The organism is Terrisporobacter glycolicus ATCC 14880 = DSM 1288 (assembly GCF_036812735.1).
GTDB lineage: Bacteria > Bacillota > Clostridia > Peptostreptococcales > Peptostreptococcaceae > Terrisporobacter > Terrisporobacter glycolicus.
This window is the reverse complement of the sequence record NZ_CP117523.1, coordinates 3,517,957-3,979,329: the sequence shown is the minus strand read 5'-3', so window position 1 is coordinate 3,979,329 and position 461,373 is coordinate 3,517,957. Positions and strand designations below refer to the sequence as shown.

At 30.0% G+C, this 461,373-nt stretch carries 384 protein-coding genes, 38 tRNA genes, 15 rRNA genes, 4 riboswitches and 3 other annotated features (2 of these 444 cut by a window edge); of the genes, 375 read left to right on the top strand and 62 right to left on the bottom strand.

Translation table 11 applies throughout. The features are described from left to right. Window positions 1-456, top strand: the end of a protein-coding gene (gene carB, locus TEGL_RS19370) for a carbamoyl-phosphate synthase large subunit (RefSeq protein WP_018590136.1). Its footprint begins 2,751 nt before the window's first position; only the last 456 of its 3,207 coding nucleotides appear in the window; its start codon lies beyond the left edge, outside the window; it ends in the stop codon at window positions 454-456. A 57-nt stretch (window positions 457-513) separates the two neighbouring features. On the opposite strand, the gene TEGL_RS19365 is transcribed toward carB, so the two are convergent. Beyond that, on the bottom strand, window positions 514-1,263 hold the full coding sequence (locus tag TEGL_RS19365; RefSeq protein ID WP_018590137.1) for a DUF3298 and DUF4163 domain-containing protein: 750 nt from the start codon (window positions 1,261-1,263) through the stop codon (window positions 514-516). A 201-nt stretch (window positions 1,264-1,464) separates the two neighbouring features. Here TEGL_RS19365 and TEGL_RS19360 point away from each other — a divergent pair, with 201 nt between their 5' ends. The 5 genes from TEGL_RS19360 (at window position 1,465) to TEGL_RS19340 (ending at window position 5,001) form a co-directional block, all read left to right on the top strand. Then, window positions 1,465-2,337: a class I SAM-dependent methyltransferase gene (locus tag TEGL_RS19360; RefSeq protein ID WP_018590138.1), complete on the top strand. Its 873-nt coding sequence runs from the start codon at window positions 1,465-1,467 to the stop codon at window positions 2,335-2,337. Between the two features lie 2 nt (window positions 2,338-2,339). Further along, window positions 2,340-3,011 carry an RluA family pseudouridine synthase gene (locus tag TEGL_RS19355; protein ID WP_018590139.1) on the top strand — a complete coding sequence of 224 codons (672 nt, stop codon included), beginning with the start codon at window positions 2,340-2,342 and terminating at the stop codon, window positions 3,009-3,011. Between the two features lie 56 nt (window positions 3,012-3,067). After that, on the top strand, window positions 3,068-3,775 hold the full coding sequence (locus TEGL_RS19350; RefSeq protein ID WP_018590140.1) for a UPF0489 family protein: 708 nt from the start codon (window positions 3,068-3,070) through the stop codon (window positions 3,773-3,775). A 44-nt stretch (window positions 3,776-3,819) separates the two neighbouring features. After that, window positions 3,820-4,317: an SEC-C metal-binding domain-containing protein gene (locus tag TEGL_RS19345; protein WP_018590141.1), complete on the top strand. Its 498-nt coding sequence runs from the start codon at window positions 3,820-3,822 to the stop codon at window positions 4,315-4,317. A gap of 207 nt (window positions 4,318-4,524) precedes the next feature. Continuing rightward, window positions 4,525-5,001, top strand: a complete 477-nt coding sequence (locus TEGL_RS19340) for a C40 family peptidase (RefSeq protein WP_081617860.1) — start codon at window positions 4,525-4,527, stop codon at window positions 4,999-5,001. Window positions 5,002-5,045: 44 nt separating this feature from the next. On the opposite strand, the gene TEGL_RS19335 is transcribed toward TEGL_RS19340, so the two are convergent. Continuing rightward, window positions 5,046-5,633: a DUF1638 domain-containing protein gene (locus TEGL_RS19335; RefSeq protein ID WP_018590143.1), complete on the bottom strand. Its 588-nt coding sequence runs from the start codon at window positions 5,631-5,633 to the stop codon at window positions 5,046-5,048. Between the two features lie 198 nt (window positions 5,634-5,831). Here TEGL_RS19335 and yabG point away from each other — a divergent pair, with 198 nt between their 5' ends. From yabG to rrf (TEGL_RS19225), 22 genes are all read left to right on the top strand, one after another. Further along, on the top strand, window positions 5,832-6,683 hold the full coding sequence (gene yabG / locus TEGL_RS19330) for a sporulation peptidase YabG (protein WP_018590144.1): 852 nt from the start codon (window positions 5,832-5,834) through the stop codon (window positions 6,681-6,683). A gap of 159 nt (window positions 6,684-6,842) precedes the next feature. Further along, window positions 6,843-7,121, top strand: a complete 279-nt coding sequence (locus TEGL_RS19325) for a Veg family protein (RefSeq protein WP_018590145.1) — start codon at window positions 6,843-6,845, stop codon at window positions 7,119-7,121. A gap of 90 nt (window positions 7,122-7,211) precedes the next feature. Next, a complete protein-coding gene (locus tag TEGL_RS19320; protein ID WP_018590146.1) occupies window positions 7,212-8,762 on the top strand; it encodes a DUF3794 and LysM peptidoglycan-binding domain-containing protein in 1,551 nt (516 codons plus the stop codon). Window positions 8,763-8,883: 121 nt separating this feature from the next. After that, window positions 8,884-9,765, top strand: coding sequence for a 4-(cytidine 5'-diphospho)-2-C-methyl-D-erythritol kinase (ispE, locus tag TEGL_RS19315; protein ID WP_018590147.1), 882 nt, complete (start codon window positions 8,884-8,886; stop codon window positions 9,763-9,765). Then, complete coding sequence (locus tag TEGL_RS19310) at window positions 9,758-10,429, top strand: GntR family transcriptional regulator (RefSeq protein ID WP_018590148.1); 672 nt, start codon at window positions 9,758-9,760, stop codon at window positions 10,427-10,429. Before ispE ends, TEGL_RS19310 begins: the two co-directional genes overlap by 8 nt. A 232-nt stretch (window positions 10,430-10,661) precedes the next feature. Continuing rightward, window positions 10,662-11,318, top strand: a complete 657-nt coding sequence (spoIIR, locus tag TEGL_RS19305; RefSeq protein WP_018590149.1) for a stage II sporulation protein R — start codon at window positions 10,662-10,664, stop codon at window positions 11,316-11,318. A 35-nt stretch (window positions 11,319-11,353) separates the two neighbouring features. Next, the gene (locus tag TEGL_RS19300) at window positions 11,354-11,878 is read left to right on the top strand and encodes a cell wall hydrolase (RefSeq protein WP_018590150.1); all 525 of its coding nucleotides are present in this window, start codon (window positions 11,354-11,356) and stop codon (window positions 11,876-11,878) included. A gap of 140 nt (window positions 11,879-12,018) precedes the next feature. Next, window positions 12,019-12,423 carry a DUF1934 domain-containing protein gene (locus TEGL_RS19295; RefSeq protein ID WP_018590151.1) on the top strand — a complete coding sequence of 135 codons (405 nt, stop codon included), beginning with the start codon at window positions 12,019-12,021 and terminating at the stop codon, window positions 12,421-12,423. A 266-nt stretch (window positions 12,424-12,689) separates the two neighbouring features. Next, window positions 12,690-14,075: a tRNA lysidine(34) synthetase TilS gene (gene tilS, locus TEGL_RS19290; protein WP_018590152.1), complete on the top strand. Its 1,386-nt coding sequence runs from the start codon at window positions 12,690-12,692 to the stop codon at window positions 14,073-14,075. A 32-nt stretch (window positions 14,076-14,107) separates the two neighbouring features. After that, a complete protein-coding gene (gene ftsH, locus TEGL_RS19285) occupies window positions 14,108-16,081 on the top strand; it encodes an ATP-dependent zinc metalloprotease FtsH (protein WP_018590153.1) in 1,974 nt (657 codons plus the stop codon). A 105-nt stretch (window positions 16,082-16,186) separates the two neighbouring features. Then, on the top strand, window positions 16,187-17,164 hold the full coding sequence (locus TEGL_RS19280) for a biotin--[acetyl-CoA-carboxylase] ligase (protein ID WP_018590154.1): 978 nt from the start codon (window positions 16,187-16,189) through the stop codon (window positions 17,162-17,164). Beyond that, on the top strand, window positions 17,157-18,125 hold the full coding sequence (locus tag TEGL_RS19275; RefSeq protein ID WP_018590155.1) for a P1 family peptidase: 969 nt from the start codon (window positions 17,157-17,159) through the stop codon (window positions 18,123-18,125). Before TEGL_RS19280 ends, TEGL_RS19275 begins: the two co-directional genes overlap by 8 nt. 212 nt (window positions 18,126-18,337) lie before the next feature. Continuing rightward, on the top strand, window positions 18,338-18,940 hold the full coding sequence (locus TEGL_RS19270) for an ECF transporter S component (RefSeq protein ID WP_026255053.1): 603 nt from the start codon (window positions 18,338-18,340) through the stop codon (window positions 18,938-18,940). A gap of 17 nt (window positions 18,941-18,957) precedes the next feature. Beyond that, window positions 18,958-19,725 carry a type III pantothenate kinase gene (locus tag TEGL_RS19265; RefSeq protein WP_018590157.1) on the top strand — a complete coding sequence of 256 codons (768 nt, stop codon included), beginning with the start codon at window positions 18,958-18,960 and terminating at the stop codon, window positions 19,723-19,725. Between the two features lie 173 nt (window positions 19,726-19,898). Further along, window positions 19,899-20,876 (top strand): tRNA dihydrouridine synthase DusB, encoded by a 978-nt coding sequence (gene dusB, locus TEGL_RS19260; RefSeq protein ID WP_018590158.1) that lies wholly within the window; start codon window positions 19,899-19,901, stop codon window positions 20,874-20,876. A gap of 97 nt (window positions 20,877-20,973) precedes the next feature. Continuing rightward, window positions 20,974-21,450, top strand: a complete 477-nt coding sequence (gene greA, locus TEGL_RS19255) for a transcription elongation factor GreA (protein WP_018590159.1) — start codon at window positions 20,974-20,976, stop codon at window positions 21,448-21,450. 41 nt (window positions 21,451-21,491) lie between these two features. Next, window positions 21,492-23,012, top strand: a complete 1,521-nt coding sequence (gene lysS, locus TEGL_RS19250; protein ID WP_018590160.1) for a lysine--tRNA ligase — start codon at window positions 21,492-21,494, stop codon at window positions 23,010-23,012. Between the two features lie 288 nt (window positions 23,013-23,300). Then, window positions 23,301-23,486, top strand: coding sequence for a hypothetical protein (locus TEGL_RS19245; RefSeq protein ID WP_018590161.1), 186 nt, complete (start codon window positions 23,301-23,303; stop codon window positions 23,484-23,486). Window positions 23,487-23,751: 265 nt separating this feature from the next. Then, window positions 23,752-25,256 (top strand): 16S ribosomal RNA (locus TEGL_RS19240). A 76-nt stretch (window positions 25,257-25,332) separates the two neighbouring features. Then, window positions 25,333-25,408: transfer RNA gene (locus TEGL_RS19235), tRNA-Ala, on the top strand. Between the two features lie 143 nt (window positions 25,409-25,551). After that, window positions 25,552-28,451: ribosomal RNA gene (locus tag TEGL_RS19230) — 23S ribosomal RNA — on the top strand. Window positions 28,452-28,663: 212 nt separating this feature from the next. Beyond that, window positions 28,664-28,780 (top strand): 5S ribosomal RNA (rrf, locus tag TEGL_RS19225). The 16S, 23S and 5S rRNA genes sit together here with 1 tRNA gene alongside, the layout of an rRNA operon. Window positions 28,781-28,877: 97 nt before the next feature. On the opposite strand, the gene TEGL_RS19220 is transcribed toward rrf (TEGL_RS19225), so the two are convergent. Continuing rightward, window positions 28,878-30,062: a pyridoxal phosphate-dependent aminotransferase gene (locus TEGL_RS19220; protein WP_018590942.1), complete on the bottom strand. Its 1,185-nt coding sequence runs from the start codon at window positions 30,060-30,062 to the stop codon at window positions 28,878-28,880. 217 nt (window positions 30,063-30,279) lie between these two features. On the opposite strand from TEGL_RS19220, the gene TEGL_RS19215 reads away from it, so the two are divergent. The 53 genes from TEGL_RS19215 to TEGL_RS18955 all read left to right on the top strand — a co-directional run bounded on the left by TEGL_RS19215 (window position 30,280) and on the right by TEGL_RS18955 (window position 63,538). Continuing rightward, on the top strand, window positions 30,280-32,631 hold the full coding sequence (locus tag TEGL_RS19215; RefSeq protein WP_018590941.1) for an anaerobic ribonucleoside triphosphate reductase: 2,352 nt from the start codon (window positions 30,280-30,282) through the stop codon (window positions 32,629-32,631). A gap of 22 nt (window positions 32,632-32,653) precedes the next feature. After that, a complete protein-coding gene (gene nrdG, locus TEGL_RS19210) occupies window positions 32,654-33,193 on the top strand; it encodes an anaerobic ribonucleoside-triphosphate reductase activating protein (protein WP_018590940.1) in 540 nt (179 codons plus the stop codon). A 527-nt stretch (window positions 33,194-33,720) separates the two neighbouring features. Then, window positions 33,721-35,225 (top strand): 16S ribosomal RNA (locus TEGL_RS19205). 76 nt (window positions 35,226-35,301) lie between these two features. Continuing rightward, window positions 35,302-35,377: transfer RNA gene (locus tag TEGL_RS19200), tRNA-Ala, on the top strand. Between the two features lie 143 nt (window positions 35,378-35,520). After that, a 23S ribosomal RNA gene (locus TEGL_RS19195) occupies window positions 35,521-38,420 on the top strand. 205 nt (window positions 38,421-38,625) lie between these two features. After that, a 5S ribosomal RNA gene (gene rrf, locus TEGL_RS19190) occupies window positions 38,626-38,742 on the top strand. Between the two features lie 5 nt (window positions 38,743-38,747). Next, window positions 38,748-38,822 (top strand) — tRNA-Asn (locus TEGL_RS19185). A 23-nt stretch (window positions 38,823-38,845) separates the two neighbouring features. Further along, window positions 38,846-38,920: transfer RNA gene (locus TEGL_RS19180), tRNA-Glu, on the top strand. A 4-nt stretch (window positions 38,921-38,924) separates the two neighbouring features. Continuing rightward, window positions 38,925-39,000 (top strand) — tRNA-Val (locus tag TEGL_RS19175). A 17-nt stretch (window positions 39,001-39,017) separates the two neighbouring features. Then, a tRNA-Asp gene (locus tag TEGL_RS19170) sits at window positions 39,018-39,094 on the top strand. Window positions 39,095-39,111: 17 nt separating this feature from the next. Next, window positions 39,112-39,186, top strand: a tRNA-Thr gene (locus tag TEGL_RS19165). 9 nt (window positions 39,187-39,195) lie between these two features. Next, window positions 39,196-39,280, top strand: a tRNA-Tyr gene (locus tag TEGL_RS19160). Between the two features lie 11 nt (window positions 39,281-39,291). Then, window positions 39,292-39,365, top strand: a tRNA-Gly gene (locus tag TEGL_RS19155). A 10-nt stretch (window positions 39,366-39,375) separates the two neighbouring features. Continuing rightward, window positions 39,376-39,452: transfer RNA gene (locus tag TEGL_RS19150), tRNA-Arg, on the top strand. Between the two features lie 5 nt (window positions 39,453-39,457). Further along, a tRNA-Gln gene (locus TEGL_RS19145) sits at window positions 39,458-39,533 on the top strand. Between the two features lie 9 nt (window positions 39,534-39,542). Further along, a tRNA-Lys gene (locus TEGL_RS19140) sits at window positions 39,543-39,618 on the top strand. 9 nt (window positions 39,619-39,627) lie between these two features. Continuing rightward, window positions 39,628-39,716, top strand: a tRNA-Ser gene (locus TEGL_RS19135). 6 nt (window positions 39,717-39,722) lie between these two features. Next, window positions 39,723-39,815, top strand: a tRNA-Ser gene (locus TEGL_RS19130). Between the two features lie 7 nt (window positions 39,816-39,822). After that, a tRNA-Pro gene (locus TEGL_RS19125) sits at window positions 39,823-39,899 on the top strand. Window positions 39,900-39,908: 9 nt separating this feature from the next. Next, window positions 39,909-39,985: transfer RNA gene (locus tag TEGL_RS19120), tRNA-Ile, on the top strand. A 10-nt stretch (window positions 39,986-39,995) separates the two neighbouring features. After that, window positions 39,996-40,071, top strand: a tRNA-Trp gene (locus tag TEGL_RS19115). A gap of 36 nt (window positions 40,072-40,107) precedes the next feature. Beyond that, window positions 40,108-40,184, top strand: a tRNA-Pro gene (locus tag TEGL_RS19110). A 6-nt stretch (window positions 40,185-40,190) separates the two neighbouring features. Continuing rightward, window positions 40,191-40,267, top strand: a tRNA-Ile gene (locus tag TEGL_RS19105). 3 nt (window positions 40,268-40,270) lie between these two features. Then, window positions 40,271-40,346: transfer RNA gene (locus TEGL_RS19100), tRNA-Phe, on the top strand. Between the two features lie 123 nt (window positions 40,347-40,469). Next, window positions 40,470-41,974 (top strand): 16S ribosomal RNA (locus tag TEGL_RS19095). Window positions 41,975-42,050: 76 nt separating this feature from the next. Continuing rightward, window positions 42,051-42,126 (top strand) — tRNA-Ala (locus TEGL_RS19090). Between the two features lie 143 nt (window positions 42,127-42,269). Next, a 23S ribosomal RNA gene (locus TEGL_RS19085) occupies window positions 42,270-45,169 on the top strand. Window positions 45,170-45,381: 212 nt separating this feature from the next. After that, window positions 45,382-45,498, top strand: a 5S ribosomal RNA gene (gene rrf / locus TEGL_RS19080). 5 nt (window positions 45,499-45,503) lie between these two features. Beyond that, a tRNA-Asn gene (locus tag TEGL_RS19075) sits at window positions 45,504-45,578 on the top strand. Window positions 45,579-45,585: 7 nt separating this feature from the next. After that, a tRNA-Leu gene (locus TEGL_RS19070) sits at window positions 45,586-45,675 on the top strand. 9 nt (window positions 45,676-45,684) lie between these two features. Next, window positions 45,685-45,760 (top strand) — tRNA-Met (locus TEGL_RS19065). Between the two features lie 13 nt (window positions 45,761-45,773). After that, a tRNA-Glu gene (locus TEGL_RS19060) sits at window positions 45,774-45,848 on the top strand. A 1-nt stretch (window position 45,849) separates the two neighbouring features. Next, a tRNA-Gly gene (locus TEGL_RS19055) sits at window positions 45,850-45,923 on the top strand. Between the two features lie 14 nt (window positions 45,924-45,937). Next, a tRNA-Val gene (locus tag TEGL_RS19050) sits at window positions 45,938-46,013 on the top strand. A gap of 16 nt (window positions 46,014-46,029) precedes the next feature. Then, window positions 46,030-46,104 (top strand) — tRNA-Gly (locus TEGL_RS19045). Between the two features lie 7 nt (window positions 46,105-46,111). After that, window positions 46,112-46,188 (top strand) — tRNA-Arg (locus TEGL_RS19040). 192 nt (window positions 46,189-46,380) lie between these two features. After that, window positions 46,381-47,226: a diadenylate cyclase CdaA gene (gene cdaA / locus TEGL_RS19035; RefSeq protein ID WP_018590922.1), complete on the top strand. Its 846-nt coding sequence runs from the start codon at window positions 46,381-46,383 to the stop codon at window positions 47,224-47,226. After that, on the top strand, window positions 47,223-48,392 hold the full coding sequence (locus tag TEGL_RS19030; protein ID WP_018590923.1) for a CdaR family protein: 1,170 nt from the start codon (window positions 47,223-47,225) through the stop codon (window positions 48,390-48,392). Before cdaA ends, TEGL_RS19030 begins: the two co-directional genes overlap by 4 nt. 481 nt (window positions 48,393-48,873) lie before the next feature. Further along, window positions 48,874-49,776, top strand: a complete 903-nt coding sequence (locus tag TEGL_RS19025; protein ID WP_018590924.1) for a phosphate butyryltransferase — start codon at window positions 48,874-48,876, stop codon at window positions 49,774-49,776. Window positions 49,777-49,801: 25 nt separating this feature from the next. Next, the gene (gene buk / locus TEGL_RS19020; protein WP_018590925.1) at window positions 49,802-50,893 is read left to right on the top strand and encodes a butyrate kinase; all 1,092 of its coding nucleotides are present in this window, start codon (window positions 49,802-49,804) and stop codon (window positions 50,891-50,893) included. Between the two features lie 26 nt (window positions 50,894-50,919). After that, complete coding sequence (locus TEGL_RS19015; protein ID WP_018590926.1) at window positions 50,920-51,597, top strand: hypothetical protein; 678 nt, start codon at window positions 50,920-50,922, stop codon at window positions 51,595-51,597. Between the two features lie 41 nt (window positions 51,598-51,638). After that, entirely contained in the window at window positions 51,639-51,854 is a 216-nt protein-coding gene (locus tag TEGL_RS19010) for a 4Fe-4S binding protein (protein WP_018590927.1), read from the top strand. Window positions 51,855-51,879: 25 nt separating this feature from the next. Continuing rightward, window positions 51,880-52,941 carry a 3-methyl-2-oxobutanoate dehydrogenase subunit VorB gene (locus TEGL_RS19005; RefSeq protein ID WP_018590928.1) on the top strand — a complete coding sequence of 354 codons (1,062 nt, stop codon included), beginning with the start codon at window positions 51,880-51,882 and terminating at the stop codon, window positions 52,939-52,941. Further along, window positions 52,941-53,699, top strand: a complete 759-nt coding sequence (locus TEGL_RS19000; RefSeq protein WP_018590929.1) for a thiamine pyrophosphate-dependent enzyme — start codon at window positions 52,941-52,943, stop codon at window positions 53,697-53,699. The genes TEGL_RS19005 and TEGL_RS19000 overlap by 1 nt, the downstream gene beginning before the upstream one ends. Before the next feature lies 1 nt (window position 53,700). Next, window positions 53,701-54,252: a 2-oxoacid:acceptor oxidoreductase family protein gene (locus TEGL_RS18995; protein WP_018590930.1), complete on the top strand. Its 552-nt coding sequence runs from the start codon at window positions 53,701-53,703 to the stop codon at window positions 54,250-54,252. A gap of 179 nt (window positions 54,253-54,431) precedes the next feature. Beyond that, a complete protein-coding gene (glmM, locus tag TEGL_RS18990) occupies window positions 54,432-55,778 on the top strand; it encodes a phosphoglucosamine mutase (protein WP_018590931.1) in 1,347 nt (448 codons plus the stop codon). A gap of 273 nt (window positions 55,779-56,051) precedes the next feature. After that, window positions 56,052-57,878, top strand: coding sequence for a glutamine--fructose-6-phosphate transaminase (isomerizing) (glmS, locus tag TEGL_RS18985; RefSeq protein ID WP_338460376.1), 1,827 nt, complete (start codon window positions 56,052-56,054; stop codon window positions 57,876-57,878). 189 nt (window positions 57,879-58,067) lie between these two features. After that, window positions 58,068-58,802: a YwmB family TATA-box binding protein gene (locus tag TEGL_RS18980; protein ID WP_018589982.1), complete on the top strand. Its 735-nt coding sequence runs from the start codon at window positions 58,068-58,070 to the stop codon at window positions 58,800-58,802. Between the two features lie 22 nt (window positions 58,803-58,824). Then, window positions 58,825-60,075, top strand: coding sequence for a UDP-N-acetylglucosamine 1-carboxyvinyltransferase (gene murA, locus TEGL_RS18975; protein WP_018589983.1), 1,251 nt, complete (start codon window positions 58,825-58,827; stop codon window positions 60,073-60,075). A gap of 66 nt (window positions 60,076-60,141) precedes the next feature. Next, window positions 60,142-61,158, top strand: coding sequence for a stage II sporulation protein D (gene spoIID / locus TEGL_RS18970; RefSeq protein WP_018589984.1), 1,017 nt, complete (start codon window positions 60,142-60,144; stop codon window positions 61,156-61,158). Window positions 61,159-61,242: 84 nt separating this feature from the next. Then, entirely contained in the window at window positions 61,243-61,881 is a 639-nt protein-coding gene (locus TEGL_RS18965; RefSeq protein WP_018589985.1) for a M23 family metallopeptidase, read from the top strand. A gap of 96 nt (window positions 61,882-61,977) precedes the next feature. Next, a complete protein-coding gene (gene spoIIID, locus TEGL_RS18960) occupies window positions 61,978-62,235 on the top strand; it encodes a sporulation transcriptional regulator SpoIIID (protein WP_018589986.1) in 258 nt (85 codons plus the stop codon). 274 nt (window positions 62,236-62,509) lie between these two features. Next, on the top strand, window positions 62,510-63,538 hold the full coding sequence (locus TEGL_RS18955) for a rod shape-determining protein (protein WP_018589987.1): 1,029 nt from the start codon (window positions 62,510-62,512) through the stop codon (window positions 63,536-63,538). Between the two features lie 74 nt (window positions 63,539-63,612). Here the strand turns inward: TEGL_RS18955 and yyaC are convergent, their stop codons facing one another. Next, window positions 63,613-64,122, bottom strand: a complete 510-nt coding sequence (gene yyaC, locus TEGL_RS18950) for a spore protease YyaC (protein ID WP_018589988.1) — start codon at window positions 64,120-64,122, stop codon at window positions 63,613-63,615. Window positions 64,123-64,326: 204 nt separating this feature from the next. Continuing rightward, a riboswitch (SAM riboswitch) is annotated at window positions 64,327-64,433 on the top strand. Window positions 64,434-64,536: 103 nt separating this feature from the next. On the opposite strand from yyaC, the gene metK reads away from it, so the two are divergent. From metK to TEGL_RS18875, 15 genes are all read left to right on the top strand, one after another. Continuing rightward, on the top strand, window positions 64,537-65,730 hold the full coding sequence (gene metK, locus TEGL_RS18945; protein WP_018589989.1) for a methionine adenosyltransferase: 1,194 nt from the start codon (window positions 64,537-64,539) through the stop codon (window positions 65,728-65,730). A gap of 140 nt (window positions 65,731-65,870) precedes the next feature. Beyond that, window positions 65,871-68,093 carry an ATP-dependent RecD-like DNA helicase gene (locus TEGL_RS18940; protein ID WP_018589990.1) on the top strand — a complete coding sequence of 741 codons (2,223 nt, stop codon included), beginning with the start codon at window positions 65,871-65,873 and terminating at the stop codon, window positions 68,091-68,093. 2 nt (window positions 68,094-68,095) lie between these two features. After that, window positions 68,096-68,878 carry a ComF family protein gene (locus tag TEGL_RS18935; RefSeq protein WP_018589991.1) on the top strand — a complete coding sequence of 261 codons (783 nt, stop codon included), beginning with the start codon at window positions 68,096-68,098 and terminating at the stop codon, window positions 68,876-68,878. Between the two features lie 740 nt (window positions 68,879-69,618). Next, window positions 69,619-70,155, top strand: coding sequence for a ribosome hibernation-promoting factor, HPF/YfiA family (hpf, locus tag TEGL_RS18930; protein ID WP_018589992.1), 537 nt, complete (start codon window positions 69,619-69,621; stop codon window positions 70,153-70,155). Window positions 70,156-70,438: 283 nt separating this feature from the next. Continuing rightward, window positions 70,439-71,791: a DNA recombination protein RmuC gene (locus tag TEGL_RS18925; protein WP_018589993.1), complete on the top strand. Its 1,353-nt coding sequence runs from the start codon at window positions 70,439-70,441 to the stop codon at window positions 71,789-71,791. A 138-nt stretch (window positions 71,792-71,929) separates the two neighbouring features. Then, window positions 71,930-74,659: a preprotein translocase subunit SecA gene (secA, locus tag TEGL_RS18920; RefSeq protein ID WP_018589994.1), complete on the top strand. Its 2,730-nt coding sequence runs from the start codon at window positions 71,930-71,932 to the stop codon at window positions 74,657-74,659. Between the two features lie 14 nt (window positions 74,660-74,673). Further along, window positions 74,674-75,784 (top strand): peptide chain release factor 2 gene (prfB, locus tag TEGL_RS18915; protein WP_154650615.1). Its coding sequence is split into 2 segments (ribosomal slippage): window positions 74,674-74,748 and window positions 74,750-75,784, totalling 1,110 coding nucleotides; the frame shifts between segments, so codons are not numbered across the junction. Window positions 75,785-75,847: 63 nt separating this feature from the next. After that, window positions 75,848-77,992 carry a Tex family protein gene (locus TEGL_RS18910; protein ID WP_018589996.1) on the top strand — a complete coding sequence of 715 codons (2,145 nt, stop codon included), beginning with the start codon at window positions 75,848-75,850 and terminating at the stop codon, window positions 77,990-77,992. A 16-nt stretch (window positions 77,993-78,008) separates the two neighbouring features. Continuing rightward, window positions 78,009-79,175 carry an amidohydrolase gene (locus tag TEGL_RS18905; protein WP_018589997.1) on the top strand — a complete coding sequence of 389 codons (1,167 nt, stop codon included), beginning with the start codon at window positions 78,009-78,011 and terminating at the stop codon, window positions 79,173-79,175. Between the two features lie 98 nt (window positions 79,176-79,273). Continuing rightward, window positions 79,274-79,393, top strand: a riboswitch (FMN riboswitch). A 105-nt stretch (window positions 79,394-79,498) separates the two neighbouring features. Further along, a complete protein-coding gene (locus TEGL_RS18900) occupies window positions 79,499-80,107 on the top strand; it encodes an ECF transporter S component (protein WP_018589998.1) in 609 nt (202 codons plus the stop codon). 219 nt (window positions 80,108-80,326) lie between these two features. Beyond that, entirely contained in the window at window positions 80,327-80,779 is a 453-nt protein-coding gene (tsaE, locus tag TEGL_RS18895; RefSeq protein WP_018589999.1) for a tRNA (adenosine(37)-N6)-threonylcarbamoyltransferase complex ATPase subunit type 1 TsaE, read from the top strand. Next, window positions 80,779-81,495, top strand: a complete 717-nt coding sequence (gene tsaB, locus TEGL_RS18890) for a tRNA (adenosine(37)-N6)-threonylcarbamoyltransferase complex dimerization subunit type 1 TsaB (RefSeq protein WP_018590000.1) — start codon at window positions 80,779-80,781, stop codon at window positions 81,493-81,495. Before tsaE ends, tsaB begins: the two co-directional genes overlap by 1 nt. Then, entirely contained in the window at window positions 81,485-81,940 is a 456-nt protein-coding gene (gene rimI / locus TEGL_RS18885) for a ribosomal protein S18-alanine N-acetyltransferase (RefSeq protein WP_018590001.1), read from the top strand. The genes tsaB and rimI overlap by 11 nt, the downstream gene beginning before the upstream one ends. A gap of 2 nt (window positions 81,941-81,942) precedes the next feature. Further along, complete coding sequence (gene tsaD / locus TEGL_RS18880) at window positions 81,943-82,959, top strand: tRNA (adenosine(37)-N6)-threonylcarbamoyltransferase complex transferase subunit TsaD (protein ID WP_018590002.1); 1,017 nt, start codon at window positions 81,943-81,945, stop codon at window positions 82,957-82,959. 19 nt (window positions 82,960-82,978) lie between these two features. Then, window positions 82,979-83,323, top strand: coding sequence for a RidA family protein (locus TEGL_RS18875; RefSeq protein ID WP_018590003.1), 345 nt, complete (start codon window positions 82,979-82,981; stop codon window positions 83,321-83,323). A gap of 48 nt (window positions 83,324-83,371) precedes the next feature. Here TEGL_RS18875 and abc-f read toward each other — a convergent pair whose 3' ends face one another. Next, a complete protein-coding gene (abc-f, locus tag TEGL_RS18870; protein WP_018590004.1) occupies window positions 83,372-85,285 on the bottom strand; it encodes a ribosomal protection-like ABC-F family protein in 1,914 nt (637 codons plus the stop codon). Between the two features lie 117 nt (window positions 85,286-85,402). On the opposite strand from abc-f, the gene TEGL_RS18865 reads away from it, so the two are divergent. Beyond that, on the top strand, window positions 85,403-86,035 hold the full coding sequence (locus tag TEGL_RS18865; protein WP_018590005.1) for a redox-sensing transcriptional repressor Rex: 633 nt from the start codon (window positions 85,403-85,405) through the stop codon (window positions 86,033-86,035). 60 nt (window positions 86,036-86,095) lie between these two features. Here the strand turns inward: TEGL_RS18865 and TEGL_RS18860 are convergent, their stop codons facing one another. Continuing rightward, a complete protein-coding gene (locus TEGL_RS18860; RefSeq protein ID WP_018590006.1) occupies window positions 86,096-86,266 on the bottom strand; it encodes a DUF362 domain-containing protein in 171 nt (56 codons plus the stop codon). Between the two features lie 137 nt (window positions 86,267-86,403). Then, complete coding sequence (locus TEGL_RS18855; RefSeq protein ID WP_018590007.1) at window positions 86,404-86,574, bottom strand: DUF362 domain-containing protein; 171 nt, start codon at window positions 86,572-86,574, stop codon at window positions 86,404-86,406. Window positions 86,575-87,496: 922 nt separating this feature from the next. On the opposite strand from TEGL_RS18855, the gene gdhA reads away from it, so the two are divergent. The 21 genes from gdhA to TEGL_RS18750 all read left to right on the top strand — a co-directional run bounded on the left by gdhA (window position 87,497) and on the right by TEGL_RS18750 (window position 112,947). Beyond that, a complete protein-coding gene (gene gdhA, locus TEGL_RS18850) occupies window positions 87,497-88,840 on the top strand; it encodes an NADP-specific glutamate dehydrogenase (protein WP_018590008.1) in 1,344 nt (447 codons plus the stop codon). 184 nt (window positions 88,841-89,024) lie between these two features. Then, window positions 89,025-89,948 (top strand): aspartate carbamoyltransferase, encoded by a 924-nt coding sequence (gene pyrB, locus TEGL_RS18845; RefSeq protein WP_018590009.1) that lies wholly within the window; start codon window positions 89,025-89,027, stop codon window positions 89,946-89,948. Window positions 89,949-90,067: 119 nt separating this feature from the next. After that, the gene (locus tag TEGL_RS18840) at window positions 90,068-90,760 is read left to right on the top strand and encodes a dihydroorotate dehydrogenase electron transfer subunit (RefSeq protein WP_018590010.1); all 693 of its coding nucleotides are present in this window, start codon (window positions 90,068-90,070) and stop codon (window positions 90,758-90,760) included. Further along, window positions 90,753-91,655, top strand: coding sequence for a dihydroorotate dehydrogenase (locus TEGL_RS18835; protein ID WP_018590011.1), 903 nt, complete (start codon window positions 90,753-90,755; stop codon window positions 91,653-91,655). The genes TEGL_RS18840 and TEGL_RS18835 overlap by 8 nt, the downstream gene beginning before the upstream one ends. Before the next feature lie 84 nt (window positions 91,656-91,739). Then, complete coding sequence (gene pyrE / locus TEGL_RS18830) at window positions 91,740-92,324, top strand: orotate phosphoribosyltransferase (protein ID WP_018590012.1); 585 nt, start codon at window positions 91,740-91,742, stop codon at window positions 92,322-92,324. 190 nt (window positions 92,325-92,514) lie between these two features. Beyond that, a complete protein-coding gene (locus TEGL_RS18825; RefSeq protein ID WP_018590013.1) occupies window positions 92,515-93,393 on the top strand; it encodes a DNA-3-methyladenine glycosylase family protein in 879 nt (292 codons plus the stop codon). Window positions 93,394-93,418: 25 nt separating this feature from the next. Next, window positions 93,419-94,897, top strand: coding sequence for a cardiolipin synthase (gene cls / locus TEGL_RS18820; protein ID WP_018590014.1), 1,479 nt, complete (start codon window positions 93,419-93,421; stop codon window positions 94,895-94,897). 357 nt (window positions 94,898-95,254) lie between these two features. Beyond that, window positions 95,255-96,376, top strand: a complete 1,122-nt coding sequence (locus tag TEGL_RS18815) for a CDP-glycerol glycerophosphotransferase family protein (RefSeq protein ID WP_018590015.1) — start codon at window positions 95,255-95,257, stop codon at window positions 96,374-96,376. Between the two features lie 70 nt (window positions 96,377-96,446). Then, window positions 96,447-97,184: an IspD/TarI family cytidylyltransferase gene (locus TEGL_RS18810; RefSeq protein ID WP_018590016.1), complete on the top strand. Its 738-nt coding sequence runs from the start codon at window positions 96,447-96,449 to the stop codon at window positions 97,182-97,184. Further along, window positions 97,174-98,280 (top strand): NAD-dependent epimerase/dehydratase family protein, encoded by a 1,107-nt coding sequence (locus tag TEGL_RS18805; RefSeq protein ID WP_018590017.1) that lies wholly within the window; start codon window positions 97,174-97,176, stop codon window positions 98,278-98,280. Before TEGL_RS18810 ends, TEGL_RS18805 begins: the two co-directional genes overlap by 11 nt. Window positions 98,281-98,282: 2 nt before the next feature. Then, window positions 98,283-100,166: a LicD family protein gene (locus TEGL_RS18800; RefSeq protein ID WP_018590018.1), complete on the top strand. Its 1,884-nt coding sequence runs from the start codon at window positions 98,283-98,285 to the stop codon at window positions 100,164-100,166. A gap of 945 nt (window positions 100,167-101,111) precedes the next feature. Then, window positions 101,112-101,894, top strand: coding sequence for an ABC transporter permease (locus tag TEGL_RS18795; RefSeq protein WP_018590019.1), 783 nt, complete (start codon window positions 101,112-101,114; stop codon window positions 101,892-101,894). Beyond that, entirely contained in the window at window positions 101,894-102,628 is a 735-nt protein-coding gene (locus TEGL_RS18790) for an ABC transporter ATP-binding protein (RefSeq protein ID WP_018590020.1), read from the top strand. The genes TEGL_RS18795 and TEGL_RS18790 overlap by 1 nt, the downstream gene beginning before the upstream one ends. Window positions 102,629-102,869: 241 nt before the next feature. Further along, window positions 102,870-103,154 carry a co-chaperone GroES gene (locus TEGL_RS18785; RefSeq protein WP_018590021.1) on the top strand — a complete coding sequence of 95 codons (285 nt, stop codon included), beginning with the start codon at window positions 102,870-102,872 and terminating at the stop codon, window positions 103,152-103,154. A 19-nt stretch (window positions 103,155-103,173) separates the two neighbouring features. Next, on the top strand, window positions 103,174-104,799 hold the full coding sequence (gene groL / locus TEGL_RS18780; protein WP_018590022.1) for a chaperonin GroEL: 1,626 nt from the start codon (window positions 103,174-103,176) through the stop codon (window positions 104,797-104,799). Window positions 104,800-105,032: 233 nt separating this feature from the next. After that, a complete protein-coding gene (gene larB, locus TEGL_RS18775; RefSeq protein WP_018590023.1) occupies window positions 105,033-105,776 on the top strand; it encodes a nickel pincer cofactor biosynthesis protein LarB in 744 nt (247 codons plus the stop codon). A 305-nt stretch (window positions 105,777-106,081) separates the two neighbouring features. Further along, window positions 106,082-106,183: riboswitch (purine riboswitch) on the top strand. Between the two features lie 163 nt (window positions 106,184-106,346). Then, window positions 106,347-107,813 (top strand): IMP dehydrogenase, encoded by a 1,467-nt coding sequence (gene guaB, locus TEGL_RS18770; RefSeq protein WP_018590024.1) that lies wholly within the window; start codon window positions 106,347-106,349, stop codon window positions 107,811-107,813. Then, window positions 107,813-109,345, top strand: coding sequence for a glutamine-hydrolyzing GMP synthase (guaA, locus tag TEGL_RS18765; protein ID WP_018590025.1), 1,533 nt, complete (start codon window positions 107,813-107,815; stop codon window positions 109,343-109,345). The genes guaB and guaA overlap by 1 nt, the downstream gene beginning before the upstream one ends. Window positions 109,346-109,499: 154 nt before the next feature. Beyond that, window positions 109,500-110,528 (top strand): BMP family lipoprotein, encoded by a 1,029-nt coding sequence (locus TEGL_RS18760; RefSeq protein ID WP_018590026.1) that lies wholly within the window; start codon window positions 109,500-109,502, stop codon window positions 110,526-110,528. Between the two features lie 138 nt (window positions 110,529-110,666). Continuing rightward, on the top strand, window positions 110,667-111,341 hold the full coding sequence (locus TEGL_RS18755; protein WP_018590027.1) for a copper homeostasis protein CutC: 675 nt from the start codon (window positions 110,667-110,669) through the stop codon (window positions 111,339-111,341). Between the two features lie 280 nt (window positions 111,342-111,621). Beyond that, complete coding sequence (locus TEGL_RS18750) at window positions 111,622-112,947, top strand: NCS2 family permease (RefSeq protein ID WP_018590028.1); 1,326 nt, start codon at window positions 111,622-111,624, stop codon at window positions 112,945-112,947. A 44-nt stretch (window positions 112,948-112,991) separates the two neighbouring features. Here TEGL_RS18750 and TEGL_RS18745 read toward each other — a convergent pair whose 3' ends face one another. Beyond that, the gene (locus TEGL_RS18745; protein ID WP_018590029.1) at window positions 112,992-113,549 is read right to left on the bottom strand and encodes a hypothetical protein; all 558 of its coding nucleotides are present in this window, start codon (window positions 113,547-113,549) and stop codon (window positions 112,992-112,994) included. A 271-nt stretch (window positions 113,550-113,820) separates the two neighbouring features. On the opposite strand from TEGL_RS18745, the gene purE reads away from it, so the two are divergent. The 21 genes from purE (at window position 113,821) to htpG (ending at window position 139,104) form a co-directional block, all read left to right on the top strand. Beyond that, the gene (gene purE / locus TEGL_RS18740; protein WP_018590030.1) at window positions 113,821-114,297 is read left to right on the top strand and encodes a 5-(carboxyamino)imidazole ribonucleotide mutase; all 477 of its coding nucleotides are present in this window, start codon (window positions 113,821-113,823) and stop codon (window positions 114,295-114,297) included. A gap of 5 nt (window positions 114,298-114,302) precedes the next feature. Next, the gene (purC, locus tag TEGL_RS18735) at window positions 114,303-114,998 is read left to right on the top strand and encodes a phosphoribosylaminoimidazolesuccinocarboxamide synthase (RefSeq protein WP_018590031.1); all 696 of its coding nucleotides are present in this window, start codon (window positions 114,303-114,305) and stop codon (window positions 114,996-114,998) included. A 16-nt stretch (window positions 114,999-115,014) separates the two neighbouring features. Continuing rightward, window positions 115,015-116,385, top strand: coding sequence for an amidophosphoribosyltransferase (purF, locus tag TEGL_RS18730; protein WP_018590032.1), 1,371 nt, complete (start codon window positions 115,015-115,017; stop codon window positions 116,383-116,385). Then, window positions 116,379-117,455 carry a phosphoribosylformylglycinamidine cyclo-ligase gene (gene purM / locus TEGL_RS18725; protein WP_018590033.1) on the top strand — a complete coding sequence of 359 codons (1,077 nt, stop codon included), beginning with the start codon at window positions 116,379-116,381 and terminating at the stop codon, window positions 117,453-117,455. Before purF ends, purM begins: the two co-directional genes overlap by 7 nt. After that, on the top strand, window positions 117,449-118,042 hold the full coding sequence (gene purN, locus TEGL_RS18720; protein ID WP_018590034.1) for a phosphoribosylglycinamide formyltransferase: 594 nt from the start codon (window positions 117,449-117,451) through the stop codon (window positions 118,040-118,042). The genes purM and purN overlap by 7 nt, the downstream gene beginning before the upstream one ends. Further along, window positions 118,035-119,567 carry a bifunctional phosphoribosylaminoimidazolecarboxamide formyltransferase/IMP cyclohydrolase gene (purH, locus tag TEGL_RS18715; protein WP_018590035.1) on the top strand — a complete coding sequence of 511 codons (1,533 nt, stop codon included), beginning with the start codon at window positions 118,035-118,037 and terminating at the stop codon, window positions 119,565-119,567. The genes purN and purH overlap by 8 nt, the downstream gene beginning before the upstream one ends. Window positions 119,568-119,579: 12 nt before the next feature. Continuing rightward, complete coding sequence (gene purD / locus TEGL_RS18710) at window positions 119,580-120,830, top strand: phosphoribosylamine--glycine ligase (RefSeq protein WP_018590036.1); 1,251 nt, start codon at window positions 119,580-119,582, stop codon at window positions 120,828-120,830. Window positions 120,831-120,854: 24 nt separating this feature from the next. Beyond that, window positions 120,855-124,643: a phosphoribosylformylglycinamidine synthase gene (locus TEGL_RS18705; protein ID WP_018590037.1), complete on the top strand. Its 3,789-nt coding sequence runs from the start codon at window positions 120,855-120,857 to the stop codon at window positions 124,641-124,643. Between the two features lie 172 nt (window positions 124,644-124,815). Then, window positions 124,816-125,091, top strand: a complete 276-nt coding sequence (locus tag TEGL_RS18700) for a hypothetical protein (protein ID WP_018590038.1) — start codon at window positions 124,816-124,818, stop codon at window positions 125,089-125,091. Between the two features lie 421 nt (window positions 125,092-125,512). Next, window positions 125,513-126,223, top strand: a complete 711-nt coding sequence (locus tag TEGL_RS18695; protein WP_018590039.1) for a LytR/AlgR family response regulator transcription factor — start codon at window positions 125,513-125,515, stop codon at window positions 126,221-126,223. Window positions 126,224-126,285: 62 nt separating this feature from the next. Continuing rightward, window positions 126,286-127,551, top strand: coding sequence for an ATP-binding protein (locus TEGL_RS18690; RefSeq protein WP_338460371.1), 1,266 nt, complete (start codon window positions 126,286-126,288; stop codon window positions 127,549-127,551). 195 nt (window positions 127,552-127,746) lie between these two features. Beyond that, window positions 127,747-130,359 (top strand): ABC transporter permease, encoded by a 2,613-nt coding sequence (locus TEGL_RS18685; RefSeq protein ID WP_242827293.1) that lies wholly within the window; start codon window positions 127,747-127,749, stop codon window positions 130,357-130,359. 40 nt (window positions 130,360-130,399) lie between these two features. Next, window positions 130,400-131,062 carry an ABC transporter ATP-binding protein gene (locus tag TEGL_RS18680; protein ID WP_018590042.1) on the top strand — a complete coding sequence of 221 codons (663 nt, stop codon included), beginning with the start codon at window positions 130,400-130,402 and terminating at the stop codon, window positions 131,060-131,062. 369 nt (window positions 131,063-131,431) lie between these two features. Then, window positions 131,432-131,545, top strand: a complete 114-nt coding sequence (locus TEGL_RS19845; protein ID WP_146053502.1) for a hypothetical protein — start codon at window positions 131,432-131,434, stop codon at window positions 131,543-131,545. A 176-nt stretch (window positions 131,546-131,721) separates the two neighbouring features. Beyond that, entirely contained in the window at window positions 131,722-132,606 is an 885-nt protein-coding gene (locus TEGL_RS18675; RefSeq protein ID WP_018590043.1) for a DUF4300 family protein, read from the top strand. Window positions 132,607-132,803: 197 nt separating this feature from the next. Then, window positions 132,804-133,388, top strand: coding sequence for an RNA polymerase sigma factor (locus TEGL_RS18670; RefSeq protein ID WP_018590044.1), 585 nt, complete (start codon window positions 132,804-132,806; stop codon window positions 133,386-133,388). Then, the gene (locus TEGL_RS18665) at window positions 133,351-134,199 is read left to right on the top strand and encodes a hypothetical protein (RefSeq protein WP_018590045.1); all 849 of its coding nucleotides are present in this window, start codon (window positions 133,351-133,353) and stop codon (window positions 134,197-134,199) included. Before TEGL_RS18670 ends, TEGL_RS18665 begins: the two co-directional genes overlap by 38 nt. A 9-nt stretch (window positions 134,200-134,208) precedes the next feature. After that, the gene (locus tag TEGL_RS18660; RefSeq protein ID WP_018590046.1) at window positions 134,209-135,090 is read left to right on the top strand and encodes an ABC transporter ATP-binding protein; all 882 of its coding nucleotides are present in this window, start codon (window positions 134,209-134,211) and stop codon (window positions 135,088-135,090) included. 14 nt (window positions 135,091-135,104) lie between these two features. Continuing rightward, window positions 135,105-136,262: an ABC transporter permease subunit gene (locus TEGL_RS18655; RefSeq protein ID WP_018590047.1), complete on the top strand. Its 1,158-nt coding sequence runs from the start codon at window positions 135,105-135,107 to the stop codon at window positions 136,260-136,262. A gap of 331 nt (window positions 136,263-136,593) precedes the next feature. Beyond that, entirely contained in the window at window positions 136,594-137,031 is a 438-nt protein-coding gene (locus TEGL_RS18650; protein WP_018590048.1) for an Hsp20/alpha crystallin family protein, read from the top strand. A 204-nt stretch (window positions 137,032-137,235) separates the two neighbouring features. Next, a complete protein-coding gene (gene htpG / locus TEGL_RS18645) occupies window positions 137,236-139,104 on the top strand; it encodes a molecular chaperone HtpG (RefSeq protein WP_018590049.1) in 1,869 nt (622 codons plus the stop codon). 127 nt (window positions 139,105-139,231) lie between these two features. On the opposite strand, the gene TEGL_RS18640 is transcribed toward htpG, so the two are convergent. Beyond that, window positions 139,232-139,852, bottom strand: coding sequence for a TetR/AcrR family transcriptional regulator (locus tag TEGL_RS18640; protein ID WP_018590050.1), 621 nt, complete (start codon window positions 139,850-139,852; stop codon window positions 139,232-139,234). Between the two features lie 2 nt (window positions 139,853-139,854). Beyond that, entirely contained in the window at window positions 139,855-143,529 is a 3,675-nt protein-coding gene (locus tag TEGL_RS18635; protein ID WP_026255046.1) for an efflux RND transporter permease subunit, read from the bottom strand. 216 nt (window positions 143,530-143,745) lie between these two features. On the opposite strand from TEGL_RS18635, the gene TEGL_RS18630 reads away from it, so the two are divergent. Further along, window positions 143,746-144,006, top strand: coding sequence for a hypothetical protein (locus TEGL_RS18630; protein ID WP_018590052.1), 261 nt, complete (start codon window positions 143,746-143,748; stop codon window positions 144,004-144,006). Window positions 144,007-144,060: 54 nt separating this feature from the next. Here the strand turns inward: TEGL_RS18630 and TEGL_RS18625 are convergent, their stop codons facing one another. Further along, entirely contained in the window at window positions 144,061-145,488 is a 1,428-nt protein-coding gene (locus tag TEGL_RS18625) for a carbon starvation CstA family protein (protein WP_018590053.1), read from the bottom strand. 268 nt (window positions 145,489-145,756) lie between these two features. On the opposite strand from TEGL_RS18625, the gene TEGL_RS18620 reads away from it, so the two are divergent. The 3 genes from TEGL_RS18620 to TEGL_RS18610 are packed head-to-tail and all read left to right on the top strand — an operon-like array spanning window position 145,757 to window position 147,513. Beyond that, window positions 145,757-146,596 carry a DUF5685 family protein gene (locus TEGL_RS18620; RefSeq protein ID WP_018590054.1) on the top strand — a complete coding sequence of 280 codons (840 nt, stop codon included), beginning with the start codon at window positions 145,757-145,759 and terminating at the stop codon, window positions 146,594-146,596. Then, window positions 146,586-147,008 (top strand): tetratricopeptide repeat protein, encoded by a 423-nt coding sequence (locus TEGL_RS18615; protein ID WP_018590055.1) that lies wholly within the window; start codon window positions 146,586-146,588, stop codon window positions 147,006-147,008. The genes TEGL_RS18620 and TEGL_RS18615 overlap by 11 nt, the downstream gene beginning before the upstream one ends. 16 nt (window positions 147,009-147,024) lie before the next feature. Then, window positions 147,025-147,513, top strand: coding sequence for a DUF2232 domain-containing protein (locus TEGL_RS18610; protein ID WP_018590056.1), 489 nt, complete (start codon window positions 147,025-147,027; stop codon window positions 147,511-147,513). Window positions 147,514-147,562: 49 nt separating this feature from the next. On the opposite strand, the gene TEGL_RS18605 is transcribed toward TEGL_RS18610, so the two are convergent. After that, on the bottom strand, window positions 147,563-148,342 hold the full coding sequence (locus tag TEGL_RS18605) for a hypothetical protein (RefSeq protein WP_018590057.1): 780 nt from the start codon (window positions 148,340-148,342) through the stop codon (window positions 147,563-147,565). Between the two features lie 27 nt (window positions 148,343-148,369). Continuing rightward, window positions 148,370-149,104 (bottom strand): HAD family hydrolase, encoded by a 735-nt coding sequence (locus tag TEGL_RS18600; RefSeq protein ID WP_018590058.1) that lies wholly within the window; start codon window positions 149,102-149,104, stop codon window positions 148,370-148,372. Between the two features lie 134 nt (window positions 149,105-149,238). On the opposite strand from TEGL_RS18600, the gene TEGL_RS18595 reads away from it, so the two are divergent. Both TEGL_RS18595 and TEGL_RS18590 read left to right on the top strand, forming a co-directional pair. Continuing rightward, entirely contained in the window at window positions 149,239-150,321 is a 1,083-nt protein-coding gene (locus TEGL_RS18595; RefSeq protein WP_018590059.1) for a hypothetical protein, read from the top strand. Between the two features lie 121 nt (window positions 150,322-150,442). Beyond that, window positions 150,443-150,571, top strand: coding sequence for a hypothetical protein (locus tag TEGL_RS18590; RefSeq protein WP_018590060.1), 129 nt, complete (start codon window positions 150,443-150,445; stop codon window positions 150,569-150,571). Between the two features lie 398 nt (window positions 150,572-150,969). On the opposite strand, the gene TEGL_RS18585 is transcribed toward TEGL_RS18590, so the two are convergent. After that, a complete protein-coding gene (locus tag TEGL_RS18585) occupies window positions 150,970-151,464 on the bottom strand; it encodes a hypothetical protein (RefSeq protein ID WP_018590061.1) in 495 nt (164 codons plus the stop codon). A gap of 209 nt (window positions 151,465-151,673) precedes the next feature. Here TEGL_RS18585 and TEGL_RS18580 point away from each other — a divergent pair, with 209 nt between their 5' ends. The 16 genes from TEGL_RS18580 (at window position 151,674) to hprK (ending at window position 168,845) form a co-directional block, all read left to right on the top strand. Beyond that, a complete protein-coding gene (locus TEGL_RS18580) occupies window positions 151,674-152,042 on the top strand; it encodes an ArsR/SmtB family transcription factor (protein WP_018590062.1) in 369 nt (122 codons plus the stop codon). 11 nt (window positions 152,043-152,053) lie between these two features. Continuing rightward, complete coding sequence (locus TEGL_RS18575) at window positions 152,054-154,669, top strand: heavy metal translocating P-type ATPase (protein ID WP_018590063.1); 2,616 nt, start codon at window positions 152,054-152,056, stop codon at window positions 154,667-154,669. A gap of 546 nt (window positions 154,670-155,215) precedes the next feature. Next, window positions 155,216-156,720 (top strand): 16S ribosomal RNA (locus tag TEGL_RS18570). Between the two features lie 112 nt (window positions 156,721-156,832). Next, a tRNA-Ala gene (locus tag TEGL_RS18565) sits at window positions 156,833-156,908 on the top strand. A gap of 200 nt (window positions 156,909-157,108) precedes the next feature. Then, window positions 157,109-160,008: ribosomal RNA gene (locus TEGL_RS18560) — 23S ribosomal RNA — on the top strand. Window positions 160,009-160,220: 212 nt separating this feature from the next. Next, window positions 160,221-160,337 (top strand): 5S ribosomal RNA (gene rrf, locus TEGL_RS18555). A gap of 5 nt (window positions 160,338-160,342) precedes the next feature. Beyond that, a tRNA-Thr gene (locus TEGL_RS18550) sits at window positions 160,343-160,418 on the top strand. A 5-nt stretch (window positions 160,419-160,423) separates the two neighbouring features. After that, window positions 160,424-160,498, top strand: a tRNA-Glu gene (locus TEGL_RS18545). Window position 160,499: 1 nt separating this feature from the next. Then, a tRNA-Gly gene (locus TEGL_RS18540) sits at window positions 160,500-160,573 on the top strand. A gap of 15 nt (window positions 160,574-160,588) precedes the next feature. Then, window positions 160,589-160,664, top strand: a tRNA-Val gene (locus TEGL_RS18535). 17 nt (window positions 160,665-160,681) lie between these two features. Then, window positions 160,682-160,758, top strand: a tRNA-Asp gene (locus tag TEGL_RS18530). Between the two features lie 4 nt (window positions 160,759-160,762). Then, window positions 160,763-160,838: transfer RNA gene (locus TEGL_RS18525), tRNA-Lys, on the top strand. 268 nt (window positions 160,839-161,106) lie between these two features. Beyond that, a complete protein-coding gene (gene uvrB / locus TEGL_RS18520) occupies window positions 161,107-163,077 on the top strand; it encodes an excinuclease ABC subunit UvrB (protein ID WP_018592002.1) in 1,971 nt (656 codons plus the stop codon). Continuing rightward, window positions 163,077-165,902, top strand: coding sequence for an excinuclease ABC subunit UvrA (gene uvrA, locus TEGL_RS18515; protein ID WP_018592003.1), 2,826 nt, complete (start codon window positions 163,077-163,079; stop codon window positions 165,900-165,902). The genes uvrB and uvrA overlap by 1 nt, the downstream gene beginning before the upstream one ends. A gap of 191 nt (window positions 165,903-166,093) precedes the next feature. Then, window positions 166,094-167,908 (top strand): excinuclease ABC subunit UvrC, encoded by a 1,815-nt coding sequence (uvrC, locus tag TEGL_RS18510; RefSeq protein WP_018592004.1) that lies wholly within the window; start codon window positions 166,094-166,096, stop codon window positions 167,906-167,908. Between the two features lie 4 nt (window positions 167,909-167,912). After that, window positions 167,913-168,845, top strand: a complete 933-nt coding sequence (gene hprK, locus TEGL_RS18505) for an HPr(Ser) kinase/phosphatase (RefSeq protein WP_018592005.1) — start codon at window positions 167,913-167,915, stop codon at window positions 168,843-168,845. Window positions 168,846-168,918: 73 nt separating this feature from the next. Here hprK and TEGL_RS18500 read toward each other — a convergent pair whose 3' ends face one another. The 4 genes from TEGL_RS18500 to fba all read right to left on the bottom strand — a co-directional run bounded on the left by TEGL_RS18500 (window position 168,919) and on the right by fba (window position 174,809). Beyond that, on the bottom strand, window positions 168,919-170,679 hold the full coding sequence (locus TEGL_RS18500; RefSeq protein ID WP_018592006.1) for an NADH-dependent [FeFe] hydrogenase, group A6: 1,761 nt from the start codon (window positions 170,677-170,679) through the stop codon (window positions 168,919-168,921). Window positions 170,680-170,702: 23 nt separating this feature from the next. Further along, window positions 170,703-172,592, bottom strand: a complete 1,890-nt coding sequence (locus tag TEGL_RS18495; RefSeq protein WP_018592007.1) for an NADH-quinone oxidoreductase subunit NuoF — start codon at window positions 172,590-172,592, stop codon at window positions 170,703-170,705. A gap of 13 nt (window positions 172,593-172,605) precedes the next feature. Then, window positions 172,606-173,106, bottom strand: a complete 501-nt coding sequence (locus TEGL_RS18490) for a complex I 24 kDa subunit family protein (RefSeq protein WP_018592008.1) — start codon at window positions 173,104-173,106, stop codon at window positions 172,606-172,608. Window positions 173,107-173,945: 839 nt separating this feature from the next. Next, entirely contained in the window at window positions 173,946-174,809 is an 864-nt protein-coding gene (gene fba / locus TEGL_RS18485; RefSeq protein WP_018592009.1) for a class II fructose-1,6-bisphosphate aldolase, read from the bottom strand. Between the two features lie 199 nt (window positions 174,810-175,008). On the opposite strand from fba, the gene TEGL_RS18480 reads away from it, so the two are divergent. The 8 genes from TEGL_RS18480 (at window position 175,009) to TEGL_RS18445 (ending at window position 185,420) form a co-directional block, all read left to right on the top strand. Further along, on the top strand, window positions 175,009-175,731 hold the full coding sequence (locus tag TEGL_RS18480) for a pseudouridine synthase (RefSeq protein WP_018592010.1): 723 nt from the start codon (window positions 175,009-175,011) through the stop codon (window positions 175,729-175,731). Window positions 175,732-175,750: 19 nt separating this feature from the next. After that, complete coding sequence (rlmD, locus tag TEGL_RS18475; protein ID WP_018592011.1) at window positions 175,751-177,103, top strand: 23S rRNA (uracil(1939)-C(5))-methyltransferase RlmD; 1,353 nt, start codon at window positions 175,751-175,753, stop codon at window positions 177,101-177,103. Window positions 177,104-177,316: 213 nt separating this feature from the next. Next, complete coding sequence (gene pepI, locus TEGL_RS18470; RefSeq protein WP_018592012.1) at window positions 177,317-178,198, top strand: proline iminopeptidase; 882 nt, start codon at window positions 177,317-177,319, stop codon at window positions 178,196-178,198. A 198-nt stretch (window positions 178,199-178,396) separates the two neighbouring features. Further along, on the top strand, window positions 178,397-179,191 hold the full coding sequence (locus TEGL_RS18465) for a Cof-type HAD-IIB family hydrolase (RefSeq protein ID WP_018592013.1): 795 nt from the start codon (window positions 178,397-178,399) through the stop codon (window positions 179,189-179,191). Between the two features lie 184 nt (window positions 179,192-179,375). Beyond that, a complete protein-coding gene (locus TEGL_RS18460) occupies window positions 179,376-179,657 on the top strand; it encodes an ArsR/SmtB family transcription factor (RefSeq protein WP_018592014.1) in 282 nt (93 codons plus the stop codon). 33 nt (window positions 179,658-179,690) lie between these two features. Beyond that, window positions 179,691-183,944, top strand: a complete 4,254-nt coding sequence (locus tag TEGL_RS18455; RefSeq protein WP_018592015.1) for a DUF445 family protein — start codon at window positions 179,691-179,693, stop codon at window positions 183,942-183,944. 109 nt (window positions 183,945-184,053) lie between these two features. Next, window positions 184,054-184,785 carry a hypothetical protein gene (locus TEGL_RS18450; protein WP_018592016.1) on the top strand — a complete coding sequence of 244 codons (732 nt, stop codon included), beginning with the start codon at window positions 184,054-184,056 and terminating at the stop codon, window positions 184,783-184,785. Continuing rightward, entirely contained in the window at window positions 184,785-185,420 is a 636-nt protein-coding gene (locus TEGL_RS18445) for a DUF3298 and DUF4163 domain-containing protein (protein ID WP_278244923.1), read from the top strand. The genes TEGL_RS18450 and TEGL_RS18445 overlap by 1 nt, the downstream gene beginning before the upstream one ends. A 38-nt stretch (window positions 185,421-185,458) precedes the next feature. Here the strand turns inward: TEGL_RS18445 and sleC are convergent, their stop codons facing one another. Continuing rightward, on the bottom strand, window positions 185,459-186,724 hold the full coding sequence (sleC, locus tag TEGL_RS18440) for a spore cortex-lytic germination protein SleC (RefSeq protein ID WP_018592018.1): 1,266 nt from the start codon (window positions 186,722-186,724) through the stop codon (window positions 185,459-185,461). Between the two features lie 186 nt (window positions 186,725-186,910). Here sleC and TEGL_RS18435 point away from each other — a divergent pair, with 186 nt between their 5' ends. From TEGL_RS18435 to TEGL_RS18410, 6 genes are all read left to right on the top strand, one after another. Beyond that, complete coding sequence (locus tag TEGL_RS18435) at window positions 186,911-187,642, top strand: PrsW family intramembrane metalloprotease (protein ID WP_018592019.1); 732 nt, start codon at window positions 186,911-186,913, stop codon at window positions 187,640-187,642. Then, window positions 187,635-188,936, top strand: a complete 1,302-nt coding sequence (locus TEGL_RS18430) for an RsmF rRNA methyltransferase first C-terminal domain-containing protein (RefSeq protein ID WP_018592020.1) — start codon at window positions 187,635-187,637, stop codon at window positions 188,934-188,936. Before TEGL_RS18435 ends, TEGL_RS18430 begins: the two co-directional genes overlap by 8 nt. Window positions 188,937-188,992: 56 nt before the next feature. Continuing rightward, complete coding sequence (gene lepB / locus TEGL_RS18425; RefSeq protein ID WP_018592021.1) at window positions 188,993-189,526, top strand: signal peptidase I; 534 nt, start codon at window positions 188,993-188,995, stop codon at window positions 189,524-189,526. A gap of 25 nt (window positions 189,527-189,551) precedes the next feature. Further along, complete coding sequence (locus TEGL_RS18420; RefSeq protein WP_018592022.1) at window positions 189,552-191,216, top strand: nucleoside kinase; 1,665 nt, start codon at window positions 189,552-189,554, stop codon at window positions 191,214-191,216. Between the two features lie 313 nt (window positions 191,217-191,529). Then, the gene (locus TEGL_RS18415) at window positions 191,530-192,087 is read left to right on the top strand and encodes an ArsR/SmtB family transcription factor (protein WP_018592023.1); all 558 of its coding nucleotides are present in this window, start codon (window positions 191,530-191,532) and stop codon (window positions 192,085-192,087) included. 139 nt (window positions 192,088-192,226) lie between these two features. After that, window positions 192,227-193,231 (top strand): aldo/keto reductase, encoded by a 1,005-nt coding sequence (locus TEGL_RS18410; protein WP_018592024.1) that lies wholly within the window; start codon window positions 192,227-192,229, stop codon window positions 193,229-193,231. Window positions 193,232-193,277: 46 nt separating this feature from the next. Here TEGL_RS18410 and glsA read toward each other — a convergent pair whose 3' ends face one another. Both glsA and TEGL_RS18400 read right to left on the bottom strand, forming a co-directional pair. Continuing rightward, on the bottom strand, window positions 193,278-194,195 hold the full coding sequence (glsA, locus tag TEGL_RS18405; protein ID WP_018592025.1) for a glutaminase A: 918 nt from the start codon (window positions 194,193-194,195) through the stop codon (window positions 193,278-193,280). A 94-nt stretch (window positions 194,196-194,289) separates the two neighbouring features. Beyond that, a complete protein-coding gene (locus tag TEGL_RS18400; RefSeq protein WP_018592026.1) occupies window positions 194,290-194,694 on the bottom strand; it encodes a RusA family crossover junction endodeoxyribonuclease in 405 nt (134 codons plus the stop codon). A gap of 63 nt (window positions 194,695-194,757) precedes the next feature. Between TEGL_RS18400 and queG the strand changes: the two genes are divergently transcribed. The 12 genes from queG to thrS all read left to right on the top strand — a co-directional run bounded on the left by queG (window position 194,758) and on the right by thrS (window position 210,171). Further along, window positions 194,758-195,663: a tRNA epoxyqueuosine(34) reductase QueG gene (queG, locus tag TEGL_RS18395; protein ID WP_018592027.1), complete on the top strand. Its 906-nt coding sequence runs from the start codon at window positions 194,758-194,760 to the stop codon at window positions 195,661-195,663. A gap of 130 nt (window positions 195,664-195,793) precedes the next feature. Further along, entirely contained in the window at window positions 195,794-198,025 is a 2,232-nt protein-coding gene (locus TEGL_RS18390) for a Lon protease family protein (RefSeq protein ID WP_018592028.1), read from the top strand. 146 nt (window positions 198,026-198,171) lie between these two features. Further along, window positions 198,172-198,798 (top strand): endonuclease III, encoded by a 627-nt coding sequence (gene nth / locus TEGL_RS18385; protein ID WP_018592029.1) that lies wholly within the window; start codon window positions 198,172-198,174, stop codon window positions 198,796-198,798. A 5-nt stretch (window positions 198,799-198,803) separates the two neighbouring features. Then, window positions 198,804-200,132 (top strand): VanW family protein, encoded by a 1,329-nt coding sequence (locus TEGL_RS18380; protein ID WP_169334775.1) that lies wholly within the window; start codon window positions 198,804-198,806, stop codon window positions 200,130-200,132. 117 nt (window positions 200,133-200,249) lie between these two features. Continuing rightward, window positions 200,250-200,720: a tRNA (uridine(34)/cytosine(34)/5-carboxymethylaminomethyluridine(34)-2'-O)-methyltransferase TrmL gene (gene trmL, locus TEGL_RS18375; protein WP_018592031.1), complete on the top strand. Its 471-nt coding sequence runs from the start codon at window positions 200,250-200,252 to the stop codon at window positions 200,718-200,720. A 30-nt stretch (window positions 200,721-200,750) separates the two neighbouring features. Next, window positions 200,751-201,596 (top strand): DegV family protein, encoded by an 846-nt coding sequence (locus TEGL_RS18370; RefSeq protein WP_018592032.1) that lies wholly within the window; start codon window positions 200,751-200,753, stop codon window positions 201,594-201,596. A 269-nt stretch (window positions 201,597-201,865) separates the two neighbouring features. After that, entirely contained in the window at window positions 201,866-202,900 is a 1,035-nt protein-coding gene (locus TEGL_RS18365) for a BMP family lipoprotein (protein ID WP_018592033.1), read from the top strand. 396 nt (window positions 202,901-203,296) lie between these two features. Further along, a complete protein-coding gene (locus TEGL_RS18360; RefSeq protein WP_018592034.1) occupies window positions 203,297-204,868 on the top strand; it encodes an ABC transporter ATP-binding protein in 1,572 nt (523 codons plus the stop codon). Next, window positions 204,858-205,949 carry an ABC transporter permease gene (locus TEGL_RS18355; RefSeq protein WP_018592035.1) on the top strand — a complete coding sequence of 364 codons (1,092 nt, stop codon included), beginning with the start codon at window positions 204,858-204,860 and terminating at the stop codon, window positions 205,947-205,949. The genes TEGL_RS18360 and TEGL_RS18355 overlap by 11 nt, the downstream gene beginning before the upstream one ends. Next, on the top strand, window positions 205,949-206,884 hold the full coding sequence (locus tag TEGL_RS18350) for an ABC transporter permease (RefSeq protein ID WP_018592036.1): 936 nt from the start codon (window positions 205,949-205,951) through the stop codon (window positions 206,882-206,884). The genes TEGL_RS18355 and TEGL_RS18350 overlap by 1 nt, the downstream gene beginning before the upstream one ends. A gap of 233 nt (window positions 206,885-207,117) precedes the next feature. Continuing rightward, window positions 207,118-207,912 (top strand): putative sporulation protein YtxC, encoded by a 795-nt coding sequence (locus tag TEGL_RS18345; protein ID WP_018592037.1) that lies wholly within the window; start codon window positions 207,118-207,120, stop codon window positions 207,910-207,912. Window positions 207,913-207,969: 57 nt separating this feature from the next. Next, window positions 207,970-208,197 (top strand) — a binding site (T-box leader). 54 nt (window positions 208,198-208,251) lie between these two features. After that, window positions 208,252-210,171, top strand: coding sequence for a threonine--tRNA ligase (thrS, locus tag TEGL_RS18340; RefSeq protein ID WP_018592038.1), 1,920 nt, complete (start codon window positions 208,252-208,254; stop codon window positions 210,169-210,171). A 45-nt stretch (window positions 210,172-210,216) separates the two neighbouring features. Here the strand turns inward: thrS and ftsH (TEGL_RS18335) are convergent, their stop codons facing one another. Beyond that, on the bottom strand, window positions 210,217-211,617 hold the full coding sequence (gene ftsH, locus TEGL_RS18335; protein ID WP_018592039.1) for an ATP-dependent zinc metalloprotease FtsH: 1,401 nt from the start codon (window positions 211,615-211,617) through the stop codon (window positions 210,217-210,219). Between the two features lie 409 nt (window positions 211,618-212,026). Here ftsH (TEGL_RS18335) and infC point away from each other — a divergent pair, with 409 nt between their 5' ends. From infC to TEGL_RS18285, 10 genes are all read left to right on the top strand, one after another. After that, window positions 212,027-212,536 carry a translation initiation factor IF-3 gene (gene infC, locus TEGL_RS18330; protein ID WP_081617907.1) on the top strand — a complete coding sequence of 170 codons (510 nt, stop codon included), beginning with the start codon at window positions 212,027-212,029 and terminating at the stop codon, window positions 212,534-212,536. A 27-nt stretch (window positions 212,537-212,563) separates the two neighbouring features. After that, window positions 212,564-212,758, top strand: coding sequence for a 50S ribosomal protein L35 (rpmI, locus tag TEGL_RS18325; protein ID WP_018592041.1), 195 nt, complete (start codon window positions 212,564-212,566; stop codon window positions 212,756-212,758). Window positions 212,759-212,834: 76 nt separating this feature from the next. Next, window positions 212,835-213,191: a 50S ribosomal protein L20 gene (gene rplT / locus TEGL_RS18320; protein ID WP_018592042.1), complete on the top strand. Its 357-nt coding sequence runs from the start codon at window positions 212,835-212,837 to the stop codon at window positions 213,189-213,191. A gap of 216 nt (window positions 213,192-213,407) precedes the next feature. Then, on the top strand, window positions 213,408-214,775 hold the full coding sequence (locus TEGL_RS18315; protein ID WP_018592043.1) for a TrkH family potassium uptake protein: 1,368 nt from the start codon (window positions 213,408-213,410) through the stop codon (window positions 214,773-214,775). A 29-nt stretch (window positions 214,776-214,804) separates the two neighbouring features. Beyond that, the gene (locus TEGL_RS18310) at window positions 214,805-215,467 is read left to right on the top strand and encodes a potassium channel family protein (protein WP_018592044.1); all 663 of its coding nucleotides are present in this window, start codon (window positions 214,805-214,807) and stop codon (window positions 215,465-215,467) included. Window positions 215,468-215,478: 11 nt separating this feature from the next. After that, a complete protein-coding gene (locus TEGL_RS18305; protein ID WP_018592045.1) occupies window positions 215,479-216,276 on the top strand; it encodes a TrmH family RNA methyltransferase in 798 nt (265 codons plus the stop codon). 52 nt (window positions 216,277-216,328) lie between these two features. Continuing rightward, window positions 216,329-216,562: a binding site (T-box leader), on the top strand. 58 nt (window positions 216,563-216,620) lie between these two features. Beyond that, window positions 216,621-217,640 (top strand): phenylalanine--tRNA ligase subunit alpha, encoded by a 1,020-nt coding sequence (pheS, locus tag TEGL_RS18300; RefSeq protein ID WP_018592046.1) that lies wholly within the window; start codon window positions 216,621-216,623, stop codon window positions 217,638-217,640. 18 nt (window positions 217,641-217,658) lie between these two features. Next, entirely contained in the window at window positions 217,659-220,052 is a 2,394-nt protein-coding gene (gene pheT / locus TEGL_RS18295) for a phenylalanine--tRNA ligase subunit beta (protein ID WP_018592047.1), read from the top strand. Window positions 220,053-220,079: 27 nt separating this feature from the next. Then, window positions 220,080-220,676 (top strand): cell division protein ZapA, encoded by a 597-nt coding sequence (gene zapA / locus TEGL_RS18290; RefSeq protein WP_018592048.1) that lies wholly within the window; start codon window positions 220,080-220,082, stop codon window positions 220,674-220,676. Between the two features lie 74 nt (window positions 220,677-220,750). Next, window positions 220,751-223,162, top strand: a complete 2,412-nt coding sequence (locus tag TEGL_RS18285) for a DUF3656 domain-containing U32 family peptidase (RefSeq protein ID WP_018592049.1) — start codon at window positions 220,751-220,753, stop codon at window positions 223,160-223,162. A 69-nt stretch (window positions 223,163-223,231) separates the two neighbouring features. Here TEGL_RS18285 and TEGL_RS18280 read toward each other — a convergent pair whose 3' ends face one another. Next, window positions 223,232-224,683, bottom strand: coding sequence for an aminoacyl-histidine dipeptidase (locus TEGL_RS18280; RefSeq protein WP_018592050.1), 1,452 nt, complete (start codon window positions 224,681-224,683; stop codon window positions 223,232-223,234). A 227-nt stretch (window positions 224,684-224,910) separates the two neighbouring features. On the opposite strand from TEGL_RS18280, the gene TEGL_RS18275 reads away from it, so the two are divergent. The 4 genes from TEGL_RS18275 (at window position 224,911) to TEGL_RS18260 (ending at window position 230,683) form a co-directional block, all read left to right on the top strand. Then, on the top strand, window positions 224,911-227,289 hold the full coding sequence (locus TEGL_RS18275) for an endonuclease MutS2 (RefSeq protein ID WP_018592051.1): 2,379 nt from the start codon (window positions 224,911-224,913) through the stop codon (window positions 227,287-227,289). A gap of 24 nt (window positions 227,290-227,313) precedes the next feature. Continuing rightward, entirely contained in the window at window positions 227,314-227,757 is a 444-nt protein-coding gene (locus tag TEGL_RS18270; RefSeq protein WP_026255180.1) for a DUF523 domain-containing protein, read from the top strand. 92 nt (window positions 227,758-227,849) lie between these two features. Then, entirely contained in the window at window positions 227,850-229,550 is a 1,701-nt protein-coding gene (gene argS / locus TEGL_RS18265) for an arginine--tRNA ligase (RefSeq protein WP_018592053.1), read from the top strand. 203 nt (window positions 229,551-229,753) lie between these two features. Continuing rightward, window positions 229,754-230,683 (top strand): hypothetical protein, encoded by a 930-nt coding sequence (locus TEGL_RS18260; RefSeq protein ID WP_018592054.1) that lies wholly within the window; start codon window positions 229,754-229,756, stop codon window positions 230,681-230,683. Window positions 230,684-230,686: 3 nt separating this feature from the next. Here the strand turns inward: TEGL_RS18260 and TEGL_RS18255 are convergent, their stop codons facing one another. Further along, a complete protein-coding gene (locus TEGL_RS18255) occupies window positions 230,687-230,887 on the bottom strand; it encodes a hypothetical protein (protein WP_018592055.1) in 201 nt (66 codons plus the stop codon). A gap of 122 nt (window positions 230,888-231,009) precedes the next feature. Here TEGL_RS18255 and TEGL_RS18250 point away from each other — a divergent pair, with 122 nt between their 5' ends. From TEGL_RS18250 to TEGL_RS18135, 24 genes are all read left to right on the top strand, one after another. Next, the gene (locus TEGL_RS18250) at window positions 231,010-232,782 is read left to right on the top strand and encodes a B12-binding domain-containing radical SAM protein (RefSeq protein WP_018592056.1); all 1,773 of its coding nucleotides are present in this window, start codon (window positions 231,010-231,012) and stop codon (window positions 232,780-232,782) included. Next, window positions 232,772-233,920 (top strand): tetratricopeptide repeat protein, encoded by a 1,149-nt coding sequence (locus tag TEGL_RS18245; RefSeq protein WP_018592057.1) that lies wholly within the window; start codon window positions 232,772-232,774, stop codon window positions 233,918-233,920. Before TEGL_RS18250 ends, TEGL_RS18245 begins: the two co-directional genes overlap by 11 nt. 539 nt (window positions 233,921-234,459) lie before the next feature. Beyond that, complete coding sequence (gene cooS / locus TEGL_RS18240; RefSeq protein WP_018592058.1) at window positions 234,460-236,421, top strand: anaerobic carbon-monoxide dehydrogenase catalytic subunit; 1,962 nt, start codon at window positions 234,460-234,462, stop codon at window positions 236,419-236,421. 146 nt (window positions 236,422-236,567) lie between these two features. Next, window positions 236,568-237,353: an AAA family ATPase gene (locus tag TEGL_RS18235; RefSeq protein ID WP_018592059.1), complete on the top strand. Its 786-nt coding sequence runs from the start codon at window positions 236,568-236,570 to the stop codon at window positions 237,351-237,353. Between the two features lie 85 nt (window positions 237,354-237,438). Further along, the gene (locus tag TEGL_RS18230; protein ID WP_018592060.1) at window positions 237,439-239,115 is read left to right on the top strand and encodes a formate--tetrahydrofolate ligase; all 1,677 of its coding nucleotides are present in this window, start codon (window positions 237,439-237,441) and stop codon (window positions 239,113-239,115) included. 119 nt (window positions 239,116-239,234) lie between these two features. Continuing rightward, a complete protein-coding gene (locus TEGL_RS18225) occupies window positions 239,235-239,867 on the top strand; it encodes a cyclodeaminase/cyclohydrolase family protein (protein ID WP_018592061.1) in 633 nt (210 codons plus the stop codon). A gap of 167 nt (window positions 239,868-240,034) precedes the next feature. After that, entirely contained in the window at window positions 240,035-240,892 is an 858-nt protein-coding gene (locus TEGL_RS18220; RefSeq protein WP_018592062.1) for a bifunctional 5,10-methylenetetrahydrofolate dehydrogenase/5,10-methenyltetrahydrofolate cyclohydrolase, read from the top strand. Between the two features lie 48 nt (window positions 240,893-240,940). Next, complete coding sequence (locus tag TEGL_RS18215; protein ID WP_018592063.1) at window positions 240,941-241,615, top strand: methylenetetrahydrofolate reductase C-terminal domain-containing protein; 675 nt, start codon at window positions 240,941-240,943, stop codon at window positions 241,613-241,615. A 30-nt stretch (window positions 241,616-241,645) separates the two neighbouring features. Beyond that, the gene (locus tag TEGL_RS18210; protein WP_018592064.1) at window positions 241,646-242,527 is read left to right on the top strand and encodes a methylenetetrahydrofolate reductase; all 882 of its coding nucleotides are present in this window, start codon (window positions 241,646-241,648) and stop codon (window positions 242,525-242,527) included. Between the two features lie 33 nt (window positions 242,528-242,560). After that, window positions 242,561-243,952 (top strand): dihydrolipoyl dehydrogenase, encoded by a 1,392-nt coding sequence (gene lpdA / locus TEGL_RS18205; protein ID WP_018592065.1) that lies wholly within the window; start codon window positions 242,561-242,563, stop codon window positions 243,950-243,952. Window positions 243,953-244,006: 54 nt separating this feature from the next. Further along, window positions 244,007-244,777 (top strand): carbon monoxide dehydrogenase accessory protein CooC, encoded by a 771-nt coding sequence (locus TEGL_RS18200; protein ID WP_018592066.1) that lies wholly within the window; start codon window positions 244,007-244,009, stop codon window positions 244,775-244,777. Between the two features lie 19 nt (window positions 244,778-244,796). Further along, window positions 244,797-245,741, top strand: a complete 945-nt coding sequence (gene acsD, locus TEGL_RS18195; RefSeq protein ID WP_018592067.1) for an acetyl-CoA decarbonylase/synthase complex subunit delta — start codon at window positions 244,797-244,799, stop codon at window positions 245,739-245,741. Window positions 245,742-245,771: 30 nt separating this feature from the next. Then, window positions 245,772-247,121 carry an acetyl-CoA decarbonylase/synthase complex subunit gamma gene (gene acsC / locus TEGL_RS18190; RefSeq protein ID WP_018592068.1) on the top strand — a complete coding sequence of 450 codons (1,350 nt, stop codon included), beginning with the start codon at window positions 245,772-245,774 and terminating at the stop codon, window positions 247,119-247,121. Window positions 247,122-247,184: 63 nt separating this feature from the next. Beyond that, window positions 247,185-248,000, top strand: coding sequence for a carbon monoxide dehydrogenase/acetyl-CoA synthase methytransferase subunit (acsE, locus tag TEGL_RS18185; protein WP_018592069.1), 816 nt, complete (start codon window positions 247,185-247,187; stop codon window positions 247,998-248,000). Window positions 248,001-248,106: 106 nt separating this feature from the next. Further along, a complete protein-coding gene (gene acsB / locus TEGL_RS18180) occupies window positions 248,107-250,236 on the top strand; it encodes an acetyl-CoA decarbonylase/synthase complex subunit alpha/beta (protein WP_018592070.1) in 2,130 nt (709 codons plus the stop codon). A 31-nt stretch (window positions 250,237-250,267) separates the two neighbouring features. After that, on the top strand, window positions 250,268-250,645 hold the full coding sequence (gene gcvH / locus TEGL_RS18175) for a glycine cleavage system protein GcvH (protein ID WP_018592071.1): 378 nt from the start codon (window positions 250,268-250,270) through the stop codon (window positions 250,643-250,645). 176 nt (window positions 250,646-250,821) lie between these two features. Next, a complete protein-coding gene (acsV, locus tag TEGL_RS18170; RefSeq protein WP_018592072.1) occupies window positions 250,822-252,750 on the top strand; it encodes a corrinoid activation/regeneration protein AcsV in 1,929 nt (642 codons plus the stop codon). A gap of 421 nt (window positions 252,751-253,171) precedes the next feature. Next, complete coding sequence (locus tag TEGL_RS18165) at window positions 253,172-254,194, top strand: ABC transporter substrate-binding protein (protein ID WP_018592073.1); 1,023 nt, start codon at window positions 253,172-253,174, stop codon at window positions 254,192-254,194. Next, complete coding sequence (locus TEGL_RS18160; RefSeq protein ID WP_018592074.1) at window positions 254,194-255,276, top strand: FecCD family ABC transporter permease; 1,083 nt, start codon at window positions 254,194-254,196, stop codon at window positions 255,274-255,276. The genes TEGL_RS18165 and TEGL_RS18160 overlap by 1 nt, the downstream gene beginning before the upstream one ends. Then, window positions 255,276-256,133, top strand: a complete 858-nt coding sequence (locus TEGL_RS18155) for an ABC transporter ATP-binding protein (RefSeq protein ID WP_018592075.1) — start codon at window positions 255,276-255,278, stop codon at window positions 256,131-256,133. Before TEGL_RS18160 ends, TEGL_RS18155 begins: the two co-directional genes overlap by 1 nt. A 216-nt stretch (window positions 256,134-256,349) precedes the next feature. Next, window positions 256,350-256,541, top strand: a complete 192-nt coding sequence (locus TEGL_RS18150; protein ID WP_018592076.1) for a CooT family nickel-binding protein — start codon at window positions 256,350-256,352, stop codon at window positions 256,539-256,541. A 25-nt stretch (window positions 256,542-256,566) separates the two neighbouring features. After that, window positions 256,567-256,983, top strand: coding sequence for a DUF3842 family protein (locus TEGL_RS18145; protein WP_018592077.1), 417 nt, complete (start codon window positions 256,567-256,569; stop codon window positions 256,981-256,983). Between the two features lie 13 nt (window positions 256,984-256,996). After that, a complete protein-coding gene (locus tag TEGL_RS18140) occupies window positions 256,997-257,308 on the top strand; it encodes a hypothetical protein (protein ID WP_018592078.1) in 312 nt (103 codons plus the stop codon). A 140-nt stretch (window positions 257,309-257,448) separates the two neighbouring features. Continuing rightward, a tRNA-Ser gene (locus tag TEGL_RS18135) sits at window positions 257,449-257,541 on the top strand. 165 nt (window positions 257,542-257,706) lie between these two features. On the opposite strand, the gene TEGL_RS18130 is transcribed toward TEGL_RS18135, so the two are convergent. After that, window positions 257,707-258,942 (bottom strand): cation:proton antiporter, encoded by a 1,236-nt coding sequence (locus tag TEGL_RS18130; RefSeq protein ID WP_018592079.1) that lies wholly within the window; start codon window positions 258,940-258,942, stop codon window positions 257,707-257,709. A gap of 154 nt (window positions 258,943-259,096) precedes the next feature. Between TEGL_RS18130 and TEGL_RS18125 the strand changes: the two genes are divergently transcribed. Both TEGL_RS18125 and TEGL_RS18120 read left to right on the top strand, forming a co-directional pair. Then, window positions 259,097-260,662: a ClC family H(+)/Cl(-) exchange transporter gene (locus TEGL_RS18125; RefSeq protein WP_018592080.1), complete on the top strand. Its 1,566-nt coding sequence runs from the start codon at window positions 259,097-259,099 to the stop codon at window positions 260,660-260,662. A gap of 141 nt (window positions 260,663-260,803) precedes the next feature. Further along, the gene (locus TEGL_RS18120) at window positions 260,804-261,568 is read left to right on the top strand and encodes a YdcF family protein (protein WP_018592081.1); all 765 of its coding nucleotides are present in this window, start codon (window positions 260,804-260,806) and stop codon (window positions 261,566-261,568) included. A 63-nt stretch (window positions 261,569-261,631) separates the two neighbouring features. Here TEGL_RS18120 and TEGL_RS18115 read toward each other — a convergent pair whose 3' ends face one another. Then, window positions 261,632-262,549, bottom strand: coding sequence for a ribonuclease H-like domain-containing protein (locus TEGL_RS18115; RefSeq protein WP_018592082.1), 918 nt, complete (start codon window positions 262,547-262,549; stop codon window positions 261,632-261,634). 130 nt (window positions 262,550-262,679) lie between these two features. Here TEGL_RS18115 and TEGL_RS18110 point away from each other — a divergent pair, with 130 nt between their 5' ends. The 4 genes from TEGL_RS18110 (at window position 262,680) to TEGL_RS18095 (ending at window position 267,544) form a co-directional block, all read left to right on the top strand. Next, entirely contained in the window at window positions 262,680-264,722 is a 2,043-nt protein-coding gene (locus TEGL_RS18110) for an ATP-dependent helicase (RefSeq protein ID WP_018592083.1), read from the top strand. Between the two features lie 92 nt (window positions 264,723-264,814). Further along, window positions 264,815-265,029: a binding site (T-box leader), on the top strand. Between the two features lie 231 nt (window positions 265,030-265,260). Then, window positions 265,261-266,100, top strand: a complete 840-nt coding sequence (locus tag TEGL_RS18105; protein WP_018592084.1) for a transporter substrate-binding domain-containing protein — start codon at window positions 265,261-265,263, stop codon at window positions 266,098-266,100. 25 nt (window positions 266,101-266,125) lie between these two features. Beyond that, window positions 266,126-266,797, top strand: coding sequence for an amino acid ABC transporter permease (locus tag TEGL_RS18100; RefSeq protein ID WP_018592085.1), 672 nt, complete (start codon window positions 266,126-266,128; stop codon window positions 266,795-266,797). A gap of 24 nt (window positions 266,798-266,821) precedes the next feature. Beyond that, window positions 266,822-267,544, top strand: coding sequence for an amino acid ABC transporter ATP-binding protein (locus TEGL_RS18095; RefSeq protein ID WP_018592086.1), 723 nt, complete (start codon window positions 266,822-266,824; stop codon window positions 267,542-267,544). A 121-nt stretch (window positions 267,545-267,665) separates the two neighbouring features. Here the strand turns inward: TEGL_RS18095 and TEGL_RS18090 are convergent, their stop codons facing one another. Continuing rightward, on the bottom strand, window positions 267,666-268,661 hold the full coding sequence (locus tag TEGL_RS18090; protein WP_018592087.1) for an asparaginase: 996 nt from the start codon (window positions 268,659-268,661) through the stop codon (window positions 267,666-267,668). A 492-nt stretch (window positions 268,662-269,153) separates the two neighbouring features. Here TEGL_RS18090 and TEGL_RS18085 point away from each other — a divergent pair, with 492 nt between their 5' ends. The 3 genes from TEGL_RS18085 to crcB all read left to right on the top strand — a co-directional run bounded on the left by TEGL_RS18085 (window position 269,154) and on the right by crcB (window position 272,231). Beyond that, window positions 269,154-270,305 carry a cysteine desulfurase family protein gene (locus TEGL_RS18085; RefSeq protein ID WP_018592088.1) on the top strand — a complete coding sequence of 384 codons (1,152 nt, stop codon included), beginning with the start codon at window positions 269,154-269,156 and terminating at the stop codon, window positions 270,303-270,305. Window positions 270,306-270,318: 13 nt separating this feature from the next. Further along, a complete protein-coding gene (thiI, locus tag TEGL_RS18080) occupies window positions 270,319-271,515 on the top strand; it encodes a tRNA uracil 4-sulfurtransferase ThiI (protein ID WP_018592089.1) in 1,197 nt (398 codons plus the stop codon). A gap of 350 nt (window positions 271,516-271,865) precedes the next feature. Further along, a complete protein-coding gene (gene crcB, locus TEGL_RS18075; protein ID WP_018592090.1) occupies window positions 271,866-272,231 on the top strand; it encodes a fluoride efflux transporter CrcB in 366 nt (121 codons plus the stop codon). A gap of 76 nt (window positions 272,232-272,307) precedes the next feature. On the opposite strand, the gene pflA is transcribed toward crcB, so the two are convergent. Both pflA and pflB read right to left on the bottom strand, forming a co-directional pair. Then, window positions 272,308-273,048 (bottom strand): pyruvate formate-lyase-activating protein, encoded by a 741-nt coding sequence (pflA, locus tag TEGL_RS18070; RefSeq protein WP_018592091.1) that lies wholly within the window; start codon window positions 273,046-273,048, stop codon window positions 272,308-272,310. Between the two features lie 271 nt (window positions 273,049-273,319). Continuing rightward, window positions 273,320-275,551, bottom strand: coding sequence for a formate C-acetyltransferase (pflB, locus tag TEGL_RS18065; protein ID WP_018592092.1), 2,232 nt, complete (start codon window positions 275,549-275,551; stop codon window positions 273,320-273,322). 370 nt (window positions 275,552-275,921) lie between these two features. Here pflB and TEGL_RS18060 point away from each other — a divergent pair, with 370 nt between their 5' ends. From TEGL_RS18060 to spoVAE, 9 genes are all read left to right on the top strand, one after another. After that, window positions 275,922-276,893, top strand: a complete 972-nt coding sequence (locus TEGL_RS18060) for a calcium/sodium antiporter (protein ID WP_018592093.1) — start codon at window positions 275,922-275,924, stop codon at window positions 276,891-276,893. Window positions 276,894-277,064: 171 nt separating this feature from the next. Continuing rightward, window positions 277,065-278,723 (top strand): DEAD/DEAH box helicase, encoded by a 1,659-nt coding sequence (locus TEGL_RS18055; RefSeq protein ID WP_018592094.1) that lies wholly within the window; start codon window positions 277,065-277,067, stop codon window positions 278,721-278,723. A gap of 511 nt (window positions 278,724-279,234) precedes the next feature. Continuing rightward, window positions 279,235-279,750, top strand: a complete 516-nt coding sequence (locus TEGL_RS18050) for a folate family ECF transporter S component (protein WP_018592095.1) — start codon at window positions 279,235-279,237, stop codon at window positions 279,748-279,750. A 512-nt stretch (window positions 279,751-280,262) separates the two neighbouring features. Beyond that, the gene (spoIIAA, locus tag TEGL_RS18045) at window positions 280,263-280,595 is read left to right on the top strand and encodes an anti-sigma F factor antagonist (RefSeq protein WP_018592096.1); all 333 of its coding nucleotides are present in this window, start codon (window positions 280,263-280,265) and stop codon (window positions 280,593-280,595) included. 21 nt (window positions 280,596-280,616) lie between these two features. Continuing rightward, complete coding sequence (gene spoIIAB / locus TEGL_RS18040) at window positions 280,617-281,045, top strand: anti-sigma F factor (protein ID WP_018592097.1); 429 nt, start codon at window positions 280,617-280,619, stop codon at window positions 281,043-281,045. 26 nt (window positions 281,046-281,071) lie between these two features. Continuing rightward, window positions 281,072-281,836: an RNA polymerase sporulation sigma factor SigF gene (gene sigF, locus TEGL_RS18035; RefSeq protein ID WP_018592098.1), complete on the top strand. Its 765-nt coding sequence runs from the start codon at window positions 281,072-281,074 to the stop codon at window positions 281,834-281,836. 139 nt (window positions 281,837-281,975) lie between these two features. Further along, window positions 281,976-282,434: a stage V sporulation protein AC gene (spoVAC, locus tag TEGL_RS18030; protein ID WP_018592099.1), complete on the top strand. Its 459-nt coding sequence runs from the start codon at window positions 281,976-281,978 to the stop codon at window positions 282,432-282,434. A 34-nt stretch (window positions 282,435-282,468) separates the two neighbouring features. Next, a complete protein-coding gene (gene spoVAD / locus TEGL_RS18025; RefSeq protein ID WP_018592100.1) occupies window positions 282,469-283,482 on the top strand; it encodes a stage V sporulation protein AD in 1,014 nt (337 codons plus the stop codon). A 12-nt stretch (window positions 283,483-283,494) separates the two neighbouring features. Continuing rightward, complete coding sequence (gene spoVAE / locus TEGL_RS18020; RefSeq protein WP_018592101.1) at window positions 283,495-283,857, top strand: stage V sporulation protein AE; 363 nt, start codon at window positions 283,495-283,497, stop codon at window positions 283,855-283,857. A gap of 50 nt (window positions 283,858-283,907) precedes the next feature. Here the strand turns inward: spoVAE and TEGL_RS18015 are convergent, their stop codons facing one another. From TEGL_RS18015 to TEGL_RS18005, 3 genes are all read right to left on the bottom strand, one after another. Beyond that, window positions 283,908-286,562, bottom strand: a complete 2,655-nt coding sequence (locus TEGL_RS18015) for a transglycosylase domain-containing protein (RefSeq protein WP_018592102.1) — start codon at window positions 286,560-286,562, stop codon at window positions 283,908-283,910. 334 nt (window positions 286,563-286,896) lie between these two features. After that, window positions 286,897-287,745, bottom strand: a complete 849-nt coding sequence (locus TEGL_RS18010; protein WP_242827286.1) for a SpoIVB peptidase S55 domain-containing protein — start codon at window positions 287,743-287,745, stop codon at window positions 286,897-286,899. A gap of 363 nt (window positions 287,746-288,108) precedes the next feature. Continuing rightward, window positions 288,109-288,525: a hypothetical protein gene (locus TEGL_RS18005; RefSeq protein WP_018592105.1), complete on the bottom strand. Its 417-nt coding sequence runs from the start codon at window positions 288,523-288,525 to the stop codon at window positions 288,109-288,111. A 159-nt stretch (window positions 288,526-288,684) separates the two neighbouring features. Here TEGL_RS18005 and TEGL_RS18000 point away from each other — a divergent pair, with 159 nt between their 5' ends. From TEGL_RS18000 to TEGL_RS17985, 4 genes are all read left to right on the top strand, one after another. Beyond that, the gene (locus TEGL_RS18000) at window positions 288,685-289,488 is read left to right on the top strand and encodes an N-acetylmuramoyl-L-alanine amidase family protein (protein WP_018592106.1); all 804 of its coding nucleotides are present in this window, start codon (window positions 288,685-288,687) and stop codon (window positions 289,486-289,488) included. A gap of 13 nt (window positions 289,489-289,501) precedes the next feature. Continuing rightward, window positions 289,502-290,239 (top strand): zinc dependent phospholipase C family protein, encoded by a 738-nt coding sequence (locus TEGL_RS17995; protein ID WP_018592107.1) that lies wholly within the window; start codon window positions 289,502-289,504, stop codon window positions 290,237-290,239. Window positions 290,240-290,395: 156 nt separating this feature from the next. After that, the gene (locus TEGL_RS17990) at window positions 290,396-291,952 is read left to right on the top strand and encodes an ABC-F family ATP-binding cassette domain-containing protein (RefSeq protein ID WP_316719570.1); all 1,557 of its coding nucleotides are present in this window, start codon (window positions 290,396-290,398) and stop codon (window positions 291,950-291,952) included. A 94-nt stretch (window positions 291,953-292,046) separates the two neighbouring features. Then, window positions 292,047-292,679 carry a TIGR01906 family membrane protein gene (locus TEGL_RS17985; RefSeq protein ID WP_018592109.1) on the top strand — a complete coding sequence of 211 codons (633 nt, stop codon included), beginning with the start codon at window positions 292,047-292,049 and terminating at the stop codon, window positions 292,677-292,679. A 326-nt stretch (window positions 292,680-293,005) separates the two neighbouring features. Here TEGL_RS17985 and TEGL_RS17980 read toward each other — a convergent pair whose 3' ends face one another. Continuing rightward, window positions 293,006-293,269 (bottom strand): cysteine-rich small domain-containing protein, encoded by a 264-nt coding sequence (locus TEGL_RS17980; RefSeq protein ID WP_018592110.1) that lies wholly within the window; start codon window positions 293,267-293,269, stop codon window positions 293,006-293,008. A 153-nt stretch (window positions 293,270-293,422) separates the two neighbouring features. On the opposite strand from TEGL_RS17980, the gene hflX reads away from it, so the two are divergent. The 5 genes from hflX to TEGL_RS17955 all read left to right on the top strand — a co-directional run bounded on the left by hflX (window position 293,423) and on the right by TEGL_RS17955 (window position 298,203). Further along, window positions 293,423-294,700: a GTPase HflX gene (gene hflX, locus TEGL_RS17975; RefSeq protein ID WP_018592111.1), complete on the top strand. Its 1,278-nt coding sequence runs from the start codon at window positions 293,423-293,425 to the stop codon at window positions 294,698-294,700. Window positions 294,701-294,714: 14 nt separating this feature from the next. Further along, window positions 294,715-295,386 carry a HEAT repeat domain-containing protein gene (locus TEGL_RS17970; protein WP_018592112.1) on the top strand — a complete coding sequence of 224 codons (672 nt, stop codon included), beginning with the start codon at window positions 294,715-294,717 and terminating at the stop codon, window positions 295,384-295,386. Window positions 295,387-295,496: 110 nt separating this feature from the next. After that, entirely contained in the window at window positions 295,497-295,928 is a 432-nt protein-coding gene (locus TEGL_RS17965) for an NUDIX domain-containing protein (RefSeq protein ID WP_018592113.1), read from the top strand. A 73-nt stretch (window positions 295,929-296,001) separates the two neighbouring features. Beyond that, a complete protein-coding gene (locus TEGL_RS17960; protein ID WP_018592114.1) occupies window positions 296,002-296,646 on the top strand; it encodes a YigZ family protein in 645 nt (214 codons plus the stop codon). A gap of 63 nt (window positions 296,647-296,709) precedes the next feature. Beyond that, entirely contained in the window at window positions 296,710-298,203 is a 1,494-nt protein-coding gene (locus TEGL_RS17955) for a tetratricopeptide repeat protein (RefSeq protein WP_018592115.1), read from the top strand. A 40-nt stretch (window positions 298,204-298,243) separates the two neighbouring features. Here TEGL_RS17955 and TEGL_RS17950 read toward each other — a convergent pair whose 3' ends face one another. Together TEGL_RS17950 and TEGL_RS17945 are read right to left on the bottom strand one after the other, a co-directional pair. Further along, complete coding sequence (locus tag TEGL_RS17950; protein WP_018592116.1) at window positions 298,244-298,609, bottom strand: sulfite exporter TauE/SafE family protein; 366 nt, start codon at window positions 298,607-298,609, stop codon at window positions 298,244-298,246. After that, on the bottom strand, window positions 298,609-298,977 hold the full coding sequence (locus TEGL_RS17945; RefSeq protein ID WP_018592117.1) for a sulfite exporter TauE/SafE family protein: 369 nt from the start codon (window positions 298,975-298,977) through the stop codon (window positions 298,609-298,611). The genes TEGL_RS17950 and TEGL_RS17945 overlap by 1 nt, the downstream gene beginning before the upstream one ends. Before the next feature lie 159 nt (window positions 298,978-299,136). Between TEGL_RS17945 and nadE the strand changes: the two genes are divergently transcribed. From nadE to TEGL_RS17915, 6 genes are all read left to right on the top strand, one after another. Beyond that, complete coding sequence (gene nadE / locus TEGL_RS17940; protein ID WP_018592118.1) at window positions 299,137-299,892, top strand: NAD(+) synthase; 756 nt, start codon at window positions 299,137-299,139, stop codon at window positions 299,890-299,892. Between the two features lie 126 nt (window positions 299,893-300,018). Further along, window positions 300,019-300,735 carry a YebC/PmpR family DNA-binding transcriptional regulator gene (locus TEGL_RS17935; protein WP_018592119.1) on the top strand — a complete coding sequence of 239 codons (717 nt, stop codon included), beginning with the start codon at window positions 300,019-300,021 and terminating at the stop codon, window positions 300,733-300,735. Between the two features lie 579 nt (window positions 300,736-301,314). Beyond that, complete coding sequence (locus TEGL_RS17930; protein ID WP_018592121.1) at window positions 301,315-301,554, top strand: hypothetical protein; 240 nt, start codon at window positions 301,315-301,317, stop codon at window positions 301,552-301,554. A gap of 61 nt (window positions 301,555-301,615) precedes the next feature. Further along, complete coding sequence (locus TEGL_RS17925) at window positions 301,616-301,804, top strand: RING finger protein (protein WP_018592122.1); 189 nt, start codon at window positions 301,616-301,618, stop codon at window positions 301,802-301,804. 284 nt (window positions 301,805-302,088) lie between these two features. Continuing rightward, on the top strand, window positions 302,089-302,499 hold the full coding sequence (locus tag TEGL_RS17920) for a hypothetical protein (protein WP_018592123.1): 411 nt from the start codon (window positions 302,089-302,091) through the stop codon (window positions 302,497-302,499). Between the two features lie 84 nt (window positions 302,500-302,583). Next, a complete protein-coding gene (locus tag TEGL_RS17915) occupies window positions 302,584-303,054 on the top strand; it encodes a hypothetical protein (RefSeq protein ID WP_018592124.1) in 471 nt (156 codons plus the stop codon). 50 nt (window positions 303,055-303,104) lie between these two features. On the opposite strand, the gene TEGL_RS17910 is transcribed toward TEGL_RS17915, so the two are convergent. Together TEGL_RS17910 and TEGL_RS17905 are read right to left on the bottom strand one after the other, a co-directional pair. Then, window positions 303,105-303,428, bottom strand: a complete 324-nt coding sequence (locus TEGL_RS17910; RefSeq protein WP_018592125.1) for a DUF1540 domain-containing protein — start codon at window positions 303,426-303,428, stop codon at window positions 303,105-303,107. Window positions 303,429-303,611: 183 nt separating this feature from the next. Continuing rightward, a complete protein-coding gene (locus tag TEGL_RS17905; RefSeq protein WP_018592126.1) occupies window positions 303,612-303,923 on the bottom strand; it encodes a hypothetical protein in 312 nt (103 codons plus the stop codon). 156 nt (window positions 303,924-304,079) lie between these two features. Between TEGL_RS17905 and TEGL_RS17900 the strand changes: the two genes are divergently transcribed. The 22 genes from TEGL_RS17900 (at window position 304,080) to TEGL_RS17795 (ending at window position 325,572) form a co-directional block, all read left to right on the top strand. Further along, on the top strand, window positions 304,080-304,661 hold the full coding sequence (locus TEGL_RS17900; RefSeq protein WP_018592127.1) for a hypothetical protein: 582 nt from the start codon (window positions 304,080-304,082) through the stop codon (window positions 304,659-304,661). Between the two features lie 208 nt (window positions 304,662-304,869). Beyond that, window positions 304,870-305,373, top strand: a complete 504-nt coding sequence (gene ruvC, locus TEGL_RS17895; RefSeq protein WP_018592128.1) for a crossover junction endodeoxyribonuclease RuvC — start codon at window positions 304,870-304,872, stop codon at window positions 305,371-305,373. A gap of 10 nt (window positions 305,374-305,383) precedes the next feature. After that, window positions 305,384-305,986: a Holliday junction branch migration protein RuvA gene (gene ruvA / locus TEGL_RS17890; protein WP_018592129.1), complete on the top strand. Its 603-nt coding sequence runs from the start codon at window positions 305,384-305,386 to the stop codon at window positions 305,984-305,986. Window positions 305,987-306,006: 20 nt separating this feature from the next. Continuing rightward, window positions 306,007-307,023 carry a Holliday junction branch migration DNA helicase RuvB gene (ruvB, locus tag TEGL_RS17885; RefSeq protein WP_018592130.1) on the top strand — a complete coding sequence of 339 codons (1,017 nt, stop codon included), beginning with the start codon at window positions 306,007-306,009 and terminating at the stop codon, window positions 307,021-307,023. 117 nt (window positions 307,024-307,140) lie between these two features. Further along, the gene (gene queA, locus TEGL_RS17880) at window positions 307,141-308,166 is read left to right on the top strand and encodes a tRNA preQ1(34) S-adenosylmethionine ribosyltransferase-isomerase QueA (protein WP_018592131.1); all 1,026 of its coding nucleotides are present in this window, start codon (window positions 307,141-307,143) and stop codon (window positions 308,164-308,166) included. Between the two features lie 29 nt (window positions 308,167-308,195). Next, window positions 308,196-308,678, top strand: a complete 483-nt coding sequence (locus TEGL_RS17875) for a phosphate-starvation-inducible PsiE family protein (protein WP_018592132.1) — start codon at window positions 308,196-308,198, stop codon at window positions 308,676-308,678. Between the two features lie 41 nt (window positions 308,679-308,719). Beyond that, window positions 308,720-309,847, top strand: coding sequence for a tRNA guanosine(34) transglycosylase Tgt (gene tgt / locus TEGL_RS17870; protein WP_416389609.1), 1,128 nt, complete (start codon window positions 308,720-308,722; stop codon window positions 309,845-309,847). Between the two features lie 71 nt (window positions 309,848-309,918). Continuing rightward, on the top strand, window positions 309,919-310,200 hold the full coding sequence (gene yajC / locus TEGL_RS17865; RefSeq protein WP_018592134.1) for a preprotein translocase subunit YajC: 282 nt from the start codon (window positions 309,919-309,921) through the stop codon (window positions 310,198-310,200). A gap of 55 nt (window positions 310,201-310,255) precedes the next feature. Beyond that, entirely contained in the window at window positions 310,256-310,618 is a 363-nt protein-coding gene (locus tag TEGL_RS17860) for a TIGR04086 family membrane protein (protein ID WP_018592135.1), read from the top strand. Between the two features lie 65 nt (window positions 310,619-310,683). Beyond that, window positions 310,684-310,827, top strand: coding sequence for a six-cysteine ranthipeptide SCIFF (gene scfA, locus TEGL_RS17855; RefSeq protein ID WP_018592136.1), 144 nt, complete (start codon window positions 310,684-310,686; stop codon window positions 310,825-310,827). A gap of 140 nt (window positions 310,828-310,967) precedes the next feature. Beyond that, window positions 310,968-312,341 (top strand): thioether cross-link-forming SCIFF peptide maturase, encoded by a 1,374-nt coding sequence (gene scfB, locus TEGL_RS17850; protein WP_018592137.1) that lies wholly within the window; start codon window positions 310,968-310,970, stop codon window positions 312,339-312,341. Between the two features lie 2 nt (window positions 312,342-312,343). Next, window positions 312,344-312,841 (top strand): gamma carbonic anhydrase family protein, encoded by a 498-nt coding sequence (locus TEGL_RS17845; protein WP_018592138.1) that lies wholly within the window; start codon window positions 312,344-312,346, stop codon window positions 312,839-312,841. A 161-nt stretch (window positions 312,842-313,002) separates the two neighbouring features. Continuing rightward, window positions 313,003-315,462 (top strand): single-stranded-DNA-specific exonuclease RecJ, encoded by a 2,460-nt coding sequence (gene recJ / locus TEGL_RS17840; RefSeq protein ID WP_018592139.1) that lies wholly within the window; start codon window positions 313,003-313,005, stop codon window positions 315,460-315,462. 12 nt (window positions 315,463-315,474) lie between these two features. After that, entirely contained in the window at window positions 315,475-315,987 is a 513-nt protein-coding gene (locus TEGL_RS17835; protein ID WP_018592140.1) for an adenine phosphoribosyltransferase, read from the top strand. 76 nt (window positions 315,988-316,063) lie between these two features. After that, the gene (locus TEGL_RS17830) at window positions 316,064-318,271 is read left to right on the top strand and encodes a RelA/SpoT family protein (RefSeq protein WP_018592141.1); all 2,208 of its coding nucleotides are present in this window, start codon (window positions 316,064-316,066) and stop codon (window positions 318,269-318,271) included. Window positions 318,272-318,280: 9 nt separating this feature from the next. Further along, window positions 318,281-318,730: a D-aminoacyl-tRNA deacylase gene (gene dtd, locus TEGL_RS17825; protein ID WP_018592142.1), complete on the top strand. Its 450-nt coding sequence runs from the start codon at window positions 318,281-318,283 to the stop codon at window positions 318,728-318,730. 14 nt (window positions 318,731-318,744) lie between these two features. Continuing rightward, window positions 318,745-319,362, top strand: coding sequence for an MBL fold metallo-hydrolase (locus TEGL_RS17820; protein WP_018592143.1), 618 nt, complete (start codon window positions 318,745-318,747; stop codon window positions 319,360-319,362). 35 nt (window positions 319,363-319,397) lie between these two features. Then, the gene (hemZ, locus tag TEGL_RS17815) at window positions 319,398-320,870 is read left to right on the top strand and encodes a coproporphyrinogen dehydrogenase HemZ (protein WP_018592144.1); all 1,473 of its coding nucleotides are present in this window, start codon (window positions 319,398-319,400) and stop codon (window positions 320,868-320,870) included. After that, on the top strand, window positions 320,860-322,122 hold the full coding sequence (gene hisS / locus TEGL_RS17810) for a histidine--tRNA ligase (RefSeq protein WP_018592145.1): 1,263 nt from the start codon (window positions 320,860-320,862) through the stop codon (window positions 322,120-322,122). Before hemZ ends, hisS begins: the two co-directional genes overlap by 11 nt. A gap of 80 nt (window positions 322,123-322,202) precedes the next feature. After that, window positions 322,203-323,987 (top strand): aspartate--tRNA ligase, encoded by a 1,785-nt coding sequence (gene aspS, locus TEGL_RS17805; protein WP_018592146.1) that lies wholly within the window; start codon window positions 322,203-322,205, stop codon window positions 323,985-323,987. Window positions 323,988-324,262: 275 nt separating this feature from the next. Beyond that, window positions 324,263-324,727 carry a methylated-DNA--[protein]-cysteine S-methyltransferase gene (locus TEGL_RS17800; protein ID WP_018592147.1) on the top strand — a complete coding sequence of 155 codons (465 nt, stop codon included), beginning with the start codon at window positions 324,263-324,265 and terminating at the stop codon, window positions 324,725-324,727. Window positions 324,728-324,738: 11 nt separating this feature from the next. Further along, window positions 324,739-325,572: a deoxyribonuclease IV gene (locus tag TEGL_RS17795; RefSeq protein ID WP_018592148.1), complete on the top strand. Its 834-nt coding sequence runs from the start codon at window positions 324,739-324,741 to the stop codon at window positions 325,570-325,572. Between the two features lie 44 nt (window positions 325,573-325,616). On the opposite strand, the gene TEGL_RS17790 is transcribed toward TEGL_RS17795, so the two are convergent. Continuing rightward, window positions 325,617-326,327: a DNA alkylation repair protein gene (locus TEGL_RS17790; protein ID WP_018592149.1), complete on the bottom strand. Its 711-nt coding sequence runs from the start codon at window positions 326,325-326,327 to the stop codon at window positions 325,617-325,619. 139 nt (window positions 326,328-326,466) lie between these two features. Then, complete coding sequence (locus TEGL_RS17785; protein WP_018592150.1) at window positions 326,467-326,724, bottom strand: hypothetical protein; 258 nt, start codon at window positions 326,722-326,724, stop codon at window positions 326,467-326,469. 89 nt (window positions 326,725-326,813) lie between these two features. Here TEGL_RS17785 and TEGL_RS17780 point away from each other — a divergent pair, with 89 nt between their 5' ends. Continuing rightward, window positions 326,814-326,984, top strand: a complete 171-nt coding sequence (locus TEGL_RS17780; RefSeq protein WP_018592151.1) for a hypothetical protein — start codon at window positions 326,814-326,816, stop codon at window positions 326,982-326,984. Between the two features lie 215 nt (window positions 326,985-327,199). Here TEGL_RS17780 and TEGL_RS17775 read toward each other — a convergent pair whose 3' ends face one another. Then, window positions 327,200-327,589: a 4Fe-4S binding protein gene (locus tag TEGL_RS17775; protein ID WP_018592152.1), complete on the bottom strand. Its 390-nt coding sequence runs from the start codon at window positions 327,587-327,589 to the stop codon at window positions 327,200-327,202. A gap of 263 nt (window positions 327,590-327,852) precedes the next feature. Between TEGL_RS17775 and TEGL_RS17770 the strand changes: the two genes are divergently transcribed. From TEGL_RS17770 to TEGL_RS17745, 6 genes are all read left to right on the top strand, one after another. Beyond that, window positions 327,853-328,335 carry a deoxycytidylate deaminase gene (locus tag TEGL_RS17770; protein WP_018592153.1) on the top strand — a complete coding sequence of 161 codons (483 nt, stop codon included), beginning with the start codon at window positions 327,853-327,855 and terminating at the stop codon, window positions 328,333-328,335. A 411-nt stretch (window positions 328,336-328,746) separates the two neighbouring features. Next, window positions 328,747-330,876, top strand: coding sequence for an anaerobic ribonucleoside-triphosphate reductase (nrdD, locus tag TEGL_RS17765; protein WP_018592154.1), 2,130 nt, complete (start codon window positions 328,747-328,749; stop codon window positions 330,874-330,876). A gap of 62 nt (window positions 330,877-330,938) precedes the next feature. Further along, window positions 330,939-331,790 (top strand): bifunctional 5,10-methylenetetrahydrofolate dehydrogenase/5,10-methenyltetrahydrofolate cyclohydrolase, encoded by an 852-nt coding sequence (locus TEGL_RS17760; RefSeq protein ID WP_018592155.1) that lies wholly within the window; start codon window positions 330,939-330,941, stop codon window positions 331,788-331,790. Beyond that, the gene (gene thyX, locus TEGL_RS17755; protein WP_018592156.1) at window positions 331,790-332,653 is read left to right on the top strand and encodes an FAD-dependent thymidylate synthase; all 864 of its coding nucleotides are present in this window, start codon (window positions 331,790-331,792) and stop codon (window positions 332,651-332,653) included. The genes TEGL_RS17760 and thyX overlap by 1 nt, the downstream gene beginning before the upstream one ends. Before the next feature lie 50 nt (window positions 332,654-332,703). Further along, a complete protein-coding gene (gene nrdG, locus TEGL_RS17750; protein WP_018592157.1) occupies window positions 332,704-333,213 on the top strand; it encodes an anaerobic ribonucleoside-triphosphate reductase activating protein in 510 nt (169 codons plus the stop codon). Between the two features lie 116 nt (window positions 333,214-333,329). Continuing rightward, on the top strand, window positions 333,330-334,535 hold the full coding sequence (locus tag TEGL_RS17745) for a patatin-like phospholipase family protein (RefSeq protein WP_018592158.1): 1,206 nt from the start codon (window positions 333,330-333,332) through the stop codon (window positions 334,533-334,535). 41 nt (window positions 334,536-334,576) lie between these two features. Here the strand turns inward: TEGL_RS17745 and TEGL_RS17740 are convergent, their stop codons facing one another. After that, window positions 334,577-335,551 carry a tocopherol cyclase family protein gene (locus tag TEGL_RS17740; protein WP_018592159.1) on the bottom strand — a complete coding sequence of 325 codons (975 nt, stop codon included), beginning with the start codon at window positions 335,549-335,551 and terminating at the stop codon, window positions 334,577-334,579. 181 nt (window positions 335,552-335,732) lie between these two features. On the opposite strand from TEGL_RS17740, the gene TEGL_RS17735 reads away from it, so the two are divergent. Both TEGL_RS17735 and cls (TEGL_RS17730) read left to right on the top strand, forming a co-directional pair. After that, on the top strand, window positions 335,733-336,896 hold the full coding sequence (locus tag TEGL_RS17735; protein ID WP_018592160.1) for a class I SAM-dependent methyltransferase: 1,164 nt from the start codon (window positions 335,733-335,735) through the stop codon (window positions 336,894-336,896). Between the two features lie 126 nt (window positions 336,897-337,022). Further along, complete coding sequence (gene cls / locus TEGL_RS17730; protein WP_018592161.1) at window positions 337,023-338,552, top strand: cardiolipin synthase; 1,530 nt, start codon at window positions 337,023-337,025, stop codon at window positions 338,550-338,552. Window positions 338,553-338,731: 179 nt separating this feature from the next. Here cls (TEGL_RS17730) and TEGL_RS17725 read toward each other — a convergent pair whose 3' ends face one another. Then, a complete protein-coding gene (locus tag TEGL_RS17725; RefSeq protein ID WP_018592162.1) occupies window positions 338,732-339,103 on the bottom strand; it encodes a hypothetical protein in 372 nt (123 codons plus the stop codon). 155 nt (window positions 339,104-339,258) lie between these two features. Here TEGL_RS17725 and TEGL_RS17720 point away from each other — a divergent pair, with 155 nt between their 5' ends. From TEGL_RS17720 to TEGL_RS17665, 12 genes are all read left to right on the top strand, one after another. Then, complete coding sequence (locus TEGL_RS17720) at window positions 339,259-339,474, top strand: small, acid-soluble spore protein, alpha/beta type (protein ID WP_018592163.1); 216 nt, start codon at window positions 339,259-339,261, stop codon at window positions 339,472-339,474. 233 nt (window positions 339,475-339,707) lie between these two features. Further along, window positions 339,708-340,076 (top strand): hypothetical protein, encoded by a 369-nt coding sequence (locus tag TEGL_RS17715; protein WP_018592164.1) that lies wholly within the window; start codon window positions 339,708-339,710, stop codon window positions 340,074-340,076. A 105-nt stretch (window positions 340,077-340,181) separates the two neighbouring features. Then, complete coding sequence (locus TEGL_RS17710) at window positions 340,182-340,832, top strand: accessory gene regulator ArgB-like protein (protein WP_018592165.1); 651 nt, start codon at window positions 340,182-340,184, stop codon at window positions 340,830-340,832. A gap of 58 nt (window positions 340,833-340,890) precedes the next feature. Continuing rightward, the gene (locus TEGL_RS17705) at window positions 340,891-340,998 is read left to right on the top strand and encodes a cyclic lactone autoinducer peptide (protein WP_018592166.1); all 108 of its coding nucleotides are present in this window, start codon (window positions 340,891-340,893) and stop codon (window positions 340,996-340,998) included. A gap of 87 nt (window positions 340,999-341,085) precedes the next feature. Then, the gene (locus tag TEGL_RS17700) at window positions 341,086-342,825 is read left to right on the top strand and encodes a bifunctional diguanylate cyclase/phosphohydrolase (protein WP_018592167.1); all 1,740 of its coding nucleotides are present in this window, start codon (window positions 341,086-341,088) and stop codon (window positions 342,823-342,825) included. A gap of 120 nt (window positions 342,826-342,945) precedes the next feature. Next, the gene (locus TEGL_RS17695; RefSeq protein ID WP_018592168.1) at window positions 342,946-343,701 is read left to right on the top strand and encodes a hypothetical protein; all 756 of its coding nucleotides are present in this window, start codon (window positions 342,946-342,948) and stop codon (window positions 343,699-343,701) included. A 251-nt stretch (window positions 343,702-343,952) separates the two neighbouring features. Continuing rightward, a complete protein-coding gene (locus TEGL_RS17690; protein ID WP_018592169.1) occupies window positions 343,953-346,073 on the top strand; it encodes a PTS transporter subunit IIABC in 2,121 nt (706 codons plus the stop codon). 291 nt (window positions 346,074-346,364) lie between these two features. After that, window positions 346,365-348,041, top strand: a complete 1,677-nt coding sequence (locus TEGL_RS17685; protein WP_018592170.1) for a formate--tetrahydrofolate ligase — start codon at window positions 346,365-346,367, stop codon at window positions 348,039-348,041. Between the two features lie 217 nt (window positions 348,042-348,258). Beyond that, complete coding sequence (locus TEGL_RS17680) at window positions 348,259-348,948, top strand: PspA/IM30 family protein (RefSeq protein WP_018592171.1); 690 nt, start codon at window positions 348,259-348,261, stop codon at window positions 348,946-348,948. Window positions 348,949-349,024: 76 nt separating this feature from the next. Then, the gene (locus tag TEGL_RS17675; RefSeq protein WP_018592172.1) at window positions 349,025-350,131 is read left to right on the top strand and encodes a hypothetical protein; all 1,107 of its coding nucleotides are present in this window, start codon (window positions 349,025-349,027) and stop codon (window positions 350,129-350,131) included. A 12-nt stretch (window positions 350,132-350,143) separates the two neighbouring features. Further along, a complete protein-coding gene (locus tag TEGL_RS17670; protein WP_018592173.1) occupies window positions 350,144-351,109 on the top strand; it encodes an SPFH domain-containing protein in 966 nt (321 codons plus the stop codon). A 230-nt stretch (window positions 351,110-351,339) separates the two neighbouring features. Next, on the top strand, window positions 351,340-352,308 hold the full coding sequence (locus TEGL_RS17665) for a replication-relaxation family protein (RefSeq protein ID WP_018592174.1): 969 nt from the start codon (window positions 351,340-351,342) through the stop codon (window positions 352,306-352,308). 342 nt (window positions 352,309-352,650) lie between these two features. Here TEGL_RS17665 and TEGL_RS17660 read toward each other — a convergent pair whose 3' ends face one another. Further along, complete coding sequence (locus TEGL_RS17660; RefSeq protein WP_018592175.1) at window positions 352,651-353,076, bottom strand: putative ABC transporter permease; 426 nt, start codon at window positions 353,074-353,076, stop codon at window positions 352,651-352,653. 152 nt (window positions 353,077-353,228) lie between these two features. Between TEGL_RS17660 and TEGL_RS17655 the strand changes: the two genes are divergently transcribed. Both TEGL_RS17655 and ilvA read left to right on the top strand, forming a co-directional pair. Further along, window positions 353,229-353,399 (top strand): (2Fe-2S)-binding protein, encoded by a 171-nt coding sequence (locus TEGL_RS17655; RefSeq protein WP_018592176.1) that lies wholly within the window; start codon window positions 353,229-353,231, stop codon window positions 353,397-353,399. A gap of 429 nt (window positions 353,400-353,828) precedes the next feature. After that, entirely contained in the window at window positions 353,829-355,046 is a 1,218-nt protein-coding gene (gene ilvA, locus TEGL_RS17650) for a threonine ammonia-lyase (RefSeq protein ID WP_018592177.1), read from the top strand. A gap of 64 nt (window positions 355,047-355,110) precedes the next feature. Here the strand turns inward: ilvA and TEGL_RS17645 are convergent, their stop codons facing one another. Then, window positions 355,111-355,614 (bottom strand): thioredoxin family protein, encoded by a 504-nt coding sequence (locus TEGL_RS17645; RefSeq protein WP_018592178.1) that lies wholly within the window; start codon window positions 355,612-355,614, stop codon window positions 355,111-355,113. A gap of 15 nt (window positions 355,615-355,629) precedes the next feature. Next, window positions 355,630-356,961, bottom strand: coding sequence for a CoA-disulfide reductase (locus tag TEGL_RS17640; protein WP_018592179.1), 1,332 nt, complete (start codon window positions 356,959-356,961; stop codon window positions 355,630-355,632). A gap of 164 nt (window positions 356,962-357,125) precedes the next feature. Between TEGL_RS17640 and TEGL_RS17635 the strand changes: the two genes are divergently transcribed. Next, a complete protein-coding gene (locus tag TEGL_RS17635; RefSeq protein WP_018592180.1) occupies window positions 357,126-358,466 on the top strand; it encodes a LysM peptidoglycan-binding domain-containing protein in 1,341 nt (446 codons plus the stop codon). Window positions 358,467-358,537: 71 nt separating this feature from the next. Here TEGL_RS17635 and TEGL_RS17630 read toward each other — a convergent pair whose 3' ends face one another. Further along, window positions 358,538-359,263: a hypothetical protein gene (locus tag TEGL_RS17630; protein WP_018592181.1), complete on the bottom strand. Its 726-nt coding sequence runs from the start codon at window positions 359,261-359,263 to the stop codon at window positions 358,538-358,540. Window positions 359,264-359,604: 341 nt separating this feature from the next. Here TEGL_RS17630 and TEGL_RS17625 point away from each other — a divergent pair, with 341 nt between their 5' ends. The 8 genes from TEGL_RS17625 to TEGL_RS17590 all read left to right on the top strand — a co-directional run bounded on the left by TEGL_RS17625 (window position 359,605) and on the right by TEGL_RS17590 (window position 367,824). Continuing rightward, entirely contained in the window at window positions 359,605-360,072 is a 468-nt protein-coding gene (locus tag TEGL_RS17625; RefSeq protein ID WP_018592182.1) for a MarR family winged helix-turn-helix transcriptional regulator, read from the top strand. 28 nt (window positions 360,073-360,100) lie between these two features. Further along, a complete protein-coding gene (locus TEGL_RS17620) occupies window positions 360,101-362,404 on the top strand; it encodes an ABC transporter ATP-binding protein (protein WP_018592183.1) in 2,304 nt (767 codons plus the stop codon). Then, window positions 362,397-364,253, top strand: coding sequence for an ABC transporter ATP-binding protein (locus TEGL_RS17615; RefSeq protein ID WP_018592184.1), 1,857 nt, complete (start codon window positions 362,397-362,399; stop codon window positions 364,251-364,253). The genes TEGL_RS17620 and TEGL_RS17615 overlap by 8 nt, the downstream gene beginning before the upstream one ends. A 148-nt stretch (window positions 364,254-364,401) precedes the next feature. Continuing rightward, window positions 364,402-365,232 carry an aldo/keto reductase gene (locus TEGL_RS17610; protein ID WP_018592185.1) on the top strand — a complete coding sequence of 277 codons (831 nt, stop codon included), beginning with the start codon at window positions 364,402-364,404 and terminating at the stop codon, window positions 365,230-365,232. Window positions 365,233-365,423: 191 nt separating this feature from the next. Continuing rightward, window positions 365,424-366,074 (top strand): hypothetical protein, encoded by a 651-nt coding sequence (locus tag TEGL_RS17605; RefSeq protein ID WP_018592186.1) that lies wholly within the window; start codon window positions 365,424-365,426, stop codon window positions 366,072-366,074. Between the two features lie 8 nt (window positions 366,075-366,082). After that, entirely contained in the window at window positions 366,083-366,961 is an 879-nt protein-coding gene (locus TEGL_RS17600) for an anti-sigma-I factor RsgI family protein (RefSeq protein WP_018592187.1), read from the top strand. A 15-nt stretch (window positions 366,962-366,976) separates the two neighbouring features. Beyond that, window positions 366,977-367,423, top strand: coding sequence for a YaiI/YqxD family protein (locus TEGL_RS17595; protein WP_018592188.1), 447 nt, complete (start codon window positions 366,977-366,979; stop codon window positions 367,421-367,423). A 134-nt stretch (window positions 367,424-367,557) separates the two neighbouring features. After that, window positions 367,558-367,824, top strand: coding sequence for a hypothetical protein (locus TEGL_RS17590; protein WP_018592189.1), 267 nt, complete (start codon window positions 367,558-367,560; stop codon window positions 367,822-367,824). A gap of 40 nt (window positions 367,825-367,864) precedes the next feature. Here TEGL_RS17590 and TEGL_RS17585 read toward each other — a convergent pair whose 3' ends face one another. Further along, window positions 367,865-368,971 (bottom strand): DEAD/DEAH box helicase, encoded by a 1,107-nt coding sequence (locus TEGL_RS17585; RefSeq protein ID WP_018592190.1) that lies wholly within the window; start codon window positions 368,969-368,971, stop codon window positions 367,865-367,867. 394 nt (window positions 368,972-369,365) lie between these two features. On the opposite strand from TEGL_RS17585, the gene TEGL_RS17580 reads away from it, so the two are divergent. The 4 genes from TEGL_RS17580 (at window position 369,366) to aroF (ending at window position 371,965) form a co-directional block, all read left to right on the top strand. Then, a complete protein-coding gene (locus TEGL_RS17580) occupies window positions 369,366-369,677 on the top strand; it encodes a helix-turn-helix domain-containing protein (RefSeq protein WP_018592191.1) in 312 nt (103 codons plus the stop codon). Between the two features lie 94 nt (window positions 369,678-369,771). Then, complete coding sequence (locus tag TEGL_RS17575) at window positions 369,772-370,467, top strand: CPBP family intramembrane glutamic endopeptidase (protein ID WP_018592192.1); 696 nt, start codon at window positions 369,772-369,774, stop codon at window positions 370,465-370,467. Between the two features lie 203 nt (window positions 370,468-370,670). Next, complete coding sequence (locus tag TEGL_RS17570; RefSeq protein ID WP_018592193.1) at window positions 370,671-370,943, top strand: chorismate mutase; 273 nt, start codon at window positions 370,671-370,673, stop codon at window positions 370,941-370,943. Between the two features lie 17 nt (window positions 370,944-370,960). Next, window positions 370,961-371,965 (top strand): 3-deoxy-7-phosphoheptulonate synthase, encoded by a 1,005-nt coding sequence (gene aroF, locus TEGL_RS17565; protein ID WP_018592194.1) that lies wholly within the window; start codon window positions 370,961-370,963, stop codon window positions 371,963-371,965. A 37-nt stretch (window positions 371,966-372,002) separates the two neighbouring features. Here aroF and TEGL_RS17560 read toward each other — a convergent pair whose 3' ends face one another. Next, on the bottom strand, window positions 372,003-372,656 hold the full coding sequence (locus TEGL_RS17560; RefSeq protein ID WP_018592195.1) for an HAD family hydrolase: 654 nt from the start codon (window positions 372,654-372,656) through the stop codon (window positions 372,003-372,005). 170 nt (window positions 372,657-372,826) lie between these two features. Between TEGL_RS17560 and TEGL_RS17555 the strand changes: the two genes are divergently transcribed. The 12 genes from TEGL_RS17555 (at window position 372,827) to TEGL_RS17500 (ending at window position 390,537) form a co-directional block, all read left to right on the top strand. Then, complete coding sequence (locus TEGL_RS17555; RefSeq protein WP_018592196.1) at window positions 372,827-374,176, top strand: purple acid phosphatase family protein; 1,350 nt, start codon at window positions 372,827-372,829, stop codon at window positions 374,174-374,176. A 122-nt stretch (window positions 374,177-374,298) separates the two neighbouring features. Next, window positions 374,299-374,520: a NifU family protein gene (locus tag TEGL_RS17550; RefSeq protein ID WP_018592197.1), complete on the top strand. Its 222-nt coding sequence runs from the start codon at window positions 374,299-374,301 to the stop codon at window positions 374,518-374,520. A gap of 321 nt (window positions 374,521-374,841) precedes the next feature. Further along, window positions 374,842-376,989: a YhgE/Pip domain-containing protein gene (locus TEGL_RS17545; RefSeq protein ID WP_018592198.1), complete on the top strand. Its 2,148-nt coding sequence runs from the start codon at window positions 374,842-374,844 to the stop codon at window positions 376,987-376,989. Window positions 376,990-377,110: 121 nt separating this feature from the next. Further along, window positions 377,111-378,634, top strand: a complete 1,524-nt coding sequence (locus TEGL_RS17540; RefSeq protein WP_018592199.1) for a bifunctional ADP-dependent NAD(P)H-hydrate dehydratase/NAD(P)H-hydrate epimerase — start codon at window positions 377,111-377,113, stop codon at window positions 378,632-378,634. 70 nt (window positions 378,635-378,704) lie between these two features. Then, the gene (locus TEGL_RS17535) at window positions 378,705-379,142 is read left to right on the top strand and encodes an NfeD family protein (protein WP_018592200.1); all 438 of its coding nucleotides are present in this window, start codon (window positions 378,705-378,707) and stop codon (window positions 379,140-379,142) included. Window positions 379,143-379,184: 42 nt separating this feature from the next. Further along, window positions 379,185-380,138 (top strand): SPFH domain-containing protein, encoded by a 954-nt coding sequence (locus TEGL_RS17530; RefSeq protein ID WP_018592201.1) that lies wholly within the window; start codon window positions 379,185-379,187, stop codon window positions 380,136-380,138. A gap of 373 nt (window positions 380,139-380,511) precedes the next feature. Further along, window positions 380,512-382,410 (top strand): 1,4-alpha-glucan branching protein GlgB, encoded by a 1,899-nt coding sequence (gene glgB / locus TEGL_RS17525; protein WP_422397143.1) that lies wholly within the window; start codon window positions 380,512-380,514, stop codon window positions 382,408-382,410. Window positions 382,411-382,443: 33 nt separating this feature from the next. After that, complete coding sequence (locus tag TEGL_RS17520; protein WP_018592203.1) at window positions 382,444-383,592, top strand: glucose-1-phosphate adenylyltransferase; 1,149 nt, start codon at window positions 382,444-382,446, stop codon at window positions 383,590-383,592. Window positions 383,593-383,606: 14 nt separating this feature from the next. Next, complete coding sequence (gene glgD, locus TEGL_RS17515; protein ID WP_018592204.1) at window positions 383,607-384,737, top strand: glucose-1-phosphate adenylyltransferase subunit GlgD; 1,131 nt, start codon at window positions 383,607-383,609, stop codon at window positions 384,735-384,737. 21 nt (window positions 384,738-384,758) lie between these two features. Continuing rightward, the gene (gene glgA / locus TEGL_RS17510) at window positions 384,759-386,198 is read left to right on the top strand and encodes a glycogen synthase GlgA (RefSeq protein WP_018592205.1); all 1,440 of its coding nucleotides are present in this window, start codon (window positions 384,759-384,761) and stop codon (window positions 386,196-386,198) included. Window positions 386,199-386,210: 12 nt separating this feature from the next. Next, window positions 386,211-388,652, top strand: a complete 2,442-nt coding sequence (locus tag TEGL_RS17505; protein ID WP_018592206.1) for a glycogen/starch/alpha-glucan phosphorylase — start codon at window positions 386,211-386,213, stop codon at window positions 388,650-388,652. Then, complete coding sequence (locus tag TEGL_RS17500) at window positions 388,645-390,537, top strand: glycoside hydrolase family 13 protein (protein ID WP_018592207.1); 1,893 nt, start codon at window positions 388,645-388,647, stop codon at window positions 390,535-390,537. Before TEGL_RS17505 ends, TEGL_RS17500 begins: the two co-directional genes overlap by 8 nt. Before the next feature lie 79 nt (window positions 390,538-390,616). On the opposite strand, the gene TEGL_RS17495 is transcribed toward TEGL_RS17500, so the two are convergent. Continuing rightward, the gene (locus tag TEGL_RS17495) at window positions 390,617-391,030 is read right to left on the bottom strand and encodes a single-stranded DNA-binding protein (protein WP_018592208.1); all 414 of its coding nucleotides are present in this window, start codon (window positions 391,028-391,030) and stop codon (window positions 390,617-390,619) included. Between the two features lie 192 nt (window positions 391,031-391,222). Between TEGL_RS17495 and TEGL_RS17490 the strand changes: the two genes are divergently transcribed. Further along, the gene (locus TEGL_RS17490) at window positions 391,223-393,106 is read left to right on the top strand and encodes a sensor histidine kinase (RefSeq protein ID WP_018592209.1); all 1,884 of its coding nucleotides are present in this window, start codon (window positions 391,223-391,225) and stop codon (window positions 393,104-393,106) included. A 37-nt stretch (window positions 393,107-393,143) separates the two neighbouring features. On the opposite strand, the gene TEGL_RS17485 is transcribed toward TEGL_RS17490, so the two are convergent. Continuing rightward, window positions 393,144-393,578 (bottom strand): GtrA family protein, encoded by a 435-nt coding sequence (locus tag TEGL_RS17485; protein ID WP_018592210.1) that lies wholly within the window; start codon window positions 393,576-393,578, stop codon window positions 393,144-393,146. A 135-nt stretch (window positions 393,579-393,713) separates the two neighbouring features. Between TEGL_RS17485 and TEGL_RS17480 the strand changes: the two genes are divergently transcribed. The 9 genes from TEGL_RS17480 to TEGL_RS17440 all read left to right on the top strand — a co-directional run bounded on the left by TEGL_RS17480 (window position 393,714) and on the right by TEGL_RS17440 (window position 402,935). After that, window positions 393,714-394,571, top strand: coding sequence for an Mrp/NBP35 family ATP-binding protein (locus tag TEGL_RS17480; RefSeq protein ID WP_018592211.1), 858 nt, complete (start codon window positions 393,714-393,716; stop codon window positions 394,569-394,571). Window positions 394,572-394,592: 21 nt separating this feature from the next. Next, entirely contained in the window at window positions 394,593-394,781 is a 189-nt protein-coding gene (locus TEGL_RS17475) for a hypothetical protein (protein WP_018592212.1), read from the top strand. Window positions 394,782-394,925: 144 nt separating this feature from the next. Next, window positions 394,926-396,173, top strand: a complete 1,248-nt coding sequence (locus TEGL_RS17470; protein ID WP_018592213.1) for a pyridoxal phosphate-dependent aminotransferase — start codon at window positions 394,926-394,928, stop codon at window positions 396,171-396,173. Window positions 396,174-396,218: 45 nt separating this feature from the next. Beyond that, window positions 396,219-398,003 carry an indolepyruvate ferredoxin oxidoreductase subunit alpha gene (iorA, locus tag TEGL_RS17465; RefSeq protein ID WP_018592214.1) on the top strand — a complete coding sequence of 595 codons (1,785 nt, stop codon included), beginning with the start codon at window positions 396,219-396,221 and terminating at the stop codon, window positions 398,001-398,003. Window position 398,004: 1 nt separating this feature from the next. Beyond that, a complete protein-coding gene (locus tag TEGL_RS17460) occupies window positions 398,005-398,601 on the top strand; it encodes an indolepyruvate oxidoreductase subunit beta (RefSeq protein WP_018592215.1) in 597 nt (198 codons plus the stop codon). A gap of 112 nt (window positions 398,602-398,713) precedes the next feature. Then, on the top strand, window positions 398,714-399,799 hold the full coding sequence (buk, locus tag TEGL_RS17455; protein ID WP_018592216.1) for a butyrate kinase: 1,086 nt from the start codon (window positions 398,714-398,716) through the stop codon (window positions 399,797-399,799). Between the two features lie 96 nt (window positions 399,800-399,895). Then, window positions 399,896-400,717, top strand: coding sequence for a MerR family transcriptional regulator (locus tag TEGL_RS17450; RefSeq protein ID WP_018592217.1), 822 nt, complete (start codon window positions 399,896-399,898; stop codon window positions 400,715-400,717). A gap of 16 nt (window positions 400,718-400,733) precedes the next feature. Then, entirely contained in the window at window positions 400,734-401,645 is a 912-nt protein-coding gene (locus tag TEGL_RS17445) for a bifunctional enoyl-CoA hydratase/phosphate acetyltransferase (RefSeq protein WP_018592218.1), read from the top strand. A 75-nt stretch (window positions 401,646-401,720) separates the two neighbouring features. Continuing rightward, window positions 401,721-402,935, top strand: coding sequence for an MFS transporter (locus TEGL_RS17440; protein WP_018592219.1), 1,215 nt, complete (start codon window positions 401,721-401,723; stop codon window positions 402,933-402,935). Window positions 402,936-403,033: 98 nt separating this feature from the next. Here TEGL_RS17440 and TEGL_RS17435 read toward each other — a convergent pair whose 3' ends face one another. Continuing rightward, window positions 403,034-404,419: an APC family permease gene (locus tag TEGL_RS17435; RefSeq protein ID WP_018592220.1), complete on the bottom strand. Its 1,386-nt coding sequence runs from the start codon at window positions 404,417-404,419 to the stop codon at window positions 403,034-403,036. Between the two features lie 295 nt (window positions 404,420-404,714). Between TEGL_RS17435 and murI the strand changes: the two genes are divergently transcribed. Next, window positions 404,715-405,491, top strand: a complete 777-nt coding sequence (gene murI, locus TEGL_RS17430; RefSeq protein ID WP_018592221.1) for a glutamate racemase — start codon at window positions 404,715-404,717, stop codon at window positions 405,489-405,491. A 39-nt stretch (window positions 405,492-405,530) separates the two neighbouring features. Here murI and TEGL_RS17425 read toward each other — a convergent pair whose 3' ends face one another. Then, the gene (locus TEGL_RS17425) at window positions 405,531-407,150 is read right to left on the bottom strand and encodes a HAMP domain-containing sensor histidine kinase (protein WP_018592222.1); all 1,620 of its coding nucleotides are present in this window, start codon (window positions 407,148-407,150) and stop codon (window positions 405,531-405,533) included. Beyond that, a complete protein-coding gene (locus TEGL_RS17420) occupies window positions 407,122-407,844 on the bottom strand; it encodes a response regulator transcription factor (protein ID WP_018592223.1) in 723 nt (240 codons plus the stop codon). Before TEGL_RS17420 ends, TEGL_RS17425 begins: the two co-directional genes overlap by 29 nt. Before the next feature lie 204 nt (window positions 407,845-408,048). On the opposite strand from TEGL_RS17420, the gene TEGL_RS17415 reads away from it, so the two are divergent. Further along, window positions 408,049-408,831, top strand: coding sequence for a PIG-L family deacetylase (locus TEGL_RS17415; protein WP_018592224.1), 783 nt, complete (start codon window positions 408,049-408,051; stop codon window positions 408,829-408,831). Window positions 408,832-408,963: 132 nt separating this feature from the next. Here the strand turns inward: TEGL_RS17415 and TEGL_RS17410 are convergent, their stop codons facing one another. Beyond that, entirely contained in the window at window positions 408,964-410,577 is a 1,614-nt protein-coding gene (locus TEGL_RS17410; RefSeq protein WP_018592225.1) for a HAMP domain-containing sensor histidine kinase, read from the bottom strand. Continuing rightward, window positions 410,549-411,271 (bottom strand): response regulator transcription factor, encoded by a 723-nt coding sequence (locus tag TEGL_RS17405; RefSeq protein WP_018592226.1) that lies wholly within the window; start codon window positions 411,269-411,271, stop codon window positions 410,549-410,551. Before TEGL_RS17405 ends, TEGL_RS17410 begins: the two co-directional genes overlap by 29 nt. Before the next feature lie 254 nt (window positions 411,272-411,525). Between TEGL_RS17405 and TEGL_RS17400 the strand changes: the two genes are divergently transcribed. From TEGL_RS17400 to TEGL_RS17390, 3 genes are all read left to right on the top strand, one after another. Then, window positions 411,526-412,311: a PIG-L family deacetylase gene (locus TEGL_RS17400; protein WP_026255186.1), complete on the top strand. Its 786-nt coding sequence runs from the start codon at window positions 411,526-411,528 to the stop codon at window positions 412,309-412,311. Between the two features lie 101 nt (window positions 412,312-412,412). Beyond that, window positions 412,413-413,657, top strand: a complete 1,245-nt coding sequence (gene pepT / locus TEGL_RS17395) for a peptidase T (RefSeq protein ID WP_416389610.1) — start codon at window positions 412,413-412,415, stop codon at window positions 413,655-413,657. Between the two features lie 70 nt (window positions 413,658-413,727). Next, the gene (locus TEGL_RS17390; protein ID WP_018592229.1) at window positions 413,728-414,582 is read left to right on the top strand and encodes a YitT family protein; all 855 of its coding nucleotides are present in this window, start codon (window positions 413,728-413,730) and stop codon (window positions 414,580-414,582) included. Between the two features lie 95 nt (window positions 414,583-414,677). Here the strand turns inward: TEGL_RS17390 and TEGL_RS17385 are convergent, their stop codons facing one another. Next, window positions 414,678-415,613 (bottom strand): D-aminoacyl-tRNA deacylase, encoded by a 936-nt coding sequence (locus tag TEGL_RS17385; protein WP_018592230.1) that lies wholly within the window; start codon window positions 415,611-415,613, stop codon window positions 414,678-414,680. 5 nt (window positions 415,614-415,618) lie between these two features. After that, a complete protein-coding gene (gene dpaL, locus TEGL_RS17380; RefSeq protein WP_018592231.1) occupies window positions 415,619-416,857 on the bottom strand; it encodes a diaminopropionate ammonia-lyase in 1,239 nt (412 codons plus the stop codon). Between the two features lie 174 nt (window positions 416,858-417,031). Between dpaL and TEGL_RS17375 the strand changes: the two genes are divergently transcribed. The 3 genes from TEGL_RS17375 to TEGL_RS17365 all read left to right on the top strand — a co-directional run bounded on the left by TEGL_RS17375 (window position 417,032) and on the right by TEGL_RS17365 (window position 419,367). Beyond that, window positions 417,032-417,250, top strand: coding sequence for a hypothetical protein (locus tag TEGL_RS17375; protein ID WP_018592232.1), 219 nt, complete (start codon window positions 417,032-417,034; stop codon window positions 417,248-417,250). 21 nt (window positions 417,251-417,271) lie between these two features. Then, window positions 417,272-417,925, top strand: a complete 654-nt coding sequence (locus TEGL_RS17370) for a DMP19 family protein (RefSeq protein WP_018592233.1) — start codon at window positions 417,272-417,274, stop codon at window positions 417,923-417,925. An 80-nt stretch (window positions 417,926-418,005) separates the two neighbouring features. Beyond that, the gene (locus TEGL_RS17365; RefSeq protein WP_018592234.1) at window positions 418,006-419,367 is read left to right on the top strand and encodes an MATE family efflux transporter; all 1,362 of its coding nucleotides are present in this window, start codon (window positions 418,006-418,008) and stop codon (window positions 419,365-419,367) included. 131 nt (window positions 419,368-419,498) lie between these two features. On the opposite strand, the gene TEGL_RS17360 is transcribed toward TEGL_RS17365, so the two are convergent. Next, window positions 419,499-420,140 (bottom strand): cyclase family protein, encoded by a 642-nt coding sequence (locus TEGL_RS17360; protein ID WP_018592235.1) that lies wholly within the window; start codon window positions 420,138-420,140, stop codon window positions 419,499-419,501. 113 nt (window positions 420,141-420,253) lie between these two features. Here TEGL_RS17360 and TEGL_RS17355 point away from each other — a divergent pair, with 113 nt between their 5' ends. Beyond that, window positions 420,254-421,438 (top strand): M20 metallopeptidase family protein, encoded by a 1,185-nt coding sequence (locus TEGL_RS17355; RefSeq protein WP_018592236.1) that lies wholly within the window; start codon window positions 420,254-420,256, stop codon window positions 421,436-421,438. A 67-nt stretch (window positions 421,439-421,505) separates the two neighbouring features. Here the strand turns inward: TEGL_RS17355 and TEGL_RS17350 are convergent, their stop codons facing one another. Then, complete coding sequence (locus TEGL_RS17350; RefSeq protein WP_018592237.1) at window positions 421,506-422,021, bottom strand: spore coat protein; 516 nt, start codon at window positions 422,019-422,021, stop codon at window positions 421,506-421,508. Window positions 422,022-422,160: 139 nt separating this feature from the next. Between TEGL_RS17350 and TEGL_RS17345 the strand changes: the two genes are divergently transcribed. The 8 genes from TEGL_RS17345 (at window position 422,161) to TEGL_RS17310 (ending at window position 430,110) form a co-directional block, all read left to right on the top strand. Beyond that, the gene (locus tag TEGL_RS17345) at window positions 422,161-423,825 is read left to right on the top strand and encodes a ribonuclease J (protein ID WP_018592238.1); all 1,665 of its coding nucleotides are present in this window, start codon (window positions 422,161-422,163) and stop codon (window positions 423,823-423,825) included. A 122-nt stretch (window positions 423,826-423,947) separates the two neighbouring features. Continuing rightward, window positions 423,948-424,607: an ABC transporter ATP-binding protein gene (locus TEGL_RS17340; RefSeq protein ID WP_051082165.1), complete on the top strand. Its 660-nt coding sequence runs from the start codon at window positions 423,948-423,950 to the stop codon at window positions 424,605-424,607. Between the two features lie 36 nt (window positions 424,608-424,643). Then, window positions 424,644-424,931, top strand: a complete 288-nt coding sequence (locus TEGL_RS17335) for an FtsX-like permease family protein (RefSeq protein ID WP_018592240.1) — start codon at window positions 424,644-424,646, stop codon at window positions 424,929-424,931. 101 nt (window positions 424,932-425,032) lie between these two features. Continuing rightward, on the top strand, window positions 425,033-425,236 hold the full coding sequence (locus TEGL_RS17330; protein WP_018592241.1) for a hypothetical protein: 204 nt from the start codon (window positions 425,033-425,035) through the stop codon (window positions 425,234-425,236). Window positions 425,237-425,586: 350 nt separating this feature from the next. Next, the gene (locus tag TEGL_RS17325; protein WP_018592242.1) at window positions 425,587-427,092 is read left to right on the top strand and encodes a DUF1846 domain-containing protein; all 1,506 of its coding nucleotides are present in this window, start codon (window positions 425,587-425,589) and stop codon (window positions 427,090-427,092) included. Window positions 427,093-427,177: 85 nt separating this feature from the next. Continuing rightward, on the top strand, window positions 427,178-428,275 hold the full coding sequence (gene dinB / locus TEGL_RS17320; RefSeq protein WP_018592243.1) for a DNA polymerase IV: 1,098 nt from the start codon (window positions 427,178-427,180) through the stop codon (window positions 428,273-428,275). A 101-nt stretch (window positions 428,276-428,376) separates the two neighbouring features. Further along, window positions 428,377-429,282 (top strand): cation diffusion facilitator family transporter, encoded by a 906-nt coding sequence (locus tag TEGL_RS17315; protein WP_018592244.1) that lies wholly within the window; start codon window positions 428,377-428,379, stop codon window positions 429,280-429,282. Window positions 429,283-429,339: 57 nt separating this feature from the next. After that, window positions 429,340-429,528, top strand: a riboswitch (cobalamin riboswitch). A 144-nt stretch (window positions 429,529-429,672) separates the two neighbouring features. Further along, window positions 429,673-430,110, top strand: coding sequence for a SoxR reducing system RseC family protein (locus tag TEGL_RS17310; RefSeq protein ID WP_018592245.1), 438 nt, complete (start codon window positions 429,673-429,675; stop codon window positions 430,108-430,110). A gap of 86 nt (window positions 430,111-430,196) precedes the next feature. On the opposite strand, the gene TEGL_RS17305 is transcribed toward TEGL_RS17310, so the two are convergent. Beyond that, window positions 430,197-430,679 (bottom strand): threonine/serine exporter family protein, encoded by a 483-nt coding sequence (locus tag TEGL_RS17305; RefSeq protein ID WP_018592246.1) that lies wholly within the window; start codon window positions 430,677-430,679, stop codon window positions 430,197-430,199. A 4-nt stretch (window positions 430,680-430,683) separates the two neighbouring features. Further along, on the bottom strand, window positions 430,684-431,466 hold the full coding sequence (locus tag TEGL_RS17300; protein WP_018592247.1) for a threonine/serine ThrE exporter family protein: 783 nt from the start codon (window positions 431,464-431,466) through the stop codon (window positions 430,684-430,686). 301 nt (window positions 431,467-431,767) lie between these two features. Between TEGL_RS17300 and TEGL_RS17295 the strand changes: the two genes are divergently transcribed. The 8 genes from TEGL_RS17295 to yedF all read left to right on the top strand — a co-directional run bounded on the left by TEGL_RS17295 (window position 431,768) and on the right by yedF (window position 441,378). Beyond that, window positions 431,768-433,144 (top strand): hypothetical protein, encoded by a 1,377-nt coding sequence (locus TEGL_RS17295; protein ID WP_018592248.1) that lies wholly within the window; start codon window positions 431,768-431,770, stop codon window positions 433,142-433,144. 403 nt (window positions 433,145-433,547) lie between these two features. Then, window positions 433,548-435,052: ribosomal RNA gene (locus TEGL_RS17290) — 16S ribosomal RNA — on the top strand. 111 nt (window positions 435,053-435,163) lie between these two features. Beyond that, window positions 435,164-435,239: transfer RNA gene (locus tag TEGL_RS17285), tRNA-Ala, on the top strand. A 144-nt stretch (window positions 435,240-435,383) separates the two neighbouring features. Further along, window positions 435,384-438,283, top strand: a 23S ribosomal RNA gene (locus tag TEGL_RS17280). Window positions 438,284-438,357: 74 nt separating this feature from the next. Further along, window positions 438,358-438,474: ribosomal RNA gene (gene rrf, locus TEGL_RS17275) — 5S ribosomal RNA — on the top strand. A 233-nt stretch (window positions 438,475-438,707) separates the two neighbouring features. Continuing rightward, window positions 438,708-439,883: a double-cubane-cluster-containing anaerobic reductase gene (locus TEGL_RS17270; protein ID WP_018591725.1), complete on the top strand. Its 1,176-nt coding sequence runs from the start codon at window positions 438,708-438,710 to the stop codon at window positions 439,881-439,883. 59 nt (window positions 439,884-439,942) lie between these two features. Continuing rightward, a complete protein-coding gene (locus TEGL_RS17265; protein WP_330360106.1) occupies window positions 439,943-440,731 on the top strand; it encodes an acyl-CoA dehydratase activase in 789 nt (262 codons plus the stop codon). 35 nt (window positions 440,732-440,766) lie between these two features. Further along, entirely contained in the window at window positions 440,767-441,378 is a 612-nt protein-coding gene (gene yedF / locus TEGL_RS17260; protein WP_018591723.1) for a sulfurtransferase-like selenium metabolism protein YedF, read from the top strand. Between the two features lie 70 nt (window positions 441,379-441,448). On the opposite strand, the gene TEGL_RS17255 is transcribed toward yedF, so the two are convergent. Beyond that, window positions 441,449-441,922, bottom strand: a complete 474-nt coding sequence (locus tag TEGL_RS17255) for a pyridoxamine 5'-phosphate oxidase family protein (RefSeq protein ID WP_018591722.1) — start codon at window positions 441,920-441,922, stop codon at window positions 441,449-441,451. Between the two features lie 129 nt (window positions 441,923-442,051). Here TEGL_RS17255 and TEGL_RS17250 point away from each other — a divergent pair, with 129 nt between their 5' ends. The 12 genes from TEGL_RS17250 to addA form a co-directional block, all read left to right on the top strand. Next, window positions 442,052-442,828: a serine hydrolase gene (locus TEGL_RS17250; RefSeq protein WP_033316527.1), complete on the top strand. Its 777-nt coding sequence runs from the start codon at window positions 442,052-442,054 to the stop codon at window positions 442,826-442,828. 33 nt (window positions 442,829-442,861) lie between these two features. Next, complete coding sequence (locus TEGL_RS17245; protein ID WP_018591720.1) at window positions 442,862-443,833, top strand: dipeptidase; 972 nt, start codon at window positions 442,862-442,864, stop codon at window positions 443,831-443,833. 176 nt (window positions 443,834-444,009) lie between these two features. After that, window positions 444,010-445,140, top strand: coding sequence for a DUF3798 domain-containing protein (locus tag TEGL_RS17240; RefSeq protein WP_018591719.1), 1,131 nt, complete (start codon window positions 444,010-444,012; stop codon window positions 445,138-445,140). A gap of 154 nt (window positions 445,141-445,294) precedes the next feature. After that, window positions 445,295-446,896 (top strand): sugar ABC transporter ATP-binding protein, encoded by a 1,602-nt coding sequence (locus tag TEGL_RS17235; protein ID WP_018591718.1) that lies wholly within the window; start codon window positions 445,295-445,297, stop codon window positions 446,894-446,896. Further along, window positions 446,865-447,881, top strand: coding sequence for an ABC transporter permease subunit (locus TEGL_RS17230; protein WP_018591717.1), 1,017 nt, complete (start codon window positions 446,865-446,867; stop codon window positions 447,879-447,881). Before TEGL_RS17235 ends, TEGL_RS17230 begins: the two co-directional genes overlap by 32 nt. Continuing rightward, window positions 447,881-448,957 carry an ABC transporter permease subunit gene (locus TEGL_RS17225; RefSeq protein WP_018591716.1) on the top strand — a complete coding sequence of 359 codons (1,077 nt, stop codon included), beginning with the start codon at window positions 447,881-447,883 and terminating at the stop codon, window positions 448,955-448,957. The genes TEGL_RS17230 and TEGL_RS17225 overlap by 1 nt, the downstream gene beginning before the upstream one ends. Window positions 448,958-449,116: 159 nt before the next feature. Continuing rightward, a complete protein-coding gene (locus tag TEGL_RS17220) occupies window positions 449,117-449,386 on the top strand; it encodes a hypothetical protein (protein ID WP_018591715.1) in 270 nt (89 codons plus the stop codon). A gap of 174 nt (window positions 449,387-449,560) precedes the next feature. Next, entirely contained in the window at window positions 449,561-451,456 is a 1,896-nt protein-coding gene (locus tag TEGL_RS17215) for a hypothetical protein (RefSeq protein ID WP_018591714.1), read from the top strand. Continuing rightward, entirely contained in the window at window positions 451,449-453,644 is a 2,196-nt protein-coding gene (locus TEGL_RS17210; protein ID WP_018591713.1) for an ATP-dependent helicase, read from the top strand. Before TEGL_RS17215 ends, TEGL_RS17210 begins: the two co-directional genes overlap by 8 nt. Before the next feature lie 4 nt (window positions 453,645-453,648). Beyond that, entirely contained in the window at window positions 453,649-454,407 is a 759-nt protein-coding gene (locus tag TEGL_RS17205) for a PD-(D/E)XK nuclease family protein (RefSeq protein WP_018591712.1), read from the top strand. Further along, entirely contained in the window at window positions 454,397-457,858 is a 3,462-nt protein-coding gene (addB, locus tag TEGL_RS17200; RefSeq protein ID WP_018591711.1) for a helicase-exonuclease AddAB subunit AddB, read from the top strand. Before TEGL_RS17205 ends, addB begins: the two co-directional genes overlap by 11 nt. Then, window positions 457,858-461,373, top strand: partial view of a helicase-exonuclease AddAB subunit AddA gene (gene addA / locus TEGL_RS17195; protein ID WP_018591710.1) — the 5' portion only. Its footprint extends 270 nt past the window's final position; the window shows 3,516 of its 3,786 coding nt (coding positions 1-3,516); the start codon lies at window positions 457,858-457,860; its stop codon lies off the right edge, out of view. The genes addB and addA overlap by 1 nt, the downstream gene beginning before the upstream one ends.

Sequence of the window (461,373 nt, the reverse complement as noted above, 5' to 3'; positions counted from 1 at the left end):
GAAACATTAGAAGAAGCTTTATATAAAGGATTTATGGCAGCAGGAAGGACTATATCGGATGATAGAGGAATGGTTCTTGCAACTATAAACGATCATGATAAAGAAGAGTTTATGGAAATAGCAAAAGACATGAAAGAATTAGGATATACTTTCTTAGCAACTGAAGGAACAGCTAAAATGTTAATAAACAACGATATAAATGCAATAACAGTAAACAAAATAGGAGAAGGAAAACCAAATATACTAGATGCAATAATGAATAATCAAGTAGATATGGTTATAAACACTCCTACAAAAGGTAACGATGCAACAAGAGATGGATTTAAAATAAGAAGAACAGCTACAGAGTATAATGTGGATGTAATGACATCTTTAGATACACTAAAAGCATTAGTTAAAGTAAATAAAAAACATATCAACAACAATGAATTAAAAGTTTATAATATAGCGGAATAGTTATCAACAAAAATGCTGATTAATGTGAATTAATCAGCATTTTTGTTATTAATAATTTTAATAATGCATTCTATTATGCTGTGGTCTCCTATTTTTTCTATTATAATTCATATTTTTTGCATTGCAGTAGAAACGAGGATTTATATATGATTCAAAATTTGTAAATTCCATTAAAAACTTTTGTATGCCGTTTGCTGCAGGAGATACTTCATCTAAACCAAAGTAAATTACTATACCTTGGTCTGTTAAATAGAAAGATTGAGCTTCTGGAATGTCTACAACAATATTTGGATAATAATAATTTGGATTTTCACTAATTTTAAAATTTATAAAATCAGAAACAAGTTTTAAATAATCCACACCAGGTCTAAAAATGTCTTTAAGTAAAATTTGGTTTCCTGTTAATAAATCTATGTTATAGCTATATAATTCATTATACTGTAGATTAGCATTATCCATAGCTGTTAGATGTAAAGTTAAGCTAATCACATGATTTTTATTAAATGTAATGTCATAATTAGAATAAACTTTATAATTTATTTTTGCTTTACTACCATCAGGATTAGCTGCATTAATTTGCTGTTCTTCTTCAAAAACCCCCTCTTTAAATGTATAAACCGAAGATCTTATGGTTTCATTTAGGTTTTTTAAGATATCTTCATTTACTTGAAAATAACCATTTTTAACATTATAAATGACAGGATATTTCAAGTCATAATAAAAATACTCATTTTGTCCTATGTCTTCAACATACTGAATATATAAAGTATTAAAAAGACATGCATTATTAACTTGGGTGTTATTCATATTCAATTCCTCCTAGACAAATAATTTACATTAGTAATTTATATGCAAATTAAAATCAAATAATAATAGATAGATATAAAAGGCTATAAATATTGGAATTATCAAATTAAATAAAGTATATAAACTGACTAAAATACCTAAAATAAAATTAATTAGTGTGATATAATACATAGGATTAGTAAGATATTTAGGAGGATACATATGTTATTATTAGCAGATAAATGGAAAGATTATGAACTTATAGATATGGGTAACGGAGAAAAATTAGAACGTTGGGGAGAAGTAGTGCTTAGAAGACCAGATCCTCAAGTTATGTGGCCTATCAGAAATGAAAGTGGTTTATGGAAGAATCCTCACGGTCATTACCACAGAAGTGCAAAAGGTGGAGGACATTGGGAAACTAAAAAGAAGTACCCACAAAAATGGACTGTAAATTATAAAGGTCTTAAATTTAATATAAGCCCTACTGGATTTAAACATACAGGTTTATTCCCAGAACAAGCGGCGAATTGGGATTGGCAAATGGAAATGATAAAAAAATCAAATAGACCAATAAAAGTACTTAATTTATTTGCCTATACTGGAGGAGCAACAGTAGCATGTGCAGCAGCAGGAGCGGAAGTTTGCCACGTAGATGCATCTAAAGGTATGGTGACTTGGGCAAAAGAAAACTTACAAACATCAGGTCTTGGAGATAGAAAGGTAAGATTTATAGTTGATGATGTTGTTAAATTTGTTGAAAGAGAAATAAGAAGAGGAAATAAGTACGACGCTATAATAATGGATCCACCTTCATATGGAAGAGGACCAAAGGGAGAGGTTTGGCAAATAGAAGAAAAATTATATGGTTTAGTTGATTTATGTACAAAAGTATTATCAGATGATCCTTTATTCTTCTTAATAAACTCTTATACAACTGGTTTATCTCCAATAATTCTTGAACACATATTAGATGCTACAGTTGCTAGAAAAGCTAAAGGTGGAAATATATATGCTGGAGAAATAGGAATACCAACATCAAGAGACGGAAAAGTTCTTCCATGTGGTATATTTGGAAGATGGGAGAGTAAATAGTAATGGTTAAGGTTATATATGAAGATAATCATTTATTAGTAGTAGAAAAGCCTGTTAATATACTATCTCAAGGAGATAATACTAATGATGATGACATGGTAAATCTTCTAAAGAAACACCTTAAGGAAAAATATAATAAGCCAGGAAATGTGTTTGTGGGGCTTGTACATAGACTAGATAGGCCTGTAGGAGGTTGTATGGTATTTACAAAGACTTCTAAGGCTGCCTCTAGACTATCAGAACAAGTAAGAAATAAATCTTTTAAAAAGACATATAGAGCTGTTATACATGGTAATATGAATAAAAAGTCAGATAATCTTCTAGACTATTTATATAAAAATAAAAAAACTAATATGGTTAGTGTAGTTAGTAAAAATACAAAAGAAGCTAAAGACGCTAGACTTTCATATGAAACGTTAGATTCTCAAAAGGGATTTAGCCTTATACAAATAGATTTACAAACAGGAAGACCACATCAAATAAGAGTGCAGTTTGCAAGTAGAAAACATCCTTTATTTGGAGACCAAAGATACGGTCAGCATTTAAATAAAGTTGGACAGCAAATTGCTTTATGGTCTTATAAAATAGAAATACAACATCCAACAACAAAAGAAAAAATGGAATTTGTATGTGATGTGCCAAAAGAATACCCATGGAATATATTTGCATACTAATTAATTATAAACTTTTTAATTGTAAAGAAATTATGTGTAAGTAATAAGGAGATACAATGGAAATATACAAAGGGTTTTATATTGATAAACCTTATGGAAATAATATTTTTTCTTATGAAGAAAGAGAAAATAAAAAAATTTTTGTACCAAAGTTAATTGAAGGTGACTTAGAGGATGTGAAGTTTGGAGACAATATAGTTTTTAATGAAATTGATGAAGATAAGGAAATAAAAGCTATAGGTCTTAAAAACTTGGTAAAATATAAATTTGAAGATAAAATTATATATATTTTTGACAATCACAATCATGCATTTTATTTTTGGATAAAAAGTTTAAAAAATAAAGAATTTAATAAAGGTTGTAAATTAGTTCATGTGGATCAACATAAAGATATGAGAGAGCCTAATCATTATAATGTGGATATAGACAGTTTGAATGATGTCTTTATGTATACTAATGAAGTATTAAACGTAGGGAACTTTATTCAACCTGCATTGAAGAAAGAAATCTTCTCACAAGTTATAATAATTGACAGTTCTTATGGCTTTGATGCTAAAATTGATGGAGAATATGTACTAGACATAGATTTAGATATATTTTCAAAAGATATGGACTATATACCTTATGATTTTAGATTAAATAAAATTAAAGAATTAATACAAGGGACAAAAGTTATAACTATAGCTACTAGCCCATATTTTATAGATCAAGACTATGCCATAAAGGTATTAAAAGAACTATTTAATTGTGATATAATAGTATAGTTAAATAAGGATGATTTTAAATTAAATTTAGGAGGAGCATTAATATGAGTTTATTAACTGAATGGAGAGCTTTAAGTGAAAATCTTGAAACTCAAGAAGCGGAAGTGAAATTTTGGGAAGAATACTTAAAAGTAGAAGCTGGAATATACAATGAATTATTAAATAAAAAAATAGAAGTTATAGAAGGAAAGGTTGCTGACTTGGCTGCATCTCACGATACTTCTGTTGAATACTTTATGGGATTCATAGATGGAATAAGTGAAAGTTTAAAAGAAGATATAGTTTTAGAAGAAATAGAAGCTGATTCTGAAATATCTTTAAAAGTGGATTTCGAAAAATTATACTTCAACATGTTAAATGTAGAGGCTGAATGGCTATATACTCTACCAGGCTGGGAAGAAATATTATCAGCAGAAAAAAGAAAAGAAATAGAAAAAGCATACAAAAAAACTAAGACTGTTGTTAAAGAAAATAGAGTTGGAAGAAATGATCCATGCCCATGTGGAAGTGGAAAGAAATACAAAAAATGTTGTGGAAAATAAATAATTTAGGCTACCTTTTAATGAGGTAGTCTTTTTTGTTACAAAAAAAGAAACTATATTTATTCAAAAATATGGGAAAAAACTCTTGCAAAGTAGTTACAAAAATGTAACAATATATATATAGTTATTACAAAAAGATTACAATTTAAATTGTATCAGATTAGGGGGGTTGAATAAATATAGTTTAAATACTATATATAGAATAATATGAAGAATTTTAAGAGAAAATTAATAGCTTTATTATTACTTGTTACAATGATTATGCCGGTGTTAGCAACACCAACTCAAATAGATGCAGCTTCAAAAAGTAGTAAGTCAACGAAAGTTGTAAGTTTTGCAAAAAAACAATTAGGTAAAAAATATGTTTGGGGAAAGTCAGGCCCATCTACATTTGATTGTTCTGGATTTACATACTATGTTATAAAAAAGACTACGGGCAAAAGTATATCAAGAACTTCAACAACACAAAGTAAACAAGGAAAATATGTAAGTAGAAAAAATTTGAAAAAAGGTGATTTAGTATTTTTTGCTACAACAGGAAAAGGACGAGTATCTCATGCGGGCATCTATATAGGTAACAAAAAATTCATCCATGCATCATCAACTAAAGGCAAGGTTGTAATATCAAGTATGGCAAGTGGTCATTACTATAAAACTTTTGTAAATGGAAGAAGAGTAATATAAATTTTAAATATATAAATTAAAGAGCTATAAATAGCTGATTTAAATCAGCTATTTATAGCTCTTTTTATAGAATCAATTATTTTATTTTTAAAATTATTAATATCTATTTTTTGTGTTTCTATAGGTACTTGAATTTTTTCAAATAAATCAAATATTATATCATCCGTAAATTCACATACACCTGTATCACCTATTATGACATTATCGTACTGGCCATACTGTTGCCTGATATCATAAGTATCTACGGCATTCATAAATTTATTTAGCTCATCAAATTTAAGAACCCATCCTGGTGTTATGTATAAATTATCATCATCATTTTTTCTTTCATTTCCAATTATTAACTCCATACAATTGGAATCTTTAAAGGTAATTAAATTGTTGTAGTCTTTTAGAAACTCGTGAAACATATAATGACACTTACTTCCATAAAGTAAAACTATCTTATCTGACTGTATGCTATCTAAATTACTAGTAATTACACTTTTTAACTTATCCAGGTTAGTATGAAGTCCGAATGGTAGATATCTCACATAAATGTCTTCTTTAAATAATTTTTCCTTTTTTATATCTTCTAAAATTTTATTTAGTTCTGGTTCAAATACACCGCAGGATAAAATAAATATTTTCATATGTAATAAAGCCCCCTTTTTTTATAGACACAAAAATACTTCCTTAAATATATTATATATTAGAAATTATATATATATTGGAACATATTAATCTAGTACATTGATTATATTTAACAAAATATGTTTTTTATCAACATATGAACAAAATATCCTCTAAAACATACTATAAATTAAAACCATATGTTAAGGAGGACAACTATGAAAGAGGGAGATATAGTAGTTAGAAAATCTTATAACAGAGATATTATATTTAAAATAGTAGGATTTTCTAAGGACGAAAAAAATAAAAAAATTGCCATATTAAAAGGTGTGGCTTTTAGATTAATGGCAGATGCATATTTGGATGATTTAGAATTGGTGGAAGAAAGTGACACTAGGGGGATTCTGATAGATAAAAATGTTCAAAGTTTATTATATAGATCAGTAGTTAATGCAAGGGAAAGGCAAAATTTGTATAGGGGAGCGCCTAAACTTCAGTCTAGTAGTAATGTATATGGGATTCCGGGAAAGGTGCTCCAAATAGACGGAGACAAAGAATATTTAAAAATATGTTTAGATGTTTATACTGAATTAGGAATACCAGCTGTTGGGGTAGCTATACCAGAAGCAAACCAGCATAAAGAAGTGAGAGCTCTTTTAGAAAAACATAAACCAGATATATTGGTTATAACAGGACATGATGCTATAACGTCTAAAAAGGGGAATTTAAAAGATATAAATAACTATAGAAATTCTTATAACTTTATAAAGTGTGTTAGAGAAGCTAGAAAATGGCAACCTGATTTTGATGGTCTAGTTATTTTTGCAGGTGCATGCCAATCTAATTTTGAGCAGATAATAAGAGCGGGAGCAAACTACGCTAGTTCTCCAGGAAGAATAATGATACATGCCCTTGATCCTGTATTTATTGTTGAAAAAATTGCTTGTTCAAGAATTGATATGGTAGTACCAATAGAAGAAGTAATAGAACAAACAATAACAGGATATAAAGGTATAGGGGGTTCTGAAACGAGGGGAAAATTTAGATGGGCAATGCCTAGATTAATATAATTTTATATTAAAAATATATTTTTATAAAATTATACTGTATTCTTTAAAAATACTATTGACAATTGCTTTGAAAATATATAAAATAATTAGTTAAAACATTTGACAAAGACCTTTTTTTATGATATTATGTAAACATAGAAACTAAAAGAGGGTGATATTATGGCTACTGTTCAAACTTTAGATAACATTAGACTGAATTTGGAAAAACATCTAGGTAAAAAAATAATATTGAAAGCAAATAAGGGAAGAAAGCAGATTACAACCAAAAGGGGAATACTAGAAAATGTTTATCCTAGTGTCTTTATAGTGAAGCTAGAAGCAAGCGGAAGTGGATATCAAAGAGTATCTTATAGTTACTCTGATCTGTTAACAGAAAATGTAAAATTACAAGTTTTTAAAGATAGTAAAATAGAAGAAGATAAATTAAGCGTAAGTTAAATTATACCTATTAAATTAGGTGTAATTTTTTTTTGTCCTCTTAAATATAAATATAGTGTGATAGTTTATTTATATTTAGGAGGGACAAATATGGAATTAATTAAGGATATAATCAAAATAGATAGCAGAGTTGACTTTGGGAAGTATCAAACATTTATTGAATCGGAAGCTGTAGTGCCAGATGTTAAGTCAGACGTTTATGAAATCGTTGATACTCAAGGGTACATAGCATTGAGTAAAATTGAGGTATCAGATGGAAAACTTGTATGTAGAGGAAGTTTTAATTACAATGTTATGTATATAGCAGATGATAAAAGTACTTTATCTAATGTTTGCGGAAAAATAGACATAAATGAGGTTGTAGAAAAAGATAATATAGTTCAAGATATGGAGTACATGCTATATCCAGAGGTAGAACATGTTGATTGTACAATTTTGAATGAAAGAAAAATAAGAGTAGGAGCTCTTATGAATATTAAAGGTAGTTTATTTGAAAAACAAAGACTAGATATTGTAAAAGATGTTTCTCAAGTTGAATGCATTCAAAAACATAGAAAAGAGATAGTATATCAAGACATTATAGGAATAGAAAAAACTGAAAGTGTAATAAGAGACACTATAGCTATAAGCTCAGAAGAAGTGTCTGCAATAATAAATATTACGCCTGTGGTAAAAGTTAAGGAAAGTAGAATAGCAGACAATAAAGTTATAATAGGTGGTGTTTTAGAAATCAGTCCTCTAGCATGTACTTCTGAAGGTGATATTGTAGAATTAGATAAGGTAGGTATTGATTTTACACAATTTATTGAAGTTCCAGGAGCTTTTGACGGAATGAGAGAAGAAACTTTATTAAGTATAGGCGATTTTAATTATAATTTCAAAGAAAATAGTGAAAGTAATACAGGTATGCTAGAAATAGAATGCACAGTATGCTGTAAGGTAAAAGTTACTGATGAAGTAACTAGAGAAGTATTACAGGACGCATATTCTCCACAAAAAATTGTAAAATTTGATCATAGACTAATAAATTTAAACAAAGCATTATGTTCTATGTCGGAAACATTTACAGTTAGAGACACTTTAAGTATAGGTGATGATAGTATCCAAGTGAAGGATATAGTAAGTGTGTGTCCATCAATATCTATAGAGAATGCTTATGTAGAAGGAAATAAAAGCATAATTCAAGGAATAATAAAAGTGGTAATATTATTTGTTCCTGTTGAAGGAGAGAAAATGATTTATAAGTTATCAGAAGAAATTCCTTTTGAAAATGATGCTGTTATTGAAAATTTAAGTGATACTTGCTCAATATTTAATACAGTCTGTATAGATAAAGTTGAAGCAGATTTAAATAGAGATGAGATAGATTTAGTAATAAAGGTGAAAAGATTCACAGAAGCTATAGATAAGAAATCAGAAAGCTTTATCATAAAAGGTGAAGACCAAGGTGATTATGACCTTTCAACAGCTCCTAGTATAATAGTATACATTTGTAAAGAAGGTGACAATCTTTGGGATATAGCCAAAAAATATAATACAACAGAAGAAGAAATAGCAGATGTAAATGAAATTAAGGTAGAGGAACCAATTAAGCAAGGAAAATGCTTAATTTTACAAAAAAAAGTTACAACGATAGATTAGTAAACTAACAAAAGTAGTAAAATAATAGGGGATAAAACCCCTATTATTTTGTTTTTGTAGTATAATAATTATAATTCGAGAATCCATTATACTAAATGCAACCACATACAAGGAGGATGAAATGAATTCTATAGAACTGAAAAGTAGAGCGAAAATTAATTTATCTATAGATGTATTAGGAAAGAGACAAGATGGATATCATTTAGTTGAAATGATAATGCAAACTATTGATTTATTTGATATTATAAAGATTTTTTCACTAGATGAAGATACAATAATAATAAATAGTAATAGTAAAGATATACCCATGGATAGTAGTAATATAATGCATAAAGCGGCTAGTTTAATAAAACAAGAATTCAATATAAAAAGAGGTATAAAAATTTACATAGATAAAAATATACCTGTTGCTGCCGGTATGGCAGGTGGAAGTAGTAATGCGGCCGCAGTTTTAGTTGGATTGAATAAGTTATGGGATCTTAACTTAAGTAAAAATGAACTTAAGGGAATAGGTTTACAACTAGGGGCTGATGTGCCTTTTTGTATTGAAGGAGAAGCATCATTGGCAGAAAATATTGGAGAAAAATTAACAAATATAGATGGTTTATCTCAGGATGCATTTATTTTGGTGTGTAAACCAGAATTATTTGTGTCTACAAAAGAAGTATATGAGGCTATAGATTCTAAAATTATTAAAAAAAGGCCGGATAATAAATTATTAATGAGGCTATTAAAAGAAAATAACATAGAGCTATTATCAAAGAATATGTATAATGTCTTAGAATCCGTTACTAAGGAAAAATATCCTGTTATTAATGAGATAGAGGAAATTATGATAAATAATAGGGCATTAGGAGCTATGATGAGTGGAAGTGGACCAACAGTTTTTGGATTATATAACAACGAAGAAGATGCAGAAAAATGTAAAAAAATTTTACTAGAAAACTTTAAACAAGTATATCTAGTTAAAAGCCATAAAAAGGGGGTTGAAATAAATGGATAGTTTAACAAAATTAAATCTAGATAATTATAAGCCATTAAGAGATGTAGTATTTGAAAATCTAAGAACAGCTATCTTAGAAGGTAATTTAAAAGCAGGTCAAAGACTTATGGAAGTGCAACTGGCGGAACAATTAGGGGTAAGTAGAACTCCAATAAGAGAAGCTATTAGGAAATTAGAACTTGAAGGTCTAGTAGTAATGCTACCAAGAAAGGGTGCTTATGTTGCTAATATGTCATTTAAAGATTTAATAGACGTATTAGAAATAAGAGCAAGCTTAGAAGGATTAGCAGCATCTTTAGCATCAGAGAGACTGAGAGATGAAGACATTGTTGAGTTGGAAAGAGTTGCAAAAGAATTTGAAAAAAGTGTAAGAGAAACTGACATAGACAATGTATTAAAAAAAGATGTAGAGTTTCATGAGAAGATATTTTTAATGGCAAATAATAAAAAACTATATCACTTAATAACTTCTTTATGGGAACAAGTGCATAGATTCAGAGTGACGTATGTATCAAACTATGAGGCATCATTAAGCCTAGTAGATGAACATAATAGAATATTAGAAGCAATCAAATCAGGTGATTCTGAATTAGCTAAAAAGTATGCAACAGAACATATAGAACTGGCAGAGCAATTTTTTATGGAGAACACAGTAAATAATTAAATAAAAATGGGAATCATATTTTAAAGAAGGCTTAGCCTTCTTTTTTTATTGCTTACAGTACATAATTTGAAATGACTAATTTAATTAAAGTCACTATATAAAATAAATTTTTATTGTTGGAAAAAATAGATATTAAAATGATTTATTGCATATGTTGTAAAGCAAATTTCTGTATAAAAAAATAATAAATGGATACACTCAAAATATGAATTAATTTTTGAGGGGGATTATTATGAAAGTGAAAAATATAAAAAAAAGAATATATATACTGTTTAGTATTTTAATTACCATATTATTATTAACTACTTTAGTAATATCAAAAGAAATAACTAAAATAGAAGCATGTAGCTATGATTATAAGGAGAAATTAATAAGATTTCACGTTATAGCTAATAGTGATACAGATGAAGATCAAGAATTAAAACTAAAGGTTAGAGATGCAGTTATAGCGTATTTGCAACCAAAACTTGAAAATTCTAAATCAATAGAAGAAAGTGAAGTAATTATAAAAAATGAATATGATAACTTAAAAAAAATAAGTAAGAAGATTATTTCTAAAAATGGATATGACTATAGTGTTAAAATTGGTTTGCAATATAGTGATTTTCCGGCTAAACAATATTCAAGTGTAGTTTTACCAGCAGGTAAATATAAAGCTTTAAAAATTATAATAGGAGAAGGTAAAGGGAAAAACTGGTGGTGTGTAATGTTTCCTCCTCTTTGCTTTGTAGATGAACAAAATGGAGTAATAGATGAAAAAACTGATGAGAAGCTAAAAGAAATACTAACACCACAAGAATATGATTTAATAATGGCAAAAAATCAAACTAAAGTAACTGATTTAAAATTTAAATTTAAAATAGCAGAGGTATTTCAAAATTTATTTTAAATCAAGAATAAGACAAAAAAGGAGTGACTTTAACTATGGATAGGTGCTATAAAACACTTATAGTATCACTATTAGTTTTAGGCAATGTATTTGTATCTATAAAACAAATATATGCACTAGAATATTATTATTTAGACAGTAAAACAGAAAATTGTTTTAGGCAAGTACAAGAACAAGATGAAAAGAAAGAAGCAGTTATAAATCTTAATGATGAACAAATAATGTTATTATCAAAATTGATAGCAGGAGAAGCTAGAGGAGAAAGTTATGAAGGACAAGTTGCTGTAGCAGCAGTTGTAATTAATAGAGTAAAGGACTCTAGGTTTCCAGATTCATTAGAAGGTGTTATATATCAAAAAAATGCATTTTCTGTAGTGAAAAATGGGACTATTTATGCAGAGCCAACAAGTTCTACATATAGAGCTGCTCAGGAAGCTCTATATGGAAGTGACCCAACCAATAATGCAATATATTTCTGGAACCCAGATATATCTACATGTAATTGGATAAATACATTAAATCCTTACTTAAGAATAGGAAATCATGTTTTTGCTAAATAATATAGAATTTTAAATAAAAAATAAAGGAGTTTTTACTCCTTTATTTTTTTTGTGAAATAAATTATAATTATCATTTAGATAGTAAAATATAAAACGAAATGCTTTACTTAAAAAAGCCATATTTAGAAGGAGGCAATGTATTGGAAGTTAAAATTAATATCCATACGATTCAATATAATGAATATGGAGAAAGAAATGACATAAAAGTAAAGGCTACAGGTACTTTATATGAAAAAAAAGATAATACCTATGTAGTTTACAAGGAAAAAGAAGATGGCAAAGAAACGACAACATCTATTAAAATTGAAAGTGATAAGGTAACAATAAAAAGATTTGGGGAAATAAATTCAACTATGCTTTTTAAAAAAGATCAAACAATTAACTCTAATTATGCAACACAACAGGGTATGTTTGTTGTACAAACAAAAACTACGAATTTAAATGTTAAAAAACAAGAAAATATTATCATTGATATAGATTATAATATAGAAATAATAGATATGTTCAAGGGTCGTAATAAAATAAAAATAAATATTTATCAATAAATAAGGTTAAAAAATAAATATTTTTAATGGAATAAAATTAAAGGTAGTTAAAATACTACCTTTTGTTTCATTTATTTGTTATCATTATAACTATAGTGTTTAAAAAATATTCTTAAAAAATAGGATAAATATAAACAAGGATTTGAAGTTTTTTTATAGAAAATAGTACTAGTAGTTAAGAATTTCATTAATTAAAAAATTGATGCAAATAAGTAAGACAATTAAGTTAATTATTGATAAAATTAATTGTAATAGAGGTATAAAATATGATATTTGAGAAAACGCTAAGTACGATAAAAAAATACAACTTAATCGAAGATGGAGACAAAATTGTGTTAGGACTTTCTGGAGGTCCCGATTCAGTTTGTCTATTACATATATTGAATAGATTGAGAGATGTTATAGATATAGAAGTTTATGCAGCACATCTGAATCATCAGATTAGAGGAATGGAAGCTCAGAAGGATGCTTTATATGTTTCTCAATTGTGTGAAAGTTTAGGAATAACTTTTTTTGTTAAATCTATGAATGTGCCACAATATTGTAAGGAAAATAAGTTGTCCTTAGAAGAAGGAGCAAGAAAATTAAGATATGAAATGTTCTTTGAAATAAAAGAAAAGTTAAATGCAAATAAAATAGCTATAGCTCATAATATGAATGATCAAGCTGAAACCGTCTTAATGCGTATGATGAGAGGCACAGGTTTACAAGGATTAAAAGGTATAGATTATATAAGAGATGATGCGATAATTAGGCCTATTTTAGAAATTGAAAGATCTGAAATAGAAGCTTACTGTGAAGAATATAAATTAAATCCAAGAATAGATGCTACAAACTTAGAAAACATATATACAAGGAATAAAATTAGATTAGACCTTATACCATATATGAAGGATAATTTTAATTCTAATATAATAGAATCCATAGTAAGAATGAGTAATAGCTTAAGAATTGATAATGATTATATAGAAGAAGAAGCTTTTAAGAAATTTAAACAATTAGCTTTTATAAATGGATACAATTTAGAAATTAAGTTAGATAAATATATAAATTTACATAAGTCATTAAAAAGTAGAATTATTAGATTAGGAATAAAATATGTTTTAGGAGATACAAATTTTATAGACCAAAAGCATATTGAGGAAGTTCTAGGCTTAGAATGTGAAAATAAGATTGATAAAAAAATAGTTCTTCCAAGAGGATTATTTGTTTATAGACAAAAGAATAAACTGGTATTTACAACAAAAGAAATTATATTTGAAGAAATAGAATTCTCTTATAAAGTACCTAAAAATGGGTTTGTCAAAATAAATGAAGCTAATATCATTATTGAAACTGAAACGATGCCTATAAATAGGTATAAGGCTTTGAAAAGAGATAAATCATTAAAATGGTTTGATTGTAATAAAATTAAAGGGGGGATAGTTGTAAGAAGTAGAAAGTCAGGGGATAAAATAAAACTTTCTATGGGAAGCAAAAAATTGAAAGAATTATTCATAGATTTAAAAATTCCAAAAGAAGAAAGAGGTAAAGTTCCAGTGTTGCAAGATGACAATGGAATTTTATGTGTTGGAAATTTTAGAAATAGTGAAGCATATAAGGTTGATGAAACCACAAAAGAAGTCTTAAAGATTTGCTTTAAGAAAATTTAGAATTAAAACAACTTATGAAAGGAGGGCTTCTTTTGAACAAATTTTTAAAAGGAGCAGGTTTTTATCTGTTACTGTTTATGATAATAATAGGCATAGTCCAATTCTCAGGGACTAAGACAACTAAAGTTGAAGAGTTAAAGTTTTCTGAAGTTTATAAAAATCTAACTGAAGAAAATATATCGAGAATACACTTTGTCGATGGAACTTCTGTTGAAGGAGTAATAAAAGATTCAAACAAGAAGTTCACATCATATATACCAAATGAAATATTAGGAGATAAACTATCTGATGAGATATTAAATCAAGCAGTGGAAAATAAATTAGTATTTGATGGAGAAGCACAACCACAAACACCTTGGTTTGTAAGTATGCTACCAACTGTTCTTCTAATTGGATTTATGATTATAATATGGTTTGTCTTTATGAACCAGTCTCAAGGTGGAGGCGGAAAGGTTATGAGCTTTGGAAAATCCAAAGCAAGAGTTCATAAAGATGACGAAAAAACAAGAGTTACATTCAAGGATGTGGCGGGACTGTCTGAGGAAAAAGAAGATCTGCAGGAAGTTGTTGATTTCCTGAAGAACCCCAAGAGGTATATTAATTTAGGTGCTAGAATTCCAAAAGGTATACTAATGGTTGGTCCTCCAGGGACAGGAAAAACATATTTATCAAGAGCCGTTGCAGGAGAGGCTGGAGTACCATTTTTCAGCATAAGTGGTTCTGACTTCGTTGAAATGTTCGTAGGTGTTGGAGCATCAAGAGTAAGAGACTTATTTGAGCAAGCGAAGAAAAGTGCACCTGCAATAATTTTTATAGACGAAATAGATGCTGTTGGTAGAAAAAGAGGTGCTGGACTTGGTGGAGGACATGATGAAAGAGAACAAACTCTAAACCAGCTTCTAGTAGAGATGGATGGTTTCGGAGTCAATCAAGGAATAATAATTATGGCTGCTACAAATAGACCAGATATTCTAGATCCTGCATTACTTAGACCAGGTAGATTTGACAGAGAGGTAGTCGTTGGAGTACCAGATGTTAGAGGTAGGGAAGCTATATTTGAAGTTCATTCAAAAAACAAACCTTTAGCACATGATGTAAATAAAGAAGTGTTAGCGAAGAGAACTCCAGGGTTTACGCCAGCAGATATTGAAAACATAATGAATGAGGCTGCTATATTAACAGCTAGAAAAAGAGAAAAAGAAATTCATATGGAAACTATAGAAGAAGCTATAACAAAAGTTATGGTTGGTGTAGCTAAAAAATCTAGAGTTATCAGTGAAAAAGATAGAAAGCTTACGGCTTATCATGAGGCAGGTCATGCTATTTGTATGCATATACTTCCAAATGTAAGTCCAGTTCACCAAGTAACTATAATACCAAGGGGTAGAGCTGGTGGATTTACTGAACCTCTTCCACAAGAAGACCAAATGTATGGTACTAAGAATGAAATGTTAGAAACTATAGTAATGGCTCTTGGCGGTAGGGTTGCAGAAGAATTAATCATGGAAGATATTTCAACAGGAGCATCTAATGACTTAGAAAGAGTTACAGCAATAGCAAGAGCTATGGTAACTAAATATGGTATGAGTGAAAAAATGGGACCTATGGTATACGGAGACAGTGATGATGAAGTATTCTTAGGAAACAGTATAACTACTAAGAAAAATTACTCAGAAGAAATAGCTTTTGAGATAGATAAAGAAGTTAGAACGATAGTTGAAAATTCTTACGCAGAATGTAAAAAAATATTAAATGAAAATATGGACAAATTACACTATGTTGCAAAAGGATTATTACTATATGAAACTTTAGACTCAGAGCAATTTATTCAAGCATTTAATGAAGAGCTATCATTAGATGAAAAAGATGTATTTGCAAAAAGGGAACAATCAAAAGTTATTATTGATGATGAAGATATACAAGAAGAATCTAATGAAGAAGAAAAGGTTGATTTACACAAACCAAAACTAGAAGAGTTTAAATTGCCAGAAGATGATAATAAATAATTTAAATAAAAACAGGGCTTGCATTAAAGCCCTGTTTTTATTTATATATAATATAATTAGTGTATAATTAATTTTATAAAAAAGTCGAAATAATAGAGGTGAAGTATGAGAGATAAAATAATAGAAGTTATTTTAGGCAGTGGATCAGATTTTGTATCGGGAGAAGAATTATCAAAAAAGTTAGGTATATCTAGAACTGCCATATGGAAACATATTAATATTTTACGAGAAGAAGGTTACAATATAGAATCTGTTAATAAAAAAGGTTACAGATTAATTGGGTCACCAAAAGATTTATTAAACCCACAAAATATTTATCATAATTTAAAAACAGAGTTTATAGGAAAAAATATAATTCATCTTGAGAGTGTAGACTCAACCAATGATTATTTAAAGAAAATAGGTAATGATGTTCAAGATGGCACTGTAGTCATAAGTGAAGAGCAAACAAAAGGCAAAGGAAGATTGGGGAGGAATTGGCAATCAAAATCTAAAGAAGGTATATGGATGAGTATAATACTTAAACCAGAGATTATACCATATAAAGCTCCTTTTATAACTTTAATAGCAGGAGCAGCTATAGTAAAAGCATTAAATAATTTACAAGTGCCTGCAAATATTAAATGGCCAAATGATATTATTATAAATAACAAAAAGGTAAGTGGCATATTAACTGAGTTATCTGCTGAAATTGAAAGAATTAATTATGTTGTAGTTGGCATAGGTATGAATGTGAAGAGTTTAGACTTTGACAAAGAGTTAGAAGAAAAAGCAACATCGTTGTATAAAGAAAACTATCATTTATCAAGAGTAGAAATAGTATCACAAGTACTTTATGAATTTGAAAATCTATATAATGATTATATAAAAAATGATTACAAAGAAGAAATTTTAAAAATTTGCAAAGAATACTCAGCAATACTAAATAAAGATGTATATATAATTAAAGATGATGAAAAAGAATTAGTAAAATGCATTGATATTAGTGATAACGGAAATTTAATAGTAATGGATGATAAGGATAACATACAAGAAATTTTATCTGGAGAAGTTTCAATAAGAGGGGTTAAAGGATATGTATAATAATATTTTGGATGTAAAAGGATTGAAGGTTGGTCAAGTAGAAGATACAGATTCTTTAACTGGTTGCACTGTTGTAATATGCCAAGAAGGTGCAACTTGTGGAGTAGATGTCAGAGGATCTGCTCCGGGAACAAGAGAAACAGATTTACTAGATCCTATAAATTCAGTTCAAAAAGTACATGCAGTAGTATTATCTGGAGGATCGGCTTTTGGATTGGAGTCTACATGTGGTGTAAGTAAATATCTAGAAGAAAAAAATATAGGTTTTGATGTTGGGGTTTGTAAAGTACCTATTGTAACAGGAGCTGTATTATTTGACCTAGGAGTAGGAAGTTATAAAGTAAGACCAGATAAAGAAATGGGATACAAGGCTTGTTTAAATGCCAGTGAAACTGAATTAAAGCAAGGTAACTATGGGGCAGGATGTGGAGCAACTGTAGGAAAAATAAAAGGGTTGGACTATGTAACGAAAGGGGGAATAGGAAGTTACTCAATTAAACTTGATAATGGAGTAGTAGTATCTGCATTAATAGCTGTTAATGCTTTTGGAGATATATATGAAGATGGTAAAGTAATAGCTGGAGTGCTAAATGAAGACAAAACAAAATTATTAAATACATATGAAATAATGAAGTCAGGGCTTATGAAGGGTGGATTCAAAATAGACAATACAACTATAGGTATAGTTGCAACTAATGCAAAATTAACAAAAGCTCAATGTAAAAAAATATCTCAAATGGCTCATGATGGATATGCAAAAGCTATATTTCCTATACATACACCTCATGACGGAGATACAATATTTACTATGTCAACGGGAAAAATAGAAGTTGATTCAGATATTACTTTACTAGGATGTTTAGCAGCTGAGGTAGTAGAAAAAAGTATTATAAATGCCGTAAAAAATGCTAAAAACATAAAAAATATTATCTCTTATAATGAATTAGAAAATGACAAATAATAATATCATATAAAAAAGTTGAACTATATATGTTTATATAATATTGTTGACAATGCAAAAAGTCACTGTTAAAATTGTCTTGTTATATAGCTGACATCTTCTTAACGAAGAGTCTGACTTAGTTGACATTTAAGAGTCGCAAAAGTCAAAACTAAATAAAACTAAAATAGTCCGGCATCTTTTAAGAGCTGGAACGGGGGTGTATTTTTATTATGATTAACACACGAGCGTCAGCACAAAGAAGGCTGAATGTAAGGAGAATGACTATAATAGGAGTTTTATCTGCAATTTCTATTATGATGTCAATGTTACCATTTATAGGTTATATACCTATAGGACCTATAAAAGCAACGATAATGCATATACCAGTTATTATAGGAGCGATTATAGAAGGTCCAGTAGTAGGTGCAACAATAGGATTGATTTTTGGATTAACAAGCTTATGGAACGCCATAACACAACCAGTGCTATTGTCGCCGTTATTTATAAATCCGCTAGTATCTGTACTTCCTAGAATACTAATAGGAATAGTAGCTTATTATGTGTACCAAGGTGTATACAAAGTAAGTAAAAAAGTATATGCTTCAGGATTTGTAGCAGGTATAATTGGATCTCTTGCTAATACAGCTGGCGTTTTAGGTATGATTTATATACTATATGCAGATAAATACCTAGCACTTATGGAACAACAAGGATCAAGCGCGTCTAAATTATTATTTGGCGTTGTTTTAACAAGTGGAGTACCAGAAGCTTTAATCGCAGGATTAATAGTATCTGCAGTTTCAGTGGCACTAATAAGAAAAGGCAAAAAATAGAAGGAAGGTTTAAACATATGCTATTAGTATTTGATATAGGAAATACAAATATGGTTATAGGTGTATATGAGGGAAAGGCTTTAGTAAAAGACTGGAGGATTTGCACAGATATACACAAAACATCTGATGAATATGGAATGTTAATAAGTAATTTATTAACTTATGATAAAATAGACTTAAAATCAATTGATGATGTAATAATATCTTCAGTTGTTCCCAATGTAATGCATGCTTTAGAAAACTTTTGTATAAAGTATTGCGAGAAAAAGCCTATGATAGTAGGTCCTGGAATAAAAACAGGACTAAATATAAAATATGATAATCCTAAACAAGTAGGAGCAGATAGAATAGTAAATGCTGTGGCAGCAATAGAAAAATACGGAAGTCCGCTTATAATAGTAGACTTTGGAACGGCTACAACGTTCTGTGCAATATCTGAAAAAGCAGAGTACCTAGGTGGAACAATATGTCCAGGTCTTAAGATATCAAGTGAAGCATTATTTAATGGTGCAGCAAAACTTCCTAGAGTTGAGCTTCTTAAACCAGGTAAGACTATTTGTAAAACCACAGTGGAAGCAATGCAATCAGGAATAATATATGGATACGTTGGACAGGTAGAAAAAATAATATCAATGATGAAAAAGGAATTACGTAGTGAAAATATAAAAGTCATAGCTACAGGAGGATTATCTTCCCTTATTCATTCAGAAACTGATAGCATAGATTATGTAGATAGATTCTTAACCTTAGAGGGATTAAGATTAATACACGAAAAAAACAAATAGAAGTTACGTAGGAATTGGTGTAATCCAATTCCTTTTTAATATGTAAAAATAATACAATACAAAATAATAATAGTATATTTTCAGAATTTGTAATAATATATTTAGAGTAGTTAATTAAAATTTGGAAAAATGTTAATCATTATAAATAATTCACAATTAAAAGGAGACAGAAGATGAAAATAGGCAATGTCCAATTAAATAATAAAGTTTTTTTATCTCCTATGGCAGGTGTAACAGACTTACCTTTTAGATTAATTTGTAAAGAAAAAGGATGTGGGATGCTTTACACGGAGATGATAAATGCTAAGGCTCTTTGCTATGATGATGAAAATACTAAGAAAATGTTAAAAATAGAAGATGAAGAACACCCTATAGCAGTTCAAATATTTGGATCGGAACCAGAATTTATGGGAAGAGCAGCGGCTATAATGAATGATTATCCAAATGAAATTTTGGATATAAATATGGGGTGTCCGGCACCAAAAGTCATAAAAAATGGTGATGGGTCTGCTTTGATGAGAAATCCTAAACTAGCAGCAGAAGTTTTAAGTTCAGTAGTTAAGAACTCAAAAAAACCAGTTACATTAAAAATAAGAAAAGGCTGGGACGACGACAGTGTAAATGCTGTTGAGATAGCTAAAATAGCAGAAGAGTGTGGAATAGGTGCTTTAGCTATACACGGTAGGACAAGAGAACAATTTTATTCTGGTAAGGCAGATTGGGATATAATTGCACAAATAAAGCAAACTATAAACATACCTGTGATAGGTAATGGAGATGTATTTGAAGTTGAAGATGCAGTAAATATGTTAGAAAAAACTAAATGTGATGCTATAATGATTGGTAGAGGTGCGCAAGGAAACCCTTGGATATTCAAAAGAATAAATCATTATATGGAAACAGGAGAAATATTACCGGAACCAACACTAGAAGAAAAAATAACTACGGCAATAAAACATATGAACTTAGCAGTAGCTGAACATGGAGAGTTTGTTGCTGTAAGAGAAATGAGAAAACATATAGGTTGGTATTTAAAAGGTTTAAAAAATTCCGCTAAATATAGAGATCAAATTAATAAAATAACAGATTATAAAGAAGTAATTGCTATGTTAGAAGAGTATATGGAACACTCCTTGACACAAATAAGATAGTGACTTATAATATAGCGCATAATAAATCAATAGGAATAAATGTAAAATATGTTGAATAAGCATATTTTAAAATTATATAGAAGGAGTTGTAGGGGTTATGGTAGAAAAACAAGAGATACTTACACAAGAAGGTTACAACAAAATAGAAGAAGAAGTAGAGTACTTAAAAACAGTTAAGAGAAAAGAAGTTGCAGAAAGAATAAAAGTAGCTATTTCATTTGGAGATTTATCGGAAAATGCTGAATACGATGAAGCTAAAAATGAGCAAGCTCAAGTAGAAGAAAGAATCGTAAAATTAGAAAACATTTTAAGAAAGGCTGTTATAATAGATGAGAGTCAAATAGACAGCAATATAGTAACAATTGGATCAACAGTTAAAGTATATGATACTGAGTTTGAAGAAGAAGTAGAATATACAATAGTAGGTTCTGCAGAAGCTGATCCATACAATGGTAAAATATCAAATGAATCACCAGTAGGTAGCGCGTTTATAGGAAAACACAAAGGTGATGAAGTTGAAGTTCAAGTACCAAATGGTGTTGTAATATATAAAATATTAGATATAAGAAGATAGTTTAACTAAAATTTAATAAGAACATAACTTGGAGGAAAAAAATGAGTAAAGATCAACAAAATGTGATTGATAACCAAGAAGACCTTACAGAAGTACTGAAAGTAAGAAGAGAAAAATTAAGTAAGTTACAAGAAATGGGCAAAAACCCATTTGAACAAAGCAGATATGATAGAACTAACTATTCTAAAGACATAAAAGATAACTTTGACGAAATGGAAGGAAAAGTTGTCAAAATAGCTGGACGTATAATGAGCAAAAGACTTCAAGGTAAAGCTGGATTTATAGACATTCAAGATCAAGATGGAAGAATACAATGTTATGTAAGAAAAGACAGAATAGGTGAAGAAGATTACGATCTTTTCAAAACTTACGATATAGGTGATATCATAGGTTTAGAAGGTGAAGTATTTAAAACTAAAAAAGAAGAAATATCAGTAAAAGCGACTTCTGTAGTTTTATTATCTAAATCACTGCAAGTATTACCAGAAAAATATCATGGATTAAAAGATCAAGATATAAGATATAGACAAAGATATGTTGACTTAATAGTTAACCCAGAAGTTAAAGATGCGTTCTTAACAAGAACAAAAGCATTAAAAGCATTAAGATCATTCTTAGATGAAAGAGGATTCTTAGAAGTTGAAACACCTATACTAAACACTATTGCTGGTGGAGCTAATGCTAGACCATTTGTTACACATCACAATACACTAGATATACCAATGTACTTAAGAATAGCAAATGAATTATACTTAAAAAGACTTATAGTAGGTGGATTTGATAAAGTATATGAAATGGGTAGAATGTTCAGAAATGAAGGTATGTCTATAAAGCATAACCCAGAATATACTGCTATGGAATTATATCAAGCATATGCTGATTATGAGGATATGATGAGAATAACTGAAAATCTTATATCTCATATGGCAGAAGTAGCTACAGGAAGTACAGTTGTAAACTACCAAGGAACTGAAATAGATTTCAAGCCACCTTGGAGAAGAATGACTATGATAGAATGCGTTAAAGAATATACTGGTGTTGATTTTGATACAATAAACACAGATGAAGAAGCTTTAGAAATAGCTAGAGAAAAAGGTATAGAAATAATGCCTGGAATGAGAAGAGGAGAAGTTATAAATGCATTCTTCGAAGAATTCGGTGAAGATAAATTAATCCAACCAACATTTATAACACATCATCCAGTTGAAGTATCGCCTCTTGCTAAGAGAAATGTTGAAGACCCAAGAAAAACGGATAGATTTGAAGCCTTTGCTAATAAATGGGAGTTAGCTAATGCATTTTCTGAACTTAATGATCCAATTGACCAAAAAGGAAGATTTATGGATCAAATGAGAAAGAAAGAACTAGGTGATGATGAAGCTTGTGATATGGATGAAGACTTCATAAATGCATTAGAAGTAGGTTTACCTCCAACAGGTGGACTAGGAATAGGTATAGACAGAGTTATGATGTTACTTACTAATTCTGCATCAATAAGAGATGTAATACTATTCCCAACGATGAAACCTATTGACCAAAATAAAAATCAAATAGAAGAATAGTCTTAATATAAAAAGCTCGTGTTTAATAACTTTTATAGTTATATAGGCACGAGTTTTTTTCTACATCTACATAAAGTAGAACTGTTTTTATTACAAAAATTAATTAACATATCAACAGTAAAATATAAAAAATATGAACAAAAAATGTTGTTACCTAATTTAAAATGATAAAAAAGAAAAAATGATATTTTATTATGAGAATAATGAAAGAAAAATTATTAAAGGAAAAAGGAATAAATACTTAGAAATGAATATAAAAATTAATGTTATACGGAAGGGGCAATGAAAATGAACCAAATTATGTCATGGATATGTCTTATAAGTATATGCTTTTTATTATTACAGGTTATGATTTTTTTATGTGAGGACACATTAAGAGTATTTAATAAAGTAAGTTGTAATAATAAAAAGAATAACAGAAAGCCATCTACTGTAAATGTTACATATAATTATAAAAATAAAATAGCAAAATAAATAAAAAAGTGTTGACCTACTGAATTATAAATGATATAGTATTACTTGTCCTTGAGACAGGGACAAAACGTCAACAAAAACTTCTTAAAAAAGTAGTTGACAAAGAAAAACAGCTTTGGTAAAATAAAGAAGCTGAAACAAGCAAAGAACTTTGAAAATTAAACAGTAGGTTAACAATAAATTAATTCTTTAAGAATTAAACTGAAACAATAAACAAACCAAGCCAGATATTCAGATAATGATTAGTCTGAGCGATGGACAACTTTTTTATGAGAGTTTGATCCTGGCTCAGGATGAACGCTGGCGGCGTGCCTAACACATGCAAGTCGAGCGATTCACTTCGGTGAAGAGCGGCGGACGGGTGAGTAACGCGTGGGTAACCTGCCTCATACACATGGATAACATACCGAAAGGTATGCTAATACAGGATAACATAAGAGATTCACATGTATCTCTTATCAAAGCTCCGGCGGTATGAGATGGACCCGCGTCTGATTAGCTAGTTGGTAAGGTAACGGCTTACCAAGGCGACGATCAGTAGCCGACCTGAGAGGGTGATCGGCCACATTGGAACTGAGACACGGTCCAAACTCCTACGGGAGGCAGCAGTGGGGAATATTGCACAATGGGCGAAAGCCTGATGCAGCAACGCCGCGTGAGTGATGAAGGCCTTCGGGTCGTAAAACTCTGTCCTCAAGGAAGATAATGACGGTACTTGAGGAGGAAGCCCCGGCTAACTACGTGCCAGCAGCCGCGGTAATACGTAGGGGGCTAGCGTTATCCGGATTTACTGGGCGTAAAGGGTGCGTAGGTGGTTTCTTAAGTCAGGAGTGAAAGGCTACGGCTCAACCGTAGTAAGCTCTTGAAACTGGGAGACTTGAGTGCAGGAGAGGAAAGTGGAATTCCTAGTGTAGCGGTGAAATGCGTAGATATTAGGAGGAACACCAGTAGCGAAGGCGGCTTTCTGGACTGTAACTGACACTGAGGCACGAAAGCGTGGGGAGCGAACAGGATTAGATACCCTGGTAGTCCACGCCGTAAACGATGAGTACTAGGTGTCGGGGGTTACCCCCCTCGGTGCCGCAGCTAACGCATTAAGTACTCCGCCTGGGGAGTACGCTCGCAAGAGTGAAACTCAAAGGAATTGACGGGGACCCGCACAAGTAGCGGAGCATGTGGTTTAATTCGAAGCAACGCGAAGAACCTTACCTAAGCTTGACATCCTTTTGACCGATGCCTAATCGCATTTTTCCCTTCGGGGACAGAAGTGACAGGTGGTGCATGGTTGTCGTCAGCTCGTGTCGTGAGATGTTGGGTTAAGTCCCGCAACGAGCGCAACCCTTGCCTTTAGTTGCCAGCATTAAGTTGGGCACTCTAGAGGGACTGCCAGGGATAACCTGGAGGAAGGTGGGGATGACGTCAAATCATCATGCCCCTTATGCTTAGGGCTACACACGTGCTACAATGGGTGGTACAGAGGGCAGCCAAGTCGTGAGGCCGAGCTAATCCCTTAAAGCCATTCTCAGTTCGGATTGTAGGCTGAAACTCGCCTACATGAAGCTGGAGTTACTAGTAATCGCAGATCAGAATGCTGCGGTGAATGCGTTCCCGGGTCTTGTACACACCGCCCGTCACACCACGGAAGTTGGGGGCGCCCGAAGCCACTTAGCTAACCCTTTTGGGAAGCGAGTGTCGAAGGTGAAATCAATAACTGGGGTGAAGTCGTAACAAGGTAGCCGTATCGGAAGGTGCGGCTGGATCACCTCCTTTCTAGGGAGAATTAACCTACTGTTTAATTTTGAGGGTTCTTTATGAAAACTCAAGATATGTTGAAAAAAATCGACATGGGGGTGTAGCTCAGCTGGGAGAGCACTTGCCTTGCACGCAAGGGGTCAGGAGTTCGATCCTCCTCATCTCCACCATTAGTACTTATTTAATAAGTGCTTTAGTACTTTGAAAACTGCATAACATTTAGTGATATGACATTATAAAAGAAGAAGATAAACTTCTTAAAAAATATATCATATAAAGAAGATAACTTTTAAAAATATCAAATTTAATAACTGGTCAAGTTATTAAGGGTGTAGGGCGAATGCCTTGGCACTAGGAGCCGATGAAGGACGCGATAAGCTGCGATAAGCTTGGGGGAGTTGCACGTAAACTGTGATCCCAAGATTTCCGAATGAGGAAACTCACTTAGAGTAATGTCTAAGTATCGTATAGTGAATACATAGCTATGCGAGGGGAACCCGGGGAACTGAAACATCTAAGTACCCGGAGGAAGAGAAAGAAATTCGATTCCGTAAGTAGCGGCGAGCGAACGCGGAACAGGCCAAACCAGTGAAGTTTTCTTCACTGGGGTTGCGGACATATCATAACGGAGAGGCTATTGTAGACGAAGAGAGTTGGAAAGCTCCGCTATAAAGTGTAAAAGCCACGTAGTCAAAACAAGAAGACTTCAGATATGATCCAGAGTACCACGGGACACGTGAAACCCTGTGGGAAGCAGGAGGGACCATCCTCCAAGCCTAAATACTACCTAGTGACCGATAGCGTATAGTACCGTGAGGGAAAGGTGAAAAGAACCCCGGGAGGGGAGTGAAAGAGAACCTGAAACCCTACACTTACAAGCTGTAGGAGCACATTATTTGTGTGACTGCGTACTTTTTGTAGAACGGGCCAACGAGTTACGTTACCTAGCAAGGTTAAGCACTTAAGGTGTGGAGCCGCAGCGAAAGCGAGTCTTAACTGGGCGTATAGTTAGTTGACGTAGACCCGAAACCGGGCGACCTATCCATGGGCAGGTTGAAGCGAAAGTAAAATTTCGTGGAGGACCGAACCCACGAGCGTTGAAAAGCTCGGGGATGACCTGTGGATAGCGGTGAAATTCCAATCGAGCCCGGAGATAGCTGGTTCTCTCCGAAATAGCTTTAGGGCTAGCCTCAAGATTTAGAGAAACGGGGGTAGAGCACTGAATGTCCTAGGGGGTATTGCACTTACCGAAGACTATCAAACTCCGAATACCGTATTCTTATGCTTGGGAGTCAGACTGTGGGTGATAAGATTCATAGTCAAAAGGGCAACAGCCCAGATCGTCAGCTAAGGTCCCTAAATGTACGTTAAGTGGTAAAGGATGTGGGATTGCACAGACAACCAGGATGTTGGCTTAGAAGCAGCCACTCATTTAAAGAGTGCGTAATAGCTCACTGGTCGAGTGATCCTGCGCCGAAAATTTCCGGGGCTAAAACGTACTACCGAAGCTACGGCATCATTTATGATGGGTAGGAGAGCTTTCTATATGGATTGAAGCATTACCGTAAGGAGATGTGGACTGTATAGAAGTGAGAATGTTGGCATGAGTAGCGAGATGTGGGTGAGAATCCCACAGGCCGTAAACCCAAGGTTTCCAGGGGAAGGTTCGTCCGCCCTGGGTTAGTCAGGACCTAAGCCGAGGCCGAAAGGCGTAGGTGATGGACAACAGGTTGATATTCCTGTACCACCAATAACCGTTTGAGAAATGGGATGACACAGTAGGATAAGCTAACCGCACTGTTGGTTATGTGCGGGCAAGTATTGAGGCAGTTCAGGTAGGCAAATCCGCCTGAATAATGCTGGAGTACGATGCGGAGCGAAATTTAGTAGCGAAGTAGCTGATTTCACACTGTCGAGAAAAGTCTCTATCGAGGTTAAAGGTGCCTGTACCGCAAACCGACACAGGTGGGTGAGGAGAGTATCCTAAGGCCAGCCAGAGAACTGTTGTTAAGGAACTCGGCAAAATGACCCCGTAACTTAGGGAGAAGGGGTGCCATGGAAACATGGCCGCAGAGAATAGGCCCAAGCGACTGTTTACCAAAAACATAGGTTTCTGCTAAGTCGCAAGACGATGTATAGGAGCTGACGCCTGCCCGGTGCTGGAAGGTTAAGGGGATCTGTTAGGGTAACCGAAGCAGTGAACTTAAGCCCCAGTAAACGGCGGCCGTAACTATAACGGTCCTAAGGTAGCGAAATTCCTTGTCGGGTAAGTTCCGACCCGCACGAAAGGCGTAACGATTTGGGCACTGTCTCAACAACAGACTGGGTGAAATTGTAATACCGGTGAAGATGCCGGTTACCTGCGACAGGACGGAAAGACCCCATGGAGCTTTACTGTAGCTTGACATTGAGTCTCGGTGCTACATGTACAGGATAGGTGGGAGGCTATGAAGCATGGACGTCAGTCTGTGTGGAGCCATCCTTGGGATACCACCCTTGTAGTACTGGGATTCTAACCAGCTGCCTTGAATCAGGTAGTGGGACACTGTCAGGTGGACAGTTTGACTGGGGCGGTCGCCTCCTAAAGAGTAACGGAGGCGCTCAAAGGTTCTCTCAGTACGGTCGGAAATCGTACGTAGAGTGTAAAGGCAGAAGAGAGCTTGATTGCAAGACATACAGGTCGAGCAAGGACGAAAGTCGGACTTAGTGATCCGGTGGTACCGCATGGAAGGGCCATCGCTCAACGGATAAAAGCTACCCTGGGGATAACAGGCTGATCTCCCCCAAGAGTCCACATCGACGGGGAGGTTTGGCACCTCGATGTCGGCTCATCACATCCTGGGGCTGTAGTAGGTCCCAAGGGTTGGGCTGTTCGCCCATTAAAGTGGTACGCGAGCTGGGTTCAGAACGTCGTGAGACAGTTCGGTCCCTATCCGTCGCAGGCGTAGGAAATTTGAGGAGACCTGTCCTTAGTACGAGAGGACCGGGATGGACGTACCGCTGGTGTACCAGTTGTTCTGCCAAGGGCATAGCTGGGTAGCTAAGTACGGAAAGGATAAGCGCTGAAAGCATCTAAGCGCGAAGCCTACTTCAAGATAAGATTTCCCACCGTAAGGTTAAGACCCCATGAAGACTACATGGTTGATAGGTCAGAGGTGGAAGTGTGGTAACATATGTAGCTTACTGATACTAATAGGTCGAGGACTTGACCAAAATAAACCTAAAGGTTTATATCGCCAACTAAATCTTTGATTATATAATTATAAGGAAGATTTCAGTTGCTAAAAATAGTTAATGAAAACATTAAATGTTAGCAGTTTTGAAAGTACTAACAAAAGTTAATACTTAAAAACATTTTGAGCAACGGATTTTTCTGAAGCGTTAGCAAAGAAATATCGTTGGCGATATGAGTGTAATGAATTTTATGTGGTTATTATAGCAAAGAGGATACACCTGTTCCCATTCCGAACACAGAAGTTAAGCTCTTGAGCGGCGATGGTACTTGGGGGGTGACCCCCTGGGAGAGTAGCACGTAGCCACGTAATTTTTTTATTTACAAATACAAGCCATGTAAAAACCTAACTAAAGAAGCCATGTAAAATAATTTTTACATGGCTTTTTCGTATATTTTATAGAACTTTAATTCATTATTTCTAAAATGAAATTTTCTAATCTATTTAATCCCTCTAAAAATTCATCTTCTGAGCAGGCATAAGATATACGCACATATTCATCGATTCCAAAAGCTTTTCCAGGAACTATAGCTACATTGTATTTAGATAGGAATTCATCGCAAAACTCAATAGAAAAACTTTCATTATATTTATATTTTTTAGCAACTTGCGACAAATCTATAAATACATAGAATGCACCATTTGGATAAATATAGTCTACATACTTAAGAGTATTTAATTTAGCTGTAATTAAATCTCTTCTAGCTCTGTATGTATTTACCATATTATCTATATCATCTTTACAATACTTTAATGCTCCGTATCCTATGTACTGTGCTGTTAAAGATGGATGAGAAACTAAGTGACCTTGTATTGAACTAATTCCTTTAGCTATTTCTTTATTTGATGCAGTATACCCTAATCGAAGTCCAGTCATTGCTGATGATTTCGCGAATCCATTAACAGTAATAGTAATATTTTTTACTTCTTCTCCCAATGATGCAACAGATACAAATTTATCATTATAACAAATTCTTTCGTAAATTTCGTCAGATAATATATAAATATTTTTATCTAAACATACATTTACTATTTCTAACAACTCTTCTTTTGTATAAACACTTCCTGTTGGATTGGAAGGGTTGTTTAATAAAAGCATTTTAGTTTTATCAGTTATATATTTTTCTAATAAACCTGCTGTTAATTTAAAGTCATTTGACTTATTTGTTTCAATTGGTACAGGAACTGCATTAACGAGTTTAGTCATTTCAGAATAACTTACCCAGTATGGTTTTGGTATTAAAACTTCATCTCCTGGATCAGTAACTACTAATAAAGCATTTGTTATAGCATTTTTTGCACCACTAGATAGAACTATTTCATCTGAAGAATAACAACAGTTATTTTCATCTAACAACTTTTTACAAATTTCATTCCTAAGTATAGTTAACCCAGGAACTAAATCATACTTTGTGCAATTTTCATTTAAAGATTTAACCCCGCATTCAAGAGCTTTTTTAGGAACGTTAAAATCTGGTTCGCCTATGCTTAAACTTATAACATTTTTACCTGTTTCTCTCATTTTTTTTACCTTTGAACTAATTCCTATAGTGCAAGAAGGTGAGATAATACTAAGTCGATTAGATAACATTTTTTTACCCCCTTAAAATAAGTATATTATCTATAATACAATAAAAAGGCAAAAATTTCATAAAAACTAATAACTTTGTTGACAAAAAACATTTTAAGTACTTTATAGACAAAGCCTTTTGATAAGTGTTATTCTATTATAAATAGTGGATATATACCATATATAGTGGTTAAACTATTGATGTTATACAATATATAGTAATTAGGAGGGTTTTTTAATGTTAGAATATATTAGAAAAAGGGATGGAAGAATCGTAAAACTTAATGAAGATAGAATAACGAGAGCCATATTTAAAGCAGCTAGTGAAGTTGCAAAAGAAGAGGGAATAGTACCTAGTTATGAAATGTCCGAAGATTTAAGTCAAAATGTAATAAAGATACTAAACTCTAAGTTTAATGACACAATTCCAGGAGTTGAAGATATACAAAATATTGTAGTAAAAGTTTTGATAGAAGATGGTCATGCTAGAACTAGTGAGAAGTACATTACATATAGAAATGAAAGAAGTAGAATCAGAAACTCTCGTACAAGACTTATGAAGTCGATAAGTCAAATAACATTTGAAGATGCTAGTGATGCTAATATAAAAAGGGAAAATGCTAATATTGATGGAAATACTGCGATGGGAACAATGCTGCAGTATGGAAGTGCAGTTTCAAAAGAATTTTGCAAAACTTTTGTATTAAAGCCTGAACACGTTAATGCTCATGATAGCGGAGATATACACATACATGATATGGACTTTCTTAATATGGGAACATTAACATGTTGTCAAATTAAGCTAGATAAACTTTTTAAAAATGGATTTTCAACAGGTCATGGTTTTCTAAGAGAGCCAAACAGTATTATGAGTTATGGTGCTTTAGCAGCAATTGCGATTCAGAGTGATCAAAATGATCAACATGGAGGTCAAAGTATACCATTTTTTGATTATGACATGTCCAAAGGTGTATATAAGACTTTTAAAAAATTATATATAGATAATTTGCTAAAAGGTATGGAATTATTAGTAAATAAAAGTGACGTTGAAAAATTAAGAGAGATAGTATACTCTACAGAATATGAAACAAAATTAAAAGTTGGATTGAAACAAGATGATAAATATAAATTCTTGGAAAGAGAAAAGTTAATTGAAGAGTTTAATATTGATTTAAATACAGCAATTAGAATCCAAGAATTCGCATATAAAGAGGCATATAAAGAAACAGACAAACAGACATATCAATCTATGGAAGGTTTTATACATAATCTAAATACAATGCACTCTAGAGCAGGAGCTCAAGTACCTTTTTCAAGTATAAATTTTGGGACAGATATATCGTTAGAAGGTAGAATGGTAAGTAAAAATCTATTATTATCAATGGAAAAAGGTTTAGGAAATGGTGAAACAGCTATATTCCCTATACTTATATTTAAGGTAAAAGAAGGTATTAACTTAAATGAAAGTGATCCTAACTATGATTTATTTAAATTATCCTGTAGGGTATCAGCAAAAAGATTGTTTCCTAATTTTAGTTTCTTAGATGCACCATTTAATATAGAGTACTATGAACCTAATAATCCAGAAACAGAAGCAACTTATATGGGATGCAGAACGAGAGTAATGAGCAATGTGTGTGGGAAAAATGAAGTTAGCGGTAGAGGTAATTTATCTTTTACAACTATAAACTTACCTAGACTTGGTATAGAACACGGAATAATAAAAAATGATAAAACTGATTTAGATGGTTTCTTTAAGGATCTAGATAATAAAATAGCATTAGTAATAGATGAATTATTAGAAAGAATGGAGATACAAGGAAATAAAAAAGTTAAGAATTTTCCTTTCTTGATGGGTCAAGGTATATGGAGAGATTCAGACAAATTAAACTATGATGACAAATTAGACGAAGTAATTAAACAAGGAACTCTGACACTTGGCTTTATTGGTTTAGCTGAGTGTTTAATAGCGTTAATAGGAAAACATCATGGGGAAAGTGAAGAGGCCCAAGAGTTAGGATTGAAAATAATATCACATATGCGTAAAAGAATGGATGAAGCCACTGACAAGTATAAATTAAACTTTTCTTTAATAGCAACACCGGCAGAAGGATTATCAGGTAGATTTACAGACATAGATAAGAATATATACGGTGAAATAAAAGGGATAACAGATAAAGAATATTATACAAATTCATTCCATGTACCTGTTTACTACAACATAAATGCATATGATAAGATAAAAAAAGAAGCACCTTATCATTCCTTAACAAATGGAGGGCATATTACATATGTGGAACTAGATGGAGATACATCAAATAATTTAGAGGCTTTTGAAACAATAATAAGAGCGATGAAAGAATCTGGAATAGGATATGGTAGCGTAAACCATCCAGTAGATAGAGATCCTATATGTGGTTATTCTGGAGTCATAGAAGGATTTATATGTCCAAAGTGTGGAAGAAATGAAAAAGATGGTGATATAAAATTTGAGAGAATAAGAAGAATAACAGGATATTTAGTAGGAACTGTAGATAGATTTAATGATGCAAAAAAGGCAGAAGTTAGAGATAGAGTTAAACATAAATAAAAATATTAAAGGTAGTGGTTAAATGAAATTAAGATTGGCCTCAGAGTTGACGTATGATAGTATTGTAGATGGACCTGGACTTAGAATGGTTGTCTGGACGCAAGGTTGCATACATAATTGTTATAAATGCCATAACCCTCAAACGCATAAATTAGAAGGTGGAATTATTGTTGACACAGATTATGTTATAGATGAAGTAAAAAAACTTAAATTGCATAGGGGAATAACCTTATCAGGTGGAGAACCGTTTCTACAACCAAAGGCATTATCATTAATTGCAAAATTAGCACAGTTAGAGAATTTAGATGTGTGGTGTTATACTGGTTTTGAATTTGAATACTTAATAAACAAAGAGAATCCTTTATATATGCAGAACAAAACTTTATTACAATATATAGACGTATTAATAGATGGAAAATTTGTATATGAAAAAAAAGACATAGGATTAAAATTTAGAGGATCATCAAATCAAAGGATAATCGATGTTAAAAGTAGCTTGGAAGCAAATGAAGTGATATTAAAAGATGAATATGTAGAGAAAAGTCTGCATATGGTAAAATAGTTTTTTAGGAAGATGATATGATTTATTGTCTTCCTAAATTTTGTTTTAAAAATATATAAATGAAAATATGTGAATAATTATAGTATATATGTGGATAAAATATGATGGACTTGTTTTAAAGTTTGAAATTTAAATGCATATAAAAATGTGGAAATGTGGATAAAAATACATGTTAAAATTAATCAAAAAAAATATTAAAAAAAGTGTTGACGATGAAAATTAAACCTGGTATAGTTATACTTGTCCTTAAGACGAGGGCAAAGAAACAACAAAACTTTTAAAAAAGTTATTGACAAAAAACATCTTTAAATGATAAAGTAATACTTGTCAAAAAGATAACAAATCAATAAAATAAAAGTGTTGACAAAAGAAATTAACTTTGATAAACTTAAGAAGTTAAAATGAAAGAACTTTGAAAATTAAACAGTAGGTTAACAATAAATTAATTCTTTAAAGAATTAAACTGAAACAACGAACAAACCAAGCCAGATATTCAGATAATGATTAGTCTGAGCAATGGACAACTTTTTTATGAGAGTTTGATCCTGGCTCAGGATGAACGCTGGCGGCGTGCCTAACACATGCAAGTCGAGCGATTCACTTCGGTGAAGAGCGGCGGACGGGTGAGTAACGCGTGGGTAACCTGCCTCATACACATGGATAACATACCGAAAGGTATGCTAATACAGGATAACATAAGAGATTCACATGTATCTCTTATCAAAGCTCCGGCGGTATGAGATGGACCCGCGTCTGATTAGCTAGTTGGTAAGGTAACGGCTTACCAAGGCGACGATCAGTAGCCGACCTGAGAGGGTGATCGGCCACATTGGAACTGAGACACGGTCCAAACTCCTACGGGAGGCAGCAGTGGGGAATATTGCACAATGGGCGAAAGCCTGATGCAGCAACGCCGCGTGAGTGATGAAGGCCTTCGGGTCGTAAAACTCTGTCCTCAAGGAAGATAATGACGGTACTTGAGGAGGAAGCCCCGGCTAACTACGTGCCAGCAGCCGCGGTAATACGTAGGGGGCTAGCGTTATCCGGATTTACTGGGCGTAAAGGGTGCGTAGGTGGTTTCTTAAGTCAGGAGTGAAAGGCTACGGCTCAACCGTAGTAAGCTCTTGAAACTGGGAGACTTGAGTGCAGGAGAGGAAAGTGGAATTCCTAGTGTAGCGGTGAAATGCGTAGATATTAGGAGGAACACCAGTAGCGAAGGCGGCTTTCTGGACTGTAACTGACACTGAGGCACGAAAGCGTGGGGAGCGAACAGGATTAGATACCCTGGTAGTCCACGCCGTAAACGATGAGTACTAGGTGTCGGGGGTTACCCCCCTCGGTGCCGCAGCTAACGCATTAAGTACTCCGCCTGGGGAGTACGCTCGCAAGAGTGAAACTCAAAGGAATTGACGGGGACCCGCACAAGTAGCGGAGCATGTGGTTTAATTCGAAGCAACGCGAAGAACCTTACCTAAGCTTGACATCCTTTTGACCGATGCCTAATCGCATTTTTCCCTTCGGGGACAGAAGTGACAGGTGGTGCATGGTTGTCGTCAGCTCGTGTCGTGAGATGTTGGGTTAAGTCCCGCAACGAGCGCAACCCTTGCCTTTAGTTGCCAGCATTAAGTTGGGCACTCTAGAGGGACTGCCAGGGATAACCTGGAGGAAGGTGGGGATGACGTCAAATCATCATGCCCCTTATGCTTAGGGCTACACACGTGCTACAATGGGTGGTACAGAGGGCAGCCAAGTCGTGAGGCCGAGCTAATCCCTTAAAGCCATTCTCAGTTCGGATTGTAGGCTGAAACTCGCCTACATGAAGCTGGAGTTACTAGTAATCGCAGATCAGAATGCTGCGGTGAATGCGTTCCCGGGTCTTGTACACACCGCCCGTCACACCACGGAAGTTGGGGGCGCCCGAAGCCACTTAGCTAACCCTTTTGGGAAGCGAGTGTCGAAGGTGAAATCAATAACTGGGGTGAAGTCGTAACAAGGTAGCCGTATCGGAAGGTGCGGCTGGATCACCTCCTTTCTAGGGAGAATTAACCTACTGTTTAATTTTGAGGGTTCTTTATGAAAACTCAAGATATGTTGAAAAAAATCGACATGGGGGTGTAGCTCAGCTGGGAGAGCACTTGCCTTGCACGCAAGGGGTCAGGAGTTCGATCCTCCTCATCTCCACCATTAGTACTTATTTAATAAGTGCTTTAGTACTTTGAAAACTGCATAACATTTAGTGATATGACATTATAAAAGAAGAAGATAAACTTCTTAAAAAATATATCATATAAAGAAGATAACTTTTAAAAATATCAAATTTAATAACTGGTCAAGTTATTAAGGGTGTAGGGCGAATGCCTTGGCACTAGGAGCCGATGAAGGACGCGATAAGCTGCGATAAGCTTGGGGGAGTTGCACGTAAACTGTGATCCCAAGATTTCCGAATGAGGAAACTCACTTAGAGTAATGTCTAAGTATCGTATAGTGAATACATAGCTATGCGAGGGGAACCCGGGGAACTGAAACATCTAAGTACCCGGAGGAAGAGAAAGAAATTCGATTCCGTAAGTAGCGGCGAGCGAACGCGGAACAGGCCAAACCAGTGAAGTTTTCTTCACTGGGGTTGCGGACATATCATAACGGAGAGGCTATTGTAGACGAAGAGAGTTGGAAAGCTCCGCTATAAAGTGTAAAAGCCACGTAGTCAAAACAAGAAGACTTCAGATATGATCCAGAGTACCACGGGACACGTGAAACCCTGTGGGAAGCAGGAGGGACCATCCTCCAAGCCTAAATACTACCTAGTGACCGATAGCGTATAGTACCGTGAGGGAAAGGTGAAAAGAACCCCGGGAGGGGAGTGAAAGAGAACCTGAAACCCTACACTTACAAGCTGTAGGAGCACATTATTTGTGTGACTGCGTACTTTTTGTAGAACGGGCCAACGAGTTACGTTACCTAGCAAGGTTAAGCACTTAAGGTGTGGAGCCGCAGCGAAAGCGAGTCTTAACTGGGCGTATAGTTAGTTGACGTAGACCCGAAACCGGGCGACCTATCCATGGGCAGGTTGAAGCGAAAGTAAAATTTCGTGGAGGACCGAACCCACGAGCGTTGAAAAGCTCGGGGATGACCTGTGGATAGCGGTGAAATTCCAATCGAGCCCGGAGATAGCTGGTTCTCTCCGAAATAGCTTTAGGGCTAGCCTCAAGATTTAGAGAAACGGGGGTAGAGCACTGAATGTCCTAGGGGGTATTGCACTTACCGAAGACTATCAAACTCCGAATACCGTATTCTTATGCTTGGGAGTCAGACTGTGGGTGATAAGATTCATAGTCAAAAGGGCAACAGCCCAGATCGTCAGCTAAGGTCCCTAAATGTACGTTAAGTGGTAAAGGATGTGGGATTGCACAGACAACCAGGATGTTGGCTTAGAAGCAGCCACTCATTTAAAGAGTGCGTAATAGCTCACTGGTCGAGTGATCCTGCGCCGAAAATTTCCGGGGCTAAAACGTACTACCGAAGCTACGGCATCATTTATGATGGGTAGGAGAGCTTTCTATATGGATTGAAGCATTACCGTAAGGAGATGTGGACTGTATAGAAGTGAGAATGTTGGCATGAGTAGCGAGATGTGGGTGAGAATCCCACAGGCCGTAAACCCAAGGTTTCCAGGGGAAGGTTCGTCCGCCCTGGGTTAGTCAGGACCTAAGCCGAGGCCGAAAGGCGTAGGTGATGGACAACAGGTTGATATTCCTGTACCACCAATAACCGTTTGAGAAATGGGATGACACAGTAGGATAAGCTAACCGCACTGTTGGTTATGTGCGGGCAAGTATTGAGGCAGTTCAGGTAGGCAAATCCGCCTGAATAATGCTGGGGTACGATGCGGAGCGAAATTTAGTAGCGAAGTAGCTGATTTCACACTGTCGAGAAAAGTCTCTATCGAGGTTAAAGGTGCCTGTACCGCAAACCGACACAGGTGGGTGAGGAGAGTATCCTAAGGCCAGCCAGAGAACTGTTGTTAAGGAACTCGGCAAAATGACCCCGTAACTTAGGGAGAAGGGGTGCCATGGAAACATGGCCGCAGAGAATAGGCCCAAGCGACTGTTTACCAAAAACATAGGTTTCTGCTAAGTCGCAAGACGATGTATAGGAGCTGACGCCTGCCCGGTGCTGGAAGGTTAAGGGGATCTGTTAGGGTAACCGAAGCAGTGAACTTAAGCCCCAGTAAACGGCGGCCGTAACTATAACGGTCCTAAGGTAGCGAAATTCCTTGTCGGGTAAGTTCCGACCCGCACGAAAGGCGTAACGATTTGGGCACTGTCTCAACAACAGACTGGGTGAAATTGTAATACCGGTGAAGATGCCGGTTACCTGCGACAGGACGGAAAGACCCCATGGAGCTTTACTGTAGCTTGACATTGAGTCTCGGTGCTACATGTACAGGATAGGTGGGAGGCTATGAAGCATGGACGTCAGTCTGTGTGGAGCCATCCTTGGGATACCACCCTTGTAGTACTGGGATTCTAACCAGCTGCCTTGAATCAGGTAGTGGGACACTGTCAGGTGGACAGTTTGACTGGGGCGGTCGCCTCCTAAAGAGTAACGGAGGCGCTCAAAGGTTCTCTCAGTACGGTCGGAAATCGTACGTAGAGTGTAAAGGCAGAAGAGAGCTTGATTGCAAGACATACAGGTCGAGCAAGGACGAAAGTCGGACTTAGTGATCCGGTGGTACCGCATGGAAGGGCCATCGCTCAACGGATAAAAGCTACCCTGGGGATAACAGGCTGATCTCCCCCAAGAGTCCACATCGACGGGGAGGTTTGGCACCTCGATGTCGGCTCATCACATCCTGGGGCTGTAGTAGGTCCCAAGGGTTGGGCTGTTCGCCCATTAAAGTGGTACGCGAGCTGGGTTCAGAACGTCGTGAGACAGTTCGGTCCCTATCCGTCGCAGGCGTAGGAAATTTGAGGAGACCTGTCCTTAGTACGAGAGGACCGGGATGGACGTACCGCTGGTGTACCAGTTGTTCTGCCAAGGGCATAGCTGGGTAGCTAAGTACGGAAAGGATAAGCGCTGAAAGCATCTAAGCGCGAAGCCTACTTCAAGATAAGATTTCCCACCGTAAGGTTAAGACCCCATGAAGACTACATGGTTGATAGGTCAGAGGTGGAAGTGTGGTAACATATGTAGCTTACTGATACTAATAGGTCGAGGACTTGACCAAAATAAACCTAAAGGTTAATATCGCCAACTAAATCTTTGATTATATAATTATAAGGAAGGTTTCAGTTGCTAAAAATAGTTAATGAAAACATTAAATGTTAGCAGTTTTGAAAGTATTAAAAATTTTCAAAAAAGTGTAACAAAAAGTTGACAATTATATATACAAATGTTAATATAATACTTGTCTAACGAAACATTTAAAATTATGTGGTTATTATAGCAAAGAGGATACACCTGTTCCCATTCCGAACACAGAAGTTAAGCTCTTGAGCGGCGATGGTACTTGGAGGGCGACCTCCTGGGAGAGTAGCACGTAGCCACGTAATATTCCAAGGTAGCTCAACGGTGGAGCACTCGGCTGTTAACCGATAGGCTGAGGGTTCGAGTCCCTCCCTTGGAGCCAAAAAACAAAATTTAAAATAACATGGCTCATTGGTCAAGCGGTCAAGACACCGCCCTTTCACGGCGGTAACAGGGGTTCGATTCCCCTATGAGTCACCATTATGGGACCATAGCTCAGCTGGGAGAGCACCTGCCTTACAAGCAGGGGGTCACAGGTTCGAGCCCTGTTGGTCCCACCATTAAAACATATAAATGCGGCCTGGTAGTTCAGTTGGTTAGAATGCCAGCCTGTCACGCTGGAGGTCGAGGGTTCGAACCCCTTCCAGGTCGCCATAAATATTTAACACTATGCTGGTGTGGCTCAACGGTAGAGCAGCTGACTTGTAATCAGCAGGTTGTAGGTTCGATTCCTATCACCAGCTCCAAAATTCTTAGGAGGATTTCCCGAGCGGCCAAAGGGGGCAGACTGTAAATCTGTTAGCGATGCTTTCGGTGGTTCGAATCCACCATCCTCCACCAAAGAAGTTTATGCGGGTGTAGCTCAATGGTAGAGTTCCGGCCTTCCAAGCCGGCTGTGAGGGTTCGATCCCCTTCACCCGCTCCATTTTAAATATGGGTGCATAGCTCAGCTGGATAGAGCAACGCCCTTCTAAGGCGTGTGTCCGGGGTTCGAATCCCTGTGCGCTCACCATATACTGGGGATTAGCCAAGTCGGTAAGGCACATGACTTTGACTCATGCATGCGTAGGTTCGAGTCCTGCATCCCCAGCCATACAAATATGACTCATTAGCTCAGTCGGTAGAGCACTTGACTTTTAATCAAGGTGTCCGGAGTTCGAATCTCCGATGGGTCACCATTAAAAATTGGAGAGGTGTCCGAGTGGTTTAAGGAGCTGGTCTTGAAAACCAGTGATGCTTAACGGCACCGTGGGTTCGAATCCCACCCTCTCCGCCAAAATATGGAGAAGTACTCAAGTGGCTCAAGAGGATCCCCTGCTAAGGGATTAGGCTGGATTAAACCGGTGCGAGGGTTCGAATCCCTCCTTCTCCGCCAGTTTTTACGAGGTGTAGCGCAGTTTGGTAGCGCACTTGGTTTGGGACCATGGGGCCGGGGGTTCGAGTCCCTTCACCTCGACCAGAATAATATGGACCATTAGCTCAGTTGGTTAGAGCGCCCGGCTCATAACCGGTAGGTCTGGGGTTCGAGTCCCTGATGGTCCACCATATTTAATATAGGGGTGTAGCTCAGTTGGTAGAGCGTCGGTCTCCAAAACCGTGCGCCGGGGGTTCGAGTCCCTCCACCCCTGCCAGAAAAATTTAAAACAGTATTTTACTAATTTATACTTCGAGGTGTAGCGCAGTTTGGTAGCGCACTTGGTTTGGGACCATGGGGCCGGGGGTTCGAGTCCCTTCACCTCGACCAAAATTAGGGCTTATAGCTCAGGTGGTTAGAGCGCACGCCTGATAAGCGTGAGGTCGCTGGTTCGAGTCCAGCTAGGCCCACCATTTGCCCAGATAGCTCAGTCGGTAGAGCAGGGGACTGAAAATCCCCGTGTCGGTGGTTCGATTCCGCCTCTGGGCACCACAAAGAACTTTGAAAATTAAACAGTAGGTTAACAATAAATTAATTCTTTAAGAATTAAACTGAAACAACAAACAAACCAAGCCAGATATTCAGATAATGATTAGTCTGAGCGATGGACAACTTTTTTATGAGAGTTTGATCCTGGCTCAGGATGAACGCTGGCGGCGTGCCTAACACATGCAAGTCGAGCGATTCACTTCGGTGAAGAGCGGCGGACGGGTGAGTAACGCGTGGGTAACCTGCCTCATACACATGGATAACATACCGAAAGGTATGCTAATACAGGATAACATAAGAGATTCACATGTATCTCTTATCAAAGCTCCGGCGGTATGAGATGGACCCGCGTCTGATTAGCTAGTTGGTAAGGTAACGGCTTACCAAGGCGACGATCAGTAGCCGACCTGAGAGGGTGATCGGCCACATTGGAACTGAGACACGGTCCAAACTCCTACGGGAGGCAGCAGTGGGGAATATTGCACAATGGGCGAAAGCCTGATGCAGCAACGCCGCGTGAGTGATGAAGGCCTTCGGGTCGTAAAACTCTGTCCTCAAGGAAGATAATGACGGTACTTGAGGAGGAAGCCCCGGCTAACTACGTGCCAGCAGCCGCGGTAATACGTAGGGGGCTAGCGTTATCCGGATTTACTGGGCGTAAAGGGTGCGTAGGTGGTTTCTTAAGTCAGGAGTGAAAGGCTACGGCTCAACCGTAGTAAGCTCTTGAAACTGGGAGACTTGAGTGCAGGAGAGGAAAGTGGAATTCCTAGTGTAGCGGTGAAATGCGTAGATATTAGGAGGAACACCAGTAGCGAAGGCGGCTTTCTGGACTGTAACTGACACTGAGGCACGAAAGCGTGGGGAGCGAACAGGATTAGATACCCTGGTAGTCCACGCCGTAAACGATGAGTACTAGGTGTCGGGGGTTACCCCCCTCGGTGCCGCAGCTAACGCATTAAGTACTCCGCCTGGGGAGTACGCTCGCAAGAGTGAAACTCAAAGGAATTGACGGGGACCCGCACAAGTAGCGGAGCATGTGGTTTAATTCGAAGCAACGCGAAGAACCTTACCTAAGCTTGACATCCTTTTGACCGATGCCTAATCGCATTTTTCCCTTCGGGGACAGAAGTGACAGGTGGTGCATGGTTGTCGTCAGCTCGTGTCGTGAGATGTTGGGTTAAGTCCCGCAACGAGCGCAACCCTTGCCTTTAGTTGCCAGCATTAAGTTGGGCACTCTAGAGGGACTGCCAGGGATAACCTGGAGGAAGGTGGGGATGACGTCAAATCATCATGCCCCTTATGCTTAGGGCTACACACGTGCTACAATGGGTGGTACAGAGGGCAGCCAAGTCGTGAGGCCGAGCTAATCCCTTAAAGCCATTCTCAGTTCGGATTGTAGGCTGAAACTCGCCTACATGAAGCTGGAGTTACTAGTAATCGCAGATCAGAATGCTGCGGTGAATGCGTTCCCGGGTCTTGTACACACCGCCCGTCACACCACGGAAGTTGGGGGCGCCCGAAGCCACTTAGCTAACCCTTTTGGGAAGCGAGTGTCGAAGGTGAAATCAATAACTGGGGTGAAGTCGTAACAAGGTAGCCGTATCGGAAGGTGCGGCTGGATCACCTCCTTTCTAGGGAGAATTAACCTACTGTTTAATTTTGAGGGTTCTTTATGAAAACTCAAGATATGTTGAAAAAAATCGACATGGGGGTGTAGCTCAGCTGGGAGAGCACTTGCCTTGCACGCAAGGGGTCAGGAGTTCGATCCTCCTCATCTCCACCATTAGTACTTATTTAATAAGTGCTTTAGTACTTTGAAAACTGCATAACATTTAGTGATATGACATTATAAAAGAAGAAGATAAACTTCTTAAAAAATATATCATATAAAGAAGATAACTTTTAAAAATATCAAATTTAATAACTGGTCAAGTTATTAAGGGTGTAGGGCGAATGCCTTGGCACTAGGAGCCGATGAAGGACGCGATAAGCTGCGATAAGCTTGGGGGAGTTGCACGTAAACTGTGATCCCAAGATTTCCGAATGAGGAAACTCACTTAGAGTAATGTCTAAGTATCGTATAGTGAATACATAGCTATGCGAGGGGAACCCGGGGAACTGAAACATCTAAGTACCCGGAGGAAGAGAAAGAAATTCGATTCCGTAAGTAGCGGCGAGCGAACGCGGAACAGGCCAAACCAGTGAAGTTTTCTTCACTGGGGTTGCGGACATATCATAACGAAGAGGCTATTGTAGACGAAGAGAGTTGGAAAGCTCCGCTATAAAGTGTAAAAGCCACGTAGTCAAAACAAGAAGACTTCAGATATGATCCAGAGTACCACGGGACACGTGAAACCCTGTGGGAAGCAGGAGGGACCATCCTCCAAGCCTAAATACTACCTAGTGACCGATAGCGTATAGTACCGTGAGGGAAAGGTGAAAAGAACCCCGGGAGGGGAGTGAAAGAGAACCTGAAACCCTACACTTACAAGCTGTAGGAGCACATTATTTGTGTGACTGCGTACTTTTTGTAGAACGGGCCAACGAGTTACGTTACCTAGCAAGGTTAAGCACTTAAGGTGTGGAGCCGCAGCGAAAGCGAGTCTTAACTGGGCGTATAGTTAGTTGACGTAGACCCGAAACCGGGCGACCTATCCATGGGCAGGTTGAAGCGAAAGTAAAATTTCGTGGAGGACCGAACCCACGAGCGTTGAAAAGCTCGGGGATGACCTGTGGATAGCGGTGAAATTCCAATCGAGCCCGGAGATAGCTGGTTCTCTCCGAAATAGCTTTAGGGCTAGCCTCAAGATTTAGAGAAACGGGGGTAGAGCACTGAATGTCCTAGGGGGTATTGCACTTACCGAAGACTATCAAACTCCGAATACCGTATTCTTATGCTTGGGAGTCAGACTGTGGGTGATAAGATTCATAGTCAAAAGGGCAACAGCCCAGATCGTCAGCTAAGGTCCCTAAATGTACGTTAAGTGGTAAAGGATGTGGGATTGCACAGACAACCAGGATGTTGGCTTAGAAGCAGCCACTCATTTAAAGAGTGCGTAATAGCTCACTGGTCGAGTGATCCTGCGCCGAAAATTTCCGGGGCTAAAACGTACTACCGAAGCTACGGCATCATTTATGATGGGTAGGAGAGCTTTCTATATGGATTGAAGCATTACCGTAAGGAGATGTGGACTGTATAGAAGTGAGAATGTTGGCATGAGTAGCGAGATGTGGGTGAGAATCCCACAGGCCGTAAACCCAAGGTTTCCAGGGGAAGGTTCGTCCGCCCTGGGTTAGTCAGGACCTAAGCCGAGGCCGAAAGGCGTAGGTGATGGACAACAGGTTGATATTCCTGTACCACCAATAACCGTTTGAGAAATGGGATGACACAGTAGGATAAGCTAACCGCACTGTTGGTTATGTGCGGGCAAGTATTGAGGCAGTTCAGGTAGGCAAATCCGCCTGAATAATGCTGGAGTACGATGCGGAGCGAAATTTAGTAGCGAAGTAGCTGATTTCACACTGTCGAGAAAAGTCTCTATCGAGGTTAAAGGTGCCTGTACCGCAAACCGACACAGGTGGGTGAGGAGAGTATCCTAAGGCCAGCCAGAGAACTGTTGTTAAGGAACTCGGCAAAATGACCCCGTAACTTAGGGAGAAGGGGTGCCATGGAAACATGGCCGCAGAGAATAGGCCCAAGCGACTGTTTACCAAAAACATAGGTTTCTGCTAAGTCGCAAGACGATGTATAGGAGCTGACGCCTGCCCGGTGCTGGAAGGTTAAGGGGATCTGTTAGGGTAACCGAAGCAGTGAACTTAAGCCCCAGTAAACGGCGGCCGTAACTATAACGGTCCTAAGGTAGCGAAATTCCTTGTCGGGTAAGTTCCGACCCGCACGAAAGGCGTAACGATTTGGGCACTGTCTCAACAACAGACTGGGTGAAATTGTAATACCGGTGAAGATGCCGGTTACCTGCGACAGGACGGAAAGACCCCATGGAGCTTTACTGTAGCTTGACATTGAGTCTCGGTGCTACATGTACAGGATAGGTGGGAGGCTATGAAGCATGGACGTCAGTCTGTGTGGAGCCATCCTTGGGATACCACCCTTGTAGTACTGGGATTCTAACCAGCTGCCTTGAATCAGGTAGTGGGACACTGTCAGGTGGACAGTTTGACTGGGGCGGTCGCCTCCTAAAGAGTAACGGAGGCGCTCAAAGGTTCTCTCAGTACGGTCGGAAATCGTACGTAGAGTGTAAAGGCAGAAGAGAGCTTGATTGCAAGACATACAGGTCGAGCAAGGACGAAAGTCGGACTTAGTGATCCGGTGGTACCGCATGGAAGGGCCATCGCTCAACGGATAAAAGCTACCCTGGGGATAACAGGCTGATCTCCCCCAAGAGTCCACATCGACGGGGAGGTTTGGCACCTCGATGTCGGCTCATCACATCCTGGGGCTGTAGTAGGTCCCAAGGGTTGGGCTGTTCGCCCATTAAAGTGGTACGCGAGCTGGGTTCAGAACGTCGTGAGACAGTTCGGTCCCTATCCGTCGCAGGCGTAGGAAATTTGAGGAGACCTGTCCTTAGTACGAGAGGACCGGGATGGACGTACCGCTGGTGTACCAGTTGTTCTGCCAAGGGCATAGCTGGGTAGCTAAGTACGGAAAGGATAAGCGCTGAAAGCATCTAAGCGCGAAGCCTACTTCAAGATAAGATTTCCCACCGTAAGGTTAAGACCCCATGAAGACTACATGGTTGATAGGTCAGAGGTGGAAGTGTGGCAACATATGTAGCTTACTGATACTAATAGGTCGAGGACTTGACCAAAATAAACCTAAAGGTTTATATCGCCAACTAAATCTTTGATTATATAATTATAAGGAAGATTTCAGTTGCTAAAAATAGTTAATGAAAACATTAAATGTTAGCAGTTTTGAAAGTACTAACAAAAGTTAATACTTAAAAACATTTTGAGCAACGGATTTTTCTGAAGCGTTAGCAAAGAAATATCGTTGGCGATATGAGTGTAATGAATTTTATGTGGTTATTATAGCAAGGAGGATACACCTGTTCCCATTCCGAACACAGAAGTTAAGCTCTTGAGCGGCGATGGTACTTGGAGGGCGACCTCCTGGGAGAGTAGCACGTAGCCACGTAATGTTCCAAGGTAGCTCAACGGTGGAGCACTCGGCTGTTAACCGATAGGCTGAGGGTTCGAGTCCCTCCCTTGGAGCCAAGAAAGTGCCGAAGTGGCGGAACTGGCAGACGCACAGGACTTAAAATCCTGCGAAACTTATACTTTCGTACCGGTTCGATTCCGGTCTTCGGCACCAAATTAATATCGCGGAGTGGAGCAGTTGGCAGCTCGTCGGGCTCATAACCCGAAGGTCACAGGTTCGAGTCCTGTCTCCGCAACCATTTTAATATATATGGCTCATTGGTCAAGCGGTCAAGACACCGCCCTTTCACGGCGGTAACAGGGGTTCGATTCCCCTATGAGTCACCATGCGGGTGTAGCTCAATGGTAGAGTTCCGGCCTTCCAAGCCGGCTGTGAGGGTTCGATCCCCTTCACCCGCTCCATTTTAATTTATCCCGGGACCATAGCTCAGCTGGGAGAGCACCTGCCTTACAAGCAGGGGGTCACAGGTTCGAGCCCTGTTGGTCCCACCATTTCACAAATTTTTATGCGGGAATAGTTCAGTGGTAGAGCGCAACCTTGCCAAGGTTGAAGTCGCGAGTTCGAATCTCGTTTCCCGCTCCAATAACATGGGTGCATAGCTCAGCTGGATAGAGCAACGCCCTTCTAAGGCGTGTGTCCGGGGTTCGAATCCCTGTGCGCTCACCAATCAAAGTTTCACGTTAGTGAAACTTTTTTTTTATAAAAAATGAAATAAATATATGTAATTAACCTTATAATAAAATATAAATATGATAAATAATATGTTGAATTAAATAAGATAGTTTGTATATAGTTGTATTATTATAGTATAATACATAGTGTAAAAGGTTAAGAAACTATTGAGCAGGAGGATAAAATATGTCCGATATAAATTCTTTTTTAAATGGTTTTATTGATATAATATTAAGAATGAGTATATATGATGTTGTAGATATATTAATTGTAGCGTATATATTCTATAAGATTTTTATGTTTATAAAAGATACAAGAGCAGAGCAAGTTTTTAAGGGTATAGTAGTTTTATTACTTGCTACTCAACTTAGTTCTGTATTTAAATTACATACATTGTACTGGATATTAGTGAATGCATTAAATGTAGGAGTTTTAGCAGTCTGTATAATATTCCAACCTGAACTTAGAGCAGGATTTGAGCATTTGGGTAGAGCAAACTTTAATTTAATTGGAAAAAGTGGAGAAAATGCTGAAAGTAAAAAGTTAGATAAGACAATAGATGAAATTGTAGAAACGTTATACTCTTTATCTAGACAAAGAATAGGAGCGCTTATTATATTAGAAAGAGAAACCAAAATATCAGATATAATAGGAACTGGAACTATAATAGATGGAGATGTTTCAAGACAATTATTAATAAACATATTTATACCAAACACACCTCTGCATGATGGTGCAGTAGTAATAAGAGGTAATAAGGTAAAAGCAGCAGCATGTTTTCTACCTTTAAGTCAAAGTAAAGATTTAACAAAAGATTTGGGTACTAGACATAGAGCTGGTGTGGGAATAAGTGAAGTTTCTGATTGTATTACTTTAATAGTTTCTGAAGAAACAGGAGAAGTTTCTATAGCTAAATCAGGCAAACTATATAGAGATATTGCAAAGGAAAGAATGGCTAATATATTAAAGAAAAATTTAAATAAAACAACAGCTGAAGACAAAAGTTTCTTTAAAGGTGGGATATTTAAATGAAGAATAATTTAAAAAGAAATACTAGAATAAAATTAATATCTCTACTTAGTGCGATGGTATTGTGGATGTATGTCATGGCTATAGTAGACCCTGAAGATACAAAACTTTTTGAAAATATACCTGTGACTGTAACAAATGCAGAGGAACTAAAAGATGATGATTTAGTTGTATATCCAGAAACCGATTTAGTAGCTGATATTTATATAACAGGAAAACTATCTGATTTGCAAAAAATAAGTAAAGAGGATATACATATATATGGTTCTATAAACAATCCAATTGAGGGTAAAAACTATCTTTATTTAAAAGTTAATACCACAAAACAAGTGTCATATGAATTTAAATCAGACTTTATAGTTGTTAAATTAGAGAAGCTTGTACATCAGGAAAAAAATATTAATCCTGAAATAATTGGAGAATATAAAGATGATGTAGATACAGTCATATTACAACAAAGTGTAGCCAATATATCTGGTCCTAGAGTTTTGACAGATCAAGTTGATTATATAAATGCAACTGTGCAAGTAGATAGCAAGGATAAAAATAAATTAACTAAAAGAGTAAAATTAATACCAGTAAATACAGATGGCAAAGAAGTTAAAGGAGTTAATTTAGATATAAAAACTATCAATGCAGAAGTAACTTTTTTAGAGGAAAAACAAGTTCCTATAAATATTCAACTAAAAGATGAGAAAGCAGATGCTAAAGCATATGAATTAACACCAGAAGTAGTAATGATAAAAGGTAAAAAGGAGGTATTAGATAAAATTAATTATATAAATACTCAAAAAATAGATTCTACTGATATAGGTGTTTCTAAAAAAATAGATTTAATTATTCCAGAAGGTGTAACAACTGAAGAAACTACTACAATAGTCAAACAAAAGGATGATGAAAGTCTAATTCAAAGATTAATATATAATAATTCTGAGATAGAGCTAAGAAACAATACTCAGAAAATAAAGGCATCAGATTTGAATATACCTGATAGTATAAATGTTGAAGTTCAGTTGGATGATAAAAATACAAAGCTGGCTAAATCAGATATAAGTTTATATATAGATTTAGAAAATGAATATGATAAAACGAAAGAGTATTTAATTAAGTATGAATCTGATACAACTTTTAAGAACGTAAGGATAATACCGAGTACCGTTGGAAAATAAAATATTTATATAAAAATAAGTGTAACCTGGTTGATACTTTGTATACAAATTAGCAGGTTACACTTTTTAATTTGTTAAGAATTTATCGAATTAAGTTTAATAAAATATAGTATAATTGGAAAAAATATTAAAAAATCAAAGTTGGAATTTTCTGAAAATTTAAATTTTTTGTCAAAAAAAGTAGGTATAAAAAAATAATTATCTGCCAGAAGTAGCTTATTTACTCATTAAATTCAAATATAAACCATCAAAAATAATAATAATTAAAAAATTTATTTAAAATTTCATTTTAATATTATACAATCATAAATAATTTATGCTAGAATATATGTAGAAATAAAAAAATGTAAAAACTTAAAAATTAAAGTTTGCATAAAAAATGTAAAAGCAGTTGAAACAAATCTTTAGATTAGTTAAATCAAAAGAGCATCAATTAAACCAAGTTTAAAACAACTAAATATTTGAAATTTAGGAGGAGAAAATGAGGAACATAGACGATATTATTAAATTTGCTAAAGAAAGAGGTCCAAAAACTGTTTCTGTAGCTTGTTGTCAAGACAAAGAGGTATTAATAGCAGTTGAAAATGCTAGAAAAGAAAATATAGTAAATGCAATTTTAGTTGGTGATATTGAAAGCACTAAAGAAATTGCAGATGAATTAGGTATAAGCCTAGAAAATTATAAATTAATAGACATTAAAGATTTGTCAGAAGCTTGCTTAAAAGCCGTAGAGTTAGTATCTAGTGGAGAAGCTCATATGGTGATGAAGGGATTAGTAGACACTTCAATCATATTAAAAGCAGTACTTAATAAAGAAGTTGGATTAAGAACAGGAAATATATTAAGCCATGTGGCAGTGTTCGACATAGACGGATATGATAGACTATTCTTTGTAACAGATTCAGCTATGAACCTAGCTCCAGATGTAAACGCTAAGAAGCAAATAATTGAAAATGCATGTTCAGTTGCAAGATCGTTAGATATAGAAGAACCAAAGGTAGCACTAATATGTGCCAAGGAAAAGGTTAACCCAAAGATGAAGGATACTGTAGAGGCAAAAGAACTAGAAGATATGTATCTTCGCGGGGAAATAAAAGGATGCATGGTTGGAGGTCCTTTTGCTTTAGATAACGCTATTAGTGAAGAAGCTGCAAGACATAAAGGAATGGATCATCCTATAGCAGGAAAAGCTGATGTACTAGTAGTTCCAGATATAGAAGCAGGAAATGTATTGTATAAATCTATAGCATTTTTTGCGAAATGTGAAAATGCAGGTATAATAGTAGGAGCAAAAGCACCTATCATATTAACATCTAGAGCGGATAGCGATAAAACTAAGTTAAATTCAATAGCTTTAGGAGTTTTAGCAAGTACAAAAAAATAATATAAAATAAAGGAAGGTTAATATAGTGGGAGATTATAAAATTTTAACAATAAATCCAGGGTCAACGTCGACTAAGATTGCTGTATTTGAAAACGAAGAATTATTATATGAGAAAACATTAAGACATTCTTCAGAAGAAATAGGTAAATACGAAAAAGTTGCAGATCAATTTGAATTCCGTAAAAATGTTATAGAAGATGCTTTGAAAGAAGCAAATTTAAAAGTTGAAGATTTAGATGCAATAGTAGGTAGGGGAGGACTTTTAAAGCCAATACAAGGTGGAACTTATAAAGTAAGTGATGCAATGGTAGAAGATTTAAAAGTTGGTGTACTAGGAGAGCATGCTTCTAACTTAGGTGGAATAATAGCAAAAGAAATGGCTGGTGAAGTTTCTATACCATCTTTCATAGTAGATCCAGTTGTTGTTGATGAGATGGAAGATATAGCAAGAATATCTGGAGTACCAGAAATTCCAAGAATAAGTATTTTCCATGCTTTAAATCAAAAAGCAATTGGAAGAAGAGCTGCTAAAGATATGAGCAAGAACTATGAAGACTGCAATTTATTAATAGTTCACATGGGTGGAGGAGTTACAGTTGGTGCTCATAAAAAAGGTAAGGTAATTGATAACACAAATGGCCTTGATGGAGAAGGTCCATTCTCACCAGAAAGAAGTGGAGGTCTTCCAGTTGGAGGCTTAATGAGATTATGTTATGGAGATCAATTAAGCAAGGCTGAAATAGGAAAAAGAATAAAAGGTAATGGTGGAGTAGTTGCTTACTTAGGAACTAATGACATGAGAGATGTCGAAGATATGATTTCTAAAGGTGACGAAAAAGCTGCTTTAATATATGATGCTATGGTTTACCAAATATGCAAGGAAATAGGAGCATATGCGACGGTTCTTAAAGGTGAAGTAGATGCAATAATCTTAACTGGAGGAATAGCTTATTCTCAAATAATAAGAGAAAAAATAGAAGATAGAGTTAAATTTATCGCACCTGTAAAAGCTTATCCAGGAGAAGATGAAATGATTGCCCTTGCACAAGGTGGACTTAGAGTATTAAATGGCGAAGAAGAAGCATTAGATTATGAAAAAGAAGCTTCAGCTTATTAATATATACTGAAAATAGGTGGAAATTTATGATAAAAGACGACAAAAGAGTTAGACTTTTTATAGGTCATTATGGAAGTGGAAAAAGTGAAGTTTCTATGAACTATGTAACTATGCTTAGGGAATTAGTTGATGGAGAAGTAGCACTAGCTGATTTAGATGTAGTAAATGTGTACTTTAGAACAAGAGAAAAGAAAGACTTAATGAGACAGTTGGGAATAACACCTATTGACAGCTCCATTCAAACAACAACACTTGATGTGCCAGCTGTTTCAGCAGAAGTAATGAGACCACTACATGATGATAAAGTTAACTATGTACTAGATGTAGGTGGAGACAATGTAGGTGGAAGAGTTGTTGGTAGATTTGCTGAACACTTTAAACCAGAAGACTACGATATGTTCTTTGTAGTTAATGCTAACAGGGAGAAAACTCAAACTGCACAAGAGGTTCTTGGATTTATAGATGCAATAGAAACTTCTTCAAAACTTAAGGTAACAGGTCTTGTAAATAATACTCATCTTTTAAGAGAAACAACCGTAGAAGATGTATTAAAAGGCCAAGAAGTTGTAAGGGAAATTTCTAAAATTAAAAATATACCAATTAAGTATGTTTGTTGTTTAGAAAGCCTTGTAGATAAGTTACCAAAAGATTTAGAAGGAGATATATTGCCTGTAAAACTTTATCTAAGGGAAGAATGGATGTAGTTTTGAGCTCAATATAAGAAATAATTAAGGGAGGCTTAATAATGGCTAAAGGAAAAGTGATTTTCAATGAAGAACACTGCAAGAGTTGTGGATTATGTATAGAAGCATGTCCAAAAGGAATACTTGCAATTGACACAGAGGTTATAAATGCAAAAGGTTATAACCCAGCTAAAATAGTTGATGAAGAAAAATGCATAGGCTGTGCAAGTTGTGCATTAATGTGTCCAGATGTAGTTATAACAGTAGAAAGAGATTAATTATTTAAAATAAGGGGGATTAATAATGGCTAAAATTCTTATGAAAGGTAACGAAGCATTTGGTAAAGCAGCTATAGAAGCTGGTTGCCACTACTTCTTTGGTTACCCAATAACTCCACAAAGTGAATTACCAGAATATTTATCAAGAGAACTACCTAAGGTTGGAGGAGCTTTTGTACAAGCAGAATCTGAAGTTGCTGCTATAAACATGGTTTATGGTGCAGGAGGAACTGGTACAAGAGTTATGACATCATCATCTTCACCAGGTGTAGCATTAAAACAAGAAGGAATAACATATTGTGCAGGTGCAGAAGTACCATGCGTAATTTTAAATATAATGAGAGGTGGTCCAGGACTAGGAACTATACAACCATCTCAAGCAGACTATTATATGTCAACTAAAGGTGGAGGAAATGGTGACTACAGAACACCAGTATTTGCTCCAGCATCTGTTCAAGAAGCAGTTGATATGATAATAGAAGCATTTGATGTAGCTGACATATACAGAACACCAGTTATGGTTGTTGCAGATGGTATGATAGGTCAAATGATGGAGCCAGTTGATTTTGATAAAGAAAGAAGAACTAGAGAATTACCAGAAAAAACTTGGGCTGCAAATGGAACAAAAGGTGAAAGAATACCTAATGTAATAAACTCTTTATACTTACAATCAGAGGAGTTAGAGCAACACAACTTAAAATTAGAAAAGAAATATCAAACAATAGAAGAAAATGAAGTTCAATATGAAATGTATCATACAGAAGATGCAGAATTAGTATTTGTTGCTTATGGAACTGTTTCAAGAATAGTTAAAACAACAGTAGATCAAATGAGAGAAGAAGGACACAAAGTAGGTTTAATAAGACCTAAAACTTTATGGCCATTCCCTGATAAGGCATTTGCAGAAATACCAAATGCTAAAAACTTATTAGTTGTTGAGATGAGTTTAGGACAAATGATAGACGATGTTAAACTAGCTTGTGAATGTAAATTACCAGTAGATTTCTACGGAAGATCTGGTGGTATGATACCATCTCCAGCTGAAATAGCTAATAAAGCTAAAGAAATAATAGGGGGTGCTAAATAATGGCTGTAGTATTTAAGAGAACAGAAGGATTACAAGATGTTACTACTCACTACTGTCCAGGATGTACTCATGGTATAATCCATAGATTAGTAGCTGAAGTTTTAGAAGAAATGAATGTACTAGGAGATGCTATAGGTGTAGTTCCTGTAGGATGTTCAGTTTTAGCATATAAATATTTTAACGTAGATACTCATGAAGCTGCTCATGGTAGAGCTCCAGCAGTAGCTACAGGAGTAAAAAGAACTCATCCAAACAATGTAGTATTCACATATCAAGGTGATGGAGACTTATCTTCAATAGGTATGGCAGAAATAGTTCATGCTGCAGCTAGAGGAGAAAAAATAACTACTATATTCGTAAACAACGGAATTTATGGAATGACTGGTGGTCAAATGGCTCCAACTACATTATTAGGACAAAAAGCTACAACTGCTCAAGCTGGTAGAAATGCAGAACTTAATGGTTTCCCAATAAGAGTTAGTGAAATGTTAGCAACTTTAACTGGTGCAGTATTTGTAGAGAGAGTTTCTGTAGATACACCAGCTAACGTAAGAAAAGCTAAAAAAGCTATAAAGAAAGCTTTCCAAGTTCAACAAGCAGGATTAGGGTTTGGTATAGTTGAAGTATTATCAACTTGTCCAACTAACTGGGGATTAAATCCAAATGATGCATTACAATGGTTAAGAGACAATATGATGTCTTACTATGAATTAGGAAACAAAAAAGATATAGAAGTTGAAGTTGAGGAGGCGAAATAATATGGCAACATCAAGAGTAATATGTGCAGGATTTGGTGGTCAAGGTGTTATGTCTATGGGACAATTATTAACTTATGCAGGAATGCTTGAAGGTAAAGAAGTTGCATGGTTACCATCTTATGGGCCAGAAATGCGTGGAGGTACTGCGAACTGTGCAGTAACTGTATCTGATAAGCAAGTTGGATCACCAGTTATAACAGATGATGCTACTTGTGCTGTTATAATGAACAAACCTTCTATGAAGTTTGTTGACGATGTTGTTCCAGGGGGACATATATTAGTTAATAGTTCATTAATAGATGCAAAAGTTGAAAGAGATGATGTTCATGTAACTTATATAGCAGCTAATGAATTAGCGGCTGAAATAGGAATGCCTAAAGTTGCTAATATGATAATGCTAGGTGCTTGTTTGAAAGTTACTGAATCAGTTGATATAGAATCAGTTCTTCAAGCTTTCTTAAAAGTTTTCGGAGAAAGAAAATCTAAATTCATACCAATGAATAGAGAAGCTTTACAAAAAGGTATGGACGCAGTAACAACTGTACAAGCATAATTTAAAAAATAAAATTTTTATATTATATAAAAAAGGCAATAGAAATAATTCTATTGTCTTTTTTTCGTTTAAGTATTAAAATAATCCTATGGTTATAATTAAAGACTAATATTTAATACATAAACTGATAAAAATAATTTTATGGATATAGATATTCTCGTTATGAAAGGAGCTTTTTGATGAGAAAATATTTTGGAACAGATGGAGTAAGAGGAGTTGCTAATACAGAGCTTACTTGTGATTTAGCATATAGATTAGGTAGAGCTGGAGGATATGTTTTAGCTCAAGGAGACCATAGAGTAAAAGTTGTAGTAGGAAAAGATACAAGAATGTCAGGAGACATGTTAGAGTCAGCGTTAATCGCTGGATTAATGTCAGTTGGGTGCGATATAATTCCTGTAGGAGTTATCCCAACGCCAGCAGTTGCATATTTGACAAGAAAATATAATGCAGACTGTGGTGTTGTTATATCAGCATCACATAACCCTATGGAAGACAATGGTATCAAATTCTTTAATAAAGATGGATATAAGCTAGATGATGAAATAGAATTAGAAATAGAAAAATATATTGAAGATATAGAAAAAGTAAATTGTAATCCCGTTGGAGAAAATGTAGGAGTTATAAATCATGAGCATAATGCTTTAAGAGACTATGCAGATTATTTAAAATCTATAATAAATGTAGACTTAGCTGGAATGAAAGTAGTTTTAGATTGCGCTAATGGAGCTTCTTATGAAGTTGCACCAATAGTATTTAGAGAATTGGGAGCAAATGTTATAGATATAAATACAACTCCAAATGGAAAGAATATAAATGATAAATGTGGATCTACACACCCAGGAATGTTACAAAAATCTGTAGTAGAAAATAAGGCAGACTTAGGGTTAGCATATGATGGAGATGCAGATAGATTAATTGCTGTTGATGAAAATGGAAACATTGTAGACGGTGACCATATAATGATATTAAGTGCAGTATATCTTAAGAAGAAAAAACAACTGTCAAATGATACATTAGTAATAACTGTTATGACTAACATAGGATTAAATGTTGCAGCAAGAGAACATGGTATAAATCTAGAAACTACAGATGTAGGAGATAGATATGTTATAGAAGCCATGAAAAAAGGTAACTTTAACTTAGGTGGAGAACAATCAGGACATATGATATTCCTTGATTATAACACTACAGGAGATGGAGTTTTAAGTTCATTAATGTTATCTAAGATAATAAAAGAAGAAAATAAAACTTTATCAGAATTAGCTTCAATAATGAGTGTTTACCCACAAGTATTAGTAAATGTAGAAGTAAAAAACGAAGTGAAGAATAAATTCATGGAAGTTGAAGAAATAAAAGATGAAATAGCAAGAATAGAAGAATTAATGGAAGGTTGTGGAAGGGTATTAATTAGACCATCTGGAACACAACCATTAGTCAGAGTTATGCTAGAGGGTAAAGAGGAAGGTCAAATCAATGAGTTAGCTAATAACTTAGCTAATCTTATAAAAGAAAAATTATCGTAAACTACAAGTAAATACTAAGAAAAAATCTTAGTATTTACTTTATAAGCGCCAGAACTTAACAATAACATGATTTTTTATTAGTAGTATTGGGGGTTAAGTTGACGAGGACAGAGTTAATCGATTTTTCGGCGGATGCTCTGCGGTGTGTTTACCATCGTTAAGGTTTTTTCAAATCATAGAAGTGATTCTGTGGACAAAGGAAAACTCAAGTAAGCTTTTTCATGACCTAACTCTAAAAATATATAAAATAATATTTTTAGGAGGACACATAATATGTGTGGAATAGTTGGATATTTAGGAAGAAGACAGGCAACAGAAGTATTAATAGAAGGTCTGTCAAAATTAGAGTACAGAGGATATGACTCTGCAGGTGTTGCCGTAAATACTGGTGACGAATTAGAAATAAGAAAGTTCAAAGGTAGGTTAGCAATACTTGCTGATGATCTACAAAAAAATCCTATTGATGGACATTTAGGAATAGGGCATACAAGATGGGCTACTCATGGAGAACCATCAGATGTAAACTCACATCCTCATTACAATATGGATAAAACTATAGCAGTTGTTCACAATGGTATAATAGAAAATTACCTTGAATTAAAAGCTGAATTAGAATCTGAAGGAGTTAAATTCTTATCTCAAACAGATACAGAAATAGTAGCTCACATGGTAAGTAAATACTATGAAGGAAATCTTTTAGAAGCAGTATATAAAGCAACTGAAAGGTTCAGAGGAGCATATGCACTAGGCGTAGTATGTGCTGACAATGCAAATGAATTAGTAGCAGTAAGAAAAGACAGTCCATTAGTTGTAGGTTTAGGTGAAGATGAAAATATGGTGGCATCTGATATACCTGCAATATTAAAATATACAAGAAATGTTTACTTCTTAGAAAATGGTGAATTTGTTCACATAGAAGGAAATAAAGTAACTGTTTTAAATGAAAATAAAGAAGTAGTAGAAAAAGAAGTAAGTGAAATAACTTGGGATGTGGAAGCAGCATCTAAAGGTGGATTTGATAGTTTCATGGCAAAAGAAATCTACGAACAACCAAAAGGTGTAGAAGATACTCTTCTTAGAAGATTAGACGAAAATGGAAGAATAAAACTAGACGATATAAAAATAACTAAAGAAGATTTAGATAAAATAAACAAAGTTTATATAGTAGCTTGTGGTACTGCTTATCATGCAGGACTTGTTGGAAAATATGCTATAGAAAAATTCGCTAAAATACCAGTAATAGCTGATATAGCTTCTGAATTTAGATATAGCGATCCATTTGTAGATGAAAATACTTTAATAATAATAGTAAGTCAATCAGGAGAAACAGCTGATACTTTAGCAGCACTTAGAGATGCCAAATCAAAAGGTGCTAGAGTATTATCAATAACTAATGTTGTTGGTTCATCAATAGCTAGAGAGTCTGACGATATATTCTACACATGGGCAGGTCCAGAGATAGCAGTTGCATCTACAAAAGCTTATACAACACAATTAACAGCATTTTATATGATAGCATTAAACTTGGCTATGACAAAAGGAACTATAAGTGAAGAAGAATACTTTGAAATGATAGGCAAATTAAAAGAGATGCCATCACAAGTTGAAAAAGTATTACAATGTGATGAGTTACTAAAAGAAATAGCAAGTGAAATAAAAGATAAAAATGATATGTTCTATTTAGGTAGAGGAATTGATTATGCATTGGCTATGGAAGGTTCTTTAAAAATAAAAGAAATATCTTATATGCATGCTGAAGCTTTCGCTGCTGGAGAATTAAAACATGGAACAATAGCTTTAATAGAAGAAGGAACTCCTGTTTTAGTTTTAGCTACTCAAGAGCAGTTATTTGAAAAGATGCTTTCAAATATGCAAGAAGTTAAAGCTAGGGGAGCTAAAGTTATAGCAATAGCTAAAGAGCACAATAAAGAAGTAGAAAAATCAGCTGATAGAGTAATATATATACCAGAAATTGATGATATGTTTGCGAGTATAACAGCTGTTGTACCAATGCAACTACTTTCTTATCATGTAGCTCAAATGAGAGGATGCGACATAGATAAGCCTAGAAATTTAGCTAAGTCAGTTACAGTTGAATAATAGAAAACAATTAGACAATAAATAATATAGAAGGTTATATACTAAAAGTATATAACCTTTTTGTTCTTAAACAATTATTTGTTATGTTAGAAATATTAATTTTAATCATATTAAATCGTATATCCTTTTTGATAATGTCAATAATTTAAATAAAAGTTAACACAAACAAACTATTAAGGGGGATTTACTATGAAAGTTATAAAATTTGTTACAACTTTCTTACTATTATTCATCATAGGAATATTTACATCTTATGCAAGTGTAAAATATAATACATGGACTGATAATTTTATAAATGCATTTGAGCAAACAGAAGCGAATTTTAAGTTTTACAATATAAAAATTAATTGTGTAGTATCAGATATAAATAACAAAAAACAAATAGAAAATATGTGTACAGATATTGTAAATTGTTTAAATTTAAATTCAGATAAAATTAAATTGAGAGAAGAAGATGACAATGGAGTTAAAATCTATGCTCAAATTAAAGATAACTCTTACAATGTATCATTTACAGCAATCAAAAAAAATAGTAAAGAATACTATATAATTATTGACATATTAAGCAATAAGGTATATAAAAATATAGGAGATATTTATCGAAACTTAGATGATATACTTCATAGACATACAAATGATGTAGATATTTATATTTGTATGGCTGGAGAATATACAAAAAAATTACAATTATATAAATCTAATGATATTTTAGAAAATATATTGTATAATATGAATGCGAAGGAAATAGATAGAGTAAGAGAAAATAACTTGTTTTCTGTTACAGCGTATAGTAATTTGTTAACAGAAAACGATTTAGATTATTTAGAAAATAAGATCAATTTAAATATAGGAATTAGGTATAGCGAGAATGAAGATAAGACTTTAATCTACATGGCTACACCCATAATAAAATTAGATTATTAAGTTTAATGAGGAGAGACAAACAATGGCTAAAATAATAGTAAAAAAGAGTAATCCACTTAAAGGTAGTGTTAGAATAGATGGTGCAAAAAATGCTGTATTACCAATAATAGCAGCAACATTATTAGCAAAAGGAAAATCAGTACTTAGAGAAGTACCAAATTTAAAAGATGTACATGTTATATCAGATTTATTAAGACATTTAGGTGCTGAAGTTGAATATAAAGGAACTACATTAACTGTTGATGCAACTAATTTAACAACTTATGATGCTCCATATGAATTAGTTAGAAAAATGAGAGCTTCTTTCTTAGTAATGGGACCATTACTAGCAAGATTTAATCAAACTAGAATATCTATGCCAGGGGGATGTGCTATAGGTACTAGACCAATAGATTTACACTTAAAAGGATTTAAAGCTTTAGGTGCAAATGTAGTTATGGATCATGGGTTTGTAGAAGCTAAAACAGATAGATTATCTGGTAGCAAGCTATACTTAGATTTTCCATCGGTAGGAGCTACTGAAAATATAATGATGGCAGCAGTATTAGCAGAAGGAACTACTATAATAGAAAATGCTGCAGAAGAACCAGAAATAGTTGATTTAGCTAACTTCTTAAATGAAATGGGAGCAGATGTTAGAGGTGCAGGAACAAATACAATAAGAATAAAAGGTGTGAAAGAATTAAAAGCTACAGAACATGATGTAATACCTGATAGAATAGAAGCCGCTACTTTTATGGTAGCTGCAGCTATGACAAAAGGTGATATAACTATTGAAAATATAATTCTTGAGCACTTAAAACCTGTGACAGCAAAATTAAGAGAAGCTGGTTGTCATATTATAGAAATGGATAATTCTATAAGAGTAGTAGGTCCAGACAAATTAAAATCTATAGATATAAAAACTTTACCACACCCAGGTTTCCCAACAGATGTTCAAGCTCAATTTATGGCTATGCTTACTGTTGCAAAAGGAACGGGAGTAGTTATAGAAACAGTATTTGAAAATAGGTTTATGCATGTTGCTGAATTCAATAGAATGGGAGCAAACATTAAAATAGAAGGTAGAACGGCTGTTGTGGAAGGCGTAGAAGAATTAAATGGAGCTAAAGTAAATGCCACTGATTTAAGAGCTGGAGCTGCATTGATACTTTGTGGTCTTATAGCAGAAGGTGAAACTGAAATAGGAGAAATTTATCATATACAAAGAGGCTATGTGGATATTGATAAAAAAATAACTGCATTAGGTGGTAATATAGAGATAGTTGAATAAGAATTAGTAATAAAAAAAAGGGTTTTTTCATATATTTAAGAAGCTTAAATCTTAGGAGGAAGATATATGAAAAAACCTTTTATTTTTATTTTATTACTATCTCTTTCGTTTGTTATAGTATCGGTAATTGGAAGTTTAGTTTTTTATGGAGACTCGGGAACTCCAATTGTAAAGGATAAAATTACTAAAAAGATTGCTGAAGATATTACTTATGAAAAAGTAGATAAAAAATCACCAAATATAAATGTTTACAAAGTAAATGAAAATAAAATAGAGAAAATGGATATTGAAGAATACCTCTATGGAGTATTGTCTAGTGAAATGCCATCAACATTTGATGTAGAAGCTTTAAAAGCTCAAGCTATAGCTGCGAGAACTTATGTTATGTATAAAATGGAAAATAACATTACATCTGGACACAAAAATGCAACAGTTTGTACAAACTCTGCTCACTGCCAAGCTTACACATCATATAAGGATTTAAAAAAGGTGAAGGGCGAAGATTGGATAGAAGGTGATTATGTTAAAGTAAAAAAAGCCGTAGATGATACTAAGGGTCAAATTGTGACTTATGATGATAAGGCAATTTTACCTTTATATTTTTCAACTTCTTCAGGTAAAACTGAAAATAGCAAAGATGTTTTCTCTACCCAATATCCATATTTAGTATCTGTTAATAGCCCATTTGAAGAACAATCACCTAAATACTCAACTACTTACTCAATAAAAAAGAGTAAGTTTATTAAATACATAAAAAATATATATCCGCAGATAAACATATCTTTAGACAAATTAGATAAACAAGTAAGTATAGTGAACAGGACGGAAGGTGGATGTGTAAAAACAGTTGAAGTAGGAAATGTTAAAATAAGTGGGACTGATATGAGAAAAATATTGAATTTGAATTCCGCTAACTTTACTATAAATTATAATAATGATGAAATAAACTTCAATGTAAAAGGCTATGGTCATGGTGTAGGAATGAGTCAATGGGGCGCAGAAGGAATGGCAAAGAAAGGATATAAGTATTATGATATATTGTTTCACTATTTTAAAGATAGTGAAATAAAAGATATGTATTAATATACCAAAAATGTAAAAATGTTGTATAAATATTAATTATTAGTTAATAATCTAAATATGTATTAATATATTTGGAGGTACAACATGAAAAAGAAATTATTAGAAAAGGATGCTTTTTATTTATCCTTATTTATATGTATCTGTATTTTAGCCATTGGAGGAATTTGGTTTACTAACAAAAATGTAGATAATTTATTATCGAAGAATACTCCAACAAAAAGTGAAGATGAAATACATTTAACTGAAGATGAAAAAAATGATGTTCTTCCAACTGCTACAGATTCTGATCAAAACTTAGCAAAAGCAAAAGAAGCTGAACATAACAAAATAAGCTACTTAGGAAATCAAGTAATAAGAGATTATTCAGAAAAAGAGCCAAGCTATTCAGAAACTTTAGAAGTTTGGGAAATACATAAGGCGATAGACATAGAAGCAAATGAAAATCAAGAAGTTAAATCACTAACTCCTGGTACAGTATTAGATGTATATGATGACGATGAATATGGTATGTCTGTAAAAATTAAATCTGGTAAAGATACTGTATTTGTATATTCTAGTTTAGGTAAGAATATTACAGTAAAAAAAGGCGATGAAATAAAAGAAGGCCAATGTATAGGGTATGCAGGTAATACTAGTGATGTAGAATGTTTAAGTGGAGTACATGTTCACTTAGAAGCATACAAAAATAACACAGCTATTAATCCAATGAGTTTATTAGAATAAAGCTTAACAGGTTCAATCATATTTGATTGGGCCTGTTATATTTTTTGACTTTCTCTCATATATATCAATAAGGATATGATGTTAGGGGGGAAGGGAGTGAGATCCTATATAGAGGAAAGGGCAGTTATTGTAGCAAAATATATATTAGAAAAAAATACAACAGTAAGACAAACCGCTAAAACTTTTGGTGTAAGTAAAAGTACTATTCATAAGGATGTAACGGAACGATTAGAAGAAATCAATCCTTCTCTAGCTTTAGAGGTTAAGAGAGTTTTAGAAAAGAATAAATCAGAAAGACATATTCGAGGTGGTATGGCAACTAAGCTTAAATATGAAAGCGAAAAAAAAGTGTAGGTATATCCTGCACTTTTTTGATTTTTAAAGATTTCAATATAATAATGTTATTCAGATTTTATGCTAAAAAACGACACGAAAATCAAAAAAATTAAATTATAAAAATAAATAATAATATAAAACAAAAATAAAAATATTATAGGTAAAAAATATAGGACAAAACCTGCATTTTTTTCTTGACTTATATTATTTTTTTGTATATCTTGTAACATAGAGGTCTTTAAGAGAAATCAAATAAAGTTTAATATATATGAATAATAAAAGGAGTGAAAATATGGCTGGAGCAGATATAGGAATAGATTTAGGTACGGCAAATGTCTTAGTATATGTGGATGGTAAGGGCATAGTACTAGAAGAGCCGTCGGTAGTTGCAATTGAAAAAAATACAAATACAGTTTTAGCAGTTGGAAATGAAGCAAGAAAAATGATAGGGAGAACACCTGCCAATATAGTGGCAATAAGACCGTTAAAAGATGGTGTTATTTCTGATTATGAAGCAACTGAAAAAATGTTAAAATACTTTACAGAAAAGATAGTTGAGAAAAAAGGATTTAGAAGACTTGTAATGCCAAGAATAATGGTATGTGTACCAACAGGTGTAACAGAAGTTGAAAAAAGAGCAGTAGAGGAAGCAACTAGAGAAGCAGGAGCAAGAGAAGTATATATAATAGAAGAACCAATTGCAGCAGCAATAGGTGCGGGTATGGATATATCTTTACCAAATGGAAATATGGTAATAGATATAGGTGGAGGAACTACAGACATAGCTGTTATATCTCTTGGAGGGGCAGTAGTTAGTGACTCAATAAAAATAGGCGGAGATAAGTTTGATACTGCCATAGTAGCGTATATTAAGAAAAAGCATAATCTTCTTATAGGAGAGAGAAGTGCAGAAAAGCTAAAAGTAGAAATTGGAACAGCAATGAAAGATAGTGAAGAACAATTTATGAAAATAAGTGGTAGAAACATAATAAAAGGTTTACCAGAAACTATAGAAGTAAGTTCACAAGAAATAGCAGAAGCTTTAGAAGAATGTATAAAGCAAATAGTAGCTACAACTAGAGTTGTATTAGAAAAAATACCACCTGAATTGGCAGCGGATATAAGTACGTCTGGTATAGTAATGACTGGCGGAGGGGCTTTATTAAGAAATCTAGATAAGAGAATTGAAGAAGCTACAGGGATTAATGTAATCGTTGCTGATGAACCTTTATCTTGTGTTGCAAGAGGAACAGGCTCATCATTAAGTACTTTAGATTTACTAGAAACAGGTGGAACATTTAAAAGAAGAAATAAAAAATAGTATAAAAGGGCTGGCATAATAATTTTAATTAGTATGTACAGCCCTTTTTAATATAAGTACAGAGATGACTCTATTTAGGTTGAGAGTAAGATTGATAGAGCAATAGTTTCAGCCAATTCTAAAATAAAATGAAGTCGAACATTATTAAATGAAAATCTATTATTTTCATCTACTTTATCTACAATACCTACAATTGAATGAGATCCAATTTGCGGGAGTTTTTTACCTACGCCTTTACCTGGTAGAATTGGTCCTTTTCTAATTTGGATGTTTCCTATATTATTTATAGAACCTAAACAGGCATCAATAGCTAAGAATTCACTGTTAGGATGCTTTTCTTTTATTTGATCAAAAGATTCATATATGTTCAAGGCATGAATAGGATTATCTAGGGTACCGTAAACTGGGTATTTAAAGTCGCTATTTTTAAGCATAGTACCGACTAAAGGACCTAAAGCATCTCCTATAGCACGATCTGTTCCTATACAAATAACAACGGTATTTTCATTAATTATATCTTTGAGTATTAAGCTTAATATTTCTATAACATTTTCTTTTTTATAATGCACTTTGGCTAAATACATAGGAACTTACCTCCCTTCAAAAATATATGAACTACATAATAAAAAAATACATAACTTTAATCAACATAAAATACTTATACAGAATCATATGATAAAAGCCTAAATAGTGTTCTTAAAATAAATAAATTCTTGACACTATAAAAAAAAAGGGTTATCATATACTTGTTAAAAGTAATAATAAAATATATGTGTAATCGTGATTACACCTTATCAAGAGAGGCAGAGGGACAGGCCCTGTGAAGCCCAGCAACCACTCCCATATGGGGGACGGTGCTAAATCCTACTTAACGGAAACGTTAGAGAGATGAGGTTAGTTAATTATAATTTTTATGTGATAATTAACCTCTTCTGTTAAAGAAGAGGTTTTATTTTTACCCAAATTGACAAAAATAGATAATAAAAGGAGGAAATACAATGTCAAGACATTTATTCACATCGGAATCAGTAACTGAAGGTCATCCAGATAAAATGTGTGACCAAATTTCAGATGCAATATTAGATGCTTTATTAGAGAAGGATCCTTTATCAAGAGTAGCTTGTGAGACAACAACAACAACAGGATTAGTATTAGTAGCAGGGGAAATATCTACAAATGCTTATGTAGATATACAAAAAGTAGTTAGAGAGACAGTAAATGAAATAGGATACACAAGAGCTAAATATGGGTTTGATAGCCAAACGTGTGCTGTTATAACTGCTATAGATGAGCAGTCATCAGATATAGCTATGGGTGTTGATGAAGCTTTAGAAAGTAAAAGTGGAGAACAAACAGAAGAAGAAATTGAAGCTATAGGAGCAGGAGATCAAGGTATAATGTTCGGATTTGCATGTAATGAAACTCCAGAATTAATGCCATTACCTATATCTTTAGCACACAAGTTATCTAGAAGATTAACAGAAATAAGAAAAAATGAAATAGTAGATTATTTGAGACCGGATGGTAAAACTCAAGTTACGGTAGAGTATGATGGAAATAAGCCGATAAGAGTACATACTATATTAATATCTACTCAACATAGTGAACATGTGGACAATGATACTATAAGAAAAGATTTAATAGAGTTAGTAATAAAAGAAGTTATACCAGCAGATTTATTAGATGATGAAACTAAAATTTATATAAATCCAACAGGAAGATTCGTTATAGGTGGTCCACAAGGAGATACTGGTTTAACAGGAAGAAAAATAATAATAGATACTTATGGCGGATATTCTAGACACGGTGGTGGAGCATTCTCAGGAAAAGATGCAACTAAGGTTGATAGATCTGCTGCATATGCTGCAAGATACGTTGCTAAAAATATAGTAGCTGCAGGACTTGCAGATAAGTGTGAAATAGAACTAGCTTATGCTATAGGCGTTGCTAGACCTTTATCTATATTTGTAGATACTTTTGGAACTGGAAAAGTTTCTGAAGCTGAATTAGTTGAATTAATCAACAAAAACTTTGACTTAAGACCAGGTGCTATAATAAGAGACTTAGACTTAAGAAAACCAATATACAGACAAACAGCTGCCTATGGTCACTTTGGAAGAACTGACGTGGATTTACCATGGGAAAGAACTGATAAAGCTGAAGCATTAAGAGAACAATCTTCAATAAAATAATTTTAATGATTAACATAAATAATAAAGAGTTGTATAAAATACGGCTCTTTATTTTTTTTACATTAAGTGATAACATAAAATATATTTATAATACCAATAATTATAAGTAGGCGTTAATAAATGATTTTAGGAGAATTGAAATGGAAAAATTACAAGGAATGGTTAGTGATATAGTCTTTAAAAATGAAGAAAATGGTTATACCATAGCCTCTTTAGCCAATGAAAATGATGAAATAACTATTGTAGGGTGTATGCCAACTTTATCTGTAGGAGAAAGCATAGAAATAGAAGGAAAATGGGTGAATCATAAAATTTATGGATCTCAATTCGAGGTGCAAAGTTTTATACCCGTTACACCATCTTCTCTTGAGGGTATCTATGTTTATTTATCTTCTGGTATGATACATGGAATAGGCGAAAAAATGGCTAAAAGAATAGTAGATAAATTTGGTGTTGATACTTTAGATATTATTCAAAATACTCCAGAAAGATTAACTGAAGTAGAAGGAATAGGTATGAAGAAAGTAAAACAAATCCAAGAAAGCTATGAAGAAAATAGAGAACTTAGAAATATAATAATACAACTATCTCCTTATGGAATAACTCCTAATTATTGTTTAAGAATATATAAAAAATATAAAGATAAATCCTTGGAAGTGATAAATAAAAATCCATATAGATTAGCAGAAGAAGTAAGAGGTATAGGATTTAGAATTGCCGATGATATTGCCAGCAAAATAGGTATAGACAAATATTCTCCAGATAGAATTATGCAGGGTATTTTATTTACTTTAAACCAAAGCTTGGGAAGTGGTCATACATATTTACCTAAAAGAATATTGATTGAACAATCAGTTAAAATTTTAGGTATAGAATCTAAATATGTGGAAAATGGAATTATGTATTTGGCATATGACCAAAAAATACATTTAGAAAATATGAACGGAGAAATACTTATCTATTTAATGATGTACTATATATGCGAAAATGGTGTATGCAAAGAAATAATAAAGTTATCTCAACATGAAACGAAGGATTTACGGATTAATATAGAAGAAGAAATAAAAGTTGTTGAAAAAGAAGATGGAATAAGTTTGGCGAATAATCAAATCTTAGCAGTAAAAGAATCTATAAATAATGGAGTAACAATTATTACAGGTGGCCCTGGTACAGGAAAAACTACAACGATAAATACTATAATAAAAATATTTGAAAATAATGATCAAAAAGTATTGCTATGTGCTCCAACAGGTAGAGCAGCTAAGAGAATGAGTGAAACCTCAAATAAAGAGGCTAAAACTATTCATAGATTGCTAGAAATGGGATTTGCTACAGACAGTGATGAACTAGTCTTTTTTAAAGATGAAGAAGATCCAATAGATGCTGATGTGATAATATTGGATGAAGCATCTATGGTTGATATTATATTAATGTACAATCTTTTAAAAGCTGTAAAATTAGGAACAAGATTACTTTTAGTAGGAGATAGTGACCAATTACCGTCAGTAGGAGCAGGAAATGTTCTAAAAGACATTATTGATTCCAATGTAATAAAAACTGTACGATTAAATGAAATATTTAGACAAGCAAGAGAAAGTATGATAGTCGTTAATGCTCATAAAATAAACAATGGAGAGCCGCTATTTTTAAATGTAAAAAACAAAGATTTCTTCTTCCTAAGAAAAAAAAACAATGAAGAAATTTTAAATGAAATAATAGGGCTTGTAAGTGAAAGACTTCCTAAGTTTTATAAATTTGATAAATTAAAAGACATACAAGTATTAACATCAATGAGAAAAGGCGACTTGGGGGTAAATAACTTAAATATAGAATTGCAAAAATATCTAAATCCACCTAATAAGTATAAACAAGAAGAACAGTTTGCCAAAAGAATTTTTAGGGTGGGGGACAAGGTGATGCAAATTAGAAATAACTACACAAAAAAATGGGAAACAGAGGACAAAAGTGATAAGGGAGAAGGTATATATAATGGAGATATTGGATATATATTTCATATAGATAAAGATAAGAAAACTGTTTTTGTACTTTTTGATAAGATAAAAATTGCTTCTTATAAATATGATGAACTAGACGAGCTTGATCATAGTTTTTGTACAACAATTCATAAAAGTCAAGGAAGTGAATTCCCAGTAGTAGTTATACCCATAGTTTGGGCACCACCTATGTTGTTAAGTCGTAATTTACTTTATACAGCAGTTACTAGAGCAAAAAAGCTTGTTGTATTAGTAGGTGATGTTAAATACTTAGAACAGATGATTAAAAACAATAGAATAAATGACAGATACTCTAATTTATCATATAAATTAAATAAATTTATAAAAGAAGGGCTGTTAAGTAAATAATAATGAAACTTATATCAAAGTTAATTCCAAATAATATAAAGGAAACTATTAAAATTGCAATAAATTATATTTATCCTAGAAATATAACTTGCATAATTTGTGATAATCCTATAAAACTAAAGAATCCTTATTCTCTTTGTAGAAGTTGTTTTAAGGAGCTAAGATTTATTTTAGATGGATGCAACAAATGTGGAAAACCTATAGTAAATAGAAATTTGGAAAGAGAAAGTTTAATTGACTGTAACTATTGTTATAATAAAACTTTTTATTTTGATAAGGCAATCGCATGTATAGAATATGATGATATAAGTAAAAAATTAATTTTAGATTTTAAATATAAAAGTAAAACTTATTTATGTAGGTACGTAGCCTACTTAATGAAAGAAAAGATTCTATTAGAAGATATAAAGGCTGATTACATATTGTTTGTACCTTTACATAAAAAAAGGTTAAAGAAAAGAGGATTTAATCAAGCAGAAAAGATAGCTAATAAATTAAGTGACTTGATTAATGTACCTGCGATAGATTGTATTAGTAGAGAAAAAGATACAAAAAAGTTATATAAATTGAATAAAGAAGATAGAGAAAAAGAATTAAAAAATGGTTTTAAGGTAAAAGAGAATATTAATCTTATTAAAAATAAAAATGTAATATTAATAGATGATATCTTTACTACAGGATCAACTGCAAATGAAATATCAAAAGTATTGAAAATAAACTCTGTAAACAATATATGTATATTTACATTGCTTACAACCTGTGTAGATGTATACGTAAAGGAATAAAATTCTATTGACATAATTGTTTTAAGCCGTTAAAATAGTAATATGTTTCAGGTCTGTGGTTGCAAGTCCAAGCCAGACGCAGGCGAAAGGATCCACGTAAGTTAACACTAAAAATTGGGTTAATGATCATGGTGCGTCTTAGATGTAAGACCTACCGGTATTAAAATCGAGATGGTTAGTAGTGAGGCAAACCCGAGCGAAAGCTGCAGTAGGCGAGTGTGGGGTCAAAGACCAGGTCAGCTGAAACAATAAGTACCTATAGAGGTACTTTTTTTTTTACCAAAAAAGAAAATGATTTTTAAAAAATGTTTATAGATATTAATGAAATTGCATAAAATAAAAATATATATCTATATTAAATAAAGTCTATCAACACAGTGAAAATAAGATTAAATTATGATTGTGATTAATGAATAAAATAATTAACAATGTATAATTACTATATGTGGATAAATGTTAGGTATTAAAATTAGATAATATACACAATCACTAAAGTTATCAACAAAGTTATCAACATTATCCACAATTAATGTTGATTAATAATCCACATTAGTATAAAAATAAATAAAAAAATACATAAAACTATTTTTTATGACAGTATATAAAAAAATAAAAAGTTAACAATAAAAAAAAAGGAGAAAAACAATTAATATAGAATATATTATTAAAGCATAAATACTAATACACAAAGTAAAGTATAAAATTACATGTGCTTTACATAAGTGAAGGGAGATGTTCTTATGAAAATAATAATATCAGGAAAAAAATTAGAACTTACAGATGGAATCAAAAATGCAATAGAAGATAAGTTAGGAAAGTTAGAACGTTATCTTAATCCAGAAACTGAAGTAAAAGTAACTGTAAGTGCAAAAAAAGCAGCTCAAAAAATAGAAGTAACAATTATCCCTATAAGTGGACCAATAATTAGAGCAGAAGATAGTGAAGAAAATTTATATGCGGCCATTGATGTTGTTTATGACAAACTTAAAAAACAAATAAGAAGATATAAAAATAAACTACAAGATAAACATCAATCTAAGGAAGAAAGTATTAGATTCCAAATTGATGAAGGAATAGAAGAAGATGATGAAAGTTTAGATATAGTAATAGAAAGACGTAAAAAATTCGATATGAAACCAATGAGTCCAGAAGAGGCAGTACTACAAATGGAATTAATAGAGCATGGATTCTATATGTTTAGAAATATAGATAGTGATGAAATATCTATAGTATATAAACGTGAAGATGGTGGTTATGGTTTAATAGAGCATGAATAACATAATTAGTTATTAAAAATATTCAAGGCTATCGATAATTTTATCGATAGCCTTTTTATATTGAATAGAATATTTATTTTTAATAATTAAAATAGAATATGAATGTTGTTAAAAAGCGTAAGTAGAATTAACTTTAAGTTTTGAAAGATAAATAAAGGCTTATACTATTAATATGTAGATTATTGAGTAAAAAACTATATTTTGTTATCATATAAAATGTGGCATGCAAAATTTAACAAATACGAAAGATTATAATATAAGGGGGAGAAAAGGAGCTGATATTTTGACAGAGATATTACTTATTATAGTAATAGTGCTTTTAATCATAAATATCTTCATATGTACAAGGCCTAAGGATGCAAACATAGAAAAATTTAGTGAAGGTATAGAAAAGAAATTTGATAGTATGGAAAAACTATCTAGACAAGAATTTTACACAAATAGAGAAGAGTCAAGAAGGAACGAACAAGAAAATAGGCAAGAAATGAAAGTTTCTATAGATAGTTTAACATCATCTATATCAAGGCATATTATGAATCTCTCTACACTTCAACAAAATCAATTTGATATAAATTCAAAAAGTTTGGAGAATACATTAAATTCTTTTAATGAAAATATGATGAAAAGCTTAGACAATCTTGCTCAGTTACAAAATGAAAAGTTAAATCAATTAACACAGGTAACAGAAGATAAATTCACAAAGCTAACTAAGTCAACAGAAGATAATCTAGAAAAAATGAGGGTAACAGTAGATGAGAAGTTACAAAACACTCTAGAAAAAAGATTAGGCGAATCGTTTAAAATGGTTAATGATAGGCTAGAGCAAGTCTATAAAGGTTTAGGAGAAATGCAAACTTTAGCCACGGGAGTCGGGGATTTAAAAAAAGTACTTTCCAATGTTAAAACAAGAGGCGTGTTGGGAGAAATTCAGTTAGAACGTATATTAGAACAGTTTTTAGGGGCAGAACAGTATGCTAAAAATATTATTACAAAAAAAGGTTCTAGAGAAACCGTGGAATTTGCAATAAAGCTTCCTGGTAAAGATGAAACAAAAGATACAATATATTTGCCTCTAGATGCAAAATTTCCTTTGGACATTTATAATAAGCTAATAGACGCTTATGAAGAAGGAAATCAAGGTTTAATAGATCGCGCTTCTAAAGAATTAGAAAAATTTATTAAAAAGTCAGCTAAAGATATTAGAGATAAGTATATAGATCCACCTAATACTACAGAGTTTGGTATTTTATTTTTACCAACAGAAGGTTTATACGCAGAAGTTATTAAACGTCAGCAATTAGTGGAGGACTTACAAAGAGATTTTAAAATTAATATAACAGGGCCAACAACATTAATAGCGCTTTTAAATAGTTTACAAATGGGATTCAAAACTTTAGCGATAGAAAGACATTCTAGTGAAGTATGGAAAGTACTTGGCGCAGTTAAAACAGAATTCTCTAAATTTGAGACAGTATTAAATGCTGCTCAGAGTAAATTGAATCAAGCTAGTTCAGAAATAGATAAATTAGTAGGAACTAGAACAAGACAAATTAATAGAAAGTTAGAAAGTGTTGAAAAACTAAGTCATGATCAGGCTTATGAATATATAGCACCATCAAAAGATGATGAATTTTAAATAAATATTAAAGAGTGGTTAAAACTATATTCAGGAAGTATGATAATGCATGATTAAGTTAATATTTAATATTAAATCATGAATTTTTATGTTAAAATGTATAATAGTATAATAATACAATGAGGAGAGATGCATATAATGGGTTTTTTAGATAATTTATTTAATATGGCAGATAAAAAAGAATTAAAAAATTTCCAAAAGATTGCTGAAAAAATCAATGAGATGGAACCAAGGTTCGAGTCTATGAGAGACAAAGAACTTAAAAATATGACAAACGAATTTAAGGAAAGATTATTAAAAGGCGAAACATTAGATGATATATTACCAGAAGCTTTTGCAGTAGTAAGAGAGGCATCAAAAAGAGTTTTAGGTCTTAGACAATATGATGTTCAGCTTATAGGTGGAATGGTCCTTCATCAAGGTAGAATAGCTGAAATGAAAACTGGTGAAGGTAAAACTTTAGTTGCTTCAGCACCAGTATATTTAAATGCCCTTGAAGGTAAAGGTGTACATGTTGTTACAGTAAATGATTACTTAGCAAAACGTGATAAGGAAGATATGGGTAAAGTTTATGAATTTTTAGGACTTACTGTGGGTGTTATAGTTCATGGACAAACTCCAGAAGTAAGAAGAGAACAATACAATTGTGACATTACATACGGAACTAATAATGAGTACGGATTTGATTATTTAAAAGATAACATGGTTATTCATAAAGAACAAATGGTTCAAAGAGAGTTAAACTATGCAATCGTGGATGAGGTTGACTCTATATTAATAGATGAGGCTAGAACTCCCCTTATAATATCAGGACCTGGAGATAAATCTACACACTTATATACAGATGCAAATACATTCGTATTAACATTAAAAGCTCCAAGTAAAACAGAGCAAGAAAAAACTAAAGAAGAAAAAGAAGCACATTTCTCAGATGGAGATTATGATATAGATGAAAAACAAAAAGCTGCATCTTTAACAGAATCAGGTATAAAGAAAGCTGAAGTTTACTTTAATGTTGAAAATATAACTGATATAGAGCATACAGAATTATATCATCATATAACTCAAGCGTTGAAAGCCCATGCAATAATGAAAAAAGATGTAGACTATGTAGCTAAAGATGGAGAAATTGTAATAGTTGATGAGTTTACTGGACGTTTAATGTTTGGTAGAAGATACTCAGAAGGTTTACACCAAGCTATAGAAGCAAAAGAAGGTTTACATGTACAAAGAGAATCTAAAACTCTTGCAACAATAACATTCCAAAACTTCTTTAGAATGTACAAGAAACTTGCAGGTATGACTGGTACAGCTAAAACTGAAGAAGAAGAATTTAAATCAATCTACAAAATGGACGTTGTTGTAATTCCTACAAATAAGCCAGTTCAAAGAGAAGATTCAGCAGACGTTGTTTACAAAAATGAAAATGGTAAATTTAACGCAATAGCTGATGAAATATTAGAAAGAAATAAAAAGAAACAACCAATATTAGTTGGTACAGTATCAATAGATAAATCAGAAAAACTATCTCAAATCCTTAAAAAAAGAGGAATAAAACATGAGGTATTAAATGCTAAAAATCACGAAAAAGAGGCGGAAATAGTTGCTCAAGCTGGTAGATTAGGTGCTGTTACTATAGCAACTAACATGGCTGGTCGTGGTACGGACATTATGTTAGGTGGGAATCCATTATTCTTAACTAAAAAAGAGTTAAAAAGACAAGGATTTACTGAATCTGCAATAAAAAGAGTAGACACTCATATAGAAGAAACTGAATTAGCAGAAAATGAAGAACTGGCAAAAGCTAAGCGTACATTTGATGATTTATATGAAAAATATAAAGAACAAGCTAAACAAGAACAAGAAGAAGTTAGAAAAGCTGGTGGTTTAGCAATCATAGGTACTGAAAGACATGAATCTAGAAGAATAGATAACCAGTTAAGAGGACGTTCAGGTCGTCAAGGAGATCCAGGTAGCTCAAGATTCTACATTGGGTTAGACGACGAACTTATGAGATTATTCGGAAGTGAAAGAATTCAAGGTGTAGTAGAAAAAATAGGTTTAGAGGACGATATGCCAGTTGAACATAAAATGTTAACTAAATCTATAGAAAATGCTCAAAAGAAAGTTGAAGGAAGAAACTTTGGTATAAGAAAACACGTTCTTCAATATGATGATGTTATGAATAAGCAAAGACAAGTTATATATGATGAAAGAGGAAGAGTTTTAGAAGGTGAAGACATAAATGAGCAAATTCAAGGTATGATAAAAGATATAATTAGTTCTGCAGTTGCTGCTTATGTAGGAGATAAAGGTGTAGAATTAGAAAACTTAAAATCATATTTATATGGGTTATTTATGCCAAAAGGCAGCTTAGATATAGAAGGACTTGAAGGATTAAAAACACAAGAATTAAGTGATAAAATTTATGAAATAGCTCATGATGTATATAGAGAAAAAGAAGAACTAATAGGTTCTGAAAGAATGAGAGAAGTAGAAAGAATTATACTTCTTCAATGTGTTGATAATCACTGGATAGATCATATTGATGCAATGGATCAATTACGTCAAGGTATAGGTCTTCGTGCATTAGGACAACAAGATCCAGTTATTGCATACAAAATGGAAGGTTTTGATATGTTTGACGATATGGTTAAACATATTCAAGAAGATACAGTAAGATATTTATTTAATATAACTATAGAGCAACAACCAAAAGAAAGAAAATCAGTAGTAGATGTTGATACTTTATCATCACCAAGTGATTTAGCTGATAAATCTCCTGTGGTTAAAGAAAAAACTGTGGGAAGAAATGAGCCTTGTCCTTGTGGAAGTGGTAGGAAATTTAAACATTGTTGCGGAAAATAGTTTGGAGGGTTCAAATGCTAAATGAACAAGAATACAGACAAGAATTACAACAAATGTCTGTAAATTTAAAAGATTTGAGGGTTTCTCTTTGACATAGATGGCCTAAATAAAGAAGTTCAGTCATTGGAAGAAGAAATCGCTAAGCAAGAGTTCTGGAATGATAATGAAAGAGCACAAAAAATATTACAAAAAAATAAATCTTTAAAAGACACTATAGAAGAATATGAAAGTTTACAAAATGGACTAGAAGAAATAGAAATATTGCTAGAAATGGCAATGGAAGATGATGATGATTCTATTGAGAAAGAAATAGAATCATCGATCCAAAGTATTCAAAGTGAACTAGACAAGGTAAGAATAAAAACTCTTTTAAATGGGGAGTATGACAAAAACAATGCCATATTATCTATTAATGCAGGTACTGGTGGATTAGATGCTCAAGATTGTGCACAAATCCTTCTTAGAATGTACACAAGATATGCAAATAATAAAGACTTTAAAATTAAAACTTTAGATTACCTACCAGATACTGAAGCAGGAATTAAAAGTGTAACCTTGTTAATTGAAGGTTTAAATGCTTATGGATATTTAAAAAGTGAAAAAGGTGTTCACAGGATTGTAAGGATATCACCTTATGATACATCAGGAAAAAGGCATACATCTTTTGTTTCAGTGGATATTACTCCAGAATTGGATGATGATATAGACATTGAATTAAATCCATCAGATTTGAAAATTGATACTTACAGAGCTTCTGGTGCTGGAGGACAGCATGTAAACACTACAGATTCTGCAGTGAGAATAACTCATTTACCTACAGGAGTAATAGTTCAGTGTCAAAATGAAAGATCTCAGCTAATGAACAGAGAGACAGCTATGAAAATGCTAAAAGGGAAATTAATTCACCTAAAAGAATTAGAACAAAAAGAAAGAATAGAAGATATACAAGGTAAGTATTCTCAGATTACCTGGGGAAGCCAGATAAGATCATATGTTTTTCAACCCTATAAATTAGTAAAAGATCACAGAACAAACTGTGAAGTAGGCAATGTGGATAGTGTACTAGATGGAAATATAGATTTATTTATAAACGAGTATTTAAAAATGAACAAAATTAATAAATAATTAAAACATAGGGCTTGAGAATAATAATATTCTTAAGCCTTATTTTTAGAAAGAAGGTTAAAGTTGAATATTAATGAAATTTTAAAATCAGAGTTTAATCTAAGGGATGAACAAATTGACAATGTTATTAAACTTATAGACGAAGGGAATACAATACCTTTCATTGCTAGATACAGAAAAGAAATGACAGGAGAAATGAGTGACGTTATACTAAGACAGTTTAATGATAGATTAACGTATTTAAGAAATTTACAATCTAGAAAAGAAGATGTAAAAAGAATAATAGAAGAGCAAGGAAAATTAACAGAGGAAATAGTAAAAAGCTTAGTGAAAGCTAATACATTACAAGAGGTTGAAGATATTTATGCTCCTTTTAAACAAAAAAAGAGGACAAGGGCAACAATAGCAAAAGAAAAGGGCTTAGAAGATTTAGCTTTATTAATTTTAGAAAAAAGTATAGCTGATATAAATTCAGAAGCAGAAAAGTTTATAGACGAAGAGAAAAAAGTTTTATCTGTAGAAGATGCACTTAAAGGAGCAAATGATATAATCGCAGAAATAATTTCTGATAATGCACAAATAAGAAAATATATGAGAGAAAATGCTTTAAAATATGGAGTTATAGTAACTAAAAATACTAAGGATGAAAAATCTGTTTATGATATGTACTATGATTTTAGTGAAAGAGTAAGCAATATGGCTTCTCACAGGGTGCTTGCAATAAATAGAGGAGAAAAAGAAGAATTCTTAAAAGTTAAACTAGAAATAGATAATGATAGAATTTTAAAATATATAGAAAATCAATATATAAATAAAAATAACTTTAAAAATAAAGAAATATTAGTAGCAGCCATAGAAGATGCTTATAAAAGATTAATATTTCCGTCAATAGAAAGAGAAGTTAGAAATCATTTGACAGAATTGGCTCAAGAGAGAGCCATAAGTGTATTTGGTGAAAATATAAAAAATCTTTTATTACAACCACCACTAAAGGGAAAAGTAGTTATGGGATTTGACCCAGGATATGTTAATGGATGTAAAATAGCAGTGGTTGATGCCAGTGGAAAATTCTTAGATGAAGAGATAGTATATCCGCACAAACCACAAGGTAAAGTAGAACAAACTAAGAAAACACTAAAAAGATTAATAGAAAATCATAAAATAGATGTTATAGCCATAGGAAATGGTACAGCATCAAGAGAATCAGAAAGTCTTATATCAGATTTAATAAAAGAATTAGGTGTAGATACTCAATACATTATAGTAAATGAAGCAGGAGCATCAATTTACTCCGCATCTGAATTGGCAGCAGAAGAGCATCCAGATATAAATGTCTCTATAAGAGGAGCTATATCTATAGGAAGAAGACTTCAGGATCCTCTTGCAGAGCTTGTAAAAATAGATCCAGAAAGTATTGGTGTTGGACAATATCAACATGATTTAAATAAAAAGAGGCTAAAAGAAGTTTTAGATGGAGTAGTAGAAGATTCGGTAAATAAAGTTGGATTAGATTTAAATACAGCTTCATACTCACTTTTAGAACATATAGCTGGAATAAGTAAAGCTGTAGCTAAAAATATAATTACTTATAGAGAAGAAAATGGATCATTTAAATCAAGAACAGAACTTAAGAAGGTAAAAAGACTAGGACCTTCAGCGTTTGTTCAATGTGCTGGATTTATGAGAATCGAAGATGGTAAAAATCCATTAGATAATACAGGAGTCCATCCAGAAAGTTATGATACTTGTAAGAAAATGTTAGAAATATTAGGATGCTCTTTAGATGATATAAAAAATAGAAATATATCTGATATAGAAGAGAAAGTAGAAAAAATAGGTTTAAAACAATTAAGTGAAGATTTAGGTGTGGGAGAATTAACTTTAAAAGATATTATTTTAGAGATTAAAAAACCAGGTAGAGACCCTAGAGAAGAAGATGGAATGAAGCCTATACTTAGAACAGATGTATTGAAGATAGAAGACATAAAAGAAGGTATGATTTTAAAAGGAACTGTTAGAAATGTTGTAGACTTCGGAGTATTCGTTGATATAGGAATAAAAAATGATGGTTTAGTTCATAAATCACAAATGAGTAATAAATTTGTAAAAGATCCAATGGAAATTTGCTCTGTTGGGGATATAATAGATGTTAAAGTAATAGGAATAGATTTGGATAAACAAAGAGTTGCCTTATCTATGAAGCTTTAATAATGGAGGAGAATAAGTGATATTCATAAAAAATGGAACAATAAATACAGTAACTAAAGGAATAATAAATAGTAATATTCTTATAGATAATAAAAAAATAATAGAAATTGGTGATGAAATAGTAGCACCTTTGGATGCACAAGTAATAGATGCAAATGGGTGTTTAGTATTGCCAGGTTTTATAGATGCACATACGCATTTAGGTCTTTGGGAAGATGGAATGGGAGCAGAAGGTGCTGATGGTAACGAAGAAACAGACCCTGTGACTCCTCATTTAAATCCTATTGATGGCATAAATCCAATGGATAGAAACTTTACAGAAGCAGTTCAAGGTGGAATAACAGCAGTTTGTACTACGCCTGGAAGTGCTAATGTAATGGGTGGTCAGTGTATAGCTATAAAAACATTCGGTAGAATTATAGATAAAATGGTAATAAAAAATCCCGTTGCAGCTAAAATCGCTTTTGGAGAAAATCCTAAAAGTGTTTATGGTAGCGACGATAAAACTCCACAAACAAGAATGGCTATAGCAGCTTTAATTAGAGAAAATTTGAAAAAGGCAGAGGAATATCTAGAAGAAGTTGAAAGATGTGAGTTAGAAGAAGACGATGAAAGTAAACCAGAATATGATATTAAATACGAAAGTTTAATACCAGTACTAAAAAGACAAATCCCTCTTAAAGCTCATGCTCATAGAGCAGATGATATGTTTACAGCCATAAGAATTGCAAAAGAGTTTAATTTAAGATTAACGCTAGATCATTGTACAGAAGGGCATTTAGTTGTAGATGAATTGGTGGAAGAAGGATACCCAGTAATCGTAGGGCCTTCTCTTTCAGAAAGATCTAAAATAGAACTTCGTAACTTAACTTTTGAAACAGCGGGAATTCTTTCAAATGCAGGATTAGATGTTTGTTTAATGACAGATCATCCAGTCGTTCCCATTCAATACTTGCCTATATGTGCAGGGATAGCAATAAAACATGGAATGAAAGAAGAAAAGGCATTGGAAGCAATAACAATAAATCCAGCAAAAGTATTAGGAATAGACGATAAAGTTGGATCTATTGAAATTGGAAAAGATGCTGATATAGTTATTTGGGACAATAATCCTTTTGAGATAAATAGTCATGTATTATATACAATTATAGATGGAAAAATAGTTTATAAGAAAAATAAATAAACTGAAGTCATGCTTTGAGTTTTGCTGTCTAAAATATTATATTGACATAATGTATCTATTTAATTATTATAATAATATAATAAGAAATTAAAAAAATAGAAGATCTTCGGGGCAGGGTGAAATTCCCTACCGGCGGTTATAGCCCGCGAGCTACATTTGTAGCATGATTTGGTGAGATTCCAAAGCCGACAGTACAGTCTGGATGAGAGAAGAGAATTATGATATATACCATAATCCATTTTGAATATTCATAAGACTCGAAGGTTACAATTCTTCGAGTTTTTTTAATTTCAGAAAAATATTTAAAATTTGGAGGTTATATTATGCAAAATGTAATTAGAAAGCCAGGATTATCATCTGCAAAAACTATAGCAAAGGTGGGAGTATTATCAGCAATAGCTTATATTCTTATGTTTATAGCAGTGCCACTACCAATATTTCCGTCATTTCTAAAAATAGACTTATCTGATATACCAGCTATATTTGGTGGAATGTCTTTAGGGCCAATGGCAGGTCTTGCTATAGTTATAGTTAAAAACTTACTTCAAGGAATAACAGCAAGTACTACTGGAGGAGTTGGAGAATTTGCAAATGTAGTAATAGGTGGGTCTTATGTATTAATTATATGTTTATTTTATAAAAAGCTAAAAACTACAAAAGGAGTGTTAGCTGGAGGATTAGTAGGAATAGTAGCTATGACTATTATGGGATGTATAATGAATTACTTTATAATGATACCTTTATATGTAACAGTATATGGTATGCCATTAGAACAAATAATACAAATGGGAACTATAATAAATCCAAGAGTTACAGATTTAATGACTTTTGTAATATGGATGATTGCTCCTTTTAATATATTAAAAGCAGGTATAATGACAGTAGTTACACTACCATTATTCAAAAAGATGGAAAAAATACTTAGTAAATAAGTTTTAAAATAAAAAAGAGCTATTTTAGCTCTTTTTTTGTATTTATTAAACTTAGAATTTAAGTATATAAAGATAACCCCTTTATTATAAATGAAGGTTATTATATAATAATATCTAGTTGCACAAGAAAGAAATGACTAAAATACGGATTGATTTGACAATAATAATTAATAATATGAAAGTTAATTATAAGAAATAAAGGATTTTATGGTGATATAAATGAAAACAATTTTTTTAGACAAAGAAGAGAAAACAAGAGAGATTGGAGAAAAACTAGGTAAGTTACTTTTTCCAGGTAGTGTGATTTGTTTAATTGGAGATTTAGGAGCGGGAAAAACTACGATGACACAAAGTTTAGCTAAATCTTTAGAAGTAGACGATTATATTACAAGTCCAACATTTACTATAGTAAATGAATATGAAGGTCGACTACCTTTATATCATTTTGATGTGTATAGAATTGGATGTAGTGAGGAAATGTACGATATTGGATTTGATGAATATATAGATTCAGAAGGTGTTTGTATAATTGAATGGGCAAATATAATTGAAGACATACTACCAGAAGATTATTTAAAAATAGAATTAAATTATAAAGAAAATGGAAGAGAAATGGTACTAACACCATTTGGACAAAAATACGAAGAAATAGTTGAGGAGTTGACTAAATAATGAGGATACTAGGAATAGATACTTCTACCATGGCTGCAAATGTGGCAGTATTAGAAGATGACAAGTTAATTTGTGAATATAGTATAAACACTAAAAAAACTCATTCACAAAAACTAATGCCTATGATAGAAAATATGTTAAAACTTAGTGATATAGAAATTAAGGATATAGACGCCATAGGTATTTGTGTAGGACCGGGTTCTTTCACGGGACTTAGAATAGGAATGGCTACAGCAAAAGCTATGGCTCATGTAAATAATATTCCTTTAATAGGTATAAATTCTCTAGAAATACTAGGTGCTAACATGAATCTTTGTAATAAAAATATATGCGCTATATTAGATGCACAAAGAAATCAAGTTTATACTTGTAAATATATAGTTGAAGAAAATAAAAGTAAAGCATTAGAAAAAATAAGTATAATACAAATTGATGATTTACTAGAAGAATTATCAGTAACAAGTGAAGAATGGGTAATAGTTGGTGAAGCTGTTTATAAATATAAAGAAAAAATAGAAGCCATATCAAATATTACTATATCATCTCCATCAAATAACATAACTAAAGCAAGTAGTTTGTGTACTGTAGCAAAATATAAACTTGAACAAAATATATATGTACATAATTGTTATGACATAAATCCAATGTATATCAGAAAATCTCAAGCAGAAGAACAATATGAAGAAAAGCAAAAGAGGTTAAGAGATGGAAAATAATATTATAATAAGATCAATGACAATGAATGATGTGGATGCGGTTTATGTTGTAGAAGAAGATTGTTTCGTAGATCCTTGGTCAAAAGAATCAATAAAAAAAGAATTAAAAAATAACTTAGCTAGATATTTAGTTGCTCAGTTAGATGATAAAATAGTAGGATATGTAGGTGTTTGGTTTGTAGTTGATGAAGGTCATATTACAAACGTGGCAGTTCATAGTGAATATAGAGGTAAAAAAATTGGAGATAAACTTGTAAAAGAAATGGTTAAGTTATGTAAGGGAAATAATATAGTAGCCATGACTTTAGAGGTTAGATCATCTAATACAGTAGCACAAAATTTATACAGAAAGTATGGATTTAAAATGGGCGGTATAAGAAAAGAATATTATAGTGATAACAAAGAAGATGCCATCATTATGTGGAACCAGCTAAAAGAGGTGTAAAAATGAAGGATATAATAACATTATCGATGGAAAGTAGTTGCGATGAAACGGCAGTTGCTATTTTAAAAAATGGTAGAGAAATATTAGCAAATATAGTATCTACTCAAATTGAATTACATAAAAAATTTGGAGGCGTTGTACCAGAGGTAGCCTCTAGAAAGCATATAGAAAATATTGATGCTGTATTCCAAGAAGCAATAGATACAGCGAATATTGAATTAGAAGATATAGATCATATATCTGTTACATATGGACCAGGGCTTGTAGGAGCCTTACTTGTGGGACTTTCTTATGCAAAAGCATTGGCATTTTCTTTAAATAAACCACTTGTAGGGGTTAATCATATGCAAGGCCACATAAGTGCGAATTATATTGAACACAAAGATTTAAAGCCACCATTTATAACTTTAGTTGTATCTGGAGGTCATACTCATTTAGTAGAAGTAAAAGATTACAATCGTTATGAAATACTAGGAAGAACAAGAGATGATGCTTCAGGAGAAGCTTTTGATAAAATAGCAAGAGCTATGAATTTAGGATACCCAGGTGGACCAATAATTGATAAACTTGCTAAATTAGGAAATAAAAAAGCTATAGATTTCCCGAGGGCTTATATAGACGATTCATATGATTTTAGTTTTAGTGGATTAAAATCAGCAGTACTGAACTACTTAAATGGTCAGAAAATGAAAAATAATGAAATTGTAGTAGAAGATGTGGCAGCATCTTTCCAAGAAGCTGTTGTTGAAGTTCTTTCTACGAAAGCAATAAAAGCTGCTTTAGAAAAAAATTATAAAACAATTGCTTTATCAGGAGGCGTTGCAGCTAATTCAGCTCTTAGGGATAAGATTTCTCAAATGGGGAAAGAGCATGATATAGAAATTAAATATCCTTCATTATCATTGTGCACAGATAATGCAGCTATGATAGGTTGTGCAGGGTATTATAATTTTATAAATGGCAAAAGAGATGATATGTCTCTAAATGCAGTACCAAACTTAAAAATAGACACAATTTAATTTACAGGAGGAACTTAGTATGAGTATACAAAGATTTGAAGGAAATGGAAGAATGAGTAAGGCAGTTGTATTTAACAATACAATTTACTTATGTGGACAAACTTGCGGAGAAGGAGATATAAAAGAACAAACAGCTGGTGTTTTAGCGAAAGTTGAAGAATTATTAAATCAATATGGATCAGATAAAAAACATATATTATCTATAACTGTATATGTAAAAGATATGAAAGATTTCGCTGATATGAACTCAGTTTACGATGCTTGGATAGTAGATGGACATGAGCCAGCTAGAGCTTGTGTAGAAGCAAAAATGGCTAGAGAACAAATATTAGTAGAAATGTCAGTTGTTGCAGCTGTAAAATAGAAAAAAGTCCCTTTCGGGACTTTTTTTGAGTTAGGAAGTCATGCTTCTTTAAACTAATTCTTCCCAAGCTTCATACAGTGAAGAAAGTTTGTCTTCAAAAGTGATTTTTTCTTGGCTTACTTCTTTAGACCTATCTGGATTAGAATAAACTTCCTCTTGGCATAGAAGATTATCTAGTTTTTCTATTTTAGTTTCTAAATCTTCTATTTCTTGTTCAATATTTTTTATTTTAAATTTATTCTTTTTTTCTTTTTCACGTTGTTCTTTTTCTTTTCTTTTTTCTTCTTTTAATTGAGTTTTAGTTTTTTCTTCAACTTCAACCATGGCAGACATTTCTTCAGATTCTCTCTTTTTATTAATATAATAATCATAATTTCCAAGATACTCAGTTATGCCACTTTCACCCAAAACTAAAATTTTATCTACAACAGTATTTAAAAAATATCTATCGTGAGAAATAGTGAATATAGTACCTGTGTAATTTTCTAGGGATTCTTCTAAAACTTCTTTAGAATCTATATCCAAGTGGTTAGTAGGTTCATCTAGTAGTAAGAAATTTGCCTTAGATAATATTAATTTAAGAATAGCTATTCTGGCTCTTTCACCACCACTTAAGGTAGAGATTTTTTTGAATACTTCTTCATCTTCAAATAATAGAGAGCCTAACATACTTCTTATTTCTGTTTGAGTTAACTTTTCATTACTATCCCAAATTTCATCAATAATAGTATTATCTAAGTTTAAAGTTTTTTGTTCCTGATGGAAGTAAGAAACATTAACGTTAGTTCCAAGTTTAAAATCACCACAAATAGGAGTAAGTTCTTTCATTATTATTTTGAATAATGTGGATTTACCTATACCGTTAGGTCCAATAAGTGCAACTTTTTCCCCTCTATATATATCGAAATTAACGCCTTTAAATAAAACTCTTTCATCATAAGCCATAGATAAATCTTCAACGTGAAGAACATCATTTCCACTTGAGATGGAAGGATTAAACTGAATCTTAGCTTTTTTTCTATATGCTTCAGGTTTATCTAAAACATCTATTTTATCTAAAGCCTTTTCTTTGCTACGTGCTCTTTTTAGATGCTTTTCTCTTCCATAGGCTTTTAATCTTTCAATAGACTCTTCTTGTTTCTTCAAATCTTTTTGTTGATCTTCAAATTTTTTTAATTCAAGTTCTTTTTCAACTTTAGATAACTCTATAAATTTAGAGTAATTACCATTATAAGTTTTTAATCTTTTGTTATGAATCTCAAATACTCTATCAACAACCTGGTCTAAGAAATATCGATCATGAGATATTAGCATAACAGTTCCTTTATATTGCTTAAGGAAAAACTCTAGCCATTCTATTGCTTCAGAGTCTAAGTGGTTTGTAGGTTCATCTAGCAATAATAGAGTAGGTTTTTTTAGGAGTAATTTACCTAAAAGTACTCTAGTTTTTTCTCCACCAGACAAAATATTTATAGGTTTGTCCATATCCTCATCCTTAAAACCTAGTCCTTTAAGAACACCTTTTGCTTCAGATTTATATCCGTAACCATTTTTAGAAGCAAAATCTTCTAGAGCATGAGAATAATCATTCATAAGTTTTTCTAAAATAGAAGAGTTATCTTTGCTACCTTCTTCAGCAATTCTATGCTCCAACTCTCTTAAATAGTTTTCCATATCTATTAATGGTTTGAAAACCTCTAAAACTTCTTCTAATATAGTGTTATTAGAAAGGAAGTTAGTATTTTGTTGTAAATATCCTATTTCACAATCCTTAGAAGTATATATATCTCCCTCATCGTATCCATATTCACCAGATATTATTTTCATTAAAGTAGTTTTACCAGTACCATTTATACCGATAATACCGATTTTATTTCCTTCATTTACTGTAAAGCATATATTTTCTAAAATGGAATCTATTCCGAAACTTTTATACAAATTGTTACACGATAAAACAATCATAAATTTATACCTCCTTGAACTATCTAAAATTATAATGTTTTGGTATAATATAATCAAGAGTGTTATACTATTCACAAAAATAATAATAACAAAACAATTATACAGGGGGGTGAACTAATGGCTAATAAAAATATTTCAATGGCCGTTATAAGAAGATTGCCTAAATACTATAGATATTTAGGGGATTTGTTAAAAAAAGATATACAAAGAATCTCTTCTAAAGAGTTAAGTGATATAATTGGATTCACTGCTTCGCAAATTAGACAGGATTTGAACAACTTTGGAGGATTTGGCCAACAAGGATATGGGTACAACATCGAAGACTTACACACTGAAATAGGAAAAATTTTAGGTTTAGATAAGTCATATAGCGCGGTACTTATAGGTGCGGGAAATTTAGGTCAAGCAATAGCAAACTATGCAGGGTTTAGAAATGCCGGATTCGAGATAAAGGCATTATTTGATGCTAATCCTAAAGTGATAGGATTAAAAATAAGAGAATTTGAAATATTAGATTCGGATTTTATAGAAGAATATATAAAAGAAAATAATATAGATATCGGAATTCTGTGTGTGCCAAAAAACGGAGCTCAGCAGTTAGCAGATAGACTAGTTAATGCAGGAGTAACAGAAATTTGGAACTTTGCACCAATTGACTTAAATGTTTCTAAGGATGTAATAGTAGAAAACGTTAACTTAACTGAAAGTTTATTTACATTATCATACTTAATGAAAGAGGATCTTCTATAAGGATAATAAATTAAAAAAAGCTATTCAAATTATATTATATAATTTGAATAGCTTTTTTAATTAGTCTTGTTGTGGAGCTTCCACTGGACAAACACTATTACATGCACCGCACTCGATACACTCATCTGCATTTATTACGTAGATATCATCTCCAGCTGATATGCATCCTACTGGACATTCATCTGCACAAGCGCCACAGCTTATGCAAGCATCACCTATTTTGTAAGCCATTGATAGGTCCTCCTTGTTATGTTTAATTATAATGCAATATTATTATAACAAAATTTGATAAAAAAGTACAATGAGAAAACTATATAAAAAAAACTATTCAAGATAATTTATTATCTTGAATAGTTTTTATGTAGATATTATTCAGATACTATAGCATCGTTTGGACATGCATCAGCACAAGAACCACAATCTAAACATTCGTCTGCATTTATTTCGTATTTATCGTCCCCAGATATTATAGCATCGTTTGGACACTCATCAGTACAAGATCCGCAAGCTATACAATCGTCAGTTATTTTATAAGCCATTTTAGTACCCCTCCTTTGTCTTATATAATTAAGTTCATTATAGCAAAATTTACCAAATATAACAACAGAAAATTAGGCTTGTAAAATGGGAATAAAAATGGTTTTTAAGAGTTTATATAAGTGAGCTAAATAGATAATAAATGAATTGAAAATCTAAATAAAAGCTTGCTTAAAAAACATATATTATATAAAAATTAAATTAAATTGTAATTGAAACTTATTATTTTATAATTTAATTGAAAATTTTTTAAAATTTTTTGTCCTGTAAAAATATAAAATGAAAGATAATTTGTAGGGAATAATAACTAAATAATATAGTTAATATAAAAAACATATATGATTTTTATATATATTCGACAAAAAATAAAAAATATACATTATGAATTTTATTATATTATATAATTTAAATAGTCTGAATATTGAAAAATAAATTGCGGATTAAGTATGTAGATATTGAATAAATTTTAACTAAGTAATGATTAGATTGAATATGTTAAATGAGTTTAATTATTTTAGTGAAAATTAAGGAAAGGTATGGGATTTAAAGTGAAATACAAAAATTACATGGATAAGGTTTTCCTAAAACTGTGAATATGTCATAAATAAAACTGTTTTACAATATGAAAATTTTCATATGAATGAGTAAGAATTAACAATCTTCTTATTAAGAATCTAACAAATAAATACATTTAAAATAATAGTAATTATGGTTTTTAACTTTAAAATAGTAAAAACAATAGTGTCAAATATAACATCAATTAAACAAAAATTAAATTATAAATTAAACAAAAATTCAATTGCGCATAGGGATTTTACTATGCTACAATTCAATTGAGAGTAAGGAAAGTATAAAATCTTACCAATTAAATAACAAACATGAATGATAAATAAATTTACTTATTAATTAAGGGGGCTTTATAAAATGTCTAATTACGTACAAGAGTGTATCGAACTTTGTAAGAAAAATAATCCAGGTGAAGTAGAATTTCACCAAACAGTTGAAGAAGTTTTATCTTCATTAGCACCAGTAATGGAAAAACATCCAGAGTATGAAAAAGCTGCTATATTAGAAAGATTAACAGAACCAGAAAGAGGAATAACATTTAGAGTTGTTTGGACAGATGATAATGGTAATGTACAAGTAAATAAGGGATACAGATACCAATTCAATAGTGCAATAGGACCATATAAAGGTGGTTTAAGATTTGCGCCAAACGTTTACCCAGGGATAATAAAATTCTTAGGATTCGAGCAAATATTCAAAAATAGTTTAACTGGTCTTCCAATAGGTGGAGGTAAAGGTGGAGCTGACTTCGATCCAAATGGAAAATCTGATGCAGAAATAATGAGATTCTGTCAAGCTTTCATGACTGAATTATATAGACATATAGGACCAGAAACAGATGTACCAGCTGGGGACTTAGGTGTTGGTGCAAGAGAAGTAGGATATATGTTTGGACAATATAAAAGATTAGTAAATAGATTTGAAGGTGTTTTAACTGGTAAAGGACTTTCTTACGGTGGATTACAAGGAAGAACTGAAGCTACTGGATACGGAATAGTATTCTTTGCAAATGCAATGTTAGAAGCAAACGGAGAAAAATTAGCAGGTAAAGAAGTTGCTATATCAGGATTTGGAAACGTTGCTTGGGGAACTGCACAGAAATTAAATGAATTAGGAGCTAAATTAGTTACAATATCTGGACCAGATGGATATATATATGATCCAAATGGAATAAGTGGAGAAAAAGTTGCATATATGCTTGAATTAAGAAACTCAGGTAAAAACGTATGTGCTCCATATGCTGATAAATTCCCAGGATCTACTTTCGTAGCTGGTAAAAAACCATGGGAAGTAAAAGCTGATTTATATATACCATGTGCTACTCAAAACGAAATATTAATAGATGATGCTAAAACTATAGTTGCTAGTGGATGCAAATTCGTATGTGAAGGATCAAACATGTCTTCAACTAATGAAGCAATAAAATACTTACAAGACAATGGAATAATAGTAGGACCTTCTAAAGCTGCTAATGCTGGTGGAGTTGCTTGTTCTTGTATAGAAATGGGTCAAAACTCTGGTAAAACTGTATTTACTCCAGAACAAGTATATGCTCAATTAGAAAACATAATGGTTGGGATACATGATGCTTGTGCTAACGCTTCTCAAACTTATGGATTTGGATATAACTTAGTTGCTGGTGCAAACGTAGCTGGATTCTTAAAAGTAGCTGATGCTATGATGGCTCAAGGTTTAGTATAAAAATATAACAAACGTTTTCTTAGGAAAAGTATAAAGTTTAATATAAAGATAAAAACAGAAGATAGAAATATCTTCTGTTTTTTAATTGCTAAAAATATTGACATGAAAATGTAAAAGTGATAACCTACTAGAGATATGAAATACTTTTAAATTTAGTCCAGAGAGGCTAAAAAAGGAGGAAAATATGTTAAAATCAAGGAATTTAATCCAACCAGAAGACTTTTCTATTAAAGAAATAGATGAAATATTAAACTTAGCTGAGGATATTATAAAAAATCCATCAGCATATTCTCGCGTATGTGAAGGAAAATTAATGGCGACTTTATTTTATGAGCCATCAACAAGAACAAGATTAAGCTTTGAAGCTGCTATGAAACGTTTAGGCGGTGAAATAATAGGTTTCTCTGAACCAAATTCTTCATCAGCATCTAAAGGGGAATCATTAGGAGATACAATGAGAGTTGTATCTGGATATGTAGACCTTATAGTTATGAGACACCCTGTTGCAGGAGCGGCAGAAGAAGCTATTAAATACACGAGTGTACCATTCATTAATGCAGGAGACGGTGGAAATCAACACCCAACTCAAACCCTTACTGATTTACTCACAATAAAATCCCTAAAAGGAACTTTAAGTAATCACACAATAGGACTATGTGGTGATTTAAAATATGGAAGAACAGTTCATTCATTAGTAAAAGCAATGAATAGATACGAAAATAATAAATTTATTTTTATATCACCAGAAGAACTTAAAATGCCAGAATATATAAAAGAAAAAATTCAAAATAATTCATATTGCCAAACATCACATTTAGATGAATCTTTAAAAAATCTAGATTTACTTTATATGACTAGAATTCAAAGAGAAAGATTTGTTGATAGAGATGAATACGAAAGATTAAAAGATACTTATATACTAGATAAAGAAAAGATGGAGCATGCAAAAGAAGATATGTTTGTATTACATCCTCTACCAAGAGTAAACGAAATATCTACAGATGTGGATGATGATGAAAGAGCGGTTTATTTTAAACAAGCTACTTATGGTATGTATGTAAGAATGGCTTTAATTATGAAGCTATTAGGTGTAGATATAAACAATTAATAATTTATAGTTTTTAGTGAGATTAGAAAAGCGAATTTTGAGCAACGGAGTTACCTGAAGCGGTAGCGAAGGTATCTCGTTGGCGACATGAGCGAAGCGAATTTTATGGAGGATACAAAATGTACAAAGTAATTAGAAATGAGTATATTGGGGAAGAAATGTACTTAATGGAAGTAGAAGGAAATTTTAAAGGTGAAATGGGTCAATTTTATATGTTAAGAGCGTGGGATAATTATCCTTTATTATCAAGACCTATAAGCATTCATGATATAAATGAAAATAGTATAAGTTTCTTATACAAAGCTGTAGGAGAAGGAACAAAAATACTTAGTGAATTAAAACCAGAAGAAACAATAAAATTAGAAGGACCTTATGGTAATGGTTACGAAAAAGTAGAAGGAAAAGTAGCTTTAGTAGGAGGAGGAATAGGAGTTGCACCACTTTACCTAGTGGCTAAAAATATTCCGAATTGTGATGCCTACTTAGGATTTAGAAACGAACCTATATTAATAGATAAATATAATGAAGTTTGTAATGAGGTAAATGTTGCAATAGGAAATACATTTGTAACAGATATTATAGACATAGAAAAATACGATTATATATTAACTTGTGGACCAACACCAATGATGGAAAAACTAGTTAAAATGGTGGAAGGAACAAATACAAAATTATTCGTTTCTTTAGAAAACCACATGGCATGTGGCGTAGGTGCATGTTTAGTATGTACTTGCAAAACTAAATTTGGAAATAAGAAAACTTGTAAAGATGGCCCGGTATTCAGAGGAGAGGATGTGATTTTTAATGGCTAATTTAAATGTAAAATTTAAGGATCTTAATTTTAAAAATCCAGTAATAATGGCATCTGGGACGTTTGGATTTGGGAAAGAATACAATGAAATTTATGATATAGAAAAATTAGGTGGAATAAGCAGTAAAGGACTTACATTGAATCAAAAAGATGGAAATAATGGTATGAGAGTATTTGAAACTCCATCAGGAATGATGAATAGTGTGGGATTAGAAAATCCGGGGGTACAAGGATTTATAGATAAAGAACTACCTTTCTTCTCTGATTTAGATTTAGTGAGAATAGTTAATCTTGGTGGAGGAACATTAGATGACTATATAAAAGGTGCTGAACTACTAAGAGGAAGAGATGTGGATGTAATAGAGTTAAATATATCTTGTCCAAATGTAAAAGCTGGAGGAATGGCTTTTGGAATAAAAAATGAGGTTGCAAGAGAAGTTGTTAGAGAAGTTAGAAAAGTTGTAGATAAACCTCTTGTAATAAAATTATCTCCAAATGCTGAAGATATAGTAGGTATGGCTAGAGTATGTGAAGAAGAAGGAGCTGACGGAGTGTCTTTAGTAAATACATTCAAAGCTTTAGCAATAGATATAAATAAAAGAAAGCCTGTATTTGAAAATGTATATGCAGGATTATCTGGACCGGCAATAAAACCGATAGCTCTTAGAATGGTTAATGAAGTTTCTAAAAATATAGAAATACCAGTGTGGGGAATGGGTGGAATAACAAATGCCAATGATGCTATAGAATTTATAATGGCAGGTTCTTCTTGCATTCAAGTTGGAACGGCAAACTTTGTAAACCCAAGAATAGGACTTGAAATAATAGATGGAATAGAAAAGTTTATGAAGCAAGAAGGAATAAAAACTCTTGATGAAATAAGAGGAATTATATAAAAGTAGAGATAAAAATATAATATTTAATAAAATTACTAAAATTGAAGTTAAAAATATAAACATAACAAATTGGAGGAGTACAACATGAATAAAGTAGATGTAGTTGAAATATTAAAGAAAAGTGATGCACTATTAGAAGGACATTTTTTATTATCATCAGGAAAGCATAGTAATAAATATGTACAATGTGCAAAGGTATTAAGATTCCCTGAATATGCAGAGCAAGTATTAAGTACAGTTGTTGAGCAAATAAAAGACTTAGGAATAGATTTAGTAGTTGGACCAGCTATGGGCGGAGTAATAGTTTCTTATGAACTTGGAAGACAACTTAAAAAAGAATCAGTATTTACTGAAAGAAAAGACGGAGTAATGCAACTTAGAAGAGGGTTTGAAGTTAAACCAGGAGCTAAAATAATAATAGCAGAAGATGTTGTTACAACTGGTAAATCAACAATAGAAACTAAAAAATGCTTAGAAGCTTTAGGCGGAGATGTAATAGGAGTTGCTTGTATAGCAAACAGAACTAGCGAAGATATAGGAATGCCTATATACAGCGCTATAAAATTAGATATACAAGTTCATGAAGCTGATGAATGTCCTCTTTGTAAAGAAGGAAAAGAAGATTTAGTTAAGCCAGGAAGTAGAGAATTTAAAGAATTAGGAATGTAATTCATAAAAAATACCTAGATAAGTTATTATCTAGGTATTTTTTATGTTAAGATATGTGTAAATTGACAAAAATAAGGTATATATTATATAAGAATATAATTGTAAATTACTTCATTATAAAATTAAAGGATAGATTAGAGAAAAATAAAAAATAATAATAAATAGATTCAAATGAGAAAGGAAAGTAACTATGAATATTATAGAGAAAGATAATAAAATTATATTAGAAGGAATAAGTGACGATTTCGATCCACAACATGTGTTTGATTGTGGCCAGTGTTTTAGATGGTTAAAAGAAGAAGATAGTTCATATACAGGTGTAGTACAAGGAAGAGTTATAAATGTAAAAAAAGAAAATGATTTAATCATTTTTGATAATACTAATAAAGAAGACTTTGATAACATATGGTTTGATTATTTTGATTTAGGAAGAGACTATAGTGAAATAAAAAATGAATTAAAAACTATGGATGAATATTTAGAAAAAGCAACAGAATTTGGACAAGGTATAAGAATTTTACAACAAGATGGGTGGGAAATGCTTATATCTTTCATAATATCTGCAAATAATAGAATACCAATGATTCAAAGAGCTATAAATAACTTATCAGAAAAATATGGTGAGTTTATAGAAGAATACAGAGGTAAAAAATACTATGCTTTTCCAAAACCAGAGAAACTATGTAAAGCATCTGTAGAAGATATAAGAGCATGCCAGACAGGATTTAGAGATAAGTATATAAAAAGTGTCGCTGACTATGTTATTGAAAATAATGAAGATGTTTTATCTTATAGAGAATTGAGCACAGAAGAATGTATAAAAGAATTAGTTAAATTTAATGGTGTAGGACCAAAGGTAGCAGATTGTATTGCTTTATTTGGGATGCAAAAATATGATACATTTCCAGTGGATGTTTGGGTAAAAAGAGTTATGGAAGAATTTTATGTGGAAGATAATTTAAGTCTACCTAAAATAAGAAAGTTTGCATTAGAAAAGTTTGGTGATTCAGCAGGATTTGCACAACAATATTTGTTCTACTATGCGAGAGAATTAGGTATAGGTAGATAAGACGTAAGGAGATGAAAATAATGATATGGTTTTAAAAATCATTTTAGTACTCTTTTATATACTAAGTATTATTATTTCTATAAAACTTATATTAGAAAATAGGGATCCTTCAAAAACATTAATATGGATTTTGATTTTTATGTTATTTCCAGTTATAGGTATATTGTTTTATGCTATATTAGGAAGAAATATTAGAAAAATAAAAATGAAGAAAACCTATAAAATGGCAAATAATATGAAAAAAGAAAATCTTTTATTTAACTTGGATGAAATGAAAGAATTAGCACAAGGTCAAAGTACAATGATAAAAGAAGGAAAGCTACCCTATGGTAAGAATATAGACTTTAGAGTCTTAAGAATAGTTAGTTTATTACTTAATACAGGAATTTTCCCATTCACTATTAATAATAATGTAGAAATTTATGTGGATGGAAATGAAAAATTTGAAAATTTAATAAAAGATATACGAAATGCAAAAGACCATATTCATTTAGAATATTTTATAATTAAAGACAGTGAAATTGGAGAAAAAATAAAAAAAGAGCTAATAGATAAAGCTAAATCTGGTGTAAAAATAAGAATAATTTATGATGATGTAGGTTGTTGGAGATTTTGGTTTCATAGAAAATTTTTCAATGAAATGCGAACTTATGGCATAGAAATAATTCCATATTTAAAAGGTAAGATTACAATACCCATAGGAGGACAGCTTAATTATAGAAATCATAGAAAGATTGTAGTTATAGATGGACAAATAGGATACACCGGTGGAATAAATATAGGTGATGAATATATAGGTAAAAATAAAAAATTTGGATACTGGAGAGATACTCATATAAGAATAGAAGGAACATCAGTTTATATGCTACAGATGATTTTTTTAACTGATTGGTATTACAATACAAAAAAAGTATTATTAAAAGAAAATTTATTTCCTAAGTTAAAGGATAAAGGTAGCTGTATGATGCAAATTGTGGCTAGTGGTCCAGATTCAGATTGGGAGTCTATGCATTATGCTTATTTTTATGCTATATGTCAGGCTAAAAAAAGTATATATATAGAAACCCCATACTTTATACCAGATGAAAGTTTGTTAAAAGCTTTAAAATGCGCAGCTTTAAGTGGAGTAGAACTTATAATTTTATTTCCGGAAATTGCAGATCATAAAATTGTAAATACTGCATCCTATTCTTATTTTCAAGAAATATTAGAATCTGGTGGGAAGGTATACTTATATAATAAAGGTTTTTTACATTCAAAGGTTATAATTATTGACAATTTTATGGCATCTACAGGATCTGCCAATATGGATCTTAGAAGCTTTAAATTGAATTTTGAAGTTAATGCTTTTATATATGATGAAAATATTATTAATGAAATAAAAGATGACTTTTTAGAAGATTTAAAACATGGAAAAGAGTTAAAACAGAATATGTTTGAAAATCGAAAAATAGTTAATAAAATAAAAGAATCAGTTTGTAGATTATTTTCACCAATACTATAAAAAATAGGGAGTATATCAGTATGATATATCCCTATTTTTTATTATACATTTTAATTTCCAACACAATTATTGATAAACTAATATTAATATAGGATATATAAAAATATAATATAAAATCGCAAATATTGTCACTAAATGGTATATTAATATTATTCATTAGGAAATAACTTTCTGTGGTACTATTAATTTTTTCAATTTACTTTTTATTATATAGATTGGATATTGAATGAAGACAATTTTGACTGCAGTATATTATAACAAAAAGTTGTATATATTTTGTTTTACAATTGAAAGAAAGATTTGAATATGATAACATAAATGGTAGTAAAAATATTGGAATAATAAGGAAAAATATATATGAATATAAATTTTTTTATAAAACAATGTATAAAAATGGGTGTACAGAATGTTTTACTGCCTATAGTTTATAAAATATATAGCAGAAATCCTGTTAATAATAGTTTAGTTATTTTTGCAGATGCACATCATAAAGAAATACCTTATAGCATGAAACTAATGAAAGAGAAATTTGAAGATACAAATTTCAAAGTTGAAGAATGTTATGCGGACTATCAATCTAATTCATATATAAAAGTTATTTATGAAATGATTAGATTTATGAAACTATATGCAACAGCAAAATATGTATTTATTTGTGATAATTTTTTGCCAGTATCTTCTTGTAAAAAAAGAAAAGATACTGTGGTTGTACAATTATGGCATGCAGGTGGTATATTAAAAAAATTTGCTTATGATACAGATGATGATATACCTAATTACTATAAAGGAAATGTATTTAAAAACTATGACCTTGTAACTGTTAGTGATGAATGTTGTATACCGATATATGAGAGTGCTATGAAGTTGGATAAAGGAGTAGCAAAAGCCACGGGATTAAGCAGAACAGATTCATTCTTTTTAGATTCACATATACAAAATTGCCGTAAATTGTTTTATAAAAAGCATCCAGATGCAATAGGCAAAAAAATAGTTTTGTGGGCTCCGACATTTAGAGGAAAAGCAAATAATCCTTTTATATTAGGAGAGGACTATATAAATGAATTAGGGAAAAAAATAGGCAAAGAGTGGTATGTTTTGACTAAAGTACATCCACATTTAGACTCTAAAAGTCGTATTTCTAATACTGATATACATACAGAAGAGTTATTATTAGTTATAGATATATTGATAACTGATTATTCTTCAGTTATTTTTGATTATATATTATTAAAGAAACCTTTGATTTTATTTATACCAGATTATGATGAATATAAGCAAAAAAGAGGTTTTTATATACCACTTGAATCTATTCCTGGACGAATAGTTAAAGATGGAAAAGAACTAGATAAAGAATTATTAAATGAATATAATAACTTTAATGTTGAAAAAATCAGGCAATTTTCAAATCAGTACATGAGTAAATGTGATGGAAACTGTACTGAGAGATTATTCGACATGTTATTAAAGGAATTTAATTAAATTTATATTTAGTTTTTACAAATACACAAAATAAAATAGACAAGTATAGTGTATAAGGGGGAAAGGTTAAATGATTTCAGCAGTTATATTTGCAGGTGGAGTTGGTTCTCGTATGAAATATTCAGACATACCAAAACAATTTATAGAGGTAGAAGGAAAACCAATTATAATTCATACATTAGAAAAATTTGACAATCATCCACAAATAGATAAAATTGTAGTTTCATGTTTAGAAAACTGGATTCAAATACTAGAATGGGAAATACAAAAATATAATTTAGAAAAAGTTGTAAGCATAGTAAAAGGTGGCAGTAATGGTCATGAATCCATACATAATGGATTAGTAGAATTAGAAAAAAATTCATCAGAAGATGACATTGTATTAATCTGTGATGGTGTACGTCCTATGATAACTGAACAGCTTATAACAAATTGCATAGAAGAAACTAAAAAATATGGTACAGCAGTACCTGTAACTCCTAGTATAGATTCTGTATTAGAAAGTAATGATGGAGTTTTCTGTAATAAAAATTATGAAAGAAGTACAATGTATATAACCCAAGCTCCACAAGGATATTATATGGAAAAAATAATGTGGGCACATGATGAAGCAAAAAGAAGAAATATAGATGCACCAACATCATCAAGTGAATTATTAATAGAACTAGGTGAAAAGGTACACTTATTCATAGGAGAACGTCAAAATATTAAAGTTACCACACCAGAAGATTTATATACTTTAAGGTCTAGTTACTATTATGATCACTATAAAAGTTTTGCTAAGGAGGAATTGAAATTTGGATTATAAAATAAAGTCAAATGTTAATGAATTTGTATACAATGATGCTTATGAAATTACACAATCAGAAATTCCATGGGAAAGTTTTAATAATAAAACTATATTAATTACTGGAGCAGGTGGGTTTATAGGATATTATTTAACATTATCATTACTTTTAAGAAATGATTTACATAATCAAAATTTAAAAGTAGTTGGAATGGTACGTAATGAAAAGAATGCATCGGCTAAATATGGAAAATTATTAGACAGAGATGATTTTAAATTAGTAATACAAGATGTTTGCAATGAGTTTGTTATAGATGAAGAAGTAAATTATATTGTACATGCGGCAAGCAATGCAAGTGCATGGCACTTTGAAAATAAACCAGTTGAAACAATAAATGCTAATCTTATAGGAACTATGAATGTTTTAGAATTTGCAAGAAAAAATAGTGATTGCAAAGTATTATTCATATCAAGCTTGAAAGTTTATGGAAGTGTTCATGATGGATCAAAAGATTTAAAAGAAGATAATATAGGATACATAGATCATACTTCATATAAAAATTGTTATGCACAAGGAAAAAGAGCTGCAGAAACATTATGTGCTACATATAATAAGGAGTATGGATTAGATATTAAAATAGCAAGGCCAAGTTATATTTACGGTGCAAGTAAATTAGACGATGATCGTGTATGGGCGCAGTTTTTTGCTAATGTAGTAAAGAAGCAAAATATACTTTTAAAAAGTAATGGAGCTACAATGAGATCTTTTTGTTATGTTACAGATACGGTATCAGCTTTGTTGACTATCTTATTAAAGGGTGAAAATATAAGACCATATAATATATCATCTGAAGAAAATAATGTAACAATACGTGATTTTGCTAAAATGTCAGTAAATGTTTTTCCAGAAAGAAAGTTATCTTTAAGTTTTGCTAATAAAAGTGATGAAATTGAACCTATACAGTCTTATTTTTCAGCAACTCCTGAAATATTAAACAATAACAGGTTAATGAGTATTGGTTGGCTACCTAAAGTTAATTTAAAAGAAGGTATTATAAGATCAATAAATACTATTGAAGAACAAAATAAAGACGTGTTATTAATGGAAGGGAAATAGGGATGTTATTAAGAGAGTTTTTAAATGAGTTTGAATTAGACTATGCTCAAGCTCCAACGAGGGTTAAAAAATACCCTTTTGGTCAATTGTGCAATAAAGAGATTGTATTAATTGGGGATGGAAATGATACATTTACGCGTTCGGTTGTATATTCTTTTTTAAATTTAAATGATCAAAAAGACTTAAATATTAAAGTTACTTTAGTACCAATAGGTAATATTGATAATAATATTTATAGAAGTGAACTTATAAATAGAGAAGATTTTTTTGTAAAAGAGTTAAATGATATAGATGAATGTGAACATGTAATTTTAACTGGGCTATGTAATAAAGAAATAAAATCAAATGCTAGTGAATATATGCATATTATAGATAACTATACAAGTATATTTGAGAAAATTAGCAAAATTTCTTTTGAACGATTAATTTTTATGTCTGATTATCGTGTTAATGGAAAAATACCTAATAAAATGATAGCATCTGAATATGAAAAATTTGATAATATTAATAATTTTGAACAAATGATTCTTCAGAGTTTAGAATCATTATGCATATGTTATAGTAAAGAAAATAACTTTAATTATACTATAATACGAACAGCTATGGCTTATGGTGCATGTGTCGATTTCAATGGTAATTTTTTAAAAGAGTTCGTAAAAGATGCAAATGAAAAAGAATATGTTAATTTGGATGATAGACAGTTTTCATTTATATATATTAGTGACATTTTAACAGCTATTTTTTATGCATTAAAAAAATGTCCTACTAATAAAATTTATAATGTTGATGGATTACAATCTACAGTATCTAGTACAGAAATATTAACATTATTAGTAAATAACAACTTAGTTAAAGCTGATATAAACATTATTAATAAAAATCATAAAGATTTTGAACAATATGATTTTAGTATTAATAGTCTGAAAATAAGACATTATAAATGGTGTCCAAAAGTATGCTTAGAAGATGGTTTGATTCTTATGGTAAAGAGTATTTACAATAGGGATGAAACTTTTATATTTGATAATACATACCATGGTAAGTTAAAAACTGTACATGAAATTTTATTAGCGTACATATTGGAAATTGACAGGATTTGTAAGAAACATGATATAAAGTACTTTTTAGCAGGAGGAACATTATTAGGAGCAATTAGACATAAAGGATTTATACCATGGGATGATGACGCAGATGTAATGATGTTAAGAGAAGATTATGATAAATTTCTTAAAGTGGCCCAAGATGAATTGCCTTCAAATTTATTTGTTCAAAATCCTAGAACTGAAGAATTAAACCATCATGTATTTACAAAGATAAGAATGGATAATACACTATTTGCAACTAGACATACAGGTAAATTTATGAAAATGCATAATGGTATTTTTATAGATATATTATCGCAAGATAATACATCAAATAATAAATTTATTCAGAACTTGCATATATATGCTACTTTAATTACAAGGTCAATGGTATTCAATAAATGGGCTAATAAAAAAATGAAAACAGGTGGAAAACATCCTGTGTTGTGTAAAATAGGAAATTTTATGAAGAATAAATGTTCATATAAATTTTTAGAGTATTTACAAGATAATATTATAACTTTATTCAAAAATAGTAAAAAAGCAGAGTACTTATATGATGGAATGGGAAGAAATTTAAGAAGAGGAGTATTCCCAAAAGAATGGTTAGATGAAGTTATTTATGTAGATTTTGAAGGATATAAACTACCTGTACCAAAACACTATGATGAATATCTTACATATTTATATGGAGATTATATGCAAATGATTCCTGTTAGCCAAAGAAGAACAAGTCACAGCATAGTACTTATGGATTTAGGTGAATATACAAACTTTAAACTTATTAATGAAAATGTAGATTAAGAAATACATTACAAGGATAAAATATTTCTATATATTCAGATGAAAATAAATGATAGAATCTTAAATAAAAAGATAAATCTAAGCAGTAGAAAATTAATTGGCTGGATTTATCTTTTTATTTAATTATTTAGATAAAAATGGTTTGAAATTAATATATATTCCTAAATTCGCCAATAAAGTGATTATAATTTAATGAAAAGAAGCTGTTAAATTGTAAAAGTGGAGATTATATAACTTATATTTTGACAGTTATTTTTATGGTTTTTGTTTTATAGAATATATCAGAATACAGTTGTTGTTTTAGTTGTATAGATAAAATATAATGTAACAAAGTGATGGTATAGCAATGTAAGTATGTAATTAATATATAGAAAAAAACAGGACTAAGAAGTAGAGGTATAAATTTATGCTAAAACTAACTAGTCTACCAATATATAATAGATTAACAATTAACAACAAAAACAAATTTTAATCGCTATATCATGAAAAAGTGAGTATTTATTGCTATTGAAGAAAAAGAAGAAATAAAGCTTTATTACTCGGTGTCTAATTATACAGAGTGATTTAAAATGTATAATAAATTAATAGAAAATACCTACGGAGCACGGTTTAAATGCAAATAACTATTAAGTACTAGTTGGATTTTGTATAGATGAAAAAATCTATATTTTGTTATCAAAATCCTGAATTGTTATCATGCTATAAAAAAAGCGGATTTTCATATAATAAGGTGAATTTTGGAAAAATATGTTATAATAATAGTTGCCTGGTTGATGAATTATTTATAAATATGAAAAAATTATAAAATTGAATTACTATATAAAAATAGCTAATGATTTATTTGAATTTAGTGATTATAACGGTTGTAAAAGAATTTATAATGATTTAAAGAATTATCAAAAAGGAATTTAGACAAAGATATATTTGTTAGAGGAGAGAAAAAATATGGGACGATTTATTAATGATGTTAAAAAATATTATAATTATACTATTTATTCAGCTAAATCAGAACTTAAAGCAGAAGTATCAAATTCATATCTAAACTGGGTTTGGTGGGTATTAGAGCCTTTGTGTTTTATGATGATTTATGCTTTTATATTTGGCGTTGTATTTAATTCTAAAGAAGAACATTTTTTAGTGTTTATATTTGTTGGTATAACAGCCTGGGATTTCTTTAATAGAAATATGAAACAAAGTATTACAATGGTTAAGAAAAATAAGGCGATAGTATCTAAAGTATATATACCTAAATTTATACTTATACTTTCAAAAATGTGTGTAAATGGGTTTAAAATGTGTATTTCACTGGGAATTGTAATTATTATGATGATTATAAGTAAGGTTGAAATAACACCAAATGTATTGTACTTTATACCTATAATGATGACTCTTTTAATAATTAATTTTGCTTTTATGACTATATTATTACATTTTGGGGTATTCGTAGAAGATCTGTCTAATGTAGTAAACATTGTATTAAGGGCAGTATTTTATATGACTGGGATTTTCTATTCAATAGAATCTCGAATTGATTCTCCCTATTCAGATATATTATTAAAATGTAACCCAATAGCATTTATACTATCTTCATTAAGAAAATGCTTGCTATATGGAGAAACTCCATCAAGAAAGTTATTGCTACTTTGGATGATTATAGGAATAATAATATCAGTAATAGGAGTAAAAACAATATACAAAAACGAAAATAGTTATGTGAAGGTGATATAATGTCAGAAAAATCAATAGCCATAGAAGTGAATGATTTAAGTATTACATATAAAAGTTTAAAAGCTTATTCAATAAAAAGAAATTTATTAAAACTAAAAAAAGTAGATGTGAAGAAATTTAAAGCAGTAAATGATGTTTCTTTTAAAGTTGAGGAAGGTCATATATTAGGAATAATAGGTAAAAATGGAAGTGGTAAATCCACGATGTTAAAAGCACTAGCTGGTATATTCTCTCCAGATGAAGGATCAATCAATTTACATAATAAATCAGTATCACTATTATCAATAGGTGTTGGGTTTAATAAAAGTTTATCAGGAAGAGAAAATATTATGTTATCTGGAATGCTACTTGGATTTTCAGAAGAAGAAATAAAAAGTAAAATGAATGAGATAATAGAGTTTGCGGAACTTGGACAATTTATAGATATGCCTGTAAAAACATATTCTAGTGGTATGTTTTCGAAGCTAGCTTTTTCTATTACGGCTATATTAGAAACAGATATAATGCTTATTGATGAGGTTCTAAGTGTAGGAGACCAAAAGTTTAAAAAGAAAAGTTATGCGAAAATGAAGAGTCTTATTTCTGATAGAAAAAGAACAGTAGTTATAGTTTCTCATAACATTTCTACTTTAAATGAGCTTTGTGATACTGTAATGTGGATGCATGATGGTGTAATTAAAATGATGGGGGAACCTAAGGAAGTTCTCGATCATTATGTGGAATTTATGAAGTAACTAAGTTTACCCTTTCTAATATGAAAGGCGTAAACTTTTTTTATATCATAAAATATAAAATAATATGGTATAAAAACAAAGTTTAATGATAAATATTTATATAGAAATAAAGGTTCAAAAATAGGTTGAAAATTTTATGAAAATGGTTTATTATTATCTTGTTAGCACTCTAAGATATAGAGTGATAAAAATAATAATAACTAAATTTAATAATACAATTCTATTTTAGGAGGGATAAATTATGAAAATAAGACCTTTAGCAGACAGAGTAGTAATCAAAAAAGTTGAAGCAGAAGAGAAAACTGCAAGTGGTATTATTTTACCAGGTTCAGCAAAAGAACAACCACAAATGGCACAAGTTATAGAAGTTGGGCCAGGAGGCTTCGTAGATGGAAGTGAAGTAAAAATGGAAGTTGAAGTTGGAGATAAAGTAATATACTCAAAATATGCAGGGAATGAAGTTAAAATAGACTCAGAAGAATACATAATTTTAAGACAAAGCGATATATTAGCTGTTATTGAGTAAAAATTAGGAGGGTATGAAGATGGCAAAGGATATTAGATTTGCGCAAGATACAAGAAAAGCATTAGAAACTGGTGTAAACAAATTAGCTGATACAGTTAAGGTAACTCTTGGACCAAAGGGAAGAAATGTTATATTAGACAAAATGTTTGGAGTACCTCTAATAACTAATGATGGTGTTACTATAGCAAAAGAAATAGAATTAGAAGATAGATTTGAAAATATGGGTGCACAGCTTGTTAAGCAAGTTGCTACTAAAACAAATGATGTAGCAGGAGACGGTACAACTACTGCTACAGTTTTAGCACAAGCAATAATAAGAGAAGGTTTAAAAAATGTTACTGCTGGAGCTAATCCAATAATACTTAGAAAAGGGATACAAAAATCAGTAGAAGCTTCAGTTGAAGAATTAAAGAAACAATCAAGAACAATAGAAACTCAAGAAGAAATAGCTCAAGTTGGAGCGGTGTCTTCGGGAGATGATGAAATAGGTAAATTAATAGCTGAGGCAATGAAAGTAGTAGGAAAAGAAGGCGTTATAACTGTAGAAGAGTCAAAGACTATGAATACAGAATTAGAAACTGTTGAAGGTATGCAGTTTGATAGAGGATTTGTTTCTGCATACATGGTTACAGATGTAGATAAAATGGAGGCAGTTTTAAATGATCCTTATATATTAATAACTGACAAGAAAATATCTAATATACAAGAATTATTGCCAATACTAAATCAAATAGTGGAACAAGGTAAGAGATTATTAATAATAGCAGAAGATGTGGAAGGTGAAGCATTATCTACATTAGTTCTTAATAAATTAAGAGGAGTTTGTGAAATAGTTGCAGTTAAGGCTCCAGGATTTGGTGATAGAAGAAAAGAAATGCTTCAAGATATAGCTATTCTTACTGGTGGTGTTGTAATATCAGAAGAAGTAGGGTATGACTTAAAAGAAGCTGATTTAGATTTATTAGGTAGAGCTTCATCAGTTAAAGTAGTAAAAGATAGCACTACTATAGTTGGTGGTCATGGAACAAAAGAAGATATACAAAATAGAGTTAATCAAATAAAACATTTAGTAGAAGTTACAACTTCTGATTTTGATAAAGAAAAATTATTAGAAAGATTAGCTAAGTTATCTGGTGGAGTTGCAGTAGTTAAAGTTGGTGCAGCTACAGAAGTAGAAATGAAAGAGAAGAAATTAAGAATAGAAGATGCTTTAAATGCAACTAGAGCTGCTGTTGAAGAAGGTATAGTTGCTGGTGGTGGTACTGCATTAGTTAGTACAATACCAGTTTTAGATAAACTAGTTGAAACTCTTGAAGGAGAAGAGCAACTAGGAGCTAAAATAGTAAGAAAAGCATTAGAAGAACCATTAAGACAAATAGCTATAAATGCTGGTCTTGAAGGTGCAGTAATAGTTCAAAATGTAATAGCAGAAGATCCTGAAATAGGATTTGATGCATTAAACGAAAAATATGTAAACATGATAGAATCTGGTATAGTTGACCCAACTAAAGTTACTAGAAGTGCTCTTCAAAATGCAGCATCTATAGCAGGAGTATTCTTAACAACAGAAGCTGCTGTTGCAGATATTCCAGAAAAAGAAGATAAAGCTGCACCTATGGGAGCAGGAATGCCAGGAATGATGTAATATAATACAATTTAAACAAAGGGGGAACTCATAGAGTTCTCTCTTTTTTATTACAAATATATTTTTAAGCAAAGATAATATAACCACTTTTACGCTTAAGAAAATAGATAGTTTGATTTATATTGTTGGTGATTTATAGAATCAAAAAGTTTTAATTAATAAATAGTTGTGTTTTAAATAAAATATTAAGGTATAATTATATATAAATAAAACAAGAGCAAAAGAGGGGAATTATGGACTTAAAAAAATTATTAAATGATGTTAAGGATAGTAACATAGAAATAGAAGATGCCTTAGAGAAATTAAAAGATTTGCCTTTTGAAGATATAGGATATGCTCATATTGATCATCATAGAAGTATAAGAAATGGATATCCAGAAGTAATATATTGCAAGGGGAAAAGTGATGCTCATATTTTAGGGATTATAGAAAGAATGAACGAAAAAGGTAGTAATATTCTTGGAACAAGATGCGAAAAGACTACTTATGATAAAATCATTAAAATATATCCTAATGCAGAATATGATGAATTATCAAAGATATTAAGAATAAAAAATGAAGAAATAAAAGATCAGGGTAAAGGAACTATTTTAATTGTGACAGGAGGTACATCTGACATACCTGTGGCCAATGAAGCATACTATACAGCTTTATTCTGTGGAAATAAAGTAGAAAAATTATATGATGTAGGAGTTGCTGGAATTCATAGACTATTAGCTAATAGACATATGATTGAAAATGCTAGAGTCATTGTGGCAGTAGCTGGTATGGAAGGAGCTCTTCCTAGTGTAATAGGAGGCTTAGTAGATGTACCAGTTATTGCAGTGCCTACATCAGTTGGATATGGTGCAAATTTTGATGGACTAGCGCCACTTTTAGCTATGTTAAATAGTTGTGCTTCAGGTATATCTGTAGTAAACATAGATAATGGATTTGGAGCAGGATATCTGGCATCTACTATTAACAAATTAAAATAATAATTGTTATTACTTAAATAAGTAAAATAAATATATATGAAAGAATAAATATTATATAAAAGTTGTAACCTGAAGAAGATGTTTTTATTAATGTGAAAATTAAGTAACAATCTTATAATAGTAAATTAAATAAAGTAAAAACATAATTTCTTATATAAATAATTATAGTAATTAATTCCAATATGTTAATTAAAGAAGCTTATATGGCAATAAATATAATAGCTAATGAAGAAAATCGTAAAAATTTGTTGACACAAGCGAATTATTTTGGTAAATTATTATTCAAACATAAGGCGAATAACGAAAATTTTTAAAACAAAATCACTCGTATATACTCAGAAATATGGTCTGAGAGTTTCTACCGAGAAACCGTAAAAATCTTGGCTATGGGTGAAATTATTATATATATTTGAATATATTAGCTGCTTAATAATAGGCAGTTTTAAGTCATATATTCAAACCTGTATAGTGATTTCACTTTTTAGTAAAAAGATGGAAACTATACAGGTTTTTTTTTATAAAAAATTAAATGTTCAAATATAAAGTGGGTTAAATTGAAAGGAGATTAGTATGGCTACAATAATAAAAGAAGGATTAACTTTTGATGATGTTTTATTAATACCTCAAAGATCAGAAATATTACCAAAAGAGATAAATACACAAACATACTTAACTAAGACAATACAATTAAATATACCTTTAATGAGTGCTGGAATGGATACTGTTACAGAGTCAAAAATGGCAATATCTATGGCTAGACAAGGTGGTATGGGTATAATTCATAAAAATATGTCTATTGCAGAGCAAGCTTCAGAAGTAGATAGAGTAAAAAGAAGCGAAAGTGGAGTAATTGTGGATCCATTTTACTTAACAAAAGACCATACGATTCAAGATGCTGACAATATAATGGGAAAATTTAGAATATCAGGAGTTCCAATAATTGACGAAGATAAAAAGCTTATTGGAATAATAACAAACAGAGATATTAAGTTTGAAAAAGATATGTCTAAAAAAATAGAAGATGCTATGACTAAAGATAATCTAGTAACAGCTAGAGAAGGGGTTACTTTAGAAGAGGCTGAACAAATTCTTAAACAACATAAAATTGAAAAATTACCAATAGTAGATGAAGATAATCATTTAAAAGGTTTAATAACAATAAAAGATATAGAAAAGAAAATTCAATATCCAAACTCTGCAAAAGATAAAAAAGGAAGACTTTTATGTGGAGCAGCAGTTGGTATAACAGGAGATGTATTAGATAGAGTAAAAGCATTATATGAAGCTAAAGTAGATGCTATAGTTTTAGATAGTGCACATGGACACTCAAAAGGTGTTATAGAAGCGGTTCAAAAAATAAAATCAGCATATCCAGACTTACAAGTAATAGCAGGAAATGTAGCTACAGCTCAAGGTTGTGAAGACTTAATAAAAGCTGGAGCTGACTGTGTAAAAATAGGTATGGGTCCAGGATCTATATGTACTACAAGAGTAGTTGCTGGCATAGGGGTTCCACAAGTAACAGCAGTTATGGATTGTGCAGAAGTTGCTAAAAAATATGGAGTACCAGTAATAGCTGATGGTGGGATTAAATTCTCTGGTGATGTAGTTAAAGCTTTAGCTGCTGGAGCAAATGTTTGTATGATGGGATCTTTATTTGCAGGAACTGATGAAAGTCCAGGGGAAACAGTTCTTTACAGAGGTAGATCATACAAAGCATATAGAGGAATGGGTTCTATAGCGGCTATGGAAGACGGATCAAAAGATAGATATTTCCAAGATGGTGCTAAGAAATTAGTTCCAGAAGGTGTAGAAGGAATGGTTCCTTATAAAGGAAAAGCGGAAGATATAGCTTATCAAATGATAGGTGGTTTAAGATCAGGAATGGGTTACTGTGGAGCACCTACAATAAAAGACTTACAAGAAACAGCTCAATTTGTAAAAATAACAGCGGCTTCTCTAAAAGAAAGTCATCCACATGATATAACAATAACAAAAGAAGCGCCAAACTATAGTACACAAGGAGATATGATGTAATGAAGCATGAATTAGTATTAGTTGTTGACTTTGGAGGTCAATATAATCAGTTAATAGCAAGAAGAGTAAGAGAGAATAACGTATATTGTGAGATAATACCATATACTACAGATATAGAAGTTATAAAAGCTAAAAATCCAAAAGGGATAATATTTACAGGAGGACCTAATAGTGCATACTTAGCAGATTCTCCAACAATATCAAAAGAAATATTTGAAATAGGAGTTCCAATACTTGGAATATGTTACGGACATCAAATAATGTCACATGTTTTAGGTGGCGTTGTTAGAAAAGGTAATACATCTGAAAAAGAGTATGGAAAAACAGTTATAACATATAATGAATCAAAATTATTTGAAGGAATGTCAACTAATACAGTTTGGATGAGTCATACAGATCTAGTTGATACTGTAGCAGAAGGATTTGAAGTAATAGCCTATACAGCTGATTGTCCAGTTGCAGCAGTAGAAAACAAAGAAAAAAATCTTTATGGAGTACAATTCCATCCAGAGGTTGAACATTGTTTAGAAGGAGATAAAATACTTAAAAACTTCTTATACAATGTTTGTGAAGTAAGTGGAGATTGGACTACAGATTCATTTATAAATGATAAGATAAAAGAGTTAAAAGAAACAATAGGTGATAAAAAAGTATTGTGTGCTTTAAGTGGTGGAGTTGACTCGTCAGTTGCAGCAGTGCTTGTTCATAAGGCTATAGGAGATAACTTAACTTGTGTATTCGTTGACCATGGATTACTTAGAAAAAATGAAGGTGATGATGTAGAAAGAATATTCAGAGATAAGTTTGATATGAACTTAATAAGAGTTAACTGTGAAGATAGATTCTTAGGAAAATTAAAAGGTGTAACAGAGCCAGAATCTAAGAGAAAAATAATAGGTGAAGAGTTCATAAGAGTATTTGAAGAAGAATCAAATAAACTTGGAAAAATGGACTTCTTAGTACAAGGAACTATATATCCAGACGTTGTAGAAAGTGGACATGGAGAAGCTGCTACAATAAAATCTCATCACAATGTTGGTGGAATACCTGAAGATATAGAATTCCAAATAGTAGAACCATTAAGAGAATTATTCAAAGATGAAGTTAGAAAAATAGGTTTAGAACTTGGAATAGAAGAAGGATTAATATTTAGACATCCATTCCCAGGACCAGGACTTGGAATAAGAGTTATCGGTGAAGTTACAAAAGAAAGATGTGACATCTTAAGAGAAGCTGATGCTATATATATGGAAGAACTTAAAAAAGCAGGTTTATACAAAGAAATATGGCAAGCATTTGCTACATTACCAGACGTAAAAACTGTAGGAGTTATGGGAGATGAAAGAACTTACGCTTACTTAGTAGGTATAAGAGCGGTAACATCTTCTGACGGAATGACTTCTGACTGGTACAAAATGCCATATGACGTTTTAGAGAAAATATCAAACAGAATAGTAAATGAAGTTGATGGAGCAAACAGAGTTGTTTACGACATAACTTCAAAACCACCAGGAACTATAGAGTGGGAATAATATAAACAAAAAAGACAAATAACTTATGGTTATTTGTCTTTTTTTATTTTTTTGTAATTAATTTATAAACTTATTGAAATAATATTATTATAAATGCCAAAACTTTATAAAACATAGATACATACAGAATTATTAAAATGACAGGAGGCATAATATGAATTATAAAAAAATTGTAGCATTAAGTTCAGCCATACTGATAGGTTTAATAAGTATAGTGGGGTGTACAAGTAAAAAAAATAACACAGAAACAAAAGACACTAAAAGTATGAAAATAGGAATGGTTGCCGATGTAGGCGGGATAAATGACGAATCTTTTAACCAAAGTGCATGGGAAGGATTACAAAAAGCACAGAAAGAATTAGGAGTAGAAGTAAAGGTAATAGAATCAAAACAGGCTTCTGAGTATATTGGAAATATAGAAACTTTAGCTGATGATGGAATGGATTTGATTATAGGTGTTGGTAATACTATGGTAGAAGATATTAAAACTCAAGCAAATAATTATCCAGATATAAGTTTTGCTATAATAGATGAAACTTATGACACAATACCAAAAAATATAACGCCTATATTATTTAAAGAAAATGAAGCTACTTTTTTAGCTGGACTAATAGCAGGAAAAATGACAAAAACTAATAAAGTTGGTTTTATAGGTGGAATGGAAAATCAGATTATATATAGATTTTTGTATGGATATGAATATGGTGTAGATAAATCTAATGATGAGGCAGATGTACAAGTCCAATTTGCAGGAACCTTTGCAGATGCAGCAAAAGGAAAATCCATAGCAAATCAAATGTATTCAAATGGTGTAGATGTAATTCTTTCCGCAGCAGGAGGAACAGGTGTAGGAGCTATAGAGTCAGCTAAAGAACAAAATAAATACGCAATTGGCGTAGATAAAGATCAAAGTGATTTAGCACCAAAGAATGTTTTAACATCAGCTTTGAAAAAAGTTAATGTTGGTGTATATGATACAGTTAAAGAATTTAAAGATGGAAAACTAACTGGTGGACAAGCTAAAATATATGGATTAAAAGAAGATGGTGTTGGTATACCTGAATCTACAAAGAATTTAGTTCCTCAAGATGTGCTAGACTATGTAAATACTATGGCAGATAAAGTTAAAAATGGAGAAATAAAAGTTCCAAATACAGAAGAAGAACTTGATAAATTAGACTAAAAATTAGAGATAAGAAGTTAAAACTTCTTATCTCTAATTTTTATGTAAAGTAAATATTTTATAATGAAATATATTGAAATATTTTTATATAAATAATACAATCACAAGAACAATATATATTTTATTAAGAGGTGGATAATGCTAGAGATAATAGGAATGACAGTAGAAGATGCTAAATCTATAGAAAAGTGTGGTGCAGATAGAATAGAACTTGTAAGTGCATTAACTGAAGGTGGCTTGACGCCAAGTTATGGGCTTATAGAAAGTGTAGTAAACAGCGTAGATATACCTGTAAATGTAATGATAAGACACCATGCCAGTGGATTTGTATATAGTGAAGAGGATTTGAAAATAATGAAAAAAGATATACAAGTAGTAAAAAGTTTAGGCGCTAATGGCGTAGTTTTAGGGGTTTTAGATGATAAAAATAATATTAATGAACAACATTTAATTGAACTTTTGAATGAATGTGATGGGTTAGATGTAACTTTTCATAGAGCAATAGATGATACTGACTTAAATGAAAGTATGAAAATACTTAAAAAATATAAAAAAATAACAAATATATTAACATCAGGAGGTAAAAAAAACATAACTGAAAATATAAATGAAATAAAAGATATCATAGATGAAGAAAAAAAAATAAATATACTTTTAGGTGGAGGATTAAACTTTGACAATGTTGATAAAATAAAAAAATCCACAAAAGCTACAGATTTTCACTTTGGTACAGCAGTAAGAGTAGATAATAATCCTTTTAAAGGTATAGATGAAGAAAAATTGAAAAAATTAGTATGCTTAATAAAATCATAGATTAATTTAAAGAGAAAGTATCAAACTTTCTCTTTTTTATGAAAAATGACAGATAATATAATAAAAAGTTCGCATTTATTATATAAATAACTATAAAATGATATGAAAAATGAAAAAATGTTCGTAAAAAAGCGAAAATGTATATTGACAGTAAATATATGAGATGTTATTCTATTATTGTACTTATAAAACACGAACGAAAAAGTTTATTTTTTGTAGAAAATAAGCTATATATGGAACGTTAATCAAATATAATATATGAAATAGGGTGATGATAATTATGGAAATGACATCAAAAACAAAAAAAGAAAATTTACTACAGAAAGTTTTTAAATTAGAAGAAAATAATACAGACACAAAGACAGAAGTGATGGCAGGAATAACTACATTTATGACAATGGCATATATATTAGTTGTTAACCCATCTATACTTTCTCAAACGGGGATGGATCAAGGAGCAGTATTTGTTGCAACAGCTTTATCAGCAGCAATAGCAACTTTCTTTATGGGATTTTTAGCAAATTATCCAATAGCATTAGCTCCAGGTATGGGATTAAATGTATTCTTTGCTAATACCATAGTTTTACAAATGGGATATTCGTGGCAATTTGCTCTTATGGCAGTATTTATAGAAGGACTTATATTTATTTTACTTACAGTAACAAATTTAAGAGAAAAAATAATTGAATGTATACCAACAAACTTAAAATATGCTGTAACAGCAGGTGTTGGTTTATTTATAGCTTATATAGGATTAAAAAATGCAAGTATAATAGTTGATGGAAGTTTAGGAAATTTACATGATCCATTAGTTATATTAACATTATTCGGATTATTAGTAACAGGAGTACTGGTTGCTAAAAATAAAAAAGGTGCATTATTAATTTCTATAGTAGTAATATCTGTTATAGGCATGGGCCTTAAATTAGTGGGTCTACCAGAAGGTATAATGTCGCTTAGCATACCTTCATTAAAACCAGTATTTTTACAAGCATTCTCAGTAAATCCTAATGAAATATTTAGTTTAAATATGGTAATAGTAGTATTTACATTATTATTTGTTGACTTATTCGATACAGTAGGGTGCTTAGTAGGTGTTGCTGAAAAAGGAAATCTTTTAGATGAAAATGGAAATATACCAAAAGCTAAAGAAGCTATGTTAGCTGATGCTATAGGAACAACGACAGGAGCTTTACTTGGAACATCAACAGTAACTTCATTTATAGAAAGTGCATCAGGAATTGGTGAAGGTGGAAAAACTGGTTTAACTGCTGTGACAACAGGAATACTATTTGTTTTATCATTATTATTTTCTCCATTATTTGTTGCAATACCAACACAAGCTACTTCAGCTGTATTAATAATAGTTGGTGTAATGATGGCAGGATCACTTAATAAAATTGATTTTTCTGATTTTACAAATGCAATACCAGCATTTATAACTTTCTCATTTATGCCACTTACAAATAGTATTGGAGACGGTATTATATTCGGTATATTATCTTACACATTATTAAAATTAGCTACAAATAGAAAAGAAGAAGTAAACTTATCAATGATAATTCTATCGTTCTTGTTCATTATAAAGTTCGTACTTTTAGGATAAAAATTTAAGATTATAAAAAATAAGCCTAGATATATTTTCTAGGCTTATTTTTTTATATTATTTAAGTAATTTTTGACTTTACTTAATTCTAAAAATTCATCTTCAGTTTCCAAATCTCTTTCTAATAAACTTATACATTTAAGCATATCTTCAATTTCATAATCTTCTGTAATATTATTTATATCTTCATATAAACTAGTTAGAAGTTCAGAAGAACTTAAATTTATATGTCCTTTATTAAATGCACTCAAATTGAATTCTATAAAAACTGTATTAAATAATTCATTATCACACATATTATCTAGTAGTTCACGAATTTCATTATTTTCTATAAACTCGCTGAATATCTCCATTTTCATACCAATCAAATAGTATTTTAAAGTGTTATGTATCAGCGCTTTATATGAAGTTAAAAATGTTGTTAGAGTATTTCTAGAAATATTTTTTTGGAAAAGAATTTTTTCTTTATGGGCATTTTCATAAAGTGTAACTTTGGCATTTATATAAATGTCATCTAATGATTTGAATCTATGATTCAAATTAGAATACTCTTTTATTAATTTATTTGAAAAAATAATATTATAATTATCTATATTTATCATGTTTAAGAAACCTCCTTTTTATTTTGAATATATCTTTAATTATTATAGCATATGTGTTAATTATGATGATGAAAATAAAGTGCTTGTGTACATTTGTTATAAAAATAACTTAATAATTCGACATATAACATATATTTATAAAAAAATAAAAATAAAAATATGAAATTCTATTGACAAAACATTAATATTATTATACTATTAACATATAATAGTTCGTATATAATAAGAGGTTGTAAAAAATATTTACAATCGTAAATTAAGGAGGAGTATAATGAAAGTAGCAGTAGTTATGGGATCTAAGTCAGATTATCCTAAATTAGAAGAGGGAATAAATTTCTTAAAAAGGCATAGCGTTGAAGTTATTGTTCGTGTTTTATCAGCGCATAGAACACCAAGAGAGTTAGAAGCGTTTATACAAGGAATAGACAATGAAGTTGATGTAATAATAGCAGCAGCAGGAAAAGCAGCTCATCTACCAGGTGTAATAGCAGCAAATACATTAATTCCAGTAGTAGGATTGCCAATAAAGTCTTCTACAATGGATGGGCTAGATTCACTCTTATCAATGGTACAAATGCCAAGTGGAATACCAGTAGCCACTGTTACAATTGACTCTGGTTTAAATGCAGTGTTAATGGCAATGCAAATAATGAGTATAAAATATCCGAAGTTAAAAGAGGATTTAAAATTATATAGAAAAGAAATGGCAGAAAAAGTTTTAAATGATGATGAAAATTTAAGGGGGTAATTAACATGTTATTATATGAAGGAAAAGCGAAACAAATATTTAGTACAGAGAATGAAAATGAGTTTATAGTTTATTACAAGGACGATGCTACAGCATTTAATGGAGAGAAAAAAGCAGAAATAGCTTCAAAGGGAATATTAAATAATAAAATTTCAACTATTATGTTTGAAGAGTTAGCAAAAGAAGGAATAGAATCACATTTCATAAAAAGCCTATCTGATAGAGAAATGCTAGTTAAAAAAGTGGAAATATTACCGCTAGAAGTAATAGTAAGAAATATCACAGCAGGTTCATTCTGTAAAAGATATGGAGTAGAAGAAGGAATAGTGTTAGACACACCGATATTTGAAATGTCATATAAAAATGATGATTTTGGAGATCCACTATTAAATGATGATCATGCAGTTGCATTAAAATTAGCGACTAGAGAAGAAATAGATTTTTTAAGAACTCAAACTTTAAAAATAAATGAAATAATGAAGAAATTCTTCCTAAAAATGGATTTAAAACTAGTTGATTTTAAACTTGAGTTTGGAAAAGATGTAAATGGAAAAGTAATATTAGCAGATGAAATATCTCCTGATACTTGCAGACTTTGGGATGTAAATACTAATGAAAAGTTAGACAAAGACAGATTTAGAAGAGATCTTGGAGATTTAGTTCAAGGTTATGAAGAAGTACTAGCAAGGTTAAATAAATAATTTAGGAGGATTTCACATGTGCGGAGTTGTAGGGATTTACTCTAAAGATAAAGACATATCAAAGCAGCTATATTATTCATTATATTCTATACAACATAGAGGACAAGAAAGTTGTGGAATGGCAGTATCTGATGGGGAAGAAATAAACTATTACAAAGATATGGGACTTGTAGGTGATGTTTTTACACCTAAAAAGTTAGAACAATTACAAGGTAATATGGGAATAGCTCATGTTAGATATTCAACAGCAGGTGGTAGTGCTTTTGCTAATTGCCAGCCATTAGTAGGAAGTGTAAGAAAAAGAAGACTTGCATTAGCTCATAATGGAAACTTAGTAAATGCTCAAACATTAAAAGATATGCTTGAAGAAGATGGATATATGTTTACAAGTAATTCTGATACAGAAGTAATCCTTTATATCCTTGCTAGATACTATAAGGGGAATATAGTAGAAAGTTTAAAACTTACAATGGACTATATAAAAGGAGCATATTCACTTGTAATTATGAGTGACGAAGAATTAATAGGAGTTAGAGATCCGTTTGGATTTAGACCTTTAATTTTAGGTAAAAAAGATGACCAATATATTTTTGCATCAGAAAACTGTGCCATAGATATATTAGGTGGGGAAGTAATAAGAGACGTGGAACCAGGGGAAATAGTAGTAATAAAGGACGGAGAATTAAGGTCATATAATTTCAGTGAAAATTATAGAACAATGAAAAAAAGTTGTATATTTGAACATATTTACTTTGCTAGAAATGATGCAACTATAGATGATGTGAATGCTTATGAATTTAGAGTTAAGTCAGGAGAAATACTAGCACAAGACGATGTTATAAATGCAGACATGGTAGTTCCAGTACCAGACTCAGGGTGGCCAGGTGCAATAGGATATGCAAATGCTAGCAAAATTCCAGTAGCTGAAGGTTTAGTAAAAAATAGATATGTAGGAAGAACATTTATAAAACCTACTCAAGAAGAAAGAGAATTAGGAGTTAAGATAAAGCTTAATCCTTTATCAAGAGTTATAAAAGGAAAATCAATAGTTCTAGTAGATGATTCAATAGTTAGAGGAACAACATCTAAATTATTAGTCAAATCACTTAGAGAAGCTGGAGCAAAAGAAATACATTTAAGAATAACATCACCTCCAGTTAAATATTCTTGCTATTACGGAATAGATACACCAAACAGATCTAAACTGATAGCATCAAATAAAACTATTGAAGAAATGATAGAGTATATAGGATGTGACTCTTTAAAATTCTTAGATATAGAAGGAATGCTAGACGCAGTTGATGAACCATTTAACTTCTGCAAAGCTTGTTTTGATGGAGATTATCCAGTTAAGAAAATAGACAAGGGGGAAGCAACATCATGCTAACTTATGAACAATCAGGTGTAAATATAGATGAAGGAAATAGAGCTGTAAGCTTAATAAAAAATAAAATTAAAGGAACTTATGATAAGAACGTAATAGGTGACTTAGGAAATTTCAGTGGATTATATAGTTTAAAAGACTTTTTAACTATGAAAGAACCAGTTTTACTTGCTGCAACAGACGGTGTTGGAACGAAGCTTAAATTAGCTCAAATGATGGATAAGCATGACACGGTAGGTATAGACTTAGTTGCCATGAGTGTTAATGACTTAATTTGCCAAGGTGCTAAACCATTATTATTTCTAGATTATATAGCAATAGGAAAATTAGTTCCTGAACATATAGACAAAATAGTTGAAGGTGTTGCCAATGGATGTAAAATGTCAGGATGTGCATTAATAGGTGGAGAAACTGCTGAAATGCCAGGAATGTATACTGAAGATGAATATGATTTAGCAGGATTTGCTGTTGGTATAGCAGATAAAGAAAAAATAGTATGTGGAAAAGATGTTAAAAAAGGTGATGTGTTAATTGGAATATCATCAAGTGGAGTACACAGTAATGGATTTTCATTTGTAAGAAAGATATTTTTAGATACTTTAAAATGGGATTTAAATGATTATAAAGAGGAGTTAGGAATGACTTTAGGTGAAGCACTTTTAACTCCAACAAAAATATATGTTAAATTAGTTTTAGACTTAATTGAAAAACAAAATATAAAAGCTATAGCTCACATCACTGGTGGTGGAGTAATAGAAAATATAACTAGGGTTATACCAGAAGGATTAGGGTTAAACATAAAAACTGATTCTTGGCAAAAACCACCTATATTTGAAATGGTAGAAAAGCTTGATATGGTTGACAAAAGAGAACTTCATAAATCTTTTAACATGGGTGTAGGTTTAGTCTTAGTAGTTGATAAAGACGAAGCACAGGATGTTGTTAATTATATCAATAATAACAATTTACAAAATGAAGTTGAAATAGATGAAAAATACACTGAATTAATGAAAGATAAAGCTTATATAATAGGTGAAGTTGTAGATAATCATGAAGGTGTTGAACTATGGTAAAAATAGGTGTTCTAATTTCAGGTGGAGGAACTAATTTACAAGCTGTTATAGATAATTGTGAAAATAAAACTATAAATGGTGAAGTAAAAGTAGTGATTTCTAACAAATCAGAAGCTTTCGGACTTCAAAGAGCTAAAAATCATAATATAAAAGCTGTTTTTGAAAATGAAGAAGATAAAATAATTGAAATATTAAAAGAAAATAAAATAGATTTAGTAGTTTTGGCTGGTTATTTAAAAATAATCAGTCCTAAACTGGTAAATGAGTATAAAAATAAAATAATAAATATTCATCCATCACTAATACCAGCTTTTTGTGGTAAGGGATATTATGGAGAGAAAGTACACCAAGGTGTAATTGATTATGGAGCAAAAGTAACTGGAGCAACAGTTCATTTCGTTGATGAAGGAGCAGATACAGGTCCAATAATTATGCAAAAAACAGTAGTAGTAGAACAAGATGATGACGCAAAAAAATTAGCATCAAGGGTACTTGAAGTTGAACATGAAATACTTGCAAAAAGTATAGCAATGTTCTGTGAAAATAAGCTAACTGTTCAAGGTAGGAGGGTTTATATAAATGATTAAGAGAGCATTAGTAAGTGTAACAGATAAAACTGGAGTAGTAGAGTTTTGTACAGAATTAAATAAATTAGGATATGAAGTAATATCTACAGGAAATACTTTTAAAATGTTAAAAGAACAAGGTGTAAAAGCTATACAAATAGATGAAGTAACTAAGTTCCCAGAAATATTAGATGGAAGGGTAAAAACTTTAAATCCATATATACATGGTGGAATTTTATATAAAAGAGATAATGAAAATCATGTGGCAACTGTAAATGAACACAACATAAACTCAATAGATTTAGTAGTTGTAAATCTATATGATTTTGAAGGAACTTTAAAAGCAGGAAAATCTCATGAAGAAATGATAGAAAACATAGATATAGGTGGACCATCTATGATACGTTCTGCTGCTAAAAATTATAAAGACGTGGCAGTAATAGTAGATGTAAATGATTACCCTATGATAATAGAAAAATTAAAAAGTGATTCCTTAACTTTAGAAGATAGAAAAAAATTATCTTACAAAGCATTCTCTACAACAGGTAGATACGATGCTCTTATATCAAGTTACTTTGCAGGAGAAGTTAAGGATGAGTATCCAGAAATATTAAATTTAACTTTCCAAAAAGAACAAACATTAAGATATGGGGAAAATCCACATCAAAATGGTGTTTTATATAGCCAACCTAACGCTAAAAACCCAATATTAAACTTTGAACAATTAAATGGAAAAGAATTATCTTTCAATAATATAAATGATTTACATGGTTGTTTAGAATTAATGAGAGAATTTAAAGATAGCGAAGAAGTAGTTTCAGTAGCAATTAAACACACTAATCCATGTGGTGTAGGTCTTGGAAAAGATGCTTATGAAGCGTATACAAAGTGTTATGAAGCAGATAAAGTTTCTATATTTGGAGGAATCCTAGGAATAACATCAACTATAGATGCACAAACTGCCAAGAAACTAAATGAAATATTCTTAGAAATAGTTGTAGCTTATGACTTTACAGAAGAAGCTTTAGAAATCTTAAGAGGAAAGAAAAATTTAAGAGTTTTAAAATTAGCTAAGTTAGAAGATAGCTTACAACCTTATGATATGAAATACTTAGATGGAAAATTATTAATTCAAGATAAAAATACTACTTTAGCATCAAAATATGAAACAGTAACAACTGTTGAACCGACTAAAGAACAATTAGCTGATATGGAATTTGGAATGAAAGTAGTTAAAAATATGAAATCAAATGCTATAGCTATAGTAAAAGATGGAGAAACTTTAGCTTTAGGATGTGGTCAAACATCAAGAATATGGGCATTAAAAAATGCAATAGAAAACAACCAAGATAAAAACTTCGAAGGTGCAGTACTTGCTTCAGATGCATTCTTCCCATTTGATGACTGTGTAACTCTTGCAAATGAAGTAGGAATAAAAGCAATAGTTCAACCAGGAGGATCAATGAAAGATCAAGACTCTATAAATGCTTGTAATAAATTTGAGATGACAATGGTGTTTACAGGAATAAGACACTTCAAACACTAGGAGGTGTAAAGGATGAAAATTTTAGTTGTTGGTGGTGGCGGAAGAGAACACGCTATTTGCTGGAAGTTAAGCAATGAATCTAATGTGGAAAAAATATATTGTGCACCAGGTAATGCAGGAATAGCTAATGTGGCAGAGTGTGTAACTATAGGAGATAACGATATAGACGCTTTATTACGATTTGCTAAAGAAAATAAAATAGACTTAACTATAGTAGGACCAGAAGTACCTCTTGTAGCAGGTATTGTGGATGAGTTCGAAAAAGAAAATTTAAGAGTATTTGGGCCAAATAAAAAATGTTCGAACTTAGAGGGAAGTAAAGCTTTCTCTAAAGAGTTTATGATAAGACACAATCTTCCTACTGCAAAATACAAAGAATATACAGATTTAGATAAAGCAATGGCTGAAATAGATGAATTTGGATATCCAGTAGTTATAAAAGCAGACGGTTTAGCAGCTGGTAAAGGTGTTGTTATTCCAGAAAATAGAGAAGATGCTATAGCAACTTTAAAAGAAATGATGTCTGACCATAAATTTGGTCACGCAGGAGACAAAATAGTAATAGAGGAGTTTTTAACAGGTGTGGAAACTTCAATTCTTGCTTTTGTAGATAATGATACTATAGTTCCTATGGTAAGTGCAAAAGATCACAAGAAAGTTTTTGAAAATGAAACTGGATTAAATACTGGAGGAATGGGAACATTCTCTCCAAGTGAAATATATACAGATGAACTAGCTAAAGAAATCCAAGAAAAAATCTTAGATAAAACTTTAGAAGGATTTAAAAAAGATAATTTAGAGTACAAGGGAATTCTATTCGTTGGTCTTATGATAACTGAAGAAGGACCTAAAGTTTTAGAATACAATGTAAGATTTGGGGACCCAGAAACTCAGTCAGTATTATTTAGACTAAATACTGATTTAAGCAAAATAATGACAGCAATCATAGATAACAATCTTAAAAATATAGAAATAAATTACTCAAAAGAAGAAGCAATATGTGTAATGCTTACTTCAGGAGGATATCCTGAAGCCTATGAAAAAGGGAAAGTAATAACAGGGCTTGAAAATTTAGATTCAGATATAGTTGTATTTCACAGTGGAACTAAGTTTGATAAAGATAACATAGTGACAAACGGTGGGAGAGTAATAGGAATAACTGCAAAAGGAAGTTCCGTTAAAGAAGCATCTGATAAAGTTTATGAAAATATTAAAAAAATAAACTTTGAAGGAATGCATTATAGAAAAGATATATGGAAATAAATTTTCAAATTTGGAGGAATGTTAATGAACACTATGGATTTACAAAGAACTGTAAGAAGAGTTTTAGTTGAGAAAAGACCAGGATTTGACTTAGAAGCTCAAAGTTTAAAAAAGGATTTAATAGAAAGTTTACACATAGATACAATAGAAAACATAAGAGTTTTAAATAGATATGATGTGGAAGATCTAAACGAAGAAGTTTTTGAAAATGCAGCAAAAACTATATTCTCAGAAACTAACTTAGACATAGTTTCTTATGATGAAGTACAAGATATAAATGAAAATGATAAAGTATTTGCTATAGAATACTTGCCAGGCCAATATGACCAAAGAGGAGACTGGGCAGCTCAATGTATACAAATAGTTAATGATGGTAAAAGACCAAACATAAGTACAGCTAAAATGTATATATTAAGTGGAAATATAAGTGATGAAGATTTTGCAAGAATAAAAGCATACTGCATAAACCCAGTTGATAGTAGAGAAGCTGAGTTAACAATACCAAACACTTTAGCAATGGAAGTTGAAGTACCAACAGCTGTGGAAATCTTAGATGGATTTGTGGATTATTCAGTGGGGGAATTAGAAAACTTCTTAAATAATCAAGGATTAGCGATGACTTTAGCTGATTTACAACATGTTCAAAACTACTTCAAAAATGAAGAAAGAAGAAACCCTACTATAACAGAAATAAAAGTTCTTGATACTTATTGGTCAGATCACTGTAGACACACTACATTTATGACTAAAATAGAAGACGTTAAAATAGAAGATGGGAAATACAATGACATAATAAAAGAAGCTTATGATATGTATTTGCAATCAAGAAGTACAGTTTATGTTGATAGACATAAAGACGTTTGTTTAATGGATATAGCAACTATAGCTATGAAACAATTAAGAAAAGAAGGAAAGTTAGAAGACTTAGATGAAAGTGAAGAAATAAATGCTTGTTCTATAAACGTGGATGTTAATGTGGATGGAAATATTGAAAAATACTTAGTAATGTTCAAAAATGAAACTCATAACCATCCAACTGAAATAGAGCCATTTGGTGGAGCTGCTACTTGTTTAGGTGGGGCTATAAGAGATCCACTTTCAGGAAGAAGTTACGTATATCAAGCAATGCGTGTTACAGGTAGTGCAGACCCTAGAACATCTTTAGAAGATACATTACCAGGTAAGTTAATGCAAAAGAAAATAACTACAGAAGCGGCTAATGGATACTGTTCTTATGGTAACCAAATCGGTTTAACTACTGGTCAAGTTGCTGAAGTTTATGATGAAGATTTCGTAGCAAAAAGAATGGAAGTTGGGGCAGTAATAGCTGCAGCACCAAAAGAAAATGTAGTGAGAGTTAGACCAGAAGCTGGAGACATAATAATTCTTCTTGGTGGTAAAACAGGAAGAGATGGATGTGGAGGAGCTACTGGTTCATCAAAAGAACATAGTGAAGAATCAATAAAAACTTGTTCAGCAGAAGTTCAAAAAGGTGATGCTCCTAACGAAAGAAAAATCCAAAGATTCTTTAGAAATAAAGAAGTTGCTAGGATGATAAAAAGATGTAACGACTTTGGAGCAGGTGGAGTAAGTGTTGCCATAGGAGAAATAGCTGACAGTTTAGATATAAACTTAGACTTAGTTCCTAAAAAATACGACGGATTAGATGGAACAGAACTTGCTATATCTGAATCACAAGAAAGAATGGCAGTTGCAATAGATCCATCAAACAAAGAAAAGTTCATAGCACTAGCTGGAGAAGAAAACTTAGAAGCAACTCATGTTGCAACAGTAACTGACACAGGATATTTAAGATTAACTTGGAAAGACCAAACAATAGTTAATTTAAAAAGAGAATTCTTAGATACAAATGGAATAAAACAAACGACTGATATTCATGTTAACAAAGTAAATGAAGAAGAAACATTCTTTACAAAAGGTAATGTTTCATGTGAATCAAACTCTATGAAACAAAAATTTGAAAAAGCTTTAGCTGATTTAAATATATGTTCACAAAAAGGTTTAGTTGAAAAATTCGACAACACAATAGGTGGAAACACTGTATTAATGCCTTTTGGAGGAAAACATCAAGCAACTCCAGCACAAGGTATGGTTGCAAAAATACCAGTACTAGGAGGAGAAACAACTACTTCAACTATAATGACATTTGGATATAATCCTAAAATAGGAAAATGGAGTCCATTCCATGGTGCTTTATATGCAGTAGTAGAATCTATTTGTAAATTAGTTGCAATAGGTGGTAACTACAAAACAACTAGACTTACTTTACAAGAGTACTTCGAAAAATTAGGAAAAGATGCTACTAGATGGGGTAAACCGTTTGCTGCTTTACTTGGAGCATATTATGTTCAAAATAAATTAGAAATACCTGCAATAGGTGGAAAAGACAGTATGTCAGGTACGTTCAAAGATATAGATGTGCCTCCAACATTAGTTTCATTTGCAGTTGATACAGTAGATGCTGATTATGTAGTATCTCCTGAATTTAAAAAAGCTAATTCAACAGTAATTGAGTTAATAACTAATAAATTAGAAAATGATGTACTAGACTTTGATGAGTTAAAAAGAAACTTAGACAAAGTGAGAACTTTAATTCAAGATAAAAAAGTTTTAGCATCTTATGCTTTAGGTTATGGTGGATTAGGTGAAGCTATAGCAAAAATGGCATTTGGTAATAGAATAGGATTGAAAGTAGAAGAAGGCGTATGTACTGAAAGTTTATTTAATGCTGCTTATGGAAATATGTTACTAGAAATAAATGAAGAAGATTTAGCTTTATTAGATGGATACAACTATAGAGTAGTAGGAAGAACTTTAGAAGGACCAAGTATATTAGTTAAAGATGAAAGAATATCTTTAAATGAATTATACAAAACTTTCGAAAGTACTTTAGAACCAATATTCCCAACAAAAGCTAAAGAAATTAAAGACAAAATAGAAACTATAAGCTTTGTAACAACTGGTGAAAGAGCAAAATCTGTTTCTTCAATAGCTAGTCCAAAAGTATTTATACCAGCATTCCCTGGTACAAACTGTGAGTACGATTCAGCAAGAGCTTTCGAAAGAGCAGGAGCTAAAGCTAGTGTAAAAGTATTCAAAAACTTAACTTACAAAGATATAGAAGAGTCTATAGAAACTATAGTAAATGAAATAAAAACTTCTCAAATAATAATGTTGCCAGGAGGATTCAGTGCTGGTGATGAGCCAGATGGATCAGGTAAATTTATAGCGACTGTATTTAGAAATCCTAAAATAGCAGAGGCTTTAAATGAATTCTTAACTAAGCAAGATGGTTTAATGTTAGGTGTATGTAATGGGTTCCAAGCATTAATCAAGTTAGGACTTGTACCTTATGGAGAAATAAGAGAAACGTCAGTAGATGCTCCTACATTAACTTATAACAATATAGGAAGACACCAAGCTAAAATTATAAGAACTAGAATATCTTCTAATAAATCTCCTTGGCTAGCTGGAACAGAAGTAGGAGATATACACAACGTAGCAGTATCTCATGGAGAAGGTAAATTCGTTGCAAATGAAGAAGAATTTAAGCAATTACTTGAAAATGGTCAAATAGCAACCCAATATGTTAACTTAAACGGTGAAGCAACATATGATATAGAATTCAATCCAAATGGTTCATACTTTGCAGTAGAAGGTGTAACTAGTATGGATGGTAGAGTATTTGGTAAGATGGGTCACTCTGAAAGAATTGGTGAACATGTGATGAAAAATATAATAGGTGAAAAGGATCAAAAGATATTTGAATCTGGAGTAAACTATTTCAAATAGGATTGATAGAATGGCTGTGGTACTAAAAATAGTATCACAGCTTTATTTTTGCAAAAAATGTCGAATAGTAACTGTGGATGTAAAATATTAAATATGATACAATTCAAGAAAATATTAAATTTATTATAAATATGGGTCATGGAGAGATGGACCAAGTGGAAGAGGTTAAACAATGAATTTGAATACTAACAATACAGAAAAGAAAAGAGTTTCATTAACTTTTTTCACACTAGGGATAATATCCTTGTTAATATTTCCGATAACTATACTACTAAGTAAGATAATTTATGTTTTAGAGAATCCAGATATTGTATTTATAACCCTAGGTGATAAATGGATATATGACTTATCATTTTTATCTAAATTTGCTACATTTTTTAGTGGAATTTTAGGGATTGTTTTATTAACCTTAGCTGCATACTTTTTTTCAAAAGAAGGTAATAAATAAGCTACTTAATAAAAATATATTTAATTAAGAAACTGTGTAATAATTAGTCATAATATTAGAATATTTGGCAAGAAGGGTCACCCTTAAATCATTGGTGAACATGTAGTGAAAAAGATCAAAATATCAAAATATATTTGAGTTTGGGGTAAACTATTTTAAATAAAATTAAGTAATAGGGAGTTAATTACTGTTGAAAATATACTAAAAGTATTTTGAATAGATAGTTAGTTCTTATTTTTATATTATCCATATGATAACAAAAATGCTATACGATTAAAAAATATAGTAGCTTAGAGTATTCTATATTAATTTATAATACAAATTACAATTCAAAAGATTTATACTTTACAATATAAATGATATTATGAATTAGAGAGAACTTATAATATAAGGAATATAGATTTATATGAGGTGTAATTAATTGATAAAAATAGTTATATGCGAAGATGAAAAAGAACAACATGAATTGTTGGAAAAATATATAAAAGAGATATTTGATGGATTATCTATTTTATATGAACTAAGAGTATTTAATTCGGGAGAAGAATTACTTGAAAACTATCCAAAAGATACGGATATACTTTTATTAGATATACAAATGGGTCAAATTAATGGAATGGATACTGCAAGAAAAATTAGGAAATTACATGATAAAGTAGAAATTATATTTATTACATCATTGATAGAGTATGTACTAGAAGGTTATGAGGTAAGGGCTTACAGATATTTAATAAAACCTGTAAAATATGATGATTTGAAAAATAATATAATAAATTGTATAAAAGAAATAGATATAAAAAATAAATACATCCTTATAAAAGAAGAAGGAAATAGAATTAAATTAGATATAAATGAAATAAGCTATATAGAAGTTCAAAAAGAAGATATAACAATACATACGCTAAATCAGATTTATGAAATAAAGGGTACAATGAATAATATTGAGAAAGAAATAGATTGTTGTAGATTTTTCAGGTGCCATAAGAGTTACTTAGTAAATCTAGATTATATAAAAAGTATAAAGCAATATGTTGCCATACTTGAAAATAAAGAAGAAGTTCCAATAAGCAGATATAGATTTAAAGAAACAAAAGACAAATTTTTTGACTTGATTGAGGATAAATTATGTTAGATTTTTATAAGATTTTATGTATTATGAATATGATTATATTTATATATTGCTTTTTTATATTGATGAATAGAAAAGGATATAGATATAAGTTTAAGCTTAATATTTCTTTTATATTAATTTTAATATTAACCATATTTTCTATAATGATGGGTATTCCTTTTGGAGGGGTATCTCTATGGGTTCTAATTCCAATAATACTTTTACTATTTTTGATTTCTAAGATTATATATGAAATAAATACAAAAAAATCTTTTATCAACTCTGTAATGTATAGTTTGGTTTATATTTTGATAGAATGTAGCATTTTCTGGATTTTATCTATGACTACCAATTATCTATCTGAGGGTATAGGAGCATTAAATCTTGGGGTAAATTCTTTGATTATTTTTGTAGGTGTTTATTTCTTTGATAAATTAGAAAAACTATATAATAAAAATAAGTACTTTTTATATATAGGTTTAACTATTATAATCAACATATTTATAATTATATTTGTAAATATATCAACTAGAAAAATAAATGATTTGTATAATATAGTGATGAAAAATAACATTGAATATAATAACATAATCAATACTGTTAAAATATCAGCTTTTATGGAGTCAGTGTTTCCTTACATTATATTTATAATAAATATAATACTAATGTCCATATTCTTGAATTCTGTAAAATCAGAAAAAGAAAAAGCTAAGATGCAATTTGTTAATGAAAAATTAGATATGCAGTACAAATATTATCTTATGGTTAAAGAATCGCAAGAAAAAATGAAACAAGTATATCATGATATGAATAACCATATGAAAAATATAAAATATTTGAAAGATGGAAATGAAGATGTAGATAAATATATTAATAATATAGAAAATGAAGTGCAAAGCAGTAAAAATATTTACAATAGTGGAAACGTACTTTTAGATATTATTTTCCATGAAAAAAGTAAGGACTGTATAAAAAATAATATTAATTTTAATGTGAGCGTAGATTTTAGTAAATGTGAATTTATGGAGATGATTGATATAAGTAGCATATTTTCAAATTTAATAGATAATGGAATTGAGGCTTGCAACAAAATCGATAATGATATGGAAAAATACATAACTATAAAAAGTACCTTTATAAAAGGGTATTTTGTAGTAAGGTGTGAAAATAGTAAGATTAATAAAGTACTATTTAAAGATAATAAGATTTTTACGTCTAAAAAAGATAAATTTCTTCACGGAATAGGATTGGAAAGTATAAAATCTTCAATAAAAAAATACAATGGAGAATTAAAAGTTAAAGATAGTGAGTATAGTTTTGTTGTCAGTATCTACATACCAGTTGAATAAAAATTAAATAGAAATTTTCAGTTAATAAACCATAAGAACAGATATTAGTATGCTAGTTGTCGGTAAAAAAATACCACTTGTCGGACATATATTGAACATGAATTTTAGAAATGTTACCTTTGATATAAGAAAGGTAGCATTTTTTTTGAGCAACAGAGTTGGCTGAAGTGGTAACGAAGCTATCTCGTTGGCGACATGAGCGAAGCGAATTTTGAGCAAAAAAGAAAGAGAGGGAAAGATTTGATTACATTTAAACTAGCAGTATCTTATATGAAAAAACAAAAAGGAAAAACAGTAGCATTATTATCAAGTATAGTACTTTCAGTTATGCTTATTTTTTCTATGAATGTAATTAGGGATTCAGGATATGATTCTCAAATACAAGAAGCAAAAGATTTACATGGAAATTATCAAGTATGGTTTGAAGGCATTGATATAGATAAAGCTAAACAACTAGAAAATGATAATGAGGTAAAGAAAAGTAGTAAGGTTCAATATTTATGTGAATCAGTTAATAAGGAAAATGGTGTTAAACTTGATTTAAATTCCTTTGATGAAGATTTTATAAGTTCCCTTAACTATAAAATGGTAGGTCGAGAACCAAGAAAAGATGGGGAAATAGTAATAGAAAAAGAAGTAGCAAAGCAAATGGGAATAAGTGATCCATTAAATAAAAATATTGATTTGATGCTAATAAATAAGTATATGGATGACAATGGAGCTAATGAAATTGAGAGTAAAAATAAAACTTTTAAAATTGTTGGTGTGATTGAAAAACCAGACAGGTATTACAGTTCATTATCTAGTTCAATTGGAGGAGTTAAGTCTCAAGCTTTTATATATAAAGAGTCAAGTCTTCCAGTAAAAATTAAAGAAACATACAAAGGAATAATATTTCTTAAGTCAGAAAAAAACACATCTAAGTTTTTAAGAAAAATGGAAAAGGAACTAAATCTTAGCTGGGATTATTTGCATGAAAATACTGAAGTTAATGCAGCTAAGCAATTAAAATATATGTCTAATATGAGTATTACAAATATTTTGAAGATGATACTTTTAGTTTTTGTATCTACTCTTGTAATATATAATATTTTCAACATTATACTACAGGATATGGTAATACAAATAGGACTTATGAGAGCAATTGGTATGTCAAAGAAAAAAATTAGAGCTCTGTTTACTCAGCTTAGTCTTATATATATACTTGTGGGAACTTTAATTGGTGTATTACTTGGAAGCATATTATCATATGTGGGAGTTAGATTAGTATATGGATACAGCTCCACATTGACTATAAGAAGTTTAAGCATAATTTATTCTTTTGTAGTTTCAACATTATCAGTATCCATAAGTAGTTTTATAGTAGTTAGAAAAGCATCAAAGATGTCCATAATTGATTCAATCAGATGTAGTGAGAAATATGAAAAGAAATCAAAAGGTAAAGGCATCAAAACAAATCGAACACATAAAAATATGATTAGAAGTATTGCAATTAGGAATATATGGAGAAATAAACCTAGAACTATTATAACTATGATTGCAATTACAATGGTTGGAGCCATGTTTATATTTAGTTTTGCCCTAAAAGATACACTAAAAACTAACATAGAGGCAGGCATAAATGGTGGTATTTTTGGAATGTCTTATGGCAGTGTAGACAAAACAATAGGTGGTAATTTGGGTGGTACGGAGAGTTTATTTTATAAAATTGATAAAAATATGATAAAAAAAGTTGAAAATATGGAAGGAGTAAAAAGTATAGAACCAAACTTTTTTAACTTGGACGGACATATTTTGCTTTCTAAAGATCAAATTTCAAAAGCATATGAGGATGAGTTAAATAGAAGAGGAACATCAGAGGATAATAAGGAATATTCACTTCTTATAAGAGGCTATAGTGATGACATGTTAAAGAGTAGAGAGGCATTTATTGAAGAGGGAGAAAACTTGATAAATACTAAAGAAGGTAAATATAAAAAAGTTATATTAGTAAACAACACTTATTCATTAGTTACTCATTCCTATGCAGCTAAGGTCATGAATGATGTAAAAGTGGGAGACGTTATTGATATAAAATTGCCAGTATACAAAGATAATATTGAAAAGTATGAAACAATTAAGGTTGAAGTTAGCGGAATTATGAATGAAAATTATGCAGCATCTCAGGATGGAAATGTTGGTGTAGTTGGGGCACAAGTTATATTTAGAGAAGATGACTATAAAGAATTAACAAACCAAAGGGAGCATAATAAACTTTATGTAACTACTGAAAAAGGTAAATTGTACCCAGTGGAAAAGGAATTAGAGAAGTTAATAAAGGATTATTCATTTTCATCAATAGGTGGTAAGGGTGAAGATATGAAATTTTATGGGGCACAACAAAGTTCAGAGGATAGGCTTTTGATAATATATCAGTGCTTAATTTTACTTATACTTTCTGTGAACAGTATTTTTATTATGAGAAGTAATATTATTGCAAGACAAAAAGAAATATCAACTCTAAGAGCTATCGGTATGAGTATTAAGGATATTAAAAAGACTCTAATAATTGAAAGTGAATTCTATGGATTGGTTGCATCTACAATAGGAGCTGTAATTGCAACACTATATCAGTATATAGGAATTTCTAACGCTAATAAAAGCCTTTTAGTAGGAGGTTTTGAAAGAACTATGGAGTTTAACATTCCTTGGAATCAGATACTTATACTATTTGCAATCTTCATAGTTATTGGATTTGTTGCAGTATATTTATCTAAAGATAAGATAGAAGGAACATCAATAACAGAGGGAATTTCAGAAAATGACTAAGTTTAGAAAGTATAAGATAAATGTAAGGGAGAATTGAATTATGAAAAAATTAATTATAAAAAATATAAAAAAGATATATGGAAAAAATGATAATAAAGTATATGCATTAAATGGTATAGATTTAGAAGTACAACCTGGTAAATTTACAGCTATAGTTGGACAAAGTGGATCAGGTAAAAGTACATTACTTCACTGTATGGCTGGACTTGATAAACCTACCTCTGGAAAAGTGCTTATAGATGACTTAGATTTATATACTCTAAAGGATGATAAACTATCAAAAATAAGAAGAGAAGAGTTTGGTTTTATATTTCAAAGTTTTAATTTAATACCTGTTATAAATGTTTATGATAATATAGCTCTTCCTGTTTCAATAGGTGGAGGAAAGATAGATGAAGAGTATATAGAGGATTTAATAGTTAAATTAGGGATAGCATCTCAAATGAATAAATTTCCTAATGAACTATCAGGTGGACAGCAACAGAGGGTAGCAATTGCTAGAGCACTGGCAAATAAACCTTCAATAATATTTGCAGATGAACCTACTGGAAATCTAGACAGTAAAACTACAGATGAAGTCATGGAATTACTAAAATTTTGTGTAGATGAATATAAACAGACATTAGTTATGATAACTCATAATAATGAAATTGCTAATAGTGCTGATAACATTATAAATATTAGTGATGGTAGAACTATATAAAAGGTATATGGGATAATAAAAATGTTACTACCTGAAGATATAGAGAAACAATTAAAAATTATAACTAATGTAGTTAGATTATAATCAACATGTTATTAAAAAGGAGCTAACTATTGTAGAATAAGTGCAAATAGTATTTAGTCTATAGTAGATAACTCCTCGAAAAAACAGAGGGTGTAGCCATTGACGACTATTGTAAAGAAAATATTACTTACACCAGCATTCCACGATACAAACTGTTATTATGATTTAACAAGAGTTTTCTAAAGAACAGAAGTTGTAGGTATGTACAACGTAGTAGTATCTTATGGAGAAGATAAATTCGTTGACAGTTAAGACGTATTTAAGAAACTACTTGAAAATTGTCAAATAGAAAGTAAATATGTTGATTTAAATGGTGAGGTAACTTACGATATAGAATACAATCAAAATGGTTTATACTTTGCAGTAGAAGGTATAACTATTGTTAATGGATTACGTTGAAAGAATTATTGAATACGCAATGGAAAACATAATAGGATAAAAAATCAAAAAAATTTGAATTTGAAGTCAACTATTTTACAACTTTTAAACATATTAATTACAAAAATAGTATATCTATAAGCTATCATAATCATAAGTTAAACATTAAAGAAATAAGAAAGTAGAGGATTTTAAAGGTGATAAAACAAATAATAGCAATAGGTATATCAGCAGTATTAATTATGACAGGGTGTTCAAGTAAGAACATTAGTAATAATAGCAACAATGATAATAATAAAAAAGAACCGAATCTTATATATTCTAATTTGATAGATAAGAAAACTCAAAATGAAGTAAGAGATATATTGATAGAAAATAAAATAGATAAAAAACAAGCTGATTATTTCATCAAATTGGTTCAAAACTATAACAAAATATCAAATATAAAAAAATTAGATACATCAAAACAAGGATACGCATCAATAGGAAGTTTAAAGGTGCCCTATGATGATGCTTATTTAGGGGAAAAGTGGAATTATAATAAATTAAATTATTCAGATTTTAATTGTAGATTAACGGCATTTACAATATTTAAGGACTATATTAAATCCGAAGGAAAATCTAAAGATGAAAATAGTAACTTGATGTTTGATTTGGATGCAATAGAAAATAATCCTATAAGTAATTTTAGTAAAGAAGATGTTGATAAATTTATTAATCTTTATGCATCTATACCTGTAGAGAACTCAAAAGATGCAAATAAACTTGTAGAATCCATAAAAAAAGAATGGAAAAATAGAAAAATATCATTTGTAGATAATCCAACAGTATCTATAGTAAGTGGATTTTTACACTATCCAGAAGATAAGCAGGTATTTATAGGGCATGTAGGTATTTCGATTAAGACAAAAAATGAATTATTATTTGTTGAAAAATATGGTTCATCCCTACCAATACAGGTTTCAAAATTTAAAGATAAATCTGAATTAAAATCATACTTGATGGATCGATTAGATGTTAATACAGCTGATAATAGAGCTGCAAAACCAATAATAATGGAAAATGATGAATTAATGGAATAATAAATTCTAAAGTGATGCTAATTAAAAAATTGCTTTAGTAATAAAAAAGGTGTACTTTAAAATGATTTTTGATCATTTAAGAGTACATCTTTTTTATTTTTTATATAGTAAAATAATGAATAGAAATTTAAATATATTAAAAAAACAAAACTTTTTATAAATACGACTCGTTATATAAGTGAAAGGAGGATGATGATTTGGCTCAAAAAGATGAAAAATTAATAAAAGAAATATTAAAAGGCAATGAAAGTGCGATGGAAATACTGGTTAAGAGACATTATGATCTGGTTCATAGTTATATATACAGAACCACAAATGATTACAATATATCCTATGATATAACTCAGGAAGTATTTATAAAAATGATGAAAAACATAGATAAATATAATTTAGATAGTGGTAAATTTAAAAACTGGTTATTAAAAATAGCAGTGAACACAACAAAAGACTATTTTAAAAGCAAAACATATAAACAAAGAAGTGAAAATTGTGATATAGAAAATTATCAAATAGAAGATAAATCCAATGTAATTGATATGATTTCTAAAAAAGAAGAAGCAATAAAAATAAAAGAGGCTGTTGAAAATTTACCAAAACTTCAGAGAGAAGCTATTTTATTAAAGTACTATAATGATTTAAAAATAAAAGAGATAAGCACTATAACTGGAGACAATGAAAACACAATAAAATCAAGGCTTTACAATGGAATCAAGAACCTTAAAAAATTACTTGGAGGTGATATATGTGAAGAAAAATCTAAACATTCACAGCATAAGATGTGAAAACATAGAAGATGAACAATTTGAAGAATTATTGGAAGCAGATTTAATAGATATAGAGAATTTTCTAGATAGTTATGCAGTAAATAAGGTTGATGAAGAAAAAATAGATTCAACAATTGATACATTAAAATCATATATGCCAACAGAAGAAGTGCAGCATGTTAAAGTACAGGAGCATCTTTTAGATAGAATAAAAGAAAATATAAGCTTAGTCAAATTTCAGTTTAGCTTAATCAGTAAAGTGTATTTTATTGCTTCCTTATTACTAATCCTTGTAGGAACTATAACTACAACAAGATTAAATTTAAGTGTATATTTGAGTGCAACTATAATTGCACCTATACCAATCTTGATTGGAATATTTGAAATAATAAAAGGAAGAGAAGAAAATGTGTGGGAGTTGGAGCTTAGTTATAAATACTCTTTAAGAGAAATTGTCTTCTCAAGGTTAATAATTATAAATGTAGTTTCTGTATTAATAAGCATCACAATGAGTCTTATTTTAAACAATGCTTACTCACAAATAAATTTAATAAAAATGATTAGCATATGGCTAATTCCTATATTTTTTATAGGATCAATATCTTTAATTATTACTTCTTTCTACAGAAGTATAAACAGTATTGCCTTATGTATATCAATATGGATTTTAGGTGCAATGAGTATTAGCGTGTATGAAACAATAGCAGATATAACTCATATTAATACATTTATGATTTTGTGTATATCTGTAATATTTACATTAGTATCAATGAAATTATTTTATAAGAAAAGTATTAATAGTATAGATACTAGAACATTTGATTTTTAGGGGGATTTTATGGAACTTATTATAAAGAATATAAGCAAAGAATTTAAAGATAAAATAGCTGTTGATAAATTTAGCGTAACTTTAAATAGTGGAATATATGGTTTACTTGGACCAAATGGTTCAGGAAAAACAACTCTTATGAGAATACTTGCAGACGTTTCTAGTGCGAGTAGTGGAGATATTTTAGTTAATGGAAAAAGTAAAAGTAAGCTAGGAGCTGAGTATAGAGATTTAATAGGGTATGTTCCTCAAAATATAGGGTTTTATAAAAATTTTACAGCAGAAAAATTTTTATATTATGTATCGGCATTAAAAGGTGTAGATAAAAATATTGAAAAAAGTAAAGTCGATGAACTTTTAAAATTTGTTAATTTAGAACAAGATAGAAAAAGAAGAATAGGAAAGTTTTCAGGAGGTATGAAGCAAAGATTAGGAATTGCACAAGCTCTCTTAAATGACCCTAAAATACTTATATTAGATGAACCTACAGCAGGTCTTGATCCAAATGAAAGGATAAGATTTAAAAACTTAATAGCTCAATTATCTAAAGGAAAAATAGTAATACTATCAACACATATAGTTTCTGATATAGAGTTTATAGCAAACGAAGTGCTTGTTATGAAAGATGGGAAACTAGTTGAAAAATCTTCATTAGAGGATATTTTATATACTATTAGAGGTAAGGTTTACACACTAAGTGTTAATGAATGTGATTTAGAAGAAGTTGAAAATGAGTTTAAAATATCTAGTATGATAAGAAATAACAGTGGGATTAACGTAAGAGTAGTTGGAGATAAGAAGCCTAATATAAATAAATTTAAATACATAGAAGAAGAGCCAAATTTAGAAGATGTATTTTTATATTATTTTAATGAAAGTGTCAGTATATAGGGGGGGATTTTGAAATGCTAGATTTGATAAAATTTGAGTTATATAAAATATTTTCTAAAAAGTCAGTACGCATAGTTTTGTTATTAACTATTTTATTGGGAATTTTTAATGTAGTTGCTGAAAGTGTATATGTTAAATATCAAGGGGTAGATCATATAGAGGATGTATATAGTGTTATGAAAGAGTACGAAGGAAAGGCTATTACAGAAGAAAGTGCGATTAAGGCAGAAAAGACGATAAATGATTTAAAAGAAAAGAAAAGTAGGGGAGAAAAACTTACTAAAAAAGAAATTGTTTATATGAATTATCTATACGATACAATGAGACCGCCATATTCCGCATATATAATAAATAACAAACTCTATACAGTAGATGAAATGAAAGATGAAATGAATAAATTAAAAAATGAAAATAAAACAGATACATATGAATATAAAAATCTTAATTTTATATATAAAAAAGTGAAGAATGTAGAAGAATCAAAATTTTATTTTTCTCATGGGTGGTTAAAAACTGCAGATTTTAGATCAATAGCAACATTGATAACAACGCTAATAGCAGTAGGATTAGCAGCAATATTTAGTGATGAATATCAAAGCAATAGTGCACAAATAATGTTAAGTTGTAAATATGGAAAGAATAAGATGGTTTTATCTAAGATGATAACCGGTTTAATATTCACAGCAACAATATTTATTATAATCAATGTTGTACATATGATTGGAGCCTTAATATATGATTTTAGAGGGTGGAATGCACCTTTAGAGTTATTCAAATACTATGCAAATACACCTTTCGACATGAGAGTTATTGATTTTTATATAACAGGATTAGGAATCAGTTTTATAGGCGCAATATTATATTCTTTAGTAACTATGTTAATGTCATTATTAGTAAAAAATAATATGATAGCTCTATTATTAAGTTTAGGTTTGTACTATATTCCAGCATTTTTTGGAAATTTCATCCCAATGGATTCAGTAGGAAGGGTATTTAGGGAAATAAACTTAGCAGAAGCTATTAAAATAGAAGGTATGTTTGTAAATCCTAGTACTTATAATATTCTGGGAACACCCGTATTATATTCAACTTTATTAATAAGTCTATTAGTTGTATTTATGCCAATTGTAATGTCTTTAATAAGATATTTTGGAAAAAGACAAACTATATAACTAACAAGTTATAAGATGATAAAAAATAGAGCAGTAGCAGACAAGTTATTGCTCTTTTTTATAAAAATAAATTATGAGTTATTAATAAAAGTCTATTTATATATAGGCTTATTTTTGAGCACATTTTTTATATGACAATTAATATAATAACCATTGTAAAAAAATTAAAAAAATTAGCACTCGATACTTGACAGTGCTAACAAAATGATTATAATAATAAGTAAGAAAACAAACAAAGAACAAATCATAGTAAATAAAAAATAATATTAAAATTTAAACTTATCTTTTTACTTAAGCAAAGTAATGAGATAAATGTAAGGAGGAATTGATTATGAAATTAGTACCAATGAATAACAATTTAGGATTTAGTTTATTTGATAATATGTTTGATGACATGTTCAAAGATCCATTCTTTACAAATAGTAGCACTACAAAACTTATGAAAACAGATATACAAGAAAAAGATAATAACTATATACTTGACATGGATTTACCAGGATATGATAAATCTGATATAAAAGCTCAACTTAAAGATGGATATTTGACAATAACAGCACAAAAGAATACCTCAAAAGAAGATAAAGATGAAAAAGGAAACTATATAAGAAGAGAAAGATATTGTGGAAAATGTTCAAGAAGTTTTTATGTAGGAGAAAATTTAAAAGAAGAAGATATAAAAGCAAGTTTTAACAATGGAATATTGAAACTTACATTCCCTAAAGAGGTAGGAAAAAAAGAAGAAGAGATAAAATATATTACTATTGATTAGAAATAAAAAATTTTAATTTTTATTAGCACTCAATACTTGACAGTGCTAATAAAAAGATTTTATAATTAAAATGGGAATAAATAGTAAGTATGCTAAAATTAAATTAAAGCCCTTAAAATGCAAGGTTATTTATTCCCCTACCTTGCATTTTGTGATTTGAAAATAATTAAAATTTATAAAGGTATAAGTTTAAGGAGGATAAACATGGAAATAACAAAAGGTAGTATTTCAATTGATACAGAAAATATTTTTCCAATAATTAAGAAATGGTTATACTCAGATAAAGACATTTTTATAAGAGAATTAATAAGTAATGGTTGCGATGCTGTAAGCAAATATAAACGACTTGTTTCCCTTGGTGAAGTTAAAAATTCTCAAGATGAAGAATACAAAATTACAGTATCAGTAAGTAAGAATAATAAAACTATAAAATTCAGCGACAATGGTATAGGAATGACGGCAGAAGAAGTAGACAAATACATAAATCAAGTTGCTTTTTCTGGTGCAGAAGACTTCTTCAATAAGTATAAAGATAGAATGGAAGAAACTGATATTATAGGTCACTTCGGATTAGGATTTTATTCAGCATTTATGGTATCTAAAAAGGTTGAAATAGATACATTATCTTTCCAAGAGGGAGCAGACCCTGTAAGATGGATATCAGAAGGTGGAACTGAATTTGAAATAAGTCCATCAGGAACAAGAGCTACAAGAGGAACTACAATAACATTATTCTTAGCTGAAGATAGTGAAGAATTTTTAAATGAATATGAAGTAAGAAGTATAATAAACAAATACTGCTCTTTCTTACCTGTTGAAATATATGTGGAAGATGAAGATGCAGAAGTTAAAGAAGATGAAGAAAAAGTTGAACCAACACCATTAAATGATACTAATCCATTATGGTTAAAATCACCTAAAGATTGTACAGATGAAGAATATAAAGAATTCTACAGAAAAGTATTTAATGTATTTGATGAACCATTATTCTGGATTCATTTAAATGTGGATTATCCGTTTAACTTAAAAGGAATTCTTTACTTCCCTAAATTAAATAATGAGTTTGAACTAGTAGAAGGTAAGGTAAAACTTTATAACAATCAAGTATTCGTAGCAGATAATATAAAAGAAGTTATACCAGAATTCTTATTATTACTAAAAGGTGTAATAGACTGTCCAGACTTACCACTAAATGTGTCTAGAAGTTTCTTACAAAATGACAGAGATGTAAGCAAAATATCTAAACATATAGTTAAAAAGGTTGCAGATAAGCTTAAATCTTTATGCAAAAATAATAGGGAAGAATATGAAAAATTCTGGGATGATATACAAATATTCATCAAGTTTGGTTGCTTAAAAGATGAAGGTTTCTATGACAAGGTAAAAGATTATATCTTATATAAAGATATAGATGGAAAATATATTACATTAACAGATTACTTAGAGGCAGCAAAAGAAAAACATGAAAACAAAGTTTTCTATGTAAATAATCTGGATCAACAATCTCAATATGTTAAACTATTTAAAGATTATGGATTAAATGCAGTTGTACTAGATAGCACAATAGACAACAACTTTATTTCGTTTATAGAATACAAAGAAATGGGAACTAAGTTTAATAGAATAGACTCAGATTTATCAGACGTACTAAAAGACAAAGATAGTGAAGAAAATAAAGAAGAAGATGAAAAAATAACTTCATTATTCAAGTCTGTTATAAATGAAAGAGTAGAAAAATATTCAGTGGAAAGCCTTAAAAATGAAGAAACACCAGCTATGATTTTAGTATCAGAAGAATCTAGAAGAATGATGGAAATGCAATCTAGATTTGCTGGAATGAACTTTGGTATGGATTTAAAAGAAGAAAAAACTTTAGTTATAAATAAGAGTAACCCATTAGTAAAAAAATTAGTGTCACTAAAAGACAATGAAGATAAAAAAGAAGAAATAGATGTGATTTGTAATCAAATAGTAGATTTAGCTCTACTTGCTAATAAAGAATTAAATGCAGAAGAACTAGATTTATTTATAAAAAGAAGTAATTCTTTAATGAGTAAAGTGATAGCTTTATAAATCATTATTAATATAAAATGTAAAAAACTCCCTCTTAGTGTTTTAAGAGGGAGTTTTTTAGCAACGAAGTTGCCTGAAGAGATATCGAAGGCATCTCGTTGGCGACATGAGCGAATCAAATTTTTTATTAAGCTAATGATTTTAATATCATAGTATAAGCAAAATTCTTTTGCGTATTAATAGAATCATCATCACTTAAATTAATTTGTTGAAAGTGATTAGCATTGATTTTATTTATAATACCCATGGAAGAACTTATAAGTACATATCTTTGATAATCTCTGCTTAAATCCTTATTAATAATATTTTCATCTATTCCAGTATTAATTACATAATCCAATAAATTATAAAGTTGAGTTTTCAACTCTAAAATTTCCTCAAAATCTTCTTGCAGTATACTATTTAACTCTTTTGGAATAACTTGATTATATAATATTCTTAAAGAGGGAAAGATGAATTTTCCGCTGCTAATGCTGTAATGAAATAAATGGTTACACTGCTCTTTAAAAGTAGAGACTTCTTTTATAGCTTCTATAGTATTTATAATATCTATTTTAAAATTATAAATTATTGATCTTGCTATAATTTCATCCTTACTTTTAAAATATTCATAAATTGTACCTTTTCCAATTCCAGCAGCTTTTGCAATATCAGACACCTTAATATTTTCAATATTACTGTTATCAGTGATTATTTTTTTAAAACCATCAAATATTAGCAATTCTTTTTCTGCATATTTTCTGCTCATATTTAGTCCTCCTCATCGATAATTATCTGTCTTAATTCTTTGCGACGATGGAATATATCGTATAAAGTAGGAACAACAAATAATGTTAATAGGGTAGCATAGGCTAAACCGCCGATAGTTACTATCGCTAAAGCTTGAGACATTTCAGCGCCCATGCCAACACCAAGGGCCATTGTAGACATGGCAAGTATTGTTGTTAAAGCAGTCATGAGTATAGGCCTCATACGAGTACGTCCAGCCTCTATAAGAGCTTCTTTTTTATTTAATCCACTTATACGCAATTGATTCACATAATCCACAAAAACTATACCGTTATTAACAACTACACCAGCAAGAACTAAAAATCCTAGCATGGATATAACGCTTAATTCTTGGCCAGTTATAATTAATGCTAGTAAACCACCAGTAAATGCAAGAGGTATAGTAAACATTACTATAAATGGCGACAATAATGATTGGAATTGTGCGACCATTATTAAGTAAATAAATGCTATGGCAAGAGCAATCATTTTAATTAAATCACTAATCGCTTGATTAATAGATTCAGTTTCACCACCCATTTTTATTTCATAGCCAGTAGGCGATTTATAATCATCTAATTTTGATTGAACTTCCTTACTTACTAAACCAATATTGTGTTTAGAATCAATACCAGCTGTTACGGATATATACCTAGTTTGATTATCGTGATTTATAGATGTAGGAGTATCAGTCATTTCTATAGATGAAATATCTTTTAGCTTTACTGAAACAGATTCAGTTCCTTTTGTTCCTGTGATTTCAACATTTTTTAATTTATCCAAATTTGAAGTATTATTATTAACAATAATTACTGGATAGTCTTCAGAATTTATTGTTAAAGTAGTTGAAGTAGTTTCTGTTGATAATTTTGCGGAAACTTGCTGGAATACTTGAGCCACTGTTAATCCATACTTCATAGCTTTATTTTTGTTGATTACAATTTTCTCTTCCTTAGTAGTTACACCCATACCACCATTTATGTCAGTAGTACCTTCTATCTTGGATAGCATACCTACCAAATCATCAGAAATTTTCTTAAGCTCATCTAAATCGTCACCTTTAACAATTATTTGTAACCCAGATTCTCCTAAAGAAGAGGTATCCATAGATGAAGACGAGACTGTGACTTCACAGTTAAGAGATTTTGTTTTTTCTTTTATTTCTTCTGAAATCTCATCATTTGTTTTCTTTTTATCATCTTTTAAAATAACGTAAGCAGACATATTATTAGGGTTATTTGAAGAAGTACCAAATGACATGGTACCAGATGAATTCATGGCTCCAATGCCTTTTACATCCTTAATTGTTAAAACTTGTTGCACTACTTGATCAGTAATATGTCGAGCTTCATCTTTTGGAAGAACGCTATCTAAATTAATAGTTGCCATCATTTGTGGTGAATCCATTTTTGGCATAAATGATGTTCCTATTTTGGCTGTTGCAAAAGCAACAACTATTAATAATGCTACAGAAAAACATAAAACAACAGGTTTAAATCTTAAGCATAGTCTTAATAATTTTTCATAGCCATCAACTATTTTATCAAATAAAGGATGAGACTTTTCATCTATATTGGATAATAAATTTGATGCCATACACGGTACTAAAGTTAAGGCAACAATTAAACTTGCAATTAAGGAGTATGCTATTGTAAGACCCATATCTGTAAATAATTGTCTAGTTATACCTTCTGTAAAAACAATAGGTAAGAATACGCAAATAGTAGTAAGTGTGGAAGCAAATATTGCTCCAGATACCTGTCTAGCGCCATACACGGCAGCTTTAAATTTACCCATTCCTTTATTTCTTAGTCTATAAATATTTTCAATAACAACTATACTATTATCAACTAGCATACCAACTCCAAGGGCTAAACCTGATAAAGAAATAATATTTAATGTAACGCCACTAAAGTACATCAAAACAATAGCAAATAATAAACTTATAGGAATACTAAATGCAATTACGATAGTTGGTTTTATACTTTTTAAGAATATTAGTAAAACAATAATTGCTAGTATACCACCGTAAATTAGGTTATCAAGTACGCTAGATATAATAAAATCTATATAAACACCTTGGTCCATTAAAGAAAGAATATGTAATTTATCATTACTATTATTTAAATCCTTAATTACTTTATTTATTTCTTTACACACTTTAGTAGTTGAGGCAGTACTAGTTTTTTGGAAAGATAGCATAACACCAGCATTTCCATTTATGTTTGTATAACTATCTGATGAGTTGTCTGACATTTTTACATTGGCGATATCTTTAAGATGAACATCACCAATTCCATCCATAGAAAATAATATTAAATTTTTAACTTCATTTATAGAAGTGAACTTATCTCCCACTTTTACAGAGTATTCAGTTTCGTCATCTGATATATATCCAGCAGGCATGGAAAAGTTCTCTGCTGTTAGAATTTGATTTATTGTTTCTGGAGTAATTTTATCTGTTATATCTGCTGATTCTAAAGCTTGTTTTCTAGCTTCATTCAACTGAGTTTCAGCAGATTTTATTTGTGATTCATTTACGGAAAGTTGTACAGTAGCTTTTGTTAATTCTTGAGAAAGAGTAAGTTTAGCACTTTCCAATTCTTTTTGTTGTTTTTTTAATGTTTCTAGTGAGTCTACTGCACCTACACCTTGGCCTGCATTTGATATGGCTTTTTCTAAAGATGTTATAATAGATTCTAAATTTGATATATCTTGTTGTAATTGTTCCTTATCAACAGCAGAATCTTCTGGTAAATCATTAAGTTGTTCTTTTAAATCTTTTAGTTTTGATTTGGTATTATTTAGCGTGGTAGTCGCACTAGCAATATATTTTTCTAGATCTTCCTTGCTAGAACCGGTTGAATTTAAAATACCAGCCATACTTTCTAATTGATTTATACCAGATTGAAGTTGACTACTAGCTTCAAGCAGCTTTTTCAATTGAGCATTGCTTTGTTTTTCTAGGGTAGCTTTTCCCTTTTGTATTTCTGAGTTGGTGTTATTAAGTTGACTTTGCTGCTTATCTAATTCAGAAGTAACGCTTGATTTTAGTTCTTTATTTAATTGGTCGATTTTATCTTTGTTTAAAGATACTTTTAATTGTTTTTCTACTAAACCAACACCTGTTACAGATGCAACTCCATTTATACGCTCAAACTTAGGAATTATTTCATTGTTAACATATGTAGAGACTTCTTCAACATCCATATTGTCAACATCCACACTTAATGTCATAACAGGCATCATGTCTGGGTTAAGTTGCATTAAAGTAGTTGATCCGACACCATCTTCTAAAGAATCTTTAATTAAATCTATTTTACCGTTTAGATCTAACATTGCAGTGTCCATATTTGTATCCTGATTAAACTCTAGAATTACTACACTGTAGTTTTCGTTTGAAACGGAAGTTACGTTCTTAATTCCGCTTGTAGTTGAAACAGCTTGCTCAATTGGCTTTGTTACTGTTGTTTCGATTTTTTCTGGGCTAGAGCCAGGATATGTAGTCATAGCAATTACATAGGGTAAATCTATGCTAGGTAATAAATCCGGGGTCATTTTTGTAAAAGATACAAATCCTAACATTAGTACCATAACTACAGAAACAAATACAGTCAAAGGTTTTCTTACGCTGAATTTTGGCAGCAAATATTTCACCTCTTTCTTAATTATAGAACCGACTAGTCGGTCAGATATTTTTAATTGTAGTCATATTGAATATTAATTTCAATAAAATGGTAAAATTATTTCGTTTTATTTTTAAGAGTCATATCTATAACTTATATCATTATATACTTAATAAGCATTTAAAGAAGGTATGGGCTCATATATATAGATATACAATAGATCAAGAAATAATCAGGAGGAGATTATATGAAAATGTATATGAAAGGGAATAAACGTTCAAAAGAAACGAGTAATCCTATTCCGAATACAATAGCCTATGCAACTATTAAAAATTTTTTAGTATCAAAGGATTTTGCAGAAACAAGAGAGGAGTATTGTATTGGGAAATTGGATAAGAAGCAAGTGAGTCAAATAATGACAGATATAAAATGGTTATTTAGGAATTATAAAGAACTGGAAGTTTTAGCAATAGAAGATAATAATAAAGCTATAAGGTTTATTTTATAAAGAAAAAGGAAATGATACAAAATATCATTTCCTTTTTCTTTATATTAATGATAATTAACTAACTTTTTTGAATTTCTCAGTTTCACTTTTTTCTTTCTTAACTCTCACCATAAAGGCAATAAAAAATGCTATAGCAACAACAACACCAGTTGCATTAGAGAATGTAGCATTTAATTTAAATCCTTCTGGAGCTTGTAATATATAAGCTACAGATACATAACTCATGAATATTGCAGGTATTACAGCTATCCAATAATTTTTCTTATTAACTAATAAGTAAGCAGCACCTGTCCATAAGAATATCATTGCTAATGTTTGATTAGACCAAGCAAAGTATCTCCAGATTATATCAAAGTTTATTTGAGTTAATGCAACACCAACTGCAAATAAAGGTAAAGCTAACATAAATCTATTTTTTAATCCATCTTGCTTTATTTTTAAAGCATCAGCTATTGTAAGTCGAGCGCTTCTGAAAGCAGTATCACCTGAAGTTATTGGGCAAGCAACAACACCAAGAACAGCAAGAATAGCACCAGCAGGTCCAAGTAATGCTTTTGATACTACGTTAACTATTTCTGCAGGTTGTCCAGCAGCAGATATAGAAGCGCTATCTCCGAAGAATGCTATAGTAACAGCACACCAGATTAAAGCAACAATACCCTCAACTATCATTGATCCAAAGAATACTCTTCTAGTTTCAGATTCTCTATTTATACATCTAGCCATCATAGGTGATTGAGTAGCATGAAACCCTGATATTGCACCACAAGCTATTGTAGTGAATAAGAATGGGAATATAGACAATCCGCCTGGATGCATATTTGTAAGGCTTAATTCAGCCATTTGCATAGAACCATTGAATTGGCCTACTATCATAGCGACAAATAAACCAGCAGCCATTAATAGTAATGCAGCTCCGAATATTGGATATAATTTTCCTATAACTTTATCAACGGGTAACACAGTAGCAACTATATAGTAAATTATTATTAACACTAACCATATATTTTTGTTTATACCAGTCATAGAAGTTAATAAACCAGCAGGTGAAGTTATAAAGACAGTACCAACTAAAATAAGAAGCACTATTGAGAATGCAACCATTATAGTTTTCATATTTTTACCTAAGTATATTCCAACTATTTCTGGTATAGAAGTACCATCATGTTTCATAGATATAACACCTGATAATAAGTCATGAACAGCTCCGGCAAATATACAACCAAAAGTTATCCATAGAAATGCAACTGGTCCGAATAAAGCTCCAGATATGGCTCCAAATATTGGTCCAGTACCAGCTATGTTAAGGAATTGAATTAAGAAAACCTTATGCCAAGGCATTGGCATATAGTCTACACCATCTTCAAGCCTTATAGCTGGAGTTTGAATAGAATCATCGTATCCTACAGTTTTACTTACATATGTTCCATATGTAAAGTAACCTATAACAAGGATAGATACACACGCTAAAAATGTAATCATTTTAGTCCCCCTTCTAATAATTGCTATATAAATTTTGTCAATAAGGAAACGTTTTTATATATGAATTTTCTATATACTGACATCTTTTATTTTAGGTAATATATAATACTTAGGCAATAGGTAAAAAATGTAAAATTGCCTATTTGTTGATAAAATATGTATTTATCAATAAATAAAATTATAATTTAACTTTATAACTGTATAATAATAAAAAATGTTGTAGTATTATATAATTAATTGATAGCTATAACTTAGGAAGGAAATAAATATGTTTGGATATGTTAGAATAAATAAAATGGATTTAACTTTTAGAGAGTTTGAAGATTATAAAGGATATTACTGTGGATTATGTAAATACTTAAAAGAGAATCATGGGGAAATATCTAGGCTAGGTTTAAATTATGATATTACTTTTTTAATTGTGATTCTTACAGCTATTTATAAACCTAAAACTAGTATTGTAGAAGAAGTTTGCATAGTTAGTCCCTTTAAAAAGAAGAAAAAAATTATAAATGAAATAACGGAATATGCGGCAAGTATGAATACATTATTAACATATTATAAATTAGAAGATAATTTATTAGATGATAAAGGAATAAAGGATATTTTAGCTTATAATATTTATAAGGGAAAATTAAAATTGTCTCATGAAAAGTACCCTAATAAATCAACAATTATTAAAGAACAAATGAACTTACTTAATCAATTGGAGAAAGAAGAAAATTGCAACATAGATAAAGTATCCAATACTTTTGGAGAGCTCATGGGAGAAATCTTTTCTTATAAAAATGATGAGTATGAAGAAGATTTAAGAAGGGTAGGCTTTAATATAGGGAAATATATTTATATATTAGATGCTTACGAAGATTTAGATGCTGACTATAAAAAGGGGAGGTATAATCCTTTTATAGAATATATAGACAATAAAGAAGAATTAAAACTGAAAGTTGATAGATTAATTAGTATATCTTTAGGCTTATTAGCAGCATCAATCGATAACTTAAATTTACAATTAAACAGAGGAATTATAGAAAATATAGTTTATTCTGGTGTATATTTAAGGTATAAAAATATATTAGAAAAAGGATGTGGGAATAATGTACAGTAATGTTTATGAAAATGACTGTTTTATGAAAGCAAGGAGAATGATTGAAAATAAAGATTTTAAAAAAGCATATAATTTTTTACAGAGCATAAATGAAAAATGTAGTGAGTGGTATTACCTAACAGGATTATCTGCTATGAATATTGGATACTATGAAGAAGGAGAAGACTTTCTAAAAAGAGCTAAGTTCATGGATCCTAATAATAAAGAATATGTTTATTCTTATAATAGATATAATAATTATAGAAATGATTATGACAGACGTTCTTATAACTACAATAGAAATAGACGTTATGACTCACCTGGTTGCTGTTGTTGTTGCTGTGATGATGACTGTTGTAGCAACTTATGTACTTTATTTGTATGTGATTCATGCTGTGAATGCTGTGGAGGAGATTTATGTACTTGTTTCTAGGAGATGATGAATAATCATGAGTAGAAAAATTGCCTATAGTGGTATATTATTATCCTTAAATATTATTTTATTGTTGTTGGTTAATATAATACCTATAAATACTTTATTTCTTTTGGGTTTGGCATCTTTGCCAATAGCCATCGTAATTATGGAATATGGACCTAAAGTAGGGATTATATTTTATATAGGATCTGTTTTGTTGAGTTTTATGATTATGACAAACAAAGCACAGTGGATATTATATATTTTTACATTTGGTATTTATGGTTTAGTAAAATATATAATAGAAAAAGATAGAAGCTTTATTCAAGAATATATATTAAAATTTTTAGTTGCAAATATACTTATAATATTTGCATATATAATCTTAAAACAATTTGTATATATTCCGGTTAATATTTTTACCATATTAATATTTGAAATAGCTTTTATAGTTTACGATTTTGTATATTCTCAATTTATAGACTTTTATAATGATGAATTTAGAAGATTTGTAAAAAGATAGATAAAGGAGACTATTAAGCATTTTTATAACTTTATAGTCTCCTTTTATATTATAAATTGAAATATTTTTTTTGAGATTCATTTAATTCCTTATCACAGGAAGGACAATTATAAGTTTTTTCATCTCCTATAAATTTACCGTCATCTTCATTAAATTTCATCTTTATTTTTTCTGTAATTCCTATTTTAGTTAAATCTTTTCCACATTTTTTACAATTATGAATAGAGCATATATCCTCTAACAATTCTGTAGTAATATTGTTAATATTACTATTACAACTATTACAGAAAACTTTATTGTCTCTTTCTCTGTTTAATTCCTGGGACTTGCTTTTATCTTGAGAAAAAGCAAAACTTATTTCTTCATATACTTTATAACCTGATTTAAGTATGTTTGTATTACAGTGAGGGCAAAGGAAAATAGGGAAGTAATCCTTATGATTTTTTTCTTCTTTTACATCTGATGATTTATTTTCGTTAATTTCTATATTTTCCTCGCTTAATTTGTAGTCACCATCTAAGTAATTGTAAACATCATGACTTTTATAATCTTTTGATACAGCTAAAAGATGTTCTTTAATAGATGAATAACTTTTGTTTTTAGATGGAATATTTAAGTCTATAACATTATTATCTATTGCATACTTTAAGATAGATAAGTAGTTAAATTTAGCAGCATAAAAAAGTACCATTTCATCTAGTTTTTTTTCGCTAACTTTATCTGAAAAATCAATCCAGATATCAGGAGAATCTAGATATAGTTTTTTGCTTATTTCATCTAAATCATTATATATATCGCTAAAGCTTAGTGTTTTTTTGTTGATTTTCAAACTATCATCCTCCGTACAAATAATATACTATAAGCCTATATCAAACCTTTTTACATTGCAACCCAAAGAATATACAATATCTTTTCTTTCTACGATTACTTGGGCTTTGTCATTTAAACTCTTATCTTCTATCATATGATTTAATAACTCTTTAGTTGGATTTATAGCAATTGGATTACCAACGCGCTTAAGCATATTAATATCTCCATTAGTATCTCCGTAAGCATAAGATTGGCTTAAATCTATATCATACTTTTCAACAAAACTATCTATAGCTACATTTTTGCTTTTTGCATCCCACATAGGAATTACTGTTCCATTAAATTTTCCATCTTCAAATATATAATCACTACCAACATAATCTGAAGCACCGTATTTTTTAGCCATTTTTTCAACTAAGAAATTTGGGCTACCAGATATGAATATAACTTTGTGTCTATTATCCAAATGCCATTTAATTCTTGAACGAGTATATTTATAAACACGTTCAGCTTTTAATGCAATAACTTGATCGCTAGTAAAATCTATACAAGACTTATCTACATTTTGTAGTGATTTAACATACAAGTCACAGATTTCTAGTAGATAATCATCATAATTTGCTTGTCTTTTATCCCAATCTAAAAAAGTATCTCTAGCATGAGCAACCCAAGCTTTTTGATCAACTATTTCGTATTTAATAAGCTTTTTGAAATGCTCTACCATTAGGGAGTCTCTGTAGATAGTTCCGTCAATATCAAAAAAAGCTCCTATATTTTTCATTGAATCACCTCATCTAAGTATTTACTTTATTATATTATAAAATTCAATTTTGTTGTAAACTATAATTATAAATAGAAAATAAAATATGAATTTTAACTATTTAGTAATTATAAAAGTATTAAGGACGTGATTTGATGACATTTGATTATGCCAAAGTAACAAAATCTAGACTTATGGGAAGTATGGGTCTTACTATTAAATATGAGAATAATGACAATAATATATACCAGTATTTTTTATTAGATGGAGAAGGACTAGGAATTGCTGATTATGTTAGTTTAAAAAATCCTACATCAAAAGAAGCTTGCAACGAGGAAGAACGATTAATGGGTGGCTTAGGAGAGAGCAGGATACTAGTTAAAGAAGAAGTAGCTTTATTCTTAATAAATCATTTTGGTAGTAAAAATTTAGAGTATGGTAAAGAATTACCGGGAGACACAGAAGAGTACATAGATATAATAACAAATTATGAAAGTAATTTAACTCTAAATGAAGTTTATCCTATTATAAGTAAAAAGGTTGACCATGAAGTTGAATTTATAAATTATATGACAATGAGATTTATAGCTAGAGATAGAGAAAGTTTAAAATATTTTTCTGGTAGTGAAGAAATATCAAATAATCATATAACAAAAATTAATGGAGCTCTTTTAAAGAATAAAGTAACTAAAAGAAATGAAGAAGTATATATTAGTGAAGCTTTATATGAGGACGAAGATGGATATTATACTTGTAAGATAGCTTTTAATATATGTAAAGAAAAAGATAATTTTAGAATTAAATCTTTATTAGTTACAGATAAAGAACCTATATATGATTTTGAAGTTTTTGATGAAATATCAAAATCTGAATTTATAGATGTTTACAAAGTTAAAAATAAGGATGAATTTCTAATGGAATTTTATAACGACAATCCATTTATGTTAAAAAGCGAAATGGAGGAAGGAGTATTCTTTACTAGATTTAATTTTAATAATAATCATGTAAAAAAAGATATTTATGTAATAAATAATGATATAAAATCAATATATTATCAGTTAGGTGATGAATTCTTTGTAGGAACTTACTCTGAAAGAGATCGAAAATACATTAATAAGTTACTAATGACTAAATATAAAGAATATTTAAAAGTTGATGAAAGTTATTTCTTTGAAGAAAATGTTCTTTATGACTTTGTCGAATCTGGATCAGATGATTTTGAGGATTTTTTAGATTAAAATTACATAAACGTAATATAGTTGTAAGGTAAATCCATAGGTGTTTTTTATAGAATATTGTAGAATAAAGACATAACTTGATAAAACAAAATATTTTATAAATATGAAAGGGGTTATAAATATGAAAAATATATCTATAAAAAGCAAAGGAATAATATTTAATTTAATAACAGTAGTAGAAATTATAACTGAAGTTATATTTGGTGTACGTTTTAATAAAAAACTATCATCATTAAATAATTGTCACTAAATATGAAATTTATAATAAATTTAATAAATAATATAAAATATGCTTTTCTAGAGTCAATTTAGAGAAGCTTTTTAATTGTAAGGAAATTATATGTTATATGTTTTGTGTATAACATATAATTTTCAACTTTATGACTTGAGCAATGGGGGAAGCCATTGGCGACATGAGTGAAGCAAATTTTTTATATTAAAATTAAAGATCCATATTGGTATAAAAAAAGAAGGGCAATACTAGTATAACTAGAATGCCCTTTTTTGTATTTATAATATTGGGGGAATATTATGAGGAATACATTTAATAGTGTAGACAAATTTAAAAATTTTATAACACCTTTTTAAAAAAAATAAAAAAACCCCTAATTTATAGGGGTAACATTGGTCTTTTAATATTATATTTGATTACATCTCTTCCTCATCGAACTCATCCATATTAACAGTAGGTATATTTTGCATCACTCCAGGATACATCATATTAGGTGGCATTGCCCCAGGGAACATCATACCAGGATACATCATATTAGGTGGCATTGCCCCAGGAAATATCATATTAGGAGGAAGCATACCAGGATACATCATATTAGGTGGCATCATAGGAATCATAGGTATGTTATTCATTTGATTATTCATGTCATACATATTATTGTTGCTTTCAAATTCTTCTTTCATGTTGTTGTTAGGCATATTCTCATAAGGATTAAATTGTTGATTATCTACATATTGATTAGAATATGTTGAATATTCAGGGTTTATACTTTGATTAAAGTTTCCGCTTTGGTTGTTATTCATAACATAAGGATTCATGTACATTAAAGGATCTATATATGGTTGAGGGTATATATAGTTTGGATCTATGTTATCACTCATTCTATTAGGATACATATTATTATAATTCATTTTAATATGAACTCTCCTTTCAATTTTTCATATAATAAATTTACTAATACTACTAATATATATATTAAAAAAAAATCTAGATATGAGTATTTTAGAAATAGTTACAAATCTAAAAAAATATAAAAAAAGGTTGCACAAATAGGACAAATATCATAATATTAATATATGAACAGTTGTTCATATATTAATATTTAGTTGGAGGAATGCAAATGAAAGATATTATAAATAGATGCGAAAGTACCTGTGTACATGAAGAGGTAATATGTAAGGTAAAAGATAAAATGCCTGAAGATGAAAAACTTTATGATTTAGCAGAGCTATTCAAGGTCTTTGGCGATACTACGAGAATAAAAATTTTATACGCTTTATTTGAAGAAGAAATGTGCGTATGTGACATAGCAGATCTTTTAAACATGACTCAATCGGCAATATCTCATCAGTTAAGAGTTTTAAAACAAGCTAGATTAGTTAAATTTAGAAAAGAAGGCAAGATTGTTTATTATTCATTGGATGATAATCATATTAATCAAATATTTAACTGTGGTTTATGCCATATAGAGGAAACTTATAATAGATAGGGGGTATAATAATGTTGGCGGCAGTATTGATAAAAAAAGAGCTAATGCTAAATGGATTAACATGTGCTCACTGTGCTGAAACTATAGGAGAAGCTGTAAAAAATATTAATGGAATTGAAAGTAGCAATATGAATTTTATCAGTAAAAAACTAACTTTAGAAATTGATTCTTCTTATGATGAAGAAACAATAGTAAGTGAAGTTATTTCTCTTATTGATTCAATAGAACCAGGCCTTGATATTCAAGTACTTGATAAAAAAGTAAGCATAGGTAATAAAAAAGAGTTAATGTTAAATGGATTAACATGTGCCCATTGTGCAGAAGTGATAGGTGACAAAGTAAAATATTTAGAAGGAATTCAAAGCAGTAACTTGAATTTTGTAAATAAAAAATTAACACTAGAATTAAATTCTCGAAAAAATGAAGATAAAATAATAGAGGATGTTATTGGTTTGATTGATTCAATAGAACCAGGTCTTGATATTCAAGTGGTTGGGAATAAAAATAAGTCACATATAAAGAAAGATATTATTTTAGGAGGACTTAATTGTGCTCACTGTGCAGAAGTAATAGGCAATAAAGTATCTTTACTAGATGGAGTTAAAAGCTCTAATATGAACTTTGTAAATAAAAAACTATCTGTAGAAATAGATAATACAAATGAAAATATTACGATAAAAAATATAATAAACATAATAAATGATACAGAACCAGGACTTGATATACAAATTGAAGGAACGAAAGAAAATAAGAAAGCTAAAAAAGAAAGTAGAGTAATAAGAGATAATAATAAATTAGAACTTTTAAAGATATTATTAGGGGCGTTTGTATTTATATTTGCATTTTATGAAGAAATGATGGGAGTAGAAAGTAAATATTCAATATTAATATTCTTAGTATCTTATATATTAGTAGGTGGAGACGTTGTATATAAAGCTTTACGAAATATGACAAAAGGTAGAATATTTGACGAAAACTTTTTAATGACAGTAGCAACAGTTGGTGCAATTGCAATAGGCGATTCATCAGAAGCTGTTGGGGTAATGTTATTTTACAAAGTAGGAGAATATTTACAAGAACTTGCAGTAGGAAAATCAAGAAAATCTATTTCTGATTTAATGCAAATAAAACCAGATGTGGCAAACTTAAAAATAGGTAACTCTATTAAAGTTGTAGATCCAGAAGAAGTAGAACTTGACGATTTTATAATAGTTAAACCGGGTGAAAAAGTACCTCTAGATGGTGTAGTAGTAGATGGAAATTCTATGGTAGATACATCTGCATTAACTGGAGAGTCTGTTTTAAGAACTGTTAAGTCAGGAGATGAATTATTATCAGGATTTATTAATAAAAACTCTTTATTAACAGTAAAAGTAACTAAAAGTTTCTCTGAGTCTACTGTGTCGAAAATACTAGACTTAGTGGAAAATGCAAGTAGTAAAAAGTCTAAAACAGAAAACTTCATATCTGTATTTTCAAAATACTATACACCTATAGTAGTTATATTAGCTACATTAATAGCAGTAGTTCCACCAATATTTGTTCCAGGAGCAATGTTTAGTGATTGGTTACACAGAGGATTAGTATTTTTAGTTGTATCATGCCCATGTGCTCTAGTTTTATCCATACCACTAAGTTATTTCAGCGGAATAGGTGTTGCTTCTAGAAATGGTATATTAATAAAAGGAAGTAACTACCTTGAAGCTTTAAGATATGTTGATACAGTAGTATTTGACAAAACTGGAACATTAACAGAAGGTGTATTTGATGTTGTAAAAGTTAATTCTGTTGGAATCTCAGAAGAAGAATTAATTAAATATGCATCTATTGCAGAAGCTAATTCAAATCATCCAATTGCTAAGTCTATTTTAAATTACTATAATAAAGAAATTAATTTAAATAAAATAGAAAGGTATGAAGAAATAGCGGCTCATGGAATAAAAGTAAAATATGAAAATGAAGAGATATTAGCTGGAAATGAAAAGTTAATGACAGCTAACAATATAAGCGTAAATAAAAATGAAGAAATAGGAACAGTAGTTTATATAGCAGTAAATAATCAATTTAAAGGATCTATAGTTATTTCTGATAAAATAAAATCAGATAGTGAAAAAGCTATTAAGGAAATAAAAGGCCAAGGCATAAAAGAAACGGTTATGCTAACTGGAGATAATAAAGAAGTTGCTGATTCAGTAGCAAAACAATTAAAGGTAGATAAAGTATATTCAAATTTATTGCCAAATGAAAAGGTAGAAAAAATAGAAGTTATATATGAAGGAAGAAATGAGAAAGAAAAAATTGCCTTTGTGGGAGATGGAATAAATGATGCTCCAGTTCTTGCTCGTGTGGATGTTGGTATAGCTATGGGTGGTTTGGGATCAGATGCAGCTATAGAAGCAGCAGATATAGTTATAATGACAGATGAACCAAGTAAAATAGCTGAAGGAATAAAAATATCTAAAAAGACTTATAAAATAGTATGGCAAAATATTATATTTGCATTAGGTATTAAAATTATAGTTATGATATTTGGAGCTTTAGGTATGGCAAGTATGTGGGAAGCAGTATTTGCTGATGTAGGGGTTGCTTTAATTGCAGTGTTAAATGCAATGAGAATAATGAAATAAAATATTAAAGTACTACTTTGTTGTATTATGAATGTAAAATTTATATGTACAAAGTAGTATTTTTATTTTCTTATTAAAAAATAATAAACTTTGAATATAAGTTTTTGCTATTATTACATAATAAAAATAGGAAATTGAAGAAAAAATATAGTTAAATTAAAGAAAGGAGATTACTGTAAAAATGATTTAAAAACCTTATGATTTCAATTATAAATCAAATGTTATAATAAATAGGATTTAATAATAAGTCATAAAACGTCAATGATTTTATAAAAAAACTTTAAAAAGGTATTGACGGTATTTTATTATGATGATATAGTATTACTTGTCCTTAAGACAGGGACAAAACATCAACAAAAAACTTCTGAAAAAAGTTGTTGACAAGACAAAACAGCTTTGATAAAATGAAAAAGCTGAAACAAGCAAAGAACTTTGAAAATTAAACAGTAGGTTAACAATAAATTAATTCTTTAAGAATTAAACTGAAACAACAAACAAACCAAGCCAGATATTCAGATAATGATTAGTCTGAGCGATGGACAACTTTTTTATGAGAGTTTGATCCTGGCTCAGGATGAACGCTGGCGGCGTGCCTAACACATGCAAGTCGAGCGATTCACTTCGGTGAAGAGCGGCGGACGGGTGAGTAACGCGTGGGTAACCTGCCTCATACACATGGATAACATACCGAAAGGTATGCTAATACAGGATAATATAAGAGATTCACATGTATTTCTTATCAAAGCTCCGGCGGTATGAGATGGACCCGCGTCTGATTAGCTAGTTGGTAAGGTAACGGCTTACCAAGGCGACGATCAGTAGCCGACCTGAGAGGGTGATCGGCCACATTGGAACTGAGACACGGTCCAAACTCCTACGGGAGGCAGCAGTGGGGAATATTGCACAATGGGCGAAAGCCTGATGCAGCAACGCCGCGTGAGTGATGAAGGCCTTCGGGTCGTAAAACTCTGTCCTCAAGGAAGATAATGACGGTACTTGAGGAGGAAGCCCCGGCTAACTACGTGCCAGCAGCCGCGGTAATACGTAGGGGGCTAGCGTTATCCGGATTTACTGGGCGTAAAGGGTGCGTAGGTGGTTTCTTAAGTCAGGAGTGAAAGGCTACGGCTCAACCGTAGTAAGCTCTTGAAACTGGGAGACTTGAGTGCAGGAGAGGAAAGTGGAATTCCTAGTGTAGCGGTGAAATGCGTAGATATTAGGAGGAACACCAGTAGCGAAGGCGGCTTTCTGGACTGTAACTGACACTGAGGCACGAAAGCGTGGGGAGCGAACAGGATTAGATACCCTGGTAGTCCACGCCGTAAACGATGAGTACTAGGTGTCGGGGGTTACCCCCCTCGGTGCCGCAGCTAACGCATTAAGTACTCCGCCTGGGGAGTACGCTCGCAAGAGTGAAACTCAAAGGAATTGACGGGGACCCGCACAAGTAGCGGAGCATGTGGTTTAATTCGAAGCAACGCGAAGAACCTTACCTAAGCTTGACATCCTTTTGACCGATGCCTAATCGCATTTTTCCCTTCGGGGACAGAAGTGACAGGTGGTGCATGGTTGTCGTCAGCTCGTGTCGTGAGATGTTGGGTTAAGTCCCGCAACGAGCGCAACCCTTGCCTTTAGTTGCCAGCATTAAGTTGGGCACTCTAGAGGGACTGCCAGGGATAACCTGGAGGAAGGTGGGGATGACGTCAAATCATCATGCCCCTTATGCTTAGGGCTACACACGTGCTACAATGGGTGGTACAGAGGGCAGCCAAGTCGTGAGGCCGAGCTAATCCCTTAAAGCCATTCTCAGTTCGGATTGTAGGCTGAAACTCGCCTACATGAAGCTGGAGTTACTAGTAATCGCAGATCAGAATGCTGCGGTGAATGCGTTCCCGGGTCTTGTACACACCGCCCGTCACACCACGGAAGTTGGGGGCGCCCGAAGCCACTTAGCTAACCCTTTTGGGAAGCGAGTGTCGAAGGTGAAATCAATAACTGGGGTGAAGTCGTAACAAGGTAGCCGTATCGGAAGGTGCGGCTGGATCACCTCCTTTCTAGGGAGAATTAACCTACTGTTTAATTTTGAGGGTTCTTTAAAACTCTTAAAAAATAATATTGACAACATTCGACAAAGTGATTATAATATATTTTGTTGAAAAAGCATATGGGGGTGTAGCTCAGCTGGGAGAGCACTTGCCTTGCACGCAAGGGGTCAGGAGTTCGATCCTCCTCATCTCCACCATTAGTACTTATTTAATAAGTGCTTTAGTACTTTGAAAACTGCATAACATTTAGTGATATGACATTATATAAAGAAGAAGATAAACTTCTTAAAAAATATATCATATAAAGAAGATAACTTTTAAAAATATCAACTTTAAGCAAAGGGATTTGTCTGAATGTATATGAAGACAAAGACTTTGGCGCTAATTTTTAATAACTGGTCAAGTTATTAAGGGTGTAGGGCGAATGCCTTGGCACTAGGAGCCGATGAAGGACGCGATAAGCTGCGATAAGCTTGGGGGAGTTGCACGTAAACTGTGATCCCAAGATTTCCGAATGAGGAAACTCACTTAGAGTAATGTCTAAGTATCGTATAGTGAATACATAGCTATGCGAGGGGAACCCGGGGAACTGAAACATCTAAGTACCCGGAGGAAGAGAAAGAAATTCGATTCCGTAAGTAGCGGCGAGCGAACGCGGAACAGGCCAAACCAGTGAAGTTTTCTTCACTGGGGTTGCGGACATATCATAACGAAGAGGCTATTGTAGACGAAGAGAGTTGGAAAGCTCCGCTATAAAGTGTAAAAGCCACGTAGTCAAAACAAGAAGACTTCAGATATGATCCAGAGTACCACGGGACACGTGAAACCCTGTGGGAAGCAGGAGGGACCATCCTCCAAGCCTAAATACTACCTAGTGACCGATAGCGTATAGTACCGTGAGGGAAAGGTGAAAAGAACCCCGGGAGGGGAGTGAAAGAGAACCTGAAACCCTACACTTACAAGCTGTAGGAGCACATTATTTGTGTGACTGCGTACTTTTTGTAGAACGGGCCAACGAGTTACGTTACCTAGCAAGGTTAAGCACTTAAGGTGTGGAGCCGCAGCGAAAGCGAGTCTTAACTGGGCGTATAGTTAGTTGACGTAGACCCGAAACCGGGCGACCTATCCATGGGCAGGTTGAAGCGAAAGTAAAATTTCGTGGAGGACCGAACCCACGAGCGTTGAAAAGCTCGGGGATGACCTGTGGATAGCGGTGAAATTCCAATCGAGCCCGGAGATAGCTGGTTCTCTCCGAAATAGCTTTAGGGCTAGCCTCAAGATTTAGAGAAACGGGGGTAGAGCACTGAATGTCCTAGGGGGTATTGCACTTACCGAAGACTATCAAACTCCGAATACCGTATTCTTATGCTTGGGAGTCAGACTGTGGGTGATAAGATTCATAGTCAAAAGGGCAACAGCCCAGATCGTCAGCTAAGGTCCCTAAATGTACGTTAAGTGGTAAAGGATGTGGGATTGCACAGACAACCAGGATGTTGGCTTAGAAGCAGCCACTCATTTAAAGAGTGCGTAATAGCTCACTGGTCGAGTGATCCTGCGCCGAAAATTTCCGGGGCTAAAACGTACTACCGAAGCTACGGCATCATTTATGATGGGTAGGAGAGCTTTCTATATGGATTGAAGCATTACCGTAAGGAGATGTGGACTGTATAGAAGTGAGAATGTTGGCATGAGTAGCGAGATGTGGGTGAGAATCCCACAGGCCGTAAACCCAAGGTTTCCAGGGGAAGGTTCGTCCGCCCTGGGTTAGTCAGGACCTAAGCCGAGGCCGAAAGGCGTAGGTGATGGACAACAGGTTGATATTCCTGTACCACCAATAACCGTTTGAGAAATGGGATGACACAGTAGGATAAGCTAACCGCACTGTTGGTTATGTGCGGGCAAGTATTGAGGCAGTTCAGGTAGGCAAATCCGCCTGAATAATGCTGGAGTACGATGCGGAGCGAAATTTAGTAGCGAAGTAGCTGATTTCACACTGTCGAGAAAAGTCTCTATCGAGGTTAAAGGTGCCTGTACCGCAAACCGACACAGGTGGGTGAGGAGAGTATCCTAAGGCCAGCCAGAGAACTGTTGTTAAGGAACTCGGCAAAATGACCCCGTAACTTAGGGAGAAGGGGTGCCATGGAAACATGGCCGCAGAGAATAGGCCCAAGCGACTGTTTACCAAAAACATAGGTTTCTGCTAAGTCGCAAGACGATGTATAGGAGCTGACGCCTGCCCGGTGCTGGAAGGTTAAGGGGATCTGTTAGGGTAACCGAAGCAGTGAACTTAAGCCCCAGTAAACGGCGGCCGTAACTATAACGGTCCTAAGGTAGCGAAATTCCTTGTCGGGTAAGTTCCGACCCGCACGAAAGGCGTAACGATTTGGGCACTGTCTCAACAACAGACTGGGTGAAATTGTAATACCGGTGAAGATGCCGGTTACCTGCGACAGGACGGAAAGACCCCATGGAGCTTTACTGTAGCTTGACATTGAGTCTCGGTGCTACATGTACAGGATAGGTGGGAGGCTATGAAGCATGGACGTCAGTCTGTGTGGAGCCATCCTTGGGATACCACCCTTGTAGTACTGGGATTCTAACCAGCTGCCTTGAATCAGGTAGTGGGACACTGTCAGGTGGACAGTTTGACTGGGGCGGTCGCCTCCTAAAGAGTAACGGAGGCGCTCAAAGGTTCTCTCAGTACGGTCGGAAATCGTACGTAGAGTGTAAAGGCAGAAGAGAGCTTGATTGCAAGACATACAGGTCGAGCAAGGACGAAAGTCGGACTTAGTGATCCGGTGGTACCGCATGGAAGGGCCATCGCTCAACGGATAAAAGCTACCCTGGGGATAACAGGCTGATCTCCCCCAAGAGTCCACATCGACGGGGAGGTTTGGCACCTCGATGTCGGCTCATCACATCCTGGGGCTGTAGTAGGTCCCAAGGGTTGGGCTGTTCGCCCATTAAAGTGGTACGCGAGCTGGGTTCAGAACGTCGTGAGACAGTTCGGTCCCTATCCGTCGCAGGCGTAGGAAATTTGAGGAGACCTGTCCTTAGTACGAGAGGACCGGGATGGACGTACCGCTGGTGTACCAGTTGTTCTGCCAAGGGCATAGCTGGGTAGCTAAGTACGGAAAGGATAAGCGCTGAAAGCATCTAAGCGCGAAGCCTACTTCAAGATAAGATTTCCCACCGTAAGGTTAAGACCCCATGAAGACTACATGGTTGATAGGTCAGAGGTGGAAGTGTGGTAACATATGTAGCTTACTGATACTAATAGGTCGAGGACTTGACCAAAATAAACCTAAAGGTTTATATCGCCAACTAAATCTTTGATTATATAATTATAAGGAAGATTTCGGTTGCTAAAAATAGTTAATGAAAACATTAAATGTTAGCAGTTTTGAAAGTACTAACAAAAGTTAATACTTAAAAACATTTTGAGCAACGGATTTTTCTGAAGCGTTAGCAAAGAAATATCGTTGACGATATGAGTGTAATGAATTTTATGTGGTTATTATAGCAAAGAGGATACACCTGTTCCCATTCCGAACACAGAAGTTAAGCTCTTGAGCGGCGATGGTACTTGGAGGGCGACCCCCTGGGAGAGTAGCACGTAGCCACGTAAGTTGCTGGTATGGCTCAATTGGTAGAGCAGCTGACTTGTAATCAGCAGGTTGTAGGTTCGAGTCCTATTACCAGCTCCATAGATGGCTCATTGGTCAAGCGGTCAAGACACCGCCCTTTCACGGCGGTAACAGGGGTTCGATTCCCCTATGAGTCACCATGCGGGTGTAGCTCAATGGTAGAGTTCCGGCCTTCCAAGCCGGCTGTGAGGGTTCGATCCCCTTCACCCGCTCCAATTTAATTGATTCCCGGGACCATAGCTCAGCTGGGAGAGCACCTGCCTTACAAGCAGGGGGTCACAGGTTCGAGCCCTGTTGGTCCCACCATTAAAACATATAAATGCGGCCTGGTAGTTCAGTTGGTTAGAATGCCAGCCTGTCACGCTGGAGGTCGAGGGTTCGAACCCCTTCCAGGTCGCCATAATGACTCATTAGCTCAGTCGGTAGAGCACTTGACTTTTAATCAAGGTGTCCGGAGTTCGAATCTCCGATGGGTCACCAATTATTCATAAAAACCATGTATAAATTTATACATGGTTTTTGTTTTAAATATAATAAAGTATATTATACGAATCAGAGCTTATTTTTATATAAGCTCTATTTTATTTATTAAGGAATTATAAATTATTTAAATTATTTTAAATGGGTAATATATATTAATGAATAAATTTTATAATAAATGTTTATACAAAAGGTCAATAATAGAATTATTATGGTATAATTATTATTGTAATTATACGGAACGGATGTTCTAAAGGAGTGAGGAGATATGGATTTTGAAATTCAATCAGCTTTTAAGCCAACAGGAGATCAGCCAGAAGCAATAAAAGAGATTGTTACTTCAATTAATAAGGATGAAAAATTTCAAACATTACTAGGGGTAACAGGTTCGGGTAAAACTTTTACTATGGCAAATATAATTAGAGAGGTAAAGAAACCAACCTTAATCCTGGCTCATAATAAAACTTTAGCCGCTCAATTATATAGTGAGTTTAAAGAGTTTTTCCCTAATAATGCAGTTGAATACTTTGTAAGTTATTATGATTACTATCAACCAGAAGCTTATGTAGCATCTAGTGATACATACATAGAAAAAGATGCAAGCATAAATGATGAAATAGATAAACTAAGACACTCAGCCACAGCATCCATATTAGAAAGAGATGATGTAATAGTGGTATCTTCTGTTTCTTGTATTTATGGTATTGGGGATCCTGATGATTATAAAAAACTTATGTTATCCATTAGAACAGGAATGGAAATTGATAGAGATACCCTTATAAGAAAATTAGTAGATATACAATATGAAAGAAATGATATTAACTTTGTTAGAGGAACTTTTAGAGTGAGGGGGGATATTTTAGAATTATTCCCAGCAAGCGATGATGAAAAAGCTATAAGAATAGAATTTTTTGGGGATGAGATAGATAGAATAGTTGAAATTGACTATGTTACAGGGAAAATTTTAGGAACGAGAAATTATATAGCAGTATTCCCAGCATCACATTATGTTACCACTCCAGAAAAAGTTGCTCATGCAGTGGAGGCTATTGAAAAAGAGCTATCAGAAAGAGTTCAATATTTTAAAGAAAATGATAAATTGATAGAAGCTCAGAGAATTGAACAAAGAACTAAATATGATATAGAAATGCTTAATGAGATAGGTACATGTCAGGGAATTGAAAACTATTCAAGACATATAACAGGAAGAGAAGAAGGTGAAAAGCCTTATACATTAATGAGTTTCTTCCCGGATGATTTTTTATTAATAGTAGATGAATCTCATGTTACTATTCCTCAGGTTAGAGGAATGTATGCAGGAGACCGCTCAAGGAAACAATCATTAATAGAAAATGGATTTAGATTACCTTCTGCTTATGACAACAGACCTTTAAATTTCTCTGAATTTGAAGAAAATATAAATCAAGTACTATTTGTTTCTGCAACACCAGGGTCTTATGAAATAGAACACTCTACAACTGTGGCACAGCAAATAATAAGACCTACAGGCCTACTTGATCCGATTATAGAAGTAAGACCAATTGAAAATCAAATAGATAATTTAGTTGGAGAAATAAACAAGGTCGTTGAAAAGAAAGAAAGAGTATTAATTACAACTCTAACTAAGAAAATGAGTGAAGATTTAACGAACTATTTAAAAGAGATAGGAATAAAGGTTAAATATTTACATTCAGATATAGATACACTGGAAAGAACTGAAATAATTAGAGATCTAAGATTGGGTAAATTTGATGTATTAGTAGGTATAAATTTACTTAGAGAAGGTTTGGATATACCAGAAGTTTCTCTAGTTGCCATATTAGATGCAGATAAAGAAGGTTTTTTAAGATCCGAAACTTCACTAATACAGACAGTAGGGCGTGCGGCTAGAAACTCAGAAGGTAGAGTTATAATGTATGCTGATAAGATTACACGTTCTATGTCAGCAACTATTGAAGAAACTAAGAGAAGAAGAGAAATACAGTCTCAATATAATGAAGAAAATGGAATAACTCCTAAAACTATTGTTAAAGAAGTTAGAAATAGTATAGAAACACTTAAACCAGCTGATGAAGAAGTTGTATTTGGAATTGCTGAAAGTGAAGATGAATATGAAGTTCAAAATAATATAGAAACATTACAAAAAGAAATGATGGAAGCTGCACAAAATTTACAATTTGAAAGGGCGGCCCAGTTAAGAGATAAGATAAAAGAGTTGGAAGAAAGGATAAAGAATTAATGGAAGATAAAATCATTATAAAAGGTGCGAAAGAGCATAACCTTAAAAATGTTAGTATAGAACTTCCTAGAAATAAGTTTATAGTTTTCACAGGGCTATCGGGTTCTGGAAAATCCTCTTTAGCTTTTGATACTATTTATGCAGAAGGTCAAAGAAGATATGTGGAAAGTTTATCGGCTTATGCTAGACAGTTTTTAGGTCAAATGGAAAAACCAAATGTGGAATATATAGAAGGGTTATCACCAGCAATATCTATAGATCAAAAAACAACATCAAAAAATCCTCGTTCTACAGTGGGTACTGTAACAGAAATTTATGATTACTTAAGGCTTTTATTTGCAAGAGTTGGAGATGTACATTGCCCTACATGTGGCAAACCAATATCTCAAATGACTATACAAGAAATAGTAGATAAAGTAATTGAATTACCTGAAAGAACCAAGATTCAAATTTTATCTCCTGTAGTAAGAGGTCAAAAAGGAACTCACAAAAAACTTATAGAGAGTATTGCTAAGGACGGATTTGTAAGAATAAGAGTTAATGGAGAAAATCAGGAAGTAACAGATGAGATTAACTTAGAGAAAAATAAAAAACACAATATAGAGGTTGTTGTAGATAGAATAGTTGTAAAAGATGGGATAGAAGGAAGGCTTGCTGATTCAATAGAAACAGCTGTGAAATTATCTGATGGACTTGTTATAGCTCAAATAGTAGATGGAGAAGAAATTTTATTCTCTACTAAATTTGCTTGTCCAGAACATGGAATAGGAATTGAAGAGTTATCACCAAGAATGTTTTCATTCAATGCTCCTTTTGGTGCTTGTGATGTATGTAAAGGTTTAGGAGAAAGTAGAGAAGTTGATCCAGATCTTGTTATACCAAACAAGGAATTAAGTATTAAACAAGGAGCTATAGCAGCTTGGGGAAGTGTAAGTACAAGTGATGATACATATTATAGTAAAATGGTACAAAGTTTAGCAGAGCATTTTAATGTATCTCTAGAGACGCCATTTAAAGATTTGCCAGAGGACTTTGTTCAAGAATTACTTTATGGTGAAAATAATGTAATGGTTCAATTTATATTTGATTCAAAATTTGGAGGAAGAAGAGAATATAAAGCTCCTTTTGAAGGTGTAATAGTAAATCTTGAAAGAAGATATAGAGAAACTAACTCAGAGTATTCAAGAGATAAAATAGAAGAATATATGGCTGAAACACCTTGTCCAAAATGTAAAGGTAATAGGCTTAAAAAAGAAGTGCTATCTGTTTTAATAGGTGGAAAAAACATAATGGAGGTTACAGATTTATCTGTAAAAGAATTATTAGATTTTGTTCAAAGCTTAAAATTAAGTGAAAAAAATAAATTTATAGCACATGAAATTTTAAAAGAAATAAATGAAAGAGCATCTTTCTTAAAAGATGTTGGACTTGAATATTTAACTTTATCAAGAAAAGCAGGAACTTTATCAGGAGGAGAAGCACAAAGAATTAGGCTTGCAACTCAAATAGGTTCTGCTTTAGTTGGAGTTTTATATGTACTTGATGAGCCAAGTATAGGACTTCATCAAAGAGACAATGAAAAGTTAATAGGAACTTTGAGGCATTTAACTGACCTTGGAAATACGTTAATTGTAGTTGAACACGATGAAGATACTATGAGAGAAGCCGATTACGTGGTAGATATTGGTCCAGGGGCAGGAATTCATGGCGGAGAGATAGTAGCTCAAGGTACTTTAGATGAAATCTTAGAAAATCCTAATTCAATGACAGGATTATATTTAAGTGGTAAAAAAGTAATAGAAATACCTAATAGCACAAGAGAAGGTAATGGAAATTTTATAGAAATTAAAGGCGCCACAGAAAATAACTTAAAAAATATTAATGCAAAGATACCTCTTGGAAAATTTGTATGCATAACCGGTGTATCAGGATCAGGAAAAAGTTCATTAATCAACTCTATTTTGTACAAAGGCGTAGCAAGTAAAGTTAATAGATTAAGACAAAGACCTGGAAAACACAAAGAAATTAAAGGTATTGAAAATATAGATAAAATAATAAATATAGACCAAAGCCCAATAGGAAGAACTCCTAGATCAAATCCTGCAACTTATACAGGCGTATTTGATCAAATAAGAGATTTATTTGCAACAACAAATGAAGCTAAAGCTAGAGGATACAAAAAAGGAAGATTTAGTTTCAATGTTAAAGGTGGTAGATGTGAAGCCTGTAAAGGTGATGGTATAATAAAAATAGAAATGCATTTCTTACCAGATGTTTATGTACCTTGTGAAGTATGTAAAGGAGAAAGGTACAATAGAGAAACTCTACAAGTTAAGTATAAAGATAAAACTATAGCAGACGTCCTTGATATGAATGTAGAGGAAGCTTTAGAGTTCTTTGAAAATATACCAAATATAAAAAGAAAGCTTGAAACATTAATGGATGTTGGCCTTTCTTATATTAAACTTGGTCAACCTTCAACTCAGTTATCAGGAGGAGAAGCGCAAAGAATTAAACTAGCAACAGAATTAAGTAAAAGACCAACAGGAAAGACTTTATATATACTTGATGAGCCTACAACAGGACTTCATATGGCAGATGTTGATAAGTTGATTCATGTTTTACAAAAGTTAGCTGATACAGGAAATACTATAGTTGTTATAGAACATAACTTAGATGTTATAAAAACTAGTGATTATATTATAGATTTAGGACCTGAAGGTGGAGATAAAGGTGGAAAAATAATCGCTACTGGAACTCCTAAAGAAGTATCTAAGGTGGAGGGATCTTATACTGGTCAATTCCTAAAAAAATACTTTGAATAAGTTTTAAATTTAAATATTCTCAAAGACTAAATATAAACTTCTAATTTTTATGTATATAAAGATTAGAAGTTTTATTATAGAATGAATTATGTATAAAAATTTAGAGAAAGTTAGTACATGAAGCAGTAACAAAAATGATTTGCTTACGCAGTGGCTCAGCCTAAGCGAATTTTGATTTCGGAGGAATATAAGTGTTTGATATACAAGAACAATTAAAAAAACTACCAGCTGAACCTGGAGTATATTTAATGAAAGATGAAAATGATAAAATAATATATGTTGGAAAAGCGGTCTCATTGAAAAATAGAGTAAGACAGTACTTTCAATCATCAAAAAATCATTCTTCTAAAGTAAAATCAATGGTTAAAAATATAAAGTCATTTGAATATATAATTACTGATTCAGAGCTAGAAGCATTAATTTTAGAATGTAATTTAATTAAAAAATATAGACCCAAGTATAATGTTTTGCTAAGAGATGACAAGACTTATCCTTATATAAAGGTAACAGTAAATGAAGATTTTCCAAGGGTATTAAAAGTTAGAAGAGTTATTCGAGATAAGGCAAAATATTTTGGACCATATACAAATGTGGAAGCTGTTAATGATACTTTAGATGTTATAAGAAATATTTATCCTATAAGAACTTGTAATGTGGATATTGAAAGGGCTATTAAAAATAACATGAGGCCGTGCTTAAACCTTCATATAAAAAGATGTGTTGGACCTTGTACTGGTAATGTTTCAAAAGAAGAATATAATAAAATGATAGAAGAAATACTATTATTTTTATCTGGAAAAGAAGAAACTTTAATAGAAATTTTAAAAGAAAAAATGAATAAATGCTCTATGGAATTTAATTTTGAAGAAGCGGCTTTATATAGAGATAAAATAATAAATCTTCAAGATATGATGCAAAAACAAAAAATTGATGTATCTACAGAGGATGTTAATCAAGATATTATTGCTATGGCTTATAATGATGAAGAAGCTTGTGTTCAATCTTTCTTCATCAGACATGGAAAAATTGTTGGAAGAGAGCACTTTATATTAGAAGGTACAAAAGATTCTAGTAAGGAATCTATACTTAGCTCTTTTGTAAAACAATTCTATATGAAAGCAGAATACATTCCAAAAGAGATTATTATTGAATGTGAAATAGAAGACCAAGTAGTTCTTGAAGAGTGGTTATCTAATATTAAAGGTCAAAAAGTATTTATAAGAGTTCCGCAAAAAGGAGATAAAAAGAGTCTAATATCTATGGTGAAGAAAAATGCTATGGAATACTTAGAAAAATTCTCTAATTTAAATAAAAGAAAATATGAAAGAAGTGAAGGAGCTTTAATAGAGCTAGCGGAAGTTTTAGGTTTAGAAGAATCACCAAGAAGAATAGAATCTTACGATATATCTAATATACAAGGTGTTGACTCCATAGGTGTTATGGTTGTTTTTACAAATGGACTTAAAGATAAAAAAGAATATAGAAGATATAAAGTAAAAACTGTAGAAGGTCCTAATGACTATGACTCTATGGCGGAAATTTTAGATAGAAGATTGCAAAAAGGAGATTTTGCTGATTTAATATTATTAGATGGTGGAAAAGGTCAAGTTAGTGCTGTACAAAAGGTTTTTGATAAATATGGAATAGATATTCCTTTGTGGGGAATGTATAAAGATGACAGACATAGAACAAAAGGATTAATATGTGCTTCTAAGGAAATTGAACTTGATAAAACATCAAATTTATATAGATTTGTTGCTAGCATTCAAGAGGAAGTTCATAACTATGCTATAAGTTATCATAGAAGCTTGAGAAATAAATCATTAACAAAATCCTCTTTAGATGATATTCCTGGTGTGGGAGAGAAAAGGAAAAAAGCTCTATTATCTCATTTTAAAAGTATTGAAGATATAAAAAATGCATCAGTGGAGGAATTAGCTAAGGTAGAAGGGTTAAATAAAAGTGTAGCAGAAAATATTTATGATTATTTTAGAAAGGGAGAGTAAATAATTGATAGAAACAGTAAAAGACATAGTATCTATATCTCAATTAATTGAGGATTTAAATTTAGAGATAGTATATATGCCAAAAGGTAAGGAATACTACGTGGAGTCAGAAGATGTAAATAGAACGGGTCTGCCATTAGCTGGATATTTTGAGTATTTTCCATATGAGAGAATTCAAATAATAGGAAGAACAGAATATACTTATTTTCAAAATATAAAAAAAGAAAAAAGGGAAAAAATACTAGATAAGTTTTTCTCTTATGAAATTCCTGTATTAATAGTTACAAGAGACTTGAATATAGATGAAGATATAATAGCAAGTGCTAAAAAATACAACAGAGTAGTTTTAAGTAGTAAATGCAATACTACAAGATTTATAAATAGATTATCAAATTATTTAGATAACAAGCTGGCACCTCATGTTACTATGCATGGAGTTTTAGTAGATGTATATGGTATAGGTGTGTTGATAAAAGGTGAGAGCAGCATAGGTAAATCAGAAACTGCCTTAGAATTAATACAAAAAGGTCATAGACTTGTAGCTGATGATGCTGTTGAAATTAGAAAGGTGGATGACAGTAGATTAGTAGGGCAAGCACCTGAAATATTAAAACACTATATGGAAATCAGAGGAATAGGCATAATAGATGTAAAAAGTTTATATGGTGTTGGAGCTATAAAAAATCAAAAAGCTATTGATATAGTAATTGAACTAGAAAATTGGAATCAACAAAAGTATTATGATAGATTAGGTTTAGACAGGGAATATGAAGAAATACTAGGAAGACAAGTTGAAAAACTAGTAATACCTGTTAAACCAGGAAGAAATACTTCTATGATAATTGAAGTTGCAGCCATGAACTTTAGACAAAAGGGAATGGGTATAGATGCAGCTCAAGAATTTACACAAAAATTATCTAAGGTAATTGATAAATAAAAAAGAGAGTTATGAGATTTTGTGAATTTCATAACTCCCTTTTAGTTTTAATTAATATGCAAAATATTAATTATTAGCACTCAGCATCTGCATATACATTACTTTTATCATAGTACTCAGTGTGAAGTAATTCATGAGACTTGTGTCCGCCTCTTTCGCCTAGGAAATCATCATATAATTTGATGATATCTGGGTTAGCATGAGAAAGACGTTGTGGTTTATTCGCATCTATTTCATATAAAGCTTTAGCTCTTGATTTAACTTTATCATAATCTCCACCATGATAAGGTTGACCAGCACCAGCAACACATCCACCAGGACAAGCCATGATTTCTATTACATGATACTTGCAAGTTCCAGCTCTTAATTCATCCATTAATTTTCTTGCATTTCCCAAACTACTTGCAGCAGCTACATTTACTGTATGACCAGCTATCTCTAAAGAAGCTTCTTTTATACCATCCATACCTCTAACAACTGTAAAATCTAGAGATGGAGCTTCTTCTTTAGTTATATCATGATAAGCAGTTCTAAGTGCAGCTTCAAGAACACCACCAGTAGCACCAAATATATCAGCAGCTCCTGTAGAGTATCCAAGAGGGCTATCAAATTCAGCTTCTTCTAAGTTAGCTAAATCTATACCAGCTTCTTTTATCATTCTAGCTAATTCTCTAGTAGTTAATGATAAATCAGTATCTAAATATCCGTCTTGACCTAATTCTTCTCTTGAAACTTCATATTTCTTAGCAACACAAGGCATTATAGACATAACTATAACTTCATCAGGTTTTTTATCTAAAGCTTTTTCAGCAAAGTAATGTCTAGCTATTGGAGAGAACATACTTTGTGGAGATTTACAAGTAGATAAGTAACCTAATAAATCTGGATATTCATGTTCCATAAAGTTAACCCAAGCTGGACAACAGCTAGTTAATATAGGAAGTTTTTCACCTTTAACAAATCTATTTACAAACTCATTAGCTTCTTCCATTATAGTTAAGTCAGCTGCAAAGTTAGTATCGAATACATAATCGAATCCTAAAGCTTTTAATGCAGCAACCATTTTTCCTGTAGATATAGAACCTGGATCTAATCCAAATTCTTCACCTAAGCCAACTCTTACAGCTGGAGCAGTTTGAACCATAACTGGTTTTTCTTTTTGGCCTAAAGCAGCCCAAGCTTCAGCAGTATTATCTTTTTCTATTAAAGCACCTGTTGGACATACACTTATACATTGTCCACAGAAAGTACAGTTAGTATCAACTAAATCAACACCGTAGAAAGTAGAAACTTCTGTACCAAATCCACGGTTGATGCCAGATAATACACCAACTGTTTGAACTTCATTACACATAGTTTCACATCTTCTACATAGTATACATTTTGCATGATCTTTAACTATAGATTTAGTAGAAGTATCAACAGGAACATAAGATTGATGTCCATCAGAGAATCTTACATTTCTTATTCCTAGATCTGCAGCAATATCTTGTAATTCACAATTTCCGCTCTTAATACAAGATAAACAATCTTTTGGGTGGTCTGATAACATTAATTCAACAACATTTTTTCTATATTTTAATGCTTCTGGTGAATTAGTATTTACAACCATACCTTCTCTAACTAATGTACCGCAAGCAGGAACTAATCCTCTTCCAGCGCTAACCATACATACACGACAAGATGCACAATGGTTATCAAATTTTATATCATCCATATGTAAATGACATAGGCTTGGTATTTTAACATTTACTTGCTTTGCAGCTTCTAATATTTTTGTATCAGAAGGAACTGAAACAGCTTTGCCATTTATAGTTAAATTAACTAAACTCATTAATAAACCCCTCCTTAGCGTAATTATCTTTTAACAATTGCACCTTTCTTACATTTTTCTATACAAGTACCACATTTAATACATACAGCAGTATCTATTATATGTTTTTCTTTCTTTTCACCGCTTATTGCATCAACTGGACAGTTTTTAGAACATAGTCCACAACCAATACAATCATCAGTAATTACAAAGTCTAACATAGAGCTACATTTTCCTGCTGGACATTTATGATCTTTAACGTGAGCTACATATTCATCATAAAAACAATCCATAGTACTTAATACAGGGTTAGGAGCGCATTTTCCTAGACCACATAAAGCGGTGTTTTTCACAGTTAATGCTAAATCTTTTAAATCAACTAAGTCTTGCTCGCATCCTTTACCTTCACAGATTTTGTTTAATAATTCATATAATCTCTTTGTACCTATACGACAAGGAGTACATTTGCCACAAGATTCCTCAACAGAGAAGTCTAAGAAGAATCTAGCTATTTCAACCATACAGTCAGTTTCATCAAGAACAAGCATACCACCAGAACCCATCATAGAGCCTATAGAAGCTAAAGACTTATAGTCTATAGGAGTATCTAAATCTTTAGTAGAAATACACCCACCAGATGGTCCACCAGTTTGAACAGCTTTAAACTCTTTATCATGTAAGATACCGCCACCTATTTCATAAACGATCTCTCTAAGCGTAGTACCCATAGGAACTTCAACAAGCCCAACGTTGTTTACTTTTCCGCCTAATGCGAAAACTTTAGTACCTTTAGAATCTTCAGTACCGTAAGAAGTAAACCAATCAGATCCTTTAGTTATTATAACTGGAACATTACCGAATGTTTCAACGTTATTTAAGCAAGTAGGAGCATTCCATAAACCATGTTTAGAAGAAGAGAAAGTCTTCATTCTAGGCTCACCACGTTTACCTTCTATAGAGTGCATTAAAGCAGTACCTTCACCACAAACGAAAGCACCAGCACCATATTTTAATTCAAGTTTGAAGTTAAAACCGCTACCCATTATGTTTTCACCTAATAGCCCAGCTTCTTCAGCTGCAGCTATAGCTATTTTTAATCTTTCGATAACACGAGGGTATTCAGCTCTTATGTATATATACCCTATATCAGAACCAATAGCATATCCACAGATTGCCATAGCCTCCAATACATTATGAGGGTCACCTTCTAATAAAGATCTATCCATAAAGGCACCTGGGTCACCTTCATCAGCATTACATACAACGAATTTTTTGCCGTTAACAGGAGGGTTTTTAGCAGACGCTTCCCATTTCACCCCTGTAGGGAATCCAGCTCCACCTCTACCTCTAAGTCCTGAAGTTTTTATTTCATTAACAACTTGCTCAGGAGTCATTTCATTTAAAGCTTTTCCAAGACCTAAATATCCACCATTAGCTAAATATTCCTCAAGACGTTCTGGGTGTATAACACCAAGATTTCTTAAAGCTATCTTTTCTTGTTTTTTATAGAAAGACATATCTTTTTCATTATTAACTCTTAAGTTATCTAATGAAGGCTCTTCAAATAATAATCTTTCAACAACTATATTATTTTTTATATGACTTTCAACAATTTCCTTAGCATCTTCTGGAGAAAGATGTACGTAGAAAACATTATCAGGATAAACTTTTACTATAGGACCAACAGCACAGAATCCAAAACATCCAGTTAATTCAACTTTAGCTACATCTTCAAGACCAGCTTTTTTTATTTCATCTTGCAAAGCTTCTAAAACTTTTATACTACCGGAAGAAGCACATCCAGTATCACCACAAACTAATATTTCTCTTTTTGCAGGAATACCATCAACGCCGTCTTTTTTTCTTAAATCAAGAAGAGGTTTGTACCCTTCAACAGCAGATTTTAACTCAGTATAAGAATTAATTCTTTTCATGTATTATCCCCCCCTAACAGCTCATTTCTACTTCTTTATAGTCGTTTATTATACCTGAAACATCATCAGGTGTAACTCGGCTATATACTCTACCATCAACAACAACAACAGGAGCAAGTCCACAAGCACCTACGCATCTTAAACACTCAATAGTGAATTTAAGATCAGGAGTAGTTTCTCCAGATTTAATTCCCAATTGTTTTTCGAATTCTTCAAGAACAGCATTTGCTCCTTTAACGAAACAAGCAGTTCCTAGGCAGACATTAATTTTGTGCTCTCCAACTGGAGTAGTAGAGAAATAAGAATAGAAGCTAACAACACCATATACTTTGGCAGGAGAGAGACTTAATTTTCCTGCTATATAAAGTTGAACTTCTTTTGGTAGATAGCCAAATATACCTTGAGCTTCTTTAAGTACATATATTAATGCACTTTCATCAGCCTCAGGAAGAGCAGCGATTAAGCTATCCAATTCATCAAATAATTTTTTGTTTTGTGAAACAAAATTGCACATGCAAATTCCCCCTTTTCATTTTGAAGTTAGTCATAGTAAATAATTAACAGCAAAAACTTAAAATACATTCTATAAATTTTGAGAGGATGTATTTATAAAATTAGCTAACTAAAAATTTATAGAGTTAAAAATTTAACATTTAAAAATTTCTATAAAAATATATTAAAAATACCAAAATAGAAAATTTTGTAATTCTACTTTATATTATAGTATAAGAATATATTAAAAAGCTAATGAAAAATTATAATTCAAATATAGAATAATTATAAAAAAAACAATAAATTTAGAGTTTGTTTTAAAAAAATAAGGAAAATACTAAAAAAAATCAATTATTGAATTAAAAAATTAAGTGGACTATAATAAATAAATTAAATATTAAAGAATAATTTAAATATTCTGAAAAAACAAAATGAATATGATAATAACATATTATCTAAAGTAATAAATTATTTATTTTTATTATAAAAGTATAAATTAATTGCAAAATATTGTTAAATAAATAACATACATAACTATCTAATATATTGAAAACATTATGAATGAAGACAGTGAAAATAAAAATAAATGTCGAAAATTACAAAAATAAGCAATGAAATATATAAAAATATGGATTTTAATAAATAAAAATTGACAAAAGAACTCAAATGATGAAAGTAAGTAGTTATATATATATGTATATAATGTTAATAAATTGATTATTCCTTAATTTAAAAAATCCTTTTAATCATGTGGTCAATATATGTGAGAATTTCTTCTACTTGAAATAGTTGAGATAAAAAAAGATAGATGTAATAAAAATCACATCTATCTTTGAGGAATTTTAAATTAAACTATTAAAATTATGCTTGGTTTACAGAACCGAATAGTTCCATTTTTTCTTTAACGCATGCTTTTATTGCATCAACGCCTGGAGCTAATAATTTACGAGGATCAAATCCTTTACCTTGTAAATCTTTTCCTTCTTCTATATATTTACGAGTAGCTTCAGCAAATACAACTTGACACTCAGTATTAACATTTATTTTAGCAACACCTAAAGATATAGCTTCTTTTATCATTTCTTCTGGTATTCCACTTCCGCCGTGTAATACTAAAGGCATAGAACCTGTAGCTTGGTTTATTTTTCCTAAAACTTCGAAGTTTAATCCAGTCCAGTTTTCAGGATATTTACCATGGATATTTCCTATACCAGCAGCAAGGAAATCTATTCCTAATTCAGATATAGCTTTACATTCTTGTGGATCAGCGACTTCACCAGCTCCAACAACACCGTCTTCTTCTCCACCTATAGAACCTACTTCAGCTTCTACAGATATACCTTTTGAATGAGCTATTTCAACTAATTCTTTAGTCTTCGCTACGTTTTCCTCAAATGGATAATGAGAACCATCGAACATTACAGAAGAGAATCCTGCTTCTATAGTTTGTTTAGCTCCTTCATAAGAACCATGGTCTAAGTGTAGAGCCACTGGAACTGTTATGTTTAATCCTTTTATTAAACCATTTACCATTCCAACTATTGTATCGTATCCACCCATGTATTTTCCAGCACCTTCAGATACTCCTAAAATAACTGGTGAATTATTTTCTTGCGCAGTTAATAATATTGCTTTTGTCCATTCTAAGTTATTTATATTGAATTGACCTACTGCGTATTTTCCTTCTCTAGCTTTAACTAGCATTTCTCTTGCAGAAACTAACATATTTAAACCTCCAAATTTTAATTAAGTTTAAAATTTATAAAACCTACCCATCAAATATATTATATAACTAAAATAAAAAAGAGTATAGACTAAATTATAATAAGCAAAAATTTAAATTATAATATATAATAGTGATTATGTTATTTTAATATGGAAATAAATGATTTATATAAAAATACTTCTTAAGGAGGTAAATAAAATGGCAAAAAAATTAAGAATAGATAAAATTCTTTCTAACTTAGGATATGGAAGTAGAGCAGAAATAAAAGTTTATTGTAAAAAAGGATTAGTTAAAGTAAATGATAAAGTAATATCAAATCCCGGAACACAAGTTGATACTGATGATGATAAAATAGAATTTAATAATGAAGTAGTAAGATATAGAGAATTTGTTTATATAATGATGAACAAACCAGATGGATATTTATCAGCAACTTTTGATAAGAGAGATCCAATAGTTTTAGATTTAATAGATGCATCTTATTTGACATTTGAACCTTTTCCTGTGGGAAGATTGGACAAGGATACAGAGGGACTTTTAGTTTTAACTAATGATGGCCAATTGGCTCATAGAGTATTATCACCTAAAAAGCATGTACCTAAAACGTATTATGCAAAAATTGAAGGTATAGTAACGGAGGAAGATGTAAAGGCTTTTGAAAAGGGTGTAACATTAGATGATGGATATGAAACTATGCCTTCTCAACTTAAAATTCTAGAAAGTGGAGAAACATCTGAAATAGAACTCACTATACATGAAGGTAAATTCCACCAAGTAAAAAGAATGTTTGAGAGTGTGAGCAAAAAAGTAGTATACTTGAAAAGATTGTCTATGGGCAAATTAAAACTAGATGAAACATTAGATCTAGGTGAATATAGAGAATTAACTGATGAAGAAGTTAAACTGATAGAAGAAAGATAAAAGAGCGGAGGAAATTATAGTGAAGAGAAAAGACATAATTGAATTTGAAGTAGGTTCTATGGAATTTGGAGGCGAGTCTTCAACTTTAATAGGAAAAAGAAAAGTAAAAATGAAGGGCGGAGTTACTGGTCAAAAGGTAAAAGCTGTTGTTAAAAAGGCAAGAAGTGAAAAAGCTGAAGTAAAACTACTTGAAGTAGTAAAAAATTCTCCAATAGAAACTGAAGAAGTATGTAAACATTTTGGTGCATGTGGCGGTTGTTCCATATTATCAGTACCTTATGAAAAGCAATTAGAAATAAAAGGAGAACAAGTTCTAAAATTATTTGAAGAACAAGAAATAGACGGATTTGAATTTTTAGGAATAGAAGGAAGTCCAGTTGAAAGATTATATAGAAATAAAATGGAGTATACTTTTGGAGATGAAGTAAAAGGTGGACCTCTTACTTTAGGAATGCACAAAAAAGGAAGACATTTAGATATTATAACAGTTGATGATTGTAGACTAGTAGATGAAGACTTTATAAAAGTACTAACTTCTACAGTTAAGTATTTTGGAGAAAAGAATCTTCCTTATTATAGAATAAATTCTCACCAAGGATTTTTAAGAAACTTAGTAGTAAGAAAAGGTGTTAATACTAATGAATTAATGGTTAACATTGTTACTACTACTCAAGTAGATTTTGATATGACTGAGTATAAAGATATGATATTAAATCTTGGAACAAAGTCAGAAGTAGTAAGTATACTACACACTATAAATGATGGACTTGCTGATGCGGTTAACTGTGATGAATTAAGAGTTTTACATGGAAGAGACTATATAGAAGAGGTAATCTTAGGGCTTAGATTTAAAATATCTCCATTCTCATTCTTCCAAACAAATACTAAAGGTGCTGAAAAATTATATAGCATAGCTAGAGAATTCGTGGGAAATCATGAAGGAAAAGTATTATTTGATTTATATAGTGGAACAGGAACTATAGGACAAGTTATGGCAAGTGCTGCGAAACAAGTTTATGGTATAGAAATAATAGAAGAAGCTGTTGTTGCAGCTAATGAAAATACTAAATTAAATGGACTTGATAACTGCGAATTTATAGCAGGAGATGTGGCTAAAGTAGTTAAGAATCTATCTGAAAAACCAGATTTAATAATAGTTGACCCACCAAGACCAGGAGTTCATAAAGATGCCATAAGAGATATAAGTGGATTTGGAGCGAATGAAATAGTATATATTTCATGTAACCCTAAGACTTTAGTTTTAGATATAAAAGGATTTGAAGCTTATGGATATAAAGTAGAAAAGATTAAGTGTATGGACATGTTCCCAAATACACCACACTGTGAAACGGTAGTAAAATTAAAAAAATAATAAAAGAGAGAACTAAGTAACATGATGCTTAGTTCTCTCTTTCTATATACTAGTCTACAAAAATAAAATTATATATATGCATAAAATTTTCATGACCGTATAGTAGTGAAAACCTTTTGCTTTCATGTTATACTAAATGTGACTGCTAAAGTTTTAACAGTATTACCTAGGAACTAATACTTGTTTCTAATGACAAATGGGGGGGAATTAAACATGAAAATAACTGAAGGATACATGCCTTTTAAAGGCTTTAAAACTTATTATCGTGTAGTAGGAGAAGCAACTGAGGGTAAGGCACCGTTAGTGCTACTTCATGGAGGACCAGGTTCTACGCACAACTATTTTGAAGTACTAGACCAAGTAGCTGAAAGTGGTAGACAAGTAATAATGTATGATCAAATAGGTTGTGGTAATTCATTTGTTGAAGGTCATCCAGAATTATTCAATGCTGATACTTGGATAGAAGAGCTTATGGCATTAAGAGAACACTTAGGACTTGATGAAATTCATTTATTAGGACAATCTTGGGGTGGGATGCAGGCTATCTGGTATGCACTTGAATATAAACCAAAAGGAATTAAGTCATATATTCTTTCATCTACTCTTTCTTCTGCAAGTCTTTGGGAGACAGAGCAAAAGAGAAGAATATCATATATGAACGAAGCTGATCAAAAAGCTTTACTTGATGCAGTAAATATTGGAGATTACTCTAGCAAAGAATATAGTGATGCATTAGATAAATTTATGAAAATGTACTGTGCAGGTGAAGTAACTGACAATGATCCAGAGTGCTTAAGAAGACCTAAAAAATCAGGAACTGAAGCATATGTTGTAGGATGGGGACATAATGAGTTCTCTCCATCAGGAACACTAGCTGGATATGAGTTTACAGATAGATTACATGAAATAGAAGAACCTTGTTTAATAACTAGTGGAGCAATAGATTTATGCTCACCATATATTGCGAAAACTATGTATGATAAAATTCCTAATAGTAAATGGGAATTATTCCAATATTCAAGACATATGCCTTTTGTGGAAGAACATGAAAGATATGTGGAAGTTTTAAATGAATGGTTAAATGCTAACGATTAATAGTTAAATTTAATAGAAAGAATATTAGTGAGAGCTATTTAAAGATTATATACTTAGAAGAAAAGAGATTAATTAATATTTATTTAATCTCTTTTTTATATTCGATTAATCAATTTATTTATAAAAATATTAGATTAAGAAATATATGAAAAAATTTAATGATATAATAACAGAAAAATTTTAGAGGGAGAATAGAATATGACAGTGAAATTAATTGCAGCAGATATGGATGGTACATTGCTAGATAGTAATAAGAACTTATCACCGTATTTATTTGATTTAGTAAAAAAATTAAAAGAAAAAGAGATTAAATTTGCTATTGCTAGTGGGAGACAATATTATAATTTACTTGAAAAGTTTGAAGACATAAAAGAAGACCTTGTTTATATTAGTGATAATGGATCTATTGTATATGATAATGGAAAATCTATTTATGTAGATGAAATAAACACAGAAGAAGTTAAAAAAGCTTTGAAGGATGCGAGACAAGGGGAAGGCATGTATCCTATTTTGTGTGGTGTTGAATCTGCATATGTGGAAAATGATAATGAAGTATTTTTAGAAAATGCAAGAATGTACTACGCAAAGCTTGAAATGGTAGAAGATTTAATGGATGTGTTAGATAAGGACAAAATATGCAAACTAGCTGTTTTTGATGAAGCTGATGCAGAAAATAATGCATTTAAATTACTGGAAAAGTATAATACAAATTTAATGGTTTGTTTATCAGGACATAATTGGGTAGATTTAATGAATCCAGGAGTAAATAAAGGCGAAGCCATAAAGATTATTCAAGAAAATTATAATATTTCTTATGATGAAACAATGGCTTTTGGTGATTATTTAAATGACTATGAAATGATGCAAAGTTGTAAATATAGTTATGCCATGGATAATGCCCACCCAAAACTAAAAGAAATATGTAACTATAGTGCTAAATCAAATGATGATGATGGAGTAGTGCATGCTATAAAAGAATACTTTGAATTTTAAATTCAGTAGAACTTAAAAAACTATAAGAGTAAATCTTATAGTTTTTTAATTGTAAGAAATTATAATGGTATGTAAAATATTGACATAATTATTAAAATTAAGTATATTAGTTATTGCTAATATACTTAATTTTAATAATGGGAATACTATAATAAACATACATAAGTAGAGAGGAAGCCTAATAGTGGAAGAAAAAACAAAAAGATTAGCAAGACAATTAAAAGTGTTAGCTAACGAAAATAGATTACTGATTTTATATTACTTACTAGAAAAGCCAATGACAGTAGGAGAATTAAATAAAAAGTTAGGTAATATAACTCAATCAGGACTATCTCAACATTTATCTATATTAAAAGCTCATGAGCTATTAGATAGTAATAAGGATGGTCTAAATATAACTTATTTTGTGAAAGATAAGAAAGTTCAAATCATATTACAAATGCTAAAAGATAATTACGTCAGATAATATAAAAAATAAAAAGACAGATAGGTGGTAAGTATGGTTACATTAGAAAGTGGATTGTTTCTATTGCTCCAAGCTTTTTCTAGTGGTGTAGCAGGTTATATTACAAATAAATATGCTGTTAATATGATCTTTAAAGAATATACACCATTGAATATTGGTGGAGCAGTAAAGAAAAATAAAGAGAAATTTATAGAAGAAATAAGTGATTTAGTAGAAAGAGATATAATAAATTCAGATACTTTAAGGGATAAGGTTCTAGGAGAAAATTTTAAACTTGCTATGCAAAATGTGGGTGAAGAATTTTTCAAAGAATCCTTATATGAAGTTTTTGAAAATAAAAAAATAGAAGAAATACCTGGCTTCAATGAAACATTAATAAGTGTAGAAGAGTTCTTAAGATGTAGTTTAAAAGAAGTATTACCTCAATTAATGACTAATATGGGGGAAAGTATAAAATTAGAAAAACTATTAAGTGAAAAACAAATATCTCATATAGTTGATAATACATATAAAGAAATTATTACTAATATTGGATCCGATGATGAATTAAAGCATTTATTAAGTGATTTATATGAAGAGCAAGGTGAAGTATACTTAAGCCAGTTAATAAGTAAGGACAGTGGAGAAAAAGTAACAAGAATTATTAGCTGTGAAATAATGAACTCTATTGATGAGTTATTAGACAATAAGAAGGAAACAAAATCACTGGTAGACAAATCTTTATCATTAATAGATATAAAGAGCTTATTAAAAGACCTTCAAAAAACTATAGGAACTAAAACCATAGATGATATTTTAAGTGAAGAAGAATTTAATAAACTAAGTTTAATCATATATGAAAAACTAGATGAACTAATAAAATCTGAAGAGGGTAAGGCAAAGTTAGGAGATATAGTTAAAGAAGTATTTGATTCAGCAAAGGATATAGATTTAACAGTATTTGAGATACTACCAATTCATTTTGGAAGAATTTCTAGTGAGTATGTAGTAGATCTAATTAAAAAAGCTATACCTTATTTATCATTATGGATAAGTGAAAATAAAGTCAAAATAGAAAACATGATAGATGATTCCATATTAGAAAGTATAGAGAATATTGATGATGAGTCAAGAAAATCAATAATTTCAAAAGTGAAGGATTCTATGCTTGTGGACTTTGCTTCTAAAAATCAAGTAGTAGACAAAATTGTGAACTTTTTAGAAGAATATAAAATAAGTGAAGAAGACTCTTATAAGTTATATTCTAAAATAATTAAGTTTTTAGAAGAAACTAAAATCAAAGATTTAATGGTTTTACTGGAAGAAAATAATTTAATTAATGAAGAAAAAGTAATAAATATTATTTTAGACAAATGGAATACTGAAGGAACAGAATTATCTAAGCTTTTCTTAAAAAGACAAACTTCAAAAACTTTAAATAAGTTAGTAGATCAAGATCTAAATAAATTATTTAATAAAAATATTAAGCCAAAACTTTATGATTTGATAATGAATAATAAAGTTAAAATAATTTCTTATTTAGATAAAGCTATATTTAATTTGGTTCACGATAAGATAGAATCTTTGCTAAATAGCAAAATAAAAAATTTATTTAATAAAGATAAGGTTGATGGATTTTCATATCTATTACCAAATAAAATAGTTAATGTCTTAAATAAAAATCATATTAATTATAAGAAAATCATCAATAAGGAAATCCGTGATTACATTAAAAGTATAAAAATACAAGATTTATTAAGTGAGAATGAGGAAAAAATAATAAACTTAATAACTGAAAAGACGGTAGATTTTACTAAAAAGGAAGCTGACAAATATAAATCTTATGAAGTTAAAAACTTACTTAATAAAATAAATAGTAAAGAAGATTTACCAGAAGAAATCAGTAATAAACTATATGACAATATAAAAAATAATTTACCAACCATAGTAGATGGGAGAGTAAAAAAGCTTATTTATGATAATCTTATAAAACTTGATGAAGAAGAAATATGTAATATAGCTCAAAGCTTTATGGGTAAACAATTAAAACCACTATCAATGTTTGGTGCCTTTCTAGGAACTATTGTAGGGTTAATATTTGGTATTACTATGACCAATATTAATGGAGCTTATGGTTTTTATAATAATATTACTAATACAATAATGGCATGTTTTCTTATGGGTGCAGTAGGTATTATGACAAATGTTATAGCTCTTTGGATGATATTCTGTCCTTATGAAAAAAATAAATTTGTTTCCAAAATACCTTTATTTAAAGTATTTTCCATAGGATATATACCATCCCATAAAAATAGTTTTGCATCAGGTATGGCATACTTTATTGATAATGAATTATTAAGCGGAAATAGAGTAGTAAATTCATTTGAGTACCAAAAGGATAATTTTAAGAAGCATATTATATTTAATATAAAAGACAGCAATTATATGGCTATTCTAGACTTTGTTAGAAACAAAAAACATAGTTTAGCTAAAAAAACATATGGTGCTATTTTAAAATTATTAAAGAAAAATAATAATAGAATATGTAGCAGTATAGGAAACAGACTTTTAGATATAGAATGTGGGAGATTTGTATCTATAGATTTTATAAATAACAAAGCAAATGATTTAATAGAGATAATAAATCAAAGAGAAGATAAAATAATAGGGTATTTAGAAGAAAAATTAAAAACAAATAAATCTTTGCAAGACGTATTACCAGAAGAATTAATTACAACTGTTAATAATAAAATAGAAAAACAAGTCAATGACTATATTAATAAAAACATGGAAAATTCCTATTTTGAAGATATCATAAAAAATATAATCTTTAGAAATGAAAAAACTTATAATTATATAATGGATAAGTCAATGAAAGATATAATAAGCGAAAAATCTCTTTTAAGTATACAAAATAGTGTTAAAAGCGATAAGTTTATAAATATTACACTTTTAAATTTAAAAGATCAATTAAATAGCTATTTGCAAAATTGCTTAGCAACAGAATTTCAAGAAGAAAAGAAATTTGAAGAGCTATTTGATGGCAAAATTAAAGAAAAACTAGATAACAATATATGTAATCTTACAGATATGGCTAGTGAAAAATTAATAAGTTATATAAAAGTTAATGATGAATTAATATCATCAACAGTAATAAAAACTGTAAGAAAAAATCTTAATTTCTTTGTTAAAATGGCATATGATTTTGCTGATGGTGATGGACTTGTTAAAGATGTTGTAAATATAGTAATAAATAATAAGATAGAGAATTTAATATTAGAAGATAAAGATAAGTTGTGTACAATCCTAAATAATTATTTTGAAAAAGAGATATACTCAAGTAAAGTTAAAGATTTAGGATTAAAATCTAAAGAAATTAACACAAGTTTATTGCTTGACAGATTAGTTTTTTCACTGAAACAAAATGAAGATTTTAAAAATAATATGCATAGTGCGTCAGATTTAGTTATAAATAATATTTGTGAAATAAAAGTTAAAAATATAAGTGAAGTAGTCGGAGTAAATAATTTAAAAGAAACTTATGATAAATATAAAGAAGTAATTAATATGATATCAAAGAATATCATTGACAACTTAAATAATAATAAAGAAGCGGTTAATGAATTCGTAAGAGAATTGTTAGAAGAAAAAGTTCTTAAACATTTTTATTCTATTAACTTGGTAGAAATATCATGGGAATTAAATAAGGATGATGTAACATATGTTGTAGATAATATTTTAGAGAAAATTAATAGTAGTGAAGTTGTAAATTATCATGTATTACAAATATGTAGAAGTACTTACATTTCATCAATAAGAAGCAGTAAATTAAGTTCTGTGATAGATAAAGATATTTTAGACAGTGATATTCATGACAATTTAAATTTAATTACAGAAGATAAAGACCTTAATCATAAAAACAGAGTAGTTGTTGAATCTATTATAGATTTATTATTAGATGATAAATTAAACTTTATTACAGAAGAATTTAAACTTTATATAACAAATAACATTATAGATTCAGGATTCAGCACAATAGAAAAAAATATAATACCAATATTAAGAAGTTTAGACCTTCAAAGTATAACTTTAGAAGAAGTAGATAAAATGCATCCTAAAGAAATTCATGAATTATTTAAATCTTTTGCTGGAGACTTTTTTATAAAACTTTATATCTATGGAGGTTTTGGTTTAATATTTGGTATAAATGTGTACCTATCAATAGTTCTATTTATAATAGATATAATATATACTAAAAAAATTGATTCAAGAGTGGTAGAATCTCAATATAAACTATTTAGAGAGTAAGGTAAAATACTTATAGGCTAATGTCTATAAGTATTTTTTTGTAAAATAAATGGATAAAATTTATAAAATTCCTAAATATAATAAGGAATTATATTTAGGAGGAACTTTAATGAAGGACTTAAAAAATTTTATAAAACCAATTATATTTTTAACTTTAGGATTGATGCTATTATCATTAGTACGAAATATTGATTTTACATCTATGATGACAAAAATACAAAATAACATTCAAGAGGGATTGAAAGTGGTAAAAGTTACAGATGAAAAGTCACAAATTAATGATGAAAACTTAGTTATTAAGTTTAAGGTACCTAGCATACATTATGATAATAAGGATGTAGAGAAGAGTATAAATTCTTATATCAAAAAAAATATAAAAGAGTATATTAATGTTCAAAGACAAATAAATAAAATGAATACATATGGTGATAAGAAAGCTATAAATATTACTTATAGTGTGGTATTTGAAGATGAGAATATAATAAATATAATTATAGAAAAAAGTACAACTTGGGGAGAAAAAGATTATAAGTTAGAAAAAGATAGTTATGTTTTTAATTTGAAAACAGGGGATAGAGTATATTTAGATGAGTTTTTAAAAGGAAATGACGACTACAGCATAGTAATAACTGAAACTATTCAAAAAGTAATAAATGAAAAACATCCTCTATATGGAAATTTGAATATTGATAAAAATACAAATTATTATATAGAAGATAGATATATTAATATTTATTTTAATCCATATAAACAAAGTCAAGAGGATATTCAATATGAGTTTAAAATACCTTATGATGTATTTAAAAATAAAATAGAAGCATGTAATAATTTTTTTTTTTAATTTCTGTTAACAGTGAAGTATTAAAAAAACAAAATAAATATTTAAAAAGTACTCTTGAAATACCTATTATAAATAGTGGAAATTCAAAAATAGATGAGAAAGTTAATGGAAAAATAAAAGAAGATATTTTGAATTTTTATGAACAGTCTCTTAAAGAAGCACAAAGCTTTTTAGAGGATTTTGAATTAGATGAAAGTAATTTTGTTGCTGACGCATCTTATGAAGTTAAAAAGAATACAGGGAACGCAATTAGTATTCTTATTAAATATTATAAATATAGTGGTGGGGCTCATGGATACTATGAATATGTGCCATATAATATTGATTTAAGAAGTGGAAATAACTTAACTCTTAAGGATATTTTCAAAAAAGACGTGGACTACAAAGAAATTATAAACAAAGAAATAAAAAATCAAATTAAAGAATTAGGTAAAAAAGAGAAGGACTTAGATAAGGTTTATGACTTTTATGGAATAAAGGAAAATCAAAAGTTTTATTTGGAAGATGGAAAAATAGTAATATATTTTGATTTATATGATATAGCACCTTATGCGGCAGGAATACCAGAATTCCCAATAATTATAGACAATATAAAAAAACAAATCAAAGAAGAATATTTAGAAGTGGTTAAATAAAAATACTATCAGTATTATTCTGATAGTATTTTTATTTGCTAAATTAGAGGATTTAAAGAAGCTATTTTTGTAGTTGCCACGTATATTCTAGAAATGGCATACCATGTTTTAAAATCAACAACACCTGTCTGAGGCAAGTTAAAAATTTGTTGGAATTTTTTTACCGATTTTTCTGTTTGTTCTCCAAATACACCATCTTCAGCAACTTTTTCTATAGCTGGATAAGAGTTGGAGATAGCATTTAATTGATTTTGTATGGTTTTAACATAAGAATTGTTAGAACCTAATTGTAATGTAAAACCAGGAAATGAAACAGGTACACCGCTGACTACCTTGGCTTCTGCAAAAGTTATATTATCACCATAAAAATATCTTAAAATTTCCTCGTAACTCTTGCCCTGATCACCTAAATCTTTACTTCCCCATTGTGTCATTTGGTCAGGACATTGAGATTTTTTACCATCACAATACTGTGCAAGTAGCGGTTGTCTCGCTGTAGGAGGTCTTCTGATAAATGTATTAAATATTTCATCTACAATTACGCTTATATTATCAAAAACATTTCTATTATGAACGTACTTGTGATCATAGGCTGTAGATGAAGTTATTGTAAATTGATACCCTTTATTTCTATACCATTCTGTAAAAACTCTATTTAGTGTGAATGAAATTATGGCTATTACGTTGGCATAGATAGTTTGCTCGGGCCATGTGGAATAAATTTCAGAAGATGCAACATTTTTTATATAATCTCTAAAAGGAACCCAATAATTTTGCGCACTAGTATTCTCAGGTAAACCATCATGAACAACAATAAACTCTGGAACTACTGGCTCATCTAAAACAACAAAACCTGTTGGAGGAGGCAGTGGTTTTAAACTACTTTCAGGTATTTTAGGTGGAAAGTTCCCCCAAAGTGTATGTTCTGGAATGTCATAAATTATTTCGTTTTGTCTTTTCATACTTTTTCTTGTTGGTGCACTTACAGGAACATTTTGTAATGCTTCTACAACCGGTAAGATTTGAGTACCCTTTATTAATACTGTTTCAAATCCATTGGCCACAACTTCTACCATATATTCGCTATAAGGTTTAACGTTTGATGGTTCAAGAGAATATTCGATGTTAGGTGCAGATAAGATTAAATCTCTTACTTGACCAGACTCATCAGTTTTTAAGTTCTCGAATATAGTACCTGTGTTATTTTGCTCATCATCCATGCCATATATATTTATAGTGGCATCTTTTATTGGCTTATTCGTAGAAGAATTTATAACACTAACAGTCAAAAAACCATCTTGCATATAATCACCCCTTTTAAATTAACTAGGCTGTAAATACTCTAGTTTATTCTATGAAATATATTTTATTTTGTTAAATAATAAAGTGTTAAAAAGTAAATATTAAAATTTTTTACTAATGGAGATAATAAGTATTAAATTTAAATATCTAAATACTAATATATATGCAAAGAAAGGTTATATTAAAATATGAAAATTTACATATTATCATTAGCTGTATTACCAGTAAGTTTTTTTGTGGGATGGATTTATTTTAAAGACAGATATGAAAAAGAACCACCACTTAAGTTAATAGAATATTTTTTGTTGGGGATTTTAGTAAGTATATTGGCTATATTCTTAGAGTTTTATTTTAGTAAATTGAATATATTTTCTGGTATAATGAGGGCTTTATATATAGCTTTTTTTGTAGCAGCATTTACAGAAGAGGGATTAAAGTCTATAATACTAATACCTGTTTTACTTAGAGATAAAAACTTCAATGAAAAATTAGATGGAATAATTTACTCTATTTTTTTATCTTTAGGATTTGCTACAATAGAAAATATTATATATTTAATGAGAGAAAGGTTAGACCTAACTTTTGAATTGGGAGTAACTAGAGGGTTAATTTCCATACCGTCACATATAATGTTTGCAATTACTATGGGATATTATATTTCAAAGTATAAATTTTCAAAAAAAAATGATGATGGAAGAAATAAATATTTAATTTATGCTGTAATTATTCCTGTGTTGCTTCATGGAGTTTTCGATTTTATCTTGATGATAGAATATAGATGGGCTATTATAGTCTTTATAGTGTATATAATATTCCTATGGAAAATTAATTTAGATAAGTTAGATAAATATGTGCTATATTCAAAAATAAGATTTTATAAGAGAAAAAATAAAAGTAGAAAGGGAGATAAATTTGACTAATCTACCAAAACAATTTTTAGATGAAATGAAAGAAATTTTAGGAAGTGAATTTGATGATTTTCTAAAAAGTTATGATGAACCTAAAACTACAGGACTAAGATTGAATACGATGAAAATGGATAAAGATAAATTATTAGATTTAGATTTATTTCAATTGACAAGTATTCCTTGGGCAGAGGAAGGGTTCTACTATGATGAAAAAATAAATAGGCCAGGGAAAAATCCTCTTCACGAAAGTGGAGCGTATTACCTACAAGAGCCTTCAGCCATGAGTGTTGTTCCAAAATTAGAAGTTAAAGAAGGAGACAAGGTTTTAGACCTTTGTGCGGCGCCAGGAGGAAAATCTACATATATATTATCGAAATTAAATAATACAGGTATTTTAGTTTCTAATGAAATCAATCCAACTAGAATAAAAGCATTAGGAGAAAACTTAGAAAGATTTGGTGCCAAAAACTGTATTATAACGAACACAGATTCTACAAATTTAAAAAAAGTATTTACGGGTTATTTTGACAAAGTAGTAATCGATGCTCCTTGCTCTGGTCAGGGAATGTTCAGAAAAGATCAAGTAGCAATAGATGATTGGAGTTATAGCAAGGTACTAGAATGCCAATCAATACAAAGGGACATAATAAAAGACGGATTTGAAATGTTAAATAAAGATGGAGTTTTAGTATATTCAACATGTACTTTTGCTAAAGAAGAAAATGAATATGTGATTAATGAATTTATAAATGAAAATAAAGGCGCTAATCTTGTGTTTATGGAAAGATTATGGCCTCACAAAGTAAAAGGTGAAGGACACTTTGTTGCTAAGATAAAGAAAGTGTCAGAAGAGACATGCTTTACTAAAAGAATAAAAGTAAAGCCTTTAGGAAAAGAATTGAGTGATTATAAAAATTTTGAAAAGAAGTTTTTAAATATAGAGATAAAAGGAGAATTCTATATAAAAGGAGAAAATTTATACTTATTACCTGAAAATTGTCCAGACACAAAAAAACTGAAGGTATTAAGAAACGGTCTACATTTAGGTTTACTTAAGAAGAATAGATTTGAGCCATCTCATGCTTTTTCTCATTATCTTACAGTAGACGATGTTCAAAACATTGAAGATTTAAGTATAAATGATGATAGAACGAAGGAATACTTAAGAGGAAATACAATAAAAACAGATAAGAGTAGAGGATGGGTATTAGTAACAATAGAAGGCATACCTTTGGGATGGGGAAAAGAAACTAATGGAATTTTAAAAAATCACTATCCAAAAGGTCTTAGAATTAATTATACTTAAATTGTTGTAAGTGTAACACATTATAAATAATTACATATTATTGAGGAGATGATATTTTGAGTGGAAAAGTAAAAAAAGAAATATTTGAGTGGGTTAAGGTATTTGCATTAGCAATAGTTTTTGCTTTTATCATAACACAATTTATAAAACCAACACTAGTAAGAGGAGACTCTATGTACTCTACTTTAGAAGAAGGAGATTACTTAATTATAAATAGGATGTCTTATAAATTTAAAGAGCCTAAACGTGGAGATATTATCGTATTTGAATCTGACTTACAACAAGAAGATGGAAGTAGCAAGGACTTGGTAAAAAGAGTTATAGGTGTAAGTGGAGATAAAGTTAAGATAGAAAATTCTAAAGTATATGTTAATGGAGAAGAATTAGTTGAACCTTATATTCATGATGAAATTACAGAAGGTGATATAGATACGGTTGTCCCAAAAAATTCTGTATTTGTATTGGGAGATAATAGAGAAATAAGTTTAGATAGTAGATATGAAAGCGTAGGTTTTATTAATGACTCAGATATATTAGGTAAAGTTTTTGTTAGGTTATATCCTTTTAATAAGATAGGTTTATTAGGATAATAATAATCGTAAAGGGGTAGTTAAAATGAAGCAATTAAATTTAACTATAGAAGATGAAAAAAAATCTTTTTTAATTGAAGATACTTCAACAGGCATAAAGTTAGAAGATATTGCTTGTGAAATTAAAAATAATTATTCTGGCTATATAACTTTAGCATCTGTAAATAATAAATTAAAAGAATTAACAACACAGGTATCAGATGATTGTAATATTAAATTTATAGATACTAATAATAGTGATGGATATAGAGTATACTCTAGATCTTTGACTCTTGTATTTATAATGGCTTGTGAAGAACTATATGAAAACTGTAAAGTAAGTATAGAACACTCTTTATCAAATGGTTTGTACTGTGAAGTCAGTACAGATAGAATATTGAATGAAAAAGATAGAGAAGCTATTAAATTAAAAATGCAAGAAATTATAGATGCAGATTATAAAATTGAAAAAACAATTGTAACTAAGAAGGAAGCGATAAATTTTTTCAATGAATATAATATGAAAAGTAAAGCAGAGTTATTAAAATATAAGGAACATGATGATATAAAAATTTATAAATGTAATAATCATGTGGATCATTTTTATGGACATATGTTACCATCTACAGGTTACTTAAAAATATTTGATGTTTTAAAGTATGAATGTGGATTTATATTGCTTGGACCTAGAGAAGGTGAAAAGTTTAAAGTTAGAGAGTTTATTCCTCAACCAAAACTATCAAATATTTATTTGGAAATGGAAAACTGGTCTAAACTAATGGGCGTAGATACAGTTTTATCTTTAAATAAGATAATAGAAAATGGAACATATGGAGAATTAATTAGAATAGTTGAAGCTTTACAAGAAAAAAAACTAGGACAAATAGCAGATATAATAAAGAAAGAAAACAAAAGAATAATATTAATTGCAGCACCATCATCTTCTGGAAAAACTAGTTTTGCTCACAGGCTATCAATACATTTAAAAGTAAATAACTTACAGCCTATCTCAATATCATTAGATGATTACTTCGTAGATAGAGATAAAACTCCGCTAGATGAATTTGGGAATTATGATTTTGAATCTATATATGCAATAAATTTAGATAGATTTAATAAAGACTTAAGTGATTTATTAGAAGGAAAAGAAGTAACTATTCCAAAATTTAATTTTAAAAAGGGAATAAGTGAAGAAGGCAAAAAACTTAAAATAGAAAAAAATCAACCAATAATACTAGAAGGTATTCATGGCTTAAATCCGACTTTAACATCATCAATACCTGACAAGGAAAAGTTTAAAATTTATCTTAGTGTATTAACACAGTTAAACTTAGATGATCATAATAGAATACCTACTACAGATTTAAGGTTAATAAGACGTATTGTAAGAGATAATCAATTTAGAGGTCATAACGCTACAAGAACAATATTAACTTGGAACTCTGTAAGAAGAGGAGAAAAGCAAAATATATTCCCTTATCAGGAAGAAGCGGATATGATTTTCAACTCGTCTTGTGTATATGAACTGGCAATTTTAAAAGCTTATGTTAAACCATTATTAGAAGAAATTGATTCAAGTAGCGAAGCTTTTAGTGAAGCTAACAGGCTATTAAAATTTCTTCAATACTTTGTGGAGCTTAAAGATATATCAGATTTACCACCTACATCAATAATTAGAGAATTTATAGGTGGAAGTAAAATAGTAGACTAAAACGAACTGTATAGTTCGTTTTTTTTGTTAAATTTTATTAACTATATATTTTAAAATATTATAATAAATTATTATATAATAAAAATAGTGTATATAAACTCTATATTTAATTAGCAATTTATATATAAATATAACAAAAAATAAGCGATATTATGACAAAAAGTATGTAATTTTATACATAAATAAAGTATGGAACTGAAAAATATAAAAAAAGTAAAAAAATAAGTTTAAATATGTATAAGCTTTTGACAATTATATACGCTTAATATATAATGGGATTATATTAAATAAAAATGTTTTAGGGGTGGAATATATGAAAGATGTATTAGTATTGAGAGATTTAGATTGTATAAAAGCAATTGCTCATCCTCGTAGGGTAGATATTTTGAAAACGTTTGATAAGGAACCCTTATCAGCGAAACAGTTATCAGAAATATTAGATGAGCCACATGCAAAAATTAACTACCATATCAAAACGCTTTATAATGTGGGGATTTTAGAATTAGTTGAAGAAAAGATTAAGTCAGGTATTGTAGAAAAATATTATTATCCAACTGCAAATAATATAGTTATTAGTAGAAAAATAATAGATTATACTTTAGAGCAAGAAATAGATACAGACTTTGTATCTATATCAGATTTTGAAGATACTGTAGAATCTTTCTATGATGCGGCTGAAGCAGGCGCTTTAAATGGGGACAGCATTTTAGAATATGATAATGTGTTATTAACAAAAGAAGAAATATCTGAATTAAGAAGTGCATTCAAAGTTAAAGTTAATGAAATAATTGCAAAAAGGGATAATAGTAATAGAGAAAATGAAAAGAAACATGATGTAGTGATGTTCGCAATTCCTTCACAAAATAAATAAGAAGATTATAAAAGTATCAATTGTATATTGATACTTTTTTTTGTTAAAAAAATGACACTTATGAATCTGCATAGAATAGTGACAGGTTATATGAAAATAATATAACATATATATTATATATAATAAGGAGGTTGAAGAGTTGAGAAGTCTTGGAAATACAAATATGATAATTAAAGAAGTTGGATTTGGGGGAATACCTATACAGAGAATCACCCAAGAGGAGACAAATAAAGTTATCGAAGAGTTAGTAAATCAAGGTGTTAATTTTATAGATACAGCAAGAGGATATACTGTAAGCGAAGAGTATATTGGAAATGCTATTGAAGGTAGAAGAGAAAAATTTTATATTGCAACTAAAAGTATGTCTAGAAATTATGATGACATGAAAAGGGATATAGATATAAGTTTGAAAAATTTAAAAACTGATTATATTGATTTATACCAAATACATAACCTTAAGGTAGAAGAATATAATAATATATTTGATAAGGACAAAGCATACAGAGCTTTATTAGAAGCAAAAGAAGAGGGAAAAATAAAGCATATAGGAATAACTAGTCATAGTTTGGAAATAATATCAAAAGCTGTAGAAGATGGCAAATTTGAGACTATACAATTTCCATACAATATTGTTGAAGATCAAGCAGATGAAGTTTTTAAAAAAGCTTATGAAAAGGGAATAGGAACTATTACTATGAAACCTCTAGCTGGAGGAGCTATTGATGATGGTTCTTTGGCTATAAAATATATATTATCAAAAGAATATATAGATGTAGCTATTCCAGGTATGAATACAATTGAACAAGTCAAGGAAAATGTTTCGGCAATAGGTAATAAAAAGCTTACTCATGAAGACCAGTTAAGGGTTGAAAAAATTAGAAAAGATTTAAATGGAAATTTTTGTAGAAGATGCGAATACTGTCTTCCATGTCCTAAAAACATAAATATACCGCAAAACTTTTTATTGGAAGGATACTATACCAGATATAATTTGAAAGAATGGGCATTAGAAAGATATGAATCACTGGGTGATGCTAAGGCTAGTAAGTGTATAGAATGTGGTATTTGTGAAGAAAAATGTCCTTATAATTTACCAATTAGAAGTATGCTTAAAAATGTATGTGATAGATTGGAAAATAAATAAATTAAAAAGCAGCAATTACATCTTAGATGTTTTAGCTGCTTTTCTTTTAGAAAATATTTAATTCTAATTTATTTGACAAATCTTCAAGCACGTTTAATCCGCCAATACTATTTCCTTTTTTGTCTAATGCAGGGCCAAATACGCCTATACCCATTTTTCTTGGAACAGATGCCATTATTCCTCCGCCTACACCAGATTTGGCTGGAATACCAACTTTAAGAGCAAACTCTCCAGAAGCATCGTACATTCCACAAGTAACCATAAATGTTTTTACCATTCTAGATATATTTTCACTTATTACACGTTCACCAGTTTCTATATCGATACCATAGTTTGAAAATAGTAAGCCAATTCTGGCTAAATCAACTACATCAATTTCAATAGAACATTGCTTAAAGTATAAATCAAGTGTTTCTTCCACATCTCCTTCTATAAATCCATCATTTTTTAATAAATAACCCATAGCTCTATTTCTATCACCAGTTAATTTCTCAGATTCATAAACAGATTTATTTATTTCAAGAGAATCATTCTTAGCAAGTTTTCTGAAGAATGATAACATACGTTCTTCTTTTTCTTGTAGGTTTTTTCCCTTTATTAGAGAAGTAGTTACTATTGCCCCAGCATTTATCATTGGATTGCAAGGCTTTTTAGTATCATTAGTTTCTAACTTCATTATAGAGTTAAAAGGATCTCCGCTTGGTTCCATACCCACCTTAGAAAAAACATAGTCCCACTCATTATCCATTAAAGCCATAGCTAAGATTATAGGTTTTGATATACTTTGGATAGTAAATTTTTTATTATAATCACCGGCGCAGTAAATGTTATTATATTTATCTATTACACATATACCCAAATCATCGCTATTTACATTTTTTAATTCGGGGATATAACTAGCAACTTTTCCGTTAGCTGTACACTTTTTATTTGATAGAATTATATCATTCAATATATTTTGCATATTAAGAGTCCTCCATATGTTCATATTTTAATAAAAAATTATTTTTAAAAATATAAAATAATATTAAATTTTAATCGTTTTGTTATAAAACAAATTATTTTGAAATAATATTGTATGTAACATTATACTTTGAAACTGGATAAAGTTCAATTTCAACTCTTGGATTTTCTTTATCAATATAATCAAATAATAAAACAGGCTTTAATTGTTTGTCATTTTTTATAATACCGCTTTTTTCTATTCCGTCACAAATACTTTTTGGGTAGTTATGTAAATCCCCCATTCTTTTATTAGGGAAATATAATTTCATAACGGTTATTAAATCTTCTTCTATAACTTCACCATCATACTGTGTGTTTATGTATCCAGCAATCATGTTCTCATACGCTACGTATTTAGAATATTTTCCTTTTGATGGCATCCAAGCTTGACCATGAACGTTATGCAGTTTAAAATTAGATTTACTGATAGGTCTTCCTGGGATTGTTAGTTTAATCAAATTATCACTTCCTTATCATTAGTTTATTATAAAACTAAAGAGGATTTAAAGAAAGGATATTTTATGAATAAAGATGAAATTAAAAAACTTTTTTATAATAAAGGACTAGATGTTGTGGGAGTCACCACTGTAGGCCCATATTATGAATTAAGAAAAACATTAGAAGAAAAAGTTAATGCAAATCTTGTAACAGGTATGGAAGAACCTGATATAGAAAAAAGAATAAATCCTAAATTAATTATGGAGGATGCATCATCAATTATAGTATGTGCATTTCCTTATTATATAGAACAAAATCAGAAATCAAATATATCAAAATATTGCTATGGACTAGATTATCATTTAGTAATAAAAGAGAGGCTTAATAACATATGTGAGGAGATAAAAAAAATAGATGAAAGTTTTGACTATAAAATTTTTGCTGATAATGGGCCTTTAGTAGATAGATATTTAGCCTATTTAGCAGGTATTGGTTACTATGGAATTAATAATAATATTATTACAGATAAATATGGTTCTTACGTGTTTATTGGGTATATAGTAAATAATTATGACCTTGAACCTGATAAACCTACAAATAAAACATGTATAAAGTGTAATAAATGTGTAAAATATTGTCCGGGAAATGCTTTAGAGGGAAATTATAAAATGGATCCTAAAAAATGTGTTTCATTTATAACTCAAAAAAAAGAAGAGCTTACTTCTGAAGAAATAGTAAAAATTAAAAAGAATAAATCAATATTTGGATGTGATATATGTCAGCAAGTTTGTCCTCACAATAAAGATATATGTGAAAGTAATATTGAAGAATTTACTGTTAATTTAATAACTAATTTAAATGAGGAAGAAATCAATAATATATCAAATAAAGAATTTAAGCGAAGATACAAGGATAGAGCCTTTAGTTGGAGAGGAAAAAATATTATAAAAAGAAATATGGATATATTAAAAGAAAAGTCTATGAAGTGATAAATCATAGGCTTTTTATTTTTTGAAAATTATTAAGTCAAATTAAAGAAGGCTAATACATATAATTAATTAAGTTTATAAGAGAGTATAATCTTAGTTCATATAAATAGGGGATGGAAAGGGGAATAATATGCAAAAATTTAACAATACGTCAGAAGTAGAACCTTTAAAAGATTTTTTGGGTCAAGACAGAGCAGTAACAGCTATGGAACTGGGTTTAAAAATAGATAACCCTACTTATAACATATATATAGCAGGTGACCCTGGAACAGGAAAAAGCACTTATACCATGAAAATATTAGATGAATATTCTAAAGACAAAAATAGTCATAAAGATTGGTGTTATGTATATAATTTCGATAATCCAAGAGAGCCTATTGTAATAAGTTTAGAAAGAGGAAAGGGAAAGATATTTAAAGATGATATAGAAGAAATGATAGATAAATTGTTTGAAGAAATAAAAGAAGCATTTGATAGTGAAGAATATGAGGTAAATAAAAATACATTATTGGAAGAATATGAAATGCAAAAGGAAGATTTGATTAAAAAGATAAAAACTTATGGAGAAGAAAAGGGATTTAAGCTTAAAAGTAGTAAGGTAGGTATGGTGTTTGTTCCTTTAAATGAAAATTTTGAAGATGAAGTATCTTCAGAAGAGTTTTTTAAGATAAAAAAAGAATTAGAAAATATGGCAATAAAAGTAGTTTATCAGATAAGAGAAATTGAGGAAAACATAAAAACTATAATGATTGAAATAGAAGATGAAGTTGGGAAATTAGTCGTTGATCCTCATATTGAAGAATTAAAAGAAAAATATGGGGACTGCGAAAAAATTATAGATTATATTAATAAAGTTAGAGAAGATATATTAAAAAATTTAGAACTATTTTACTTAGATGATGAGGAACTTAGAGAATATTACAATAAAGATTGCTTCTTAAAATACGCAGTGAATTTATTTGTAGACAATGAAAATAATGAAAAGGCGCCTGTTATTGTTGAAACTAATCCAAGTCCATCAAATCTATTCGGTAAGGTTGAGTATGATTATAATAGTGGCAATATAAAAACTGATTTTACGAAAGTTTTTTCTGGATCTTTGCAAAAAGCTAATGGAGGATATTTAGTCTTGTACGCTCAACAACTTTTATCCTACCCCTTATCATGGGAACTTTTGAAAAAGGCTATACAGTCACAAAAAATTCCGATGGAGACAAAGGTATCAATAGAACCTGAGGAAATACCACTAAATTTGAAAATTATATTAATTGGAAGTAACTATATTTATGATGTGCTTTATAGATATGATAGTGAATTTAGTAAGTGTTTTAAAATGTTTGTGGATTTTGATAATGAAATGGATAGAAGTGAAGTTACAGAATATGGAATGGCAAAATTTATAGCATTTCAATGTGAAAAAAATAAATTAAATCATTTTACTTATGAGGCTGTAGAAGATGTTATAAAACATAGTACTAGATTAGTGGGAAGTAAGAAAAAACTATCAACAGACTTTAATAAGTTACTTGAGATAATAACAGAATCAGATATTTTTGCAAAACTAGAGAATAAAGAATTTGTGGAAAAGAAACATGTGGAAATAGCTATATTAGAAAAACGTAAGCGTTTAAATAAAATAGAAAATAAGATTGATGAATTTATTGAAGATAATACAATAATGATTGATACGGAAGGTAGTAGAGTTGGTGTGATAAATGGATTATCAGTTCTTGGTATGGGAGAATATTCATTTGGAAGACCATCAAGAATTAGTGTAACTACTAGCATTGGGAATAGAGGTATAATAAATATAGAAAGAGAAGTAAAAATGAGTGGAGCAATACACAATAAAGGAGTGCTTATTTTGCAAGGTTATTTGGCAGAACAATTTGCGCAGGAATACCCGTTATCAGTAAATGCATACATTTGTTTTGAACAAAATTATGGAGGAATAGATGGTGATAGTGCTACTTTAGCAGAATTGTGTGCATTACTATCTTCTTTAAGTGAAATACCAATAAAACAAAATATAGCAATTACAGGATCTTTAAACCAAAAAGGAGAAATACAAGTTGTCGGTGGAATTACAGAAAAAATTGAGGGATTTTACAATGTATGCAAAAAAAGAGGATTTAAAGATAAAGTGTATGGTGTGATTTTGCCAAAAGATAATATGGATAATTTAATACTTTCAGATGAAATGGAAAAAACAATAAAAGATGGCTGTTTTAAAATTTATCCTGTGAGCAAAATAGAAGAAAGTGTAGAGATTTTGACGGATAAAATGTTTAAAGACATCAAAAATTTGGTAAAAGAAAAATTAGATACTTATAATAAATCAAGAGAATCAAAAAAGGAATAAATGAATTGATATAATAGAAAGCAAGAACTTAATAAGTTTTTGCTTTTTTAATACAAAAAATCAAAAAATTGAGAATTATTACTTTGTTATAGATTGACTAATTTGATAGATAATAAAAGTAAAAGATAAAATAAGGGGGAAAATAAATGAAAGATGTAAATGAAATATTAGACAAGTTAGAGGAAATTTATCCAGATGCTCATTGTGAATTAGAGCACACTACAGCTTTTGAATTATTAATAGCTACTATATTATCTGCGCAGTGTACTGATGTTAGAGTTAATATGGTAACAAGAAAACTTTTTAGGAAGTATAATACGCCAGAGGATTTTGCAAATTTGTCTGAAGAAAAAATAATGGAAGAAATAAAAACATGTGGTCTTTATAAAAGTAAAAGTAAAAAAATCAAGGCAACATCAGAAATGATATGTAGAGATTATAATGGTGAAGTTCCAGATACTTTAGAAGAATTAACAAAACTTCCTGGAGTAGGAAGAAAAACAGCAGATGTAGTATTGAGCAATGCATTCAACAAAGATGCAATAGCGGTAGATACACATGTTTTTAGGGTTTCAAATAGGATAGGTATAGTTCATACAAAAACTCCAGAAAAAACTGAGTTTGCTCTTATGGATGTTATACCAAAACACAGGTGGTCTCATTCTCATCATGTATTAATATTTCATGGTAGGAGAATGTGTAAGGCAAGAAAACCAGAATGTGAGTTATGTCCAATAAAAGATGATTGTGATTTTTATCAAGGAAGGGAATGATACTATTGAAAAGACTTAAGATTGCAATATTTTTATCATTATTAATTGTATCCTTAAGCGATGTAGTCTTAAGTAATGCAATTGAACTTGAAGGAAAAATACACAAAAATATTTATGTTAGAGATGTTGATTTATCTAATTTAACAAAAGAAGAAGCTGAGGTGAAAATCAATAAAATACTTGATGATAATAATTCTTTTGTGTTGAATTTTAATGGGAAAAAATATGTTTTTTCTAAAGAGAATATAGGAACAGATTATGATGTAAAAGAGGTAGTTGAGAAAGCATATAATATTGGCAGAGATAAAGGGATTATAACTAATATAAAGACTAAAAGTAGTTTGACTATGGGGAAAAAGATAATACTAGATTATAGTATTACTTATGATGAAAAAAAATTAGATAAATATTTAAAAGAGTTGAATAAAAAAATATATATAAAACCTAAAAGTGCAACTATAAGAATAGTAAATGGCAAAATTATTGTAACTAAAGAAAAAGATGGTTATGAATTAAATAAAGACCAATTAAAAAATACAATAATTAAAAAAATAAAAGACCTAGACAATAAAGATGAAATTATACCTACTTCATCAGTTAAGCCATTTTATTCTTATAATGATTTAAGTAAAATTAATACGTCTTTAGGAAGTTTTGAAACTTACTTTAATGCTAATAATTATAATAGATCAAATAATATTAAATTAGCAGCAAATGCCACGAGCAATATATTATTAGACAAAGGAGAACTATTTTCTTTTAATTCATATATACAAAAATCTCATATTAATAAGTATTTAAAGGAAGCTCCTGTAATAGTAAATGGAAAACAAGAAAAAGGAATAGGAGGAGGTATGTGTCAAGTATCGAGCACTATTTATAATGCAGCTTTATATTCTGGCATGAAGATTGTTAATGTGAGAAACCATTCCATACCAAGTCCTTATATTGAAAAGGGAAGAGATGCTACTGTATCAGGTGGAACTATAGACTTAAAATTTTCAAATAAATTTGATAGTCCTATTTTAATACACAATCAGATTATAGGTAATAAGATTGTTTGTACCATTTATGGAAATAAAAAAGATTATAAAGATATTGAAATTATAACAGAAACTACGGATATACTTCATAATAGAACAATTAGAAAAAATAGTGAAAAGTATGAGCTTGGTGTAAAAGCTATAGAACAAGAAGGTAGAAAAGGATATAAAGTTCAAACTTATAGGGTGTATAAAAGCACATTGGGAAGCAAAACAGAATATATAGGTGAAAGTTATTATCCTTCTCAAGACAGAATTATTGTATATGGAACAAGAGAGTTAAGAAAGTAAGGTCAAAAAAGCAACTTTAATTAAAAGCATTTTCTGTTATAATGTATTTAGGAAAATATTAAAGTTGCTTAAAATTAAGCCAAATTTATATACTAGTAATTTAAACGGAGGAGCGTTATGTCAATAAACGTAGTATTAGTAGAACCTGAAATACCTCAAAATACAGGTAATATAATAAGAACTTGCGCCAATACAGGTGCAACGTTGCATTTAATAAGACCTCTAGGTTTTTCATTGGAAGATAAATATTTAAAAAGAAGTGGATTAGATTATTGGGATATATCTGATATAAGATACTATGATAGCTTAGAGGAGTTATTTGAAAAATATCCTGAAGGAAAGTATTTCTATTCTACCACTAAAACAGATCAATCTCATTCAGATATGAAATTTGAGGACGGTTGCTTTTTAGTTTTTGGAAAAGAAACAAAGGGACTACCAGAAACTCTATTAGCAGAAAATAAAGAAACATGTATGAGAATACCTATGGTAAAGTTAGAAAAAGCAAGATCTTTAAATTTATCAAATTCAGTTGCTATAGTTGTTTATGAAGCTTTAAGACAAATTGGTTATCCGAATATGAGATAATTATAATGACAAAGAGAGGAGATTAACGAGATGAATGAGATTAAAATAATATGTGATAGTTTATCTGATGTTAACAAAGAATACTTAGAAAAGTATGACATAGATGTGGTACCACTAACGGTTATACTTAATGAAAAAGAATACAGAGACGGTATAGATATGCAACCAGAGGAATTTTATAGAATTTTAAGGGAGGAAAATGCATATCCAAAAACCTCTCAAGCCACTTATGCTCAATTTAAAGAAATTTTTGATAAATATACAAAAGATGGTAAAAAAATATTATATATATCAGGATCGGCAGCAGCTACAGGTACATGTCAAAGTGCTATAATGGCTAAAAATGATACTGAAGGAGAAATATATATATATGATAGTAATAATTTAACTTTTGGGGCAGGTTTCTTTGTCGTTAAAGCAGCTGAAATGATAAATGAAGGTAAAACAATAGAAGAAGTGTTTAAGGTATTAGATGAAATTAAAGAAAAATATGTTCTTATGTTCTCAGTAGATACTTTAGAATATCTAAAAAAAGGTGGAAGAATATCTTCTACTAAGGCAACTGTAGGTAGTTTATTAAATATAAAACCTATATTAGAGGTTAAGGACGGATTAGTTTCTCAAGTTGGCCAAGTAAGAGGTAAGAAAAACGTATTAAATAAAATGATTGAATGTATAAAGGAAAGATTAGGGGACGATTTGGAGCAAGAAGAAGTTTACATAGGATATAGTGATGATTTAAAAGAAAGAGAAAAGCTTACTGAAATAGCTAAAGAAGTTTTCAAACCTAAAAAAATAGGATATTTTATAATAGGAACTTGTGTTGGGGCGCATTCAGGTCCTGGTGTAGGTGGAATATTAGTATTTAAGAAATAGATAAATGAAGGAGGTATTAATGACCTCTTTTTTTTATGTAAAAATATTCAGGAAAATATGTATAAATATGTAATAAAATGTAAAAATATTCTGTAAATAAAACATTAATATGTAAATAAATTATAATATAGTATAGCATATTTAGAATAATAACCCATAATTTGATGAAAAATGTAAAAAAAATTCAAAATAGTATAGATAAAATATCAAAAATAGTATAAAATAAAAAACATAAGAGAAGAAATATTTATATTTTTGAGGAGGGACTTATGAAATTAAAAAAATTAGTAGCTTTATCACTAACAATGGTAATGTCTGTAGGATTATTAGTTGGATGTGGGTCTAATAAAGATGAAGCATCAAAGAAGGTAGTAAAAGTAGGTATGATAACTGATGTTGGTGGAGTTCATGATGAATCATTCAACCAATCTTCATGGGAAGGTTTACAAGCAGTTGAAAAAGAATTAGGAAAAGATAAAATTGAAGTCAAAGTTTTAGAATCAAAACAAGACTCAGATTATGATTCAAATATAGATCAATTTATAGATCAAGAAATGGACTTAATAATAGGTGTTGGATATAAATTAGATAAAGCTATAGAAAAGGCATCTAAGGCTTATCCAAAGCAACAATTTGCAATAATAGATTTCGCTTACGAAAAACAACCAGAAAATGTAACTTCTTTATTATTTGAAGATAACGCTTCTTCTTACTTAACAGGATTAATAGCTGGTAAGATGACAAAAACTAACAAAGTTGGTTTTATAGGTGGTATGAAGGGTGTAGTTATATCTAAATTCGAAAATGGATTTAAAGCTGGTGTTAAAGATGCTAACCCAAAAGCAAAAATATCAGTGCAATATGCAAATAGCTTCTCTGATCAAGCTTTAGGAAAATCTATAGCGAACTCAATGATTAAAAATGGTGTAGACGTAGTATTCCCAGCTGCAGGTGCTGTTGGAACTGGTGCTATAGAATCAGTTAAGGAAAATGGAAAAATGGCTATAGGTGTTGATAGAGACCAAAACTCATTAGCTCCAGATAACGTAATAACTTCAGCTATGAAAAATATAGATGTTGCTGTTGGTAACTTAGCAAAATCATTTGTTGATGGATCTTACAAATCAGGTGAAGTTATAATAGGTTCATTAGCAACAGGAGGCGTTGGTATAGCTCCAACTTCAGACAAAAATGTTCCGGCTGATGTATTAGAATATGTTAAAGATAAAACAAAAGAAATAGTTGACGGAAAAATAAAAGTTCCAGCAACTGATAAAGAATACAAAGAATTATACGAAAAATAAAAATCCTAGGGTATAAATTCTTAAAATACATATTCCACCAAAGAATATATATTCTCTGGTGGAATATTTTTTTGATATACTATTCAACTATAATAAATAATGTAATACATATAATAAAAATATGGTAAATTATTATAAATGTTGGCAAAAAGTATACAAAATGATATAATTATTTAGTTAAATGTTGTACACTAATTACAAAATAATATTTAAGTGATACACTAATTAACAATCAAAACGGTTAAAAATCATATAATATTTTATCTTATAAATGTGAAATCTAGAAAAATTAATTTGGCTTAACAAATAGATTATATGATTTATGGATAATATATAGATATATTATCCGTTTTTTATTATGAAAAATATGGTCAGACAAGGAGGGCAAAGAAAGCTATGAATAACAATAGCATCGACTACAGTCAAAAAGTTGTTGAAATGAAAAATATAACTAAGAAATTCGGCGACTTCATAGCAAATGACAACATTAATTTGACTGTGCATAAAGGAGAAGTGCATGCGCTTTTAGGAGAAAATGGAGCAGGTAAGTCTACTCTTATGAATATATTATATGGACTTTATAATCCTACATCAGGAGAGATTTATATTAATGGCGAATTAGTAGATATAAGCAACCCAAATGTAGCAATATCAAAAGGTATAGGTATGGTTCATCAACATTTTATGCTTGTTCAACCATTTACAGTAGCTGAAAATATAGTATTAGGGACAGAACCAACAAAAAATGCAGGTGCTATAGATATGAAAAAAGCCATAGAGGATGTTAAAGAAATATCGACAAAATATGGATTATTCGTTGATCCTGTGGCTAGGATTGAAGATATAACAGTAGGTATGCAACAAAGAGTTGAAATATTAAAGGCATTATATAGAGGTGCAGAAACCTTAATTCTTGATGAACCTACAGCAGTTTTAACTCCGCAAGAAATAACAGAACTTATTAATATTATAAGAAATTTAACAAAAGAAGGAAAATCAGTAATAATAATTACTCATAAACTTAAAGAAATAAAATCTATAGCCGATCACTGTACTGTAATTAGAAGAGGTAGATACATAGACACTGTAAAAGTATCAGACGTAACGGAAAATGACTTGGCAGAAAAAATGGTAGGTAGGGAAGTTAACTTCAAGGTTGACAAAAAAGAAGCAAGGTCAACTAAAACAGTTTTATCGATTAGAGACTTAGTAGTAAAAGACAATAGAAGAATAAGAGTTGTTGATGGGTTATCTTTAGAAGTAAAAGCAGGAGAAATACTTGGGATAGCTGGAATAGATGGAAATGGTCAATCAGAATTAGTTGAAGCGCTTACTGGTCTTAGGAAAGTTGAATCTGGTCTTATAGAAATAAATGGGCAAACAGTAGTAAACAACAAACCAAAGCAAATATTCAAAAAAGGTATAAAGAATATTCCTGAAGATAGACAAAAAAGAGGTCTTGTTTTAGATTATACAGTTGCGGAAAATATTGTTTTACAAAACTACAAAGAAAAGAAGTATTCTAAAAATGGAATATTAAATACTGAAGCAATTAATAAAAAAGCTGAAGAAATAATTAAAAGATTTGATGTTAGACCAAATGACCTTAATGCTAAGGCAAGAGGATTATCTGGTGGTAACCAACAAAAAGTAATTATAGGTAGAGAAGTAACGAATATAGAAGCTTCTAGAGAAAATAGTCATGAACCACAACTATTGATAGCAACACAACCAACTAGAGGATTGGACGTAGGAGCTATTGAATTCGTTCATAAATCATTAGTTGCTCAAAGAGATGCAGGAAATGGAGTTCTTTTAGTATCATTAGAACTTGATGAAGTAATGAATGTTTCTGACAGAATAGCAGTTATATACGAAGGGCAAATAGTGGGTATATTAGATGCAAAAGATGCAGATGAAAATACACTTGGAATGATGATGGCAGGAGGTGACTGTAATGGAAAATAGCTTAAAAAGTAAGAAAAAATCTTTTATAGATGATGCTGTTAAGTTTTCATTCTTATCAATCCTTCTAGGTTTACTTGTTGGAGCAATAGTTCTTATTATTTCAGGAAACAGTCCTATAGAAGCTTATGGAGCTATGATTGAAGGTATAATTGGAAAGCCCAAATATATAGCATGGACTATAATAAAGGCTACACCATATATTCTTACAGGTCTTTCTATAGCCTTTGCTTTTAAAACAGGATTATTTAATATAGGTGCAGAGGGTCAATTTATAATAGGCGCACTAGTTGCAACAGTAGTGGGCTATAGTATTAACTTACCAGCTATAATTCATATTCCATTAACAATAATTTTAGCAGGGCTTGCAGGAGGACTTTGGGGTTCTATAGCAGGCTTCCTAAAATCTAAGTTTGGGATAAATGAAGTTATAGCAACAATAATGTTAAACTGGATTGCTTTTTACTTAAGTAACTTCATGGTATCAAGTTCGTTTATATCAGTACCCAATAGTGAAGCTTCAGTGAACATACAAGATAGTGCAAGTATAGGTATAGATTGGTTAAAAAGTTTAGTTGGACCAGCTACTAGTGTTAACTGGGGTATAATTATATCAATAGTACTAGTATTTGCAATATGGTTTATATTAACAAAAACTACTTTAGGTTTTGAACTTAGAGCAGTTGGTCACAATAAAGATGCAGCAGAATATGCTGGAATAGATGTTGGAAAATCAATATTAAAATCTATGGCTATAGCAGGTTTATTAGCGGGGGTTGCAGGAGCAATACAAGTTATGGGTGTAACTCATAATATAACAGTTCTTGCAGCACAAGAAGGATATGGATTTGATGGTATAGCTGTTGCATTAATAGCAAACAGTAATCCAATAGGAGTAATATTCTCAGGCTTATTATTTGGTGCATTTAAATATGGTGGAATAAAAATGCAATCTGTTGGAGCACCATCAGAAGTAATAAATATAGTTATAGGATCAATAGTATTCTTCATCGCATTAAGTAATGGATTAAGAATGTTATATATAAAAATGAAACAAAAGAAAACAAAAGGGGGTAATGTATAATGCAAGATTTAGCGATTATAATTAGTACAACGTTAATGTATTCAACTCCCCTTATATATACAGCATTAGGCGGAGTATTTTCTGAAAACTCAGGTATAGTTAATATAGGTTTAGAAGGTATGATGACAATAGGTGCATTTTCAGGTGCAGCAACTGGTTTTATAACAGGTAATCCTTGGTTAGCGTTTTTAGCAGGAGGATTAGCAGGAGCATTCTTTGCATTAATACACGCTTTTGCAACTATTAGTTTTAATGCAGACCACACAATATCAGGTGTTGCAATAAACTTATTGGCGCCAGGTTTTGCTTTATTTGTATCTAAAATAATGTTTGCTGGAGCAACTACAACACCGACAATACCAATGGAAAATAAAATACCAAGAATATTTAATGGTACATTCCCAGCTGGTAGTATATTAGACACAATTTTTAATAATTATGCAACTGTATATCTTGCATTTGTATTAGTAATAGTAGCATACTATGTTTTATATAAAACTAAATTTGGTCTTAGAATAAGATCTGTTGGTGAGCACCCAGGTGCTGCAGATACATTAGGAATAAATGTCTCTAGAGTAAGATATAGTTCAGTTTTAATATCAGGATTTTTAGCAGGGCTTGGTGGAGCTTCAATGTCACTTGCATTAGTTTCTTCATTTAGACCTACATTAGTATCTGGACAAGGATACATAGCTATGGCGGCTGTTATATTCGGAAAGTGGAGACCTCAATGGGCAGCACTTGCTTGTTTATTATTTGGTTTCTCTACAGCGTTATCTGTATACTTTGGAAGTCCAACACTACCATTCACAATAAATGAAAACTTATTATCTATGATACCTTATGTTGTAACATTAATAATATTAGTGTTATTTGTTAAGAGCTCTAAAGCTCCGTCGGCTTTAGGTAACCCTTACAAAAAAGGTGAAAGATAATCAATTAAAAGCTATGGAAATTAAATTTTCATAGCTTTTTTGTGTATTTTTATGTATAGAAAAATATATTTAATTTCAACTTATAAAATTTTAAAAAATGTTTAATAATATAACTATCGGTAAAATTATAAATAATTTATCGGGGTAAAGTGTATTAAAACCATGACAATATATAAAAAACGATGTATTAAACTAGAATAAGTTTCTTTTAATTATTTGGAAGGGGCGATACAATGACAGACAAAATGATGCAAATAAGTTTTTTACCCCAAGATATAGGACTAATTAAAGAATATTTCCATGGAAAGAATTACTCTAAATTGATTAGTTATGATAAAACTTTAGACAGTATATATGTAAATATGTCTAAAATGAAAAGTTGTGACACACTTTGCTCTGGTATTTCAGATTTAATAATAGGCTTAATAAAAGAAAGAGATTTAAAAGAGTACATATGGAAAACTTACACTAATATAAGTGAAGAGGATAAAAAAAGTGTATATAGAGAAGCTGTAAATTTATTTGACAAAAAAGAAGATTTTATAAAAGAAACTATATATAGTAAAGTAAATGAATTTATCATAGAAAATAACGACCTAAATTTAGAAGGATTTGTTAAATTTAGAATGAAAGATTTTATTAGTTATATTTCTATACTAAGTGATATTGCAATGGAAGAACATTTAATAAAAAGAGATAAAAAAGAATTTCTAGATTCTTTAAAATATTTTATCGATATACAAGAAGAAAAGATGGAATTACTTAGAATTACAATTATGAAAGATGGTAACTTTGTCCTGAGTGATGAAAATGGAAGAGAGGTTGAAAATCTTAATAATGAAGAAATTATGAATCTTGCTAGATCAGAAGATTTAAATAACGAAGATATTTTAATAAGTGCAATAATGACATTATGTCCTAAGAAAATAGAAATACTTGATAATTCAAATAATAATAAATCAAAAGATATTATAGAAATGGTAAATCTATTATTTGAAGGGAAGGTAACAGTAATATATAGTAATTAATTATTATATTATGGTTGAATGATAAATATCTATCTGATATAATTAAAGTTAATTAAAAATAATGTGATGAAGAGACAAAGTAAAATAGATAAATTGTTTTACAGAGAAGATGAGCCTTGGCTGTGAGCTTATCAAAAATAATCCTATTTGAAAACTAACTTGGAGCAGAATTTAGTAACATGTATATGTGAAAGTATTCGGTTGACTACCTTATAGTCATCAAGAGGATATGTATATTATATATATCAACTTGGGTGGAACCACGAGATATAGCTCGTCCCAATTTTTATGGGACGAGTTTTTTTATTGTTAAAATAATATATTTTAGGAGGTAAAATTATGATAAAAGTTACATTAAAAGACGGATCAGTAAAAGAATTTGAAAATGAACTTTCTGTTTTAGAAATTGCGAAATCAATAAGTGAAGGTTTAGCAAGAGTAGTCGTTGCAGCATCTGTTAATGATGAAGTAGTAGGACTTGACTATGTGGTTAAGAAAGACTGTACATTAAACTTATTTAAGTTTGATGATGCAGAAGGAAAAGATGTTTTTAGACATACTTCTGCACATATGTTAGCACAAGCTATAAAAAGATTATACCCTAATGCTAAATTTGCTATAGGACCAAGCATAGAAAATGGATTCTACTATGATATAGATTTAGAAGAAAGATTAACTATGGAAGATCTTGCAAAACTTGAAGCTGAAATGAAAAAAATAGCTAAAGAAGATCAAAAACTTGAAAGATTTGAATTACCAAAAGAAGAAGCTTTATCTTGGGCTAAAGAAAATGGTGAAATATATAAAGAAGAGTTAATAAATGATTTACCAGAAGGTGAAATCATATCATTCTACAAACAAGGTGATTTCACTGACTTATGTAGAGGACCGCACTTATTATCTACTAAAAAAGTAAAAGCTGTTAAATTACTTAGTGTAGCAGGTGCTTACTGGCGTGGAGATGAAAAGAACAAAATGCTTCAAAGAATCTATGGTATATCTTTTGAAAAAAATAAAGATTTAGAAGAATACCTACATTTATTAGAAGAAGCTAAGAAAAGAGATCATAGAAAATTAGGTAAAGAATTAGATTTATTCTTTATACCAGAAGAAGGACCTGGATTCCCTCTATTCTTACCAAAAGGTATGGAATTAAAAAATGCTTTATTAAAATATTGGAGAGAAATACATAGACAAGATGGATATGTGGAAATAGAAACTCCTATTATATTAAATAGACACTTATGGGAGACTTCAGGGCACTGGTACCACTATAAAGAAAATATGTACACAGTTCAAATAGATGAACAAGATTTTGCTATAAAACCAATGAACTGCCCAGGTGGTATGTTATTCTATCAAGCAAAACCACATTCTTATAGAGATTTCCCTATGAGAGTTGCTGAACTTGGTAGAGTTCATAGACATGAGTTATCAGGAGCTTTACATGGTCTTATGAGAGTTAGAGCTTTCACTCAAGATGATGCACATATATTCATGTTACCAGAACAAATAAAAGATGAAATAAAAGGTGTTGTAAAACTAATAGACAGTGTATATAAAACATTTGGATTTGAATATCATTTAGAATTATCTACTAGACCAGAAGATTCTATGGGTACTGATGAAGAGTGGGAAACTGCTGAAAATGGTTTAAGAGAAGCTTTAGAAGAATTAAACTTACCTTATGTACTAAATGAAGGTGACGGAGCATTCTATGGACCAAAAATCGACTTCCACTTAAAAGACTGTTTAGGAAGAACATGGCAATGTGGTACTATTCAATTAGATATGCAATTACCTCAAAGATTTGATATATCTTATATTGGACAAGATGGTGAAAAACATAGACCTGTTATGATACACAGAGTTGCTCTTGGAAGTATAGAAAGATTTATAGGAATATTAATAGAGCAATATGCTGGTAAATTCCCAGTATGGTTAGCTCCAACTCAAGTTAAGATACTACCTATATCAGACAAATATATGGACTATGCGAATGAAGTTAAAAAAGCTTTATTTGATGCAGGTGTAAGAGTTGAAATGGATGATAGAGCAGAAAAAATAGGATTTAAAATAAGAGAAGCACAACTTCAAAAAGTACCTTACATGTTAGTTGTAGGAGAAAAAGAAGCTACAGAAAATCAAGTAGCTGTTAGATCGAGAGATAAAGGCGAAATGGGAAGTATGAACTTAAGTGATTTCGTATCTATGGTAGTAAAAGAAGATGAGGAAAGAGTTAATATAGTTGAACAATAATTAATAAAAATAACCTAGGATTTAAATCCTAGGTTATTTTTATTTCTAGCAAGGTTCTTTTTGAATTAATGATTGCAATTCTTCTAAAGTCATAGTTTCCTTGTCGTATAAGTGATTAGCAACAAGGTGTAAATCATTTATATTTTCTTTTAATAATTTTAAAGTTTCCTTATAGCATTGTTCAACAATTTGATTTGCTTCTTTTTGAACTTGTTGTGACATAAAAGATTTTGAGTTGCCTTCTATTGTCATAAAGCCTAATTTGCTCATACCATATTCGCAAACCATTTGATCTGCAATGTCAGTAACTTTCTTTAAGTCATCTTTGGCTCCTGTAGATAAATGATTAAAAATAATTTCCTCTGCAGCTTTTCCTGCTAGTAATATTTTGATTTTTCCTATTAATTCTTCTTTTGTGTAAATATATCTATCTTCATCTGGAAGTTGAAGCACATATCCTAGAGCTTCCCCACGTGGAACGATAGATATTTTTTGTATAGGACAAATATTTACAATGTTGCTGACTAAGGCATGTCCAGCTTCATGGTAAGAAACAATTTTCTTTTCTTTTTCAATTAATACAGAGTTTTTTTGCTCTATACCAGCAATTACTCTTTCTATAGCTTTGTCGAAGTGATAATTTGTTACTTCATTACTATTGTCTCTTACTGCAAATATTGCGGCTTCGTTAGCTATATTCGCTAAATGTGCACCATTAAAACCATGAGTTTTACGAGCTAATAGTTTTAAATCAACATCTTTATGTAATGGTTTATTCTTTGTATGAACTTTTAAAATTTCATATCTACTATTATAGTTAGGTGAATTGATGCGTATATGTCTATCAAATCGTCCGGGTCTTAATAAAGCTTCGTCTAATAAATCTAGTCTGTTTGTTGCACCAACTATTATAATATTGTCATCCTTATTAAAACCATCCATTTCTACAAGTAGTTGATTTAGTGTTTGATCTTTTTCGTTGTTGCTTTCAGAATGTCTTCTAGCTCCTATGGCATCAATTTCATCAATAAATATAATACTTGGAGCTTCTTTTCTAGCTTTTTCGAAAAGAGTTCTTACTCTTTTAGCACCTACACCAACGTATTTTTCAACAAATTCAGAACCTGTTACATTAAAGAAAGATGAATCTGTTTCTCCGGCAACAGCAGATGCTAGAAGTGTTTTTCCTGTACCAGGAGGACCATAAAATAATATTCCTTTTGGTATTTTGGCACCCATTTTTATATATTTGTCAGGAGACTTCATAAAGTCTACAACTTCGAATAATTCTTCTTTTACTTCATCAAGTCCTGCCACATCTCTAAATGTGGTTTTGGGTTTACTGCTACTATGATCTTCAGAGCAGTTTTCTTTTTCCAGTTTTGTTTGAGCAAATACAGGGACTGGATTATTGATTTTTTTTAAAAAATTATTTATAATATTCATGTTAAACCACCTTTGAGGGATATAATTATTACTTACTTTATATTTTCCAAAGATGTAAAAATTTATTATAAAAATTTCAAAAAATAAACTTTTACATTAAGAGTATTGTCATAAAAGAGATCTTAGAAACAGAAAAATTATAAATTTAATATATAGAAAAAAATTATAAGAAAATAGTTGACAAATAACTCAAATAAGCGTATATTATATGGAGTAGTGATTAAAACTACAAAATAATTAGTAAAACAAGAAGAAGTCCGTTCTCGCCTTACGCCACAGGTTAGTAAGGTTAATATAAGTTTAGTTTATGTGTATTTCATAAACTAAGAGTAATTTTGACTTATATAGCGGATGATATTCAATCATTCGCTTTTTATTTTTATATAAAACAATTTGGAGGTGTCCTACAATTAGCAAAGAATTATCAATCAATGATCAAATAAGAGATAAGGAATTAAGAGTTATTTCAGAAACTGGTGAGCAGTTAGGGATTATGTCTTCTAGAGAAGCTCAAGCTATGGCAAATAGTAAAAACTTAGATTTAGTGAAAATATCACCAAATGCTAAGCCACCTGTTTGTAAAATAATGGACTATGGTAAGCATAAGTATGAACAATCTAGAAAAGAAAAAGAAGCTAGAAAAAATCAAAAAACTATAACAGTTAAAGAAATAAGACTTAGACCAGGTATAGAAGCTAATGATTTAAACACAAAAGCTAATAATGCTATAAAATTCCTTAAAAAAGGAGATAAAGTAAAAGTTGAACTTCGCTTTAGAGGAAGAGAACTTGGACATAAAGATATTGGTAAAGAAGTTATGCTTAAATTTATCGATATAGTTAAAGAGTTTGGAGAACCAACAAAAGCCCCAGCATTTGAAGGGAATAACATGGTTGTAATTATAGATCCAAAAAAATAGATGATTAACTGAGAGGAGGAATTTATCATGCCAAAAATGAAAACTCATAGAGGAGCAGCTAAAAGATTCAAGAAAACTGGAAGCGGAAAATTAAAGAGAGCTAAAGCTTTCAAAAGCCATATATTAACTAAGAAATCAGCTAAAACTAAAATGAACTTAAGACAATCTGCTATTGTTACAAAAGGTGATGCTGAAAGAATAGCACAATTATTACCATACTAAGAAGTAATTAATTCAATTTAAGTGATAGAATCGAAAATAAAAGACAATACACATAAGAATAAAGGAGGTCATGAACATGGCAAGAGTAAAAAAAGCGATGAACGCTCGTAAGAAGCATAAAAAAGTGTTAAAACTTGCAAAAGGATTCAGAGGATCTAGAAGCAAATTATATAGACCAGCTAATAATTTCGTAATGAAAGCATTAAAAAATGCTTATATAGGTAGAAAGTTAAAGAAGAGAGACTTCAGAAAACTTTGGATACAAAGAATAAACGCAGCTGCTAGAATGAATGGAATATCTTATTCAAGATTAATGAATGGATTAAAATTAGCAGGTGTTGAGGTTAACAGAAAAATGTTATCTGAAATGGCAATAAATGATCCACAAGGATTTGCTAAATTAGTAGAAGTTGCTAAAGCTAAATTAGCTTAATAGCTTCATATTATAATGAATACTAAGCATCTATAAGAGACAATAGTCGTTTATAGGTGCTTTTTTGCATAGATATCTTAAATTGCTAGAATAATAATATAAAAGGTTAAAAATAATTAATATAGTATAATGTTGTTATTAACTAGTAATTGTTTTATAATATTGTGATAGTTAAAATTCTTATAAATGAAGGAGGGGTAGACAGAATTGAAAACCATGTTGAAAAAGCTACTTATAAAAGCAAATACTATGAAGCCAGCACAAGTAATGGTTATAGGATTTGGGGTAGTAATATTATTTGGTGGACTTATATTAAATTTACCCATAGCTGCAAAAAGTGGTAAAAGTGTCGGACTTTTGAATGCACTATTTACATCCACTTCTGCCGTATGTGTTACAGGATTGATTGTAGTAGATACGAGCACTTACTGGAATGAATTTGGTCAACTTGTTATTATAAGCTTAATTCAGATTGGTGGATTAGGATTTATGACTATGGCAACCATGTTTTCTTTATTAACAGGAAAGAAAATAAATTTAAGAGAAAGATTACTAATACAAGAATCACTAAATCAAAGAGACTTGTCAGGTCTTGTAAAACTTACGCGATACATAATTATGATGACCGTTACTATTGAAGGTATAGGAGCCTTATTGCTATCTATTGTATTCATTCCTAAGCTGGGATTAATAAAGGGTATATGGTACAGCGTATTTCATTCCATATCAGCATTTTGTAATGCTGGGTTTGACTTAATGGGACCAATATCAGGGGAGTACTCATCTTTAATGTATTTTGTTGATAACTCATTAATAAATCTTGTGATCTGTGGGTTAATTGTACTTGGAGGGATAGGTTTCCCTGTCTTATTAGATGTAATAAATAATAAAAAATACTCTAAACTAAATGTACATTCTAAAATAGTTATAAACACTACTGCAATACTTATTGCTATAGGATTTTTATTCATATTTATTGTAGAGTTTAATAATAAAGGAACTCTAGGTGAACTTAGTATGAAGGAAAAATTATTATCCTCATTATTCCAATCAGTAACACTTAGAACAGCTGGATATAGTACTATAGATTTAACTTTACTAAAAGAGAGTACACTATTCTTAATGATAATTTTAATGCTTATAGGTGCGTCTCCAGCATCAACAGGTGGAGGTCTTAAGACAACTACAGTTGCTACTTTATTTTTAACAGTAAAATCATTTATTTTAGGCAAAGAAGATATAGAAGTTTATCAGAGAAGAATAAGTAGTACAACGGTTAGAAAATCACTAGGTATTTTCTTTATAGGTGTATTTGTAGCACTATTTGGTACATTAATGCTTACTATAGTGAGTCCAGGATTTTCACTACTTGAATCTGCTTTTGAAGTAGTATCGGCATTTGCTACTGTAGGATTAAGCCTAGGAGGATCGCCTACACTAACATCATTTGGAAAAATAATAATAATGATATTAATGTTCTTAGGAAGAGTAGGATCTCTTACTATTTTCATAGCATTACTTTCTAGAAGCAATAAAATAAAATCAAAAGTTAGATATGCAGAAGGAAAGATAATAGTAGGATAATAATTATAAGCTTGAAAGGATGAAAATTTATGAAACAATATATAGTTATAGGGTGTGGAAGATTTGGTTCATCTCTAGCCACAACTATGAATTTATTAGGTCATCAAGTTATGGCTATAGATAAAAGTGAAGAAATAATTCAAAATTTATCAGATAAGGTTACTCATGTGGCAGCAGTAGACGTTACAGATGAATATGCTTTAAGGTCATTAGGATTAGGTAATTTTGACGTGGCTATAATAGCAATAGGATCAGACATAAGAGCATCCATAATGGCTACTCTTATAGCAAAAGAAATGGGTGTAGAGCAAGTAGTATGTAAGGCTAAGGATGAATTGCAAGCAAAAGTCTTATACAAAATAGGAGCAGACAGAGTTGTATTCCCAGAACGAGATATGGGTATAAGAGTTGCTCATAACTTAGTATCAGATAATATATTGGACCATATAGAATTAGATCCAGAATACTCTATAATGGAAATTGTAACACCTAATAAATGGATAGGTAAAACATTAATAGAGCTTGACTTGAGAGCCAAATATGAAATCACAATTTTAGCTATTAAAGATGGAGACAACATAAATGTTATACCTTCACCACAAGAACAACTACAAGAAAATAGCATTTTAGTAGTAATAGGAAAAAATAGTAATATAAGTGCTATTGTTGCCAAAGATAAAAATTCAAAATAGGAGAATATATAATGCCTATAAACATAAGTAGTAAAGATAATGAAAAAGTTAAGTATACGAAATCATTATTAAAAAGTAAAAATAGACAAAAGGAATCAAAGTATATAATAGAAGGATATAGAATTTTAACTTTAGCCATAGAATGCAATGCAGACTTAGATTATGTATTTATAAATGAAACTTTTGAAGAAAGAGAAGAATATAAAAACTTTTTAAATATATTAGAAGAAAAGAATATTAAAATATTTAAAACTAGCAATAAAATATTTAAAGAGTTGGTAGACACAGAAAATACACAAGGTATCTTAGGTGTAATTAGGTTTAAAGAGAAAAAAATTGAACATAATATTAATTATGAAGATAAATTTGTATTAATACTAGATAGAATACAAGATCCTGGTAATATGGGAACTATAATAAGGACAGCAGATGCAGCAGGCGTAGATGCAATAATTACATTAAAAGGTTGCGTAGATATATACAATCCAAAAGTGATTAGATCAACAATGGGTTCCATTTTTGACATGAAAATCATACATTGTACTCAAGAAGAATGTTTACAAGAATTAAGATTAAAGGATTTTAAAATGGTTTCTAGCTACCTTAATACTGACAATTACTATCACGAGACAAAATATTATGAGAGAACAGCTTTAGTAATAGGCAATGAGGCTAATGGAGTTAATGATGAATTAGTAAATCAATCAGATATATTAGTTAAAATACCTATTTATGGGAATGCAGAATCATTAAATGCAGCTATTTCATCAGCTATATTAATGTATGAAATTAAAAAAAGTTTAGATTAATATGTTGAAAATGCAATATTAAGTATGTTATAATTGTACAAAAACTATATACAAAAAAGCTATGATAGAGAAAAGTATTATAATTTAACTTAGGAAAGAGAAAAATACATTTGCTGTGAGTATTTACTAGGTATTTATAAGAAGTTCACTCTGGAGCATTAAAGCTGAACAGAAATCAGTAGGCTTTAACGTTGAACGCGTTAAGTTTTGTTGAGTGGTTTATTAATATTTTTATATTATTAAACTACTAGGGTGGTACCGCGAATAACAGTCTTTCGTCCCTAGATAGGGATGAAGGGCTTTTTTTATTGTGAATTATTAATTATATGAAAGGGTGAAGAAAAGTGAAAGAACAATTAATAAGCTTAAAAGAAAGAGCTTTAAGTGAAATTAAGGCAGCTTCTTCAATGGAAGAGTTAGATAGCCTTAGAGTAAAGTACTCTGGTAAAAAAGGTGAACTTACTGCAATTTTAAAAGGCATGGGTAAATTATCAGCTGAAGAAAGACCGGAAATAGGTAAAATAGCCAATGAAGTAAGAGAAGCTATAGAAAATGAAATAAACCTAATAAAAGAAGAAATTAAGAAAATTGAGTTAAACAAAAAATTAGCGGAGGAAGTAATAGATGTTACTATGCCTGGAAAAATTTTAAAAGTTGGTAAAAGACACCCAATAACTCAAATAATAGATGAAGTAACTGAAATATTTATGGGAATAGGATTCTCTGTGGCAGAAGGTCCAGAGGTTGAAACTGTAGGAAATAACTTCGATGCATTAAATGCACCTAAGAACCATCCGTCAAGAGATATGACAGATACATTCTACTTCAATGATGAATTACTACTTAGAACTCAAACGTCTCCAGTTCAAGTTAGAACAATGAGAAATGAAGAGTTACCAATAAAAATAATATCTCCAGGTAGATGTTTCAGAAATGACTCATTAGATGCAACACATTCACCAATGTTCCACCAAATAGAGGGATTAGTAGTTGGTAAAGATATAACGATGGCTCAATTTAAAGGAACTTTGGAATTATTTGTTAAAAAGTTATTTGGAGATAACACAAGAACAAAATTCAGACCACATAACTTCCCATTCACAGAACCAAGTGCAGAAATAGATGTTACTTGCTTTAAATGTGGTGGCAAGGGATGCCAAATGTGTAAAGGTGAAGGTTGGATAGAAATACTAGGAGCAGGTATGGTTCATCCAAATGTACTTAGAAACTGTGAAATAGATCCAGAAATTTATAGTGGATTTGCTTTCGGTATGGGAGTTGAAAGACTTGCAATGCTTAAATACGAAATTGATGATATAAGATTACTAGTTGAAAATGATATGAGATTTTTAGATCAATTCTAATAAAAGGAGGAAAATAAAATGTTAGTACCTGTAAAATGGATAAGAGATTATGTTAATATAGATATGGATACAGTTGAGTTTGCTGATAAAATGACTATGACTGGAACAAAGGTTGAGACAGTAGAATTTTTAGGCGAAGAAATAAGTAATGTTGTAGTAGGTCAAATAAAAGAAATAACACAACATCCAAATGCTGATAAACTTGTAGTTTGTCAAGTCAATGTGGGAGAAGAAGAGCTTGTACAAATATGTACAGGGGCCAAAAATGTTTTAGAAGGAGACTTTGTACCAGTCGCTAAAGTTAACTCTACATTACCTGGAGGAATAAAAATAAAAAAAGGTAAATTAAGAGGAGAAGCATCTCACGGAATGTTATGTGGAGCTGAAGAATTAGGAATAGATGAGAACCTTGTTAACGAAAGAAGTAAAAATGGAATATATATTTTAAATGACATGGAAAATCTAGTAATAGGTCAAGATATAAAAGAATTCTTAGGATTAAACGATGCAATAATAGATTTCGAATTAACAGCAAATAGACCTGACTGTAGATCTATTATAGGTATAGCTAGAGAAGCAGCGGTTACTATAGGAGAAAAAATAAAATATCCTAAAATAGAAGTAAAAGCTTGTGATGAAGACATAGACTTTGAAGTAAAAGTTGAAAGTCCTAAGCTTTGTCCTAGATATGGAGCAAGAATAGTTAAAGATGTTAAAATAGAGCCATCTCCATACTGGATGCAAAGAAGACTTATAGAAGCTGGTGTCAGACCAATAAACAATATAGTTGATATAACAAATTTTGTAATGTTAGAGCAAGGACAACCATTACATGCATTTGATTTAAATGAGCTTCCAACTGGAAAAATAGTTGTAAGAAATGCAGTAGAAGGCGAAAAATTTACTACATTAGATGAAGTTGAAAGAACTTTAGACAAAGATATGCTTGTTATAACTGATGGTGAAAAGCCAGTTGCTATAGCAGGAATAATGGGTGGATTAAACTCAGGTATAACTGATAATACTACAGCAGTATTATTTGAAGGTGCAGCATTCAATGCTGATAGCATAAGATTAACTTCTAAAAAACTAGGTCTTAGAACTGAAGCATCTGGAAGATATGAAAAAGGTGTTTGTACACAACTTTCAATAACAGGTGTGGAAAGAGCTTGTCAATTAGTAGAAATACTTGGTGCGGGTAGAGTTTTAAGAGGTACAGTTGAAGATTATCAAATTAAACAAGAAGCACAAACTTTAACTGTAAATCCATCAAGAATAATAAAAAATATAGGAATAGATTTATCATTAGATGGATTTGTAAAAATATTAGAAGATTTAGAATTCAAATGTGATTTAAAATCTGATGATGAAGTAGTTATAGAAGTTCCAACATTTAGGTTAGATATAGAACAAGAAGCTGATATATATGAAGAAATAGCTAGAATATATGGATTTGAAAATATACCTTCAGAACAATTAGAAGGTAATGCAACAGCTGGTGTTAAAACACCTCAACAAAAATTCATGGATAAAGTAAAAAATACAGCTACAAGCATAGGATTATATGAAATATTAACTTATTCATTTGTAAGTCCAAAATCATTAGATAAAATAAAATTACCTGAAGATGATAAAAAAAGAGATTATATTAAATTAATCAACCCACTTGGAGAAGATACATCAGTTATGAGAACTACAATGATGCCAAGTATGTTAAATGTATTATATACAAATATATCTCGTAAAGTTGAAAGTGGATTAGCCTTTGAATGTGGTCATACATTTACTCCACAAGAAGGATTACCAATAGAAACTAATCACTTATGTGTAGGTATGTACGGTAAAGATGTAAACTTCTTTGTATTAAAAGGTGCATTAGAAACAATACTAGATGCAGTAGGATTTGAAAACTATGAGATAATACCAGAAACTAATAATACTACATTCCATCCAGGAAGATGTGCTACAATAATGTATAATAATATATATATAGGTACTTTCGGAGAAGTTCATCCAGAAGTTATAGATAACTATAACTTAGGACAAAGAGTTTATCTTGCTGAATTAGATTTAGATTTAATATTTGAAAACTCAGATAGAACTATAATATACAATCCATTGCCAAAATATCCATCAACTTCTAGAGATATAGCTCTTTTAGTTAAAGATGATGTTATAGTAAAACAAATAGAAGATATAATAAAAGCCAATGGAGAAGATTTATTAGAAAGTTATAAATTATTCGATGTATATAAAGGTTCACAAATAGCTGACGGATATAAATCAATAGCATACTCTATCATATATAGAAGTAAAGATAAAACTCTAACAGATGAGGATGTAAACAAAGTACACCAGAATATAATAAGAGAGTTAGAAGAAAAGCTAGATGCGAAATTAAGATCAAACTAACTCATCTTTGATAGGGGGATTAGTGAGATGAATAAGGTAGTTGTGAGGATTTTAGGTTCTGAATACAACATTGTTGGTAAAAATCCAGAACAGATGAAGAATGTGGCAAGGTATGTAGACGGAGAAATGAATAAAGTTAGAGAGGGTAACCCTAAACTAAGTTCCCTTACTACAACTATAGTTGCATGTTTAAATATTGCTGATGAGTTATTTGATTGTTGTCATGAAAATGAAGAACTGCACAATGAGTTAGAATCATTAAAAGAAGGTATGAGTAAACCAAATGAAGAAGTTCAAAGTGAAGTTAACAAAATTACCGGCGAATTAGACCAAAAAGAGCTAGAGATAATGGAAAAAGATTATCGAATAGAGGAGCTCGATGAACAAATAAAAGAAAAAAATAAAAAAATAGAAAATCTAAGCAAAACTACTGAAGAAATGAAGTTAGAATTAGAAAAATATAAGGCTGAAATTAAAAGTTTAAAAGAAGAAAATGAGGAATCTAAACAAAGAGCCGAAGCGGCAGAAAGTATAGCATCTCAGTGGCAAAATAAAACTTATGATTATCAGTTAAAATATGCAGAGCTAGAAAATCAGTTGAAAAATAGAGAAGGTGCTCTATAAAGAAAATAAAGGGGGTGTTTCAAAGGATTATTAACTTTTGAAACACCCTTTTGATATAAGAGCGGAGGTATAATATGAAAGATGTTGAATTATTAGCTCCTGTTGGCTCATTTGAATCGCTAAAGGCAGCTGTACAAAATGGAGCTAATGCAGTTTATCTTGGAGGTAAAGATTTTAGTGCCAGAGCATCTGCAAATAACTTTGACAGAGAAGAGTTAAAAGAAGCTGTAAAATATGCACATATTAGGGATGTAAGAGTGTTTGTTACAACAAATACCCTTATAAAACAAAATGAGCTTGAAGGTTTTATTGAATATGTAAAATTTTTATATGACATAAATATAGATGCATTAATATTACAAGATATAGGCGCAGCAATGACAATTAAAAAGATTCTTCCAGATTTTGAACTTCATGCTAGTACACAGATGGTTGCTCACTCATTAGAAGATGTAAAATACTTAGAGGGTGTAGGTTTTGACAGAGTAGTACTTGCAAGAGAATTAAATGTGGAAGAAATCAAGCATATTTGTGACAATACTAATGTTGATATAGAAGTATTTGTTCATGGAGCTTTATGCGTTTGTTATTCTGGTCAGTGTTTAATGAGTAGTATGATAGGAAATAGGTCAGGCAACAGAGGAAGATGTGCTCAGCCTTGTAGACAAAGATATACAATGATTGATATTAATACAGGAGAAGAAGTATCCTCAGAAGGCGACTATTTACTTAGTACAAGAGATTTAAATGCTATAGAAGAAGTAAATCAAATTATTGATGCAGGAGTACATTCTCTTAAGATTGAAGGAAGAATGAAAAAGCCAGAGTATGTGGCAACTGTCATAGGAAGTTACAGAGATGCAGTTGACGATTATTTAAGAAGTAAAAGAGTAAATGTATCTCATGATATAATGGCTGACTTATACACTATATTTAATAGAAAGTTCACAAAAGGTCTTTTACTTGGAGATGTGGGAAAAGATGTTATGAATTCGCAGGTACCTAATAACCAAGGTTTGTATATAGGAAAAGTAGTGGATTATAACAAAAAAGCAAAGAGATTAAAAATAACTTTAGAAGAGAACCTAAAAAAAGGTGATGGAATTAATTTAGGTGGAGGAGTTATTGGAAGGATCATAAAAGGTAAGGAAATTACTGATATTGGCTACAAGGGTGAAACTATAGAGATAGACTTTATAGGAGAAGCTAGAAGAAACCAAATGATATTTAAAACTTCTGATACTCAATTAATGGATAGAGTTCAAAGCACTTTTAAACAAGATAAAGAGCTTGTAAAAAGTTATATTGATGGAGAGATAAGTTTAAAATTAGGACAAAATCCTATAATTAAATTTAAAGATTTAAAAGGTAATAAAGTTGAAATTATTGGTGATTTTGTTATAGAAAAAGCTTTAAAAGTACCAATGAGTGAAGAAAAAATAGAAACTCAATTAAGAAAACTAGGTAATACTCCTTATGAGTTAAGAAATTTAAAAATAGATTTAGATGAAGGCATAAGCTTACCAATTAGTGTAATTAATCAAATTAGAAGAGCGTGTATTGATAAGTTAAGTGAAGAAAGAATAGAGATAAAAGATAGAAAATGCAAAAATGAAAAAGTAAGTTACAATCCACAAAGATCTATTAGAGTAAAAGATAAAAGATTAAGAGTAAAAGTTAAAAACTTAGAACAATTAAGAGAAGTTATAAATTTTGAAATAGATGCTATTTATTATGAAGATGTATCAACTTTTGAAGATGCTATAACAATAGGAAAAGAAAACAACAAAAAAGTAATTTACTCAGCACCTAGAATTATTAGAAATAAAGAATATAATAGATTAAATAAAATTAAAGGTTTAAATGAAGAAAGTATTCAAATAGGAACTCTAGGTTCAATAGGTTTCTTTAAAAATAAAAATTTCTGTATAGATTATTATTTAAATTCCTTTAATAGTGAAACAATAAATCATTTCAAAGAAGAGGGAGCTACAGCTGTTTGTATCTCGCAAGAACTAAATATGAATGAGATTGAAGAAACATTGACTTATACTGATTTAGATGTTGAAAGTGTGGTTTATGGATTTGCGCCAATGATGATAAGTGAGTATTGTCCTATGGGAGTTGTAGTCAGAAATTGCAAAAAAGAAAAAAGGTGTAAAGAATGCAGTGAAAGTAGATATGCACTTAAAGATTTTAAAGGCGAAGAGTATAGATTATCACAAGACATATTCTGCAGAACTACAATATATAATTCTAAACCAACTTGTGTCCTAGACAATTTAGAAGAATTAAACAACATTGGTGTAAATATATTTAGGCTAGATTTTACGGGAGAAAGTAGAAGTGAAATAAGAGAAGTATTAGAGGCTTATATTGAGGTTATTAATAACAATTTTAGATTAGGAGATAAATCTAATAGATTATATAAAAAATTAGACGAAGAAGGAATAACAACAGCACATTTCTACAAAGGAGTAGAATAATTTATAAACTAAAAAGTACTAAAGGATTATTAACCCTTTAGTACTTTTTCTATTTCAATAAAGAAAATTTTAGTATTGATTCATTGATTTTAATACTGCAAGTAAGAATTCGTAAACATTTTTAACAGAAGGTATACTTAAATGCTCGTTTGGAGTATGAACTTCAAACATATCTGGTCCCATAGAGATTGCTTCACAACCAGGCATTTTGTCAAGTAATAAACCACACTCAAGACCTGCATGTATAGCAGTTATAACAGGTTTTTTACCAACTAATTTTTCGTAAACGTCTACACATAATCCTTCTAATTTAGAATCTTTTGCATATTCCCAAGCAGGATATCCATCAGTATTTTCAAAATTAGCATTTACAGTATCACAAAGCATTTTAGTTTTGTTATTTAAGTTTTCTCTTAATGTTGCAACTGAACTTCTTACAGCACTTTCAAATGACATAACATCATTTTCAGTTTTTACAATACCTAAGTTTGAAGAACTTTCTACTAATCCCTCTATATCTTTACTAACTGTTTGTATTCCATTTGGAATAAAGTTAAGTAATAACATAGCTTTTGCTTTACATTCATCAGTTATAGCTTTGTCAGCAGTAGCTTCTTTTACTACAACCTCTAAACCTGGATCTGTAGTTTTAAATTCATTTTTTAATATTTCTTCTATTTTAGCAACATTAGCTTTTAGAGTTTCAGCTTGATCTTTGTTTACAGCAACTATAGCTTCGCATTCACGAGGGATAGCGTTATTTTTAGAACCACCGTTAACTTCAACTAAATCAAAATCAACATCAAGTAGATTTAATATTCTACCCATAGTTACATTTGAGTTAGCTCTTTGTTTAACTATATCCATACCAGAATGTCCACCAAGTAAACCTTTTACTTCGATCATAAATGCTTGCTTATTATCTTCTATGTTTTTATATGTAAGTGGTAATGTAACATAAGATCTGTTTCCACCAGCACAACTTACTAATAAAAATCCTTCTTCTTCTGAATCTAAGTTTATTATATATTTACCTTTTAATAAACTACCATCTAGTCCGTTAGCTCCAGTCATACCAGCTTCCTCATTTGAAGTAACTAATACTTCTAAAGCTGGGTGAGCTAAATCATTAGATGCAAGAACAGCCATACTCATAGCAACAGCTATACCATTATCTGCTCCAAGTGTAGTACCGTTTGCATAAATCATATCATCTACTATTCTAAGATCTATTGGATCTTTTTCAAAATCATGGTCAACATCTTTATTTTTTTCACAAACCATGTCCATATGTCCTTGTAATATCACTCCTGGACAATTTTCATATCCTGCAGTAGCTGGCTTTCTAATAATTACATTAAGATGCTCATCTTGAATTACCTCTAAATTTAGTTCTTTTGCGAAGTTTACTAAGAATTCACTTATTCTTTCTTCATCTCCAGAACCTCTAGGTACTTGAGATATTTCCTCAAAGTATTTAAAAACTAATGTTGGATTTAAATCTTTTAATACATTTGTCATAATAAAAATTCCTTTCTTGTTAAATAGATTAAAATTAATTTTTAAGTTAATAATTTAAATAACTTAGATATACTAAATAAAAAATGTATAATATGTTAAAATATAAAATATTAATGTATAATATTATTTAGCCTATTAGTAGTATAATACATTTTCGAAAAAAAAAAACTACATAAAAAGAAATTATATGATAAATTTACATAAAAAAATAAAAAAGAGGAGGAAGTATGGATCAAAAATCATTGAAAGTATTGGAATACAATAAAATTATTGATTTATTAGCAACAAAAGCCTCATCTTCTTTAGGTTTAAAATATATTGAACAATTAATACCAAAACCTAATTATAAAGAAGTAAAAGATATGCTAGAAGAAACTAGTGAAGCACAGGGAATTCTGATAAAAAGAGGTCATGTAAACTTAGGTGGTATACAAAATATATCAGACAGTGTTAGAAGAGCTGAGATAGGAGCAGTATTAGACCCAGGAAGTTTATTAAAAATAAGCGATAATCTAAGGGCAGCTAGAAATTTAAAAAGAAGTTTAACTCCAGGGGAAGAGGAGGATTTTAATTATCCAATAATACAGTCTTTGTCAAATGCTTTATATGTATATAGAGATATAGAAGAAGAAATTAATAATGCAATAATTAGTGAAATTGAAATATCAGATAATGCCTCTCCTACTTTAAGAAGTATAAGAAGGGGAATATTACAAAAAAATCAATCTATTAGATCTAAATTAAATTCAATAATTTCATCAACTACATATCAAAAATATTTACAAGATGCAATTATTTCTGTCAGAGGAGATAGATTTGTTGTACCTGTAAAGGCTGAGTATAGATCGCAAGTTTCAGGTATAATACACGACCAAAGTTCATCTGGAGCTACATTGTTTATTGAGCCAATGAGTATTGTTGAAATGAACAATGAACTTAGAAAATTAAAATTAGATGAACAAGAAGAAATAGAAAGAATTTTAGCAGAGTTAACAAAATTAGTGGGTGAAGTTGCAGGAGATATCTTATCTAATCAAGTTATACTTGGGAAACTTGACTTTGCTTTTGCAAAAGGGAAATTATCTCTATCGATGAAAGCAATAGAACCTATATTAAATGAAGAAAAAAATATTAATATAAAGAATGGACGTCATCCATTGTTAGATGCAGATAAAGTTGTACCTAATAATATTTATTTAGGAGAAGACTTTGATACATTAGTAATAACAGGACCAAATACAGGTGGTAAAACAGTTACAATAAAAACTATTGGACTATTTGCATTAATGACTCAAAGTGGTCTACACATACCAGCGGATTATGGAAGTAGTATGTGTGTATATGATAATATTTTTGCTGACATTGGAGATGAACAAAGTATAGAACAAAGTTTATCTACATTTTCATCTCATATGACTAAAATAGTAGGGATATTAAATGAAGTAACATCTGACTCTCTAGTAATATTTGATGAACTTGGAGCAGGAACAGATCCTGTAGAAGGTGCAGCTCTGGCAATAGCCATACTAGAAGATGTAAATATGGCAGGGGCGAAATGTATAGCTACTACTCACTACAGTGAACTTAAAAACTATGCCCTTACAAAGTATAGAGTAGAAAATGCAGCTGTTGAGTTTGATGTTAATACCTTAAGTCCTACTTATAAATTATTAATTGGAGTACCAGGTAAATCGAATGCTTTTGAAATATCAAGAAAATTAGGTCTAAGAGACGATATTATTGATAGAGCAAAAGAATTTATAAATACAGATAATATAGAACTTGAAGACGTACTTCAAAATGTGGAGAAGAACAGAATAAAGGCTGAACAAGAAAAAGAAGAGGCTGAAAAACTTAAAAAAGAAATAGAAGAAGTTAAAGCTGAATATGATAGAAAACTTGAAAAATTATCTATTTCTAAAGAAAAAATGATGGAAAAAGCTAAGGCAGAAGCTTTTAGTATAACAAGACAAGCTAAAGAAGAAGCAGATAACATTCTAAAAGAACTTAGAAATATGGAAATGGAAATGGCTTCTAAAGAAAAAAATAAGAAAATAGAAGCTTTAAGAAAAGAGCTTGCTGATTCTATGGGCAACTTACAACCTTCTGTAAAAAGCATGATAGTTCCAAAAGTTTCTAATAAAGAAATAAGGGATTTAAAAGCAGGAGATGAAGTAAAAGTTATTACTTTAAATCAAGAAGGTACAGTAGTATCAGTTGATAAGAAGAAAAAAGAAGCTGTAGTACAAATGGGTATAATGAAAATGACTCTTCCATTTAAGGCACTACAAATAGCTCAGAAAGAGAAAAAATCAATAGTAACTAAATCAACAAGAAGAATTATAAGTTCTAAGTCGGGTAGTGTTAAGAGTGAAGTTGACTTAAGAGGAATGAACTTGGAAGAAGCTATTGTTGAAGTAGATAAATACTTAGACGATGCTTGTGTTGCAGGTCTTGAAATAGTTACAATAATACACGGAGTTGGTACAGGGGTACTTAAAAAAGGTCTTCAAGATGTACTTAAGAAAAACAAACATGTTAAATCTCAAAGACCTGGACAATATGGTGAAGGTGGAATGGGAGTAACTATTGTTGAAATAAGATAATAATTAATTGAGGAGATGGTTGAATTGATGATAGTGTCAGCATGCTTGGTTGGAGTAAATTGTAAATATAATGGTGGAAATAATGATAATAATAAAGTAAAAAAATTTTTAAAAGATAAACCATATGTTATTATTTGCCCAGAACAACTAGGAGGATTAGCTACACCAAGAAAACCATCGGAGATAGATAAGATAGGTGGAAAAGAAGTTTTAAGTGGAAATAGTAAGGTAATAAGCTGTGAATATAAGGATGTAACAGAAAATTTTATTAAGGGAGCAGAGGAAAGTTTAAAAATTGCTAAAATGTTCGATTGCAAACAGGCTCTTCTTAAAGAAGGTAGCCCCTCATGTGGATGTAACTTAATTTATGATGGAACTTTTACAGGCAATAAAATTTCTGGTACTGGTGTTACAGCAGCCTTATTTAAAGAAAATAATATAGAAGTTTTTAGCGAAAAAGAATTATAATATATATTTGAAAATATAACAATAGGAATAACTTGAAAAAATGTAGAAATTAATTTAACATAGAAGAATAATGATGTAGAGAGGAGAAAATAATGCAAGATTTTAAAATAGCAATAGCTAATTGCCTTAAGGAAAAAATTGAAGATTTAACACTGGAAGAAATAATAGCGCTAATTGAGGTTCCACCAAATAAAGATATGGGGGATTATGCATTTCCATGCTTTAAATTAGCTAAAGTATTTAGAAAAGCTCCTAACATGATAGCTACTGAACTAGCAGAAAAGATAGAAGCTAAGGGTGAAATATCGAAAGTAATGCCACTTGGTGGATATGTAAACTTCTTTGTAAATAAATCTCAATTAGCTGAGAGTGTTATAAAAGACGTTTTAACTAAAAAAGAAAATTACGGTCATAGTGACTTAGGCGGAGAAAAAGCTGTAGTAATAGATTTTTCATCTCCTAATATAGCTAAACCTTTCCATATAGGACATATAAGAACTACTGTTATAGGCAATGCTCTATATAAAATATACAATTCTCAAGGATATAATGTGGTAAGAGTGAATCACTTAGGAGATTACGGAACTCAATTTGGGAAACTTATAGTTGCTTTCAAACTTTGGGGTAATAAAGAAGCTGTAGAAGCTAATCCAATACCAGAGTTATTAAAATTGTACATACAATTCCATGATGAAGCTGAAAAGAAACCAGAAATGGAAGATGAAGCTAGAGCTTGGTTTACAAAATTAGAAAATGGTGACGAAGAGGCTAAAGCATTATGGCAATGGTTTAGAGATGAAAGTTTAAAAGAATTTGCTAGAGTTTACGATTTGTTAGATATAGAATTTGATTCTTATGCAGGTGAATCTTTCTATTCAGATAAAATGGATGCGGTTATAGATCAAATAAAATCAAAAGGATTATTAAAAGAATCTCAAGGTACAAATATTGTTGATTTAGAAGAACACAATATGCCGCCAGCTCTTATAACTAAGAATGATGGTTCAACTTTATATATGACAAGGGATTTAGCAGCAGCAATATATAGAAAAAATACTTATGATTTTGAAAAATGTATATATGTAGTTGGTTCTCAACAGGCTCTACATTTCCAACAGTTATTTAAAGTATTAGAACTTATGGGATTTGAATGGTCAAAAGATTTAATTCACGTACCATTTGGTATGGTTGCTTTAGAAGAAGGAACTATGTCTACAAGAAAAGGTAGAGTAGTATTCTTAGAGGACGTTTTAAAACAAGCTGTAGAAAAAACAAAGGAAACTGTTCTTGCTAAAAATCCAGATGCTAAGAATGTAGATGAAATAGCTAAACAAGTTGGTGTTGGAGCTGTTGTATTCCAAGAATTATCAAACAGTAGAATAAAAGACTATACATTCTCATGGGAAAGAACTTTAAGTTTCGAAGGAGAAACTGGACCTTATGTTCAATATACGCATGCTAGATGTTGTGCAGTTTTAAGAAAAGCCAACGAAGAAGTAACTTCAGATGTAAATTATGAATTATTATCAGATGGAGATGCTGCAGAGGTATTAAAAGTAATTGGATCATTTAATAAGGCAATAGTGTCTGCAATGAGAAGAAATGAGCCACATATAGTAACAAGATTTGTACTAGATTTAGCTCAAGCCTTCAATAAATTCTATCATGATAATCCAATAATAGTTGAAAATGCAGAAATAAGAAAAGCAAGACTTGCTTTAGTTGCTGCAACAAGACAAACATTAGAAAATGGATTAGCAATATTAGGAATGCATGCACCAGAAAGAATGTAAAAACTCACTTTGTTCGTGTGGTCAACCATATATCTTTGCTTCATTGAATATATATCGTTGTTCAATAGAAGAAGTAAGAATTAAAAATGGCAGCTTTTAGCTGCTATTTTTAATTCTTAAAAAATCATGATTATGGGTATATGAATACAAGGTAATAAAATTGATAAAAATATTAGGTAAAAGACTTATAAGGGAGTTAATTTATGAAGGAAAATTTAATAAGAAATTCTTATCTAAATTCTTTTAACATTAATGATGAGGAAAAAGGGTTAACGGATTTAATTATCCTTAATACTAAGTGTTTAATTGACGATAAAATTCAAAGATATGTATACATAGATAATAATAGATTAAAAGATGAACTAAGATATTATAATTTTTATGGTATAAAACCATCTTATGATGATATACTAAACATTCTACTACCATTAATACTTGCAAATACTAATATTCAAAAGTCAGAAGATGAAGTGATAAGTTTAATTCAAAAGTATGTTAAATATTTTAAAAAAGATGATAATTTATTTGAATATATCATAGGTGCTCTTATGTACAATGCATCAATACATTATATTTTAGACAACAAAAATATAGAGTATGGTGCATTATTGCAATTATTAAAGGAAAGAATTATAGGATTTTCCATTGAATTAGAAAAACTAAATATGGTAAAATTTCAAATGGCTAGAATTAATGCTATACAATTAATTGATAACTATATAGATTTAAAAGTAGACGGTTACGATGACGGAAAAATAATTAAAAATTTATTAAATGTTATATATGATATTTATATAGAAGAAAGAAATGTAAACAATATAGGAATTTTAAGCATAAAAAAATCTATATTATCAATACTGGGAGAAGAATCAAATTTAAATATGGATAATATAGATTTTATTGAGCAAATGTCTCATTACATAATAAAATTAAGGAAGTATGTAATTAACAAAAAAACTTATGATTTAAATTCAGACCCGAGAAATTTAATTAAATACAATGAAGGAGAGATTGTCTCAGATGCTATATTAAACAAGATAAATATTGCATCAAAAGAATTAAGAGACAATGTTCTTCACGTAAAAGTCAAATCAAAATCAGGTGAATATAATTTTAAATTTAAAAAAGCATAAGAATTAACTATTTTTTTCTAAATAGCTAATAAATTCTTGTTCAGTAGTTTCAGTTAAAAAACATAATTCTTTAACAATATTGTTTTTGAGATTTATGAATTCATCAAGTTTAGTATTCTCCCCAGTAAACTCAAGAGCTTTGATCAATAATAATAAATCCCTTTTTGATAAATCATTTATAGATACTTGATCAATAGATTCCATAATAAATACATCCTTTCTAAATTGTTGATTTTAGTATATTTTTGTAAAAATTACCTTACTATATTATTTTAACTTAAAAACCATATAAAAACATAGTATAAATTTAAAAAGGAGTGAAATATTTGAAAATATTATTAACTACGCTAAATTCTAAGTTTATTCATACGAATTTGGCAATAAGATACTTAAAAGAAAGTGTAAAAGATTTAGTTGATGTGGATATTAGAGAATATACAATTAACAATCAACTAGACTATATTTTAAAAGATATATACAAGAATAATTATGATGTAGTATTCTTTTCAACATATATATGGAATATTTATGACATAGTAAAATTATGTGACAACTTGAAGAAAGTTAAACCAGAGATTAAAATAGGTTTAGGTGGGCCAGAAGTTACTTATGATAGTGAAAATGCTATGGAAGAATATAAGTTTTTAGATTATATATTATGTGGTGAGGGTGAGTTAGTATTTAGAGATTTAGTTCAACATTTTTTAGGTAAGAAAAATATAGAAGATGTAAAAGGTATTGTATATAGAAAAGACGGAAACATTGTAGTAAGTGAAGAAATGGAATTGCTACAAAACTTAGATGAAATACCAAGTCCTTATGATAATTTGGATATAAAAGAATATGAAAATAGAATAGTTTATTATGAGACATCTAGGGGATGTCCATTCAACTGCCAGTACTGTTTATCATCAGCAATAAAAGGTCTTAGATATTTTAGTATTGATAGAGTAAAAAGAGATTTAAAAAATCTTATAGATGCAAAAGTATCTCAAATAAAATTTATAGATAGAACTTTTAATGCAAATAAGAAATTTGCTAAGGAGATAATGAATTTTCTAATGGAAAATGATAATGGTTATACAACATATCATTTTGAGGTTACAGCACATTTACTAGATGATGATATGCTTAACTTTCTAAAAAATTGTAAAGAAGGTCTATTCCAATTTGAAATAGGCGTACAAAGTACTAATCAAAAAACTTTAGATGCAGTAGGAAGAAGAGATGATTTTGAAAAATTATCTTATGTTGTAAAGACCATAAAATCATTTAGAAATATACATCAACATTTAGATTTAATAGCGGGTCTTCCTTATGAAGGTTATGAAAGATTTCAAGAGTCTTTCAATGATGTATTTAATTTAGAAATAGAACAATTACAACTTGGTTTCTTAAAGATGATTAAAGGAACAGGTATGAGATATAATTCAGTGAAATATGGATACAAATTTAAAGATTATGCTCCATACGAAGTTTTATACAATGATTTTATAAGTTATGATGAAATATTAAAAATAAAAGATATAGAAGAAATATTAGAAACTTATTATAATTCTAATAACTTCCCATTGTCTTTAGAATATATAATTAAAAATTATTATAGTGAAAGTCCATTTAAATTCTTTGAAGAATTTTCAACATATTTTGAAGAAATGGGATACTTCCATATGGCCCAAGGAAAAAATCAGTTATATAAAATATTGTTAGATTTCTATAATGAGAAAATAAATAAAGATAATGATTTATTTAGTGAGGTATTAAAATATGACTATTTATCCTTAGGTAAAATATCAACAGTTCCACCTATTTTCAACAAAATAGAAATAAATAATTTTAAAAGTAAGTGTCATGATTTCCTGCATAATGTAGATAATCTTAAAGAATACTTACCACAATTTGCAAATACACCAACAAAATATATTTTAAAATATATTCATTTTGAACCATTTAAATATGATATTTTAAGATTAAAAGAAGATATTAGTGTAAAATTAAAAAGGGAAGAAACTGTAATATTATTTGACTATAATACTAATAAAGTATTTGATAAGTCAAAAACTTATACTGTAAAGATAGGAGAAGAAGATGAAGTTTAAAATAGATAAATATTTACTTAGAAAAACTGAAGAACTTGCATTTATAACTGTAAAAAAAGATGGAGATTTTCATTTAGATGGATATGAAATACCAAAAGAAGGCTTAAATGTACCTATAAAAAATGATGTTCTTGTTAAAGGAATAAAAGAAAAGACAGCACAAGAGGGACTAAATTCAATGTCTATAGCAGATGCAATGATATATATAATAGGCATTGATCCAGAGTTTAAATATAATTCAGAGTATAAAAAATTCTTAAGCGCCCTTGAGAAGAAAGTAAACTTTGAAGTAAGGCCTTATGCTGGATATATGTCTAGAAAATACTTTGAACTTGGCGAATATACAGATGCATTAATTTATATCAAAGGATTAATTACATTATATCCTAATGATATAGAAGGTCTTTATAATTATGCTATTGTTTGTCAAGAGGTTGCAACGACTTATCAAAAAGACGGTGACGCAAATGCAATGAATGCATTTTTATTAGAGGCTGGAGAAAAACTTGAAGAAATAATTAAAATGGATGAAAACTTTGCCTTAGCATATTATCACTTAGGATATCATTATTATAATCAAAGCCAATATATTAAATCTAAAGTAATATGGGAAGAAGCAATGACGCTAGGTTTAGATGAAGACATAATAGCAGAAATACAAGAAAACCTAGGGAAGATGGATTATAAAGTTCAATATGAAGAAGGATATTCTTTAGTATTCCAAGGAAAATTTGAAGAAGGTCTTGAAAAATTATTACCATTGGAAGAAGAATACAATGACTGGTGGAACTTATTATTTATAATTGGTATAGCTTATAAAAATATGGGCGAAATAGATAAAGCCATGCTTTATTTTGAAAAAATATTAATGATAAGACCTAAACAAGTAGATACTTTAGTTGAACTTGCTTTGTGTGAAGCTTCATCATTAAATATGGATAGAGCTGTTGAACTATTAGAGCAAGCAGCAAAAATAAAAGAAGATCCTGAAATTCTTTGTAATTTAGGAATGGCATATTTAAATACAGGAGATATTGATGATGCCATTTATTATATAGAAAGAGCTTATGAATTGAATCCTGAAGATGAAATAACAATTTCTTGTATGAGAGAGCTAGAGAATTACAGAGTTAATTAAAAAATTATAAATTTTACAATGAAAACCATAGTTAGAGGTTAATTATCTCATACTATGGTTTTTTGTAGACAAATGATATTTATGAAAGAAAAAAATCATTATTCTATAAAGGAAATTAAAAAAAGAATGATTATAAATGCTATTTTTAAAATGCAAATCGGTATACAATTCAAGTAAATTAATATATAATCTAATTAAAGCGACTAAATGAAAAAAATGGAAAATAAATTGTGACAAATCTAATATTATATTCTAATCTAAATTTCCATCGACAAAATAATTTCCAATAATTAATATAGAAGGAACGATCTTTTTAAAATTGCATAAAAGCAGTAGATAGTTGTGCGTTTAATGTTATGTGAATATAACAAATTATATCTATGCTTGTGAAAAAATTAATTTTTTTAAATCAATAGGATAGTTCCCTAATGATTTTGTTTATCATATATTTTTTAAAATATATTGAAATATATACTTAAGGCATCTTTTTGTTGTTTCAAAAAATAGGGTTAAAAAATTACAAAGAGGGGAAAAAGAATATGGAAAAAAAAGATATTAACGTTCTTGAGCAAATGCAAAACATGACAATAGACTTAAACAGTAAGGTAATGTTAGAGAAGGCAGAAAAAGATGGCGTTGAAACTATGTATAAAAGAAAGTTAGGATACAAAGTTCAATGTGGTTTTGGTCTTCAAGGTGTATGTTGTAGAAACTGTGGTATGGGACCATGTAGAATAAGTGCAAAAACTCCAAGGGGGCTTTGTGGAGCTGACGAGCATACTATAGTTGGTAGAAACTTTGCTAGAATGGTTGCTGCTGGTACTGCTGCCCATTCAGATCATGCTAGAGATATAACTCATACATTAGCATTGACTTGCCCTGGTGGAGACTATCAAGTTAAAGAACCTCAAAAATTAATAGAGTTCGCTAAATTTATGGATGTTGATCCTGAAGGTAAAGATATATATGAATTGGCTCATGAAGTAGCTGAAGTATGTTTAATGGAATTTGGTAAACCATTTGGTGTATCAAAATTATTAAAAAGAGCTCCAAAAGTAAGACAAGAATTATGGAATAAATTAGGAATAGAGCCAAGGGCTATAGATAGAGAAATAGCTACAGTGATGCATTCAACTCATATAGGATGTACAGCTGACTTAGATTCCCTAATACATATGTCAATGAGATGTTCAATGGCAGATGGTTGGGCAGGATCTATGATAGGTACAATGATTTCCGATATATTATTTGGAACTCCAAAGCCAGTTCATACTGAAGCTAACTTAAATGTATTAGCAGGAAACAATGTAAACATAATATTACATGGACATGAGCCAACATTATCAGAAATGATAGTTGCAGCTTCTGAATTACCAGAAATGCAAGAATTAGCTAAAGAAGTTGGAGCTGATGGAATAACATTATCTGGAATATGTTGTACAGGTAATGAATTAACAATGAGACATGGTGTTAAAATAGCTGGTGACTTCCATCAGCAAGAATTAGCTATAATAACTGGTGCTGTTGAAGCTATGATAGTTGACGTTCAGTGTATATTCCCAGCTTTACCTGAATTATCTAGCCATTATCATACTAAATTTATAACTACATCTCCAAAAGCTAGAATAACTGGTGCTACACATATGGAATTCCATGAAGATACAGCTATGGAAGATGCTAAAACAATAGTAAGAGAAGCTATAATGAACTTTAAAAATAGAGATGCATCTAAAGTTTTAGTTCCAGATTTAAAATCAGAAGGTATGGTTGGATATGCTGAAGAAGCTATAGTAGGACAATTAAATAATGTTGTTAATACACAAATAGATGAAATGGATACATTAAAACCATTAGTAGATGTTCTTGCATCTGGAGTAATAAGAGGGGTTGTAGGTGTTGTTGGATGTAACAATGCTAAAACTCCATCTAACTATAACCATTTAACTATAATAAAAGAATTAATTAAAAATGATTTCTTAGTAGTAACTACAGGATGTGGAGCTTCTGCAGCTTGTAAGAATGGTTTAATGCTAAAAGAAAATGCTCCTAAATATGCAGGAAAAGGTTTAGCAACGGTTTGTGAATTAGTTGATATACCTCCTGTAATACATTTAGGATCTTGTGTTGATAACTCTCGTATACTGAATGTTTGTTCATTAGTAGCTAATGCTTGTGATATGGATATATCTGACTTACCAGTTGCTGGATGTGCTCCAGAGTGGATGTCAGAAAAAGCTGTAGCAATAGGTACTTATGTTGTATCTTCTGGTATAGATACTTTCTTAGGTGTTATGCCACCAGTTACAGGTTCTTCTAGAGCTGTTGAATTATTATGTGGAGGATTAAAAGATCAAGTAGGAGCTTGCTTCTATGTTAACGAAGATCCAGTAGAATTAGCTAAAATGATAATGGATGATATAGAATCTAAGCGTCCAGCATTTGAAACTTTATATCAAGAAAGAATTTTAAATAAAAGATTAGCAGAAGTGACTGCTGAATAATAAATAATCTAGAAAATTAAGTTAATAAAAGTTAGTTTATTGTTAATATTAAATTAACAATAAACTAACTGTATATATATTTACATAAAAATTAGCTTTTTATTAAATTTAAGACAATACACTAAGGACGGGAGATGAGGGAGAATATGAAAATAGCAATAACAGGAAAAGGTGGAGTAGGTAAAACAACTTTCTCCTCAATGATAGCAAGAATGTTTGCAGATGAAGGTTTTAGAGTTGTAGCTGTTGATGCAGATCCAGATGCCAATCTAGCTTTAGCATTAGGTTTTCCAAAGGATGTTTATGAATCAATTGTACCAATATCTGAAATGAAAAACTTAGTATCAGAAAGAACTGCTACTAGCCAAGGTACTTTTAATAAAATGTTTAAACTAAATCCAAAAGTAGATGATATTCCAGAAAAGTATTGTAAAGAACATAATGGAGTAGGACTGTTAACATTAGGTACTGTTGATACAGGAGGATCTGGATGTGTATGTCCAGAGCATGTCCTATTAAAAAGATTATGCTCACATCTAATATTACAAAACAATGATGTTGTTGTAATGGATATGGAGGCAGGAATTGAGCATTTAGGAAGAGGTACTGCTCAAGGTGTTGATGCATTTATAGTGGTAGTTGAACCTGGTGAAAGAAGCTTACAAACCTATAGAAAAGTTAAAAAACTTGGTAATGATATAGGTGTTAAAAAAGTATATGTAGTTGGAAATAAAATGAGAGATAATCAAGATATTGAGTTTATAAAGGGTAATCTTGAAGATGGAGAAGCTTTAGGATTTATTCATTATAATCAACAAGTAATTGATTCAGATAGAGCAAACCAATCTCCTTACGATATAAGTGAAGCAACTAGAAATGAGATAAAAGCTATTAAAAATAGACTAGTTGAGATAAAAAATCAGAACAGTTAAAAATTAATAAAGTGAGATTAAAACAGTAATAGTACATAAAAAAATACTTTTACTGCTTATTATAAAAACTGTGGGAGGAATAGTTATGGGATTCAAATCAGATATTGAAATTGCTCAAGAGGCAAAACCTCTAGATATTAGAGAAATAGGTAAAAAATTAGGTTTAACAGAGGATGACTTGGAGTTATATGGCAAGTACAAAGCTAAAGTAGATTACAATCTATTAAAACAAGACAATGGTGGTAAAAAAGCTAAGTTAATATTAACTACAGCTATAAACCCTACTCCAGCGGGGGAAGGAAAAACAACTACTACTATAGGTGTTGCTGATGGATTAAACAAATTAGGAAAAAATGTACTTGTTGCATTAAGAGAACCTTCTTTAGGGCCAGTATTTGGTATTAAAGGTGGGGCAGCAGGTGGTGGATACGCTCAAGTTGTTCCAATGGAAGACATAAACTTACACTTTACTGGTGATTTCCATGCTATAGGTGCAGCTAACAACTTATTAGCTGCAATATTAGATAACCATATTCATCAAGGAAATGAACTAGGAATTGATTCTAGAACTATTACTTGGAGAAGATGCGTAGACATGAATGATAGACAATTAAGAAACGTAGTTGATGGATTAGGATCTAGAGCTGATGGTGTTGCAAGAGAAGACGGATTTGATATAACAGTTGCTTCAGAAGTAATGGCAGCTTTCTGTTTGGCAAGTGATATTATGGACTTAAAAGCTAGATTAGGTAGAATAGTTGTTGGTTATAACTTTGAAGGTCAACCAGTAACTGCTGAACAATTAAAAGCTAATGGAGCTATGGCTGCATTATTAAAAGATGCTTTGAAACCAAACTTAGTTCAAACTTTAGAGGGAACGCCTGCTTTTGTACATGGTGGACCATTTGCTAATATAGCTCATGGATGTAACTCTGTTATAGCTACTAGAATGGCTATGCACTTTGCAGACTACGTTGTTACTGAGGGAGGATTCGGTGCTGACCTTGGAGCTGAAAAATTCTTAGATATAAAATGTAGAATGGCTAACTTAAAACCAAGTGCTGTTATAATAGTTGCTACAGTTAGAGCGCTTAAATATAATGGTGGAGTTCCAAAAGATCAATTAAATAATGAAAACTTAGAAGCTCTAGAAGCTGGTCTTCCAAACTTATTAAAACATGTTGAAAATATAACTCAAGTTTATAAATTACCAGCAGTTGTTGCTATAAACGAATTCCCAACTGATACTCAAGCTGAAGTTGAATTAGTTAGAACTAAATGTAAAGAATTAGGCGTTAACGTTGCTTTATCTCAAGTATGGGCTAAAGGTGGAGAAGGTGGAGTTGAACTTGCAGAGGAAGTATTAAGACTTTGCGAACAAGAAAATGACTTCCAATTCTGCTACGAAGATGATTTAACATTAGTAGAAAAAATAGAAGCAATAGCTACTAAGATATATGGTGCTGATGGAGTTAACTTTACTCCTCAAGCTAAAAAAGAATTAACTAGATTAGAAGGTTTAGGATTTGGGAATATGCCAGTATGCATGGCTAAAACTCAATATTCTTTAACTGATGATCTTAATGTATTAGGCAGACCTACTGGATTTAAAATTACAGTTAGACAAGTAACTGTTTCTGCTGGAGCAGGATTCGTTGTTGCTCTTACTGGAGAAATAATGAAGATGCCAGGACTTCCAAAACGTCCAGCTGCTGAAAGAATAGATGTTGATGAAAATGGAGTAATTTCAGGATTATTCTAGAACTTTAAAATTAAAAAATTAATCTTTAAATATATAAACACTAAAGAAGTAGTGCACAATACTATTTTGTGCACTACCCTACAATTAACCTTGAATAATTTAAGGAGGCATAAATCTTTATGGAAAAAATAGCACAAAAAAGTTGTGTAGATTTTATTGAAGTATTAGCTTCGAAATCTGCTGTACCAGGAGGCGGAGGAGCTGCTGCACTTGCTGGAGCAATAGGTATGGCTTTAGGAAGTATGGTTTGCAATTTAACTACTGGAAAGAAAAAGTATGCTCAGTATGAAGAAACTATTCAAGAGATACTAGCTAAAGCAGCAAAATTAGAAGAAGAGCTTTTATCTATGATAGATAAAGATGCAGAAGGATTTTACCCATTATCAAAAGCATATGGTCTTCCAACTTCTACTGAAGAAGAAAAGCAATATAAATCTGAAACAATGGAAAAATGTTTAAAAGTTGCATGTGAAGTACCTATGAATATAGTAAGATTATGCTTCGATTCTATAAAACTGCATGAAGAACTTGTTGATAAAGGTTCTAAACTTGCCATAAGCGATGTTGGATGCGGAGTTCAATGCTTAAGAGCTGCCATATTATCAGGCCAATTGAATGTAATAATTAATGTTAATTCAATGAAGGACAGGGAATATGCAGGGAAAATAGAAAAAGAATGTAATCAATTAGTTCAAGATGGAGTTAAAATTTGTGATGAAGTATATGAAAAAGTATTAGTTGCTTTAGGATAAGGATTTTGAAGTTAAACTAATAATATAAAAATATATTATAACTTTAAAATTATAATATATTTTTATACAAAATTATTTATATAAAAGCGAAGATAATAAGATAAATATATAATTTAATTAATGACAATACGGAAAATAATCTTTAAAAATGTGGGAGGAAAAGTAGAGTGGGAGAAATAATTAAAGGTAAACCAGTTGGAGATGCACTTAGCGGAGTATTAAAAGGTGAATGTGAAGCTTTAGTTAAAGATGGTATACAACCTAAATTAGCTATTTTAAGAGTTGGTGCTAAGCCTAACGACCTTTCATATGAAAAGGGTGCTCTTAAAAAATGTGAAACAATAGGAATTACAGCAGAGGTTACTGAGTTACCAGATGGAACAACTCAAGAAAAATATATAGAAACATTAGAAAAGTTAAATAAGGATACTTCAGTACATGGAATATTAACTTTTAGACCATTACCAGAAGGTATAGATGAAGAAGTAATAAAAAATGTTATAGCACCAGAAAAAGACGTTGATTGCTTTAGTCCAATGAATACTGCAAAACTTATGGAAGGAGACAAAACTGGATTCCCTCCATGTACTCCAACAGCAGTGGTTGAAATATTAAAACATTATAATGTACCACTAAAAGGGGCTAATGTGGTTGTACTAGGGAGATCAATGGTAGTTGGTAAACCAGTATCGATGTTACTACTAGGTGAAAACGCTACAGTTACAATTTGCCATTCAAAAACTAAAGATTTGCCAAAGGTTTGTGCTAATGCAGATGTATTAGTTGCAGGTGTTGGTAGAGCGAGAATGGTTAAATCTGATTATGTTAAAGAAGGTGCAGTTGTAATAGATGTTGGTATAAATGCTAAACCTGAAGGTGGAGGAATTTGCGGAGATGTTGATACTGATGATGTTGTGGAAAAAGCATCAATGGTAACTCCAGTTCCAGCAGGTGTTGGCTCAGTAACAACTTCTATACTTGCTAAACATGTGATAAAAGCATGTAAACAACAAAACAACAAGTAATTAGACACAAATGTATTTGAAATAGAAAACTTTGGGGGGAAAATATCTATGGTAATATCTGATAGAAAACCAATGGCTGAAATACTAGGATTTTTAAAAGACGCTAAAAAGGTTATATTAGTAGGATGTAACCAATGTGCAGCTGCTAGTAAAACTGGTGGTGAACCTGAAATACAAGAAATGAAAGCTTTATTAGAAGCTGAAGGAAAAGAAGTATTAGGATATCTTCTTCCAGATACGGCTTGTAACTTGTTACTAGGTAAAAAAGAATTCAAATTATTAAAAAATGAGTTAAAAGATGCTGATGCAATATTATCGTTAGCATGTGGAGATGGAACTCAAACTATTGTAAAAAATACTAAAAAACAAAATATTCCTGTTTACCCAGCTAATAATACTTTATTTATAGGTGAAGTTGAGAGAGTTGGTCAATTTGAAGAAGCATGTAAAGCATGTGGAGAATGTGAACTTGGTTGGACTGGAGGAATTTGTCCAGTTACTATGTGTGCCAAAGGCTTAATAAATGGTGCGTGTGGTGGAGCTAAAAATGGTAAATGTGAAGTTGATCCAGACAATGATTGTGCATGGGTAAAAATCTATGAAAGACTTAGAGATTTAAATCAACTAGACAATTTATTAGAAGTAAGAGCTCCAAAAGATTATTCTAAACAATTAAATCCAAGAAGACACAACGCAAATAGAAAAGCTGAAGCTGAAGCTTAAAAGTTAGGTAAATAAAGGGGGATTATTTTCATGAGTAAGTTACAAGAAGCATTTGAAAGAGGAGAATTCGCTGTAACTGCAGAAATGGCACCACCAAAAGGTACAGACCTTTCTCACTTAATAGAATGTGCTAAATTATGTGTAGGAAGAGTTCATGCTGCAAACGTAACAGATTTCCAATCTGCTGTAATGAGAGCAACTTCTCTAGCTACATGTAAATTATTAAAGGATATAGGATTAGAGCCAGTAATACAAATGACTGGTAGAGATAGAAATAGAATCGCAATAGAGGGTGAAATGCTTTCTGCTGGTGTATTCGGTATAAACAACTTATTAGCTTTAACAGGTGACCATACAAGTGTAGGTGACCATCCACAGGCTAAACCAGTATTTGATTTAGATTCTGTAAGTATATTAAAAACAGCTTCTACTTTAAATGCAGGTACAGATAGTGTGGGACTTGAATTACAAGGTAAAACAGACTTCTATTTAGGAGCTTGTGTTACACCTGAATATACTCCAATAGAAGTACAATTATTAAAAATGCAGAAGAAAATAAATGCTGGAGCTAAATTTTTCCAAACTCAAGCAGTTTATGATATAGAACACATGAGAAAATTTAGAGAACTTACTAAGGATATGGATTGTAAAATCATGGCTGGTATAGTTCCGTTAAAATCACCTGGAATGGCTAGGTTTATGACAGCAAATGTTCCTGGGATATTTGTTCCAGATGATCAAATAGAAAGATTAAAGGCAGCTGGTAAAGGCAATTATGTACAAGAAGGTATTAAGATGGCCGGTGAATTCATTAGACAACTTAAAGAAGAAAACCTATGTGATGGTGTACATATAATGGCAATTGGTGCAGAAGAAAATGTTCCAAAAATATTAGATGAAGCAGGGTTATAAAAATTTTGTTTTAGGTTAAATGGGGGATTGAACATGAAAGTTGCAGTAGTTGGTGGTGGCCCAGGAGGATATGTAGCAGCTTTAAAAGCAGCTATGCTTGGTGCTGAAGTAACAGTAATAGAAAAAAATAGACTAGGAGGAACTTGCTTAAACGTAGGATGTATACCTACTAAAGCATTATTAGCTTCTAGTGATGTATTAAGAACAGTTCAAGAAGCAAAATCTTTTGGAATAAATGTTGAAGGAGAAGTTAAACCTGATTTTCAAGCTATAGTAGCTAGAAAACAAAAAATAACTGATGAATTAGTTGCAGGAATCCAATTCCTTTTCGATAAAAGAGGAGTAAAAAAGATAGATGGATTTGGAAAACTAATTGATAAAAATACTATAGAAGTTACTAAGGATGATGGAAGTGTAGAAAAAGTTAAAGCTGATAAAATAATATTAGCTAACGGTTCTATACCTACAGTATTCCCATTCATGCCATATAATGGTAAAAATGTTATAACTTCTGATGAGGTATTAAGTTTAGAAAAACTACCAAAATCTATGGTTATAATAGGTGGTGGAGTTATAGGATCTGAAATAGGTCAGTTCTATTCTTCACTAGGAACAAAAGTTACTATAGTAGAGGTTCTTCCACAAATATTAGGAAGAATGGATTCTGATGGTGCTAAAGCTCTTGCAAGACAATTCAAGAAAGACAAAATAAAAGTTATGTGTAACGTTGCAACTGACAGTTTTGAAGTTAGTGATGACATAGTTAAACTTAACTTAAATAACGGCAAATCTTTAGAAGCAGAAGTAGTATTGCTTTGTACAGGAAGAAAACCAAACTTAGCTAACTCTGGTGTAGCTGAAGCTGGTGTTAAAATGACTGACAGAGGATTCATTGAAGTAAATGAATATATGGAAACAAATCTTGAAGGTGTTTATGCTATAGGTGATATTATACCAGGAGCAATGCTTGCACACGTTGCATCTGCTGAAGGTATGGTAGCTGCAGAAAATGCAGTAAAAGGAAATGGCGAAACAGTTAACTATAAATCTATCCCAAGTTGTGTATATACAGAGCCTGAAGTAGCAGGTGTAGGAAAAACTGAAGATGAATTAAAAGCTGAAGGCATAGAATATCATGTTGGTAAATTTGATTTTAGAGGTTTAGGTAAAGCTAAAGCTATAGGAAAAATACAAGGATTTATCAAAATATTAGTTGATAAAGACGATGTAATAATAGGGGCAACTTTAGTAGGACCTCACTGTACAGACTTATTAACTGAATTATCTCTAGCAGTAGGTTTAGGTTTAAAAGCTAAGGATGTAGGAAAAGTAATACATGCACATCCAAGCTTATCAGAAGGTATTATGGAAGCATTACATGATGTTCATGGAGAATGCGTTCACTCAGTACCATCATCTTTATAAGCTAAGCAACAGAGTAAAAGCTCTGTTTAGGCGTATTAAGGGGGAAATCCTAAAATGAGTTATAACATAGCAGTAGCAGGAAAAGGTGGAACTGGTAAAACAAGTCTTACAGGGCTTTTAATAGATATATTATTAAAAGAAAATAAAAAACCAATTTTAGTAGTTGATGCTGATGCCAATGCTAATATCAATGAAGTATTAGGTGTTGAAGTTGAGGAAACCATAGGTCAAATTAGAGAAGAAGCTAATATGACTGAAAAAAAAGGATATTCATTTCCTGGAGGTATGACAAAAGCTCAGTTTTTACAATGGAAGTTAAATTCTATATTAGTAGAAGGAAACGGATATGACTTGTTAGTAATGGGTAGATCCGAAGGCGAGGGTTGCTATTGCTTCGTAAATGGAATACTAAGAGAACAAGTTAAGCAGATTTCTGGCCAGTACAATTATGTTATTACTGATAATGAAGCAGGGATGGAACATTTAAGTAGGAAAACAACTAAACATATAGACACTTTATTATTAGTTAGTGATTGTTCAAGAAGAAGTATCCAAGCTGTTGCAAGAATTAGAGATTTAGCTATAGAATTAAATTTAAGTGTTGGAAAGGTTTATCTTATAGTAAATAAAGCACCAAATGGCATATTAAATGATGGTGTAAAAGAAGAAATTAATAAGCATAATTTAAACCTTCTAGGTGTTATACCTTTAGATGAATTAATATATAAATATGATTCAGATGGAATTCCATTAGTGAAATTACCAAAAGAATCAAAATCTAGATTAGCCATGGAAGAAATAGTGGCAAAATTAGAATTAAAATAGGCTTAAGGGGGAAAAAGATATGGCATTTAAAATGTCTGTTCAAAAAAGTTCTGGAAAAGTAAGTGAAGTAATAATAGGAACAGGAGAAAAAGCTATAAAACTAGGTGGAGAGAATGTATTACCATTCTATAGCTTTGATGGTGATACAGGTAATGTTCAAAAAGTGGGGATAGAAATAAATGATGTATATCCAGAAACTTGGATTGATAGTTACAAAGAAATGTACAAAGATGTAGCAAATGACCCTGCTGCTTGGGCAAAATATGTTCAAGATAATACAGAAGCAGATTTTATATGCTTAAGATTTGTAGGAGCTGATCCTAATACCGATGATAAATCTCCTGAAGAATGTGCAGAAGTAGCTAAAAAGGTTGCTGATGCAATAGATTTACCTTTAGTAGTTGCAGGATGTGGAGTTGCTGAGAAAGATGGTAAATTATTTGCTAAAGTTGCAGAATCTTTAGAAGGTAAAAATGTTTTAATATTATCTGCAGTTGAAGATAACTACAAAGAAGTAGGTGCTGCTGCAGGATTAGCTTATGGTCAAAAAGTTGGAGCAGAATCAGCTGTTGATATAAACTTAGCTAAACAAATGAATGTTTTGCTAACTCAATTAGGTGTTAAACCTGAAAATATAGTTATGAACGTTGGATGTTCAGCTGTTGGATATGGATATGAGTATGTTGCATCTACAATGGATAGAATAAGACTTGCTGCTTTCAATCAAAATGATAAGCAATTACAAATACCAATAGTTACACCAGTTTCTTTTGAAGTTGGTCATGTTAAAGAAGCTATAGCTGATGAAACAGATCAACCAGAATGGGGATGCAGTGAAAAAAGAAGTATAGCAATGGAAGTTTCTACTGCAACAGCTGTTTTAGTAGGCGGATCTGACGCTGTAATACTTCGTCATCCAGAATCAGTAAAAACTATAAAATCATTTATAAGCGAGTTAGCTTAATAATATTTGTAAGGTTAGGGGGATAAAAAAATGGCACTTAAAGCTTTAGATATATTTAAATTAACACCAAAGAAAAACTGTAAAGAATGTGGATTTCCAACTTGTATGGCTTTCTCTATGAAGGTTGCTTCAGGAGCGGTTGAAGTTGAAAAATGTCCACATATGTCTGATGAATCAATACAAAAATTATCAGAGGCAACTGCACCTCCAATGAAAACTTTAAAAGTTGGAGCTGGAGAAAGTGAATATACTTTAGGTGGAGAAACTGTATTATTCAGACATGAAAAAACTTTAGTAAGTAAAAATAGATATGCTATAGCATTCTGTGATTGTATGACTGAAGAGCAAGTAGATGCTAAGATAGCTAATATAAAAGCTGTAGAGTATGAAAGAATCGGCGAAATAATGAAAGCTGAATTTGCTTGTGTTACTTACAGTGATAATAAAGAAAACTTCTTAAATATAATAAATAAATTAAAAGCAGAAACTAGTGTAGCTTTCATCTTAAATGTAGATGATGCTGAAGTAGCTAAAGAAGCTGTTGCAGCACTTGCTGGATTAAAACCAGTAGTAGTTGGAGCAACTAAAGATAACTACAAAGATATGATAGATGTAGTTAAAGGTGATAACTTAGCGCTAGGTTTAAAAGCTGCTAGTTTAGAAGAGTTATATGAAACAACAGAATTAGTTCAAAAAGCTGGATATAAAGAATTAATACTTGATGTAACAGGAGAAACTGTAAAAGATACTTATGTTAATGCAGTTCAAGTAAGAAGAACAGCATTAAAAGAACAAGATAGAACTTTTGGATATCCATCTATAGTATTCGTAAGTAAATTAGCTAATGGAGATGAAATGATGGAAGTTGCATTGTCATCTGCATTTACAGTTAAATATGGTTCTATAATAGTAATAGATGATATAAACTATGCAAAAGCATTACCACTATATGCTTTAAGACAAAACTTATTCACTGACCCTCAAAAACCAATGAGAGTTGAAACTAAAGTTTATCCAATAAATAACCCAGATGAAAACTCTCCAGTTTTAGTAACTGTTGACTTTGCATTAACTTACTTTGTTGTAACTGGTGAACTTGAAAGATCTAAAATTCCTTGCTGGTTAGTAATACCAGACGCTGGTGGATATTCAGTTCTTACTTCTTGGGCTGCTGGTAAATTTGGTGGTAGTGTAATAGGAAACTTTGTTAAAGAGTGTGGTATAGCTGATATGACTAAGAGCAGAGACTTAATCATACCAGGTAAAGTTGCTGTTATACAAGCAGATATACAAGATAACTTACCAGATTGGAATGTTATAGTTGGTACTCCAGAAGCTATGGAACTTCCAAAATTCTTAAAAGAGAGATATGGAAAATAGATAAAGTTTTATTTTATTAATAAAATTATATAAACATATAAAATCTAAGGGGGATAAATTAATATGGAAAAATTTATGATTATAGGTGAAAGAATTCACTGTATAGCACCACCAATAAGAAAAGCTATAGCTGAAAGAAATCCAGAACCGATAATAAAAAGAGCGATAGAGCAATTAGATGCAGGAGCTCATGTTATAGATTTTAACATAGGACCAGCTGAAAGAGATGGAGCAGAAATAATGGAGTGGGGAGTTAAATTACTTCAAAATGAATTAAACAATGTTCCATTAGCTTTAGATACAGCAAACGTTGCAGCTTTAGAAGCTGGATTAAAAGTATATGATAGAACTCATGGAAAACCAATCATAAACTCTGCTGATGCTGGAGATAGAATGCATTTAATGGAAGTAGCTGGAGAATATGATGCAGCTATAATAGCATTATGTGCTAAAGAAGGTATACCATCAGACAATGAGCAACGTATGGGATATTGTACTGAGTTAATAGAAGCAGCTGCTATGGCTGGAATAGATCCAGAAACAGATGTATACTTCGACCCACTTTGCCTAGTTATAAAAGGAATGCAAGATAAACAAATGGATGTATTAGAAGCTATAAGACAAATGACTGAAATGGGACTAAAAACTACTGGTGGATTATCAAACGTTTCTAATGGTTGTCCAAAACACATAAGACCAATATTAGATAGTAACTGGTTAGCAATGGCTATGGCTAACGGATTCTCTTCTGCAATAGTTAATCCATTAGATGAGATATTAATACAAACTATAAAATCTTGTGATATAATCAGAAACTCAAACTTATATGCCGACTCTTTCTTAGAAGTAAAAGATTTAGCTTTTGATTATAAAGGATAATAAATATTAGAATTTTAAATTAGAATTAGGTTTAAATGGCTAGGCACTACAGACTAATGCTTAGCCTAAATATAAACATATAATTCATAAAAGGGGGAAGTAAAAAGTGAATTTATATAACATAATCTATACAGGTGCAAATCAAGCATATGATGCAGCAAACGGATCGCTTACAGCTGCAATAGCAGAAAAAGGTAAAGAATGTCCGGTGGCATTCCCAGATACAGCATATTCTCTTCCATGTATATATGCTGCAACAGGTAAAAAAATGGCTACTTTAGCAGATTTAGAAGGTGCTTTAGAAATAGTAAAATCTTTAATAGTAGAAAAACCATTACTAGAAACAGCTTTAAATGCTGGTTTAGCTACCGCTTTAGCTGCTGAAATAGTTGAAGCAGTTAAATATGCTTTAAACGAGGCTCCATATGAAGCTCCATGTGCAGGACACGTAGTTGACCCTATAATAAGATCTCTAGGTGTACCACTAGTTACTGGGGATATACCTGGTGTTGCAGTTGTTCTTGGTGAATGCCCAGATGCTGAAACATTAGCAAAAGTAGTTAAAGATTACCAATCTAAGGGTATAATGACTTTCTTAGTGGGAAAAGTTATAGATCAAGCTATAGAAGCTGGAGTAAAAATGAGTGTAGAACTTCGTGTTATACCTCTAGGATATGATGTAACATCAGTTATCCATGTTGTTTCTGTTGCTATAAGAGCTGCGTTAATATTCGGTGCTGTTCCTCCAGGAGATTTAAACCAATTATTAGAATATACAGCTAAGAGAGTTCCTGCATTTGTTAATGCATTTGGACCACTTAGTGAATTAATAGTTGCTTGTGGTGCTGGAGCTATAGCTCTTGGATTCCCAGTTATAACTGACCAAGTTGTTACTGAAGTTCCTTGTAACTTATTAACTCAAAGAGATTATGATAAATTTGTTGCTACTTCATTAGAAGCTAGAAATATAAAAATAAAAGTTACTGAAATACCTATACCAGTTGGGTTTGCTGCAGCTTTTGAAGGTGAAAGAATAAGAAAAGCTGAAATGGCTTACGAGTTTGGTGGAAATAAAACTCCTGCTTGGGAATTAGTTATAGCTAAATCTATGGCAGAAATAGAAGACCACAAAATAGAAGTTATAGGTGAAAATATAGATGTAGCTAAATTAGCAGATGGAATTACTAGATTGCCGCTTGCTATAGTAGTTAATGTTGCTGGTAAAGCAATGCAAGAAGACTTCGAACCAGTTCTTGAAAGAAGATTCCACTATTTCATGAACTACATAGAAGGATTAATGCATGTAGGTCAAAGAGATATGTCTTGGGTAAGAATATCTAAAGACGCTGTTGAAAAAGGATTCACTCTTGAGCATATAGGTGAAGTTATGTATGCTATGATGAAAGATGAATTCGAAGCTGTTGTTGATAAATGCGAAGTTACTATAATAACTGATGAAGCAATAGTTAATGAAAGAAAAGCTGAAGCTTTAGCTAAATATGAATCTAGAGATGATAGATTGGCGTCACTTGTTGATGAAAGTGTTGAAGATTTCTATTCTTGTAACATGTGTCAATCATTCGCTCCAGCTCACGTTTGTGTAGTTACTCCTGAAAGATTAGGACTTTGTGGAGCAGTTTCTTGGTTAGATGCAAAAGCTACTAAAGAACTTAACCCAACAGGCCCTTGTCAACCAATAGCTAAAGGTGATTGTATAGATGATAAGAAAGGTATTTGGGAATCAGTTAATGAAACTGTAAATGAAATATCTCAAGGTGCAGTTGAAAAAGTTACTCTTTACTCTATAATGGAAGATCCTATGACTTCTTGTGGATGCTTCGAATGTATATGTGGTATCATGCCAGAAGCTAATGGATTAGTTATAGTAAATAGAGAGTTCCCAGGAATAACTCCTGTTGGTATGACTTTCGGTGAACTTGCATCTATGACTGGTGGTGGGGTTCAAACTCCAGGATTCATGGGTCATGGTAGACATTTCATATCTTCTAAGAAATTTGCTTATACTGAAGGTGGACCAGAAAGAATAGTTTGGATGCCAAAAGAATTAAAAGAATTCGTAGCGGATAAATTAAATCAAACAGTTAAAGAAATGGCTGGAATAGAAAACTTCAGCGAAATGATTTGTGATGAAACAATAGCTGATGATTCTGAAGGAGTTTGTGCATTCCTTGAAGAAAAAGGACATCCAGCATTATCTATGGATCCAATAATGTAATTTAAATAAAGATATTAGGGGAGAAAAATATATGAGTACAGTAGCAGGATTAAAATATTCTCCAAAACATACTTGGGTAAAAGTTGAAGGAGAATTTGCATTTGTTGGAGTAAGTGACTTTGCTCAAGAACAATTAGGAGAAGTTTTATTTGTTGAAATGCCAGAAATAGATGATGAATTAACAAAAGATGAGTCTTTTGGTGTTATAGAATCATCAAAAGTGGCTTCTGATTTAATAGCTCCTGTTTCAGGAGTAGTAGTTGAAATAAATGAAGATAAATTAGAAGATGAACCTGAATATGTAAACGAAGCTCCTTACGATGCTTGGATATGTAAAGTAAAAATGTCAGATACATCTGAATTAGATACTTTATTAAGTGGAGAAGAATACGAAAAAGGTTTAGAATAAGAAGTAGATAGATAATTTGAACTAAAAAGAAAGCATAGTAAATTTAATAGAATTAAGTTTACTATGCTTTTTTAAGTATATTGAATTAAAATAATAATAAAAGGGTATTTTATACATATTTTAGTAATATATAAGGTTGAGTGATTATAAAAATTAATTTATTGGGGTGAGATAGAATGGCTAAAGTTTTTTTTAAATCACATAACAAGGAAGTAGAATGTGAACTTGGAGAAAAATTACTAGATGTAGCAAGAAAAGCAGATATTTTTATAGATGCGCCTTGCAATGGATCTCAATCATGTGGAAAATGTAAAGTAAAGTTATTAGAGGGAAAATGTGATACAGAAAAGACAGTACATATTAGTGATGAAGAATATGAACAAGGATATATTTTAGCTTGTGCAACTGAAGTAATAGAAGATATTGTTGTAGATGTTCCATCTAGACTTTCATCTTCTATGCATGGAATGAAAATTGAGGGTACGGGTAAAAAAGTAGATAAAAAATTATTTGATAGAGCTAGAGGTATAATAGAAGAAAATGAATTTTCTTATAGTACTAATGTGGAAAAAAAATATATTGAACTAGATGAACCGTCATTAGATGACAATATAAGTGATGTAGATAGATTAGATAGACAAGTAAGACAAGACTTGGGTATTGATGGGATAGATTTTAGATTAGATATATTAAAAAAGCTACCATTAGTATTAAGGAAAGATAATTTTAAAATAACTTTAACTTATGTTAAAAAGAAAAATAAGATTACGATATTAAATGTAGAACCAGGAAATAAAGAAGGAGAATTATATGGATTAGCTATAGATATAGGTACAACATCTGTAGTTGTTTGCTTAGTAAACTTAATTACTAATGAAGTTGTAGAAAAGGCATCTTCAGGAAATGCACAAATAAAATATGGTGCAGATGTAATTAATAGAATTGTATTTGCTGTTAGAAAAAATAATTTAGAAATTATGAGAAAAGCAATTATAGATGATACTCTAAACCCATTAATTGAATCTCTATATACAAGTACTGGTATAAATAAAAATAATGTAGTAAGAGTTGTGTTATCTGGTAATACAACAATGTCTACGCTTTTCTTAGGCATATATCCTGACTATTTAAGACTAGAACCATATATTCCACCATATCTAAAATCACCAAACTTAATGGGAGAAGATGTAGGATTGAATGTTAATAAAAGTGCCTTAATATACCTAGCTCCAAACGTGGCAAGTTATGTAGGTGGAGATATAACGGCAGGTGTATTATCAGCAGGAATATGGGCTAGCGAAGAAAATACATTATTCATAGACTTAGGGACTAATGGAGAAATTGTATTTGGAAATAAAGACTTTATGATGTGTTGTGCATGCTCAGCGGGACCGGCCTTTGAAGGTGGAGGAATTAGTTGTGGTATGAGAGCATCAGATGGAGCAATAGAGAAAGTTGGTATAGACGAAAATACTTTAGAACCAGAATTAACAATAATAGGGGAATGTACACCTATAGGAATTTGCGGTTCAGGTATAATTGATTTAATATGTCAAATGCTGCTTAAAGGTATAATTGATAGAAGAGGAAAAATAAAAAGAGAATTAGATAATAAAAGAATCAGATTTAATGAGCATGATATAGGTGAATATATCTTGGCATTTAAAGAAGACTATGAAGGCCTAGAAAATGATTTATTAATTAATGAAGTAGATATTGATAATTTTATTAGAACAAAAGGTGCTATATATTCAGGAGCATCAGTACTTGTAGAAAGTTTAGGAATGGATTTTGAAGTAATTGATAATGTTTATATAGCAGGAGGAATAGGAAATAATCTTGATATTGAAAACTCAATTTTAATAGGTTTACTTCCAGATATAGAAAGAAATAAGTTTAAGTATATAGGAAACAGTTCATTAGTTGGGTCATATTTAAGTTTAATAAGTTCAGAGGCTAGACGAAAATTAGAAGAAATAGCATCTGAAATGACATATGTAGAGCTAAGTGTATATCCTACATATATGGATGAATTTGTGTCAGCTTGCTTCTTGCCACATACTAATATAGATCAATTTCCAACAGTAAAAGAAATTTTAGAGTAAAAATAATAATTTAAAATATATAATAAAAAAGCTATGAAGTCAGGTAAAACTGCATAATTCATAGCTTTTTTATTATATTAAAAAAAGTATAAGTGTCATATTTTGTATAAAAATAAAAAAATGTAGTATTATGTATAATACTTAATATTCTGCAAATATTTAACTTTATTTACATATATAGTCATAGATGTTATATTATTAAGGAATCAAGCACAAGAAGTGCCAAATATTTATCAGAAGATTAATTAAGAAAATAAGTTAAGAAAAGATTAAACGTTACATAATAACAACATAAATATAATAATTAAGACCATGAAGGTTATATATATCCTTATTGATATATATAATCTCATGGTCTTTTATATTTAATCAATATAAAAAGTAATAAGTATAAAAATAGTAATTTTAAGGGGGATATTTTATGGTAAAAAGTAAAAGTTTAAAAAGAGTACTGGTAGTAATATCAGTAATAGGTTTAACGCTAGGTGCAGTTGGATGTTCTTCTAGCAAGAAGACAGAATCACCAGAAGCTAAAGTTGAATCAAGTAATTTTGAAAAGGTAGAGTATACATATTCTGACGGAGCGAAAGATTATGATGTAAAGGTAGAAACTCCAAGACAAAAAGCTGTAACTTTATCTCAATTTATGACAGAGATGTTACTAGCACTAGATTTAGGGGATAGAATGGTAGGAACAGCACTTTTAGATAACCCAATACTACCAGAATTTAAAGAAGCTTATGAAAAGATACCACAACTTAAAATAGGTGAGGGACATTCTGTATCAAAAGAAGGTTTTATGGCTACAGGAGCAGATTTTGTTAGTGGTTGGGATTCATCAATAAGTGAGCAAACGACAGGATCTCCACAGGAACTTATTGAAAAAGATATAGCACCATTTATGGCTAAATCTTATTCTGCAGATGCTACAGTAGATACTGTTTATGAAGACTTTGAACTACTTGGAAAAATATTTGGAGTTCAAGATAAATCAACAGAAGTAATAAATAAAATGAAAAGTGATATAAAATCAGTAACTGATAAATTAGGAAATATAAAAGATGAAGATAGAGTGAAAATGATGGTGTATGATTCTGGAGAAAAAGATGCCATGGTAGTTGGATCTGGTCTTGCTAATAATTTAATTGAGCTAGCAGGTGGAAGTAATACATTTGGAAAAGATGCAAAAAAACCATATATAAATGTTTCTTTTGAGAGCATAGTAGCACAAAATCCAGAAGTAATATTAGTAACTGATTTTATGGCTGGACAACCAGTTAAAGAAAAAATTGAGTTTCTAAAATCTCATCCTGCATTAAAAGATGTATCAGCTATAAAAAATAATAAGATATATGTTGTAGGATTAGCAGATTTATCTCCAGGTGTTAGAAATCCTAAGTTAATAGAAGAAATGTATGGATATTTCTATGGAGAAAATAAATAATGGAAATATCGATAAAGCAAAAGAGAAGCCTTTCTAACAAGAAAGGTTTCTTGTTTTGGATACTACTGTTAGCAGTCATATTAGCGGTAACAGTAGTTATTGCTATTGCAATAGGTAGTACATACGTAGAACCTGGAGAAGTGTATAAAGTACTACTTAATAAGTTAACAAAAGGAAGTTTATTTGGCAATGTTGGAACAGTTATGACACAAAATATAATATGGGAAATTAGATTTCCTAGAGTTTTATTGGGAGCCATATGCGGAGCTGGATTGGCACTTTGTGGTGTAATGATGCAATGTGTGACAAAGAACCCAATAGCAGAGCCGTACATATTAGGAATATCTTCAGGAGCATCTTGTGGAGCAGTTGGGGTAATTGTTCTTGGAGGAGTATCAGCAATAGGAATTAATAGCATTAGTGCAGGTGCATTTGTGGGTTCTATAATATCAGGAGTATTGGTATTTGCAATAGGAACTAAAATGGGAAAGACAACATCTACAACAAGGCTTGTACTTACAGGAATGGCCATATCAACCATATTTTCAGCGTTAACTAATTTACTTATATATTCAGCAGAAAATTCAAATCAAGCTAAAAATGCGTTGTTTTGGACTGTGGGTAGTTTAGGTGGAGCAAAATGGGATGTATTATTACTTCCTTTTGTCATTTTAGTCATAGTGATGATAATAGTGTTTATAATGTCTAAGTCTTTAGATATACTGCTTTTAGGAGATGATAATGCCATAGTTTTGGGTATAAATGTGAAGTTTATAAAATCTATGATATTAATATTAGCCACATTATTAACATCGTCTTTAGTTGCAATAACAGGTGCAATTGGATTTATAGGCCTTGTAGTACCTCATGTATGTAGAACTATTGGAGGAAATGATCATAAAAAGTTAATAGTACTTTCGTCTTTAGTAGGAGCTATATTTTTAATAATATCAGACGTATTTGCAAGAGGACTTTTCCCTCCAATAGAAATACCTATAGGAATAATAACATCACTAGTTGGTGGTCCGTTCTTCTTATATTTAATTTCCAAAAAAGAATATGATTTTGGAGGCAATGAATAATGCACAAAATTCAAGTGAAAAATTTAAGATTTAGTATAGATAATAAAGAAATATTGAAAGATATATCTTTTGATGTTCCTAAAGGAAGTTTTGTAGGTATTATAGGACCGAATGGGTCAGGTAAATCCACTTTATTAAAAAATATATATAGGCTACATAAGCCTTTAAGTGGGAAGATAATTTTGGACAATAAAGACTTATCCAAGATGAAAGATAAGGATTGTGCAAAAGAAATAGCTGTACTAGCTCAAGAAAGTAATTCTCAGTTTGACTTCACTGTGGAGCAAATAGTAAAAATGGGAAGATACCCTTATAAATCTGTTTTTGAAGACTACTCCAAGGATGATTTAAAAATGGTATCAGAAATGCTAAAAAAAGTAGGTTTAGATGATTATAGTCATAGAAGTTTTTCTAACTTGTCAGGAGGAGAAAAACAGAGAGCTTTAATTGCAAGAGCATTAGTACAAAATACAGATTTTTTAATATTAGACGAACCAACAAATCATTTAGATATTGGGTATCAAATACAGTTAATGGATTTAGTAAAAAGTATGAATATAACAACATTGTCCGCAATACATGATATGAATATAGCATCTATGTATTGTGATTATTTAATAGTTATGAAAGATGGACAAATAAAGAAATTAGGAAATGTTGAAGAAGTAATAACATCAGAAACATTAAAAGAAATATTTGGAGTAAATGCTTATGTAGGTAAAAATCCAATTAATCAAAAATTACAAGTGTCTTTTATGCATACCCATGAACATATAAATGGGGTAGGGGATAACCATATACATGAGGATGGATTTAAAGGATTACATTCTCATGAAGAAAATCAAATATATGTCTAATTTATGAAAATACAATACAAAAACAAGTTTTTTTTACAATACTTTTTGTTGTAAGAAATAAATTGTACTTAAGTGTTTGACTTGCAAATAATATGAGTATATACTTATATTAATAGAAAAACTTGTAAGTGAAATCATGAAGGTTTCTTATGGTATTGTAATGCCTTTAGAAATCTTTTTTTTGATTAGATTTATATAATTAAGGGGGATTTTTATATGTGTGAATCATCTGCATTTGTATTAGGAAAAGATAATAAATTAGAAAAAGTAATGGAAAATGTGGTAAACGTAGATCCAACTGAAGGAAAGGTTTACTTAACAGATTTGTTGGGAGAACAAAAAATAGTTGATGGTTTTATTAAAGAGATAAGATTAATGGACCACAAAATAATTTTAGCAGAAAAATAAAAATTAAATTAGAGGTAGGTCAAATATGATAATTGCAGTAATAGACGGAATGGGTGGCGGTATAGGAGCTCAAGTGGTTAGTGCACTAAGAGAGGAGTTACCATCATATATGGAAATATATGCATTAGGTACAAACTCCATAGCTACAAGTGCCATGATGAAGGCTCATGCAAATAAAGGTGCGACAGGAGAAAATGCCATAGTAGTATCTTCAAAAAAAGCCAATATAATTGTTTCGCCTATTTCAATTGTAATGCCAAATACTATGATGGGAGAAGTGACAAGCACCATAAGTGAGGCCGTATGTGATAGCGAAGCATTTAAAATATTATTACCAATAATGCCAGAAAATTTTGAAGTAATAGGTATAGAAGGCAAACCATTATCATTATTAATTAAAGATACGATTAAAATAATAAAAAGAGAATTTAATATAAAATAAGGGGGAGTTTAAAATGTTTAATAAAAATGTTGCTTTATATCATGAAGGTCATCATCATGAACACGATCATGTACATGCTGAATGTGGGTGTGGAGGAAACTGTCATAGTCACGAGGAAGAAGAAGTAAGCAAGGATGAAAAAACTTTAAACATTTTATTAGTACACTGGGTTAATCATAATCAATCTCATGAAGAAGGTTTTAGAGAATGGGTAAACAAAGCAAAAGAAATGGGTAAAGAAGAAACTGCTGAGTATATAGAAAAAGCTATAGCATGTATGCAACAAGCTAATGAGATGTTATTAGAAGCTAAAAAAAATATGTAGTTATTTAAGATAAAAAGCAAAGAATATGAAAATTTTCTTTGCTTTTGTTAATAATAAAATTAAATATTAAAAACAAATAATATTTAATAGAGACTAATAGTTGACAAAAAGTTTTTCATATAATATAATGAAATAGTATTGGAGAAGTACTCAAGTGGCTCAAGAGGATCCCCTGCTAAGGGATTAGGCTGGATTAAACCGGTGCGAGGGTTCGAATCCCTCCTTCTCCGCCAATCAAAAGACTATGGAAATTATTCCATAGTCTCTTTTATTTAATATATATTTTTTTCTTCATAAATATCCACAAATTAATACTTTTTATATTAATATATTAAAAATATGTAAAAGGTACTAAAATTAAGCGCGTTTATGAAAAATAAAGATAATATTTGTAAAAACTATTCTTCTAGTACATTTAATTTCTTAGCCACAATACCTGTTGTGCTAGCCTGAACTAACAGTGTTATAACTATACACATAAAGACTGTAGATGAAATAATTTCATAGCCAGGAATTTTATTTGATACTACAATTCCTGAAAGTGCAGCAGGTATAACACCAGTTTCTCTAATCCACATCATAAATAACTTTTCATTTCTGCTCCATTTAGCCTTTATATCAAGTGATGTACAAATTATAACAACAATAGGACGAGCTATAAAAATTAAAATTAATGCTATTAAAAAAGCTTTCCAACCGTATTTAATTAATGCATTCAAATCTAAATGAGTACCAAGAACTATAAATATAGCCATTCTTGCAATTGTTGAAATAGTTTCTCTAAAGTGGACGCCTTCTATATATATATCGTCTTCTATCCATAAATTGAAAAGTTTTTTATTGCCTGTTACTAAACCTGCTATAAAAACAGACATATAACCACTACCACCTAATCTTTCAGATATTTCATAAGAAAAGATTACTACGGCTAATGACATTATGGCTTCATATTTTCCAAAAATACCGTAAATTTTTGTAGATGCTAATGCTGTTCCAATAAGCGCCACACCAGCGCCTACAAGTAATCCAATTAAAATCATAAATACTAGTTGCATACTAGTTTCTAGTAAGCTGGATTTTTGAGATAGAGTTATACTTGCTAAAATTGAAGTAAAAAGTATAGCGCCAAATGCATCGTTAAATGCAGATTCACTAATAATAGTTTGTTTTAGAGTATTTTGAATTTTTACTTGCTTAAATACTGGTATCAAACTAGCTGGGTCTGTTGAAGCTACTATAGCACCCAGTAAAATACTAGTTTGAAGAGGCAAATTTAATATAGCATTTGAACTTACTCCAATTATTGCAGCAGTTAAAAATACACCAAAAGAAGCCAATAGCAAAACCGTTATTTTTACTTTATTTAAAATCTTAAGTTTGATTTCACTACCACCTTCATATAGTATAAAAGCAGAGCCAAATGTTAATATCAACTCATTTGCTACAGGAAATGAATTAATATTTACTAAATTAAAAAAAGTTGGTCCAAAAGCAACTCCAAATAATAAATATATAACCACATCGGGGATTTTTAATTTTTCTCCTATATAAGCACCAATTATACCTAGTACAGATATTGATGCCATAACGAGTAATAGTTCATTAGAACTAATTGCTGAAATATTCTCGACCATGATGATTTTCCTTTCTGAGATGATTTTGTTAAATTTATTATTTGCAAAAACTTATATTCTATTATGCTATATTAAATTAACGTATATAAGATTTTTCTCAATTGGTTGTAATTTTAATGAAATATGTTTAAAATTAGATTTGAAAGGAGATATTATGGATACAAAGAAAGACAGAGTATATAATATGTTAAAACGACTTGAAAATCTAAAATACAGATTAATTATGGATTCTTTATTGATAGGTATTATAGTAGGCTTAGTAATTGTAATACACAGAATGCTATTATTGAAAGTAAGCCCCCTATTTATAAATTTATACAATAAAGCTATAGAAGATATAATATTAATACCTATTCTATTTTTAATTTTAATTTTTCTAGGGTTTATAGTTGGTAAGATGGTAAAAAAAGAGCCTATGATAAGCGGTAGCGGTATTCCTCAAGTTGAGGGAATATTAACTAGAAACTTAAAACAAAATTGGTTTAAGGTATTGATTTATAAGTTTATGGGCGGATTAATTTGTTTAGGAGCAGGACTTTCTCTTGGAAGGGAAGGCCCATCGGTACAAATGGGAGCTTGTATTGGTGAGGGAATTTCTGAGAAAAGCAACAAATTAGAAAATGAAAAGAAGTATTTAATAACAAGTGGAGCAAGTGCAGGTCTTTCTGCAGCATTTAATGCACCCATATCAGGTGTGATGTTTTCTTTGGAGGAAACTCATAAAAACTTTTCACCATTGGTGCTAGTATCAGCAATGATAGCATCTTTAACTGCTGATTTTATTTCAAAAAATTTCTTTGGTATGGCACCATCTTTACATTTTTCAAAATTAAATTCTTTACCTTTAAAATATTATTGGGGTTTGATAATCCTTGGTATAATTATAGGTGTTAGTGGAGTTATATTCAGTAGTGGTCTCTTAAAAACTCAGGATCTATATAAAAAATTAAACACATCTGTAGAGATAAAATGTATTATTCCTTTTGTAATGACAGGAATAATAGGAATGTTATGTCCTATAGTTTTAGGTGGAGGCCATGATTTAATCATGACCTTAAAAGAAAGTCAATTTACTTTAATATTTTTATTTTCATTAATAATTATAAAATTCCTATTTACTTTTATTAGTTTTGGATCTGGAGTTCCAGGAGGTATATTTTTCCCACTACTAGTTTTAGGAGCTTTAGTAGGTAATTTTGTAGGGCTTATATATGTTAAATATTTAGGAATACCAGATGTCTATTTAGTAAACTTTATTGTTCTTGCAATGGCAGGTCATTTTGCTTCAATAGTAAAAGCACCTATTACAGCAATATTGCTAATTTCTGAGATGACAGGTTCATTAAATCATTTATTAGCTTTAGCAGTAGTTGTAATAGTTTCTCAATTAACTTCAGATATTTTAAATTCTGCGCCAATTTATGAAAGTTTATTGAGTAGAATCTTAGCTAAAGGAACTAATAAATATGAAGGTAGAGCAGGAAAGAAAACATTAATAGAAATAGTAGTACAAATATATAGTGATCTAGATAATAAACAAATAAAAGACATAGAATGGCCTGAGAATTGTTTAGTTGTATCAATACACAGAGGTGAAAAAGAAATTTTGCCTAGGGGAGATACAAAAATTTATGCAGGTGATTTATTAGTAGTAATGACAAACGAAGATAGTGCTTCATGTATGTTAGAAGATATATTAGAAATGGCATCTACAGTTTAATAAATAATTAAAAATTGAAATTAAGGAGTGATTTAGTGAATAATTTAATATTGATTAAATCACTCCTTTTTGAGTTGTGATTTAGTATGTTATAATTGATTGCGAATAAAGGATAATCGTAAATTGTAAGGGAGAATAGGTATGAATAAAAATATAAAATTACTTATAGCACTAAGTATTCCAATAATATTAGCATTATCTCAATGGGGATTAAGTTTTTCTACAGTGTTTATAGTTGTATCAACTTTACTTATATATTTACTAATAAGTGCTAGAAATATTGCTTATAAGAATAAATATATAAAAGTAATATACAAAATTTATAAAGCAGTAATGATATTATTTATAACATCATTTATTTTATTGCAAAGTGCAATCATCATAAATATGTATAAAACCCAGGATGTAAATTCTACAAATAGTATGAGTACGATGATAGTTTTAGGAGCTAAAGTAAATAAAGATGGTGTATCTAAGACTCTAAAACAAAGGCTAGACAAAGCAATGGAGTATTACAATCAAAATAAACATATAAATATAATTGTATCTGGTGGGCAAGGTAAAGACGAAGTAATGACGGAAGCATCAGCAATGAAAAATTATCTTGTAGAAAATGGAGTAGATGAAGATAATATAATATTAGAAAATAAAGCAACTACAACTTTAGAAAATATAATGTTTAGCAAAGATATAATGGAAGATTTAAATTTAGAAAATAAAGCTTTGATTGTTACTAGTGATTATCATTTATTTAGGGGAAGATTTATAGCTAGTATTCTAGGAATTGATAATGAAGGTCTATGTTCCACAAGTAGCTTATCAAGTAGGATATATTATATGATAAGAGAGTACTCAACCAGTATTATAGATTTTTATAGAAGTATAAAAATTAGCCTTATTAGTTAAATTAAAAAAGCTATATAGATAGCTGAAAACAGTCTAGTTATATAGCTTTTTATGTTAAATAATTTAAATATTACAAAGCTCTTTTTTTATTATAAAATTGCATAAGGAGTAAATATTTGAATTTAGAATATTATCATTAAACTTAAGAGGAATAATTTTCGATAAATTATAAAATAATATGGTATTTTTATCTTTATCTATACCTTTACTGATATTTATTTCCAGAGAAATATTATTATTTTGACATATTATAGAATAATTGTCGTTGTAAATTGAAATATTATTGTGTACTCCAGCGAAAATAAAATAATTCATACATAACTTTTTTGCATTTATTTTATAGTTTAAAGGAAAAATTTTAAGATTATAATTAATACCACTTAGTTCTATTAAATCCAATTTTTCTCCTACTAAATCTTTAATATTTACAAGTTTACTTAAATTATAAATATCTTCGTAATTATGTAAAAGAATAGTATCCATGATCTTATAATCTTTGTTTTTAACAAATTCTTTATATAATTTTACGCTTTCTCCACCATCTATAACATCATCTCTATGAATGCCAAAGTATGTTTCAACTGAGTTTAAACTACAATCCTCCAAACCTAGAGGAGATTTAAATGATTTAATGAATCTAAAGATATCAAAGTCATCTTCTTTATCTAAATTGAAATCAATATGGTGTTTTTTTAATCTGTAATTTACAAATCCTATGTCAAAACTTAGTCCATTATAAGTTACATGTCTTTTGAAACATTTAATATTATCAACAAAAGCCATAAGCAATTCTTTTTCTTCGTCTTCATTTTCTGCAAAAAATTGTTTAATAACAGTCTTATCTTGGCAATTATATAGAATACCGATTAAAATAACTTTGCAAAATTTTGGACTTAATCCAGTAGTTTCAATGTCGAATATAAAGGTGTTACTATTCATGTTTAATTTTTCATTTATCAATATTCTTTCTATGATTTTCATGGTATTTCTCCTTTTTTCAATTTTGTACTATAATAGACGTTGAATAAATTAATTTAATCATATATTAAATAGAAATGATAGTAAATGTAATTTTATAAATAAATAGACAAATACTTCAAGGTGGGAAAAGATGATTGATAAAGATAAATTAAACGAAAATCAAAGAAAAGCAGTGGAGCATGTTGATGGACCATGCATGGTGTTAGCTGGGCCTGGATCAGGTAAAACAAGAGTTATAACTTATAGAATCGCAAATATGATAGTGAATAATAATATTCCTCCAACAAGAATATTAGCAATAAGTTTCACAAAGAACTCTTCCATGGAAATGAGAAATAGAGCTCTTCAAATTTGCAAGGACAGCAGAATAAACAAAGTTACTTTTGGAACATTTCATGCTGTTTTTTATAAAATTTTAAGGTATTTTGGAAAATACGAGATGAATAGTATTCTTGATGAAAAAACAAAAAGAAATACGATTAAAGGGATACTTAAAAATTTAGAAGTAGAAAATGGCGAAGATGATGAAACAGTTGGACAAGTTATAAATGAGATTTCTTATGTTAAAAATGAGCTAATGGAAAAGCAAGATTTTGAATCAGAAATTTTAACAAAAGATGAATTTATAAATACTTACAATATGTACGAAGAATATAAGGAACAAGTTAAAAAAATAGACTTTGATGATATGTTGCTGAGAACTTATTATTTGTTGAATCAAAATAAACAGGCTTTAGACATGGTTAGACAAGTTTATAAATACATTTTAGTAGATGAGTTCCAGGATATAAATAGAGTGCAATTTGAAGTATTAAAGCTAATGTCAAATCCAAATAATAATATATTTGTTGTAGGAGATGAAGACCAAAGTATATATGGATTTAGAGGTTCTAGACCTGATTTTTTATTACAGTTTGAAGAGTATTTTAAAGGAACAGAAAAGATTTTATTAGACATTAATTACAGATCTAAAAAAGAAATAATTGACGTATCTAATAAATTAATAGAAAAAAACGTTAGTAGATATGATAAAACCATAAAATGTAATCAAGGAGAAGGTGCAATAGTAAATTATATTAAACCAAAGGATTCAGAAGATGAGGCAATTCAAATTGGGAAAGAAATTTTAGAAGAAATTAAAAAGGATTATGTAGAATATAGTGATTTTGCAGTGATCTACAGGACAAATATTCAATCTAGAGCACTTGTAGATGTATTCATGGACATGAGGATACCTTTTACCATAAAAGATTCAATAGTGACAATATACGATCACTGGGCAGCAAGAGATATATTGTCTTACTTAAAAATTGCTGTAAAAAAACACAACAATGAGGATTGGATAAGAATTATTAATAAGCCTTTTAGATATATATCCAGAGATAACTTAAATCAAATTAAGGAAGACAAAGACTTTGTAAATGCTTTAATAACAAAGTGCAATCTTCATCCAAAACAAGTGAAAACTATAAATGATTTAGATATTGATATAAGTTATTTAAAACATCAATGTCCACAAGATGCCATATCATATATAAGAACAACTTTAGATTATGATAAGTATATTTTAGATTATTGTATGAATAGAAAAATAAAGACAAATGGATTAATAGAAATTTTGAATGAGATAGAAAGTTCTGCATCTAACTTTGAAACTACTGAAGAATATTTAGAGCATATAGAAAAAGTTAAGGCAGAGTTGGAGCAAAATCAGTATAAAAAGGAATTAGATGGAGTAGTATTTACTACCATGCATAGTGCCAAGGGATTAGAATTCAGATATGTCTATATTATAGGAATTAATGAAGGAACGATTCCCCATGAGAAGTCTTACGATGTTGATGATGATGACAAAAAATCTGAGCAAATAGAAGAGGAAAGAAGGCTTATGTACGTAGGTATGACTCGTGCAGAAGAAAGCTTAACATTAAGTTCTCCCATAAATAAATATGGAAAAAAGGCTTATGAATCAAGATTTTTGAATGATATAAAGATACCAACAAATGAAGAGATGAAAAGTGTTAAAATTGGGGATAAACTTTATCACAAAAGTTTTGGAAATGGAAGAATTGTGGGTAAAGATGGGGATATAGTACAAGTTAAGTTCAAAAATGAAGAAAAAACTTTAGATTACAAACTATGTATGAGAAATAATATTATAAAGCAGCTATAAATAAAAACATAAACAAAAATTAAAAAATTCTGAAATTTATTATTGACAAAGGTAAATTATCTAACTATAATTTTATTAATAATTTGAAAAAAGAAAATTCTATGAAAAAGAGAGTAGCCTAAATGGAGTTACAGCGAATTAGGGAATGGTGTGAGCCTAATAATAAAGTTTAGAGTGAATAGAGCTTTGGAGAAGATTATCAGAACTTAAGTATGATAATAGGTAGCGCCTGCCTTAAGGGTTTGAGTGGATAGGTAAGTGCACTACCTATCAACAAGAGTGGTAACGCGGTTAATTCGTCTCTTAGTCATTATGACTAAGGGACTTTTTTAATTGTAAGGAAAATATATGTTATCTGTTCTGAGGATAACATATATTTTATAATCTATTAGTTTTAGCAAGGTAGTTAACTCAGCGGTAGCGAAGGAATCTCGTTGGCGACATGAAGTATAGCGCACACGCAGTGGCTTAAGCCAAGTGAATTTTTATTTTGGAAAATTGAAATTAATTATATAAAAATATAAAGGAGGATATTGAAATGAAAGGATTAAAGAAAATATTAGGATTAACGTTAGCTTCAATGATGACTATATCATTAGTAGGCTGTTCAAGTGGTGGAGATAAAGGAGATAAAACTGAAGCCACGGATAAACTTCAACAAATTAAGGATGCAGGAGTATTAAAAGTAGGAACAAGTGCTGAATACTCACCTTATGAATTCCATAAAGTTGTCGATGGAAAAGATAAAATAGTTGGATTCGATGATTTTATGGTTCAAGAAATGGCAAAAGATATGGGAGTAAAAGTTGAATATACAGATATGGATTTTGATGGATTATTAGGAGCTTTACAAGCGGATAAAGTTGATATAGTCTTAGCAGGAATGACTCCAGATGAAACTAGAAAGAAAAGTGTTGATTTTTCAGAAATATATTATACAAATAGCAATGTATGTATAGTATCAAAAGGAAAAGAAGACTCTATAAAAAATTCAGATGATTTAAAAAAATTAAAAGTGGGAGTTCAAAAAGGAACAACTCAAGCGGACTATGTTACTGGTGATTTAGGAATAACAGATGCCACACAATTAAAGAAAATGCCAGATTTAATGCTAGAGCTTCAAAATGGAAAAATAGATGTTATAGTTACAGGTAAAGCAGTAGCTGAAATAAATGTTAAAAATTATAAGAATATAGCTATAGGAAATTCAACTGTAGGTGATGAAGTTGCAGAAACTGCAGCAGCAGCTATTAAAAAATCAGATGATAAAGTTGATAATACTGCATTTTTAAAATCTGTAAATGATACAATAGCAAGATTAGATAAAGAAGGAAAAACGGATGAATATATGCAACAAGCTTTAGAACTAGCAAAATAATAGACAGTAATTAGGAGATGGTTATATGGATTTTAGTAAATTAAGTGGATACTATGGATTAATAGTCAAAGGAGCAGAGTATACTATATTAGTATCTATGGTCTCATTAATCATAGGTTTTATTCTTGGTTTATTGATTTGTCTAATGAAAATGTCTAAAGTTAAGATATTAAAATTTATATCAAGTGCATATGTTCAAATTCTTAGAGGTACACCGTTATTTGTGCAAATATATATTATTTATTATGGATTTCCGCAATTAGGATTTGACTTTCCTGATGTAGGTCCTATATCTTCTAAATTTATAGCGGGTGCATTTGCATTATCTATAAATTCAAGTGCTTATGTGGCTGAAATATTAAGATCAGGGATACAATCTGTTGATAAGGGACAAATGGAGGCTAGTAGATCACTAGGTCTAGGATATAAAGATACAATGAGGTTTATAATAGTTCCACAAGCTATAAAGAATGTATTGCCAGCCTTAGCAAATGAGTTTATTACATTAGTAAAAGAATCAGCAGTACTTTCTGTTATAGGAACTCAAGAGCTGATGTTTAAAGCGGGTATAGTAGTTACAGCAATTTATAGTCCAATGGAACCTTATTTAGTAGCAGCAGCTACATACCTTGTGATAACATCTGTATTATCTAAATTAGTAGGTATATTAGAGAAAAAGCTAGCTCAGTCAAACTAGAATAATATAAGGGAAAGTGATGATATGATAAAAATAAATAATTTGCATAAATATTTCGGAAATTTGCATGTGCTTAAAGGCATAGATTTACAAATTGATAAAGGTGAAATAGTTGCTATAGTAGGTCCCAGTGGATCAGGAAAAAGTACAGTACTTAGATGTATGAATTTACTTGAGGAACCTACTGAAGGTGAAATAATATTTGAAGGAAAAAATATAACAGGTGAGAAAGTTAATATTGATGAAGTAAGACAAAATATAGGAATGGTTTTTCAAAATTTCAACTTATTTCCTCATATGACTGTTTTAGATAATATAACTTTAGCCCCCATTAAAATAAAAAAAATAAGTAAAGAAGAGGCAAATGAAAAGGCTCAGATGCTGCTAAAAAGAGTAGGATTACTAGATAAAAAAGATGCATATCCATCCCAACTATCAGGTGGTCAAAAACAAAGAATCGCCATAGCTAGAGCTTTGGCAATGGAGCCTGACATGATGTTATTTGATGAGCCCACATCAGCACTGGATCCAGAAATGGTAAAAGAAGTTCTCGATGTTATAAAGGAGTTAGCTGATGAAGGAATGACCATGGCAATAGTCACTCATGAAATGGGATTTGCAAAAGAAGTAGCAGACAGAGTTATATTTGTAGATGGTGGAAAAATAATAGAAGAGAATACACCGGAAAATGTATTTAATAATCCTGTTAATGAAAGAACAAAAGAATTTTTAGCTAAAGTTTTATAAATACATTACAACAAAAAACTTCCAGAGATAATCTGGAAGTTTTTTATTGTAATAAAGAAGGTATATAATATTATCGTAATTTAATTGGATAATACTAAATTTTTTTATAAATTAAATAATCTTAATAATATATTCCTTTTTCGAAATAGTCTTTAAGCTCATCAAGATTATTAGTTTTACCTAATGCTAACATTAATTTGATTCTTGATTTATGTCCGTTCAGGTCACCAGCGAAGATACACCCTAAATTTCTTAAATCTCTTCCTGACCCTAAATACCCATAAGAATCATACACTCTACCAGTTGAACATCTAGAAGTTATAACAACAATAACTCCTTTTTCTCTGGCATACTTAACACCTTCATACATTAATGGAGGTACATTTCCTCTTCCCATTGCTTCTATTATGATACCTTTGTATCCCATATCTACAGCATGATTTATAAAAATGTAATCCATTCCTATTCCTGATTTGAATAGGGCAACTTTGGTCTCTACTTTATCAGTATCAATAAAAGTCCTAGATGCCACATTTTTAAATAGTAAAAGCTCGTTACTATCAACTATACCTAAAGAACCTTTACCAGGTGATTGGAAAGTATTTAGAGCCATAGTATCTGTTTTAGTTGCTTCAGACGCTAATAATACTTCGTTGTTTAATACAACAAGAACACCTTTATTTTTCGCATTTTCTGATATAGCAACACAAATAGCTGATGATAAGTTGTTTGATCCATCATATCCAAGTTCAGAACTACTTCTCATAGCTCCTGTAACTATAACAGGTTTTTCATGATCAATTATTAAATCTAAGAAATAAGCAGTTTCTTCTAAACTATCCGTACCATGAGTTATTACAACGCCACATATATCTTCTCTATCTAATAATTCTAAAATAGCAGATTTTAATTGAACTAGTTTTTCAGGTGTCATATGAGGTCCTGGAATTTCGTCAAAGTCTTTTATTTCAAAATCAGCAACATCTTTAACATTAGTTGCCATAGACATTATTTGTTCTCCTGATAAAGATGGTACATTTGCACCGATTTCTTTATCTATTGTCATAGATATAGTTCCACCAGTAAATAGGATACCTACCTTTTTTTTAGTAGACATAATATTACCTCCTTGAATTTAAATACTACTTTAATTATACCAAAAATATAAACTAAAAATTATTATTTTTAAAGAAATTTCAGTATTTTACTTTAAAATTAAACACAAAAAAAAGAGCCGGGGAAGCTCTTTTTTTTATTCTGATAAATTAAATCTAATTCGTCTTAGACATAATATATATCTATTCATAAAAAGGGGTATTTGAATAGAAACTTTAATTGGGTTATCAAGGGGATAACTACTTATATATAATAGCAATATTCGACAAAAAATGCAACATAATTTTACAAATTTTTTAGAAAATTTTTTTGATTATATTTATAGCCTAAAATGTTAATATAATTAATATGTATTTGTAAAACTTTATACTATAAGATTAAAAAATAGGTCTAAAAATGGTATAATAAAAAATGCTGATATTTTTGACGAATTAATTAAAGTACATAATTGATGGATATATTAATAAAAAAATATAATAGGACGGTGTAGTAAATGGAAATTTATTTAGATAATAGTGCAACTACAAAACCTTATGAAGAGGTAGTAGAAGAAATGGTGAAAGCTCTTACTACAGAATACGGGAATCCTTCTTCATTACATAAAAAAGGAATAGAAGTAGACAGAAAGATTAAAGAAATAAGACAAAATATATCTAGGAGTTTAGGTGCGAAGGATAAAGAAATATTTTTCACATCAGGAGGAACGGAGTCTAATAATACAATTATTAGAGGAGTTGCTTATAATTTTAGAAAAACAAAAAATCATATAATATCTACTAATATAGAGCATCCATCGGTACTAAGTACATTAGCTGATTTAGAAAAAGAAGGATTTGAAATAACACTATTAGAAGTTGATAAAAGTGGGAAAATAAGTGTAGAAGATGTAAAAAAGGCAATAAAGCCCTCTACTATATTAATTTCTACAATGCACGTTAACAATGAAATAGGAAGTATTCAACCAATTGAAGAAATAGGAAAATATCTAAAGACTTTAGAACAAAAAATATACTTCCATGTGGACTGTGTTCAGTCTTACACAAAGATCAAATTTAGACCAACTAAATATAATATTGATTTTATGACAGTAAGTGGCCATAAGTTCCACGGACCAAAAGGAATAGGATTTATGTATATTAAGGAAAATAGTAAACTAAAACCTATTATAACTGGTGGAGGCCAAGAATCTAGTGTGAGATCAGGAACTGAAAACGTGCCAGGAATTTATGGTTTAGGAAAAGCAGTAGAAATAATGAATAAAGATTTAGATAGTAAAATTAACAAAATACAAAATTTAAAAGTATTATTAAAAGAAGAAATATTAAAAAATATAGATGGTGTAAAAGTAAATTCGCCAGAAGATGGAGTTTGTCACATATTAAATGTTTCTTTTGAAAATATAAGAGGAGAAGTTTTACTTCACTTCTTAGAACAAAAAAATATTTTTGTGTCTACAGGCTCAGCATGTTCTTCTAAGAAGAAAGGAAGCCATGTACTAAATGCAATTAAGCTTAAACCAGAAGAAATAGAAGGTGCAGTAAGATTTAGTTTATCAGATTTTAATACAGAAGAAGAAATTTTAGAAACTGTAAAAGTATTGAAAGACTCAATACGTGACCTAAGAATGATAATAAAAAGACGATAATAAGAGGTGAAATATGTATAATTCAATTATAGTTAAGTACGGAGAAATAGGAGTAAAAGGAAAGAATAGATATATTTTTGAAAATAAATTAATAAAAAATATAAAAAATATGTTAAAGTCAATGGGCACATTTAATGTATACAAAGAATATGGAAGAGTATATGTTGATTTAGCTGATTATGAATTTGAAGAAGTTTGTGAAGAGGTTAAAAAGGTTTTTGGGGTAGTTGGAGTATGTCCAGCTGTGAAAGTTCTTAGAAATAATGACGAGGATGTAGAAGCAGCTTACGAAAAATTAAAGGAAACTGCTCTTATAGTTTTAGAAGATAAAATAGCAAGTGGAGCTAAAACATTTAAAGTAGAAAGTAGAAGAGGAGATAAATCGTTTAGATTAACTTCTCAAGATATGAGTATGGATATAGGTGGATATTTACTATCTAAAGTAGGAGATAGAATAACTGCAGAGATGCATAAGCCTGAAGTTAAAATTAAATGTGAACTTAGAGAAAGTAACGTAGTAGTTTACAGTGATACTGTCCCAGGTTATGGAGGACTTCCAATAGGAACTAATGGTAAAGCTATGTCTTTATTATCAGGGGGAATAGATTCACCAGTTGCTACATGGATGGTCGCGAAAAGAGGTATGGAAGTAGAAGCTATACATTTCCACACATATCCTTTCACAAGTGAAAAATCACAAGAGAAAGTAAAAGATTTAGCAAGAATATTAGCTAAATATGTTGGAAAAGTAAGACTTCACAAAATTAATTTACTTGAAATACAAAAAGCTGTAGGTTTGAATTGTAGAGATGAAGAAATGACTATAATCTCAAGAAGATTTATGATGAGAATAGCTGAAAGAGTTGGAGTTCAAAGAAATTGTGATGCTTTAATAACAGGAGAAAGTATAGGACAAGTTGCATCTCAAACTATACAAGGACTAACTTGTACAAACGCGTCTGTAAGCTTACCAGTGTTTAGACCGCTTATAGCTATGGACAAGACTGAAATAATAGATATAGCTAAGAAAATAGATACTTTTGAAACATCGATAATACCGGAAGAAGATTGTTGTTCAGTGTTTGCTCCTAAGAAGCCTGTAACTAAGCCTAGATTAGAGAGAATAGAGGATTCAGAAAAAGCGCTAGATGTTGAAAAGTTAATAGAAGATGCCATAGCTAATATGGAAGTGGAAGTTATAGAATTCTAAAAAAAGTAGTAATACTATATTATACTTTTCATGTAAAAAAAGTATACTGTAATAATGAAATGTATATGATAATATTAACTTATAAAACATTAATGAGTAGATGTTTTGGTATTTGGTATTTGGAAATAATATAAATTGGCCGAAAATATTTCCAAAATAATTGAAGTGTTTGTAGTGAAAAAAGTGGAGTGAATAGGGTACACTCCACTTTTTATTGTACAAAACACAATAAATAATGTAGTTATATTAAAAAAATAATAATAGAAATAAAAGTCTTAGATAATATTATATCTAAGGCTTTTTTATTTATAAATAAATTGACTTATAAGACTGTAAAAGGGAGAAGAATAGTGATTAATATTTTATGCATAGGAATAGGTGGATTCATAGGCGCTATTTTTAGATATTTAATATCAATTTATGCTTCAAAATTATTTTTATCTAAGATACCTATAGGCACGCTGATAGCAAATATTTTAGGTGGTTTATTAATAGGTTTTATTATGGAAATTAGTATAAAAACAGATTTGATATCACCACATTTGAAACTATTTTTAACAACAGGTTTTATGGGAGGATTAACTACATTTTCTACATTTAGCTATGAAACAATAGCTTTAATGGATGGAGGAAAATTTGTTTTGGCAATTCTTAATATAATTTTGAATTTATTTTTAAGTTTAGTTGGAGTATTAGTTGGTAAGTTTTTAATTTAAAAAAGAAGCCTTATAATAAGACTTCTTTCGTTATTTTATACAAATATTTATATAGTTAATATATTTATAGTATTAATTATTTTTTACTATTGAATACTTTAACACCGTGTTTTTCAATGATTTCAGCAGCTCTAGCCACATCATCAGCATTGGCATCTCTAACGTCTTTTAATTCATATTCAATACCCATGTTTTCCCATTTATGAACACCCATAGTATGATATGGTAAAATCTCTAATCTATCTATGTTATTTAGAGAAGCAGCGAACTCACCAATTTTAGATAAGTTTTCTTCACTATCTGTTATCCCAGGTACTAACACATGTCTTAACCAAATTGGTATATGTCGTTCATCTAAATGTTTTGCTAATTTTAAAGTTTTTTCTATACCAACACCAGTTAATTTTTTAGCTTCTTCTTCATCTATATGTTTTATATCAAGTAGTACTAAGTCAGTGTTATCAAGAACTTTCTCGATTTTTTCTATATCAACAAAACCAGAAGTATCTAAACAAGTATGAATATCTTTCTCTTTAGCTTTTGCAAATAATTCAGCAAGGAAATCTGCTTGTAAAGTAGCTTCACCACCAGATGCTGTTATTCCACCACCAGATGATTTCCAATAAGAAGAATATCTAGATACATTTTCTATTAATTCTTCTGCTGTATATTCAGTTCCACCTTTTGTATCCCAAGTATCTCTGTTATGGCAGTATTTACATCTTAATGGACATCCTTGGAAAAATAAGATACTTCTTATTCCGGGTCCGTCTACTGTTCCAAATGTTTCTATTGAATGGATTCTTCCTTTAGTCATATTGCACCTCGTAAAATTAATTATTAAAACTAAAAAAGATAAAGAATATGTATACAAAATTTAAAAATAAGAAGATTATAGATTAACTGCATAAATAAATCTATAAAATGAGAAGATTTCATATATTTTATATCTTGACTTTTTAAGTTTTGATTTTTCATGTTAATTTTCTAATTATTATTACCAAAAAAATTGATTTTTTGTAGTAAAAGGGTAAAATAAAAAGACTAAAATGAATTTAGTCTTTTTACTTGTATTTTATCAATTAAGCTTAAGCCATTTTTCCGTGGAATGTTCTGTTTATAACATCTAATTGTTGTTCTTTAGTTAATTTGATGAAGTTAACAGCGTATCCTGAAACTCTTATAGTTAATTGAGGATATTTTTCTGGATGTTCCATAGCATCTTCTAAAGTAGCTCTATCAAATACGTTAACGTTTAAGTGATGAGCTCCATCAGTGAAGTATCCGTCCATCATTGATGAAAGGTTAGTTACTCTTTCACTCATATCTTTTCCTAAAGCACCTGGTACTATAGAGAAAGTATTAGATATACCATCTTGAGAATGCTCGTATGGTAATTTAGCAACTGATGCTAATGAAGCTAAAGCTCCGTTAGTATCTCTTCCGTGCATTGGGTTTGCTCCTGGAGCGAATGGAGCACCAGCTCTTCTACCACATGGAGTGTTACCAGTTTTCTTACCGTAAACAACGTTTGAAGTTATTGTTAATATAGATTGAGTATGAACAGAATTTCTGTAAGTTTTGTTCTTTCTTATTTTGTTCATGAAATCTTCTACTAAGTATACAGCTATATCATCAACTCTATCATCGTTGTTTCCGTATTTTGGATAATCTCCTTCTATTTCGAAATCAACAGCTACACCAGCTTCGTTTCTTATAGTTCTAACTTTAGCATGTTTTATAGCAGATAATGAGTCAGCAGCAACTGATAAACCAGCTATACCACAAGCCATTGTTCTGAATACGTCTCTATCATGTAAAGCCATTTCTAATGCTTCATAAGAGTACTTATCATGCATGTAGTGGATAACATTTAATGTATTTACATATAAGTTTGCTAACCAATCAGTGAAAGGCTCAAATCTAGCCATTACTTCATCGTAATCTAAGTATTCTGAAGTTATTGGTTCGAATCTTGGTCCTACTTGAGCACCAGATTTTTCATCAACTCCACCGTTTATAGCGTATAATAAAGTTTTAGCTAAGTTTACTCTAGCTCCGAAGAATTGCATTTGTTTACCTATTCTCATTGCAGATACACAACATGCTATTCCGTAATCGTCTCCCCAGTAAGGTCTCATTAAGTCATCATTTTCGTATTGAACTGAACTTGTATCTATAGATACTTTAGAACAGAAATCTTTGAATCCTTGTGGGAAATCTTTTGACCAAAGTACAGTTAAGTTTGGTTCTGGAGAAGGTCCTATAGTGTAAAGAGTGTTTAAAACTCTGAATGAGTTTTTAGTAACTAATGTTCTACCATCTATACCTTGTCCACCTATTGATTCTGTTACCCAAGTTGGGTCACCAGAGAATAAATCATTGTATTCTGGAGTTCTTAAGAATTTAACCATTCTTAATTTCATTACGAAATGGTCCATTAATTCTTGAACTTCTTCTTCAGTTATAGTTCCAGCAGCTAAATCTCTTTCGAAGTATATATCTAAGAAAGTAGAAGTTCTACCTATTGACATAGCAGCACCATTTTGATCTTTTATAGCTGCTAAGTAACCGAAGTATAACCATTGTACAGCTTCTTTTGAGTTAGTAGCTGGCTTAGATAAGTCGAATCCGTAAGATTCACCCATTCTTTTTAATGCTTGTAAAGCTTTTATTTGATCAGATATTTCTTCTCTTAATCTGATTACATCTTCGTCCATGCAAGAAACTTCTAATGAGTCTTTTTGCGCCATTTTGTCTTCTATTAATCTATCAACACCGTATAGAGCAACTCTTCTGTAGTCACCTATTATTCTACCTCTTCCGTAAGCATCTGGAAGTCCTGTTATTATACCAGATCTTCTAGCAGCTCTCATTTCAGCAGTGTAAGCATCGAATACACCTTGGTTATGAGTTTTTCTGTATTTAGTGAATATTTCACTTACTTGTGGGTCACATTTGAATCCGTAAGCTTCACAAGAAGACTCAACCATTCTTATACCACCTTCAGGCATTATAGCTCTTTTTAAAGGTGCATCAGTTTGTAAACCTACAATAGTTTCTTTATCTTTATCTATATATCCAGGTGCGTAAGCATCTATTGCAGAAACAGTTTTAGTGTCAACATCAAGAGTTCCACCATTTTCTCTTTCTTTTTTGAATAATTCCATTGCCTCGTCCCATAATTGCTTAGTGTTTTCAGTAGCACCAGCTAAGAAAGAAGCGTCTCCCTCGTATGGAGTGTAGTTAGCTTGAATAAATCCTCTAACGTCTATTTCTTTAGTCCATCTTCCAGTTTTAAAACCTTGCCATGCGTTCATTAAGATATCCTCCTAAAAGTGATTATTACTATTTAATTTAATATAAATAATTAGTTAATTAATGTTGTAATTCAATAAGTAACAACAAATATATTCTAACATAAACACAGTATATTGTATACAAAAAATATATTGTGAAAATATTATGTCTTTATAATAAGACTTATATCTGACTTGTTATACTAAATAAATACCCGCTATTTAATGTATTAAACAGTCTTTTATAAAAATATTGGAAATTTTATTTTAATTCATTTAGTAAATACGTATAACCTTATTGGAAAAGTATATGTCTATTTATTAATATAGAAAGATTTTGGTGCATAAAGATTGAGTTTTTGAATAGCTATAAATATAGGGGGGGAATAGCATGACTTTAGTTATAATTTTATTTTTGATTGGATTTCTTTTAATCACTAAAGGTGCCGACATATTTATAGAGTGTACAGTAAAGATTGGGAAGAAGACTGGAATATCAGAGTTAATTTTGGGTGCAACTATAGTAAGTTTTGCAACTACATTACCAGAGTTAACAGTTTCTGTGTTTGCATCCATAGACAATCATACAACCATGAGCTTAGGGAATGCTGTAGGTTCTATTATATGTAATACAGGATTAATTTTAGGCTTAGTTGCATTTATTAGTCCGTTTAAAGTTGATAGAAAGATGTTTTTTTCTAAATCAGTTATTTTATTAATATCTGTAATAGCTTTAATGATTTTAGGGACTAATGGAACTATAACACAAGGAGATGGATTACTATTAATTGTATTACTTTCCGTTTATATGTACTCAAATATAAAAAGTGTATCGAGTAAAAATAAAGTTGGTGGCCTAAGTAATATGAGAGCTGATTCTTGTAATAATAGTAAGCCCAATAAACATGAAAGCTTAAAAATAGGCGCTTTATTTGTTCTCGGATTGATAATGATGGTCGTAGGTTCCAAATTGCTAGTAGATAATGGAGTAAAACTTGCTAGCTACATAGGAATTCCGCAAGGGGTAATCAGCTTAACTGTAATAGCTCTAGGTACATCGTTACCTGAACTAGTATCTTCATTAACTGCAATAAGAAAAAATCATCATGGAATATCAGTAGGGAATATATTAGGGGCTAATATATTAAATATTACTTCAGTTATAGGAATTTCTTCATTAATTAATGATTTGCCTATATTAGCGCAAAACATAAGGGTAGATTTTGTCTTTATGACAATTCTTTTATTAACTTTAATAATACCAACAATTAAAAGTAGCAAAATATATAGATTGCAGGGATTGGTATTACTAGGAACTTACATAATTTACATAGCTACAATATATTTTACATACTTAACATAAACAAAAATTTCATACATATTTATACTAAGGTTTTATTTAGATAATTACGAAAATAAGTGATTAACTGAATAGGACCTTTTTTTTAGGTAAAAATATAATTGCATAATATTGAAATAAACTATATAATAGAAAAGTTAATATTTATGATAACGGAAAGGAAATAAATAATTTATGAATATAATAAAATTTGAAGATTTACCAATAAGTGAAGAAATAAAAAGATCAGTAGCGGAACTAGGGTTTGAGGAGCCATCTCCAATTCAAGTTCAATCTATACCAGTAATCTTAACAGGAAAAGATGTTATAGGTCAAGCACAAACAGGAACAGGAAAGACGGCAGCTTTCTCTATACCAGTGTTAGACATGGTTGATCCTAATAAAAAAAATGTACAGGCAGTAGTATTATGTCCTACAAGAGAACTTGCAATTCAAGTTTCTAGCGAAATGAAAAAATTAGGTAAATATAAAAGTGGAATAAAGACACTTCCAGTTTACGGCGGACAACCAATAGACAGACAAATAAAATCATTAAAGAGCGGAGTACAAGTAGTAATAGGAACACCAGGACGTGTTATAGACCATATAAATCGTAGAACTTTAAAAATGGACGAAGTAAAAATGTTAGTTCTTGATGAAGCGGATGAAATGTTAGATATGGGATTCAGAGAGGATATTGAATTAATACTTGAGCAAACTCCAAGTGAAAGACAAACGACATTCTTCTCAGCAACAATGTCAAAAGAAATATTAGACTTAACTAAAAAATATCAAGATGATCCTCAATTAATAAAAATTGTAAGAAAAGAATTAACTGTACCAAATATAAAACAATACTATATAGAAACAAGAAGAGCTAATAAATTAGAAGTATTATGTAGATTAATAGATGTATATAATCCAAAATTATCAGTGGTATTCTGTAATACAAAAAGAGGTTCTGATGAGTTAGTTAGTGAATTACAAGCAAGAGGATACTTTGCAGATGCTCTTCACGGAGATTTAAAGCAAACGCAAAGAGATATAGTAATGGATAAATTCAGACAAGGTACAATAGATATACTTGTTGCTACAGATGTTGCAGCTAGAGGTATAGATGTGGATGATGTTGAAGCTGTATTTAACTATGACCTTCCACAAGATGAAGAATACTATGTACACAGAATTGGTAGAACTGGTCGTGCTGGTAGAGAAGGTATATCTTTCTCATTCGTATTTGGAAAAGAAGTAAGAAAAATGAAAGATATCGAAAGATATACAAAATCTAAATTAGTTAGACATGATATACCAACAATAGCTGACGTTGAAGAAAAGAAAGTAACTGCATTCTTCAAAGAAGTTAAAGAAACAATAAAAGAAAGTAACTTATCTAAGCAAACACAATGGCTAGAAAACCTTTGTGAAGAAGAAGGACTAGAAGTTATAGAAATAGCAGCAGCTCTTGTTAAACTTGCTTTAGGTGACGAAGACAAAGAAGAAATAGTAGAAGAAAAGTCAAGCTATAGAGATGATTCTGGAAGAAGAGGTCGTAAAGATAGAGATAGAGGAGATAGAAACGATAGAAAACGTAGTAGAAGTGCTGAAGCTGGAATGGTAAGATTATTTATCAATGTTGGTAAAAACCAAAGAGTACAAGCTAAAGATATCGTTGGAGCAATAGCTGGAGAAGCAGGAATTCCAGGTAAATTAGTTGGAACAATAGACATATATGATAAATATACATTTGTAGAAGTTCCAAAGGAAAATTCTAAAAAAGTATTAGATAAAATGAAAAATATAAAAATTAAAGGTAATAAAATTAATATAGAAAAAGCAAATTCAAGAAGAAAATAATATAAATGGAAGTAACTTGATTTAATAAATCAAGTTACTTTTTTTTGAATGTAAATATTGATAAATTTATAGCTTTAGTTATTAATATATGTGCAATATACAATACAAATGGTATGTATTTATGATATAATTTATATGAGATGTTAGTAGAATTATCATAATACGAAATCTTTTCTATTTGTATGTATACAGGGGTATACACACTTTAATGACATTAGAAGAAGGACGTTAAAATAGGAATTATCTATTCATTTTAAAATTCAATTCTATATGACATTACAAATTTAGTCATAAGTATTGTGGTAATTGTAATAACAAATTATTTTACTTATTTTAAATAAATATAACATTCTTATATTTGTTTAAATCTGATAGTTATTTAAATTAGAAAGATAGACTATATTAAATTAATGATAAATGGCAGTACAAGTAAATAAAAAATTATCATTTTTAATACCTCCATACACATGGATCACTTATTTATGTGTCTAGCTAGAATAGGAGGAAATTTATGGATAATAAATTTGATGTAAAAAAATTAATACAAATAAGTTTGTTAATAGCAATAGAGGTTATTTTAACAAGGTTCTGTTCTATACAAACACCAATAGTTAGAATAGGATTTGGGTTCTTACCAATTGCAATAATAGCAATGATGTATGGACCATTAAGTGCTGGTATAGCATATACAATAGGAGACCTTTTAGGAGTTGCATTATTTCCATCGGGAGCATTTTTCCCTGGATTTACATTGACAGCATTTTTAACAGGAGTAGTATACGGAGTATTTTTATATAATAAACCAAAAACATGGCCTAGAATAATAGGTGCAGTTTTAACTGTATGTCTTGTTTTAAATTTAGGATTAGACACTTATTGGCTATCTATAATGATGGGTAAAGGCTATTTAGCATTATTACCAACTCGTATAATGAAAGCTGCTCTTATGATACCAGTACAATCACTTATCATAGGAATCATATGGAAGAAGGTTGTTATAAAATTTGTGAAAGTATCACATGCTTAATTTTTTAATTATATTTTAAATGCAAACAATAGAGAATTAATTATATCAAATAATTCAGTAATAAATATAGTAGATAATTTACTTGAAAGTGGTATAGCTGCTAAGATTTATTAAGTAATGACGTAATCAGGATATAGTGTGTAGCAGAGCAACCACTGCGAATTTAGATAGGGTAAAATGGTTGTATAAAAAAATTCATACCAAAACCAGAATGGCTAGGACTGGAGAAAATGTCTATCGATTTTAAATTTAATAGCTTTAGTGTAAGTAACAAGTGTCTAAGAGTATTTTTATATCTTTAGACACTTTTTTATTTGAAAAAATTAATAATTATAAGAATATAACAAGTAAATTATGGAAATATATAGTATATAGGTAATAATAGGTTGTTATGATGTTATGAGTATTATTAATATACATAATATAACAAAACTAGTTAAATTTCATTGAAGGATACAAAAGACTTTACTAGAATTGATTATTTGTAAATCTTTCATTAAGGAGGGAAATATATGATTAAATGTTATCTTGAAGATAAAATCTTATTAGTGGAAATTTTGTCTGCTGAACTTGATCACCATGTAGCTAGAGATGTTCGAGAAGAAGTAGATTCAATTTTAATGAAGAAGCAAATTGATTATATAATATTTGATTTTCAATATGTAAACTTTATGGATTCTTCTGGAATAGGAGTAATAATTGGAAGATATAAAAAAATAGTCAACCATGGTGGTAAAGTATCTGTTATAAATATGAATTCTAGAGTGAGAAAATTATTCAACTTATCTGGAATGAGCAAAATTATTAATATTTACGATACCTTTGAAGATGCAATAAATTCTTAATTAAAAGGGGGAACTTTTAGGATGAGTAATATTTTGGAGGTTAAGTTTTCTGCAAAATCAGAAAATGAAAGTTTATCTAGGGTAATTGTTGCATCTTTTGCAGCAAAATTAGATCCAACAATAGAAGAACTGTCAGATATCAAAACTGCGGTATCAGAAGCAGTAACAAACGCCATTATACATGGATATGATGAAGATGATTCAAAATTTGTTTACCTAAGATGTGAAATCGAAGATAGAGCAATAAAAGTAGTTGTAGAAGATAGAGGAAATGGTATAGAAGATGTAGAGGAAGCAATGCAACCTATGTACACATCTAAGCCTGAACTTGAAAGATCAGGTATGGGATTTTCATTTATGGAAAGTTTTATGGATAGCTTAGATGTGGTTTCTATAAAGGGAGAAGGAACTAAGGTAGTAATGACTAAAACTATAGAATTACCTAAATAAAGTCAAAAAAGGATAGAGGTTTGAATATGAGTGTAGTTGCTAAAAAAGAAGAAAAAAGACACTTACTTAGTCATGAAGAAACCTTAGAATTACTAGAGAAAGCTCAAAATGGTGACGAAGAAGCTAAGGAAGTGCTCATATCAAACAACTTGGGATTAGTCAGAAGCGTTGTATCTAAATTTTCTAATATAGGATATGAGAGAGATGACTTATATCAATTAGGTTCTATAGGACTAATAAAAGCTATATATAAGTTTGATCCAACATTTAATGTTAAGTTTTCTACATATGCTGTACCAATGATTCTTGGAGAGATAAAAAGATACCTTAGAGATGATGGAATGGTGAAAGTATCTAGATCACTTAAACAATTAGCAATAAAAGCAAAAGCTCAGGGAGAAGCTTTAACAAAAAAATTTGGTAGAGAGCCAACAGTTGAGGAAATTGCAAAAGAATTAGAAGTAGAAAAAGAAGATTTAGTAATGGCAATGGAGGCAAATTTCTCTGTAGAATATTTACATGGAGTAATACATGAAGAAGAAGGTTCTCCCATTTGTTTAATAGATAAAATTAGTTTAAAAGAAGAAAATAACGAAGAAAAAGTAGTAGATAATATATTATTAAAAGAAGTATTAGGAAAACTAGAAAAAAGAGAAAGACAGATAATTATGCTTAGATATTTTGAAGATAAAACTCAAAGTGAAATTGGAGAAATCTTAAAAATATCTCAAGTTCAAGTATCAAGGATAGAGAAAAAAGTTTTATTAAAATTAAAATCTTATATAAGTTAATTTAAGTACAAAAAAGTTCCTTTGAAAAATCAAAGGAACTTTTTTTAGTTATAGAAAAATTTTGTTTATTTTTTACGTTTCTTCAAATAATAAATATATATTGCATTTAATTCTTTATAAAAATTGGAGGTAAAAATATATGCCTGATAAGCAACCAGATAAAAATGAATATAAACAATATGTAGAAAAAATGAGTCCTAAGCCAGCTTATTTAAAAAACTGTATAATGGCTTTTTTAGTAGGAGGACTAATTTGTTGTATAGGACAGGGAATTAATGATGTTTATATGAAAATCATTAATTTAGATGAACTAGCAGCAGCTTCTGCCACATCAATGACATTAATCTTTTTAGGAGCATTTCTTACAGGTTTAGGAGTTTATGACCTTATAGGGAAAAGAGCAGGAGCAGGATCAATTATTCCTATAACAGGTTTTGCAAATTCAATTGTATCTCCAGCTATGGAGTTCAAGAAAGAAGGATATGTAACCGGAGTAGGAGCAAATTTATTTAAAATAGCAGGGCCAGTTTTAGTGTATGGTATTTCATCATCCATAATATGCGGTCTACTATATTACTTTATCAAATTAGTTTTTTAATAAATTGGAAATTAACATTTAAGGATGTGAAATTATGAACAAAAAAAGAATTGGAAAAAGAACTATTAAATTAAATAATATGCCTACTATTATTGCAGCTTCTTCCATAGTAGGACCTAAAGAAGGACAAGGACCTTTAAAAGACAAATTTGACTTAATTTTGTCTGATGATTTATACGGTGAGAAAACTTGGGAACTGGCAGAAAGCAAAATGGTGCAAACTGTAATGAGAATGAGTGTGGAAAAAGCAAATAAGACATTGGAGGATGTGGACTTTCTATTCGGAGGAGATTTAATAAATCAATTGTTTCCAGCATCTTTTGCAGCTAGAGAATTAGGTATACCTTTCTTTGGTATATATGGTGCTTGTTCTACCATGTCAGAAGGGCTGTGCTTAGGTTCTATGGCCATAGATGGAGAGTATGCTAAGTATGTACTATGTGGGACTTCTAGTCACTATTGCACAGCAGAGAGACAATTTAGATTCCCTCTAGAATTAGGCAATCAAAAACCAATGACAGCTCAGTGGACAGTTACTGGTGCTGGTAGTGTTTTACTTACAAAAGAAGGTAAAGGACCTAAAATAAAATATATTATACCAGGGAAGGTTATAGATAAAGGAATTGATGATGGAAATAATATGGGTGCAGCAATGGCTCCAGCAGCAATAGATACCATATATTCCTATTTTCAAGATACAAAAGATGATCCTAATAGTTTCGATATTATTGCTACTGGAGATTTAGGTAAACTGGGGAAAGAAATAGTAATAGACTTACTAAAAGAAAAGAAGCTAGATATATCAAAAGTATACACAGATTGTGGTATAGAAATTTTTAATTTAGAAGAACAAGATGTACACTGTGGTGGAAGTGGATGTGGATGTTCAGCATCAGTATTTTGTTCATATATATATGATAAATTACTTAAAAAAGAATTTAATAAAGTTATGCTTGTATCAACAGGTGCTTTATTATCTCCAACAAGTACACTTCAAAAGCAAACTATACCATCAGTAGCTCATGGTGTAGTAATTGTAAATGAATAGGAGGTATAGCTTATGTTATTAGATTATATAAAAGTATTTATAGTTGGTGGCCTAATATGTGTAATAGCTCAAATAATGATGGATTATTTCAAGATGCAAACACCTTATGTAATGGTTACCTATGTAAGTTTAGGAGCAATCTTAACATTTTTAGGAATATATGAACCAATAGTTAACTTTGGTGGTTCAGGTGCTACAGTGCCTATAATAGGATTTGGGTATTCCTTGGCAAAAGGAGTTATGAAGGGAATAGAAACAGATGGATTTTTAGGAATATTTACAGGAGGAGTAACTGCTACAGCTGGCGGTGTGGCAGCTGCAATATTCTTTGGTTATATAATATCTGTGATATTTAACCCAAAGACAAAACCATGATAAAAAAAACTTCCTTAATAATTAAGGAAGTTTTTTTATTTATATATTTATTAATTAACTTTATCAGTACCTTCTGTTGTATTATCTACTGGTTTATCTCCTGAATTATCTTCATTGCCTCCACCATTATCAGTACCACCATTATTAGTATTACCGTTGTTGCCATTGTTACCGCCTGTATCTTCAGGAGGTGTTGGCTCTTCTGGTTTTTCTGTATTATCTTCGTCTGGAGGATTATCACCATCACCAGCACCATCAGTATTTGGTTTCTCTTCAGCAGGTTCTTTTTCTTGAACTGGAGGTGCTTGACTACTTGCACGTTCAGGAGCAGTTCCTTCAATAAATGCAGCATTTACACCATAAGAAGAAGTTCCACCATCTGATGGATTTATTTTAGCAAAGTAAACACCTTCAGGTTTAGTAAAGCTTTCTACAGGTGTTAAGTTTTTGTGTATAGGAGTCATAACACTTGACCAAAGAGAAGCTGCGGAAGAACTTGTTCCAACAACGCTTCTTCTTTTTTCTCCTGTTCCAGCATCGTCACCTATATATGTTGCTCCAACATAGTATGGAGTATAACCAACAAACCATGCATCTAAAGCATCATTAGTAGTACCTGTTTTACCTGCAACAGCCATATTGTCTATAGCAGCTTTTTTACCAGTTCCTTCTTTAACAACTGCTTGAAGCATATCAGTTACAACAAAAGCTACATCTTCACTAACGGCTCTATTTTCTTGTGGGTTAGATTTAGCTATTAAATTACCATCAAAAGTTTGAATAGTAGTAAATACTGTAGGTTCCACATAAGTACCACCATTAGCTAGTGTACCATAAGCAGCCGCCATTTCTAATGGAGATATACCATAAGCCATACCACCTAAAACTAAAGAAGGGAAGTATCTATCAGTATTACTTTCTTCTTTTGTCCTACTATCTAGTAATGTTGTTATACCAAAGTTTTTAAGGTAATCCATCATAACATCTGTACACTCAGAATATGAATCTCCTAGAGTTTCAGCAACTTTTACTGCAATAGGGTTTGATGACATGGCTAAAGCCTTACGCACACTCATCATACCAGAACCAGCAGTAGTAGTTTTTGGATTCCAGTCCTGGTTCTTTTTAAATTTATATCCGCCTCTTGCGTCACTAAATGCCCTAGATTGTGTAGTCCTTTTAGTGTCTATTGCAGGCGTATAAACTGATAAAGGTTTTATAGTTGATCCAGGTTGTTCTGGATTAGTAGCTCTATTTAAAGTTCTTTTACCCTTAACATATCTACCACCTATTAATGACTTAATTTGACCTGTTCTATAGTCTAATATAACCATGGCTGATTGAGGTTGAACAACTCCATCAGCACCTTCTCTAGTTTCAGGGAAATTACTTTTATTATCATATTGTGTTTCTAGGTTTTTTTGCATACCAGGATCTATAGTAGTAGAAATTCTAAGTCCACCATTATAGTACATATTTTGTGCTTCTTCTTTTGTATATCCCTGATTCATTAAAGCTTCTACTACTTCAGAATAAACATAATCTTCAACAGAAGAAACAACTGTTTCTTTAGCTTTTGGTAGCTTTATTTCAATTGGAGCAGCTGCTTCTTTGTCATATTGAGCTTGTGTAATATATCCTAATCTTAACATTTTTGATAAAATAGCTTTTTGCTTTTCTTTAGCAGCTTCTCTAGGCACGGCTTTTCTAACAACAATAGTTTTATTTCTCAACTGATTATATGTTTCAGGTGATATTAAGCCCCAAGAGTTTATTTTATCTATCATTTGTAATTCTACTTCGCTTGGTTCATCCCAAGTATCCTCTGTTGTATTAGTATAGAATAATAATTTATTTTCTACATCTTCTTTAGTTTCAGATCCATCTAACTTTTCTTTTATATATGGTGAATACTTACTTGGATTATTAGTAGAAGCCATTAATAAAGCAGCTTCACCTGCAGTTAATTTTTCTGCTGATTTACTAAAGTAACCTTGAGCTGCAGCCTCAGCACCATATAAACCATTACCAGCATAAAAGTTATTTAAGTAAGCAAGTAATACATCGTCTTTTGACATTGTCTTACTCATCTCAAAAGCATAGTAAATATCTTTTATTTTACGAGTTATACTTTGTTCTTGAGATGTAATTAACATCTTTGAAACCTGCATTGGTATTGTGGAACCACCTTGTTTATTACCCATAAGAGTATTTATTACAGAACGTGCTAAACCTTTCATGTCCACACCATTATGTTCATAAAAACGCTCATCTTCTGCAGCTATTAAAGCATGTTGTAAATCCTTACTTATCTTCTTTATATCAGACACAGGTTCCTTTTTGTCAGAAGTTTGTGCTTTTGCTAGTAAATTACCATCAGCATATAAAATTTCTGTTGTTTGGTATGTTTTTTTATCTAAGTAAGCTTTGTTAATAGTGTCTGTGTTTCTAAGTGAAGCAAACACGATACCAGATGTGGCAGCCACACCTACTACTAAAAGTACTAGAAATACTAGAGCAACTGTTTTAACACCTTTAAATCTTCCAGATCTTTTTTTACTAGAAGTTTTTCTTTTACTACTAGTTCTACTGGAATTGCTCGATTTGCTCGATTTACTCGAGGCTTGAGATGTATTTCTTTTATCTGAAGAGCTTACTTTTCTTCTCTTGATTTTATTCTTATCATCACGATTATCTCTTCCCATAAGATTAACCTCCTTATTTTAATGAATAATTATAACATATTTAAGGATTTTTACAAAATATCCTTTATGCTGATTTCAGTTTAAGTAAAAGATACAATATAATTATACATTTATAATATACAAATAATAAAGTAAAATTATTAATTTTATACAATAATTAGTAAAAATATTCGATTTTAAGTATAACATTAAATTATGTTAATATTTATATTTTCACAAAATAATTAAAAAATATTTATTTATATTTTAGTTTATATTGTTAGTATTAACTATTTCTTAGATATTTAAAAACATATAAAAAAATAAAAAAAAGAACTGCTTTTAAGCAGTTCTTTTAATTAGATTCTTCTAACATCCATTTAATATAAACACCATATCCTACAGTAGGATTGTTTTCTAAAGCATGTGATACAGCACCAACAATTTTATTACCTTGTACTATTGGAGTTCCACTCATTCCTTGTACAATACCACCAGTTTCATTTAAAAGCTGAGGATCAGTAATTTTAATCTTAATTCCTTTAGAATCAGGTTTTCTTTGCTTTTCAATATTAACTATTTCAATATTGTATTTCTTACAAGTGTTATTTTTATTTTGTAAGATAATTTGTGCTTTACCTAATTTAACTTCATCTACTTCAGCAACTTTATATTTTTTGCAGTTAGATAAATTAATATTATCAACGGAACCTTTAATACCAAAAGTAGTATTATCGTCAAATTCACCAACTAGATTATTTTTTGTAGCATTTATACAACCAACATTACCTTTATAAGATTTTTTTATATTTAAATTATCTGTAAAAGAAATACAACCCTTTTTAATAGGAATTTTTTTAGTAGTTCCAATGTTAATAGAGTGGGCTACAGCACCAAATTCCTTTGTTTCAGGATTTATATAAGTCAAAGTAGCAAAACCTGATATTAAGTTATTAAAATTGATTTTTTCTAAGGCATTTTTATCACATTTTAAACAAAAAACTGAATTTTCTCTTCTTATTAAAACTGATATATCATCAGTTTTGCTTAAGGAAGACATAACGTAATTAAAATCTTCGTAAGAAGTAATATCATTATTCTCTACCTTTAGAATAGAATCACCCATTTTTAAAGAACACCCATTAACTTCATTTCTGACAATGATATTTTTTAATTGAGCATCAATTTGCAATATATTTCCCATTGGTATTAAGTACTCACAATCGCTTTTTTCTAAGGATTGTGAATAAATAAAATTATTTGAGAAAAAATATAGAAAAACATAAAAAAATATTAAAACTAAACCATTAATTTTATTTTTTATCTTTTTTAAAGCAACTTCATCTTTTAAATTTTTATTTAAAATATAAAACACCTTCTTTCTGTCATGTGTTCATGTTGGTGCTTTAATATTATGTTACGCATTATAAAAGTTTTAATCCTTGGAAATGAGTTTCAAGAAGGGCGAAGATTTCATAAAAAAACAAAGGATAATTTAAAATGGCTAAATTTAAAGGACAAAAAAATAAAAGAAATAAAAACATGTAATTTATTGTAAAATATGTTTTTATTTCTTTTTTTTGATATTTTTTTTATTATTATTCTTATTCTGTGACGAAGTTACTGCAACATCAGCAACAGGAGGAACAAAGATTGGGTTATTAGTATTGCTATTACAATTGTTTACGCTTTGTATTAAAGCTAATTCATCAGATAAAACAGCAAAAAAAGTAGATAATATTCCTAAATCTGTTGAAGACAATTCTTCTCCCAAAGCAATGGCAAGAGTTGAGGCTAGGACAATATAATCTACAGAGCTAAAACAACAAAGTTTAGAGTTTGTATTTTGTTTGTTATTAGTCTGACTATTTGGATCATTATTAGAAGAGTTTTTATTATTTAAGTTATTAGTATTTTCTTTTTTACAGCTACTTCTTTTTTTAGGTTTTCTTTTTTTATTTGACTTACTTTTAGACTCACTCATTTATTTAATCTCTAAATAGAGACTTATAATCACCTCCAATCTAGATATATAAATATATATGTTAAAAATAGAAAATAAAAAACTATGAAGATAAATAAGCCAATGGAAAGTGGAAATAATAACTTATATTAAATATTATAGAAAAAGAAAGGAAGGCTTATGAAAGTTTATAAAGTATTTCTCATTATGATCATGGTTTTAGGAATAATTTTTATAGGAAAGTCAGACCCAATGAAAAACTTATATAAAAATAGTGCATCTATAATTACAGGACTAAAAATAGATGACAAAGATAAAGACTCAACTAAAAATGCAAAGAAAAAAGAAAAAGTTGAGAAATATTTAATTTGTATAGACCCAGGTCACCAAGCTAAGGGTGATTGGAAAAGTGAACCTGTTGGTCCAGGCTCATCATACCAAAAAGCTAGGGTTTCTTCTGGTACAGTTGGGATAAGTACAAAAAAACCAGAATATATTTTGAATTTAGAGGCATCTGAAGTTTTAAAACATATATTAATAAGTAAAGGTTTTGACATTATTATGACCAGAGAAAGTCACAATGTAAATATAAGTAATCGAGAGAGAGCTACATTTGCTAACGATCATAATGCAAATATGGTGATTAGAATCCACGCTGATGGTTCTGACGATACATCAATAACAGGTGCATCTATTTTAATTCCATCACAGAAAGGCAAATATACATCATCAATCTTCGAGGCTAGCTACGAATGTGCAAATTTAATAAAAAATAAAATGGACGATGGAGGATTCAAAGTTAATGGAATCTTTGAGAGAGATGATTTAACGGGTTTCAATTGGTCCAAGGTACCAGTAGTATTAGTAGAAATGGGGTTTATGAGTAATTATAATGAAGATGAAATGATGTCTAATAAAGATTATCAAAGAAAAATGATGCAAAGTATTGCTGACGGAGTAGAAGAGTATTTTCAGACTAATTAAAGTGGTGATATAAATGAAAAATCGTTTAGAAAAGGCTTGTGGTAGGATAATATCTCAAACTTTTAGAGTAGTGAATCCTATTAAAAAGAAAATAATAGATACAAACTGCGAAGTACATTTATTTATTCAAAAAAGTGCAATAGATGTACTAAGAGAAGAAGGTTATGAAAAACAGTTTCAATTTTATAATAATTTTGAGTCATATATAAATAAAGGATTAGTATGGGCGGATCAAGATTTTAAGTCATATTTCCATTTTTATAATCCAGAAGACAAAAGAGGAATGTATGGACATACTACAAATGCCATGACATTGGCAAATACTTATTACAAAAATGCATTACACTTTATTAATAAAGATGATTATGAAAACGGAATGGCTTATTTTGGAGCTATGTGCCATGTAATTCAAGATGTAACCATACCTCAACATGCTAAAAGAAAACTACTAGATAGTCATAAACAATTTGAGAATTACGTAAAATTAAATTATAGAAAAGTAAAACGTTTTAAAACTAAGGAAGGTCCTTTAGTTTATAATAATATAAGCGAATATGTAGAGTCTAACTCTAGAAGTGCTTTGAACTTTGACTATATGTACAAAAATGTACATGAAGATAAAACTAAGTTTTATCTAGTAGCTTTTAATGCATTAAATCTTGCCCAAAGAAGTACAGCTGGATGTATGCTAATGTTCTATGATGATTTAGATATGATAAGAAAAAAAGAAAAAGTAAATAAATATAATTAATAAATAAAAAGGGTTAACTTAAAAAATTAAGGTAACTCTTTTTATTTATATAAACATAGTGTACTTATTGAAAAAGGTAAAAATAATAAATATACATTTTTATTAAAATGAAATATAATAGTATAGATATTATAGACAAAAAATTTATGAAGAGGTGTGAAAATGCTTGTAGTAGAAAATGTCAGTCATGGATTCGGGGCTAGAGTTATACTAGAAAATGTATCTTTTAGACTTAAAAAAGGTGAACATATAGCACTTGTTGGTGCAAATGGAGAAGGTAAATCTAGTTTTTTAAATATAATAACAAAAAAACTTATGCCAGATGCAGGAAATATAAAATGGTCTTCAAGAGCAACTGTTGGTTACTTAGATCAGCATTCAGTTCTTGAAAAAGGAAATACAATAAAAGATATTCTTAGAGGTGCCTTTAAGCACATGTTTGAATTAGAGCAAGAAATGCTTGCTATGTATGACAAAATGGGTGAAGCAAGTGACGAGGAGATGACTAAACTTCTTGAGGAAACTGCTGAAATCCAAACAATATTAGAAAATAGTGGATTCTATACAATAGATGCAAAAATCCAAGAAGTAGCTAACGGATTAGGTCTTGGAGAAGTGGGACTAGATAGAGATGTTGATGATTTAAGTGGAGGACAAAGAACAAAAGTACTTTTAACTAAATTACTTTTAGAAAGTCCAACAATACTTATACTTGATGAGCCTACTAACCACTTAGATGAGGAACATATAGTATGGCTTACTAGATATCTTCAAGAATACGAAAACAGTTTTATTTTGGTATCACATGATGTTCCATTTATAAATGATACTTGTAACGTAATTTATCATATAGAAAATGGTGAGCTTACTAGATACAAAGGTAACTACGATGAGTTTGTAAGACTTAATGAAATTAAGAAAAAACAAGAAGAAAGTGCTTATGAAAGACAAGTTGAAGAAAGAAGAAAGCTTGAAGATTTCGTTCAAAGAAATAAAGCAAGAGTTGCTACTCGTGGGATGGCTAACTCAAGACAGAAAGTTCTAGATAAAATGGAAGTTTTAGAAAGACCAAAAGAGAAAATAAAACCAACATTTAACTTTAGAAATGCTAGAGCAGCTTCTAGATTTATATTCCAAACAGACAACTTAGTATTAGGTTATAATGATCCTTTAACTAAACCATTAAACTTCCAATTAGAAAGAGGGCAAAAAATAGCTCTTAAAGGGATGAATGGTATAGGTAAATCTACATTACTTAGAACTTTACTTGGAATGCAAAAAGCATTTGATGGTTCAGTACAGTTAGGTGATTATTTAGAAGTAGGATATTTCGAGCAAGAGTCTTCAAAGGACAACTACAATACTGCTTTAGATGATGTATGGAATGAATATCCAGTATTAACAAACTATGAAGTAAGACAAGCACTAGCTAAGTGCGGTCTTTCAAATGAGCACATAACTTCTCAAGTTAGAGTTCTTAGCGGGGGAGAAGCGGCTAAGGTTAGACTTTGTAAGTTAATGCTTAAAGATATAAACTTCTTAGTACTTGACGAACCTACTAACCACTTAGACGTAGAAGCTAAGGATGAACTAAAGAAAGCAATAAAAGAGTTCAAAGGAACTGTTTTATTAGTTTGTCATGAACCTGAATTCTACAGTGATATAGTAGATGATGTGTGGAATATAGAAGATTTCACAACTAAAATAGTATAAATTTAATTTTAAAAATATGAGCAATGGTATATTTATATATCGTTGCTTAAAAAATATAAAGGGAAATACAAAATTTATTTCAAGGGGAGTATAAATGAAAAGATTATTAAATATCTTAATTTCATTTTCACTGGCTATTTTTATAATTAGTGGTTCAGTTATATTAGGTTTAAGGTGCAAGAGTTTATATTATTATGATGTGAAAAAATTAAACATAAGTGAAATGAGTGGATTTACTGAAGAAGAGATTAAGCAAAACTATGATTATTTAATTGATTATAATCTAAATAAAAATGTGGAAGAATTTCATTTGCCTACAATCAAATATTCTAAAGAAGGAAAAATTCATTTTGAAGAAGTAAGGAATATCTTTCAGATAGTTAAAAATGTGTTTTATATAAGTGGCCTAATTTCTGTTTTGGGCATTATTTTAAGTATTAAAAATAAAAATATAAAATTTTTAAATACTGCATCTATAATGACCATATTACTACCCATAATTACAGCTATTCCGCTTATGATTAATTTTAATTATTTCTTTATAAAATTTCATGAGGCAGTATTTTCAAATGATTATTGGATTTTTGATCCGAGCATAGACCCAGTAATTAATATGTTGCCACAAGATGTGTTTTTTCATATAGGAGTATTTATTTTAGCAATAATACTTATGATAAGTATTTTGCTACAAATATCTTATAGAATATTAAATAAAAGATATAAATAAAAGCGAGCTCATATCATATTGAGTTCGTTTTTATTATATAAATTAATATATTTTAATGATGGATTTTATTGGTACGCATGGTTTATTAGCTAAAATAGCGTTATAAAATCTCACTGTAAAACAGTTTCAAATACTAAATTCATAGATGCAACATCAGAATTTGTGGACAATAGTGGCTATTTAATAAATCATAACGGAGATGGACTACATATATCGTCTAAATATAACAATCAATTTTATAACAATATATTTAATGCAATAAAAAAATCAAAAAATAAGTAAATTATTTAAAAACAAAAAAGGAGATAGTGATATCTCCTTTTTTGTTAATCATCTTTTCTAGTTATATTAATAATATCTTGAAATTTTCCAATAATATAATCATAATTATCTCTTCTATGAGGAAGAGTACATTTAGAACAATCTTTAATACCGCTATCAGTGTATCTGAAATTGCCTCCACACTTATCTTTTAGAGCATAAAGGGGACAATAACAAAATAGACAATTAAAATTGTCAGGGTCATTTGTTTTATGACAAGGAAAGTATTCACATTCTTTATGATTAAAGAATTTATAATTTTCACTCATAAGATAAAACCTCCTATTATTAATAATTTAATTATACTAAATATTAACTTTAATGGTATAATTATAAAAAATTATTATTTATTTAATTACAAAAAATATAGCAAAGAAAATGATTTTAAACATATACATACATTAAGATAAAGAGGTGTAAAAATGGAAAAACAACAAGAAAGAGCCTTACTTATAGGACTTAATATAACAACAAATGTGAAAAGAATAGATGACATAGATATAAACGAATCAATGGAAGAGTTAAAAGAATTAACTAAGGCTGCTGGAGCAGAGGTTGTTGGAAGCTTAATTCAAAATAGACCATCTATTGATGCAGCGTACTATGTTGGAAAAGGTAAGGTAGAAGAACTTAGAGCATACTGTGAAGCTACGGATGCTACTATGGTAATTTTCAACGACGAATTATCGGGAGCTCATATAAGAAACTTAGAAGAAGCTATAGGCAGAAAAGTTATAGATAGGACTACACTTATATTAGATATATTTGCTCAAAGAGCCCTAAGTAAAGAAGGGAAGCTACAAGTTGAACTTGCCCAGCTTAGATATAGAATGCCAAGACTGTATGGTATGGGTGGAGAAATGAGTAGAACTGGTGCAGGGATTGGAACAAGAGGACCAGGAGAACAAAAATTAGAAATAGACAAAAGGATTATACTAAATAAAATAGCAGATATAAGAAGAGAATTAAAAGAAGTATCAAAAAACAGAGAAACTCAAAGAGTTCAAAGAATGAAATCAAATATGCCAATAGTTGCATTAGTTGGATATACAAATGCAGGAAAATCAACTTTATTAAACGAATTAATAAAAACACACAAAGATTATGAAGAGGAAAAAGAAGTATTTGTAAAAAATATGCTGTTTGCTACACTAGATGTAACTTTAAGAAAAGCAACTTTACCTAATAAAAGAGATTTTTTAGTTGTAGATACAGTTGGATTTGTAAGCAAACTTCCACATGACTTGGTAAATGCTTTCAAAGCTACGCTTGAAGAGGTTCAATATGCAGATTTAATACTTCATGTTATCGATGCAACTAATAGTAGTTATGAACTTCAAAAGCAAACAACAGAATCTGTTTTAAAAGATTTAGAAGTTGGCGAGAAGAAAACAATTATAGTATATAACAAAGTTGATAAGCTAGAACTTGATATTTATCCAAAAAATCAAAAAGATAAAGTATATATTTCTGCAAAAAAAGGAATAAATATGGATAAGTTATTAAAACTAATTGAAGAAGCCTTAATGGAAGATACTCATGAAGTAAGCCTTTTACTTCCTTATGAAAGAGGAGATATATTTAGCAAATTAAAAGACAAATACAATGTTAATGATTTTAATTATGAAGAAAATGGTATTTCTGTTGATGTAAATTTAGATGAAGAAGATTATAATATATATAAGGACTATATAAAATAATTTTGGGTAATAAAATGGATATAAATTGGAGTAATTTTGACCAACTTGAAGATCACTTCATTACCTATCTTCTTTATAAGGAGTCCAAGACAGTACCACAAATAAGTAAAATTAGAAACATATCTACAATTGAAGTAAAGGATCAACTAATTAAGGCAAAACTAGAGATAAAGTCAATGTCTAAGAATAAAATTGAAAGCTCTAAAGACATATTAGATAAGTATTTGGAGCTAGAAAAATCTGAGAGACTTGATTTTATTGACGAATTAGGTTTAGATGAAGACAGGATATTAAAGTTCAAAAGAGAGCTTTATAAAAGGATCAGGCTAGAAAAAAATGCTGAAGATCTAATAATTTTAATATGGACTACTGGGGAATTAAAAGAGGAAAAATATTTAGATTTATTACACTCTCTAACAATGCATAGACATTCAGATGTTAGAAGAATTACATACTCAGCTATTAGAAAAATCCAGTCGCCTAAAAGTAGATCATGCTTAGAAAAGGGATTATACGATTCTAATCCACAGACTAGACAGTATTGTGCAAAAGCTTTATCTGTAGTTGGCAACAATAATAGTTTACAAATTTTAAGAAAACTATTATTGAAAAGTAATTATGAAAAAGAATATGTATTAAGAGCTTATGAAGAAGCAATTAAAGCTCTTGAGGAAGAAAGTTTTTAGCAGTATCAGCAACAGACAACTTAATAATTAATTGTTATCAGAGATTTATCTCCGCAATTTAACAAAATGTAATGAAAAATAATTCAAAGGTTAATAGGAGGGGTTTTAAAATGATAGTAAGACGTTGTGCAGGTGGAGTTGTTTTTTACGCAAATAAAGTACTTTTATTAAAAAATGATAGACATGAATGGACATTGCCAAAAGGAAAAGTTATTGAAGGTCAGTTGGCAGCAGATAGTGCTGTAAGTAGAGTAAAGAACGAGACAGGAGTAGATGCTTGTCCATTAGTAGTAGCAGGAGATACTATGTATGAATTTTACTCAAGAAGTAGAAAACAACAAGTTTGTAATGCCATAGTTTGGTATGTAATGGAAGCTGAAAACCCAGAATACATAATAAGAGAAGATTTTTTAGATGGTGGTTTCTTCAAAATCAAAGATGCCATGGATATGTTATCTCATAACAAAGAAAAAGCGTTAGTTGATGTTTCATATAAAAAATACAAAGAAGAAAAGAAAAGTAATACAGAAATTGCAAAGTAAAATATAATATAATTAAATAAGCAAATTCAAGAAAGGGTAAATCCCTTTCTTTTTTATAATACAGGAGGAATTGATGAGTAGTTATAAAACATTACATAAGTTTGGATCAGATGAATATATAGTTGAAAAATCAACATTTATAGGATATGCAAAACCCATAAATACAGAAGAGGAAGCTATAGAGTTTGTTAATGAAATAAAGAAAAAACACAAGGATGCAACTCATAACGTATGGGCTTATACTGTTGGGGAAAATATGAACATACAAAGATATAGTGATGACGGCGAACCTCAAGGAACAGCTGGTATCCCTACTCTAGAAGTAATAAAAAAGGAAGATTTGAGAGATGTGGTAGTTGTTGTAACAAGATATTTTGGGGGTATAAAATTAGGTGCAGGGGGATTAGTTCGTGCTTATACTAAAGGTGCAAAAATAGGTATAGAAGCAGGAATTGTAATTGAAAAAGTTAAATATACTGAAGTAAAGATTAAAATTGAATACACACAACTTGGTAAAATACAAAATGAAATAATGAATCTTGGCTTTACAGTTAAGGATACTATATATTCAGAAGATGTGGAAATAATAGTATATTCAAAAGTTGAAGATGTAGAATCATTAAGGGAGAGAATGATTGATATAACAAGCGCAACAGCAGACGTAAGTTTAGGAGATGAATACTATTTATCAGAAAAGGATGGTGAATTAATATTATAAATTAGTTTATAAAAAAGGAAATAAGCTAATTTAAAATGAAAAAATACATTACTGGGGGTAGCTATGTTAAAAAATATAGTATTAATTATTTTATGTAATTTATTAATGTATTTTATCATAATGATAGTCACAAGAATTAATAGAAGAAGATGTAATAAGCATTCTACTGAGAAAAGTAAAGAAAATAAGATAAAAGAATTAAATGCAAAAGTAAGTCACTTAGAGAAAAAATTACTTATTCAAGATATTTTAAATCATATAAATATAGAAAGTGAGATTAATGAAAAAATCTACTATGCCAATAAAATCATTGAAGCATATAAAGGTGAACCTGTAGGATATTATTTTAGGGGAAACTTGTATATAGAGTTTGAAAGGTATGAAGAAGCAATAAAAGATTTTGATAAAACTATTCAGCTCGATAAAAAGTATAAGGAAGCATATAGATGTAAAGGAGTTTGTTTATCTAGGCAAGGCTATTATTATGAAGCCTTACAAAATTATAAAAAGGCTATAGAGATTGACGAAGATTATGAAGTAGTTCATTATAATATGGGTGTTTGTTATTCTAAATTAAAAAAATATATAAAGGCCATAGACTGTTATACAAAAGCTTTACACTTAGATAAAAATGATATTAGTGCATATTATAACAGAGGAAGAAACTATAGCAGGATAACTAGATATGATGATGCTATATCAGATTTTACAAAAGCCATAGAGTTAGAAAAATTTGATGATAGACTATATTATAATCGAGGAATTGCTTATTCACTTTTAGAAAAACATGAAGAAGCACTAAAAGACTATAAAAAAGCTATTGATATTAATCAAGACTTTGCAGATGTATATTATTATGCAGGTTTTTCGTACTATTTATTAGAAGAGTATTATGAAGCTCTAGAATATTTTAATACGGCTTTAGAAATGAATAGTGGATATGAGCAAGCCTACTATGGTAGAGCTTTAGTGAATTTGAAAATAGATAATTATAAAGAAGCTATAAAAGATCTTAACGAAGTGTTATATTTAAATGATAATAATGCAAAGGCTTATTATAAAAGAGCCATTGCTTTAGATAATTTAGATAGACATGAAGAAGCGATAAAAGATTTTACAAAAGCTATTGAATTAGACTATAAAGATGAAAATATTTATTATAATAGAGGTACTTCGAAATCATTAATAAGGGACTTGGAAGGGGCGAAAAAAGATCTAACTACTGCCTTAACGTATAATTCTGAAGAGTTTAGGATATATGATGTAAGAGGTATGATAAATTTAGAGCTGGAAGAATATGAAGAAGCTATAGATGACTTCACTTCTTCATTAAGTTTGCTCCAAAGTTCCATATCCTATTACTACAGAGGTTTAGCATATTACGAACTGAGACAATATGATAATGCTATAGCAGATTTTACAAAATCCATTGAAATAGACCCGGATGATTTAAAAGCATATCAAAATAGAGGAGATGCATATTGTAATATGGGAAATTATGATGAAGCAATAAAAGATTTTTCTATGGTATCTCAACTAGAAGAAAACTTAAAATAAAATTCTAGGTACTAAATCTTGTAAAAGATATAGTACCTTTTTATTTATTATTGTTATCATAAATACCTTTTTTTATTTCATATAGTCCTATGAAAAATAAAAATACTCCAAATGCTTTTCGTAGTATTTCTGAGTTTAGATATTCGGCTAATAAAGAGCCACCTATGGCAGCTGCCATACCGAATATGGCTATGGGAAGTACTAACTCATATTCTACATTTTTATTTTTTATATGGATAATTAATGCTGCAATAGTCATTGGTATGGAAGAAATTAAGTTTATACTTTGTGCTAACTTAGGGTCTATATTTGAAAATAAGACCAAGGCAGGAATTAGTATGGTTCCACCGCCCATTCCCATTCCACCAATAATTCCAGCGAAAAATCCAATTATACCAACAAGCATTAAAACACCATCCTACATGCTGCAATTATCATTACTACTCCAAATCCAATTCTTAAAAATTTCCCATTTAATTTATTTAAAAGTTTTGCACCAATAATCCCACCAATTATACTACCTATAGCTGCTTGTACAGTTAAATTTATATCGAAGGTACCTTTTGATATGTATATAACTGAACTAGTTGTAGATAAAAATATGATTACTGCAAGAGCAGTAGAGTGGGATTTATGTTCTTCTACCTTTAAAATATTATTTAGTATGGGAACTAATAAGGTTCCACCACCAGAACCAAAAACACCATTGATAAATCCAGTAAATAAACCTATTACAGAATTTTTAATATTAAAAGGAGTGGATTGTTTTTTCATAAAAATTCACCTACCTTGAATTAGTTTTAACCAAAACAGGAATTTTATTTAATAAATAATGAAATTCTGTTAAAAGATTATTTAATATAATGTATACAAAACATAATAAGGATGTATGCTATAATAGACTTAAAAATGTTTAGTGAAAGGGGCAAAATTATGAACAGAAGTGAAAAAATTAAAAAAACTGTTGAATGGCTAAGAGAAAAGGTAAAGGAAGCTAACTGCAAAGGATTAGTAGTTGGAGTTTCAGGAGGAATAGATTCAGCAGTGGTTGCAAACCTTATAAAAAGAGCATGTCCGGATAACTCTATAGGTGTTATAATGAGCATAAATAGCAATCCAAAAGATAGAGAAGATGCACTTAAAGTAATTAACGGATGTGGAATTGATTATATAGATATTGATTTAACAGAACCACAAATGACAATTAGAAACGTGGCCTTAAATGCATTAAAAGAAAAAAACTTATTTAATCCAGATGGAGAAAGAACAGCAGATTCAAACTTAAGAGCTAGAGTTAGAATGTGCACATTATACACTGTTGCAAATGATTTAGGATATTTAGTTGTGGGAACAGATAATGCAGCAGAGGTTCATACTGGTTACTTTACTAAATACGGAGATGGTGGAGTAGATTTAGTACCTCTTGCAAACTTAACAAAAGCTGAAGTTTATGAATGGGCAAAAGAGCTTGGAATACACGAAGATGTAATAAACAAAGCTCCATCAGCAGGTTTATGGGAAGGCCAAACTGATGAAAATGAAATGGGGACAACTTATAATATGATAGACAAGGTAGTTGAAGGAAAAAGGGATGAGGTTCCTCAGAAGGACCTAGAAATAATAGATAGACTTCATAGAATAAGTGAGCATAAGAGACAAGTCGCTCCTAAGCCACCAATATTTGATTAAATTTAATATAAAAATCTCAATAATAATTACACACATTTACTAATTTGATTTTTTATGTTAAAATTTACGGTGTTAATAAGATTTAATTTTAATGTGGCAAACACATAAGAAATAAGGAGTGGAACTATGGGTCGTATAGGTAACATTATCAATAGAAAAGGTAAACAAGATGCAAAAAGAGGAGCAATATTCACTAAGCATGCAAGAGCTATAGCTGTTGCAGCTAAAGAAGGTGGAGGAGATCCAGAATACAATGCAGCTTTAAAAACAGCTATAGATAAAGCTAAAGCTGATAATATGCCAAATGATAATATAAGTAGAGCTATAGCAAAAGGTGCTGGAGCTGGTGCAGGTGAAGACTACTTCAAAAACACTTACGAAGGATATGGACCAGGTGGAGTAGCTGTTATAGTTGAAACATTAACAGATAATAAAAACAGAACTGCTGGTAATATGAGATACTACTTTGATAAAAATGGTGGTAACTTAGGAACTACTGGTTGTGTTGGATTTATGTTCGATAGAAAAGGACAAATATTAATAGCTGCTGAAGGTGTGTCTGAAGATCAACTTATGGATGATGCTTTAGAAGCTGGGGCAGATGATATAATAACAGAAGAAGACGGATTCGAAGTTGTAACAACTCCAGAAGACTTCAATATGGTTAAAGATGCACTAGTAGAAAAAGGATATGAATTCGTATCTGCTGATGTAAAATTAGTGCCTCAAACTACAACTGTATTATCAGAAGAAGGTCAAGTTAAATCTATGGAAAAATTAATAGACTTACTTGAAGATGATGACGATGTACAAAATGTATTCCATAACTGGGAACAAGCATAATATTTTAATGAAAAACTTTTAGAGTGTTAATACAAATACCTCTAATTATGATTTATAGAGAAATCTATATTGATTAATTGGAGGTATTTTTATTTATGTAATTGAAGTTTATAAAATAGCTGATATTTTAATAGAAAAAATATATTTTTACAAATGTATCCAACAAAACGTTTAAGGAGGGAGAATATGGAAATTAGGGATGTGGAGTTAGTCAGAAGATACTATTAATTTTTATGAAAGTGAGGGATTGATTATTTTAAAAAGAAATTCTAATTTAGAGAGACAAGATGATGAAAATAATATTTAACAGTTAAAGTATATAAAACTATTATAAAACTAGATATTACAATTTATAAAATAAAGGAACTTAATAATGAAAAAGTATTTCTAAAATGCATAGTAGAAGAAAAAATGAAAGAGTCGGAAAATGATAAAATTAATATAGAAGGCAAGGAAGATATTATTAAGGATATATTAAAAGATATAAGTAGAAATATATAAATATAAATGAATATATAGAACATGTAGAATGCATAGAGGATGGAGAATACGCAGAACTTATATCTGATTTAGATAAAATTGGTCAACATAGTTTTAATTACAATAAGTTTTATGGCACCAATAATGGGGTTTTATCTGGATATTGGCGAAAAAAATTATAGCTCAATTGGACTTAAAAGTAGTTTATCAGTAGAGCTAGAAGTATTTGATAAGTTAGCCTTAGATAAAAGTGAAGTAGCAAAAGTAGCATCCAAAGAAAACTATAAGTTATGTGATTTAGATAAAATATATTTAGATATATTTTTATGTTTAAAATAAAAGAAATATTAATATATATTTAATAATAATATTATAATTTAATTAGGAAAGGTGGGATTATATGAAAGAAGTTCTAAATAATCGATGCTGTGTTTGCGGTGGAAAAATAATGAGTGAAGAAGATTTAACTGTATGTGAAAACTGTAATAATATTTATCATAAGATATGTTGGCAAGAAGTAAAGGAAGAATGTATATATTGTCATAATAAAATTAAAAAAGAGGAAGTTGGTAATGATAAAAGTAAATAGTAATAAATTTATAATATAAAAGTTAGATATGGAAAATATCTAGCTTTTTTTGTGAATAAAAACAATAAAAAAATTACAAAATATTCCTGAAACTATAAAATATGATGATACAATAGTATAAAGAGGAAATGACATAAAAATTAAATTTTGAGTAACAGATTTATCTGAAGTAGTAGTGAAGATATGTCGCTCAGAAAAGGTGAATTTTTTACATCGATAAGAAGCTACATATACATAGGTTTAGAATAAAAACAAAATCATAGAAATAGAAAGGGGTAAAACAAATGTTATACACACCAAAATATATTTATAATAATGATTTAGATAAGAAGATATGTAAATGTTCAGAATGTAAAAAATATAGAATATTATATTGCCATTCCAATATGATTGAAAATAAAAAGGAATCTACTAAAGAAATTAACAGTGATATTATAGCTGTTTGTTCTAAATGTGGAAGTACATATAGATTTAATTTAAAACATTTATCAGATATAAATGAAGATACCTATGAAGTAGGAAAAGTAAGCTTAATAGAAGAAAAATATCCTCTAATAAAAGAAAATATAACGAAAAACTATAATTCTTATGACTCTGTATCAATAATAAAATCAGAAAATTTTTTAACAAAGCTTATCAAAGATGACAGAGAAGGAGATTTAAAAGTATCAGATTATGTATTTATGGAAAAGTAGTAATGCCTTGTATATGTAGATAAAATTATTAATAAAGGCTTAATGCCTTTATTTTTCTGAATAAAAGTATAGGAGATAATAAATATGGTTACTGTTACAAAGTATTTAACACATGCAGATTTAAAAAGGAAAATATGTGATGGCCATGAAGAAGAAATGTTAAAAGTTTTATTTAAAGAAGTTAATGAATCGGAGCTTAGAATTAGGCCAGAAGAAGGCATGGCAGGAGCGAACATATTAAGAGAAGAAAAGATAATAGCATCTTGTAATCACTGCAAAAAAGTATATTTTTTAATGACTACATTTGAAGGTGGTATAAAAGATCAGTATATAAGTATAGACTCTGTAGAATTATTTGATGGAAGTATGAGAGAACTTAGGCAGGTTATCAATAATATGTTTGATGAACATGAAAGCGAAATCGTTAGTGTAGCAACAGATGATCATGCTATAAAAGTATTAGATAAATATGACGATGAAGAAAAAATAGTTACTAGATATGTGTATTTAAATAGAGAAGACAAAGACTTGTACAAAGATTTGTTGGAAGATTAAAAAGATTGGAACTTAGGTTCCAATCTTTTTTTATGTAAAGATTATTGTAATTACTTACATCTGAAGCTTCCACAATATGTTTGTGATAAAGCAGTTGCGCTATCTGCATTAGATGTTATAGCCACATCTCTTAATGCGCAAATCACACCTGCATTATTTACACATGTTTTTACAGTACAATTTACAGAACTACATTGAGTATTGTCTAAGGCGCTATTACTAAAATCACTATAACCAGATTCGTTTACAAAAGAACTACAGCAAGTGTTATTACTAGTTCTTGCTTTTTTGCCATTTACGGATATTTTATTTGCGTAACAAGTACCGTTGGTATTGTATGCGCAATTATTAACATTACAACCTACTAATGCCATAATAAAAACCTCCTTTTTAATTAATCAATAATTAGTATGGACTAAATTTACAAAAAATATGAGGGTAAAAAATTAAATTTGAATAATTTACATTGTATACTTTTTTAATTTATGAAAATAAAAGCCAAGACTTAAATTAAGAGATGGCTTTAAAAATTATATTTATAAAATTAAGTGAAATATTTAAGATATTAATCTAACATATAAGTTTTTTTCCATTAATATTCGAGCAATTAAAGAAGCTGATAAAGGATAAGACTTTGCCGGTTGCCAAATATCAATTAATTTTTTTTCAAAATCACTTAAAGAAACAAATTCTTCATTTTCTATTTTTAAAGAATATCCTTTAGTAAAATCTCTAATTTTTAAAAAGTCTTCTAATGTAAGCTCATAGAAAAGTTGTGTACTATGTTGAGGGGGTTTTAAAAAAATTATATTTTGTTTAAACTCTATAAAGTCTAATCTATCAACCAAATTTTTAATATTTTCACTCAATAAAATCACCTCCATGTATTGAAAATAAAATATTACTTTATAATATGTATAAAACTAGGCAAATGAGACAAAAATACTTTAATAAAAGTTACTATTTTTTTCTAAAATATGAAGGAAATATATCATAGAAAATAACGTAAGTAAGGAGGTTATTTTATGTTCGAAAAGAAAAAAGAATTTTCTTGGAAAGTACCAATGTTAGTATTATTAGGAGTAATTGTTTTATCATGTGGAATAGGTATAGGTGTACAGGTTAAAGATACTCATCAAACTAGACAAGCTCTTCAGTCAAAAACAGAATCTAAAGAAGTTTTTAACCTTAACTCAGATTGTGAAATTTGGGTACAAGGTCAAATAACAAGTAGTGGAACATATGAGAGTCCAAAAATGATAGGAACTATACCAAAGGACTTATTAAATAAAAGTAAAGATGAAATAGCATCTTATTTCAAAGACAAATACCCAAATAAAGAAATAGCAAGTATGAATCAGTATGAAATTATTTTATGTAACTCACAAGCAAAAGAACCTTCAAAAGCAAATAAATATGCTATTGAAGAAAAAGATGGATTTGTACATGTATATAAATATGATAAAGATGGAACAAAAACTGATTTAGAAAAAACAAACATATCAGTAGATTCTCTTCCAAAATCTGTACAAGATGAATTGTCATCAGGAATATTAGTAAATAGTGAGGATGAGGCGTATACAAGACTGGAAAATTTCGAAAGTTAATAATTAATACATTTTAATAATAATATTAAATACCCTTATATAAAATTTTATAGAAGGGTATTTTATTTTTTAGAAGTTAATAATGTATTTTACTTAGATTGAAGATGGATTTTTATAATGTATCCTATTACTCTAACTTTGCAATCCTATGGTATAATATTAAAGAACATAAGTTTTGTATAAAACTTAATAGGAGGTCTTTAGTTTCATGATAATATTAGGAATAGATCCGGGAATAGCCATAGTAGGTTATGGGATAATAGAATATAAAAATAATAAATTTAAAGTTATTGATTATGGTGCAATAACAACTCCATCAACTATGGAGACAACGAAAAGATTAGAGAAAATTTATAAAGGTATAGACCTTCTTATAAAAAATTATGATATAGATGAAGTTGGGGTAGAGGAATTGTTTTTCAATAAAAATGTAAAAACGGCAATTACAGTGGCACAAGCCAGAGGGGTAATCTTACTAGGGTGTTCCCACAATGATAAGTCGATTTATGAATACACACCATTACAAGTTAAACAAGGTGTAGTTGGATATGGAAGAGCAGGAAAATCACAAGTCCAACAAATGGTTACATCTATGCTAAATTTAAAAGAAATACCAAAGCCGGATGATGTTGCCGATGCTTTAGCTGTAGCAATATGTCATGCTCATGCAAATAAACTTGAAAAGACATTAAAAAATATAGGTATGAAATAAGGAGAAAATTATGTATAGCTATATAAAGGGAATAATAGAAGAAATTAATTTAGATCATGTTGTAATTGAGAATAATGGTATAGGATATAAAATCAACGCTTCGGCAAATACTATAATGAAGGTACAATTAGGACATGAATGTAAAATTTACACAAAGCTTATAGTAAAAGAAGATGATATGAGTCTTTGTGGATTTTATGATAAAGAAGAATTGAGGATGTTTGAATTGCTAACATCTATTTCAAAAATAGGACCTAAGGTTGGACTTGGGATATTATCTTTTGCTTCACCAAAACAAATCGGGGCATACATACTAAGTGAAGATATAGCAAAATTATCAAAAGCTCCAGGAGTAGGTAAGAAAACAGCAGAAAGAATAGTCTTAGAGCTTAAGGACAAAATAGACAAAAACAACGTGGAATTTGAGGCAACTTTATTAACTAATCAGCCAGTAGCAGTTTCTCAAGATGAAGCAGTAGATGCATTAGTAGCCCTTGGATATTCTTTACAAGAATCAAAAGATGCAGTACAAAAATGCAAAAAAGATGGACTAAATACAGAGGATATTATTAAAAAATCATTAAGTTACTTAATGAGTAAATCTTTAAGATAATAAAGAAAGGGGGAAGTTAATTGTACGGATTTGAAGATGAAGACAGAATAATTACATCTAGTATGCAAAATGATGATGTGGATATAGAAAATAACTTAAGACCTAAGTTACTAGCTGATTATTTAGGACAAGAAAAAGCTAAAGAACAATTATCTATATTTATAGAAGCTGCAAAAAGTAGGAATGAACCACTAGACCATGTTCTTTTGTATGGGCCACCTGGTCTTGGAAAAACTACTTTGGCTGGTATAATTGCAAGTGAAATGGGAGTTAATCTAAGAATAACATCAGGCCCAGCCATAGAAAGAGCAGGGGATTTGGCAGCTATATTAACAAACTTAAATGAAAATGATGTACTATTTATAGATGAAATACACAGAATAAATAGAAGTGTGGAAGAAGTATTGTATCCTGCAATGGAAGATTATTGTATAGATATAATAATAGGTAAGGGTCCATCAGCTAGAAGTATACGACTTGATTTGCCTAAATTTACCCTTATTGGAGCAACAACGAGAGCAGGTATGCTTACAAACCCACTTAGAGATAGATTTGGTGTTATATGCAAGCTTGATTATTACACGGTTGATGAATTAACTCAAATAGTAATAAGGTCAGCTAATATATTAGGTGCAGAAATTGAACATAGAGGAGCAATGGAGATTGCTAGACGATCAAGAGGAACACCAAGGATAGCAAATAGACTTCTAAAAAGGGTTAGAGATTATGCTCAAGTTAGAGCAGATGGAAATATAACATCGGAAGTTGCAGACCAAGCACTAGAAATGATTGGCGTAGATAGCTTAGGATTAGACTATGTAGACGAAAAATTATTATTAACAATAATAAATAAATTTAAAGGTGGTCCTGTAGGTTTGGATACTTTAGCTGCTTCAATTGGAGAAGACAGAAATACAATAGAAGATGTTTATGAACCATATTTACTTCAACTTGGATTTATTAATAGAAGTCCGAGAGGAAGAATAGCTATGCCAAATGCTTATAAACATTTAAATATAAATTATCCAGAAAAGTAGAATAATAATATTATTACAAATAAAAGTATAAATTCTCATAGTAGAAAAAAATTAAATTTTTTGTTATTATGGTAGTTGTATGTTTAAGGCAATATATTATTGAAAGAAGGTTTAACATTGAAAACAAGCGATTTTTATTTTGATTTACCAGAAGAATTAATTGCTCAAGTACCTATTTTAGATAGATCTAGCTCTAAACTAATGGTATTAGATAAAGAAACTGGTGAAGTAAGTCATAAAATTTTTAAAGACATAATAGATTATTTAAATCCAGGAGATTGTCTTGTATTAAATGATACAAGAGTTATTCCTGCAAGATTAATTGGTTCTAAAGAAGGAACTGGCGGAAAAATAGAGTTTTTACTTTTAAAAAGAAATGAGGATGACACTTGGGAAACTTTAGTCAAACCAGGTAAAAGAGCTAAAATAGGCACTAGATTCTCATTTGGAGAAGGAAAACTTATAGCTGAAGTTGTTGGAATGGGCGATGATGGAGCTAGAATAGTAAAATTTGAGTATGAAGGTATTTTTGAAGAGGTTTTAGATGAACTTGGAAATATGCCATTACCACCATATATAACAGAAAGATTAGAAGAGAGAGAAAGATATCAAACTGTTTATTCTAAGCACAATGGTTCAGCAGCAGCACCTACAGCAGGTTTACATTTTACTGATGAATTACTACAAAAAATTAAAAATAAAGGCGTAGATTTAGCTTTTGTAACTTTACACGTTGGTCTTGGAACTTTTAGACCGGTAAAAGTAGATGATGTTTTAGAACATGATATGCATTCTGAGTACTATATGGTTACACAGGAAGCTGCAGATACAATTAATAGATCAAAAGAAAATGGTAATAAAGTGATAACAGTGGGTACAACTAGTACTAGAACTATAGAATCTGTAGCCGATGAAAATGGAAAAATGAAAGCAGCATCAGGATGGACAAAAATATTTATTTATCCAGGATATAAATTCAAAGTTGTAGATAACTTAATTACAAACTTCCACTTACCAGAGTCTACACTAATAATGTTAGTAAGTGCACTTGCTGGAAAAGAAAGTGTATTAAATGCATATAACTGTGCAGTAGAAAATCATTATAGATTCTTTAGTTTTGGAGATGCAATGTTTATAAAATAAATATAATGTGTGTAAAAAGGGGAGAGTGTATGATAAAAAAGCATGACAAAAGGTTGTTGAATATTTCAAAAAACTTTGAAACAGCCTTAGCAATAGTGATATTAATTCTTGTATTATTGGGGATGATGGATTTAGGAAGAAGCGTATATCAAGCTTATATAGTAGATTTTTCAACTCCAGTTCAATATAGCCAGTTAAATAGTTTTTTAGCAGAAGCATTATTGTTAGTCATAGGTGTTGAATTGGTAGTAATGCTATCTTTACATACACCAGGAGTGCTTTTGGAAGTGTTATTATATGCAATAGCTAGAAAGCTTATTTTGCTTCCAAAAAGTTCAGGAATGGGAGATTTACTATTAGGAATACTTTCTATAGGTGCAATATTTGCAATTAGAAAATATTTAATGTCCCCAGAAGAAAGAGCAATGAGCCTTAGTAGGTTATATAATTTGAAGAATAATAATAGTAAAGAAAAAGAAATTTTAGACACAGAACAAATAAATAATAATTAGTAGTTTAATATTTTAGACTATAATCAGACAGAGTAAGGAGAATAAATATGAGTGCAATAAGATATGAACTTATAAAAACTTGTAAGCAAAGTGGTGCAAGACTTGGTAGATTACACACTCCCCATGGAGTTATAGAGACACCAATATTTATGCCAGTTGGAACGCAGGCAACAGTAAAGGCAATGACACCAGAAGAATTAAAAGAAATAGGATCTCAAATAATATTAAGTAATACATATCACTTATATATGAGACCAGGCCACGATTTAGTAAAAGAAGCAGGTGGGCTTCATAAATTTATGAACTGGGATAGACCAATATTAACAGATAGTGGTGGATTTCAAGTGTTTTCTTTAGGACCACTTAGAAAAATAACTGAAGAGGGAGTTCACTTTAGATCTCATATAGATGGGTCTAAACATTTTATATCTCCAGAAAAAGCAATGGAAATACAAAATGCTTTAGGTTCAGACATAATGATGGCATTTGATGAATGTGCTCCTTACCCAGCAGATAGACAATATGTAAAAAACTCATTAGAAAGAACTACTAGATGGTTAAGAAGATGCAAAGAAGCTCATAAAAATACAGAAAACCAAGCATTATTTGGAATAATTCAAGGCGGTATGTATAAAGATTTAAGAGAGCAATCAGCTAAGGAAATTTTAGAACTAGACTTACCAGGATATGCAGTTGGTGGTCTTAGTGTTGGAGAACCAAAGCCACTAATGTATGAAGTACTTGACTATACAGTGCCTCTAATGCCAGAAGACAAACCGAGATATCTAATGGGTGTTGGTTCACCAGATGATTTATTAGAAGGTGTAATAAGAGGAATAGACATGTTTGACTGTGTACTTCCTACTCGTATAGCTAGAAACGGTACTGCGATGACTAGCCAGGGTAAAGTTGTAGTTAGAAATGCTAAATATGCAAGAGATTTTACTCCACTTGACCCAGAGTGCGATTGCTATTGCTGTAAAAACTATACAAAAGCGTATATAAGACACTTAGTAAAAGCAAATGAAATACTTGCTGCTAGACTTATATCTACACATAACTTAAGATTTTTACTTAAATTAATGGAAGATATAAGACAAGCAATAATGGAAGATAGATTATTAGATTTTAAAGATGAATTTTTCTCCAAATATGGGTATAAATTATAAGAAAATTGAGTTATAATGTTTATTATACTTTTGTTTTTAAGAAGTAATAAACATATGAAGGAGTGAAGCATATGAATACTCAAATGATAATGTCTATTGTTTACATGGTTGCGTTATTTGCAATTTTCTATTTCTTATTTATAAGACCTCAAAGAAAAAAAGAAAAACAATTGGATCAATTAAGATCAAGTCTAGAAGTAGGACAAATGGTTACTACAATAGGTGGAATGTTAGCAACAATAGCTAAAGTTGAAGATGAATTTGTTGTTTTAGAAGTAGGACCAAATAGAACTAAAATGCCATTTAAAAAATGGGCTATAGCTTCTGTTGAGAAAAAAGAAGAAGATAAATAAATAGTAATTTTAAATCTCCCTAAGGAATATATATATTTCGAGGGGAGGTTTTTTTATGGCAAAAACTATACATATATTAAAAGGTTTAGGCTATGCTTACATAATCACGTTAATAGTATTATTAATTTACAATCTATTGTTAACTTATACTAATGTTTCGGCAGATTCAGTTTCAATAGTAACATCATTTATTACCACAGTGTCTGCAGCTTTTGGTGGATTTTATGCTTGTAAACATATACAAGAAAAGGGACTTATATATGGTTTTATAGTTGGTGTAGTTTATATAATATTACTTATAACAATGTTTTATTTAGCTAAAGAAAATTACATATTTGATATTACACTTCTTTATAAAGCAATACTTGTTTCAGTAGCAGGAGGAATAGGCGGAGTATTAGGTGTTAACTTCAAATAAGTTCCAAATTATACAGAATTATGATATAATTAGTAGCAGTTAATTAGAAACAGGAGGTAGTAAAAATGGCTAAAAAACATATAAAAACTTTATCAAATGCTACATTAAAAGAAAGTGCAGCTAAAGGTGGATGTGGAGAATGTCAAACATCTTGTCAATCTGCTTGTAAAACTTCTTGTACAGTTGCAAACCAAGAGTGTGAAAGATAATTAAACAAAATTATTTTAAAAGTGAGGGTATTACAAATAATACCCTCACTTTGTTTGCATATAAATTATTTTTACAAAAAATTTACACATATTTTGTTTAGGGTATATAATAAGAGTATTAAAAATTAGGAGGACATATTATGAGTATGATACATAAATTTTCCATGGATGGATACAATATTGTTTTAGATGTGAATGGAGGTAGTGTTCATGTACTAGATGATGTTGCGTATAATCTTGTAGATTTATTTGAAGAAAAATCTATGGAAGAAATAGTAGAATCTTTAAATAAAGATTATACTAGAGAGCAAATAGAAGAAGCTTATGAGGAAATAAAATCGTTAAAAGAAGAGGGTCTTTTATTTACTGAAGATACATATGAAACTCACCCAAGTTTTGTGAATAGAAAAAAAGTAGTTAAAGCATTATGTCTACACGTTTCACATGACTGTAATTTAAAATGTAAATACTGTTTTGCTTCACAAGGTGACTTTGGTGGAGAAAAAGAAATGATGAGTTTTGAAATAGGTAAAAAGGCAATTGATTATCTTATAGCTAATTCAGGAAATAGAAGAAATTTAGAAATAGACTTCTTTGGTGGAGAGCCACTAATGAACTTTGAAGTAGTTAAGCAATTAGTAACCTATGGTAGAAAAGTTGAAAAAGAAAATAATAAAAACATAAGATTTACGATAACTACTAATGGAATATTATTAGATGATGATAAAATTGACTATATAAATGAACATATGCATAATGCAGTATTAAGTTTAGATGGAAGAAAAGAAGTAAATGATAACATGAGACCAACAGTTAATGATAAAGGAAGTTATGATGTTATAATGCCTAAATTTAAAAAGTTAGTAGAAAAAAGACCTAAGGATAAATACTATTATATAAGAGGAACATTCACTAGAGATAACTTAGATTTTTCTGAGGATGTACTTCATTTTGCTGATGAAGGATTTGAATTAACATCAATTGAGCCAGTTGTTGGAGATGAAAGCAATCCTTATGCCCTAAGAGAACAAGATATGGAAAAAGTATTTTATGAATATGAAAAGTTGGCAAAAGAGTATGCAAAAAGAAAATTAAATGGAGATGATTTCACTTTCTTCCACTTTGTAATAGATTTAAATCAAGGACCATGTGTAATAAAAAGAATAACTGGATGTGGTGCTGGAAATGAGTATTTATCAGTAACACCAAATGGAGATATATATCCATGTCACCAGTTTGTTGGAAATGATGATTTTAAATTAGCAAATATAATGGATGAAGAGATAGTTATACCTAAAGAAATAAGTAATATGTTTAGAGATTCTCATGTTTACTCTAAAGAAGATTGTAAAAAATGCTGGAATAAGTTTTATTGTTCAGGTGGATGTCATGCCAATGCAATAAACTTTAATAATGATATAAGAAAGCCATATGAGCTTGGTTGCGAAATGCAAAAGAAAAGAACAGAATGCTCTATAATGATTCAAGCAAAACTAATGCTGGAAGGAGAATAAAAATGATAAAAGGGTTTGAAGGGACAAAACCTACTATTGATAATTCTGCTTTTGTGGCAGAAACTGCAGATATAATTGGTGATGTTGTTATTGAAAAAAACGCAAGTATTTGGTATAAAGCAGTTTTAAGAGGCGATGATAGCCAAATTATAGTGGGAGAAAATTCTAATGTACAAGATGGAACTATAATACATTGTGGATATGACGAGCCAACTATAATAGGAAGAAATGTAACTATTGGACATGCTGCTGTTATTCATGGATGTAAAATAGGCGACTATAGTCTAATTGGAATGGGGTCAACAGTTTTAGATAATGCAGAGATTGGAGAACTTACTATGGTGGGAGCAGGTAGCTTAGTAACCGGCAAGAAATTCCCACCAGGAGTTTTATTATTAGGTTCACCAGCAAAAATTGCAAGAGAATTAACTGAGGAAGAAAAAGAAAGCTTGAAACAATCAGCTCTACATTATGTAGAAATGGGTAAAAAACATAAGTAATTTGTAATTTAAATAAAAATCATACAAATTTAAAAAGGAGCAATCTACAAATTGCTCCTTTTTAATGCAATAAAAATTTTTTTAGTACTATATTATAGCATATAAGTTAATAATATTATAATATTTAAATGTAGGACAAAGAAAATATGAGGTGAGAACTTTTGATATATAATAAAAAATGGACGTTAAAACATAAAGGAAAAGTTAAAGAAACAGAGTTAAGCAAGAAAATAAATATTTCCCCGGAAATTAGCCAAATATTAAATAATAGAGGTATAAATGACGAAAAAGATGCAGAAATTTTTATGAACCCATCTTTAGAATATTTAAGAGATCCCTTCTTAATGAAGGATATGAAAAAAGCAACTGAAAGGATAAAGAAAGCTATTGAAAATAAAGAAAGAATTTATATCTATGGTGATTACGATGTAGATGGAGTATCATCCACATCAATTTTATATATTTATTTCAAATCTATAGATTATCCAGTTAAATATTATATTCCAAACAGATTAGAAGAAGGATATGGGATAAATGAGGATGCAATAAGGAAAATAAATAATGATGGGTGTGATCTTATAATAACTGTGGACTGTGGTATAACATCAGTTAATGAAGTAAGATTAGCCAATGAACTTGGTATAGATGTTATAATAACAGATCACCATGAATGCCAAAGTGATGTGCCAGATGCTTACGCAATTGTAAATCCAAAGCAAGAAGATTGTAACTATCCTTTTGATATGCTTTGTGGATGTGGAGTAGCATTTAAAATGATTCAAGCATTGACAGATGAAGAAGAATTTAAAACATCAATGTTTGACTATTTAGAAGTAGTAACCTTAGCAACAATATGTGATATAGTACCTTTAATAGATGAAAATAGAATAATTGTAAAAAATGGTTTAAAACTAATGAAAGAGGGCAAAAATTTAGGTTTAAGAGAACTAATTAAAGTATGTGGTATTGAAACTAGCAAAATAGGATCATCACACATAGGTTATTCAGTAGGCCCTAGAATTAATGCATCGGGAAGATTAGGCTACTCATATCTAGGTGTTCAGTTATTTACTACTGATTTGGAAGATGAAGCAAAAGAAATAGCCAATATATTGGAAGCAAAAAATATTGAGAGACAAATGATAGAAAGTAAGATGTATAAAGAAGCAGAAGATGTTATATCGAGTGGTGAAAACTACAAAGATGATAAAGTGCTTGTAGTAGCAAAAGAAGGGTGGCAACATGGAATAATAGGAATTGTTGCTTCTAAGTTAACAGAAAAATATTATAAGCCTACAATCCTACTAACTATAGAAGGTGATGAAGCAACAGGTTCAGCTAGATCTATTAAAGGATTTAGTATATTTAATGCTTTAGTAAGTTGCAAAGATCTGATGAATAAATTTGGTGGACATGAGCAGGCAGCAGGATTGGCCTTGAATGCAGAAAATATAGAAGAATTAAGAAAAAGAATAAATGAAATAGCAGATTACAATCTGAGTAAAGATGATTTAATTGAAAATATAAAAGTTGAATATGAACTTGAAGAAGAAAGTGCAACATTAGACTTAGTAGACAATCTGCATAAGTTAGAACCTTTTGGTTTAAGCAATCCGTCTCCAAGATTTATTATGAGAGACTTATTATTAAATAACATTTATAAAATGGGCAAAAACAAGCAACATCTAAAGCTAATATGTGAAAATGAAAAATCTTATGAATGTGTAGGATTTAATATGGCTTATTTAGCTGACGATTTCCAAGAAGGAGATAAGATAGACGTATTATTCCAAGTAGACGAAAATAATTTTAATAATGAAAGAAAAATACAATTTTTATTAAAAGATATAAGATTATCTCATCCTAAGTTAGCAATTTCAAATAATTTATCACTTAAGTTATTTGAAAAGATAAGTCCTATAGATAGTGATAGTTTATATCATATTTATAATGATGAAGATAATATATCTATTAATATGTATGGAGATAAAGACATAAATATCTTTGATTATATAAAAGAAGAAACTTTAATTATAACAAATACATTAAACGGATTCTATAGAGCTTTATCAGATGTTTCATTGACAGATTTAGACTATGATATAAATTATAATTATATTTATGAAAAAAATAAGAAAGTGCAACTTATATTTTCACCTAATATTGATAAAATAGACTTAAAAAGATATAATAGTATTATTCTTTATGATTTTTTGTATAATAAAGGAGAATATTCGTATCTAAATAAGAACATTTTAAATAATGAGGTTGTTATTAAGTATTATAGTAGTGAAGATAAAATATATTTAAAAAATATTATGGATAATATAGTTCCAAATAGAGAAGAATTTATCAACATCTACAAGCAAATGCTTGTAAGTAAAGAATTACAGCTAAATTTAACTGAATTAAAAAGAGTATTTAAACTTCTACCTTTAAAAACATTTATAATACTTAAAGTTTTTAGAGAATTAAATTTATTAAACTTTGAAATTAATTATGAAGAAAATACTATAGCCATATATTTATTAGAAAAACCTGATAAAAAGCTTAATTTGGATGAAAGTGTAATACTTAATAATCTAAAAGAATTAAAACAAGAGTATGTAAAAAGCTATTAGGAGGAGTTTTAAATGGATTTAAAACAAACAGTAAGAGTAATTGAAGATTTTCCAAAGGAAGGAATAAGCTTTAAAGACATAACAACATTATTACAAGATGGTAAGGCACTAAAATTTGCAGTAGATGAAATAATAGCAGATTTAAAAGATAAAGACGTAGATTTAATTGTAGGACCAGAGGCAAGAGGATTTTTACTCGGAACACCAGTTGCTTATGGTATGGAAGTTGGTTTTATACCAGTTAGAAAACCAGGAAAGTTACCATGGGAAGTTGAAGGTTATGAGTATGATTTAGAATATGGTTCTAATAGATTAGAAATACATAAAGATGCTATTAAGCCAGGACAAAAAGTTGCCATAGTAGATGACTTACTAGCTACAGGTGGAACTATGGAAGCAGCAGCTAAACTTATAGAAAAGTTAGGTGGAGAAGTAGTTTCAATGCAATTTTTAATAGAATTAAAAGACTTAGATGGAAGAGCAAAATTAGCAAAATATAATGTTAATTCTCTTATAAAATACTAGACAATAATAATAGTTGGTTTTTTACCAACTATTTTCATATATAATAAAATTTATACTTTAGAGAATAGGTGGTTATATGCATGATAAGGAATTACAGGAGATATTAGATAAAATAAAACAATATGCTCCTAATACGGATACTACTCTTGTAGAAAAAGCTTACTATTTGGCAAAATCTGCCCATGATGGTGTACTAAGAAAATCAGGTGAACCTTATATAATTCATCCAATAGCTGTTGCAAATATTCTTGTAGAAATGCAACTTGATATAGAAACTATATCAGCAGGACTTTTACACGATGTAATTGAAGATACGGACTATACTTATGATGATATAAAAGAAATGTTTAGTAAGGAAGTTGCAGACTTAGTTGATGGAGTAACGAAGCTTGGTCAAATAAAATATCAGTCAAAGGAAGAAACACAAGCTGAAAATTTAAGAAAAATGTTTTTAGCTATGGCAAAAGATATTAGGGTAATTCTTATAAAGTTAGCCGATAGACTACATAATATGAGAACTCTAAAATATATGCCAGAAGAAAAAGCTAAATATAAAGCAAAAGAAACTTTGGAAATTTATGGTGGAATAGCTCATAGATTAGGTATATCTAAAATTAAATGGGAATTGGAAGATTTAGCTCTAAGATATATAGATCCAGATGGATACTATGATTTAGTAGATAAAGTCTCCATGAAAAGAAGCCAAAGAGAAGAATATATAAGCAGAATAGTAAATTTATTACAGGAAAAATTTGGTGAAGTTAATATAGATTGTGAAGTATATGGAAGACCAAAGCATTTTTATAGTATTTATAGAAAAATGAAAAATAAGCACAAGACTTTTGAAGAAATCTTTGATTTAACTGCTGTAAGAATAGTTGTAGATACAATAAAAGATTGTTATGCAGTTCTTGGTATGGTTCATACTTTATGGGTACCAATGCCAGGAAGATTTAAGGACTATATAGCAATGCCTAAGGCAAATATGTATCAGTCTCTTCATACTACAGTAATTGGACCAGAAGGTGAGCCGGTAGAAATTCAAATTAGGACTCATGAAATGCACAATATTGCAGAATATGGTATAGCAGCTCACTGGAAGTATAAAGAAGGTACAATGAGTAATGATGAAAAGATGGAAGAAAAGCTAAAATGGCTAAGACAAATGATGGAGTGGGAGAAGGATGTAAAAGACCCACAAGAATTCCTAGATTCACTAAAAGAAGATGTATTTAATAGTCAAGTTTATGTATTTACGCCAAAGGGTGACGTAATAGAGCTACCAGCAGAATCTACACCAATAGATTTTGCATACAGAGTTCACTCAAAAGTTGGAAACAAGTGTGTAGGTGCAAAAATAAATGGAAGATTAGTTCCTATTGACTATAAATTGCAAAATGGAGAGATTGTTGAGGTTATAACATCAACAAACTCAAACGGTCCAAGTAGAGACTGGCTAAAAATCGTTAAAACTCCAAATGCAAGAAATAGAATTAGACAATTCTTTAAGAAGGAAAGAAGAGAAGAGAATATTGAAAGAGGATATGAAATTTTAGAAAAAGAATTCAAGAGATATGGTATTCCTTTAAAAGACTCTTCTGTAGAGAAATTTATGGAACAAATAGCAAAGAAATTTAACCAACCAAGTTTGGAAGATTTAATTGCTACTATAGGATACGGTGGCATTGTAGCTAGTCAAGTTGTTCCAAAAGTAAGAGATTTCTACCATAAAGAGGAGAAGAAAAAAGAAAAAGAAAATAGACAAAAAGAAAATGAAGACTTATCAAAATATAATATAACTGACAAGGAATACAAAGAAAAAAGGAAAAAAAGTAGCTCAGGGGTTATAGTAAAAGGATTAGACAATATTTTAGTTAGATTTGCAAAATGTTGTAATCCACTTCCTGGAGATGATATTGTTGGGTATGTAACTAAGGGAAGAGGTGTAGCTATACACCGAGCTGATTGCCCAAACTGTAAGCTAGATGATGAACTTTTTCAAAAAAGATTAGTAGATGTGGAATGGAATAATCCTAAAAAGTCTAAATTTGAGGGCGAAATTAAAATAGTTGCTACAGATAGAAAAAGCATGTTAAGTGATGTTACGCATATGATTGCTATACAAAAGTTGAATATAAATGGGATTAATGCAAGAAAAACAAAAGAGGGAATAACTCATATTAATTTATTAATTGAAGTAAATGATATTTCTGAACTAACAAATTTAATGAAAAAACTGAAGGCCATACCTGGTGTGGACGATGTTTTTAGAGTAAGAAATTAGGAGGAAAATATGAGAGCAGTTGTACAAAAAGTTTCATCTTCTAAAGTAACAGTAGATGAAGAAGTTATTGGACAAATAAATCAAGGATTAATGGTCTTACTTGGGGTTACTCATGATGATACATCAAAAGATGTGGATTATATGGTGGATAAAGTAACAAATTTAAGAATATTTGAAGATACAGAAGGAAAAATGAATTTATCATTAAAGGATGTTGAGGGAGAAGTTTTAGCTGTTTCTCAATTTACACTTTATGGGGATGCAAGAAGAGGAAGAAGACCGAGTTTTTCCGATGCAGCAAGGCCAGAAGTGGCAAATCCACTGTATGAAGAATTTGTTGAAAAGGTTAAAAATCAAGGAATTAATGTAGGAACAGGAAAATTTGGAGCTCATATGATGGTTGATTTAACTAACGATGGACCTGTAACTATATTATTAGAATCAAGAAAAGAATTCTAGGTAGGGGGTAAACTATGATATTAGAAAAGATTGTTGAAAATCGCATGGGTGAAAATACTTATGTAGTTGGAGATGAAAATAGTAAAAAATGTATTGTTGTAGATCCAGGAGCAAATTTTATTGACATAATGAATTATGTAAAAAAAATGAACTTAATTATAGAATATATTGTTTTAACTCATGGTCATGGAGATCATATAACAAATGTTTTAACATTGAAAGACGCAACAAATGCTAAAATAGTAGCCCACGAAGAAGAAAAAGAAATATTACTAGATAAGAAGAAAAATTTAAGTGCTTCTCTTCCATCAAATACAGTAGAGCTAGATGCTGACATATATGTTAAAGATAATGACACATTAAAAGTTGGGGATATGAAATTAAAGTTTATTCATACACCTGGCCATACTCCAGGAAGTATGTGTATAAAAATTAATAATCATATGCTTACAGGAGATACTTTATTTGCAGGAAGTATAGGAAGAACAGATTTTTATGGTGGAGACTATAAAAAGATGGAAAAGTCACTTAAAAAATTAGAAAAACATGATGATGATATTACTATTTATCCAGGCCATGGACCAAATTCTAATTTGAAAATAGAAAAAATGACAAATCCTTTTATGAGATAAATTAACACTTCAAGGATTTCAGAAGGAGCTAGAAAATGATAGGTGTTGTATTAACAGGTCATGACTTTAAATACGAAGTAAGTGAATTAATCAAATTATTTACTTCTGAATTTAGATTTATTGACAGTAAAGATTGCATGATGGTTGTGGAGAATACTATATTTTTTCATAATAACAATGTTTTTTCAAAAACAGTGTATTGTGAAAATTATCAAGTTATTCTAGAACATGTAGAGCATAGAAATTTAGAGGGACTATGTGAAAGGGAGAATAAGAAGGTTATAAAGGAAACTATAAAAAGGAGTATGTTTAAGATTTTAGAAAAGAAGTTTAACATTACTCCACCATGGGGCATACTTACAGGTATAAGACCTGTTAAAATAGTTCACTCATTACTTGATGATAATTATAGTGATGATCAAATAAAAGAAAAATTAACGTTAGACTATTTTATAAGTAATGAAAAAATTAACTTAGCTCTTGATATTGCAAAAAGAGAAAGAAAGTTTATTTACCCAATTGATGAAAATAAAGTATCTTTATATGTGAGTGTTCCATTCTGCCCTACGAGATGTTATTATTGTTCATTCCCAGCTAATTCTCTCAAGCAATTTGGTAGCTTAAAGCCTATGTATGTAGCTAAATTACTTGAAGAAGTCCAAGGTGTAGCTAGGTTATTAAAAGAACAAAATAAAACAATTGAAACATTATATATTGGTGGAGGAACTCCAACTACTTTAACTCCTAAGGAGATGGATACTCTAATTAAAGGCTTATTTGAAAGATTTGATTTAAGTGAGATTAAAGAGTTTACAGTAGAGGCAGGAAGACCTGATACAATAAATAGAGAAATGTTAGAGGTTTTAAAGAAGAATAATGTTGATAGAATTAGTATAAACCCACAAAGTATGAATGATGAAACCTTACAAAAAATAGGTAGAAATCATAGTGTACAAGAAATTATTGACTGTTTCCACTTAGCTAGGGAAATAGGTTTTGATAATATAAATATGGATATAATATTAGGTTTAGTAGATGAAAATTTAGATATGGTTAGAAATACTTTAGATAAAATAAAAGAACTGTCTCCAGAAAGTCTAACTGTCCATACCTTAGCAGTAAAAAGAACATCAAAGTTAAAGGAAAATCTAGAAGATTACGAACTTGCTCAGTATGAGGAAATGGTAAAAATGATTAATTTAGCTATGGAATATGCAAGAGATATGGGATTAAACCCTTATTATATGTACAGACAAAAACACATGTTAGGTAACTTAGAAAATATAGGTTATTCTAAAGAAGGTTATGAATGTATTTATAATATGCAAATTATGGAGGAAAAACAAAGTAATTATGCATTAGGGGCTGGTTCTATAACTAAATTCGTATATCCAGATGAAGATAGAATTGAAAGGGTAGAAAACGTCAAAAATGTTGAACAATATATAGACAGAGTTGACGAGATGATAAAAAGAAAATATGAGGAGGTAGAAAAAAATGCTAAGTAAAGCGCCAAGAGGAACAAGAGATATATTACCAAAGGAAGTTTATAAATGGCATTACGTAGAGCAAAAATTTAGAGAAATTTGTGCATTATACGGATACGAAGAAATGAGAACTCCTATATTTGAACATACAGAGGTTTTCACGAGAAGTGTTGGAGATACAACAGATATAGTTCAAAAAGAAATGTATACTTTTACAGACAAAGGTGATAGACAAATAAGTTTAAAACCTGAAGGAACTGCTGGTACAATAAGATCATTCATTGAAAATAAATTATATGCTGATACGCAACCAACAAAATTATTTTACATAACTCCATGCTTTAGATACGAAAGACCGCAAGCTGGTAGACAAAGACAATTCCACCAATTTGGAATAGAAGCCTTAGGAAGTGATGAACCATCAATAGATGCAGAAGTAATATCTTTAGCAGTACAATTCTTTAATGAATTAGGACTTAAAGATTTATCAGTAAATATAAACTCAGTAGGATGCCCTGTTTGTAGAGAAGAATATAATAAAAATTTAAAAGCATATCTTGATGCTAAATCTGATGTATTATGTGAGACTTGTTTAGAGCGAAAAGACAAAAATCCAATGAGAGTTATAGACTGTAAAAATCCTACATGTAAAGAAAACATAAAAGATATACCTTTCATGGTAGATCACATATGTGATGACTGTAAGGAACACTTTGCTAAATTACAAGAATACTTAAAAGAAATGGATATAAAATTTGTAGTTGATAAAACTATAGTTAGAGGTCTTGATTACTATAAAAAAACTGCTTTTGAAATAATATCAAATGATATAGGATCACAAAGTACAGTTTGTGGTGGAGGAAGATACGATGGTCTTGTTGAACAGCTTGGAGGACCAAAAGGCATAAGTGGTATAGGATTCGGACTTGGAGCAGAAAGACTATTATTAACTTTAGAGAATAATAACATAGAAATAAAAAATCCAAAAGCTACAGATATATACATAGCAACAATCGGTGATGCAGCTAAGACTAAGAGTTTTAGTTTAATAAAAACATTAAGAGATAATCATATAAGTGCTGATATAGATCACTTAGGAAAAAGCTTAAAAGCTCAATTTAAATACTCAGATAAAATAAACGCAAAATATACAATAGTTATAGGTGATGATGAGTTAGCTAATGATGCAGCTACTCTTAAAAATATGGAAACATCAGAGCAAACTACTGTAAAACTTAGTGAATTAGTAAATGAGTTAAAAAATAGATTATAATTATAATTGACATAAACATAAGGTGGTAGAATTTTTTTTATTCTTTCACCTTTTAGTGCGTAAATGACGAAGGAGGAAATATGGAGAACTTAAAAGGATTAAAAAGAACTCATTATTGTGGTGATTTAAGAATTGCAAATGTGGGTGAAGAGGTAGTTTTAAATGGATGGGTACAAAAGAAAAGAAACTTAGGTGGATTAGTATTCGTTGATTTAAGAGATGTTAGAGGAATAAGTCAAATAATATTTGATACAAATGTAAGTGAAGAAGCATTTAACAAAGCTGAAAAATTAGGTTCAGAATATGTTGTTGCTGTTAAGGGAATAGTTAGAGAAAGACAATCTAAAAACCCTAATATGCCAACAGGAGATATAGAAATAGAAGCAACTGAACTTAGAGTTTTAAGTAAATCAGAAACTCCACCAATATATATAAAAGATAATGACAATGTTTCTGAAGATTTAAGATTAAAATATAGATTTTTAGATTTAAGAAAGTCTTCTATGCAACAAAACTTAATACTTAGAAGTAAAGTTGCTAGAATAGTAAGAAACTATTTAACAGACAATAACTTTATAGAAATAGAAACTCCTTTCTTAATAAAGCCATCTCCAGAAGGAGCTAGGGATTATTTAGTACCAAGTAGAGTTAACCCAGGTAAATTCTATGCTTTACCACAATCACCACAATTATTTAAGCAATTATTAATGGTAAGTGGTATGGATAGATACTTCCAAATAGTAAAATGTTTCAGGGATGAAGACTTAAGAGCTGATAGACAACCAGAATTTACTCAAATAGACTGTGAAATGTCATTTGTTGATGAAGAAGATGTAATGGGTATAATGGAAAAAATGCTCCAAGAAATATTCAAGGATACTTTAAATATTGATGTAGAGTTACCACTTCCAAGAATAACTTACAAAGAAGCTATGGATAGATTTGGGTCTGACAAACCTGATACTAGATTTGGATTAGAATTTGTAAATATATCTGATATAGTTAAAGAATGTGGATTTGGAGTATTTGCAGGTGCCGCTTCAGATGAAAAAGGTAGCGTTAGAGGTATAAATGTAAAAGGTGGATCAGAAGCTTTCTCTAAAAAAGGAATGAAAAAATTAGAAGAGCATGCTAAGACTTACAAAGCTAAAGGACTTGCTTGGATAAAATTAACTGAATCTGGAATAGAATCTCCAATAGCTAAGTTCTTCTCTGAAGAAGAACTTAAAGCTATATTAGAAAAAATGGGGGCAGAAGCTGGAGACTTATTATTATTTGTAGCTGACAAAAATGCTGTAGTTTACGATGCATTAGGACAAGTTAGATTAGAAGTTGGTAGAAAACTTGATTTAATGGATAAAAATAAATATAACTTATTATGGGTAACAGAATTCCCATTATTCGAAAAAGACGAAGAAACTGGAAGAATGATAGCAATGCACCATCCGTTCACATCTCCATTAGATGAAGATATTGAAGGTTTAACTGGTGATGACAAAACTAGTTTAAGAGCTAAAGCTTATGACATAGTATTAAACGGATATGAAATAGGTGGAGGAAGTGTTAGAATATCTAACAGCGACATCCAAAAGAAAATGTTTGATGCTATAGGAATTAGTGATGAAGAAGCTAATGATAAATTTGGATACTTATTAGAAGCATTTAAGTACGGTGTACCACCACATGCTGGATTAGCGTTTGGATTTGATAGATTAATAATGTTACTTACTGGAGCTGACAATATCAGAGAAGTAATAGCATTCCCTAAAAATCAAAATGCAATATGCCCAATGACAAATGCACCAGGTGTTGCAGATGATATTCAATTAGATGAATTATCTATAAAAGTTAATATAGAAGAATAATATTTAAAATAAACAGGCAGGTTATAACTTAGTTATGATGTGCCTGTTTTAATTAAGAAGAGGATGCTATTTTTAATTATAATTTATGGGTAGTATTTTAAGTTTTAACGTTTTATATTAAGTTTTAAATTTTATTAAAAGGGTACTAATAAAAAGAATAGAAAAATTTTAATATTAAATTATGATAAAGTGAAAATAATATCTATAATATAAGTAGTACAAAGTTTTATAGAGAGGAGATATAAGATTATTAAAAAGTCTTATATTATAAGAGAATGAATAATATATTTTTTTATGAAACAGAGATAGGTATTATAGGAATTAGAGAAAATAATAAATCAATAACAGATATATTTTTTTCAAAAGTAGATACTAATGATAATATAGAAGAAACAGATTTAATAAAAGAATGTTTTAAGCAATTAAAAGAGTATTTTGAAGGAAATAGAAGAAAATTTGATTTGCCGCTAGAGACTAGAGGAACAGAATTTCAAAAGAAAGTATGGGATGAACTTTTAAAAATACCTTATGGAGAAACTAAAAGCTATAAAGACATTGCTATTGCTATTGGAAACGAAAAAGCATGTAGAGCGATAGGAATGGCAAATAATAAAAATCATATACCAATAATCATTCCATGCCATAGAGTGATTGGTTCTAATGGAAAATTAGTTGGATATGCTGGTGGACTTAATGTGAAAGAGAAATTACTTAATATAGAAAATTTAGACGTAAAATAAAGGAGAGCCAAATGTTAAATATAGGATGTCATTTATCAGTATCAAAAGGATTTAAAAATATGGGAGATGAAGCTCTAAGTATAAATGCTAATACTTTTCAGTTTTTTACTCGTAACCCGAGAGGTGGAAAAGCAAAAGATTTAGATGAAAAAGATATACAAGTTTTCCTAGAATTAGCCAAGGAAAATAAATTTGCTAAATTATTAGCTCATGCACCATATACTTTAAATGCTTGTGCGGCAGATGAAAGTAAAAGAGAATTTGCTATACAGACTTTTGCAGATGATTTAAGAAGGTTAGAAATGGTTCCAGGAAATTTATATAATTTCCATCCAGGAAGTCATGTGAAACAAGGTGTAGAAGTTGGAGTTCAATATATTGCAGATATGATAAACCAAACTTTAACACCTAAGCATTCTACTACAGTATTACTTGAAACTATGGCTGGAAAGGGTACAGAGATAGGAAGAAACTTTGAGGAATTAAGATCCATAATAGATAAGGTTGAATTAGGTGACAAAATAGGTATATGTATGGATACTTGCCATGTATTCGATGCTGGCTACGATATAGTCAATGATTTAGATGGTGTATTAGAAGAATTTGATAGAGTTTTAGGTTTAGATAGATTAAAAGCAATTCACTTAAACGATAGTTTGAATGTTCGTGGAAGTCATAAAGATAGACATGCTAAAATAGGTGAAGGAAATATAGGTTTAGAAGCTATAACTAGAATAATAAATCACCCAAAACTTAAACATTTACCATTTTTACTTGAAACACCAAATGAATTAGATGGATATGCAAAAGAAATTGAATTACTTAAAAGTGTATATAATGATTAATTATAAAATGCTTGAGATAAAATTTATCTCAAGCATTTTTATTTCTACTTAATATTATTTTTCTTCAGGCTCCTCATTAAATCTTTATCTTCTTTACTTACACGTGTAGATTCAATGATTTTTTGTAAAGATTTGTTGTATGTAAAATTATCTAAGTTATTATTTTTTAAAAATGTTAAAGTTTTTTCTGGAAAATCAATATATGCATATGATACGGCCCAAGCTATTGCCATTTTAACATAATAACCATCATGGTGAATATTATTTAAAGTATTCAATACATCATCAATATAATCTTCAATTATATAAAAATTAAGCATCATAACAAGGGCAAATCTAATATCAAACTCATTTTGTGATGAAGTATAAGGTAAGATAAAATTCCAAACTTCATTTATATTTTTCTTTGTAAATTTTAAATTATTACAAAAGCTATCACAAATTGCCCAGTTATCTATTTTAGGTATGAAATTTCTTATATAATTAAATCTATTTTTATTGTCGGTTTTTAAATATCCTATTATTAGCCCTTCAATCATTATTTCTTCATAATATTTTGTATCATTATTATTATTTAAATAATTATAATAATCTTCTTCCTTAGATAAATTTTTAGCTATTTTCCTAAGTAGTGGAAGTCTTACTCCTAAAATATTTTCCACACCAGGACATAAATTACTATGAAAACTTCTATATTTATCGTCGGCTAATTTAATTAATTCTTGCCTAATTTCTTCTTTTTTATTATTAATCATAGAATCACCTCATATAAATGAGTATATCACATATAATAAATTAGTAAACGAGAAGAAAGAAGTCTAAATTTATTGTTATAAAAATAGACTTCTTACATTTAACTTTTGAAGCAAAGTATTGAAGGGAAGTAATATTTAGCTATTTATGATCACAATTACACTTTTTATCCTTGTGACCTTCAGCGTGCTTTCCATGACAACATTCGTGATCAGAATTTTCTTTGTGTGCTTTTTCATGACCACAACAACATCCATTAGAATAATTGGATAATGGTACTAAACCTTGATTATCCATTGCATTAGAATTAAACTCAGGAACATTAGGAGTTAAATTCTTGTTTAATGTTGGATTAGTTTCAAATTGAGGTTTATTTCTATATACATTTTGATTAGTCATAAAATACCTCCTTAAGATACTTCTCATTAATAGTATGCTAAAAAAACATAAAAATATGGGAAGAAGAAAAAAACAATAAATCCAATTAATTGGCAGTAATAAAAATAAAAACAAAAAAAATACAAGGAATAATAGAATCAATTAGATATGATGAATTACATCATAATCAAATTACAGGAATGAAAATACATCCTGAAGAAGAAACATTTATTCCACTAGCAAGCTTTAAAGGTGGAGTAGCAGACGCTATGATGGGATAACTAAATGTGCAGTTAAAATTTATCGTGAAATAATGGAAGGACTTCCAAGTTTATATTATAGGGATCAAGTTTTTCATATATTGAGTGATGAATTAAGACACGGAAGTTTATACAATTATATTTATACAGTAGTTTCTATTGTTTAGATAGATATGTAAAATAAAAAGATGTAACTAGTGTTAGTTACATCTTTAATATTTACAATAGAAGTTAAGTTAATCAGCAACTTCAACAATTTCAAGTATTTCTTGAGGACATGCTTTAACACATATACCACAAGCCATACATTTAGATGGAGCTGGTTTGTCTTCTGATTTAACAATAATTCCTTTTGGACATACTTCTATGCAAGTTAAACATCCTGTACATTTTTTCTTGTTTATTGTATAAATACCTTTAGCATTTTTAGATATTGCTTCTTCTGGACATTTTTTAGCACAAACGCCACATTGGTTACAAGCTTTTACATCTAATGCATTTTTTTTGTTAACCCCTATAGATATACAAGAGAAACCTTCTTTTTTATAAAAGGCTTCAGAACAAGCTAGCTCACAACTTAAACAAGCCTGACATAAAGATTTGTCCTTAACAACTAATTTTTTCAATTTTATTTCCCCTCCCCTAAGTATGTAGATAATTTATTTGTTTGAAAATAAAGCATCCTATTTTTAGTGTATATGATTGTTATTGCAAAATCAACGAAGTAAGAAAATCAACTGATTACTTTTTGGAAAGCCAAAAAATCATTAATAATATTTTTGTACTTTATGTTAAAATAAGAAAAAATATTTGAATAATAGAGGTTAAGTGTTATATTATAAAAATAAATAATACAAAATTAATCGGATTTTATATAAAGGAGGAAATAATGAAGAGAACAGACTATATATCATGGGATGAATATTTTATGGGAATATCGTTATTATCAGGAATGAGAAGTAAAGACCCATCAACACAAGTGGGTGCTTGTATAGTAGACAAAAATAATAGAATAGTATCAATTGGCTACAATGGTTTTGTTAATGGTTGTAGTGATGAAGATTTTCCTTGGGAAAGAGAAGGAGACTTTCTTGAAACAAAATATCCATATGTAGTTCATGCAGAGCAAAATGCAATACTAAATGCCAGGGGTAAATCTTTAGAAGGATGTAGTATTTATGTTAATCTATTCCCTTGTCATGATTGTGCTAGAAATATTATTCAATCGGGCATAAAGAAAGTATACTATTTAGATGATAAATATGCTGAAACAGATTCAACAAAAGCTTCTAAGTATATGTTTGAAAAAGCGAAAGTACAATGTATAAAATTAGAAGCAAGTATAGAAAAAATAGAAATATTATTTAAATAAAGTTAACTAAAAGAAATATAAAATGAGAAAATTTGTTTTATATTTCTTTTTTTTGTAAAAAAATATTACTGATATTGTTTGATTTTGAATTAATATAAAATAATGAAATTTTGTAAAATTATGGAAAAAATTATAAAAAAAAACCAATGTGCTTGAATGGCTACATTTGAGAATATAAACAAAAAATTTACATAGTATTGACAAAAATAAAGTTCAAAAATTAAAAATAAATCACTTGATTAAGCACCACATGTGGTATAGAATATACAAGGTGGTTACTATATATAGTGTTTTATCTCAGGTACACTGGGTATAAAATTTCTATAAAAGTCAATAGGTTTACATAAAAAAATTAAAAAATTAATCTATGTAGATAAAAATAGATATCACTATGAACAAAAGGAGATGCTTATGAAAAAAGAGTTAAATATAATCAAAAGAGATGGAAAAGTTGCCAAATTTGACAAAGATAAGATTGAAAATGCTATATTAAAAGCAATGAAAAATGGTAGTGGAGTTTATATTCCAGAGATTGCAAAAGAAATAGCAGAGGATATAGAAACTATTTATATGGAACGAGATACAAATGCTACAGTATACAAAGTAGAGGAAATGGTATATACAAAGCTAATTGATTATAAACAAAAATTAACAGCTAAGGCATATGAAGGATATAGAGCGGTACAATCATTTAAAAGAACGATAAATACAACAGACGATAGCATCCTAGGTTTATTAGATAGAAGTAATGAAGATGTTTTAAACGAAAATTCAAATAAAAATGGTATATTAGCATCTACTCAAAGAGATTTAGTAGCAGGAGAAGTATCAAAAGATATGTCTAGAAGAAAATTAATACCTGCTCATATAGTTCATGCACATGATGAAGGTGTTCTTCACTATCATGATATGGACTATGCAATGCAACCAATACACAACTGTATGTTAATCAACTTGGAAGATATGTTAACAAATGGAACAGTTATTAATAATAAACTAGTAGAGTCTCCAAAATCTTTTGGAACAGCATGTACTATAGTTACTCAAATTATAGCTCAAATAGCAAGTGCTCAATATGGAGGAAATACAATAACTATAAAACATATAGCACCATTTTTAAGGGTATCATACAATAAATATTTAAATAAATATAAACAAAAATACTCTCTTGAGATGGCTAAAGAATTATCTGAAGAGAGAATGATGGAAGAATTAAAATCTGGTATTCAAACGATTAGATATCAGTTATCAACTCTTCATACAAGTAATGGTCAATCACCATTTTGTACAATCTACTTAGAAATAGAAGAAGGTCATGAGTATGAAAGAGAGATGGCATTAATTTGTGAAGAAATGATAGTACAAAGGCTAGAGGGAATGAAAAACTATAAAGGTCAAGTAATAGGCGAGGAGTTTCCTAAACTAGTTTATTTACTAGATGAACATAACTGTTTAGAAGGTGGTAAATACGACTATATAACAAAGCTTGCTGCAAAATGTAATACAAAAAGATTAGTGCCTGATTATCAAAGTGCAAAAATGATGAGAAAAAATTATGATGGAGAAACATTCCCTCCAATGGGTTGCAGATCACACTTAAGCAACTGGAGAGATGAAAACGGAAATTATAAATGGTACGGAAGATTCAACCAGGGAGTTATATCTTTAAATTTAGTGCAAGTTGCATTAACGGCAGAAAAAGATATGGAAAAGTTTTGGAGTATATTAGATGAAAGATTAGATCTTTGTAAAGAAGCGCTAATGATTAGACATAATTTATTAAAAGGTACAACATCTGATATATCGCCAATTCACTGGCAACATGGTGGAATATCTAGATTAGAAAAAGGTGAAAAAATAGATTCTTTATTAGAGGGAGGATATTCAACACTTTCCTTAGGATATGTTGGTATATATGAAATGACGCAAGCTATGCTTGGTATATCTCATACAACTGAAGAAGGTGAAAAATTTGCCCTTGAAGTAATGAATTATTTAAGCACTAAATGTAGTGAGTGGAAAGAAGAAACAGGTCTTGGATTTGGTCTTTATGGAACTCCAGGAGAAAGTTTAACTTCAAGATTCTGTAGAATAGACAAACAAAAATTTGGAGAAATAAAAAATGTAACTGATAGAATGTATTATACAAACTCATATCATGTTCATGTTTCTGAAGAAATAGATGCATTTTCTAAATTAAAGTTTGAAAGTCAATTCCATGATATAAGTCTAGGTGGATGTATAAGTTATGTAGAAGTTCCAGATATGAGTAAAAACTTACCAGCTGTAGAACAAATAATCAATTATATATATCATAATATACAATACGCTGAAATAAATACTAAGCCAGATGTTTGCTTCGCATGTGATTATACTGGAGAGATAAAGCTAGATGAAAATTTAGAGTGGTATTGTCCAAATTGTGGGAATAGAAATAAAGATGAGATGCAAGTTATGAGAAGAACTTGTGGTTATATAGGTTCAAATATGTGGGGTAAAGGCCGTACTCAAGAAATCGGAGAAAGAGTCTTACATTTATAAACTAAAAGGTGCATATGCACCTTTTCTATTATACATAAAAATAGTAAAAGGATGGAAAGAAAATGACATTACTAGATGCGAGACAATTAGTAACAAAAAAAGTAGGACAATTAAAAGAGAGAGTAAATAAATTAAGTAAAAAACCTTCTCTAGTAATAATTAGAGTAGGAGAAGACTTTGCCAGTGGAAAGTATGTATCAAATAAAGTTAAAAAATGTGAAGAAGTTGGAATAAGTTCAAAAATAATTCACTTAAATGAGAATATCAGTCAAGATGAAGTAGAAAAAATTATTATAGATTTAAATAAAGACAAAGATGTTACAGGAATTTTATTACAATTACCTATACCAAAGCATTTAAATGAAGATTACCTTACAAACCTTATAGAAGTTGAAAAAGATGTAGATGGATTTACAATAGGAAATATGGGTAAATTATCTCTTAATTTAGAAGGGAATGTTGCATGCACTCCTAGAGGCATAATGACTTTATTAAAAGAATTTAAAATAGATATAGAAGGTAAGGATGTTCTTATAATAAATCGTTCTAATATAGTTGGGAAGCCATTATCACAATTATTCTTACAAGAAAATGCTACGGTGACTATAGCTCATAGTAAAACTAAAAACTTAAAGGAAAAAATTGCATCATCAGATATAGTTGTTACAGCAGTAGGAAGGGCTAACTTCTTAAGTGCACAAGATTTTTCTAACAATACTACAATAATAGATGTATCAATTAACTTTAATGAAGCAGGAAAAATGTGTGGAGATGTGTCTAAAGAAGATTATGACGTTATAGTAAATGAAAAACAATGTCATTTGACTCCTGTACCAAATGGAGTAGGTCAAATGACTGTTATAGAATTAATTGAACAAACAATAGAAATTGCTGAAAAAGGGGAGAGTAAATAATGGAAACAAAATTAAAAGTAAAACTTATATCGCATACGATGAATCCTGAGCTTGTTGTAGCTACAGCAGGAAAACTTTGTTATTCACCATCAAATATTGATGATTTAATGGAAAAGCAAACACCGGAAAGTATTGAAAGATTTGTAAAAATGATTACTTCTATTGGTCATGGCAGTGTGTTAGAACATACTAGCTTTACTTTTGCAATAGAAGGAGTTTCAAGAAGTTTGACACATCAATTAGTTAGACATAGAATAGCATCTTATAGTCAACAATCTCAAAGATATGTTAAAGAAACTCAGTTTGAATATGTAATTCCGCAAGATATAAAAAATAACCCTATACTTGAGCAAAGCTACAAGAATCATATGGAAGATAGCCAAAGACTATATGATGATATAGTTGATAAATTAATATATGATTATGTTTATAATAAAAATCACTATGGTAAACTAGTAGATATTCAATTAAAAAAATGTGATATAGATAAAGACGCATTTGAGGAATGGAAAGATGAAAATAAATCTTGTGAAAAGTTTGTAGACACATTAAGAACATCATATAAAAAGCTATGTTCAACTTTAGAGAAGAAAGCAATTGAAAACGCTAGATATATATTCCCAAATGCTTGTGAGACAAAAATAATATGCACAATGAACTTGAGAAGTTTAATTAACTTCTGTCATCATAGATGTTGCAGAAGAGCACAAGAAGAAATAAATAAATTAGCATGGACTATGGTAGAGGAAGTGGAAAAAGTAAGTTCTTTACTTGGGAAAACTCTTGGCGCAAGTTGTCAATTTGGGCCATGTCCAGAAGGTTCTATGTGCTGTATGATGCCTTATGAAAAGAAGAATAAGTAAGGTTAACTTTTAAATTTATAAAATGCATATACTAAAAGGAGCATAATAATATGAGAATAAATAGAATTAAAGATAATGATATAGCAAATGGATTTGGAATTACTATGTCTCTTTGGACCCAAGGATGCCCTCACAAGTGTAAAGGATGTTTTAATGGTGAGACTTGGAGTTTTACAGATGGTGAAGAATTTACTGAGGAAAAACTAAATTATATTATGGATAATATTGATAAACATAATATAAAAAGAGATTTATCCATATTAGGAGGGGAACCTCTTTGTCCTGAAAATATTGAGGGAGTTATTTATGTATGTAAGAAATTTAAAGATAAATATCCTGAAAAGAAAATATATTTATGGACGGGCTATACTGTTGAAAACTTTAATGATCATCAAAAAGAAATTTTAAAATATGCAGATGTTTTAGTAGATGGCAAGTTTGAAGAAGATAAAAAAAATATATCTCTTACACTGAGAGGATCATCAAACCAAAGGGTTATAAACGTTAAAGAAACATTAAAAGAAAATAAATTAATATTATTTGATTTAGAAAATAAATAATATAATAAGGAGCTATTAAATAGCTTCTTTTTTATTTTTAATTACTTATAAATCTAACAAATTGATATAATATAAATAAAGAAGAAAAATACTCTTAATTGGGGAGATGAGAGCTTATGTTAGGAGTAGCATTAGAAGGTGGAGGCGCAAGGGGTGCATTCCATGTTGGAGCTATTAAAGCCTTATTAGAGGAGGGGTATGAGATAGATGGAATAGTAGGAACTTCTATTGGGGCCTTTAATGCAGCTATGGTTGCTCAAGGAGATTTTGAAAAGTGTTTTGAAATGTGGAGCAATGTTACTCCACAACAACTATTTGATATAGAAGATAGGCATATGGCAAATGTAATAAATCGAAATCTTAATATAAAAACTATAACCTATTTTTCTAATGAAGCAAAAAAAATAATTACTAATAGAGGTATTGATACTGATAATTTAAGAAGAGTTGTAGATGAACTAATTGATGAAGAAAAATTAAGAAATAGTAATATGGATTTTGGCCTTGTTACAGTGGAATTGGGACCGTTAAGCCCGATAGAAGTCTTTAAAGAAGATATTCCAAATGGTAAAATAAAAGATTTTATAATGGCAAGTGCTAGATATCCAGGATTAAAAATGGAACCTTTAGATGGGAAGGCATACTTAGATGGAGGACTTTATGATAATTGTCCTGTAAGCCTTTTAGCAAAAAAAAATTATGATAAAATAATAGCCATAAGATTAAATTCTAGTAGAAAATTAAAACATATTGATGAAAGTGCAAATGTGGTTGAAATTCAGCCATCTATGGATTTAGGTGGAACTTTTATTTTTACAAAAGATTTAGCTCATAGAAATATTAAACTTGGCTATTATGATGCAATTAAGGCTATAAGAAAGTTAAAAGGAAGAGAATACTATATAGAGCCAATAGATGATGATTTAATTTTTAGTAAACTTTTGGAATTACCTAATGAATTGATTATAGATGTAGGAATAAGTATGGGATTAGAAGAAATTCCTCCAAAAAGAATGCTATTTGAATTTATATTGCCTAATTTATCAAAGTATTTTAATTTAAATAAAGAAGATAACTATCAAGATATTATTATTGCACTTTTGGAGAATATGGCAAAGGAAAGGGAAATAGAAAAATTTAAAATATATTCCTTATCAGATTTTTTTTATATGATAAAAGATAATGAAAAAGAAAGTAGTTTCCATAAAAAAGTTCAAATTAGTCTAAGGGGATTAAAAAGAAAAGCTATTGAAAATATTACTCAAGTAGATATGAATATAATAAATGAAAAATTATTATGCTTGCTTGAAGAGGAGGAATAAAAAAATAGATAAGTTTGTATTTTTCAAACTTATCTATTTTTTTATTTAAAAAGTGAAGAAAAGTTCCCACCGTATTCTACTCCAGTACTAAGACCTATATCTTCAAATATTTTTTTATTTATTTTAGTATCTTCTAGAAGTATATATACTTGACCATTTATAGTTTCCTTTACAGTAGATGTCATAGACCCCAGACTAGGTGCTTTTAACACTACAAAATCTTTTGGATTTGTATAAGTTTTAATGGTTAATTTAAGGTTATCTTTGATTACTATTAAAGCAATATCATCTCCAGAATTTTGTATATTAATTTTACTATGGTTAATTGTGGTAAAACTATAAAATTCATTTTCCAAAGTAAGACCTATAAGGAATCCCGTGAAATCCTTTATGGGAAATGGTATAGTTCCTACAGAACAAGTTATAGAAGCTTTTCTACTTTTAAAAGAGTTACTTTGAATCCATAACCAAGATTTTGGAAAGCTTTTACCCCAGTTTTTTTCAATATATACTTTTCCTGCTGTAAAATTCACATCTATGCCATTAATATTTAGCTCTCCAACAAGAGATCCATTTAAAGCGCATACATGAGAGTAGCACTCCATGAATTTTAAATAATTATAGAAACCCATACTACCAGGATTAACAATACTACCAGGCCATTTCACTAAATTTTTTAATATTAGATTACCATGAATATTTAGATCATTAGAATTTATAGAGAGACTTATGTTTTCTAAAGAAAAAATATTAGAATTAATACATACCCTAAATCTCTTATTATTATATCTAAAATCATTTACATCATAAGATAAATAATTAAAAGTAGATTCTTTTCCATTTAAAATTTGTATAAAAGAGTGATGCTCATTTTCATTATTGCCATAAGAAATACCAGGAATTATAGCAAGTTTATAATCATTTTTTTTGTCAACTATTTTAAAATACCATCCTTCAAAGAAGTTTTTGTTTTTGTGTTTTCCGTGATATAAATGGGGATTAAAAATTTCTTTCATAATATACCTCCTGCTTATATCATTATTAATATGAAAAATAAGAAAAAATATAACAAAAACAACAAATATCTTTAATATTTACAGGAAAAGTCTTATAAGTATATAAAAAATTTAATTATACGATAATACTTAATGGTATAATAAGTAGTGCAATAAAGAAAATGAAAAATAGGTGATATTAATGGAAAATACAATTAAGACAATAAATGAAATATGTAAAGATAATATAATAAAAGTCGTAATAAGTAATAAAAAGAATAAAGAGATAAAATACAATAAAATAGCTTTTCAGTTAAAAGAAAAAAATAATAAAGAATATTATCAAATAGAAAAATTTACAGACAAGCAAGTATTTCATGAAAATATAGAGATAAAAGACTTAAGTGATAAAATACTAGAATATATGAAGGAAAGCTTCAAACAATTAAATGCTTGGTCGAATAATACAACTTATGATGTAAAAATATCTAAAAAAGGTAAGTTGTTTTTAGGTAAAAAGAAAAATAATAACGAAAATGTAGTTAATAAAGGACATAACAAAGAAAAAAATTATATCCTTAAAGAAGGTATGCTTATTCAACCACTTATTGATCTAGGGATTTTCACTAAAGAGGGCAAAGTTGTAAATTCAAAATATGACAAGTATAAGCAAATAAATAGATTTATTGAAATAATAGATGATGAAATTAAGAAAAATGATTATGAAGAATTAACAATATTAGACTTTGGTTGTGGAAAATCATATTTAACTTTTGTTCTTTATTATTATTTCGTAGAAATTAAAAAGATAAATGTAAAAATGATAGGATTGGATTTAAAAGAGGATGTAATAAGAAAATGTAATGAAATATCAAAAAAATACAAGTTTGATAATTTACATTTTGAGCTGGGAGATATAAATGGTTTTAAGTATAATAATAAGGTAGATATGGTTATTACACTTCATGCCTGTGATACAGCAACAGATTATGCACTATACAATGCAATCAAGTGGAATGCAAAAATGATATTTTCTGTGCCTTGTTGCCAACATGAATTTAATCATCAAATGAAGGCTGAAAACTTAGAAATTTTAAATAAGTATGGAATCATACAAGAAAGAGTAGCAGCTCTTATGACAGATTCAGTGAGAGGTAATTTGTTAGAATGTGTAGGGTATAAGACTCAATTATTAGAGTTTATAGATATATCTCATTCACCTAAAAATATTTTAATAAGAGCATCAAAGTCAAATTTATCAAAAGATAAAAAACAAAAATGTCTACAACAAGTTCAAATATTAATGAAAGAGTTTAATTTTAAACCCACTTTATATAATTTACTAAAAGAAGATAACTTAATTTAGATACAAAAGCTCAAGGGCTGTGGCTCTTGAGTTTTATAAATGTAATAAACAGTTTGCTTAAAAATTTACTTATGTTATAATTTAAAGAATTATATTTTATTATATAATTTTGAAGGGAGAAAGTTCATGAAAATATTGAGATTATTATTTAGCAGAATGGTAATTATTGGGTTGATGATTGCTATTCAATTTGGAATATTTCTATTTTTATTAATAAAATTTAGTCATTTTTCAGCAATAGCATCTATTATGTGTACTGCCATAAGTGCTTTAGTAGTACTATGGATTATAAATAAAAGTGATAATCCAGCCTATAAATTAGCTTGGATTATACCAATATTAATTTTTAATATAGCAGGAGGGATATTATATCTTATACTAGGTAATAAAAAACCTTCCAAGGAGATGAGACATCGTCTAGAGAAAGTTCAGGAAAAAACAAGTAAATACTTAAAACAAAATAAAGATATAGCAGAAGAAGTCAAAAAAGAAAATAAAACAGTCTATGGTCATATGAATTATATAAACAACTCAGCTGGTTATCCTATGAACAAAAACACAGAGGTTAAATACTATAGTGTTGGAGAGGATAACTATGAGGATTTAATTAAAGAACTAAAAAAAGCAAAAAGATATATATTTATGGAATACTTCATTATAGAAGAAGGTAAGATGTGGGATGGTATTTTGGAAATACTAGAACAAAAAGCTAAAGAAGGATTAGACGTAAGACTTATGTACGACGATATGGGTTGTATATCTCTTCTTCCATATGGATATGATAAAATTTTAGAGAAAAAGGGAATAAAATGTATTGCTTTTAATCCTTTTAAACCTTTATTATCTCTTGTTATGAATAATAGGGACCATCGTAAGATCACAGTAATAGATGGACATACAGGCTTTACTGGTGGTATAAATTTAGCTGATGAGTATATTAATCAAAAAGTTAGATTTGGTCATTGGAAAGATACAGGGGTTATGTTAAAAGGACAAGGTGTATGGAACTTAACTATGATGTTTTTAGAAATGTGGAACTCTACTAGACAAACAGATGGAGACTTTTCTATTTATAAGCCAGAAGTACACCAATTAGAAACTACAGTAAGTGATGGATTTGTACAACCTTATGGAGATTCACCTTTAGATGAAGAGGTTGTAGGTGAAAATGTATATTTAAATATTATAAATAGTGCAAAAAACTATGTATATATTTTTACACCATATTTAATTATTGATAATGAAATGATGACAGCTCTTTGTTTAGCTGCTAAAAAGGGAGTAGATGTAAAAATAGTAACGCCAGGGATCCCAGATAAGAAGACCGTATTTAAACTTACAAGATCTTATTATCCTCAATTAATAAGAGCTGGTGTAAAAATTTATGAATATACACCAGGATTTATTCATGCTAAAGTATTTGTTTGTGATGATGAAATTGCAACAGTAGGTACAATAAATATGGACTATAGAAGTTTATATTTACATTTTGAATGTGGTGTGTATTTATACAAATGTAAGTGTTTAAACGATATTAAAGAAGATGCATTAGATACAATTTCTAGAAGTAGAGAGTTTACTGAAGAAGATATAAGAGCTGGAAGAAGATATGCTCTATGGCAAGCTATACTTAGAGTGTTTGCACCACTTATGTAGTAATTATAAATTGATAAATAAGTAAAATAATTTTATTCTAAAACTAAGAAATATAGTGAAATACATTAAAGTAGGATAACTATTTGTGATTTATAAATAGTATTTAAATTAGGGTATATGTGATAAAAAGCTATAAATAATAAATTTAATATTTATTATTTATAGCTTTAATTTTTGCCTCAATTATACTTCGGTAAGGTAATTTTTCCATTTTTTATTAAAGCTAATAAGTAAATTGCTTCTTGTCGAGCATAAATATCATATATTGTATCAGTATCATAATCAAGTACCATTTTTAATGCATCAAGAACTCTATTTCCTTTAATTATTTTTAATAACGATTCAACTCTAATATAAATATCTAAAATATTTTCATCAATTAATATAGGGTCATATCTATGTATATCAGTTGTAAATTCATTTTTAGTTTGTCTGTTAGATAGAAAACTTAAATTATTTAGAAAAGTTTCCATATATAAACCAACAAACCAAGGACTGGCACTTTCAAAATTTTCAACTAATTCATCATCACTTAGATGTAAATTATTCATATTAGCACCTCCAATATATTATTAATTATAGGATTTACTATAAATTAATATTTACATACATGTAAATGATGGTAATATTATGGAACCAAAACTTACAAAATAATAGAGTGAGTAATTGTGAAGAATAATCTCAAAAGCATAATAGGAGGTTTTTTATGACGAATAAAATTGTAAATCTAAATGCAAGAGAAGCTTTAAATCAAATGAAGGTGGAAATTGCAAAGGAATTAGGTATGGAACTTGATATGTCAGGAGGAGATAAAACTTCTTATGTTAACGGTAAGAAAGGTGGAGATCTAGGAGGGTTAATGAGTAAAACTTTGGTAAATATGGGAAAAGAGGAATTAATTAGACAATATTATAAAAAATAGATAAAAAGACTGCATATGTAGTCTTTTTTATTACTTATATGCTAATATATAGTTACATAGAGGTTTATAGAGCAAACTGCAGCTCTGATAAATATAATAAATAACATATTGGGTGAAAATAAATAGAAAATTATACATAAAAAAAATATAATAAAAAAAAAGGGAAAATATGTAGAAAATTTCTATATTTGTGTTACAATTTTCTTGTAATAGTTAAATTAAAGGAGAAAATTATGTTACATACGTCACTGGATTATATTTTAGTTAGAAGTTTTCCGGAGTGTGCGATAATGCTACTAGTAGGATGTTACTTTTTAAATCTAAAAATATCAATAGGAACTTTATGCAAAAAGACATTAATGTTAGGAATAATTCAGTCGTTTATTAGAATGCTTCCAATTAGTTTTGGCATACACACGATTATAGGAATGGCTCTTGTTTTATTTATATTAGTAGATGTATCTAAAAATAGTTTTATGAACTGTATAATGGCATTGTGTAAGCTATTTTTATGTTTAATATTTAGTGAGTTTATTTATATAAGTTTATTAACAAAAGTATTTAACGTTTCTAGAAATGCTTTAGTAAATATTATACTTTAATGGGTGCATTTTATACATTGCCATCTCTTATAATACTTGTTCTTTTAGCTTTTGTAATAGAATTTATCATGAAAAAACTTCAAGGGGGGAGTATAGTTAAACATAATGAATAGTATAACTGAAAATCTTTCTGACAAGATTGCCTTTAGATTATGTGGGTCTAAAGATAAGTCAAGTGATGAGTTTGAAGTATTAAAATATGGAGTTTTTGCATTTTTACATATATGCATGGCAGCAATACTAACTATCTTATTTGGAATTTTAACGAGTACATTATTTCAAATAGTTATAATATCTTTAGTAGCTGGGTTTATGAAAAGAAACTCTGGAGGGATACATTGTTCAAGTCCAAATAGATGCTTAATAACAGGAATAATATTATCATATATTTTTGCTCTAACAGGTAGGTTTTTGATAAATGGAAAATTAGGAGTGCTATACTCAATAGATATAATTATATTAATTCATTCTTTTATTATTTTATACAAAAAATGTCCTGTGCCATCAGAGAATAAACCATTAAAAAAAGAAGCGATAAGGAAAAAATTAAGAAAAAACTCATTTTGTATATATTTTGTGTGTATAGTATTATTTATATTTAATGTATTGTTAAATTTGTTAAATGTAAATTTGAATTTGAATTCATTAGTGTTATGTATATCTTTAGGTATATACATGCAAATGTTATCCTTAACAATTGTAGGAAGCAAATCTATATTATTTATAGATAAGGTTTTATTAAAGTTTAAAATTTAGATTGTGATATTAACGAAGTATGTGTTAATATAAAAATTATTACAAAGGAGATGTAACGATGGGAGTATTAGCGAATTTTTTCACTAAAATTGCAAAAAATACAAGTACATATTGTTTTGCAATATTCTTTGAGCCTGAAGTTCCAAAATCTTTAAGAGAAGAGTAATAGGTTAAAGGACCATAGGAAAATATTCTTATGGTTCTTTTGATATGTTATTTTTATAGTAATTATTTAATATATAGGTGAATACATATGAACGAATTTGATTATGAAAGACGATTGAAAATATTAGAAATTTTAGTTGGGTTAAAATTTTTATATATTATATTAGCAACTTTAAATATTATAAGCTATTACAATATAGCGCTAGATATGGATAATATACTTCTTGTAATTGTTTTAGCCTGTTGTATAGCACCATTTATGATATTTTGTTCAAAAATGATGTATGGAGATACAGAAAAAAGTTTCTTTAATATGCCAACAATTTACAATGTAATAGAAGTTTTGATATTATTAGGCTTATTTATTATTTTAATGTCGAAAACAGGAGGGTCAAATAGCTCTTTTAAATATATCAGTACAATTATAATATTAATATGTTCTATACAATATAAGAGAGAAATAAGTTTTGCTATAACTGTAGCTGTATCATTGATAATACTTGCATTTAACCTAATAAATGTAGATTATACACCTCTAGTTAGTTATATGGATACAGCAAGACATTTTGAAGGGGATATAATATTAGTAAGCTCCTTATTAATAACATCTTTTATTCTTTCTTTATACATTAATATTGAAAATGATTATAATTTAAAATTAAAAGAATTAGCAGTAAAGGATGGACTTACAGGTTTGTTAAACCATAGAAGTTTTCAAGACGTATTAGACACATACATAACTAATTCACAAAAAGAGGATAAAGAAGTTTCATTGTTATTTATGGATATAGATAATTTTAAAAATTATAATGATATAAATGGACATCAAAAAGGAGATTGGCTTCTTACAAGATTAGGTGAAATATTAAGAAATACTGTTGATGATTTAGGTGTAGTTGCCCGTTATGGTGGAGAAGAATTTGCTATAATTCTGTATAACCAAACAGAAGAAGCTGCATTGAATTTAGGAGAATTAATACGTCAAAATATACAACAAACACACTTTACAGGTCAAGAACTTCAACCTAATAAGCATATAACAGTGTCTATTGGTGTATCAACTTATCCAAAGGTGGCTAAAAATAAAAAGCAATTAATTGAACTTGCAGACAATGCTTTATATAGAGCAAAATCTTTTGATAAAAATCGCGTGGAAAGATATTATAATATATTAGATGAAATAGACAGTAGTATTGATAAAAAGGCATTAGAGTCTATTGCTAGTATGTTAAATAAAATAAATAAAAAAGATAAATATACTTATGGCCATTCAGAAAGAGTAGTTATTTATGCTAAGAAGTTTGCTATGTATTTGAATATGGACGAACAGTCTAAAAAAGAGTTACTTTTAGCAGCTTACTTGCATGATATAGGAAAGTTAGAAATATCAAAAGAGCTATTAAATAAAAGAGAAAAATTATCTGAAAGTGAATTTAATGTTTTAAAACAACATCCAACTCTAGGTGCTGACTTAGTAAGTAATATACAAGCCTTTAATGCTGTGGTGCCTGTAATAAAGTATCATCACGAAAAATATGATGGAAGTGGATATCCTAATAATGTAAAAGGAGATGAAATTCCTTATTTAGCTAGAGTATTAACGATAATAGATAGCTTTGATGCTATGACATCAAAAAGACCTTATAATATAAGAAAAGACTATAATCAAGCAATTATAGAGTTGAAAAAATGTGCGGGAACTCATTTTGATGTGGAATTAGTATCTAAATTTATAGATATGCTTCAAAATGATATGATAAAGAAAAAGGAACCTGAGTGTTTAAAGAATATTTTACCGTTAATGAACGATGTAAATAGAAGTGCATAATAAAAAGCTTTCTAAGAACAATATGATTTTTAGAAGGCTTTTTATATTGTTTATTAATATGTTTTTGCTACAATTAAATTAAGTTTAGATTGTAAAAATATATTCAAAGGGGATAGAAAAATGGGAGATTTAGGAGTTAAATGCATGTTTGAATCAAATGAACAATTGATGAATAATATTAAAAATATATTAGATACATTACAACACAAAGATTGCAATGTTGAAATAGACAAACTATATGAAAGTTTCATAAATGACATATATGAAAATATATATACATCGAAAGAAAGCAAAAAAATATTAACTACACTATATTATTCATTAGAAATGATAAAAGAAAATCTAGACAATAATAACTTTATTAGAGAGGAAGATTTTTTCGGAGAAAATTTAAGCAACCAATGTTTTGCTGAAGAGATAATAAATGGAATCCTTATATCTTCTAAAGACGAACATGAGGAAAGTAAGTTAAAATATTATGGATATTTACTTGGAAATATAATGTTTAAGAATGATTTAAATAGAGATGAATGCAATAGATTAATAAAATTATCTAGACAATTAACTTATTGTCAGATTAAATTAATTAACATGTATGTAATCTCACAGACTATTCAAATTCCAATATTACAGAGAGAAGACTATACTAAGTTAGGTATAAGAGACTATAAACTATTAGGAATTTTACAGGATACTTTGGATATGATACAAAAATCAATACTAAATGGAAGTGGAAAGTTAGTACTAGATGTTGTTCAAATAAATCCGTCAAAGATAAAGGTTCAAGGAGTGGGAACATTACTATATAATTGTATGTCTTTAAATAAAATGCCCTATGATGAACTGGAAGATATGTTAGATCTATTGTCTAAATAAAAATTATATTATAAATAAGTGCTCATTGTGGGCACTTATTTTGTTTGAAATTAAATAAATTGGGTAAATTATATATGATATAATTGTAAAAAAAAATAAATATAAATATAAAAAATAATAGTGCAAACGGTTGCATTAAAATATTGACATGACTATTCAAGCTATGATAGTATCATTATAGAAATTAAGGTAAACTATATATGATTGTGTAAAAAATTATATAATATTAAATAAGGGAGAGGCCGAAATTAATGAAAGACAAAATATTTGGTGTTTTACAACGTGTAGGTAGATCGTTTATGCTACCAATAGCTATTTTACCAGTAGCAGGTTTATTTTTAGGAATTGGTGGATCATTCACTAATGAAACAATGCTAAATGCTTATGGTCTAATGGGTGTTATGGGACCAGGTACACCTATAAATGCATTCTTAACAGTATTAAGTAATGCAGGAGATATTGTATTTGCAAATTTACCATTATTATTTGCAATGGGTGTTGCAATAGGTATGGCTAAAAAAGAAAAAGAAGTAGCTGCTTTATCTGGAGCTATAGCATTCTTAATTATGCATGCTTCTATAGGCGCACTGATAAACATTAATGGTGGAACAGAAGCTATGCTAGCTGGTTCTACAGCAAGTGTATTAGGTATAAATTCACTTCAAATGGGTGTATTTGGAGGTATGATAGTAGGACTTGGTGTAGCAGCTCTACATAATCGTTTCTACAAAATTGAGTTACCTCAAGTATTATCATTCTTTGGTGGAACAAGATTTGTTCCTATTATATCTGCAATAACTTATTTATTTGTTGGGATATTAATGTTCTATATATGGCCAAATGTGCAAAGTGCTATTTATTCAGTTGGTAATATAGTACAAAGCTCAGGATATGCGGGAACTTGGGTATATGGATTTATGGAAAGAGCCTTAATACCATTTGGACTTCATCATGTATTCTACTTACCATTCTGGCAAACTGCTGTTGGTGGTACTGCAATGGTAGGAGGACACTTAATAGAAGGTGCACAAAATATATTCTTTGCACAACTAGCAGATCCATCTACTGTACAGTTTAGTGTAGAAGCTACTAGATTTATGTCTGGTAAATTCCCACTTATGATATTTGGTTTACCAGGTGCAGCACTTGCAATGTATAAATGTGCTAAACCAGACAAACGTAAAGTTGTCGGAGGATTATTATTATCAGCAGCATTAACAGCAATGTTAACAGGTATAACTGAGCCAATTGAATTCACATTCTTATTTGTTGCTCCAATATTATATGTAATACATTCAGTACTTGCAGGAGCCGCTTATATGATAATGCATATACTAAATGTTGGAGTAGGCATGACTTTCTCTGGAGGTCTAATAGATTTAACATTATTTGGTGTGTTACAAGGAAATGCTAAAACTCATTGGTTAAATATAATATGGGTTGGTTTAATATACTTTGCAGTTTACTATTTCTTATTTACTTTCTTAATTAAGAAGTTTAATTTTAAAACTCCTGGTAGAGATGATGACGAAGAAGAAGTAAAATTATATACAAGAGCAGATGTAAATGCTAAAAAAGAAGGAAGTTCAGCGAACTCATCAAATCAAGATGATAGGATATCAGCTATGATATTAAAAGGTTTAGGTGGACGAGATAATTTAAGTGATTTAGACTGTTGTGCTACAAGACTTCGTGTTACTGTAAAAGATTCTTCTAAAGTGAGTGAGTCTTTACTAAAATCAAGTGGAGCAGCAGGTGTTATAATAAAAGGTAATGGAATACAAGTTATATATGGACCAAGAGTTACAGTTATAAAATCAAACTTAGAAGATTTTATAGCAAGTGGTGTTAATCTTGAGGTTGCAGCAGACTTAGATGTAGTAGATACTAAGGAAGAAAAAAAAGAAGATAAGGTTGAAAATAATTCTATAATTGTGGCACCTATAGAAGGTAATGCAATATCTTTAGAGGAAGTCGGAGACGGAGTATTCTCTGAAGGTATGTTAGGAAAAGGTGTTGCAATAGAGCCAGCTGTTGGTAGAGCAGTATCACCAGTGGATGGAGTAGTTTCAACAGTATTTGATACAAAACATGCAGTGGGATTAACTTCTGACAATGGTGTAGAAGTATTAATACACATAGGATTAGATACTGTTAAATTAAATGGTAAGCATTTTACTACTCATGTTAAAGCAGGAGATCAAGTTAAGGCAGGAGATCTTTTAGTAGAATTTGATATAGAAAAAATAAAAGAAGCTGGATATCCAACAGTTACGCCTGTAATAGTAACTAATACAGATAGTTATGAAGATGTAGAAGCTATAGCTAAAGGTTCAGTAAAAGAAAAAGATAAATTGATATCAGTTAAATAGCTTATAAAGATGTAGGTTTGAATACCTACATCTTTTTTATATGTAAAATATAAAAGTATAAAATTTATTAGTAAAAGTATAAACAGATTTAATTATTTAGCGTAAAAAAGAATAAATAAGGGTATAAACTGTATTGAATAAAAATATATATTAAATAAAGTTTGCAAAATGACGTATTTAAATTCAAAAAAATGAAAAAATGTTCATAAAATATGTTTTTTATATATACTATTTTTACAAATTATTTTATAATATAGTTAAATAATAGTAATATATTGGAGGATAAATGTAATGACTTTTAAATCAGATATAGAAATAGCGCAGGAATCAAAACCTCTACATATTAGAGAAATCGGTAAAAAATTAGGCTTAAATGAAGATGAATTAGAATTTTATGGGAAATATAAGGCTAAGATTGACTATAATTTATTAAAAACACATAAAAAAGATAAAAATGCCAAGTTAATTTTAACTACAGCAATAAATCCAACTCCAGCTGGAGAAGGAAAGACCACAACAACAATAGGTTTAGCAGATGGTTTACAAAAAATTGGTAAAATATCAATTGTTGCATTACGAGAACCTTCCTTAGGGCCTGTGTTCGGAATAAAAGGTGGAGCAGCTGGTGGAGGTTATGCTCAAGTTATACCAATGGAAGATATAAACTTACACTTTACAGGAGATTTTCACGCAATAGGAGCAGCAAATAATTTATTAGCAGCAATGATAGACAACCACATACATCAAGGTAATAAGTTAAATATTGATCCAAGAACTATAACTTGGAGAAGATGTGTAGATATGAATGATAGACAATTAAGAAATATAGTTTGTGGTATGGGGAGAAAAGTTGATGGCATAGTTAGGGAAGACGGATTTGATATAACTGTAGCATCAGAAGTTATGGCAGCTTTCTGCTTAGCCAATAATATTAGTGAATTAAAAGAAAAGTTAGGAAATATAATTATTGGATATACTTATGGAAATTTACCTATAACAGCTAAAGAATTAAATGCTAATGGAGCGATGGCAGCTTTATTAAAAGATGCTTTAAAGCCTAACCTAGTTCAAACTTTAGAAGGAACACCAGCGCTTGTTCATGGAGGACCATTTGCTAATATAGCACATGGATGTAACTCTATAATAGCTACAAAAATGGCTATGAATTTTGCAGATTACGTTGTAACAGAAGGTGGATTTGGAGCAGACTTAGGAGCAGAAAAATTCTTAGATATAAAATGCAGAATGGCAGATATAAAACCAGATGCAGTAGTAATTGTAGTTACTGTAAGAGCTTTAAAATATAATGGTGGTGTGGATAAATCTAACTTAAATGATACAAATTTAGAAGCCTTAGAAGCTGGACTACCAAATTTATTAAAGCATGTGGAAAATATTACAAAAGTATTTAAATTACCTGCAGTTGTTGCAATTAATGAATTCCCAACAGATAGTCAAGAGGAAATTGATTTAGTAAAAGAAAGATGTAATGATTTAGGTGTAAATGTGGTTTTATCACAAGTATGGGCAAAAGGCGGAGAAGGTGGAGTAGACCTTGCTAAAGAAGTGGTAAGACTTTGCCAAGAGGAAAATAATTTTGAATATGCTTATTCACTAGAAAGAAGTATAAAAGAAAAAATAAATGAAATAGCTACTAAAATATATGGAGCTGAATGTGTAGACTTTACTAAAGAAGCAGAAAAGGAAATTGCTAATTTAGAAAAATTAGGATTTAGTAATCTTCCTATATGCATGGCAAAAACTCAATACTCATTAACAGATGATCCTTCGAAATTAGGAAGGCCAGAACATTTTAGAATAACAGTTAGAAAAATTAATATAAGTGCTGGAGCTGGATTTATAATAGCTTTAACAGGAGATATTATGAAAATGCCAGGATTACCTAAAATGCCAGCAGCTGAAAGAATAGACATTGATGAAAATGGTGTAATAGTTGGATTATTCTAAATTAGATAAGCTTATTACAAAAATCCTAAAAAATAATTTTAACCAAATATTTAAGGTTGAACTCTTATAGAGTTCAACTTTTTTGTTTAAACTTATAAAGAATTATAAGTAATATGGTATACTTTTTATATTAATATTATTTAAAAAAGTAGGTATATTACACTAAAATTTTTAATAATTATTATATATTAAAGAGTTGTAAATAGGAGGGTTTTAAATGGCAGGTATAATAACAAGATTCAAAGACATTATGTCTTCAAACATTAATGCATTATTGGATAAGGCAGAAGATCCATCAAAAATGATTGATCAATACTTAAGAAATTTAGAATGTGATTTGGGAAAAGTTAAATCTGAAACTGCATCTGTAATGGCTGAAGAAAAAAGAGCTAAAAGAGAGTTAGATGAATGCAATGAACAGATAAATAAAATGCAAAAATATGCTGAGAAAGCTTTAATAGCAGGAAATGAATCTGATGCAAAACTGTTCTTGGAAAAGAAAACCCAATTATCTAAAAATCAACAAAGTTTACAACAATCTTATGATATAGCTACGGATAATGCTACAAAAATGAGAAGCATGCATGATAAACTTGTTAAAGATATAGGTGAATTAAATTCAAGAAGAGACCAATTAAAAGCTAAGTTAGCAGTTGCTAAAACACAAGAGAGATTGAATAAGATTGGCTCAAGTGTGAATGGAGCCAAAGGAAATTTATCTGCTTTTGATAAAATGGAAGATAAAATAAATAAACAGTTAGATGAAGCTAATGCAATGGCTGAATTAAATTCTTCAAAAGAAGAAGAAAGCATAGAAGATTTAATGAGCAGATATGATGATAATAAAGAGAGTGATTCTGAAGTGTATGATGAATTACAAGCTTTAAAAAACAAATTAGGATTATAAAATTTTTAAAAGATTATGTTTTATGGGGGTGATTTTTATAAGTAAGTCTTATTATTGTGAAGGATGTGGGGGAGTTATGGAATTTAATGCCACGGCTCAAGCCTTAAAATGTCCTAACTGTGGCACTGAAGTTAAAATAGAAAATAATCCAGAGGATGTTATAGAACATAATCTTGATATTCATGCAATTAAGACAATAAAAGTAGAGGAAAAAACTTCTACAAGTATGGAATGTGAAGGATGTGGAGCTAGAGTAGAAGTTGATGCAACTAGTACAGCTACTACTTGCCCATACTGTGGATCACACTATGTTTTATCTCAAAAACAAATTGAATCCATAATTCCAGATGGTGTAATTCCTTTTAAAATAGATAAGTACGATGTAGAATCTATATTTAGTCTATGGATAAAAAAAAGATGGCTTGCTCCAAATGTTTTAAAAACTTTATATCAAAAGGATAAGGTTCAAGGAATGTATATGCCTTATTGGACATTTGATGCAGATACAAGTACTAACTATACTGCAATGGGTGGAATCGATTATAAAGTGGAATATGAAGATAGTGAAGGTGAAAAACATACAAGAATAGAAACCAATTGGTATCCTACTAGTGGGCATATAAATCATTTTTTTGATGATGTTTTAGTTAGAGCATCAAATAAATTAAGTGAGAATCTTTTAGGGTGGATTGAACCATATAATACAAAGGATGTGGCATCATATTCACCAGATTATATGTCAGGCTATTGCTCAGAAATATATACTGTAGATTTGAAGGATGCCCACATTGATGCCATGAATAAAATGAGAATAGATATTCATTATATGGCTGAAAGAGATGTGTTAAGACGATATGATAGAGTTCGTTCAGTAAGACTTTATACTTCTTACTCAGATGAAACATATAAACATATTTTTATACCTGTTTACTCAACTGCTTATACATACAAAGATAAACAATATAATGTTTTAATAAATGGAGAAACTGGGAAAATTAAAGGTGAATACCCAAAGAGCCCTGTTAAAATCGCAGCCATAATTATAGTAATATTAGGTATATTATTTGGAATTTATTTAGCATCATCAGATGATGATGTGAGCTATAATGATGATAAAAAAATTCAGTATAGTGAATTAGTTAAAGGTGAAACTGTTTCTTCCTTGGAAGAAATAATGTTTTAGGAGGTTAGTATTATGGGACTATTTAGCAACCAATTTTCCAATGTAGTTGAATGGGAAGAATTTAGAGATGATATGCTATTTTGGAAATGGGACAATAAAGAAATAAAAAAAGGTAGTAAACTAGTTGTTAGAATGGGGCAAGATGCTATCTTTATGTATAATGGTAAAATCGAAGGAATTTTTAAAGATGAAGGAAGTTTCGATGTAGAATCGGAAATAATTCCTTTTTTATCAACATTAAAAGGATTTAGATTTGGATTTAATAGTGGCATTAGAGCTGAAGTTTTATTTGTTAATACAAAAGAATTAACAGTGAAATGGGGAACAAAAAATGCTATTAATATACCAGCACCAGGACTTCCAGGAGGAATGCCAATAAAATCTTTTGGTACATTCTGTTGTAAGATATCAGACTATGAAGTACTAATTGATAAAATTGCGGGTATTAAAAAACAATTTACCATAGAAGATGTAAAATCACGTATCATGTCTATGCTGGATCAAGTTATCATGAAATGGATAGTAAAAGAAGGTAAAGATATTTTTAATCTTCAAGCAAATGCATTTGAAATATCTAAGGGAATACAGGAAGACTTGGATATGGAAATGGAGAAGATAGGAATAGCCATTACAAACTTCACTATATCGAGTGTATCATATCCAAAAGAGATACAAGAAATGGCTACAAAAGCTGCATCTCATAGCATGATTGGTGATATGAATAAATATAATCAAGTTGCCATGGCAGATTCTTTATCAAAAGGTAGCTCTGGAGGTTCTATGGCTTCTGATATGGCAGGAATGCAAGTTGGAATGATGATGGGTCAACAAATGGTTGAGAATATGAATAAAAAGCCACAAAATAATGAAACTCAAGAAAGTTCATCTGGAGGAAAAAAACCTAACTTCTGTCCAAACTGTGGGACAAAAAATGAAGGCTCCAGATTCTGCCCAAATTGTGGAACAAAATTAGCATAATAATAAAAATATAAGTTATATATAACTTATATTTTTTTATTATTATCTATTTAATTCATGTACATATGGGAAAATAATAATATATCTTACCAAATTAAACGAAAAATAAAAATTTTATTTAATTTTAAATAATTATAAATGTAAAATATATTAAAAAATATTATAATATAAATATGCTATTTAATGGAAGTATTAATTATGTTTCCTAGACACATCAGGGGGGGAGTATTATGAGGAACAAAAGAAAAAGTATAGAGTTGGTTTCACCTATAGGAAAGTACTGTACAGGAGTAGATTTAAAAAATCCAAATGAAGAGTATATTGAAACTAAGTTATCACCATTTGCATCTTATAAAGGGGACAATCATAAGATCAATAGACCAAAGAGAACTACATCAAAATCAGAAGTAGATTTTTTATTGGAAAAAGGACATATTGGTGAAGTTGAAAAAATGATACTATTTGCTATTAATAATTTAGTTTTTGCAACTTCTTTACAGATTACTACATATCTAAATAAAAGTGGGGCAAATGTAGAATCAAAATCAGTAGCTAGAAAACTAACAAGATTGAAGGAAAAAAGCTTTATAAAACAAATTGAATTTGTATCAGAAAACAGTACAAGTTCATATAAAGCTTACTACTTAGGTTATCATGGAATAGGCTTATTAAGAGCATTGGACAGGAAAACATATTCACAGGGATATGTAAGTGAAATCAAAACTGTAAAAATCAAGTGTTTGCTAGCATCAAATCAATTATTAACACAAATTATGGGAAAAGATACAGAATTTAAAGTTTCTAAAATAATACTAAATGAAAATATAAGAAATTGCATAGTGAGACCTCAGTCAATATTAACAAATGATGGAAAAACTTATCTAGTAGAAGTTGTTAGAAAAACAGATGACTGGAAAGAAGAATTTTCAAATAAGCTACGTAGATATGAGAATGTAATTGAGCATTATGATAATTTAAATATTAAATTTAGTGAAAAACCAAGCTTAATAGTACAAGGTGAGTCTTATGATCATATGATAGAAATTATGAGTATGATTAAGAGTAGACAAGAGGAAGTTAATATAGATATAATATTTACTTTTGATCGAATATTACTATATAACTTAGAAGAAGCATTTTTTGCATTAGAAGAAAAGCAAAATAAAAAGAACTTATTTTCATTCTTATTTAAATGTTAATAAAAATATCACCATGGATAGAATTTATTCATGGTGATATTTTTATTACAAAAATTTTTCTAAATTTAAAAAGTTATTGTAGAAAAATAGAATATGCTGTTGTTTAATAAATTAGATTGAATTATTTTTGAAAAATAAAACAAAAAAGTATTTATAGTTAAAATTCTACATTCATTCATAAAAAATTTACATTAAATTCATATTAATAAGGTATTATTAAAGCATAGAAAGACTAGCTTAATAATTTACTTAAATACCCGTATAATGATAGATTCCCTCACACTCTTTTATCTATCATTATGAACCTTAAGCCCTGTACCCTCGTAGCAGGGCTTTATTTTTTTATATAAATTTATATCTTGGTTTCTTTTCCTTAAAAATAACATATCTTAATAAATCATCCATATATATAGCAAAAAGTGACAAAAAGAACCAAGCAATGGAGCTATTTAATGATATTTGACCTAAAAAATTATATTTTAGTTGTGAGTAATCCCATACATTTAATAATAATACTCTATTTATTATAATTCCTGAAATCAACTCTACAATATCAACAAGAAGTACAGAAATTAACATTTGAAGTAATAAAGGAATTTCTTTATTTGAGAATTCGTTTATAGATCCTATAAGTATAAAGCAAAGACCGCCTACTATTACCATTGAATAATGGGAATATCCTCTATAAGCAATTTCAATGAAATAATATGTTATACCTCCTATGAGAAATAATGTTAAATATTTTAGTATAGTATTTAAAATTTTCATAGATTCTACTCCTTATAAATTTCTTAATATTAGTAATTATTTTTTCTAACCAATGAATTAACATACATGGCAAAAAAAGTAACAAATTTTGTTTAGGTAAAATAAATAGGGGGTAAATATATATTACAAAAGACAATTAGGAGGTAATTATAATGTCAGATAGAATAGTATGCGATTGCATGGGAACTTCATTAGAAGATATAAAAAAGGCTGTAGCTGGTGGAGCTAAAACAGTAGAGGATATAAAAGAAATCACTGAAGCAGGAACAATTTGTGGTGGATGTGACTGTGAAATTGAAGAAGCACTTAAAGAAGTATTATAATAATTAATACATGGCAATAGGAGGACTGTAAAGTCCTCTTATTTTTTGTGGATATGTAAAACTTTTTTAGAGATTATATTAGAAATTTATGCAAAATATACCCTAAAATCAATAAATTATACTGGTAATTTAAGGATATTAATATGTAAACATTTGGTAAAAACGTCGTGTTTAATAATATGGATATTTTCTCCAATTAAGTATTGAAGCCAACTTTAAAAAATATGCTAAATATTCTAAATATAATAAGAAAATAATATGAATAATTTTTATTGGCAATATAAAATAAAGTTGTTTGATATTTTTATATGATTATTGTATAATAAATTCGTACTTAAAGAATAGATTAGGAAAATGTTTTACAAGGTGGGAAAATGATTTACTAATACAAAACATTTTATTATATATAAAAAGAGAGGGAAGATTAATATGTTAAAAGTTACTTTAAATGATGTGAAAAAAGCTCAAGAGACTATTAAAGGTGTAGTTAAAGAAACTCCTGTTTTAGAAAGTAAAACTTTAAGTGAGATGACAGGGGCTAACGTTTTCTATAAGTGTGAAAACTTACAAAAGACAGGATCTTTCAAGGTAAGAGGAGCTGTTAATACAATAGCAAATTTAACTGATGAACAAAAAGCAAACGGTGTCATAGCTTCGAGTGCTGGAAACCATGCTCAAGGTGTTGCATTAGGAGCACAAATGACAGGAATAAAAGCTACAATAGTAATGCCTGCTACTGCGCCTCTTGCAAAGGTTTCTGCAACTAGGGGGTATGGAGCAGAAGTTGTATTAAACGGGGAAGTTTACGATGATGCTTATGCAAAAGCTGTAGAAATACAAAAAGAGACTGGTGCTACTTTCATACATCCATTCAATAATGAATATGTAATGGCTGGACAAGGAACAATTTCTTTAGAAATATTTAAACAATTGAATGATGAAGTAGATACGATACTTTGTCCAATTGGTGGTGGTGGAATAATAGCTGGTGTTGCAGTAGCTGCAAAAGCTTTAAACCCAAATGTGAAAATTGTAGGTGTTCAAACTGCAAACATACCTTCAATGCAAGAATCAGTAAAAAATGGGAAAGTCACAACTGCTTTTCATGCTGCTACAATAGCTGATGGTATAGCTGTTAAGACTCCAGGAGATGCTACTTTTGAAATAATAAAAGAATTAGTTGATGAAGTAATAACTGTAACTGAAGAAGAAATAGCGCAAGGAATGTTATTCTTATTAGAACATCAAAAAATAGTTTCTGAAGGTGCTGGAGCAGTTTCAACAGCAGCTTTATTATCTAAAAAATATCAACCAGCTTCAGGGGAAAAAGTTGTTTGTATAGTTTCTGGTGGTAACGTAGATGTTAACACATTATACAGAGTTATAGGTGCAGGTTTAGCTAAAGAGGGAAGAAGATATTCATTCTCTACAATAATGACTGACAAACCAGGTGGATTCTTAGAATTAATAAAAATAATAAGCGAAAATAATGCAAATATATTAAATGCTAATCAGACTAGATTATCTTCAGGTGGAGCTATAGGAAAACAATCAGCAGAGTTCATACTTGAAACATTTGATAATGATCATATAGATAAAATAAGAAGTGAAATAGAAGCAGCTGGATTTAAAGTAACTGAATTATAAAAATATATAGCTATTAGGGAATAAAATATAGATTAAAAGACTATCAATATGATAGTCTTTTTTGTTATTTATTGTTTTTTATTATATTCCAAATATCATTTGCAGAATTTGTTAAATACTGACCTTTATAATAATTAAGCTTTATTTCATCAAAGTTTTTTGAGTTTTTTACGATTTCTGGTCTTTCTTGAAAAGATCCAAGGATATTAAAGTCCTTGTCTAGAACAACAATTAAAGGATATTTAGCATTTTCTATATCTAAAATAGGCTCTAAAAATTTCTTACCTCTAGCCATGGTAATTACAGACATGTTGAAATTAGTATTTAAATCTATAAATCTTTTTATCACAGAGCCATTTAGTTGATAATCAGGACACCATATTTCTCCAGCAACTAAGAACTTTATTTCTTTGTCAAAGCTCATAATATTATTGGTTAACTCATCGTTTAGAACTATTCTTGATGAATTTTTTGATATCCTAGCTCTTTCACTTTTTGAACCTTCACCAACTGAAGTTTCAAAAGAGCACCCAACCTGGTATAATTCTTTCAATGTCATTTGATTCATAACTTTCCTCCTAGGTTATTTACTTACATTTCCTGCAACATTTAAAACATCCCATGTAGTAGCAAAGGGAGGTGCATAGCATAAATCTAGCATGCCAAGTTGCTCTGTAGTCATACCTGCTGTAATAGCTGCAGCTATTACATTGGATCTTTGAACAGCATCTTTGTAGCCTGCTATTTGACCTCCAAGGATAACATTAGTTTTTGCATCATAAACTAATTTAACTAATAACTTTTCACGACCTGGATAGTAGTGTGTTTGATTATAATTAGTTATGCATTTAGTTTTATAATCAAGATCAAGTGACTTAGCTTTTTCTTCTGTAAGACCAGTAACAGCAGCTTCCATATCTAAAACCTTTATACAACTAGAAGCTAAAGACCCAGGGAAAGAGGATTCTATACCGCCTAAATTTTCGCCTACAATTCTACCTAATTTATTTGCGCCAGTAGCTAAAGGAACGTACATATCCTCATTAGTAACTAAACTTTTTATGGTTGCGCAATCTCCAGCAGAATAAACATCTTTAACAGATGTTCTACCACGCTCATCAACTACTATAGCACCATTAGGAAGCATTTCTATATTTGTATTTTTTAAGAATGAAGTGTTAGGCTTTACACCTATGGCCATAACCACTAAATCTGCGTCTATTTCACACTTATTAGTTATAACTTTTGTTATTTTATTATTTCCAACATATTCTTTAGCAGTTTCACCAAGATGTAAATGTATATTATTTTTTCTTAATTCCTCTTCTAATAAATCCGTAATTTCTTTATCAAATACTTTGTTTAAAACTCTATTACTTTTGCCGATTAAATGAACATTTTTATTTAATTTTTTTGCAGCTTCAATAGTTTCTATTCCTATAAAGCCAGCACCTACGATAACTATATTATTATTTTCTTCCTTATGCATTAGCTCTCTAAGCTTTATGCCATCATTCATATCTTTTAGAGTAGTTAAATTTTCATATGATTTATCTAAAGAAGGCATAATACTACTTGCTCCAGTTGCAATCATTAATTTATCATAATTATCTGTGAAGATTTCTTCGGTTAAGGAATCTTTTATAGTAAGAATTTTGCTATCAGTATTTACATCTATAATTTCTTTAAAAGTTCTTAAATCTATTCCTGATTCTATGAATTTTGACTTTTCTCTTGCAATCATCATATTAGAATCTTGGAAAAATCCACCCACATAATAAGGAAGGCCACAGGCTCCAAAAGATACTATATCAGTTTTTTCATATACTATAACTTCATAATCAGGTTTTATTCTTTTTAATTTTGCAGCAGCAGACATACCTGCAGCTACAGCTCCTATTATAACAACTTTCATTTTTATCTCCTTAGTTATAAATTATTAATATTTATTTTATCATTATGATAATACCCTGAAAAGAGCAAAAATAATCTAATCACAAGATTTATATAAGAAAAATATAATAAATCAAGGTATTTAATTTATTTTTAAATATAGTATTATTATATTGGAGGAAATATATGTCTAAATACAGAGGAATAGATGTTAGTAACTGGTCAGGAACAATTGACTGGGATGATGTGGCTAATAGCGGTGTAGAAGCAGTTATTATTCAAGCATCAGAAGGAACTTTTTATAGAGATCCATATTTACAAGAATTTTATGATGGTGCAAAAAAAAATAATTTAAAAGTTGGATTTTATCATTTTTTTAATCCAGGATCTTCTCCAACACCAGTAGAACAAGCTAGGTATTTTGTAGAAACAATAAGCGGTCTTCATGCAGATATTAAATTAGTTCTAGATTTAGAACAAACAGGAGGACTAGGCAATTACGAATTAACTAAGCAAGCAATTGAATTTTTAAAAGAAGTTAAAAGATTAAGTGGAATAGATGTAGCTGTATATACTTATACAAACTTTGCACAGAATAACTTATATGCAGGTATAGGATTAGAGAATTATCCTTTATGGATTGCTCAGATTGACATAAATTCACCTCAATCAAATCCAGTCTGGGGAGATAAATATGCAGCATGGCAGTATTCTGATACAGGTAGAGTAGAAGGAATAGATACAAATACAGATTTAGATATATTTCATGAGGAAATATTTTTAGATAATAAAAAACATATTCCAGGGACTAGAAAAGAAGAGTCAAAAGATAAAAGAGTAATTTATTATACAGTACAAAATGGAGATACATTAAGTGAAATAGCTAAGAGATATGATGTTTCAGTAAAAGAATTAGGAAGCATTAATGGTATTACAGATGTTAATCTAATATATCCAGGGCAAATATTAAAAATTTATCCAGAGGAAAAAAGAGAAGAAAGAAAAAAACTTAGAAAAAAATTCTATAGCACTTATGTTGTAATGAGTGGAGATACACTATCAAGTATAGCAAGTAAGTTTCATACAACAGTAGATGAACTTGTTCAATTAAATGATATATCAAATCCAAACTTAATATATCCAGGAGAAATCTTGAAGATACCAAGTCTTAAGAGGGGGCCAAGTAAATCTATTTCAAATAAACAGTATATAAGAACATATATTGTTAAATCAGGAGATACTCTTTATGGTATAGCTAAAAAATTTCATACAACAATTGAGGATTTAATAGAATTAAATGGTATATCAAACCCTAATTTAATATATACAGGTGAAGTATTAAAAATAGAATCTTCAGGAAGAATAAAGGATGGAAAAGGATTTAGGGATTACTATGCTGTACAAAAAGGAGATACATTATTAAAAATAGCAAAAAAATTTAATAAAACAGAAAAAGATTTACTAGAAAATAATAACTTAACAAGTGATAAAGAGTTATATGAAGGTCATGTAATTAGATTGAATTAACTTAAAAAGCTATACCAGAACAATAAATTTGTTTTGATATAGCTTTTTTATATATTATAAAATTTACAATATTATTTATACTTATTAATTGAACTTATTAGATGTTCTAACTTGAATTTAGGATAGATCGGTTTTCTGTTGTATATTAAAGAATTTTTTCTATACTCATTATATTGTTCTGTATGTTCTTCAAAATACTTATTAATTCCAATTTGCAACATATCTTCTTCACTATGAAAGTTCATATAATTTAGATAATCGTCAATTAAAGAAGGATTATCTTCAATTAATTTTATAAATTTTTCTTGTATGATTTTTAATTGGCTTAATAAGCCTTTTGTTGCCTTGTGAATTTCATCATTAAGGTATTTAACATCACTTACTGAATTAGTAAGGTCATTCATTACACGATACTGAGCATCTCTTATTCTTCTTGTATAAACTTCTGACAAGAAAAACAATTCACCTAAATATTTTTCATCTTCAAAAAATCCAGGTACTAGTAATCTAATAGATGATAGATCTGATTTTTTATCAATTGTTAATTGAGTTCCACGATTAAATATGATTTTTAATGGAAACTTAAGATCATCTATATTAGCTTCTTCTTTTAGGATACCATCTTCAACAATAAATAGCTTACTATTTTGGAAAATAACAAAGCTAGAATTGTAGTTGTAATATAAAGTTTTTGTAGGAACCTTATCTCCAAAATTAAAATTACGAATTCCTTCAATACTTTTAACTACACATTCATCTTCACTTAAAATAGGATAATAAAAACAATCAAACTTCATAACTCATCAACCCACCCTTATAAAAAAAATATATAATACATAAAAATCTATCTAATACAATTATATCATTTATAGTTAATAAATGTGAAAAATTTACCAATCATTCTAAAAAGTCATCAATGAAAATAAAATACAAATATTTACAACATCAAAAATAGATTATTAGGAGGATATAAGTGCAAATAATAATGAAATAATAGTATATTATACTCTTGAAAACGTTATTGTGTTAACGATATAAAATTTAACTTGACTAAGTGAAAAAAGTTACCTATAATAATAGTTGCTTTAGTTAACTATTACCATAGGTAACTAAAATAAACAGAAAGGGATGAAAAGTAATGAGTATGCTACAAAAAAAATCTAAAGAATTTTTAGATTCTATAGCAAAAATAAAAAAGCTAGCTCATAAACATAAAAAATCTCAAGAATTTCAACCGGGTATGCTTATGACAATGAAGGTTATTTATAACGATTATTTGAACAATAAGCAAGATGAAAATTATTATGGTATGAAAACATCTGAGTTAACGAAAGATTTGTGTATTACGAAGCCAGCTACATCAAAGATGTTAAATGTTATGGAGGAAAAAGGATATATTCAAAGGACTTCTAACAAAGGTGATAGAAGAGTTGTATACGTTAAATTAACTCAAGAAGGAGAGGCTTTTTTAAAAGATCAAAATAGAAAATTTGAGAATTTTACTTGCCAAGTAGTTGAAAAAATGGGCGAAGAAGATACTGATAATTTAATTCGTCTGTTTGGAAAACTTTATGATGTTATAGAAGAATTGCAGTCAGAAAAATAAAATCATAAAATGAAGAAAGGGAGAAAAGATGTTAAAAATATTTAAGCATTTAAAAAATTCAAGTTTTATAATTTTTATTATTATATTACTTCTAGCAGGCCAAGCAAGTTGTGAACTATCTTTACCTACTTATACTTCAAATATTATTAATATAGGTATACAACAAGGGGGAATAGAAAATTCTGTTCCAGAGGTAATAAGAAAGAGTCAAATGGATAAACTTTTTATTTTTATGAGTGATAAAAATAAAAATACTATATTAGATAATTATAAACTATTAAGTAAGGATTCTTTAAGTAGTGATGAACTCAATAAGTACAAAGAATCCTATCCAGCATTAGATAAAGAAGATTTATATTTATTAAATACAGATAAAGAAGATACTTTATCAAAATTAGAGAATATACTTGGTAAGCCAGAATTGATTCTATATGGATTAGAAAGTGATGATGAATCAAGTAAAATGATCCAAGAACAAATGAAAAAGAATATGGCATCGAATATGTCGTCACAAAACATGACACAAGGAAATATGACAAATGCTTCAATGAATACTAATATGGAAAATATGGATATATTTAATATATTGGAATCGATGACAAAAGATCAAAGAGATGGCATAATCAAAGAAATTGATAAACAACTGGTTGATTTGCCAGATGCCATGATTAGCCAGGGTGCGGTATCTTTTGTTAAGGATGAATACAATGAAATTGGTATAGATACTGGAAGTCTTCAAACAAAATACATACTTACTACAGGAGCAATAATGATTGGAATAACTGTACTGAGTGTGATAGCAGCTATTACAGTAGGATTTTTAGCATCAAAAGTAGGAGCATCTTTAGGACGTACTTTAAGATCCAAAACATTTGAAAAAGTAATGAGATTTTCTAGTAAAGAAATGACTGAGTTTTCTACAGCCTCATTAATAACGCGTAGTACAAATGATATACAACAAATACAACAAATGACAGTTATGATGTTAAGAATGGTATTTTACGCACCATTTATGGCACTAGGGGGTATATACAAAGCACTGAATACAAATACATCTATGACATGGATTATAGGTGTGGCAGTTGTAGGTGTTGTTATAATAGTAGGTATATTATTCTCAACAGTAATGCCTCGATTTAAATTATTACAAAACCTAGTAGATAAATTAAATTTAGTAACAAGAGAAATATTAACAGGGCTTCCTGTTATACGTGCATTTAGCACAGAAAGATTTGAAGAAAATAGGTTTGATGGAGTTAATAAAGATCTAACTAAAGTAAATATGTTTGTTAATAGAATGATGTCTTGTATGATGCCAGCTATGATGCTTGTTATGAACGTTATATCAGTATTAATAGTTTGGGTAGGTGCAAAAAATATCGATACTGGAGCAATGCAAGTTGGAGATATGATGGCATTTATTCAATATACAATGCAAATAGTAATGTCATTTTTAATGATATCAATGGTTTCTGTTATGTTGCCAAGAGCAGCAGTATCAGCTAAACGTATAAATGAAGTATTAGACAAAGATATAGTAATTAAAGAAGATAAAAATCCTAAAACTTTTGACAACAATAAAAAAGGCTTAGTTGAATTTAAAAATGTTTCATTTAAGTACCCAGATGCAGATGAAAAAATATTACATGATATTAACTTTACTGCAAAACCAGGTGAAACAACAGCATTTATTGGAAGTACAGGAAGTGGTAAGTCAACATTAATTAATTTGATACCAAGATTCCATGATGTAACAGAAGGTGAAATTAAAGTTGATGGAACTGATATAAAAAATGTATCACTTCATGACTTAAGAGATAAAATTGGTTATGTTCCACAAAAAGGAGTATTGTTCTCTGGAACAATTGATTCAAACTTAAGATATGGTAAAAAAGATGCTACAGAAGAAGAAATAATAAAAGCAGCAAGGATAGCTCAATCAATAGATTTTATAAATGACAAGGAAGATAAATTTGATTCTGAAATATCTCAAGGTGGATCAAATGTATCAGGTGGTCAGAAACAGAGATTATCTATTGCAAGGGCAATAGCAAAAGATCCAGAAATATTTATATTTGATGATAGTTTCTCTGCTCTAGACTTTAAAACAGATGCGAAACTTCGTAAAGCATTAAAAACAGAAACTAAAGAGAGTACAGTATTAATAGTTGCTCAAAGAATTAGTACAATTTTAGATGCAGATCAAATCGTAGTATTAGATGAAGGAAGAGTAGTTGGAATAGGAACACATAAAGAACTTCTAAAAAATTGTGAGATCTATAAAGAAATAGCATTATCACAACTTTCAAAGGAGGAGTTAGAAAATGAGTAGAGAAGGCAATAGACAAAGAAGAGCGAGAGGACCTATGGGTGGTCCTGCAATGGGTGGACCAGTAGAAAAAGCAAAAGACTTTAAGGGAACAATGAGAACATTAATGTCTTACTTAGCTAAATATAAATTATCGATAATAATAGTATTTATATTTGCCATAGGAAGTGTAACATTTTCAGTAATAGGACCTAAAATATTAGGTAAAGCTACAACAGAAATATTTAATGGTTTAGTTGGTAAAGTATCTGGAGAAGGTAGTGGAATAGATTTTGAAGCTATAAAAAGGATATTAATAGCTTTAGTTATACTTTATATAGTAAGTGCCATATTCTCATTTATACAAGGTTATGTAATGAGTGGAATTTCTCAAAAGGTAGCATATAATCTTAGAGATGAGCTAGTGAAAAAAATAAATAGATTACCTATGAAATATTTTGACACAAAAACTCACGGGGAAGTATTATCAAGGTTTACAAATGATATAGACACTTTAGCAATGAGTTTAAATCAAAGTTTAACACAAATAATAACGTCTGTTACTACTTTAGTAGGAGTATTAATAATGATGTTAACTATAAGTGTACTTATGACAGTTAGTGCATTAGTAGTTATACCAATATCATTATTTATAATTTCTTTTGTTATTAAAAAATCTCAAAAGTACTTTAAAAGCCAACAAGAATATTTAGGCAATGTAAATGGACAGGTGGAAGAATTATATGGTGGTCACACAGTAGTTCAAGCATTCAACGGAGAAGAAGAATCTATTAAAGAATTTAATAAAATTAATAACAAACTGTATGACTCAGCATGGAGAGCTCAATTTTTATCAAGTACAATGCAGCCTATAATGATGTTTGTTGGAAATTTAAGTTATGTTGTTGTTTCAATACTTGGTGGATATTTAGTTATAAAAAATAGAATTGAAGTAGGTGATATTCAGTCATTTATTCAATACGTAAGAAGTTTCAATCAACCAATAGCACAAATGGCCCAAATATCAAATCAATTGCAATCTACTGCAGCTGCAGCTGAGAGAGTATTTGAATTCCTAAATGAAGAGGAAGAAGATGTAACAGTAGAAAATCCTGTAAGTATAGAAGGATTAGAAGGTAGAATTGATTTTGAAAATGTTAGGTTTGGATATGATAAAGATAGAACTATAATTAAAGACTTTACAGCTCATGTAAAACCAGGACAAAAAGTTGCACTAGTTGGACCTACAGGAGCAGGTAAATCAACTATGATAAAATTATTAATGAGATTTTACGATGTAAACTCTGGAGCTATACTTGTAGATGGTCACAATGTTAAAGATTTTAATAGAGGAGAACTTAGAGAACTATTTGGAATGGTTCTTCAAGATACGTGGTTATTTAGTGGTTCAATAAAGGAAAATATTAGATATGGTAGATTAAATGCTAGTGATGATGAAGTAATAAATGCTGCTAAAGCAGCCCATGTTCATCATTTTATAAAAACTTTACCAGACGGATACAATATGTTATTAAATGAAGAATCAAGTAATATATCACAAGGTCAAAAACAATTATTAACTATAGCTCGTGCAATATTGGCAGATCCTAAAATATTAATATTAGATGAAGCAACAAGTTCTGTTGATACAAGAACTGAACTTTTAATACAAAAAGCTATGGATAATTTAATGGAAGGAAGAACAAGTTTTGTAATTGCTCATAGATTATCTACTATAAGAAATGCAGATTTAATATTAGTTATTAATGATGGAGATATTGTAGAACAAGGAAATCACGAAGAATTAATTGCAAAAGATGGTTTCTATGCAAATCTATATAATTCACAATTTGCAGATAAAGAAGCTATGTAAATATAATCATATATAAATAGCAAAACACCTTAAATATATTATATATTTAAGGTGTTTTTGGTTATATTAATATAGTTGCTGGTTCACAATAAATAATATATTATTAAAATTATGGGTATATGAAGGACATTTTAGTGGAGGTTTAAAAATGGAAATAAGGATTAGACAATTATCTAATGGGGTAGAGATTCCTATTGTAGGGTTTGGAACATATAAATTACGAAATAAAAATGATGAAGCGTGTAATATTATAAAAGAAGCAATTAATTTAGGATATAGAAGTATAGATACAGCGTCATTTTATAATAATGAAGAATGTGTAGGTAAAGGTATAAGAGAGTCTAGTATACCTAGAGAAGAATTATTTGTAACTACAAAGGTGTGGATTGATGATGATGGATATGAAAATACAATAAATGCTTTTAATAAATCTTTAGATAAGTTAGGACTAGAATATATAGACTTATATTTAGTACATTGGCCAACAGAAAATATTAAAGAAACTTGGAGAGCTATGGAGTATTTATACAAGGAAAAAAAGGTTAGAGCAATAGGAGTTTGTAATTTCACAGCAAAACAAATAGAAGAAATTATAGGTTTTTCAGAAATCAATCCTATGGTAAATCAAGTAGAGATACATCCTAAACGTTCAGAAAAAGAATTATTAAAAGTTTGTAAAAGACATAATATTGTAGTTCAAGCATGGAGTCCCATAATGAGAGGACAGTTGTCATCAAATATCATAATTAAAAAATTATCTAAAAAATACAATAAAAGTGAAGCGCAAATAATATTAAGATGGCATTTACAAAATAACGTCATTGCTATACCAAAAACAAGTAAATTTAGTAGAATTAGAGAAAACATCGATATATTTGATTTTGAGATAGAAAAAGAGGATATAGATGAAATAGATACTATTAATGAAAATGAAAGAATGAAACCACAAAAATATGAAAATTTATATAAAGTAGTATAAAAGAGATTTTTAAAAATCTCTTTTTTTGTTAAGAAATTATGTTAATAAGGGAAAAAGTACCTAAATGATAAATAGCAATTGTATTATATAATATAAAAGGAATTAAAGTTATACTCTTTCTCCATAAAACTATGACTATAATTTTAATTATCATAAATGAGTTAATATAAATTATAAAGAAAGGAAGATAAATGAATTTAAAAAGAAGCAGTTTAAAAGGGGAAAATGAATTTATTGAAGAACATTTTCCTTTTATCATTAAATCAATAAGCAAAGTAACTAAGAGATATGTTTCAATTGAAAATGATGAAGAGTTTAGTATAGGTGTACTGGCATTTCATGAAGCTATGAAAAAATATAGTGAAGACAAAGGTCCATTTCTACCTTTCGCAAGCTTAGTAATAGGGAGTAGAATAAAAAACTATTTATTAAAAGAAAACAAACATCGTTTAGATCCATCCTTAGAAAGTTTAAAAGATGAAGGGATAGAGTTTAGTGAGGAAATTGTTAATCCTATTGAAGATCAAAATTATTTAAAAGATGAAATAGAAAATTTAAAGATGCATATGAAGGAATTTGGTTTTGATTTTGAGGATTTAGTTGATGATGCTCCGAAACATAAAAAAACAAGAGAAAATGCTATAAACTTATCTGAAAAAGTCAGCAAAGAAAAACCTTTAGTGGATTTTATGTATGAAAAAAGGAGATTACCAATAAAAAGAATTTCACTTCAATTTAATGTAACAGAAAAAATAATTAAAGGTAGCAAAAAATTTATTATTACAGTAATTATAATATTTGATAAAAACTATAGAAATTTAAAATTATGGATAAAAAGGTAGGTTGAATTATGTATAATAAAGGAATTATACTTGAAGTAAAGGAAAAATATTCCTTAGTTCTAAAAGACGACTCTACTGTTGTTAGAATAAGAAATAAGGAAAACATGCAAGTTGGAGATACAATATTTTTCTTAGAAGAGGATTTATATGAATTAACTAAAAGTAGAAATACTATGAAAAATAAAATAATACCTATTTTAACTATTGCTGCAATGCTAGTATTATTAGTAGTACCTATAGTAAAAAATAATACTACAGGTGGAACTTATGCCTTAATGTCCATAGATATTAACCCAAGTATTGAGTTTGAATTAGATAAAAATAAAAATATAGTTAATATTTATGGAGTTAATGATGATGGTAAGACAATTAACCTAGAGGAATTAAAGGGTAAAACATTGGAAGAAGGAATAAAGATATTAGAACAGTATTTAAGTAAAAATCATGGTGATAGTAAAGAAGGTATAGTAGGATTTACTTTTACTAATAAAATTAGTAATGATAAGTATGAAAGTGAAGTAAAAGATACGGTTAGTAAGGGATTAAATAATACCAAATTTGTTTATCTAAAGGGAACTGAAGAAGATATAGCACTTGCAAAAGAAAAAGGCGTAAGTATAGGTAGATATGAAGCATTATGCGATTTAGATGAAGATATATTAGAAGATACCATAGAAAATATGTCTGTAGATGAGATTATGTCTCTTCTAGGTACAAATGGTAAAGATAATGTTTATCTAAATGAAGAAGTTATGGATGAGCTACAAGATGAGTTAGAAGATAGAACTGAAAATGAATCTGATGACGATGATGACGATGAAGATGATGATAATAATGATGAAGATGATGACGATGACGATGAAGATGATGAAGATGATGAAGATTAAAAAATAGGAGACAATATGAAAATATTAATTGATGGAGATGGATGTCCAGTAATAGATTTAACAATAAAGGTATCAAAAAAATTTAATATAGATGTGATTATAATGTGTGATACCTCACATATTTTTGACAAAGAAGGAGCAAAAACAATGGTATTTTCAAAAGGAGCAGATTCTGTTGATTTTGCCCTTATAAACTTTGTTCAAAAAGAAGATATTGTCATAACACAAGATTACGGATTAGCAGCTATGGCACTTAATAAAGCATCCTATGTTATAAATCAAAATGGTTTAATCTATACAAATGACAATATTGATAGGTTGCTTTATAACCGACATATATCTAAGAAAATTAGAAAAAGTAGAGGTAGAGTTAAAGGACCTAAGAAAAGGTCTAATGAAGACAATATTAATTTTGAAAAGACTTTAGTTGAAGCTTGTCAAAAATCTCTTATTAGTAATTAAAAAGAATATTAAAATAAAAAAATATGAAAAACAGTATTAATAAATAAATTAATGCTGTTTTTTGTTTTATATTATTTTTTATTTATAAATTTAATAAGAGTGGAAAATATAAATTATATAAGGATGGTGATAATTTGTTATTTGAAAATAAACATTTAGTAATTAAGAGTATTGAAAGTAATAAAGAAGATAAACTATATGATTTTTCTGTGGATATAAAAGACTTTTATACACCTAATATTAATATTAAATTTGATTATGAAAAGCAAAAAATAGTATCTGTTGGAATCGATGAAGATGAGGATGATAATGAACCTAAAAATCACGTTGCTTACAAGCTAATAGATCTATGTAAGCATGATTTATGTATTAAATTAAAATTTATGATTGATCATAATTAAAAAACCTATCTAAAATTAGATAGGTTTTTTAATGTTAAATTTATTCTAAAACTCTTCTAGGAATTTTATATTTAATGTCACTTTCAATTTCATCTAATGTTCTAGTATTTTTAGGATCGACAAACATACAAGTATAGCCATCTTCTCCAGCTCTACCAGTTCTACCTATACGATGAATATAATCTTCGCTAGTTTCTGGGATGTCATAGTTATAAATATGGGTTATACCAGTAATATCAAGCCCTCTAGAGGCTACATCTGTAGCGATTAGATATTGAACATCAGCTTTTCTAAAAGATTTCATTATTCTTTCACGCTTAGATTGAGAAATATCACTATGTAATTTTTCACAATTATAGCCATCAATAGCAAGAGCCTCTTCTAAAGCATCAACTCTTCTTTTTGTTCTACAAAAAATAATTGCCATAAATGGATTATCTTCATTTAACACTTTACATAAAGCATCTTTTTTTTGTCTATCTGTAGTTTCAACAACTTCTTGTTTGATAGTATCTATAGTAATTTCTTTACTTTTAATAGTTATTTCAGCAGGCTCTTTTGTGTGTCTATAAGCTAGTTTCTTTACATCAGAATCCATAGTTGCTGAAAAACACAAAGTTTGTCTTTTTTTATTAGTTTCCTTTATAATTGCCTCCATTTCATTCTTAAAGCCCATTAAAAGCATTTGGTCAGCTTCGTCTATAACAAGTGTTTTTAGCTTACTAAGATTTATAGAATCTCTATCTAAATGATCTAAAAGTCTACCAGGAGTAGCAATTACTAAATGAATGCTTCTTTTTAATTTATTTAATTGAGATTTTATATCCTTTCCACCGTAAGCAGCTAATATATTTATTTCTTTAGCTTTATTTAATTTTTGAGCAGCTTCACTTATTTGAATAGCAAGTTCTCTGGTTGGGGTAATAATTAATCCTTGAATATTATTATCTTTTGGGTTAATATTCTCAAACATTGGTAATAAGAAGGCGAAAGTCTTACCTGTGCCAGTTTGAGATTGAGCAATTATATCTTTTTTATTTAAAATTAAAGGAATAGCTTCTTCTTGTATAGGTGTAGGAGTTTTTATTCCCATTTGACTTAATTCATCTACTAAGTCATTACCTATGCCTAATTCTTTAAAATTCATATTTACGACCTCTCTTTATAAATTTTACTTCTCTAAATTTCGAGCAACAAATATATCTAAATAAAAGATTCCATATATTAGTTTAATGTCATAGGAAAGATATATAGTGTGTAAAGAAAAGTTAATTTTATATATTTTTTATCTAATTTATAATATCACATTACAAGAATAAATCCTACGTCAATACAAATTAAATATTATTATTTTAATATTTAACCAAGAAGATACTCTTAATTCATAGAAATATAAAATAATATTTTGAAAATTAATAAAAAAGGTTGAATTTTAGCTTAATTTTTAGAATAGATTTGCTTGTAAATTACAAGGGATTTCGCTGTAAATAAAGAAACTATCCTATATTGAAGGAAATAAATATGAATAGAGGTGTAATAAAATGGGATTATTTAAAACAAAATCACAAGATGATTGGAAAGTTAATTATATTAAAGAGTTTAATGAAATGAGAGATACTTACGAAGAGAAATTAAGAGCAAAGCAAATGGAAATAGAGAGCTTAAAAGAGGAGATAGAGCATTTAAGATTATTAAGAAACAATTTGAAACCAAAAGAAAAACAAATTAAGGACTCAGATATCGAGCAAATAAAAGAATTAAGAAATGATGGACTTAGCTATAGAGAAATATCAAAAGAAACTTCATGGAGTAAGGCAACAGTTTGCAGGGTTTTAAATGGATTATATGACTAATTAAATACTTAAATTATTATGATTTTATATTTCTATATATTACTAATACTGTGCTATAATGAATACTATACAAAATAAATTGTGGGTGATATGTTTGAATATAAAAGAAGATAGATATATTTCTAAAAATAAAGAATATGTTTTAGATGCTATTATTTTGCTGGTTATAGTACAGATTGCTAGGGTAATTATAAAATATATATTTTTAAGTCAATTAAACTTCACATTGGAAAATGTTAATATTGCTAACATTATATCTATTATGTTAGTTGGAATAAGCATTTCTCTTATTTTGAGGGGAAATGATTTATTTAATCCGCCTGGACAAAGGTTGATTAAGTTAAATAACAGATACGATAATAAAAATATAAGATTAATATTAGGCGGAGCAGCTTTATGTGCCGTATTTGTATCACCGTTTTTTTATGGAGGATATGTATCATCTAATTTAATAATACTTATATTAGCTTTAATAGCTCAACCTATATTTGAAGAAATGATTTTTAGAGATTATGTATGGAACTATATTAGAAGCTTCCAAAAAGATGAAAAAAAAGTTTTAGTAATTGTAAGTTTTTTATCAGCTCTATTTAAAATAGGTTATTGGGATATAGTAAGTCAGAACCTAAGTGTAGTTGGTAGTTCGTTTTTTACAATAGATATAATTATCTCGAAAGTTTTCTTTGGTTTAATAATAGCCTTTATACTTGGACTAGTTAAAATGAAATATAAAGATACTTATTTATGTATATTTGTACATAGTTTGATAAATGTTTTTTTTGCAAGATAAGTTTTTAATAAATATGGAATAACTAAAATGACTTGATAAAATAATAAGTAAAAGGAAGATCATTATTGTGAGTTCACTTATACTTATAGATTTCTTATAAAAATAAAATAAATAAGAAACTATTGAAATATCTACATAAATTAGATATTATTAGAGAGCTCATAAGCTCTCTTTTTTAAATTAAATAAGAAAGGAATAAAATTATGGACAACTTAAAGAAGTACAGAGATGAAATAGATGAAATAGATAAGCAAATAACTGAATTATTTGAAAGACGTATGGACATATCCAGAGAAATATCAAGATGCAAAAAAGAACAAGAAATAGGAATTTTAAACGCTAAGAGAGAAGAAGAAGTTATTCAAAAAAATTTATCTTATTTAAAAAACAAGGACTATAGATTTGTATTAGAAGGATTTTTTAGAAATTTAATGAATTTAAGTAAACTAATACAAAATGAAGAAAATCACCGCTAAATAGAGGGAGGCAAACTATGATTGTAGTAATGGACCAAAACTACACTAGTGACGATATAAATCAAGTAGTAAATTATATAACAAATAAAAATTTAGGAGTTAATGTTTCAAAAGGAAAACACAACTGTGTTATAGGAATATTAGGAGATGCATCGAAATCTGATTTAGAAGAAGTTAAAGCTTTAAAATGTGTATCAAAAATTTTAAAGGTTCAAGAACCGTATAAAAAAGCAAATAGATTATTTCATCCAGAAGATACTATCGTAAATATAAATGGTAATAAAATTGGAAGTAAATACCTTGGAATAATAGCTGGACCTTGTGCTGTGGAAAGTGAAGAGCAAATTGTTGAGATTGCAAGAAAAGTAAAAAAAAGTGGAGCCAACTTTTTAAGAGGAGGAGCTTTTAAGCCAAGGACCTCTCCATATAGTTTTCAAGGACTGGAACTAGATGGACTTAAACTGATGGAGATTGCAAAGAAAGAAACCGGCCTTCCTATTATATCTGAGCTAATGTCAATTAGTTATTTAGATGAATTTATGAATACTGTTGACGTAATACAAATAGGCGCAAGAAATATGCAAAACTATGATTTATTAAAACAAGTAGGAAAAACGGACAAGCCAGTAATATTAAAAAGAGGTCTATCTTCAACCATAGAAGAATGGCTTCTTAGCGCAGAGCATATTATGGCAGGTGGAAATGAAAATATAATTTTATGTGAAAGAGGAATAAGGACTTTTGAAACTTATACTAGAAATACTTTAGATTTAAGTGCTATTCCTGTAGTAAAAAAACATTCACATTTACCAATAATAGTAGATCCAAGCCATGGAACAGGAAGCAGCGAATACGTGGAATCTATGTCAAAAGCTGCTGTAATTGCAGGATGTGATGGTCTTATGATAGAAGTTCATAATAATCCTCAAAAGGCTTTATCCGATGGACAACAATCAATAACACCAGAACAATTTGATAAACTTATGAAAAAAATACAAATACTTTCTAGTTTAGAAGATTAAATATAAAAAAGGAGCGTATGCTCCTTTTTTACTGAAACTATTCACAACTTAATATAGATATTAAATCATTTGGAGTATTAATTATATAATTTGCACCTAAATCTTCTAATACCTTTTTATCTCTAAATCCCCAAGCAACTCCTACAAAGTCTATATTTGCATTTCTTGATGTTTTAAAGTCTACTTCGCTATCACCAATATATAAGCACTTATTTTTAGATGAATGTAAGTCATTCATAGCTTTTAGCACTGTATCAGGGTATGGTTTTTTTCTTCTTTCAGGAGATTTTCCTATTGCTACTTGAATATACTCTGAAAAATAATGGTTATTTAATTCCGTAACGCCATCTTGAAATTTATTAGAAACGATTGCCATTTTATATTTGTTTTCTTTCAAATAATTTAGTAATTCAATTATTCCATCATAAGGTTTAGTCTTATTTCTTAGATTTTTAGAATAGTGCCTTTTGAAAATAAATAAACATTCTGCAAATTTATCATAAGAAGTTTTATCTGGTAATGAAAGCTCAATTAATTTTTCAATACCATTTCCAATAAAAGAACAAATCTCTTTCTTACTTCTAATGGGAAAACTTAATCTCTCTAAAGAGTAATTAACACTATCAGCTAAATCATCTAAAGAATTTAAAAGAGTGCCATCTAAATCAAAAATCAAAGTGTTGTAATTCATCATAAATCCCCTTATCTCTATTAAGTTATTATATACACCACGAATAAATTTTAATGTGGTATTATTACTAATTTATTTCTAATATAATTTTACATTTTAATAATTAAAATAAATAATTTATCGCTAATATTAAATAATATTAAAAACAAGTATTATTTTAGGAGTGAAAAATGAAAAATAAAAGAAAAATAATTAGTATTTTATTGTCTATTATTATTATAGTATTTTTTCCTGTATTGTCTATTTCAAAAGAAAATAAAAATTGCTTTTTAAGCTATGACAAAGAACAGATATCGTTAGAGCATTTCTCAGAAATATGCTTAACACCGGGGGAAAATGAGAGCATGCTTAATTTTTCTTGGTATAGCAAATCTTCTCATGGAGCAAGTAAAATAAAAATTTGGGAAAATGATGAAAAGGAAAGAATATTTGAGGGAGAAAGTATTGATATAGGTAATGGATTTATAAGTAATAAGGTGACTGTTACAAACCTAAAAGCTAATACAACTTATATGTATTCATATGAGTGTGATGGACTATGGAGCCAACCTTTAGAGTATAAAACACAAAATTTTCAAAATTATACTTTTGTATTTATGGCAGATCCACAAATTGGAGCTTCATCAAAAAAAATGAAATCTAATGAAGATGGAGTAGAAAAGGATGCTTATAATTGGAATAAAGTTATAAAAAAATCAGTAGATAAAAGTAATAATCCTAGCTTTATAGTATGTGGTGGAGATGTAACTAATGTAACAGAAGATAGTTATGATTTATCTAAAACATATACAAGTAATTTAGAGTATTCTGGTTTTTTATCACCTAGTTATTTACGACACATACCAATAGCAAATGCCGTTGGAAACCACGACAAAGATAATGAGAATTTTTACAATCACTTCAATATGCCAAACTTAACTAATTTAGGTGAAACTGTAGCAGGAGGAGATTATTACTTTACTTATGGAAACACTTTATATTTATTTATAAATACAAATAACTTAAATATATCTCAGCATAAAAGATTTATTGGCGAAGCTGTAGAAAAGAATAAAGATGTGAAGTGGAAAATTGCAGTATTTCATCATGATATTTACGGTGGTGGACGACATGAGGATGATAAAGATATAAAAATATTAAGAAGTGAAATGCCCTCAATATTAGAAGATAATAAAATTGACTTAGTTTTATGTGGTCATGATCATATATACTCTAGAACTTATCCGCTGAAAAATAATGAAAAAATAATGGATTTTACAGTGGAAAGACTAGAACGCTCAAAAGAAAAAGTAGATATAATAAAAAATAATAAAGGAATAACTTATATAACAGGAAGTTCTTCCACAGGAAGTAAGTTTTATAAACAAGAGGAAAATAAAAGTGAGTATATAAAAAAAATTTATTCTGAAGAAATACCAACATACACTGTGATTGAAATTAAACAGGACTTAATCAATATAATTACTTACGAAGTAAATAAAGATAAACCTGTTGATAATAAAATAATTATACAAAAATAATTTATACAAATTTTTTATTATATAAGAAAACGAAATAATTAAGTTCCATTATGGTGAGTTATTTGGACATGGTATATAATTATAAATATATTATATTAAATATATTTAAGGGGGTTTATATAATGAAAGAAAGAGTAGCAGAAGTACTAGAAAAAGTTAGACCCGTTTTACAAAGAGATGGGGGAGATGTAGAATTAGTAGAAGTTAGTGATGATGGGGTTGTTTTAGTTAGGCTAAAAGGAGCATGTTCTGGATGTCCAGGTGCTACTATGACTTTAAAAGCAGTTATAGAAAACCTATTGGTTAAAGAGGTTCCAGGAGTTACAAAAGTAGTAGGAGTATAAATTTTATTTATTATATATGAGAGACACTCATTATTGAGTGTCTTTTATTGTGTTAAAACAATGATTTTAGTGATATTTTGTAAAACTTGCATAAAACAGGTAATTGATGTTAAAATATGGATTTGTATTTATATTTTTAAATATATGTTATATAATATATAATGCTTAAAAATCTAACAAAAATTGTAAATAATAAAAATTGTTTACTAATTGTATTTAATACATATGAAGGATTTCTGTATAAATATTAAAAATAAATCAAAAAATAAGTTAAAACACAAATAAGACATTTTTAACTTACGACTTAGTGGAGGAATACTTATGAAAAATATATTTAAAATATTTCGAGATGATTTAAAAGATATATCTACGAATATGGCGTTAATAATTGTACTAATAGCACTTGCAGTATTACCATCTTTATATGCTTGGTTCAATATAAAGGCTTCTTGGGACCCTTATGGTAATACATCTAATATATCAGTGGCAGTAGTAAACAACGACAAAGGAGCAACTTTATTCGAGAAAGATTTGAATGTGGGAGATAAGTTAATAGATGAACTAAAAAATAACCACTCCTTAGGATGGAAATTTGTTAATGAAGAAGAAGCGAGAAAAGGTGTTGAAACAGGAAAATACTATGCTTCAATAGAAATAACACCAGATTTTTCTAAAAATATTATATCAGTATTAAGCAAGGATATACATAAAGCAGAAATCAAATATACAGTAAATGAAAAAATAAATGCAATTGCACCAAAAATAACGGATAAAGGGGCATCTACAATACAACTTCAAGTTGATCAAACTGTTGTAAAAACAGCAAGTGAAGCAGTATTTACAACATTAAATGATTTGGGAATATCATTGGAAGAAAATCTCCCTATGCTTACAAAAATAGAAAATTCATTAATTGAAGTTCAAGGCAAGTTTGGTAAAATAGATAATATTTTAAATACAGCTAGTGATGCATCTAGCCAAATTAGCGAAATATCTAAATTACTTCAAAATGATATGCCTCAAATAGAATCAACATTAAAAAATTCTATTAGTCTATCTAAAGATGTAAAAGAGTTTTTACAGGGAACGAAATCTAGTATGAATGATATTGCTCCAACTATAAAAAATGATATAAAAATAATAAATGATATATCATCATCAGTAGCTAGTGGTGTAGGAGACTTGATAACAGCTATAGAAAAAGGATATGAAAATGCACCGGAGTTAGTAGATGGTCTTTATAACAAAGTTGATCATTTATTATCTATATCAACTAAGCTATCAGACTTTTTAACTAAATTAGATAAAATAACACCGGGAACATCTCTTCAAGGAACTATAGATTCTATTAATGAAATAAATAGTAAGCTTAATTTAGCTAAGACATCTTTAGCAAAAGTTAAAGAACAAATAAACAATGGAGAAAAACCTTCATTAGATAATTTAAATGGAATTGTAACTGTGTTAAATGATGTGAATAAAATTACTAATAACTTATCCAATAATTATGACACTAAAATAGTAGCTCCTCTTAATGAAATATTTAATAAGGGAATAACTGTATCTAACGATGTGATATCATTATTAGAAAAAGCAGAAAATAAACTTCCTAAAGTTAATAACATATTAGATACTGCAATTAATTTATCGGGAGATGCAGATGAAGCAATTGGATATATAAAGAAAAAAGTGCCAGAAGCAGAATCTGCGTTAAATAAATTAGTATCAGATTTATCTATAGTAAATAATAGTGAGGAAATGGACGATTTAATTAAATTCTTAAAAAATGATATAATTGAACAGTCTAATTTCTTAAAAGAGCCAGTAGAGCTAGTGACTAATTCGCTATATCCAATGGCAAACTATGGTGCAGCAATGACACCATTCTATACAGTTCTTTGTCTTTGGGTTGGGGTTTTACTTTTAACTTCACTTTTAACAACAGAAGTAAAAGGAGAATACAAGCCTTATCAAGTTTATTTTGGTAGAGGACTTACATTCTTAACAATAGCTTTATTACAAGCCTTAATTGTAAGTGTAGGAGATATATATTTCTTAGGCGTTACAGTAAAGAATCCGGCTATATTTATATCACTATCGTTGTTCATCAGCTTAGTGTTTAATTTTATAGTCTACTCCCTGGTATCTGTATTTGGAAATATAGGAAAAGCCATTGCGGTTATTTTATTAGTAATTCAGGTTGCTGGATCAGGGGGAACATTCCCTATACAAGTAACACCAAAGTTTTTCCAGAATGTTAATCCTTTCTTACCGTTTACTTATGGAATATCAGCATTAAGAGAGGCAGTAGCAGGAATATACAAACCTAATTTAATTGGAGACATAGTTGTACTTTTAACTTTCTTAGCATTAGCTATAGTGCTAAATGTTCTGCTAAAAGGACCTATTAATAAAATGCTACACAGATTCACAAAGAGGATGGAAGAAAGTAGACTTACAGAACATTAAGATATTTTATGAATATAAGGATAAATTGACACAATCAATTTATCCTTTATTTTTTATATGAAAAGAACTATTATTTTTAATATAAGAGGTTAGTAATAATTTAGTTAAAGAGGTGATTGAAATGAGAATAGGAACTTCTATATCAACTAAAAAATTAGATGAGGCTTGTGTTAATGAGTATAAAATTCCTTTAATCATTATGATGGAAAATGCTGTACTTTCATCAGTAAAACATTTAGATTTAAACTTATATAATAAGTATGTAGTTGTTAGTGGTGTAGGAAACAATGGTGGAGACGGTTTAGGAATAGCGAGACAATTAAAAGCTAGGGAAAAGGAAGTAAAGGTATTTATAGTTGGAAATATGGAAAAAATTACACTATGTTCAAAAACTAATTTGGAAATTCTTAAAGCTATAAATATACCTTATGTCATAATAGACACCAAGGAAGAAAGTATTAATAATTTAAAAGAGTTAGAAGCTGATATTAACAATAGCAATGTGCTAGTTGATTGTATATTTGGGACTGGATTAGAACGAGAAATTAAGGGCATATTTAAAGATGTTATAGATATTATAAATAAAAATAAGAATTTAGTTTATTCTATAGATGTGCCATCGGGAATGAATGCAACTACAGGTGAAGTTTTAGGAGTATGTATAAAAGCTGACAAAACTATATCATTTGAGTTTTATAAAAGAGGATTTTTAAAATATGAAACAAAAAAATATGTTGGGAATGTAGTGGTAGAACATATAGGTATACCAGAATATATATTAAAAAAATATGATGATAATGAATATATTACTTCTATGGATTTTATCAAAGATAATATAAGAAATAAAAATAAATTTAGTTTTAAAAGTGATTTTGGGAAGGTCACAATTTTTGCAGGTTCAAAAGGATTTACTGGAGCAGCATTTATAGCAAGTGAGGCTGCTATAAAAAGTGGTAGTGGGCTAGTTACTTTAGTTTGTGATGAACACATTCAAGATATAATAAGTTCAAAACTAAGTGAGGGTATGACTGCAAATTATAAAGAAGAAGATCGAATAAATAAATTAATTAAAACTTCTAATGCTATAGGATTTGGTTGTGGCATGGGAGATAATGAGACAACACTAGAAAGATTGCAATATGTTTTAAATAATAGTGACTGCCCAGTTGTAATTGATGCAGACGGATTAAATGTTTTAAAAAATAATATAAGCATATTAAAGAAATTTAAAAATAAAATTATAGTAACACCTCATCTAGGTGAAATGTCTAGGTTAACAGGAAAATCAATTTCATATATAAAAGAAAATAGACTAGATGTGGCAAAAGAATTTGCAAAGGAAAATAATATAATAGTTCTACTTAAGGGATATGAAACAATCATTACAGATGGTAAAGTTGCATATATAAATCCAACAGGCAATAGTGCCATGGCTAATGGAGGCATGGGTGACTGCTTACTTGGAATGATAACTTCCTTCGTTGGTCAAGGAATAGAATTGTTTGAAGCAGCGGTATGTGCAACTTACATACATGGCTATATAGGTGACATTTTATCTAAAAAAATGTATACAGTGAATGCAACTCATATTATAGAAAAAATTCCTGTTATTATGAAAGAATTTAATATTGAAATTAATTTGTAACTATTACCAATATTTATATTGTTATACTAGTATAAAGCAAGTGAATTTCTAAATAGAGAAGAGGGATATGATGAATACGGTTTGGTTAATTGTTGCAGTAGCATTTGGAATAGCTGAATTAATGACAACAAGTTTAACTCTAGTATGGTTTAGTATAGGTGCCTTAATTTTAATGGTTTTAAGCACTTTTATAGAAAGCGTAATAATTCAAATTGCATTATTCGCTGCTATTTCAATTACTTTATTAGTCATATTTACAAAGTATTTTGTAGATAAAGATAAGACCTTTAAATATAATACAAATTTACAAGGAATAGAGCAAAAAACAGGTGTAGTTAAAGAAGAAATACTTCCGTACATGACAGGCATTGTAACACTGACGGGAGAAGATTGGACTGCAATATCAGAGAATAATGAAAAAATTGAAGTGGGACAGCTGGTTAAGGTAATAAGAATTGAGGGTGTTAAACTAGTTGTAAAACATACTGATAATCAAGAAGAAAAGTAAATAATAAAATTAACTATAAATTAATAAAAAGGAGAAGAGGGTATGATAAAATTAGTAGTCATAATACTAATAGTAGTAGTATTAAGTTTAAGTTGTGTAAAAGTTATTAAACAATCAAAAGTTGGTATAGTAATGAGACTTGGTAAGTTCCACAAAAAAGCTGATACAGGTGTTCATTTCTTAATACCATTTTTAGATCGAATGGCATATGTAATTGATTTAAGAGAAAATGTAGTAGATTTTCCACCACAAGCAGTTATAACAAAAGATAATGTTACTATGCAAATAGATACTGTAGTTTATTTCCAAGTAACCGATCCTGTTAGATATGTATTTGAAATAGCAAATCCAATATCTGCTATAGAAAACTTAACTGCCACAACTCTTAGAAATATAATTGGGGAGTTGGATTTAGATGAAACTCTAACATCTAGAGATTTAATCAATACAAAGATGAGATCAATATTAGACGAAGCAACTGATAAATGGGGAATAAAAGTTAATAGGGTAGAACTTAAAAACATAATGCCACCACATGATATACAAGTTGCTATGGAAAAACAAATGAGGGCAGAGAGAGAAAGAAGAGAGTCAATACTTCAAGCAGAAGGAAATAAGGCAGCATCAATACTTCAAGCAGAAGGAGAAAAACAATCAGCAATACTTAGAGCTGAAGCTAAAAAAGAAGCTATGGTTAGAGAGGCAGAGGGTGAAAAAGAATCTCGTATACTTAGAGCAGAAGGTGAAGCTGAATCTATAAGACAGATTGCACAAGCTAATGCAGAAGGTGAAGCCACTATAATCAAAAATGTATTCCAAGCAATGAAGGAATCTGATATCGATGATAATATGTTAGCACTTAAGTCTATGGAAGCCTTAGAAAAACTTGCAGAAAGTGATTCTACTAAACTTGTTCTTCCATCAGAAACAGTTAACTTCTTAGGTTCTTTTAAGGGGATTAAAGAAGTCTTAAGTAGCGATAAAAATAATAAATAATTAACTAAAATACTCTAAAGATACCTATCTTTAGAGTATTTTTTAATTGTAAGGAAATTATATTTTATCTGTTCTTTGGATAATATATAATTTTCAACTTTGTGACTTGAACAACGGGCGAAGCCGCTGGCAATATGAGCGAAGTAAATTTTTTATTTGAAAATATGTACAATTAAAAAAATATATATGTAAATATTTACTAAAGTCATATAGAATTAATCTTAAAAAAATTAATTGATAGCTTTAGTACGAATTATAATCTATATTAATTAAAGTAAAAAAACTGTTAAATAAATAATAAAAAAAGGGAGATTCATATTTTAATAGAAGTATAAGTATAATAAGATACACAAAATATTAGCATTTAGGGGGGATTAAAATTAAATACTTAGACATAATTACAAAAGAAAAAATAGATAATTTTATGTTAGGAAATTCTTTAGATAGTTATAAATTTCTTGGAAATCATAAAGCAGAGTATGAAGGGGTAATAGGATATTCCTTTGCTATATGGGCGCCGAATGCTAAAGGAGTTTATTTAGTAGGGAATTTCAATGAGTGGAATGAGACATCTCATCCTTTAGAAAATATGCATAATAGTGGTATTTGGTCAATATTTACTACTGATTTAGAGGAGGGAGATATTTATAAATACAATGTAATTGGGTGTGATAATGTAAGCAGATTGAAATCAGATCCATATGGGACTTTTTCTGAATTAAGGCCTAAAACAGCATCAATAGTGTATGAAGTAAAAAATTATAATTGGAAAGATGAAAAATATTTACAGGATAAGAATAAAAAGAGATTTAACAATGAGCCTATGAATATATATGAAGTTCATCTAGGTTCTTGGAAAAGAAAATGGGATGGAGAATTTTTTTCTTTTGAAGAACTATACGAAATGATTGATTATGTAAAAGATATGGGTTACACACATATAGAATTAATGCCTATAACAGAGCACCCCTTAGATATGAGTTGGGGATATCAGACGGTAGGATATTATTCAACTACAAGTAGACATGGCAAACCAGACCAATTTAAAGCTTTTGTAGATAGGTGTCATGAAAATAATTTAGGAATTATATTAGACTTTGCTTATAGTCACTTCTGCAAGGATGTTCATGGTTTATATAGATTTGATGGTTCATCACAATTTGAATATGCAGATCCACTAAAGGCAGAAAATCTAGGCTGGGGAACAGTTCATTTTGATTTAGGAAAACCTGAGGTTAATAGTTTTTTATTATCAAATGTAATGTATTGGTTTAAAGAATTTCACGTGGATGGTATTAGAGTAGATGCTGTTAGCTCCATTTTGTACTTGGACTATGACATAGGTGATTGGAGACCGAATCAATATGGAGGAAGAGAAAATATAGAAGGAATAGATTTTTTAAGACGATTAAATGAAGTTATATATGAAAATATAAAAAATCCACTAATTATAGCTGAAGAATCAACATCCTGGCCAATGGTTACCTCACCTACTTATTTAGGTGGATTAGGTTTTAGTCATAAATGGAATATGGGGTGGATGAATGATACTTTAAAATATATGGAGATGGATCCTATATACAGAAAGCATCATCATAACTTAATAACTTTTTCATTTATGTATGCATTCTCAGAAAGCTTTATTTTACCACTCTCTCATGATGAAGTCGTTCATGGTAAAAAATCATTGTTGGATAAAATGTGTGGGGATGAATGGCAAAGATTTGCCAGTTTAAGATTATTATATTCTTATCACATGATACATCCAGGAAAAAAATTATTGTTTATGGGCGGAGAATTTGGTCAAGGACTTGAATGGAGATATGCTTATGGTTTGGAGTGGCAGTTGCTAGATAGAGAGCAACATGCTAAAACAAAAGTTTTTGTAAAGGACTTAAATTATTTTTATATAGCTGAAAAATCTTTATATGAGGTGGATAATTCTTATGAAGGATTTGACTTTATTGATCCTCATAATGAAGAAAAAAGCATAGTTACATTAATGAGAAAAAGTAAGGATGAAAAAAACTTTATTATAGCTGTTTTAAATTTTACACCTGTTGTTTATTATGATTACAAGGTAGGGGTTCCTTATTTAGATACATATGAAGAAGTATTAAATAGTGATGATGAGAAATACTGGGGATCGAATCAAACTATGAAAAATGCCGAATTATTTGCGATAGATGAGAAATGGCATAATAAGCCTTATCATATAAAAATAAAAGTACCACCATTAGGAGCTACTTTTATAAAACTTAAAATAGATTAAGAAATTAATTGATCTTGAAAAGGGGGAATTTGAATGAAACAAGAGATGCTAGCAATGATTTTAGCTGGGGGGCAAGGATCAAGATTGGGTGTTTTTACAAAAAGAATAGCTAAGCCAGCAGTATCATTTGGGGGAAAATATAGAATTATAGATTTTGTTTTAAGTAATTGCTCTAATTCAGGGATAGACACAGTTGGAGTGCTTACACAATACAGACCAAGAATATTAAATTCTCATATTGGAATGGGAAGTCATTGGGATTTAGATAGAATAAATGGTGGAGTTTATATACTTCAACCATATATGAGTGAAAAAGAAGGTCATTGGTTTAATGGAACGGCTAATGCAATATATAAAAATATGAACTTTATAGATGATTATGACCCAGAATATTTATTAATTTTATCTGGGGATCATATTTACAAAATGGATTATAGCAAAATGTTGGAGTTTCATAAAGAAAAAAAAGCAGAAGCTACAATAGCAGTTATAGAAGTTCCGTGGGATGAGGCAAGCAGATTTGGAATAATGAATGCAGATGATGATAAGAAAATATATGAATTTGATGAAAAACCTAAAAGTCCCAAAAGCAATTTAGCATCTATGGGTGTATATATTTTTAATTGGAAAAAGTTAAAAGAATATTTCTTACGAGTTAGAAAAACTAAAGAATGCTTTGATGATTTTGGTAAAGATGTAATACCAACTATGCTAAAAGAAAATCAAAAAATGTATGCTTATCCTTTTAAAGGATATTGGAGAGATGTAGGTACTATACAAAGTTTATGGGAAGCTAATATGGATTTAATTAATACTCCAGAAGCTATAGATTTAAGTAATTCAAATTGGACGATATATACAAATACTATGGATCTTCCACCACAATATATTGGTGGAAATGCCAGTGTAAAAGAAGCTCTAATAGCAGATGGTTGTTCTGTATTAGGAACAATCGAAAATACAGTTTTATCACATAAGGTTGAGGTTGGAGAAGGAAGTATAATTAAAAATTCTGTAATAATGCCCAATGTTACTATAGGAAAAAATGTAATAATTGAAAAGGCAATGATAGCAGAAGGTGCAGTAATTAATGACAACGCAGTGATAAAAAGCGATACAAATGAAATAAGTATTGTATCAGAGTATGAAGTAGTTAGTGCTAAGGAAAAGGTTGAAGCTTAAAAGGGGAGGATATTATGAAAAATAAATGTATGGGATTAATTAATCTTGATAAAAAAGGCAATCCAAATATAAATATATTAAATTATGCAAGACCATTAGCATCTACTCCAATTGCAGGGAGATATAGAATTATAGATTTTGTTTTGTCTAACATGGTAAATTCAGATATTACTAATGTTGGAATTTATGCTAAAGAAAAATATAGATCCTTAACAGATCATTTGGGAAGTGGTAAGGATTGGGATTTAAGCAGAAAGAAAGGTGGGCTTTATATTTTCAGCCCAGAAAATACAAAGTATAACAATAATTATGGTTTTAGAACGGGAGATGTGTACTCTATATTAGCAAATATAGATTATATAGAAAAAAGTAAAGAAGAATATATACTTATTGCACCAGGGTATATGTTGTGTAGCATGGATTATAAAGAAGCGCTTAAATATCATAAACAATCAAAAAATGATATTACTGTTATATATAAACATGTGACAAATGCAGATGATGATTTTTTAGGCTGTATGACATTAAATATGGATAGTAATGATAGAGTTTTAAATATAGGTGGGAACATAGGAGCTTTTCCTAGTGCAAATATATCTATGGAAACTTATATTATGAAAAGAACGGATTTTATTAAATGCATATATAAAATAGCAAGTTTAGGAACACACTCATATTTTGAAGACTATATTAAAAGAGAGATTTCTAATATACAAGTTGGGGGATTCGAATTTGAAAATTATTTGAAGTGTATAAATTCAATTCAAAGTTATGCTGAGGCAAGCAAAGAAATATTAAAAAAGTATGTATCATCAGAATTATTTAACTCGGAAAGAAAAATATTTACTAAGGATAAGAGTCAAGCACCAACCATATATATGAAAAATGCTGATGTGAAAAATTCTTTTGTAGCTACAGGGTGTAAAATTGATGGAATTGTTGAAAATTGTACATTATTTAGAAAAGTTGAAGTAGGAAGAGACGCAATACTAAGAAACTGCGTAATAATGCAAAATTGCAAAATAGAGCCAGGAGTAGTTTTAGAAAATGTTATATTTGATAAAAATATTAACGTCTCAAAAGGAAAAGAGCTAAAAGGAGATAAAGACTACCCTATGGTAATAGAAAAGAATCAGAAGCTTTAGCAGTAAAAAGGGGGAAAATGAATGAATATACTTTATGTGACGGCAGAATGCTGGCCATTTGTAAAAACAGGAGGATTAGGAGATGTGTCTTATGCACTTCCTAAAGCTCTAAAAAAGGAAGGTGCTGATGTAAGAGTAATGATGCCAAAGTATTCTACCATACCAACATATTTAAAAGATAAATTTAAACCCGTTGCAGAATTTAGTGTAAAGGTAGGCTGGCGAAATCAATATTGTGGCATAGAAACTATGGAATTGGACGGAGTTACATTTTACTTTATAGACAATGAATTTTATTTTAAGAGATCTGACGAATCAAGTATATATGGGCATGGTGATGATCCGGAAAGATTTGTCTTTTTTAGTAATGCAGTATTATCATCTATGGAAAAATTGAACTTTTATCCAGATGTTATAAACTTAAATGATTGGCATACAGGAATGATTCCCTTATTACTTAATGAAGATTATGGGCATCTAAAGAAATACAAAAATATAAAAACTGTTTACACTATACACAATTTACAATATCAAGGAATATTTAATAAAGATATGATAGGAAATGTTTTTGATATACCTTATGATTATTTTAATAATGGGGATATAGAGTTTTATGGAAAAGTTAATTTTATGAAGGCTGGAATAGTATTCGCCAATAAGGTAACGACAGTGAGTAAAACTTATGTAGAAGAAATACAGACACCTTTTTACGGGGAAGGATTAGATGGACTGTTAAAATCAAATTCATATAAATTAGAAGGTATTTTAAATGGTATAGATTATGACTTAAATGATCCAGCAACAGATAAGGCTATATTTGAAAAATTTGATGTTAGTTGTATAAATAAAAAACTACAAAATAAGATAAAGTTGCAAGAAATTCTAGGATTAGAAGTTAATTCTAATATCCCTTTAGTAGGTATTGTGTCTAGATTAACTTCACAGAAAGGTTTGGATTTAATCAATTATATGATGCCTGAAATTATGAGAGAAAATCTACAAATGGTTGTACTTGGAACAGGAGAACATCAATATCAGTCTATGTTTAATTATTATAATTCAAATTTTAGTAATAAATTATCAGCAAGAATTACTTTTGATAGTGCTTTTGCACAACAAATTTATGCGGCATGTGATATTTTCTTAATGCCATCTTTATATGAGCCTTGTGGTATAGGTCAAATGCTTGCAATGAGATATGGATCAATTCCAATAGTAAGAGAAACGGGAGGGCTTAAAGATACTGTAACTCCTTATAATCAATACACAGGAGAAGGAAACGGATTTAGTTTTACTAATTACAATGCTCACGAAATGTTCTTTACTCTTCAAAAAGCAATTACATTGTATCAAGATAAAAGTATTTGGAATAATCTAATTACAAATGCAATGAATACAGATAATAGTTGGAAGAAATCAGCTCAAGACTATATGAGAATATTTAATGGCTTAATAAGCTAAAGGGGCGATTTGATGATTACAATAAATAAAAAGCGATTCAAAGAACATTTCAGAAGAAAAATGAACAACTTATACGCTCAAACCCTTGAAGAAGCAAGTAATGAAGAACTTTTCAATGTACTGTGTTACGTTATAAAAGATATGATTTCAAAAGACTGGGAAGGTAGTAGAATATATCAAGAAAAGGCAGTATTTTATTTTTCAATAGAATTTTTATTAGGAAGACAATTAAAATCCAATTTATCAAATCTTGGATTTGAAGATACTATAAGGCAAGGTTTGAATGAATTGGGAATAGATTTAGATGAGATAGTTGAATCAGAACCAGAGCCAGCATTAGGAAATGGAGGGTTGGGAAGATTAGCCGCTTGTTTCCTTGATTCAATGGCTTCTGTAGGAATCAGTGGCCATGGATATGGAATAAGATATAAATACGGATTGTTTGAGCAGAAGTTTGTAAACAATTCTCAAGTTGAAGTTCCAGAAAACTGGCTTATAAATAGTTCTTACTCTTGGGAAACAGTTAGACCTAATAGAGCATTATTGATAAAATATGAAGGAAAAATTAATATGGAAGAAGATAATGAAGGAAATCTGAAAGTTACGCATAAAGATTATATTCCAGTAATGGCAATGCCTTATGATATTCCTATAATTGGTTATGGAAATGAATGTATAAACACACTTAGAATATGGAAAGGTGAAATACCAACAAGAGATTTTGGAAAAATATCTTTATATGCTAAAAATCAAGCTGCTAGTTATGAAGACGCACTAAAATACAAATATTATGCAGAAGAAATTTCTCAAACTTTATATCCAAATGATTCAAACTATGCAGGTCAACTATTAAGACTAAAGCAAGAGTATTTCTTTGTCAGTGCAGGAATTCAAGATATATTTAGAAAATGTAGAAGATATAAAATTACACCACAAGATTTGCCTAATAAAATTGCTATTCATATAAATGATACTCATCCAGCTTTGTGTATACCAGAAATGATGAGAATATTATTAGATGAAGAAGGATTATCCTGGGATGAATCATGGGACATAACTAATAAAGTAATGTCATATACAAATCACACAATATTGTGTGAGGCGATGGAGAGATGGTCAGAAGATATTATAAAAAAACTTCTACCAAGAATATATATGATAATTGAAGAAATTAATAGAAGATATGTTAATGATTTAAGAAAAAAAGGTCATAGTGAGGATAAAGTTAAAAGAATGGCTATTATGTATGATGGTGAAATTAGAATGGCTAATTTATGTATAGTATCAAGTTATAGTATAAATGGTGTGGCGGGGCTTCATACTAGACTGCTAAAAGAAGAAGTTTTAAATGATTTTTATGAAGAAGAACCATATAAATTTAATAATAAAACAAACGGCATTTCTCATAGAAGATGGCTTATAAGTTCTAATCCTGAACTGGCGAACTTAATAACAGAATTAATTGGGAATAAGTGGATAAAAGATACATCTCATTTGAAGGAATTAGAAAAATTTGTGGATAATGAAAACGTATTGAATAGATTAGAAGAGATAAAATTTAATAATAAGTTAAAGCTTGCTAATTATATAAAAGAAAATAATAACATAACGATAGATCCTAATTCCATATTTGATGTACAAGTAAAAAGGCTTCATGCTTATAAAAGACAACTTATGAATATTTTACATGTACTTTGTTTGTATCATGAAATATTGGATAATGTGGATATTGAATTAGATATTCAACCGCGAACTTTTATATTTGGAGCTAAGGCAGCACCAGGATACTATTTGGCAAAATGTATAATAAAACTAATAAATTGTGTCTCTAATTTAGTAAACAATGACCCTAGAGTAAAAGACAAAATTAAAGTTGTATTTATAGAAAACTACGGGGTATCATTAGCAGAAAAAATTATACCAGCAGCAAATGTAAGTGAACAAATTTCAACGACTACAAAGGAAGCATCAGGAACTAGTAATATGAAGTTTATGATAAATGGAGCATTAACACTGGCAACATTAGACGGAGCTAATGTGGAAATATATCAACAAGTAGGAAAAGAAAATATGTTTTTATTTGGACTTAGTGCTAAGCAAGTATTAGATTATAACAAATATGGTGGATATTCATCAAAAGATTTATATCACTCTAACAAGTTACTAAGAAGAGTTGTAGATGATTTAGTTGATGGGTTTATACCTGGCCTAGGAAAAGAAGGTAGGGAAATTTATGATGCATTAATAACTTACAATGATGAATATTTTGTTCTCAGAGATCTTGATGAATATGCTGAATCGCAACAAAGAATAAGTAATCTTTATAAAGATAAAATGAAGTGGAATAAAATATCCCTTATAAATATTGCTAATTCTGGGATTTTTTCTAGTGATAGAACCATAAATGAATATATAGAAGATATTTGGTTTAAAGGGTGTGATGAGAATGTGTAAAACAATATCATTTAACTCATGGAATGAATATTTTAAGGCTCCTTTTGGGGCCTTAGATGTTAACCAAGGAGCTGATATTAAAGTTGGTACTAACAAAGAAGTATGCAGTATTTGTTTAGTAATAACAAAAGAAGATGAAAATTTAAATAGTAAAGATATAAGACGAATTTCATTGAATAAAAAAGAAGAAAACATCTACGAATGTAAAATAGATCCATTACTAATTCCAGCAGTATATTATTACTATTTTGAGGTTGAAGTTAAACAAGATGGATATAATCAAAAGCTATTTTATGGAAAAGTCAAACAAAATGGTGAAGTTTGTGAATATGATTTTGATAACTTAAATAAATATCAATTAACAGTATATGAAGAAAGTAAAACACCAACTTGGTTTAAAGAAGGTATTTTATATCATATATTTGTAGATAGATTCAATAATGGTAATAGAACTGGTAAACCAAGTAATCCAAAGAAAAATAGTTTTATATATGCAAATTGGGAAGATGATCCAATGTATATAAAAGATGAAAATGGAGACATCATAAGATGGGATTTTTATGGAGGTAATCTCAAAGGGATTATTAACAAGCTGGGCTACCTTAAGAAGCTTGGAGTAAGTATTATATATTTAAGTCCAGTTTTTGAATCATCTAGCAACCATAAATACAATACAGGAGATTATAAAAAGATTGATCCTATGTTTGGTGATGAAGAAATATTTGATGAGTTAATTGAAAAAGCTAATGCAAAGGGAATGTCTATAATACTTGATGGTGTATTTAGTCATACAGGAGCCGATAGTATTTATTTTAATAAGTTTAACAACTACTCTAGTAAAGGAGCTTATAATGATGAAGATTCTCCTTACAGAAGCTGGTATACTTTTGATGATTCAAAGGTGGGTTACAAATGTTGGTGGGGAATTAAAGATTTACCAAATGTGGACGAACTGGAGACTTCATATATGAATTATATAATTAAAGATGAAGAAAGTGTTTTAAATAAATGGGCTAAATTTGGAGTTAAAGGATGGAGATTAGATGTAGTGGATGAGTTACCAGATGAATTTGTAACTGAATTTAAAAAGGAGTTAAAAAACTCCGAAACCGATTCCGTTTTAATTGGAGAAGTGTGGGAAGATGCTTCTAATAAAATTAGTTATGGACAACGTAGAAATTATCTTTTAGGAAAACAGCTTGATTCAGCTATGGGGTATCCATTTAGAAACGGAATATTATCTTTCCTAAAGGGTGAAATAGCCTCATATGAACTTAATGATCTGTATATGGAAATGAAAGAAAACTATCCACCAGAGGCATTTAAATCAAACTTAAATTTATTAGGTACTCATGATGTTAAAAGAGTTAAAACAGAGCTTAATAATGATAAAGATATGATTAAACTTGCAGTATTAGCACAGATGACTTTTGAAGGAGTACCATATATTTATTATGGTGATGAAGCAGGTCTTGAAGGAGATAAAGATCCATATAATAGAAGAACTTATCCATGGAAAAATGAAGATAATGAGATGATAGATTTTTATAGAAATTCTATTCAAACTAGATATAGAGTTAGGACCTTATTAAATGGTGAAACTAACTTTATTTATACTAGTGACAATGATGTTTTCGCTTATGAAAGATTTCTTAGCGAAAAAGAGGAAGATAATTGTTTAATAATTATAAATAGAAGTGAAAATTACAAACGTATAGATTTTGATTTTGGGTGTGATTTATTATATGAAATAGGTATAAAATATACTCCTGGGGACTATGGAGCTACTTTGGAAAAAGAAAATGGAAAATTCGTAGTAGATATTAGACCAAAATCGTTTATTATATTTCAAATGAAAAATGTTCAAAATGAATTTCTTGAGTAACCATAGAAAAAATGTGTAGATTATTGACAATCTACACATTTTAATCTGATAAGATGGTTACCTGATGAAAAAATTTTGATTAAAAAGGAATTTCACTTTCGGATATATCACCATCAAAAACTTCATTTGTAAAGATATCTTCATTATTGAAGGTATTTTCAGTGCTATCATTTTGTTTAAAATCTATAAATCTAAACAAGTCACAGCTTACTGTAATAGATTTTTTATTTTCTCCGCTTGGAGATAAATATTTATCTACTTTAACTCTTCCCTCCATGTAAACTAATCTACCTTTAGTCATATATTTGCTAAAAACTTCTGCTTGTCTATTCCATATTTCGCAATTGATAAAGTCAGTATCATGTTCTCCTTGAGCATTTTTATAATCTCTATTAACTGCTAATGTAAATTTAGTAATAGGGATATTTTTTTCACCTATGTATTTTAAATCTGGATCTTGACATAATCTTCCTACTAATATGACTTTATTCATTTGAAACCTCCATATTTTTATGTAATTTAGTAAAATTATAGACAAACATAAGTTCGAATATACATATATTGAAGGGAAAATTTTATTTTTTTGGATAAGGAAAAAAATGTAAAAAAGTGATATAATTAAAATAATGATGAGAGTTAAAATCTATGTTAATTTAATAGAGAATTAAAAATGAGGGGTTTTATTATGAAAAAGGATATTTATAGAAGTATAATAAGAAATAGTAAAATAGCTTACTTAATAATAAATAGTAAAATGGATAATCATAATAAATACATTGGCATAGAGGTATTGGAGCAAAATAAAGAATTTGAAAAAATTTTTAAGCTATTAACAGAAAATAATGTATTTGAAAAAGAAGTAACAGAATTAATAGTAAATAATTGGATAAAAAGTCAATTTAAAGGAGACGAATTTGATCAATTTGTAAATGATATAATTAAAAATGGTCATAAGAATATAGAGTATACCGTTGAAATAAATAATAAAACTGCAATTATAGATATATATTATTTAGAAGAGTATTTTATAGTAGTGTATTCAATGAATTATAATATGAGTTATGATGAAGAAGATTTCATAATATACAATTGGGCAAAAGATTTAAATGGAGTATATATTGATGTATGCGAAAACTGTAATGATCCCAAATTAAACGATAAAAAAACAATCACTGGAAAAAGAGACTTAGATTTATGGGAAACATCTGATGTTAGGAAATTTAGACAACAAGAAAATAATGTAATATCAAATAGAAATGTAAAAACTTTCTACCAAACATTAAGAAAAAAAGATGGCACTAAAATCTATCTAGAATCAACCATATGGCCTATAATAGATGATAATGATAATATAATAGGAACAAGAGGTTTTAGTGTAGAAATTAATGATAAGTTAGTTTTTGAAAAAAGCTTAGAACAAAATGAAGAAAATTTTAGGGAGATAACTAAGTATTCTGATTCTGTGTTTATTATCAGGGATAAGGAAAGGGCAACTTATGTCAGCCCTGCTTTTAGAAATGTATTTGAAGATAGCCCAGAGGATTTATATAAAGATTTTAATAAATTAGATGAGTATTTTAAGAGAGTCGAATGGAATGATTATAATATAAATTATAAATTTGATTTTGACCAGTGTAATGAAGGAACTGGAAAAATAAAATTGGATAATGGAAAAGAAAAATGGATTTGGTATAAATTCTTGCCAATAAAGGACTCAAAAGGCAATATATCAAAAAGGGTAGGAATTTTAACTGATGTAACAGAAAAAAAGAAAATAGAAGAAGAAAAAAATCAACTTAAATTAGACTTTTTTGCAAATTTATCCCATGAATTGAGGACGCCAATCAATCTTATATCAAGCACAATTCAACTTATCAAATTAAATTTAACAAAAATATCACCACAAGACGCTAATAAATTTTATAAATATATGGATATAATGGAAATGAATAGCCTAAGACTTGTGAGGCTTATAAACAATTTATTAGATTCAACACGAGTTGAGGCAGGATATATAAGCTTTAATCCCATTAATTCAGATATAGTGGCATTTATAGAAGACATATGTGAATCTATTGTGGAATTTACAGAATTTAATAGTATGCACTTAATTTTTGATACAAATGTTGAAGAAGAAGTAGTACTATTTGACCAAGACATTATAGAAAGAACTATGCTTAATTTATTATCAAATGCAGTTAAGTTTAATAAAAAAAATGGTAATATATACGTAAATTTATATATTAAAGGAGATAAAATTAAGATTAGTGTAAAAGATGAAGGAATTGGAATACCAAAAGATAAAGCAAGCTGTATATTTGAAAGATTTGAACAAGTTGAAAGTAGAAATAGGATGGAAAAACAGGGAAGTGGTATAGGGCTATATTTGGTAAAATCTTTAGTAAGTTTGCATGGAGGAACCATTAAAGTTAATAGTGAAGTTAACCAAGGTAGTGAATTTATAGTAGTTATACCCAGGGAATTACCAAATAATGGTAAAGAGCTTATTGTACAAAAAAAAGAAGAAGTAAGATATAGTAGAGCAAATATAGAGTTTTCAGATATATAAGTATAAACACATTATTAATTAAAAATTAATAATGTGTTTATTTTTTTTCATCTGTATGTTTTATAACTAATCTCATTAGAAAAAATACTGGAATAGTTGAGAAAACAGGGGCTATTATAGGAGCTATAGCTTTACTTAAACCAAATATATTAACTAATAATAATATAACACCTAGATTTAAAGCATATTCAAATATATATACTAAGAAGCTTAACAAGTATTTTTTAAAAGAATATTTTTGCTCTTTGAATGTAAATCTAGAATTCAAATAATAAGATGCAGTAATACTTATAACGCTTGTAATCGTATATGCAACCAAATAATGGATTTTAAAAACTAGATATAGGGTTAAATAAAATATTTGAGCAACTATAAAATTTGCAGTACCGATAATATTAAATTTTATATATTCCATAATTTTATCCTTATATAGTTTAAACTTTTCTACGATTGTATTTTTTATGGCTAACACATCTTTCACATCCTTTAAAAAATAATTATTTATATTCTATTCCATTCTATATCATTATTATGTTCATTGACAAAATAAATATAAAGAACTATATTTATTTTGTAGATATATCCATTATTAGGGGGGAAAATAGAAATGTCAAATTGTAATTCATGTCCATCAAATGGATCTTGTAATAAAGAGCAATCAAGTTGTTCAGTGGTTAATAATCCACTAAATAAAATTAATAAAATTATAGGTGTTATGAGTGGAAAAGGTGGAGTAGGAAAATCTACAGTATCAGCGCTTATAGCAAAAAATTTAGCTAAACAAGGATATAAAGTAGGTGTATTAGATGCAGATATAACAGGCCCTAGTATACCAAGACTTTTGGGTGTAGATAAGCAAAGAGCAAGAGCGACAGAGGAATTTATATATCCAGCAATAACAGCAGATGGAATAAAAGTAATGTCTCTAAACTTATTAATAGAAAATGAAGAAGAACCTGTTATTTGGAGAGGTGCAATGGTTTCTAATGCAGTAAAACAATTTTATACAGATGTTTTATGGGAAGAATTAGACTACCTTATAATAGATATGCCTCCAGGAACAGGAGATGTAGCTTTAACAGTTATGCAATCAATTCCTATAAATGGTATAGTAATGGTTACGATACCTCAAGATATGGTATCAATGATAGTTACAAAAGCTGTTCATATGGTACAAAAATTAGATATAGACGTTATAGGTGTAGTTGAAAATATGAGCTATATAACATGTCCAGATTGTGGGAAAAAGATTCAAATATTTAATGGAGAAAATAATAGAAAATTCCTTGATGATATGAATTTGGATCTTTTAGGCCAATTACCAATGAATTCTGGAATAGGAAACGTATCTATAGGTATTTATAGAGATGGTGATGAAGAAGTTGAAGGATTATTTAATCCTATAGTAATAAATATGATTAAATCATTAGAAGAAAAAGAAAAAGAAGTCTCAGGGGCATTTTAGTTAAAAATAAGGAGCGAACAAATGAAATTAGGCGATATTTTTGTGTTTAGCATTGATTTAGTTTTATTTACATACTTTACTGAAATGGCGCTAAACACTACGAGTATGACAGTTAGGATAGTAGCATGCTTTGCTATGACCGCTGAAATATTCTTTATGAGACAACATCTAAAAATGATGAAGCTATCCGCCCAAAAAAGAGAAGATTAAAAAATACACAGTTCAATATATTGAACTGTGTATTTTTTTTTATATTATATAAAACCTATTGACATTCCAGTTAATGGAAGGTTTATTATAATATTAGAGAATATTATGAATATAAAAATAGTGAAATAAAATGGGGGGAATAAAATGAAATTAAGTATGGTTGCAGACCACGCAAGATGGCCCAGAGAAAATGACATTATATTTAACTTATCTGAAAGAGCTCAAAATGCAGAACAAAATATAGGTAAAGAAAACGTTATCAACGCTACTATTGGTGCATTGATGGATGATGATGGAAAGCTAATAACAATGAGTAGTGTTTTTGAACAATTAAAATCATTGCCTAACAATGAAATATCTGCTTACGCTTCTATTGCAGGGCAAGATGACTATAAAGAGGCTATAAGAAAAATTTGTTTTCAAGGTAATGATCCAGATGGTTATGTAAGAGTTGTAGCTTCTCCAGGTGGAAGTGGTGCTATTAAATTAGCAATGTGGAACTATACTAATCCCAAAGATGTAATTTTGACTTCTGATTGGTACTGGAGTCCTTATGGAATTATAGGAGAGGAAGCTGGAAGAGGGGTTGCAAATTATAAATTATTTAATGATGAAGGAAGATTCAATATTGAATCTTTTAAATCTAAATTTAAAGAAATTATAGATAAACAAGGAAATATATTTACGATAATTAATACTCCTGGTCATAATCCAACAGGATATACTGTGTCTGATGATGAGTGGGATGAAATATTAGATTTTGCAAAAGAAATTGCAAAGGATGAAAGTAAAAAAATAGTTTTATTTATAGATGTTGCATATATAGATTTTGTTAAAGATGATATAGCAAGTAGAAAATTTTTTAAGAAATTTGGAAACTTGCCAGAGAATATATTATCAATAGTAGGCTTTAGTATGTCAAAAGGATTTACTGCTTATGGAATGAGAATGGGAGCAGCCATAGGAATATCTTCAAGTGAAGATATGGCAGAAGAATTCTATTACTCACTAATGCATTCTTGTAGAGCGAATTGGTCTAATTGTAATAGAGGAGCCATGTCTATTCTTTCTCATTTAATTTCAGATGATAAAAAGTACGCAGAATATAAAATTGAGAAAGATCAATATAAAGATATGCTTTTTAAAAGAGCAGAAGCTTTTGTACAAGGTGCAAGAGAAGTAAACCTTGATATACTTCCATATAGAGATGGATTTTTTGTAAGTATACCATGCAATAATCCAAAAGAAGTTTGCGAAGCACTTACTAAAGAGAATCTTTATTTAGTTCCTTTAAAAATGGGATTAAGATTTGCAGTATGTGCAGTATCAGAAGAAAAGTGCAAAAAAGCTCCAAAAATCATAAAAGAAGCTTTTGAAAAGTTAAATCATTAGACAAAAATTAAGTATAGAAACATAAAAATAAGGGGGACTATTATAATGAAGAAATTAATGACAGGTAATGAGGCCATAGCTCGTGGCGCATATGAAGCTGGTGTAAAATATGCTTCAGCTTATCCGGGAACTCCAAGTACGGAGATATTAGAAAATATAGCATTATATAAGGATGATATCCTTGCAGAATGGGCTCCAAATGAAAAAGTAGCAGTTGAAGCAGCAGCAGGAGCTTCAATAGCAGGTGCAAGAACTGTTGCATCTATGAAACATGTTGGTTTAAATGTAGCAGCTGATCCGTTGTTCACAGTAGCATATACAGGTGTAACTGGAGGATTTGTAATAATTACAGCAGATGAGCCAGGACAACATTCATCACAAAATGAGCAAGATAATAGAAATTATGCTAGAGCAGCTAAAATTCCAATGTTTGAACCATCAACTAGTCAAGAAGCTAAAGATATGTTCAAGGAAGCATTTGAAATAAGTGAAAAATTTGATACGCCAGTTTTATATAGATTAACAACTAGACTATGTCATTCAAAGGGGATAGTTGAGTGCAAAGATAGAAAAGAAGTTGGAATAAAAGAGTATGTAAAAGATGCACCTAAATATGTTACAGTTCCTGCAAATTCAAGGGTATTAAGAGGAAAAGTAGAAGAAAGACTTCATAATTTAGAAAAATTCTCTAACGAGACAGACCTTAACTCAATTGAATTAAATGATACTAAAGTAGGAATTATTGCATCTGGAATGTGTACAAATTTTGCAAAAGAAGTGTTTGGAAATGATGCATCTTATTTAAAATTAGGATTTACTTTCCCAATGCCAGATGAAAAAATAAAAGAATTTGCATCTAAGGTAGAAAAAATTTATGTTATAGAAGAAAATGATGAATTCATAGAAGAGCATGTTAAAGCTTTAGGAATAAATTGTAATGGTAAAGATGTATTTCCATCATATGGAGAAATGACACCGGATGTTATAAGAAAAGCTATATATGGAAAAACATTTGATCATTTAGAGACAAATGAAGAATTATTAGTTCCAAGACCACCAACATTCTGTGCAGGATGTCCACATAGAGGATTATTCTATGAATTAGGAAAAAGAAAAGATGTAGTTATAACTGGAGATATAGGATGTTATACTCTAGGATTTGCACCACCATATAATGCAATGGACTGTGTAGTTTGTATGGGTGCATCTTTAGGTTCAGGACATGGAGCACAACAAGTTTTCAACATGGTAGAAGGAAATAAGAAAAGAGTTGTAGGTGTGCTTGGAGATTCAACATTCTTCCATACAGGAATAAATGGGCTTTTGGATATTATTTATAACAATGGTAATGCAATATCAATAATATTAGATAATAGAATTACTGGTATGACAGGACATCAAGAAAATCCAGGTTCTGGATTTAAATTACAAGGTGAGCCAACTAATGAAATAAGTATAGAATCAGTAGTTAGAGCTTGTGGTGTGAAAAATTTAAGAGTAATAAATCCTAATGATTTAAAAGAAGTAAATGATACTCTTGATTGGGCATTTGCAAATGAAGAGGCATCTGTAATCATTACAAGATGGCCATGTGCCCTTAAAAAATTCTCTAAAGAAGATATAGAAGAGTTTAATAAGCCGTTCACAACAAAATGTGAAGTCGTAGAAGATTTATGTATAGGATGTAAAAAATGTACTAAGACAGGATGTCCAGCAATTTCATACAATAAAGAAGCTAAAAAATCTAAAATAGATAGAAATCAATGTTTAGGATGTGAAGTGTGTGCACAAGTATGTCCTAAAGAAGCAATAGTAAAGGAGGTAAAATAATATGACTAAAAGTATTATGTTAGTAGGTGTAGGTGGTCAAGGGACTATACTTGCAAGTAAATTATTAACTATAGGTCTAATGGAAGCTGGATACGATGTAAAGATGAGTGAAATACATGGTATGAGCCAAAGAGGTGGGTCAGTTTCTTCTCAAGTAAGATATAGTGAAGATAATGTTTATTCTCCTGTTATTGAAATTGGTGGAGCAGATATGATAGTTTCCTTTGAAAAAATGGAAGCTTTAAGATATTTAAAATACTTAAAACCAGAAGGAAAAGTAGTTGTAAATAATTATAGATTAAACTCAGTATCTACATTAGTAGGAAAATTTGAATACAAAGAAGAAGAAATAGATTCAGAATTAAAAAGACTAAATGCAAAAATTATAGATGCAGCAAAGAAAGCTGAAGAACTAGGAAATTCAAAAGTAATGAATGTTATATTATTAGGTTCTTTGGTAAAATCAATGAAGCTAGAAAAAATTGACTGGGAAGATATTATAAGAAAAAATGTAAAAGAAAAATTTATTGATTTAAATATAAAAGCTTTCCGCGTTGGTATGGACTTAGTAGAAGAAGTAATTAAGGCAACTGTTTAAATTTATTTAGCCATAAATTAAAAAGCTATTATAAGTTTTTCTTATAATAGCTTTTGACATATATCATAGTGAAAGATTATAATATAAAAAAATTATAAAAGGGGACAAAAATATGACTTATAGAGTTTTAGCCGTAAATCCTGGCTCAACATCAACAAAATTTGCAGTATATGATGGAGAAAATCAAGTTTTTGCAAAAACATTAAATCATTCAGTAGAAGAATTATCAAAGTTCAAATCTATAATGGATCAGTTTGAAATGAGAAAAAACGAGATAGAAAAAGTTTTAAAAGAAAACAATATAGAGCTAAAAAGTATAAATGCGGTAGTTGGAAGATGTGGAGGATTACCACCAGTAAAGTCAGGTGCATATTTAATAAATGAGGAAATGATAGATAGATTAAATAATAGACCTACATTAGACCATGCATCAAATTTAGGAGCTACAATTTCATACTCTATTGCCAATGAAATTGGTGTAAATTCATATATATATGATCCAGTTTGTGTAGACGAAAGTGGAGATATAGCAAAAGTGTCTGGACTTAAAGGACTGGATAGAGTTTGCTTAACTCATGCATTAAACACTAGAGCTATGGCAATAAAATATGCAAAAATGAACAACAAAAACTATAAAGATTTAAATTTAATAGTAGCTCATTTAGGTGGAGGTATAAGCTTAAATGTTCATGAAAAAGGGAAAATGGTAGACTTTGTTTCTGATGAAGAAGGACCATTCTCACCAGAAAGAGCAGGAAGATTACCAGCAAAAATGTTAGTTGATTTATGTTATTCTGGCAAATATACTCACAAAGAAATGGTTAAAAATGTGAGAGGTAGAGGTGGAATAGTTTCATATTTAAATACTGTTGATGCTAGAGAAGTTGAAGAAAGAATAGCTAATGGTGATGAATATGCAAAATTAATATATGATGCCCTAGCTTTACAAGTAGCAAAATCTATAGGGGAACTTGCTACAGTTGTTAATGGTGATGTGGATGCAATAATTATAACTGGTGGAATAGCTTATTCTAAATATATGAGCGAATCAATAAGTAAGAGAATTAAGTTTATAGCACCAGTAGAAATATTAGCTGGAGAAAATGAATTAGAGGCTTTAGCTTTTGGTGCACTTAGAGTATTAGAAGGTGAAGAAGAAGCTACAATATACAGTGAAACTGATTTTATAAAAGCTTAGTTAAAAAAATTTTATACGTGATTTAATTAACATAATTGGATATACTCCTCTAATTTTATATAATATAAATATAATTAAAATTAGGGGAGTTGTCATATGAAGGATTTTTTTACCATAGGAGAAATATCTAAGCTATTTGACATAAATAAAAAAACATTAAGATATTATGATGAGATAGATTTGTTTAAACCCAGTTTTGTTAATAAGGAGAATAAGTATAGGTATTATACATTAGACCAATTTCAATATTTAGAGACAATAAAGTATTTAAAAGAACTTGGACTTTCATTGGATAAAATAAAATATAATCTAAACAATGTAAATACAGAAGATGTAATACACTCCTTAGAGGAACAAAATAACTTTATTAATCAGAAAATAAGTGAATTGGAACTTATTAAACATAAGATTAATAATAAAATAATGCAAATTAAAGATTCAACAAGAGAAGACTTACTAGGAATTATTAGGGAAATAGATTTTGAGGAAAGACAAGCTGTTAGATTAAGACACAGTATTAAAACTGATTATGATATTGAACTTTCTCTTAGAAAGTTGACCAAGATGTCTGAAAATAAAATTTTTCTAACATATGGAGAAGTTGGAGTATCCATAGCTAGAGAAGATTTAATTCAGCAAGAATATGGAGAATATAAATCTATTTTTGTAATGATAGAAGAAGAAAAATATGATAAAAACTTAATAAAAATATTTCCAAAAGGGACCTATGTTTGTATTAGGTTTAAGGGCATTCACAAAGACGCACCGCCGTATTATGAAAAATTAATGTCTCATATTAATAAAGAAGGGTACAAAATATTAGATGACTCATTGGAGATGGAGCTAACAGATCCAAGTTTATCTTTAACGGATGAAGAAGTAATTATGGAACTACAAATTTTAGTTAAGAAATCTTAAATAAAGGGGAATAAGCATGATAAATAAATTAGAGGGCATATTACATCAATTAAAAGGTGACAAAAAAGTTATATTATCAGTGGCAGCAGCTCATGATGAAGAGGTTTTGCTAGCTGTTCAAAGTGCAGTAGAGAAGGATATAATAGTTCCAATTTTAATTGGTGATGAAAGTAAAATAAGAGAAATTAGTAAAGAAATAAATTTTGATTTAAATGGAATAAAAATAATACAAAAAGATACTATAGAAGAATGTGCTGAAGTTGCTGTAAAATTAGTTTCTTCAAAAGAAGCAGATTTCGTAATGAAGGGATTACTAGACACTTCAGTTATATTAAAAGCAGTTTTAAATAAAGAGTGGGGACTTAGAACAGATAGTTTACTTAGTCATGTTATGGTTTATGAAATACCTACTTATGACAAATTATTAGTAACTACAGACGGAGGTATGAACATAGCTCCTGATTATGATCAGAAAGTAAAAATATTAAAAAATGCTATAGAGGCAACTAAGCCTTTAGGCTTAGAAGAAATAAAAGTTGCATGTTTAGCTGCAAAAGAGAAAGTAAATACTAAAATGCCAGCTACAGTTGATGCAAACGCTTTACAAGAAGCTGGTGAAAGAGGAGAGTTTGGGGAAGGCATAATAGTAGAAGGGCCTTTAGCATTTGACTTGGCTGTGTCTAAAGAAGCAGCAAAGATAAAAGGTTTTGAAAGTAGAGTAGCAGGAGAAACAGATATAATGTTAATGCCAACTATAGAAGTAGGAAATGGTATAGGAAAAACTTTAACATATTTTGCAGGCGGAAAATCTGCTGGAATAATTATGGGTGCAAAAGCTCCTATTGTTTTAGTTTCTAGAGCTGATAGTCATGAGTCAAAATTATACTCAATAGCTTATGGTGCCTTAATTGCAGGTCATAATAAATAAGGTGAAAAGTTCTTTTTTAGTTTATGCTAAAAAAGAATTTTTTGATTTTTAATATAATTAATAGGGGAGATTAGTATGAAAAAACTTAATCGTTGGATATATGCTGTTGTGGGTACCATTGTTTTATTATTTGCAGGCCTTATATATGCATGGAGTGTATTAGCTTCACCTATAGGTCAAGAATTTACAAGTTGGTCAACAGCACAATTATCATTAACTTTTACCATAGGCATGACCATGTTTTGTTTAGGGGGATTGGTTGGAGGATTATTATCAAATAAAGTCAACGTAAAGTATAATGTTTGGGCATCAGCAATATTGTTCTTAATTGGATTTTATATATCTTCAAAAACAACTACCTTAATAGGATTATATATGGGATTTGGTATTTTAGCAGGATTTGCATCTGGTCTTGCTTATAATGCAGTAATGAGCACTATGTCAAAATGGTTTCCAGACAAACAAGGACTAATATCGGGAATTTTATTAATGGGCTTTGGTATAGGAAGTTTTATTATAGGAAAAGTATATCAAGCATACACTCCATCAGAAATAGGTGGTTGGAGAACTTCATTTATGATATTTGGCATATTATTATTTATAGTAATTGGTATAGGTGGTTTTTTCTTTGTTAAGCCAGTTAATGATTTTGTACCTCCAGAAAATAAGTCTAATACTGACAAAAATAAAAACTTTGAGGATGGTATAGATGTTCATGCTTCTGTAATGATAAAAAGACCTGCTTTTTGGTTATTTTTTATTTGGGCAGTACTATTAAGTGGAGCAGGATTAGCATTAATTTCTCAAGCTAAAGGTGTGGCTATGGAAGTAGGTCCAAAAGTAGAACCATCAACTATAGCAACTGTTGTTGGGTTAATTTCTATATTTAATGGTATTGGTCGTGTAGTTTATGGAGGTATGTTTGATAAAATAGGAAGAAAGAAAACTATGTTCATAATAAATGTAGTATTCTTTATATCTGTGGGAATTTTAATACTTGCTCTTATAAACAAAAGTTTCTTAATAATAGTACTTGGGTTTATGTGTTGTGGTTTTTCTTATGGAGGCATACCTACAACAAGTTCTGCTTTTGTAAATTCATTTTATGGGCGAACATATTATCCAATAAATTTTCCAATAGTTAATTTAAGTTTGATAGTTGCTTCTTTTGGAGGAACTATAGCAGGATATTCATATGATTCAAGTGGTTCATATTTAACTACTTTTATATTAATGATAAGTGCAATAATAATAGGCTTTATATGTTTCTTAGGAATAAAAAGACCATAATAAGATTATTAAATATGATTTAAAAATAATCAATTATTTATAACATAAACAAAAAATTACTGGAATATACATCCCAGTAATTTTTTGTTTATGTTATATTAATTATATCTAGGTTCTCTGGCCTCGATGCCACTAAGAGCAGCCCAGATATAGAATATTAACCCTAAAGCAGCCCAACCAAGAATTATGCCACCTTCATAAGGCCAAGATAAAGCAGCTGGAGCACCTGGTAAATACATGCTTCCTAAGAATAGACACATACATATAGACACGAAACCAACAAACCTAACTTTTTTAACCTTATATGGTCTTGGCATATTTGGTTCTTTTTTTCTCAATACTAAGAATGATAAACAAACCATAGAGTAAGATATTACTATACTGCAACCACCTGCATTAGATAACCAAGTAAGCATATTTCTTCCCAAGAATGGAGATAAGGAAGTTAGAACACCAATTAATATTATTGCATTGCAAGGTGTTTTATATTTAGGATGCAATTTTGCTAAGAAAGGTGGCAACATACCACAAGCTGCCATAGAATAAATAGCTCTACTTCCACCTACATAGAAAGAGTTCCAACTAGTAATGATACCAGCAATCCCACCTAAAATTAATATTTTAGAAGCTATTGAACTGTTATTATAAACTTTTGCCATAGCATCTGCTGTAACTAGAGCAGATCCTTGGATTTCTGCATGATCCATAGCAAGAGATACACCAAGTATTATCATGGCATACCAGATAACTGCCATTACAACTGATAAAATTAATATTTGACCAATTTTCTTAAATGGTATATTCATTTCTTCTGCTGCTTGTGGAATTACATCGAACCCAACATACATGAAAGGCGTCATAACAGCAACAGTCATAAGACCTCCGACTCCATCTTTGAAAAGAGGTTGTATGTTTGAAGTTGAACCATTTACAAAAGATCCACCAATTAGAGCTAAGCCAATTAGTGTAATTAATACAGTACATAAACCTTGTAAAAATGCTGCTGTTTTTACTCCGAAGTAATTTATAATAGTGATTATAATTGAACTTATTATACCAACCATAACCCATGTACCATAAACATCAAACCCAGCAATAGTGTACATATAACCTTTTACGTAATTTGGAAATAAATATTGTAAAACTGTTGGAAGTGCCACTGTTTCAAAAGCTATTACAGATATGTATCCTAATATGATAGCCCAAGTACAGATAAAAGATGCATTTCTACCCAATGCTCGATAACTAAAGACTTGCTCTCCACCGCACTTAGGCATAGCGGAGGTTAGTTCTGCATATGCTTGCCCCACAAATAATACCATTATGCCACCTACAATAAATGCTAAGATAGCACCAAGAGTTCCGGCTGTTTGTATCCATTCCCCTGATAAAACAACCCATCCCCAACCAATCATCGCTCCAAATGCAAGTACAAAGACGTCGGATTTATTCAGGACTTTATCAAACTTATCGTTTTTACTCATATAAAAACCCCCCTAAAATTTTTAATACTCACTTTTTTAATTTTATGATTGTTATAATAATATAATAACAACTTTGGTAATAAATGTAAATTGGTTCTTCGTATTTTTTGCAAAAAATATCATACATAGATGCAACCTGAATTGTAGGGTTAGAAATTTTTCTTTGTATTAATAAAAAAGATATTTTATAATAAAAAGAGCAAACAATATGATTACAAAGGTTTTATTTAAAATTTAGAATAAGAAATAAGTTGAAATGTTTATATATAAAGAGCTAGTATTGGAGGTTAAAGTAATGAATAATAAAGATAAAGCGATAGGTGTTTTTGATTCAGGCTTAGGTGGAGTGAGTGTATTAAAAGAATTAGTTAAAACTATGCCAAATGAGAAATTTTTATATTATGGTGATTCAGCAAATGCTCCATATGGAATAAAAACAAAAGAAGAAATAACTGAAAGATGTGTGGATATTATAGAGTTTTTTTTAAGTAAAGGTGTAAAGGCTATTGTTATAGCTTGTAATACAGCAACTTCTGCAGCAGCTAATATACTTAGAGAAAAATATTCTGACTTACCAATCATAGGAATGGAACCAGCACTAAAAGTTGCTGCTGATGGAAAAGTTAACAATACTATAGTAGTAATGGCAACGCCACTTACATTAAAAGAAACTAAATTTAATGACTTAATGGCAAAATATAGTGATGATAATACTGTAATAAAAATGCCATGTCCAGAACTTGTAAATATAGTTGAGAATGATTTATTAGATAATGAAGAAGTTGTTGAAAATCAACTTAAAACGTATTATAAAGACTTAAATATGAGTAAGATTAATAGCGTTGTTTTAGGATGTACACACTTTGTATTCTATAGAGATTATATGGAAAAAATATTAAATCATAATATAAATATAATTGATGGAAATTTAGGAACTACAAATCATTTAAAAGAAGTTTTAAGAGAAAAAGATGAATTAAGAGATGATAATGAAGAGGGAAGAGTTACAATTTATAACTCTTCAAATGATGAAAGATTTATAAAATTATCAGAAAAGCTATTAAATATATAAAAAAACAAAGTATTTACTACTTTGTTTTTTATATATTTTTTATTCACATGTTTCAAATTGTAAAATCACTTTAAATAAATCACCATCTATATTTAAATCCATAGTTCCATTTTGCGTATTAACGATACTTTGAGTAATAGAAAGACCAAGGCCTGAACCTTCAGTATTTCTAGAAGAATCTCCACGTCTGAATCTTTCTAAAAATTCATCAGGACTTAAATTTAATCTATAATTTGACATATTTTTAAATATTATTGATATAGCATTATTTTCAACAAATAAATCTATATAAACTCTACTATTAGGAGCAGAGTATTTTGTTATATTTGCAATTAGGTTTTCAAAAGCTCTGAAAGTTCTTTTACCATCAATCATAGCAAATATAGGCTTTTCTGGAGTTTCAACAATAAAATCTAGTCTACTTTCTTGAATTTTATCATCCAGTTCTACGACACTTTGTATTAAAAGCTCTTTAATATCAGTTTTTTCAATATTAAATTCCATTTCACCGCTACTAAGTTTTGCAGCTTCAAAAATTTCTTCCACTAAAGTTTTAAGTCTTTTAGATTTTTTATCTAAAATAGATAAATAAGCTTTTTTAGTATCATCATCTATATTTTCACTTTTTAACATATCTACATAATTGATTATGGATGTTAAAGGTGTTTTTAAATCATGAGATACATTTGCTATTAATTCTGTTTTCATTTTTTCACTTTTTATGGCGTTATCTACTGCTTTTCCCAAACCTTCACTCATATTGTTTATATTATTAGCAAGAGTGGCAATTTGATCATTGCCTTTAATATTTAGCTTATAATCTAGAGAGCCTTCTTTAATAGATTCTACTTCTTTTGATATATAATCTACATAATCAAACTTTTCACAAGTTATTCTGAATAAATAGATGCAAAGTACAAAAGTTACAAGATCTATAAATAATACAAATTTGTATGAATATATAAAACCACCAGAGATAGGATTAAATATTATTATTAAAAATATAGTTTCTACTAGTAGCCCAAGGCATAAAGAATAAGCTAATTTCCTATTTATTGTTTTTTTATAGTTTTTGTTAAATAAAGCTTTTATAAATGGAGATAAGTATGCTTTGTTAAGCAAATTGTTTTTGTTATAAATAATATAATTGATTAAAAATAATAAGAATAAAAAGCAAATAGCATCATAAATTACAAAGCTATCATATACATATATTTGTCTTTCTGTATTATTTACACTTAAGAAGGTAGATATAATAACAAATAACAAAGGTACTTCTATAGTAAGCTTTTCATATAAAAATGTAATATATTTGCTAAAAAAAGTTTTCGTTTTAATATTTTTTTTATATAATTTAAAACTTATAAAAGTAGCAATTAATGAAACTATACAAATAGCTGATATTGCCAAAGCCACTACTCTGTTGTCCATATAATAAATATCTGGTCCAAATAAAATAAATCTTCTAACGCCTGTGGAATCGTACCAACCATAATTATTAATAATACTTTTAAAAAGATAAAAATTATCTCTAAATATAAATAATATAGTATTAAAAAATAGAGAAATAAATAAAATCATTAATAAAATAGAAGAAACCTTTATATAAGGATTTACAGAGCCAAAGTCTTTATTTAATTTTTTCAATTTTATAGCCAATTCCCCACACCACCTTTAAATATTTTGGATTTTTTGAATCTATTTCGATTTTTTGGCGAATTCTTCTAATATGAACTGCTACAGTTTTTTCACAATTGTAAGCATCTTCTTCCCAAACTCTTTCATATAACTCATGGGAAGAAAATACCCTTCCTTGATTAGAAAGAAGTAGTTCTAAAATTTTATACTCAATAGGTGTAATCTTTACTTCATCACCATCTAGAGTTACAGATTTTGTTTCTTGGTTTAATTCTAGTCCACCACTTCTTAAAATCATCATTTTATTTTCTATATTAGGAGATAAATTTATATTAGGTATATGGCCTAGATTTATATATCTTCGAAGATGAGAACGAACTCTTGCAGTTAGTTCTAGTGGATTAAAAGGCTTAGTCATATAATCATCAGCACCCATATTTAGTCCTAAAATTTTATCCATATCTTCAGATTTTGCAGATAATAAAATAATTGGTATATTTTTATCTTCTCTTATTTTCATAGTAGTCTTAAGACCGTCCATATTTGGCATCATTACATCCATAATAATAAGTTTAACATCATTTTCTATAATCATTTCAAGAGCTTGTAATCCATCATATGCTTTTAAAATATTATATCCCTCAGGTTTTAAGTAAAACTCAATAGCGTCAACTATTTCTTTTTCGTCATCAACTACTAAAATATTTTTATTCATAAATACCCTCCTTTATATAGCTTTCCTAGCAAAGTCAATTATATCAAAAGAAGATATCAAAAATAGTTCTTAATTATTACAAATTTATAAAGATTTATGCGTATCATTATTTAATTGTAATAGAATTGTTATTTCTGTGTAATTGTTTGGTAATTTATGACATGTACAATGAGATTAACAGATGAGGTAGAAGGAGTGAATATTATGACTAAGAATACAATTAAATTTGCAATAAGTATAGTAGCATTATCAATCATAACATTATTTATAACTGGATTTGAAAATGAAGAAAATTACGGAAACACAAAATTTAAGGATAATGTGGTATTTTATTCTCAACATCAAGATGATGAAACACTTTGGGCATCAGCTGCAATCATAGAAGCTATAAATGAAGTAGGAGCAGATCATGTTTATGTTGTACAAGTATCTTATGGAACAGGAATAAAAATATTTGATAAAGAAAATATGTTTGATAATATGGATCAAATGGAAAGATATAAATATAGAGAAAGAGAGTTTCTTGCAGCTGTTAAGGAATTGGGAGTAAAAAGAGAAAATGTAGTTTTATTACCAAGATTAAATAATACAGGATCTACAAGTTTTGAGTTAATGGAACAAACTGCTTTAAAATTTGAAAATGAATTAAAAAGTGTAACTCATGTTGCTCATACTTATAAATTAGACTGGCACTTACAACATTTAAAAAATGGGGCAGTTATTCAATCTTTATATAATGCAAAAAAAATAAAAGATGTGAAATATTTTGTTAAGCCAGAATATAAAGATGAAATTCCTAAAAGTGAAAGGATATTCTATAAGGCTATAAAAAAAGAAGATAAAGAAAAAATAAGAAAAGCTTGTGAACAATATAAGATAGTAGATAAGGATAAAAAAAGAGAAGGTATAGGATATAAGTCAGATAATAAATCATTTGAAAGGCTTATGGATAATTATGATTCTATATTACACACACCTAGTGTTTAAGAATATTTAGTTTTTCATGTACTTGAAGGATAAAAAGGGATGAATTTTATGTAAGTTCATCCCTTAATTTTATTGAGCCATATTATTATTTTTAGAAAGTTCATTTTATGTATTTAGTAATATAAAATTTTATTAGCATGTTTCAAATTGTAAAATTACCTTAAATAAATCTCCGTCTATGTCTAAATCCATAGTACCATTTTGTGTATTTAGAATACTTTGAGTAATAGACAGACCAAGGCCTGAACCTTCAGTGTTTCTAGAAGAATCTCCACGTTTAAATCTTTCTAAAAATTCATCTGGACTTAAATTTAACCTATAATTTGAAATGTTTTTGAAAACTATAGATATAGTATTATTTTCAACAAATAAATCTATATAAACTCTAGTGTTAGGAGTAGAGTATTTTGTTATATTTGTAATTAGATTATCAAAAGCTCTAAAAGTTCTTTTACCATCTACCATAGTGAATATAGGCTTATCTGGTGTATCTACAATAAAATCCAATCTACTTTCTTTAATTTTATCTTCTAGCTCAACAATACTTTGTATTAAAAGTTCCTTAATATCAGTTTTTTCTATGTTGAATTCCATTTCACCACTACTAAGTTTTGCAGCTTCAAAAATTTCTTCAACTAAAATTTTAAGTCTCTTGGATTTTTTATCTAAAATAGATAAATAAGATTTTTTTGTATCATCGTCTACAATATCACCTTTTAACATGTCTACATAATTGATTATAGATGTTAAAGGTGTTTTTAAATCATGGGATACATTGGTTATTAATTCCGTCTTCATTTTTTCACTTTTTATTGCATTATCTACGGCCTTCGTAAGTCCTTCATTCATATTGTTAATATTTTCTGCAAGAAGAGCAATTTTATCATTTCCTCTAATTTGTAATTTACAATCAATATTGCCGTTTTTTATATACTCAACTTCCTTTGAAATGTATTCGATATAATCAAATTTTTTATAGATTAATTTAAATATAAAAATATAAGATACTAAGGTTACGAAAATATAAAATATAAAAATAAGCATAAAATTATAGTCAAAGGTGGCAAATAAAATAAATAATAATATGCATTGAAGTATTAATTCAAAGCAAAAAGCATAGGCAAGTTTTTTGTTTAGTGATTTTCTATTATGTTTATTTATTAGAATTTTTATAAAAGGTGATGTATATAGTTTATTAGATAAATTTCCTTTATTATAAATAACATAATTTATTGCAAAATATATTATGTATAAGGCTGCAATATCGTAGAATAGGAATTTATCGTACATATATAATTGCCTGTACATTCCATATCTAGCAATTTGAATAGATATAAAAACTAATAGTAAAACTAGCTCTAGAGGAAGTTTATTATTTAGGTATTTTATAAAGCTATCAAAAAAAGTTGTAGTTTTGATATTTTTTTTATAAAAACAAAATGACATAAAAGCTAAAATAAAAGAAACAATACACACAGATGTATATGCCCAAAACATATATATACTGTCATAGTAGTAGTCGCTGGATCCAAATAAAATAAATTGTCTTACAAAAGTATAAGGAAACCAACTGTCATGGTAAATTACACTTGTAAAATAGTCGGGAAAACTTGGATCTCTAGAAATAAATCCTACTGTTTCTACAAAAATAGATAAAGATAAAAACATAAAGAATAAAGAATATATTTTTACAGAGGAATTATTAGCGCCTAGATTTTTAGCGTAATTTTTCAATTTTATAGCCAATTCCCCACACCACCTTTAAGTATTTTGGATTTTTTGAATCTATTTCGATTTTTTGGCGAATTCTTCTAATATGAACTGCTACAGTTTTTTCACAATTATAAGCCTCTTCTTCCCAAACTCTTTCATATAGCTCATGAGATGAGAAGACTCTTCCTTGATTAGAAAGAAGTAATTCTAAAATTTTATACTCAATAGGTGTAATCTTTATACTATCTCCATCTAGAGTTACAGCTTTTGTTTCTTGATTTAATTCTAATCCCCCACTTTTTAAAATTATAATCTTATCTTCTACTGTAGAAGATAAACTTGCATCAGATATATTCCCAAAATTTATATATCTTCTGAGATGAGAACGAACCCTTGCAGTTAGTTCTAATGGATTAAAGGGTTTAGTTATATAATCATCAGCTCCCATATTTAGTCCTAAAATTTTATCCATATCTTCGGATTTTGCAGATAATAAAATAATTGGTATATTTTTATCCTCCCTTATTTTCATGGTAGTTTTAAGACCATCCATATTTGGCATCATTACATCCATAATGATAAGCTTAATGTCATTTTCTATAATCATTTCAAGCGCTTGTAAGCCATCGTATGCTTTTATAACATTATACCCCTCAGGTTTTAAGTAAAATTCAATAGCGTCGACTATTTCTTTTTCATCGTCAACTACTAAAATATTTTCATTCATAAATTACACTCCCTTATAAAAATTTCCAGTTGTCATACTGCAACCCCATATTTCACAAAGATTTAAACAAATACATTGCTAAAAATTGGAATAGCCAAATCAATTATACCAAAAGAAAGTATTAAATATTACAAATTCATAACGATTTCTACAAAATATTACGCAATTGTAATAAAATTGTTATTGTCATGTAATCATTTAGTAATTTATAACATGTATAATAAATTTAGGACTTGAGGGAGAAGGAGATAAATATGATGATTAAAAATAAGATGAAGTTAGCAATAGGAATAGTAGTATTATTAATGTTGCCATTATTTATAACAGGATTTGAAAATGAAGAAAGTTATGGAGATACAAAATTTAAAGATAATGTAGTTTTTTATGCTCAACATCAAGATGATGAAACACTTTGGGCATCAGCAGCAATTATAGAGGCTATAAATGAAGTAGGAGCAGATCATGTTTACGTGGTACAAGTATCTTATGGAACAGGAATAAAAATATTTGGTAAAGAAAAGATGTTTGACAAAATGAGTCAAATGGAAAAGTATGAATATAGAGAAAGAGAGTTTCTTGCAGCAGTTAATGCATTAGGAGTTAAAAGAGAGAATGTGGTTTTATTACCAAGAACAAATAAAACTGGAACTACAAGTTTTGAACAAATGGAACAAATTGCTTTGAAATTTGAAAAAGAATTAAAAAGTGTAACACATGTAGCGCATACTTACAAGTTAGACTGGCATTTGCAACATCTTAAAAATGGAGCAGTTATTCAATCTTTATATAATTCAGGGAATATAAAAGATGTAAAATATTTTGTGAAGCCGGAGTATAAAAAAGACATTCCAGAAAGTGAAAGAATATTTTATAAAGCAGTGAAAAAAGAAGATAAAGAAAAAATAAGAAAAGCTTGTGAACAATACAAGTTAGTAGATGAGAATCAAAAAAGAGAAGGTATAGGATATAAGTCAGATCATAGATCTTTTGAAAATCTTATGAGAAGTTATGAGTCTATATTACATACACCTAGTGTGTAAAAAAAAGAAGTTGCTATAAATTTATAGCAACTTTTTTTGTGTTAAAAAATGAAATTATTACAAATAATAAATATGAAGAGTTAATGATTAAGAGGAGGTTTATAATGGAGAATTTAATTAATCGTTTTATAAAATATACAAAGATATATACAACAAGCGATGAAGATTCAGCTACTACACCAAGCACAGAAAGACAAAAAAATCTTGGAAAAATTTTAGTAGAAGATCTAAAGAAAATAGGTGTGGAGAATGCCTATATGGATGATAATGGTTATGTATATGGATTTATATCATCAAATACAGATAAAATGTGTAATACCATAGGATTTATTTCTCATATGGATACTGCACCAGCAGCTTGTGGAGAAAATGTGAAACCACAAATTCATCCAAACTATAATGGAGAGGACCTTATATTAAATAAGGAAAAAAATATTGTTTTATCAATGAAAGAGTTTCCATATTTAAAAGATCAGATAGGAAAAACATTAATTACTTCAGATGGAACTACTTTGCTTGGTGCTGACGATAAAGCAGGAATAGCAGAAATTATAGAGGCAATAAAATACATAATTGAGCATAAGGAAATTGAACACGGTCCAATTGCTATAGGATTTACTCCTGATGAAGAAGTTGGCAGAGGTGCGGACTTGTTTGATGTGAAAAAATTCAATGCTCACTTTGCATATACAATAGACGGAGGTCATTTAGGAGAGCTAGAATATGAAAATTTTAATGCTGCAGGTGCTATAGTTAATATTACAGGTAAAAGTGTGCATCCTGGTTCAGCTAAGGATGTTCTAATAAATGCAATTACTGTAGCTATGGAATTTCACTCATTAATACCTGAGGATGAAGTTCCTGAAAAAACAGATGGATATGATGGTTTTTATATGATTACAGATTTTAAGGGTGGCATAGAAAGTGCCACATTAAAATATATAATTAGAGATTTTGATTTAGGTAATTTTCAAAGAAGAAAAGATTTATTAAAAAATATTGGTGGTAGAATTAGTGAAAAATATAAAAAAGAAGTAATAAAAGTAGAAGTTAAAGATGAATATTACAATATGAAAAAGGTAATAGAACCAGTTATGCATGTTGTAGAGTTGGCTAAGAAATCTATGATAGAAGCAGGGATAACACCTAAAATAGTTCCTATAAGAGGTGGAACCGATGGTGCAAAGCTATCATATATGGGACTTCCAACACCTAATATATTCACTGGAGGGGTAAATTTTCACGGTATTTACGAATATATTTCAGGAGAAGATATGGTAAAAGCAAAAGAAACCATAATTAATATTATTAAAAATGATGCTATAGGTTATGAAGAGATTAAATAACTTCTAAAAAATATAGGTATTGGAATATAATTTACTAAATAAATAATTATATTTTAAGAGTGGTGAGTACATGTTTAAAAACAAAGAATATAATTCGTGGGTAATCACTGTTCTTTCCTATCTTTTTATTGCTATAGGGATTTTGTTAGCAGCATTAGCATTAGAAGTATTTCTGATTCCAAATCGCATTATTGATGGTGGAATTACAGGTATTTCTATAATACTAAGCTTCTTAACAAAAATAAAATTAAGTATTTTTATTATAGTAATAAATATTCCATTCCTATTATTAGGCTTTAAACATTTAGGCAAAAACTTTCTTATTCAAGCTTCATTTGCCATGTTTTTATTTTCTTTATTACTAGATGCATTTAAAAATGTAGAGGTAGTTACCAATGATGTGTTACTAGCTACTGTATTTGGTGGAATTATACTTGGAATAGGAGTAGGGTTTGTTATTAGGTATGGCGCTTGTTTAGATGGAGTAGAGATAGTAGCCATATTAATTAACAAAAAAACATCTTTTTCTGTAGGGCAAGTAATATTATTAATTAATTTAGTGATTTATATGGTAGCTGGAATGTTGTTTGGATGGGATAGAGCTCTTTATTCCATAATGACATATTTTATAACTTACAAAATAATAGATATAGTATCAGAGGGTTTGGATCAAGCAAAGGCAGCTTTGATTATTACAAATCATGGCGAGAAAATAGCTAGAAGTATATACAAAAAACTGGGAAGAACAGTAACTTTTATTGAAGGAGAAGGCTTGATAAGTGGTAAAAAAGTAGTTCTTTATGTAGTTGTTACAAGATTAGAAGTTAGAGAACTTAAGAAAATTATAGAAGCTGATGATATATCTGCTTTTATGACTATTACTGATGTGGCAGAAATAGTAGGTCAGCATATTAAAGATAAATAAAGTTTAAATATTGAATAACTTTAAAATAGAAAAGCATATAATAAGTGAATTTATTATTAACTAAATATTTTACTTATTATATGCTTTTTAATATATTACCAAATAGGCAAATCTTTTGGATTTCTTAATTTTTTATGTTTAAAAGTAGGTATATTTAATTCTTCAGCAAGTTTTTTTATCTGATTTTTATAACCGGATTTTAAGTTATCGTGAATAACTATACCATCAATATTACCAATAATAGAGTTAGTACATTTTTTTAATAAATCATATTTCTCATCCTTATGGTATTCACCTTGGACTAACCATTGACTAGGAAGAACATGACCTACAGATATCTTACAATCTTTATTTATTATTATATTTGAAAATGTATCTTCAAAGTGCATGCCACCAGTACAAAGAAGAACTTTTACAGTATCTTCATCTGAAAACACATCTTGCAAGGAAGTAGCTAAGATTTTGACTGCTATTTCGTTACTCCAACTGTCTAAAGTACTTCCTATTTCTATGTCAAATAAGGGAACTTCATATTTATCAATTAAATTAATATCTCCACCTCTTATGGTACCTGTCCAATGAGTTCCTTCGGTCATTACTTTGAAATCATTAAGATTATTTTCTACTCTATGTTTTTCCATGGAAACTAATAAATTTCTTAAGTAAAGAGGATGAGAAGGTGCATAAATACCTCCTACCACATCACCAGTTGAATGAACTGTAAGAATTTTGTCTGGAGCTTTTTCTCCACCATGCCAGTTTACAACGCCAGCAACATCATAATCTGAAAATAACTTATTTAATATAGGTATGTATTTATAGTAGTCATAACTTAGCACTTTGTCAGTTTCAACATAAGTAAATAAATTATTGTCTTCATCAATATAATTATAAACATTTCTATTATCAAATTTTATATCACTTAATTTTAGAGAATAATTATTTTTTAAATAGTCAAGAACCCTTGGAGCAACTTCATCTCTTTCGTAATCTGTACAGAAAAAATATACGGATTTTTTATTATAACTCATTGTAATTACCTTCTTTCCACAAATGAACTTGGATTTCTACCATCATAAATTATTTCATCATATCCTATAGGGTCAGTATTGCCTTCTGTATTAAATATTAAAACTACTGAATCAGAATTTAAATTCATAGCTTCTTTTATTTCTTTTAATTCATCTTTTTCCATTAATAAAGATAGTAGTCCAATACCAACTGCTCCAGATTCTCCAGAAATAATTTTTTTATCATCTTCAATAGGAGAGGCTAAAACTCTCATGCCCCTAGCAGTTACATAATCAGGACACGCAGCATAAAAAGATGCAAAATCTCTAAGAATAGGCCAAGTAGCAGTATTTGGTTCACCGCAATTTAAGCCTGCCATTATAGTTTGTAAATCTCCAGTAACTGCATGAGGATTTCCATCATTAAAAAGAGCAGATTTATAAATACAGGCTACAGTTTTAGGTTCTACAATTATGGTAATAGGAGGATTACCTTTATACTTATTTGCAAAGTATCCTAAAACTCCTCCAGCCATGGACCCTACACCAGCTTGTAAAAATAAGTGCGTTGGCTTTTCGACACCGTATTCTTGTAATTGATCATAAGCTTCATTTGCCATTGTTGTATATCCTTGGGTAATAAAATTAGGCACATCTTCATATCCATCCCAAGCTGTATCTTGAACTAGATACCAATTATTTTCTTCAGCTAACGTAGCAGCTTTTCTTACAGCATCATCATAATTAAGATTTGTAATAGTTACTTCATAAGCGCCAACTTGTCGAATTGCATCAGCTCTAACTTCTACAGTTCCTTTTGGCATAAGAACTATAGATTTGCATCCTAATTTTGATGCAGCAAATGCCACACCTTTACCATGGTTTCCATCTGTGGCAGTTATAAATACCATATCTTTCAAACATTCTTTTATTTTAGGGGTTTGCAAATCTTCAAAAGTTGTTTTGTTATCATCTAGGTTTAGTTTTTCACATACTATTTTAAAAATAGCATATAAACCGCCTAAACCTTTAAAAGCATTCAAATTAAATCTATAAGATTCATCTTTGACATAAATTTTTTTAATATTTAATTTTTTAGCCAAATTATTTAAAGATACAAGAGGTGTTACTTCATAGTTGCTAATTGATGAGTGAAAATTTCTTACTTTGTCAGATACTTCTTCATTTAAAAATAGAGGCAAATTATGATTGTTCATAGGTGTTGAAATCACGTTAATTCCGAATTGCTCTTCAAAGCTTATCATTTTATATTCCTCCAAAGATATAATTTATAAAAACTAGTATAAAATAATTATAGCAAAATATATATTTGTTGTTATAGATGATAAAATATTTGTAGGATTATAAGTTTATATTTCAAAATAAAGAAGAAGTATAATATAATTATTTTAATAGAAAAAATATGAGGATGTGAAAAAATGCAAAATAAAAACTCTATTATGACAACATTCTTTATAGGTACTATAGGTGGCATGCTTATATTGTGTGGATTAATTTTTTTAATTTATTGTTTTTCTTATGAAATAAAGCATAAGAAAAAATTATATAAAGAAGCAAAGATAGTAGCTGTAATAGGAATAATAATTGGTATATTAATGATTAGTTTAACATTGTTATGCTTTAATAACTTTAGTTAAAATATATAAGGGGGGTATACTATGTCATTTATGAATAAAATACTTTTAATTCTTGTTATTTTAGGGGCAGTTAATATAATCATACTTTTAATAATAAAGAGTAAATCAAAATCTAGAAAAGTTGAAGAAAAAGAGATAGGTAAAAAAGGTGACATTAGAGTATTAAGTTATGATGATGAAGATTTAATTTGTATGGTTGAAAATGATTTAGAATTAAAATATGGCTATGGATGTAATGATTCAGAAGTATTTAAAAATATGAAAATAACTCATAAAAATGTTTATACTTTACTTTGGTTTGATACGGAAATGAAAAATGGTGGATTAGGGGAATATTTTTTTAGTATTAGTAATGTGACTATGAATTATTTAGAAAAAGCTTTTGAAGATGTAAAAGCTTTAGAATTATTAGAAAGTTATAAAATATTTATTGATAAAAATGACATTGAAGAGGGAAAAAGTCATATAAACAAGAGAAGTGTAGAAGAATATTCACTATTTATGAGTAAATTTGACTTTTCTAAATTTAATGATTTATATGAGCAAACAGATTTAAGATTATTAATAGCAAATTATATTAGAGATAATATAATTGATTTTTCTGATTTAAGTGAGGAAGAATTAAGAATTTTAAAGGAAATGGAAGAAGAACAAAAACTAATGGAAAATAATTAATTACATATAAATGCCACCTAATTTGGGTGGCATTTTAAGGGTATAAAGCAAATAAATGAATATATAATCAAGGAGAAGTTATGAGCAAACAAATTGATTTAACTAATGGTAACATTGTGGAGAAATTGGTGAAGCTATCATTACCAATAATGGGAACTGCTTTTATACAAATAGCCTACAGTCTTATAGATATGATTTGGGTTGGTAAAATAGGCAGTAAGTCTGTGGCAGCAGTTGGAACAGCAGGATTCTATCCTTGGCTTGCCATGGCATTTATTATGATTTCAAAAGTAGGCGGAGAAATTAAGGTTGCCCAAAGTGTGGGAGAAAAAAATGAAAAAGACACTAAATATTATATTAAATCAGCAATTGAGATTAATATGATTTTATCTTTTTTATATGGTTTAGTTTTAATTTTGTTTAAAGGACCTCTTGTTGGATTTTTTAAACTTGGAGATATGGAAGTTATTAATATGTCTGAACAATATTTAGTTATAGTGGGACTTGGCATGATGTTTTATTTTATAAACCCTGTATTTACATCAATATTTGTAGGTTTAGGAAATAGTAAATCGCCATTCAAGATAAATACCATAGGTTTAATAACTAATATTATTTTAGATCCAGTATTAATATTTGGTATAGGTCCATTTCCAAAAATGGGTGTAGCAGGTGCTGCCATAGCTACAATTACATCACATATAATTGTGTCCTTATGTTTCATTTATTTAATTTCTAAGGATAAAGAAGATCACTTTAAGATTAAACTATTTAGAAAAGTTGATTTTACTTATTATAAAACTTTATTTGTGCTGGGAACACCAGTGGCACTTCAAAATGGATTATTCACTATTTTTTCCATGATAATGGGAGTGATAGTAGCGTCTTTTGGGCCGGTTGCCATAGCAGTGCAAAAAGTAGGTTCACAGATTGAATCAATATCTTGGAATAGTTGTGATGGATTTGCATCTGCATTATCTAGTTTTGTAGGACAAAATTATGGAGCAAAGAAAATTGATAGAATAAATAAAAGTACAAAATATGCTTTAGTAGGAGTGATTATATGGGGGACTTTAACAACAGCTATTTTAGTATTTTTAGGGGAATTCATATTTAGGGCTTTTATAAATGAGCCAGAAGCCATTTTACAAGGAACAGACTATTTGAAAATTCTAGGATATTCACAATTATTTATGTGCTTAGAGATAACAGTTGCAGGAATTTTTAAAGGTTTGGGTAGAACTTATATACCTTCCATAATAATAGCTGTACTAACAGGATGCAGAATACCATTAGCTATTTTGCTTTGCAGGCCTGATATACTTGGACTAAATGGAGTTTGGTGGAGTATTACTTTAAGTAGCGTAGTAAAAGGGACTTTACTAATTAGTATTTTAGTGTATCTTAGAAAAACTCACAAGTTGTATATAATTAAAGAATAGTTTTATGAAGAATTAACATCATAAAAATAAAAGGTTAAAAGAGGATATAAATAATTAGTTAAAATCAAATTTATATTATATAGCTATAAATATAATATAAATTTGATTTTTTTATTGATTAGAAAACAAGTTTAGTCTAACATGGCAATTGCTCTTATTGGAGCACCGTCAGAGTTTTCGAATTTAAGTGGTAAAGCACAAAATACAAAAGTATTACTATTTATTAAGTCTAAGTTAGTTAAATTTTCGAATACTAAAATGTTATTTTTTAGAATTTGATGGTGTTTAGCTAAAATAGAGGAATCTATTGGATCTACGGAAATTGTATCAAATGCAATTCCTTTCTTATTAGAAGTCATTATAAAATCCACAACTTCATCGCTTATAACAGGATAATTACCTAAATATTTTTCAGTATTCCAATATTTACTCCAATCAGTTCTAAACACAATAAATTCACTATTATCAATAGCTTCTTTATTTTTTTCAATAAAATCATAAGTAATAATATCTCCTTCTCCTAGAGATGAACAATCAACAAGAGCTGCAGTACCAACAAAATCGATTACATCGATTTTATCAAGAGAAACTCCATCTTCAAAAACATGATTAGGAGAATCCATATGAGTACCATTGTGAGAACGAATGTGTATTTCAGTTTCTTTGTATCCATTTTCAGTTACAGTACTTATTATTTTGTTTTGTGGTTGTGGTCCACCAGGATATACAGTCATATCATTTGCAATAGAATGAGTTAAATCAATTATTTTCATTTTTACCTCCTTAAAAATATAAAACTAATATACAAAATGTAACAATTATAATCAATGTCCTATACTATAATTATATTATATATGAAATTTTCATAGATGACGGGGGTGATAATATGAATTTTCAAGATATAATTAATAAAGTAAATAATTTGAATGATTGGATAGTTAAAATTAGAAGAGACATACATGAAACACCCGAACTTGCCATGGAAGAATATATAACTAAAGAAAAAATAAAAAAGTACTTAAATGAAATAGGAATTGAATATAAAGAATTTGAAAGTCATAGGGGAATAATAGCTTATATAATAAAAAAACCAACTTATAAAACTATTGCTATAAGGGCTGATATAGATGCACTACCAATAATTGAAAAAAATAATAAACTATATAAATCAAAACATGAGGGAACTATGCATGCTTGTGGACATGATGCTCATACAGCTATGCTTATAGGAGCTTGTAAAGTTTTGTATGAAATGAGAGAAGAATTAAAAGTAAATGTTAAATTTTTTTTCCAAGGGGCAGAAGAACGATTTGGTGGAGCAAAATATTTAATAAAAGATGGTTGTTTAGAAAATCCTAAGGTAGATTATATGTTTGGATTACATGTACAAGCAAATGTGGAGAAGGGATTTATTGAATGTAAAGAAGGAACTTTAAATGCTAGCTCAAGTAGCTTAAAAATAAGGATAAAAGGAAAAAGAGCTCATGGTGCATATCCTGAAAATGGAACAGATGCATTAGTTTGTGCAGCTCAGGTTATAACATCTTTGCAAAGTATAATAAGTAGGAATATTTCTCCTTCTACTATGGCAGTATTGACCTTAGGTAAAATATCTGGAGGAGAAGCTCAAAATGTTATATGTGAAGATGTGGAAATTAGTGGAACTGTTAGAGCTTTAAATGAGGAAAGTAAAAAATTCATAGTAGATAGAGCAAAAAACATAGTAGAAAATACAGCAAAGGCTTATGGATGCGAAGGTAATATATATATAGAAAATAAGGGTTATCCACCAGTTATAAATGATAAAGAATTAGTGAATATTATTAAGTTTAATACAGAAAAATTATTGGATAAAGAAGCTTATAAGGAAAAAATATATCCTGCTATGGGGGCTGAAGATTTTTCATTTTATACGGGAAATTGTAAAGGAGTATTTTTTCATTTAGGTTGTGGAAATAAAGAAGAAGGCATAAATAGTTTAATTCATACAGACACATTTGATATTGATGAAGGTTGCCTGGTTATAGGCAGTGCTATGCATGTATTAAATGTACTTTATTTTAATAAATAAGTTATAAATATAGCCATATTAAACGAAATAGATTTGTTTAATATGGCATTTTAATTTCAAGTAGATATTAAAAATGAATAATATTATTGTACATTCCTTTTTTAGTCATATAATCATTGAGATATTTAAGATTTTCTGATTTTTCCTCAATTATGTATTTTAAAATATTTTCGAATTCAGTTTTTTCAAATTCCAAGCTAGATGCACTGCATGTTGAATGAAGAAGTTCTTCTGTTGTTAAAGCATCGAAACATATAATTTTGTCACCATCGTCATAGCTAATGTTATTATCTAAAGATGTTAAGGTAATATTTCCTATATTTATATAATTATTACAATTAATAGGGTTATTTTCATAATATGGATGAATATTTTCTTTTTTAATTTGGGGAACTTTTCCTTGTAACATTTCATCAATCATATTTAAATGTTTCTCTTCTATTTTAACTAAGTTGAAAAATAGGCTTTTTAGAGAATCATCTTGAGCTTGTAAAGCATAGTTATTATATTTATCTATTACCAATTGTTGTTGATATTTTTCACCTTCTAGTAAAAATATTTCTTTGCTAGTTAAATTTACCACTTAATCACCTCCATTTATATTTTTACTTTAAAAATATAAATTATTCATATATTGCAAATAATAAGAAGGACATACAATATGATAAGGATAATTTTTTACTTAAAATAAATTGATTTAGACTATGAAAAGGAGAATAGACATGAGAAAAATAAGATGTGTTAAAGTAATTCCAATTGGAGGATTAGGAGAAATAGGTAAAAATATAACAGCTATAGAATTTGAGGATGAAATAATCGTTATAGATTGTGGCATATCATTCCCAGATGAAGACATGTATGGAGTAGATTTAGTAATTCCAGATGTAACATATTTAATAGAAAACAAAGAAAAAATTAAAGGTTTATTTTTAACTCATGGGCATGAGGATCATATTGGAGCTATTCCTTATATACTAAAACAAATTAATATGCCTATTTATGGAACTAGGCTTACTTTAGGATTAGTCAAAAATAAATTGGAAGAACACAAGATGGAAGATATGGTAACAGTTCATCCTGTGGAAAGTGGAGATATAGTAGATCTGGATAAAATTAAAGTAGAATTTATTCAGGCTACTCATTCCATAGCAGATGCCTGCTCTTTAGCTATAACAACTCCTTTAGGAGTAATTGTTCATACTGGAGATTTTAAAATTGACTACACACCAATTGATGGAAGACTTATGGATTTAAATAGATTTTCAACTCTTGGGAAAAAAGGAGTTTTATTACTTTTAGCTGACAGTACAAATATAGAAAGAGCAGGTCATTCATTATCAGAAAAAACCATAGGAGAAACTTTAAATAGAATATTTTCAGGAGCAAAAGGAAGGGTTATTGTGGCTACATTTGCCTCTAATATTCACAGAATGCAACAAATTGCCAATGCCTCAATAAAAGAAAATAGAAAAATTATTTTTAGTGGAAGAAGTATGGAAAATGTATCTAGAGTAGCAATTGAACTAGGTTATTTAAATATACCAGCAGAATCATTGATTGATATAGATGATATGAATAGGTATCCAGATGAAAATATAACTATAATAACAACTGGTAGTCAAGGAGAAGCAGGAGCAGGACTTTCAAGAATTGCATTTGGTAGTCATAGAAAAATAGAAATTCACCAAGATGATTTATTCATAATTTCAGCTTCCCCAATTCCAGGTAATGATAAGATAATTTCAAGGGTAATAAATCAACTGTTTAGAAAAGGTGTAGAAGTTATTTATGAAGACTTAGAAGATATCCATGTGTCTGGTCATGCTTATCAAGAAGAATTAAAATTAATTCATACCCTAGTAAAACCGAAATACTTTATGCCTGTTCATGGTGAATATAGACATTTAAAGCATCATGCTGATTTAGCAAAAAAACTTGGCATGGACTCAAAAAATATTTTTACACTAGAAACAGGTCAAGTACTAGAGATTACATCTAAAGGAGCTTCTGCTACAGAAAGAGTTCACACAGGAATATTATATGTGGATGGTCTTGGTGTTGGAGATGTGGGTAACATTGTTTTAAGAGATAGAAGAAATCTTGCTAGAGATGGAATGGTTATTGTGGTAATTGCCATAGATAAAACAAATTATGAAATAGCTTCTGGGCCAGATATAATTACTAGAGGATTTATATATGTGAGAGAGTCAGAAGATTTAATAAGGGAAATGAAAAATTTATCTAGAGAAAAAATTGAAGAATGTTTATCAAATGAAATTATTGAATGGCAAGTACTAAAATCAAGTGTAAAGAAATCTGTGGAGCAATTACTTTATGATAAAACAAAGAGAAAGCCTAGTGTATTCCCAATAATAATGGAAATATAGAAGAAATGAATTTACAACAATACATTTGCCATATGATATAATTAATTAACAAATATTCATAGAATTGAGAGGCATCAGTGAGGGATTATATTGAATTTAGGGATGTTAAAAAAATATATAAAATGGGTGAAGTTAATATAGAAGCTTTAAGTGGAGTAGACTTTACAGTAAGTAAGGGTGAATTTGTTGTAATTGCTGGCGCTAGTGGTGCCGGAAAAAGTACCATATTAAATCTTCTTGGAGGAATGGACAGTCCCACTAGTGGTCAAATTATTGTAGATAATAATGAAATTAATAAATATACTATTAAAGAATTAATCACTTATAGAAGATATAGTATTGGCTTTGTATTCCAATTTTATAATTTAGTACAAAATTTAACAGCACGTGAAAATGTGGAACTTGCCACACAAATTTGTAAAAATCCATTAAATATAGATGAAGTAATGGAAGCGGTAGGATTTAGTCATAGGAAAAATAACTTTCCTGCACAGTTATCTGGAGGAGAACAGCAGAGAGTAGCCATTGCAAGAACTTTAGCAAAGAACCCAAAGTTGTTATTATGTGATGAACCAACAGGCGCTTTAGATTATAATACAGGAAAAGCCATACTAAAGCTTTTACAAGATACTTGTAAAAAGATGAAAATGACGGTAATAATAATTACTCATAACTTGGCGTTAACGCCTATGGGTGACAAAGTTATAAAAGTTAAAAATGGAAAAATTAGTTCAATTACTATCAATGAAAAACCAACACAAGTTGAAAACATAGAGTGGTAGTATGAAGAGGGTTCTAAATAAAGATTCTTTTCTGTTGTGGAAATAGTTGTTTTGGGAGTAGAAGGGATTTATTCTATCTACTCCATGGATATAATTTCAACAGTTATAGGGACTATAGTAGGATTAGGTCTTGGAACTATATTGCATCAACTCATTATGGCTACTGTGGAAATTAAGTCTATGATGTCTGATATAGTTATAGATAGAAGTAGTTATTTTATAGTAGCTGTACTAACCATAATTTTAAGCATATTTATAAATGTAGTTATGTTCTACAAGCTTAAAAATATGAAAATGGTAGAGTCTTTAAATTTAATAGATTAAAAAAAATATTTTTTTTATAAAAAGTAATGTCAAAAACACACCTACTTTCATAGTATATTTTAGATAACAAATTTATTTAATATCAACAAGGGGGTAACGTAATGTTAGATAGATTCTTTGGTGGATGTGGATGTGAAGGCGGATTTTTCGGAGCTGGATGGTGGATAATAATATTATTCTTCTTATTCTTAGCATTCCAAGATTGTTGGACAGAAATAGATATTTGTGCTTGGATACCATTCTTAATACTATTATTAATAGTTTGTGCATGTGGATTTGAAGGAGAAGAAGACGGTTGCTGCTAATAACAATATTATAGTTTAATTTATAATAACCTATTTGGATTTTCCAAATAGGTTATTTTTTTTTATAAAAAGTATTGACTAAGAAAAAATATTATCATATAATAGAACTCCACCATTAAAAAAGTGGTGAAGTTATGCACCTATTTTTCACTAAAAAACTAATAAAAACAAACCAAATAAAAATCAATAAACTCAGGCCTTAAAGATAGAAAAATACTACTATCTTTTATTTCTATTTAAAAAAAACCGAAAAAATATTAAAAACTTCTTGAAAAAAATTACTATTATGGTATATAATAATGCCTTAGTGAAAAATAATAAGTGAAAAAATAATTTTTGAGAGGTGCATAATGAAAATCGGATTTGATCATGAAAAATATCTAAAAGAACAGTCTAAATATATCCTAGAAAGAGTAGAAAAATTTGATAAATTATACTTAGAGTTTGGTGGAAAACTAATGGGAGATTTGCATGCAAAAAGAATACTTCCAGGGTTTGATGAGAACGCTAAAATCAAAGTTTTACAAAATATAAAAGACCAAGTAGAAGTTGTAATATGTGTTTATGCAGGTGATATAGAACGTAATAAAGTAAGAGGAGATTACGGAATAACTTACGATATGGAAGTTCTAAGGCTTATAGATGACCTAAGAGGTTATAACTTAGATGTAAATAGTGTAGTTATAACTAGATTTGAAGGACAACCTGCAACAACAGTATTTATAAATAAATTAGAAAGACGCGGAATAAAAGTTTATAAACATGCTCCGACTAAAGGATACCCATCAGATGTAAACACTATAGTAAGTGATGAGGGTTACGGAGCTAATCCATATATAGAAACAACGAAACCAATAGTAGTAGTAACTGCTCCAGGACCAAATAGTGGTAAGCTTGGAACTTGTCTGAGTCAGTTATACCATGAAAACAAAAGAGGAAATTCAGTTGGGTATTCGAAATTTGAAACATTCCCAGTTTGGAACTTACCATTAAATCATCCAGTAAACATAGCATATGAAGCTGCTACTGTAGATTTAAAAGATGTTAATATGATAGACTCATTCCATTTAGATGCTTATGGAGAAAAATCAGTTAACTACAACAGAGATTTAGAATTATTCCCAGTATTAAAGAAAATAATAGAAAAAATAACTGGAAAAGAATCTATGTTTAAATCACCAACAGATATGGGTGTTAACAGAGTTGGATTTGGTATAGTTGATGACGAAGTAGTTCGTGAAGCCTCTATAGATGAAATAATAAGAAGATACTTTAATACTGCTTGCCAATATAAAAAAGGTGAAGTAAACAAAGATGCTTATGACACAATATCTTTGATACTTGAAAAAGTTAATGTTAAGCCAGAAGACAGAATTGTAGTTAATCCAGCTAGAGAATACTCAGAAAAATTAAAATCACAAAGTAATAACCAAGATGTATGTCCTGTAGTTGCTATACAAGTTGAAGATGAGACAATAATAACAGGGAAGAGCTCTGATTTAATGTGTGCATCAGCAGCAGCAGTGTTAAATGCAATAAAATACATGGCTAATATTCCAGATGATATGTATTTAATATCACCAGTAATCTTAAATCCAATTATAAAATTAAAAACAGAAACACTAGGTGGAAAAAATGTGTCACTTGGCTTAGAAGAAGTTTTATCAGCACTTGCTATATGTGCGGTAACTAATCCAACAGCAGAACTTGCTATGGAAAAATTAGATGAGTTAAAAAATATACAAGCTCATTCAACTACAATAATAAGCAAAGATGATGAACAAACATTTAGAAAGTTAGGAATGCATGTAACTTGCGATCCAGATTATCCATCTCAAAATTTATACTATAATTAATAGATACTTAAGGCCATATTGATAATCAATGTGGCCTATTTTACAATGTAACAAGATTAATTTAAATAAATAAAGGGTGATAAGTATGAAAAATCAAAGAAAAATAATTCATATAGATATGGATGCATTTTATGCTTCAATTGAACAAAGGGATAATCCACATTTAAAAGGAAAACCTGTAGTTGTAGGAGGGAATCCTCAAGGTAGGGGTGTAGTTGCAACCTGTTCTTACGAAGCAAGAAAGTATGGAATTCATTCTGCAATGCCGTGTAAAACTGCATATAAAAGATGTCCATATGCCATATTTGTAAGACCAAGATTTGAAGTATACAAACAAGTATCCTATGAAATAAGATGTATTTTTCATAAATATACAGATTTAGTAGAACCCTTATCTTTTGATGAAGCTTATTTAGACGTTACAGAAAACAAATTTAATATAAAATATGCCACAGAAGTTGCTCAACTAATTAAAAAAGAAATCTATGAAAAAACTGGATTAACTGCATCTGCAGGAGTATCTTATAATAAGTTTTTAGCTAAATTAGCTTCAGATTATAACAAACCAAATGGACTTACTATTATAAGAGAAGATAATACACAAAGTTTTCTTGATAATCTTCCGATAAGTAAATTTTTCGGAGTAGGAAAGGTAACTCAAAGGGTTCTTCATAATTTAGGAATTAATACAGGATATGACTTAAGACAATTGGACATAAATGAATTGGAATCAATTTTTAAAAATCGAGGATATTTATTTTATCAACTATCAAGAGGCATAGACAATAGACCTGTTGAGCCTAATAGAGAAAGAAAGTCCATAGGTGCAGAAACTACTTTGAGTGAAAACTTAGATATAGAAGATGAAAAGTTGATTAATATTTTAGATGAGCTTTGTGAGGAAGTATCTCAAAGAGCAAAAAGTATAAAAAAGATGGGAAGGACTGTAACTTTAAAAATAAAGTATGGAGATTTTAGGCAAATAACTAGAAGTGCTAGCTTAATCAATCCCGTATGTTCTCATGAGGATATTAGAACTAACATCTTTAACTTATTTAAAAATATAGAACATAATCATAAAGATATAAGACTTATAGGAGTAACATTATTAAATTTAGTTAACGGAGAAGAAGGAACAAATATTACTTTATTTGAATATATTGATAATAGAAAAACTAAATAATATTTTATTAATCCATGGGCATAGTCCATGGATTTTTGAGTATATAAGACAATGATAAATATTATTAACTATTAATGTAATTCAAAATTGGAGGGGTATTTATGGGAAGTGAAATTGATTATTGTAATAATGAAAATTACAATAAAGTTAAGTTTGTTTTATGGATAATTTTATTTGCTAACTTAGGAGTAGCAATAACGAAGATAGCAGTTGGTTATTTAATAAATAGTGCTAGTTTAAGTACAGATGGGGTTCATTCTTTGTCTGATGGATTATCTAATGTGGTGGGCTTGATTGGAATTACCATAGCTAGTATACCAGTTGACAAAGAACATCCTTATGGACATAAGAAATCTGAAATAATTGCTAGTTTGTTTATTGGAGGTATGCTTTTATTTCTAGGTTTGAAAACTTTATTTACTGGATTTAGCCGATTTATAAACCCAAGTGAGCTAAATATAACATTAATAAGTTTAATTTCATTAATATTAACTATTTGTATAAATATTTTTGTTACCATATATGAAAGAAAAAAAGGAGAAGAATACAAAAGTTTTATATTGATATCTGATTCTATCCACACTAAAAGTGATATTTTTATATCTGTAGGTGTTTTAGTATCATTAATAGGAATTAAACTAGGTTTGCCACAAGTTATAGATCCTATTATATCTATAGTCATATCTTTATTTATACTAAAAGCATCCTATGAAATTTTTAAAGAATCAATTGGTATATTATTGGATAAAGCAGTTGTAGGAGAAGAAAAAATTACTGAGATATTAAATTCTTTTGATGAGATAAAAAATATTCATAAAATAAGAAGCAGAGGGAGTGCAAATGATATTTATGTTGATATGCATATTATGATTGATGCAAATACAACTACTGAAGAGGCTCATAGTCTTTCTCATAATATAGAAAGAGAGATTAAAAATAAAATTAATCCAAATTGCCAGGTTATCATTCATGTGGAACCTTATTATAAAAAGGAAAACCTATTGTAGAAAAAAACATTATATTTTATAATTAAAGTGCATAGTAAAATATGCATTTGACTAGAGAATGAGTATATTATTCAAGGTGCCAAAGGGCTTAAAAGGGAATGTGGTGAAAATCCACAGCAGCCCCCGCTACTGTGATAATGACGAAAACTTAGAGCTTTGGAGAGCTTTAACTCCACTGGTAAAATGGGAAGGAGAAGTTAGTAGGATGATTTTAAGTCAGGAGACCTGCCTGAAAAGTACATGATCTTTCGGGTGTGAGAGAAATACTGTAATATGGGTTATTAATAAATAGGTATTAACGGAACATATTATAGATAAAAAATTAAGTTTTTTTATGAAAGAGTAATAACTTATTCTCTAGTTTAGGTTCTATATGAAGGGGATGAAATCATGAATCAACAGGGATTTATTATAGACATTGTGGATAACAGAACTGCAAAAATGATAATGCAACGTCATTCGGCTTGTGCATCTTGTGGTAAGTGCACTAAGTTATCGTCAGAATGTCAAGACTTAGTAGTAGAAGTAGAGAACTCTATAGGAGCCAAAACAGGAGATCGTGTAGAAGTTAGTATGGAAAGTGTAAAGGTGCTTAAAGCTACAATGCTTGCTTACTTAGTTCCTTTAATATTTTTACTTGTGGGAACAATATTAACATATTATATATTAGATTTAATTAAATTTTCAGGTCCCATTGAAGTTATAAGTGGAGTGGTTGGTTTAATTTGTACTGGTATATCTTATTTATTACTGAGAAAAAATGATGCTAAATTTAAGCAAAGTAGACAGTATATACCCAAAGTAACAAAAATAATAGAAGAAAAATAAAGATATTTATAATAAAAAGAAGCATTTAATAACAAATGCTTCTTTTTATTATAAAGTTTTTTTACTTTAATTTTATATATTAAAAACTATTTTATAAGCTTTTTTAACTGTAGTTTTTTATTATTAATTTTAAAAAGAATTATATAATAAGTTTTAACCAAAGATGTAATTAATAGTACACCCATTGCAATTGAAGCACTTACAAATAAAGCATTAGTACCAATTGATATGGCGTCTGTATATCTTTCTTCAACTAAAGATAACATGGTATTATAAAGTCCTAATCCTGGTATTAAAGGTAAGATACCTGGTATAACAAATATAATAGCAGGATACTTCATTTTTCTAGCTAATATCTCACTAAGAAGAGAAATTAATGCAGCTGCAAAAAAGTTTGCCAAAATAGCATTTCCAGAAAAATTAAATAATATCATATAAACTGTCCATCCTACACCACCAATAGCTCCTGCTGGAATTAAAGATTTTATAGGAGAATTGAAGAATATTGAAAATCCTACAGTAGCTAAAAATGAGAAAAAGAAATTCTCTAATAAATTAAGTAAACTCATTTAACTAACCTCCAAACCTAACAGCTAAGTCAAGGACAACACCAACACCAACAGCTATGGCTGCAGCAATCAAACATGACTCAACTATTCTTGATATACCCGCAATTAAATTACCAGAAATTAAATCCCTTAGTCCTTTAATAAAAGAAACACCAGGTAAAAGCGGCATGATAGAACCAACCACTAGTGAGGTAGAATTTACAATTATACCATATTGAACTAATAAATTACCAAGAACAGCTATGGAAAAGGAACTTATTAGTGTTGCAAAAAAAGGTATTTGGTTTAGTTTTAGTGTTTTGTTATAAATAATAACCCCTATGGTAGCTATGATTAATGTAAGTACAAAATCTAAAACACCAGTACCACCTATTAAGTATGCAAATGATGCGGAAGCCATTGCAGTACCAATGAAATAAACAAATTGGTTATAATCTCTTACTGCATCAACTTCTCTTAACCTACCAATAGCTTCCAGTGGATCAATATCTTCATTTTGAACAAAATCTCTAGATATATCATTTAATCTATCTATTTTGGTAAGGTTAATAGTTCTTTTAGAGATAGTCTTCATAAATGTAAGACCATCAAATTTTTCGTCTGATATTATTACACAAGTTGGTGTAGTAAAAACATTGACATGTTTAAATCCTCTTGATTTACAAACTCTTAGGACACTATCTTCAACTCTAGCAGTTTCTGCACCGTTAATAAGCATTTGCTCCCCCAATAGTAAGGCAAATCGAAGGATTTCTTTTTTATAGCTAACTTGAAATTCCCTTTTCATAAAGTCCCCCTATTAAATAATGATAAAAAGATTATAACAAAAATAATTTAAAATAGTTATATCATTTGCATTTTTATTTAAAAATTTTACGCCAACCATAAATTATATTCTGATATAGATGAAATATTCCTTCTTTTCAGTGTTAAATTGTATATTTTTAAATAATAAACAACAAATTTATTTATAGAATATGACAAAAACTGAAGATTTATAGAAGTAAGTGAATGAATATGTTAAGAACACTTTATTTTGATAAAACATATAATGTTATTATCTTATCGTGGAAAAGGGGAAATTTATTATGGTTTTGACAGGCGCACATTACATCTACATCATTTTCATGGTAATAATTTTGATTACTATGATTTTGAAAAAAGAAAGCGTAGTACCTTGTGTACTGGGTATATTTTTCCTAGGACTATTCTTTACGAAAAACTTTGTAGGAGCACTCAATGGAGTTTTTAATTCCTTTGTTGTAGCACTTAATGAACTGGGAGGAATAATACTAATCATAGGTATTATGGTAGCCCTATCTAAAGCATTAGAAGAAAATCATGCCATAGATTTTATGGTAAAGCCATTTGCAAAAGTAATAAAAAACCCTACAACAGCATTTTTTGTTTCAGGTGTAGCAATGTTATTAATGTCGTGGTTTTTCTGGCCATCTCCAGCATGTGCATTAATAGGTGCAATATTCCTACCGATAGCAATTAGATCAGGATTGCCAGCTATGGGCTTAGCAGTAGCTATTAACTTATTTGGTCATGGATTAGCCTTATCTACTGACTTCGTAATTCAGGGGGCTCCAAGTATAACTGCGGGTGCAGCAGGTATACCGGTACAGTCAGTAATTATGGAAGGTATGCCACTATATTGGACCATGGCAATAGTAACCATATCAGTGGCATTTTATATGTTAAGAAGAGATATGAAAAGAGGTATGTTTGATCAAGAGTTAGCAGTGGCTAGAGAGTCGGAAGTGGAAATTAAAGAAGTTGGACCAAAAGCAAAAATTTCTGTGCTTGTTGTAGCAGTAGCGTTCATATTAGATATAGTAGGAATGTATATGTATAACTTAAAAGGTGGAGATGCAACAGCTTTACTAGGAGGAACATCAGTAGCACTATTAGTTTTTGTAAATGCGTTAAGTAGCCCTAAAGAATGTTTAGATAAAGTAGGCCAACATATAATTCATGGATTTGGTTTTGCTATAAGTATTTTTGCAATAATAATACCAATAGCAGCATTTTTCTATTTGGGGGATGCATCAGTAACAACAGTATTTGGAGATGTTTTGGCAAAAGGATCTCAAGGTTTATTATCGGATATTGGTATGGCTTTATCAAATGCAGTGCCATTTAATAAAATCGCAGCAGCAGGAATTGAAACAGTTGTTGGTGGTATTACAGGACTTGATGGATCAGGATTCTCAGGAATGTCACTAGCAGGTTCATTGGCTTTAGTATTTGGTAATGCAATTCATGCAAATGTAGCTGTTCTTACAGCTTTAGGTCAAATAGCGGCTATATGGGTAGGGGGCGGATGCTTAGTTCCTTGGTCACTTGTTGCAGCAGCAGCTATTTGCGGAGTTAGCCCAATAGAATTAGGTAAAAGAAACTTTATACCTATTATGATAGGATTTGTAGTAACAACTATAGTTGCTATATTCTTGTTATAACTAAGGTTATATTATGAAATATTAAAGACTGCTTGATTTTATCTTGCAGTCTTTTTATGTATATATAAATTTAATAAATATAAGTATTTACAAAGAATAATTATATGAAAAAAACAAATAATAAAAATATAAAAAAATTGTTGACAATATATTTTAATAATGATAGACTTATACTTGTCTTCGAAAAAAGACAAAACACTTAATTATTTAAGAATCAACAAATTAAATAAAGTGTTGACAAATAAAAACAACTTTGGTAAGATAAAGAAGTTGAAACAAACAAAGAACTTTGAAAATTAAACAGTAGGTTAACAATAAATTAATTCTTTAAGAATTAAACTGAAACAACAAACAAACCAAGCCAGATATTCAGATAATGATTAGTCTGAGCAATGGACAACTTTTTTATGAGAGTTTGATCCTGGCTCAGGATGAACGCTGGCGGCGTGCCTAACACATGCAAGTCGAGCGATTCACTTCGGTGAAGAGCGGCGGACGGGTGAGTAACGCGTGGGTAACCTGCCTCATACACATGGATAACATACCGAAAGGTATGCTAATACAGGATAATATAAGAGATTCACATGTATTTCTTATCAAAGCTCCGGCGGTATGAGATGGACCCGCGTCTGATTAGCTAGTTGGTAAGGTAACGGCTTACCAAGGCGACGATCAGTAGCCGACCTGAGAGGGTGATCGGCCACATTGGAACTGAGACACGGTCCAAACTCCTACGGGAGGCAGCAGTGGGGAATATTGCACAATGGGCGAAAGCCTGATGCAGCAACGCCGCGTGAGTGATGAAGGCCTTCGGGTCGTAAAACTCTGTCCTCAAGGAAGATAATGACGGTACTTGAGGAGGAAGCCCCGGCTAACTACGTGCCAGCAGCCGCGGTAATACGTAGGGGGCTAGCGTTATCCGGATTTACTGGGCGTAAAGGGTGCGTAGGTGGTTTCTTAAGTCAGGAGTGAAAGGCTACGGCTCAACCGTAGTAAGCTCTTGAAACTGGGAGACTTGAGTGCAGGAGAGGAAAGTGGAATTCCTAGTGTAGCGGTGAAATGCGTAGATATTAGGAGGAACACCAGTAGCGAAGGCGGCTTTCTGGACTGTAACTGACACTGAGGCACGAAAGCGTGGGGAGCGAACAGGATTAGATACCCTGGTAGTCCACGCCGTAAACGATGAGTACTAGGTGTCGGGGGTTACCCCCCTCGGTGCCGCAGCTAACGCATTAAGTACTCCGCCTGGGGAGTACGCTCGCAAGAGTGAAACTCAAAGGAATTGACGGGGACCCGCACAAGTAGCGGAGCATGTGGTTTAATTCGAAGCAACGCGAAGAACCTTACCTAAGCTTGACATCCTTTTGACCGATGCCTAATCGCATTTTTCCCTTCGGGGACAGAAGTGACAGGTGGTGCATGGTTGTCGTCAGCTCGTGTCGTGAGATGTTGGGTTAAGTCCCGCAACGAGCGCAACCCTTGCCTTTAGTTGCCAGCATTAAGTTGGGCACTCTAGAGGGACTGCCAGGGATAACCTGGAGGAAGGTGGGGATGACGTCAAATCATCATGCCCCTTATGCTTAGGGCTACACACGTGCTACAATGGGTGGTACAGAGGGCAGCCAAGTCGTGAGGCCGAGCTAATCCCTTAAAGCCATTCTCAGTTCGGATTGTAGGCTGAAACTCGCCTACATGAAGCTGGAGTTACTAGTAATCGCAGATCAGAATGCTGCGGTGAATGCGTTCCCGGGTCTTGTACACACCGCCCGTCACACCACGGAAGTTGGGGGCGCCCGAAGCCACTTAGCTAACCCTTTTGGGAAGCGAGTGTCGAAGGTGAAATCAATAACTGGGGTGAAGTCGTAACAAGGTAGCCGTATCGGAAGGTGCGGCTGGATCACCTCCTTTCTAGGGAGAATTAACCTACTGTTTAATTTTGAGGGTTCTTTAAAACTCTTAAAAAATAATATTGACAACATTCGACAAAGTGATTATAATATATTTTGTTGAAAAGCATATGGGGGTGTAGCTCAGCTGGGAGAGCACTTGCCTTGCACGCAAGGGGTCAGGAGTTCGATCCTCCTCATCTCCACCATTAGTACTTATTTAATAAGTGCTTTAGTACTTTGAAAACTGCATAACATTTAGTGATATGACATTATATAAAGAAGAAGATAAACTTCTTAAAAAATATATCATATAAAGAAGATAACTTTTAAAAATATCAAATTTAATAACTGGTCAAGTTATTAAGGGTGTAGGGCGAATGCCTTGGCACTAGGAGCCGATGAAGGACGCGATAAGCTGCGATAAGCTTGGGGGAGTTGCACGTAAACTGTGATCCCAAGATTTCCGAATGAGGAAACTCACTTAGAGTAATGTCTAAGTATCGTATAGTGAATACATAGCTATGCGAGGGGAACCCGGGGAACTGAAACATCTAAGTACCCGGAGGAAGAGAAAGAAATTCGATTCCGTAAGTAGCGGCGAGCGAACGCGGAACAGGCCAAACCAGTGAAGTTTTCTTCACTGGGGTTGCGGACATATCATAACGAAGAGGCTATTGTAGACGAAGAGAGTTGGAAAGCTCCGCTATAAAGTGTAAAAGCCACGTAGTCAAAACAAGAAGACTTCAGATATGATCCAGAGTACCACGGGACACGTGAAACCCTGTGGGAAGCAGGAGGGACCATCCTCCAAGCCTAAATACTACCTAGTGACCGATAGCGTATAGTACCGTGAGGGAAAGGTGAAAAGAACCCCGGGAGGGGAGTGAAAGAGAACCTGAAACCCTACACTTACAAGCTGTAGGAGCACATTATTTGTGTGACTGCGTACTTTTTGTAGAACGGGCCAACGAGTTACGTTACCTAGCAAGGTTAAGCACTTAAGGTGTGGAGCCGCAGCGAAAGCGAGTCTTAACTGGGCGTATAGTTAGTTGACGTAGACCCGAAACCGGGCGACCTATCCATGGGCAGGTTGAAGCGAAAGTAAAATTTCGTGGAGGACCGAACCCACGAGCGTTGAAAAGCTCGGGGATGACCTGTGGATAGCGGTGAAATTCCAATCGAGCCCGGAGATAGCTGGTTCTCTCCGAAATAGCTTTAGGGCTAGCCTCAAGATTTAGAGAAACGGGGGTAGAGCACTGAATGTCCTAGGGGGTATTGCACTTACCGAAGACTATCAAACTCCGAATACCGTATTCTTATGCTTGGGAGTCAGACTGTGGGTGATAAGATTCATAGTCAAAAGGGCAACAGCCCAGATCGTCAGCTAAGGTCCCTAAATGTACGTTAAGTGGTAAAGGATGTGGGATTGCACAGACAACCAGGATGTTGGCTTAGAAGCAGCCACTCATTTAAAGAGTGCGTAATAGCTCACTGGTCGAGTGATCCTGCGCCGAAAATTTCCGGGGCTAAAACGTACTACCGAAGCTACGGCATCATTTATGATGGGTAGGAGAGCTTTCTATATGGATTGAAGCATTACCGTAAGGAGATGTGGACTGTATAGAAGTGAGAATGTTGGCATGAGTAGCGAGATGTGGGTGAGAATCCCACAGGCCGTAAACCCAAGGTTTCCAGGGGAAGGTTCGTCCGCCCTGGGTTAGTCAGGACCTAAGCCGAGGCCGAAAGGCGTAGGTGATGGACAACAGGTTGATATTCCTGTACCACCAATAACCGTTTGAGAAATGGGATGACACAGTAGGATAAGCTAACCGCACTGTTGGTTATGTGCGGGCAAGTATTGAGGCAGTTCAGGTAGGCAAATCCGCCTGAATAATGCTGGGGTACGATGCGGAGCGAAATTTAGTAGCGAAGTAGCTGATTTCACACTGTCGAGAAAAGTCTCTATCGAGGTTAAAGGTGCCTGTACCGCAAACCGACACAGGTGGGTGAGGAGAGTATCCTAAGGCCAGCCAGAGAACTGTTGTTAAGGAACTCGGCAAAATGACCCCGTAACTTAGGGAGAAGGGGTGCCATGGAAACATGGCCGCAGAGAATAGGCCCAAGCGACTGTTTACCAAAAACATAGGTTTCTGCTAAGTCGCAAGACGATGTATAGGAGCTGACGCCTGCCCGGTGCTGGAAGGTTAAGGGGATCTGTTAGGGTAACCGAAGCAGTGAACTTAAGCCCCAGTAAACGGCGGCCGTAACTATAACGGTCCTAAGGTAGCGAAATTCCTTGTCGGGTAAGTTCCGACCCGCACGAAAGGCGTAACGATTTGGGCACTGTCTCAACAACAGACTGGGTGAAATTGTAATACCGGTGAAGATGCCGGTTACCTGCGACAGGACGGAAAGACCCCATGGAGCTTTACTGTAGCTTGACATTGAGTCTCGGTGCTACATGTACAGGATAGGTGGGAGGCTATGAAGCATGGACGTCAGTCTGTGTGGAGCCATCCTTGGGATACCACCCTTGTAGTACTGGGATTCTAACCAGCTGCCTTGAATCAGGTAGTGGGACACTGTCAGGTGGACAGTTTGACTGGGGCGGTCGCCTCCTAAAGAGTAACGGAGGCGCTCAAAGGTTCTCTCAGTACGGTCGGAAATCGTACGTAGAGTGTAAAGGCAGAAGAGAGCTTGATTGCAAGACATACAGGTCGAGCAAGGACGAAAGTCGGACTTAGTGATCCGGTGGTACCGCATGGAAGGGCCATCGCTCAACGGATAAAAGCTACCCTGGGGATAACAGGCTGATCTCCCCCAAGAGTCCACATCGACGGGGAGGTTTGGCACCTCGATGTCGGCTCATCACATCCTGGGGCTGTAGTAGGTCCCAAGGGTTGGGCTGTTCGCCCATTAAAGTGGTACGCGAGCTGGGTTCAGAACGTCGTGAGACAGTTCGGTCCCTATCCGTCGCAGGCGTAGGAAATTTGAGGAGACCTGTCCTTAGTACGAGAGGACCGGGATGGACGTACCGCTGGTGTACCAGTTGTTCTGCCAAGGGCATAGCTGGGTAGCTAAGTACGGAAAGGATAAGCGCTGAAAGCATCTAAGCGCGAAGCCTACTTCAAGATAAGATTTCCCACCGTAAGGTTAAGACCCCATGAAGACTACATGGTTGATAGGTCAGAGGTGGAAGTGTGGTAACATATGTAGCTTACTGATACTAATAGGTCGAGGACTTGACCAATAAATATGATGGAAACATTAAATGTTAGCAGTTTTGAAAGTACTAACAAAAGTTAATACTTTATATAAAGATTATGTGGTTATTATAGCAAAGAGGATACACCTGTTCCCATTCCGAACACAGAAGTTAAGCTCTTGAGCGGCGATGGTACTTGGGGGGCGACCCCCTGGGAGAGTAGCACGTAGCCACGTAATTTTTTTTATGTAAAAAGATAGACTTTTATTTTATAAAAGTTTATCTTTTTTTATTTTTAACAAGATAGTAATGGGGCTTTAAAATTAACTTAATTATAGAAAAAAATGATAAATAAGTTGATTATATAAATAATTTCAATAAATATAGTTTTTTATATTTAGATTTGGTACTATGAAGATGATTTAAACTGAATAATAGAATATAATTTATTGTTTTTAGGGGGATATAAATGAGTAATTTACCAAGTCAATTTGAAAGTTTTGCGCAAGCAAGAAAAGATGGTTTTTTAGCAGCTAAAGAAGTTAAAGATAGTGGAAGAAAAATGGTAGGAACATTTTGCTGTTTTACACCATCTGAGTTACCTATTGCTGCAAAGGCTGTTCCAGTAGGAGTATGTGGAGTAAGTGAGGAAGCAATTCCAGAAGCGGAAAAAATACTACCAAGAAATCTATGTCCTTTAATAAAGTCAAGTTATGGTCATGCAATAACTGATACATGTCCATATTTCTATTTCTCTGACCTACTTATTGGGGAAACAACTTGTGATGGAAAGAAAAAGATGTATGAAGAGTTAGGTAAAGTGAAACCAACACATATAATGCAAATGCCTAATAGAGCAACTGGAAAGCATGAGTTTAATCTTTGGAAAGATGAAATAATTGTATTAAAAGAAGTATTAGAAAAAGAATTAAATACTACTATAAGTGAAGATGATATAAGAGAAGCTATTAAGGATAAAAATGAAGAGAGAAGACTATTAAATGAGTACTATGATTTAGGAAAATTAGAGCCTTCAGCTTTAACAGGAATGGAATTGTACCAAGTTTCTTATCAAGCTCAATTTAAGTTTGATAGGGATGCATTAAAAAAAGAATTAAGAAAAGTAATTGATGATACAAAAGCAAGATATGAAAGAGGAGAATCTCCTGTAAAAAAAGATGCACCTAGAATATTAATTACAGGATCTCCAATTGGTGGATGTACAAATAAAATTATTAATACAATAGAAGAATCTGGTGGATCAATAGTTGCTTATGAGTTATGTTCATCTATAAGAAATAATAGAGAACTAGTTGATGAAAGCAATCCAGATGTTTATGATGCTATAGCTAAAAAGTATTTAAATATAGGATGTGCTTGCATGATGAATAATGACAAGAGAATAGAATTGTTAGAAGACTTAATAGAAGAGTTTAAGATTGATGGTGTAATAGATGTGGCCCTTCAATCATGTCATCCATTTAATGTGGAAGGAAATAGAATAAAAGAATTTGTGGTTAATGATAAAAATATTCATTATATGGCTATTGAAACTGACTATTCTCAGTCAGACACAGAACAGTTAAGAACAAGATTTGAAGCATTTATAGAGATGATTGAAGAAAAGAAATTAATTATGTGTTAGATATAAAAATAATCTTTATTTATGGAAATAAAATCTGGAAAGGTTATTTTTACAAATAATTGGAGAATAGGAAGGTTGTTAGTTTAGTGGAGATATATAGTATTGGCATAGATTCAGGGTCTGTCGCAACAAAAGCTGTATTATTTGATGGAGAAAAAATAGCAAAAAAGGTTATTGTACCAACGGGATGGAGTCCTAAGAAAACATCAAAGGAAGCTTATGAGGCCTTGATAGATGGAATTGACAGTAGTAAAATAAAAAGAGTAATAGGAACTGGTTATGGACGAGTTAGTATGGACTTCGTTGATAAAACAGTTACAGAAATAACTTGTCATACAAAGGGAATTTTCTTTTTAAATAAAAATATTAGAACAATATTAGATATAGGTGGACAAGATAGTAAGGTTATAAATATTGATGATAATGGAAATGTTGTTAATTTTATAATGAATGACAAATGTGCAGCAGGTACAGGTAAGTTTTTAGAGGTTACTTCTAACAAGCTAGGAAGTGATATAGAAAATATTGATGATTTGGCTAAAGATGCAACTCCTGAAAATATTTCTAGTATGTGTACTGTGTTTGCAGAATCAGAGATAGTAAGTCTTTTGGCACAAGATATTCCTAAGGAAAATATAGCAGCAGGTATATTAAAATCTATTGCTAATAAGGGAGTATCTATACTAAATAAGGCTAGATTGGAAGATACAATAGCTTTTACTGGAGGTTTGGCACAAAGTAAAGAGTTAGTTAAAATGTTAGAAAACAATTTAAATAAGGAAATATTTATAGCAGAAGATGCCCAAATAATAGGAGCTTTAGGAGCTGCTATTATTGGATTTAAATAAAAAGATATAGACAAGCAATATTTAGGAGGCGCAAGATGAATATAGTAAAAGTAAATGCAATAGGAGATAATTGTCCTATACCAGTTGTTAAAGCCAAAAAAGCAATAGATGCATTAACTGAGTCAGCTATTGTGGAAGTAAGCGTAGATAATGAAATAGCTGTACAAAATGTAACAAAAATGGTTAGTCAAAAAAATTTAGAATCTACTTATGAAAAAGTAAGTGAAAATCACTTTGTTATAAAGGTACAATGTGGAGAAGTTGCTAAAAATAAAATAGCTGAAGAAGTTGTATGCACTGTTGAAAAAGAAGAAAAAATGGTAGTAGTATTAAGTAGTGATAAAATGGGTGAAGGTGATGAAGAGTTAGGAAAAGTTCTTATTAAAGGATTTATATATGCTATAACTCAATTAGATAAATATCCAAAAGCTGTTTTATTATATAATAGCGGTGTAAAATTATCAGCTGAAGGTTCAGATTCTATAGCAGACTTAAAAATGCTAGAAGAACATGGTGTGGAAATATTAAATTGTGGGACTTGCTTGAACTTCTATAATTTACAAGATAAATTACAAGTTGGTAAAGTAACTAATATGTATTCTATAGTAGAAGAATTAGCAGGAGCTACTAATATAATTAGACCATAATAAATTTAATAAATAAAAAAAGAAATAGACTAAAGTTCCATGGATATTAGGAATTTTAGTCTATTTTTATTTAATTAGCTCCATCACTATATTTACCAGTTATATGATCAATTTCTATTTTAACTACAGTAAATGAATTGAGTGCTTTATCTATGTATTTTATACCTTCTTCCATATGAGGATGAGAATATTTTTCTCCTATTGCAATAATTGCATCTCTTTTTTCTTTATCATTAACTATAGATGCATGTCCAAATATTACTGCACTTTTGTAATGAGTAGTAAAATCTTTTGGAAGAATTGTTATATCAGAATTTACAAAGAAAGAAACTTTATTATTTTTAGCTATATTTTCTAATTTATGACCGCTATTAGAACAGTGGAAATATATACAATTGTCATGATAAACGTAATTTACAGCGATACCATAAGGATATCCATTTTCACTTATAGTAGATAATATTCCTTCTCTTCCATTTTTTAATACTTCTAGTGTATTTTCCTTACTCAATTCTCTTTTTTTCTTTTTAATATCTTTAAACATAAATCCCCCTTTAGTATTTTTAAAGCATGATAATTAAATTATATCATAATTGATTTAATGAAAGTGCACTTATGGGTTATATAGAGTAGAATTATATTAATAATATAATTAAATTAAATAGGGGGAGTTATGATGGAGACTATAATTAGTAAATTAAAAAATATGCAGGGTGATGTATCTTTTTATTATAAAAACTTAACAACGAATAATACTATTGGATATAATGAAGAGAAAATTATGCTAGCAGCCAGCGTTATAAAACTTACAATTTTAGTAGAAGCTTTTAAGCAAATAAAAGAAGATAAGATAAAAAAAGAAGAATTTTTTATAACTTGTGAAGATGATAAGGTGCCTTCTTGTGGAGCATTAAATTATATGAGAGAAGATTTAAGGGTAACATTGAAAGATTTGTACGTACTTATGATAATTCTTAGTGATAATTATGCTACAAATATATTGATTGATAAATTAGGAATGGATAATATTAATAAAACAATAAAAGAGATAGGGTTAAAAAATACAGTTCTTAATCGTAAAATGTTTGATAGCGAAAAAGCAGAATTAGGATTAGAAAACTATATAAGTGCAAGTGATGTGGGATATTTGTTAGAGAAAATGTATAATAAAGATTTAATTGATGAAAAATCTAGTGAAGAAATGATAAGTATTTTAAAAAATCAAAGGCTAAATGGAAAAATGCCTTTTTTCTTGCATAGTCTGAAACCTAAAATTGAGATTGCTCATAAAACAGGAGAAGATACTAATATAACTCATGATGTGGGCATAGTATTTGCTAAGGAACCATTCATAGTATGTTTTTGCGGAAACAATGTAAATGTTCCTGAGTATGAAAGACTTATGCAGGATATTACTTATGATTTATATAATAAAATAGATCAAAAATAATAAATATAAAAAGAAGTTTTTAGGAGGAAATAAATGAAAATAGTTGATTTTCATTGTGATACAATATCACAATTATATGATATTAGAAAAAGTGGAGAAAATATAAATTTAAAAAAAAATAAATTACATTTAGATATAGAAAAAATGAAGAAAGGTGATTATATGCTTCAAGTTTTTGCATCATATGTAGATTTGGGAAGTAATAATAAACCTTTAGAATCTTGCCTTAGTTATATAGATTTACTTTATGATGAAGTTGAAAAAAATAAAGATGATATTGGAATAGTTTATAATTATGAAGATATATTAAAGAATATTGAAAACAATAAGATGTCAGCATTACTATCCATAGAAGAAGGTGGAGTTTGTAAGGGGAACTTATCATTACTTAGAAATTTTTATAGACTAGGTGTAAGAATGATGACATTAACGTGGAATTATGAAAATGAATTGTCTTATCCAAATGGTTGTTTTTATGATGAAGAAAAAAATGAAAGAAAAGGTTTAAAAGAAAAAGGGTTTGAATTTATAAATGAGATGGAGAGTTTAGGAATGATTATAGATGTTTCTCATTTATCAGATGATGGAATTTATGATGTTTATAATAATACGAGCAAGCCTTTTATTGCTAGCCATTCCAATGCTAGAAATGTGTGTTCTCATCAAAGAAATTTAACAGATGATATGATAAAAAAAATAGGAGAAAGAGGTGGGGTTATTGGCGTAAATTTTTATTCTTCATTTTTAAATAATAATTATAAATCTAACGATATTAGTAAGATTGAAGATATTATTAATAATATTAAATATATATCTAATACTGGTGGGATAGACTGTGTGGGAATTGGTAGTGACTTTGATGGTATAGATTGTCCTTTAGAATTTGAAAATTCATCAAAGATGCAGTTAATTTATGATGAAATGAAGAAGTCGGGTTTTAGAGAAGAAGATATAGAGAAAGTATTTTATAAAAATGCTTTAAGATTGTTTAAAGAATTATTATAAATTGGAAATAAATATTTGTTTTTAAAGGGGTTATATATAGAAAAAATCTATATATAACCCCTATTTATAGACTATATGCATATAATTTTATATATATTTATAGTTTTAATAATAATATTTACTTTGTATAAGATGCTTCATATAATTAGAATGAATATATTATGTGGAGGATGAGGATGAAGAAATTATTATCAGTATTATTATCGGCAGTAATGATGGTAACGTTTTTAACGGGATGTACACAAAGCGGGGGAGAAAAGAATAGTAAAGATGAATATCATATAGCAATTGTTACACCTACTTTGTCAACAAGTGAAGATGAGTACCGTGCTGGTGAAGAAATGGCTAAGAAATACCCAGAAATAGTAAAACATTTAACTTTACCTGAAAACTTTGAAGAAGAAATAGAAACATGTATAAGTACAATAGTATCAGCAGCAGACGACCCACTTATGAAAGCTGTGGTTGTTTCATCAGGACAATCAGGATTAATACCTGCATTCCAACAAATTAAAGAAAAAAATCCAGATATACTTACAATAACTGCTCCAATATTTGATGAGCCAGAAATGATGAGTAAATATATAGACTTAAACTTAGATACTAACTGGCTAGAAAGAGGAAGAACTATAGTTGAAAAAGCAAATAAAATGGGAGCTAAAACTTTTGTTCACTACTCATTCCCAACTCACTTATCTAAGCCATTAATATCTGCTAGAAAAGACAAGATGAAAGAAACTTGTAAAAAATTAGGTATGAAATTTGTTGAAGTTGTAACACCAGATCCACAAACAGGAGATAGTGTGGAAGCTATGCAACAATTTTTACAAGAAGATATACCAAGACAAATAAAGAAATATGGGAAAGATACTAATATATTTGGTTCAAATTGTCCAATGTATGATGTAATAATAAAAGAAGCATTAAACTTAAAATATACAGTAGCTGAACAATGTTGTCCAACACCTACTCAAGCTTATCCAACAGTTCTTGGACTTGAAATAAGTGAAGAGGATCAATCTAATTTTGATAAAATAAATAATATGATAAGTGAAAAGGTTGATTCAGCTGGTATGAAAGGTAGACTTTCAGGATGGCCAATACCTGTAACTGTTTATATGCCACAATTTGCAGTAGAAGTTGCTAAAGAAGTCATTGAAAATGACTTTGACTATAAAGATGCAAAAAAATTAAATGAATTAACTAAAGAAAAATTCGGAGTAGAAGTTGATTATACTAAATTAGAAGATAAAGGAAAAACTTTTGATAACTACTTCGTAATGTTAATGGAATCAATTTTCTATTAAGAATTAATAAAAAATAAAATCATGCTAATTTATAATAAGTAAGTTTTCCTAAAAATTAAAATATAAAAGAAAATAGGTTAATCAAAATATAATATTTATTATAAATATATTTTGTATTAACCTATTTTTAATTAAGCAGAGAGGTAGAATAAAAGTGGAAAAATTTGCACTGGAAATTAGAAATTTAAATAAATATTTTGGAAATGTACAGGTACTACATGATATTAATCTACAAATAAAACAGGGAGAAATACATGGAATTATAGGACCTAATGGATCAGGGAAAAGTACTTTTATGAATATTTTATTTGGTAATTCAGTTATAAAACATAGTGGGGGCTATGAAGGTGATATAATAGTTGATGGAAATATTGTAAATATGGATAGTCCAGAAAAATCAATAAAATGTGGTATGGGTATGATTCATCAAGAATTCACTTTATTACCAGAAATGAGTGTATGGGAAAATATCAAACTTACAAGGGAAAATAAAATTAAAAGTACACAAAAAATTCTAGGCAAAAATTTAGCATATATAGATAAAAATAAAAATAGTGAAGAAGCTAGAGAAATTCTGAAAAAACTAGGATTTAATATTGATGCAGAATTATTAATAAAAAACTTATCAGTAAATGCTATGCAATTTGTAGAAATTGCTAGAGAAATAGATAACGATAAACTAAAAATATTATTATTGGATGAACCAACAGCAGTATTAAATGAAGAAGATTCAAAAAAACTTATGCAAGTTATAAAAAACTTAGCAAACAATGGAATGACAATAATATTTGTATCTCATAGGTTACATGAGATAAAGGACATATGTGACAGGGTTACTGTATTTAGGGATGGTCATATAGTAACACAATATAAAAAAGAAGAAATGACTATAAAAAAGTTAACACATGCCATGATGGGTTATGAAGTTATTAAAACTAAACGAGATAGTAAAAAAAATAAAAATGAAAAGATACTTACAATGAAGAATTTCTTTGTAAATATGCCAGGAGAAGAGCTTAGGGGAATCGATTTAGATATAAAAGAAGGTGAGATATTAGGAATTACATCCTTATCTGGTCATGGTAAGTTGGCATTAGGATATGGAATTATGGGACTATTTCCATCTGAGGGTACTGTAATTATGGAAGATGAAATTATTAATGTTAGTAATATAAGGAGGAATATTAACAAAGGTATATTTTTAATTCCAGATGACAGAAAAAAAATGGGATTGCTTATGGAACATTCTGTAGAAGACAATATAGTTTTCTCGGGATTATATGGGAAAAATAAATTTTTAAAGAAAATAATGAAATTATTTAAAATAAAAGACAAAGAAAAAATAAATGATACAGTTGAGAATTATATAGAAAGATTAGAAATAAAATGCGTAGACAAAAATCAGGAAGTTATGCAACTAAGTGGCGGAAATCAACAAAAAATTTGTATAGCTAGAGCTTTGTGTATGAATCCTAAAATTTTATTTCTTCTAGAACCTACTCGTGGAGTTGATATAGGTGCAAAAGAAAAAATTTTGGACATGATACTTGAAATGAATGAAAAAAATAATATGACAGTAGTAGTAATTTCTAGTGAATTAGAAGAATTGAAAAGAATCAGTGATAGAGTGGCAGTTTTATGTGAAGGAAGGTTATCTAATATACTACCTCCAAACAGTAGTGATGAAGAGTTTACTCTAGCTTATACAGGGGAGGGCGAATATTATGAAAATCAAGAAGCCTCAAATAATAATTAGTGGATTTTTATTTTTATTAATTATAATAGCTTATAAATTAAATATGGATATGAGAGAACTTCTTAGTCGTTCATTTGTAAAATTTGTAATGAATGGAGTATTGGTACTTGCCATGATTCCTATGATAAATGCAGGTGTAGGTATGAACTTTGGTTTGCCTATAGGTATTATTGCAGGACTTATTGGAATGTGTGTTTCAATACAATTTAGATTAAGTGGATTTTTAGGATTTTTTATGGCCATATTAGTATCTATTTTAGTAGCCATAATTTTTGGAATAATATATGGAAAGATTTTAAATCATGTTAAAGGAAAAGAAGATATTGCAGCTATGTTTATAGGATTTGCATTTATTCCAATAATGAATTTCTTCTGGACTGTGGCTCCTTTTTCAAATAGAGAAATGTTATATCCTATAGGAGGTAAGGGACTTAGACCGAAAATTAGTCTAGATAATTATTTTGCTAGAGTATTAAACGATTTATGGGTAGTAAAAGTAAATAATATTGAAATACCAATAGGTTTAATTATGTTTTACGTTGTTATTGCCACTTTAATATATTTATATTTTAACTCAAGAAAAGGAAAGCTTATGGAATCTGTTGGTGAAAATGAAATCTTTTGCACTTTATCAGGTGTTGATATAGATAAAACAAGAATTAAAGCTGTAGTAATTTCTACAATAATTGCAGGTGTTGGAATAATTGTTTATGCTCAGAGCTATGGATTTGTAGAGCTTTACAACTCGCCTTCATCCTTTACTTTTCCAGCTATATCTTCAATTTTGATAGGTGGATGTATAGGTAAAAGGGCAACATTATTTCATGCAGTTTTAGGAACATTTTTATATCAAAGTATATATTTATTATCAACTCCAATAGCAAATCAATTATTGGTTCCAGAAATGGCAGAAATTATTCGTATGATTATTACTAATGGAATAATTCTTTATGCATTCTTAAAACAAGAAAGGAGAAAAGCCTAATGAAAAATAATAACTTATCTTTGGTTTTTTTGAAAAAAGAAAGTAGTAGAATTCCTTTATTGTTTATGTTTTTAATAATAATATGTTTCTATCTAGCTAATGTGAGCTTAACATTAGTGGGTGAGCAGGTGGCAGTTAGATTTATTAGAAATGGTATATTAGTTTTATCCTTAGTAATTCCAATAGCTGCAGGAATGGGACTTAATTTTGGAATAACTGTTGGAGCAATGGCAGCTCAAGGAGCATACTTAGTTAGTTTAAATTTAAATTTGCAAGGTGGAATAGGAGTACTAGTGACTTTTATTATTAGCGTAATTTTAGCTTTGATTATAGGATATATATTGGGAAAATTGATGAACAAGGTTAAAGGTAAGGAGATGATAACTTCAATTGTTATTGCTGCTTTGGCTAATTATATTTACCAGTTAATTTTTATGGCAGGCTTTGGAACTTTAATTCCTATTAATAATGAAAAGATAGCACTTAGTACAAGCATAGGTGTAAAAAATATGGTTGACTTGAAAAGCTATAAAGAGTTTTTTGAGAGCTTTGGTAGTATAAAAATAGGTGGAATAAGTGTATCTATATTTTTAATACTAGTAGTAATTTTCACAGGATTTATAGTTTACTATATTTTGAACACTTCTCTTGGACAAAGAATAAAAGCAATAGGAATTAGCGAAGAAAAGGCAGAGAATTTGGGAATATCAGTAGATAAAACCAGAATAATAGTTATGATAATTTCCACAGTGCTAGCGGCTATAGGTCAATTTATATATTTACAAAATATAGGGTCATTAAATGTTTATACAGAACATTTGAACACAGATGTTATGAGTTGTGCGGCTTTACTTGCAGGTGGAGCTTCAATAAAAAGAGCATCTGTAAAAAATGCTCTTTATGGAACTGTGATTTTACATATATTATTTGTATTATCTCCTTTAGCAGGTCAAAACTTCTTTGACAACGTAGCCTTAGGAGAATATTTTAGAACATTTATAATGTATGGTGTAATTGCATTTGCACTAGTGATTAATATTAAACTAGATAACAAAAGAATTTCAAGTACTAAATGATTTTATTGATAACTACAAGACTTAAACCTTTTATTGAAATGATAAAACAAACAAATTAAAGTTTATAATCTAATTAATTTCTTAGAAATATATATCTACCTGAAAAAATCTGCTACTATATATGCAAGCAAGAATAGTAAAAAATATGGAGGGTACATTATGGATACAATTGAAATTGTAAGAACTGTAGTGGGGGTATTTTTTATTTTATTTGGACTAGGTACATATGCATATGATAAAAGACATCATATGAAATATTCAGAGTTTAGATATAGTCCAATAGATTGGTTAATTTGTATGCTTACTGGTGTTTTAGCAGGTGCAATTACTGTTAGAAGAGGTATTATATTTGTTATAGCAGCAATAATATTATGGATAGTGGTTAAGGTAGTGATAGTAAAATTAGATGAAAAAAAAGAACAAAATTAAACAAAGTATGTAATAGAAAAAGTCTATGTTTTAATTATTATATTAGAACATAGACTTTTTTATTTTTTGATATGCAAAGAATATAAATTTACTTTGCTAAGTTGAGTAAAAAAATAGAAAATATTATATAATTATAGATAGATAAAAATGAAATCTTTAGAAAAAGGTGATTAGATGAAATATTTATTCCAAGAAGTAGATTTAAACAAAAAGAAAGAAAAAATAATTAATATATATGAAAACATAATAAAAGAAAATAATTATAGATCAAAAGATATGCTTTTTTTAGTACCAAATGGAATTACTAAATTAAGTTATATGAGAACAATAAATCTTCCCTTTAGTGAAGAATTAAGAATTACCACATACAGTCACTTTGTACAAAGGGAGTTAATAAAATACTGGCCAATAATAGAAAATAATTGTGACAAAATAAAAGTAAACAAAATAAGCCCCTCTTTTATCTCCCAAAGCTTAAGTGAGTATATTATTACGAAATATATAAATAAGACAAGAGAAGAAGAAAATTATTTTGAAGATATAGTGGGTACAAATAAAAGTATATGTAGAAATATATTAGATAATCTAAGTAAAAGTTGCTTTAATAATATAGATATTAACAATATAGGAGAGAAAATATATAATTCTAAGAAAAATAGAAATGATTTAAATAGATATTCTTATAGTCAAATGCAGGAAGTTGTAGATTTTTATATGGAAACCTTGTTATCAAATGGAATAATTGATAATTCTATAGCTGTATATTTATACAATAATTATTTATTAAATAATGAAGATTATAGAAAAAGATTGAAAAAAGAATATAGATATTTAATTGTAGACAGTTTGGAAAATGCAAGTGTTAGTGAATGTGATTTTATTGGTGAGCTTTTAAATGAGGTAGAGTGTGGATATATTTTTTATGATAAAAGTAAAGACTACTCTTCATTTAAAAATGTGGATATATCCTATATAGAAGAAAACATAGTAAAAGAGTATTTTAAAAAAGAATTATATGATCTAGAAACAGTAAGTATTAAATCTTTGTATAAAGAAAATCAAAGTATAAAACTGGAAGAGGGGTATCATCTATATGATGAAATGATAGAAGGTGTAACAGAAAAACTTTTACAATTAATGAAGGAAGGTAAAAATCTAAGAGACATTGTTATAATTTCACCTATAAATAACTCTATTTTAGATTACAAAATATGTAATAAATTAAAGTATAAGAAGATAAAAGTAGCTAATACCAAACTAGATAATAAAATTATTGATCATCCTTATGCCAACGCTTTAGTTGTGGCCACTTGTATTTTCTATAATTTGCAATATTTAATAAAAGAAGAGGAGTACATAAATTTTATAGAAGTATTATTTGATATAAATAAGATAAGAGCTATAAAAATGTTTAACAAAAGACATGAAAATCAACAATATAAAAGTTTAATTGAATATATTAAAAACAAAGAAAAAGATAATTTGAGGATAAGTGAGTTTTTATTACAATTTTATATAGAAAAAATGCTTCACCTTAAAGATGGTAAGAAAAATGTTGACTTTTGCAAGGAGATTATAAAACAAGGGGATATTTTTAGTGAAATACTAGAGGAATTAAATATAGAAGAAAAAGAAAAATATGAAGTATTTGTAAGGTGTTTAAAAGATAATATAAATGATTATTATGTATCTGCAGATATCGAAGATATGAAAAATAGTGATAAAGTAATTATTACAACGCCTTACACATATATAAGTGCAAATATAAATAGAAAGATACAATTATGGGTAGATGTAGGAAGTAATGCTTGGAATATGAAAATAGAAAAAGACATTGCAAATCCATTAGTTCTTAGAAAATCTTTCAATGAAAAAGAAATTTATAGTGATGAAATGGAAGATAGAAACAAAAAATACTATCTATATAATTTAATCTATAACTTGCTATTAAATAGTGAGAAAATATATGCTTTTAAAAGTGAGTATAGTGTAAATGGATTTATGCAGGAAAGTATGCTATATAGTCTTTTATTAAAGCTTTTGAATAAAGGAGAAATAACTAATGGATAAGATAAATTACAGAGAGGACCAGCTTCCTATAATTAAGTATGAAGGTGGAAAAATGGCAGTTCCTGCAGTGCCAGGGGCTGGTAAAACTTTTATAGTTACAAATTTAGTAGCAAAACTTTTGGAAGAAAATAGACAGGGTAAAGGAAAGATACTTATTTTAACTTATATGAATAGTGCAGTGAACAACTTTAAGGTTAGAATAAAGAAAATTCTTGAAGATGAAAATATAGAAGATAAAAATTCTTATGAAGTAATGACCATACACTCTTTGGCTGTAAAAATTATAAAAGAAAAGCCAGAGATAGTTATGTTAAATGAAGACTTTAATATAGCTGATGATTTGCAAAAAACTATGATTCTTGGTGACTGTATTAATAATTTCAAGTTAAATGGGGGAGAAAAAGCATTTAGATTTTTTGTGAAAGAGCAAAAAGATCAAATGTGGGCAGATAGACAGTTAGAGGCTTGGGATAAGGGGTTTTATGATTTAGTTCAAAATACCATAAGTGAACTTAAGTACAAAGATATTACTCCACAAAAATTAAATGAATATATGAAAGAAAATCGTAGGGGTGTTTTAAAAATAATTCTTCCTATCTATACTGAGTATGAAAAAAAATTAAAAGTCAATGGATTATTAGACTATGATGATATGTTGATTTTGGCATATAAAGCCTTAAGTATTGATGAAGATTTAAAAAGAAAATATCAAAATAAATACCAATATGTATTTGAAGATGAGTGTCAGGATTCAAATGAAATTCAAGGAAAGATAATAGGACTTATTTGTGAAGAGCATAATAATCTTGTAAGAGTTGGGGATATAAATCAAAGTATAACAGGAACTTTTTCTTCATCAGACCCAAAGTTTTTTAAAAATTTCATAGAAAACAGTGACTGTTGTTTTAGGATGGATATGTCAAATAGAAGCTCAAAAGACGTAATAAATCTTGCCAATGAATTAGTAAGATATGTAACTCAAAATTTACAGCCAGAGTGTAAGGATGCTTTGGAAGATATGGATATTAAAACAGTTCCTAAAAATAGAGGGTATAAAGAAAATCCTCAGCCGGATAGATATCAAATTAGCTATAAATATTATGAAACTTTTGATAATGAAATAGAGAATACTGTAAAGTTTGTGAGAAATATTAATAAAAAATACCCAGATAAAAGTATAGGAATATTAGTTCCATATAATGATCATGTAAATTTAGTTGCAAAAGAACTTATAAAAGAAGATTTGGAATTTGAAGAGTTGGGACCTAATTCTCTTAGAAAAAGAAGAGTAATAGATAATATTGCATTAGTAATAGATTTTATACTCAATTGTGACGACAAAGAAAAATTAATAGAAGTATTAGATAAAGTTTATATAAAAACCGATAATAAAGAAGGAAAAAAAGATTTTATACAATTATTAAGAGAAGAACATTTAACTGTGGAAAATCTATTATATGATGATGAATGCTCAAAAGATATAATAATAGACACAGATAGTGATTTATACCAAAGTTTTTTATATGGAATACAAAATTTGAAAAATATTATAGAATATCCTTTAACTAGAATAGATAAGTTGATTCTTTTCATTGGAGACAGAATGATAATTGAAAAAGAGGAAAGAGCAATAGTAGATTATTTGGCTTTTTATGTTAAGTATTTAGTAGCAGAAAACAACAGTATAAATCTACAACAAATATATAACTTGCTAAGTGACAGGAAAAACAGAGTTTTTAGTTATATAATAGAGGTTGTTAGTGAAATCAATGGATACGAGCCATTACCTGGAAGTATAACTGTGTGCAATTATCACAAATCAAAGGGGTTAGAGTGGGATTGTGTATTTTTATTGGGAATGACAGAGTTTAATTTCCCGGACAATATTTACCAAAAATTTCAATGTGATAAGTGGTATTTAAAAGAAAAATATAAAAATCCAGAAGCAAATATAAAAGCAGAAATAGATTTTCTCTTAAATGGTGAAGTAACTAAAAATTACTCAAAAGAAATTAAAGAAAGTCTAATTAAAGAAAAAATAAGACTTCTATATGTAGGAATAACAAGAGCAAAAGAGATGCTAATTTTGTCTGCCAGTGCAAAAAATTCTTCTACAGATAAGAAAAAACAAAATCCATCTATGTATTTGAATATATTAAAATGTATTATAGATAAAAAAGGAGAATGATTAAATGAATGATAAATTAAAATATTTTACATATAGTCAAAACTCTCTAAATACTTATAAATCATGTCCTTCTAAGTTTAAATATAAATATATAGATAATATAAATTGGAAACATGATGATTTAGGAAGTAGGGAATATTATGACAGCTTAAAATATGGAAGAGATTTTCACTTATTGTGCGAAAGATATTTCTCTAATATTCCCATAGGAAAATGTGAAGATAAAAATTTTAATAAATGGATAAATAAAATAAAAGATCTGTTGCCAATTGAAGAAGGTAATATATATTTGCCAGAATATGAAATGAATTTAAATTTAAATGGACGAAAAGTTGTGGCAAAAGTTGACTTAGTTATAATAGAGAAGGATAAAATAAATCTTTGGGATTGGAAAACTGAGAACCAGGAAATTACATATAAAAATGCACTTAATAGAATGCAAAGTATGGTTTATATGTTTTTAGCTGAAGAGATAATAAGAAAAAACTTTTATTCAAATTATAAAATTGAGAATATAAGTATGAATTATTATCAGCCAGCATTAGAAAATAAACCAGTGACTATAAAATACGATGATAAACTTCATGAAGAAAATAAAATGAAGATTTTAAATATTATTGATAATATAGAAAATGAAGATTTTAATAATGAAAAAAATATAAATAAAAATATAAACCACTGTAAATACTGTGAGTTTAATAAGCTTTGTAACAGTGAAGCTGTAAATTATGAAATTTTGGAGGAAGACATTTATGGGTCTTAGATTTGTATTAGGTAGAGGTGGAATAGGAAAAACAACCTTTATGCTAAATGAAATAAAAAAAAGAGTACAAGACAACGAAACTAGTCCTGTAATTCTTTTAGTTCCAGAACAATATTCATTTGAGATGGAAAAAAATATGTCTAAACTTTTCCAAGGAGAGGAAAAGGACAAATATTTAAGAAGTAGAGTGCTAAGTTTTAAAACCATGAGTAGCATAGTATTCTCCAAGGTGGGGGGGCTTACTGATGTTAATATTAACTCCAGTGGAAAGGCTATGATTATATACAAATCCATAGATAAAATTAGTAATGACCTTAAAGTTTATGGAAGGTCTTCTACACAGTCTGGTTTTGTAGGATCTATAACAGATATTATATCTGAGTTAAAGCAATATAATGTATCACCAGATGTTTTAGAAAATATAGCAGGAGAAATAGAAAATGAAACTTTAAGATATAAGTTGATGGATATTGCTAAGATTTATGGAGAATTTGAAAAAAATCTACATGAAAATTACGTGGATTCTCAAGATTTATTAACATCTTTAGGTTCAAAATTACAACAATGTGATTACTTTAAAGATGCTTACATTTATATAGATGAATTTACTGGTTTTACACCAAATCAGTACAGTATTTTAAAAGAATTATTAAAACAAGCTAAAGAAGTTTATATTTCCTTAACTATAGATTCTTTAACTCAATTTACATATTCAAAAAATGATGCCTTCTCAAGAACAAAATATACTTATGAAAAGCTATATAAAATTGCGGCAGAAGAAGGTGTAAAAATTCATACTAACATAAATTTAAATAATGAAAATGTAAAAAGATTTAATGGGAATGAAGAATTGCAACATTTAGAAGCTTTTTATCATGCATATCCTTATAGAAAATATGAAAAAGAAACTGAGCATATAAAAATTAAAGAATTTAATAATTTATATGATGAAGTAGAACAAGTGGCAAAGGATATAGTTCATTTAGTTAGAGAGCAAAAAGCAAGATATAAAGATATAACTGTGGCAACAAGAGATTTAAATAGATATGATTTTTTAGTGCGTTCAATTTTTAAGGAATATGAAATTCCAAACTTTATAGACTCAAAAAGAGAGGCAAAGAGTAATCCTATTATAGTCTTAATTCTTTCTGCATTAGAAATGAGAAACAGAAGGTATTCTTATGAGACAATGTTTAGATATTTGAAAAGTGGACTTATAGGTGTAAGTGATGAAGATATAAGTTTACTTGAAAATTATGTACTTCAAAACGGAATTACAGGTAAAAAGTGGTTTGAAGAAAAATGGGAGTATAAAGTTAATCAAAATTATTTGGCAGAAGAAAGTGAATTTGATTTGGAGCAAAAAGAAAGAATCAATGAAACTAGAAATCAAATATTAGAACCGATTATAAAACTGCAAAATAAGCTGGATAAGAAAAATAAAACTGTCAAAGAAATATGTACTTATGTGTATGAGTTTTTATTGGATATTAATATAGAAGAAACTTTAGAAAAATTAATTAACAACTTCAATGAAAAAGGCGATTTGGAAATTGCTAAAGAATACTCACAAGTTTGGCAAATAGTAGTAGATATACTTGATCAAATGGTAGAGTTAATGGGTGATGAAAAAATATCTTTGGATAAATTTATGAAGGTAATAAGTTTAGGATTTGATGAGTATGAGTTAGGACTTGTGCCTCCAAGTATGGACCAAGTTTTAGTAAGTTCTGTGGACAGAATGAAAAACTCAAACACAAAACATCTTTATTTAATAGGAACTACTGATGGTATATTCCCACTGATTTCAAAGGAAAGTGGGCTTTTAAGTGATAAAGACAGAAATTCTTTAGGTGAAAAAGGAATAGAAGTTGATATAGATAGTAAGACAAAGACTTATGAAGAGCAATTTTTAGTTTATAAGGCATTAACTTATACGAGTGAAAACTTAACAATAAGTTATCCCATATCAGATCATGAAGGGAAGACTCTAAGACCTTCTATAATTATATCTAGACTTAAAAAGATATTCCCTAATATTAACATAAAAAGTTATGTGCTGAAAGGTCTGGATAATTCTACGGATACAGCTTTAGACAATATAACAGTAAAAGCACCTACTTTTAATGAGCTAATTAATGCTATTAAGGAATTTGAAATTAGAGGAGATATTAATGAAGTTTATCTAGATTTATATAGATATTTCTTAGGTGACGAAGAATATAAGAATAAGTTGGAAAAAGTAGTAAGCGGACTAAGCTATACCAACCAAGTGGAAAAAGTAGAAAGAGAAAAAATTAAACAATTATATGAAAATAAAAACTTAAGTATTTCCAAGCTAGAAAGATATGCTCAGTGTCCATTCTCATATTTTATTCAATATGGGTTAAAAGCACAGGAAAGAAAAGAATATTCTTTTACAGCACCAGACCTAGGTTCATTTATACATAATATACTTGATATTTTCTCTAAATCTTTAAACAAAGATAAATTAAATTGGCATGAAATAGATGAAGACTATATTAGAAGTAGAGTATCTATTATTGTAGATGAAATGATAAGCAAAATACCTGGGTTTATCTTAAATTCTTCTGAAAGATACAAGTATTTGGCATATAGATTGAAAAAGATGCTAGTTTCAGCAATTAGTATTATTTCTATGCAAATAAAACAAGGAAACTTTGAACCTGTTGACTACGAAGTTAGTTTTAGGAAAAATGGGAAATACCCACCTATAAAATTAGTATTAAATGATGGCCAAGAAGTAACTTTAGTAGGTCAAATAGATAGAATAGATGAGTTGGAAAAAGATGATAGCAAATATATTCGTATTATAGATTATAAATCTGGAGATAAATCTATTAACTTAACAGAAGTTTATTATGGATTACAATTGCAGTTATTAGTTTATTTAGACGCAATTATAGACAGTGATAGACATAAAAAATCAAACTTAAAACCAGCAGCTATTCTTTATAACAGAATAGATAACCCTATTGTAAGAAGCAACGAAGACCAAAAGGATGCTGTAATAAATGAAGAAATATTAAAAAAACTTAGAATGAACGGATTGGTGTTAAAAGATGTAGACATTATCGGAGAAATGGATATGTCTCTTAAAGAAGGAGAGCGAAAAACATCTTTAGTTATACCAGCTAATTTTGACAAAAATGGAAATATAGGTAGATATACCAAAGGAGTTACAGAGCCAGAGTTTGATATATTAAGAGCATATGTAAAACACGAAGTAAAAGACCTTTGTGAAAGAATGGTAGGAGGAGATATAAGCATAATTCCATGTAAAAATAAAAATGGGACATCTTGTGATTTCTGTACTTATTCATCAATTTGCCAGTTTGATCCATCAATAAAAGGAAATACGTATACAATTCTTAATGATAAAAGCGATGAAGAAGTAATAAAACTAATGGAGAAGGAGGTTAAGAAATAGTGAGCTCACCAAAATGGACTGATGAACAACAAGCAGTAATAGATAGTAGAGATTGCAATCTACTAGTAGCAGCAGCTGCTGGCTCGGGAAAAACAGCAGTATTAGTTGAAAGAATAATACAAATAATAACGAATAAAGAAAAACCTGTAGACATAGATAGCTTACTAGTAGTTACCTTTACCAATGCAGCAGCAGCGGAAATGAGAGAAAGAATTGGAGATGCTATAGGTAAGGCATTGGAGAAAAATCCAGAAGATAGCCATTTACAAAATCAGCTAGTGCTTTTAAATAAAGCTAGTATAACGACAATACATTCCTTTTGTTTGGAGGTTATTAAATCAAACTTCCATAAAATCGATCTAGACCCTAATTTTAGAATAGGTGACGAAACAGAATGTAGTATTTTAAAGTTAGAAACAATAGAAGAAATTTTTGAAGAGTTTTATGAAGAAAAAGAAGATGATTTTTATAAATTAGTGGAGAGCTACAGTGAAAAGAGAGGAGATACTAACTTACAACAAATGGTACTTAGTATTTATTCTTTTGTAATGTCTTCACCTTATCCAATGAAATGGTTAGAAGACAGTGTAAATGACTTTAATATAGATGATAATTTTGATTTTTCCACATCAAAGTGGGCAAAAATTATTTTAGATACTATAAAAATTCAAATTAATGGTATAGTTAAAAACTTTGATAAAGCACTAGAAATGGTGGAAGGTATTGAAGAATTAGAAACTTTTGCCGATAAATTAAAAATAGAGTATAAAATGATAAAAAGATTACTGGATAGTTGTGAAGAAAATTGGGAAGAGGCATATAGAGCGGCTATTTCTTTGGAATTTGAAAATTATGCAAAAGGAGTAAAAAGAATTCCTAAGGGAGCAGAGGAATATATAAAAGATGCTAAAGATAAAGCTAAAAAAATTAGAGATGATGCAAAAAAATCTTTAGAGTCTATACAAAGTTCCACGTTTAACAAAAATATTTCTGATTTAAACAAAGAAATAAAAATGTTATATCCTGTAGTAGGTTCTTTAAGTAAAATACTTAAAAGTTTTATTGAGTTATATAGTGAAAGAAAAAGAGAAAAAGGTATAATCGACTTTAATGATATTGAACATTTTGCTCTAGACATATTAATAAAAAAAGATGAAAATGGAGAATTTTTAGAAGATGAGCATGGTAAAGCTATAGGAAGTGATATAGCTCTAGAGTACAGAGATAAGTTTTATGAAATATTTATAGATGAGTACCAAGATTCAAACTTTGTACAAGAAGTTTTACTTTCAACTATAGCAAAAACTAAAACCCAAAATAGATTTATGGTTGGAGATGTTAAGCAAAGTATTTATAGATTTAGACAAGCTAAGCCAGAAATTTTCTTAGACAAATATGCTACTTATGGTACGAAAAAAGGTGAAAAAAATAGAAAAATAATGCTTTATAAAAACTTTAGAAGTAGAAAAGAAGTTATAGACAGCTGTAACTATGTATTTGAAAATATTATGAGTAAAAACATAGGTGAAATTGAATATACAGAAGAAGAGGCATTAAACTTAGGAGCTTCTTTTAAAGAAAACCTAGAAGAAAAAGTAATTGTGGGAGGACCTACAGAAATTCATCTAATGGAAAAAGCTCAAAAAACTACTGAAGAAAACCAAAATGAAGAAGAACAACCAGAAGAAGAGTTAGATAATATACAATTGGAAGCTCGTATGGTTGGGAAAATAATCAAAAATTTAATGTTGCCAGATGAAGAAGGAAATATACATAAAGTATATGATAAAAAGTTAGATGATTATAGAGTGGTAGATTTTAAAGACATAGTGATTTTACTTAGAGCAACATCTGCGTGGGCTCCAGTATTTGCCGATGAATTAATAAATATGGGAATACCTACTTATGCAGATACGGGAATGGGATACTTTGATACTATAGAAATTAAAACTGTAATGGCATTTTTAAGAATAATAGATAATCCAATGCAAGATATACCTTTACTATCTGTTTTAAAATCACCAATACTTCCTTGTACTTCATTTACACCAGAAGATTTTATAGATATTAGATTGGAAAACAACAATACAAACCTTTATGAATGTATAAGATTAATTAGTGAAAGTGAAGATGATGGAAAGAAGGAAATAAGAGAAAAATGTAGAAGTTTTTTAAGAGAATTAAAAGAATATAAAGAAAAATCTTTGTATATGAGTACAGATGAGTTTTTATGGCATTTATACATGAAAAGTGGATATTATGCTTATGTAGGAGCACTTCCAAGTGGAAGTCAAAGGCAAGCTAACTTAAAGATTTTATTTGAAAGAGCAAAGCAGTTTGAAGAAACAAGTTTTAAAGGAATCTTCAATTTTATAAACTTTATAAATAAAATAAAAAAATCCAACTCAGATATGGGAAGTGCCAAAACTCTTGGTGAAAATGCCAATGTTGTAAGAATAATGTCTATACATAAAAGTAAAGGACTAGAGTTCCCAATAGTATTCTGCTCTGCCATGAGCAAAAACTTCAACACAATGGACTTTAAAAAGGATATGTTATATCACTATGAATTAGGTTTCGGGCCACAGCTTGTAGATATAGATAGACGTATTTCTTATCCAAGTATTGCAAAAGAGGCTTTAAAATATAAGATGAACTTGGAAAATCTTTCAGAAGAAATGAGAATTTTATATGTTGCTTTAACAAGAGCAAAAGAAAAACTTATATTAACTGGTGCTGTAAAAGATATTCCAGGAACACTACATAAGTGGGGCAAAAACTTAGATGGTGATAATCCAGTTTCTCAGTATGATGTGTTAAAAGCTAGAAATTATCTAGATTGGATTATGCCTTCTGTATTAAAACATAAAGACTTTAAGGAAATAAGAAAAGCCTATGATATAGAAACTTTATCACAATCTAATCATGACTCTAAATGGTCTTTAGACACATGGGAAAAAGAAGATGTAATAGTTGAAGAAAAAGAAGAAGAAACTAATATAGAAACATTACTAAAAGAAATGGAAGAAAAAAGTACTGAAGCTGATTATAAGGAGGAAATAAGTGAAAAGTTAAATTACTTATATCCTTACAAAGAAAGTGTAAAAGTTTCTGCCAGTATATCTGTATCAGAAATCAAAAAAATGCAAAGTATTCATGAAGAAGATTATTCACAACCTTTGTATGAAGAAAAAATAACTTTAAAAAGACCATTATTTATTCAAGAAAGTGAAGCAAAGAATAAAATAAGCCCTCAGGAAAGGGGTACAATAGTCCATCTAGTTATGGAAGTTCTTGATTTAGATAAAATAAATACGATAGATGAAATAAAAACTCAAATTAAAGATTTAATTAAAAGAGAAATAATAAGTGAAAAACAATCACTAGTTATTAATCCTTTTAAAATATATAAATTCTTCAAATCTAATATAGGAAAAAGAGCATTATCATCGCATTTAATAAAAAGAGAGCAAAGTATTTATTCTCAGATAAAAATGAACGATATTTATTTAAAT

Excerpts from the sequence above, each read along its gene's own strand:
- pyrE (WP_018590012.1), top strand. The coding sequence starts at position 91,740 with ATGAATAAAGTAGATGTAGTTGAAATATTAAAGAAAAGTGATGCACTA.
- TEGL_RS17405 (WP_018592226.1), bottom strand. The coding sequence starts at position 411,271 with ATGAATGAAAATATTTTAGTAGTTGACGATGAAAAAGAAATAGTCGAC.
- TEGL_RS19280 (WP_018590154.1), top strand. The coding sequence starts at position 16,187 with ATGAGAGATAAAATAATAGAAGTTATTTTAGGCAGTGGATCAGATTTT.
- TEGL_RS18225 (WP_018592061.1), top strand. The coding sequence starts at position 239,235 with ATGGAAAAAATAGCACAAAAAAGTTGTGTAGATTTTATTGAAGTATTA.
- ftsH (WP_018592039.1), bottom strand. The coding sequence starts at position 211,617 with ATGAATATTATAAATAATTTTTTAAAAAAAATCAATAATCCAGTCCCT.
- TEGL_RS18785 (WP_018590021.1), top strand. The coding sequence starts at position 102,870 with ATGAAAATAAGACCTTTAGCAGACAGAGTAGTAATCAAAAAAGTTGAA.
- TEGL_RS18815 (WP_018590015.1), top strand. The coding sequence starts at position 95,255 with ATGAATATAAATTTTTTTATAAAACAATGTATAAAAATGGGTGTACAG.
- scfA (WP_018592136.1), top strand. The coding sequence starts at position 310,684 with ATGGCTAAAAAACATATAAAAACTTTATCAAATGCTACATTAAAAGAA.
- groL (WP_018590022.1), top strand. The coding sequence starts at position 103,174 with ATGGCAAAGGATATTAGATTTGCGCAAGATACAAGAAAAGCATTAGAA.
- TEGL_RS17490 (WP_018592209.1), top strand. The coding sequence starts at position 391,223 with ATGAAAAAGGATATTTATAGAAGTATAATAAGAAATAGTAAAATAGCT.
- abc-f (WP_018590004.1), bottom strand. The coding sequence starts at position 85,285 with ATGATTGTTTTATCGTGTAACAATTTGTATAAAAGTTTCGGAATAGAT.
- TEGL_RS17470 (WP_018592213.1), top strand. The coding sequence starts at position 394,926 with ATGAAATTAAGTATGGTTGCAGACCACGCAAGATGGCCCAGAGAAAAT.
- purH (WP_018590035.1), top strand. The coding sequence starts at position 118,035 with ATGATTAAGAGAGCATTAGTAAGTGTAACAGATAAAACTGGAGTAGTA.
- TEGL_RS17955 (WP_018592115.1), top strand. The coding sequence starts at position 296,710 with ATGTTAAAAAATATAGTATTAATTATTTTATGTAATTTATTAATGTAT.
- TEGL_RS18465 (WP_018592013.1), top strand. The coding sequence starts at position 178,397 with ATGACAGTGAAATTAATTGCAGCAGATATGGATGGTACATTGCTAGAT.
- TEGL_RS18705 (WP_018590037.1), top strand. The coding sequence starts at position 120,855 with ATGAACACTATGGATTTACAAAGAACTGTAAGAAGAGTTTTAGTTGAG.
- TEGL_RS17900 (WP_018592127.1), top strand. The coding sequence starts at position 304,080 with ATGTTCGAAAAGAAAAAAGAATTTTCTTGGAAAGTACCAATGTTAGTA.
- pyrB (WP_018590009.1), top strand. The coding sequence starts at position 89,025 with ATGTTAAAATCAAGGAATTTAATCCAACCAGAAGACTTTTCTATTAAA.
- tsaB (WP_018590000.1), top strand. The coding sequence starts at position 80,779 with ATGAGGATACTAGGAATAGATACTTCTACCATGGCTGCAAATGTGGCA.
- TEGL_RS19355 (WP_018590139.1), top strand. The coding sequence starts at position 2,340 with ATGGTTAAGGTTATATATGAAGATAATCATTTATTAGTAGTAGAAAAG.
- TEGL_RS17400 (WP_026255186.1), top strand. The coding sequence starts at position 411,526 with ATGATGATTAAAAATAAGATGAAGTTAGCAATAGGAATAGTAGTATTA.
- TEGL_RS18620 (WP_018590054.1), top strand. The coding sequence starts at position 145,757 with ATGTTTGGATATGTTAGAATAAATAAAATGGATTTAACTTTTAGAGAG.
- nadE (WP_018592118.1), top strand. The coding sequence starts at position 299,137 with ATGAACAGAAGTGAAAAAATTAAAAAAACTGTTGAATGGCTAAGAGAA.
- TEGL_RS18595 (WP_018590059.1), top strand. The coding sequence starts at position 149,239 with ATGACATTTGATTATGCCAAAGTAACAAAATCTAGACTTATGGGAAGT.
- TEGL_RS18095 (WP_018592086.1), top strand. The coding sequence starts at position 266,822 with ATGATAAAAATAAATAATTTGCATAAATATTTCGGAAATTTGCATGTG.
- TEGL_RS18685 (WP_242827293.1), top strand. The coding sequence starts at position 127,747 with ATGAGCGAAGCGAATTTTGAGCAAAAAAGAAAGAGAGGGAAAGATTTG.
- TEGL_RS18590 (WP_018590060.1), top strand. The coding sequence starts at position 150,443 with ATGAAAAATATATCTATAAAAAGCAAAGGAATAATATTTAATTTAATA.
- TEGL_RS17325 (WP_018592242.1), top strand. The coding sequence starts at position 425,587 with ATGAAAATCGGATTTGATCATGAAAAATATCTAAAAGAACAGTCTAAA.
- TEGL_RS18015 (WP_018592102.1), bottom strand. The coding sequence starts at position 286,562 with ATGGGAAGAGATAATCGTGATGATAAGAATAAAATCAAGAGAAGAAAA.
- TEGL_RS18125 (WP_018592080.1), top strand. The coding sequence starts at position 259,097 with ATGGATACAAAGAAAGACAGAGTATATAATATGTTAAAACGACTTGAA.
- TEGL_RS17535 (WP_018592200.1), top strand. The coding sequence starts at position 378,705 with ATGAATACGGTTTGGTTAATTGTTGCAGTAGCATTTGGAATAGCTGAA.
- TEGL_RS19350 (WP_018590140.1), top strand. The coding sequence starts at position 3,068 with ATGGAAATATACAAAGGGTTTTATATTGATAAACCTTATGGAAATAAT.
- TEGL_RS19360 (WP_018590138.1), top strand. The coding sequence starts at position 1,465 with ATGTTATTATTAGCAGATAAATGGAAAGATTATGAACTTATAGATATG.
- aroF (WP_018592194.1), top strand. The coding sequence starts at position 370,961 with ATGATTGTAGTAATGGACCAAAACTACACTAGTGACGATATAAATCAA.
- TEGL_RS17495 (WP_018592208.1), bottom strand. The coding sequence starts at position 391,030 with ATGAATAAAGTCATATTAGTAGGAAGATTATGTCAAGATCCAGATTTA.
- spoVAE (WP_018592101.1), top strand. The coding sequence starts at position 283,495 with ATGTTATTAGATTATATAAAAGTATTTATAGTTGGTGGCCTAATATGT.
- TEGL_RS17640 (WP_018592179.1), bottom strand. The coding sequence starts at position 356,961 with ATGAAAGTTGTTATAATAGGAGCTGTAGCTGCAGGTATGTCTGCTGCT.
- TEGL_RS19320 (WP_018590146.1), top strand. The coding sequence starts at position 7,212 with ATGGAATTAATTAAGGATATAATCAAAATAGATAGCAGAGTTGACTTT.
- TEGL_RS17860 (WP_018592135.1), top strand. The coding sequence starts at position 310,256 with ATGGCAAAAACTATACATATATTAAAAGGTTTAGGCTATGCTTACATA.
- TEGL_RS17295 (WP_018592248.1), top strand. The coding sequence starts at position 431,768 with ATGGTTTTGACAGGCGCACATTACATCTACATCATTTTCATGGTAATA.
- TEGL_RS18835 (WP_018590011.1), top strand. The coding sequence starts at position 90,753 with ATGGCTAATTTAAATGTAAAATTTAAGGATCTTAATTTTAAAAATCCA.
- nrdD (WP_018592154.1), top strand. The coding sequence starts at position 328,747 with ATGAAAAAAGAGTTAAATATAATCAAAAGAGATGGAAAAGTTGCCAAA.
- spoIIR (WP_018590149.1), top strand. The coding sequence starts at position 10,662 with ATGAAAGTGAAAAATATAAAAAAAAGAATATATATACTGTTTAGTATT.
- TEGL_RS18965 (WP_018589985.1), top strand. The coding sequence starts at position 61,243 with ATGAAAAAGAAATTATTAGAAAAGGATGCTTTTTATTTATCCTTATTT.
- TEGL_RS18490 (WP_018592008.1), bottom strand. The coding sequence starts at position 173,106 with ATGTGCAATTTTGTTTCACAAAACAAAAAATTATTTGATGAATTGGAT.
- scfB (WP_018592137.1), top strand. The coding sequence starts at position 310,968 with ATGAGTATGATACATAAATTTTCCATGGATGGATACAATATTGTTTTA.
- TEGL_RS17305 (WP_018592246.1), bottom strand. The coding sequence starts at position 430,679 with ATGAGTTTACTTAATTTATTAGAGAATTTCTTTTTCTCATTTTTAGCT.
- TEGL_RS17520 (WP_018592203.1), top strand. The coding sequence starts at position 382,444 with ATGAAACAAGAGATGCTAGCAATGATTTTAGCTGGGGGGCAAGGATCA.
- TEGL_RS17270 (WP_018591725.1), top strand. The coding sequence starts at position 438,708 with ATGAGTAATTTACCAAGTCAATTTGAAAGTTTTGCGCAAGCAAGAAAA.
- TEGL_RS17705 (WP_018592166.1), top strand. The coding sequence starts at position 340,891 with ATGGGAGTATTAGCGAATTTTTTCACTAAAATTGCAAAAAATACAAGT.
- TEGL_RS17680 (WP_018592171.1), top strand. The coding sequence starts at position 348,259 with ATGGCAGGTATAATAACAAGATTCAAAGACATTATGTCTTCAAACATT.
- TEGL_RS17935 (WP_018592119.1), top strand. The coding sequence starts at position 300,019 with ATGGGTCGTATAGGTAACATTATCAATAGAAAAGGTAAACAAGATGCA.
- TEGL_RS18940 (WP_018589990.1), top strand. The coding sequence starts at position 65,871 with ATGGAAAAATTACAAGGAATGGTTAGTGATATAGTCTTTAAAAATGAA.
- TEGL_RS17875 (WP_018592132.1), top strand. The coding sequence starts at position 308,196 with ATGATAAAAAAGCATGACAAAAGGTTGTTGAATATTTCAAAAAACTTT.
- TEGL_RS17370 (WP_018592233.1), top strand. The coding sequence starts at position 417,272 with ATGTCATTTATGAATAAAATACTTTTAATTCTTGTTATTTTAGGGGCA.
- TEGL_RS17925 (WP_018592122.1), top strand. The coding sequence starts at position 301,616 with ATGAAAGAAGTTCTAAATAATCGATGCTGTGTTTGCGGTGGAAAAATA.
- greA (WP_018590159.1), top strand. The coding sequence starts at position 20,974 with ATGGTAGAAAAACAAGAGATACTTACACAAGAAGGTTACAACAAAATA.
- glgD (WP_018592204.1), top strand. The coding sequence starts at position 383,607 with ATGAAAAATAAATGTATGGGATTAATTAATCTTGATAAAAAAGGCAAT.
- TEGL_RS17630 (WP_018592181.1), bottom strand. The coding sequence starts at position 359,263 with ATGAAGTTTGATTGTTTTTATTATCCTATTTTAAGTGAAGATGAATGT.
- TEGL_RS19325 (WP_018590145.1), top strand. The coding sequence starts at position 6,843 with ATGGCTACTGTTCAAACTTTAGATAACATTAGACTGAATTTGGAAAAA.
- purF (WP_018590032.1), top strand. The coding sequence starts at position 115,015 with ATGTGCGGAGTTGTAGGGATTTACTCTAAAGATAAAGACATATCAAAG.
- acsC (WP_018592068.1), top strand. The coding sequence starts at position 245,772 with ATGGCACTTAAAGCTTTAGATATATTTAAATTAACACCAAAGAAAAAC.
- TEGL_RS17215 (WP_018591714.1), top strand. The coding sequence starts at position 449,561 with ATGAAATATTTATTCCAAGAAGTAGATTTAAACAAAAAGAAAGAAAAA.
- TEGL_RS17475 (WP_018592212.1), top strand. The coding sequence starts at position 394,593 with ATGAAATTAGGCGATATTTTTGTGTTTAGCATTGATTTAGTTTTATTT.
- addB (WP_018591711.1), top strand. The coding sequence starts at position 454,397 with ATGGGTCTTAGATTTGTATTAGGTAGAGGTGGAATAGGAAAAACAACC.
- pflA (WP_018592091.1), bottom strand. The coding sequence starts at position 273,048 with ATGACTAAAGGAAGAATCCATTCAATAGAAACATTTGGAACAGTAGAC.
- TEGL_RS17945 (WP_018592117.1), bottom strand. The coding sequence starts at position 298,977 with ATGAAAAAACAATCCACTCCTTTTAATATTAAAAATTCTGTAATAGGT.
- TEGL_RS17770 (WP_018592153.1), top strand. The coding sequence starts at position 327,853 with ATGAAGAGAACAGACTATATATCATGGGATGAATATTTTATGGGAATA.
- TEGL_RS18935 (WP_018589991.1), top strand. The coding sequence starts at position 68,096 with ATGAAACTTATATCAAAGTTAATTCCAAATAATATAAAGGAAACTATT.
- TEGL_RS17450 (WP_018592217.1), top strand. The coding sequence starts at position 399,896 with ATGAAGGATTTTTTTACCATAGGAGAAATATCTAAGCTATTTGACATA.
- TEGL_RS17550 (WP_018592197.1), top strand. The coding sequence starts at position 374,299 with ATGAAAGAAAGAGTAGCAGAAGTACTAGAAAAAGTTAGACCCGTTTTA.
- uvrA (WP_018592003.1), top strand. The coding sequence starts at position 163,077 with ATGGAAGATAAAATCATTATAAAAGGTGCGAAAGAGCATAACCTTAAA.
- TEGL_RS17580 (WP_018592191.1), top strand. The coding sequence starts at position 369,366 with ATGGGATTATTTAAAACAAAATCACAAGATGATTGGAAAGTTAATTAT.
- TEGL_RS17420 (WP_018592223.1), bottom strand. The coding sequence starts at position 407,844 with ATGAATAAAAATATTTTAGTAGTTGATGACGAAAAAGAAATAGTTGAC.
- spoVAC (WP_018592099.1), top strand. The coding sequence starts at position 281,976 with ATGCCTGATAAGCAACCAGATAAAAATGAATATAAACAATATGTAGAA.
- hisS (WP_018592145.1), top strand. The coding sequence starts at position 320,860 with ATGCTAAGTAAAGCGCCAAGAGGAACAAGAGATATATTACCAAAGGAA.
- TEGL_RS17685 (WP_018592170.1), top strand. The coding sequence starts at position 346,365 with ATGACTTTTAAATCAGATATAGAAATAGCGCAGGAATCAAAACCTCTA.
- TEGL_RS18160 (WP_018592074.1), top strand. The coding sequence starts at position 254,194 with ATGGAAATATCGATAAAGCAAAAGAGAAGCCTTTCTAACAAGAAAGGT.
- htpG (WP_018590049.1), top strand. The coding sequence starts at position 137,236 with ATGGAAATAACAAAAGGTAGTATTTCAATTGATACAGAAAATATTTTT.
- TEGL_RS17960 (WP_018592114.1), top strand. The coding sequence starts at position 296,002 with ATGAGTAGTTATAAAACATTACATAAGTTTGGATCAGATGAATATATA.
- TEGL_RS19005 (WP_018590928.1), top strand. The coding sequence starts at position 51,880 with ATGGCTAAAATTCTTATGAAAGGTAACGAAGCATTTGGTAAAGCAGCT.
- TEGL_RS18495 (WP_018592007.1), bottom strand. The coding sequence starts at position 172,592 with ATGAAAAGAATTAATTCTTATACTGAGTTAAAATCTGCTGTTGAAGGG.
- TEGL_RS18995 (WP_018590930.1), top strand. The coding sequence starts at position 53,701 with ATGGCAACATCAAGAGTAATATGTGCAGGATTTGGTGGTCAAGGTGTT.
- murI (WP_018592221.1), top strand. The coding sequence starts at position 404,715 with ATGAATAATAAAGATAAAGCGATAGGTGTTTTTGATTCAGGCTTAGGT.
- TEGL_RS18690 (WP_338460371.1), top strand. The coding sequence starts at position 126,286 with ATGAATAGAAAAGGATATAGATATAAGTTTAAGCTTAATATTTCTTTT.
- yabG (WP_018590144.1), top strand. The coding sequence starts at position 5,832 with ATGAAAGAGGGAGATATAGTAGTTAGAAAATCTTATAACAGAGATATT.
- TEGL_RS17600 (WP_018592187.1), top strand. The coding sequence starts at position 366,083 with ATGTATAATAAAGGAATTATACTTGAAGTAAAGGAAAAATATTCCTTA.
- TEGL_RS17360 (WP_018592235.1), bottom strand. The coding sequence starts at position 420,140 with ATGAAAATAATTGATTTAACTCATTCTATTGCAAATGATATGACTGTA.
- TEGL_RS17665 (WP_018592174.1), top strand. The coding sequence starts at position 351,340 with ATGAGGAACAAAAGAAAAAGTATAGAGTTGGTTTCACCTATAGGAAAG.
- TEGL_RS18980 (WP_018589982.1), top strand. The coding sequence starts at position 58,068 with ATGAAAGTTATAAAATTTGTTACAACTTTCTTACTATTATTCATCATA.
- TEGL_RS17845 (WP_018592138.1), top strand. The coding sequence starts at position 312,344 with ATGATAAAAGGGTTTGAAGGGACAAAACCTACTATTGATAATTCTGCT.
- TEGL_RS17610 (WP_018592185.1), top strand. The coding sequence starts at position 364,402 with ATGGAAATAAGGATTAGACAATTATCTAATGGGGTAGAGATTCCTATT.
- spoIIAB (WP_018592097.1), top strand. The coding sequence starts at position 280,617 with ATGAGTAATATTTTGGAGGTTAAGTTTTCTGCAAAATCAGAAAATGAA.
- guaA (WP_018590025.1), top strand. The coding sequence starts at position 107,813 with ATGAAGCATGAATTAGTATTAGTTGTTGACTTTGGAGGTCAATATAAT.
- glgA (WP_018592205.1), top strand. The coding sequence starts at position 384,759 with ATGAATATACTTTATGTGACGGCAGAATGCTGGCCATTTGTAAAAACA.
- TEGL_RS18050 (WP_018592095.1), top strand. The coding sequence starts at position 279,235 with ATGGATAATAAATTTGATGTAAAAAAATTAATACAAATAAGTTTGTTA.
- TEGL_RS18115 (WP_018592082.1), bottom strand. The coding sequence starts at position 262,549 with ATGAAAATCATAGAAAGAATATTGATAAATGAAAAATTAAACATGAAT.
- TEGL_RS17675 (WP_018592172.1), top strand. The coding sequence starts at position 349,025 with ATGGAATTTAATGCCACGGCTCAAGCCTTAAAATGTCCTAACTGTGGC.
- TEGL_RS18655 (WP_018590047.1), top strand. The coding sequence starts at position 135,105 with ATGCTAGATTTGATAAAATTTGAGTTATATAAAATATTTTCTAAAAAG.
- TEGL_RS18370 (WP_018592032.1), top strand. The coding sequence starts at position 200,751 with ATGAATGAGATTAAAATAATATGTGATAGTTTATCTGATGTTAACAAA.
- TEGL_RS18650 (WP_018590048.1), top strand. The coding sequence starts at position 136,594 with ATGAAATTAGTACCAATGAATAACAATTTAGGATTTAGTTTATTTGAT.
- TEGL_RS17910 (WP_018592125.1), bottom strand. The coding sequence starts at position 303,428 with ATGGCATTAGTAGGTTGTAATGTTAATAATTGCGCATACAATACCAAC.
- TEGL_RS18615 (WP_018590055.1), top strand. The coding sequence starts at position 146,586 with ATGTACAGTAATGTTTATGAAAATGACTGTTTTATGAAAGCAAGGAGA.
- rpmI (WP_018592041.1), top strand. The coding sequence starts at position 212,564 with ATGCCAAAAATGAAAACTCATAGAGGAGCAGCTAAAAGATTCAAGAAA.
- TEGL_RS19310 (WP_018590148.1), top strand. The coding sequence starts at position 9,758 with ATGGATAGTTTAACAAAATTAAATCTAGATAATTATAAGCCATTAAGA.
- acsE (WP_018592069.1), top strand. The coding sequence starts at position 247,185 with ATGGAAAAATTTATGATTATAGGTGAAAGAATTCACTGTATAGCACCA.
- thyX (WP_018592156.1), top strand. The coding sequence starts at position 331,790 with ATGGAAACAAAATTAAAAGTAAAACTTATATCGCATACGATGAATCCT.
- TEGL_RS17695 (WP_018592168.1), top strand. The coding sequence starts at position 342,946 with ATGGGAGATTTAGGAGTTAAATGCATGTTTGAATCAAATGAACAATTG.
- TEGL_RS17660 (WP_018592175.1), bottom strand. The coding sequence starts at position 353,076 with ATGAAAATTTTAAATACTATACTAAAATATTTAACATTATTTCTCATA.
- ruvC (WP_018592128.1), top strand. The coding sequence starts at position 304,870 with ATGATAATATTAGGAATAGATCCGGGAATAGCCATAGTAGGTTATGGG.
- TEGL_RS18575 (WP_018590063.1), top strand. The coding sequence starts at position 152,054 with ATGTTGGCGGCAGTATTGATAAAAAAAGAGCTAATGCTAAATGGATTA.
- TEGL_RS18810 (WP_018590016.1), top strand. The coding sequence starts at position 96,447 with ATGATTTCAGCAGTTATATTTGCAGGTGGAGTTGGTTCTCGTATGAAA.
- TEGL_RS18000 (WP_018592106.1), top strand. The coding sequence starts at position 288,685 with ATGAAAGTTTATAAAGTATTTCTCATTATGATCATGGTTTTAGGAATA.
- tsaD (WP_018590002.1), top strand. The coding sequence starts at position 81,943 with ATGAAGGATATAATAACATTATCGATGGAAAGTAGTTGCGATGAAACG.
- TEGL_RS17710 (WP_018592165.1), top strand. The coding sequence starts at position 340,182 with ATGAATAGTATAACTGAAAATCTTTCTGACAAGATTGCCTTTAGATTA.
- TEGL_RS17560 (WP_018592195.1), bottom strand. The coding sequence starts at position 372,656 with ATGAATTACAACACTTTGATTTTTGATTTAGATGGCACTCTTTTAAAT.
- TEGL_RS17670 (WP_018592173.1), top strand. The coding sequence starts at position 350,144 with ATGGGACTATTTAGCAACCAATTTTCCAATGTAGTTGAATGGGAAGAA.
- TEGL_RS18855 (WP_018590007.1), bottom strand. The coding sequence starts at position 86,574 with ATGGCTTATAAAATAACTGACGATTGTATAGCTTGCGGATCTTGTACT.
- TEGL_RS18630 (WP_018590052.1), top strand. The coding sequence starts at position 143,746 with ATGAAAATGTATATGAAAGGGAATAAACGTTCAAAAGAAACGAGTAAT.
- TEGL_RS18580 (WP_018590062.1), top strand. The coding sequence starts at position 151,674 with ATGAAAGATATTATAAATAGATGCGAAAGTACCTGTGTACATGAAGAG.
- TEGL_RS17690 (WP_018592169.1), top strand. The coding sequence starts at position 343,953 with ATGAAAGACAAAATATTTGGTGTTTTACAACGTGTAGGTAGATCGTTT.
- TEGL_RS18005 (WP_018592105.1), bottom strand. The coding sequence starts at position 288,525 with ATGAGTGAGTCTAAAAGTAAGTCAAATAAAAAAAGAAAACCTAAAAAA.
- TEGL_RS17365 (WP_018592234.1), top strand. The coding sequence starts at position 418,006 with ATGAGCAAACAAATTGATTTAACTAATGGTAACATTGTGGAGAAATTG.
- TEGL_RS17645 (WP_018592178.1), bottom strand. The coding sequence starts at position 355,614 with ATGAATCAAATGACATTGAAAGAATTATACCAGGTTGGGTGCTCTTTT.
- TEGL_RS17240 (WP_018591719.1), top strand. The coding sequence starts at position 444,010 with ATGAAGAAATTATTATCAGTATTATTATCGGCAGTAATGATGGTAACG.
- TEGL_RS17440 (WP_018592219.1), top strand. The coding sequence starts at position 401,721 with ATGAAAAAACTTAATCGTTGGATATATGCTGTTGTGGGTACCATTGTT.
- TEGL_RS17205 (WP_018591712.1), top strand. The coding sequence starts at position 453,649 with ATGAATGATAAATTAAAATATTTTACATATAGTCAAAACTCTCTAAAT.
- TEGL_RS17605 (WP_018592186.1), top strand. The coding sequence starts at position 365,424 with ATGAATTTAAAAAGAAGCAGTTTAAAAGGGGAAAATGAATTTATTGAA.
- lpdA (WP_018592065.1), top strand. The coding sequence starts at position 242,561 with ATGAAAGTTGCAGTAGTTGGTGGTGGCCCAGGAGGATATGTAGCAGCT.
- thiI (WP_018592089.1), top strand. The coding sequence starts at position 270,319 with ATGTATAATTCAATTATAGTTAAGTACGGAGAAATAGGAGTAAAAGGA.
- TEGL_RS17245 (WP_018591720.1), top strand. The coding sequence starts at position 442,862 with ATGAAAATAGTTGATTTTCATTGTGATACAATATCACAATTATATGAT.
- acsD (WP_018592067.1), top strand. The coding sequence starts at position 244,797 with ATGGCATTTAAAATGTCTGTTCAAAAAAGTTCTGGAAAAGTAAGTGAA.
- yajC (WP_018592134.1), top strand. The coding sequence starts at position 309,919 with ATGAATACTCAAATGATAATGTCTATTGTTTACATGGTTGCGTTATTT.
- rplT (WP_018592042.1), top strand. The coding sequence starts at position 212,835 with ATGGCAAGAGTAAAAAAAGCGATGAACGCTCGTAAGAAGCATAAAAAA.
- hflX (WP_018592111.1), top strand. The coding sequence starts at position 293,423 with ATGGAAAAACAACAAGAAAGAGCCTTACTTATAGGACTTAATATAACA.
- TEGL_RS18360 (WP_018592034.1), top strand. The coding sequence starts at position 203,297 with ATGAATAACAATAGCATCGACTACAGTCAAAAAGTTGTTGAAATGAAA.
- nth (WP_018592029.1), top strand. The coding sequence starts at position 198,172 with ATGAAAGATGTAAATGAAATATTAGACAAGTTAGAGGAAATTTATCCA.
- TEGL_RS18680 (WP_018590042.1), top strand. The coding sequence starts at position 130,400 with ATGAAAAAATTAATTATAAAAAATATAAAAAAGATATATGGAAAAAAT.
- TEGL_RS18750 (WP_018590028.1), top strand. The coding sequence starts at position 111,622 with ATGGAAATGACATCAAAAACAAAAAAAGAAAATTTACTACAGAAAGTT.
- glmS (WP_338460376.1), top strand. The coding sequence starts at position 56,052 with ATGTGTGGAATAGTTGGATATTTAGGAAGAAGACAGGCAACAGAAGTA.
- TEGL_RS17250 (WP_033316527.1), top strand. The coding sequence starts at position 442,052 with ATGATGGAGACTATAATTAGTAAATTAAAAAATATGCAGGGTGATGTA.
- murA (WP_018589983.1), top strand. The coding sequence starts at position 58,825 with ATGGCTAAAATAATAGTAAAAAAGAGTAATCCACTTAAAGGTAGTGTT.
- TEGL_RS17965 (WP_018592113.1), top strand. The coding sequence starts at position 295,497 with ATGATAGTAAGACGTTGTGCAGGTGGAGTTGTTTTTTACGCAAATAAA.
- spoVAD (WP_018592100.1), top strand. The coding sequence starts at position 282,469 with ATGAACAAAAAAAGAATTGGAAAAAGAACTATTAAATTAAATAATATG.
- gdhA (WP_018590008.1), top strand. The coding sequence starts at position 87,497 with ATGTCTAATTACGTACAAGAGTGTATCGAACTTTGTAAGAAAAATAAT.
- nrdG (WP_018590940.1), top strand. The coding sequence starts at position 32,654 with ATGAAATTAAGATTGGCCTCAGAGTTGACGTATGATAGTATTGTAGAT.
- secA (WP_018589994.1), top strand. The coding sequence starts at position 71,930 with ATGGGTTTTTTAGATAATTTATTTAATATGGCAGATAAAAAAGAATTA.
- TEGL_RS18700 (WP_018590038.1), top strand. The coding sequence starts at position 124,816 with ATGAATTTGAATACTAACAATACAGAAAAGAAAAGAGTTTCATTAACT.
- TEGL_RS18130 (WP_018592079.1), bottom strand. The coding sequence starts at position 258,942 with ATGGTCGAGAATATTTCAGCAATTAGTTCTAATGAACTATTACTCGTT.
- TEGL_RS18275 (WP_018592051.1), top strand. The coding sequence starts at position 224,911 with ATGGATCAAAAATCATTGAAAGTATTGGAATACAATAAAATTATTGAT.
- TEGL_RS18825 (WP_018590013.1), top strand. The coding sequence starts at position 92,515 with ATGAATATTATAGAGAAAGATAATAAAATTATATTAGAAGGAATAAGT.
- purC (WP_018590031.1), top strand. The coding sequence starts at position 114,303 with ATGTTATTATATGAAGGAAAAGCGAAACAAATATTTAGTACAGAGAAT.
- ispE (WP_018590147.1), top strand. The coding sequence starts at position 8,884 with ATGAATTCTATAGAACTGAAAAGTAGAGCGAAAATTAATTTATCTATA.
- TEGL_RS18155 (WP_018592075.1), top strand. The coding sequence starts at position 255,276 with ATGCACAAAATTCAAGTGAAAAATTTAAGATTTAGTATAGATAATAAA.
- TEGL_RS18875 (WP_018590003.1), top strand. The coding sequence starts at position 82,979 with ATGAGTATACAAAGATTTGAAGGAAATGGAAGAATGAGTAAGGCAGTT.
- dtd (WP_018592142.1), top strand. The coding sequence starts at position 318,281 with ATGAGAGCAGTTGTACAAAAAGTTTCATCTTCTAAAGTAACAGTAGAT.
- TEGL_RS17530 (WP_018592201.1), top strand. The coding sequence starts at position 379,185 with ATGATAAAATTAGTAGTCATAATACTAATAGTAGTAGTATTAAGTTTA.
- TEGL_RS17795 (WP_018592148.1), top strand. The coding sequence starts at position 324,739 with ATGTTAAATATAGGATGTCATTTATCAGTATCAAAAGGATTTAAAAAT.
- TEGL_RS18435 (WP_018592019.1), top strand. The coding sequence starts at position 186,911 with ATGAAAATTTACATATTATCATTAGCTGTATTACCAGTAAGTTTTTTT.
- sigF (WP_018592098.1), top strand. The coding sequence starts at position 281,072 with ATGAGTGTAGTTGCTAAAAAAGAAGAAAAAAGACACTTACTTAGTCAT.
- TEGL_RS18105 (WP_018592084.1), top strand. The coding sequence starts at position 265,261 with ATGAAAGGATTAAAGAAAATATTAGGATTAACGTTAGCTTCAATGATG.
- TEGL_RS18200 (WP_018592066.1), top strand. The coding sequence starts at position 244,007 with ATGAGTTATAACATAGCAGTAGCAGGAAAAGGTGGAACTGGTAAAACA.
- TEGL_RS18215 (WP_018592063.1), top strand. The coding sequence starts at position 240,941 with ATGGTAATATCTGATAGAAAACCAATGGCTGAAATACTAGGATTTTTA.
- metK (WP_018589989.1), top strand. The coding sequence starts at position 64,537 with ATGTCAAGACATTTATTCACATCGGAATCAGTAACTGAAGGTCATCCA.
- TEGL_RS18865 (WP_018590005.1), top strand. The coding sequence starts at position 85,403 with ATGGCTAATAAAAATATTTCAATGGCCGTTATAAGAAGATTGCCTAAA.
- TEGL_RS17300 (WP_018592247.1), bottom strand. The coding sequence starts at position 431,466 with ATGAAAAGGGAATTTCAAGTTAGCTATAAAAAAGAAATCCTTCGATTT.
- TEGL_RS18060 (WP_018592093.1), top strand. The coding sequence starts at position 275,922 with ATGACTTTAGTTATAATTTTATTTTTGATTGGATTTCTTTTAATCACT.
- TEGL_RS17715 (WP_018592164.1), top strand. The coding sequence starts at position 339,708 with ATGTTACATACGTCACTGGATTATATTTTAGTTAGAAGTTTTCCGGAG.
- thrS (WP_018592038.1), top strand. The coding sequence starts at position 208,252 with ATGATAAAAGTTACATTAAAAGACGGATCAGTAAAAGAATTTGAAAAT.
- TEGL_RS18420 (WP_018592022.1), top strand. The coding sequence starts at position 189,552 with ATGAAGCAATTAAATTTAACTATAGAAGATGAAAAAAAATCTTTTTTA.
- purD (WP_018590036.1), top strand. The coding sequence starts at position 119,580 with ATGAAAATTTTAGTTGTTGGTGGTGGCGGAAGAGAACACGCTATTTGC.
- purN (WP_018590034.1), top strand. The coding sequence starts at position 117,449 with ATGGTAAAAATAGGTGTTCTAATTTCAGGTGGAGGAACTAATTTACAA.
- TEGL_RS18355 (WP_018592035.1), top strand. The coding sequence starts at position 204,858 with ATGGAAAATAGCTTAAAAAGTAAGAAAAAATCTTTTATAGATGATGCT.
- TEGL_RS17655 (WP_018592176.1), top strand. The coding sequence starts at position 353,229 with ATGTCAGATAGAATAGTATGCGATTGCATGGGAACTTCATTAGAAGAT.
- fba (WP_018592009.1), bottom strand. The coding sequence starts at position 174,809 with ATGTTAGTTTCTGCAAGAGAAATGCTAGTTAAAGCTAGAGAAGGAAAA.
- aspS (WP_018592146.1), top strand. The coding sequence starts at position 322,203 with ATGGAGAACTTAAAAGGATTAAAAAGAACTCATTATTGTGGTGATTTA.
- TEGL_RS17210 (WP_018591713.1), top strand. The coding sequence starts at position 451,449 with ATGGATAAGATAAATTACAGAGAGGACCAGCTTCCTATAATTAAGTAT.
- zapA (WP_018592048.1), top strand. The coding sequence starts at position 220,080 with ATGAATAAGGTAGTTGTGAGGATTTTAGGTTCTGAATACAACATTGTT.
- TEGL_RS19300 (WP_018590150.1), top strand. The coding sequence starts at position 11,354 with ATGGATAGGTGCTATAAAACACTTATAGTATCACTATTAGTTTTAGGC.
- TEGL_RS17745 (WP_018592158.1), top strand. The coding sequence starts at position 333,330 with ATGTTAGGAGTAGCATTAGAAGGTGGAGGCGCAAGGGGTGCATTCCAT.
- TEGL_RS18860 (WP_018590006.1), bottom strand. The coding sequence starts at position 86,266 with ATGGCTTACAAAATAGGTGATGCTTGCATAAGCTGTGGCGCTTGTGCA.
- TEGL_RS17375 (WP_018592232.1), top strand. The coding sequence starts at position 417,032 with ATGCAAAATAAAAACTCTATTATGACAACATTCTTTATAGGTACTATA.
- TEGL_RS18500 (WP_018592006.1), bottom strand. The coding sequence starts at position 170,679 with ATGAGTTTAGTTAATTTAACTATAAATGGCAAAGCTGTTTCAGTTCCT.
- TEGL_RS19015 (WP_018590926.1), top strand. The coding sequence starts at position 50,920 with ATGATAAAAGACGACAAAAGAGTTAGACTTTTTATAGGTCATTATGGA.
- hemZ (WP_018592144.1), top strand. The coding sequence starts at position 319,398 with ATGATAGGTGTTGTATTAACAGGTCATGACTTTAAATACGAAGTAAGT.
- TEGL_RS19010 (WP_018590927.1), top strand. The coding sequence starts at position 51,639 with ATGGCTAAAGGAAAAGTGATTTTCAATGAAGAACACTGCAAGAGTTGT.
- TEGL_RS17800 (WP_018592147.1), top strand. The coding sequence starts at position 324,263 with ATGAATAATATATTTTTTTATGAAACAGAGATAGGTATTATAGGAATT.
- TEGL_RS17615 (WP_018592184.1), top strand. The coding sequence starts at position 362,397 with ATGAGTAGAGAAGGCAATAGACAAAGAAGAGCGAGAGGACCTATGGGT.
- TEGL_RS17760 (WP_018592155.1), top strand. The coding sequence starts at position 330,939 with ATGACATTACTAGATGCGAGACAATTAGTAACAAAAAAAGTAGGACAA.
- TEGL_RS17220 (WP_018591715.1), top strand. The coding sequence starts at position 449,117 with ATGGATACAATTGAAATTGTAAGAACTGTAGTGGGGGTATTTTTTATT.
- cooS (WP_018592058.1), top strand. The coding sequence starts at position 234,460 with ATGGAAAAAAAAGATATTAACGTTCTTGAGCAAATGCAAAACATGACA.
- larB (WP_018590023.1), top strand. The coding sequence starts at position 105,033 with ATGGACTTAAAAAAATTATTAAATGATGTTAAGGATAGTAACATAGAA.
- TEGL_RS17725 (WP_018592162.1), bottom strand. The coding sequence starts at position 339,103 with ATGAATAATTTACATCTAAGTGATGATGAATTAGTTGAAAATTTTGAA.
- TEGL_RS19220 (WP_018590942.1), bottom strand. The coding sequence starts at position 30,062 with ATGTTATCTAATCGACTTAGTATTATCTCACCTTCTTGCACTATAGGA.
- TEGL_RS19245 (WP_018590161.1), top strand. The coding sequence starts at position 23,301 with ATGAACCAAATTATGTCATGGATATGTCTTATAAGTATATGCTTTTTA.
- queG (WP_018592027.1), top strand. The coding sequence starts at position 194,758 with ATGAATAAAGATGAAATTAAAAAACTTTTTTATAATAAAGGACTAGAT.
- TEGL_RS17545 (WP_018592198.1), top strand. The coding sequence starts at position 374,842 with ATGAAAAATATATTTAAAATATTTCGAGATGATTTAAAAGATATATCT.
- ruvA (WP_018592129.1), top strand. The coding sequence starts at position 305,384 with ATGTATAGCTATATAAAGGGAATAATAGAAGAAATTAATTTAGATCAT.
- TEGL_RS17230 (WP_018591717.1), top strand. The coding sequence starts at position 446,865 with ATGAAAATCAAGAAGCCTCAAATAATAATTAGTGGATTTTTATTTTTA.
- TEGL_RS18145 (WP_018592077.1), top strand. The coding sequence starts at position 256,567 with ATGATAATTGCAGTAATAGACGGAATGGGTGGCGGTATAGGAGCTCAA.
- TEGL_RS17500 (WP_018592207.1), top strand. The coding sequence starts at position 388,645 with ATGTGTAAAACAATATCATTTAACTCATGGAATGAATATTTTAAGGCT.
- TEGL_RS18600 (WP_018590058.1), bottom strand. The coding sequence starts at position 149,104 with ATGAAAAATATAGGAGCTTTTTTTGATATTGACGGAACTATCTACAGA.
- TEGL_RS17435 (WP_018592220.1), bottom strand. The coding sequence starts at position 404,419 with ATGAGTAAAAACGATAAGTTTGATAAAGTCCTGAATAAATCCGACGTC.
- TEGL_RS19265 (WP_018590157.1), top strand. The coding sequence starts at position 18,958 with ATGCTATTAGTATTTGATATAGGAAATACAAATATGGTTATAGGTGTA.
- TEGL_RS19215 (WP_018590941.1), top strand. The coding sequence starts at position 30,280 with ATGTTAGAATATATTAGAAAAAGGGATGGAAGAATCGTAAAACTTAAT.
- TEGL_RS19345 (WP_018590141.1), top strand. The coding sequence starts at position 3,820 with ATGAGTTTATTAACTGAATGGAGAGCTTTAAGTGAAAATCTTGAAACT.
- TEGL_RS18585 (WP_018590061.1), bottom strand. The coding sequence starts at position 151,464 with ATGAATTATAATAATATGTATCCTAATAGAATGAGTGATAACATAGAT.
- TEGL_RS18055 (WP_018592094.1), top strand. The coding sequence starts at position 277,065 with ATGAATATAATAAAATTTGAAGATTTACCAATAAGTGAAGAAATAAAA.
- ilvA (WP_018592177.1), top strand. The coding sequence starts at position 353,829 with ATGTTAAAAGTTACTTTAAATGATGTGAAAAAAGCTCAAGAGACTATT.
- TEGL_RS18245 (WP_018592057.1), top strand. The coding sequence starts at position 232,772 with ATGAAGTTTAAAATAGATAAATATTTACTTAGAAAAACTGAAGAACTT.
- pepI (WP_018592012.1), top strand. The coding sequence starts at position 177,317 with ATGAAAATAACTGAAGGATACATGCCTTTTAAAGGCTTTAAAACTTAT.
- TEGL_RS17345 (WP_018592238.1), top strand. The coding sequence starts at position 422,161 with ATGAGAAAAATAAGATGTGTTAAAGTAATTCCAATTGGAGGATTAGGA.
- TEGL_RS18760 (WP_018590026.1), top strand. The coding sequence starts at position 109,500 with ATGAATTATAAAAAAATTGTAGCATTAAGTTCAGCCATACTGATAGGT.
- TEGL_RS17970 (WP_018592112.1), top strand. The coding sequence starts at position 294,715 with ATGGATATAAATTGGAGTAATTTTGACCAACTTGAAGATCACTTCATT.
- TEGL_RS17700 (WP_018592167.1), top strand. The coding sequence starts at position 341,086 with ATGAACGAATTTGATTATGAAAGACGATTGAAAATATTAGAAATTTTA.
- TEGL_RS17585 (WP_018592190.1), bottom strand. The coding sequence starts at position 368,971 with ATGAATTTTAAAGAATTAGGCATAGGTAATGACTTAGTAGATGAATTA.
- TEGL_RS18305 (WP_018592045.1), top strand. The coding sequence starts at position 215,479 with ATGCCTATAAACATAAGTAGTAAAGATAATGAAAAAGTTAAGTATACG.
- TEGL_RS18640 (WP_018590050.1), bottom strand. The coding sequence starts at position 139,852 with ATGAGCAGAAAATATGCAGAAAAAGAATTGCTAATATTTGATGGTTTT.
- TEGL_RS17635 (WP_018592180.1), top strand. The coding sequence starts at position 357,126 with ATGTCTAAATACAGAGGAATAGATGTTAGTAACTGGTCAGGAACAATT.
- TEGL_RS19270 (WP_026255053.1), top strand. The coding sequence starts at position 18,338 with ATGATTAACACACGAGCGTCAGCACAAAGAAGGCTGAATGTAAGGAGA.
- uvrB (WP_018592002.1), top strand. The coding sequence starts at position 161,107 with ATGGATTTTGAAATTCAATCAGCTTTTAAGCCAACAGGAGATCAGCCA.
- TEGL_RS18800 (WP_018590018.1), top strand. The coding sequence starts at position 98,283 with ATGTTATTAAGAGAGTTTTTAAATGAGTTTGAATTAGACTATGCTCAA.
- TEGL_RS18230 (WP_018592060.1), top strand. The coding sequence starts at position 237,439 with ATGGGATTCAAATCAGATATTGAAATTGCTCAAGAGGCAAAACCTCTA.
- tilS (WP_018590152.1), top strand. The coding sequence starts at position 12,690 with ATGATATTTGAGAAAACGCTAAGTACGATAAAAAAATACAACTTAATC.
- TEGL_RS18150 (WP_018592076.1), top strand. The coding sequence starts at position 256,350 with ATGTGTGAATCATCTGCATTTGTATTAGGAAAAGATAATAAATTAGAA.
- purE (WP_018590030.1), top strand. The coding sequence starts at position 113,821 with ATGAAAGTAGCAGTAGTTATGGGATCTAAGTCAGATTATCCTAAATTA.
- TEGL_RS18450 (WP_018592016.1), top strand. The coding sequence starts at position 184,054 with ATGAAGGACTTAAAAAATTTTATAAAACCAATTATATTTTTAACTTTA.
- spoIIAA (WP_018592096.1), top strand. The coding sequence starts at position 280,263 with ATGATTAAATGTTATCTTGAAGATAAAATCTTATTAGTGGAAATTTTG.
- TEGL_RS17920 (WP_018592123.1), top strand. The coding sequence starts at position 302,089 with ATGTTATACACACCAAAATATATTTATAATAATGATTTAGATAAGAAG.
- TEGL_RS18260 (WP_018592054.1), top strand. The coding sequence starts at position 229,754 with ATGAAGGAAAATTTAATAAGAAATTCTTATCTAAATTCTTTTAACATT.
- TEGL_RS17625 (WP_018592182.1), top strand. The coding sequence starts at position 359,605 with ATGAGTATGCTACAAAAAAAATCTAAAGAATTTTTAGATTCTATAGCA.
- TEGL_RS18280 (WP_018592050.1), bottom strand. The coding sequence starts at position 224,683 with ATGACAAATGTATTAAAAGATTTAAATCCAACATTAGTTTTTAAATAC.
- TEGL_RS17830 (WP_018592141.1), top strand. The coding sequence starts at position 316,064 with ATGCATGATAAGGAATTACAGGAGATATTAGATAAAATAAAACAATAT.
- TEGL_RS18660 (WP_018590046.1), top strand. The coding sequence starts at position 134,209 with ATGGAACTTATTATAAAGAATATAAGCAAAGAATTTAAAGATAAAATA.
- TEGL_RS19340 (WP_081617860.1), top strand. The coding sequence starts at position 4,525 with ATGAAGAATTTTAAGAGAAAATTAATAGCTTTATTATTACTTGTTACA.
- TEGL_RS18285 (WP_018592049.1), top strand. The coding sequence starts at position 220,751 with ATGAAAGATGTTGAATTATTAGCTCCTGTTGGCTCATTTGAATCGCTA.
- TEGL_RS18365 (WP_018592033.1), top strand. The coding sequence starts at position 201,866 with ATGAAATTAAAAAAATTAGTAGCTTTATCACTAACAATGGTAATGTCT.
- TEGL_RS18480 (WP_018592010.1), top strand. The coding sequence starts at position 175,009 with ATGGCAAAAAAATTAAGAATAGATAAAATTCTTTCTAACTTAGGATAT.
- TEGL_RS18100 (WP_018592085.1), top strand. The coding sequence starts at position 266,126 with ATGGATTTTAGTAAATTAAGTGGATACTATGGATTAATAGTCAAAGGA.
- TEGL_RS17835 (WP_018592140.1), top strand. The coding sequence starts at position 315,475 with ATGGATTTAAAACAAACAGTAAGAGTAATTGAAGATTTTCCAAAGGAA.
- TEGL_RS18840 (WP_018590010.1), top strand. The coding sequence starts at position 90,068 with ATGTACAAAGTAATTAGAAATGAGTATATTGGGGAAGAAATGTACTTA.
- TEGL_RS18755 (WP_018590027.1), top strand. The coding sequence starts at position 110,667 with ATGCTAGAGATAATAGGAATGACAGTAGAAGATGCTAAATCTATAGAA.
- TEGL_RS17555 (WP_018592196.1), top strand. The coding sequence starts at position 372,827 with ATGAAAAATAAAAGAAAAATAATTAGTATTTTATTGTCTATTATTATT.
- guaB (WP_018590024.1), top strand. The coding sequence starts at position 106,347 with ATGGCTACAATAATAAAAGAAGGATTAACTTTTGATGATGTTTTATTA.
- TEGL_RS17355 (WP_018592236.1), top strand. The coding sequence starts at position 420,254 with ATGAATTTTCAAGATATAATTAATAAAGTAAATAATTTGAATGATTGG.
- pflB (WP_018592092.1), bottom strand. The coding sequence starts at position 275,551 with ATGAACGCATGGCAAGGTTTTAAAACTGGAAGATGGACTAAAGAAATA.
- TEGL_RS17480 (WP_018592211.1), top strand. The coding sequence starts at position 393,714 with ATGTCAAATTGTAATTCATGTCCATCAAATGGATCTTGTAATAAAGAG.
- buk (WP_018592216.1), top strand. The coding sequence starts at position 398,714 with ATGACTTATAGAGTTTTAGCCGTAAATCCTGGCTCAACATCAACAAAA.
- TEGL_RS18010 (WP_242827286.1), bottom strand. The coding sequence starts at position 287,745 with ATGGGAAATATATTGCAAATTGATGCTCAATTAAAAAATATCATTGTC.
- TEGL_RS17740 (WP_018592159.1), bottom strand. The coding sequence starts at position 335,551 with ATGAAAGAAATTTTTAATCCCCATTTATATCACGGAAAACACAAAAAC.
- dpaL (WP_018592231.1), bottom strand. The coding sequence starts at position 416,857 with ATGATAAGCTTTGAAGAGCAATTCGGAATTAACGTGATTTCAACACCT.
- TEGL_RS18625 (WP_018590053.1), bottom strand. The coding sequence starts at position 145,488 with ATGATTACATTTTTAGCGTGTGTATCTATCCTTGTTATAGGTTACTTT.
- TEGL_RS17225 (WP_018591716.1), top strand. The coding sequence starts at position 447,881 with ATGAAAAATAATAACTTATCTTTGGTTTTTTTGAAAAAAGAAAGTAGT.
- TEGL_RS18345 (WP_018592037.1), top strand. The coding sequence starts at position 207,118 with ATGACAGACAAAATGATGCAAATAAGTTTTTTACCCCAAGATATAGGA.
- TEGL_RS18110 (WP_018592083.1), top strand. The coding sequence starts at position 262,680 with ATGATTGATAAAGATAAATTAAACGAAAATCAAAGAAAAGCAGTGGAG.
- TEGL_RS18900 (WP_018589998.1), top strand. The coding sequence starts at position 79,499 with ATGCAAAATGTAATTAGAAAGCCAGGATTATCATCTGCAAAAACTATA.
- TEGL_RS17720 (WP_018592163.1), top strand. The coding sequence starts at position 339,259 with ATGACGAATAAAATTGTAAATCTAAATGCAAGAGAAGCTTTAAATCAA.
- TEGL_RS17445 (WP_018592218.1), top strand. The coding sequence starts at position 400,734 with ATGATAAATAAATTAGAGGGCATATTACATCAATTAAAAGGTGACAAA.
- tsaE (WP_018589999.1), top strand. The coding sequence starts at position 80,327 with ATGAAAACAATTTTTTTAGACAAAGAAGAGAAAACAAGAGAGATTGGA.
- TEGL_RS18120 (WP_018592081.1), top strand. The coding sequence starts at position 260,804 with ATGAATAAAAATATAAAATTACTTATAGCACTAAGTATTCCAATAATA.
- TEGL_RS17340 (WP_051082165.1), top strand. The coding sequence starts at position 423,948 with ATGGGTGAAGTTAATATAGAAGCTTTAAGTGGAGTAGACTTTACAGTA.
- TEGL_RS18455 (WP_018592015.1), top strand. The coding sequence starts at position 179,691 with ATGGTTACATTAGAAAGTGGATTGTTTCTATTGCTCCAAGCTTTTTCT.
- TEGL_RS17995 (WP_018592107.1), top strand. The coding sequence starts at position 289,502 with ATGAAAAATCGTTTAGAAAAGGCTTGTGGTAGGATAATATCTCAAACT.
- TEGL_RS17595 (WP_018592188.1), top strand. The coding sequence starts at position 366,977 with ATGAAAATATTAATTGATGGAGATGGATGTCCAGTAATAGATTTAACA.
- TEGL_RS19000 (WP_018590929.1), top strand. The coding sequence starts at position 52,941 with ATGGCTGTAGTATTTAAGAGAACAGAAGGATTACAAGATGTTACTACT.
- TEGL_RS17735 (WP_018592160.1), top strand. The coding sequence starts at position 335,733 with ATGGAAAATACAATTAAGACAATAAATGAAATATGTAAAGATAATATA.
- TEGL_RS19365 (WP_018590137.1), bottom strand. The coding sequence starts at position 1,263 with ATGAATAACACCCAAGTTAATAATGCATGTCTTTTTAATACTTTATAT.
- sleC (WP_018592018.1), bottom strand. The coding sequence starts at position 186,724 with ATGCAAGATGGTTTTTTGACTGTTAGTGTTATAAATTCTTCTACGAAT.
- dinB (WP_018592243.1), top strand. The coding sequence starts at position 427,178 with ATGAAAAATCAAAGAAAAATAATTCATATAGATATGGATGCATTTTAT.
- acsV (WP_018592072.1), top strand. The coding sequence starts at position 250,822 with ATGGCTAAAGTTTTTTTTAAATCACATAACAAGGAAGTAGAATGTGAA.
- nrdG (WP_018592157.1), top strand. The coding sequence starts at position 332,704 with ATGAGAATAAATAGAATTAAAGATAATGATATAGCAAATGGATTTGGA.
- TEGL_RS17820 (WP_018592143.1), top strand. The coding sequence starts at position 318,745 with ATGATATTAGAAAAGATTGTTGAAAATCGCATGGGTGAAAATACTTAT.
- trmL (WP_018592031.1), top strand. The coding sequence starts at position 200,250 with ATGTCAATAAACGTAGTATTAGTAGAACCTGAAATACCTCAAAATACA.
- TEGL_RS18315 (WP_018592043.1), top strand. The coding sequence starts at position 213,408 with ATGTTGAAAAAGCTACTTATAAAAGCAAATACTATGAAGCCAGCACAA.
- glmM (WP_018590931.1), top strand. The coding sequence starts at position 54,432 with ATGAGAAAATATTTTGGAACAGATGGAGTAAGAGGAGTTGCTAATACA.
- TEGL_RS17950 (WP_018592116.1), bottom strand. The coding sequence starts at position 298,609 with ATGCTTGTTGGTATAATTGGATTTTTCGCTGGAATTATTGGTGGAATG.
- TEGL_RS17390 (WP_018592229.1), top strand. The coding sequence starts at position 413,728 with ATGTTTAAAAACAAAGAATATAATTCGTGGGTAATCACTGTTCTTTCC.
- glsA (WP_018592025.1), bottom strand. The coding sequence starts at position 194,195 with ATGCAAAATATATTGAATGATATAATTCTATCAAATAAAAAGTGTACA.
- pheT (WP_018592047.1), top strand. The coding sequence starts at position 217,659 with ATGTTAGTACCTGTAAAATGGATAAGAGATTATGTTAATATAGATATG.
- purM (WP_018590033.1), top strand. The coding sequence starts at position 116,379 with ATGCTAACTTATGAACAATCAGGTGTAAATATAGATGAAGGAAATAGA.
- TEGL_RS18090 (WP_018592087.1), bottom strand. The coding sequence starts at position 268,661 with ATGTCTACTAAAAAAAAGGTAGGTATCCTATTTACTGGTGGAACTATA.
- TEGL_RS17785 (WP_018592150.1), bottom strand. The coding sequence starts at position 326,724 with ATGACTAATCAAAATGTATATAGAAATAAACCTCAATTTGAAACTAAT.
- TEGL_RS18955 (WP_018589987.1), top strand. The coding sequence starts at position 62,510 with ATGGCTGGAGCAGATATAGGAATAGATTTAGGTACGGCAAATGTCTTA.
- TEGL_RS17505 (WP_018592206.1), top strand. The coding sequence starts at position 386,211 with ATGATTACAATAAATAAAAAGCGATTCAAAGAACATTTCAGAAGAAAA.
- TEGL_RS18745 (WP_018590029.1), bottom strand. The coding sequence starts at position 113,549 with ATGATAAATATAGATAATTATAATATTATTTTTTCAAATAAATTAATA.
- cdaA (WP_018590922.1), top strand. The coding sequence starts at position 46,381 with ATGTCCGATATAAATTCTTTTTTAAATGGTTTTATTGATATAATATTA.
- TEGL_RS17915 (WP_018592124.1), top strand. The coding sequence starts at position 302,584 with ATGGTTACTGTTACAAAGTATTTAACACATGCAGATTTAAAAAGGAAA.
- cls (WP_018590014.1), top strand. The coding sequence starts at position 93,419 with ATGGTTTTAAAAATCATTTTAGTACTCTTTTATATACTAAGTATTATT.
- TEGL_RS18235 (WP_018592059.1), top strand. The coding sequence starts at position 236,568 with ATGAAAATAGCAATAACAGGAAAAGGTGGAGTAGGTAAAACAACTTTC.
- TEGL_RS19335 (WP_018590143.1), bottom strand. The coding sequence starts at position 5,633 with ATGAAAATATTTATTTTATCCTGCGGTGTATTTGAACCAGAACTAAAT.
- TEGL_RS18310 (WP_018592044.1), top strand. The coding sequence starts at position 214,805 with ATGAAACAATATATAGTTATAGGGTGTGGAAGATTTGGTTCATCTCTA.
- argS (WP_018592053.1), top strand. The coding sequence starts at position 227,850 with ATGCAAGATTTTAAAATAGCAATAGCTAATTGCCTTAAGGAAAAAATT.
- TEGL_RS19025 (WP_018590924.1), top strand. The coding sequence starts at position 48,874 with ATGAGGAACATAGACGATATTATTAAATTTGCTAAAGAAAGAGGTCCA.
- TEGL_RS18255 (WP_018592055.1), bottom strand. The coding sequence starts at position 230,887 with ATGGAATCTATTGATCAAGTATCTATAAATGATTTATCAAAAAGGGAT.
- yedF (WP_018591723.1), top strand. The coding sequence starts at position 440,767 with ATGAATATAGTAAAAGTAAATGCAATAGGAGATAATTGTCCTATACCA.
- TEGL_RS18790 (WP_018590020.1), top strand. The coding sequence starts at position 101,894 with ATGTCAGAAAAATCAATAGCCATAGAAGTGAATGATTTAAGTATTACA.
- TEGL_RS17790 (WP_018592149.1), bottom strand. The coding sequence starts at position 326,327 with ATGATTAATAATAAAAAAGAAGAAATTAGGCAAGAATTAATTAAATTA.
- hpf (WP_018589992.1), top strand. The coding sequence starts at position 69,619 with ATGAAAATAATAATATCAGGAAAAAAATTAGAACTTACAGATGGAATC.
- TEGL_RS18210 (WP_018592064.1), top strand. The coding sequence starts at position 241,646 with ATGAGTAAGTTACAAGAAGCATTTGAAAGAGGAGAATTCGCTGTAACT.
- TEGL_RS17460 (WP_018592215.1), top strand. The coding sequence starts at position 398,005 with ATGACTAAAAGTATTATGTTAGTAGGTGTAGGTGGTCAAGGGACTATA.
- cls (WP_018592161.1), top strand. The coding sequence starts at position 337,023 with ATGAAAATATTGAGATTATTATTTAGCAGAATGGTAATTATTGGGTTG.
- TEGL_RS17415 (WP_018592224.1), top strand. The coding sequence starts at position 408,049 with ATGACTAAGAATACAATTAAATTTGCAATAAGTATAGTAGCATTATCA.
- TEGL_RS17255 (WP_018591722.1), bottom strand. The coding sequence starts at position 441,922 with ATGTTTAAAGATATTAAAAAGAAAAAAAGAGAATTGAGTAAGGAAAAT.
- lysS (WP_018590160.1), top strand. The coding sequence starts at position 21,492 with ATGAGTAAAGATCAACAAAATGTGATTGATAACCAAGAAGACCTTACA.
- TEGL_RS19030 (WP_018590923.1), top strand. The coding sequence starts at position 47,223 with ATGAAGAATAATTTAAAAAGAAATACTAGAATAAAATTAATATCTCTA.
- TEGL_RS19275 (WP_018590155.1), top strand. The coding sequence starts at position 17,157 with ATGTATAATAATATTTTGGATGTAAAAGGATTGAAGGTTGGTCAAGTA.
- yyaC (WP_018589988.1), bottom strand. The coding sequence starts at position 64,122 with ATGTATTTAGCCAAAGTGCATTATAAAAAAGAAAATGTTATAGAAATA.
- TEGL_RS18085 (WP_018592088.1), top strand. The coding sequence starts at position 269,154 with ATGGAAATTTATTTAGATAATAGTGCAACTACAAAACCTTATGAAGAG.
- TEGL_RS18795 (WP_018590019.1), top strand. The coding sequence starts at position 101,112 with ATGGGACGATTTATTAATGATGTTAAAAAATATTATAATTATACTATT.
- spoIID (WP_018589984.1), top strand. The coding sequence starts at position 60,142 with ATGAAAAAACCTTTTATTTTTATTTTATTACTATCTCTTTCGTTTGTT.
- iorA (WP_018592214.1), top strand. The coding sequence starts at position 396,219 with ATGAAGAAATTAATGACAGGTAATGAGGCCATAGCTCGTGGCGCATAT.
- TEGL_RS17315 (WP_018592244.1), top strand. The coding sequence starts at position 428,377 with ATGGGAAGTGAAATTGATTATTGTAATAATGAAAATTACAATAAAGTT.
- TEGL_RS17980 (WP_018592110.1), bottom strand. The coding sequence starts at position 293,269 with ATGAGTGAAAATTATAAATTCTTTAATCATAAAGAATGTGAATACTTT.
- TEGL_RS17570 (WP_018592193.1), top strand. The coding sequence starts at position 370,671 with ATGGACAACTTAAAGAAGTACAGAGATGAAATAGATGAAATAGATAAG.
- TEGL_RS17985 (WP_018592109.1), top strand. The coding sequence starts at position 292,047 with ATGAAAAGATTATTAAATATCTTAATTTCATTTTCACTGGCTATTTTT.
- TEGL_RS17385 (WP_018592230.1), bottom strand. The coding sequence starts at position 415,613 with ATGAGTTATAATAAAAAATCCGTATATTTTTTCTGTACAGATTACGAA.
- gcvH (WP_018592071.1), top strand. The coding sequence starts at position 250,268 with ATGAGTACAGTAGCAGGATTAAAATATTCTCCAAAACATACTTGGGTA.
- TEGL_RS17620 (WP_018592183.1), top strand. The coding sequence starts at position 360,101 with ATGTTAAAAATATTTAAGCATTTAAAAAATTCAAGTTTTATAATTTTT.
- rimI (WP_018590001.1), top strand. The coding sequence starts at position 81,485 with ATGGAAAATAATATTATAATAAGATCAATGACAATGAATGATGTGGAT.
- TEGL_RS17310 (WP_018592245.1), top strand. The coding sequence starts at position 429,673 with ATGAATCAACAGGGATTTATTATAGACATTGTGGATAACAGAACTGCA.
- TEGL_RS18140 (WP_018592078.1), top strand. The coding sequence starts at position 256,997 with ATGTTTAATAAAAATGTTGCTTTATATCATGAAGGTCATCATCATGAA.
- dusB (WP_018590158.1), top strand. The coding sequence starts at position 19,899 with ATGAAAATAGGCAATGTCCAATTAAATAATAAAGTTTTTTTATCTCCT.
- TEGL_RS17540 (WP_018592199.1), top strand. The coding sequence starts at position 377,111 with ATGAGAATAGGAACTTCTATATCAACTAAAAAATTAGATGAGGCTTGT.
- TEGL_RS18165 (WP_018592073.1), top strand. The coding sequence starts at position 253,172 with ATGGTAAAAAGTAAAAGTTTAAAAAGAGTACTGGTAGTAATATCAGTA.
- TEGL_RS17330 (WP_018592241.1), top strand. The coding sequence starts at position 425,033 with ATGTTAGATAGATTCTTTGGTGGATGTGGATGTGAAGGCGGATTTTTC.
- TEGL_RS18350 (WP_018592036.1), top strand. The coding sequence starts at position 205,949 with ATGCAAGATTTAGCGATTATAATTAGTACAACGTTAATGTATTCAACT.
- TEGL_RS18415 (WP_018592023.1), top strand. The coding sequence starts at position 191,530 with ATGAAAGATGTATTAGTATTGAGAGATTTAGATTGTATAAAAGCAATT.
- TEGL_RS18390 (WP_018592028.1), top strand. The coding sequence starts at position 195,794 with ATGCAAAAATTTAACAATACGTCAGAAGTAGAACCTTTAAAAGATTTT.
- TEGL_RS18610 (WP_018590056.1), top strand. The coding sequence starts at position 147,025 with ATGAGTAGAAAAATTGCCTATAGTGGTATATTATTATCCTTAAATATT.